This is a genomic window from Anaeromyxobacter paludicola, from assembly GCF_023169965.1.
Taxonomy (GTDB): Bacteria; Myxococcota; Myxococcia; order Myxococcales; family Anaeromyxobacteraceae; genus Anaeromyxobacter_B; species Anaeromyxobacter_B paludicola.
In genome coordinates this window covers 338,705-787,412 of sequence record NZ_AP025592.1, presented here as the reverse complement: position 1 = coordinate 787,412, position 448,708 = coordinate 338,705, and the positions used below count along the sequence as shown (strand labels likewise).

General features: G+C 74.0%; 399 protein-coding genes, 5 tRNA genes and 1 pseudogene (2 of these 405 cut by a window edge). 143 read left to right on the top strand and 262 right to left on the bottom strand.

The annotated features are described in order from the left end of the window. From der to AMPC_RS03510, 17 genes are all read right to left on the bottom strand, one after another. Positions 1-1,236, bottom strand: the 5' portion of a protein-coding gene (der, locus tag AMPC_RS03590) for a ribosome biogenesis GTPase Der (protein WP_248344391.1). The gene continues 213 nt to the left of window position 1, outside the view; the window shows 1,236 of its 1,449 coding nt (coding positions 1-1,236); its start codon is at positions 1,234-1,236; its stop codon lies beyond the left edge, outside the window. Between the two features lie 3 nt (positions 1,237-1,239). After that, complete coding sequence (era, locus tag AMPC_RS03585; protein ID WP_248344390.1) at positions 1,240-2,223, bottom strand: GTPase Era; 984 nt, start codon at positions 2,221-2,223, stop codon at positions 1,240-1,242. Continuing rightward, a complete protein-coding gene (locus tag AMPC_RS03580) occupies positions 2,224-2,730 on the bottom strand; it encodes a peptidylprolyl isomerase (RefSeq protein WP_248344388.1) in 507 nt (168 codons plus the stop codon). Positions 2,731-2,760: 30 nt separating this feature from the next. Beyond that, positions 2,761-3,390 carry a peptidylprolyl isomerase gene (locus AMPC_RS03575; protein ID WP_248344387.1) on the bottom strand — a complete coding sequence of 210 codons (630 nt, stop codon included), beginning with the start codon at positions 3,388-3,390 and terminating at the stop codon, positions 2,761-2,763. Positions 3,391-3,448: 58 nt separating this feature from the next. Next, positions 3,449-4,270 carry a ribonuclease III gene (rnc, locus tag AMPC_RS03570; protein WP_248344386.1) on the bottom strand — a complete coding sequence of 274 codons (822 nt, stop codon included), beginning with the start codon at positions 4,268-4,270 and terminating at the stop codon, positions 3,449-3,451. A 17-nt stretch (positions 4,271-4,287) separates the two neighbouring features. Next, positions 4,288-5,313 (bottom strand): methylmalonyl Co-A mutase-associated GTPase MeaB, encoded by a 1,026-nt coding sequence (gene meaB / locus AMPC_RS03565; protein ID WP_248344385.1) that lies wholly within the window; start codon positions 5,311-5,313, stop codon positions 4,288-4,290. Further along, the gene (locus AMPC_RS03560; protein ID WP_248344384.1) at positions 5,310-6,599 is read right to left on the bottom strand and encodes a hypothetical protein; all 1,290 of its coding nucleotides are present in this window, start codon (positions 6,597-6,599) and stop codon (positions 5,310-5,312) included. The genes meaB and AMPC_RS03560 overlap by 4 nt, the downstream gene beginning before the upstream one ends. A 13-nt stretch (positions 6,600-6,612) precedes the next feature. Further along, entirely contained in the window at positions 6,613-7,752 is a 1,140-nt protein-coding gene (locus AMPC_RS03555; RefSeq protein WP_248344383.1) for an acyl-CoA dehydrogenase family protein, read from the bottom strand. Between the two features lie 7 nt (positions 7,753-7,759). Further along, the gene (locus tag AMPC_RS03550; RefSeq protein WP_248344382.1) at positions 7,760-9,304 is read right to left on the bottom strand and encodes an acyl-CoA carboxylase subunit beta; all 1,545 of its coding nucleotides are present in this window, start codon (positions 9,302-9,304) and stop codon (positions 7,760-7,762) included. Between the two features lies 1 nt (position 9,305). Continuing rightward, positions 9,306-10,082 (bottom strand): enoyl-CoA hydratase-related protein, encoded by a 777-nt coding sequence (locus AMPC_RS03545; RefSeq protein ID WP_248344380.1) that lies wholly within the window; start codon positions 10,080-10,082, stop codon positions 9,306-9,308. Continuing rightward, positions 10,082-11,041: a hydroxymethylglutaryl-CoA lyase gene (locus AMPC_RS03540; protein ID WP_248344378.1), complete on the bottom strand. Its 960-nt coding sequence runs from the start codon at positions 11,039-11,041 to the stop codon at positions 10,082-10,084. Before AMPC_RS03540 ends, AMPC_RS03545 begins: the two co-directional genes overlap by 1 nt. An 18-nt stretch (positions 11,042-11,059) precedes the next feature. Further along, positions 11,060-11,479: a cobalamin B12-binding domain-containing protein gene (locus tag AMPC_RS03535; RefSeq protein WP_248344375.1), complete on the bottom strand. Its 420-nt coding sequence runs from the start codon at positions 11,477-11,479 to the stop codon at positions 11,060-11,062. A 97-nt stretch (positions 11,480-11,576) separates the two neighbouring features. Continuing rightward, the gene (locus tag AMPC_RS03530; RefSeq protein WP_248344373.1) at positions 11,577-13,346 is read right to left on the bottom strand and encodes an acyl-CoA mutase large subunit family protein; all 1,770 of its coding nucleotides are present in this window, start codon (positions 13,344-13,346) and stop codon (positions 11,577-11,579) included. A gap of 159 nt (positions 13,347-13,505) precedes the next feature. Beyond that, positions 13,506-13,579, bottom strand: a tRNA-Met gene (locus AMPC_RS03525). A 37-nt stretch (positions 13,580-13,616) separates the two neighbouring features. Next, positions 13,617-14,708 (bottom strand): lysylphosphatidylglycerol synthase transmembrane domain-containing protein, encoded by a 1,092-nt coding sequence (locus AMPC_RS03520; RefSeq protein WP_248344372.1) that lies wholly within the window; start codon positions 14,706-14,708, stop codon positions 13,617-13,619. Positions 14,709-14,802: 94 nt separating this feature from the next. Beyond that, complete coding sequence (locus tag AMPC_RS03515; protein ID WP_248344371.1) at positions 14,803-15,000, bottom strand: DNA gyrase inhibitor YacG; 198 nt, start codon at positions 14,998-15,000, stop codon at positions 14,803-14,805. 3 nt (positions 15,001-15,003) lie between these two features. Continuing rightward, positions 15,004-15,525 carry a TlpA family protein disulfide reductase gene (locus AMPC_RS03510; protein ID WP_248344369.1) on the bottom strand — a complete coding sequence of 174 codons (522 nt, stop codon included), beginning with the start codon at positions 15,523-15,525 and terminating at the stop codon, positions 15,004-15,006. Positions 15,526-15,639: 114 nt separating this feature from the next. Here AMPC_RS03510 and AMPC_RS03505 point away from each other — a divergent pair, with 114 nt between their 5' ends. Genes AMPC_RS03505 through AMPC_RS03495 form a run of 3 tightly spaced genes read left to right on the top strand, consistent with a single transcriptional unit; the run spans position 15,640 to position 18,868 of the window. Beyond that, complete coding sequence (locus AMPC_RS03505; protein ID WP_248344367.1) at positions 15,640-16,905, top strand: efflux RND transporter periplasmic adaptor subunit; 1,266 nt, start codon at positions 15,640-15,642, stop codon at positions 16,903-16,905. Positions 16,906-16,913: 8 nt separating this feature from the next. Beyond that, a complete protein-coding gene (locus AMPC_RS03500) occupies positions 16,914-17,645 on the top strand; it encodes an ABC transporter ATP-binding protein (protein ID WP_248344365.1) in 732 nt (243 codons plus the stop codon). Further along, on the top strand, positions 17,642-18,868 hold the full coding sequence (locus AMPC_RS03495; protein ID WP_248344363.1) for an ABC transporter permease: 1,227 nt from the start codon (positions 17,642-17,644) through the stop codon (positions 18,866-18,868). Before AMPC_RS03500 ends, AMPC_RS03495 begins: the two co-directional genes overlap by 4 nt. Before the next feature lie 19 nt (positions 18,869-18,887). Here AMPC_RS03495 and AMPC_RS03490 read toward each other — a convergent pair whose 3' ends face one another. The 4 genes from AMPC_RS03490 to alr all read right to left on the bottom strand — a co-directional run bounded on the left by AMPC_RS03490 (position 18,888) and on the right by alr (position 23,315). Further along, positions 18,888-20,564 carry an MlaD family protein gene (locus AMPC_RS03490; RefSeq protein WP_248344361.1) on the bottom strand — a complete coding sequence of 559 codons (1,677 nt, stop codon included), beginning with the start codon at positions 20,562-20,564 and terminating at the stop codon, positions 18,888-18,890. Between the two features lie 16 nt (positions 20,565-20,580). Next, positions 20,581-21,321 carry an ABC transporter ATP-binding protein gene (locus tag AMPC_RS03485; RefSeq protein WP_248344359.1) on the bottom strand — a complete coding sequence of 247 codons (741 nt, stop codon included), beginning with the start codon at positions 21,319-21,321 and terminating at the stop codon, positions 20,581-20,583. A 2-nt stretch (positions 21,322-21,323) separates the two neighbouring features. After that, entirely contained in the window at positions 21,324-22,076 is a 753-nt protein-coding gene (locus AMPC_RS03480; protein ID WP_248344357.1) for an MlaE family ABC transporter permease, read from the bottom strand. Positions 22,077-22,154: 78 nt separating this feature from the next. Continuing rightward, on the bottom strand, positions 22,155-23,315 hold the full coding sequence (gene alr, locus AMPC_RS03475) for an alanine racemase (RefSeq protein WP_248344355.1): 1,161 nt from the start codon (positions 23,313-23,315) through the stop codon (positions 22,155-22,157). Positions 23,316-23,401: 86 nt separating this feature from the next. Here alr and AMPC_RS03470 point away from each other — a divergent pair, with 86 nt between their 5' ends. Beyond that, entirely contained in the window at positions 23,402-23,821 is a 420-nt protein-coding gene (locus tag AMPC_RS03470) for a hypothetical protein (protein WP_248344353.1), read from the top strand. 13 nt (positions 23,822-23,834) lie between these two features. Here AMPC_RS03470 and AMPC_RS03465 read toward each other — a convergent pair whose 3' ends face one another. From AMPC_RS03465 to AMPC_RS03455, 3 genes are read right to left on the bottom strand one after another with little or no spacing between them, the layout of a single operon-like run. Then, the gene (locus tag AMPC_RS03465) at positions 23,835-24,536 is read right to left on the bottom strand and encodes an RluA family pseudouridine synthase (RefSeq protein ID WP_248344351.1); all 702 of its coding nucleotides are present in this window, start codon (positions 24,534-24,536) and stop codon (positions 23,835-23,837) included. Then, positions 24,537-25,856: a M16 family metallopeptidase gene (locus AMPC_RS03460; RefSeq protein ID WP_248344349.1), complete on the bottom strand. Its 1,320-nt coding sequence runs from the start codon at positions 25,854-25,856 to the stop codon at positions 24,537-24,539. Next, entirely contained in the window at positions 25,853-27,160 is a 1,308-nt protein-coding gene (locus AMPC_RS03455) for a M16 family metallopeptidase (RefSeq protein WP_404800662.1), read from the bottom strand. Before AMPC_RS03455 ends, AMPC_RS03460 begins: the two co-directional genes overlap by 4 nt. 141 nt (positions 27,161-27,301) lie before the next feature. Between AMPC_RS03455 and AMPC_RS03450 the strand changes: the two genes are divergently transcribed. After that, complete coding sequence (locus tag AMPC_RS03450) at positions 27,302-27,544, top strand: helix-turn-helix domain-containing protein (protein ID WP_248344345.1); 243 nt, start codon at positions 27,302-27,304, stop codon at positions 27,542-27,544. Here AMPC_RS03450 and AMPC_RS03445 read toward each other — a convergent pair whose 3' ends face one another. After that, positions 27,545-27,763 carry a hypothetical protein gene (locus AMPC_RS03445; RefSeq protein WP_248344344.1) on the bottom strand — a complete coding sequence of 73 codons (219 nt, stop codon included), beginning with the start codon at positions 27,761-27,763 and terminating at the stop codon, positions 27,545-27,547. Between the two features lie 140 nt (positions 27,764-27,903). On the opposite strand from AMPC_RS03445, the gene AMPC_RS03440 reads away from it, so the two are divergent. The 3 genes from AMPC_RS03440 to AMPC_RS03430 all read left to right on the top strand — a co-directional run bounded on the left by AMPC_RS03440 (position 27,904) and on the right by AMPC_RS03430 (position 30,090). After that, a complete protein-coding gene (locus AMPC_RS03440; RefSeq protein ID WP_248344343.1) occupies positions 27,904-29,529 on the top strand; it encodes an HAD-IG family 5'-nucleotidase in 1,626 nt (541 codons plus the stop codon). Between the two features lie 47 nt (positions 29,530-29,576). Then, positions 29,577-29,675, top strand: a tRNA-Sec gene (locus AMPC_RS03435). A 22-nt stretch (positions 29,676-29,697) separates the two neighbouring features. Beyond that, on the top strand, positions 29,698-30,090 hold the full coding sequence (locus AMPC_RS03430; protein ID WP_248344342.1) for a TraR/DksA family transcriptional regulator: 393 nt from the start codon (positions 29,698-29,700) through the stop codon (positions 30,088-30,090). On the opposite strand, the gene AMPC_RS03425 is transcribed toward AMPC_RS03430, so the two are convergent. Further along, positions 30,081-30,605 (bottom strand): DUF1440 domain-containing protein, encoded by a 525-nt coding sequence (locus AMPC_RS03425; RefSeq protein ID WP_248344341.1) that lies wholly within the window; start codon positions 30,603-30,605, stop codon positions 30,081-30,083. The two genes, AMPC_RS03430 and AMPC_RS03425, sit on opposite strands and share 10 nt — an antisense overlap. 179 nt (positions 30,606-30,784) lie before the next feature. On the opposite strand from AMPC_RS03425, the gene AMPC_RS03420 reads away from it, so the two are divergent. Further along, positions 30,785-31,810, top strand: coding sequence for a hypothetical protein (locus AMPC_RS03420; RefSeq protein WP_248344340.1), 1,026 nt, complete (start codon positions 30,785-30,787; stop codon positions 31,808-31,810). Between the two features lie 27 nt (positions 31,811-31,837). Here AMPC_RS03420 and uraA read toward each other — a convergent pair whose 3' ends face one another. Further along, on the bottom strand, positions 31,838-33,130 hold the full coding sequence (gene uraA, locus AMPC_RS03415) for a uracil permease (protein WP_248344339.1): 1,293 nt from the start codon (positions 33,128-33,130) through the stop codon (positions 31,838-31,840). A gap of 105 nt (positions 33,131-33,235) precedes the next feature. Further along, entirely contained in the window at positions 33,236-33,445 is a 210-nt protein-coding gene (locus AMPC_RS03410) for a dodecin (protein ID WP_248344338.1), read from the bottom strand. Between the two features lie 98 nt (positions 33,446-33,543). Between AMPC_RS03410 and mscL the strand changes: the two genes are divergently transcribed. Further along, positions 33,544-33,978: a large conductance mechanosensitive channel protein MscL gene (mscL, locus tag AMPC_RS03405; RefSeq protein ID WP_248344336.1), complete on the top strand. Its 435-nt coding sequence runs from the start codon at positions 33,544-33,546 to the stop codon at positions 33,976-33,978. 16 nt (positions 33,979-33,994) lie between these two features. Here the strand turns inward: mscL and AMPC_RS03400 are convergent, their stop codons facing one another. From AMPC_RS03400 to AMPC_RS03370, 7 genes are all read right to left on the bottom strand, one after another. Then, the gene (locus AMPC_RS03400) at positions 33,995-35,032 is read right to left on the bottom strand and encodes an electron transfer flavoprotein subunit alpha/FixB family protein (protein WP_248344334.1); all 1,038 of its coding nucleotides are present in this window, start codon (positions 35,030-35,032) and stop codon (positions 33,995-33,997) included. A 10-nt stretch (positions 35,033-35,042) separates the two neighbouring features. Further along, entirely contained in the window at positions 35,043-35,849 is an 807-nt protein-coding gene (locus tag AMPC_RS03395) for an electron transfer flavoprotein subunit beta (protein ID WP_248344332.1), read from the bottom strand. 20 nt (positions 35,850-35,869) lie between these two features. Further along, positions 35,870-37,741, bottom strand: a complete 1,872-nt coding sequence (locus tag AMPC_RS03390; protein ID WP_248344331.1) for a 4Fe-4S ferredoxin — start codon at positions 37,739-37,741, stop codon at positions 35,870-35,872. Between the two features lie 10 nt (positions 37,742-37,751). After that, a complete protein-coding gene (locus AMPC_RS03385; RefSeq protein WP_248344330.1) occupies positions 37,752-39,983 on the bottom strand; it encodes an acyl-CoA dehydrogenase family protein in 2,232 nt (743 codons plus the stop codon). Positions 39,984-40,149: 166 nt separating this feature from the next. Continuing rightward, the gene (locus AMPC_RS03380) at positions 40,150-42,507 is read right to left on the bottom strand and encodes a fimbria/pilus outer membrane usher protein (RefSeq protein WP_248344329.1); all 2,358 of its coding nucleotides are present in this window, start codon (positions 42,505-42,507) and stop codon (positions 40,150-40,152) included. Then, entirely contained in the window at positions 42,488-43,258 is a 771-nt protein-coding gene (locus AMPC_RS03375; protein WP_248344328.1) for a fimbrial biogenesis chaperone, read from the bottom strand. Before AMPC_RS03375 ends, AMPC_RS03380 begins: the two co-directional genes overlap by 20 nt. 7 nt (positions 43,259-43,265) lie before the next feature. Further along, entirely contained in the window at positions 43,266-43,763 is a 498-nt protein-coding gene (locus AMPC_RS03370) for a Csu type fimbrial protein (RefSeq protein ID WP_248344327.1), read from the bottom strand. A 253-nt stretch (positions 43,764-44,016) separates the two neighbouring features. On the opposite strand from AMPC_RS03370, the gene AMPC_RS03365 reads away from it, so the two are divergent. Further along, positions 44,017-44,466 carry a Csu type fimbrial protein gene (locus AMPC_RS03365; RefSeq protein WP_248344326.1) on the top strand — a complete coding sequence of 150 codons (450 nt, stop codon included), beginning with the start codon at positions 44,017-44,019 and terminating at the stop codon, positions 44,464-44,466. 42 nt (positions 44,467-44,508) lie between these two features. Here the strand turns inward: AMPC_RS03365 and speA are convergent, their stop codons facing one another. Next, complete coding sequence (gene speA, locus AMPC_RS03360; RefSeq protein ID WP_248344325.1) at positions 44,509-46,473, bottom strand: biosynthetic arginine decarboxylase; 1,965 nt, start codon at positions 46,471-46,473, stop codon at positions 44,509-44,511. Between the two features lie 87 nt (positions 46,474-46,560). Between speA and AMPC_RS03355 the strand changes: the two genes are divergently transcribed. Beyond that, positions 46,561-48,438: an ABC transporter ATP-binding protein gene (locus AMPC_RS03355; protein WP_248344323.1), complete on the top strand. Its 1,878-nt coding sequence runs from the start codon at positions 46,561-46,563 to the stop codon at positions 48,436-48,438. Continuing rightward, positions 48,438-49,019 (top strand): class I SAM-dependent methyltransferase, encoded by a 582-nt coding sequence (locus AMPC_RS03350; RefSeq protein ID WP_248346395.1) that lies wholly within the window; start codon positions 48,438-48,440, stop codon positions 49,017-49,019. Before AMPC_RS03355 ends, AMPC_RS03350 begins: the two co-directional genes overlap by 1 nt. On the opposite strand, the gene AMPC_RS03345 is transcribed toward AMPC_RS03350, so the two are convergent. The 5 genes from AMPC_RS03345 to AMPC_RS03325 form a co-directional block, all read right to left on the bottom strand. Then, positions 49,016-49,945 carry an RluA family pseudouridine synthase gene (locus AMPC_RS03345; protein ID WP_248344321.1) on the bottom strand — a complete coding sequence of 310 codons (930 nt, stop codon included), beginning with the start codon at positions 49,943-49,945 and terminating at the stop codon, positions 49,016-49,018. The two genes, AMPC_RS03350 and AMPC_RS03345, sit on opposite strands and share 4 nt — an antisense overlap. A gap of 27 nt (positions 49,946-49,972) precedes the next feature. Beyond that, positions 49,973-50,242: a hypothetical protein gene (locus AMPC_RS03340; RefSeq protein ID WP_248344319.1), complete on the bottom strand. Its 270-nt coding sequence runs from the start codon at positions 50,240-50,242 to the stop codon at positions 49,973-49,975. Between the two features lie 31 nt (positions 50,243-50,273). Further along, positions 50,274-50,597, bottom strand: a complete 324-nt coding sequence (locus AMPC_RS03335; protein WP_248344317.1) for a helix-turn-helix domain-containing protein — start codon at positions 50,595-50,597, stop codon at positions 50,274-50,276. Between the two features lie 41 nt (positions 50,598-50,638). Continuing rightward, positions 50,639-51,232 carry an HNH endonuclease gene (locus AMPC_RS03330; protein WP_248344315.1) on the bottom strand — a complete coding sequence of 198 codons (594 nt, stop codon included), beginning with the start codon at positions 51,230-51,232 and terminating at the stop codon, positions 50,639-50,641. A gap of 105 nt (positions 51,233-51,337) precedes the next feature. Then, the gene (locus AMPC_RS03325) at positions 51,338-53,623 is read right to left on the bottom strand and encodes a lytic transglycosylase domain-containing protein (protein ID WP_248344313.1); all 2,286 of its coding nucleotides are present in this window, start codon (positions 53,621-53,623) and stop codon (positions 51,338-51,340) included. 169 nt (positions 53,624-53,792) lie between these two features. Between AMPC_RS03325 and AMPC_RS03320 the strand changes: the two genes are divergently transcribed. Continuing rightward, on the top strand, positions 53,793-56,093 hold the full coding sequence (locus tag AMPC_RS03320) for an ATP-binding protein (protein WP_248344311.1): 2,301 nt from the start codon (positions 53,793-53,795) through the stop codon (positions 56,091-56,093). Between the two features lie 51 nt (positions 56,094-56,144). After that, positions 56,145-57,548, top strand: a complete 1,404-nt coding sequence (locus tag AMPC_RS03315; protein ID WP_248344310.1) for a sigma-54-dependent transcriptional regulator — start codon at positions 56,145-56,147, stop codon at positions 57,546-57,548. Here AMPC_RS03315 and rsmI read toward each other — a convergent pair. The 45 genes from rsmI to AMPC_RS03090 all read right to left on the bottom strand — a co-directional run bounded on the left by rsmI (position 57,545) and on the right by AMPC_RS03090 (position 86,815). Beyond that, positions 57,545-58,399: a 16S rRNA (cytidine(1402)-2'-O)-methyltransferase gene (rsmI, locus tag AMPC_RS03310; RefSeq protein WP_248344309.1), complete on the bottom strand. Its 855-nt coding sequence runs from the start codon at positions 58,397-58,399 to the stop codon at positions 57,545-57,547. The two genes, AMPC_RS03315 and rsmI, sit on opposite strands and share 4 nt — an antisense overlap. 9 nt (positions 58,400-58,408) lie before the next feature. Further along, positions 58,409-58,843: a YraN family protein gene (locus tag AMPC_RS03305; RefSeq protein WP_248344308.1), complete on the bottom strand. Its 435-nt coding sequence runs from the start codon at positions 58,841-58,843 to the stop codon at positions 58,409-58,411. Continuing rightward, on the bottom strand, positions 58,840-60,654 hold the full coding sequence (locus AMPC_RS03300; protein ID WP_248344307.1) for a hypothetical protein: 1,815 nt from the start codon (positions 60,652-60,654) through the stop codon (positions 58,840-58,842). The genes AMPC_RS03305 and AMPC_RS03300 overlap by 4 nt, the downstream gene beginning before the upstream one ends. Positions 60,655-60,855: 201 nt before the next feature. Further along, positions 60,856-61,263 (bottom strand): 50S ribosomal protein L19, encoded by a 408-nt coding sequence (gene rplS, locus AMPC_RS03295; RefSeq protein WP_248344306.1) that lies wholly within the window; start codon positions 61,261-61,263, stop codon positions 60,856-60,858. A 13-nt stretch (positions 61,264-61,276) separates the two neighbouring features. Next, a complete protein-coding gene (gene trmD / locus AMPC_RS03290; protein ID WP_248346393.1) occupies positions 61,277-61,978 on the bottom strand; it encodes a tRNA (guanosine(37)-N1)-methyltransferase TrmD in 702 nt (233 codons plus the stop codon). A 68-nt stretch (positions 61,979-62,046) separates the two neighbouring features. Continuing rightward, positions 62,047-62,535: a ribosome maturation factor RimM gene (gene rimM, locus AMPC_RS03285; RefSeq protein WP_248344305.1), complete on the bottom strand. Its 489-nt coding sequence runs from the start codon at positions 62,533-62,535 to the stop codon at positions 62,047-62,049. 21 nt (positions 62,536-62,556) lie between these two features. Continuing rightward, positions 62,557-62,787, bottom strand: coding sequence for a KH domain-containing protein (locus tag AMPC_RS03280; protein ID WP_248344304.1), 231 nt, complete (start codon positions 62,785-62,787; stop codon positions 62,557-62,559). A 17-nt stretch (positions 62,788-62,804) separates the two neighbouring features. Beyond that, the gene (gene rpsP, locus AMPC_RS03275) at positions 62,805-63,080 is read right to left on the bottom strand and encodes a 30S ribosomal protein S16 (protein WP_248344302.1); all 276 of its coding nucleotides are present in this window, start codon (positions 63,078-63,080) and stop codon (positions 62,805-62,807) included. A 104-nt stretch (positions 63,081-63,184) separates the two neighbouring features. Continuing rightward, complete coding sequence (locus tag AMPC_RS03270) at positions 63,185-63,772, bottom strand: phosphatase PAP2 family protein (RefSeq protein WP_248344301.1); 588 nt, start codon at positions 63,770-63,772, stop codon at positions 63,185-63,187. 126 nt (positions 63,773-63,898) lie between these two features. Then, entirely contained in the window at positions 63,899-64,432 is a 534-nt protein-coding gene (rplQ, locus tag AMPC_RS03265; RefSeq protein ID WP_449658159.1) for a 50S ribosomal protein L17, read from the bottom strand. Between the two features lie 29 nt (positions 64,433-64,461). Continuing rightward, the gene (locus tag AMPC_RS03260) at positions 64,462-65,478 is read right to left on the bottom strand and encodes a DNA-directed RNA polymerase subunit alpha (RefSeq protein ID WP_248344300.1); all 1,017 of its coding nucleotides are present in this window, start codon (positions 65,476-65,478) and stop codon (positions 64,462-64,464) included. A gap of 102 nt (positions 65,479-65,580) precedes the next feature. Beyond that, complete coding sequence (gene rpsD / locus AMPC_RS03255) at positions 65,581-66,207, bottom strand: 30S ribosomal protein S4 (RefSeq protein WP_248344299.1); 627 nt, start codon at positions 66,205-66,207, stop codon at positions 65,581-65,583. A gap of 21 nt (positions 66,208-66,228) precedes the next feature. Next, a complete protein-coding gene (gene rpsK / locus AMPC_RS03250) occupies positions 66,229-66,735 on the bottom strand; it encodes a 30S ribosomal protein S11 (protein ID WP_449658158.1) in 507 nt (168 codons plus the stop codon). A gap of 60 nt (positions 66,736-66,795) precedes the next feature. Beyond that, positions 66,796-67,182 carry a 30S ribosomal protein S13 gene (gene rpsM, locus AMPC_RS03245; RefSeq protein WP_248344298.1) on the bottom strand — a complete coding sequence of 129 codons (387 nt, stop codon included), beginning with the start codon at positions 67,180-67,182 and terminating at the stop codon, positions 66,796-66,798. 73 nt (positions 67,183-67,255) lie between these two features. Further along, positions 67,256-67,372 (bottom strand): 50S ribosomal protein L36, encoded by a 117-nt coding sequence (rpmJ, locus tag AMPC_RS03240; RefSeq protein ID WP_176066782.1) that lies wholly within the window; start codon positions 67,370-67,372, stop codon positions 67,256-67,258. A 257-nt stretch (positions 67,373-67,629) separates the two neighbouring features. Continuing rightward, complete coding sequence (gene map / locus AMPC_RS03235) at positions 67,630-68,394, bottom strand: type I methionyl aminopeptidase (protein WP_248344297.1); 765 nt, start codon at positions 68,392-68,394, stop codon at positions 67,630-67,632. Positions 68,395-68,399: 5 nt separating this feature from the next. Beyond that, a complete protein-coding gene (locus AMPC_RS03230; protein ID WP_248344296.1) occupies positions 68,400-69,047 on the bottom strand; it encodes an adenylate kinase in 648 nt (215 codons plus the stop codon). A gap of 22 nt (positions 69,048-69,069) precedes the next feature. Beyond that, a complete protein-coding gene (gene secY / locus AMPC_RS03225) occupies positions 69,070-70,407 on the bottom strand; it encodes a preprotein translocase subunit SecY (protein WP_248344295.1) in 1,338 nt (445 codons plus the stop codon). Between the two features lie 60 nt (positions 70,408-70,467). Further along, a complete protein-coding gene (gene rplO, locus AMPC_RS03220) occupies positions 70,468-70,989 on the bottom strand; it encodes a 50S ribosomal protein L15 (RefSeq protein WP_248344293.1) in 522 nt (173 codons plus the stop codon). Position 70,990: 1 nt separating this feature from the next. Beyond that, positions 70,991-71,218: a 50S ribosomal protein L30 gene (rpmD, locus tag AMPC_RS03215; protein ID WP_248344291.1), complete on the bottom strand. Its 228-nt coding sequence runs from the start codon at positions 71,216-71,218 to the stop codon at positions 70,991-70,993. 14 nt (positions 71,219-71,232) lie between these two features. Further along, entirely contained in the window at positions 71,233-71,736 is a 504-nt protein-coding gene (rpsE, locus tag AMPC_RS03210; RefSeq protein WP_248344289.1) for a 30S ribosomal protein S5, read from the bottom strand. Positions 71,737-71,752: 16 nt separating this feature from the next. Continuing rightward, entirely contained in the window at positions 71,753-72,112 is a 360-nt protein-coding gene (gene rplR, locus AMPC_RS03205; RefSeq protein ID WP_248344287.1) for a 50S ribosomal protein L18, read from the bottom strand. A 63-nt stretch (positions 72,113-72,175) separates the two neighbouring features. Continuing rightward, the gene (rplF, locus tag AMPC_RS03200; protein WP_248344285.1) at positions 72,176-72,718 is read right to left on the bottom strand and encodes a 50S ribosomal protein L6; all 543 of its coding nucleotides are present in this window, start codon (positions 72,716-72,718) and stop codon (positions 72,176-72,178) included. A 10-nt stretch (positions 72,719-72,728) separates the two neighbouring features. After that, complete coding sequence (rpsH, locus tag AMPC_RS03195) at positions 72,729-73,127, bottom strand: 30S ribosomal protein S8 (protein WP_248344283.1); 399 nt, start codon at positions 73,125-73,127, stop codon at positions 72,729-72,731. A 17-nt stretch (positions 73,128-73,144) separates the two neighbouring features. Beyond that, on the bottom strand, positions 73,145-73,330 hold the full coding sequence (locus tag AMPC_RS03190; protein WP_248344281.1) for a type Z 30S ribosomal protein S14: 186 nt from the start codon (positions 73,328-73,330) through the stop codon (positions 73,145-73,147). 27 nt (positions 73,331-73,357) lie between these two features. Continuing rightward, positions 73,358-73,900: a 50S ribosomal protein L5 gene (gene rplE, locus AMPC_RS03185; RefSeq protein ID WP_248344279.1), complete on the bottom strand. Its 543-nt coding sequence runs from the start codon at positions 73,898-73,900 to the stop codon at positions 73,358-73,360. 66 nt (positions 73,901-73,966) lie between these two features. Continuing rightward, entirely contained in the window at positions 73,967-74,284 is a 318-nt protein-coding gene (gene rplX / locus AMPC_RS03180; protein WP_248344278.1) for a 50S ribosomal protein L24, read from the bottom strand. 2 nt (positions 74,285-74,286) lie between these two features. Further along, positions 74,287-74,655: a 50S ribosomal protein L14 gene (gene rplN / locus AMPC_RS03175; RefSeq protein ID WP_248344277.1), complete on the bottom strand. Its 369-nt coding sequence runs from the start codon at positions 74,653-74,655 to the stop codon at positions 74,287-74,289. 3 nt (positions 74,656-74,658) lie between these two features. Continuing rightward, positions 74,659-74,919, bottom strand: a complete 261-nt coding sequence (rpsQ, locus tag AMPC_RS03170) for a 30S ribosomal protein S17 (RefSeq protein WP_248344276.1) — start codon at positions 74,917-74,919, stop codon at positions 74,659-74,661. A 13-nt stretch (positions 74,920-74,932) separates the two neighbouring features. After that, positions 74,933-75,157 carry a 50S ribosomal protein L29 gene (rpmC, locus tag AMPC_RS03165; protein WP_248344275.1) on the bottom strand — a complete coding sequence of 75 codons (225 nt, stop codon included), beginning with the start codon at positions 75,155-75,157 and terminating at the stop codon, positions 74,933-74,935. A 10-nt stretch (positions 75,158-75,167) separates the two neighbouring features. After that, positions 75,168-75,584, bottom strand: coding sequence for a 50S ribosomal protein L16 (rplP, locus tag AMPC_RS03160; protein WP_248344273.1), 417 nt, complete (start codon positions 75,582-75,584; stop codon positions 75,168-75,170). A 30-nt stretch (positions 75,585-75,614) separates the two neighbouring features. Beyond that, positions 75,615-76,286, bottom strand: a complete 672-nt coding sequence (rpsC, locus tag AMPC_RS03155; RefSeq protein WP_248344271.1) for a 30S ribosomal protein S3 — start codon at positions 76,284-76,286, stop codon at positions 75,615-75,617. A gap of 17 nt (positions 76,287-76,303) precedes the next feature. Then, positions 76,304-76,732, bottom strand: coding sequence for a 50S ribosomal protein L22 (gene rplV, locus AMPC_RS03150; protein WP_248344270.1), 429 nt, complete (start codon positions 76,730-76,732; stop codon positions 76,304-76,306). Positions 76,733-76,744: 12 nt separating this feature from the next. Further along, the gene (rpsS, locus tag AMPC_RS03145) at positions 76,745-77,038 is read right to left on the bottom strand and encodes a 30S ribosomal protein S19 (RefSeq protein ID WP_248344269.1); all 294 of its coding nucleotides are present in this window, start codon (positions 77,036-77,038) and stop codon (positions 76,745-76,747) included. Between the two features lie 24 nt (positions 77,039-77,062). Further along, a complete protein-coding gene (rplB, locus tag AMPC_RS03140) occupies positions 77,063-77,911 on the bottom strand; it encodes a 50S ribosomal protein L2 (protein ID WP_248344268.1) in 849 nt (282 codons plus the stop codon). A 9-nt stretch (positions 77,912-77,920) separates the two neighbouring features. Beyond that, positions 77,921-78,214 carry a 50S ribosomal protein L23 gene (locus tag AMPC_RS03135; protein ID WP_248344267.1) on the bottom strand — a complete coding sequence of 98 codons (294 nt, stop codon included), beginning with the start codon at positions 78,212-78,214 and terminating at the stop codon, positions 77,921-77,923. Further along, positions 78,211-78,831 (bottom strand): 50S ribosomal protein L4, encoded by a 621-nt coding sequence (rplD, locus tag AMPC_RS03130; RefSeq protein WP_248344266.1) that lies wholly within the window; start codon positions 78,829-78,831, stop codon positions 78,211-78,213. Before rplD ends, AMPC_RS03135 begins: the two co-directional genes overlap by 4 nt. A gap of 12 nt (positions 78,832-78,843) precedes the next feature. Next, complete coding sequence (gene rpsJ, locus AMPC_RS03125) at positions 78,844-79,149, bottom strand: 30S ribosomal protein S10 (RefSeq protein ID WP_248344264.1); 306 nt, start codon at positions 79,147-79,149, stop codon at positions 78,844-78,846. A gap of 76 nt (positions 79,150-79,225) precedes the next feature. Further along, a complete protein-coding gene (gene tuf, locus AMPC_RS03120; protein WP_248344263.1) occupies positions 79,226-80,416 on the bottom strand; it encodes an elongation factor Tu in 1,191 nt (396 codons plus the stop codon). Between the two features lie 31 nt (positions 80,417-80,447). Continuing rightward, positions 80,448-82,538: an elongation factor G gene (gene fusA, locus AMPC_RS03115; RefSeq protein ID WP_248344262.1), complete on the bottom strand. Its 2,091-nt coding sequence runs from the start codon at positions 82,536-82,538 to the stop codon at positions 80,448-80,450. A 149-nt stretch (positions 82,539-82,687) separates the two neighbouring features. Next, positions 82,688-83,158: a 30S ribosomal protein S7 gene (gene rpsG, locus AMPC_RS03110; RefSeq protein WP_248344261.1), complete on the bottom strand. Its 471-nt coding sequence runs from the start codon at positions 83,156-83,158 to the stop codon at positions 82,688-82,690. Between the two features lie 15 nt (positions 83,159-83,173). Continuing rightward, complete coding sequence (gene rpsL / locus AMPC_RS03105; RefSeq protein WP_248344260.1) at positions 83,174-83,545, bottom strand: 30S ribosomal protein S12; 372 nt, start codon at positions 83,543-83,545, stop codon at positions 83,174-83,176. 216 nt (positions 83,546-83,761) lie between these two features. Then, positions 83,762-84,829 (bottom strand): A/G-specific adenine glycosylase, encoded by a 1,068-nt coding sequence (gene mutY, locus AMPC_RS03100; protein WP_248344259.1) that lies wholly within the window; start codon positions 84,827-84,829, stop codon positions 83,762-83,764. Between the two features lie 101 nt (positions 84,830-84,930). After that, entirely contained in the window at positions 84,931-85,536 is a 606-nt protein-coding gene (locus AMPC_RS03095) for a superoxide dismutase (RefSeq protein ID WP_248344258.1), read from the bottom strand. An 82-nt stretch (positions 85,537-85,618) separates the two neighbouring features. Continuing rightward, positions 85,619-86,815, bottom strand: coding sequence for an MFS transporter (locus AMPC_RS03090; RefSeq protein WP_248344256.1), 1,197 nt, complete (start codon positions 86,813-86,815; stop codon positions 85,619-85,621). 67 nt (positions 86,816-86,882) lie between these two features. On the opposite strand from AMPC_RS03090, the gene mtgA reads away from it, so the two are divergent. The 3 genes from mtgA to AMPC_RS03075 all read left to right on the top strand — a co-directional run bounded on the left by mtgA (position 86,883) and on the right by AMPC_RS03075 (position 89,707). After that, positions 86,883-87,707, top strand: a complete 825-nt coding sequence (gene mtgA / locus AMPC_RS03085; RefSeq protein WP_248344254.1) for a monofunctional biosynthetic peptidoglycan transglycosylase — start codon at positions 86,883-86,885, stop codon at positions 87,705-87,707. 109 nt (positions 87,708-87,816) lie between these two features. Beyond that, positions 87,817-88,929: a CgeB family protein gene (locus AMPC_RS03080; protein WP_248344252.1), complete on the top strand. Its 1,113-nt coding sequence runs from the start codon at positions 87,817-87,819 to the stop codon at positions 88,927-88,929. A gap of 10 nt (positions 88,930-88,939) precedes the next feature. Then, positions 88,940-89,707: a sugar phosphate nucleotidyltransferase gene (locus AMPC_RS03075; RefSeq protein ID WP_248344250.1), complete on the top strand. Its 768-nt coding sequence runs from the start codon at positions 88,940-88,942 to the stop codon at positions 89,705-89,707. Positions 89,708-89,741: 34 nt separating this feature from the next. Here AMPC_RS03075 and AMPC_RS03070 read toward each other — a convergent pair whose 3' ends face one another. From AMPC_RS03070 to AMPC_RS03060, 3 genes are read right to left on the bottom strand one after another with little or no spacing between them, the layout of a single operon-like run. After that, positions 89,742-91,040, bottom strand: coding sequence for a UDP-glucose dehydrogenase family protein (locus AMPC_RS03070; protein WP_248344249.1), 1,299 nt, complete (start codon positions 91,038-91,040; stop codon positions 89,742-89,744). Continuing rightward, positions 91,037-92,098: a CgeB family protein gene (locus AMPC_RS03065; RefSeq protein WP_248344247.1), complete on the bottom strand. Its 1,062-nt coding sequence runs from the start codon at positions 92,096-92,098 to the stop codon at positions 91,037-91,039. Before AMPC_RS03065 ends, AMPC_RS03070 begins: the two co-directional genes overlap by 4 nt. Beyond that, positions 92,095-93,180, bottom strand: coding sequence for a CgeB family protein (locus AMPC_RS03060; RefSeq protein WP_248344245.1), 1,086 nt, complete (start codon positions 93,178-93,180; stop codon positions 92,095-92,097). The genes AMPC_RS03065 and AMPC_RS03060 overlap by 4 nt, the downstream gene beginning before the upstream one ends. A 130-nt stretch (positions 93,181-93,310) precedes the next feature. Between AMPC_RS03060 and AMPC_RS03055 the strand changes: the two genes are divergently transcribed. From AMPC_RS03055 to AMPC_RS03015, 9 genes are read left to right on the top strand one after another with little or no spacing between them, the layout of a single operon-like run. Beyond that, on the top strand, positions 93,311-94,432 hold the full coding sequence (locus AMPC_RS03055) for an NAD-dependent epimerase/dehydratase family protein (RefSeq protein WP_248344244.1): 1,122 nt from the start codon (positions 93,311-93,313) through the stop codon (positions 94,430-94,432). Then, positions 94,429-95,517, top strand: a complete 1,089-nt coding sequence (locus tag AMPC_RS03050) for an NAD-dependent epimerase/dehydratase family protein (RefSeq protein WP_248344242.1) — start codon at positions 94,429-94,431, stop codon at positions 95,515-95,517. The genes AMPC_RS03055 and AMPC_RS03050 overlap by 4 nt, the downstream gene beginning before the upstream one ends. A 34-nt stretch (positions 95,518-95,551) precedes the next feature. Next, a complete protein-coding gene (locus AMPC_RS03045) occupies positions 95,552-96,505 on the top strand; it encodes an MDR/zinc-dependent alcohol dehydrogenase-like family protein (RefSeq protein ID WP_248344240.1) in 954 nt (317 codons plus the stop codon). Next, positions 96,502-97,512 (top strand): Gfo/Idh/MocA family protein, encoded by a 1,011-nt coding sequence (locus AMPC_RS03040; RefSeq protein ID WP_248344238.1) that lies wholly within the window; start codon positions 96,502-96,504, stop codon positions 97,510-97,512. The genes AMPC_RS03045 and AMPC_RS03040 overlap by 4 nt, the downstream gene beginning before the upstream one ends. Further along, positions 97,509-98,609, top strand: coding sequence for a glycosyltransferase family 4 protein (locus tag AMPC_RS03035; protein WP_248344236.1), 1,101 nt, complete (start codon positions 97,509-97,511; stop codon positions 98,607-98,609). The genes AMPC_RS03040 and AMPC_RS03035 overlap by 4 nt, the downstream gene beginning before the upstream one ends. Further along, on the top strand, positions 98,597-99,754 hold the full coding sequence (locus tag AMPC_RS03030) for a CgeB family protein (protein ID WP_248344234.1): 1,158 nt from the start codon (positions 98,597-98,599) through the stop codon (positions 99,752-99,754). The genes AMPC_RS03035 and AMPC_RS03030 overlap by 13 nt, the downstream gene beginning before the upstream one ends. Beyond that, the gene (locus AMPC_RS03025) at positions 99,754-101,562 is read left to right on the top strand and encodes an ABC transporter ATP-binding protein (protein ID WP_248344232.1); all 1,809 of its coding nucleotides are present in this window, start codon (positions 99,754-99,756) and stop codon (positions 101,560-101,562) included. The genes AMPC_RS03030 and AMPC_RS03025 overlap by 1 nt, the downstream gene beginning before the upstream one ends. 50 nt (positions 101,563-101,612) lie before the next feature. Next, entirely contained in the window at positions 101,613-102,359 is a 747-nt protein-coding gene (locus AMPC_RS03020) for a TIGR04290 family methyltransferase (RefSeq protein WP_248344231.1), read from the top strand. Positions 102,360-102,369: 10 nt separating this feature from the next. After that, on the top strand, positions 102,370-103,254 hold the full coding sequence (locus AMPC_RS03015) for a glycoside hydrolase 5 family protein (protein WP_248344230.1): 885 nt from the start codon (positions 102,370-102,372) through the stop codon (positions 103,252-103,254). Between the two features lie 8 nt (positions 103,255-103,262). Here the strand turns inward: AMPC_RS03015 and AMPC_RS03010 are convergent, their stop codons facing one another. Continuing rightward, the gene (locus AMPC_RS03010; RefSeq protein ID WP_248344229.1) at positions 103,263-104,918 is read right to left on the bottom strand and encodes a hypothetical protein; all 1,656 of its coding nucleotides are present in this window, start codon (positions 104,916-104,918) and stop codon (positions 103,263-103,265) included. Between the two features lie 15 nt (positions 104,919-104,933). Next, a complete protein-coding gene (locus tag AMPC_RS03005; RefSeq protein ID WP_248344228.1) occupies positions 104,934-105,503 on the bottom strand; it encodes a protein-tyrosine phosphatase family protein in 570 nt (189 codons plus the stop codon). On the opposite strand from AMPC_RS03005, the gene AMPC_RS03000 reads away from it, so the two are divergent. Beyond that, positions 105,475-106,194 (top strand): hypothetical protein, encoded by a 720-nt coding sequence (locus tag AMPC_RS03000; RefSeq protein WP_248344227.1) that lies wholly within the window; start codon positions 105,475-105,477, stop codon positions 106,192-106,194. The genes AMPC_RS03005 and AMPC_RS03000 overlap by 29 nt on opposite strands. 213 nt (positions 106,195-106,407) lie before the next feature. On the opposite strand, the gene AMPC_RS02995 is transcribed toward AMPC_RS03000, so the two are convergent. From AMPC_RS02995 to AMPC_RS02985, 3 genes are read right to left on the bottom strand one after another with little or no spacing between them, the layout of a single operon-like run. Beyond that, the gene (locus AMPC_RS02995; protein WP_248344226.1) at positions 106,408-107,346 is read right to left on the bottom strand and encodes an NAD-dependent epimerase/dehydratase family protein; all 939 of its coding nucleotides are present in this window, start codon (positions 107,344-107,346) and stop codon (positions 106,408-106,410) included. A gap of 17 nt (positions 107,347-107,363) precedes the next feature. Further along, entirely contained in the window at positions 107,364-108,305 is a 942-nt protein-coding gene (locus AMPC_RS02990; protein WP_248344225.1) for a UDP-glucuronic acid decarboxylase family protein, read from the bottom strand. Positions 108,306-108,314: 9 nt separating this feature from the next. Then, the gene (locus AMPC_RS02985) at positions 108,315-108,506 is read right to left on the bottom strand and encodes a ribbon-helix-helix domain-containing protein (protein ID WP_248344223.1); all 192 of its coding nucleotides are present in this window, start codon (positions 108,504-108,506) and stop codon (positions 108,315-108,317) included. A 233-nt stretch (positions 108,507-108,739) separates the two neighbouring features. On the opposite strand from AMPC_RS02985, the gene AMPC_RS02980 reads away from it, so the two are divergent. Continuing rightward, a complete protein-coding gene (locus AMPC_RS02980) occupies positions 108,740-109,525 on the top strand; it encodes a tetratricopeptide repeat protein (RefSeq protein ID WP_248344221.1) in 786 nt (261 codons plus the stop codon). Positions 109,526-109,630: 105 nt separating this feature from the next. On the opposite strand, the gene AMPC_RS02975 is transcribed toward AMPC_RS02980, so the two are convergent. Next, positions 109,631-110,686: a 2-oxoacid:ferredoxin oxidoreductase subunit beta gene (locus tag AMPC_RS02975; RefSeq protein ID WP_248344220.1), complete on the bottom strand. Its 1,056-nt coding sequence runs from the start codon at positions 110,684-110,686 to the stop codon at positions 109,631-109,633. An 18-nt stretch (positions 110,687-110,704) separates the two neighbouring features. Next, positions 110,705-112,567, bottom strand: coding sequence for a 2-oxoacid:acceptor oxidoreductase subunit alpha (locus tag AMPC_RS02970; protein ID WP_248344219.1), 1,863 nt, complete (start codon positions 112,565-112,567; stop codon positions 110,705-110,707). A gap of 516 nt (positions 112,568-113,083) precedes the next feature. Between AMPC_RS02970 and AMPC_RS02965 the strand changes: the two genes are divergently transcribed. From AMPC_RS02965 to AMPC_RS02950, 4 genes are read left to right on the top strand one after another with little or no spacing between them, the layout of a single operon-like run. Continuing rightward, positions 113,084-113,356: a 4Fe-4S dicluster domain-containing protein gene (locus AMPC_RS02965; protein ID WP_248344218.1), complete on the top strand. Its 273-nt coding sequence runs from the start codon at positions 113,084-113,086 to the stop codon at positions 113,354-113,356. Between the two features lie 11 nt (positions 113,357-113,367). Continuing rightward, entirely contained in the window at positions 113,368-114,531 is a 1,164-nt protein-coding gene (locus tag AMPC_RS02960) for a 2-oxoacid:acceptor oxidoreductase subunit alpha (RefSeq protein WP_248344217.1), read from the top strand. Next, positions 114,528-115,394, top strand: a complete 867-nt coding sequence (locus AMPC_RS02955) for a 2-oxoacid:ferredoxin oxidoreductase subunit beta (protein WP_248344216.1) — start codon at positions 114,528-114,530, stop codon at positions 115,392-115,394. The genes AMPC_RS02960 and AMPC_RS02955 overlap by 4 nt, the downstream gene beginning before the upstream one ends. Before the next feature lie 10 nt (positions 115,395-115,404). After that, the gene (locus tag AMPC_RS02950) at positions 115,405-115,959 is read left to right on the top strand and encodes a 2-oxoacid:acceptor oxidoreductase family protein (RefSeq protein ID WP_248344215.1); all 555 of its coding nucleotides are present in this window, start codon (positions 115,405-115,407) and stop codon (positions 115,957-115,959) included. Between the two features lie 110 nt (positions 115,960-116,069). Here the strand turns inward: AMPC_RS02950 and AMPC_RS02945 are convergent, their stop codons facing one another. Genes AMPC_RS02945 through queD form a run of 4 tightly spaced genes read right to left on the bottom strand, consistent with a single transcriptional unit; the run spans position 116,070 to position 119,185 of the window. Then, the gene (locus tag AMPC_RS02945; protein ID WP_248344214.1) at positions 116,070-117,458 is read right to left on the bottom strand and encodes an FAD-binding oxidoreductase; all 1,389 of its coding nucleotides are present in this window, start codon (positions 117,456-117,458) and stop codon (positions 116,070-116,072) included. After that, positions 117,455-118,141, bottom strand: coding sequence for an SDR family NAD(P)-dependent oxidoreductase (locus tag AMPC_RS02940; protein ID WP_248344213.1), 687 nt, complete (start codon positions 118,139-118,141; stop codon positions 117,455-117,457). Before AMPC_RS02940 ends, AMPC_RS02945 begins: the two co-directional genes overlap by 4 nt. After that, the gene (folE, locus tag AMPC_RS02935; protein WP_248344211.1) at positions 118,138-118,806 is read right to left on the bottom strand and encodes a GTP cyclohydrolase I; all 669 of its coding nucleotides are present in this window, start codon (positions 118,804-118,806) and stop codon (positions 118,138-118,140) included. Before folE ends, AMPC_RS02940 begins: the two co-directional genes overlap by 4 nt. After that, positions 118,790-119,185: a 6-carboxytetrahydropterin synthase QueD gene (gene queD, locus AMPC_RS02930; protein ID WP_248344210.1), complete on the bottom strand. Its 396-nt coding sequence runs from the start codon at positions 119,183-119,185 to the stop codon at positions 118,790-118,792. Before queD ends, folE begins: the two co-directional genes overlap by 17 nt. Positions 119,186-119,415: 230 nt before the next feature. On the opposite strand from queD, the gene AMPC_RS02925 reads away from it, so the two are divergent. The 3 genes from AMPC_RS02925 to AMPC_RS02915 all read left to right on the top strand — a co-directional run bounded on the left by AMPC_RS02925 (position 119,416) and on the right by AMPC_RS02915 (position 122,681). After that, positions 119,416-119,688, top strand: coding sequence for a hypothetical protein (locus AMPC_RS02925; RefSeq protein WP_248344209.1), 273 nt, complete (start codon positions 119,416-119,418; stop codon positions 119,686-119,688). A gap of 88 nt (positions 119,689-119,776) precedes the next feature. After that, positions 119,777-121,309 carry a sensor histidine kinase gene (locus AMPC_RS02920; protein WP_248344208.1) on the top strand — a complete coding sequence of 511 codons (1,533 nt, stop codon included), beginning with the start codon at positions 119,777-119,779 and terminating at the stop codon, positions 121,307-121,309. 10 nt (positions 121,310-121,319) lie between these two features. Then, on the top strand, positions 121,320-122,681 hold the full coding sequence (locus tag AMPC_RS02915) for a sigma-54-dependent transcriptional regulator (RefSeq protein ID WP_248344207.1): 1,362 nt from the start codon (positions 121,320-121,322) through the stop codon (positions 122,679-122,681). A 99-nt stretch (positions 122,682-122,780) separates the two neighbouring features. Here the strand turns inward: AMPC_RS02915 and AMPC_RS02910 are convergent, their stop codons facing one another. From AMPC_RS02910 to AMPC_RS02835, 16 genes are all read right to left on the bottom strand, one after another. Then, positions 122,781-123,131, bottom strand: coding sequence for an integration host factor subunit alpha (locus tag AMPC_RS02910; RefSeq protein WP_248344206.1), 351 nt, complete (start codon positions 123,129-123,131; stop codon positions 122,781-122,783). A gap of 87 nt (positions 123,132-123,218) precedes the next feature. Then, positions 123,219-123,668 carry a hypothetical protein gene (locus AMPC_RS02905; RefSeq protein ID WP_248344205.1) on the bottom strand — a complete coding sequence of 150 codons (450 nt, stop codon included), beginning with the start codon at positions 123,666-123,668 and terminating at the stop codon, positions 123,219-123,221. Between the two features lie 13 nt (positions 123,669-123,681). Further along, positions 123,682-126,099 (bottom strand): phenylalanine--tRNA ligase subunit beta, encoded by a 2,418-nt coding sequence (gene pheT / locus AMPC_RS02900; RefSeq protein ID WP_248344204.1) that lies wholly within the window; start codon positions 126,097-126,099, stop codon positions 123,682-123,684. 28 nt (positions 126,100-126,127) lie between these two features. Further along, the gene (gene pheS / locus AMPC_RS02895; protein WP_318654314.1) at positions 126,128-127,204 is read right to left on the bottom strand and encodes a phenylalanine--tRNA ligase subunit alpha; all 1,077 of its coding nucleotides are present in this window, start codon (positions 127,202-127,204) and stop codon (positions 126,128-126,130) included. Between the two features lie 16 nt (positions 127,205-127,220). Next, positions 127,221-127,565, bottom strand: coding sequence for a 50S ribosomal protein L20 (gene rplT / locus AMPC_RS02890; protein WP_248344202.1), 345 nt, complete (start codon positions 127,563-127,565; stop codon positions 127,221-127,223). 117 nt (positions 127,566-127,682) lie between these two features. Next, positions 127,683-127,886 carry a 50S ribosomal protein L35 gene (rpmI, locus tag AMPC_RS02885; protein ID WP_248344200.1) on the bottom strand — a complete coding sequence of 68 codons (204 nt, stop codon included), beginning with the start codon at positions 127,884-127,886 and terminating at the stop codon, positions 127,683-127,685. Between the two features lie 18 nt (positions 127,887-127,904). Beyond that, positions 127,905-128,603: a translation initiation factor IF-3 gene (infC, locus tag AMPC_RS02880; RefSeq protein ID WP_318654329.1), complete on the bottom strand. Its 699-nt coding sequence runs from the start codon at positions 128,601-128,603 to the stop codon at positions 127,905-127,907. 174 nt (positions 128,604-128,777) lie between these two features. After that, complete coding sequence (ilvC, locus tag AMPC_RS02875; RefSeq protein ID WP_248344198.1) at positions 128,778-129,803, bottom strand: ketol-acid reductoisomerase; 1,026 nt, start codon at positions 129,801-129,803, stop codon at positions 128,778-128,780. 35 nt (positions 129,804-129,838) lie between these two features. Further along, the gene (gene ilvN / locus AMPC_RS02870; RefSeq protein WP_248344196.1) at positions 129,839-130,372 is read right to left on the bottom strand and encodes an acetolactate synthase small subunit; all 534 of its coding nucleotides are present in this window, start codon (positions 130,370-130,372) and stop codon (positions 129,839-129,841) included. Further along, positions 130,373-132,094 (bottom strand): biosynthetic-type acetolactate synthase large subunit, encoded by a 1,722-nt coding sequence (gene ilvB / locus AMPC_RS02865; RefSeq protein ID WP_248344194.1) that lies wholly within the window; start codon positions 132,092-132,094, stop codon positions 130,373-130,375. A gap of 101 nt (positions 132,095-132,195) precedes the next feature. Then, on the bottom strand, positions 132,196-133,281 hold the full coding sequence (gene leuB / locus AMPC_RS02860) for a 3-isopropylmalate dehydrogenase (RefSeq protein ID WP_318654313.1): 1,086 nt from the start codon (positions 133,279-133,281) through the stop codon (positions 132,196-132,198). Then, the gene (gene leuD / locus AMPC_RS02855) at positions 133,278-133,850 is read right to left on the bottom strand and encodes a 3-isopropylmalate dehydratase small subunit (RefSeq protein ID WP_248344192.1); all 573 of its coding nucleotides are present in this window, start codon (positions 133,848-133,850) and stop codon (positions 133,278-133,280) included. Before leuD ends, leuB begins: the two co-directional genes overlap by 4 nt. Beyond that, a complete protein-coding gene (gene leuC, locus AMPC_RS02850) occupies positions 133,851-135,263 on the bottom strand; it encodes a 3-isopropylmalate dehydratase large subunit (protein ID WP_248344190.1) in 1,413 nt (470 codons plus the stop codon). Next, entirely contained in the window at positions 135,263-136,834 is a 1,572-nt protein-coding gene (locus tag AMPC_RS02845) for a 2-isopropylmalate synthase (RefSeq protein WP_248344189.1), read from the bottom strand. Before AMPC_RS02845 ends, leuC begins: the two co-directional genes overlap by 1 nt. A gap of 118 nt (positions 136,835-136,952) precedes the next feature. After that, positions 136,953-138,959: a threonine--tRNA ligase gene (gene thrS / locus AMPC_RS02840; protein WP_248344187.1), complete on the bottom strand. Its 2,007-nt coding sequence runs from the start codon at positions 138,957-138,959 to the stop codon at positions 136,953-136,955. A 107-nt stretch (positions 138,960-139,066) separates the two neighbouring features. After that, complete coding sequence (locus AMPC_RS02835) at positions 139,067-140,392, bottom strand: glycosyltransferase 87 family protein (RefSeq protein WP_248344186.1); 1,326 nt, start codon at positions 140,390-140,392, stop codon at positions 139,067-139,069. Positions 140,393-140,537: 145 nt separating this feature from the next. Between AMPC_RS02835 and AMPC_RS02830 the strand changes: the two genes are divergently transcribed. Beyond that, a complete protein-coding gene (locus AMPC_RS02830; RefSeq protein ID WP_248344185.1) occupies positions 140,538-142,040 on the top strand; it encodes a hypothetical protein in 1,503 nt (500 codons plus the stop codon). 19 nt (positions 142,041-142,059) lie between these two features. Here AMPC_RS02830 and AMPC_RS02825 read toward each other — a convergent pair whose 3' ends face one another. Both AMPC_RS02825 and AMPC_RS02820 read right to left on the bottom strand, forming a co-directional pair. Beyond that, positions 142,060-143,634: a glycosyltransferase family 39 protein gene (locus AMPC_RS02825; protein ID WP_248344179.1), complete on the bottom strand. Its 1,575-nt coding sequence runs from the start codon at positions 143,632-143,634 to the stop codon at positions 142,060-142,062. After that, positions 143,634-145,070, bottom strand: coding sequence for an amidohydrolase (locus AMPC_RS02820; protein ID WP_248344177.1), 1,437 nt, complete (start codon positions 145,068-145,070; stop codon positions 143,634-143,636). Before AMPC_RS02820 ends, AMPC_RS02825 begins: the two co-directional genes overlap by 1 nt. 166 nt (positions 145,071-145,236) lie before the next feature. Here AMPC_RS02820 and AMPC_RS02815 point away from each other — a divergent pair, with 166 nt between their 5' ends. Genes AMPC_RS02815 through AMPC_RS02795 form a run of 5 tightly spaced genes read left to right on the top strand, consistent with a single transcriptional unit; the run spans position 145,237 to position 150,061 of the window. Then, complete coding sequence (locus AMPC_RS02815) at positions 145,237-146,280, top strand: glycosyltransferase (protein ID WP_248344175.1); 1,044 nt, start codon at positions 145,237-145,239, stop codon at positions 146,278-146,280. Then, positions 146,277-147,449: a radical SAM protein gene (locus AMPC_RS02810; protein WP_248344174.1), complete on the top strand. Its 1,173-nt coding sequence runs from the start codon at positions 146,277-146,279 to the stop codon at positions 147,447-147,449. Before AMPC_RS02815 ends, AMPC_RS02810 begins: the two co-directional genes overlap by 4 nt. Before the next feature lie 2 nt (positions 147,450-147,451). Next, positions 147,452-147,742, top strand: coding sequence for a hypothetical protein (locus AMPC_RS02805; protein ID WP_248344172.1), 291 nt, complete (start codon positions 147,452-147,454; stop codon positions 147,740-147,742). Between the two features lie 28 nt (positions 147,743-147,770). Beyond that, complete coding sequence (locus AMPC_RS02800) at positions 147,771-149,063, top strand: lipopolysaccharide biosynthesis protein (RefSeq protein WP_248344170.1); 1,293 nt, start codon at positions 147,771-147,773, stop codon at positions 149,061-149,063. Beyond that, positions 149,060-150,061, top strand: a complete 1,002-nt coding sequence (locus AMPC_RS02795) for an NAD-dependent epimerase/dehydratase family protein (RefSeq protein ID WP_248344168.1) — start codon at positions 149,060-149,062, stop codon at positions 150,059-150,061. The genes AMPC_RS02800 and AMPC_RS02795 overlap by 4 nt, the downstream gene beginning before the upstream one ends. Positions 150,062-150,111: 50 nt before the next feature. Here the strand turns inward: AMPC_RS02795 and AMPC_RS02790 are convergent, their stop codons facing one another. The 7 genes from AMPC_RS02790 to AMPC_RS02760 form a co-directional block, all read right to left on the bottom strand. Next, entirely contained in the window at positions 150,112-151,116 is a 1,005-nt protein-coding gene (locus AMPC_RS02790) for an NAD-dependent epimerase/dehydratase family protein (protein WP_248344166.1), read from the bottom strand. Then, entirely contained in the window at positions 151,113-152,123 is a 1,011-nt protein-coding gene (locus AMPC_RS02785; protein ID WP_248344163.1) for an NAD-dependent epimerase/dehydratase family protein, read from the bottom strand. The genes AMPC_RS02790 and AMPC_RS02785 overlap by 4 nt, the downstream gene beginning before the upstream one ends. A gap of 165 nt (positions 152,124-152,288) precedes the next feature. Beyond that, positions 152,289-152,360 (bottom strand) — tRNA-Val (locus tag AMPC_RS02780). 87 nt (positions 152,361-152,447) lie between these two features. Beyond that, a complete protein-coding gene (locus tag AMPC_RS02775; RefSeq protein WP_248344162.1) occupies positions 152,448-153,521 on the bottom strand; it encodes a metallophosphoesterase in 1,074 nt (357 codons plus the stop codon). Positions 153,522-153,627: 106 nt separating this feature from the next. Beyond that, a complete protein-coding gene (locus AMPC_RS02770) occupies positions 153,628-154,200 on the bottom strand; it encodes a CDP-alcohol phosphatidyltransferase family protein (RefSeq protein ID WP_248344161.1) in 573 nt (190 codons plus the stop codon). 8 nt (positions 154,201-154,208) lie between these two features. Beyond that, on the bottom strand, positions 154,209-154,979 hold the full coding sequence (locus tag AMPC_RS02765; RefSeq protein ID WP_248344160.1) for an MBL fold metallo-hydrolase: 771 nt from the start codon (positions 154,977-154,979) through the stop codon (positions 154,209-154,211). Further along, a complete protein-coding gene (locus AMPC_RS02760; RefSeq protein WP_248344159.1) occupies positions 154,976-155,362 on the bottom strand; it encodes a VOC family protein in 387 nt (128 codons plus the stop codon). Before AMPC_RS02760 ends, AMPC_RS02765 begins: the two co-directional genes overlap by 4 nt. 97 nt (positions 155,363-155,459) lie before the next feature. On the opposite strand from AMPC_RS02760, the gene typA reads away from it, so the two are divergent. Then, positions 155,460-157,310 (top strand): translational GTPase TypA, encoded by a 1,851-nt coding sequence (gene typA / locus AMPC_RS02755; RefSeq protein ID WP_248344158.1) that lies wholly within the window; start codon positions 155,460-155,462, stop codon positions 157,308-157,310. Here typA and AMPC_RS02750 read toward each other — a convergent pair. The 4 genes from AMPC_RS02750 to AMPC_RS02735 all read right to left on the bottom strand — a co-directional run bounded on the left by AMPC_RS02750 (position 157,300) and on the right by AMPC_RS02735 (position 161,722). Next, a complete protein-coding gene (locus AMPC_RS02750) occupies positions 157,300-159,663 on the bottom strand; it encodes a YfhO family protein (RefSeq protein WP_248344155.1) in 2,364 nt (787 codons plus the stop codon). The genes typA and AMPC_RS02750 overlap by 11 nt on opposite strands. Positions 159,664-159,756: 93 nt before the next feature. Beyond that, positions 159,757-160,467: a 50S ribosomal protein L3 gene (gene rplC / locus AMPC_RS02745; RefSeq protein WP_248344153.1), complete on the bottom strand. Its 711-nt coding sequence runs from the start codon at positions 160,465-160,467 to the stop codon at positions 159,757-159,759. 134 nt (positions 160,468-160,601) lie between these two features. Further along, positions 160,602-160,982: a response regulator gene (locus AMPC_RS02740; protein ID WP_248344151.1), complete on the bottom strand. Its 381-nt coding sequence runs from the start codon at positions 160,980-160,982 to the stop codon at positions 160,602-160,604. A gap of 8 nt (positions 160,983-160,990) precedes the next feature. Beyond that, positions 160,991-161,722: a sensor histidine kinase gene (locus AMPC_RS02735; protein ID WP_248344149.1), complete on the bottom strand. Its 732-nt coding sequence runs from the start codon at positions 161,720-161,722 to the stop codon at positions 160,991-160,993. 341 nt (positions 161,723-162,063) lie between these two features. On the opposite strand from AMPC_RS02735, the gene rpoH reads away from it, so the two are divergent. Beyond that, entirely contained in the window at positions 162,064-162,984 is a 921-nt protein-coding gene (gene rpoH / locus AMPC_RS02730; protein ID WP_248344148.1) for an RNA polymerase sigma factor RpoH, read from the top strand. Here rpoH and AMPC_RS02725 read toward each other — a convergent pair. From AMPC_RS02725 to AMPC_RS02715, 3 genes are read right to left on the bottom strand one after another with little or no spacing between them, the layout of a single operon-like run. After that, positions 162,981-165,344, bottom strand: coding sequence for a YfhO family protein (locus AMPC_RS02725; RefSeq protein ID WP_248344147.1), 2,364 nt, complete (start codon positions 165,342-165,344; stop codon positions 162,981-162,983). The two genes, rpoH and AMPC_RS02725, sit on opposite strands and share 4 nt — an antisense overlap. 46 nt (positions 165,345-165,390) lie before the next feature. Then, positions 165,391-166,764, bottom strand: coding sequence for a sigma-54-dependent transcriptional regulator (locus AMPC_RS02720; protein WP_248344146.1), 1,374 nt, complete (start codon positions 166,762-166,764; stop codon positions 165,391-165,393). Next, entirely contained in the window at positions 166,761-168,275 is a 1,515-nt protein-coding gene (locus tag AMPC_RS02715; protein WP_248344145.1) for a sensor histidine kinase, read from the bottom strand. The genes AMPC_RS02720 and AMPC_RS02715 overlap by 4 nt, the downstream gene beginning before the upstream one ends. A gap of 489 nt (positions 168,276-168,764) precedes the next feature. Between AMPC_RS02715 and AMPC_RS02710 the strand changes: the two genes are divergently transcribed. The 13 genes from AMPC_RS02710 to AMPC_RS02650 all read left to right on the top strand — a co-directional run bounded on the left by AMPC_RS02710 (position 168,765) and on the right by AMPC_RS02650 (position 188,172). Then, complete coding sequence (locus AMPC_RS02710) at positions 168,765-170,924, top strand: cytochrome c3 family protein (protein WP_248344144.1); 2,160 nt, start codon at positions 168,765-168,767, stop codon at positions 170,922-170,924. A gap of 14 nt (positions 170,925-170,938) precedes the next feature. Then, positions 170,939-172,141, top strand: a complete 1,203-nt coding sequence (locus AMPC_RS02705; RefSeq protein WP_248344143.1) for a peptidylprolyl isomerase — start codon at positions 170,939-170,941, stop codon at positions 172,139-172,141. Positions 172,142-172,149: 8 nt separating this feature from the next. After that, positions 172,150-173,271, top strand: a complete 1,122-nt coding sequence (locus AMPC_RS02700; RefSeq protein WP_248344141.1) for an NHL repeat-containing protein — start codon at positions 172,150-172,152, stop codon at positions 173,269-173,271. A 230-nt stretch (positions 173,272-173,501) separates the two neighbouring features. After that, complete coding sequence (locus tag AMPC_RS02695; RefSeq protein ID WP_248344140.1) at positions 173,502-174,263, top strand: cytochrome c3 family protein; 762 nt, start codon at positions 173,502-173,504, stop codon at positions 174,261-174,263. A gap of 90 nt (positions 174,264-174,353) precedes the next feature. Continuing rightward, complete coding sequence (locus AMPC_RS02690; RefSeq protein WP_248344138.1) at positions 174,354-174,800, top strand: helix-turn-helix domain-containing protein; 447 nt, start codon at positions 174,354-174,356, stop codon at positions 174,798-174,800. A 4-nt stretch (positions 174,801-174,804) separates the two neighbouring features. Beyond that, positions 174,805-177,204, top strand: coding sequence for a coiled-coil domain-containing protein (locus AMPC_RS02685; RefSeq protein WP_248344137.1), 2,400 nt, complete (start codon positions 174,805-174,807; stop codon positions 177,202-177,204). Next, complete coding sequence (locus AMPC_RS02680; protein WP_248344136.1) at positions 177,201-178,928, top strand: hypothetical protein; 1,728 nt, start codon at positions 177,201-177,203, stop codon at positions 178,926-178,928. The genes AMPC_RS02685 and AMPC_RS02680 overlap by 4 nt, the downstream gene beginning before the upstream one ends. Continuing rightward, complete coding sequence (locus AMPC_RS02675; RefSeq protein WP_248344134.1) at positions 178,928-179,932, top strand: 6-bladed beta-propeller; 1,005 nt, start codon at positions 178,928-178,930, stop codon at positions 179,930-179,932. Before AMPC_RS02680 ends, AMPC_RS02675 begins: the two co-directional genes overlap by 1 nt. Continuing rightward, positions 179,929-181,671, top strand: coding sequence for a cytochrome c3 family protein (locus AMPC_RS02670; protein ID WP_248344132.1), 1,743 nt, complete (start codon positions 179,929-179,931; stop codon positions 181,669-181,671). Before AMPC_RS02675 ends, AMPC_RS02670 begins: the two co-directional genes overlap by 4 nt. A gap of 9 nt (positions 181,672-181,680) precedes the next feature. Beyond that, on the top strand, positions 181,681-182,502 hold the full coding sequence (locus AMPC_RS02665) for a cytochrome c3 family protein (protein WP_248344130.1): 822 nt from the start codon (positions 181,681-181,683) through the stop codon (positions 182,500-182,502). After that, a complete protein-coding gene (locus AMPC_RS02660) occupies positions 182,499-184,397 on the top strand; it encodes a tetratricopeptide repeat protein (protein ID WP_248344128.1) in 1,899 nt (632 codons plus the stop codon). Before AMPC_RS02665 ends, AMPC_RS02660 begins: the two co-directional genes overlap by 4 nt. Next, positions 184,382-186,283, top strand: a complete 1,902-nt coding sequence (locus tag AMPC_RS02655) for a tetratricopeptide repeat protein (RefSeq protein WP_248344126.1) — start codon at positions 184,382-184,384, stop codon at positions 186,281-186,283. Before AMPC_RS02660 ends, AMPC_RS02655 begins: the two co-directional genes overlap by 16 nt. Next, positions 186,280-188,172, top strand: coding sequence for a tetratricopeptide repeat protein (locus AMPC_RS02650; RefSeq protein ID WP_248344125.1), 1,893 nt, complete (start codon positions 186,280-186,282; stop codon positions 188,170-188,172). Before AMPC_RS02655 ends, AMPC_RS02650 begins: the two co-directional genes overlap by 4 nt. A 4-nt stretch (positions 188,173-188,176) precedes the next feature. Here AMPC_RS02650 and AMPC_RS02645 read toward each other — a convergent pair whose 3' ends face one another. Beyond that, the gene (locus AMPC_RS02645; RefSeq protein ID WP_248344124.1) at positions 188,177-188,599 is read right to left on the bottom strand and encodes a cytochrome c3 family protein; all 423 of its coding nucleotides are present in this window, start codon (positions 188,597-188,599) and stop codon (positions 188,177-188,179) included. A gap of 242 nt (positions 188,600-188,841) precedes the next feature. Between AMPC_RS02645 and AMPC_RS02640 the strand changes: the two genes are divergently transcribed. After that, positions 188,842-190,182: a B12-binding domain-containing radical SAM protein gene (locus AMPC_RS02640; protein WP_248344123.1), complete on the top strand. Its 1,341-nt coding sequence runs from the start codon at positions 188,842-188,844 to the stop codon at positions 190,180-190,182. Further along, entirely contained in the window at positions 190,179-191,759 is a 1,581-nt protein-coding gene (locus AMPC_RS02635) for a hypothetical protein (RefSeq protein ID WP_248344116.1), read from the top strand. The genes AMPC_RS02640 and AMPC_RS02635 overlap by 4 nt, the downstream gene beginning before the upstream one ends. Here AMPC_RS02635 and AMPC_RS02630 read toward each other — a convergent pair. The 6 genes from AMPC_RS02630 to AMPC_RS02605 form a co-directional block, all read right to left on the bottom strand. After that, entirely contained in the window at positions 191,747-192,574 is an 828-nt protein-coding gene (locus AMPC_RS02630) for a cytochrome c biogenesis protein (protein ID WP_248344114.1), read from the bottom strand. The genes AMPC_RS02635 and AMPC_RS02630 overlap by 13 nt on opposite strands. Further along, positions 192,571-193,125 carry a hypothetical protein gene (locus tag AMPC_RS02625; protein ID WP_248344110.1) on the bottom strand — a complete coding sequence of 185 codons (555 nt, stop codon included), beginning with the start codon at positions 193,123-193,125 and terminating at the stop codon, positions 192,571-192,573. Before AMPC_RS02625 ends, AMPC_RS02630 begins: the two co-directional genes overlap by 4 nt. Further along, on the bottom strand, positions 193,122-194,354 hold the full coding sequence (locus AMPC_RS02620; protein WP_248344109.1) for a cytochrome c biogenesis protein ResB: 1,233 nt from the start codon (positions 194,352-194,354) through the stop codon (positions 193,122-193,124). The genes AMPC_RS02625 and AMPC_RS02620 overlap by 4 nt, the downstream gene beginning before the upstream one ends. A 106-nt stretch (positions 194,355-194,460) precedes the next feature. Further along, a complete protein-coding gene (locus tag AMPC_RS02615; protein ID WP_248344107.1) occupies positions 194,461-199,056 on the bottom strand; it encodes a NapC/NirT family cytochrome c in 4,596 nt (1,531 codons plus the stop codon). Next, positions 199,053-200,159, bottom strand: a complete 1,107-nt coding sequence (locus AMPC_RS02610; protein WP_248344103.1) for a cytochrome c3 family protein — start codon at positions 200,157-200,159, stop codon at positions 199,053-199,055. Before AMPC_RS02610 ends, AMPC_RS02615 begins: the two co-directional genes overlap by 4 nt. Further along, the gene (locus tag AMPC_RS02605; protein ID WP_248344101.1) at positions 200,156-203,269 is read right to left on the bottom strand and encodes a PKD domain-containing protein; all 3,114 of its coding nucleotides are present in this window, start codon (positions 203,267-203,269) and stop codon (positions 200,156-200,158) included. Before AMPC_RS02605 ends, AMPC_RS02610 begins: the two co-directional genes overlap by 4 nt. A 252-nt stretch (positions 203,270-203,521) precedes the next feature. Here AMPC_RS02605 and AMPC_RS02600 point away from each other — a divergent pair, with 252 nt between their 5' ends. The 3 genes from AMPC_RS02600 to AMPC_RS02590 all read left to right on the top strand — a co-directional run bounded on the left by AMPC_RS02600 (position 203,522) and on the right by AMPC_RS02590 (position 209,025). Beyond that, positions 203,522-207,748 carry a Kelch repeat-containing protein gene (locus AMPC_RS02600; RefSeq protein WP_248344099.1) on the top strand — a complete coding sequence of 1,409 codons (4,227 nt, stop codon included), beginning with the start codon at positions 203,522-203,524 and terminating at the stop codon, positions 207,746-207,748. Positions 207,749-208,098: 350 nt separating this feature from the next. Continuing rightward, entirely contained in the window at positions 208,099-208,530 is a 432-nt protein-coding gene (locus AMPC_RS02595; RefSeq protein ID WP_248344097.1) for a hypothetical protein, read from the top strand. Positions 208,531-208,605: 75 nt separating this feature from the next. Beyond that, positions 208,606-209,025, top strand: coding sequence for a hypothetical protein (locus AMPC_RS02590; protein ID WP_248344095.1), 420 nt, complete (start codon positions 208,606-208,608; stop codon positions 209,023-209,025). 92 nt (positions 209,026-209,117) lie between these two features. Here the strand turns inward: AMPC_RS02590 and AMPC_RS02585 are convergent, their stop codons facing one another. The 14 genes from AMPC_RS02585 to AMPC_RS02515 all read right to left on the bottom strand — a co-directional run bounded on the left by AMPC_RS02585 (position 209,118) and on the right by AMPC_RS02515 (position 223,585). Beyond that, positions 209,118-209,771, bottom strand: coding sequence for a response regulator (locus tag AMPC_RS02585; RefSeq protein ID WP_248344093.1), 654 nt, complete (start codon positions 209,769-209,771; stop codon positions 209,118-209,120). Next, a complete protein-coding gene (locus AMPC_RS02580) occupies positions 209,768-211,633 on the bottom strand; it encodes a histidine kinase (protein WP_248344091.1) in 1,866 nt (621 codons plus the stop codon). Before AMPC_RS02580 ends, AMPC_RS02585 begins: the two co-directional genes overlap by 4 nt. Continuing rightward, complete coding sequence (locus tag AMPC_RS02575; protein ID WP_248344090.1) at positions 211,630-212,193, bottom strand: hypothetical protein; 564 nt, start codon at positions 212,191-212,193, stop codon at positions 211,630-211,632. The genes AMPC_RS02580 and AMPC_RS02575 overlap by 4 nt, the downstream gene beginning before the upstream one ends. Then, a complete protein-coding gene (locus AMPC_RS02570; RefSeq protein ID WP_248344088.1) occupies positions 212,190-213,170 on the bottom strand; it encodes a M48 family metalloprotease in 981 nt (326 codons plus the stop codon). Before AMPC_RS02570 ends, AMPC_RS02575 begins: the two co-directional genes overlap by 4 nt. Continuing rightward, on the bottom strand, positions 213,148-213,888 hold the full coding sequence (locus tag AMPC_RS02565; protein WP_248344081.1) for a formate dehydrogenase subunit gamma: 741 nt from the start codon (positions 213,886-213,888) through the stop codon (positions 213,148-213,150). The genes AMPC_RS02570 and AMPC_RS02565 overlap by 23 nt, the downstream gene beginning before the upstream one ends. Further along, entirely contained in the window at positions 213,885-214,937 is a 1,053-nt protein-coding gene (locus AMPC_RS02560; protein WP_248344079.1) for a cytochrome c3 family protein, read from the bottom strand. The genes AMPC_RS02565 and AMPC_RS02560 overlap by 4 nt, the downstream gene beginning before the upstream one ends. 350 nt (positions 214,938-215,287) lie before the next feature. Then, a complete protein-coding gene (locus tag AMPC_RS02555) occupies positions 215,288-216,016 on the bottom strand; it encodes a glycine cleavage system protein H (RefSeq protein WP_248344074.1) in 729 nt (242 codons plus the stop codon). A gap of 19 nt (positions 216,017-216,035) precedes the next feature. After that, positions 216,036-216,383: a c(7)-type cytochrome triheme domain-containing protein gene (locus tag AMPC_RS02550; protein WP_248344072.1), complete on the bottom strand. Its 348-nt coding sequence runs from the start codon at positions 216,381-216,383 to the stop codon at positions 216,036-216,038. 14 nt (positions 216,384-216,397) lie between these two features. Then, complete coding sequence (locus AMPC_RS02545; RefSeq protein WP_248344070.1) at positions 216,398-217,090, bottom strand: glycine cleavage system protein H; 693 nt, start codon at positions 217,088-217,090, stop codon at positions 216,398-216,400. 10 nt (positions 217,091-217,100) lie between these two features. Beyond that, the gene (gene nrfD, locus AMPC_RS02540) at positions 217,101-218,321 is read right to left on the bottom strand and encodes an NrfD/PsrC family molybdoenzyme membrane anchor subunit (RefSeq protein WP_248344069.1); all 1,221 of its coding nucleotides are present in this window, start codon (positions 218,319-218,321) and stop codon (positions 217,101-217,103) included. After that, positions 218,314-219,282, bottom strand: coding sequence for a 4Fe-4S dicluster domain-containing protein (locus AMPC_RS20530; RefSeq protein WP_318654312.1), 969 nt, complete (start codon positions 219,280-219,282; stop codon positions 218,314-218,316). Before AMPC_RS20530 ends, nrfD begins: the two co-directional genes overlap by 8 nt. A 600-nt stretch (positions 219,283-219,882) precedes the next feature. After that, a complete protein-coding gene (locus tag AMPC_RS02525; protein ID WP_248344068.1) occupies positions 219,883-221,304 on the bottom strand; it encodes a sigma-54-dependent transcriptional regulator in 1,422 nt (473 codons plus the stop codon). Positions 221,305-221,307: 3 nt separating this feature from the next. Then, on the bottom strand, positions 221,308-221,802 hold the full coding sequence (locus AMPC_RS02520) for a peptidase M54 (RefSeq protein ID WP_248344067.1): 495 nt from the start codon (positions 221,800-221,802) through the stop codon (positions 221,308-221,310). An 85-nt stretch (positions 221,803-221,887) separates the two neighbouring features. Next, positions 221,888-223,585: a sensor histidine kinase gene (locus tag AMPC_RS02515; RefSeq protein ID WP_248344066.1), complete on the bottom strand. Its 1,698-nt coding sequence runs from the start codon at positions 223,583-223,585 to the stop codon at positions 221,888-221,890. 116 nt (positions 223,586-223,701) lie between these two features. Between AMPC_RS02515 and AMPC_RS02510 the strand changes: the two genes are divergently transcribed. From AMPC_RS02510 to AMPC_RS02480, 7 genes are all read left to right on the top strand, one after another. Beyond that, a complete protein-coding gene (locus tag AMPC_RS02510) occupies positions 223,702-224,631 on the top strand; it encodes an urease accessory protein UreD (protein WP_248344065.1) in 930 nt (309 codons plus the stop codon). A 16-nt stretch (positions 224,632-224,647) separates the two neighbouring features. Beyond that, a complete protein-coding gene (locus AMPC_RS02505; RefSeq protein ID WP_248344064.1) occupies positions 224,648-225,415 on the top strand; it encodes an urease subunit beta in 768 nt (255 codons plus the stop codon). After that, complete coding sequence (gene ureC, locus AMPC_RS02500) at positions 225,412-227,124, top strand: urease subunit alpha (protein WP_248344058.1); 1,713 nt, start codon at positions 225,412-225,414, stop codon at positions 227,122-227,124. Before AMPC_RS02505 ends, ureC begins: the two co-directional genes overlap by 4 nt. After that, a complete protein-coding gene (locus AMPC_RS02495; protein ID WP_248344057.1) occupies positions 227,124-227,789 on the top strand; it encodes an urease accessory protein UreF in 666 nt (221 codons plus the stop codon). The genes ureC and AMPC_RS02495 overlap by 1 nt, the downstream gene beginning before the upstream one ends. Positions 227,790-227,791: 2 nt before the next feature. Then, entirely contained in the window at positions 227,792-228,490 is a 699-nt protein-coding gene (gene ureG / locus AMPC_RS02490) for an urease accessory protein UreG (protein WP_248344056.1), read from the top strand. Positions 228,491-228,569: 79 nt separating this feature from the next. After that, entirely contained in the window at positions 228,570-229,430 is an 861-nt protein-coding gene (gene purU, locus AMPC_RS02485) for a formyltetrahydrofolate deformylase (RefSeq protein WP_248344055.1), read from the top strand. Between the two features lie 172 nt (positions 229,431-229,602). Next, complete coding sequence (locus tag AMPC_RS02480) at positions 229,603-233,823, top strand: Kelch repeat-containing protein (protein WP_248344054.1); 4,221 nt, start codon at positions 229,603-229,605, stop codon at positions 233,821-233,823. Positions 233,824-233,865: 42 nt separating this feature from the next. On the opposite strand, the gene AMPC_RS02475 is transcribed toward AMPC_RS02480, so the two are convergent. Continuing rightward, complete coding sequence (locus AMPC_RS02475; protein WP_248344053.1) at positions 233,866-234,678, bottom strand: cytochrome c biogenesis protein; 813 nt, start codon at positions 234,676-234,678, stop codon at positions 233,866-233,868. Between the two features lie 314 nt (positions 234,679-234,992). Here AMPC_RS02475 and AMPC_RS02470 point away from each other — a divergent pair, with 314 nt between their 5' ends. The 6 genes from AMPC_RS02470 to grxC all read left to right on the top strand — a co-directional run bounded on the left by AMPC_RS02470 (position 234,993) and on the right by grxC (position 247,378). After that, the gene (locus AMPC_RS02470) at positions 234,993-240,731 is read left to right on the top strand and encodes a NapC/NirT family cytochrome c (protein WP_248344051.1); all 5,739 of its coding nucleotides are present in this window, start codon (positions 234,993-234,995) and stop codon (positions 240,729-240,731) included. Positions 240,732-240,764: 33 nt separating this feature from the next. After that, positions 240,765-241,991 carry a cytochrome c biogenesis protein ResB gene (locus tag AMPC_RS02465; protein ID WP_248344049.1) on the top strand — a complete coding sequence of 409 codons (1,227 nt, stop codon included), beginning with the start codon at positions 240,765-240,767 and terminating at the stop codon, positions 241,989-241,991. Then, positions 241,988-242,536, top strand: coding sequence for a hypothetical protein (locus AMPC_RS02460; protein WP_248344047.1), 549 nt, complete (start codon positions 241,988-241,990; stop codon positions 242,534-242,536). The genes AMPC_RS02465 and AMPC_RS02460 overlap by 4 nt, the downstream gene beginning before the upstream one ends. A gap of 235 nt (positions 242,537-242,771) precedes the next feature. Further along, positions 242,772-245,849 (top strand): PKD domain-containing protein, encoded by a 3,078-nt coding sequence (locus AMPC_RS02455; RefSeq protein ID WP_248344046.1) that lies wholly within the window; start codon positions 242,772-242,774, stop codon positions 245,847-245,849. Further along, entirely contained in the window at positions 245,846-246,982 is a 1,137-nt protein-coding gene (locus AMPC_RS02450; protein ID WP_248344045.1) for a cytochrome c3 family protein, read from the top strand. Before AMPC_RS02455 ends, AMPC_RS02450 begins: the two co-directional genes overlap by 4 nt. A gap of 102 nt (positions 246,983-247,084) precedes the next feature. After that, entirely contained in the window at positions 247,085-247,378 is a 294-nt protein-coding gene (grxC, locus tag AMPC_RS02445; protein ID WP_248344044.1) for a glutaredoxin 3, read from the top strand. Here grxC and AMPC_RS02440 read toward each other — a convergent pair. Further along, positions 247,375-247,884 (bottom strand): hypothetical protein, encoded by a 510-nt coding sequence (locus AMPC_RS02440; RefSeq protein WP_248344043.1) that lies wholly within the window; start codon positions 247,882-247,884, stop codon positions 247,375-247,377. The genes grxC and AMPC_RS02440 overlap by 4 nt on opposite strands. Positions 247,885-248,004: 120 nt before the next feature. Here AMPC_RS02440 and AMPC_RS02435 point away from each other — a divergent pair, with 120 nt between their 5' ends. After that, positions 248,005-248,160: a hypothetical protein gene (locus AMPC_RS02435; RefSeq protein WP_248344042.1), complete on the top strand. Its 156-nt coding sequence runs from the start codon at positions 248,005-248,007 to the stop codon at positions 248,158-248,160. A gap of 9 nt (positions 248,161-248,169) precedes the next feature. Here AMPC_RS02435 and AMPC_RS02430 read toward each other — a convergent pair whose 3' ends face one another. The 3 genes from AMPC_RS02430 to pgm all read right to left on the bottom strand — a co-directional run bounded on the left by AMPC_RS02430 (position 248,170) and on the right by pgm (position 250,880). Next, positions 248,170-248,472 carry a hypothetical protein gene (locus AMPC_RS02430; RefSeq protein ID WP_248344041.1) on the bottom strand — a complete coding sequence of 101 codons (303 nt, stop codon included), beginning with the start codon at positions 248,470-248,472 and terminating at the stop codon, positions 248,170-248,172. Between the two features lie 10 nt (positions 248,473-248,482). After that, positions 248,483-249,025: a DUF192 domain-containing protein gene (locus AMPC_RS02425; RefSeq protein ID WP_248344039.1), complete on the bottom strand. Its 543-nt coding sequence runs from the start codon at positions 249,023-249,025 to the stop codon at positions 248,483-248,485. A 211-nt stretch (positions 249,026-249,236) separates the two neighbouring features. After that, a complete protein-coding gene (gene pgm, locus AMPC_RS02420) occupies positions 249,237-250,880 on the bottom strand; it encodes a phosphoglucomutase (alpha-D-glucose-1,6-bisphosphate-dependent) (protein ID WP_248344037.1) in 1,644 nt (547 codons plus the stop codon). Between the two features lie 197 nt (positions 250,881-251,077). On the opposite strand from pgm, the gene AMPC_RS02415 reads away from it, so the two are divergent. Next, positions 251,078-254,431: a Cache 3/Cache 2 fusion domain-containing protein gene (locus tag AMPC_RS02415; protein ID WP_248344035.1), complete on the top strand. Its 3,354-nt coding sequence runs from the start codon at positions 251,078-251,080 to the stop codon at positions 254,429-254,431. On the opposite strand, the gene AMPC_RS02410 is transcribed toward AMPC_RS02415, so the two are convergent. The 4 genes from AMPC_RS02410 to AMPC_RS02395 form a co-directional block, all read right to left on the bottom strand. Further along, a complete protein-coding gene (locus tag AMPC_RS02410) occupies positions 254,418-255,953 on the bottom strand; it encodes an amidase (protein WP_248344025.1) in 1,536 nt (511 codons plus the stop codon). The two genes, AMPC_RS02415 and AMPC_RS02410, sit on opposite strands and share 14 nt — an antisense overlap. 61 nt (positions 255,954-256,014) lie before the next feature. Continuing rightward, positions 256,015-257,148, bottom strand: coding sequence for a lipocalin-like domain-containing protein (locus tag AMPC_RS02405; protein ID WP_248344023.1), 1,134 nt, complete (start codon positions 257,146-257,148; stop codon positions 256,015-256,017). After that, the gene (locus AMPC_RS02400; RefSeq protein WP_248344021.1) at positions 257,138-259,669 is read right to left on the bottom strand and encodes an FtsX-like permease family protein; all 2,532 of its coding nucleotides are present in this window, start codon (positions 259,667-259,669) and stop codon (positions 257,138-257,140) included. The genes AMPC_RS02405 and AMPC_RS02400 overlap by 11 nt, the downstream gene beginning before the upstream one ends. Then, entirely contained in the window at positions 259,666-260,346 is a 681-nt protein-coding gene (locus AMPC_RS02395) for an ABC transporter ATP-binding protein (RefSeq protein ID WP_248344019.1), read from the bottom strand. The genes AMPC_RS02400 and AMPC_RS02395 overlap by 4 nt, the downstream gene beginning before the upstream one ends. A gap of 160 nt (positions 260,347-260,506) precedes the next feature. Between AMPC_RS02395 and AMPC_RS02390 the strand changes: the two genes are divergently transcribed. Next, on the top strand, positions 260,507-261,286 hold the full coding sequence (locus tag AMPC_RS02390) for an ion channel protein Tsx (RefSeq protein ID WP_248344017.1): 780 nt from the start codon (positions 260,507-260,509) through the stop codon (positions 261,284-261,286). A gap of 248 nt (positions 261,287-261,534) precedes the next feature. Beyond that, positions 261,535-261,690, top strand: coding sequence for a hypothetical protein (locus tag AMPC_RS02385; protein ID WP_248344015.1), 156 nt, complete (start codon positions 261,535-261,537; stop codon positions 261,688-261,690). An 18-nt stretch (positions 261,691-261,708) separates the two neighbouring features. On the opposite strand, the gene AMPC_RS02380 is transcribed toward AMPC_RS02385, so the two are convergent. The 3 genes from AMPC_RS02380 to yedF form a co-directional block, all read right to left on the bottom strand. After that, complete coding sequence (locus AMPC_RS02380) at positions 261,709-262,461, bottom strand: acyl-[acyl-carrier-protein] thioesterase (RefSeq protein WP_248344013.1); 753 nt, start codon at positions 262,459-262,461, stop codon at positions 261,709-261,711. Positions 262,462-262,612: 151 nt separating this feature from the next. Continuing rightward, a complete protein-coding gene (gene acs / locus AMPC_RS02375) occupies positions 262,613-264,571 on the bottom strand; it encodes an acetate--CoA ligase (protein WP_248344008.1) in 1,959 nt (652 codons plus the stop codon). Positions 264,572-264,740: 169 nt separating this feature from the next. Further along, complete coding sequence (gene yedF, locus AMPC_RS02370; RefSeq protein ID WP_248344007.1) at positions 264,741-265,082, bottom strand: sulfurtransferase-like selenium metabolism protein YedF; 342 nt, start codon at positions 265,080-265,082, stop codon at positions 264,741-264,743. A 70-nt stretch (positions 265,083-265,152) separates the two neighbouring features. On the opposite strand from yedF, the gene AMPC_RS02365 reads away from it, so the two are divergent. Together AMPC_RS02365 and AMPC_RS02360 are read left to right on the top strand one after the other, a co-directional pair. Further along, entirely contained in the window at positions 265,153-266,274 is a 1,122-nt protein-coding gene (locus tag AMPC_RS02365; protein ID WP_248344006.1) for a GDSL-type esterase/lipase family protein, read from the top strand. A gap of 98 nt (positions 266,275-266,372) precedes the next feature. Continuing rightward, positions 266,373-267,110: an N-acetyltransferase gene (locus AMPC_RS02360; protein ID WP_248344004.1), complete on the top strand. Its 738-nt coding sequence runs from the start codon at positions 266,373-266,375 to the stop codon at positions 267,108-267,110. A gap of 9 nt (positions 267,111-267,119) precedes the next feature. Here the strand turns inward: AMPC_RS02360 and AMPC_RS02355 are convergent, their stop codons facing one another. Further along, a complete protein-coding gene (locus AMPC_RS02355; RefSeq protein WP_248344002.1) occupies positions 267,120-267,890 on the bottom strand; it encodes a YdcF family protein in 771 nt (256 codons plus the stop codon). Positions 267,891-267,896: 6 nt separating this feature from the next. Between AMPC_RS02355 and purT the strand changes: the two genes are divergently transcribed. The 3 genes from purT (at position 267,897) to AMPC_RS02340 (ending at position 271,815) form a co-directional block, all read left to right on the top strand. After that, on the top strand, positions 267,897-269,081 hold the full coding sequence (purT, locus tag AMPC_RS02350) for a formate-dependent phosphoribosylglycinamide formyltransferase (RefSeq protein WP_248344000.1): 1,185 nt from the start codon (positions 267,897-267,899) through the stop codon (positions 269,079-269,081). A 61-nt stretch (positions 269,082-269,142) separates the two neighbouring features. Next, positions 269,143-270,366: an MFS transporter gene (locus tag AMPC_RS02345; protein WP_248343998.1), complete on the top strand. Its 1,224-nt coding sequence runs from the start codon at positions 269,143-269,145 to the stop codon at positions 270,364-270,366. 54 nt (positions 270,367-270,420) lie between these two features. Beyond that, the gene (locus tag AMPC_RS02340) at positions 270,421-271,815 is read left to right on the top strand and encodes an MBL fold metallo-hydrolase RNA specificity domain-containing protein (protein WP_248343996.1); all 1,395 of its coding nucleotides are present in this window, start codon (positions 270,421-270,423) and stop codon (positions 271,813-271,815) included. Here the strand turns inward: AMPC_RS02340 and AMPC_RS02335 are convergent. Continuing rightward, positions 271,807-272,427 (bottom strand): tRNA-uridine aminocarboxypropyltransferase, encoded by a 621-nt coding sequence (locus AMPC_RS02335; protein WP_248343994.1) that lies wholly within the window; start codon positions 272,425-272,427, stop codon positions 271,807-271,809. The two genes, AMPC_RS02340 and AMPC_RS02335, sit on opposite strands and share 9 nt — an antisense overlap. A gap of 126 nt (positions 272,428-272,553) precedes the next feature. Here AMPC_RS02335 and fdnG point away from each other — a divergent pair, with 126 nt between their 5' ends. From fdnG to fdhE, 3 genes are read left to right on the top strand one after another with little or no spacing between them, the layout of a single operon-like run. Beyond that, positions 272,554-275,607 carry a formate dehydrogenase-N subunit alpha gene (fdnG, locus tag AMPC_RS02325; RefSeq protein WP_256466113.1) on the top strand — a complete coding sequence of 1,018 codons (3,054 nt, stop codon included), beginning with the start codon at positions 272,554-272,556 and terminating at the stop codon, positions 275,605-275,607. Between the two features lie 7 nt (positions 275,608-275,614). Next, positions 275,615-276,319: a 4Fe-4S dicluster domain-containing protein gene (locus AMPC_RS02320; RefSeq protein WP_248343988.1), complete on the top strand. Its 705-nt coding sequence runs from the start codon at positions 275,615-275,617 to the stop codon at positions 276,317-276,319. Continuing rightward, positions 276,316-277,131 (top strand): formate dehydrogenase accessory protein FdhE domain-containing protein, encoded by an 816-nt coding sequence (gene fdhE / locus AMPC_RS02315; RefSeq protein ID WP_248343986.1) that lies wholly within the window; start codon positions 276,316-276,318, stop codon positions 277,129-277,131. The genes AMPC_RS02320 and fdhE overlap by 4 nt, the downstream gene beginning before the upstream one ends. A gap of 188 nt (positions 277,132-277,319) precedes the next feature. On the opposite strand, the gene AMPC_RS02310 is transcribed toward fdhE, so the two are convergent. The 3 genes from AMPC_RS02310 to AMPC_RS02300 form a co-directional block, all read right to left on the bottom strand. Next, on the bottom strand, positions 277,320-278,942 hold the full coding sequence (locus AMPC_RS02310; protein WP_248343984.1) for a fumarate hydratase: 1,623 nt from the start codon (positions 278,940-278,942) through the stop codon (positions 277,320-277,322). A gap of 182 nt (positions 278,943-279,124) precedes the next feature. Next, entirely contained in the window at positions 279,125-280,936 is a 1,812-nt protein-coding gene (locus AMPC_RS02305; RefSeq protein ID WP_248343982.1) for a carbon starvation CstA family protein, read from the bottom strand. Positions 280,937-281,078: 142 nt separating this feature from the next. Continuing rightward, complete coding sequence (locus AMPC_RS02300) at positions 281,079-282,500, bottom strand: hypothetical protein (protein ID WP_248343980.1); 1,422 nt, start codon at positions 282,498-282,500, stop codon at positions 281,079-281,081. Positions 282,501-282,665: 165 nt separating this feature from the next. Between AMPC_RS02300 and AMPC_RS02295 the strand changes: the two genes are divergently transcribed. Together AMPC_RS02295 and AMPC_RS02290 are read left to right on the top strand one after the other, a co-directional pair. Further along, a complete protein-coding gene (locus AMPC_RS02295) occupies positions 282,666-283,118 on the top strand; it encodes a GreA/GreB family elongation factor (RefSeq protein WP_248343978.1) in 453 nt (150 codons plus the stop codon). Between the two features lie 145 nt (positions 283,119-283,263). Further along, entirely contained in the window at positions 283,264-283,467 is a 204-nt protein-coding gene (locus AMPC_RS02290) for a cold-shock protein (protein ID WP_248343967.1), read from the top strand. A gap of 71 nt (positions 283,468-283,538) precedes the next feature. On the opposite strand, the gene AMPC_RS02285 is transcribed toward AMPC_RS02290, so the two are convergent. From AMPC_RS02285 to AMPC_RS02275, 3 genes are read right to left on the bottom strand one after another with little or no spacing between them, the layout of a single operon-like run. Beyond that, entirely contained in the window at positions 283,539-284,120 is a 582-nt protein-coding gene (locus AMPC_RS02285) for a phosphorylase family protein (RefSeq protein ID WP_248343965.1), read from the bottom strand. Then, complete coding sequence (ccsA, locus tag AMPC_RS02280; RefSeq protein ID WP_248343963.1) at positions 284,117-286,366, bottom strand: cytochrome c biogenesis protein CcsA; 2,250 nt, start codon at positions 286,364-286,366, stop codon at positions 284,117-284,119. Before ccsA ends, AMPC_RS02285 begins: the two co-directional genes overlap by 4 nt. Before the next feature lie 34 nt (positions 286,367-286,400). After that, positions 286,401-287,243 carry an NAD-dependent epimerase/dehydratase family protein gene (locus AMPC_RS02275; RefSeq protein WP_248343958.1) on the bottom strand — a complete coding sequence of 281 codons (843 nt, stop codon included), beginning with the start codon at positions 287,241-287,243 and terminating at the stop codon, positions 286,401-286,403. 113 nt (positions 287,244-287,356) lie between these two features. On the opposite strand from AMPC_RS02275, the gene AMPC_RS02270 reads away from it, so the two are divergent. The 3 genes from AMPC_RS02270 to AMPC_RS02260 all read left to right on the top strand — a co-directional run bounded on the left by AMPC_RS02270 (position 287,357) and on the right by AMPC_RS02260 (position 291,924). After that, a complete protein-coding gene (locus AMPC_RS02270) occupies positions 287,357-288,169 on the top strand; it encodes a phosphate ABC transporter substrate-binding protein (protein WP_248343956.1) in 813 nt (270 codons plus the stop codon). Between the two features lie 96 nt (positions 288,170-288,265). Further along, positions 288,266-291,268: a methyl-accepting chemotaxis protein gene (locus AMPC_RS02265; RefSeq protein ID WP_248343955.1), complete on the top strand. Its 3,003-nt coding sequence runs from the start codon at positions 288,266-288,268 to the stop codon at positions 291,266-291,268. 134 nt (positions 291,269-291,402) lie between these two features. Further along, positions 291,403-291,924 carry a ferritin family protein gene (locus AMPC_RS02260; protein ID WP_248343954.1) on the top strand — a complete coding sequence of 174 codons (522 nt, stop codon included), beginning with the start codon at positions 291,403-291,405 and terminating at the stop codon, positions 291,922-291,924. A gap of 15 nt (positions 291,925-291,939) precedes the next feature. Here the strand turns inward: AMPC_RS02260 and AMPC_RS02255 are convergent, their stop codons facing one another. From AMPC_RS02255 to AMPC_RS02245, 3 genes are all read right to left on the bottom strand, one after another. Continuing rightward, on the bottom strand, positions 291,940-292,989 hold the full coding sequence (locus AMPC_RS02255) for a threonine aldolase family protein (protein ID WP_248343953.1): 1,050 nt from the start codon (positions 292,987-292,989) through the stop codon (positions 291,940-291,942). Between the two features lie 77 nt (positions 292,990-293,066). Next, positions 293,067-293,630, bottom strand: a complete 564-nt coding sequence (locus AMPC_RS02250) for a hypothetical protein (RefSeq protein ID WP_248343951.1) — start codon at positions 293,628-293,630, stop codon at positions 293,067-293,069. 76 nt (positions 293,631-293,706) lie between these two features. Next, positions 293,707-294,612, bottom strand: a complete 906-nt coding sequence (locus AMPC_RS02245) for a LysR family transcriptional regulator (protein ID WP_248343950.1) — start codon at positions 294,610-294,612, stop codon at positions 293,707-293,709. Between the two features lie 84 nt (positions 294,613-294,696). On the opposite strand from AMPC_RS02245, the gene AMPC_RS02240 reads away from it, so the two are divergent. From AMPC_RS02240 to AMPC_RS02230, 3 genes are read left to right on the top strand one after another with little or no spacing between them, the layout of a single operon-like run. After that, positions 294,697-295,068, top strand: a complete 372-nt coding sequence (locus AMPC_RS02240; protein WP_248343948.1) for a CidA/LrgA family protein — start codon at positions 294,697-294,699, stop codon at positions 295,066-295,068. Next, positions 295,065-295,799, top strand: coding sequence for an LrgB family protein (locus AMPC_RS02235; protein WP_248343946.1), 735 nt, complete (start codon positions 295,065-295,067; stop codon positions 295,797-295,799). The genes AMPC_RS02240 and AMPC_RS02235 overlap by 4 nt, the downstream gene beginning before the upstream one ends. Before the next feature lie 36 nt (positions 295,800-295,835). Beyond that, positions 295,836-296,126, top strand: a complete 291-nt coding sequence (locus tag AMPC_RS02230) for a hypothetical protein (RefSeq protein ID WP_248343944.1) — start codon at positions 295,836-295,838, stop codon at positions 296,124-296,126. Here AMPC_RS02230 and AMPC_RS02225 read toward each other — a convergent pair. From AMPC_RS02225 to AMPC_RS02215, 3 genes are all read right to left on the bottom strand, one after another. Continuing rightward, positions 296,123-296,614 (bottom strand): hypothetical protein, encoded by a 492-nt coding sequence (locus tag AMPC_RS02225; RefSeq protein WP_248343942.1) that lies wholly within the window; start codon positions 296,612-296,614, stop codon positions 296,123-296,125. The two genes, AMPC_RS02230 and AMPC_RS02225, sit on opposite strands and share 4 nt — an antisense overlap. A 10-nt stretch (positions 296,615-296,624) precedes the next feature. Continuing rightward, positions 296,625-297,779 carry a zinc-dependent alcohol dehydrogenase gene (locus AMPC_RS02220; protein ID WP_248343940.1) on the bottom strand — a complete coding sequence of 385 codons (1,155 nt, stop codon included), beginning with the start codon at positions 297,777-297,779 and terminating at the stop codon, positions 296,625-296,627. An 88-nt stretch (positions 297,780-297,867) separates the two neighbouring features. After that, positions 297,868-298,635, bottom strand: a complete 768-nt coding sequence (locus tag AMPC_RS02215) for a translation initiation factor 2 (protein ID WP_248343938.1) — start codon at positions 298,633-298,635, stop codon at positions 297,868-297,870. Positions 298,636-298,785: 150 nt separating this feature from the next. On the opposite strand from AMPC_RS02215, the gene AMPC_RS02210 reads away from it, so the two are divergent. The 3 genes from AMPC_RS02210 (at position 298,786) to AMPC_RS02195 (ending at position 304,085) form a co-directional block, all read left to right on the top strand. Next, positions 298,786-299,922 (top strand): efflux RND transporter periplasmic adaptor subunit, encoded by a 1,137-nt coding sequence (locus tag AMPC_RS02210; protein ID WP_248343936.1) that lies wholly within the window; start codon positions 298,786-298,788, stop codon positions 299,920-299,922. Between the two features lie 18 nt (positions 299,923-299,940). Then, complete coding sequence (locus AMPC_RS02205; protein WP_248343934.1) at positions 299,941-303,060, top strand: efflux RND transporter permease subunit; 3,120 nt, start codon at positions 299,941-299,943, stop codon at positions 303,058-303,060. 74 nt (positions 303,061-303,134) lie between these two features. Beyond that, positions 303,135-304,085 carry a transporter gene (locus AMPC_RS02195; RefSeq protein ID WP_263009631.1) on the top strand — a complete coding sequence of 317 codons (951 nt, stop codon included), beginning with the start codon at positions 303,135-303,137 and terminating at the stop codon, positions 304,083-304,085. A gap of 143 nt (positions 304,086-304,228) precedes the next feature. Here AMPC_RS02195 and AMPC_RS02190 read toward each other — a convergent pair whose 3' ends face one another. From AMPC_RS02190 to AMPC_RS02145, 10 genes are all read right to left on the bottom strand, one after another. Beyond that, positions 304,229-305,104, bottom strand: a complete 876-nt coding sequence (locus tag AMPC_RS02190; protein ID WP_318654311.1) for a class I SAM-dependent methyltransferase — start codon at positions 305,102-305,104, stop codon at positions 304,229-304,231. Further along, positions 305,101-306,453: an argininosuccinate synthase gene (gene argG / locus AMPC_RS02185; protein ID WP_248343930.1), complete on the bottom strand. Its 1,353-nt coding sequence runs from the start codon at positions 306,451-306,453 to the stop codon at positions 305,101-305,103. Before argG ends, AMPC_RS02190 begins: the two co-directional genes overlap by 4 nt. 100 nt (positions 306,454-306,553) lie before the next feature. Further along, positions 306,554-307,753, bottom strand: coding sequence for an NAD(P)-dependent oxidoreductase (locus AMPC_RS02180; RefSeq protein WP_248343929.1), 1,200 nt, complete (start codon positions 307,751-307,753; stop codon positions 306,554-306,556). Positions 307,754-307,778: 25 nt separating this feature from the next. Further along, complete coding sequence (locus tag AMPC_RS02175) at positions 307,779-310,799, bottom strand: NAD-glutamate dehydrogenase domain-containing protein (protein WP_248343928.1); 3,021 nt, start codon at positions 310,797-310,799, stop codon at positions 307,779-307,781. A gap of 37 nt (positions 310,800-310,836) precedes the next feature. After that, positions 310,837-311,523 carry a VOC family protein gene (locus tag AMPC_RS02170; protein WP_248343927.1) on the bottom strand — a complete coding sequence of 229 codons (687 nt, stop codon included), beginning with the start codon at positions 311,521-311,523 and terminating at the stop codon, positions 310,837-310,839. A gap of 13 nt (positions 311,524-311,536) precedes the next feature. Next, positions 311,537-312,973 (bottom strand): GuaB1 family IMP dehydrogenase-related protein, encoded by a 1,437-nt coding sequence (locus tag AMPC_RS02165; RefSeq protein ID WP_248343926.1) that lies wholly within the window; start codon positions 312,971-312,973, stop codon positions 311,537-311,539. Positions 312,974-313,075: 102 nt separating this feature from the next. Then, complete coding sequence (mdh, locus tag AMPC_RS02160) at positions 313,076-314,029, bottom strand: malate dehydrogenase (protein ID WP_248343925.1); 954 nt, start codon at positions 314,027-314,029, stop codon at positions 313,076-313,078. 50 nt (positions 314,030-314,079) lie between these two features. Continuing rightward, positions 314,080-316,311: an NADP-dependent isocitrate dehydrogenase gene (locus tag AMPC_RS02155; protein ID WP_248343924.1), complete on the bottom strand. Its 2,232-nt coding sequence runs from the start codon at positions 316,309-316,311 to the stop codon at positions 314,080-314,082. Positions 316,312-316,473: 162 nt separating this feature from the next. Next, positions 316,474-317,466, bottom strand: a complete 993-nt coding sequence (locus AMPC_RS02150; protein ID WP_248343923.1) for a sensor histidine kinase — start codon at positions 317,464-317,466, stop codon at positions 316,474-316,476. Positions 317,467-317,528: 62 nt separating this feature from the next. Further along, complete coding sequence (locus AMPC_RS02145) at positions 317,529-318,314, bottom strand: sulfite exporter TauE/SafE family protein (RefSeq protein WP_248343921.1); 786 nt, start codon at positions 318,312-318,314, stop codon at positions 317,529-317,531. A gap of 153 nt (positions 318,315-318,467) precedes the next feature. Here AMPC_RS02145 and AMPC_RS02140 point away from each other — a divergent pair, with 153 nt between their 5' ends. The 5 genes from AMPC_RS02140 (at position 318,468) to AMPC_RS02120 (ending at position 323,424) form a co-directional block, all read left to right on the top strand. Next, positions 318,468-319,457: an NAD-dependent epimerase/dehydratase family protein gene (locus AMPC_RS02140; RefSeq protein ID WP_248343919.1), complete on the top strand. Its 990-nt coding sequence runs from the start codon at positions 318,468-318,470 to the stop codon at positions 319,455-319,457. Beyond that, the gene (locus AMPC_RS02135) at positions 319,454-320,473 is read left to right on the top strand and encodes an NAD-dependent epimerase/dehydratase family protein (protein WP_248343917.1); all 1,020 of its coding nucleotides are present in this window, start codon (positions 319,454-319,456) and stop codon (positions 320,471-320,473) included. The genes AMPC_RS02140 and AMPC_RS02135 overlap by 4 nt, the downstream gene beginning before the upstream one ends. A gap of 157 nt (positions 320,474-320,630) precedes the next feature. Continuing rightward, positions 320,631-321,473 (top strand): 1-acyl-sn-glycerol-3-phosphate acyltransferase, encoded by an 843-nt coding sequence (locus tag AMPC_RS02130; RefSeq protein ID WP_248343915.1) that lies wholly within the window; start codon positions 320,631-320,633, stop codon positions 321,471-321,473. A gap of 93 nt (positions 321,474-321,566) precedes the next feature. Continuing rightward, complete coding sequence (locus AMPC_RS02125; protein ID WP_248343913.1) at positions 321,567-322,763, top strand: alanyl-tRNA editing protein; 1,197 nt, start codon at positions 321,567-321,569, stop codon at positions 322,761-322,763. Positions 322,764-322,929: 166 nt separating this feature from the next. Continuing rightward, positions 322,930-323,424 carry a cupredoxin domain-containing protein gene (locus AMPC_RS02120; protein WP_248343911.1) on the top strand — a complete coding sequence of 165 codons (495 nt, stop codon included), beginning with the start codon at positions 322,930-322,932 and terminating at the stop codon, positions 323,422-323,424. A 185-nt stretch (positions 323,425-323,609) separates the two neighbouring features. On the opposite strand, the gene AMPC_RS02115 is transcribed toward AMPC_RS02120, so the two are convergent. Then, entirely contained in the window at positions 323,610-323,960 is a 351-nt protein-coding gene (locus AMPC_RS02115; protein WP_248343909.1) for a response regulator, read from the bottom strand. 158 nt (positions 323,961-324,118) lie between these two features. Then, a complete protein-coding gene (locus AMPC_RS02110; protein ID WP_248343907.1) occupies positions 324,119-329,914 on the bottom strand; it encodes a DUF1349 domain-containing protein in 5,796 nt (1,931 codons plus the stop codon). A 439-nt stretch (positions 329,915-330,353) separates the two neighbouring features. Between AMPC_RS02110 and AMPC_RS02105 the strand changes: the two genes are divergently transcribed. Together AMPC_RS02105 and AMPC_RS02100 are read left to right on the top strand one after the other, a co-directional pair. Next, positions 330,354-332,399, top strand: coding sequence for a PocR ligand-binding domain-containing protein (locus AMPC_RS02105; protein ID WP_248343899.1), 2,046 nt, complete (start codon positions 330,354-330,356; stop codon positions 332,397-332,399). 92 nt (positions 332,400-332,491) lie between these two features. Beyond that, positions 332,492-333,019: a DUF421 domain-containing protein gene (locus AMPC_RS02100; RefSeq protein WP_248343897.1), complete on the top strand. Its 528-nt coding sequence runs from the start codon at positions 332,492-332,494 to the stop codon at positions 333,017-333,019. A gap of 15 nt (positions 333,020-333,034) precedes the next feature. On the opposite strand, the gene AMPC_RS02095 is transcribed toward AMPC_RS02100, so the two are convergent. Next, the gene (locus AMPC_RS02095; RefSeq protein WP_248343895.1) at positions 333,035-333,457 is read right to left on the bottom strand and encodes a TfoX/Sxy family protein; all 423 of its coding nucleotides are present in this window, start codon (positions 333,455-333,457) and stop codon (positions 333,035-333,037) included. After that, positions 333,454-334,455: a chromate resistance protein ChrB domain-containing protein gene (locus AMPC_RS02090; RefSeq protein ID WP_248343893.1), complete on the bottom strand. Its 1,002-nt coding sequence runs from the start codon at positions 334,453-334,455 to the stop codon at positions 333,454-333,456. The genes AMPC_RS02095 and AMPC_RS02090 overlap by 4 nt, the downstream gene beginning before the upstream one ends. A gap of 246 nt (positions 334,456-334,701) precedes the next feature. On the opposite strand from AMPC_RS02090, the gene chrA reads away from it, so the two are divergent. From chrA to AMPC_RS02070, 4 genes are all read left to right on the top strand, one after another. Then, the gene (gene chrA / locus AMPC_RS02085; protein WP_248343892.1) at positions 334,702-335,880 is read left to right on the top strand and encodes a chromate efflux transporter; all 1,179 of its coding nucleotides are present in this window, start codon (positions 334,702-334,704) and stop codon (positions 335,878-335,880) included. Further along, positions 335,877-336,878, top strand: coding sequence for a YncE family protein (locus AMPC_RS02080; RefSeq protein WP_248343891.1), 1,002 nt, complete (start codon positions 335,877-335,879; stop codon positions 336,876-336,878). The genes chrA and AMPC_RS02080 overlap by 4 nt, the downstream gene beginning before the upstream one ends. A gap of 342 nt (positions 336,879-337,220) precedes the next feature. Next, entirely contained in the window at positions 337,221-338,273 is a 1,053-nt protein-coding gene (locus AMPC_RS02075) for a NapC/NirT family cytochrome c (RefSeq protein ID WP_248343890.1), read from the top strand. 12 nt (positions 338,274-338,285) lie between these two features. Beyond that, on the top strand, positions 338,286-339,032 hold the full coding sequence (locus tag AMPC_RS02070; protein ID WP_248343889.1) for a hypothetical protein: 747 nt from the start codon (positions 338,286-338,288) through the stop codon (positions 339,030-339,032). Here AMPC_RS02070 and AMPC_RS02065 read toward each other — a convergent pair. The 4 genes from AMPC_RS02065 to AMPC_RS02050 all read right to left on the bottom strand — a co-directional run bounded on the left by AMPC_RS02065 (position 339,029) and on the right by AMPC_RS02050 (position 344,688). After that, positions 339,029-341,056 carry a PAS domain-containing hybrid sensor histidine kinase/response regulator gene (locus AMPC_RS02065; RefSeq protein WP_248343888.1) on the bottom strand — a complete coding sequence of 676 codons (2,028 nt, stop codon included), beginning with the start codon at positions 341,054-341,056 and terminating at the stop codon, positions 339,029-339,031. The genes AMPC_RS02070 and AMPC_RS02065 overlap by 4 nt on opposite strands. 88 nt (positions 341,057-341,144) lie before the next feature. Further along, positions 341,145-343,433 (bottom strand): patatin-like phospholipase family protein, encoded by a 2,289-nt coding sequence (locus tag AMPC_RS02060; RefSeq protein ID WP_248343887.1) that lies wholly within the window; start codon positions 343,431-343,433, stop codon positions 341,145-341,147. 201 nt (positions 343,434-343,634) lie between these two features. After that, a complete protein-coding gene (locus tag AMPC_RS02055; RefSeq protein WP_248343886.1) occupies positions 343,635-343,916 on the bottom strand; it encodes a hypothetical protein in 282 nt (93 codons plus the stop codon). A gap of 433 nt (positions 343,917-344,349) precedes the next feature. After that, positions 344,350-344,688: a TraR/DksA family transcriptional regulator gene (locus AMPC_RS02050; RefSeq protein WP_248343885.1), complete on the bottom strand. Its 339-nt coding sequence runs from the start codon at positions 344,686-344,688 to the stop codon at positions 344,350-344,352. A gap of 224 nt (positions 344,689-344,912) precedes the next feature. Between AMPC_RS02050 and AMPC_RS02045 the strand changes: the two genes are divergently transcribed. From AMPC_RS02045 to AMPC_RS02030, 4 genes are all read left to right on the top strand, one after another. Next, positions 344,913-346,157: an amidohydrolase gene (locus AMPC_RS02045; protein WP_248343884.1), complete on the top strand. Its 1,245-nt coding sequence runs from the start codon at positions 344,913-344,915 to the stop codon at positions 346,155-346,157. Next, positions 346,154-346,819 (top strand): trimeric intracellular cation channel family protein, encoded by a 666-nt coding sequence (locus tag AMPC_RS02040; RefSeq protein WP_248343883.1) that lies wholly within the window; start codon positions 346,154-346,156, stop codon positions 346,817-346,819. The genes AMPC_RS02045 and AMPC_RS02040 overlap by 4 nt, the downstream gene beginning before the upstream one ends. Before the next feature lie 239 nt (positions 346,820-347,058). Further along, positions 347,059-347,487, top strand: coding sequence for an ester cyclase (locus AMPC_RS02035; protein ID WP_248343882.1), 429 nt, complete (start codon positions 347,059-347,061; stop codon positions 347,485-347,487). 33 nt (positions 347,488-347,520) lie between these two features. Then, entirely contained in the window at positions 347,521-348,285 is a 765-nt protein-coding gene (locus AMPC_RS02030) for an SDR family oxidoreductase (RefSeq protein WP_248343881.1), read from the top strand. A 398-nt stretch (positions 348,286-348,683) separates the two neighbouring features. On the opposite strand, the gene AMPC_RS02025 is transcribed toward AMPC_RS02030, so the two are convergent. The 14 genes from AMPC_RS02025 to guaB form a co-directional block, all read right to left on the bottom strand. Next, a tRNA-Met gene (locus AMPC_RS02025) sits at positions 348,684-348,760 on the bottom strand. Between the two features lie 65 nt (positions 348,761-348,825). Next, positions 348,826-349,671, bottom strand: a complete 846-nt coding sequence (locus AMPC_RS02020) for a metal ABC transporter permease (protein WP_248343880.1) — start codon at positions 349,669-349,671, stop codon at positions 348,826-348,828. Beyond that, positions 349,668-350,444 (bottom strand): metal ABC transporter ATP-binding protein, encoded by a 777-nt coding sequence (locus AMPC_RS02015; RefSeq protein ID WP_248343879.1) that lies wholly within the window; start codon positions 350,442-350,444, stop codon positions 349,668-349,670. Before AMPC_RS02015 ends, AMPC_RS02020 begins: the two co-directional genes overlap by 4 nt. Further along, positions 350,444-351,343, bottom strand: a complete 900-nt coding sequence (locus AMPC_RS02010; RefSeq protein WP_248343878.1) for a metal ABC transporter substrate-binding protein — start codon at positions 351,341-351,343, stop codon at positions 350,444-350,446. Before AMPC_RS02010 ends, AMPC_RS02015 begins: the two co-directional genes overlap by 1 nt. A 13-nt stretch (positions 351,344-351,356) precedes the next feature. Further along, positions 351,357-352,643, bottom strand: coding sequence for a hypothetical protein (locus AMPC_RS02005; protein ID WP_248343877.1), 1,287 nt, complete (start codon positions 352,641-352,643; stop codon positions 351,357-351,359). Between the two features lie 68 nt (positions 352,644-352,711). Next, positions 352,712-352,969, bottom strand: a complete 258-nt coding sequence (locus AMPC_RS02000) for a hypothetical protein (protein WP_248343876.1) — start codon at positions 352,967-352,969, stop codon at positions 352,712-352,714. A 34-nt stretch (positions 352,970-353,003) separates the two neighbouring features. Then, complete coding sequence (locus AMPC_RS01995; RefSeq protein WP_248346383.1) at positions 353,004-354,143, bottom strand: CaiB/BaiF CoA transferase family protein; 1,140 nt, start codon at positions 354,141-354,143, stop codon at positions 353,004-353,006. A 166-nt stretch (positions 354,144-354,309) separates the two neighbouring features. After that, the gene (locus tag AMPC_RS01990; protein ID WP_248343875.1) at positions 354,310-354,639 is read right to left on the bottom strand and encodes an SCP2 sterol-binding domain-containing protein; all 330 of its coding nucleotides are present in this window, start codon (positions 354,637-354,639) and stop codon (positions 354,310-354,312) included. Positions 354,640-354,873: 234 nt separating this feature from the next. After that, positions 354,874-355,260, bottom strand: coding sequence for a response regulator (locus AMPC_RS01985; RefSeq protein WP_248343874.1), 387 nt, complete (start codon positions 355,258-355,260; stop codon positions 354,874-354,876). 18 nt (positions 355,261-355,278) lie between these two features. Continuing rightward, a complete protein-coding gene (locus AMPC_RS01980; protein WP_248343873.1) occupies positions 355,279-357,096 on the bottom strand; it encodes an AMP-dependent synthetase/ligase in 1,818 nt (605 codons plus the stop codon). Positions 357,097-357,110: 14 nt separating this feature from the next. Next, the gene (locus AMPC_RS01975) at positions 357,111-357,875 is read right to left on the bottom strand and encodes a tetratricopeptide repeat protein (RefSeq protein ID WP_248343872.1); all 765 of its coding nucleotides are present in this window, start codon (positions 357,873-357,875) and stop codon (positions 357,111-357,113) included. A 57-nt stretch (positions 357,876-357,932) separates the two neighbouring features. Beyond that, positions 357,933-359,531, bottom strand: a complete 1,599-nt coding sequence (locus AMPC_RS01970; RefSeq protein ID WP_248343871.1) for a hypothetical protein — start codon at positions 359,529-359,531, stop codon at positions 357,933-357,935. Positions 359,532-359,631: 100 nt separating this feature from the next. Then, positions 359,632-361,191 carry a glutamine-hydrolyzing GMP synthase gene (guaA, locus tag AMPC_RS01965; RefSeq protein WP_248343870.1) on the bottom strand — a complete coding sequence of 520 codons (1,560 nt, stop codon included), beginning with the start codon at positions 361,189-361,191 and terminating at the stop codon, positions 359,632-359,634. An 8-nt stretch (positions 361,192-361,199) separates the two neighbouring features. Then, a complete protein-coding gene (gene guaB / locus AMPC_RS01960) occupies positions 361,200-362,663 on the bottom strand; it encodes an IMP dehydrogenase (protein WP_248343869.1) in 1,464 nt (487 codons plus the stop codon). A gap of 127 nt (positions 362,664-362,790) precedes the next feature. On the opposite strand from guaB, the gene AMPC_RS01955 reads away from it, so the two are divergent. Beyond that, positions 362,791-365,223 (top strand): TIGR02266 family protein, encoded by a 2,433-nt coding sequence (locus tag AMPC_RS01955; protein ID WP_248343868.1) that lies wholly within the window; start codon positions 362,791-362,793, stop codon positions 365,221-365,223. Between the two features lie 171 nt (positions 365,224-365,394). Here AMPC_RS01955 and AMPC_RS01950 read toward each other — a convergent pair whose 3' ends face one another. From AMPC_RS01950 to AMPC_RS01930, 5 genes are all read right to left on the bottom strand, one after another. Then, the gene (locus AMPC_RS01950) at positions 365,395-366,084 is read right to left on the bottom strand and encodes a DedA family protein (RefSeq protein ID WP_248343867.1); all 690 of its coding nucleotides are present in this window, start codon (positions 366,082-366,084) and stop codon (positions 365,395-365,397) included. A 68-nt stretch (positions 366,085-366,152) separates the two neighbouring features. Further along, positions 366,153-366,614, bottom strand: coding sequence for a cyclic nucleotide-binding domain-containing protein (locus tag AMPC_RS01945; protein WP_248343866.1), 462 nt, complete (start codon positions 366,612-366,614; stop codon positions 366,153-366,155). Beyond that, a complete protein-coding gene (locus AMPC_RS01940) occupies positions 366,611-367,141 on the bottom strand; it encodes a gamma carbonic anhydrase family protein (RefSeq protein ID WP_248343865.1) in 531 nt (176 codons plus the stop codon). Before AMPC_RS01940 ends, AMPC_RS01945 begins: the two co-directional genes overlap by 4 nt. A gap of 63 nt (positions 367,142-367,204) precedes the next feature. Further along, complete coding sequence (miaB, locus tag AMPC_RS01935; protein WP_248343864.1) at positions 367,205-368,548, bottom strand: tRNA (N6-isopentenyl adenosine(37)-C2)-methylthiotransferase MiaB; 1,344 nt, start codon at positions 368,546-368,548, stop codon at positions 367,205-367,207. A gap of 35 nt (positions 368,549-368,583) precedes the next feature. Beyond that, positions 368,584-369,981: a VWA domain-containing protein gene (locus AMPC_RS01930; RefSeq protein WP_248343863.1), complete on the bottom strand. Its 1,398-nt coding sequence runs from the start codon at positions 369,979-369,981 to the stop codon at positions 368,584-368,586. 61 nt (positions 369,982-370,042) lie between these two features. Between AMPC_RS01930 and AMPC_RS01925 the strand changes: the two genes are divergently transcribed. Then, a complete protein-coding gene (locus tag AMPC_RS01925) occupies positions 370,043-371,593 on the top strand; it encodes an ATP-binding cassette domain-containing protein (RefSeq protein WP_248343862.1) in 1,551 nt (516 codons plus the stop codon). 69 nt (positions 371,594-371,662) lie between these two features. Beyond that, entirely contained in the window at positions 371,663-372,916 is a 1,254-nt protein-coding gene (locus tag AMPC_RS01920; RefSeq protein ID WP_248343861.1) for a M48 family metallopeptidase, read from the top strand. Between the two features lie 4 nt (positions 372,917-372,920). On the opposite strand, the gene AMPC_RS01915 is transcribed toward AMPC_RS01920, so the two are convergent. The 6 genes from AMPC_RS01915 to AMPC_RS01890 are packed head-to-tail and all read right to left on the bottom strand — an operon-like array spanning position 372,921 to position 377,944. Further along, positions 372,921-374,228 carry a class I SAM-dependent RNA methyltransferase gene (locus tag AMPC_RS01915; RefSeq protein WP_248343860.1) on the bottom strand — a complete coding sequence of 436 codons (1,308 nt, stop codon included), beginning with the start codon at positions 374,226-374,228 and terminating at the stop codon, positions 372,921-372,923. Between the two features lie 9 nt (positions 374,229-374,237). Continuing rightward, positions 374,238-374,600, bottom strand: a complete 363-nt coding sequence (locus AMPC_RS01910) for a TIGR02266 family protein (protein WP_248343859.1) — start codon at positions 374,598-374,600, stop codon at positions 374,238-374,240. A gap of 23 nt (positions 374,601-374,623) precedes the next feature. Beyond that, on the bottom strand, positions 374,624-375,400 hold the full coding sequence (locus AMPC_RS01905) for an SAM hydrolase/SAM-dependent halogenase family protein (RefSeq protein WP_248343858.1): 777 nt from the start codon (positions 375,398-375,400) through the stop codon (positions 374,624-374,626). Continuing rightward, on the bottom strand, positions 375,397-376,053 hold the full coding sequence (locus AMPC_RS01900) for a 3-oxoacid CoA-transferase subunit B (RefSeq protein WP_248343857.1): 657 nt from the start codon (positions 376,051-376,053) through the stop codon (positions 375,397-375,399). Before AMPC_RS01900 ends, AMPC_RS01905 begins: the two co-directional genes overlap by 4 nt. Before the next feature lie 4 nt (positions 376,054-376,057). Next, the gene (locus AMPC_RS01895) at positions 376,058-376,759 is read right to left on the bottom strand and encodes a CoA transferase subunit A (RefSeq protein WP_248343856.1); all 702 of its coding nucleotides are present in this window, start codon (positions 376,757-376,759) and stop codon (positions 376,058-376,060) included. Between the two features lie 3 nt (positions 376,760-376,762). Further along, positions 376,763-377,944 carry an acetyl-CoA C-acyltransferase gene (locus AMPC_RS01890; protein WP_248343855.1) on the bottom strand — a complete coding sequence of 394 codons (1,182 nt, stop codon included), beginning with the start codon at positions 377,942-377,944 and terminating at the stop codon, positions 376,763-376,765. A 118-nt stretch (positions 377,945-378,062) separates the two neighbouring features. Between AMPC_RS01890 and AMPC_RS01885 the strand changes: the two genes are divergently transcribed. Beyond that, positions 378,063-378,974 carry an isoaspartyl peptidase/L-asparaginase family protein gene (locus tag AMPC_RS01885; RefSeq protein ID WP_248343854.1) on the top strand — a complete coding sequence of 304 codons (912 nt, stop codon included), beginning with the start codon at positions 378,063-378,065 and terminating at the stop codon, positions 378,972-378,974. A gap of 80 nt (positions 378,975-379,054) precedes the next feature. On the opposite strand, the gene AMPC_RS01880 is transcribed toward AMPC_RS01885, so the two are convergent. From AMPC_RS01880 to AMPC_RS01870, 3 genes are read right to left on the bottom strand one after another with little or no spacing between them, the layout of a single operon-like run. Continuing rightward, complete coding sequence (locus AMPC_RS01880) at positions 379,055-379,816, bottom strand: slipin family protein (protein WP_248343853.1); 762 nt, start codon at positions 379,814-379,816, stop codon at positions 379,055-379,057. A gap of 37 nt (positions 379,817-379,853) precedes the next feature. Then, positions 379,854-381,230: an NfeD family protein gene (locus tag AMPC_RS01875; protein ID WP_248343852.1), complete on the bottom strand. Its 1,377-nt coding sequence runs from the start codon at positions 381,228-381,230 to the stop codon at positions 379,854-379,856. 2 nt (positions 381,231-381,232) lie between these two features. Beyond that, positions 381,233-381,838, bottom strand: a complete 606-nt coding sequence (locus tag AMPC_RS01870; protein WP_318654310.1) for a uracil-DNA glycosylase — start codon at positions 381,836-381,838, stop codon at positions 381,233-381,235. Between the two features lie 359 nt (positions 381,839-382,197). On the opposite strand from AMPC_RS01870, the gene AMPC_RS01865 reads away from it, so the two are divergent. Then, positions 382,198-383,151: a zinc dependent phospholipase C family protein gene (locus AMPC_RS01865; protein WP_248343851.1), complete on the top strand. Its 954-nt coding sequence runs from the start codon at positions 382,198-382,200 to the stop codon at positions 383,149-383,151. A gap of 119 nt (positions 383,152-383,270) precedes the next feature. Here the strand turns inward: AMPC_RS01865 and coaBC are convergent, their stop codons facing one another. Beyond that, a complete protein-coding gene (gene coaBC, locus AMPC_RS01860) occupies positions 383,271-384,491 on the bottom strand; it encodes a bifunctional phosphopantothenoylcysteine decarboxylase/phosphopantothenate--cysteine ligase CoaBC (RefSeq protein WP_248343850.1) in 1,221 nt (406 codons plus the stop codon). A 78-nt stretch (positions 384,492-384,569) separates the two neighbouring features. Between coaBC and AMPC_RS01855 the strand changes: the two genes are divergently transcribed. After that, positions 384,570-385,646 carry a type II CAAX endopeptidase family protein gene (locus AMPC_RS01855; protein ID WP_248343849.1) on the top strand — a complete coding sequence of 359 codons (1,077 nt, stop codon included), beginning with the start codon at positions 384,570-384,572 and terminating at the stop codon, positions 385,644-385,646. On the opposite strand, the gene AMPC_RS01850 is transcribed toward AMPC_RS01855, so the two are convergent. Together AMPC_RS01850 and AMPC_RS01845 are read right to left on the bottom strand one after the other, a co-directional pair. Next, positions 385,549-386,763, bottom strand: a complete 1,215-nt coding sequence (locus AMPC_RS01850; protein ID WP_248343848.1) for a class I SAM-dependent rRNA methyltransferase — start codon at positions 386,761-386,763, stop codon at positions 385,549-385,551. The genes AMPC_RS01855 and AMPC_RS01850 overlap by 98 nt on opposite strands. After that, positions 386,760-388,076: a radical SAM protein gene (locus AMPC_RS01845; RefSeq protein WP_248343847.1), complete on the bottom strand. Its 1,317-nt coding sequence runs from the start codon at positions 388,074-388,076 to the stop codon at positions 386,760-386,762. The genes AMPC_RS01850 and AMPC_RS01845 overlap by 4 nt, the downstream gene beginning before the upstream one ends. A gap of 137 nt (positions 388,077-388,213) precedes the next feature. Between AMPC_RS01845 and AMPC_RS01840 the strand changes: the two genes are divergently transcribed. From AMPC_RS01840 to AMPC_RS01830, 3 genes are all read left to right on the top strand, one after another. Next, a complete protein-coding gene (locus AMPC_RS01840; RefSeq protein ID WP_248343846.1) occupies positions 388,214-388,855 on the top strand; it encodes a sigma-70 family RNA polymerase sigma factor in 642 nt (213 codons plus the stop codon). A 21-nt stretch (positions 388,856-388,876) separates the two neighbouring features. After that, positions 388,877-389,710: an anti-sigma factor family protein gene (locus AMPC_RS01835; RefSeq protein WP_248343845.1), complete on the top strand. Its 834-nt coding sequence runs from the start codon at positions 388,877-388,879 to the stop codon at positions 389,708-389,710. 72 nt (positions 389,711-389,782) lie between these two features. Continuing rightward, positions 389,783-390,826, top strand: a complete 1,044-nt coding sequence (locus AMPC_RS01830) for a response regulator transcription factor (RefSeq protein WP_248343844.1) — start codon at positions 389,783-389,785, stop codon at positions 390,824-390,826. Here the strand turns inward: AMPC_RS01830 and AMPC_RS01825 are convergent. From AMPC_RS01825 to AMPC_RS01770, 12 genes are all read right to left on the bottom strand, one after another. Then, the gene (locus tag AMPC_RS01825) at positions 390,763-391,059 is read right to left on the bottom strand and encodes an STAS domain-containing protein (RefSeq protein ID WP_248343843.1); all 297 of its coding nucleotides are present in this window, start codon (positions 391,057-391,059) and stop codon (positions 390,763-390,765) included. The genes AMPC_RS01830 and AMPC_RS01825 overlap by 64 nt on opposite strands. Before the next feature lie 132 nt (positions 391,060-391,191). Next, positions 391,192-391,554, bottom strand: a complete 363-nt coding sequence (locus AMPC_RS01820; RefSeq protein ID WP_248343842.1) for a hypothetical protein — start codon at positions 391,552-391,554, stop codon at positions 391,192-391,194. A gap of 11 nt (positions 391,555-391,565) precedes the next feature. Further along, complete coding sequence (locus AMPC_RS01815) at positions 391,566-391,790, bottom strand: hypothetical protein (RefSeq protein WP_248343841.1); 225 nt, start codon at positions 391,788-391,790, stop codon at positions 391,566-391,568. A 146-nt stretch (positions 391,791-391,936) separates the two neighbouring features. Then, the gene (murJ, locus tag AMPC_RS01810; protein WP_248343840.1) at positions 391,937-393,583 is read right to left on the bottom strand and encodes a murein biosynthesis integral membrane protein MurJ; all 1,647 of its coding nucleotides are present in this window, start codon (positions 393,581-393,583) and stop codon (positions 391,937-391,939) included. 26 nt (positions 393,584-393,609) lie between these two features. Continuing rightward, positions 393,610-394,746 carry a hypothetical protein gene (locus AMPC_RS01805; protein WP_248343839.1) on the bottom strand — a complete coding sequence of 379 codons (1,137 nt, stop codon included), beginning with the start codon at positions 394,744-394,746 and terminating at the stop codon, positions 393,610-393,612. Beyond that, the gene (locus tag AMPC_RS01800) at positions 394,743-395,303 is read right to left on the bottom strand and encodes a tetratricopeptide repeat protein (RefSeq protein WP_248343838.1); all 561 of its coding nucleotides are present in this window, start codon (positions 395,301-395,303) and stop codon (positions 394,743-394,745) included. The genes AMPC_RS01805 and AMPC_RS01800 overlap by 4 nt, the downstream gene beginning before the upstream one ends. After that, the gene (locus tag AMPC_RS01795; RefSeq protein ID WP_248343837.1) at positions 395,300-396,064 is read right to left on the bottom strand and encodes a type III pantothenate kinase; all 765 of its coding nucleotides are present in this window, start codon (positions 396,062-396,064) and stop codon (positions 395,300-395,302) included. Before AMPC_RS01795 ends, AMPC_RS01800 begins: the two co-directional genes overlap by 4 nt. A gap of 32 nt (positions 396,065-396,096) precedes the next feature. Then, on the bottom strand, positions 396,097-397,092 hold the full coding sequence (locus tag AMPC_RS01790; RefSeq protein WP_248343836.1) for a biotin--[acetyl-CoA-carboxylase] ligase: 996 nt from the start codon (positions 397,090-397,092) through the stop codon (positions 396,097-396,099). 3 nt (positions 397,093-397,095) lie between these two features. After that, positions 397,096-397,929, bottom strand: a complete 834-nt coding sequence (nadC, locus tag AMPC_RS01785; RefSeq protein WP_248343835.1) for a carboxylating nicotinate-nucleotide diphosphorylase — start codon at positions 397,927-397,929, stop codon at positions 397,096-397,098. A gap of 7 nt (positions 397,930-397,936) precedes the next feature. Continuing rightward, complete coding sequence (locus AMPC_RS01780; protein WP_248343834.1) at positions 397,937-401,062, bottom strand: valine--tRNA ligase; 3,126 nt, start codon at positions 401,060-401,062, stop codon at positions 397,937-397,939. A gap of 85 nt (positions 401,063-401,147) precedes the next feature. Then, the gene (locus AMPC_RS20525; RefSeq protein WP_318654309.1) at positions 401,148-403,193 is read right to left on the bottom strand and encodes a response regulator; all 2,046 of its coding nucleotides are present in this window, start codon (positions 403,191-403,193) and stop codon (positions 401,148-401,150) included. A gap of 105 nt (positions 403,194-403,298) precedes the next feature. Further along, positions 403,299-404,078, bottom strand: a complete 780-nt coding sequence (locus AMPC_RS01770; RefSeq protein WP_248343833.1) for a chemotaxis protein CheW — start codon at positions 404,076-404,078, stop codon at positions 403,299-403,301. Between the two features lie 22 nt (positions 404,079-404,100). Between AMPC_RS01770 and AMPC_RS01765 the strand changes: the two genes are divergently transcribed. Beyond that, positions 404,101-405,444 carry a diguanylate cyclase gene (locus AMPC_RS01765; protein WP_248343832.1) on the top strand — a complete coding sequence of 448 codons (1,344 nt, stop codon included), beginning with the start codon at positions 404,101-404,103 and terminating at the stop codon, positions 405,442-405,444. Positions 405,445-405,607: 163 nt separating this feature from the next. Here AMPC_RS01765 and AMPC_RS20630 read toward each other — a convergent pair. Both AMPC_RS20630 and AMPC_RS01755 read right to left on the bottom strand, forming a co-directional pair. Continuing rightward, positions 405,608-405,790: pseudogene (locus AMPC_RS20630) on the bottom strand (HNH endonuclease); the annotation flags it as partial. Between the two features lie 383 nt (positions 405,791-406,173). Next, on the bottom strand, positions 406,174-406,755 hold the full coding sequence (locus tag AMPC_RS01755; protein ID WP_248343831.1) for a TetR/AcrR family transcriptional regulator: 582 nt from the start codon (positions 406,753-406,755) through the stop codon (positions 406,174-406,176). Between the two features lie 126 nt (positions 406,756-406,881). Between AMPC_RS01755 and AMPC_RS01750 the strand changes: the two genes are divergently transcribed. Then, positions 406,882-407,634, top strand: a complete 753-nt coding sequence (locus AMPC_RS01750) for an SDR family NAD(P)-dependent oxidoreductase (protein WP_248343830.1) — start codon at positions 406,882-406,884, stop codon at positions 407,632-407,634. A gap of 63 nt (positions 407,635-407,697) precedes the next feature. Here AMPC_RS01750 and groL read toward each other — a convergent pair whose 3' ends face one another. After that, positions 407,698-409,353, bottom strand: a complete 1,656-nt coding sequence (groL, locus tag AMPC_RS01745) for a chaperonin GroEL (RefSeq protein ID WP_248343829.1) — start codon at positions 409,351-409,353, stop codon at positions 407,698-407,700. Between the two features lie 164 nt (positions 409,354-409,517). Between groL and AMPC_RS01740 the strand changes: the two genes are divergently transcribed. The 3 genes from AMPC_RS01740 (at position 409,518) to AMPC_RS01730 (ending at position 413,852) form a co-directional block, all read left to right on the top strand. Next, positions 409,518-410,432 carry a metallopeptidase family protein gene (locus AMPC_RS01740; RefSeq protein ID WP_248343828.1) on the top strand — a complete coding sequence of 305 codons (915 nt, stop codon included), beginning with the start codon at positions 409,518-409,520 and terminating at the stop codon, positions 410,430-410,432. A 148-nt stretch (positions 410,433-410,580) separates the two neighbouring features. Continuing rightward, positions 410,581-413,028 carry an AAA family ATPase gene (locus AMPC_RS01735; RefSeq protein ID WP_248343827.1) on the top strand — a complete coding sequence of 816 codons (2,448 nt, stop codon included), beginning with the start codon at positions 410,581-410,583 and terminating at the stop codon, positions 413,026-413,028. Next, positions 413,025-413,852, top strand: coding sequence for a Rossmann-like and DUF2520 domain-containing protein (locus AMPC_RS01730; protein WP_248343826.1), 828 nt, complete (start codon positions 413,025-413,027; stop codon positions 413,850-413,852). The genes AMPC_RS01735 and AMPC_RS01730 overlap by 4 nt, the downstream gene beginning before the upstream one ends. 2 nt (positions 413,853-413,854) lie before the next feature. Here the strand turns inward: AMPC_RS01730 and nadD are convergent, their stop codons facing one another. The 5 genes from nadD to AMPC_RS01705 form a co-directional block, all read right to left on the bottom strand. Next, positions 413,855-414,415, bottom strand: a complete 561-nt coding sequence (gene nadD, locus AMPC_RS01725) for a nicotinate (nicotinamide) nucleotide adenylyltransferase (RefSeq protein WP_248343825.1) — start codon at positions 414,413-414,415, stop codon at positions 413,855-413,857. 3 nt (positions 414,416-414,418) lie between these two features. After that, entirely contained in the window at positions 414,419-415,693 is a 1,275-nt protein-coding gene (locus tag AMPC_RS01720) for an exo-beta-N-acetylmuramidase NamZ family protein (RefSeq protein ID WP_248343824.1), read from the bottom strand. A gap of 85 nt (positions 415,694-415,778) precedes the next feature. Further along, entirely contained in the window at positions 415,779-416,765 is a 987-nt protein-coding gene (locus tag AMPC_RS01715) for a lysylphosphatidylglycerol synthase transmembrane domain-containing protein (protein ID WP_248343823.1), read from the bottom strand. A gap of 73 nt (positions 416,766-416,838) precedes the next feature. After that, positions 416,839-417,945 (bottom strand): glycosyltransferase family 4 protein, encoded by a 1,107-nt coding sequence (locus tag AMPC_RS01710; protein ID WP_248343822.1) that lies wholly within the window; start codon positions 417,943-417,945, stop codon positions 416,839-416,841. A gap of 18 nt (positions 417,946-417,963) precedes the next feature. Next, positions 417,964-418,191, bottom strand: a complete 228-nt coding sequence (locus AMPC_RS01705; RefSeq protein WP_248343821.1) for a hypothetical protein — start codon at positions 418,189-418,191, stop codon at positions 417,964-417,966. A gap of 308 nt (positions 418,192-418,499) precedes the next feature. Between AMPC_RS01705 and AMPC_RS01700 the strand changes: the two genes are divergently transcribed. The 8 genes from AMPC_RS01700 to AMPC_RS01665 all read left to right on the top strand — a co-directional run bounded on the left by AMPC_RS01700 (position 418,500) and on the right by AMPC_RS01665 (position 428,063). Continuing rightward, positions 418,500-419,819, top strand: a complete 1,320-nt coding sequence (locus AMPC_RS01700) for a dicarboxylate/amino acid:cation symporter (protein WP_248343820.1) — start codon at positions 418,500-418,502, stop codon at positions 419,817-419,819. Positions 419,820-419,922: 103 nt separating this feature from the next. Further along, complete coding sequence (locus AMPC_RS01695; protein WP_248343819.1) at positions 419,923-422,310, top strand: endonuclease MutS2; 2,388 nt, start codon at positions 419,923-419,925, stop codon at positions 422,308-422,310. 199 nt (positions 422,311-422,509) lie between these two features. Continuing rightward, positions 422,510-423,979, top strand: a complete 1,470-nt coding sequence (locus tag AMPC_RS01690) for a hypothetical protein (protein WP_248343818.1) — start codon at positions 422,510-422,512, stop codon at positions 423,977-423,979. A gap of 279 nt (positions 423,980-424,258) precedes the next feature. After that, on the top strand, positions 424,259-425,125 hold the full coding sequence (locus AMPC_RS01685) for a branched-chain amino acid ABC transporter permease (RefSeq protein ID WP_248343817.1): 867 nt from the start codon (positions 424,259-424,261) through the stop codon (positions 425,123-425,125). Continuing rightward, positions 425,125-426,195, top strand: coding sequence for a branched-chain amino acid ABC transporter permease (locus AMPC_RS01680; RefSeq protein WP_248343816.1), 1,071 nt, complete (start codon positions 425,125-425,127; stop codon positions 426,193-426,195). The genes AMPC_RS01685 and AMPC_RS01680 overlap by 1 nt, the downstream gene beginning before the upstream one ends. Continuing rightward, complete coding sequence (locus tag AMPC_RS01675; protein WP_248343815.1) at positions 426,192-426,914, top strand: ABC transporter ATP-binding protein; 723 nt, start codon at positions 426,192-426,194, stop codon at positions 426,912-426,914. Before AMPC_RS01680 ends, AMPC_RS01675 begins: the two co-directional genes overlap by 4 nt. Before the next feature lie 5 nt (positions 426,915-426,919). Then, positions 426,920-427,624: an ABC transporter ATP-binding protein gene (locus AMPC_RS01670; protein ID WP_404800661.1), complete on the top strand. Its 705-nt coding sequence runs from the start codon at positions 426,920-426,922 to the stop codon at positions 427,622-427,624. A 28-nt stretch (positions 427,625-427,652) separates the two neighbouring features. Continuing rightward, positions 427,653-428,063, top strand: a complete 411-nt coding sequence (locus tag AMPC_RS01665) for a CBS domain-containing protein (protein ID WP_248343813.1) — start codon at positions 427,653-427,655, stop codon at positions 428,061-428,063. A gap of 64 nt (positions 428,064-428,127) precedes the next feature. Here AMPC_RS01665 and AMPC_RS01660 read toward each other — a convergent pair whose 3' ends face one another. Beyond that, a complete protein-coding gene (locus AMPC_RS01660) occupies positions 428,128-428,910 on the bottom strand; it encodes a sulfite exporter TauE/SafE family protein (RefSeq protein WP_248343812.1) in 783 nt (260 codons plus the stop codon). 159 nt (positions 428,911-429,069) lie between these two features. Here AMPC_RS01660 and AMPC_RS01655 point away from each other — a divergent pair, with 159 nt between their 5' ends. Together AMPC_RS01655 and AMPC_RS01650 are read left to right on the top strand one after the other, a co-directional pair. Beyond that, complete coding sequence (locus tag AMPC_RS01655; protein WP_248343811.1) at positions 429,070-429,921, top strand: OmpA family protein; 852 nt, start codon at positions 429,070-429,072, stop codon at positions 429,919-429,921. Positions 429,922-430,021: 100 nt separating this feature from the next. After that, positions 430,022-430,348 (top strand): hypothetical protein, encoded by a 327-nt coding sequence (locus AMPC_RS01650; protein ID WP_248343810.1) that lies wholly within the window; start codon positions 430,022-430,024, stop codon positions 430,346-430,348. Positions 430,349-430,358: 10 nt separating this feature from the next. Here AMPC_RS01650 and rnr read toward each other — a convergent pair whose 3' ends face one another. After that, complete coding sequence (rnr, locus tag AMPC_RS01645) at positions 430,359-432,812, bottom strand: ribonuclease R (protein WP_248343809.1); 2,454 nt, start codon at positions 432,810-432,812, stop codon at positions 430,359-430,361. A gap of 83 nt (positions 432,813-432,895) precedes the next feature. Between rnr and AMPC_RS01640 the strand changes: the two genes are divergently transcribed. From AMPC_RS01640 to AMPC_RS01620, 5 genes are all read left to right on the top strand, one after another. After that, on the top strand, positions 432,896-434,137 hold the full coding sequence (locus AMPC_RS01640; protein WP_248343808.1) for a molybdopterin molybdotransferase MoeA: 1,242 nt from the start codon (positions 432,896-432,898) through the stop codon (positions 434,135-434,137). After that, the gene (locus tag AMPC_RS01635) at positions 434,134-434,883 is read left to right on the top strand and encodes a response regulator (protein ID WP_248343807.1); all 750 of its coding nucleotides are present in this window, start codon (positions 434,134-434,136) and stop codon (positions 434,881-434,883) included. The genes AMPC_RS01640 and AMPC_RS01635 overlap by 4 nt, the downstream gene beginning before the upstream one ends. Positions 434,884-435,001: 118 nt before the next feature. Continuing rightward, complete coding sequence (locus tag AMPC_RS01630) at positions 435,002-435,205, top strand: helix-turn-helix domain-containing protein (protein ID WP_248343806.1); 204 nt, start codon at positions 435,002-435,004, stop codon at positions 435,203-435,205. A 127-nt stretch (positions 435,206-435,332) separates the two neighbouring features. Continuing rightward, on the top strand, positions 435,333-435,611 hold the full coding sequence (locus AMPC_RS01625; RefSeq protein WP_248343805.1) for an oxidative damage protection protein: 279 nt from the start codon (positions 435,333-435,335) through the stop codon (positions 435,609-435,611). A gap of 12 nt (positions 435,612-435,623) precedes the next feature. Beyond that, complete coding sequence (locus AMPC_RS01620; protein ID WP_248343804.1) at positions 435,624-436,991, top strand: CUAEP/CCAEP-tail radical SAM (seleno)protein; 1,368 nt, start codon at positions 435,624-435,626, stop codon at positions 436,989-436,991. Positions 436,992-437,103: 112 nt separating this feature from the next. Here the strand turns inward: AMPC_RS01620 and AMPC_RS01615 are convergent, their stop codons facing one another. The 11 genes from AMPC_RS01615 to AMPC_RS01565 form a co-directional block, all read right to left on the bottom strand. Further along, the gene (locus AMPC_RS01615) at positions 437,104-438,372 is read right to left on the bottom strand and encodes an ATP-grasp domain-containing protein (RefSeq protein ID WP_248343803.1); all 1,269 of its coding nucleotides are present in this window, start codon (positions 438,370-438,372) and stop codon (positions 437,104-437,106) included. Positions 438,373-438,448: 76 nt separating this feature from the next. After that, positions 438,449-438,524: transfer RNA gene (locus AMPC_RS01610), tRNA-Ala, on the bottom strand. 88 nt (positions 438,525-438,612) lie between these two features. Next, positions 438,613-438,729, bottom strand: coding sequence for an aminopeptidase (locus AMPC_RS01605; RefSeq protein WP_248343802.1), 117 nt, complete (start codon positions 438,727-438,729; stop codon positions 438,613-438,615). Positions 438,730-438,797: 68 nt separating this feature from the next. Next, positions 438,798-439,952 (bottom strand): DmpA family aminopeptidase, encoded by a 1,155-nt coding sequence (locus tag AMPC_RS01600; RefSeq protein ID WP_248343801.1) that lies wholly within the window; start codon positions 439,950-439,952, stop codon positions 438,798-438,800. 4 nt (positions 439,953-439,956) lie between these two features. Continuing rightward, on the bottom strand, positions 439,957-442,080 hold the full coding sequence (locus AMPC_RS01595) for a D-alanine--D-alanine ligase family protein (RefSeq protein ID WP_248343800.1): 2,124 nt from the start codon (positions 442,078-442,080) through the stop codon (positions 439,957-439,959). A 21-nt stretch (positions 442,081-442,101) separates the two neighbouring features. Next, positions 442,102-442,638, bottom strand: a complete 537-nt coding sequence (locus AMPC_RS01590) for an RDD family protein (protein WP_248343799.1) — start codon at positions 442,636-442,638, stop codon at positions 442,102-442,104. Between the two features lies 1 nt (position 442,639). Further along, on the bottom strand, positions 442,640-442,852 hold the full coding sequence (locus AMPC_RS01585) for a DUF4177 domain-containing protein (protein WP_248343798.1): 213 nt from the start codon (positions 442,850-442,852) through the stop codon (positions 442,640-442,642). Continuing rightward, positions 442,849-443,874 carry a porphobilinogen synthase gene (gene hemB / locus AMPC_RS01580; RefSeq protein WP_248343797.1) on the bottom strand — a complete coding sequence of 342 codons (1,026 nt, stop codon included), beginning with the start codon at positions 443,872-443,874 and terminating at the stop codon, positions 442,849-442,851. The genes AMPC_RS01585 and hemB overlap by 4 nt, the downstream gene beginning before the upstream one ends. An 83-nt stretch (positions 443,875-443,957) precedes the next feature. Further along, entirely contained in the window at positions 443,958-445,298 is a 1,341-nt protein-coding gene (locus AMPC_RS01575; protein WP_248343796.1) for a DUF1015 domain-containing protein, read from the bottom strand. A gap of 67 nt (positions 445,299-445,365) precedes the next feature. Continuing rightward, the gene (locus AMPC_RS01570; protein WP_248346380.1) at positions 445,366-445,932 is read right to left on the bottom strand and encodes an L-threonylcarbamoyladenylate synthase; all 567 of its coding nucleotides are present in this window, start codon (positions 445,930-445,932) and stop codon (positions 445,366-445,368) included. A 41-nt stretch (positions 445,933-445,973) separates the two neighbouring features. Further along, on the bottom strand, positions 445,974-447,407 hold the full coding sequence (locus tag AMPC_RS01565) for a sugar transferase (protein ID WP_248343795.1): 1,434 nt from the start codon (positions 447,405-447,407) through the stop codon (positions 445,974-445,976). 107 nt (positions 447,408-447,514) lie between these two features. Here AMPC_RS01565 and AMPC_RS01560 point away from each other — a divergent pair, with 107 nt between their 5' ends. Beyond that, entirely contained in the window at positions 447,515-448,447 is a 933-nt protein-coding gene (locus tag AMPC_RS01560; protein WP_248343794.1) for a glycosyltransferase family 2 protein, read from the top strand. Here AMPC_RS01560 and AMPC_RS01555 read toward each other — a convergent pair. Next, positions 448,444-448,708, bottom strand: the end of a protein-coding gene (locus AMPC_RS01555) for an ABC transporter ATP-binding protein (protein ID WP_248343793.1). It continues 503 nt past the right edge of the window; only the last 265 of its 768 coding nucleotides appear in the window; the start codon falls outside the window, past its right edge — the gene reads right to left on this strand; it ends in the stop codon at positions 448,444-448,446. The genes AMPC_RS01560 and AMPC_RS01555 overlap by 4 nt on opposite strands.

The window sequence follows — 448,708 nt, the reverse complement described above, 5'->3', positions numbered from 1 at the left end:
CGCCAGCGGCGCCGGGTGGGCCCGCTGCACGTTCTCGAGGAGGTCGTTCAGGGCGGGCGTCGGGAACCGCGCCCGCGACTGCTGCACCAGGCGCGCCGCGGTGTCGAGCACCTTGGCCACGTTCTTCCCGGTCTTCGCGGAGGTGAAGATCATCGGCGCGAAGGAGATGAACGGCAGCCGCTTCGCGAGCTCCTTGCGGTACCAGGCCTGCGTCGCCTCCTCGGCCTCCGCGAGGTCCCACTTGTTGACGACGCAGATGAGCACCTTGCTCTTCTCGGCCACCAGGCCGAGCAGGCGGGCGTCCTGCTCCACGCCCGCCTCGCTGGCGTCGAGCAGGCAGGCGACCACCTCCGCCTCGTCGATGGAGCGCATGGCGCGGACCACCGAGTACAGCTCCACCTTCTGCGCGATCGACCGCTTGCGCCGGATGCCGGCGGTGTCGGTGACCACGAACTTCCGATCCTTGTAGGTGATCTCGCTGTCGATGGAGTCGCGGGTGGTGCCGGCCACGGCGGAGACCACGAACCGCTGCTCGCCGAGCAGCGCGTTCACGAAGGTGCTCTTGCCGACGTTCGGGCGGCCGATGATGGCGAGCCGGATGGGCGCGTCGGGATCCGGGGCGCGACCGCCCTCCTCGCCCTCCTCTCCCTCCTCGCGCTCGTCGAGGGGCGTGAGCTCCTCCGGCGCCGGCGTGCGCGGGACCTGCAGCTCGGCCACGATGGCGTCGAGCAGCTCGCCCACGCCGCGGTCGTGCTCGGCGGAGACCGGGAAGACCTCCCCGAACCCGAGCTCGTAGAAGTCGGAGAGCGGCGCCTCCGCCTCGGTGCCGCCGCTGTCCATCTTGTTGACCGCCACGAAGAGCCGCTTGCCGGCCCGCCGCAGCAGGCCCGCCACCGACCGGTCCACCTCGGTGAGCCCGGCGCGCCCGTCCACGACCAGCACCACCGCGGCGGCCTCGTCCACGGCGAGCTGCGCCTGCTCGCGCACCTGGCGCATGAGCCGGTCCGGCGCGTGCTCCGCGGGCGCGCCCGGCTCGAAGCCGCCGGTGTCCACCACCGAGATGGCCCGGTGGTCCCACTCGCAGTCGGCGTAGTTGCGGTCGCGGGTGACGCCCGGCTCGTCCTCGACGATGGCCATCCGGCGGCCGGCGATCCGGTTGAAGAGCGTGGACTTGCCCACGTTGGGGCGGCCCACGAGGGCGATCAGCGGGCGCGCGGCCGCGAGGATCTCGGTCATGACCTACAGGCCCAGCTTCTGGAGCGAGGCGGCGCGCTCGCTCCAGCGCTCCTCCACCTTCACGGTGAGCTTCAGGAACACCTTGCAGCCGAGCAGCCGCTCCAGCCCCTCGCGCGCCCGGGTCCCGATCGACTTCAGCATGTCGCCCTTCTTGCCGATCAGGATCGCCTTCTGGCTGTCGCGCTCGACGAAGAGCAGCGCCGAGATGCGCACCAGCCCGCTCCTCCCCTCCCCCCGCTCCGACTCGTCGAACTCCTCGACCTCGACGGCCACGGCGTAGGGGAGCTCCTGGCGCGTCTGGAGCATCACCTGCTCGCGCACGTACTCCGCCGCGAGCTGCCGCTCCGCCTGGTCGGTGAGCATGTCCTCCGGGAAGAGGAGCGCGTCCGACTCCGGCAGCGTCCGCGCCAGCGCCTCGAGCAGCGCGTCCACGTTCTCGCCGCTGAAGGACGAGAACGGGACCACGTCGGCCCACGGCGCGAGCCCCTGGTACGCGGCGATGACCGGGAGCAGGAGCTCCTTCGGCCCGCGGTCCGCCTTGCTGACGCCCAGCACGAGCGGCTTCCGGCTCCGCTTCGCCTGGTCGATCACCCAGGAGGTGGCCTCCCCGACCTCGACGCGCCCGTTCGGCCCCGTGCCCGACTCGACCAGCACGAGCACGGTGTCCACCTCCGAGAGCGTGGTGAGCGCCGTCTCGACCATCCGGGCGTTGAGCGTGCCCTTGGCCCGGTGCAGCCCGGGCGTGTCGAAGAAGGCGACCTGGAGCCCGGGCGCGGTGTGGACGCCGAGGATGCGCGTCCGCGTGGTCTGCGGGCGCGGCGACACGATCGCCACCTTCTCCCCGAGCACGCGGTTGAGGAGGGTGGACTTGCCGACGTTGGGCCGGCCGACGATGGCGACGAAGCCGGCGCGGAGCTTCTTCGCGGCCCTGGGAGCCTTGGCCGGCTTCGGGGACTTCGAGGTCTTCGGAGGGTTCTTCTTGCCCACTCAGGGAGCCTTGCCGCGGGTGATGGTGACCTTCTCCAGCTTCACCTTGGCGTTGCCCGCCTGGGCGATGCGGGGGACGAGGTCGAAGCCCTTCACCACCTCGCCGAAGATGGTGTGGCCGCGGTTGAGGTGCGGCGTCGGGACCTCGGTGATGAAGAACTGCGAGCCGTTGGTGTTCGGCCCGGCGTTCGCCATCGCGAGGAGGCCCGGCTTGTCGAAGCGGTTCGAGGCGTCGATCTCGTCGGCGAAGCGGAAGCCGGGGCCGCCGAAGCCGGTGCCCATCGGATCGCCCCCCTGGATCATGAACTCGGGGATCACGCGGTGGAACACGGTCCCGTCGTAGAGCGGCCGCTTCACCGTCTGGCCGCTCGACGGATCCTTCCACTCCTTCGTGCCCTCCGCGAGGCCGACGAAGTTCTCCACGGTCTTGGGCGCCTTCTCGGGAAGGAGCTTCACGACGATGTCGCCCATCGAGGTGGTGAACGTCGCGTACGTTTCCTCGGCCATTGGCTTCTCCCTGTTACGGCGTGGCGCGGCTCACTTGCAGGTGGGCCGGGTGCTGGTGATGACGACCTTCTCGAGCTTGGTCTTGGAGTTGCCGGCGCGCGCGATCTTGCCCACGAGGTCGCACCCGCAGACGCCCTCGCCGAAGTGCGTGTAGCCGCACAGCCCCGACGGGCTGCCGCAGGGCTGCGGGTTGAGGTGCGGCGCCGGGGCCTCGGTGATGAAGAACTGCGAGCCGTTGGTGTTGGGACCGCTGTTGGCCATCGCGAGCTGGCAGGGCTTGTCGAACGGCTTCTCGCCGGCCTTGAGCTCGTCCTGGAAGGTGTAGCCGGGGCTCCCCACGCCCATGCCGAGCGGGTCCCCTCCCTGGATCATGAAGTTCGGGATGACGCGGTGGAAGACGGTGCCGCTGTAGAGCGACTTGCGGGTCTTCTCGCCGGTGCGCGGGTCGGTCCACTCCTTCTTGCCCTGCGCCAGCTCGACGAAGTTCTTCACCGCGACCGGGGCCTCCTGGGGCAGCAGCTTCACCCCGATCTTCCCGGCGGTGGTCTCGAAGACGGCGTACTGCTCCTTCTGCGCCGGCGCCTTCCCCTTCTTGGCGGCGTGGGCGGCGGCGGGGGCGAGCGCGGCGACGGCGGCGAGCGCGAGGAGGGTCTTCTTCATGCGGCGGCATGCTATTCGCGCGGGGGCGCCCCCGCAACGAAAAGCGCCCTGTTCGCGGTCACTTCTTCGCTTCGGGCGGGGCTGGCTCGCCCTCGGTCCGCGCGGCCAGCGCCTCGAGCGCGCCGCGCGCCGCGGCCTGCTCGGCGTCCTTCTTCGACCGCCCCTCGCCCCGGCCGAGCACCTCGCCCTTGAGCTCGAGCTCCACCTCGAAGATCTTCGAGTGGTCCGGGCCGCGCTCCCCCACCACCCGGTAGCGGGGGCTGGCGCGGAGGCGGCTCTGGGCCTGCTCCTGCAGCTGCGTCTTCCAGTCGCGGTCGAGCGTGCCCGCCGCCGCGCGCTCGAAGGCCTCGCCCAGGAACCGGTCCACCACCTCGAGGACCAGCGCGAGCCCGCCCTGCAGGTAGAGGGAGGCCACCACCGCCTCCATGGCATCCGCCAGGAGCGAGGCCTTCTCGCGGCCGCCGGTCAGCTCCTCGCCGCGGCCGAGCCGGAGCAGCTCGCCCAGCCCGAGGGTGCGGGCGATTCCCGCCAGCGCCGCCTCGTCCACCAGCGAGGCCCGGATCTTGGAGAGCTCGCCCTCCTGTGCCCCGGGGAACCGCTCCATGAGCCGGTGGGAGACGGCCAGGTCGATGACCGCGTCGCCCAGGAACTCCAGCCGCTCGTTGTCGGCGAGCCCCTCGCCGCGGTGCTCGTTGACGTAGGACTTGTGGGTCAGCGCGGCCAGCGGCCGCGGCCCAGGGGCCACCGCCACGCCCAGCCGCCGGGAGAGCTCGGCGGCGAGGTCGCGCTCGGGGTCGGGGGGCCCCGGCCGGACCTCGGGCTCGGGGGCTTCGGCAGCTTCAACGGCGGTAGCGGGGGCGCGCTTCTCGGGATCTTCCATCGCCTCGCTCATCGGGTTCATCGCCGCAGCCGGGCCGCGAGCTCCTCGGCCAGGGCGTAGGGGTCGGCCTCGCGGGCGGCGATCCGGGCCGCGATGGCGTCGAGGTGGCTCCCCTCCGCGCCGAGCCGGGCCAGCGCGCCGGCGAGGAGCTGCTCCCGGAGGAGCGCGAGGAAGCCGGCGCGGGCCCGCGCCACGTCGCGCGTGCGCCGCTCGCCCGTGTCGTCGAGGTGGCGGCGGTGCCGGGCGATCGCCTCGACCAGCTCCCCCACCCCCTCGTCGCGCACCGCCACCGTCTTCACGATGGGCGGCTCCCAGAAGCCCTGATCGTGCGGGTCGGTCGAGCTGGTCCGGCGGATCCGGTGGAGGTCGTCGTGCTCCAGCACCTCGCGGGTGGCGGCGCTCTTGCGCAGCTCCAGCATGGTGGCGAGATCGCGCACCGTCCGGTCGGCGCCCTCCCGGTCGGCCTTGTTGACGGCGAAGACGTCGGCGATCTCGAGCACGCCGGCCTTGATGGCCTGCACGTCGTCGCCCAGGCCGGGCACCGACACCACCACCACCGTGTGCGCCAGCTGGGCCACCTCGATCTCGTCCTGGCCCACCCCCACCGTCTCCACGATCACCACGTCCTTGCCCATGGCGTCCATCACCTGGACCACCTCGGCGGTGCCGCGCGAGAGGCCGCCCAGGTTGCCCCGGGTCGCCATGGAGCGGATGAACACGCCCTCGTCGAGCGCGTGGTCCTGCATCCGGATGCGATCGCCCAGGATGGCCCCGCCGGAGAACGGGCTCGTCGGATCGACGGCCACCACGCCCACGGTCAGGCCGGCCTTGCGGTAGTGGGCGATGAGCCGGTCGGTCAAGGACGACTTGCCCGCGCCCGGCGCGCCGGTGAGCCCGACCACGTAGGCCCGCCCCGTGCGCGGGAAGAGCGCCTGCAGGTGCCGCCGCGCCGCCGGGAGCCCGTCGTCGAGGTCCCGCATGAGCCGCGCCGCCGCCCGCACGTCGCCCGCAGCCACCCGCTCCACCACGCCGTTCGCGCTCACGCGGTCGCCGCCTCCGGGACGAAGTTCGCCATCAGGATCGAGCTCGCCATCCGCCGCGGCGCGCCGATGGGCTGCCGCAGCCGGTCGAGCTGCCGGTAGGTGACCGCCCCCTCGTGGACCTGGTCCACCAGCACGAGGAGCCGCCAGCCACCGCGCTCGTGCGAGAAGACCGCCTCGAACTCGGGGCGCTTCAGCACCCGGGCCGCGCCGTAGGGCCGGCCGTCGATGTCGGTGCCGACGTAGCGGACCTCGTCCGGCCCCTGGGCCTCCACCACCACGTTCATCACCCAGACCTCGCCCGCCCGAGGCTCGGGCGCGGCCCGGCCGGAGGCTGCCGCGACGCCCCGCGCCGGCGCGCCCTCTTCCCCGAGCGCGGCCGCGACCGCCTGCCGCGGGCCGGCGAAGGCGGCGAGCTCGAACCGCTCGCTCCAGAGGTCGCCGGAGGGGCCGATGACCCGCCCGCGGAAGGTGGTGCCGACCTCGCGGGTGGCGACGAACCGGTAGCGGGTGCCGCCCGACTCGAACTCGCGGAGGATCTCCACCTCGGCGTTCGGCGCCAGCATGGCGTCGCCCCCGAAGCGCTCGGCGAGGGCGGCGAGCGTGAGCGCGTTGCGCGGAGGCGGGGTGGCCTCCACGCCGGCGGCGGCCGCGGGCGCCCCCGGCTCGGGCCGCTCGGCCGCGAGCTGCTCGAGCTCCGGCGCGGCCCGGGAGAGCTCCGCCTCGAGCTCCCCGGGCCCCTCGAAGCGCGCGAGCTCCAGCCGGCGGAAGCTCGGCGGCACGTCGAAGGGGCGCCCGCCCACCGGGGCGACGCGGGTGACCTGCAGCCCGTCCGGGCCGGCGAAGACCTCGAAGGCGTGCCCCGGCGTCTTCACCACCGCGCGCACCGCCAGCCGGTCGGGGTCGAGCCCCGGCTCGAGCCGGAGCGCGCGCAGCCGGGCGGCGAGATCCTGCAGCAGCGCGGCGCGCCGGCCGAGCTCGTCGAGGACCCGCTGCTCGAGCGCCGCGAGCCGCTCGGCGTCGTAGAACGGCACCGGGCCGAGCGCCGAGAGCGGCGGATCGGTGAAGCGGAGCCGATCGTGCCCCTCGACCGAGAACCGGGCCCGGGCGATGGCGGCGCCGGTGGCCGGGTGGAGCACGCTCCCCTGGAAGAGCAGCTCCCCCTCGAGCGTCTCCCGGTCGGCGGCGAGCCGAACCGGCACCGCGAGCGAGGTCAGCTTCCGCGCGGCGATCTGGTTCAGCCGCTCGCGCGGGATCTTGCTGATGATGGTGTGCTCGCCCTCGGACATGCCGTCGGGCAGATTACCCCAGAATCTCCCGCCCGATCACGATCCGCTGCACCTCGCTCGTCCCCTCGCCGATCTCGCAGAGCTTGGCGTCGCGGTAGTACCGCTCCACCGGGAAGTCCCGGGTGTACCCGTAGCCCCCGTGGATCTGGATGGCCTTCGCGGTCGCGCGCATCGCCACCTCGCTCGCGAAGAGCTTGGCCATGGAGGCCTCCTTCGTGAACGGGCGCCCGGCGTCACAGCGGGCGGCCGCACGCTGCACCAGGAGGCGCGCGGCGTTCGTCTCGGTGGCCATGTCGGCCAGCATGAAGGCGATGGCCTGGAAGTCGCCGATGGGGTGGCCGAAGGCCTTGCGCTCCTTGGCGTAGGCGCGGGCCTCCTCGAAGGCGCCGCGCGCCAGCCCCACCCCGAGCGCGCCGATGGCGATCCGGCCGCGGTCGAGGATCTGGAGCGTGTCGATGAAGCCGTGGTCCACCTCCCCGAGCCGGTGGTCGTCGGGCACCACCACCTCCTCGAGGTGCAGCTCGCCGGTGTCGGAGCTGCGCATCCCGAGCTTGCCGTGGATGGGCTTCTGGCCGAACCCCTGCGCCCCGCGCTCCACCACGAAGGCGGTGATCCCCTTCTGCTTCTTGTCCGGGCTGGTGGAGGCGAGGATCACGAAGACGTCGCCGACCGTGCCCTGGGTGATGAAGGTCTTCGCGCCGGAGAGCACCCACTCGCCGCCGCGCCGGACCGCCGTCGTCCGCAGCCCGGCCGCGTCCGAGCCCGAGCCGGGCTCGGTGAGCCCCCAGGCCGCGAGCCGCTCCCCCGAGGCGAGCGCGGGCAGCCAGCGCCGCTTCTGCGCGTCGGTGCCGAAGAGCCGGATGTGGCCCGAGCCGAGCCCGTTGTGGCTCGCCACCGTGAGCGCGAGCGAGCCGTCCCAGCGGGCCAGCTCCTCGACGATCACCGCCGTGGCGGCGGCGTCGAGCCCCGCGCCGCCGAGCTCCTCGGGCACGTTGATGCCGAGGAACCCGAGCCGCCCCAGCTCCTTCACCACCTCGAGCGGGAACTCCTCCCGCTCGTCCCAGCCGCGCGCCTGCGCCTTCACCCGATCCTGGCAGAACTGCCGGACCGTGCGCTGGATCTCGAGGTGCGCCTCGTCGAGCTCGAAGTCCATGGGCCCCTCACACGGGCGTGACCGCCCGCTTGCGTCCCGCCGGCGGCGCGTAGCCCTCGGCGTAGTAGCGGAACCGCCGCGACAGCTCGTCGCGCAGCCCGCTCCCCGGCACCACCGCGTCCACCACCAGCTCGCTCGCCAGCTTCTCGATGTCGATGTCCTTGCGGTAGTCGTCGCGGAGCGCCTGCACGTAGGCGGCCCGCTCGGACTCCGGCCGCTCCTGGATCTTGTTGAAGTAGACGGCGTTCACCGCCGCCTCGGGCCCCATCACCGCGATCATCGCCTGCGGCAGCGCGAGGGTGCAGGAGGGCGCGAAGCCGGGGCCGTCCATGGCGTAGAGCCCGGCGCCGTACGCCTTGCGCACCACCACGCAGATCCGCGGCACGGTGGCCTCGGAGACGGCGCTGATCATCTTGGCGCCGGCCCGGATGATGCCCGCCCGCTCCACCTTGGTGCCGATCATGAACCCGGGGACGTCGGCCAGGTAGAGGAGCGGCAGGTTGAAGGCGTCGCAGAGCCAGATGAAGCGGGCCGCCTTGTCGGCCGAGTCCACGAAGAGCACGCCGCCCTTCACCCTGGGCTGGTTGGCGACGATGCCGATCGGCCGGCCGTCGATGCGGGCGAGCCCGGTGACGAGCTCGCCGGCGAAGAGCTTCTTCACCTCGAAGAAGGAGCCCTCGTCCACGAGCGCATCGATGAGCGCGAGCACGTCGAAGGGCCGGTTCTGGTCGGCCGGGATGAGGTCCTCGATGGGCCGCTCCTGCCGGCGCGGCGGCTTGGGCGGCGCGAGGGGCGGCAGCTCCCGGCAGCTCCGGGGCATGAAGGCGAACCAGCGGCGCGCCTCCCGCAGCGCCTCCTCCTCGCTCTGGCAGAGCACGTCGGCGCAGCCCGAGACGGAGCAGTGCATCCGCGCCCCGCCCAGCTCCTCGAGGGTCACCTTCTCGCCGATGACCATCTCGGCCATGCGCGGCGAGCCGAGGTACATGGAGGCGTTCCCCTCCACCACGAACACGAGGTCACAGAAGGCGGGGATGTAGGCGCCGCCCGCGGCGGAGGGGCCGAAGAGCAGGCAGATCTGCGGCACCACGCCGGAGAGGTGCACCTCGTTGTGGAAGATCCGCCCGGCGCCCCGCCGCCCGGGGAACATCTCGAGCTGGTCGGTGATGCGCGCCCCCGCCGAGTCCACGAGGTAGAAGAGCGGCAGCCGCTGCGCCGCCGCGACCTCCTGGACGCGCAGGATCTTCTCCACCGTCCGCTTGCCCCAGCTCCCGGCCTTCACGGTGGAGTCGTTGGCCATCACGCAGACCGGGCGCCCCTCGATGGCGCCCAGCCCGGTCACCACGCCGTCGGCCGGCAGCTCCGGGTCGAGGGCGTTCGCGAGCGCGCCGTCCTCCACGAAGGAGCCCTCGTCGAGCAGGAGCCGCAGGCGATCGCGGGCGAAGAGCTTCCCCTGCTCCGCGTTCTTGCGGTGGTACTTCTCGGCGCCGCCGCGGCGGACGCGCGCGAGCTCCGCCTCCAGCCGCTCGTCGGGTCCGTCGGGCCGGTCGGCCATCTCACTCTCCCGTGAAGCGCGGCCGGCGCTTCTCGGCGAAGGCGCGCAGCGCCTCCACCCGGTCGCGGGTGCCGAGGCAGTCCTGGTACATCCGGTTCTCGAGGTCGAGCGCCTCCTCGAGCGGCAGGTGGAACCCGCCGTCGAGGGCGCGCTTCGCCTGGCGCAGCGAGATGGGGGCGTTCCTCGCCACCTCCGCGGCGAGCGCCAGCGCCTCCTCGCGCAGCCGCCCCGGCGCGGCGATCCGGTTCACGAGCCCGAGCGCCAGCGCCTCCGCGGCGGCGACCCGCCGGCCGGTCAGCACGAGCTCCTTGGCGCGGGCCAGCCCGACCAGCCGCGGCAGCCTCGCGCAGGCGCCGCCGCCCGGGATGATGCCGAGCGACACCTCCGGGAGGCCGAGCTCGGCGCCCGGGGTGCAGAGCCGCAGGTCGCAGGCGAGCGCGAGTTCCAGCCCGCCGCCCAGGGCGGCGCCGTTGATGGCGGCGATGGTCACCTTGGGCGACTGCTCGAGCCCGCGCAGCCCCTCGCGCAGCTCGCGGTGGAAGGCGTGGACCTCCTCGTCGGACATCGAGGCCCGCTCCTTCAGGTCGGCGCCGGCGCAGAAGGCCCGGTCGCCCGCGCCGGTGATGACGACGGCCCGAAGCTCGCGCCGGCTCGCCGCCCGCGCGCCCAGCTCGGCGAGCCCGCGCAGCACGGCGCGCGAGAGCGCGTTGCGCCGCGGCTCGAGATCGATGGTCCAGAGCTCGGTCTCCCCGAGGTCCTCGACCTTCCAGGCGTCCATCACCTCGACGCTAACGGGTCGGAGCGCGTCCGGCCAGCCGTTCGCGCGGCAAGCTCCGCCTGGAGCGCCTTCCCGGGGAGGGCGCGGCCGACGAGCCGCTGCGCCAGGGCGCCCGCGTCCACCAGCCGCTCCCAGGAGATCCCCGTCTCGTATCCCATCCCGAGGAGCATGTGGACGAGGTCCTCGGTCGCGAGGTTGCCGGAGGCGCCGGGGGCGTAGGGGCAGCCGCCGAGCCCGCCGATGGAGGCGTCGAAGGTCGCGAGCCCCGCCTCGAGCCCGACGAGCACGTTGGCGAGCGCGCAGCCGCGGGTGTCGTGCATGTGGAGCGCGACCTGCTCCGGGCGGGTCCGGGCCAGCAGCCGCGAGAGCAGCTCCCGGACCTGGTTGGGCGTCCCGAGGCCGACGGTGTCGCCGAGCGAGACCTGGTAGCAGCCCAGGGCGAGCAGCCGCTGGGCGAGGGCGATCACCCGGCCGGGATCGACCGGCCCCTCGTAGGGGCAGCCGAACGCGGTCGACACGTAGCCGCGCACGCGCAGCCCCGCCGCCAGCGCCGGGCCGACGACCTCGTCGAACGCCGCGAAGGTCTCGTCGATGGTCTTGTTGACGTTCTTCCGGTTGTGGGTCTCGGAGGCCGAGACGAAGACCGCGGCGTCCACGGCGGGACCGTTCGCGCCGGCCTGGTCGAGCGCGCGCCGCAGCCGGGCGAGCCCGGGCGCGTTCGGGACGAGCGCCACGTAGCGCAGCTCCGGCGAGGGCGGCAGGCTCTCCACCAGCCGGTCGGAGTCGGCGAGCTGCGGGATCCACCGCGGGCTGACGAAGCTGCCGGCCTCGATGCGCTGCAGGCCGGCGGCGGCGAGCGCCGCCACGAGCTCCAGCTTCTCCTCCAGCGGCAGGACCGCCGGCTCGTTCTGCAGTCCGTCGCGGGGTCCGACCTCGTAGACCGTGACGTGCGGGGCCATGCCCCCTTGCTAACCGGCCTAGGCGGCCGCCGCTCGGGGATGCACGTGGGCGCGGATCCAGTCCACCACCGCCTGGGTCGCGGTGCCGGGCAGGAAGACCTCGGCGATGCCGTGCTCCTTGAGGCGCGGGACGTCGTCCTGCGGGATGATCCCGCCGCCGAACACGACCACGTCGTCCATCTGCTTCTGCTTCATCAGGTCGGTGACGGCCGGGAAGAGCGTCATGTGCGCGCCCGACATGATCGACATGCCGACCGCGTCCACGTCCTCCTGCAGCGCCGCGGCGACGATCATCTCCGGCGTCTGGTGCAGGCCGGTGTAGATGACCTCGAAGCCGGCGTCGCGGAGGGCGCGGGCGATGATCTTGGCGCCGCGATCGTGGCCGTCGAGGCCGGGCTTGGCGACGAGGATGCGCAGCGGGCGCTGGGACTCGGTCATGTGGCGCGTCTCCGGAGCGGAAGGTCGGGTGAGAGAGTCTACTACCCCAGGTGCGGGTCGGGGCCAAGAACGCGCCCCGGGCCGGCACCCTCCGGGGCTAGAACCGCCCGTCCTCGCGATACGTTCCGAAGACCTTGCGGAACACGTCGCAGACCTCGCCCAGCGTGGCGTACGCCTTCACCGCCTCGATCACCGGCGGGACGACGTTGCCGCCCTCCCGGCAGGCGCGCTCGACGCGCTGCAGCGCCTCGGCCACCCCCGCCGGGCTCCGCGACCGCTTCACCGCCGCGAGCCGCTCCTGCTGCGCCCGCGCCACCGCCTCGTCGATCCGGAGGGTCGGGATGCCGCTGCCCTCGTCCCCCTCGGTCCGGAAGCGGTTCACGCCGACGATGGTCCGCTCCCCCCGCTCGACCTCCTGCTGGAACCGGTAGGCGCTCTCGGCGATCTCGCGCTGCGGGTAGCCCTCCTCGACGGCGCGGATCATCCCGCCCATCTCGTCGATCCGGCGGATGTGCTCGAGGGCGCGCCGCTCCACCTCGTCGGTGAGGTACTCGACGTAGTACGACCCGGCGAGCGGATCGGCGACCCGGTCGGCGCCCGACTCGAACCCGATGATCTGCTGGGTCCGCAGCGCGATGGTCACCGCCTCCTCGGTCGGGAGCGCGTAGGTCTCGTCGAGCGAGTTGGTGTGGAGCGACTGCGTCCCGCCCAGCACCGCGGCGAAGGCCTGCAGCGCGGTGCGGACCACGTTGTTGTAGGGCTGCTGGGCGGTGAGGGACACGCCGGCGGTCTGGGCGTGGGTGCGCAGGAGCAAGGACTCCTTCCGCTTCGCCCCGAACCGCTCCTTCATGGTGCGCGCCCAGATCCGGCGCGCGGCCCGGAACTTCGCCACCTCCTCGAAGAAGTCGTTGTGGACGTCGAAGAAGAAGGAGAGGCGCGGCGCGAAGTCGTCCACGGCGAGGCCGCGCTCGACGCACTGCTGGACGTACTCGATCCCGTCCGCGAGGGTGAAGGCCAGCTCCTGGACCGCCGTCGCCCCGGCCTCGCGGATGTGGTAGCCGCTCACCGAGACCGGGTTCCAGCGGGGCATCTCCCTCGCGCAGAACTCGATCATGTCGCAGACGATCCGGACCGCCGGGCGCGGCGGGACGATCCACTCCTTCTGCGCGATGTACTCCTTCAGCATGTCGGCCTGGAGCGTGCCGCCCAGCCGCTCGCGCGGGACGCCCTGCCGCTCCGCCACCGCGACGTACATCGCGAGCGCCACCACCGCGCTCGCGTTGATGGTCATGGAGGTGGTGACCTCGCCGAGCGGGATGCCGTCGAAGAGGACCTCCATATCGCGCAGCGAGGAGACGGCGACGCCCTCCTTGCCCACCTCGCCGCGGCTCATGGGGTGGTCGCAGTCGTAGCCCATGAGCGCCGGCATGTCGAAGGCGGTGGAGAGGCCGGTCATCCCGTGCTGGAGGAGGTACTTGAAACGCCGGTTGGTGTCCTCCGGCGAGCCGAAGCCGGCGAACTGGCGCATCGTCCAGAGCCGCCCGCGGTACATGGTCGGCTGCGGGCCGCGGGTGAACGGGTACCGCCCGGGGTAGCCGAGGTCGCGGCGGAAGTCCTCCTCGCGGCGGCTGGCCGGGTCGAGGACGTCGGGGATGGGGATCCCCGAGTCGGTCTCGAACCGCTCCTTCCGGCGCGGCATGCGGGCGAGCGCCGCGGCGAGCTCGCCCGCGGTCCAGGCCTCGCGCTCGGCGAGCACCCGCGCGAGCGCCTCCCGATCGTAGACCGGCTCCCCGGCTCGCTCCGGCGCGGCGGGGGTGACACCCCGCGCCGCGCCCCGCGGATCCTGCAGCTTCGTGCTCGAGCTCATGGCAGCCCCTTCCGGAAGATAGTCTAGGGCGCCTGGCCGCCGCCGGCGCGGCTACTTCGCGTCCGCCGCCCCGCGGGCGCGGCGAGGCGGCGGCGCGGCATACGAAGAAGGCCCCCTGGTGAACCCAGGAGGCCTTCGAAGAGCAGCGATGCGGTGCAGTGGTGAGGGGGAGAATCGAACTCCCGACCTAGGGATTATGAGACCCTCGCTCTAGCCGTCTGAGCTACCTCACCGAGGCGCGCGGTTTATAGAGCCAACGGCGCAGGGCTGTCAACGAACGCGCGCATCGCCGGCGCGCGGCCCCTGGCCGCCCCGCTCGGCCGCGGCGTACTCCGCCTCCTCCGACTCGAGCCCCTCCTCCATCTCCTGGGGGGCGGCGAAGATCTGGCCGAGCTTGATGTGGCGCGAGAAGAGGAAGGCGAGGCCGAAGGCCACCTGCTGGAAGAGCTGCGCCGCCCACATCACGTTGGCGTAGGCGTTGCCGCGCGTGGCGACCGCCTCGGCGGGCGCGAAGAGCGAGAGCGAGAGGATGATGGCCGCCTGGAAGGTCCCGACCATCCCGGGGCCGGCGGGGATCATCACCCCGACCACCAGCACGCCGAGGACGGTGTAGGCCTGGACGAAGCCGAGGTCGAAGCCGAAGCCGCGAGCGAGGACCTGCACCCCCACCCCGTTCACCGCCCAGTAGACGAAGGTGAGGAGGAAGAAGAGCGCGACCTTCCGCTTGCTGGGGACGAGCCGGAGCCCGTGGATGAAGGCGTCCACCATGCCGGCGGCGCGCTCGGCGAGCCGCGGCGACACCGGGTCGAGCAGCCGGTGGAAGATCCGCACCGCCAGCGCCCGGTTCCGGTAGCCGACCACGAGGAAGACGAGCAGCGCCGCGAATGCCAGGAACACCAGCACGCCGGCCACGCGGAGCACGTGCAGCCCGGGGGTGCCCTCGGGCACGGCCAGCAGGGTGAAGATGAGCAGCATGGCGGTGAAGAGGCCGTCCGCCACCCGCTCCACCACCACGCTCGAGAGCGCCGCCGAGACGCGCACCCGCGGCCGCTCGGCGACGAGGTAGGGCCGGGCGAACTCGCCGAGCCGGAACGGCAGGATCATGAGCGCCATGAAGCCCACCGCGGACACCGCGTTCAGCCGGGCGAACGGGATCCGTGCCACCGGCTCGAGCAGGATGCCCCAGCGCACCGTCCGGATGAAGTGGATGGCGACGAGGATGGCGAAGTACGGGACGAGCCAGCGGTAGTCGGCGGCGCGGGCCGCCTCCCAGATCGCGCCCAGGTCCTTGCCGCGCAGCGTCAGCCAGAGCGCGCCGCCCGAGATGGCGAGCCCCGCCACCGCCTGCAACAGCCTTTTCATCCGTTCCGCCGCTCCCCGGCCGCGGGGGCCGTGCTCGCTCCCGGCGGGCGCGCCTCCGGGGCGCGGCACCCATACCACAGCCCGCCGGGCGGAATCACTCGGCGTCGCCGTCGTCGGCCGGCTCGCCGGCGGGCGGCTCGTCGCCGAGCCGGGGACCGGGGATGCGGTAGTCCTCCGAGAGCCACTTGCCGAGGTCCACGAGGCGGCAGCGGTCGGAGCAGAACGGGTAGTGGCGGTTCTCGCCCCGCGGCGCCGCGGGGCTCTTGCAGATGGGGCAGCGCACGCCGCCCATCTATCACGCCCGCGGGCAGGTCGCCGGCAGCAGCGGCCGGAGCGCCCGCTCCAGCGCCTCCCGGTCGATCGCGCCGGCGAAGACCTTCGCCACCTTCCCCTCGGCGTCGATGAGGAAGGTGTTCGGGTACCCGGTCACCCGGTAGCGATCGCCCGCCGCGCCGTCCTGGTCCACCAGCACCGGGTACGGGATGCCGTACTCGGCCGCCTTGCTGGCGATCTGCGCGGGCTTGCCCGACTCCTCGGCCACCCCGAGCAGCTCGAAGCAGCCGTCCTTGTGCTCGCGCCAGACCTGGGCCAGTTCCGGGATCTCGGCCCGGCACGGGCCGCACCACGTCGCCCAGAAGTTCACCGCGACCACCTTGCCCCGGTACGCGGAGAGGTCCACGGTCCGGCCGTCCGGGGTGGGCAGCGAGAGGGCCGGCGCCGCGCCGGCGGGAGCGGTGGGGGCGACGCGGTGGGTCCAGACCTGGGCCGCGATCACCACCACCGCGGCGAGGCCGAGCAGCTTGAGCCAGCTTGTCATTTCGTGTTCGAGTATAGCGGCGGCATAAGGAGTCGCCCCACCCCAACGGCGGCGGTTAACCCGGGCGCCCCTCCGGGGGTCGTGACGCGGGGCGCCTGCTCGCCCTCTCCCACCATGACCCCACGCCGGCTCCTCCCCGCCCTGCTCCTCCTCACGCTCGCCTCCGCCTGCCGCCGCGCCCCCGCGACCGGCTACCGGACCGAGCCGGTCTCCCGCGGCGCCCTCGCCGAGGTGGTCTCGGCCACCGGCGACGTCTCCGCCATCGTGACGGTGAACGTCGGCTCGCAGGTCTCGGGCACCATCTCGAAGCTCTACGTGGACTTCAACTCGACGGTGAAGAAGGACCAGATCCTCGCCGAGATCGACCCCCGCCTGTTCCAGGCCGCCCTCGAGCGCGCCAACGCCTCGCTCGCCGCCGCGCAGGCCGACGTCGTCTCGGCCCAGGTGGCGCTGGTCGCGGCGGAGCGCACGTTCCAGCGCAACCGGGAGCTCCTGCAGCGCAGCCTCGTGGCCCAGGCCGACCTCGACAACGCCGAGACGGCGCGCGACGCCGCGGCCGCCCAGGTCCAGTCGTCGCGGGCCAAGGTGCTGCAGGCCCGCGCCGACCGGGACACCGCCGCCACCAACCTCGCCCTCTGCCACATCCGCAGCCCCATCGACGGGGTCGTCATCTCGCGCAGCGTGGACGTGGGCCAGACCGTCGCGGCGGCGTTCCAGGCCCCCACCCTGTTCCTCATCGCCAACGACCTCACCCGGATGCAGATCCTCGCCAACATCGACGAGGCCGACGTGGGCAAGGTGAAGGAGGGGCTCGAGACCCGCTTCACCGTGGACGCCTACCCCGGGGAGACGTTCCACGGCCGGATCCGCGAGGTGAGGCAGGCGCCGAGCACCATCCAGAACGTGGTCACCTACGCCGCGGTGATCGACGCCCGCAACCCGGAGCGGAAGCTGCGCCAGGGCATGACCGCCGCGGTGACCGTCACCACCAGCCGGCGCGCCGACGCCCTCCGCGTGCCGAACGCGGCGCTGCGCTACCGCCCGGCGGGCGAGGCCGGCGGCGGGCGCGGCGCCCCGGACGCCTCCCCCGGCGAGCGGCGCGCGCCCGGCGCGGAGCGGGGCGGGGCGCGCGGCCAGCGCCCCGTGAGCCTCGCCTCGACCCCGCCGGCCGGCGGCGAGGCACCGCCCGCGGGCCGCCCGGCCCGGGTCTACCGGCTCCAGGGCGGGAAGCCCGCGCCGGTGGACCTCCTCGTCGGGATCTCCGACGGGCACGCCACCGAGGTGGTCTCGGGGCTGGCCGAGGGCGACCAGGTGATCGTCGGCGACTCCGGCGGCCCGAGCGGCCAGGCGCCGGGCGGCCCCCGCCGCGGCCCGTTCTAGGGAGCGCCATGAACCTCTCCGAACAGCCGGTGGTCCGCGCCGAGGCCATCGAGAAGGTCTACCGCATGGGCGACGTGACGGTCCCCGCCCTGCGCGGCGTCTCCCTCGACGTGCTCCCGGGCGAGTTCGTGGCGGTGATGGGCGCCTCGGGCTCGGGCAAGAGCACCTTCATGAACCTGGTCGGTTGCCTCGACCGCCCGAGCGCCGGGCGCTGCCTGCTCGACGGCGAGGACGTGGGCAAGCTCCCGCGCGACGCCCTCGCGCGGGCGCGGGGCCGGGCCATCGGCTTCGTCTTCCAGGGCTTCAACCTCTTGCCCCGTACGAGCGCCGTCGAGAACGTGGAGCTGCCGATGCTGTACCAGGGCGTGCCGGCCCGAGAGCGGCGCGCCCGGGCCGCCGACGCGCTCGCCCGCGTCGGCCTCGGCGACCGGCTCGACCACACCCCGGCGCAGCTCTCCGGCGGCCAGCAGCAGCGGGTGGCGGTGGCGCGCGCGCTCGTGAACCGCCCGAAGCTCCTGCTGGCCGACGAGCCGACCGGCAACCTCGACTCCGCGACCAGCGTGGACGTGATGCGGATCTTCCAGGAGCTCAACGACGAGGGGCTCACCATCCTGCTCGTGACGCACGAGCCGGACATCGCCGAGCACGCCCGGCGGATCGTCACCTTCAAGGACGGGCGCGTCCTCTCCGACGTGCCGGTGGCGCGGCGGAGGCTCGCGGCGGGCGAGGCGCGCTCGTGAACCTCTTCGCCTCGATCCGGACGGCGCTCCGCGCCCTCGGCCGGAACAAGCTCCGCTCGTTCCTGGCGATGATCGGCATCGTCATCGCGGTCGCGGCGGTGGTGGCCACGGTGGCGCTCGGCCAGGGCGCCCGGGCCAAGGTGGCCGACCAGATGGCCTCCCTGGGGGCGAACCTCCTCATGGTGGTCCCGGGCTCGATGATGAGCCACGGCGCCGCCACCGGCGCGGGCGCGACCCAGAACCTGGTCCTGGACGACGGCCGGGCGGTCGAGCGCGAGCTCGGCCGCAGCGTGGCCGCGGTCGCCCCGGTGAACCGCACCGGCGCGCAGGTGGTGGCGGGCGATCAGAACTGGTTCACCCAGGTCATCGGCACCACCTCCGCCTACCTCGCGGTGCGGCAGTGGCCGCTCGCCGCGGGCGAGCCCTTCGGGCGCGAGGAGGAGGCGGCCGGCGCCAAGGTCTGCCTCCTCGGCCAGACCGTGGCGGAGAAGCTCTTCGGCCAGCTCGATCCGGTCGGCGAGCAGATCCGCGTGAAGCACGTGCCCTGCAAGGTGGTCGGGGTGCTCGCCCCGAAGGGCCAGGGGAACTGGGGCCAGGACCAGGACGACGTGGTCCTCATGCCCTGGAGCACGCTGGTGCGCCGCATCCAGGGCACGCAGTCGGACGTGGTCGGCATGCTCATGATCACCGCCCGCAGCGGGGGCCTGCTCGCGGACGCGCAGCGGGAGGCCACCGCGCTGCTGCGGCAGCGCCACCACCTCGCCGAGGCCGCCGAGAACGACTTCCAGATCCGCAACCTCACCGAGATGCAGAACGCCGCCAACGAGCAGACCGCCACCATCTCCCTCCTGCTCGGCTCGGTGGCGCTCATCTCGCTGCTCGTCGGCGCGATCGGCATCGCCAACGTGATGCTGGTGTCGGTGACCGAGCGCACCCGCGAGATCGGCATCCGGATGGCGGTGGGCGCCCGCGGGCGCGACGTGCTCTACCAGTTCCTCACCGAGGCGGTGGTGCTGGCGGTGGTGGGAGGCCTCGTGGGGCTCGGGCTCGGCGCCGTCGTCGCCAGGGTGATGGCGGCGAAGGCCCAGTGGCCCACCCTGCTCTCGCCGACGGTGATGGCGGGCACCGTCGTGCTCGCCGGGCTCGCCGGGGTGGCGGCCGGCTTCTACCCCGCGCTGCGGGCCTCGCGGCTGGATCCGATCGAGGCGCTGCGCTACGAGTGATCGGGGCGGAGGGCCGCCGCTAGCGGCCGCCGCTCACCGATCCGACCGCGCCGCCGACCGCCCCGAAGAGCGCCTTCAGGTCGTCGTCGGTGAAGAACAGGCCGGCGCCGAAGAAGACGTCGCTGCCGAGCGCGAACTTGGGGCCGCCGGGGTAGTGGCCGGCGCGCCAGGCGTTGAGGAAGTCGTCCGACCCGACCGTCAGGTACAGGTGCTGGAACGGGCTGTAGTCGGCCCAGAGCTTGGCGCGCGGCAGGACCGACTGGTCGGGGCGCGAGAACTGGTAGAGGTTCACCGAGATCTTGAGCGCGTCGTCGAGCAGGTGCAGGTCGGCGCCGGCGCCGCCCGAGCTCTCGATGATGCCGATGCGGAAGGTGGCCGGCCCGAACCGCTTCGCGAACTCGGCCGAGAAGAGCACCTGCTGGATGTCCTGCGTGGTCGCGCTGGCGATGGTGGTCTGGTAGCCGATCCGGTTGCCGGCGGCGTCGCGCGTCTCGGTGGTGGTCGTGGTGTTGACCACGCTCTTGTAGCCGCGCGGGTCGTTGATGATCTCGAAGAGGTAGTACTTGTCCGGCCGCGGCAGGATCTTGAGCCCGAAGTAGGTCTTCGAGCCGCGCTCGTTGAGGAGCCACTCCGAGCGCATCCCCACCTCGAGCTTGAGCCGGGTGAGCCGGTCCACGTAGTCCGAGGCGCCCTCGATGGCGTTGCCGAGCTTCTTCCCGAGCCGCTCGTCGGTGAGGAGCTTGCCGGCGACCCCCTCGCCCGCCGCCATCTTGGACGAGATCTTCTTCACGTCCTCGAGGCTGTCGTTCACCTTGGCGAGCGCCTGGGCGACGCCCTTCATCTGCTCGCTCTCGGCCTGGCGCGTGCCGCCCGGCGCGGCGGCCGGCCTGCCCGGCGCGCCTGGTGCTCCGGGCGCGCCCGCCCCGCCCGGCACGCCGCCCTGGGTCCCGAGCACGGCCTGCACTCCGGCGAGCACCTGCTTCAGCTGCTCGCTCGCGTCCTGCAGGTTCTTCGCGATCGCCATGTACTTGTCGCGATCGGTGTTGGTGACGCGGCGCAGGTCGGCCGAGACCGAGTCGGCGTTCTGCAGGATGTCGCTCACGGTCCGGGTGTTCTCGGCCACCGCGGTGTCGAGGTTGCTGGAGATGCTCTGCAGGTTCTCGATGATCTGGCGGATCGAGCCGCGGGTCCCGGTGACGGTGTCGGCGAGCCCGGCGGAGACCGTCTGCAGGTCCACCGTGATCTTGGAGACCGACTCGAGGAGCTTGGCGACGCTCGCCGCCTCGCGGACGCACTTCACCTCGCGATCCTTCTCCGGGAGGTCGCGGAGCAGCGGCAGGCTCGCCGAGCCGAGCGACGCCTCGAGCACCGCGTCCGGCAGGAGCGTCGAGGGGAAGCGCTTCGTCACGCAGGCGTCCACGCGCAGCGGGATGTCCTGCTTGATGCGCAGGTCGAGCCGGCCGCGCCCGCCGGCGAGGGTCACCGCCTCGACCTCGCCCACCTGGATGCCCGCGATCTCGACCCGGCTCTTCCAGGTGAGCCCGGTGGCGTCGTCGAAGTAGGCGAAGACGACGTAGCTCTCCTTCTCGGAGTAGCCGCCCTTCTTGAAGAAGGTGAACGCCACGAGGAAGGCCACGCCGCACACGGCGGCGAGGATCCCGACGGCCAGGGCCTTGTTTCGGAGCGGCTTGTTCATCCGGGGGGGAGCGCCCTCACTGCTTCTTGAACCAGTAGGAGAGGAACTTGCGCACGAAGGGGTCGTCGCTGTGGCGCACCTCTTCCGGGGTGCCCTGCGCGGCGATGTGGCCATCGTAGAGCACCGCCAGCCTGTCGGCCACCTTGAAGGCGCTGGCGATGTCGTGGGAGATGACCATGCTCGTCACCCCCAGCCTCTCCTTCGCGGCGTCGATCATGCTGTCCACCGAGTCGGTGGTGATCGGGTCGAGGCCGGTGGTCGGCTCGTCGTAGAGCACCACCTGCGGGTCGGTCACGAGGGCGCGGGCCAGGGCCACGCGCTTGCGCATGCCGCCGGAGAGCTCGGAGGGCCACCGCGGCAGCACCTCCTCGCCGAGATCCACCACCCGCAGCTTCTCGACCACCCGGGCGCGCACCTCGTCCGCCTTCATGTGCCGCCGCTTCTCGACGAGCGGGAAGGAGACGTTCTCGAACACGGTCATCGAGTCGAAGAGCGCGGCGCCCTGGAAGACCATGCCGAACATCTGGCGCGCCTGCGTCAACTCCTGCCCGGAGATCGACGACATGTCGATGCCGTTCACGCTGACGTGCCCGCGATCCGGGTGGAGCAGGCCGATGACGTGCTTCATGAGCACGGTCTTGCCCGAGCCGGAGCCGCCGAGCACCACGAAGGTGGTGCCCTTCTCGACCTTGCAGTCGATGCCCTTCAGGACGTGGTTCTCGCCGAAGGACTTCCAGAGGTCCACCACCTCGATCACGCTCAGCCTCCCACCGTGACGAGGGTGATGAGGTAGTCCACCACCAGGATGCCGATGGAGCACATCACCACCGCCCGCGTGGTGCTCTCGCCCACGCCCTTGGCGCCGCCGCTCGCCCGGTAGCCTCGGTAGCAGGTGATGAGGGCCACCACGAAGCCGAAGAACACGGCCTTCACGAGGCCGGAGAAGATGTCCTTGTGCTCCACGAAGGTGCGGGTGTGCTCGATGAAGGGGCCGGCCGGGATCCGGGAGACGCCGACCCCCATGGCGTAGCCGCCGGCGTAGCCGAGCACGTTGAAGAGCATGGTGAGCAGCGGGAACATCACGATCGACGCCAGCACCCGGGGCACCACCAGGTACTGCACAGGGTTCACCGCCATGGTCTCCATGGCGTCGATCTGCTCGGTGACGCGCATGGTGCCGAGCTCGGTGGTGATGGCGCTGCCGGAGCGGCCCACGATCATGAGCGCGGTGAGCACCGGCGAGAGCTCGCGGGCGAGCGCGATGGCGACCGAGCCGCCCACCAGCCCCTCGGCCCCGAGCTGGCGCATGGCGTAGTAGGTCTGGAGGGCCAGCACCATGCCGGTGAAGGTGCCGGTCACGCCGACGATCATCACCGAGCCGACGCCGATGGCGGCCATCTGGCCCACCACCAGGGCGAGCCGGAACGGCGGCCGGAAGGTCCAGGCCAGGACCTCGCCGGCGAAGAAGATGAGCTCGCCGAAGTCCTCGAACGCCGCCCGGAACCTGCTCACCGACACCCTCCTCGGCGGCCGCGCGCCGGCCGCCCCTCTCCCTTACCTTCTCGCGGGGGCGGAGGGAAACATTCTCGGCTAGCGGCCCTGCCCCACGTAGGCCCGGGGGACCCGCTGGCCCACGTTGCAGAGGATCTCGTACGAGATGGTCCCGGCCTTCTGGGCCAGCTCGTCGGCGTCGATGCGCGCCTCGCCCTGCGTGCCGAGGAGCACCACCTCGTCGCCGAGCTCCACCCCGGGCACGTCGGTCACGTCGATCATGCACATGTCCATGCAGACCGTGCCGGCGATGGGAGCGCGCCGCCCGCGCACCAGCACCTCCCCGCAGCCGAAGCCGGGGCGGCCGGAGAGCCGCCGGTGGTAGCCGTCGGCGTAGCCGAGCGGCAGGGTGGCGATGCGGGAGGTCCGGGGCGCGACCCAGCGCCCCCCGTAGGACACGGCGGTGCCCGCCGGCACCGTCTTGAGGTGGGTGATCCCGGTGGTCCAGCGCAGCGCCGGGCGGAGCGCGGCGGCCGCCTCGGCGGCGCGGGGCGGCACCGGGCCGGGCGGCGCGAAGGGGACGTAGCCGTAGAGCATGATCCCGGGGCGGGTCAGATCCTGCCAGGCCTCCGGGAACTCCAGGGTGCCGGCCGAGTTGGCGAGGTGGCGGTAGCGGAGCGGCAGGCCGGCCGCCTGCAGGGCCGCCGCGGCGTCGTCGAAGCGCCGGACCTGGAGCGCGGTGAGCTCCCGGTCCTCGAGGTCGGCCGAGGCGAAGTGGGTGCAGAGCCCCTCGATGGCCACCTCCGGCGCCGCCCGGGCGGCGTCCACGAACGCCGCCAGCTCGCCGGGCGGGAGGCCGATGCGGCCCATGCCGGTGTCGAGCTTCAGGTGGGCCGCCGCCCGCACGCCGGCGGCCCGCGCCGCCGCGGCGAGGCCGGCGAGGTGGTCGCGGCGGAAGACGAGCGGCGTCAGCCGGTGGGAGACGAGGAGGTCGTAGCGCTCGCCGTAGGCGGCGCCGAGCACGAGGATGGGCACCTCGAGCCCCGCCTCGCGGAGCTCGACGCCCTCCTCCACGAGGGCCACCGCGAGGAACGGCGCCCCCTCGGCCGCGAGCCGCCGCGCCACCGGCACCGCGCCGTGGCCGTAGGCGTTCGCCTTCACCACCCCGATGGCGGGCCGGCCGGCCGAGGCGCGCGCGAGCCGGTAGTTATGGGCGACGGCGTCGAGATCGACGGTGGCGAGCGTGGGCCGGATCGGCATGTGGGAGAAGGTGACGCGAACCGGCGCGCCGGTCAAGCGGACGTCGCGCGCACTTCCGCGGCGAGATCGCTATACTGCCGCGCCCTATGGCGAAGGTTGGCGGCGAAGTCGATTGTCTCTGCACGAAGTGCGGGCTCACGCTCGCGCACACGGTCATCGCGATGCTCGGTGACCAGCCCGTGAAGGTGGAGTGCAACACCTGCCACGGCGTCCACAAGTACCGCAGCGCCCCCGCCGGCAGGCCGGCCGGCGCCGGTCGCTCGGCCGCCGGGAAGCCGGCCCGCGCGCCCGCCGCCCAGAAGGTCGTGATCGGCTTCGACGAGCTGCTCCGCGAGCGGAACATGGCCGCGGCCCAGCGCTACTCGCCCAAGGTCACCTACGGGGTGGACCAGGTGATCGAGCATCCCACCTTCGGCCTGGGCTTCGTCTCCGAGGTGAAGGACGGCGGGAAGGTGTCCGTCACCTTCCGCACCGAGGTGAAGGTGCTCGTGCACGGCAAGGCCTGAGCGGCCCGGCCCCCTACCCGCCTCGCGCCGCCTCCAGGGCGCGCGAGAGGTCGGGCGGGAGCGGCGCCTCCAGCGACAGCTCGGCGCCCGTGATCGGGTGCGCGAGGCGCAGCCCGGCCGCGTGGAGCGGCGTGCGGGACAGCACCGGCTCGCCGGCGGCGGTCCGGAGCGGCGCGTCCTCGCCGTAGGCCGGATCCACGGCGAGCGGGAACCCGCCGGCGGCGAGGTGCACCCGGATCTGATGGGTGCGGCCGGTCTCCGGGAGCGCCTCCACGAGCGCGAGATCGGGCAGCCCGCTCCCGGGCCTCGCCGGGAGCGGCTCGAGCGTGCGGAAGCCGGTCGCCGACGGCTTGCCGCGGGGGTCGCCCTCGGCCACGGCCTTCATCCGCCCCTTCCGCCCGGCGGCGATGGGCGCCTCGCTGCGCCAGGCGGCGGGCGGCAGGCCGCGCACCAGCGCGAGGTACCGCTTCTCGACGGCCCGGCCCTCGAAGGCGAGGCTCAGGGCGCGGTGCGCCTCGGCGCTGCGGGCGAAGAGCAGCAGGCCGCTCGTGCCGCGGTCGAGCCGGTGCACCACCCAGAGCCGGCCGTGCACCGCCTGCAGCTCCTCCTGCAGCGTCGGCTCGGGCGCGCCCCGGCCCGGGATGACGATGCGCCCCGGCGGCTTCGCCACCGCGAGCAGGTGCGCGTCGATGAGGATGGGCTCGAGCCCGCTCACCTAGACGAGGCTCTTGCCGGAGACGACCCGCACCGGGCCGAAGCGCGCGAAGGACTTCTCGAGCTGCCGCGCCGGGCCCACGGCCACCACCACCCCGCGCTCGACCGGGAAGTGGCGCCGCGCCACCTCGGCGCAGTCCGACGGCGTGACCGCGCGGACCCGCGCCCGGTAGCCCGCCACCTCGTCCCGATCGACGCCGTAGAGGGCGACCTCGGTGAGCTTGTCCGCCACCTGGTCGTGCGTCTCGAGCGCGAGCGGATAGAGGCCGCAGAGGTAGGCGCGGGTCCGCTCCAGCTCCTCCTCGGTCGGGCCGCCGTCGCGGAAGCGGGCCGCCTCCGAGAGGAGCAGCTCCACGAGCTCGGCCGCGCTCTCGTTCTTGGTGAACGACGACATGTAGAAGAAGCCGGCCGCGCGGCTCGCGGCGAACCGGCTCCGCACGCCGTAGGAGAGCCCGCGGTTCACCCGCACCGCCTCCATCAGGCGGGAGGTGAAGCCCCCGCCGAAGACCGCGTTGGCCACCAGCGCCGGGAAGTACTCCGGCGAGGCGCGCGCGAAGGCCGGGACCGCGACGCGCACCTGCGCCTGGGTCGCGTCCGGCCGGTCCACGATCACCACCTCGCGCGACGGGTCGGCGGGGGCGCCGAGCTCCGGAGCGGGCTCGGCCGGCGAGCGCCAGCCGCCGAGCTTGCGCCGGACGAGCCGGAGCGCGGCCGCCGGATCGAGCGCGCCCACCACCACCAGCACGGCGTTGCGCGGCCCGAACCAGCGCCGGTGGAAGCCGGTCACGTCGGCGCGGGTCGAGGCCGCGAGGTGGCGGGCCCGGCCGTCCACGGGGTGGCCGTAGGGGTGCTTGCCGAAGACGGCCGCGATGGTGGCCCGATCGGCCACCGCCCCCGGCTCGTCGAGCAGGTGCGCCAGCGACGCCACCTCGCGGCGCCGGATCCGCGACAGCTCGCCCGCGGGGAAGGTGGGGCCCGCGACCACGTCGGCCACCACGTCGATGAGCTCGGAGAGGAACTCGGAGGGAGCGGAGAGGCCGAAGTAGCTGGCGTCCTCGTCGGCGCCGGCGCCGAGCTCGGCGCCGAGCCCCTCGACCTCCTCGTCCACCTCGCGCCCGCTGCGCCGGGCCGTGCCGCGCCGCGCCGCCTGCGCCACGAGGTGCGCCAGGCCGTGCCGGCCGGCCGGGTCGAGCGCCGCGCCGGCCCGCACCAGGAGCCGCACCGCGCAGAGCGGCACGCCCTCGCGGCGGGCCAGGATGATCTGGAGGCCGTTCTCGAGCGTCTCGTCGACGATCGGCGGCAGGGAGATCTCGTCGCTCACCGCACACCCTCCGGCTCGAGGACCACCACCGAGCGCTTCGTCGGATCGAGCCAGCTGGCCGCGACCCGCTTCACGTCGCGCGCCGTGACCGTCTCGTACTGCGAGAGCGTGCGCCCGGCCTCGCGCCAGTCGCCGAGGAGCGCCTCGGACTGGCCGAGCGCGTGGGCCACGCCGTTGTGCGTCGAGAGCTCGTGCAGGACCGCGCTGCGCAGGAGCCGCTTCGCCCGGCGCAGCTCGCCCGCCGAGACGCCGCCGGCGGCGACGCGCGCCAGCTCCTCCCAGAGCGCGCGCTCGGCGCGCTCCAGCTTCACCCCTGGCGCCACCTCGGCGAAGACGAGGAAGACGCCGGGGTCGATCCGCCAGCCGTAGCTCGCCGACACCGAGACGACCACCTCGTCCTGCTCCACCATCCGGCGGCGCAGGCGCGAGGACTCGCCCACGGCGAGGCAGGTCTGGAGCAGGTCGAGGGCCGCGGCGTCGGGGCTGCGGGCCTCGGGGGCGCGCCAGCCGGCCAGCAGCGCCGGGGCCTGGGCCGGGAAGCGGATGGTCGCCCGGCGCTCGCCCCTTTGGGTCGGCTCGCCGCTGCAGACCGGCGGGGGCCTCGGCCCGGAGGGGATGTCCCCGTAGTGGCGCTCGATGAGCTCCAGCGTGGCGCGCGGGTCGAGGTCGCCCACCACGTAGACCGCCGCGTTGTTGGGGGCGTAATAGGTCCGGAAGTATTCCTGGCAATCTTCGCGCGAGATCCGCTCGATGTCGTCCATCCACCCGATCACCGGCCAGCGGTACGGGTGGGAGAGGAACACCAGCGACTCGAGCTGCTCTTCCATCAGGCCGAAGGTCGAGTTGTCCGTCCGGAGCCGGCGCTCTTCCTTCACCACCTGGCGCTCCTGCTCGAGGGTCTCCGGGGTGAGCGCCAGGGAGCGCATCCGGTCGGACTCGAGGTCAACGATCGTTTGCAGCGCGTCGGAGGCGGAGTCGTCGTGGTAGACGGTCAGGTCGTTGGAGGTGTACGCGTTGGAGGTTCCGCCGCGCGACTCGAGCACCCGATCGAACTCCTTCGGTCCGTACTTGGAAGCGCCGTTGAACATCATGTGTTCGAAGAGATGGCTGATCCCGGTGAGCCCCAGCCGCTCGTTGCGCGAGCCCACCTGGAAGAAGGTGTAGTAGCTCACCGTCGGTGCGGAGCGCTCTTCGAGGAGTCGTACGCGCAGTCCGTTCGGAAGGGTGTGGGCGATGACGCGCTCGAGCGGCAGGACCGGACCGGGTGTACGTGTAGGCACGTGTCTCCTCCGGGCGCGCAAGATAGCGGCGACCGGTGGGCGCGTCCATTGGATGAAAGGCGCCCGCTCAAACCGAAGGTCCGTGGACGCGGCGATGGGGAGGGTCTAGAAGACCCTACGACAGATGGCTGACTACACGTCAAGTCAACCACCGAGGGCACACTGATGGCCACGAAGTCCAAGACCCAGCGCGACCCCCGGCGAGAGGTGCTGCGAGAGCTGGGCGACCGCATCCGGCTGCTCCGACGCAAGCGCGGCCTCACCCAGGAGGATCTGGCGGAGGCGCTCGATCTCTCCGTGGCCTACGTCAGCCTCATCGAGCGCGGCGGCCGCAACCCACCGTTCACCACGGTGGTGGCGATCGCGCAGGCGCTCGGCGTCGGCACCAGCTCGCTCTGCGGCGACTAGCTAGTCGGGGCGGCCGCACTCGACACAGCGCCCCGCGCGCCGCCGGAGCGGCAGGCCGCAGCCCGGGCAGCGCTTCACCTTCCGCTTCGGCTCCGGCGGCTTCGCCGCCCGACCGTCGCCCCTGGGCGCCCGCCCCGACTCGATCCGGCCGACGCGCTCCTCCAGCGAGGCCAGGCGGGCCAGCAGATCCTCGAGGGTGGCGGGGGCGCGACGAGCCATCCCGGCAGCCTGCCACAGCGACTCCCCCGGTCAACTTCGCGCGCTCCCTTCGGCGCCCCCGCACGCGGGTGGCGCTTGTGGCGCACCCGCACGCGGGTGGCGCTTGTAGCGCACCCTGACGCGGGTTATCTCGTCGCGAGATGGCGACTCCTCCTGCCCCGCTCGACGCGACCGCCTCCCCCGGACGTGCCTACGACGATCCCGAGCTGCAGGCGCTCCTCGCCCGGCCGCACCCCGGCCACCGCGAGGTCCCGCGGGCGCGGCAGATCTTCGTCAACCGCAACCTGCGGATGGACAAGGTCGAGCTCGTCGGGTTCGACATGGACTACACGCTCGCCATCTACCAGCTGCGCCACCTCGAGGAGCTCGCCTTCGAGCTGACGCTGGCGCGGATGGTGTCCCAGCTCGGCTACCCGCCGGCGGTCGGATCGATCCGGTACGACGCGGAGTTCGTGATCCGCGGGCTGGTGATGGACAAGCAGACCGGGAACATCTTCAAGATGGACCGGCACAACCACTGCGGCCGCTGCTACCACGGCCGGCGGCCGCTGCCCCACGAGGAGATGCGCCGGCTCTACCGGGACGAGAAGATCCACCTCTCGCTGCCGCGCTTCGCCTGGATCGACACCCTCTTCGCGCTGCCGGAGGCCGCGCTCTTCGCCGAGATCATCGAGCTGCTCGAGGGGCAGGGGCAGCGGGTGGACTACGGGAAGCTCTACGAGGACATCCGGGAGTCGATCGACACCGTCCACCGCGACGGGACGCTCAAGGAGATCGTGAAGCGGGACCTCGCCCGGTACCTCGTGAAGGACCTCGAGCTCGGGCCGGCGCTGCACAAGCTCCGCTCCGGCGGCAAGAAGCTCTTCCTGCTCACCAACTCGCTCGCCGACTACACCGACGCGGTGATGACGCACATCCTCGACGGCGTGCTCCCGGAGTACCCGAGCTGGCGGAACTACTTCGACGTGGTCATCACCGGCGCCGGGAAGCCCGGCTTCTTCGCGGACCGGCGGCCGCTCTTCGAGGTCGGTCCCGACCTCGCCCGCGCCGGCGAGGCGCGCAGCCTGGAGCGCGGCCGCCTCTACGAGGGCGGCGACCTCGCCACCTTCGAGAAGCTGGTCGGGATCGGCGGCGACCGGGTGCTCTACGTCGGCGACCACATCTACGGCGACATCCTGCGCACCAAGCGCAGCTCGCTCTGGCGCACCTGCATGATCGTGCAGGAGCTCGAGCCGGAGCTGGCCTGGCTCGAGCGGAACGAGGCGGGGCTCGCGGAGCTGGGGCGGCTCGAGGAGCTCCGGGCCCGCGTGGACGACGAGCTCTCGCTCCACCGCACCGGCCTCAACGCCCTCGACCGGCGCCTCGACCGGGAGGCCCTGCCGCCCGGCGCGCGCGAGGAGCTCGACGCCGAGCGGCGCCAGCTGAAGCACGAGCTCGAGCAGCTCCGCCACGCGGTCCGCGACGCCAACGCCCGCATCGAGGCCCTCCAGGGCCAGATCGAGGAGGGCTACAACCGCTACTGGGGGCTCACCTTCAAGGAAGGGAACGAGAACTCGCGCTTCGGCGAACAGATCGAGGACTACGCCTGCCTCTACACGAGCCGGGTCTCCAACTTCGTCTTCTACTCGCCCATGCAGTACTTCCGCTCGCTGCGGGCGGCGATGCCGCACGAGCGGCAGGGGCACCGGCTCAACCCCTACGGCGACGAGCACGCCCCCGCGGTCGCCGGCTCCCGCCCCTCCAAGTGGTCGAAGGCGTCGAGGTAGCGAGCCCGCGCTTGACCGGGGAGCGCCCGCCGCATAAACCCGGCGGTGGTAGGGCTTCCCAGGCTGGTGCCGGGCCCGGTCTTCAAAACCGGTGAATGGTGCTGAGAGGCGCTGTTGGGGGGTTCGATTCCCCTGCTCTACCGCCAATTTCAGGGGAGGCTCCGATACATGACTCCCAAGAAGCTCGCCGCCGTCCGCGCCGCCCTGCTCCGGCTCCGGGAGGAGCTGGTGCGCGCCGGTCCGGCCCGGATCGAGCCGAACCGCCAGGACCCCGCCACCACCGGCGTCGCCGACGAGGACGCGCAGGCGCTGTCCGAGATGCTCCAGTCGCTCGCCTCGGCCCGAAACCGCGGCCAGTCCGACCTCCTCGCGCTCGTGGACAAGGCGCTGCACAAGCTCGACGCCGCGCCCGAGGACTTCGGCCTGTGCGAGGACTGCGAGGAGGAGATCCCGGCGAAGCGGCTCGCCGTCATGCCCTACGCGCCCCTCTGCGCCGAGTGCCAGGCGAAGCGCGAGCCGCGCCGCCAGGCCACCCGGCGCCACCTCACCGACTACAAGTGAAGGGCGCCGGAGAGCGTCCGCCACGCCCCGGCGGTGCTCGCCCCGTACACGAGGTGGGCCGCGAGCGCCTTGCCGTGCACCGACGCGGGATACCGCCTCGGGCCTCCCGCCCAGCCGAGGAGCGGGACGATCAGCTCGTCGCCTAGCGCGAACACCAGCGCCCCGAAGGCGACGCCCGAGAGCAGGGTCGGCCAGCCGAGCCGGTGCTCCGCGATCCCGTACAGCGCCCCCCACCCCGCGCCCGTGGCGTAGTGGACGACCTCGGCCCCGAGCGCCTTGCGCCGGCCGTCGAGCGGGATCCCGAAGGGTCGCGCCAGCGCCTCCGCCGCCCGGTAGGTGGCCGGCTCCCCCGATCCAGAGGCCTCGCGCTCGCTCCGGCGGGTCTCCTCGGTGCCGAGCCGCTGGAGCACGCTCGCCTGGACCCGATCCATCACCCAGGACGCGGCGAGCCCTCCGAGCGCTCCCAGCAGCGCGTCCCCCGCCCAGCTCCCGGCCCGCCTCTCTCGACCCCACATCGCGCACCTCCCGCGTGGACCTCGGCAATGTGGGGCTGGGTGCCCTCCTTCGGCAGCGGGTCCGACTGCGCCGCGGACCGGTCCCGGTCGAGTCCTTGGCGGCACCCCAACAGGTACCTCGACGGGGCGGTCCCGATACCCGACCCTGTCTCGCGAAACGTTCGTTTAGAGGGGGAGCCGTGCAGACCGCGCCGACGCGTGTGGTCCTGGAGGTTTCGCGCCCGCCGCCCGGAGACGGGGACGGGGACAGCGCGCCGCACCAGATGCCGTTCCGGGTGCTGGCGAGCGCGGTGGACCGGGTGCTCCGATCCACGCCCAGCCCGGTCCGGTTCGTCTGGGACGGGGCCGAGCCGCTCTCCGCGGGACGGTGGTTCTACGAGAAGGCGGTCGCGCTGGAGCAGGAGTTCGCCCGGCCCGGGCAGCGCCTCGAGAACGAGGTGGTCACCTCCGGCGCGCTGCTCGACGACCCGTGGGCCGACTTCCTCTCGGCGCGCCGCTTCGAGGTCTCGCTCCGGCTGCCGGGCGCAGCGGGCGCGGAGCCGTGGGAGGACGAGCAGGCGGCGAGCGCCGGCGCCCTGCGCGCCGCCCGGCGGCTCCGCCCGCGCTCGGTCGCGTTCCGGGTCCTCGCCGGGCTGGAGCACGTGGCGGCCGATCCCGCCCGCGCGCTCCGCTCGTTCGAGCGGGCCGGCGTGCCCGAGCTGTCGTTCCGGCCGGCGGCGCTCCCGGAGAGCGGCGACGACCCGCTCGACCCGGCCCGGGCCGCGCAGCTCCTGGCGCGCCTCTTCGACGCCTGGCTCGAGCTGGCGCCCTCCAGGCTCCACCTGCCCGACCTCCGCGACCTGGTGGTCCTGGCCGAGCGGCCGCAGGGAGGCGGGCCCCGCGAGGGCGAGGCCCTCACCGTCCGGGTGGACGGCAAGGTGGAGCTCGGCGGCGGGGCGGGATGTTGCAGGCTGGAGGAGCTCGACCTCGCGGCGCTGCCGCGGGGGGCGAGCACCGGGCCGAAGCCGCGCTCCGGCGATCGCTGCCACTGGAACGCGTGCTGTGGCGGAGCCGGCGCGGGCCGTGCCCTCCTGCGGGGGCTCACGCGCGCCGCTTGCGGCGAGGACTGCCCGGCGCGCGCCCTGCTCGAGCACGTGCGGGCGCGCCTCGGGGGCTCGGGGCGGCGCCCGTCGGCGCACGCGGCTCCGGCGGCGACCGGGGACTGACCCCCGCCCGCCGCCGGAAGGCGCCCGCTACACGTCCGGCTCGGCGACGGGGGCCTGGCCCTCGAGCGCCTTGGTGTGCGGGAGGATCAGGTTGAGGAGGATGCCCACGTAGGTGGCGAGCGGCATCTCGGAGAAGGTCACCCCGCCGATGTCGATGTGGGCGCCGCCGATCCCGATCACCAGGATCACCGAGGCGATGATGAGGTTCCGCTTCTGCGAGAAGTCGATGCCGGCCTCGACCAGCATGCGGACGCCCTGCGAGCCGATGATCCCGAAGAGCAGGATGCAGATGCCGCCCATCACCGGCACCGGGATGGTGTGGATGAAGGTGCCGACCTTCGGGATGAAGGACATCACGATGGCGATGACGGCGGCGCCGCCGATGACCCACACGCTGAAGACCCGCGTGATGGCCATGACGCCGATGTTCTCGCCGTAGGTGGTGTTCGGGGGGCCGCCCATCATGCCGGCCACCGCGGTGGCCACGCCGTCGCCCGCGAGCGACCGGTGGAGGCCCGGCTCCTTGAAGAAGTCGCGCTCGCAGACCTTGTTGGTCACGATGAGGTGGCCGATGTGCTCGGTGATGACGACGAGCGAGATGGGCGCGAGGGCGAGGACCGCGCCCCAGCTCAGCCTCGGCAGGACGAAGCCGGGCACGGCGAAGAGCTGCGCCGAGGCGACCGGCGCGAAGTCCACCTTGCCGAGCGCGAGGGCCACGGCGTAGCCGCCGACGATCCCGATGAGGATGGGGATGACGCCGAGGAAGCCCTTCAGGAAGACGGCGGCGCAGATGGCGATGCCGAGCGCGATGAGCGCGATCGTGAAGGAGGTCGAGTTGTAGCCGCCGATCGCCGCGCCGGTCGCCATGTCCACCGCGACGCGGGCGAGGCCGAGGCCGATGACCACCACCACCGAGCCGATGACCACCGGCGGCAGGAGCTTGTCGATCCAGCCGGTGCCGAACTTGTAGATGGCGAGCGCGACCAGGATGTAGAGGAGGCCCACCACCACGCAGCCGCCCATCGCGGTGGCGATGTGGCTCGCGTCGGCGACCTGCCCCGGCTTCACGCCGAGCAGCACCGTGAGGGCGCCGATGAAGGCGAAGGAGGAGCCGAGGTACGCCGGCACCTTGCCCTTGGTGATGAAGATGTAGAGCAGCGTCCCGACGCCGCTCGAGAAGAGCGTCACCGAGGTGTCGAGCCCGACGAGGTACGGCACCAGCACCGTGGCGCCGAACATGGCGAACAGGTGCTGCAGGCTGAGGGGGATGCTCTTGAGGAGCGGGAGCCGCTCCTCGACGTCGACCTTCGTGACGGCCATTCACGTCTCCTTGTCGGGGGCCCGGCACCCGTCCGGGCCCATAGGCTCTAGCCGAAAAAGAGCCGACCGAAAAGGAGGAACCGAGGAAGGTCCGCCGCGGGTCGCTCAGTGGCCCTCGATCTTGAAGCCGATCCGGATGGTCACCTGGAATTCCGCGACCTTGCCGTCCTTGATCACCCCGCGCTCCTCGACCACCTCGAACCAGTTGAGGTGGTGGAGGGTCTTGCCGGCCTCCTCCACCCCGTTCCGCACCGCCTCGGCGAAGCTGTTGGGCGAGGTTCCGACGACTTCGATCTTCTTGTAGGTGCCGGGCATGGCTTGGTGTCCCTCCGGGGTTGGGCCCGCGACGCGGGCGCTCGGGGTCAACCTAACGCGCGTAGCGGTCGCCCGCCCGCCCGCCTACAGTTCACGCCATGGAAACGGCACCCTCGACGTCCTCGCACAGTCCCGCCCGCCTCCCGGTCGCGAGCGCCACGCGCCTCGCCGGTGAGTTCAAGGCCTTCCTCCTCAAGCAGAACGCCCTGGCGCTGGCGGTCGGCGTCGTGATCGGCGGCGCGTTCGGCAAGATCGTCAGCGGGGTGGTGGACGATCTCATCATGCCGATCGTCGGGCTGCTCGTGCCGTCGGGCGACTGGCGCACCGCCAAGGTCGGCCCCTTCCTGCTCGGCGACTTCGCGGGCCGGTGCGTGGACTTCGTCATCGTGGCCTGGGTGGTCTTCCTCATCGTGAAGGCGCTGATCCACGAGAAGGCGCCGCCGCCGGCGCCGGCCACCAAGGCCTGCCCGCAGTGCCTCGAGCTCATCCCGGCCGAGGCGAAGCGCTGCCGCGCCTGCGCCCAGCCGGTGTAGCTCCGGGACCGCGCCGCTAGCCGCCCTTCGCGGCCAGCAGCGCGTTCAGCTCGCGCACCACCTCGAAGGCGTCGGCGACGTAGAGGACGTCGGCCTTGCCGCGCGCCCAGCCGCAGGCCGGGTCGAGGTTCACCGCCCGGCGCTCGTGGACGAAGCGCCAGCCGACCACGTGCGGCTCCTCGCCGTGGCAGCAGGTGGCGAGCCCCTTGGGGTGGCGCGGCGTCGAGCCGGTCTGGCCCACCTGGTTGAGGTGGCTCATGAACCCGAGCACCGCCTGCCCCTCGCCGGTCTGGTCCACCAGCGACTTGGACGAGCCGAGCGAGGCCTTCGAGGCCTTGAGGAAGCCGAGGATGAGCGCCTCGGCCTCCGCCGGGTGCGGCTGCCCATCCTTCTGCTTCTTCGTCCAGCCGGCGCCCGCCACGAAGAGGAGCTTCGCGTCGGGGCGGATGGTCTGGGCGTCGGCCGCGGGCGCGCGCACCCCCTCGACCCGCGTGCGCCTCGCCGCCTCTCCGAGCTCGAGCGGGACGGCCTGCAGCGCGGGCGCGCTCCCCTCGGCGACGTGGGCCGGCGCGCAGCCGCCGTCGAGGAGGACGAGCCAGGGCCGCTCGGCGCGCGTGAGCCGCGCCTCGATCCGCTGCTTGTAGAACCAGCGCGTCAGTGCGACGGCGCCGCCCGAGGCGGCGAGCGCGGTGGCGTGGGTGTCCACCTTGCCGCCGAGCCGGAAGGCGGCGCCCGGGAAGGCGCGCGCCGTGCGCGAGGTGCCGGGCGCGACGACGAGGGTGGCCTGCGCGGCGCGGCACAGGGCCTCGCAGGCGGCGCCGTCGGCCGCGGCCCGCCCGGCGGCGAGCTCCGGGGCGTCGGCGGCCAGGACCGCGTCGGCGCCGGCGCCCGCCACCGCGGCGGCGGCGCGGGCGAGGTCGGCCCCGAAGAGCCCCACGGTGAGCGGCGCGCCCAGCGACGTGGCGAGCGCGCGGGCGGCGGAGAGGGCCTCGAGGGCCGCGCGGGGCAGCGCCCCGTCGGCGTCCGGATGGGCGATGAAGAGCACCTTTTCCATGTCGTCCTCCCTAGCTCTCGATCCAGGCCACGAGCTCGCGCGCGATCTCGGCGGCCGGAAGGTCCTTGACCACGCGGGTCTCGCGCTGCTGCTTCGGCAGCGAGACCGCCTCGAAGGTGACGCCGCCTCCGAGCGCCGGGGCCGGCCGCGCCTTCTGCAGCGCCGGCAGGATCCCGCGCATGTTGAGCATGCCGACCTGCGGGTTGTTGCGGGGCTCGGGCCGGTTGCCGGTGGCCCAGCCGAGCACGGCGGGCGCCCCGGCGCACACCGAGACCTGGTGCCGCCCGCCCTCGATCCGCTCCAGCACCTCCAGGCTGCCGTCCTCGCGGACCGCGAGCGCGTCCACGCCGAGGAAGAGGTCGGGGATCTCGAGCCGCGCGCCGACGAGCGCGAGCGTGGTCCCGGCGCCCCGGGCGGCCGACTCCCACCCGCCGAAGAGGAGCAGGCGCGAGCGGTCGAGCCCCGGGATCGCCTTCACCGCCTCGGCGAGGGCCGCCGCCGTCTCGTGCGAGTCGGTGAACCCGCCCGCCGGCCCGTCCACGGCCACGAGCTCGAACGGGACCTTCTGGCCCACCACCATCATCACCTGCTGCAGCTTCGCCTTCGGGCCGAGGGCCACGAGCCAGACCTTGGAGCCCGGCACCGCCGCCGCGAGGTGGGCCGCCTCCCAGAGGGCGTGGCCGGCCCAGGGGTCGAGCACCGCCGGGAGCATGGCCTCGTTCTTGAGCACCGGGCCGGCGGGGCCCGCCGTGGGCTCGAGGGTCTGGAGCGGGTCGGGGACCACGCTCCCACAGACGACGATCTGCAGTCCGTTCATCTCGCTCTCCTGGGGTGAGCCTAGTTCTCTGCCGAGTGGAGCCCGCCGGCCCCGGCGAGGAAGGCGACGTTGCCCTGCTCGCTCCCGTCCTCGAGCGGCTGCGAGCAGTTCCAGAGGCACGCGCCGCAGTGGACGCACTTCTCCCGGTCGAAGGCCGGGACGCCGTCCGGCACGTCGGTGATCGCCTGGCCGGAGCAGATGGCGACGCAGGTCCGCGCGCCGCAGGCCTTGCAGAGCTCCGGGCGCAGGAACACCACGTGGTCGGCGTAGCCGGGCGGCGCCTGCACCTTGCCGCCGAGCAGCAGCGCGTCCTGGTGCGACACGAGCAGCTTCCCGTCGCAGGCGATGGGCGGCCAGCCGGCGCGGTCCATCAGCGCGTCGTGGAGCGGGCGGCCGCTCCGGGCGCACTCCGCCCGCAGCGCCGCCACCTCGGCGGCGGGGATGCGCCCCTCGTACCAGCCCTCGACGCCCTGGATCCGCTCGTGCGGCGGCACCGGCTCGGGGCCCAGGCTCACCTTGCCGCCGGTGAGGCCGGAGAGCGCCATGCCGAGGAGCCCGGTCGCGACCCCCTGGCCGAAGCCGTCGCGGGCCCGCTCCGCCACCCTCCCCTCCGCCTCCACCCAGCTCCCGCGCCGCCGCGCCACGTAGGCCGCCTCGAGGTTCTCGCGCGAGAACGGCTTGCCGCTGCGGCAGAGCTCGAGCACCCCCTGCGCCAGCTGCACGCCGGTGGCCCAGGCCTCGTCCACGCCGGAGCCGGTGAGCACGTTGGTCGATCCCGATCCCTCGCCGATGCGGGCCCAGCCGTCGCCGGCGAGGCGCGGCTCGCCCCGCCGCCCCGACTCCTGGATCGACTTCGCGCCCCAGGAGCGGAGGGTCGCGCCGGCGAGGTACCGCTGCAGCGCCGGGTGCTGCACGTAGTGCTGCAGGTAGCGGTACGAGGTCCGCGCCGGGCAGTCGAACCAGGAGGGCACGAAGATGCCCACCGAGGCGACGTTGCCCGGGTGCACGTAGAGGAAGCCGAAGATCTCCGGCTCCGGGAAGCCGAAGGTGTGGAGCACGGTCCCCGGCTTCGCCGGCCGGTCGGGCGCGAGGTCCACCACCATCTTGCAGCCCACCGCCCACTCGCGGACGTGGTGCCCCTCCGGCATCCCGAAGACCTCGTCGAGCTGCCGCCCCACCGGGCCCACCGGGCCGTCGCCCACCACCGTGAGCGCCGCCTTCACGTCCATGCCCGGCAGGTAGCCCTCGGCGGGCGTCCCGTCGCGGTTCACGCCCTGATCCACCAGCCGGACACCGGTGACCGCGTGCCCCTCGACGAGCGCCTGCGAGACCGGGGTGCCGGGCCAGATCTGGACGGCGCCGGTCTGCAGCACCTGGCCGGCGACCCACTGGTTGAGCTGGCCGAGCGAGAGGACCATCCCGCCGCGCTTGTGCAGGAACTCGGGGGTCCAGGGCAGCTCGAGCGCCTCGTCCGCCACCGGGAGGGCGAAGCGCGCGGCCCGGAGGAGCCGGTCGGCCCCGCGCAGCGTCGCGGATCGCCGGCTCGCGCCGATGGGATCGAGCAGGTAGAGCACCCGCTCCTCGGCGATGGGCGCCGCGAGCGGGATCTGCGCCGCCTCGAGCTCCGGGAAGCTCTCCCGCAGCGCCCGCGCCCGCGTGACCACGCCCGAGACGCCGAAGCCGACGTCGTCGGCGCGCTCGTAGCAGATGACCTGCAGCGGCAGCCCCGGCGCGACCCGGCTCTCCACCGCCGTGCTGCCGTCCGGGTTCACCACCCCGCGCGCCAGCGTGGTGAGGAAGCCGCCCATCGCCGGGCCGAAGCCCACGCAGACCACGTCGGCCGAAAGCTCCTGCCGGGCGGCCTCGGGGGCCGCCGATTCCGTCTCGCCCATGTCGCGCTCCTCAGGCCGGGTAGTCGAGGGCCTCGGGGATCATCACCTTCGAGAGCGCCTGCGCCGCCCGGTCCTTCGCGAGCTGGGCGCCGGTGAGGCAGCCGTCGAGCTTCATCCGGAGCGCGGCGAAGTCGTGCAGCCCCTGGCAGCTGGCGCAGGGGCCCGCCTTGTCGGGGTGCGCGCCGCCCTCGCCGATCACGTCCGTCGCACAGCCGGCCATGCCGCTGATGATCCCCTCCAGCGCCTCCAGGTCCTCGGCGGCGTAGCAGACGCTGCGCGCCTCGGAGTCCCAGGCCGGGTGGCGGTTGTAGCCGTAGGTGAGCTCGGCGCAGATCCGGCCCACCTCGCCCGCGGCCGCGGCGGCCTGCACGTGGCAGAGGTCGCCCAGGAACTCGAGCAGGCCGGGGAGGCCCTCGCCGGCGAGCGGGCTCTCGGGCCCGCGCCGCGCGAGCTCGAGCAGGTCGAGGATCTGCGCCCGGCTGGCGAGGAGCCAGCAGAGCGCGTCGGCGAGCCGGAAGGTGACGCCCTGGCGCGGGCCGACGTAGAGCTTCTCGCCGTTGGCGTCCTTCGCCGTGGTGAGGTGGTCGAAGGTCCAGAGCCAGAGCCGGAAGGCGGTGGCGAGGGTGCAGGCCCCGGTCCCCGGGCGCGCCGCGGCGATGCGGCGCAGCTCGCCGGCCCAGGTGCGCAGCTGCTCGAGGAAGAGCGGCTGGGCCATGGTGACGGAGAGGTTCCGCCGCTGCACCGCCTCCGGCCCCTCGTAGGTGGCCTCGAGCTGCGCGTCCATCCACTTGTGGCCGAGGAAGCCCGGGCAGTCCTCGGTGATGCCGTAGCCGCCCACGAGGCTCACCGCCTCGCGCATGACCGTGGCGCCGTGGCCGGTGCACCACAGCTTCGCGGCCGGGCAGAGCACGCCCGCCTCCGAGTCCACCAGCGCGAAGCGGACCAGCTCGTCGTTCGCGAGCTCGAGGAGGCGCGCCTCGTCGCGCTCGCCCTGCGGCAGGCGCGAGAGCGAGAGGTACTCGATGGCGCGCTCGTTCACCTTCTTCAGATAGGCGAACTCGGCGCGCCCGCCCCCCACCCCGGCCTGGGCGAGGAGCTCCGACTTGCGCCGCTCGAGCGGGTCCACCTCGTCGTAGAGCCGCGCCGCGGCGAAGGCGAGCGACGCCGCCGCCTCGCCGGTGGCCCAGACGTCGGTGAGCCGGTGGAGCGCGTCCTCGCGCTGCTGCAGGCCGAGCTCGTGCCGGAGCGAGCCGGGCTTCGTCTGCTCGGCGCCGCGGAAGCGGCCGCGCTGGTACCGGATGACCGGCTCGACGGCGCTGAGGAGCTTCGCGGCGGTCATCACCGCCACCCCGACCCGGGTGCGCTTGAACACCGCCTCGATGATCTCGCCGTGGTCCCAGCGCGGCACGATGACGCCGTCCTTCACCTCGTAGCCGCCGACGATCCGCGAGGCGGGCACGCGCAGGCTGAAGATCGGGTCGCTCGTGGAGCTGAGCTGGTGGACCATCTTCCGGGTCGGCGTGCCGCGGTCGAAGGTGCCCGGGTCGCCCTCCTCGAGGATGACGATGCAGCTCCCCTTGAGGCGCGGGTCGGCCGAGTCCACCGCGGCGGTGACGAAGTTGGCGAACCCCATGTTGGTGATGAAGCGGCCGCGCTTCTCGATCTGGAGGACGGGCTCCTTGCCCTCCTCCCACTCGGCGATGGTCGCCTTCCCCGAGAGCATGCCCGTGTCCACGCCCACGTACGGGAGCGGCTCGGTGAGGCAGAAGGCGCCACGCCAGGGCTTGCGGTCCTCGCCCGGCTTCGCCGGCGCGGCGAGCGCCATGTAGTGATCCGCCTGGGCCTTCGTGCCGCGCTCGTGGATGGGCGAGAGGGCGAGGTTGCCGGCGAGCGCGCCGGTGGCGGCCCCGGCGTCCACCCAGGCGAGCTCGAAGGCGACGAGGGCGAGGGCCAGGTTCTTCGGCCCCTCGATGAACCCGCCCTGCTCGGGATCCATGAAGACGGCGGTGATGCCCGACTCGTCGTAGGCGCGGAGCAGTTCGTTCTTCCCGGGCGTCCAGTCGTGGCTGTTGCGGCCGCCGCTCGCGACCAGGCGGGCCACCGGCCCGCGCGCCACCGCGCGGGTGGACTGGACCACCATCTGCAGGTCGAAGCGGTCCGCGAAGCGCCAGAGGATCTGGCGGACGTCGTCACCGGGCAGCGTGCGCAGGCTCTCGCCGGCGGCGGGATCGTGGGCGGCCATGCAGGTCCTTTCCGAAACGTGAAACGGCCGTGGTTGCGAGTGGATGCAGCGCCTCGCCGGCCGCGCCTCCCCCTCCGGAGGACGGCGGCAAGCTACCACTTTCGAGGTGAGCCGAGAAGCGCCCCGGATGCACCGCCAGTGTGGCGCGGCGCGTCGAGACGGAGAGTCACGGAGCGGCGCGGTCCACGGGGATCACCCGCTGCGCCACCTCGGCGGCGGCCGCGCGGCAGGAGACCCGTCCCACCTCGACCATCAGATCGCGCGTGTCGGGGACGAGGAGCAGCGCCTCGCACCGGCCGCCGCGCCACTCGACCTCGGCGCGGTGGGCGCCGGGCGGGAGCCGCTCGAAGGAGAACCGGCCGCTCTTCTCGATGGGCGAGGACCAGACGCGCTCCCCCTCGCGGATCGTCAGCTCGCCGTAGGCGGGGCGCTCCTCCGGCCGGCCCTCGAGCCGGACCTCGCCGCCGACCATCTGGATGGGCTCGACCGGGAACCTCGCCAGCGCGCCGCCGCGGACCGGGGTGGCGATCAGCAGCTCGGAGCGGGGCACGTCGAAGGTCATCGGCACGTCGGTGGCTCGGATGGAGACGTGGTTGCCGTAGTACGCCTGGAGGTTGGGGATGAGCAGGTCGCCGCGGGCGTCGGTCCGCCCCACCTCCTGTCCCTCCAGGAAGGCCCGCACCCCCTCCACCCCCGGCACCTGGACCAGCGCGTAGCCGTCCTGGACCGGCCGCGTCGGGAGGACCCGGTCGCCGATGGCCACGAGCCCACCCGCCACCGTGGCGGACGCGAGGGATCCCCCGCCCCGCCGGTCGTAGGTCACCTCGTAGCGCCCGTAGCGCCCCTGGTACTGGAGGTCCCCGCTCGCGAGCCCGCTCGAGTCGCCCTGCCCGGCCCGGAGCTGGTAGCCGTACCCTTCGCCGAGCGGGAGGCTGCGCTGCAGCCCGACCGACGCCGCGCCGCCGTTGGCGGAGTCGGCGCTCAGATCCCCGAGCGTCCCGGCGCCGAAGGACCAGCTCAGCATCGCCGACGCCGAGAAGGCCGCGCCGCTCGAGGGAGACCGCGACCAGCCGCCGCCGACGAGGAGCGACGCCCGGGCGCCGAGCCGGAAGTCGGTTCGCAGGAGCACCGCGTCCAGGTTGCCGGCGTCGCGGTAGTGCGACGCGCTGTACTCGAGGTTGAGCGTGGCCTTGTCGCCGAGCGGGACGCCGACGAAGGAGCCGGCCTGCAGCAGGGGGCGGTCGTCCAGCGCCGTGGCGGCGAGCGTGGCGTACCGCTCCGTCTGCGCCCGGACGTAGCCGCCGACCCCGAGCTGCCGCCCGCGGTACGACCACGAGAGCGCGCCCGCGCCGCCGCCGTGCCGGTCCGACCCGCTCGCGCCGGCGGAGGCCTCCAGCTCTCCCAGCCAGAGCGCGGCGGTGGCGGTGACGCCGCCGCTCACGCGATCGGTCGTGCCCTCCAGCCGGTACCCGGCCGTGAGGTGCTCCGTGAGCCCCCACCGGTGGCGGGCCGCGAAGGCGAGCCCCCCGTAGTCGAAGCTCTCCCGCCCGAAGTTCTGGCGGAGCAGGCCGGCCTGGTAGGCGTAGTCGTCGAGCCCCTTCGCGAGGAGCCCCGACGAGTAGTAGTAGCGGGCGTCGAGCTCGGTGGCCCGCCCGAAGGCGTCGCGCACGACGGTCCGGATGTTCCCGTTGCCGGTGGTGACCGGGAGGTTGGCGAGCTCGAACGTGCCCGGCGCGACCGGCACCTGCTTCACCAGGGCGCCGTTCACGTAGACGTCCACGGTGGACGGGGTGGTCGCGAGGCCGGTCGTCCTCGGCAGCGGCCCCCGGACGAAGTACGGGTCGAGCGAGAACTCCCGGGAGATCCCGAGGCCGGCCAGGACGGCGCTGCCGCCGAGGGGGCCGGTGGAGGCGACCGCCTCCCCGGCGGTCACGCGCCGGAGCGCGGCCGGCGCGTCGAGGGTCAGGGCGGAGAGGCCGCGCACCCACCCGGCCGTCGGGTTCCGGCTCACGCCGCTCGTGAAGAGGAGGCCGCCCGCGCCCGCCCCGCCCTCGAGCGCCGCGTCCACCTGGTCGTTGCTGCGGCCCTGGACGGAGTAGTTGAGGAACGCGCTGCGGGCCTCGCCCAGCACGAGCCCGGCCGGCCGCTGCAGGGGCGCGAAGTCGATGACCGCGGCCCCGAGCAGCCGGGGATCGACCGTCAGCCGGAGCGCGAGCCCGGGCTCGTCGAGCTCGTAGCGCACCTCGGGCGCCATCGAGCGGAGCGAGAGCCAGGGGGCGTCGCGGACGAGGAGCCGCCGGCCGAGCCGCTCGAGGTGCAGCCTCGTGGCCACGTCGAGCGGCAGGAGCACGTCGTCGGCGCCGAGGAGGACCGTGACGACGCCCTCCTGCGCGACCTCGTTGACCTTGAGCTCCAGGGGCGCGGCGGCCCACTCCTCGGCCGCCGCGGGCGCGGCGGGCACGGCGAGCAGCGCGAGCGTCAGCGCCAGCGGGGCGGCGACGTGGCTACGGAGCGCAGCCGCCATGGGGAGCCGCGGCCTCGGCGCTCACCGGCTTGTCGCCGAGCACCGCCTCGACCCGGACGCTCCGGACCTGCGCGCAGATGCCGGCGGGCAGGGCCGCGTCGTAGCGGCGCTCGCCGTCGGCGAGCACGTACCAGCCATTGAAGTCCTGGACGTGCAGCACCTCGCCCGCGGCGCCGCGCGCCTGGAGCTTCAGGCTCGTGGGCCGGAAGTGCGCGTTCCCCCGGTTGCGCAGGACGAAGCTGGCCCGGCCGGCGCGGACCTCGACGCCGTCGATCTCGGGCCGGGCCGCGGCCTGGGCGGGCTCGACGAAGACCGGGATCCCGACGCGCGACAGGACCCGCACCGCGCTCGGGCCGCCGGGCTTCTCCGCCGGCGGGAGCTGCTCCACGAACAGCCGGTAGCTCCGCTCGCGCGCCCCGGGCGGCTGGGTGGTGCCGACCCGGAGGTTGCGGCTCTCCTTGGGCGCCAGGGTGAAGAGCTGCGGGAACCAGACCACGTCCTCCGCCGGCGCGAGCTGCATCTCGCCGCTGCTCGACTCCTGCCAGGCGAGCACCGAGACCTTGAAGCGGACCGGCTCGGGCTCGTCGTTGGTCACCGAGACCACGGCGTTCCGCTCGTCGGCCGTCAGCCGCACCAGGATCGGGTTCACCACCAGCCCCGCCGCGCGGACGCGCCCTCCCGGCAGGAGGAGGACGGCGAGCGCGGCGAGGGCCAGCGGCCGGAGACGGCGCAGCGTGCGGCGGTGGACCAAGGGGCCCCTAGAACGTGACGGTGGCGACCACGGTGTCGCCGTAGGTGTCGGCCTGGACGTCCTGGCCGGCCGCGATGCGGCCGTACACGGTGAAGGGGACGGCGGTGTTCTTGTTGGCCGCGGTCCCGGTCATCTTGTTGGTCGCGTTCCAGACCGTGCCGCGGGCGTTGTCGGTGTAGAGCTCGTACGGCAGCAGGTCGGTGTTGCCCGTGGTGGCGCCCTTCATGTTGCGAACGGCGCCGCTCCCGTTCGCGCCCTGGTCGAGGGTGACGCTGAAGGCGGTGCCCTTGTTGCAGTTCACGCTGATGGTGCCCTGCTTGTCCACGTTCCCGGCGGCGAGCGGGTCGTAGTTCCCGAAGGCGACGCTGCCGCCGGTGATGCTGCAGCTGGTGATCACGGTCGCGTTCACGGCGACGTTGGCGGTGGCGGTGCCGGCGGCGCGGGCGTTGCCGGCGGAGACCAGGGCGGCGAGAGCGGCGAGGGCGAGCTTGGAAGGGATCTTCACGGGTGACTCCTTGGCCGAGAGCGGCCAGTTGACGAGCGACAACGTAGCGGACCCTACCCCCAAGTCAAAAACACGGCAGCGCCATGACCATGGCTCCGGACGCGCGTTCATGTGGTGCCGCGGGAGCCGGCGGCGCACGCGTCGGTCCTTCGCGCCGGCCCTGCCACCCGCACCCACTCCGCGCCGGCCGAAAGCTTGCGCTGGCGGGGAGTTCCGGCGTATCTCGTTGCCCGGGACCGCCGCCCCGCGCGCCATGTCGCCGAAGAGAATCCTGCTCGCCGCCGCCTGCGCGGCCGCCTTCGCGACGGCGGGGACGGCGCGCGCCGCGAGCTGCAAGGTGAATGGCGCCACGGCCGTGTCGTTCGCGCGCTACGACACCTTCAGCGCCGCCCGCCAGCAGCTCCGCTCCACCCTGAGCTACGACTGCGCCCCGCCCGCGAGCCCGAGCCTGACGCTCAGCGCCGGGAGCTCCGGGAACGCCTCGGCCCGCTACATGACCAGGGCGGGGAGCGCCGACCGGCTGCTCTACAACGTCTACACCGACGCGGCCTGCACCTCGGTCTGGAGCGACCAGCCCTCGCAGGCGATCCCCGGCGTCGGCGACCACAACCAGACGTTGAGCTTCTACACCTGCGTCCCGCCGCTCCAGGACGTGTCGGCCGGCAGCTACGCCGACACCCTCATCGTCACCATCAACTTCTGACCGCGCGCGGCGGGCCGCCCGTCGCGCGCCCCTCCGGCGCGCCTACAGACCGGACAGGTACGTGTACCCCCGCATCACCGACTCGTAGAAGTCCTGGAGCTGCACCCCCTCCTTCGGGCGGAGCACCCCCTCCTTCACCCGCTGGTCGAGCGCGCCCTTCACGCGGCGGGCGAGGTCGGGCGTGTCGTACTGCACGCTCGCGAGCACGTCCTTCACCGTGTCGCCCGGGATGACCTCCTCGATGTAGAAGTCCTCCGGATCCTCGTCGTCCACGAACACGTGGACCTCGTTGACCCGGCCGAAGAGGTTGTGCATGTCGCCCATGACGTCCTGGTAGGCGCCGGTCATGAACAGGCCGATGAAGTACGGCTCGCCGTTGCGGAGCGGGTGGAGCGAGAGCGTCTCGTCCACGCCCTCCCCCTCGATGAACTGCTCGATCTTGCCGTCCGAGTCGCAGGTGATGTCCACGATGGTGCAGTCGCGCGTGGGCGCCTCGCCGAGCCGGTGCAGGGGGACGACCGGGAAGAGCTGATCGAAGGCCCAGTGATCGGGCGCGCTCTGGAAGAGCGAGAAGTTCGCCATGTACTGGTCGGCGATCTTGTCGCCGAGGTCGCGCGTGTCGCGCGGGAGCCGCTTCTTGCCGCGGTTCAGCGCCACCAGGCCGTGGCAGAGCTTCCAGAAGAGCGTCTCGACCAGCGCGCGCTCCTCGAGGCCGAGGATGCCCAGCTTGAACATCTGCAGGGCCTCCTCCTTCTTGGCGGCGGCGTCGTGATAGGCCTCGGCCTTGTTGCGCGGCGAGAGCGAGTCCACGATCTCCCGCATCTCCCGCACCACGTCGGGCTCGTCGGGGCGGGGCTGGGAGGCGAGCGCGATCTCCTCGGGCGAGCCGATCTCGATGCTCCCGAAGACGTTCATGAGCACGCAGGCGTGGTGCGCGGTGATGGCGCGGCCCGACTCCGAGACGATGTTCGGCTCGGGAACCTCCTCGTCCTTGCAGATGCGCTGGACGTTGTAGACCACGTCCGAGACGTACTCCTCGAGCGTGTAGTTCATCGACGAGGAGAAGCCGGCCGAGTGGCTGCCGACGTAGTCCACGCCGAGGCCGCCGCCCATGTCGAAGTAGTCGATGGGCAGCCCCATCTTGCGCAGCTTGGCGTAGACGCGGGCGCCCTCGTTCACGGCGTCCTTCACCACGCGGATCTCCGTGAGCTGGCTGCCGACGTGGAAGTGCAGCAGCCGGGCGCAGGACTCCCGCCCCTTCTCCTTCAGGATGCGCACCGCGTCGATGAGCTCCGGCACGGTGAGCCCGAACTTGGCGAAGTCGCCGGAGGAGCCCTCCCACTTGCCGGTGCCCTTGGTGGTGAGCTTCACCCGGAGGCCGATCATCGGCTCGACCTGCATCTCGTCGGAGAGCCGGAGCAGGTGCGGCAGCTCGGAGAGCTTCTCGATCACCACCACGATCTTGCGGCCGAGCTTGCGGCCGAGGAGCGCCAGGCGCAGGAACTCCTCGTCCTTGTAGCCGTTGCAGACGGTGATCGCCTCGGGGTCGGTGTTCATCGCGAGCACGATGAGCAGCTCGCCCTTGGAGCCGGCCTCGAGGCCGTAGTGGTAGGGCGCGCCCGCGTCGAGCACCTCCTCCACCACCTCCCGCATCTGGTTCACCTTGATCGGGAAGACGCCGTAGTAGCGGCCGCCGTAGCCCAGCTCGGCGATGGCCCGCCCGAAGGTCTCGTTGATGCTCTTCACCCGCGCCCGGAGCACGTCCTGGAAGCGCACCACGCAGGGGAAGCCGAGCCGGCGCTCCTGGATGTCCTCCACCACGTCCATCACGTCGATGGTGGGGCCGCCCGGGCCCATGGGGTGTACGACCATGTGCCCCTTCTCGTTGATCGAGAAGAAGCCGGCGCCCCAGCCGGTGACGTTGTAGTACTGGGCGGCGTGATCGATGGACCACTTCGCGGGCTTGGTGGCGACGGTGGCGTCGCTCTTCGGCTCGGGGAACGTCATCGCCGCCTCTCATACGACGATGCCAACCAGAAATAAAGCGGGGGTCGCGTTGCCGGCACGAGGCGCCGGAGTTATCGAGCGGCGGACGTGACGAGCGCCTCCTCCAGGCACCTCCGCGCGCCTCGCGGCGAGCGTCCGCAGCGGCTCCGCGATCGGCTCGCCGGGGCCGCGGCGGGCTTCGCCCAGGCGCCCGGCACCTTCCGGCTCGTCTGGCAGGCCGACCGCGCCGGGGCGCTGCTGCTCGCCGGCCTCACCGCGCTCGCGGCGGTCCTCCCGGCCGGCATCGCCTGGGTCGGCAAGCTCATCGTGGACGCGGTGGTGGCCGCCTCCCGCGGCGCGCCCGGCGCCGGCGAGGGGCGCGTCGTCGGGCTCGTGCTCCTCGAGCTCGGCCTGATGGCGGCCGCCATGGCCGCCGCCCGGCTCTCCTCGCTGGAGCGCGAGCTGCTGCGGGCCCGGCTCGGGAACCTCGTCAACGAGCGGATCCTCGAGAAGGCGCTCGCCCTCGAGCTGCGCCACTTCGAGGACTCGCTCGTCTACGACAAGATGCAGAACGCGCGGCGGGAGGCCTCCGCCCGGCCGCTCTCGCTGGTGGTCCAGTCCTTCGCCGTCATCCAGAACACCGTGACCCTGGCCGCCCTCTCGGCCCTGCTGGTGCGCCTCTCCCCCTGGAGCGTGGCGGTGCTGGTGGCCGCCTCGATCCCGGCCTTCCTGGCCGAGGCCCGGCTCGCCGCCGAGACCTTCCGCGTCAACACCTGGCGGGCGCCCGAGGGGCGGCGGCTCAACTACCTCGAGTGGATCCTCACCCGCGACAGCCACGTGAAGGAGGTGAAGCTCTTCGGGCTCGGCCCGCTCGTCCTCTCCCGCTACCGGGCGCTCTTCGGGAAGTTCTACGAGGAGGACCGCGCGCTCGCGGTGCGGCGCATGGGCTGGGGGGTGCTCTTCGGGCTCCTCTCGCTCGCCGCCTTCTACGGCTGCTACGCCCTGGTCGCGGCACGCGCCGCCCGGGCCGAGATCACCCTCGGCGACCTGACGCTCTACCTGACCGTCTTCCGGCAGGGCCAGACCGCGGTCCAGAACGTCCTCTCCGCGGTGACCACGATGTACGAGGACGCGCTCTACATGTCGGAGCTCTTCGCCTACCTCGGCATCCCCACCGGCGGCGAGGCCGCCCGCGCCCTGCCCCCGCGCGCCCCCCCGCGCGGCCGGCCGCTCGCGCTCGAGCTCGACCGGGTCTCGTTCCGCTACCCCGGGCAGGAGGAGTGGGCGCTGCGGGACGTGTCGCTCACCCTGGCGCCGGGCGAGAAGCTCGGGCTCGTGGGCGAGAACGGCGCGGGCAAGAGCACGCTCGTGAAGCTGCTGCTCCGGCTCTACGACCCGACGGAGGGCAGCATCCGCTACGGCGGCGTGGATCTCCGGGACATGGACCCGGCCGACCTGCGCGCCCGCGTCGGCGCGGTCTTCCAGGACTTCGTCCGCTACCAGTTCACCGCCGCGGAGAACATCGGCCTCGGCGAGCCGGCGCACCTCGACGACCTCCCGCGCATCGAGGCCGCGGCGCGGCGGGGCGGCGCCGACGGCGTGATCGCCGCCCTGCCGCTCCGCTGGGAGACGGTCCTCGGCGGCTGGTTCGAGAAGGGGCACGAGCTCTCGGCCGGGCAGTGGCAGAAGCTCGCGGTGGCGCGCGCCTTCATGCGGGAGGAGGCGGAGGTCCTCATCCTCGACGAGCCCACCGCGTCCATCGACGCCGAGGCCGAGCACGAGCTCTTCGAGCGGTTCCGGGCGCTCGCCGCCGACCGCAGCGCCATCGTCATCTCGCACCGCTTCTCCACCGTGCGCATCGCCGACCGGATCGCGGTGCTCCGCGAGGGCCGGCTCGAGGAGCTGGGCTCGCACCGCGAGCTCATGGAGAAGGGCGGCCGCTACGCCGGCCTGTTCCGGCTCCAGGCCGAGGGGTACCGGGAGTGATGCGCGGACTGGAGCGGATCCCCTGGCTGTACGACGCCTTCATGGCGGCGGTCGAGCGCACCGGGCTCGGCCGCTGGCGGGCCTGGCTCGCCGGCGGCGCGCGCGGGCGCATCCTCGACCTCGGCTGCGGGACCGGCCGGGACCTGCCCTTCTATCCGCGCCGCGCGGCGGTCGGCGTGGACCCCCACCCCGAGAACCTCGCGCGCGCCCGCCGCCGCGCGCCCGTCCCGCTGGTGCGGGCGCGGGCCGAGGCCCTGCCGTTCAAGGACGGCGCCTTCGACACGGTGGTGAGCGGGCTCGTGCTCTGCAGCGTGGACGACCCCGCCGCCGCGCTCGCGGAGCTGCGCCGGGTGCTCGCCCCCGGGGGCACCCTGCGCGCCCTGGAGCACGTCCGGTCGCTGCGCCCCTGGGAGGCCCGCCTCCAGGACCGGCTCCAGCCGCTCTGGACCCGGCTCTCCGGCGGCTGCCGGCCCAACCGCGACACCGAGGCGTCCGTCGCGGCGGCGGGGTTCCGCGTCCTGCCCGAGGGCCGGCGGAGCAGCGGCGTCATGCGGCGGTTCGCCGCGCGCCGCCCCGATTAGGCGGGCGGGGCCCGGAGCACCGCGAGCGCGCGCAGGAAGTCGGCCGGCAGCGGCGCCTCGAAGCGCAGCCGCCGCCCGGTGCGGGGGTGGTCGAAGGCGAGCCGGGCGGCGTGCAGCGCCTGGCGGCCCAGCGCGGCGGCGGCCCGGCGCACCGGGTGATCCTCCGGGAGCCGCGCTTCTCGGCGCGCCCCGCCGTAGACCGCGTCGGCCACGAGCGGGTGGCCGGCGTCGGAGAGGTGCACGCGGATCTGGTGCGTCCGGCCGGTGTGGAGCGCCACCTCGGCGAGGCAGGCGGCGTCGCCGAAGCGCTCGACGAGCTTCCACTCGGTGACCGCCCGCCGCCCGCCGCGCGCCTTGCTGGTGTAGCGGGTGCGGTCGGTCGGGTGGCGGCCGTAGAAGGTGTCGAGCCTCCCGGCGGGGGCGAGCACGCCGTGGCAGAGCGCGAGGTAGGTCTTCTCCACCGACCGCGCCTTGAAGGCGGCCTGCAGCGCGGCGAGGGCGGCCTCGGTCTTGGCGACCACCAGGCAGCCGGAGGTGTCCTTGTCGAGCCGGTGCACGAGCCCGAGCCGCTCGCCGCCCGGCCCCTGCCCGAAGCGGTGCAGGAGGGCGTTCACCACCGTCGAGTGGGGCGTGCCGCGCGCCGGGTGGACCACCATCCCGGCCGCCTTGTCGAGCACCACCAGGTCGCGGTCCTCGTACAGCACCGCGAGCGGGAGGTCCTGGGCGAGCATCCCCGACGGCGCGGGGTCGGGGAGCTCGATGGTGAGCTCCTCGCCCCCGCGCAGCTTCGCCGCGGGCCGGGCGGCGCGCCCGTCGAGCCGCACCGCGCCGTCCGCGAGGAGCCGCTGCACGCGCGAGCGGGTGAGGTCGGGGGCGAGGCGGGTCACCGCCACGTCGAGGCGCGTCCCGGCGAGCTCCGCCGGCACGCGCGCTGTGCGGAGCTCGGCCAGGGCTCACCAGATCCGGGAGCGGACGCTCTTCTTCCGCGCCAGGATCACGTCGCAGATGGCGCGATCGTAGTAGTTGCTCCGCGCGTACAGCGACGGCGACAGGCGCGACCGGTAGAGCTCCCGCCCCTCCTCGAGCTCGTCGTGGAGCGCGTCGAAGAAGGTGTCCTCCTCGATGCCCTTCACGATCTTCTCGACGTTGTAGAGCGAGATGTCGGAGCAGATGGCGCGCGCCAGCCGCTGCGCCTGCTCGGGAGTCTCGATGAGGGGTTGCATGCGCCGATGGTAGGGCCAGCCGCGCGGGGGGTCAACGACGCGACCGCCCGGGCCCGGCGGGCCGCAGCGCGGGCGGCTCGGCGGCGGGGGGCGCCGCCTCCAGCGCCGCGAGGTAGGCGCGCACCACCTTGAGCGAGTCGAGCCGGAGCTCGCGCGCGATCCCGACCAGCATGCCGCGCAGGTAGACCGCCGCCGGCAGCTCGGCGTAGCGGTCCGCCTCGATGTTCTCGATGTGCCGCTTCAACACCCGGGTGCGCTCGGCGAGCTGCTCGAGCGAGACGCCGCGGCCCACCCTGGCCTCGCGCAGGGCGCGGCCGGTCCAGACCACCTCGTTCGTCAGGGGCGTCGGCTTCACGGGCGCGGCCCTCCGCGCGGGATGGTAGCCCAGCGGGGCCGTCAATCCAACAGTTCCACGTTCCAGTAGGCGGCCTCGGCCAGGCTGAGGTAGGGGCGCCACTCACGGTGGAACGCGCGTCGGGAGAGGTGTCGAAAGGTGGGCGTCCACCGCGGCCGGACCGGGGCGCGCAGGAGGTGCATGTGGGCCTCCTCCGGCGTCCGCCCGCCCTTGCGCAGGTTGCAGGGCACGCAGGAGCAGACCACGTTGTCCCAGCTCGTGGTGCCGCCGCGCGAGCGGGGCACCACGTGATCGAGGTTGAGGTCGGCGCGGGAGAACCGGCGCCCGCAGTACTGGCAGGTGTTGTCGTCCCGCGCGTAGATGTTGAACCGCGAGAAGCGGATCCGGTTCTTCGGGAGGTGGTCGTAGCGGGTGAGCACCACCACCCGCGGCACCCGCAGCCGCCGCCCCACCGTGCCGATGGAGTCGTGCGCCGCGGCCGAGAGCGCGCTCCAGCTCTCGAAGTCGAAGAGCTGGAACTGCTCGTCGATCGCCCTGGCGGCCCCCTGGTAGAGCAGCGCGAACGCGCGCCGCACCGAGGTGACGTGGACCGGCTGGTAGACCCGGTTGAGGACGAGACAGGCGGAGTCGAGCATCCCCGCTCAAGCTAGCGACCGCGAGCCCGCCCTGCCACGGGGGTCCGGCCGAGCGGGCAGCGCCGGGGCGCCGCCGGCCCGCCGGCCGGGGCGGACCGCGCCGGCTCAGGACTGGCCGGGGAGCTTCTGGGACAGGGCGATGGGCGGCTCGCCGCCGGTGCCGTACAGGAGCCGGTAGGCGCCGTAGGACCGCAGCACCCGCTTCACGTAGCCCCGGGTCTCCTGCAGCGGGATCTCCTCCACGAACTCGTCCAAGGCGAGCGAGCCCTGGGCCTTGAGCCAGCGGCCGACCGCGTTCGGGCCGGCGTTGTAGGCGGCGGCGGCGAGCGCCGGCGAGCCCTCGAACCGCTGCAAGAGCTGCCCCAGGTAGGCGGCGCCGAGCCGGATGTTGAGCGGCCCGCGGGTGAGGTCCACCGGCGTGGGCGGGCGGAGCTTGAGCCGCCGCGCCACCTGCCGCGCCGTCGGGAGCATGAGCTGGGTGAGCCCCACCGCGCCGGCCGGCGAGACGACGAGCGGGTCGAGCCCGCTCTCCTCGCGCATGAGCCCCTGCAGGAGATCGGCCGGGACGCCGGCCGAGCCGGACCAGCGCTCGATGTCCCCCCGGAACGCCGGCGGGTACGCGATGCGCCAGATGCGCAGCGCCTGGCCCTCCGGCTTCTCGCGCAGCGCGGCGCGCCCGGCGGTGCGGACGAGGTTGTGCGCGGCCCGATGGTCGTCGGCGCGGTCGAGGAGCTCGGCGAGGAGCAGGAGCGGCTCCGGCGCGGCGTCGTGATCGCCCGCGGCGAAGGGCCGGCGATCCGCGGCGCGGAGCTCCTCGGCGGCGGCGCGCGGGAGCCCCATGCGCAGGAGCCGCACGCCGGCGCGGAAGTGGCGATCGGCGGCGAGCGCGCCCGCGTCGTAGCGGAACTGCTCGGGCGAGGGCGGGAGCCGGAGCGTCGCCTGGGCGAAGCGCTCCCCGGGCGCGAGCTCGGCGAGCCGGGCCCGCGCGAGCAGGCCGTAGTAGTCCGCCGGGTACCTCGACGCGAGGGCGGCGAAGGCGGCGCGCGCCTCCTCCCGGTCCGCGGGCTGGCCGCGGGCGGCGAGGGAGCGGGCGCGCCAGTAGCCGGCCCGGGCGTGCTCGTACGGATCGCGGTCCCGGAACTCCTGCTCGAGCTTCGCGAACGCCTCGACCGCCCGGTCGAGCCGCCCGGCCCGCTTCTCCATCCAGGCCAGCCGGAAGAGCGCCTCGGCGCGGAACTCGGTCGCCGGGTGCTGGGTCAGGAGATCCGAGAGCACCTGCCGGGCCTCGTCGGCCTGCCCCTGCCGCGCGAGCTGGTCGGCGGCGTAGAAGAGCGCGTCGTCGGCGAGCCCGTGATCCGGGAAGTCGCGCGCCATGCGGCGGTACGCGGCGATCCCCTCCTCGGGCGAGAGGACGAGCGCCGACTGGGCGAGCAGGTAGGCCGCGCGGGCGCGCAGCCCGCCCTCGTCGCACAGCTCGGCCACCGGGCGGAGCACCTCGACGGCCCGGGTGTGCTGCCGCGTGCGCCGGAGCGCCTTCCCGGCCGTGAAGCGGGCACGGCACGAGAGCGCCTCGCCCGGCCCGGCCGGCGGGAGCCCGGGGAGCAGCGGCGCGAGGTCCCGGAGCGCGGCGTCGTTGCGGTTCGCCTCCACGAGGCTCTCGGCGTGCCGCACCACGTCCTCGACCGGCGGCGGCCGTCCGGCGTCGCCCGGGAGCCGGCGCAGCGCCACGAGGCAGGCCGGTGCGACGCCCGTGAGCGGGTGCGCCGCCCAGCAGTCGAGGAAGTCGCGCCGGGCCCGGGCCGCCTCGACCGGCTCCCCCCGGGCGGCGCGCAGCTCGCCGGAGAGGAGCAGCGCCTCGGCCGCGGGATCGCCGCGGGTCGGCTCGTCCGGCGCGGGCGTCGAGAGGATGGGGCGCAGCGCGGCGAGCGCCTCGTCCGCCTCGCCGAGCTCGCGCAGCACCCGGGCCCGCGCGAGCTGGGCCTGGGCGAAGAAGAGCGAGCCCTGCGGCACCCGGGCGTACGCCTCGAGCGCCTCGCGCGGCTGGCTCGAGAGCTCCCGCGCCCGCCCGCGCCACCACCAGACCCGATCGGCGAGGGCCGGCAGCTCCTGCTCCAGGCCGGCGAGGGCGATGCCGGCCTCGTCGCCGCGCGAGAGCTCCACCAGGGACACCGCCCGGAGGTAGCGCGCCTCGGGCGCCCGCGCGTGGGCGAACCCGGCCGCCGCCTCGGCGTACCGGTTGGCGTCGTAGGCCGCCTTGGCGCGGACGAGGGAGCCCGCGAAGACTGGCGCGAGCTCGGCCGGGGTGAACCAGGCGTGCGGCGGCTCGGACGCCGGGGCAGCGGGCGGGGGAGCGGCCGCGAGCAGCGCGGCCAGGGCGAGGACGGCGGTCATCGAGGCACTCTCATGGACCCGCCGGGGCCAGCGGTCAAGCCACCCCCGCGCGGCGGGCCGCGGGCCTCCGGGCAACGCGCGGGGGCCGCTCGCCATTTCCGGCGCCCGTCCGCCCGCCGGCACGCCCGCGGGGCGCGACCCGGCGCCCCGCTTGGCATAGGATCCGCCCGTGGACATCCGCACCCAGGCCTCCCTCCTCTGCGCCATCGTCACCCTGGCGCTCGCCGGCGCGGCGCTCCTGCGCCAGAGCCGGCCACGGGTGTTCACGCTCTTCGCGCTCTTCGCGCTCGACCTCTGCGCCTTCTCCCTCGCGCAGTTCCTCCAGCGCTGGACCGTCACCCCGGCCGGCTTCGACGTCTGGGAGCGGACCGCCGTCGTCGCGGGCTCCCTCACGCCCACCGCCGCCCTCGCCTTCTTCCTCGAGTTCCTCGGCGTCGCCCGCCGGCCCGCCCGCCGCGCCCGCAACGCCATGCTCGGTGGCTCGCTGCTCGGCTTCGCGGTGGCCACCTCGCCCCTCGTGCACCTCAGCCTCGCGAAGCTCGCCGTCACGGCCTACGTGGTCGGCGGGCTCGCGGTGGTCCTGTCCGTGCTCTGGGGGAAGCTGCACGCCGCGCCGACGCGGGTGGAGCGCGCCCGGCTGCTCTACCTCTTCATCGGCGCCTGCATCGCGGTGGTGCTCTCCACCCTCGACCAGCTCCCGCGGTTCGGCGTGCCCTACCCGCTCCAGGGGCTCGGCGCGGTGGTGCTCACGCTGTTCATGTTCTTCCTGTCGCAGACGCTGCAGCGCCACCGGCTGCTCGACCTGCACGAGTTCCTCGGGAAGATCGTGGTGGTCTCCTCGCTCGGCCTGGTGCTGGTCGCGATCTACGGCGGCCTCGTGAGCTGGGTCGGCAACCGGACCGAGCTCTTCTACTTCAACACCCTGGTCGCCTCCTTCGTGATCCTCTCGCTCTTCGAGCCCTTGCGCGAGAAGGTCGAGGAGTGGGTGGTGGCGACCCTCTTCCGCGAGCGCTACGAGCTGGTGCGCAGGCTCGAGGGGCTGCGCGACCGGATCGGCAACGTCATCGATCCGAGCCAGCTCGCGGCGGTGCTCCTCGACGGGCTGGTCGAGACCCGGCGCGTCACCCACGCCTCGCTCTGGCTCCTCGCCGAGGACCGGCCCGGCTACCGGCTGCTCGACAGCCGCGGCCCCCCGCCGGCGGGGTTCCTCGAGGCGGCCACCGCCCGCGCCCTCCTCGGCGCGGCCTCCTCGGGGCAGAAGGCGCTGCTCCTTGAGAACATCGACCGGCGCATCGCCGAGCTGAAGGCCCACCTGCCGCCCGGGCCGGACGAGGCCGCCGCCGCGAGCGCCGCCCCGGTCGCCGTCGCCGAGGAGCTCCGGCGCCTCGCCGACGCCCGGACCGCCATGGCGACGATGAAGGCCGGCATCTGCATGCCCCTGACCGCCGGGGATCGGGCGGTCGGGTTCCTCGCCTGCATGGACGAGCGGGTGCCCGAGGCCTTCGCGTCGAACGAGATCGCGGCGCTGCTCGAGGTGGCCGACCGCTGCGCCCTCGTCATCGAGAACTCGAAGCTCTACCAGCAGATGAAGGAGCGCGACCGGCTCGCGGCGCTGGGCGAGATGGCGGCCGGCCTGGCCCACGAGATCCGCAACCCGCTCGCGGCCATCAAGGGCGCCATCCAGTTCATCCTGCCCGAGCCGCCCGGGACCGGCCCGGCCGCCGGCGGCGGCGAGGGCCGCCGCGGCGCGGAAGGCGAGGGCGACGGCCGCGGGGATCCGGCGAGCGACGAGCAGCTCGTCCCGCGCGAGTTCCTCGCCATCATCGTCGAGGAGGTGAACCGCCTGAACGGCGTGGTCACGCAGTTCCTCGACTACTCCCGTCCGGCCAAGAGCGCGCTCTCGCCGCTCCACGTGAACCAGATCCTGGAGCGGACCTTCCAGCTCCTCGGCCCGGACCTGCCGCCGCAGGTGCGGCTCACGCTCGACCTCGCCCCGGACCTGCCGCGGGTCCAGTGCGACGCCGAGCAGCTGAAGCAGGTCTTCCTCAACCTGGCGCTCAACGCGGTGCAGGCGATGCCCGAGGGCGGCGCGCTCGCGGTCTCGACCCGCCTCGCGCGCGACGAGGCGGCGGTCTGGCGCGAGTCGGCCGGACCGATCGCCGCGGTGGAGGTCCGGTTCCGCGACACCGGGCCCGGGGTGCCCGAGGAGGCGCGCGAGAGCATCTTCGTGCCCTTCTACACCACCAAGGAGAAGGGCACCGGGCTCGGCCTCGCCATCTGCGAGCGGATCGTGAAGGCGCACCAGGGCTCGATCCGCGTCCGCCAGGCGCCGGGCGGCGGGGCCGAGTTCGTGCTGTCCTTCCCGGCCGTGCGGGAGGACCTGCCGGAGCTGCCGCGCGAGGCCGCCCCGGCCCGGCCGGCGCGGGCGGGGTCGCGCATCCGCCGCCGGCGGCGCCGCCGCCCGGCCTGACCGGCGCCGCCGCGGTCGCCCCCCGGCCCCCTCCCGTGCTAACTAGGGGGCGTGGCGCACGTCCTCATCGTCGACGACGAGATCAACATCCGCCGGGTCCTCGCGGCCATGCTCAAGCGCGAGGGCTACGAGGTCACCACCGCGCAGGACGGCGAGCAGGCCCTGGCGGTGCTGCAGAAGGCCCCGGTGGACGTGGTCGTCACCGACCTCGTCATGCCGCGGCTCGGCGGCATGGAGCTCCTGCGGCGGGTCTCGGCCGAGTTCCCCGACGTCCCCTGCATCGTCATCACGGCGCACGGGACGGTGGACAGCGCCGTGGCGGCGCTCAAGGCCGGCGCCTTCGACTACATCACCAAGCCCTTCGAGCAGGACGACCTCAAGGCGGTGATCGCCAAGGCGGCCCGCGCGCACGACCTCGAGCGCCAGAACGTCCACGGCGGGCCGGGGGACGGCGACCGCGCGCCGCTGGTGGGCGGCTCGCCGGCGATGCGGGCCATCTACGACATCCTCGACCGGGTGGCCGACTCCCCCTCCACCGTGCTCATCACCGGCGAGAGCGGGACGGGCAAGGAGCTCATCGCCTCTGCGCTCCACCGCGGCAGCTCGCGCCGCGACCGGCCGCTCATCAAGGTGAACTGCGCCGCCATCCCCAAGGACCTCGTGGAGAGCGAGCTCTTCGGGCACGAGAAGGGCGCCTTCACCGGCGCGGTGGCCTCGAAGCCGGGCCGCTTCGAGCTGGCCGACGGCGGCACGCTCTTCCTCGACGAGATCGGCGAGGTGCCGCTCGAGATGCAGGTGAAGCTCCTGCGCGCCCTGCAGGAGTCGGAGTTCGAGCGGGTGGGCGGCATCAAGACGCTCAAGGTGGACGTCCGGCTCGTCGCCGCCACCAACCGCGACCTGCAGAGCCTCATCGCCGACGGCCGGTTCCGCGAGGACCTCTTCTACCGGCTCAACGTGGTCCCCATCGCGCTCCCGCCGCTCCGCGACCGGCGCGAGGACATCCCCCTGCTCGTGCAGCACTTCCTCGAGAAGTACAACAAGCGGCTCGGCAAGCACGTCGAGCGGGTCGAGGACGAGGCGCTGCAGCTCCTGCTCGGCTACCCGTGGCCGGGGAACATCCGGGAGCTCGAGAACCTGATGGAGCGGTCGGTGCTGTTCGCCGACGGGCCGGAGATCCTGGCCTCGTCCCTGCCCGACGCGCTGCGGGAGCGGCCCGGCGTCCCGGCCACCCCGATCGCCGCCGTGGGCCACATCGGCGCCATCGCCGCCCCGAGCGGCGCGTCGATGAAGGAGATCGTCCGGCAGGCCCAGGCCGAGCTGGAGCGCGAGCTCATCACCCGGGCGCTCGAGGAGACCGGCGGGAACGTCACCCGGGCGGCGAAGCGGCTCCAGATCAGCCGCAAGTCCCTGCAGGTGAAGATGAAGGACCTCGGGCTGCGCGGGACGGACGACTAGCGCGCCTTCTCGCCCTTGAGCCGCTGCAGGGCGTCGTAGACCTCGGCGCGCGCCAGGCCGCGCGCCCGCGCCACCGAGCGGGCGATCTCGGTCGGCGGGTGCCCTTCCGCCAGCCTCCGGCGGAGCTCCTCCTCGAGCGGCTCCTCGGGGGCCGCCGCGGCGCGGGCCGCCTCCTCCGAGGCGCCCCCCACCACGAGCGTCACCTCCCCGCGGACCTCGCCGGCGAAGCGCGCGGCCAGCTCCGGGAGCGTGCCCCGCGCGATCTCCTCGTGGAGCTTGGTGAGCTCGCGGGCCACCGCGGCGGGGCGCGGCCCGAGCTCGCGCGCCAGGTCGGCGAGCGTCGCGCCGGTCCGGTTGCCGGCCTCGTAGAGCACGAACGTGCACGGGAGCGCGGCGAGGAACCGGAGCGCCTCGGCGCGCGCCGCCCCCTTGCGCGGCAGGAAGCCCTGCACGAGGAACCGGTCGCTCGGGAGCCCGGAGCCGGTCAGCGCGGTCACGGCCGCGCACGGGCCGGGCACCGGGACGACCTTCGCCCCCGCCTCCCAGGCCGCCGCCACCAGCGCCTGCCCCGGGTCCGAGACCCCGGGCGTCCCGGCGTCGGTGCAGAGCGCCACGTCCTCGCCGGCGGCGAGCCGCTCCAGCACCGCCCCGGCCCGGCCGCGCTCGTCGAACGCCGGCAGCGAGATCATCCGCGGGGCCGGGACGCCCAGGTGCGAGAAGAGCTGCAGCGTGCGCCGGGTGTCCTCGGCGGCGACGGCGCGGACGGCGCGGAGCACCTCCGCCGCCCGGGGCGAGAGGTCGCCCAGGTTGCCGATGGGGGTGGCGAGCACGAAGAGGGTTCCCTGGGACACGTGACCTCGCTAGAGCGTGGGCCGGCCGTCGGCGTCGAAGGCGTTGCGCCAGAGCTCGAGCCGCGGGCCGGGCTCCTCCCAGTGCACCGCCACCACGTCGAAGCGCATCGGCTGGTCGAGCCCGCCGTGGCGCACGGCGTAGTCGGCGGCGGCGGCGACCACCCGGCGCGCCTTCCGCACCGTGACCGACTCGGCGGGGCTGCCGTAGTCCTCGCGCGAGCGGCTGCGCACCTCCACGAAGACCAGCATCCCGTCGTGGCGGCAGACGAGGTCCACCTCGCCGCGCCGGGCCCGGTGGTTGCGGGCGACGACGAGGTACCCCGCGGCCTCGAGGTGCCGCGCCGCCAGCGCCTCGGCCGCGGCGCCGCGGGCCCGGGCCTCGCGGGCGCGCTCCCGCGCCTCCTCCGGGCCGGTCCGGCGGCGCTCTCGGGCCGGCGCGGTCATGCCGAGTGATCCGCCGCCTCGCGGAAGACCGGATCGGCGGTGGCGTGCAGCACCTGCCCGGCCCGGGCGAGCTGCTTCAGGAAGGCCGCCGCCGCGCGGCGGGCGGCGAGCGGGAGCCGGTCGAAGACCTCGCCGACCACCAGCACCTGCCCCGCGACCTCGCGCTCCGCGGCGGCGAGCTTGAGCGCGAGGTACACGAGATCCTGGTCCGGCGGCGGGAGGCCCGCGGCCGGCACCGCGCGCCCGCCGGCCTCGACCGAGAGCGCGCCGCGGGCGTCGAGGAGCACCGCCCCGAGCCGCCCGCCCGAGAGGTTCCCGGCGAGCTGCCGCGCCCGCGGGCCGATCGCCCGCAGGAGCTCGCCCGCGGGCTCGCCGTCCGCCGCCGTGGCCGCGAGGAAGGCGCCGATCGGATCGGCGGGCCGCGGCGCGGCCGCCGGCTCCGGCGCCGGGGGGCGCGCCAGCTCCGCCTGCACCCGCGCCACCTCGGCCTCGATGCTGCGGGCGTCGCGGAGGTAGCCGCCCGCCTGCCCGGCTATGGCGGCCTCCACCCGCGCCAGCTCCGCCGCGGCGCGCGCCTTCTCCTCCACCGCGCCGCGGGTCTCCGCGCGCGCCTCCCAGGCCGCGAGGGCCGCGCGCGCCGCCTCGACCGCCCGGTCGGCCTCGGCCACCCGCTGCGCCGACTCCGCCAGCGCCGCGGGCCCCTTCAGCTCCAGGGCCGTCACGGCCGCGTCCACCTCGCCGGCCTCCTTCGCGTAGGCCTCGGCGGCCTTGCGCTCGTACTCCTCGACCAGCGCGCGCCGGCGCTCGCCGCGCTCCCGGCCCTCGAGGTCGCCGATGGCGCGCAGCGCCGCCCAGGCCGCCACGCCGAAGGCGGGCACGTCGAGCAGCGCGAGGTAGCGCCAGTTGCTGCCCTGCAGCGCGCCGGCCACGCCGCCCGCGAGGGCGAGCGCGCCGAGCGCCAGCCCCGCGACGAAGACCGGCGAGCGTCGCAGCGGCCGGGGCGCGCGCGCCTCCGCCTCGCGCTCCAGCGCGCCCCGCTCCTCGGCCGCGCGCGCCAGGGCCTCGTCCCGGCGCGCCACGGCCCGGGCGTGGCCGGCCAGGCGCGCCTCGAGCTCCCCCAGCCCGGCGAGCACCGCCGCCACCCGGTCGAGCTGGGCGCGCGCGGCCTCGGCCGCGGCGACCGCCTCCCGCAGCCGCGCGCCGTCCTCGAGGAGCTTCTCCTGCTGGAAGAGCCGGCTCTGCAGCCCGTCGAGCTGGAACTGGAGCCGGTCGGCGGCCCGGGCGCGCTCGAGCTCGTCGGCGAGCGCCGCCAGCTTCGCCGCCGCCGCCTCCGGCGCGAGCCGGGGGCGCGGCGCGGCGGCCGTCGCGCTCCGCGGCAGCCCGGCCCCCGGGGCGCGGGACGGGAGGTCGGCCGGATCGAGCATCCGCACCCGCTCGAAGCGGGCGCGCGAGGGCGCGCCGGCGGCGAGGAGCTGGCGCGAGATCTCGGCGAGGTCCTGGGCCAGCGGCGCGAAGGCGCGCCGCGCCGCATCGAAGCGCTGCAGCTGCGCGCTCCGGCCGAACTCGCGCACCAGGCGGAGCGTCAGCCGGTCCTTGCCGGCCAGCGTCGCGCCCGCCCGGGCCGGAGCGGCGGCGACGCCGGGGAGGGCCTCGCCGTCGCGCTCCCCCGGGGCCACCAGCGCCGCCACGAGCCGCGCCAGCGCGGCGCCGTCGGCCGACGGCACGACGTTGTAGCCGGGGCGGAGCGCCAGGCGCCCGCCGGCGGGGGCCACGCCCTTCACCCCCTGGGCGGCGAGCTCGAGCAGGATCACGTGTGCGGATGGTACTCGCCCGGCGACGGCCGGAGAAGCGCCACGAGCGAGAGAGGGACGGGCCCCCTCTCGCTCGAGGATGAACGCAGCGTGCTGCCGCCAGGCGCGCGCACGCCGACCGCGCCGCGCGCTCGCGAGGCGGGACGGCCGCGCGCGCGGGAGAGGCAACGCCCCTCCCGCACGGACGGGCCAGGGGCCCGGCTACGCCGGGGCCGGCTCGGCGGCGGCGGGGGCCGCGGCCGGAGCGGCGGCCGCGTGGCCGCCCTCGTCCTGGACGAGGCGGGCCGCCTTGCCCTGCAGCTCCCGGAGGTAGTAGAGGCGCGACCGGCGGACCTGGCCGTGGCCGAGCACCTCGATCTTGTCGATGCGCGGGCTGTGGACGGGGAACATGCGCTCCACGCCGATGCCGTAGCTCACCTTGCGGACGGTGAACATGGCGCGGGCCTCGCCGCGGCGGTGCGCGATGACGACGCCCTCGAAGACCTGGATGCGCTCCTTGTCGCCTTCCTTGATCTTGGTGTGCACGCGCACGGTGTCGCCGGCGCTGAACTCGGGGACGTCCTTCCGCACGTACTTCTGCTCGATGTCGGCAATGGCCTTGCGAAGCATGTTCTGCTCTCCTTTACAGCTCGTCGTCTCCGGCCTCGATGAGCCGGAGGTCCTCTTGCGTGGGCTCGAACCTCTCGAAGAGGTCGGGCCGCTTCTCTCGGGTGGCCCGGAGCGACTCGCGCCGCCGCCACCGCTCGATCCGCCGGTGATCTCCCGAGAGGAGGATCTCCGGAACCTTCATCCCCCGGAAGTCCGGGGGCCGGGTGTAGTGCGGGTGCTCCAGCAGCCCGCGCTCACCCTCGAAGCTCTCCGCACCGGCGGAGGCCTCGTTGCCGAGGACTCCCGGCACCAGCCTGGCCGCGGCGTCCACGATGCAGAGCGCCGCCAGCTCGCCGCCGGTGAGGATGAAATCTCCCAGCGACACTTCCATGTCAACCACCTGCATCACCCGCTCGTCCACGCCCTCGTACCGGCCGCAGACGACGATCACCCTGCCCTGCGCGGCGAGGTCCCGCGCCAGCGGCTGATCCAGCCGCCTGCCGCGCGGGCTGGTCAGCAGCACCCTCGCCCCCGGCAGCCGCGCCCTCGCCGCCTCGATGGCGTCGGTGAGCGGCTCCGGCTTCATCACCATGCCCGCGCCGCCGCCGTACGGGGCGTCGTCGCAGACCTTGTGGCGCCCGGGCGCGTGCGCCCGGATGTCCTGCACCCGGACGTCGACGAGCCCCGCCTCGCGGGCCTTCCCGAGGATGCTCTCGGCGAGGTAGCCCTCGCACATCCGCGGGAACAGCGTGAGGATCTCCGCCTCCAGCCCCGGCGACCTCCGCGCCACTCCTCCTTCGTCCGTCAAAGCTCCAGCAAGCCTTCCGGCGGATCGACGACGACCTTCCTGGCCGCCCCGTCCACCTGCACGTAGGGCGCGAGCGGGATGAGCCGCTCCCGATCGCCCTTCACCACCAGCACGTCCACGCCGCCGGTGGCGTAGAACCCGGTCACCACGCCGAGCGGCGCGCCGGCCGCCGTCTCGACCGGCATCCCCTCCAGGTCGCCCCAGAAGTGGCTGCCGTCCTCCAGCTCGCCGAGGTCGTCCCGCTCGGCCAGCACCTCGGCGCCCACGAGCGCCTCGGCCCCGCTCCGCTCGGCGACGTCGCCGAGCCGGACCGCCCAGAGGCGCCCTTGCGGCCGCGCCTCCCTCACCGCCAGCACCCGCTCCGCCCCGCCCGCCCGGAGCGTCACCCGCGGGAGCTCGGCGAGCGCGCCCTCGGAGCCGCCCACGCCGACGAAGCCCTTCAGCCCGATGGCCTTCACCACCTTGCCGATGCGGACGAGCGCCATGCGGGACCGCCCTCCGAGCGGCTAGTCGAGGATGTCGAGCACCGCGCGACGGCCCTGCCGGCGCGCGGCGATCTCGAGGACGGCGCGGAGCGCCTTGGCGGTGCGGCCTCCCCGGCCGATCACGCGGCCGAGGTCGTCCGGGTCCACCGTCAGCTCGAGGACCGTGGAGCGGTCGCGCTCGATGGTCTCGACGCGGACGGCGTCCTTCTTCTCGACGAGCTCGCGGGAGAGCCAGAGGACGAGGTCGCGCACGGCGCCACCGTGGCCGGCTAGGCCTTCTTCTCGGCCGGCGCCGCGGCGGCGGCCTTCTTCGCGGCGCGCTTCAGCACCACCGCGACCGTCTGGCTCGGCACCGCGCCGGCCTTCAGCCAGTACTCGACGCGATCGGCCTTGAGGTCGATGAGCTCGGGCTGCTGGGTGGGATCGTACACGCCCACGTCCTCGAGGTACTTGCCGTCGCGCGGCTTGCGCGAGTCGGTGGCGACCACGTGATAGAAGGGCGCCTTGTGCGTGCCCGCCCGGGAAAGCCGAAGAACGACCGCCATCTGTACTGCCTCCTGAAAGACCGGATGCGAAATGGGCCGCGCCGGGAGGGCGCAGCGCCCGCCCGGAGGGCCCGGGTCCGAAAAGCGGACTCTTTTAGAGGAGATCAACCACGAATGTCAAGGCTCCGCGACGAGCGGCGCCAAGAAAGATGGCCGCCGGGGCGGGCGCGCGCCGCCAGGGTCGCCGCGACGAGGCCGAGCAGCGCGCCGAGCGCCCATCCGGCCGCCACGTCGAGCGCCCAGTGGGCGCCCACGTACACCCGCGAGAGCCCTCCCAGGAAGGCGAAGGCCCAGAGCCAGGAGAGTCGCCGCCCGTACACCGCGGTGCCGTAGGCCGCGAGCACCGCCACCGAGGCGGAGTGGCCGGAGGGGAACCCGAGGGCGCGGAGCGGCTCGAGCCCCACCCGCACCTGCGCCGGGCCGTAGATCGCCAGCGGCCGGGGGGTGTGGAACAGGTCCTTCGCCAGCGTCACCAGGATCCCCTGGGCGCAGAGCGCGAGGAAGAACGGGAGCGCCACCGCCGCGAACCGGCGCCAGTCGCGCTCGAGCAGGCCGAAGAGCCCGGCCCCGAGGCCCGCGACGGCGAGCCCCAGGCAGGCCAGGGAGAGCGCCGCCATCGGCAGGTCCAGCCAGCGCGACTGCAGGGCCTGGTGGATCGCCAGGAAGGGATCGTGGGCGTACAGGGGCGGCATGGTGGGCGCAGCTTCTTGTAGCAGCCTGCCGCTCCCCCGCCCAGCGCCACCCCGGGCCGAAAAAGGTGACGCGCGGCCCCCGTGAGGAGGCCGCGCGTCGCGAGCTGCTCGAGCGAGGAGGCGGGCCTACTGGCCGCGCTGCGCGCTCTTGGCGCCCTTCGGCGCCTTGTCGGTGACCTGGGCCTTGGGGGCCTTGGCCTTCTTGGCGGGCTTCTCGGCCTTCTCGGCCTTCGGCGCCTTCTCGGCCTTGGGGGCCTTGGCCTTCTTCTCGGCCTTGGGCTCCTCGCCCTCGGCGGCGGCCTGGGTGCGCTCGACGAGCTCGATCATCGCCGTCTCGGCGTTGTCGCCGGCGCGGCGCCCGATCTTGACGATGCGGGTGTAACCGCCCGGGCGCGCCTTGAAGAGCGGCCCGAGGACGTCGAAGAGCTTCGACAGCACCTCGACGTCGCGCACGTCGCGGTACGCCTGGCGGCGGGCGTGCGGGGTGCCGGTCTTGCCCAGCGTGATGATCTTGTCGGCGATGCGCTTCAGCTCCTTCGCCTTGGGCGTGGTGGTGACGATGCGCTCGTGGCGGAGCAGCGAGGTCACCATGTTGCGGAACATGGCGGTGCGGTGCTCGGTGGTGCGGTCGAGCCGGCGGCCGGCTACGCGGTGCTTCATGACGGTTCTCTCCTAGGTGAGGTGCGCCGCTAGACCTTGGGCGCGGCGGGCTGGGTCTTCGGCGGCCAGTTCTCGAGCTTCATCCCGAGGGAGAGCCCCATCTCGGCCAGGATCTCCTTGATCTCCTTCAGCGACTTCCGGCCGAAGTTCTTCGTCTTCAGCATCTCGGCCTCGGTCTTCTGCACCAGGTCGCCGATCGTCTTGATGTTGGCGTTCTGGAGGCAGTTGGCGCTGCGGACCGAGAGCTCCAGCTCGTCCACCGAGCGGAAGAGGTTCTCGTTCAGCTTGGTCTCCTCGACCGGGCTGATCTCGGCGACCGGCTCCTCGACCTCGTCGAAGTTGATGAAGATCGAGAGCTGCTCCTTGATGATCTTGGCGGCGTAGGCCACCGCGTCCACCGGAGCGACCGACCCGTCGGTCCAGAGCTCGAGCGAGAGCCGGTCGTAGTCGGTGACCTGCCCGACGCGGGCGTTGGTCACCTGGTAGTTCACCTTGCGGATCGGGCTGAAGAGCGCGTCGATCGGGATGACGCCGATGGGCGCCCCGGCGATCTTGTTCCGCTCGGCCGGGACGTACCCGCGGCCGCGGCGGGCCGTGAGCTCGACGCGGACCCGCCCGCCCTCGCTGATGGTGAAGAGGTGGTGGTTCGGGTTGAGGACCTCGACCTGGCCGTCGGCGATGATGTCGCCGGCCTTGATCTCCTTGGGACCGTCCGCCTCGATGCGGAGGGTCTTGACCTCGTTGGTGTGGATCTGGAGGAGGACCTCCTTGAGGTTCAGGATGATGTCGGTGACGTCCTCGGCCACCTCGGGGATGGTCATGAACTCGTGCTCCACCCCCTCGATCTTCACCGAGGTGATGGCCGCGCCCTGCAGGCTCGAGAGGAGCACGCGGCGCAGGGAGTTCCCGAGGGTGATGCCGAAGCCGCGCTCGAGCGGCTCGGCGACGAACTTGCCGTAGGTCGGGGTGAGGCTGTCCTGGTCGACCACGAGCCCACGGGGCTTGATGAGGTCGCGCCAGTTCTTGGTCACGATCGCGTCTGCCATCGGCTGTCTCCTTGGTCGCCGCCCCCTCCCCGCACCGCCAGCCAGAGCGGTGCGGGGCGCCGTGGGGCGCGCGGCCGTATTCGGTTGGGAGCTGTGAAGCGCTTACTTCGAGTAGAGCTCGACGATGAGCTGCTCCTGGATCGGCATCGTGATCTCCTCGCGGGCCGGCGCCGTCTTCACGGTGCCCTTGAAGCCGCCCTTGTCGAGCTCGAGCCAGGCCGGGACGCCGCGGCGGTCCACCGCCTCGAGCGCCTCGTTGATGCGGACCACCTTCTTGCTGCGGTCCTTCAGCTCCACCACGTCGCCGACGCGGAGCCGGTACGACGGGATGTTCACCTTGCGGCCGTTGACGCGGAAGTGGCCGTGGCGGACGAGCTGGCGCCCCTCGTTCCGGGTGTCGGCGAAGCCGAGCCGGAAGACGACGTTGTCGAGCCGGAGCTCGAGGGTCTGCAGCAGGTTGTCGCCGGTCTTGCCCTTGGCGGCGGCGGCGTTGTGGTAGGCGTGGCGGAAGTCGGCCTCCAGCATGCCGTACATCCGCTTCACCTTCTGCTTCTCACGGAGCTGGACGCCGTACTCCGAGAACTTGGTGCGGCCCTGGCCGTGCTGGCCCGGGGGGTACGGGCGGCGCTCGATGGCGCACTTGTCCGTGTAGCACCGGTCGCCCTTCAGGTACATCTTGAGGTTCTCGCGGCGGCAGAGCCGGCACACGCTTTCACTGTAACGAGCCACTGATTGCTCTCCTGTTCCTGATCAGACGCGGCGGCGCTTCGGGGGCCGGCAGCCGTTGTGCGGGATGGGGGTGACGTCGCGGATGAGCGTGATCTTCAGCCCGGCGGCCGAGAGGGCGCGCAGGGCCGACTCGCGGCCGGCGCCCGGGCCGTTCACCTCGACGGTGACCGTCTTCAGGCCGTGCTCCATCGCCTTGGCGGCGGCGTCGCCGGCGGCGACCTGGGCCGCGAACGGCGTGGACTTGCGCGAGCCCTTGAACCCGCGGGCGCCCGCCGACGACCAGGAGAGGACGTTCCCGGTCACGTCGGTGATCGTGACCATGGTGTTGTTGAACGTCGCCGCGATGTGGACCACGCCGGCGGCGATGTTCTTCTTCACCCGCTTCTTGCCCTTCTTCGGGACCACCGGCGAGGCGGTGACCGGCTCGATGCCGCCCAGGTTCGGGGCGGCGGGGGCGCTGCTCTCCTCGACCTTGGCCTCGGCCTTGGCCGGCGCTTCCGGCTTCTTCGTCTGCTTCTCGTCAGCCACTCTGGTTCTCCGTGTCCGCACGCCGCGCGCCGCGCGGCTGCAATCGGGTTCGAAAGCTCGTTAGGCCTTGGGGGCGGGGGCCGGCGCCTTGCGGATCAGCCCCTTCTTCGGGCCCTTGCGCGTGCGGGCGTTGGTGTGGGTGCGCTGGCCGCGGACCGGGAGACCCTTGCGGTGGCGCAGGCCGCGGTAGCAGCCGAGATCCATGAGCCGCTTGATGTTCATCGACACCTCGCGGCGGAGGTCGCCCTCCACCTTGAGGTTCTGCTCGATGGTCTCGCGGATGCGGCGGACCTCGTCGTCCGTCAGATCCTTGGTCCGCGTGGTCGCGGCGACCTGGGCGCGCTCGAGGACGAGCCGGGCGGTGGTCTTGCCGATCCCGAAGATGTACTGGAGCGAGATCTCGATGCGCTTCTCGCGGGGAAGGTCGACGCCTGCAATACGAGCCATCTTTCCGTTGCTCCTGACGTGTGTGCTGCGTGACGCCCCTGCCCGCGTCAGCGAGCCTTGGGGCCTTGGGCGACTAGCCCTGGCGCTGCTTGTGGCGCGGGTTGGCCGGGCAGATGATCCGGACCACGCCCTTGCGCTTGATGACCTTGCACTTGTCGCAAATCTTCTTGACCGACGCGCGGACCTTCATGACTCGAACCGCCTCCCGAGGAACTACAGAAGTCTTCCAGACGAAAAAGCCCCGCCGCTGCTTCCGGCGGGACCGGCGGCGGGCGTGAGCCCGAAGACCGCCACGTTGTGCTCCCGCGCCCTTCCCTCCCCCGAAGCGGGACGGAACGCGAGGGGCGCCCTATAACACAGCCACTTTGCCACTGCAACCTCCCTCGTGCAAACCGCGCGCGAGGGACCCAACGACGCTGCCCCGGGACCGGCCGTCCTCCTGCCGGGCTACGACGGCCGGGTGAGGATCTCCGGGCCGTCCTCGGTGATCGCCACCGTGTGCTCGAAGTGGGCGGAGAGGCTCCCGTCCACCGTCACCGCGGTCCAGCCGTCGCCGAGCACCCGGACGTCCGGGCCGCCGGCGTTCACCATCGGCTCGATGGCGAGGATCATCCCCGGCCGGAGCCGGGGCCCGCTCCGCGCCGCCCCGAAGTTCGGGACCTGCGGCAGCTCGTGGAGCCTGCGGCCGATGCCGTGTCCCACGAAGTCGCGAACCACCGAGTAGCCCCGGGCCTCCACGAGCCCCTGCACCGCGGCCCCGATGTCCCCTACCCGTCCGCCGGCCGTGGCGGCCTCGATGCCGGCGCCGAGGGCGGCGCGGGTGGCGTCGAGCAGCCGCCGGGCCGCCGTCGAGATGCCGCCGACCGGCACGGTCACCGCCGAGTCGCCGAACCAGCCCTTGTAGACGACGCCGAAGTCGAGCCCGACCACGTCGCCGGCGGCGAGCCGCCGCCCCGGGCTCGGGATCCCGTGGACCACCTCGTCGTTGATCGAGATGCAGATGACCGCGGGATAGCCGTGATAGCCCTTGAACGCGGGCCTGGCGCCCCGCCGCTCGGTCAGGTCGGCCGCCAGCGCGTCGAGCTCCCCGGTGGTGACGCCGGGCGCCACGACGCCCGAGACCGCCTCGAGCACGTCGTGGACGATGAGGCAGGCGTCCCGGATCCGCGCCACCTCGTCGGCGGTCCGAAGCTCGATCCGGTCGCGCGACATCGACGTTAGCGGGGGCCCAGCACCGTCTTGGTGGCGGCGAGGATGCCCTCGGGGGTCCCCACGCCCTCGACGTCGGACACGAGCCCGCGGCCCGCGTAGAACGCCTTGAGCGGCGCGGTCTTGGCCGCGTACTCCTCCATCCGCTTCTTCACGTTCTCGGGCTTGTCGTCGTCACGCTGCACGAGCCCGGCGCCGTCGCGGTCGCAGTACCCGGTCTGCTTCGGCGGGTTCTGGCTCACGTGGTAGACGGCCCCGCACTTCGGGCAGCTGCGCCGCCCGCTGATGCGCTCGACCACCATCTCGACCGGGACCTCGTACGAGAGCGCCCGGTCGATCTTGCGGCCGGCCCGGGCGAGCAGCTGCTCGAGGAACTCGGCCTGCGCGGTGGTGCGCGGGTACCCGTCGAGGATGAAGCCCTTCGCCACGTCGTCCCGGCCGAGCCGGTCGCGGACCATCTCGTTCGTGATGTCGTCCGTGACGAGCCCGCCCGAGTCCATGATCGCCTGGACCTTCTTGCCGAGCTCGGTCCCGCGGGCCTTGTGGTCGCGGAACATGTCCCCGGTGGAGATGTGCGGGATCCCGTACTCGGCCGCGAGCAGCTTCGCCTGCGTGCCCTTGCCGGCGCCGGGGGGACCGAGGAGGACGAGGATCATGCGCTTCTCCTTGTGCGCTTGGCTAGGCGCCGACGGCCTGGCCGGCCATGCGGCGGCCGCGGATGCGCGGCCCGCGCGGGCCGGTGAAGCCCTCGTAGTGGCGGGTGATGAGGTGGCCCTCGATCTGCTGGACCGTGTCGAGCGCCACGCCGACCACGATGAGCAGCGCGGTGCCGCCGAAGTAGAACGGGACGCCAAACTGGTTGATGAGCAGCGTCGGGAGCACGCAGACCGCGGCGATGTAGATGGCGCCGCCGAAGGTGATCCGGGTGAGGACGTGGTCGATGTAGTCGGCCGTCTTCTTGCCCGGGCGGATGCCGGGGACGTACCCGCCGTACTTCTTGAGGTTGTCGGCGACGTCCACCGGGTTGAAGGTCACCGCCGTGTAGAAGTAGGCGAAGAAGATGATGAGGAGCACGTAGAGGACGTTGTAGACCCACGTGCCCGGCCGGATCTCGTCCGAGACGCGCGACAGGAACGGGAACCAGGAGGCGAGCGTCGCCGGGAAGAGCAGGATGGAGCTCGCGAAGATCGGCGGGATGACGCCGGCGGTGTTCACCTTGAGCGGGAGGTGGGTGCTCTGCCCGCCGTAGAGGCGCCGGCCCACCACCCGCTTCGCGTACTGGATCGGGATCCGCCGCTGGCCGCGCTCGAAGAAGATGATGACGGCGACCACCGCCAGCATCACGGCGGCGAGCACGATGGCCTTGAACTCGTCGAAGTTCGAGCCGTTGGTCCGGTAGGCCGCCCAGGTCTGGTAGGCCGCGTCGGGCACGCGGGCCACGATGCCGGCGAAGATGATGAGCGAGATGCCGTTGCCGATGCCCCGCTCGGTGATCTGCTCGCCCATCCACATGATGAAGGCGGTGCCGGCGGCGAGCGAGATGACGGTGAGGATCCGGAAGCCCCAGCCCGGCTCGACCACCACCGTGGCGCCGGACGGATCGCGGAGCGACTCGAGGTAGCTCGCGATGCCGAAGCCCTGGAGCACCGAGAGGACGATGGTGCCATACCGGGTGTACTGGGTGATGCGGCGCCGGCCGACCTCGCCCTCCTTCTGCATCTTCTCGAGGGCCGGGACCACGACCGTGAGGAGCTGGAGGATGATGCTCGCCGAGATGTACGGCATGATCCCGAGGGCGAAGATCGAGAGCTGCTCGAGCGCGCCGCCGGAGAACAGGTTGAAGAGGCCGAGGAGGCCGCCCGACGACTGCACCACCCGGCGCATCGCGATGCGATCGACGCCAGGGGTGGTCACGAAGATCCCGAGCCGGTACACGGCCAGGATCCCGAGCGTGAACAGGAGCCGCTTGCGCAGCTCCGCGATGCGGAAGATGTTGGCCAGGCCGCTCGTGATCATCCAGAGGTCCCCTTCGACTACCCACCAGTGAGGGCCGCCCACGCGGGGCGGCCCCCCATCCTACCTCTTCGCGGCCTCGGAGGCAGCCCGCTTGGCCGCCTTGGCCTTCTGATGCATCGTCTGGGGGGCGGGAATGATCTCCACCTTGCCGCCCGCCTTCTCGATGGCGGCGCGGGCCCCGGCCGTCACCCGGTGCACCTTGACGGTGTGGGCGTTCTTGACCTCGCCCTTGCCCAGGATGACGACGCGGATGGCGTCGAGCTTGCGCCCGCCGCCGATGAGCCCGGCGGCCTTGAGGGAGGCGGCCTCGACCGTCTCGCCCGCCGGCATGGCGTCGAGGTCGGCCACCTGGACCTCCTGGAACTCCACCCGGAACTGGTTGATGAAGCCGAACTTCGGGAGGCGGCGCTGGAGCGGCATCTGGCCGCCCTCGAAGCCCTCGAAGTGCATGTTGCCGGAGCGGGCCTTCTGGCCCTTGCCGCCGCGGCCGGCGGTCTTGCCGAGGCCGGAGGCCTGGCCGCGGCCGACGCGCTTGCGCTCGCGGTTCGCGCCCTTGGGCGCCTTGAGCTTGCCGAGGGACATTCTAGGCCTCCTTCTTCTTCTTCGCGGTTCGGCGGGCCGGGGGGGCCTCGTCGACGCGCTCCCACTCGATGAGGTACTTGACCTTCTCGATCATGCCCATGGTGGCGGGCGTGTCGGGGAGCAGCTTGGTGGAGTTCGTCTTCTTCAGCCCGAGCCCCTGCACCGTGACGCGGTGGGGGGCGGGGCAGCCCGCGAGACCGCGGACCAGCTTCACCTTGATGGCAGCCATTTCTCTGGACCTTCCTAGCCCTGGAGCTCGGCCGCGGTCTTGCCGCGGAGCCGGGCGCTGTCTTCGGGGGAGCGGAGCCGCTTCAGCCCCGCCACCGTCGCCTTGAGGACGTTGTGCGGGTTGCGCGAGCCCTGGCACTTGGAGAGCACGTTGCGGATGCCGGCCGCCTCGAGGACGGCGCGGACCGGGCCGCCGGCGATGACGCCGGTACCCTCGCCCGCCGGCTTCAGCAGCACCCGCCCGGCGCCGAAGTGCCCGAGCACCTCGTGCGGGATGGTGGTGCCGGCGAGCGGGATCTTGAACAGGTTCTTCTTCGCCTGCTCGCCCCCCTTGCGGATCGCCTCCGGCACCTCGTTCGCCTTGCCGAGGCCGACGCCCACGTGCCCGGCGCCGTCGCCGACGACCACCAGGGCCGAGAAGCTGAAGCGCCGGCCGCCCTTGACCACCTTGGCGACGCGGTTGATGTGGACGACCTTGTCGGAGAGCTCGAAATCGTTCGCGTTGATCGGAGCAGCCATTCTTTACCCTCGGCCCTTAGAACTTGAGGCCCGCGTCGCGGGCAGCCTGAGCCACCGCGGCGATCCGGCCGTGGTAGTCGAAACCGTTGCGGTCGAAGACCACCGCCTCGACGCCCTTCTCCAGGGCCGCCTTGGCGATCGCCTCGCCCACCTTCTTGGCCGCGTCGGTCTTGTCGGCCTCGCCGAGCTCGCCCTTGAGCGCCTTGGAGGTGGTGCCGGCGAACGCCAGCGTCTTGCCGGTGGTGTCGTCCACCACCTGGGCGTAGATGTGCTTGAGGCTCTTGTAGACCGTGAGCCGCGGGCGCGCCGTGGTGCCCGAGATCTTCTTGCGGATGCGCGCCTTGCGCTTCTCGTGTGCGGTGAGGTGCTTGGCCATGGTGCTTCTCCGTGCGGCGGCGCAGGGACAGCCGCCGCATGAGGGTGGTGGTTGGACGCGCGGCTAGGCGGCGCCGGTCTTGCCTTCCTTGCGGCGGATGATCTCCTCCGCGTACTTCACGCCCTTCCCCTTGTAGGGCTCGGGGAGGCGCAGCGACCGCATCTTGGCGGCGGTCAGGCCGAGCAGGTGCTTGTCCACCGCCCGGATGGTGACGCGGGTCTGCTTCGCGTCCACCTCGGCGGTGACGCCCTCGGGGAGCTTGAAGACCACCGGGTGCGAGTAGCCCAGGGTGAAGTTGATCTCCTTCCCCTTGACCTCGGCCTTGAAGCCGACGCCGTTGATGTCGAGGGCGCGCTCGTAGCCCTTGACCACGCCGTCGATGGCGTTGCGGACGAGGGTGCGGGTGAGGCCGTGCAGGCCCTTCGCCAGGCGGGACTCGTCGGGACGGGTGACGGTGACCTCGCCGTTGGCGACGGTGACCTTCACCTTGGGGTTGTACGCGAGGGTCATCTTGCCCTTGGGGCCTTCGACCTTCACGTGGGACTCGTCCACGGAGACCTTCACCTTCTCCGGGATCTTGACGGGCAGCTTTCCGACGCGGGACATGGTGAACTCCCTACCAGATGGTGCAGATGAGCTCGCCGCCCACCTTCTGCTTGCGCGCCTCGCGATCCACCATCACGCCCTTCGACGTGGAGAGGATGGCGATGCCCATGCCGTTCAGCACGCGCGGGATTCCGTCCGTGGGGACGTAGCGGCGCAGGCCGGGCTTGGACACGCGCTTGATGTCGCTGATCGCCGGCTCGCGATCGGCGCTGTACTTGAGGAGGACGGTGATCGCCCCCTGCTTGTCGTCCTGGTGGAGGACGAAGTCCTTGATGTAACCCTCCTCCTTCAGCACCTCGGCGAGGCGCTGCTTGAGGCGGGAGGCCGGGATGACGCACTTCTCGTGACGCGCCGAGGAGGCGTTGCGGATGCGCGTCAGCATGTCGCCGATGGGATCGGTAAAGCTCATTTGGCTCTTCTCTCCGTCTACCAGCTCGACTTGATGACGCCGGTGATCTCGCCCTGCAGCGCGCGCTTGCGGAAGCAGATGCGGCACATCTGGAACTTGCGCAGGAAGGCGCGCGGGCGGCCGCACAGCTCGCAGCGGTTGTACTGCCGCACCCCGAACTTCAGCTTGCGCTTGGCCTGCGCCATCTTCGACAGCTTCGCCATGTCTTCTCCTTGGACCTTTCCGGGCGCCTACTGGCGGAAGGGCATGCCGAGGTGCCGCAGAAGCGCGCGGCCTTCCTCGTCGTTCCGGGCGGTGGTCACCACCGTGATGTTGAGGCCCTTGATCTTCTCGACCTTGTCGTAATTGATCTCCGGGAAGATGATCTGCTCCCGGACGCCGAGGGTGTAGTTCCCCTTGCCGTCGAAGGCCTTGGGGGAGACGCCCTTGAAGTCGCGCACGCGCGGCAGGGCGATGCTGACCAGGCGGTCGAGGAACTCGTAGGCCCGGTCGCCCCGCAGGGTGACCATGGCGCCGATGCTCTGGCCCTGGCGCAGCTTGAAGTTCGCGATCGACTTGCGCGCCTTCGTGACCACCGGCTTCTGGCCGGTGATCGCGGTGAGGTGCTCGACCGAGGCGTCGAGGATCTTGCCGTTGTTGATGGCCTCCCCGAGCCCCATGTTCACGACGATCTTCTCGAGCTTCGGGGCCTGCATCGGGTTCTGGTACCCGAGCTCCTTCATCAGGGCAGGCCGGACTTCCTTCTCGTACCGCTCCTTCAGACGCGCAGCCATCTCATCTCCTTGCCTTCGGCCGGCCTCTTCGCGTGCCGGGCGATGCGGTTTACTACGGAACCTCTCCTACTCCCACTTTTCGTTGCACTGCTTGCACGCCCGGACGCGCCGGCCGTCCTCGCGGGCCACGCGGGCCACGCGGGTGGGCTTGCCGCACTTCGGGCAGACCACCTGGACGTTGGAGGCGTTCAGCGTGCCGTACTTCTCGACGATGCCGCCCTCCGGGTTGGCCGGGTTGCGCCCCTTCTTGTAGGCGCGCTTGACCGTCATGAGCTTCTCGACGCGGACGCGGCCCTTGCCGTGGAGCACGTCGAGGACCTTGCCGGTCTTGCCCTTCTCCTTGCCGGAGAGGACCTTCACGGTGTCGTTCTTGCGGATGTCCATGGTTACAGAACCTCGGGCGCCAGCGAGATGATCTTCATGAACTTGCGGGCGCGGAGCTCGCGGGCCACCGGCCCGAAGATGCGGGTGCCGACCGGCTCGAGGTCCTTGTTGATGAGGACCGCCGAGTTGGCGTCGAAGCGGATGTAGCTGCCGTCCGGGCGGCGCACCTCGCGCGCGGTGCGCACGATGACGGCCCGGGCGACCTCGCCCTTCTTGACCTTGGCCTGCGGGATGGCCTCGCGGACGGAGACCACGATCACGTCGCCGATGGAAGCGTACTTGCGCTTGCTCCCGCCGAGGACCTTGATGCACATCACCTTCTTGGCGCCGCTGTTGTCCGCGACGTCGAGGATCGTCTGCTGCTGGATCATGGCCTAGACCTCCGCCGCCTTCTCGATGGTCTCGACCACGCGCCAGCGCTTGTCCTTCGACAGCGGGCGGGTCTCGACGATGCGGACGCGATCGCCGGGCTTGCAGGCCTGGTCCTCGTCGTGCGCCTTGTAGTTCGTCGCCTGGGTGATGATCTTGCCGTACTTGCGATCGGCGGTGCGGCGCTCGACGCGGACGACGACCGTCTTCGTCATCTTGTTCGAGACCACCACGCCGATGCGGGACTTGCGGTTTCCGCGCTCCATGGTCGTTCGCTCCTTAGGCCTTCGGGCCCGCGCCGGCCGCCGCCGCGCGCAGCTCCGTCTCGCGCGCCACCGTCAGGACCCGGGCGATCTCGCGGCGGGTCTTCTGCAGGTCGGCGGTCGAGTCGAGGACCCCGGTGTTCTTCTTGTTGGTCATCTCGAAGATCTGCTTCTTGAGGTCGGCGACCCGACCCAGCAGCTCTTCGCGCGACAGCTCGCGCAGCTCTTTCACGGTGGCCATCGGGCGCTCCTTACAGCGTGGTGCCGCGCTTCACGATCTTGGTCGCGATCGGCAGCTTGTGGGCGGCGAGGGTGAAGGCCTTCTTGGCGATCTCGTCCGTCACGCCCTCCATCTCGTAGAGGACGCGGCCCGGCTTCACCACGGCGACGTAGAACTCCACGGCGCCCTTGCCGGTGCCCTGCCGGGTCTCGGCGGGCTTCTTGGTGATCGGCTTGTCCGGGAAGACGCGGATCCAGATCTTGCCGCCGCGCTTCACGAAGCGGGTCATGGCGACGCGGGCCGCCTCGATCTGGCGGCTGGTGAGCCACCCGCACTCGGTCGCCTGCAGGCCGTACTCGCCCTGGTTGAGGTCCGAGCCACGGTAGGCCTTGCCGCGCATGCGGCCCTTCATCATCTTGCGGTACTTGGTACGCGCCGGCTGAAGCATGTCGTCTCCTGATCCCTCTGGCGCCGGGCCTTAGGCGCGGGCGCCGGCGTTGCGGGGCGCGCGGCCGGGGGCGGACTGCGGGAGCACCTCGCCCCGCATGATCCAGACCTTGCAGCCGATCTTGCCGTAGGTGGTCTTCGCCTCGGCGAACCCGTAGTCGATGTCGGCGCGGAGCGTGTGCAGGGGCACGCGGCCCTCGCGGTACCACTCGTAGCGCGCCATCTCGGCGCCGCCCAGGCGGCCGGAGCAGGCGACGCGGATGCCCTTGGCGCCGAACTTCTGCGCGGTCTGGACCGCCTTCTTCATGGCGCGGCGGAAGGCGATGCGGCGCTCGAGCTGGGTGGCGATGTTCTCGGCAACCAGCTGCGCGTCGGTCTCGGCCTTCCGGACCTCGACCACGTTCAGGTAGACCTCGTTGGCGGTGAGGGCCTGGAGGTCCTTCTTGATGGTCTCGATCCCGGCGCCGCGCTTGCCGATGACGATGCCGGGGCGCGCGGTGTGGACGTTGATCTTGACCTTGTTGGCGGCCCGCTCGATCTCGATCTTGGAGATGCCGGCCTGGCCGAGCTTCTCCTTCACGAACTCACGCAGGTGGATGTCCTCGTGGAGCCACTTGGCGTAGTTCTTCTCTTCGTACCACTTGGATTCCCAGGACCGGATGACCCCGAGGCGGAAGCCGATAGGATGGACTTTCTGACCCACGTTCTCTCTCCTCCCGCCTAGGCGCGGGCGCCGGTCCCGAGTTCCACGTAGACGTGGCTGGTCTTCTTCTCGACGCGGAAGGCGCGCCCCATCGCCCGCGGCATGAAGCGCCGCATCTTCGGCCCGCCGTCCACCGTCAGCCGCTTCACGAAGAGCGCGTCGACGTCGACGTTGCCGCCCTTCTGCTCGGCGTTGGCCACCGCGGAGCGCAGCAGCTTCGCGAGCGGCTTGGCGGCCGACTGCGGCGTGTACTTGAGCAGCGCCAGGGCGTCGCCCACCGGCATGCCGCGCAGGTGGTCGGCGACCACCCGCACCTTGCGGGGGGCGATGCGCAGGAAGCTCAGCCGGGCGTGCGGCCCGGCCACCGCGGCGCGCGCCGCCTTGGACCGCTGCTTCGCGGACGTGCTCTTCTTCACGCCCGCCTTCTTGGTCTTGGTGTCAGCCATTGCTCAGGCTCCTCACTTCTTGGGCGGCGGGGCGGCCGCCACCTTCTTCTCGGCCGAGTGCCCGTGGAAGGTCCGCGTGGGGGCGAACTCGCCGAGCTTGTGCCCGACCATGTTCTCGGTGACGAAGACCGGCACGAACTTGCGCCCGTTGTGGACGGCGAGCGTGTGGCCCACGAACTCGGGCATCACGGTGCTGCGCCGCGACCAGGTCTTGATGACCGACTTCTTGTTGCCCTTGTTCGCGTCCTCGACCTTCTTGACGAGGTGCTTGTCCGCGAACGGGCCCTTCTTGATGGAACGCGCCATGTGTGGGTATCCCTTCCCTGCGCGCTAGTGCGGCTGGTTGCGCACGCCAGGGCGGCGGCGCGAGACGATGAGCTTGTCGGTGCGGCGGTTGTTGCGCGTCTTGAGGCCCTTGGTCTTCTGGCCCCAGGGCGAGACCGGGTGCGGGTTGCCCTGCCCGCTCTTGCCCTCGCCGCCGCCGTGCGGGTGGTCCACCGGGTTCATGGCGAGGCCGCGGACGGTCGGGCGGATGCCCTTCCAGCGGCTCTTGCCGGCCTTGCCCACGCGGACCGACGAGTTCTCGACGTTCGAGAGCTGGCCGATGGTCGCCTTGCAGTCCTGCGGGACGAGGCGGACCTCGCCGGACGGCATGCGGATCTGGGCGTGGGTGCCCTCCTTCGCCATGAGCTGGCCGAAGGAGCCCGCGGTGCGGATCATCTTGGCGCCGGACTTCGGCTGGGTCTCCACGTTGTGGATGACGGTGCCGAGGGGGATGGCCTTGATGGGCAGCGCGTTGCCGGGGCGGACGTCCACGCCGTCGCCGGAGAGGAGCGTGTCGCCGACGCTCACGCCGAGGGGGGCGAGGATGTAGCGCTTCTCGCCGTCGGCGTAGTGGAGCAGCGCGATGCGGGCGGTGCGGTTGGGATCGTACTCGATCGCCGCCACCTTGGCCGGCACGCCGTCCTTCTCGCGCCGCCAGTCGATCACGCGGTAGCGGCGCTTGTGGCCGCCGCCGATGTGGCGGGTGGTGATGTGGCCGTGGTTGTTGCGGCCGCCCGACTTGCGCAGCGGGCGGGTGAGCTTCTTCTCGGGCGTGGCCTTGGTGATCTCGGCGAAGTCCGAGACCGTCATCAGGCGGCGGCCCGCGCTGGTCGGCTTGTAGGTCTTGAGGCCCATGGCTTTTCCTTACGCGCCCTCGAAGAGCGAGATGGTCTCGCCCTCCTTGAGGGTCACGATGGCCTTCTTCCAGTTGGGGCGGCGGCCGATGTTCTTGCCGACGCGCTTGTTCTTGCCGCGGGCCACCGAGGTGCGCACCGCGGTCACGTGGACGCTGAAGAGCTTCTCGACCGCGTTCTTCACCTGGATCTTGGTGGCGTCCTGGTGCACCTCGAAGGCGTACTGCTGGGCGGCCTCGCGGGCGCGCTCCGCCTTCTCGGTGATGAGGGGACGCTTCACGATCTCCTGGTCGGCGAGCATCATGACAGGGACGCCTCCAGCTTCTTCGCGGTCTCGGCCGTCAGGACGAGCGCCTCGTGGTTCAGGATGTCGTACACGTTGAGCCCCTCGGCGGCGAGGAAGTCCGCGCCGGCGAGGTTGCGCACCGACTTCGCCAGCGCCTCGTTGGCGGCGGCGTCCACCACGAGCGCCTTCTTGGCGCCGAGGGCGGCGAGCACCTGGGCCGCGGCCTTGGCCTTGGGGGCCTCCGGGCTCCACTTCTCGACGATGATGAGCTGCTGGTCGCGGCTCTTCAGGGCGAGGGCGGAGCGCAGCGCGGCCTGGCGCACCTTGCGGGGCACGTCGTAGGAGTAGTCGCGCGGCTTCGGCCCCATGGCCTTGCCGCCGCCCACCCACTGGCTGGCGCGGGTCGAGCCCTGGCGGGCCCGGCCGGTGTGCTTCTGCTTCCAGGGCTTCTTGCCGCCACCGGAGACGAGTGAGCGGTTCTTGACGGCGTGGGTGCCCGAGCGATCGGAGGCGAGCTTCGCCTTCACCACCTCGTAGAAGAGGTGCTCGTTCACTTCACCCGCGAAGACCTGGTCGGCGAGGTCGAGCTCGCCGACCTTCTTCTTCTCGAGGTCGTAGACGTCGAACTTGGCCATGATTTCCTCGAACTACTTGATCTCCACGTCAACGCCGGCGGAGAGATCGAGCTTCATGAGCGCGTCGAGCGTCTGCGCGGTGGGCTCGAGGATGTCCAGCAGCCGCTTGTGGGTGCGGATCTCGAACTGCTCGCGCGACTTCTTGTCGACGTGCGGGCTGCGGAGGACCGTGAACTTGTTGATCCGGGTCGGGAGCGGGATCGGGCCGGCCACCTTGGCCCCCGTCCGCCGGGCCGTCTCCACGATCTCCCCAGCCGACTGGTCGAGGAGCTTGTAGTCGTAGGCCTTGAGCCGGATGCGAATCTTCTGAGTCGCCATTGAAAGAAGCCTTCTCTGAATGGACCAGGCGCGGCGCGGCGCCCGTCGGGCGCCGCCGTTCGCCAGGCGTGCGTCGTTACGCGATCACCTCGGCCACCACGCCCGCGCCCACCGTGCGGCCGCCCTCGCGGATCGCGAAGCGCAGCTCCTTCTCCATCGCGATGGGGGTGATGAGCTCCACCTCCACCGAGATGTTGTCGCCCGGCATCACCATCTCGACGCCGTCCGGCAGCTTCACCGAGCCCGTCACGTCCGTGGTCCGGAAGTAGAACTGCGGGCGGTAGCCGTTGAAGAACGGGGTGTGACGCCCACCCTCCTCCTTCGTCAGCACGTACACCTCACCCTTGAACTTCGTGTGCGGCGTGATCGACCCCGGCTTCGCCAGCACCTGACCGCGCTCCACCTCCTCGCGCTTCAGGCCGCGGAGCAGGCACCCCACGTTGTCGCCCGCCTGCCCCTCGTCGAGCAGCTTGCGGAACATCTCCACGCCCGTCACCACCGTCTTCGTGGTCGCGCGCAGACCGACGATCTCGATCTCCTCGCCCACCTTCACGATGCCGCGCTCGATGCGCCCCGTCGCCACCGTCCCGCGCCCAGAGATCGAGAACACGTCCTCGACCGGCATCAGGAACGGCTTGTCCGTCGCGCGCTTCGGCGTCGGAATGTAGCTGTCCACCGCCTTCATCAGCTCGAGGATGGCCGGCTCGCCGATCTCCGACTTGTCCCCCTCGAGCGCCTTCAGCGCCGACCCCTTCACGATCGGGATCTCGTTCCCAGGGAAGTCGTACTCGGTCAGCAGCTCCCGGACCTCGAGCTCCACCAGGTCCAGCAGCTCCTTGTCGTCCACCATGTCCACCTTGTTCAGGAAGACCACGATGTACGGCACGCCCACCTGCCGCGCGAGCAGGATGTGCTCGCGCGTCTGCGGCATCGGACCGTCCGCCGCCGACACCACCAGGATCGCGCCGTCCATCTGCGCCGCGCCGGTGATCATGTTCTTCACGTAGTCGGCGTGGCCCGGGCAGTCCACGTGCGCGTAGTGGCGGTTCTCCGTCTGGTACTCGACGTGCGCCGTCGCGATCGTGATGCCGCGCTCCCGCTCCTCCGGAGCCTTGTCGATCTGATCGTAGGCCTTGAACTCCGCCCAGCCCTTCTGCGCGAGCACCTTCGTGATCGCGGCAGTCAGCGTCGTCTTGCCGTGGTCCACGTGACCGATCGTCCCGACGTTCGCGTGCGGCTTGCTGCGTTCGAACTTTTCCTTGGCCATGTCGTTCTCTCCGGATCTGTAAGTCGGCGGCCTACTTCGCGGCGGCCGCGCCCTTGCTCTTGGTGATGATGGTCTCGGCGATGTTGTTCGGGACCTGCGCGTAGTGCGCGAACCGCATGGTGTACGTCGCGCGGCCCTGGGTCTTGCTGCGGAGGTCGGTCGCGTACCCGAACATCTCGGCGAGCGGCACCTGGGCCGTGATCACCTGAACGCCGGTGCGCGGGTTCATACCCTGGATCTTGCCGCGACGCGAATTCAAATCGCCGATCACGTCGCCCATGAAGCTCTCGGGCGTCACGACCTCCACGTCCATGATGGGCTCGAGCAGGACGGGGGTGGCCTTGGCGGCGCCCTCCTTGAAGCCCATGGAGCCGGCGATCTTGAACGCCATCTCGGACGAGTCGACGTCGTGGTAGCTGCCGTCGAAGACCTCGACCTTGATGTCCACCATCGGGAAGCCGGCGAGGACGCCGCCCTGCATCGCCTCGACGATGCCCTTCTCGATGGGGTTGATGAACTCCTTGGGGATCGAGCCGCCGACGGTGGCGTTCTCGAAGGTGAAGCCGGTGCCCGGGGCCTGCGGGATGAGGCGCACCCAGCAGTGGCCGTACTGGCCGCGGCCGCCGGTCTGGCGCACGAACTTGCCCTCCGACTCCACCTGCCTGGTGATGGTCTCGCGGTAGGCCACCTGCGGCTTGCCGACGTTCGCCTCCACCTTGAACTCGCGGAGCATGCGGTCGACGATGATCTCGAGGTGGAGCTCGCCCATGCCCGAGATGATGGTCTGGCCGGTCTCCTCGTCGGTGCGGACGCGGAAGGACGGGTCCTCCATCTGGAGGCGGTTGAGCGCCATGCCCATCTTGTCCTGGTCGGCCTTGGTCTTCGGCTCGACCGCGACGTGGATCACGGGCTCGGGGAACTCCATCCGCTCCAGGATGACCGGCTTCGACTCGTCGCAGAGCGTGTCGCCGGTGGTGGTGGAGCGCAGACCGACCGCGGCGGCGATGTCGCCGGCGAGGACCTCCTTGATCTCCTCACGCTTGTCGGCGTGCATCTGGAGGATGCGGCTGATGCGCTCCTTCTTGTCCTTGGTCGCGTTGTAGACGTACGACCCGGCCTCGAGCTTGCCCGAGTAGACGCGGAAGAAGGTCAGGTTGCCGACGAACGGGTCGTTCATCAGCTTGAACGCCAGCGCGGAGAAGGGCTCGGAGTCGGCGGTGTTGCGGATGATCTCCACGCCCTTCATGTCCACGCCCTTGACCGGCGGGACGTCGAGCGGGCCCGGGAGGTAGTCCACCACCGCGTCGAGCACGTGCTGCACGCCCTTGTTCTTGAAGGCGGTGCCGCAGATCACCGGGAAGAACTTCATCCCGATGGTGGCCTTGCGGATGCCGGCGCGAACCTCGTCGTTGGTGAGGGCGTGGCCGTCCAGGTACTTGGCCATCAGCTCGTCGTCGGCCTCGGCGACGGCCTCCTCGAGGGCGGCGCGGTACTCCTTCGCCTGCTCGACGAGCTCGGCGGGGATCTCGATCTCCTGGTACTTCGCCCCCATGGTCTCGTCGTCGAAGGTGATGCCCTTCATCTTGACGAGGTCCACCATGCCGCGGAACTTGTCCTCGCGGCCGATGGGGATCTGGAGGGGCACCGGGCGGGCGCCCAGCTTCTCCTTGATGGTGTCGACCGACATGAAGAAGTCGGCGCCGACGCGGTCCATCTTGTTGATGAAGCAGACGCGCGGGACCTCGTACTTGTCGGCCTGGCGCCACACCGTCTCGGACTGCGGCTCGACGCCGTTCACGGCGTCGAACACGGCCACGGCGCCGTCGAGGACGCGGAGCGAGCGCTCCACCTCGATGGTGAAGTCCACGTGGCCGGGGGTGTCGATGATGTTGATGCGGTGATCGCGCCAGTGGCAGGTGGTGGCGGCGGAGGTGATGGTGATGCCGCGCTCGCGCTCCTGCTCCATCCAGTCCATGACGGTGGTGCCCTCATGGACTTCGCCGATCTTGTGGGTGACGCCGGTGTAGAAGAGGATGCGCTCGGTGGTGGTGGTCTTGCCGGCATCGATGTGAGCCATGATGCCGATGTTGCGGTAGCGATCGAGGGGTTGCGTGCGAGCCATGTTTCTTCCGAACCTTCCGGTGGAACGAACGAGACGCCGCTACCGCGGCGACCAAACCGACCGAGCTGTCAAAGAGCGCGAGGCGCTTGCTGCTGCGACTTGAGGCCGGCCGTCCCGGCCTGCTCTTTCCTCGATCCTCCTAGAGACCCTTACCAGCGATAGTGCGCGAAGGCCTTGTTGGCCTCGGCCATCTTGTGCGTGTCTTCACGCTTCTTCACCGCGTTGCCGCGGTTGTTGGCGGCGTCGATGATCTCGCCGGCCAGCTTCTCGACCATCGTCTTCTCGCCGCGGCCCTTGCTGTACTCGATGAGCCAGCGCATGGCAAGCGCGACGCGGCGGTCCTGACGGACCTCGACCGGCACCTGGTAGGTGGCGCCGCCGACGCGGCGGCTCTTCACCTCGACCATGGGCTTCACGTTGTCGAGCGCCTTCTTGAAGATCTTGAGCGGGTCGTCCTTCAGCTTGGTCTCGACCTGGGAGAAGGCGCCGTAGATGATCTTCTCACCCACCGACTTCTTGCCTTCCTTCATCAGGTTGTTGACGAACTTCGCCACCACCCGGTCCTGGAACTTGGGATCGGGGAGGATCTTCCGCTTCACCACCACGCGACGACGAGGCATCGAAACCGTTCCTTCTTAGCTCGGGCGCTTGGCGCCGTACTTGGAGCGACCCTGCTTGCGGCCCTGGACGCCGACCGCATCGAGCGTCCCGCGAATGATGTGGTAGCGCACGCCCGGGAGGTCCTTCACGCGGCCCCCGCGGATGAGCACCACCGAGTGCTCCTGCAGGTTGTGGCCGACGCCCGGGATGTAGCTCGTCACCTCGAAGCCGTTGGTGAGGCGGACGCGGGCCACCTTGCGGAGGGCCGAGTTCGGCTTCTTGGGGGTCGTGGTGTAGACGCGGGTGCAGACGCCGCGCTTCTGCGGCGACTCGACGAGCGCCGGCGCCTTCTTCTTCGTCTTGAGCTGCTCGCGCCCCTGGCGCACAAGCTGGCTGATGGTCGGCATGCTGAAGAGGTCTTTCCCTCAATAAAAACGCCCCGCGACGGTTCCGGTGGGGCGCTGGAAGCTTCACCCTTCTTCCGAGCGAAGGGGCGCGAATTATACGGTTCTCCCGCAGGGTGTCAAGCGATTTCGGACGCTCGACGCCGCGCGATGCGGAGCGGGCGCAACCTAGTCGAACCAGGGCCCCGGACACAAGGGGTGTTTTCGAAAAAGTGCGCGTCAGAGCCGCTCGAGCAGCAGGCGCGCCGCGGTGGGGAGGCCCAGGGTCGCGAGCTCGCCGGGGGCCGCCCAGCGCAGCTCCCCTCCCCCGCCCCGGGGCCCCGGCCGTCGGAGGACCGCGTGGTAGGCGCGCAGCGTGAGCGCCCGGTGGGTCAGGGTGCGGCGCAGGCTGGCCCGTTCCTCCCCGATGTCGCCCGGTATCCCCAGGGCGGCGAGCGCGGCGGCGAGCGCCGCCCGCGGCTCCCCCTCGCGCACCTCCGCGCACGGCGGCGCCCAGAGCCCGGCGAAGAGCCCGCGGGCCGGGCGGCGCGCCAGGAGCAGGCCGCGGGGCCCGCGCACCACCGCGCAGGCGAGGAGGAGCGGCGCCGGGGCCGGCCGCCGCCGCGGGGCCGGGATCCCCGCGACCCGCCCCGCCGCGCGCGCCGCGCAGCGGGCCGCGAGCGGGCAGCGGGGACAGGCGGGCCCGGCCGGGGTGCAGACGGTGGCGCCGAGGTCCATGAGCGCCTGGTTGAAGTCGCCCGGCCGCGCGGGCGGGACGAGCGCCTCGGCCCTTGCCGCGACCTCGCGCCGCACCGCGGCGTCGCTCGCGCTCCCCGGCAGCGCGAAGACCCGCTGCAGCACGCGCGCGACGTTCCCGTCCACCGCCGCCGCGGGCACCGCGAAGGCGATGCTCGCCACCGCGCCCGCCGTGTACGGCCCGAAGCCGGGCAGCGCGCGCAGCTCGGCCACGGTGCGCGGCAGCCCGCCGTGGCGCGCCAGCGCCTCGCGGGCGGCGGCGTGGAGATGGCGGGCGCGGGCGTAGTAGCCGAGCCCGCTCCAGAGCGCGAGCACCTCCTCCTCCGGCGCGGCGGCGAGCGCGGCGAGCGTCGGGAAGCGCGCCACGAAGCGGCGGAAGTACGGCGCGGCGGTCGCCACCTGCGTCTGCTGCAGCATCACCTCCGCGAGCCAGACGCGGTAGGGATCGGCCCCGTGCTGCGGCCCCCGCCACGGCAGCGCGCGGTGGCCGGCGTCGTACCAGGCGAGGAGCGCGCGGCGGAGCGCGGCGCGGCGGGCGGCGGGGACGGGCACGCCCGGAGTCTGGCACGGCGGCGGCGGAGACGAGAAGAGCCCGGCCGCAGCGACCGGGCTCCTCGGGACCGCGCCGGACGGCGCGGGGCGCGGCGACGGGCCTACTTCAGCCGCTTCTCGCAGGCCTCCCAGCTCACGTTCTTGAAGAACGCGTCCACGTACTTGGCCCGCTCGGTGGCGAGGTAGTCGCGCATGAAGGCGTGCTCCCAGCCGTCCATCACCAGGATGGGCTTGAAGCCGGCCGGGTGGCCGTCGTTGTGCAGCGTGACCCAGTGGTTCGAGAGCCAGCCGGTGTTCGGGTCCTGGTACAGGATCGCCCAGCCGACGCCCGGCATGGTGGCGATGGCGCGGAAGTCGCCGAGCCAGGTCTCGTACTTGCCGAAGGAGGCCTCGAGGGCCTGGCGCAGCTTGCCGCCCGCGGGGGGCTCGGCCTGCGCGCCGGCGGTCATGTTCCCGAAGTAGTACTCGTGCAGGATCATGCCGTCGTACTCGAAGCCGAGGCGGCGGGTGAGCTCCGCGAACACCGGGTCGGCGCCCGAGGCCTGTCCTGCGGCGCACATCGCCGAGAGCTTCTCGGTGAGCGCGTTGGTGCGCTTGACGTAGCCCGCGTAGAGCTTGAGGTGCTCCTCGAGCTGCTTGTCGGAGATCCCGGTGAGCCCGCGGACCTTGGAGAAGTCCTGCTCCGCGTACTTCTTGACGTCGGCCATTCGTTTCCCTCCAGTGAAGGCCCTGCGGCCCGATCGTGACTGGTTGTGACTGGCGGGCATCTAAGCGGGCGGGCGCCCGGCGTCAAGGCGAAGCGGGGGCTGGCCCCGCGGGCTGCGTCCGGTGCAGCGCCGGCGTGGCGAGCAGCAGCGCCGCGGCGGCGCCCGCGAAGGCGGCGCAGGTCCCGAGCGCGACCGCCGGGCCGCGGGCCTCCCAGAGCCAGCCGGTGAGCAGCCCGGCGGGGAGCGCGGCCGCCCCGGCCGCCCCGTAGTACCAGCCGAAGGCGCGACCCCGCCCGCCCGCGGGCGCGAGGTCGGCCACCAGCGCGCGCTCCGCCCCCTCCGTGAGCCCGTGGTAGAGCGCGTAGAACCCGAAGAGCAGCGCCACCTCGAGGCGGGTCCCCGCGACCGAGAACCCGGCGTAGGCGAGCGCGTAGGCCGTCCACCCCCCCGCCACCACGAGCCCGCGCGGGAGCCGGTCGGAGAGCGCGCCGCCGGGGGCCCCCGTGAGCGTCTTGACGAGGTGGTGGCCGAACCAGAGCAGCGGCAGCGTCGCCGCCGGGTAGCCGACGAGGCGCGCCTTGGCGAGCAGGAACGCGTCGGTGGAGTTCCCCATCGCGAAGAGCGCCGCGAGGACGAGGTAGCGCCGGAGCGGGGCCGGCAGTGGGGCGGGCGGGGGCGCTCCCGCGCGCGGCGACCCGGTCCCGGCGCCCGCGCCCGCCCGCGGCTCGCGGAGCCCGCGGAGCAGCAGCGCCGGCGCGGCCATGCCGAGCGCCGCCGCGATCCAGAACGTGGCGCGCAGCCCGACCCCCGCCGCGAGCAGCCCGGCGGCGAGGAGCGGCCCGATGGCCGCGCCGAGGTGGTCCATCGATCGCTGCAGGCCGAACGCGCGCCCCACGTCGTCGCCCGCCACCGCGTCGGAGAGGAGCGCGTCGCGCGGGCCGGAGCGGATCCCCTTGCCGAGCCGATCGAGGAGCCGCGCCGCGAGGACGTGCCACGGGGCGAGGGCGGCGGCGATCCCGGCGCGCGCCAGCGCCGGGAGGCCGTAGCCGCCCGCCACGAGCAGCCGCCGCGGCCCGCGGTCGGACCAGCGTCCGGCCGCCACCTTCACCGCCGCGGCGAGCGCGTCGGCGCCGCCCTCGACCGCGCCGAGGTAGCGCATCCCGCCCGCGAGCACCTGCGTGAGCAGGAGCGGCAGGAGCGGGAAGATCGCCTCGCTCGAGACGTCGTTCAGCAGGCTCGCGAGCCCGAGCAGCCAGGCCGTGGCCGGCAGTCCACGCAACCCCCTCCGCGACACGCGCTCGTCCCCTCCCTCCCCCGGCGAGCGAGCATAGTGTAGGGTGCGCGCCGTGGCACCCCGTCTCTCCATCCGCGCCCTCGTCCTCCTCGCCCTCGCCGGGCTCGCGGCGCTCGCCGCCGGTCTCTGGCTCACCCTCCCCGACCCGCGCCCCCTCGCGGCGAAGCCGCCCCGCACCACGGCGGTCATCGAGCAGCGGCGCCGCGAGGCGGAGGCGGCGGGGCGGCCCTTCCGGCCGCGGCTGGCGTGGGTGCCGCTCGAGCGGATCTCGCCCCGGCTCGTCGCCGCGGTGCTGGCCTCGGAGGACGCCCGCTTCTTCGGCCACGGCCCGTTCGACTGGGACGCCATCCAGCTCGCGGCCGAGAAGGACTGGGAGGAGCGGCGCTTCGCGCGCGGCGCCTCCACCATCACCCAGCAGCTCGCCAAGAACCTCTACCTCGGCACCGAGAAGAGCCTCTGGCGCAAGGGGCGCGAGGCGCTCATCGCGACGCGGATGGAGCGGGACCTCAAGAAGCGGCGGATCCTCGCGCTCTACCTCAACGTCGCGGAGTGGGGCGACGGGGTGTTCGGCGCCGAGGCGGGCGCGCGGGCGCGCTTCGGCGTCTCCGCCGCGGGGCTCTCGACGGCGCAGGCGGCGGTGATGGCGGCGATGCTGCCGGCGCCGCGCCGCTGCGACCTCCACCACCCCTCGCGCTGGCTCAAGCGGCGCGCCCGCCACGTGCTCCGGGAGCTCGTCGCCAGCGGCCGCGTCGGCCCGGGCGAGGCCCAGGCCGCGCGCGACGAGCTCGAGCGGATCCTCGGCGAGGCGCCGCGCGCCCCGCTCGCCGAGCCCCCGCCGGACGACGGACCGGACGAGCCGCCGCCCGACGACGTCTGAGCGGCCGCGCGGCGCTCGACGCGCGCCGAGGCGGGGCCGCCCCTCGGCCCGAGGCTCGCGCAGGGCTTCGCGCCCGTGCCCGGGAGCGCATAGCTTTCCGCGGGGGCGCATGGAGCTCGTCGTCTTCGGACTCACCGTCAGCTCGAGCTGGGGCAACGGCCACGCGACGCTCTGGCGAGGCCTCGCCGCCGCGCTGGCGCGCGCCGGGCACCGGCTCCACTTCTTCGAGCGCGACCTGCCGTTCTACCGGCCCTGGCGCGACCTCGACCGCCTGCCGGCCGGCCGCCTCGTGCTCTACCGCGACTGGGCCGAGGCGCTGCCGCTCGCCCGGGAGGCGCTGGCGCGCTGCGACGCCGCGCTCGTCACCTCCTACTGCCCGGACGCGCTCCCCGCGACCGCGCTCGTCCTCTCGGAGGAGGTGCCGGTCCGCGCCTTCTACGACATGGACTCGCCGGTCACGCTCTCGCGGGCGCGCGCCGGCGAGGAGGTGGCCTACGTCGGCCCGGCGGGGCTCGGCGGGTTCGACCTCGTGCTCTCCTACGCCGGCGGGCCGGCCCTGGCGGCGCTCGAGGAGACGTTCGGGGCGCGCCGCGCCGTGCCGCTGTACGGCTCGGTGGACCCCGGCGTCCACCGGCCGGCGGCGCCGCTCGACCGCTTCCGCGCCGACCTCTCCTACCTCGGGACCTGGGCCGCCGACCGGCAGGCGGCGCTCGAGGCCCTGCTCCTCGAGCCGGCGCGGCGCCGGCCCGCGCGCACCTTCGCCATCGCCGGCGCGCAGTACCCGGCCGACTTCCCCTGGCGCGAGAACGTCCTCTTCGTCCACCACCTGCCGCCCGCGGAGCACCCGGCCTTCTACTGCTCCTCCTCGCTCACGCTCAACGTGACGCGCGGGCCGATGGCGGCCATGGGCTTCTGCCCGTCCGGCCGGCTCTTCGAGGCCGCCGCCTGCGGCGTCGCGGCGCTGTCGGACCGGTGGGAGGGGCTCGAGGGCTTCTTCGAGCCGGGGCGCGAGATCCTGGTGGCGCGGACCGCCGAGGAGGCGACGGCGGCGGTGGATCGCCCCGCCCCGGCGCTGCGCGCCCTGGGCGACGCGGCCCGCCGCCGCGTGATGGCGCACCACACCGCCGACCACCGCGCCGCCGAGCTGGTCGCGTACCTCGAGGAGGCGCGCCGCCCGGCGCGCCGGCGCGCGGGGGCGGAGCCGGCGCCGGCGGGCGCGTGAGGGGGGAGCCATGTGGGGGATCATCCCGGCCGCGGGCGTGGGGAGCCGCATCCAGCCGCTGGCGTTCTCGAAGGAGCTCCTGCCGGTCGGCACGCAGGTGGTGGACGGCACCGAGCGCCCGCGCGCGGTGAGCGAGTACCTCGTCGAGCGCATGCTGCGGGCCGGCGCCGACAAGCTCTGCTTCGTCATCTCCCCCGGCAAGAGCGACATCGTGGAGTACTTCGGGGGCGCGGTCGGCGCCGCCGCGATCTGCTACGCGGTGCAGCCCCGGCCGCTCGGGCTCTGCGACGCGCTCTTCCGCGCCCTGCCGCTGGTCGCGCCGGAGGAGCCGGTGCTGGTGGGGCTCCCCGACACGGTCTGGTTCCCGGAGGACGGGCTGGCGCGGCTCGGCCCGGGCCTCTCCTTCCTCTGCTTCCCGGTGGACCGGCCCGAGCTCTTCGACGCGGTGGACGCCACGCCGGAGGGCGAGGTGCGGCAGATCCAGGTGAAGCACCCGGCGCCGCGGACGCGCTGGGTGTGGGGCGCGTTCCGGCTCACGGGCGCGATCCTGCGGGCGCTGCACCGGCTCTGGCTCGAGCGCGACCGGCGCGACGAGTACGTGGGAACGCTCGTGAACGCCTGGCTGGCGCGCGGCGGCGCGGCGCGGGCGGTGCGCGCCGGGGAGGCGTACGTGGACACCGGGACGCTGCACGGGTACCACGAGGCGATCCTGATCCTGCGCCGGCGCGCCGCGGTGGCGGCGGCGGACGCCGAGGCCGGGGCGCCGCTCGCGCCCTGAGGCCGGCGCGCGCCGCGCGGAGCCCTCCGCCCGCTCAGGGCCGGCCGATGGCGTAGTAGGCGAACCCGAGCTCGCGCATCCGCGCCGGGTCGAAGACGTTCCGGCCGTCGAAGATCACCGGGTGGCGCATGAGCCGCTTCACCTTGCGCAGGTCGGGCTTGCGGAACTGGTTCCACTCGGTGACCACGAAGAGCGCGTCGGCCCCCTCCACGCAGTCGTAGATGGAGCGCGCGTACTCCACCCGATCGTGGAACCACCGCCGCGCCGCCGGCTCGGCGACCGGATCGTGGCAGCGCACCTGGGCGCCCTTCCCGAGGAGCCCCTCCATCACCTCGATGGCGGGCGCCTCGCGCATGTCGTCGGTGCGCGGCTTGAACGCGAGCCCCCAGACCGCGGCCAGCAGCCCCTCGAGCGCGCCGAAGTGGCGCACCGCCTTCTGCACCAGCGCCCGCTTCTGGCGCAGGTTGGTCCGCTCCACCGCCTTCAGGATCTCCAGGTCGAGCCCCCCCTCCCGGCCGGTGGCGATGAGCGCCTTCACGTCCTTGGGGAAGCAGGAGCCGCCGTAACCGACGCCCGGGAAGAGGAACGAGTAGCCGATGCGGGCGTCCGCTCCCATCCCCTTGCGGACGAGATCCACGTCGGCGCCGGTCCGCTCGCAGAGCAGCGCGATGTCGTTCATGAAGGAGATGCGCGTCGCCAGCATGGCGTTGGCCGCGTACTTGGTGAGCTCGGCCGAGCGCGGGTCCATGAACAGGATGGGCTTCTCGGTGCGGACGAACGGGGCGTAGAGCTCGCCCAGGAGCGCGCGGGCCCGCTCGGAGAGCGTGCCGATCACCACGCGGTCGGGCTTCTGGAAGTCGGCGACCGCCGCCCCCTCCTTCATGAACTCCGGGTTCGACGCCACGTCGAGGTCGAGCCCCGGGTTGACCTGCAGCATGACCCGCCGGATCCGCTCGCCCGTGCCGACCGGCACCGTGCTCTTCACCGCCACGAGCGTGTAGCCCTCGCGCACGCGGGCGAGCCCCTCGGCCGCCTCGAGCACGTGGGCGAGATCGGCGCTCCCGTCCTCCCCCTCCGGCGTCCCGACCGCCAGGAAGACCACCTCCGCCTCGGCCGCGGCGGCGACGTCGCTCGTGAACGAGAGCCGGCCGGCGGCGCCGTTCTTCCGGACCAGCTCCTCGAGCCCGGGCTCGAAGATGGGGACCCGCCCGTCCGCGAGCGCCCGCACCTTGCGGGCGTCGGCGTCCACGCAGACCACCTCGTTGCCGGAGTCGGCGAGGCAGGCGCCGGCCACGAGCCCCACGTACCCCGTCCCGATGACCGCGATCCTCACGACAGGTAGCCCTCCAGGGCGCGCGCCCGGTGCGCCGCCGTGTGCTCGGCGAGCACGCGCCGCCGCGCCGCCGCGCCGATGCGGCGCCGCGCCGCCTCCGGCGTGTCGCGCACGATGGCGAGCGCCTCCTCGGACGACCGCGCCAGGAGGAGCTCCTCCCCGGGCCGGAAGAAGTCCTCGATCCCGGGCCACCGATCGCTCACCACCGGCGTCCCGCAGGCGGCGGCCTCGAAGAGCCGCACGCTCGGCGACCAGCCCGCCTGCACCATGTCGGCGCGGGTGACGTTGAGCGTGAAGCGCTGCGCGCCGTAGAACCCGCGGTGCTCGCGCGGCGAGAGGTGGGCGCTCCGGTCCACGTTGGCGGGCCAGCGGAGCCCGGGCGGGAACATCGGGCCCACCACCGCGAAGCGCCCCGCGGGCCAGCGCCGGGCCGGCTCGACCAGCAGCGCCTCGAGCGCCGGCTGCCGGTCGGCGCTGTAGGTCCCGAGATAGCCGAGATCCCACCGGAGGGGCACCTCCGCCGGGCGATGCTCCTCGGGGTCGCAGCTGCAGTAGAGCGGGCGGGCGCGCCGCGCGCCGAGCTCGCGCTCGATCCGCTCCAGGAGCGGGCCGCCGGTGAAGGAGAGGTAGAGATCGTAGCGCGGCACCTGCGCCGCCGTGAGGTAGCCGCACTCGCCGCGCCGGACGTTGGCGAGCGTCACCGGGGTGTCGATGTCGTAGAACGCCGTCCGCCCGCGGGCGGCGGAGAGGGCCCACTCCCCCACCGCCACGCCGTCGGGGACGTAGCTCCCGACCACCACCAGGTCGGCCTCCCGGACCTGCTCCGCGAAGCGCCCGCGGAGCTCGTCCAGGCTCCGGTACAGGGCGGTCCGGCCGAAGGGCGGCGCCGGCAGATCGCGGTTCTCGGCGTACCAGGGGACGTCGCGCTCGAGGAAGAGCACCCGGTGACCGGCGCGGCAGAGCTCGCGCACGAGCCCGCGGTAGGTGACGGCGTGGCCGTTCCCCCACGACGAGGTGATCGAGAGGCCGAGGAAGACGATGTCGAGGGGTGCGCTCACGCCGCCGCCCCCGCCCCGGGCCGCAGGCCGAGCGCCGCCTCCACCTCGAGCGCGCGGTGGGCGTAGGTGTGCTCGGCCAGCACGCGCCGGCGGGCCGCCGCGCCGATCGCCGCCGCCCGCGCGGGCGTGAGCCCGCCCAGCGCCTCTGCCACCTCCGCGCCGCTCTCCGCGAGCAGCACCTCCCGGCCCGGCTCGAGGAACCGCTCCATCCCGACCCAGGCGTCGGAGACGAGGCAGGCGCCCGCGCCCGCCGCCTCGAAGACCCGCGTCGCCGGGGAGTGGCCGAAGCGCGCCATGCTCTCGCGGCTCACGTTGAGCACGGCGAGCGCGGAGCAGTTGAGCGCGTTGTGCTCGCGCGTGTAGACGTGGCCGAGCCAGCGCACGTTGGCCGGGAGCGCGAGGTCGCCCCAGCCTGCCCCGCCGAGCAGGAAGCGGCGCCCGGGGAGCGCCGCCGCGGCGCGCAGGAAGAACTCGCGGACGCGGGCCTCCCGGTCGGGCAGCCGGTTCCCGAGGAAGCTCAGGTCCGCGGCGAAGCGGGGCTCGGCCGGCGCCGGGTGGTGGGTGTCGGGATCGAGCGCGTTGTAGATGGGCACGCAGCGGCGCGCGCCCAGCCCGAGGTAGGCCTCCACCACCGGGGGACCCCCGCCGTAGGTGAACACCAGGTCGTAGCGGGGGACGAGCGGCCGGAACGGATCGTCCGCGTCGGCCCGCAGGCGCTCGAGCGTGGCCGGCGCGTCCACGTCCCAGAACGCCACCAGGCCCCCGGCGCGCCTGAGCCGCAGCGCTTCCCGCTCCAGGAGCGCGTCGAGCACCCCGACGCCGCTGGCCTTCACCACGAGATCGGCCCGCGCGGCCTCCTCGAGGCAGCGGAGCGCGTCGGGCTCGCGCGGCTGGTAGATCACCACACGCGCCCACGGCGGGTCGGGGATGTCGCGGTGGGCCTGCCGCTCGTAGGCGTCCGGCTCGTAGAAGGTGACCTCGTGCCCTCGGCCGGCGAGCGCTCGCAGCACGCCGCGGTAGTAGGTCGCCGCGCCGTTCCAGTACGCCGAGACCAGGCTCGATCCGAAGAAGGCGATCCGCATGGAGGTGCACGAACCATGAGCCTCTCCGCTCGCCCGTGCATCACCCCACCGGGAATGAACGTCGCCCCCGGGCTCCACCCCGCGTTGCAGTGCAAGGGGGCGATCCTCAGCTTCTTTTCCAGGGGGGCACATGGGAGGGCGCAGGGTACTCATCACCGGCGGTGCGGGCTTCATCGGATCCCACCTGGCCGATCACCTCCTCGCTCGCGGCTACGCGGTGCGGGCGCTCGACGCGCTCAGCCCGCAGGTGCACGGCGAGGACCCCGCCCGCCCGCCGTGGCTCGCCCCCGAGGTGGAGCTGCAGGTCGGCGACGTGCGCGATCCGGCCGCGGTGCGGCGGGCGCTGCAGGGCGTGGACGCGGTGGTGCACCTCGCCGCCGCCGTGGGCGTGGGCCAGAGCATGTACCAGGTGGCCCACTACACCTCGGTGAACGGCCTCGGGACGGCGGTCCTCCTCGAGGCGCTCATCGAGCGGCCGGTGGCGAAGCTCCTCGTCGCCTCGAGCATGAGCATCTACGGCGAGGGGCTCTACCGGGCGGCCGACGGGCAGGTGCGCCCCGGCGCCGAGCGGAGCCTCTCGCAGCTGCAGGCGCGCGACTGGGAGGTGCGGGGCCCGGACGGCGAGCCCCTCGCGCCCGTGCCGACGCCCGAGGGCAAGGCGCCCTCGCTCCCGAGCGTGTACGCGCTCTCGAAGTTCGACCAGGAGCGGCTCTGCCTGACCCTCGGCCGCGCCTACGGCATCCCGACCGTGGCGCTGCGCTTCTTCAACGTGTACGGCGCGCGGCAGGCGCTCTCGAACCCGTACACCGGCGTGCTCGCGATCTTCGCCGCGCGCCTCCTCAACCGGCGGCGGCCGCTCGTGAACGAGGACGGCCGCCAGCGGCGCGACTTCGTGGCGGTGGAGGACGTCGCCCGCGCCTGCCGCCTCGCCCTCGAGAGCCCGGCGGCCGACGGCCAGGCGGTGAACGTGGGGAGCGGGCGGAGCTACACCGTGCTCGATGTGGCCGCGCGCCTCGCCCGCGCGCTCGACCGGGAGGCGCTCGAGCCGGAGGTGGTCGGGAAGTACCGCATGGGCGACATCCGCCACTGCTTCGCCGACATCGGGCTGGCGCGCCGGCTGCTCGGGTACGCGCCGCGGGTGGACTTCGACGACGGGCTCGCGGCGCTCGCGGGCTGGCTCGAGGGGCAGGTGGCGCACGACCGGGTGCACGAGGCGCAGCGCGAGCTCGCGGCGCTGGGGCTCCAGGTATGAGGGCGCGCGGCGGCGGCAGGCCGGTCCTCGTCACCGGCGGCGCGGGGTTCATCGGCACCAACCTCGCGGAGCGGCTCCTCTCGGCGGGCGAGCGGGTGAGGATCCTCGACGACCTCTCGCGGCCCGGGGTGGAGGAGAACCTGCGCTGGCTGTCCCGCCGCCACCCCGACCGGCTCGAGGTGGAGGTGGCCGACGTGCGCAGCCGGCGGGCGGTGGCGCGCGCGGTCCGCGGCGCCGGGTCGGTCTTCCACTTCGCCGCCCAGGTGGCCGTCACGACGAGCCTCACCGCCCCGCTGCACGACTTCGCGGTGAACGCCCGGGGCACGCTCAACGTCCTCGAGGCGATCCGCGCCGAGCCCGACCCGCCGGCCATGATCTTCACGTCCACGAACAAGGTGTACGGGGCGCTCGAGGACCTCGCGGTCCGGGCTCGCGCCTCGCGCTACGAGCCGGCGCGCCCCGACCTCTACGGCCAGGGCGTCGGCGAGGGACGTCCGCTCGCCTTCCACAGCCCCTACGGCTGCTCCAAGGGCGCCGCCGACCAGTACGTGCTCGACTGGGCCCGCACCTTCCGGCTGCCCCTGGCGGTCTTCCGCATGAGCTGCATCTACGGGCCGCACCAGCACGGGAACGAGGACCAGGGCTGGGTGGCGCACATGCTGCGGGCGGCGCTGCGCGGGGAGCCCATCACCATCTACGGCGACGGCAAGCAGGTCCGCGACGTGCTCTTCGTGGAGGACCTCGTGGAGGCCTTCCTGGCGACCCGGGCCCGCATCGGCGCGCTGGCCGGGCGGGCCTTCAACGTCGGCGGCGGCCCGGCGAACACGGTGAGCCTGCTCGAGCTCATGGAGCTCATCGCGCGGCTCGAGGGAGAGCGCCCCGCGCTGCGCTTCGACGCCTGGCGGGCCGCCGACCAGCGCTGGTACGTCTCCGACACCTCCCGCCTCTCCGCCGCCACCGGGTGGCGACCCCGCGTGGGAGTGGCCGAGGGCGTGGCGCGCCTGCACGGTTGGCTCACCGCCTCCGGGCGCGCCGCCGCGCGGGCGCCCGCCGCCGGGCTCGAGGGGCTCGGCGCCCGGGTCTGAGGCGGCCGTCCGGGGACCCCGGCTCGGGAGGAACATGCGCGCCGCCGTGCTCACCGCCCCCGGGCGGTTCGACATCGCCGACCGGCCCCTGCCCGAGCCCGGCCCGGGGCAGGTGCGGATCCGGGTGGAGGGCTGCGGGCTCTGCGGCTCGAACCTCCCGGCCTGGGAGGGCCGGCCCTGGTTCACCTATCCGTTCGCGCCCGGCGCGCCCGGCCACGAGGCGTGGGGCGTGGTGGACGCGGCTGGCGCGGCGGTGTCCGGCGTGCGCGAGGGGGAGCGGGTCGCCTTCCTCTCCGGCCACGCGCTCGCCCAGTACGACGTCGCCGCGGCGGCGGAGGTGCTGCCGCTCCCGGCCGCGCTCGCCGCGGAGCCCGCGCCGGCCGAGCCGCTCGGGTGCGCCTTCAACGTCTTCCGCCGGAGCGGGATCGGGCCGGGGCAGACGGTCGCGGTGGTCGGGGTCGGGTTCCTCGGCGCGGTCGTGATCCGGCTGGCCCACCTCGCGGGCGCGCGCGTGATCGCGCTCGGCCGCCGACCCTTCGCGCTCGAGCTGGGGCGCCGCTTCGGCGCCGGCGCGGTCGTCCCGATGGACGACCACCGGCGGGTGATCGAGCGGGTGGAGGCGCTCACCGGCGGCCGGCTCTGCGACGTCGCGGTCGAGGCGGTCGGGGCGCAGTGGCCGCTCGACCTCGCCGCCGAGCTCACCCGGGAGCGGGGCCGGCTCGTCATCGCCGGGTACCACCAGGACGGGCCGCGGCAGGTGAACCTGCAGCTCTGGAACTGGCGCGGCCTCGACGTGGTGAACGCCCACGAGCGCGACCCGCGGGTCTACCTCGAGGGGATGCGCGCGGCGGTCGCGGCGGTCGCGGAGGGCCGGCTCGACCCCCGGCCGCTCTACACCCACCGGTTCGCGCTCGGCGACCTCGACGCCGCCTTCGAGGCGATGCGCACCCGCCCCGACGGCTTCCTCAAGGCCCTGGTGATCCCGTGACCGCCGGCGTCCTCTCGCCGCGCGCCCGCCCGCGGCTCGGGTTCCTGGGGGTGGGCTGGATCGGGCGCAACCGGCTGGAGGCGGTCGCCCGGAGCGGGCAGGCCGAGCTGGTCGCGGTCAGCGATCCGGCGGAGGTGGCAGCCCGCGCCGCGGCCGAGGCCGCCGGCGGCTGCGCCGTGCTCCCCGATCTCGACGCGCTCCTCGAGGCCGGGCTCGACGGCCTGGTGGTGGCCACCCCGAGCGCCGCCCACGCCGAGCAGGCGATCCGCGCGCTGCGGCGCGGCGTCGCCGTGTTCTGCCAGAAGCCGCTCGCCCGCGACGCGGCCGAGGCGGCCCGGGTGGTGGCCGCGGCGCGGGAGGCGGACCGGCTCCTCGGGGTGGACCTCTCCTACCGCTTCGTCCGCGGCGTCCCGGAGCTGCGGCGGCTGGTGCAGGCGGGCGAGCTCGGCCGGATCTACGCGGTGGAGCTCGCCTTCCACAACGCCTACGGCCCCGACAAGCCCTGGTTCTACGACGCCCGCCTGTCCGGCGGTGGCTGCGTGATGGACCTCGCCATCCACCTCGTGGACCTGGCGCTCTGGACGCTCGGCTTCCCGGCCGTCCGTCACGTGGAGAGCCGCCTCTTCGCCGGCGGCGCGCCGGCGCGGGGGCGCAGCGGCCCGGTCGAGGACTACGCCGCCGCCACGCTGACCCTCGACGGCGGCGCGGCCGTGCGGCTCGCCTGCTCCTGGAAGCTCCCCGCCGGCCAGGACTGCGTCATCGAGGCGGCGTTCTACGGCACCGGCGGCGGCGCCGCGCTCCGGAACGTGGGCGGCTCCTTCTTCGACTTCACCGTGGACCGCTTCCGCGGCACGGCGCGCGAGCGGCTCGCCGGCCCGCCCGACGCGTGGGGCGGCCGCGCCGCGGTGGGCTGGGCCGCGGCGCTCGCCGAGGGGGCCCGCTTCGACCCCGCGGTGGAGGGGGTGGTGGCGGTGCACGAGGCGCTCGACCGGATCTACGGGGCATGAGGGTCCTCCTGACCGCCGACACCGTGGGCGGGGTCTTCACCTACGCCGCGGAGCTCTCCCGGGCGCTCCTCGCTCGCGGCGTGGAGGTGGAGCTCGCCACCCTGGGCGCCCCGCTCTCGGTCTCGCAGCGGCGCGCCCTCGCGGGCCTGCGCGGGCTCGGGCTGCACGAGAGCGCCTTCCGGCTCGAGTGGATGGACGACCCCTGGGACGACGTGGCGCGGGCCGGCGAGTGGCTCCTCGCGCTCGAGGCGCGGCTCCGCCCCGACGTCGTCCACCTCGGCCAGTACGCGCCCGGCGCCCTCCCCTTCGCCGCGCCGAAGGTCGTGGTGGGCCACTCCTGCGTCCTCTCCTGGTTCGAGGCGGTGCGCGGCGCGCCCGCGCCGGCCGCCTTCGACCGCTACCGGGCCGAGGTCCGCCGGGGGCTCGGCGCGGCCGGCCGGGTGGTGGCGCCGAGCCGGGCCATGCTGCGCGCCCTCGTCCGCCACCACGGGCCCCTCCCGCCGGCGCGCGTCGTGCCGAACGGCCGGGACGCGGGCGGCTTCCGCCCCGCGGCGAAGCGCCCCTTCGTCCTCGCCGCCGGCCGGCTCTGGGACGAGGCCAAGAACCTCGCCGCGCTCGACGCGCTCGCGTCCCGCCTCCCCTGGCCGGTGTACCTCGCCGGCGACGTCGCCGAGCCGGGCTCGGAGCGCCGCCTCGAGTCGGGCGGGGGGGCGCTCCTCCTCGGCCGGCTGTCGAGCGACGAGCTCGCGACCTGGCTCGGGCGGGCGGCCGTGTACGCGCTGCCGGCGCGCTACGAGCCGTTCGGGCTCTCGATCCTGGAGGCGGCGCTCTCCGGGTGCGCCCTCGTGCTCGGCGACGTCGAGAGCCTGCGCGAGAACTGGGAGGACTCCGCCCTCTTCGCCCCGCCGGACGACCCGGAGGCGCTCGGCGCCGCGCTGCGGCGGCTCGCCGCCGACGACGACCTGCGGGCGCGGCTGGCGGGACGCGCGCGGGCGCGGGCCGCCCGCTTCACCCCCGAGGCGATGGCCGAGGGCTACCTCGCCGTCTACCGCGAGCTGCTCGAGCCGCGGGCCGCGGAGGCGCCGTGCGCGCCGTAGCCTTCTGCCACTCGCTGCTCTCCGACTGGAACCACGGCAACGCCCACTTCCTGCGCGGCGTGCTCTCGGAGCTGGTCCACCGCGGCTGGGAGGTCCGCAGCTACGAGCCGCGCGACGCTTGGAGCCTCGCGAATCTCCTCGCCGAGGCCGGCGAGGCGCCCCTCGCCCTCTTCCGGGCGGCCTACCCGGAGCTCGACGGCGTGGCGCGCCGCTACGACCTCGCGGCCCTCGACCTCGACGAGGCGCTCGACGGGGCGGACCTGGTGCTGGTGCACGAGTGGAACGAGCCGGAGCTGGTGCGGCGGGTGGGCGCCCACCGGCTGCGTGGCGGGCGCTACGCGCTCCTCTTCCACGACACCCACCACCGCGCGGTGAGCGACCCCGGCGCCATGTCGCGCTTCGACCTGTCGGGCTACGACGGCGTGCTCGCCTTCGGCGAGGTGATCCGCGAGCTGTACCTCGCGCGGGGGTGGGCGCGGCGCGCCTTCACCTGGCACGAGGCGGCCGACGTGCGCCGGTTCCGGCCGCTCGCCGCCGGCGCGCCGGCCGGCCACCTCGTCTTCGTGGGGAACTGGGGAGACGAGGAGCGGACTGCCGAGCTCTCGGAGTTCCTGCTCGAGCCGGCCCGGGCGCTCGGCCTGCGGGGCCGGGTGCACGGCGTCCGCTATCCGCCGCAGGGGCTGCGGGCCGTGGCGGAGGCGGGGCTCGCGTACCGCGGCTGGCTGCCGAACGTGCGGGCCCCCGCGGCCTTCGCCGCCCACCGGGTGACCGTCCACGTGCCGCGCCGGCCCTACGTCGAGGCGCTGCCGGGCATCCCCACCATCCGGCCCTTCGAGGCGCTCGCCTGCGGCATCCCGCTCGTCTCGGCGCCGTGGCGCGACGCCGAGGGGCTCTTCCGCGAGGGCGACTACCTCGTGGCCCGCGACGGGGGGGAGATGCGGGCCCGGCTCCGGGACGTGCTCTCGGACGAGGCGCTCGCCGCGTCGCTCGCCGCCCGGGGGCTCGCCACGGTGCGCGCGCGCCACACCTGCGCGCACCGCGTGGACGAGCTGCTCGCCATCCACGCCGCGCTGAGCGCTCCCGCGCCGCCCGCCGCGCCCCCGGCCAGGGAAGAGGCAGGCGACGGGGGGCGTTCCGCCGGGTGATGCCTGGCACCTCCTCCGATCCCGGCTACCGGCTCGTCCGCCGCGGCATGCGCTTCCTCTGGCCCTTCCGCGGCGCGGCCCTCGCCATCCTGGGGCTCGCCCTGCTCGGCGCGGCGCTCAACGCCGCCGAGCCGCTCGTGCTGAAGCGCATCTTCGACGCGCTCGGCGGCCCCGGCGCGGCGCGCGCCCTCGTCTCCGGCCTGGGCCTCCTCGGGATCCTGTCGCTCTCGCGGGAGGCGGCGCTGGCGCTCTCGAACTGGCTCAGCTGGCACACCCGGCTCAAGGTCCACTTCGCCATCACCGAGGCCACCGTGGACCGGCTCCACGGGCTGCCCATCTCCTTCCACCGGCAGGAGCCGGTCGGCGCGGTGATGCAGCGGCTCGAGCGCGGCATCCAGGGCTTCGTCGGCTCGCTCACCGAGCTCACCTTCAACACCCTGCCGTCGCTCGCCTACCTCGTCCTCTCCGCCGCGGTGCTGCTCCGGCTCGACTGGCGCGTCGGGCTGGTGGTGCTCGCCTTCGCGCCGATCCCCGGCATCATCGCCGCCCTGGCCGCCCCGGCCCAGACCCGCCGCGAGCGGGGGCTCCTCGAGCGCTGGGTGGGCATCTACTCCCGCCTCAACGAGGTGCTCGCCGGGATCGTGACGGTGAAGAGCTTCGCCATGGAGGAATCGGAGAAGAAGCGCTTCCTCTCGCAGGTCCGCTCCACGAACGAGGTGGTCTCGCGCGGCGTCGCCTTCGACGCCGGCGTGGGCGCGGCCCAGAGCCTCGCCACCGCGGCGGCCCGCGTGGCCGCCATCGCCGTCGGGGGCTGGCTGGTCGTCACCGGCCGGGCCACCCTCGGCACCGTGGTCGCGGTGCTCGGCTACCTGTCCGGCCTCTTCGGGCCGGTGCAGGGGCTCTCGGGGCTCTACAAGACGCTCCAGACCGCGCGCGTGTCGCTGGAGCAGGTCTTCGCCATCCTCGACGCCGAGGACCACGTCGAGGACGGGGCCGACGCCGCCGAGCCGGGGCCGCTCCGGGGCGAGGTGCGCTTCGAGGACGTCCACTTCGCCTTCCCCGGCGGGCACGAGCTGCTGCGCGGGATCGACCTGCACGTCCGCCCCGGCGAGGCGGTGGCGCTGGTGGGCCCGTCGGGCGCCGGCAAGACCACCCTCATCACGCTCCTGCAGCGCTTCTACGACCCCTCCGCCGGCCGCATCCTGGTGGACGGCCGCGACCTCAAGGGGCTGAAGCAGCGCTCGGTGCGCGGGCAGATCGGCGTGGTGCTGCAGGACTCGCTGCTCTTCAACGAGAGCGTCCGCGACAACATCGCCTACGGCCGTCCGCAGGCGACCGACGCCGAGATCGAGGCCGCGGCGCGCGCCGCCCACGCGCACGAGTTCGTCGAGAGGCTCCCGAACGGCTACCGGACCGTCGTCGGCGAGCGCGGCTCCCGGCTCTCGGCCGGGGAGCGGCAGCGGATCGCCATCGCGCGGGCCCTGCTCAAGGACCCGGCGATCCTGGTCCTGGACGAGCCGACGAGCGCGCTCGACGCCGAGTCCGAGGCGCTGGTCCAGGAGGCGCTCGATCGCGTCATGGCGGGGCGGACCACCTTCGCCATCGCCCACCGGCTCTCCACGGTGGTGAACGCCGACCGGATCCTGGTGCTCCGGAAGGGACGGATCGTCGAGCAGGGCTCGCACGCCGAGCTCATGTCCCACGGCGGGTACTACGCCTCGCTCGTCTCGCGCCAGACCCGCGGCCTGGTGCGCGCGCTGCCGCGGCCCGCCCCCGCGCAGGGCTCCCGGCGGGCCGCCGGTGAATAGATTGAAGCGGCAGGCCCGCGCCCTCCCGCGCGGGCGGGAGGGGCGCGCGGATGGAGCGGGGGCAGATCGAGGCGCGGGTGCGCGCGCTCGGCGAGTGGTTCCACAACCTCGACCTCGGCGGCGTGGCCACCGCGCCGGACCACTTCCTCGGGGACTACCCGCGGGCGGTCTGGGAGAGCATCCAGGGCTCCGTCCCGGCCGACCTGCGCGGCAAGACCGTGCTCGACGTCGGCTGCAACGCGGGCTTCTTCTCGCTCGAGATGAAGAAGCGGGGGGCGGCGCGGGTGGTCGGCGTGGACCACGACGAGCGCTACCTGGCGCAGGCCCGGCTCGCGGCCGAGGTCTCCGGCCTCGACGTCGAGTTCGAGAACCGATCGGTCTACGACCTGGCGCGGCTGGGCGGGCGCTTCGACGTGGTGCTCTTCATGGGCGTGCTCTACCACCTGCGCCACCCGCTGCTCGCGCTCGACCTGCTCCACGCGCACGCGGTGGGCGAGCTGCTCGTCTTCCAGAGCATGATCCGGGGCAGCCAGGGCCGGATCCCCGTCGCCGAGGACTACCGGTTCGAGGAGCGCGAGGTCTTCGACCACCCGGCCTGGCCGAAGCTCCACTTCATCGAGCGGGCCTACTGCGGGGACGGGACCAACTGGTGGATCCCGAACCGCGCCTGCGTCGAGGCCATGCTCCGCTCCGCCGGCTTCGACCCCCAGCCGATCGCCGGCACCGAGGTGTACGTCTGCGGACGCCTGCCGCGGGATCCCGCCGAGAGCGGCGCCGTCTACCCCGCCCGAGAGTGAGCGCGCGACCATGGTCGAAGCGGTGATGCTCTGGAACGAGCCGAACAACCTGTCGCACTGGGACCGCGACCTCGATCCCGACTGGGCGCGCTTCGCCCGGATGGCCCGGCTCGCCGGCGAGGCGGTCCGGGCGGAGGCGCCGGCGCTCACCCGCGTGCTCGGCGGCATCTCGCCCATCGACCCGGCGTTCTTCCAGCTCCTCGCCCGCCACGGCGCGCTCGGCGCGGTGGACGCGGTGGCGGTCCACGGCTTCCCGCTCGACTGGAACCACTGGCAGCTCGACGAGTGGCCGGCGCGGCTCGAGGAGGCCCGGCGGGCGGTGGCGTTGCCGGTCTGGATCTCCGAGGTCGGCGTCTCCACCTTCGGCGCCGAGGAGGTGCAGGAGTTCGGCCTCCGGCGCACCGCCGAGCTGCTCGCGGGGAAGGCGCCGCGCGTCCACTGGTACAGCCTCTTCGACCTGCCGCGCGCCTGGCCCGCCACCACCCGCCACCGGGAGGCGGAGGGCTCCTCGTACTACCGCCACTTCTACATGGGGCTCGTCCGCGAGGACGGGCGGCCGAAGCGCGCGCTCCGGCTCTTCCCGGAGTACGCCCCGGCGCTCGGCATCTGCCAGTGGTTCCACTTCGAGGACCCGCGGCTCGACGCCGGCGTGCGCTGGCTCCAGGAGCTCGGGGTGCGCAAGCTCCGGACCGGGCTCTCCTGGGCCGACAGCTTCCGCCCCGGCGCGGAGGCCTGGTTCGACCGGCAGATGAAGGCGCTCGAGCCGTTCGACGTCACGGTCACCTTCTGCTTCACGCCCGAGCACCTCGGGCTCCGGCCGCACCACACGAGCCCGCCGGTCGAGCCGGAGCGCTTCGCCGAGTTCTGCGCGCGGATGACGCGCCGGTACGCCTGAGGCCGCGCTCAGGGTCCCCCCACGGCGAGCCGGGCGCGGCCGAGCTGGAAGGCGCGGTAGGCGAGCCGGTAGAAGGCGAGGTGCGCCTCCGGCCGCGCGCCCGCGGCGCGGAGGCGGCCGAGCAGCTCGCCCAGCTCGCCTCTCGACAGCGCCAGCTCCGCCTCGGCGCCGGCCACGTCCCAGAGCAGGTCCTGGCAGCCGACGAGGTCGTGCGCGGCGCAGTGATCCACGGCGTCGGCCTTGAGCAGCCGGCCGTCGCCGGCGACGAGCCACTCCCAGGGTTGCAGCTTGCCGTCCACCTCGATCGGCCTCGCGCCCGCGGAGATGGCGTCGAGCGGCGCGGCGGCAGCCTCGAGCGCGCGGAGCGCCGCCGCCTCGCCCCCCTCGGCGAGGTTGGTCCGCGCCATCTCGAGGAGCTCGCCCGGCGCGGCCCCCTCCCCCGCCCCGGCCGGCAGCGCCGCGGCGCGGAAGGCGAGGTACTCGGCCACCCGGGCGAGGAGCGCGGCGCGCGGGACCGCCGCCTGGGGGAGCGGCCGCGCCTCCACCCAGCGCTGCACCAGGAACCCGCGCGCGAGCCCGGCCACCTCGGCGGCGAACCCGGCGCGGGCGAGCGCCCGGGCCCGTCGCAGCGCCGCCGCGCCCGAGCGGCCCAGGCCGGCGAAGCGCAACAGCCACGGCCCCGCGCGCGTCCGGACGAGGAGCTTGCGCCGCTCGCGCGGCGGGTCGGCCGGCGGCCACGGCGGCGCCCCGCACACCAGCGCGCGCCAGGCGCCGCCCGACAGGTCCCGCGGCGGCTCGAGCGCCAGGCCGATGAGCGGGGCCGCCCAGGCCGCGATCCCGCCGGCCTCGCGGTGGAGCGCCTCGAAGGAGACCGCGCGCCTCGGCCAGCGACGGTACGCGGCGGCGGCCTCGGGGTTGACGCCGCCCGGCTCGCCGTCGTGCCCGGGGAGGAGGTGGATCCGCTCCGGCGCGACGCCCCGCGCCTCCAGCCAGCGGCCGACCGCGGCGAAGGAGCTGCCCGAGAGCCCCGGCCCCTCGTCCACGACGGCGTAGCGCGCCTCGGGATCGCCGACGAGCTCGCGCTCCAGGGCGGCCGACACCGCCAGCCGGCGCGCGAAGGGATGCCCGACCGGCCGCAGCGTCACCGGCGCGCGCGTGGCCCCCGCCGCGGCGGCGACGAGCGCGGCGAGCCCGGTGCCGACGCTCCGCAGCCCGATGACGCGCAGCCGCGCGCCCGCCGGGGCGAGCGCCTCCGCCGCCTCGCCGTACGCCTCGGGGTAGAGCGCGTAGAAGGCGTAGCCCTCCGGCGCCTTCACCTCGACGGTCGCGGGCAGCCCGGCGCGCGCCACGGCCAGCGCGAGCGCTCCGGGCGGCCACTCCACCCGGGAGAAGCCGGAGCGCCAGGAGCTCCAGAGCGCCCGCGCCACGCCGCCGGCGAGCGCCATCGCCGCGTCTCCCTCCGGCGAGCGCCCGTCCGCGCCCTCCGCCGCGAAGCGCGCGTCGAGCACCCCCTGCGCGAGCTCGCCCGCCTCCACCAGCGCGTCGAGCAGGAGGTCGTGCCGCGCGCGCCCGCCGGCCGCGCGGGCGTCGCCGAGGAGCGCGCCCAGCCGGGCGAGCTTCTCGCGCGGCGCCTCGCGCCGCAGCCGATCGCCGTAGACCCGCATCGCCTCGTGCGGGCGTCAGCCGGAGCGGAGCGTGCCCGTCCCCACCTCGCCGCGGCGCAGGTGGCTGTAGGCGATCCCGGCGAGCTCCTCGAAGCTCGGGATGGGCCAGGCCGCCCCCGCCCGATGCTGCTCGCGCCGGCACCAGACCTGGAAGGCCTGGAGCTGCTCCGGGCTGGGCGAGACCTGCCAGCGGGCCGACTTGGCGCGCGCCAGCGCCTCCAGCGGCGCGTCCCCCTCCGCGACGAGCACGCAGAGCGCCAGGAGCGCGCTCCGGCCCACGCCGTACTCGCAGTGGATGAAGACCCGCTCCCCCCGCCCGAGCCGCTCGCGCACCCAGCCCACGCCGTCGTCGATCACGTCGAGCGAGATGGCGCAGCGGTCCTCGGTGGGGAGGTGGAGCAGGGTCACCCCGCAGCGGCGCAGCACCGCCTCGTCGTCGCGCGCCTCCACCCGCACGTCCACCACGTGCCGGATCCCGTGCTCCCGAGCGAGCCGCTCCGCGTCCCGCTCGGGGTAGCTGCCGCCCACCGCGAGCCGGTCGGTCACGAAGTCCAGGTTGAGCCGCTCCTCGCCCGAGCCCGCCACCTACCGCCGCCTCCCGCCGCGGCCGGTGGTGCGCGACCCGGAGCGCGAGCCGGACCTCGAGCGGCCCTGGCCCTGGCCCTGGCCGCCCTTCCGGGAGGTGCCGCGCCCGGCCGGCGCGCCCCCAGCCTTGGAGCCGCCGCCGCGCCGCGCGGTCCGTGCCGCCTCGGAGCGGGGCGCGCTGCGCGTGCCGCCGCGCGAGCGGGTGGAGTTCGCCCGGGCGCCGGAGCGCGACCCCGAGGAGCGCGAGGCGCCGCCGGAGCGGGACCCCGCGCTCGACCCCGTGGACCGAGACCGGGCGCTGCTCCGGGATCCCGCGCTGGAGCCGGCGGACCGCGATCGGCCGCCGGCGCGGGACCCGGACGTCGCGCCCGACCGCGACCGGCCGCCGGACCGGGACCCCGCGCCCGCCGAGCGGGACCGCGCGGCCGCGCCGGCGCCGCGTCCGCCGCCCGCGCCGCGCGACCTCGCCGCGCCCGACCCGCCCTGCCGCTCCCGGCCGGTGCCCCGGCGGGCGCTGCCGCGGCCGCCGCGCGCGCGCAACTCCGCCGTCTCGCGTGCCACGAGCTTGTTGAAGTTGCTGCGCTGCCCGCCCGCCGTCCGCTCCTGGAGCACGAGGGCGAGCCCGCTCTCGTCGAACTTCTGGAACCACTCGTCCCAGGAGATCTCGCGCAGTGAGCCCTCGCCGGAGTAGCCGGGGAAGTCGATCCGGATCATCCCGGTGCCGCCGCCGCGCTCGGTGCCCATCACCTCCGAGGGCTTCCCGCCGCGCTCCTCCGCCCAGCGCCGGATCTCGTCGTGATCGGTGGTGGTCCTGCCGGTTCGTGACGCCATGACGCCTCCTTGCGGCAACAAGGTGGGCACGGAGGCCGGGGCGAGCAGCCCCACGCCCGTCGAACCGCGGGCGTCAGGGCGCCGCGCGACGCTGGCGGAACCACTCCAGGGTGCGGCGCAGCCCCTCCTCGAGGGGCACCTCCGGCTGCCAGCCGAGCGCGCCCCGGGCCGCGGACGGATCGATGCAGGAGCGCCGCTGCTCGCCGGCGCGGCCCGGCGCGTACCTCGGCGGCGCGGCGCTGCCGGCGGCCGTCGCGAGGACGGCGTAGAGCCGGTTGACGTCGGTCTCGATCCCGGTGCCGACGTTGAGCGGACCGTCGTGGCCCCGCTCCGCCGCGAGCAGGTTGGCGCGCGCCACGTCCTCGACGAACACGTAGTCGCGCGTCTGGGTCCCGTCGCCGTAGATGGTGCAGGGCTGGCCCTCGAGCAGCCGGCCGGCGAAGATGGCGACCACCCCGGCCTCGCCGTGAGGATCCTGGCGCGGGCCGTAGACGTTGGCGAAGCGGAGCGCGGTCGAGGTGATGCCGTGGCTCGCCCGGTAGACGCCCAGGTAGATCTCGCTCGCGGTCTTGGCGGCGCCGTAGTGCGAGACCGGGTGCGGCGGCTCGTCCTCGCGCGTGGGGACGTGATCGGTCTCCCCGTACATCGCCCCGCCGCTCGAGGCGAAGAGCGCGTGCCTCACCGAGCCCGCCGCCACCGCCGCCTGCATCACGTTGAGCAGGCCGCCCAGGTTCACGTCGGCGTCGTGGCGCGGGTCGGCCATCGACTTGCGCACGTCGATCTGCGCCGCGAGGTGCGCCACCACGTCGGGCCGCTCCTTGCGGATGGCCTCGGCCGCCGCCGCGCTGCGCACGTCGCAGGGGTAGAGCCGGGCTGCCGCCGGCACGTTCTCCCGCTTGCCGGAGCTGAGGTCGTCGATGACGGCGACGTCCCAGCCGGCCCCGACGAAGCGATCCGCCACGTTCGATCCGATGAACCCGGCGCCGCCGGTGATGAGGATCTTCCTGCCCATGGCCCCCTCGTGGACGGCTACACGTGCTCCCGGAACCACTGGATGGTCCGCCGCATGCCGTCGTCGAACGGCACCGCCGGCTCCCACCCCAGCAGCTCGCGGGCCCGCGTGATGTCGGGCCGGCGGATGCGCGGGTCGTCGGTGGGGAGCGGGCGCTGCACGAGCTCGCACCGCGAGCCGACCAGCCGCTGCACCGACTCGGCGAAGGCGAGCACGGTCATCTCGTGCGGGTTCCCCACGTTCACGGGCTCGTGGTAGCCGGCGTGGAGCAGCCGCCAGATCGCCTCGACGGTGTCCGAGACGTAGCAGAAGCTCCGCGTCTGCTTGCCGTCGCCGAAGATGGTGATGGGCTCGCCCCGCAGCGCCTGCGCCACGAAGGCGGGGACCACCCGGCCGTCGTCGAGCCGCATGCGCGGCCCGTAGGTGTTGAAGATGCGCGCGATGCGGGTGTCCACCTTCTCGTACCGGTGGTAGGCCATGGTGATGGCCTCCGCGTAGCGCTTCGCCTCGTCGTAGACGGCGCGCGGGCCGATGGGGTTCACGTTGCCCCAGTAGGTCTCGCGCTGCGGGTGCTCGGCCGGATCGCCGTACACCTCCGAGGTGGAGGAGAGCAGGAAGCGGGCGCCGGCGCGCTGGGCCAGCTTGAGCGCGTTCTCGACGCCGATGGAGCCGACGTGCAGCGTCTCCATCGGGTGCTGCAGGTAGTCCACCGGTGAGGCCGGCGAGGCGAAGTCGAGGATGGCGTCGATCCGCCCCGGCACGTGGAGCGGCTCGCAGATGTCGGCCCGGAGGAACTGGAACGCGGGCTCGCCGCGCAGGTGCTCGAGGTTCCGCAGCGTGCCGGTGATGAGGCTGTCCACCCCCACCACCTCCCAGCCGCGCGCCAGGAAGAGGTCGGTGAGGTGGCTTCCGATGAAGCCGGCGGCGCCGAGGATCACGGCGCGGTTTCTGTCGGCCATGGCGGAGGGTTACTTCTTCGAGCCCACATCATCAAGGGTAAGCTGACCCGGCAGCGCTGCACGGTACTGATCGAGCACCAGGTCGATGCCTTGCCGGATGTACTCCGCCACCGGGACCTTGGTCCGCTCGTTGAGCAGCTTGAGCCGCTCCGCCTGTTCGGGCGTGATGTAGATGGTGGTGGAGATCTTCTTGCGCGCCATCGGCGAAAACCAAGCTATGTGACCATGGATGTAGTGTCAAACCCGAAGGCAAGCGGGATCGTTGAGGAATCGTTCCGGACCCGCGGTTCGCCCCTTCGGGGTCTACTCCCCTCCTGAGCGCGCCGGGAGGCGCGAAGTCCGCGGCGCGGCTCGTCGGTCCGCGGGGCGGCCCGGCGCGGCCCGCGCCCCTCGCGCCGTTCGCGGACCGCCGGGAGCGGGACCGTGGCACGCGCATGGCAAAGCGCCGGGTGATGCGTCCGCTCCGCCGCTCCGCCTCGCTCGCCCTCCCCGTCCTCCTCCTCGCCTGCGCGCCGCGTCCGGTGCACGAGCGCGCGCTCGAGGAGGTCCGCAAGGGCTACGACTACCTGCAGCGCGGCGAGCTCGAGCGGGCGGAGGTGGCCTTCCAGCACGCGCTCGAGTTCAACGACGAGCTCCCCGAGGCGCTCAACGGCGCCGGCGTGGTGGAGCAGCGCCGGGGGCGGCCGGGGCCCGCCCGGCGCTGGTTCGAGGCCGCGGTGAAGGCGGACCGCGACTTCGCCGAGGGGCACAACAACCTGGGGGTGGTGCTGCTCGAGGAGGGCGACCGCGAGGCGGCGCGGGAGCGCTTCCGGCAGGCGCTCCAGGTGGACCCGGACTTCGCCGACGCGCGGCTCAACCTCGCCCGGGCGCTCGTGGAGGAGGGGCGCGCCGAGCCCTCGCGCCGCGCCGAGTCCTTCGCGGAGGCCCGCCGCGCCTACCTGCACCTGCTCGAGGGCCACCCGGAGCTCTACGAGGCCCACCACGACCTCGCGTTCCTCTCCTGGCACGCGGGCGATCCGGCCGGGGCCGCCGAGAGCTACCGGCGCGCGGTGGAGCTGCGGCCCGGCTCCGCCGAGGCCCTGCACGGCCTCTGCATCTCGCTCGTGCGGCTCTCGCGGTGCGCCGAGGCGGCCCGCGCCTGCCGCCGCTGCCTCGAGCTCGCGGCCGGGAGCCCGCGGTGCGAGCAGAGCCTGCGCGCCGCCCTCGCCTGCGGGGGCTGACCGCGGCGGCGGGCGCGGGGGCACCCCGAAACGAAGCGGCGCCGCGACCCCGGAGGATCGCGGCGCCGGTCTCTCGTCGCGCGGGCGGTCAGCGCCCGGCGCGGCTCACTTCACGGTCCAGGTCTCGCCGCTCGCCAGCAGCTTCTCGAGCGTCGGCTCGCCCTTCTTCTCCTTCACCTCGGCGATCTGCTGCCAGGTGAGCTCGTCGCAGGTCGGCTGCCGCACGTCGCGGAAGACGCCGATCGGCGTGGGGAAGCCGGGCTTGCCGGTGAGGTTCGCGAGCATGAAGGCGATGGTCGGATCCTCGTGCGTCGCGTCGTGGACCAGGATGTCCTTCTCGGTGATCCCGTTCTCGCCGACGGTCACCACCTCGAGGTGCACCGTCTGCGGGTTGAACCGGATGCCCTTCTTGCCGTCCTTGCCGAAGAGGAGGGGCTTGCCCTGCTCCATCCGCAGGATCGAGTCGGCGCGGACGGCCTTCTCGGTCATGTAGGTGTAGGCGCCGTCGTTGAACACCGGGCAGTTCTGGTAGACCTCGACGTAGGTGCTGCCCTTGTGCTCGGCCGCCGCCTTGAGCACGCCACCCATGTGCGCGCCCTCCACGTCCACGGTGCGGGCGACGAAGGTGGCGCCGGCGCCGAGCGCCAGGGCGGGCGGGTTGAACGGGTAGTCGGGCGAGCCGTACGGGGTGGTCTTGGTCTTCTTGCCGAGCTCGGAGGTCGGCGAGACCTGCCCCTTGGTGAGGCCGTAGATGCGGTTGTTGAACATCACCAGCTTGATGTCCATGTTGCGCCGCATCGCGTGGATGAAGTGGTTGCCGCCGATGGCGAGCGCGTCGCCGTCACCGGTGATCACCCACACCATCAGGTCCGGCCGCGACACCTTGAGGCCCGAGGCGAAGCTCGGGGCCCGGCCGTGGAGCGTGTGCATCCCGTAGTTGTTCATGTAGTACGGGAAGCGGCTCGAGCAGCCGATGCCGGAGATGAAGACGATCTTCTCGCGAGGGACGCCCACCGTCGGCAGCAGCTTCTGGACCTGGTTGATGATCGAGAAGTCGCCGCAGCCCGGGCACCAGCGCGGATCGACGCCGGACTCGAAGTCCTTCTTGGTGTAGAGGGGCAGCGCGGGGGCGCCGTTCTGGCCGTTGGTCGTGGTTTCCATGGTCGGTCCTCTCCTGGCCTAGAGCAGCTCGCGAACGGCGGCGGCCAGCTCGAACGTCTTGATGGGCTTGCCGTTGATCCGGTTGAACTGCACCGGATCGACGCCGGGGAAGCTGGCGCGGACGTAGAAGGCGAGCTGACCCGCGTTCACCTCGGGGATGACCACCTTCTCGTAGCTGCGGAGCACCGCGCCGAGGTTCTTCGGCAGCGGGTTGAGCCAGCGCAGGTGCGCGTGGGCCACGCTCTTCCCCTCCGCCTGGAGCGCCTCGGCGGTGGTGCGGACGGAGCCGTAGGTGCCGCCCCAGGAGAGCAGGAGGACCTTCCCCTTCTCCGGGCCGCTCACCTTCACGTCGGGGACGTCCTCGACGACGTTGGCCACCTTCTGCGCGCGGGTGCGGACCATCTTCTCGTGGTTCGCGCCGTCGTACGAGACCATGCCGGAGAGCGAGTCCTTCTCGAGGCCGCCGACGCGGTGCTCGAGGCCGGCCGTGCCGGGGACCGCCCAGGGGCGGACGAGCTTGGCGTCGCGCTTGTACGGGAGGAACTCGCCGGCCTCGCCGTTCGCCGCCGTCTGGTAGCTCACCTTCACCTTCGGCAGCTCGGACGGATCGGGGATACGGAACGGCTCGGAGCCGTTGGCGAGGTAGCCGTCGGTCAGCAGGATGACCGGGGTCATCCACTTCACCGCGATCTTCATCGCCTCCATCGCCGAGTAGAAGCAGTCGGCGGGGCTCTGCGCCGCGAGCACCGGGACCGGGCACTCGCCGTGCCGCCCGTAGAGGGAGAAGAGCAGGTCGGCCTGCTCGGTCTTGGTCGGCATGCCGGTGGACGGGCCGCCGCGCTGCACGTTGACGATGACGAGCGGCAGCTCGGTGATGCAGGCGAGGCCGATCATCTCCGACTTGAGGGCGAGGCCCGGGCCGGAGGTGCTGGTGCAGGCGAGCGCGCCGCCGAAGGCCGCGCCGATGGCCGACCCGATGCCGGCGATCTCGTCCTCGGCCTGGAAGGTCACCACCCCGTCCTCCTTCAGGTTCGACATCTCCTGGAGGATCTCGGTGGCGGGGGTGATGGGGTAGCTGCCGAGGAAGACCTGCCGGCCGGTCTGGCGGGCCACCGCGGCGAACCCGAGCGCGGTGGCGTAGTTGCCGGTCATGTTCCGGTAGACGCCGGGCGCGAGCTTCGCCGCCGGGACCTCGTAGGAGGCGTGGAACAGCTCCGAGGTCTCGCCGAAGTTGTAGCCGGCCTTGAACACCGCCACGTTGGCCGCGGCGATGGGCGGCTTCTTGGCGAACTTCTTGTTGATGTTGCCGATCTCGTGCTCGGCGTCCCGGTTGTAGAGCCAGAACATGAGGCCGAGCGCGAAGTAGTTCTTGCAGCGGGCGATCTCCTTGGCGGAGAGGCCCGAGCCCTGGAGCGCCGCCTCGGTGAGGGCGCTGATGTCCACCGCGAAGACCTTGTAGTTCTGCTTCAGCGCCGCGTCGTCGAGCGGGTTCGACTTGTACCCGGCCTTCTCGAGGTTCTGCGCGTTGAAGGCGCCGGTGTTCACGATCAGCATCCCGCCGACCTTGAGATCGGCGAGGTTGGTCTTGAACGCGGCCGGGTTCATGGCCACGAGCACGTCGGGCGCGTCGCCCGGCGTGTGGATGTCGCGGGAGGAGAAGTTGAGCTGGTAGCCGGAGACGCCGAAGAGCGAGCCGGCCGGCGCGCGGATCTCGGCCGGATAGTCGGGGAAGGTCGCGAGGTCGTTGCCCGCGAGCGCGGAGGCCTTCGTGAACTCGGTTCCGGTCAGCTGCATGCCGTCGCCGGAGTCGCCCACGAAGCGGATGGTGACGGTGTCGACCTGCTCGATTTTGCGGTCGCTGGGGGTGGCTGGTGTGGACATTCGGCCTTCACACTCCTTCGGGTTAGGAGCCGAACAGCGCGAAAAAGGCCCGTCGTCGGCTTCAGCGACCGTCTCCGGTCCCGGCGAGCCCCGTCAAGCAATCACAGGCGTTTTCGGGTGGTCGTTATCCCCACTTTTCCTATGAGTGTCAAGGCGTCCGCAGTTTTTGCGCCCCACCCGGGACTTCCCGTCCTTGCGGGCAGATAGGGCGCTCTCCGGGCTCGGGATCGGCCCCCGGCGACCCCGTTCGATCAAGTCGCCCCGTCCCGACCTTGATCGCCGACAGCCCCTCACCCAGCGCGAAAAATAGTTGGGCGCTCCCCCGCGCCCGCGCGGCCGGCGCCCGCCCCGGCGGAAGTGGCCTGCATCACAACGGGATCGCCGCGCGCGGCGCAATCGTCGTCACCGCGAGTCGAATACACGGATCGTCAATGACGCTTGTCAGACCCACACGCGGGGTGTAGGAGCGGGACTCTTCGTGAACCCGTTCCCGGCCCGCGCGCCGAGGGAGAGACGATGACGACGGAGACCGCGCCAGCGGCCAAGAAGGACAAGAAGTTCCGCGGGGTCGTGGTGGTGAACCGCGAGCACTGCAAGGGCTGCGGCTTCTGCGTGGAGTTCTGCCCCCTCGAGGCCCTCGACCTCGAGGCCGGCTACAACGCCAAGGGCTACCACCCCCCGTTCCTCGCGAAGCCCGAGAAGTGCAACGGCTGCGACATGTGCGGCCTCTACTGCCCCGACTTCGCCATCTACGGCTACCGCGAGAAGCTCGAAGGCGCGGCCGCCTGAGGAGACCGACCATGTCCAACGCCAGCTCCCCCGGAGTCCTTACCGGCAGCCACTACCTCGACGGCGACCACGCCTGCAGCGAGGGCGCCATCGCCGCCGGCTGCCGCTTCGCCGCCGGCTACCCCATCACCCCGTCCACCGAGGTGGTGGAGCGCATCGCCCAGCGCTTCCCGCAGGTCGGCGGCCGCTTCCTCCAGTTCGAGGACGAGCTCGCCGCCTCCATCGCCCTGCTCGGCGGCGCCTGGGGCGGCGCCAAGGCCCTCACCGTCACCTCCGGCCCGGGCTTCTCGCTCATGATGGAGCACCTCGGCTACGCCGCCATCACCGAGACCCCCTGCGTCTACGTCGACGTGCAGCGCGCCGGCCCCTCCACCGGCCTCCCGACGCAGCCGGCGCAGGGCGACATGATGCAGGCCCGCTTCGGCTCGCACGGCGACTACCGGATCATCGCCCTCTGCCCCAACTCGCCGCAGGAGTGCTTCGACCTCACCGTCGAGGCGTTCAACCTGGCGGAGGAGTTCCGGGTCCCGGTGCTGGTGATGCTCGACGAGGTGGTCGGCCACATGACCGAGAAGGTGGTCATCCCGTCCGCGGAGCGGATCCCGGTCACCCCGCGCAAGTTCACCAAGAAGACGCCCGGCACCTTCAAGCTCTTCGAGCCCGCCGAGGGGACCCTCGTCCCCGAGATGGCGATGCCGGGCCAGGGCCACCGCATCCACGTCACCGGCCTGACCCACGACGAGCGCGGCTACCCGGCCATGACCGTCGCGGCGCAGGAGAAGATGCAGCGCCGGCTCTTCGACAAGATCGTCCTCAACGCCGACCGGATCGTGCGGTGGGAGGAGAAGCACCTCGACGACGCCGAGGTGGTGGTGGTGAGCTACGGCATCACCTCCCGGATCGCCGAGAAGGCCATCCAGGCGGCGCGCGATCAGGGCGTGAAGGTCGGCTCGTTCCGGCTCATCACCGCCTGGCCCTTCCCGGAGAAGCAGATCATCGAGCTCTCGCGCAAGGTGAAGGCCTTCGTGGTGCCGGAGCTCAACATGGGCCAGATGATGCTCGAGGTGGAGCGCATCGCCGGCGGCCGCTGCAAGACCGTCGGGGTCCCGCACGTCGGCGGCACCGTCCACAACCCCGAGGTCATCCTCAACGCCATCCTGGAGGCCGTTCGATGAGCGCGCCCGTTCGTGAGAACCCGGTCGACAAGTACCTGCGCAAGGAGCGCATGCCGAGCATCTGGTGCCCGGGCTGCGGCATCGGCACCACGGTGAACTGCTTCACGCGCGCCCTCGACGCCTCCGGCTTCGACCTCGAGAAGGTGGCGGTGGTGAGCGGCATCGGGTGCACCGGCCGCGTGGCGGGCTACCTCAAGCTCGACTCGTTCCACACCACCCACGGCCGCGCCATCCCGTTCGCGACCGGCCTCAAGCTGGCCCGCCCGGACCTGAACGTGGTGGTCTACTCCGGCGACGGCGACCTCTCGGCCATCGGCGGCAACCACCTCATCCACGCCGCCCGGCGCAACGCCGACCTCCTCGTGGTCTGCGTGAACAACTTCACGTACGGCATGACCGGCGGCCAGGTGACCCCCACCACGCCCAACCCGGCCATCGCCTCGACCACGCCCTACGGCGCCTACGAGCAGTCCTTCAACCTGCCCCACCTGGTCGCGTCCTGCGGCGGCGTCTTCGTCGCGCGCTGGACCGCCTACCACGTGCGGCAGATCGCGAAGACCATGGGCGAGGCGCTCTCGAAGAAGGGCTTCCGCTTCATCGAGATCATCGCCCCCTGCCCCACCCTGTACCTGCGCCGCAACAAGCTCGGCGAGGGGCTCGACGAGATGAAGTTCTACCAGGAGAAGAGCGTGGTGATGAACGGCGCCGACACCCGCGAGGTCGGGCTCGACTTCCGCGACGAGATCCCGGTCGGGAAGTTCGTCGACATCGAGCGCCCCACGCTCGAGGAGGCGATGGAGGCGCGCCTGTCGAAGGCGCTCGGCACGAAGTACGTCCCCTACACCTCGCCGGGCAAGGCCTAGGAGGAAGACAATGGGTCCCACGGAGATCAAGATCGGCGGCCTCGGCGGCCAGGGCGTCATCCTCGGCGGCATCATCATCGGCAAGGCGGCGGCGCTCTTCGACGACAAGCACTCCTGCCTCACCCAGGCCTTCGGGCCGGAGGCGCGCGGCTCGGCGTGCAGCGCCCAGGTGGTGGTGGACACGAGCCCCATCCTCTACCCGTACGTCCACCGGCCGCACCTCATGGTGGCGATGTCGCAGGACGCCTTCGTGAAGTTCTCGCCGGAGCTCCGGCCGGACGGCACGCTCCTCATCGAGGAGGACCTCGTGAAGCCGGCCGGGCTGCCGCCGACGGTGAAGGTCTACGCCGTCCCGGCGACGCGCATCGCCGAGGAGCTCGGCAAGAAGATGGTGCTCAACATCGTCATGGTGGGCTTCTTCACCGCCGTGACCGGGCTCGTGAGCGAGCAGGCCGCGCGCGAGGCGGTGAAGGACTCGGTCCCGCCCGCCACCGTCGAGCTCAACATGAAGGCGTTCGACCGCGGCTACGCCTACGGGAAGCAGCTGCTCGCCGCGAAGGCGTAGCGCCCGCCCCCGCCCCTCCCTCACCCTCCCCCGCTCCGCGGGGGAGGGAACCTTCGAGCGCCCCCCGAGGCGCTCCCTCCCCACCGCGTGGGGAGGGGCGGCGCCTCCCCTCAGCCCCGCTCCGGGAAGATCTTCCCCGGGTTCAGGATCCCGAGCGGATCGAACACCGCCTTGAGCCGCCGCTGCAGCGCCACCTGCTCGGCGCCCTGCTCGTACTCGAGGAAGTCGCGCTTCGCGAGCCCCACCCCGTGCTCGCCGGTGATGGTGCCGCCGAGGTCCACCGCCGCCCGCAGCACCTCGCCCACCGCCGCCTCCACCCGGGGCCGCTCCTCCTCGGCGTCGAAGAGCACGTTGGCGTGCAGGTTGCCGTCGCCGGCGTGGCCGTAGGTCGCGACCTCGAAGCCGTGGCGCCGCCCGATCTCGCGGGTGACGGCCACCATCTCCGGGATGCGCGAGCGCGGCACCGCGACGTCCTCCGAGAGCTTCCTCGGGTGGAGCGCCTTCAGGTTCACCGAGAGGTACTTGCGGGTCTCCCAGATCTCGCGCCGCTGCGCCTCGTTCTGGGCGACGATCACCTCCCCGGCCGCGTCGCCCGCCACCGCCTCCGCGACGCGGGCGATCTCCGCGAAGACCTGCTCCTCGTCGTTGCCGTCGGTCTCCACGAGCAGCGCCGCGCCGGCCTCCTCGGGGAAGCGGAACGGCGAGGTGCGGGCGCAGGCCCGGAGCGCCACGTCGTCGAGGAGCTCCAGGCAGCGCGGGATCACGCCCTCGGAGAGCACCCGCGCGACCGCCCGCGACGCGTCCTCCACCGAGCGAAAGCAGACCAGCGCCGTCGCCACGTGGCGCGGCCGGGGCAACAGCTTGAGGGTGATCCCGGTGACCACCCCGAGCGTCCCCTCGCTGCCCACGAAGAGCGCGGTGAGGTCGTACCCGGCGACCCCCTTGATGCTGCGCTTCCCGGTGCGGAGCACCTCGCCGGTGGGCAGCACCACCTCCAGCCCCAGCACGTACTCGCGCGTGACCCCGTACTTGAGCGCCCGCGGCCCGCCGGCGTTCTCGGCCACGTTGCCGCCGAGCGTGCAGAGGTCGAGCGAGTTGGGGTCGGGCGGGTAGAAGAGCCCGCTCGCCTCCACCGCCGCCTGGAAGCGGCCGGTGATCACGCCCGGCTCGACGCGCGCGGTGAGGTCCTCGGCCCGGATCTCGAGGATCCGGTCCATCCGCTCGAGCGAGAGCGCGATCCCGCCGCGCAGGGCGAGCGTGCCGCCCGACTTGCCGGAGCGGGCGCCCACCGGCACCACCGGCACCCGGTGGCGGCTCGCCACCTCGAAGACCCGGCGCACGTCCTCGGCGCCCGCGGCGAGCACCAGCGCGTCGGGCGGGTAGAGCCCCAGCTCCGACTCGTCCCGGCCGTACGGCTCGAGCCGCTCCCGGTCCGCGCTCACCTTCTCCGGCCCGAGCGCCCGGACCAGGGCCTCCAGGACCTCGGGGGCGAGGCTCATCCGAAGACCTCCACGTTGGCGCCGTTCATGGCGTCGGGCGCCTCGAGCGCGCAGAAGGCGATCACCTTCGCCACCTCGGCGGGGGTCATCTGCGGCTCGAACGGCGTCTCCCGCAGCATCTCCGTGTCCACCGAGCCGGGCGAGACCGAGAGCGCCTGCACGCCGGCGCCGCGCAGCTCCTCGGCGAGCGACTTGGTGAAGCCGATGAGCCCCCACTTCGACGCGTTGTAGGCGCTCCCCTCGGGCGTGCCCAGGGTGCCGGAGATGGAGGCGACGTTGACGATGCGCCCGCGCCGCCGCCCCTTCATGCCGGGCAGCGCCGCCCGGGCGCAGAGGAAGGCCCCGGTGAGGTTCACCTCGAGCACGGCGCGGAACCGCTCCGGCGCGAGCCGCTCGACGAGGCCGCGCTCGAGGATCCCGGCGCAGCAGACGAGCACGTCGCACGCGCCCACCCGGGCCTCGTGCGCGGCGACGAGCTCCGCCACCTCCGCCTCCCGGGTGACGTCGCACCGCGCCGCCATGGCGGCGTCGCCGCGCCGCACCACCGCCTCGAGCTGCGCCAGCGATCGCGCCGCCACCGTGACCCGCCCGCCGGCGCGCGTCAGCGCCGCCGCGACCGCCGCGCCGATGCCGCGGCCGCCGCCGGTCACCACCGCGCCGAAGGGGCGGACGTCCACGCTCACCGCGCCCCCCGCCGGCCTCCGGCGCTGCGCCGCCGCGGCTCCTCCTCGGGCAGCGGCTCGCCGGTGAGGGACAGGAAGCGCCGCTGCAGGGCCTCGTCGCGGGCGAACGCGCCGAGGAAGCACTGCGCGTGGGCCCGCGCCTCGCGCCGGCGCTCGCCCCGCACCGTCATGCAGAACTGCTCCGCCTCGAGCACGCAGGCCGCGCCGCGGGCGCCGAGGTGCTCGACGAGCGCCCGGGCGACGTCGGCGGCGAGCTCCTCCTGGAGGACCAGCCGGTGGGCGAAGCAGTCCACGAGCCGGGCCAGCTGCCCGAAGCCGACCACCTTGCCGCCGGGCACGTAGGCGACGTGGGCCACGCCGCGCGAGGGCAGGAGGTGGTGGGGGCAGACGGAGTGGTAGTCGATGCCGGTCACCGCGACGAGGTCCTCGCCGGCCCGGGCGATCGCCCCGCCGAGGATCCGGGCCGGGTCCTGCCCGTAGCCGTCCACGAGGTCCTCCAGCCAGGCCTCGGCCACGCGCGCCGGCGTGGCGGCGAGGTCGGGCCCGCGCCGCACGCCGGGCGGGAGCGCCAGGGCGTCGAGGAAGCGGGCCGTCGCCTCGGCCACCGCCGCGCGGGCGGGCGCGGGGCGCCGCCGGGCCGTGCCCCCCTTACGCCGGGCCGGCAAGCGCGCCCCGGTAGACCACGCAGCAGCCCGGGATCTCGAACAGCCGCACCTCGGCGAGGCCCGGGAGCCTGGGCGCGAGGGTCTCGAAGATCCAGCGGGCGATGTTCTCCGCGGTCGGGTTCTCGAGGAAGTCGTTCAGGGTGCGGTGATCCACCCGCTGGACCACGTGCTCCTGGACCAGCTCCTTCACCCGCCCGAAGTCGGCCACCATGCCGGTGCGGGGATCCACGTCCCCCTCCACCGCGACGAGGAAGCGGTAGTTGTGGCCGTGCATCCGGAAGCACGGCCCGTCGTAGCGGGGCAGCCGGTGGGCCGCGGCGAAGTGGAACTCCACCTCCAGGCGAGCCGGGCGGTGGTCGGTGTAGTCGATGGTCGCCATCGCCGGGGTTATAGCCCGCGCCGGGGAGTCCCGGCACAGTCCTCGACCGGACACCGTCCCCCTTTTCCCCGCCGCGCCAGCTCCCCGCGCCCCGCCCGCGCCGCGCCGGGCGCCAACCGGGCGTCATTGCTGGAAGAACGGCGGAGCGGCCGAGCGGCACGCCGATTGCGAAGCACCGGAGCCGGACGGAACGGATTCGTCCCCAGAAACTCCATCAGGGAGAGACACCCATGAAGATCCTCAGCGCCCTCGTCGCCTCCGCGTTCCTCGCCTCCTCCGCCGTCGCCGCCGAGCCGGCCCCGGCCGCCGCCGCTGCCCCGGCCGCCCCGGCTGCCCCGGCCGCCGCCGCCCCGGCCGCCCCGGCCGCCCCGGCCGCTCCGGCCGCCGAGGTGAAGAAGGAGGAGAAGAAGGTCGAGAAGAAGGCGGAGAAGAAGGCCGCCAAGAAGGCCAAGAAGGCCGAGAAGAAGGCGGAGAAGGCCGAGAAGGCCGAGGCCGCGAAGTAAGTCCGTCCGTTTTCGGATAGGCTTTCGGGGCCGGTCGCGATCGCACGCGGCCGGCCCTTTTTCTTTCCGCTCGCGGTGGAGCGCCCGCATGTCGCTGCGGCTCCAGATCACCCTCCTCTTCGGCGCCATCCTGGTGCTCACCATGTCCACCGCCGCGGGGGTGGGCGAGCGGATCGCCGCGCGCGCCGTGGAGCAGGCGGTCCGCGACCGCTCGCTCGAGGTGGCGCGCTCCATCCGCGGCGACCTCGACCTGTCGCACGACGTCTCGCGCGGCTTCGATCCGGCCCGCGCCGCCGACCGGCTCACCGCCGCGCTGCGCCGGCACCGGAACATCCGGGCCGCCGAGCTCGCCATCCGCCACCCCGGCGTGGACGACGTCATCCGGATCCAGTTCACCACGGCCGGGCCGGAGACCCTCTTCGCCCAGCGCGAGTACGACTTCCCCGACCAGCCGGCGGCGCTCCTGGTGGGCTCGGGCGAGGCCCGCGCCTGGCAGGTGGACCTGCCGGTGAAGGACTCCTACGGCCGCACCGTGGCCGCCCTGCGCGTCGAGACCTTCGTCTCCGACGCGGAGTCGCTGGCCGAGAAGGAGCGCCGCGCCTTCCTCGCCGTCACCGGCGTCTCCGGCCTCGTGCTGGTGGTCGCCTTCACCCTCATCCTCCGCCGCATGCTCGCCCGCCCGCTCGAGGCGCTGGCGTCGTCGATGGCGCGCGTCGAGGAGGGGGCGCTCGAGGAGGTCCGGGTCCCCGGCACCGGCCGGCCCGACGAGATCGGCCAGGTGGCGCGCGGCCTCGAGGCGATGCTGGAGCGGCTGCGCGGGTTCAACCAGCAGCTCCAGGAGCGGGTGGACGCCGCCACCGCCGACCTCGCCCAGAAGAACCGCGAGCTCGCCGAGCTGAACGACCTGCTCGTCGAGGCCCGGCGCGACCTCGGCAGCAAGGAGCAGCTCGCCGCCCTCGGGCAGCTCTCCGGCACCATCGCCCACGAGCTCGGCAACCCGCTCAACGCCATCAGCGGCCACGTGCAGATGCTGGCCCGCAGCGCGGCCATCCCCGGCGACGAGCGGGAGCAGCTCGCCATCGTCGAGGGCGAGGTGAAGCGGATGACCGCCATCATCCGGCGCTTCCTCGACTCGGCCCGCGCGCTCACGCCGGCGCCGGAGCCGGTGGAGGTCGGGGCGCTGGTGGACGAGGCCCTCTCGCTCACCCTCTCCGCCGACGTGCGCGGCCGGCTGCAGGTCGCGCGCGAGGTGCCGGGCGACCTGGGCCGGGTGGCGCTCGATCCCTCCCTCGTCCGGCACGTGCTCACCAACTTCATCGCCAACGCCGTGGACGCCATGGCCCAGGGGGGCAAGCTCACGGTCCGCGCCCGCCGCGACGACGGGCTCCTCGCCCTCCAGGTGGCCGACACCGGGCCGGGCATCCCGCCGGAGGAGCGCAAGCGGATCTTCGAGCCGTTCTACACCACCAAGCCGCGCGGGAAGGGCACCGGCCTCGGCCTCGCCATCTGCCGCGAGATCGCGAGCGCGCTCAAGGGGCGCATCGAGGTGGACAGCCAGCCCGGGCGCGGCGCCACCTTCACGCTGCTCGTGCCGGCCCCGCCCTCGGCCCCACCGCGTTAGGATCCCCGAGATGGAACCCGCCCGCATCACCGTCATCGACGACGACCCCTCGAGCCGCGACCTCCTCACCCGGCTGCTCCGCTCCGAGGGGTACCAGGTCACCCCGCTCGCCGACGGGCGCGAGGCGCTCGACCGGCTGGGCGCCGAGGGCGCCCCCGACCTCGTGGTCTCCGACATCCGCATGGGCGAGGTGGACGGGCTGCAGGTCACCGACGCGTTCAGGCAGAAGGCCCCCGACACGCCGGTGATCCTGGTGACCGCCTTCGGCAACATCGACGGCGCGGTCGAGGCCATCCGGCGCGGGGCGTTCGACTACGTCTCCAAGCCGTACGACATCGACGCCATCAAGGTCGTGGTGGCGCGCGCCGTGAAGCAGCGGCAGCTCGCCCTCGAGAACAAGGCGCTCCGGCGCGACCTGCGCGAGAAGTACCGGCTCGAGAACGTGGTCGGCCGGAGCGAGGCGATGCTGCAGGTCTACAAGACCGCGGCCCGGGTCGCGGCCACCGACGCGACCGTCCTCATCCAGGGCGAGAGCGGCACCGGCAAGGAGCTCGTCGCCCGCGCCATCCACGCGGCCTCCCCGCGCAGCGGCGGCCCCTTCGTCGCGGTGGACTGCGGGGCCATCGCCGAGGGCGTGCTCGAGTCGGAGCTCTTCGGCCACGCCCGGGGCGCCTTCACCGGCGCGCAGGCCTCCCGCCGCGGGCTCTTCGAGGAGGCCAACCAGGGCACGCTGTTCCTCGACGAGATCGGCGACATCGGGCCCAACCTCCAGGCGCGGCTGCTGCGCGCGCTCCAGGAGGGGACCATCCGGCGGGTGGGCACCAACGAGCCGGTCGCGGTGGACGTGCGCGTGGTGGCGGCGAGCAACAAGGACCTCGCCGCCGAGGTGAAGGCCGGGCGCTTCCGCGAGGACCTCTACTACCGGCTCAACGTGGTCACCATCCGCATCCCGCCCCTGCGGGAGCGCCGCGAGGACATCCCGCTGCTGGCCGAGCACTTCGCGGCCAAGCACGGGCGCGCCGAAGGGGCCGCCATCTCGGCGCCGGCCCGCGATCTCCTGGTCGCCCACGACTGGCCGGGCAACGTCCGCGAGCTCGAGAACGTGGTGGCCCGCGGCCTCGCCCTGAACCCGTCGGGCGTCATCCTGCCGGACGACCTGCCCGAGGCGATCCGGCGCGCCGCGCCGGCCGAGTCGGCGGCCGCGCCCGAGGCGCTCGCCCCCGGGGACCGCCCCACCCTCGCCGAGCTCGAGCGGCGCTACGCGGTCCAGGTCCTGCGCGAGACCGGCGGGAACAAGACGCGCGCCGCCGAGATCCTCGGGATCGACCGGAAGACGCTCTACCGGCTCCTCGGCGACGAGCGCGAGAGCTAGGGGACTCGCGCCCCGCGCGTCCGCGCGCACGCCGGGCCCGCGCCGTCCCACGCTTTCGGGATGGCGCCGCCGCTGGCGCGTCTGCTGAGGCCCGGAGGCTCAGCCTTGCGAGGGCTTCTCCTGCTGCGCGGCAGCCGCCGCAGCCTGGGCGGCCGCTGCAGCCTCGGCCTCGGCGCTGGCGTTGAGGGCGTTCTTGAGCACCTGGCTCGGCCGGAACGTGAGCACGCGACGGGCGGAGATCTCGATCTCCTCGCCAGTCTGGGGATTGCGGCCGACCCGCGACTTCTTGTCCCGCACGATGAAGTTGCCGAACCCGGAGATCTTGATCTTCTCCCCGCGCTCGAGCGTCTCCTTGATGGTGTCGAAGACCATCTCGACGATCTCAGCGGCTTCCTTCTTGGAGAAGCCGACCTTCTCGTAGACGCTCTCGATGATATCGGCCTTGGTCACGTCCGCCTCACAATGCTGTGGAGACCGGGTAAGTGGCTACAATCGTTAGCTGATTCACTGTCGGCTGTCAAACAACCGCGACGCGGCTCACCGGCGTCCCCCGCCACCATCGCGCCCCCGCGGGCTCGCGGGCTCCTGTCCCTCCACGCGCGACAGCTCGGCGCGGGCGCGGGCCCTTGCCTCCGCCGTCCGCTCGGAGAGCCCCTGGAGCGCGGCGTCGGTCTCGGCGGGGCTGCGGGCCTCGACCACCGGCTCCTCGCGCCCGCCGCCCAGCCGGCCGGCGCTGACGAGGAGCACGCCCGTCGCGGCGGCGAGCGCCAGCGCGGAGAGCCCGACCGCCGCCCTCCCCCTCCTCCGCGGCGCCCCGCGCCGGAGCGCCACCGCCCCGGCGACCACCCCGGCGAGCCCTAGCCCGAGCCCCAGCGGGGCGGCGAGGGCGTTCCAGCAGGAGAGGAGCGCCGCCACGGCCAGCGCCAGCGCGACCGAGCCGCGCGGCGGTCGCCGCTTCCCCTCTTCGGCCGGCGCGACCGTGGCCACTCCCGCCTCCGGGCTAGCTCGTCCGGAGCTCGGCCTTGACGGCCGGGTCGGCGGCGAGCCGCTCCAGGATCCGCTGGTGGGCCGCGTCGGCCTCGGCATCGGTGAGCGTGCGCTCGGGCAGCCGGTACCGGAGGGCCATCGCCAGGTTCTTCTTGCCCGCGGCCAGCGGCGCGCCGCGGTAGACGTCGAAGAGGGTCACCTCCTCGACGAGCGGCTCGGCGCGGACGCAGCGCAGCACCTCACCGGCCGGGACCTCCTCCGCGACCACCACCGCCAGATCGCGCAGCACGGCCGGGAAGCGCGGCACCGGCCGGTACCCGGGGACGATGCGGGCGAGCGACGCCAGGGCGGCGAGGTCGAGCTCGAACGCCAGCACCCCGCGCGGCAGCTCGAAGGCCTCGGAGACCCGAGGATGGAGCTCGCCCAGGTGGCCGAGCTCCCGTCCGCCCGCGAGCACCGTGGCGGCGCTGCGCGGGTGGAGCCACGACGGGCCGCCGCTCCGGAAGCCGGCCCGGGCGACGCCGAGCGCCTCGAGGAGCCCCTCGACGGCCGCCTTGAGATCGTAGAAGTCGGCCGCCTCCGAGCCCGCGCTCCAGCCGAGGGGGCTGCGCCGGCCGGCCAGCACGGCGGCGAGCCGCCAGGCCTCGTGCGCGGGGGCGCCGTCGGGCCCGTCCGCCGGGGCCGCGCCCTCGGGGTGGGGCGCGTAGACGCGGGCGGCCTCGTAGAGCCGCACGTCGCCGACCCGCTGGCGCAGGTTGTGGGCCGCGTTCTTGAGGAGCGACGGGACGAGCGCCGTCCGCATCACCGCCAGGTCCGCGCTGATCGGGTTCCGCAGCGCGATCGGCGCGGCGGAGCTCACCGCGGCGAGCTCCTTCTCGGCGACGAAGCTGAAGTTCACCGCCTCGCAGAAGCCGGCCGCCTCGAGCGCCTCGCGCGCCCGGTCGAGCGCCTCGGCGTCGCGGGGGCGCGACGGGGTGACGCCGGCGAGCGGCGGGAGGGTCTCCGGGATGGCGTCGTAGCCGACGGTGCGGACGATCTCCTCGACGAGATCCTCCTCGCCGGACACGTCCACGCGCCAGCTCGGGACGAGGAAGGTCGCGCCGTCCGCGCCCGCGTCGCGGGCCTCGAAGCCCAGCCCGGCCAGGATCCGCTCCGCCTCGGCGCGCGGGACCGGCATGCCGAGCAGCGCCGCCGGCCGGTCGAAGGAGAGCCTCACCTCGGCGCGCTGGTGCGGCCGGGGGTGCGCGTCCACCACGCCCGGGCGCACCTTCCCCCCGCCGAGCTCGGCGATGAGGGCGGCGCAGCGGTCGAGGGCCGGGAGCACCATGCCCGGGTCCGCGCCGCGCTCGAAGCGGTGGGAGGCCTCGGTGTGCAGGCCGTGCCGCTTCCCGGTGCGCCGCACCGTGGCCGGCGCGAACCAGGCCGACTCCACCAGCACGCGCGTCGTGCCCTGGGAGATCTCGGAGTCGCCGCCGCCCATCACGCCGGCGAGGGCGCTCGCCCGGTCGCGGTCGGCGATGACGAGGTCGTCGGGATCGAGCGCCCGCTCCTTGCCGTCGAGCGTGGTCATCCGCTCGCCCGGCCGGGCGGCGCGCGCCACGATCTCGGCCCCGGCCACCTGGTCGAGGTCGAAGGCGTGGAGCGGGTGGCCCAGCTCGAGGAGCACGTAGTTGGTCGCGTCCACCACGTTGGAGATGGAGCGGACGCCGCAGGACTCGAGCCGCCGGGCGAGCCACGCCGGCGACGGGCCGATCGTCACGCCCTCCACCACGCGCGCGGCGTAGCGGCGGCACTTCTCCGGCGCCTCGATCCGGACCTTCACCGCGTCCGAGGCCGGGCCGCCCGCCTCGGCGAGCGCGGCCCGGGGCGGCCGCACCGGCGTGCCGAGCAGCGCGGCGACCTCGCGCGCGATGCCGAGGTGCGAGAGCGCGTCGGGGCGGTTCGGGGTGACGTTCACCTCGAGCAGCACGTCGTCGAGCCCGAGCGCCGCCGCGATGGGCTGGCCGGGCGCGGTCTCGGCCGGGAGGATCAGGAGCCCCGCGGCGTCGGCCGAGAGCCCGAGCTCGCGGGCCGAGCAGAGCATGCCGAAGGACTCGACCCCGCGGAGCTTCGCCTTCTTGATCTCCACGCCGCCGGGCAGCTTCGCGCCCACGGTCGCGAGCGGCACCACGTCGCCGACGCGGTAGTTCTTCGCCCCGCAGACCACCTGGAGCGGCTCCGGGCCGCCCGCGTCCACGCGGGTGACCGAGAGCTTCTCGGCGTTGGGGTGCGGGTCGGAGGCGACGATGCGCGCGGTCACGACGCCGGCCAGCTCGGCGCCCACCCGCTCCACCGCCTCGACCTCGAGCCCCACGGCCGTGAGCCGGCGGGCCAGCTCGTCGGGGGCCGGCAGGGAGACGTACTCGGAGAGCCACTTGTAGGAGATGCGCATGCCGTTCCCGAACCGGCCGCCGGGGTCCCTAGAACTGCTCGAGGAACCGGAGGTCGTTCTCGAAGAAGAGGCGCAGGTCGTCGATCCCGGAGCGGAGCATGGCCATGCGCTCCACGCCGAAGCCGAAGGCGAAGCCGGACACCTGCGCCGGATCGAAGCCGCCGTTGGCGAGCACCTTGGGGTGGACCATGCCGGCCCCGAGCACCTCGAGCCAGCCGGTCTCCTTGCAGGTGCCGCAGCGCTTGCCGTCGCGCCGGCCGGTGCCGCCGCAGATGGAGCAGGAGACGTCCACCTCGGCGCCCGGCTCCACGAACGGGAAGTAGCTCGGGCGGAAGCGCGTCCGCGTGCCCGGGCCGAAGAAGGCGCGGGCGTAGGCGGCGAGCGTGCCCTTCAGGTCGGCGAAGGTGACGCCCCGATCGACGCAGAGCCCCTCGACCTGGTGGAACATGGGGCTGTGGGTCTGGTCGTAGTCGGAGCGGTACACCCGGCCCGGGCAGATGACCCGCAGCGGCGGCTGGCCGGCCCGCTGCATCGAGCGGACCTGCACCGGCGAGGTGTGGGTGCGGAGCAGCACGCCCGGCCGCGCGGAGGGGCCGAGGGTGCCGCCGTCCACGTAGAAGGTGTCCTGCATGTCGCGGGCGGGGTGGTCCGCCGGGATGTTGAGGGCCTCGAAGTTGAACCAGTCGAGCTCGATCTCGGGGCCGCTCGCCACCTCGTAGCCGAGGCGGGAGAAGATGGCCGCGATGTCGTCCATCGCGCGCGTGACGGGGTGGCGGTGCCCGCGCGGCACGAGCCTGCGGCCCGGCAGCGTCACGTCGAGCGCGGGGCCGCGCAGCTCGGCCTCGAGCTTCTCCTGGGCGAGCCCCTCCTGGCGGCGCGCCAGGAGCCCCTCGACCTCGTCGCGGACGCGGTTGACGACCTCGCCGACGCGGGGCCGCTCCTCGGGCGGGAGCTGCCCCATGCCCCGGAGGACCTGGGACAGCTCACCCTTCTTGCCGAGGTAGCGGACGCGGAGGTCCTCCAGGGCCCGCTCGTCGGGCGCGGCGGCGATGGCCGTCCGCGCCGCCTCGGCGAGCGCCTGGAGCTGACCTGTGGGATCCGGCACGGGGACGGCTCCCCCGCTAGGCCTGCACCGACTTCACGACCTGGGCGAAGTCGCCCGGGACGAAGAGCGCGAGGTCCGCGAGCACCTTGCGGTCGAGCGCCACGCCGGCCTTGGCGAGCGCCGAGACGAGCTTGGAGTAGCTCGTGCCGTTGAGGCGGGCCGCGGCGTTGATGCGGGTGATCCAGAGCGAGCGGAACTCGCGGCGGCGGCGGCGGCGATCGCGGGTGCTGTAGTTGAGGGCGCGCTCGACGGCCTGGTTGGCGCGCTTGTAGCAATTCTTGCGGCGGCCGCGGAAGCCCTTCGCGAGCTTCAGTACGCGGTTACGACGGCGACGAGCCTTGAAACCCTTCTTGACGCGCATCTCTCTTCTCCTGTTTGCCGGCGGGAGGCGGACCGTCCGTCACCTCCGGTGACGTCCGCGCCGCGCTTCGTGAGCCCCGCTTGGGCGCTGTGGGACCGGGCTTGCGACTACGACCGACTACCGGGCGTAGGGGAAGCACTCCTTGATCTTCTTGGCGTCCTCGTCCGTGAGGTGGCTCGTGCCGCGCAGGCCGACCTTCTGCTTCTTGGTCTTGCCGAACGTGGCGAGGTGCCGGACGCCGGCCCGGCGGAACTTCACCGCGCCGCTCTTCTTCACCTGGAACCGCTTCTTCGCGGCGCTCTTCGTCTTCAGCTTGGGCATCGTTCTCTTTCCTGTTCGTTACTGCTGTTCGACCGCCGGGGGGCGCGGGGCCTCCGCCGGCGTCTCGGGGCGAGGGGCGGCCGCGGGCTGGGCGGCGGCCTGCGGGGCCGGGGACGCCGCGCCGGCGGCAGCGGCGGCGCCCTTGGCCTCCGCCGCCCGGGCGCGATCGCGCTGGGCCTGGAGCATCTTCGGGTTCGGGGCCAGGATCATGAACATCTGGCGCCCTTCCATGCGGGGCGCGGCCTCGATGACGGCCACGTCCTTCATGTCCTCGATGACCCGCTGCAGCACCTTCTGCCCGAGCTCGCGGTGGCTCATCTCGCGGCCGCGGAAGGTCACGGTCACGCGCGCCTTGTTGGACTCGGCGAGGAACTCGCGGATCTTGCGCACCTTGACGTCGTAGTCGTGCTCCTCGGTGCGCGGGCGCAGCTTCACCTCCTTGAGCTGCACCACGACCTGCTTCTTCTTCGCCTCGTTCTGCTTCTTCTTCTCGAGGTACTTGAAGCGCCCGTAGTCCATGATCTTGCAGACGGGCGGCTTGGCCATCGGGCTGACCTCGACGAGGTCCATCCCTTCGGCCTGGGCGCGCGCCAGCGCCTGATCGATCGGCAGGACGCCGAGCTGCTCCCCGGTGGGGCCGACGACTCGAACCTCGCGCGCCTTGATGCGCCGGTTGGTGCGTGCGTCGCGCTGGCTGCGTGTGTCTCGCGGGTTGATGGCCTACTCTCCAGTACCTGTGAGCGTCGAGGCGGAACGCTCTGGAATGACTCGCTTTTGTGGTGAATCCACGCCGCCGCCGGACGGCAAAGGACAGCGTACTTTAAGGATTTCGTTCGAGAAGTCAACGCTCCTCCGCCTGCGGAGGAGCGTCGACCCCGATCGCCGGACGGGCTAGCGGCTGCCCGGGTCCGACGAATCCTTCTTCGCCTCGCGAATCCAGCTCATCATGTCGCGCAGCTTGCGCCCCACCTGCTCGATGGGGTGCTCCTTCCCCTGCTCGCGCATGGCGAGGAACATCGGCCGGCCGGCCTGGTTCTCGAGGATGAACTCGCGGGCGAAGGCGCCGGTCTGGATCTCCTTCAGGATCTTCTTCATCTCCGCCTTGGTCTGCTCGTTCACGAGGCGCGGGCCGCGGGTGTAGTCGCCGTACTCGGCGGTGTCGGAGATGGAGTGGCGCATCCAGGAGATGCCGCCCTCGTACATCATGTCGACGATGAGCTTGAGCTCGTGGAGGCACTCGAAGTAGGCGCTCTCCGGCTGGTAGCCCGCCTCGGTGAGCACCTCGAACCCGGTCATCACCAGGGCCGCGGCCCCGCCGCAGAGGACCGCCTGCTCGCCGAAGAGGTCGGTCTCGGTCTCCTCCTTGAACGTCGTCTGCAGCACGCCGGCGCGGGTGGTGCCGAGGGCGCGGGCGTAGGCGAGGCCGAGGGCGTGGGCCTGCCCGGTCGCGTCCTGCTGCACGGCGATGAGCGCCGGGGTGCCGCGGCCGTCCTGGTACTGGCGGCGCACCATGTGGCCGGGGCTCTTCGGGGCGATGAGCACCACGTCCACGTCGGCCGGAGGCTGGATCTGCTTGAAGTGGACGTTGAAGCCGTGGGCGAAGAACAGCGCCTTGCCCTTGGTGAGCGCCGGGGCGATCTCCTCCTCGTAGACCTTCCGCTGGGTCTGGTCGGGGATGAGGATCATGATGAGGTCGGCCTCCTTGGCCGCCTCCGCGACGCTGAGGACGCGCAGCCCGGCCGCCTCCGCCTTCTTGCGGGAGGCGGAGCCGGCGTGGAGGCCCACCCGCACGTCCACGCCCGAGTCCTTCAGGTTGAGGGCGTGGGCGTGGCCCTGGCTCCCGTACCCGACGATCGCCACCTTGCGGTTCTTGATCAGGTCGAGGTTGGCGTCCTTGTCGTAGAAGATCGTGGCCATTTCGGTTCCTTGTACGGGTTTGCGGTTGCGGGGAGCTACTTGAGGTTGGGGGGAGCGAGGGTCTTGAAGCCGCGCTCGAGGGCGATGCGGCCGCTGCGGCAGATCTCCTGGATGCCGTAGGCCTTGAGCCGGTCCTCGAGGGCGTCGAGCTTGCCGGCGTTGCCGGTGGCCTCGACGATGAGGGCGTCGGGCGAGACGTCCACGATGGAGGCCTCGTAGGTCTCGGCCAGCGCGCGCAGCTCGGAGTGGTTCGCCTCCGGCGTCTTGATCTTCACGAGCATGAGCTCGCGCTCGACGAGGTCCTGGGGCTTGAGCTCGCGGACCTCGACCACCGGGACGAGCTTCTGCACCTGGCGGACCACCTGATCCACCGTCATCGAGGACAGGCGCACCACGATGGTCATGCGCGAGTACTCGGGCCGCTCGGTCGGGCCGACCGTGAGGCTCGCGATGTTGTAGCCGCGCCGCGAGAAGAGGCCGGCGATGCGGTGGAGCACGCCGGGCAGGTTCTGCACCAGCAGGCTGATGGTGTGGAGCGAGTAGTTCTGGGCTTCCTCGGTGCGTTCCATCTACTCACCCCCGATCATGTCGTTGAGCGGCGCGCCGGCGGGCACCATCGGGAACACCTTCTCCTGGCGGCGGACCCGGATGTCCACGATGACCGGCCCGCCCCGGGGCGCCAGCGCCTGATCCACCACCGGCTCGAGCTCCTCGAGCGTGCGGGCGCGCAGGCCGAGGCAGCCGTAGGCCTCCGCGAGCTTCACGAAGTCGGGGCAGTCCTTGAGCGGCGTCTGGCTGAAGCGGTTGTCGTAGAAGAGCTCCTGCCACTGGCGGACCATGCCCAGGAACAGGTTGTTGAGGATGAAGATCTTGATGGGCAGCTCGAGCTCCACCGCGGTGGCGAGATCCTGCAGCGTCATCTGGAAGCTGCCGTCGCCGTCGATGCCGATGACGAGCTCGCCCGGCTTGCCGAGCTGGGCGCCGATGGCCGCCGGGAGGCAGAAGCCCATCGTGCCGAGGCCGCCGGAGGTGATGAACTGGCGCGGGAAGTCGGTCTTGTACCACTGCGCGGCGAACATCTGGTGCTCGCCCACGCCGGTGGCGACGATGGCCCGCCCCTTCGTCTTCTCGTAGAGGACGTCGATCGCCTTCTGCGGGAGGATGGGCGCACCCGGCTCCTGGGCGTAGCGGAGCGGGTGCTTCGTCCGCCAGGCCTCGACGCGGGCCAGCCACGGCCCGAGGTCGGGCCGCCCGCGCGCCTCGAACACCCGCTGCACCTCGGCGTGCAGCCGGGGGAGGAGCACCTTCAGATCGCCGACGAGCGGCACCGTGGCGGTCACGAGCTTGGAGATCTCGGCCGGGTCCACGTCGAGGTGCACCACCTTCGCCTCCGGGGCGAAGGCCGAGAGCTTGCCGGTGACCCGGTCGTCGAACCGGGCGCCGAGCGCGACGATGAGGTCGGAGTCCTGGACCGCGTAGTTGGCGTACCGCGATCCGTGCATGCCGAACATGCCGAGGCAGCGCGGGTGGGTCTCGGGGAAGACGCCCTTGCCGTGGACGGTCGTGACCACCGGCGCGCCCACCAGCTCGGCGAAGGCGAGCACCTCGGCGTAGCTGCCGGAGGAGCGGACGCCGCCGCCGAGGTAGAGCACCGGGCGGGTGGCGGAGCGGATGAGCGTGGCGGCGTCGGCGAGCCGCGGCGGCTCCTTCGGCGCCGGCATGTACCCGGGGATGTTCACCGTCTCCGGGTACTCGAACTCGAAGGTCGCGTTCTGCACGTCCTTGGGGATGTCCACCAGGACCGGGCCGGGCCGGCCGGTGCGCGCGAGGTAGAAGGCCTCCTTGATGATGCGCGGCAGGTCCTCCACGTCGGTCACGAGCCAGTTGTGCTTGGTCACCGGCATGGTGATGCCGGTGATGTCGGCCTCCTGGAAGGCGTCGGTGCCGATGAGCGACTTGGGCACGTTGCCGGTGATGGCGACGAGCGGCACCGAGTCCATGTAGGCGTCGGCGATGCCGGTGACGAGGTTGGTGGCGCCCGGGCCGGAGGTGCCGAAGCAGACCCCGACCTTGCCGGTGGCGAGGGCGTAGCCCTCCGCGGCGTGCGCCCCGACCTGCTCGTGGCGTACGAGGACGTGCTTGAGGTGGTAGCCCTTCTGGTGCGTCGCCTCGAACAGGGCGTCGTACACCGGCAGGATGGCGCCCCCGGGGACGCCGAACACGTACTCGACGGCTTCGAGCTCGAGGCAGCGCAGGAGCGCCTGCGCGCCGGTCATCTTCTCTTTCGCCATGGATCCCTCAGACTACAGTCGATTCGAATTCACCTCAACGCTCCCGCGACGTCCCATTGCGGCGGCCCGGCGCGGCCGACGCGGAGGCCGGCCGGGCGCCCCTAGGCTACGGCTACGAGCGACTCGAGCGCCTGGACGACGGCCGTGCCGGCCGCCTCGGTCGAGGTGCTCCCGCCGAGGTCGGCGGTGAGCGCGCCGCCGTCCACCGCGCGGGCGACCGCCTGCTCCACGAGCGCCGCCTCCCGCTCGAGGCCGAGCGAGTGGCGCAGGAGCATCGCCGCGCTGGCGATGGTGCCGTAGGGGTCGGCGAGGCCGCGCCCGGCGATGTCGGGCGCCGAGCCGTGGATGGGCTCGTAGAGGCCGAAGGTCCCCTCGCCCAGCGACGCCGACGGCAGCAGGCCGATCGAGCCGGCGATGACCGAGGCCTCGTCGGTGAGGATGTCGCCGAACATGTTCTCGGTCACCACCACGTCGAAGTCGGCCGGGCGGCGGACGAGCTGCATGGCGCAGCTGTCCACGAGGTGGTGGTCGAGGACGACTTCCGGGAACTCCTCCTTCACGACGCGGGTGGCCACGTCGCGCCAGAGCCGGGAGGTCTCGAGGACGTTCGCCTTGTCCACGCTGGTGAGCTTCCGGCGCCGGCCGCGGGCGAGCCGCGCCGCGACCCGCACCACCCGCGCCACCTCGTCCTCGGTGTAGGTGCAGGCGTCGAAGGCGCTCGCGCCCTCGCGCCGCTTCTCGCCGAAGTAGATGCCGCCGGTAAGCTCGCGGACCACGAGCAGGTCCACGCCGGCGATCACCTCGGCCTTGAGCGGCGAGGCCCCCGCGAGGCGCGGGTTCACCGTCACCGGCCGGAGGTTCGCGAACAGGCCGAGCCCCTTGCGCAGGGCGAGCAGCCCCTGCTCCGGGCGCACCTTCGCCGAGGGGCCCCACTTCGGCCCGCCGATGGCGCCGAACAGCACGGCGTCGGAGCGCCGGCAGGCGGCGAGCGTCTCCTCCGGGAGCGCCGAGCCGGTGGCGTCGATGGCGGCGCCGCCGACGAGCGCGTCCTCGAGCGTGAACACGTGGCCGCGGGCGGCGGCCACGGCCTCGAGCACCCGCACCGCCTGCTCGGTGACCTCCGGGCCGATGCCGTCGCCGGCGAGGACCGCGATCCGGGCCTTCACCGGGGCCGGGGCGCCGCTCATCGCGCCCTCTCGTAGGCGTCGATCGCCGGCCGCTGCGAGAGCAGGAAGCCGAGCTCGTCCACGCCGTTCAGGAGGCAGTAGCGGCTGAAGGCGTCGAGCGGGAAGCGGACCGCGGCGCCGTCGGGCAGCGTGAGGGTCTGCGCCTCGACGTCCACCCGCACCGCGGCCCCCGGCGCCGCGAGCAGGCGCGCGTGGGCCGCCGCGTCCACCACGATGGGCACGAGCCCGTTCTTGAGCGCGTTGTTGCGGAAGATGTCGGCGATCCGGGTCGAGACCACGGCGCGGAAGCCGGCGTCCACGAGCGCCCAGGGGGCGTGCTCGCGCGAGCTGCCGCAGCCGAAGTTGTCGCCGGCCACGAGCACCCGCGCCCCCTCGGCCTCCGGGCGGTTGAGGACGAAGTCGAGGCGGGGCCGCCCCTCGCCGTCGTAGCGCCAGTCGGCGAAGAGCGCCTTCCCGAGCCCCTGCTTGTCGGTCACCTTGAGGAAGCGGGCGGGGATGATCTGGTCGGTGTCGATGTTGGCCTGCGGCATCACCACCGTGCGGCTCTCGATCGTGCGCAGCGGCTCCATCTAGGCGGCTCCCATGCGGCGGGGGTCGGCGACCGCGCCGGCGACGGCGGCGGCGGCGGCGGTGGCGGGGCTCGCGAGCAGCGTGCGCCCCCCGGCGCCCTGGCGCCCCTCGAAGTTGCGGTTGGAGGTGGAGACGCAGTACTGGCCGCGCTCGATCCGATCGCCGTTCATGGCGATGCACATGGAGCAGCCGGCCTGGCGCCACTCGGCGCCCGCCTCCGAGAAGATCCGGTCGAGCCCCTCGGCCTCGGCCTGGGCCTTGATCTCGGCGGAGCCCGGGACCACCAGCGAGCGCACCTTCACCTTGCGCCCCTTCAGCACCGCCGCGGCGGCGCGCAGGTCCTCGATGCGCGAGTTGGTGCAGCTGCCGATGAAGACCACGTCGATCGGCTGCCCCAGGATCGGCTGGCCGGGCGCGAGGCCCATGTAGCCGAGGGCCTTCTCCACCGCGCCGCGCTCGGCGCCGGCCGCCTCCGGGGTCGGCACGCGGCCGGTCACCGGGATGGCCATGCCGGGGTTCGTGCCCCAGGTGATCATCGGCTCGATGGCCGAGGCGTCCACGGTGACCTCGCGGTCGTAGCGCGCGCCCGCGTCGGAGGGGAGCTGGCGCCAGGCCGCGACCGCCTGCTCCCAGGCGGCGCCGTGCGGCGCGCGCGGGCGACCGGCGAGGTACGCGAAGGTGACCTCGTCGGGCGCGATCATGCCGGCGCGGGCCCCCGCCTCGATCGACATGTTGCAGAGGGTCATGCGCGCCTCCATGGAGAGCGCGCGGATGGCCGGGCCGAGGTACTCGATGACGTGGCCGGTGCCGCCGCCCACGCCGAGCCTGGCGATGATGGCGAGCACGAGGTCCTTGGCGGTCACGCCGGGGCCGAGCGCCCCCTCCACCCGGACCGCCAGCGTCTTCGGCTTGCGCTGCAGCAGGCACTGGGTGGCGAGCACGTGCCCCACCTCGCTCGTGCCGATGCCGAAGGCGAGCGCGCCGAAGGCCCCGTGGGTCGCGGTGTGGCTGTCGCCGCAGACCACGGTGGCGCCGGGCCAGGTGAGGCCGAGCTCCGGCCCGACCACGTGGACGATGCCCTGCGTCGGCTCGCCGAGCGGGTGGAGCTCCACGCCGAACTCGAGGCAGTTGCGGGTGAGCATCGACACCTGGGCCTCGGCCTGGGCGTCGGCCCAGGGATAGCTCCCGTCGGCCTGGCGCGGCAGCGTCGGCGTGGAGTGGTCCATGGTGGCGACGGTGCGGTCGAGCCGCCGCACCGGCAGGCCGTGGGCGCGCAGCTCGGCGAAGGCCTGCGGCGAGGTCACCTCGTGGACGAGGTGGAGGTCGATGTAGAGGACGGCGGGGGTCTCGTCGGTCTCGGGGCGGACGACGTGCGCGTCCCAGACCTTCTCGAACAGCGTGCGCGGGCTCATCAGACGGTTCCCATCTCCTCCCGGCCGGCGGGCGACTGGGCGCCCGCGCGGACGGCGATGCGGTTCACCACGTCGAGGAGGGCGCGCGCGCTCCCCTCGATGATGTCGGTCGAGAGGGCGCGGCCGCGGTACACGCCGGTCTCGTGCTCCACCTCGAGCACCACCTCGCCCTGCGCGTCCTCCCCGGTGGTCACGCTGGCGATGCTGTAGTCCCGCAGCTTCACCGAGACGCCGGTGATCCGCTCGATGGCCTTGAAGACCGCGTCCACCGGGCCGTCGCCGGCGCTCGCCGCCTGGTGCCGCTCGCCGCCCGCGTCGGTCAGGGCGATGGAGGCGGCCGGCAGCGTGCCGGTCCCGGAGGTGGTCGAGAGCGCCGCGAGCTCCCACTTGCGGGCGCCGGCGCCGAGCACCTGGCCGTGGATCACGAGCGCCTCGAGGTCGGCGTCGTAGATGTCCTTCTTCTTGTCGGCGAGCGTCTTGAAGTCGGCGAAGACGAGATCGAGCTGCTTGTCGTCGAGCCCGTAGCCGAGCGCGGCGAGCCGCTCCTTGAGCGCGTGGCGGCCGGAGTGCTTGCCGAGCACGAGGCTGGAGCGGGCGAAGCCCACCTCCTCCGGCCGCATGATCTCGTAGGTCTCGCGGTGGGTGAGCATGCCGTGCTGGTGGATGCCCGCCTCGTGGGCGAAGGCGTTCTGGCCGACGATGGCCTTGTTCCGCTGCACGGCGAGGCCGGTCACCTGCGACAGCAGGCGGCTCGTCGGGTAGAGCCGGTCGGTCCGGATGCCGGTCTCGACCTTGAGCACGTCGCGGCGGGTCCTCACCGCCATGACGACCTCCTCGAGCGAGGCGTTGCCGGCCCGCTCGCCGATGCCGTTGATGGTGCACTCCACCTGGCGCGCGCCCTCGAGCACGCCGGCGAGGCTGTTGGCGACGGCGAGGCCGAGGTCGTTGTGGCAGTGGACGGAGATGACCGCGCGCTCGATGCCGCGCACGTGGGCGCGCAGGTAGCGGATGGTCTCCGCGTAGGTCTGCGGGAGCGCGTACCCGACCGTGTCCGGGATGTTCACCGTCGTGGCGCCGGCCTCGATGGCCCGCTCCACCACCTCGGCCAGGAACTCGAGCTCGGTGCGGGCGGCGTCCTCCGGCGAGAACTCGACGTCGTCGAACCGCTCGCGGGCGCGGCGCACCCCCTCGACCGCCCGCTTCACGATCTCCTCCTTCGCGAGCTTCAGCTTGAAGTCGCGGTGGATGGGGCTCGTGGCGAGGAAGACGTGGATGCGGCGGCGGGGCGCGTCCTGCAGCGCCTTCCAGGAGGCGTCGATGTCGCCCTGGGTGCAGCGGGCCAGGCTGCAGATGATCGGGCCGGAGACGTGGCGGCTCACCCCCTGGATGGCCTCCAGGTCGCCGGGCGAGGCGGCGGCGAAGCCGGCCTCGATCACGTCCACCCCGAGCGCCTCGAGCGCCTTCGCGATCTGGAGCTTCTGGCCGAGGTCCATGCTGGCGCCCGGCGACTGCTCACCATCCCGCAGGGTGGTGTCGAAGATCACGACGCGGTTCGAAGCGGCCTCAGTCACGGTCTCCCCTTCGCCGCTCCGGCCCGGCATCGGCCGGAGCAAAGTGTGAATCATCGAGAGTAGCAGAAGGTACGCGGGCTGTGAACCCGCGCAACGATCGATCCCGATCGGGGCGCGACTAGAACGGCGGCGCCGCCTCGCGGCCCAGGAGCTCGAGGAAGGCCTCGAGCGGCATGGTCTTCAGGTCAGTCGTCTGCTCCGGCTTCGCCTCCGCCCGCCGGTCAGCAGAGCCGCCCGGCTCCGTGCCGCCGTACCGCCGCGGCGCGACCCCCTTCACCTCGCACTCCTTCTCGCCCACCACGAGCGTGAAGGGGATCTTGGCGAGCTGCGCGTTCCGGATCTTGGCGCCGAGGGTGTCGCTCGAGCGGTCGAGCTCGACCCGGTAGCCCGCCTGCCGCAGCCGCGCGGCCGCCTCCTCCGCCCAGGCGTCGTAGCGGTCGGAGATGGTGACCACGCGGGCCTGCACCGGCGCCAGCCAGGCCGGGAAGGCGCCCGCGTAGTGCTCGGTGAGGATGGCGATGAACCGCTCGAAGGAGCCGTAGATGGCGCGGTGGATGACCACCGGCCGGTGCTCGCGGTTGTCGTCGCCCACGTAGGTGAGGTCGAAGCGCTCCGGCGCCGCGTAGTCCACCTGGATGGTGCAGAGCTGCCAGGTGCGGCCGAGCGAGTCGGTCACCGCGAAGTCGATCTTGGGGCCGTAGAAGGCGCCGTCGCCCGGGTTCACCGTGTACTCGAGCCCGAGCGTGTCGAGGGCGTTGCGGAGCGCCCCCTCCGCCCGATCCCAGAGGGCGTCGTCGCCGATGCGCACCTCGGGCCGGGTGGAGAAGCGGGCGCTGAACGGCAGCCCGAAGGCGCCGTACACCTGCTTCATGAGCCCGACGATGCGCGCGATCTCGTCCTGGACCTGCGACTCCATGAGGTAGATGTGCGAGTCGTCCTGCTGGAACTGGCGCACGCGGGTGAGGCCGCCGAGCGAGCCCGAGGCCTCGTTCCGGTGGAGCACGTCGCTCGTGTAGTAGCGGAGCGGCAGCTCGCGGTAGCTGCGCTTGCCCATCCGGTAGATGAGGTGGTGCGACGGGCAGTTCATCGGCTTCAGCGACTGGGTGCAGCGCTCGTCGAGCGGCAGCTTCTCGTCGGTCTCGCTGTCGACGACGAGGAACATGTTCTCCTTGTACTTGCCCCAGTGGCCGCTGGTCTCCCAGAGCCGCTTGTTGAAGAGCAGCGGCGTCTTCACCTCCTGGTAGCCGTTCGCGTTCACGAGGCGGCGCATCGCGTCCATGAGGACGTTGAAGACGGCGACGCCGTGCGGCAGCCAGAAGGCGGCGCCGGGGGCGTACTCGTGGAACGCGAAGAGGCCGAGCGCGGGGCCGAGCTTGCGGTGGTCGCGCTTGCGCGCCTCCTCCAGCCGGACCAGGTGGGCCTCGAGCTGCTTCTTGTCGAAGAAGGCGGTGCCGTAGATGCGCTGCAGCATCGGGTTCTTCGGGTCGCCGCGCCAGTAGGCGCCGGCCACGCTCATGAGCTTGACCACCCCGATGCGCCCGGTGGAGGGGCCGTGGGGCCCGAGGCAGAAGTCCACCCAGTCGCCGTGCCGGTACAGGGTGAGCGTCTTCGCGCCCTTGGCGGCGATGTCGCGGACGATCTCGACCTTGAACTTCTCGCCCTTGGCCTCGAAGAGCCGGATCGCCTCGTCCATCGAGATCTCCTCGCGGACGAACGGCTTGTCGGCCTTCACCTCCTCGGCGATGGCGGCCTCGATCTTCTCGAGGTCCTCGGGCGTGAAGGGCTTCTCCCGCGCGAAGTCGTAGTAGAAGCCGTCCTCGACCGAGGGGCCGATGGTGACCTGCGCGTCGGGGTAGAGCCGCTGCACCGCGCTCGCCAGCACGTGGGCGGCGTCGTGCCGGGCGATCTCGAGCGCCTCGGGGCTCTTGGTGGTGATCACCTCGAGCCGGGCGTCCTTGTCGATGGCGCGCGACAGATCGACCGGCTCGCCGTCCAGCCGGGCGGCGTAGGCCGCCTTGGCGAGGCCGGGGCCGATCTGCTCGCGGACGAAGTCGATGATGCGCACGCCGCGCGGCGCTTCCTTGGAGCTGCCGTCGGGCAGCGTGACGTTCACGTTCTCGGACATGGGATCGTTTTTTCTATCGCCGGATCGGCGAAAAGGCCAGCGCGCGACGCGGTCCGGCGAAGTCCGCGCGCGGCGCTCGGCCGGCGCTCGGCCGGCGCTCGGGCCGCTCAGGCCGCGCCGGCCGGACGGGCCGCGGCGGCCCGCTCGCGCCGCGCCAGCCGCCAGGCGAAGGCGCCCGCGGCGGCGGAGAGGATCCAGATCGGGTGCGGCAGGACCAGGAGCCGCCACGCCGGGCCGCCGGTCAGCGCCTCCGGGAGCCGCCCGGACCGCGCCAGCAGGTCGAGGACCACCGGCCCCGGGACGAGGAAGGCCGCGTAGCCGGCGGCGGCCGCCCGGCGCGTCCAGGGTCCCAGCCCGCGCCAGCCGCGCGCCACGGCCGCGATGGGCAGCCAGAGCAGCACGCCGTCGTAGGAGCGATGGTACATCGAGAGCAGGCCGGCGAGGCACAGGAGCGCCGCGGGGGCGAGCTCCGCCGGCCCGGCCGCCGCGGCGCGGGACCGCCGGAGCGCGAGCGCGACGAGCGGCAGGGCGAGCGCGATCGAGACCGCGCCCGGCGCGCGCGACAGCGGCTCGGGGAGCAGCTGCGCGAGCAGCACGTCCCAGTTCAGGAGGGTGATGCGGTAGGGGTTCTCCGGGAAGGGCGCGTTCATGCCGCCCGGGCCCGCCGCGAGCGCCACGTTCCGGAGCCAGTGGCGGACCCCCTCGACCCCGGCGAGGCGCAGGCGGGCCTCGGCGAGCGCGCTGGCGGCGGCGAAGGCGGCCCCGGCGCTGGCCACGAGGGCCGGGGCCGGGCGCGCGAGCGCCGCCAGCACCACGGGCAAGGCCAGCGAGGGCTTCAGGGCCGCCCCGAGCGCGAGGAGCAGGCCGGCCCGGACCGGCCGCGCGCGACGCTCGCACCAGCCGAGGCAGAGCAGCGCCGCGGCCGGCACCGCGCCCTGGCCCATGGCGAGCCCGGTGTGCAGGGGCGCCAGCGCCAGCGCCGCGAGCGCGAAGGCGAGGGCGCGCGCCGGGGGGAGCGCCGCGGCCCGCGCCAGGGCGCGGATCGCCGCCAGGGCCAGCGCCAGGCTCGCGGCCTGCCAGAGGATCACGGCGGGGCGCCAGCGGAGCAGCGCGAGGGGCGCCTCCACCAGGTAGGTGACGGGCGGGTAGACCGACGGCATCCAGGTGGCCGTCGGCGTGAGCCCCGGCGGCCCGCCGGCCCTCCGGAAGGCCTCGGCGAGGAGGCGCGGGTCGTACGGATCCCGCCCGTCGACGAACAGCCGGGCGGCGGCGGCGTGGACGGCGAGGTCCTGGCTCTCGCGGAGCCCTCGCGCCGGTCCCCGCGCCAGGAGCTCCGCCACCACGGCGCCGGCGAGGAGCGCGAGCCCGAGCCGGCGCGGCCAGCCCGGGGCGAGCCAGCTGTCCGGAGACGCGCGCGCTCCCGCTCGAAGCATCGACACAGCGTACGCGGCCGGGCTCCGCGCCGGCGGTCCCGGTGGGGGTGGCGGGGCGGCACGCCTCGCTTGGCCCGTCCGTCGGAGCCCTCCCAGGCTACACTCCGGGGCGCTCCGCCCGGCGCCGCCGGCGACGAGCCCCGAGATGCCCCTCCTCCCGCCCGGAGATCGCGCCGCCCGCCTCGCCCTGCCGCTCGCCGCGGCCGCCGCGGTGGCCGCCTACCTCGCCCTGCTCGGGTCGCTGGGAGGGCTCCCCTTCTGCGATCTCCCCAACCACCTCGCGCGGGCCGACATCCTCTCCGACCTGCTGTTCCGGGGCGGCGCCCGCTTCGGCGGGCAGTACCGGCTCGAGCTCGCCGCGGTCCCGTACGTGCTCGGCGACCTCGCGCTCGCGACCCTGGTGCGCCTCTTCGGACCCTACCCGGCCGGCCGGATCTGGATCTGCCTGTGCGCCCTCGGCGTGCCCGCGGCCGCGGCCGTCTACCTGCGCGCGGCGGGCCTCGGGCTGCGCAGCGTGCTCGTCGGGCTCCTCCTCTCGCTCTACCTCTCGACCGACTGGTTCCTGGTCAACGGCCTCGGCCACTACCGGCTCGCGATCGCGGCCACGCTCCTCGCGGCCGCGGCCTGGGAGCGCTTCCTCGCCACCGGCCGGCCCGGCGCGTTCGCGGCCTGCGCGGCGGCGCTCCTGGGCGGCTACCTCCTCCACCTCTCGGCGCTCCTCTTCGGCGCCGCCGCCCTGGCCGTCGCCGCCGCGGTGGCGCTCCGGCAGGGCCGGACCACCTGGCGCCGGGCCGCGAGCGGCGCCCTGCCCGTGCTCGCGCTGGGGGCGTGGCACGCGGCGCACCTCACGCCGAACCCGGGCGGCGACCGGCTCTTCCTGCTCTCGCCCGCGCACAAGCTGCTCGCGACCGCGAGCCCCTTCGTCCGCTACGGGCTCCCGGGCGAGGCGGCGCTGCTGGGGCTGTTCCTCCTCGCCGCGGGCCTCCTCGCCTGGAGCGGCCGGCGCGCGCTGCGCCGCCCCGAGGTGGTCGCCGGGGGCGCCGTCGCGCTCTCCTTCCTCGCCCTCTACGCCGCCCTCCCCCACGGCCGCGGGACGGTCACGTACGTGGACGTCCGGGCGGTGCCGCTCGCCGCGCTCTTCGGCGCCTTCGCCGCGCTCGCCGCGGCCGATCGGGCCGCCCGCCCGAGCCCGCTCGCCGCCTGGGCCGCCGCCCTGCTCGCCTTCGCCAACCTGGGCACGCTCGCGGCCCACCTGCGCCCCGCCGATCGCGAGATGCGGGCCTACCGGGAGATCGCGGCGCGGGTGCCGCCCGGCGCGACGGTGCTCCCGGTGGCGACCCGGCCGCTCGACGGGCGCTCCAACCCGTTCCTGCACGCGGGGACGCTCGCCACCGTGGAGAGCGGCGCGGTCACGCCGTACCTCTTCCTCGGCGGGGTGACGCCCTACGTGCGGTGGGCCCGCCCGAAGCCGCCCGCCCCGTCGGAGTTCTGGTACCAGGGCGACGGCGCCGCGCGGGCGCCGGCGTCGGTGCGGGGCGCGTTCGGCTACTGCCTGGTCATGAGCCCTTACGACCCGGCCCGCCTCCCGGGGCCGGTGTCGGTCGTGGCCGAGAACCGGTCCGCCGCCCTGCTCGCCTTCGTGCCGTGACCGCCGGCGAGCGGCGGCGTCAGCGCCCGGGGGCCGCCGCGGGCCGGGCCGCGGGCGCCGCCGGCGCGTCGGCGGTGCGGGAGAAGAGCAGCAGCCTCACCCGCTCCTGCCGGCCCCGGAAGAGCGCCTCGGCCGCGAGCGGATAGCGCGCGCCGAGCTCCGCCTCGAGCGCCCGGGCCGTGGGCGCGGTGAAGCGGAACTCGTCGTGGAAGAGGACGAGCCAGACGCGCGGGTGCCGGGCGGCGAGGTCGTCGGCGAGCCCCGCCGGCAGCGCCGGGAGGTACGCGAGCGCCTCCGGATCGTGGGACGGGTCTCGCCACGGCGGGTAGGCCACCTCGATCCCGGGGTCGGGCCTCGCCGGGGCGCCGCGGTAGTGGTCGAAGAGGAGCCGCCCCGGCGCGACCAGGAAGACCGCGGCGTCGCCCGGCCGCGCGCCGGCGAGGAGCGCCGCGGTGGCCGACGGCCACTCGCGGTCGTTCGCGCGGGACCGGTAGTACGCCGGCAGCATCGCGAGCGAGACCGCCACCATCACCCCCAACGCCGCGCGGCGCGGCCAACCGGGGCGGATCGCCAGCAGGCCCACCGCGGCGAGGAGCGCGGTCCCGGGCATGCTGACGAGGAGGTACTTCGCGACGAAGACCGGCTTCGCGAGCGACGCCCCGAACGCGATCAGCGCCGGGACCACGGCCAGGGAGGCGAGGAGGACGAGCCCGTCTCGCGTGGCGCCCTCGCCGCCCCCGCGCGCTCCGCGGACCAGCGCCAGCCCGCAGAGCGCGACGTAGAGCAGCGCCAGGGGGATCCCGGGCAACAGCTCCGCCGTCCCTCGGCTGGAGTCGAGGACCGGGTTGCCGGCGAGCAGCCAGAGCAGCGCGCCCAGGCTCCGCGCGCCGACCGGCGCCACCCAGCCGAGCGGGGCGGTCGGTTCCCGCGTCCGCGCGGTCAGGAGGAGCGCCAGCGGGGCGAGGAGCGCGAGCAGGGCCGCCCCGCTCGCGAGGAGGCGCCGCCAGGCCGTCGCCCCGCGCCGGCGGCGGAGCAGGAAGGCGACGCCGTGCGCCGCCAGCGCGAGCGCCGCGAAGACGTGCGCGTAGACCGCCAGGGCGCCCGCCAGGACCCAGCCCGCCCACGCCCGCCGGTCCCCCGCCTCGAGCGCCCGCGCGAAGCACCCGGTCGCGAGGGTCACGAGCAGGATCACGAGGGAGTAGGCGCGCGCCTCCTGCGAGAACTGCACGTGCACGCCGTTCACCGCCAGGAGCGCCGCGCCCGCCAGCCCGAGGCGCGCCCCCCCGAGCCGCGCGCCGAGGAGGTAGACGGCCGGGACGGTCGCGGCGCCGAGGAGGGCCGAGAGCAGCCGGACCGTCCCCTCCCCCTGCCCGAGCCCGATCCAGCCGTGGAGCAGGGCGTAGTACAGGCTCGCGTTCGAGTCGCGGTGCAGCACCACCGAGAGCACGGCGGCGCCGTCCATGCGGGCGGTGGCGATGCTCCACATCTCGTCGAGCCAGAGGCTCGCCCGGCCGAGGAGGACGAGGCGCAGCACCAGCGCCGCCGCAGTGATCCCGGCGAGCGCGAGCCCGGTCCTGCGCGCGGAGGGGGGCATCAGTGGGCGTTCCCGAGATCGACGAGCTCGCGCTCGCTCCGGGCGAGCCGGAGCGGGAGCTCGGCGCCGTCGTAGACCCGCCGCCCCCGGAAGACCGTCGCCCGGACCCGGACGTCGCGCAGCGCCTCGAGGGGGGCGTGCAGCAGGTCGCGGTCGAGGATGGCGAGGTCGGCCGACTTGCCGGGCTCGATCGAGCCGACCTCGCGCTCCATCCCGAGCAGGCGCGCGTTGTCGAGGGTGTAGGCCCGGATCGCCTGCGCGAGCGTGATGGCGTTGCCGGGCCCGAGCGCGCCGCGCTCCGGGTGACCGGGCGACCGGCGGGTGACGAGCACGTACATGCCGAGGAACGGGCTCATGCTGGCCGAGGCCCAGTCGCTGTGCGCCCCGACGAGCGCCCCCGCCTCGCGCAGCGCGCGGAACGGCAGGTATCGCTCGCGGCGGGCCGGCCCCAGCGCCCGGCCGACGGCGTCCCGCACCGCCGGCTGGGCCAGGTAGGCGTCGAGGCTGGCGGCGACCCCGAGCGCGGCGAAGCGCGGCAGGTCCTCCGGGCGGACGAGGTGCGCGTGCACCACCGCGTGCTGCGGCCCCGGGCCGGCGCGGCCGCGGCGCGCGGCCTCGAAGGCGTCGAGCGCCGCCCCCACCCCCCGCTCGCCGATGGCGTGCGCCTGGATCGGGAACCCGGCGCGATCGAGCTCCCCCACGAGCCGCTCCAGCACCGCCGGCGCCACGGTCAGCCCCCCCCTGCCCCGGGCGCCCTGGTACGGCGCGTCGAGCGCCGCGCTCTGGTCCCAGAAGTAGCCGTCCACCCAGAGCTTCGCCCCGAACCGGACGTCGGGGAGCGGCTGCCGGCCGGCGATCTGGACCACCTGGGCCGCGGAGCGCAGGGCGGGCGACCGCCGCGGCCCGAGCGCCCGGACGAAGAAGACCGCCCGCTGGGCCGGCGCGCGCCGGCGCAGGAGCTCCTGCCAGAGCGGGAGGATCTCCGGCTCGACGCAGCCGTCGCCGAAGGAGGTGATGCCGTAGCTCGAGATGATCCGCGTGGCGTCGGCCAGCGCGCCCACCCGGCGGGCGCGGGTCGGGATGAGCCACCGGCCGAACACCCGGTGCCGGCGCAGCCAGTCCCAGGGCACGCCCGCCTCGAAGTGGAACGGCTCCTCCGCCTCGAAGCTCGGGTGGGTGTGCGGGTCCACGAGCCCCGGCAGGACGAACGCGCCGCCGAGGTCCACGACCTCGGTCCGCGGGCCGATCGCCCCGGCCACGTCCTCCCGGCTCCCCACCCGGAGGAACCGCCCCTCCAGGATGGCGACCGCCTCGACGTGGGGAGCCCGCGGGTCGAGCGTGTAGAAGTCGCCGTTCAGGTAGACGGCGTCGGCCCACGGCCCGCCCGGGCCGGCAGCGCTCAGCGACAGGAGCAGCGCGATGACCGCGTGCGGCATCTCGGTGAGCATCTCCCCCCCGGATGCCCCTTCCCACCGCACAGACGGGTGGGCCCCTTTCCGCGGAGGCCCGAGGAGGGCCGGAGACGGACGGAGCGTGCCGCCGTTAGCATGTCTTCGTGGCGAGCGGAGGTTCCCTCGCTCCGCCCACGCCGAGGGGAGCACCATGGCCGCCACTCCCGATGCGATCCGCTGCTCGATGGGGATCATGGCCTACAACGAGGAGGCCAACATCGGGCGGCTGCTCGAGGCGGTCGCGGGCCAGCGCACCGCGGCGGCCCGGATCACGGAGGTCATCGTGATCGCGAGCGGGTGCACCGACGACACCGTCGGCGTGGCGCGCCGCTTCGCCGCCTCCGAGCCGCGGGTGCGGGTGGTGGTGCAGGAGAGGCGCGAGGGGAAGTCGGCGGCGGTGAACCTCTTCCTGTCGCAGGCGCGGGAGCAGGTGCTGGTGCTCTGCAGCGCCGACATCCTCCCGGCCCCCGACACCGTGGAGCGGATCGTGCTCCCCTTCGCCGATCCGGAGGTGGCCATGACCACCTGCCGGCCGGTGCCGGTGAACGACCGGACCCGGTTCATGGGGTTCGCGGCCCACATGCTCTGGGACCTGCACCACGAGATCAACCTGCGCGAGTTCAAGGCGGGCGAGATGATCGCCTTCCGCAAGGTCTTCGAGCGCATCCCGCGCCGCTCGGCGGTGGACGAGGCGAGCGTCGAGTCGGTGATCCGCGGCCAGGGGTACACGGTCCGTTACGTGCCCGACGCGGTCACCTACAACAAGGGGCCGGACACGGTCCGCGACTTCCTCTCCCAGCGCCGCCGGATCTTCGCCGGCCACCTGGCGCTCCGGGACGGCTGCGGCTACCGCCCGAGCACCCTCGGCAGCCTCAAGATCCTCGGGCTGGTGCTGCGACGCCTCGACTGGCGCCCCAAGTACTTCGCCTGGACCTGGGCGGTCGCGGCGCTCGAGGCCTGGGGGCGGCACCTCGGGCGCCGGGACCACCGGCGGCGTCTCGACCACAGCGTCTGGGCCATGGCCTCGACCACCAAGGCGCTCGGCCTGACCGCGCCGCCCGACCCGCTCCCGCTCCCGGACGCCGCGCTCCTCGCCCACGCCCGCGCGCTCCAGGCGGCGGACCTGCCGGTCGCGACGGCTCGCCTGGCGCCGCTCCCGACCGCCTCCGGCGGGGCGCCGCAGGAGCACGCATGAACCGGATGGCCGGCGTCCTGGCGCGCATCCCGCTCTTCCGGCTCCAGCGCCGGACCGGCTGGCCGAGGCTCCTCCCCCTCAACCTCACGCTCTCCCCGTCGCCCCGCTGCAACTCGCGCTGCCTCACCTGCAACATCTGGATGAAGCGCGAGGACGAGCTCACGCTGGAGGAGTGGGACCGGGTGCTCCGGTCGCTCGGGCGCGCGCCCTACTGGTTCACCATCAGCGGCGGCGAGCCGCTCATGTACCCGCACGTCGTCGAGCTCGCGCAGCTCGCCTACGAGCACTGCCGCCCGGGCATCATCAACATCCCCAGCAACGGGATCCTCTCGTCGATCCCGGACCGGGTGGAGCGCATCGCCCGCGCCTGCCCCGAGAGCCAGCTCGTGGTGAACCTCTCGCTCGACGGCGTCGGCGAGGCCCACGACCGCATCCGGGGCGTGCCCGGCAACTTCGCCAAGTTCGAGGAGCGGCTGGCGGCCCTGCTCGAGCTGCGCCGCGCCCTGCCGAACCTCACCGTGGGCATCCACTCGGTCGTGTCGCGCTTCAGCATCGGGCACCTCGACGCGCTCATCGCCTACGCCGAGCGGTCGGGCGCCGATCAGTTCATCACCGAGCTGGCGGAGCCGCGGGTCGAGCTCGACACGGTCGGGCTCCCCATCACGCCCAGCGCCGCGCAGTACGCCGAGGCCGCGGACCGGCTCGTCGCCTACGCCGGCCGGCGGCGCTTCCGGGGGCTCTCGCGGATCACGGAGGCGCTCCGGGTCGAGTACTACCGGCTCGCCACCCGCATCCTCGCGGAGCAGCGTCAGGTCATCGACTGCTACGCCGGCTGGGCGAGCGCGCAGATCTACGCCGACGGCACGGTCTGGCCCTGCTGCGTCCGCGCCGACGACCTCGGGAACCTGCGCCAGCACGGCTACGACTTCCGCGAGGTCTGGTTCGGCGAGAAGGCGAAGCAGGTCCGCCGCAGCATCGCCGCGGGCGAGTGCCACTGCCCGCTCGCCAACGCGTCCTACACCAACATGCTCCACGACGTGCCGACGCTGGTCCGCATCGGCGCCCGGCTGGCGCGCCCCGCGCCCGAGCCCCCCGAGCCGGCCACGGCGCCGGCCCCGGCGGCCGCCGCGTCGCCCGCGCCCGCCGCCTCGGCCGAGGAAGGACGCTGACCATGGCGCTCGAGTGGCTGAAGCGGTTCCAGGCCTCGCAGGAGAAGCCGCCCGGCTACGCCGAGAAGACGCTCGCGGCCTACGCGCTCGGCATGAAGGCGGGCGGGGCGATCGAGGGCGTGACGGTCGAGGTCGGACCGGAGGCGTGCGCCGCCGCCCTGGCGCTGCCGCCGGGCGCGGTCTACCGGCCCGAGGAGGCGCCGCGGCTCCCCCTGCCCGGCTGCCCGCGCGCCGGCCGCTGCAGCTGCGTCTACCGGCCCGCGATGCGCTACGCGCGGAGGGGCGAGCCGTGAGCCGCGCGCCGGGAAGGAGAGCCCGGGCGTGAGCCGCTCGCGCTCGCTGCTCCGCTCCGGCGGGGCCTGGCACGGGCTGGTCCTCAGCGGCTCGATGGTGCTCGCGGGCGGGCTCGACTACGTGGTGAACGTGGTCGCGGGCCGCTGGCTCGCCCCCGCCGAGTTCGGCGTCTTCGTCTCGGTGATGGCGGTGGTCCAGGTGGTCACGCTCTTCACCATCGCGATCCGGATGGTGGTGGCGTACCAGGTGTCGACGATCGGCGTCGGCGCGGAGGGCGCCGGGCGGGTGGCGGCCTTCGGCCGGGCCGCGTGGGACTGGGCCTGGCGGTGGGGCGCGCTCGCCACGCTCGCGATGGCCCTCGTCGCGCACCCGCTCGCGCGGACCCTGCGCCTGCCGGGGGCGCTGCCGCTCCTCCTCGCGAGCGGCATGGCCTTCCTGCTCTTCCTGCGCGAGGCGGCCTTCGGCGTCCTCCAGGGGACGCAGCGGTTCGGCGCGCTCGGGCTGGTGCAGGTGATCCAGGCGGCGCTCCGGGTGGCGCTCTGCGCCCTGCTCGTCGGCGGCGGCCTGCGCGCGCCCGGCGCGATCCTGGCGCAGCCGCTCGCCGCGCTCGCCTGCGTGGCGCTCACCCTCGCCTGGCTCCGCCCCGCGCTCCGGGCGCCCCCGGGACCCGCGCCCGCGGTCGCGCCGGTGCGCCTGCCGCACGCCGCCTCCATCGTGGCCGGGCTGGCCGTGTTCGGCCTCCTCACCAACGCCGACGCGCTCTTCGTGAAGCACTACTTCGACCCGCGCTCCGCCGGCGACTACGGGCCGGTGGTCACGCTCGCGAAGATCTGCCTCTTCCTGCCCTGGGCCCTCGGGCTCGTGCTCTTCCCCAAGGTGGCTCGCCGGCGCGCCGCCGGGGTGGACCCGCGGCCGCTGCTGCTCCTCGCCCTCGCGGCGGCGCTCTCGCCCGGGCTCCTGCTCACCGGCGTCTACTTCCTCTTGCCGGGCGAGGTGGTGCGGCTCGTCTTCTCCGGCGCGTACCGCTCGCCGGGGGTGGTGCTGGGGCTCGCCGGCCTCGCCGCGACCCTCCAGGCCGGGCTCCACATCTGGCTCAACTACGCCCTCTCCCTCGACCGGCGGGCGTACGTCTGGGTCCTCGGAGGGGTGCTCCTGCTGCAGGTGGGCGCGATGCTGGCGTTCGGCCGCCAGGACCTCGCGCGCATGGCCCTCGCGCTCGTCGGCGCTGGCCTCGTCGGGAACGTCGCCGGGGCGCTGCTCACCTGGGCGCCGGAGCCGGCCGCCTCCCGGCAGCCCGCGGCGGAGGCGGTCTCGCCGTGACCGCGCCCGCCCTCGCCGGCGCGCGCGTGGCCGTGACCGGCGCGACCGGCTTCCTCGGCGGCGCGCTGGCCCGGGCGCTCTGCCAGGCCGGCGCGGAGGTCCACGCGCTCCGGCGCGCCGGGAGCGACGTCCGCCCGCTCGGGGACCTCCCGATCGCCTGGCACGAGGGGGACGTCCTCGACCCGGCCGGCCTGCGCCGGTTCCTGCGCGGCGCCGACCGGGTGGTCCACGCCGCCGGCCGGCTCGGAGAGGCGGGGGTCCCGGAGCAGGTCTACCGCCGGATCAACGTGGACGGGGCCGGCAACGTCCTCGCGGCGGCGCTCGCCGTCGCCCCGGGGGCCCGCGTGCTCCACCTCAGCAGCCCCGGCGTGCTCGGCCCCACGCCCCGCGCGCCGGCCGACGAGTCGGCGCCGCACCGCCCCGAGAACCCGTACGAGCGGAGCAAGTCGGAGGCGGAGCGGCTGGCGGTGGCCTTCGCCGGGAAGGGGCTCGCGGTCCGCATCGCCCGCCCCGGCTTCGTGTACGGCCCCGGCGATCGCCACGTCCTCGGCCTCTTCCGGGCGGTGGCGCGCGGCCGCTTCTTCCTGGTGGACGGCGGCCGGAGCCTCTGCCAGCCCACCCACGTGGACGACGCCGTGGACGGCATGCTGGCCTGCCTCGAGTCCGGGCGCGACGGCGAGCCCTACCACCTGGTCGGCCCCCGGGCCGTCAGCTTCCGCGAGCTCGCCGACGCGCTCGCGCGGGCCCTCGACGTCGCGCCGCCGCGCCTGAACCTGCCGCGCGCGGTCGCCCTGGCCGGCGCCGCCGGCCTGGAGCTCGCGGCCCGCGTGGCGCGGCGCCCGGCCCCGCTCAGCCGGAGCGGCGTCCGCTTCTTCAGCGAGGATCGGGTCTGCTCCTTCGCGAAGGCGGCGCGCGAGCTCGGGTACGCGCCGCGCCGCGATCTGGCCGAGGGGCTCGCCGACACGGTGGCCTGGTACCGCCGGCAGGGCTGGCTCTAGGCGGGATCCCGGCGCTCCGGAGGACACCTGGGCGGTCGCGCGGCGGCCGGTCAGGCGGCGCCGCGGGCCGCGGGCCGTCCCCCGGCGCCCAGGTACCAGGCGGCCGCCCGCCGGACGCCCTCGCGCACGGCCACCCGCGGCGCGTAGCCGAGCTCGCGGCGGGCCTTGTCGATGGCGTGCCGGTTCTCCCAGCCGAAGAGCTCCACGCCGAGGCGGGTCACGAGGGGCTGCGTCCCCGGTCGGATCCGGGCCACCTGCTCCGCGACGAAGGCGGCGGCGTGGAGCGCGCGGAACGGCACCCGGAGCCGCGGCGGCGGCACCCCGAGCTCCTCGGCGATGGCCCGCCAGAGCTGCTCCTGGGTGATGGGCGCGTCGGTCGAGAGGTTGTAGGCCTCGCCGGCGGCGCCGTCGCGGGTGGCGGCCAGGATCATCCCCTCGACGACGTCGGTCACGTCCACGAAGGGGAGCGCGTTGTCGCCGCGCCCGATGAGCACCGCCTTCCCGTCCCGGAGCCGATCGGCCATGCGGCCGAAGTTGACCCGGTCCCCGGGCCCGAACATCGTCCCGGGCCGGACCACCACCGCGGGCAGCCCCTCGCGCGCGCGGCGCTGCACCAGCAGATCGGCCTCGGCCTTGGTCACGGCGTAGTCGTCGGGCCGCGGCGCGAGCGGCTGGTCCTCGCGCACCGCCCCGGAGAGCCCCATGCCGTAGACGGTCCAGGAGCTCACGTGGACGAGCCGCCCCACGCCGGCCGCGGCCGCGGCGGCGCAGACGTTCTCGACCCCGCCCACGTTCACCGCCCGGTACTCCTCCCGCGGCCGCCAGAGCCCGTGGACGGCGGCGAGGTGGAAGACCGTGTCGGCGCCGCGCATGGGCGCGTCGAGCGACTCCCGCCGGCGGACGTCGCCGCGGTGGACCGCGACCTCCGGCCCGAGCGACGAGACGTCCTCCTCCGGGAGGGCGAGCACGCGGACGCGGCAGCCGCGCGCGCACAGCGCGGCGACGAGGTGGTGGCCCACGAAGCCGGCGGCGCCGGTGACCAGGACCTCTCTCATGTCCGCGCCTCCTCGGCGCGCGCCCGCGCCTCCGCCCGGTACCAGGCCACGCCGCGCCGGACCCCCTCGGCGAGGCCGACCCGGGGCTCGAACCCGAGCTCCTCGCGGGCGCGGCGGATGACGAACCGGTTCTCGCCGCCCAGCATCCGCACGCCGAAGCGGGTGAGCGGCGGGGGCCCGGCCCGGCCCGAGACGCGGACCAGCGCCTCCGCCAGCTGGGCCAGCGTGAGCGCCACCCGGTACGGGATCCGCCGCCGCGGCGGCGGGACGCCGAGCTCGGCGGCGAGGGCGGCGAGGTACTCGCGCTGCGTGACCGGCTCGTCGTTGACCACGAGGTAGGCGCGCCCGGCGGCGCCCGGCGCCTCCGACGCGAGCACCACCGCCTCGGCGACGTCGCCCACGTAGACGAGCGGGAGGTGGTTCCGCCCGTCGCCGATCTGGACCATCTCGCCGCGCTCCAGCATCCGGGCGAAGCGCCCGAAGCTGCCGGCGTCGCGCGGGCCGAACACGAGCCCCGGCCGGACCACCACCACCTCGAGGCCGCCCTCGCGCGCCGCCGCCTCGAGGAGCCGCTCCCCCTCGATCTTCGACCAGCTGTAGGGGTTGGGCTCGGGCCGGAGCGGGGCCGACTCGTCGCGCGGCGCGGGCGCGTCGGTCCCGTGGACGATGGCGGAGCTCACGTGGACGAGCCTGCGCACGCCGGCCGCCCGCGCCGCCTCCAGCAGCGCCCGGAGCCCGGCCACGTTGGCGCGCTCGTACTCGGGGCGCGGCCCCCAGGGCCCGGTGCGGGCGGCGCAGTGGAGCACCCGATCCACCCCGGCGACCGCCCCCCGGAGCGAGGCGGGGTCGCCGAGATCGCCGCGCACCACCTCCACGCCGGCCTCCAGGAGCCGGGCCGCGGGCTCGCGCGGCAGCAGGAGCGCCCGGACGACCGCCTTCCGCCTCAGCAGGGCGTCCACGACGTGACTCCCGACGAGGCCTGCCGCTCCGGTGACCAGCACGGGCATTCGAGGCTCCCCGGCGCGGCTCCCTGGACCCGTCTCCCCCTGCGCGCCTCCCTGAGGTTACCCCTGCGCGCGCCCCCCCCGGCGAGGACCTCCGGGGTCAGGACCCGGGCGGCCCCGACGCAAAAAAAGAGGGGCCGGACTCGCGTCCGACCCCTCTCTGCTCAGTAGGCCCGGTCGGTATCGAACCGACGACCCCCACCGTGTCAAGGTGATGCTCTACCACTGAGCTACGGGCCTCTGCTGCGCTGCTCCGCCGAAACGGAGGCCGCTTTATAGCGCGCCCTGCGCAGGTGTCAACGGTCGGATGGCGTCGCGGGCGCGTGCCTAGAAGAAGACGTCCTCCGCCGGGCGCTGCAGCCCCTTCCACTCCCGCAGCCGCGCGCGCGGCCGGCCGTCCACGTACTCGACGTGGGCGTAGGTCAGCACCTCGGTCCGCCCGAGGTTGCCCATGTCGAGCGAGGTCATGGCGTTCCAGGTGCCGGTGTTGATGTAGACCTTGTCGCGCGCGTACTCGCGGTAGAGCGGCACGTGCGTGTGGCCCATGATCACCGTGTGGTAGCCCTTGCGGTTGAGCAGGTGCTTCGCCTCGGCCTCGAGGGACGGGTAGGCCGTGTAGTCGAGGAGCCGCTTGGCGAGGTCGGCGAGCGGCATCGGGTCGAGGTGCGGGATCCGCTTCAGGGCGGCGGCCGCGGCGAAGTTGAAGCTGCGGAGGGCGAGCCGCGCGGCGAACTTGGGGTCGTTCACCGCGGCCCACTGTAGATAACGCCGGAAGGGCGCGACCTTGTCGATGAAGGGGCGCTGCGCCTTCTCCTGGTTCAGCACCGAGATGATGTACCTCGACCCGAGCGGCAGGTTCAGGATCTGCTCCCCGTTCCGCTCCTGGAAGTAGCGCGACGGGTTGAAGGCGTTCATCGGCTCGCGCTGCATGCCGTGCTCGACGTGCACGCCGTCGAAGTCGTAGGCGTCGAGGAGGTAGACGTGGCGGCCGCCGACCGCGAGCGACACCGCGGCCCGCACGCCGGCGAAGAGGAAGCCCGGGTCGTGGTTCCCCATCATGAAGACCACGTTCCGCCGCGGCGTGGCCGCGAACCGGCGCAGCGCCTCGAAGACCACCGGGTGGCCGCGGATGATGGCCTCGGTCTTCTCGACCGCCACCCGCTCGGTGATCGCCTCCTGGAGCCGCCCGTCGAGATCCACCGAGAGCAGGTTGAAGAAGTCGCCGTTGACGACGAGCTCCACGTCGTCGTCCGCGTGCTCGCCCGCGCAGTGGTAGTCGAGGAAGGCGGCGAACTTCCCGTCGCAGCGGAAGTCCTCGAAGACGTTGACCGAGCCGTCCTCGCGGTAGGGGCCCTTCCCGAGGTGGAAGTCGGAGACCACCAGCTTGATCACGCGCCCCATCGAGACTCAATCTTAGTACGGATCGGGCGGTGGCAAGCCCGGCGGTGCGGGTGGGGCTCGCTCGCCTCCTCCCCCTCCGGGCCTGGGGCAGACGCGCGCCTCGGGCTCAGACCGGGTCGGGCGCGCGCGGCAGCCGCCAGCTGCGCACGAAGTAGAGGAAGTACTGCGCGAAGCTCACCAGCACGCACTCGGCCGCCAGGGTCCCGAACGCGGCGACGAGGGGCGCCGCCCGGGCCCGCGGGAAGGCGCCGAGCTCGGCCGCGAGCGCGAGCAGGACCGTCACGGCGAGCGCGAAGGTGGCGTACTTGCCGATCCGGGTGGGCGCGATCGGGACCCGGTGGTGGCTGAGCCGGAGCGCCCCGGCCCCGAGCAGCTGCGCCGCGTCCCGGGAGATGGTCAGCGCCGGCAGCCACCAGGGCAGCCCGCCCCGCGCGGCCAGCGCCACCAGCGCGCAGGCGGCGAGCAGCTTGTCGGCGGCCGGATCGAGGAACGCGCCGAGCCGGGTGCGCTGGTCGAGGGCCCGGGCGACGAGCCCGTCGAGCACGTCGGTGGCGGCGGCCGCCGCGAAGGCCGAGAGCGCCCGCACCGTCTCCCCCCGCACGTAGAGCACGAGGAAGACCGGCGCGAGCAGGATGCGCGCGAAGGTGAGCAGGTTCGCGAGCGTGAGCACCTGCCCCACGGCCCCTCCTACCAGGCGTCCTTCAGGCGCCGGAGCGCGAGGAAGACCTCCTCGCCGGGGGCGGGGCGCGCGCCCCGGGCGGCGAGGGCGTCGGCCACGGCCGGGTCGGTGGCGCGCAGGAACGGGTTCACCGCCCGCTCGGCCGCGAGGCTCGCCGGCGCCGGGTCCTCGCCCCGCGCGTGCGCGGCCCGCGCCGCCTCGAGCGCCGCCCGGGCCGCCGCGTTCCCCGGCTCGAGCGCCAGGACGAACGGGAGGTTCAGCTCGGCGTAGTCGTGGCCCGGGTGGACCTCCAGCCCGCCGTCGAGCGCCGGGAGCACCTCGAGGAAGGTGCGCGCGAGCCGGCGCGGGTCGCCGCCGTGCCGGCAGTTGCCGCTCCCGCCGCGGAAGAGGGTGTCGCCCGTGAGCAGCCGCCGGCCGGCGCGGAAGAGCACCGAGCCCGGGGTGTGGCCGGGGGCGGCCACGACCTCGAGCGCCAGGGCGCCGAACCGGAGCTCCCCCTCGCCCGCCAGGTCCCGGTCGGGCGCGAACCAGGCCGCGTCGGCGGCGTGCGCCACCACCGGCGCGCCGAGCCGCTCCCGGAGGGCGGCGCTCCCGCCGGAGTGATCGGCGTGCCCGTGGGTGTGGAGGATGGCCCGCACCTCGGCGCCGGCGGCGCGCCCCTGCTCCGCGAGCCAGAGGCCGGCGGCGAGATCGCCCGGATCGACCAGCACCGCGTCCGGCCCTTCGGCGAGGAGGTAGGCCCAGTTGTCCCTCGCGTACCGCCGGCGCAGGAAGGTCACGCGGCCTCCTCCGGGTGGTGCGACAGCCCGACCCGGTTCCCCTCGGGGTCCCGGGCGTAGAGGGTATAGCGGGTGCGGTGCACCACCTCCACGCCGGCGCTCGCGAGGCGCGCCTCCCAGGCCGCACGCTCGCCCGGCGCGATCCGCAGCGCGAGGAGGTGCAGGCCGGCGGCGCCGTGCCGGAACCCCGACTCCGCCGGCGGCTCGGCGGCGCGCTCCAGGGCGAGGAACCCGTCGCCGAGGGCCAGCCAGACGCTCCGGTCGCCCCCGCCCTCGCGGGGCCAGCGGCGCAGCACCGGAAGCCCGAGCACCTCCACGTAGAACCGCTCGCAGCGAGCGAGGTCGTGGCACTGCAGGGCGAGGTGGTGGAAGGCGAGCGGCAAGCTGCCCGCAACTTAGCGGACCCGCCCCTTGCCGGGAAGGGCTCGGGAGGACTATACAATCCGCCCTTTTCACCCCCCGGAAGCGAGCCCTCACCAGATGACCCCCCGCGAGAAGATCCGCAACGTCGCCATCGTCGCCCACGTCGACCACGGCAAGACCACCCTCGTCGACCACATGCTGCGGCAGGCCGGCGTCTTCCGGACCAACGAGGCGGTCGTCGATCGGGTCATGGACTCGAACGACCTCGAGCGCGAGAAGGGCATCACCATCCTCGCGAAGAACACGGCGGTCAACTACCAGGGGGTGAAGATCAACATCGTCGACACCCCCGGCCACGCCGACTTCGGCGGCGAGGTGGAGCGCGCGCTGCGCCTCGTGGACGGCGTGCTGCTGCTCGTGGACGCCGCCGAGGGGCCGCTCCCGCAGACGCGCTTCGTGCTCTCGAAGGCGCTGGCGATGGGGCTGCCGTCGGTGGTGGTGATCAACAAGGTGGACCGCCAGGACGCGCGGGCGAAGGAGGTCCTCGACCTCGTCTACTCGCTCTACATCGACCTCGGCGCCAACGAGCACCAGATCGACTTCCCGGTCATCTACGCCGTGGCCCGCGAGGGGCGCGCCGCCCACACCGTGGCCGACGCCTTCCACGCCGAGACGCTCAAGCCGCTCTTCGACGCCATCCTCACCCACATCCCCGCCCCGCTCCCCGGCGAGCGCGAGGGGCTGCAGATGCTGGTGGACAACCTCGACTACGACGACTACGTCGGCCGCCTCGCCATCGGGCGCATCACCTCCGGCGTGGCGCACGAGGGCGACGCCATCGCCGTCATCCGCGAGGAGGGCAAGATCGTGCCCGCCCGGATCGTGCGGCTCTACGCCTACGAGGGGCTGAAGCGGACCGAGGTGAAGGACGCCGGCCCGGGCGAGATCGTCTGCATCGCCGGCGCCGAGGAGATCGGCATCGGCGACACCCTCAGCGATCCCAACTTCCCGGTGGCGCTCCCGCGCATCAGCGTGGAGGAGCCGACCATGTCGATGGTCTTCAAGGTCAACGACGGGCCCTTCGCCGGCAAGGAGGGCAAGTACGTCACGAGCCGCAACATCCGCGAGCGGCTCTACCGCGAGGCCTACCGGAACGTCTCCATCCGCGTCGAGGACACCGACTCGCCCGACTCCTTCAAGGTGGTCGGCCGCGGCGAGCTGCAGCTCGCGGTGATCGTGGAGAACATGCGGCGCGAGGGCTACGAGCTCACCGTCTCGAACCCCGAGCCGATCCTGAAGGAGGTCGAGGGCGAGGTGCAGGAGCCGATGGAGCTCCTGGTGGCCGACCTGCCGGCCGACGCCGTCGGCGGCGTCACCCAGAGCATGGGGCCGCGCAAGGGGCGCATGGTGGACATGCAGCCGCTCGGGTCGAGCCGCACCCGCCTGCAGTTCCGGGTGCCGGCCCGCGGCCTCATCGGCTTCCGCAACGAGTTCCTCACCCTCACCCGCGGCGAGGGGATCATGTCGTCGCAGTTCGACGGCTACGAGCCCTGGCAGGGCAAGATCGAGAAGCGGAAGAGCGGCGCCATCGTCTCCGACCGCGAGGGCGACGTGGTGGCCTACGCCTGCTTCTACTGCCAGGAGCGCGGCGCCCTCTTCGTGAAGCCGGGCGACAAGGTCTACACCGGCATGATCGTGGGCGAGCACAGCCACGACAACGACCTCGACTTCAACATCTGCAAGGAGAAGAAGCTCACCAACATCCGCGCCGCCGGCCGGGACGAGAACATCATCCTCACGCCGCCGCGCGACATGGGGCTCGAGAAGGCGCTGGAGTGGATCGCCGAGGACGAGCTCGTCGAGGTGACGCCGCAGTCGATCCGGCTGCGCAAGAAGTTCCTCGACCCGAACATGCGCTACAAGATCGAGCGCGACCGCAAGCGCGGCTCGGCCGGCGTCACCGCCTAGCCCGCGTCCGCCAGAGGGCGAGCCCCCAGGCCGCCCAGGCGGCGAGGGCGACGGCGATCCCGGCGCGCAGCCACGGCGTCCGGTACCGGAACGTCACCCGGTGCGGGCCGGGGCCCACCGCCACCGAGCGGAAGAGCCCGTCCGCCCGCGCGATCGCGGCCGGGGCGCCGTCCACGGCGGCGCTCCAGCCCGGCGCGGTCTCCTCGAGCAGCACCGCCTGCCCGCCGTAGGGCGCGTCGCAGGCGAGCTCCACCTCCTCCGGCCGCCGGACCGTCACCTCGCACGGCGTGAGGGGGGCGCGCTCGGCGCCGGCCGCGGGGGCGGCCTCCCCACCCCCGCCCACCCGCACCACCCGGCCCGGATCGGCGTCGCGGCCCGGCGCGGCCAGCTCGGCGAGCGCCTCCTCGAGCGGCGCCGTCCGCCAGCGCGGCGCGACGAAGGCGCGCGGGCGGACCGGCCCGGCGTCGAGGAGCACGGTCCCGACCTCGCTCTCGCCGACCGCGGGCCAGGGGGTCGTGGCCGCCATGTCGCGGTCGAGCAGCACCCAGGGGACGCCGAACAGGGCCGCGAAGCGGCGCATGCTGATGGAGCGGTGGCCGTCGATGAAGCTCGCGTACGGCCCGCTGAAGGCGCTGTCGGCCCCGGGCAGGCAGGCGAGCCCGTGGAGGGCCGGGAGGTTGGTGTAGGCGCGCTGCACGAAGGCGCGGGCCAGCCGCTCGCCCGAGCCGAAGTCGGCGGGGTCGAGGCGGGAGTACCCGAGGTAGACCCGCGGCCGCGGCCGGCCCGGCGCGACCGCGGCGAGCGCCGGCGCGAGGGCCGCCGGGGGCTCCCAGGCGAGGGCGCGCGGCGCGGTGGGCGCGAAGGCCCGGCCGTTCCAGACCAGCCCGCCGATGGCGGCGGCCGCCGCCAGCGCCGGCGCGAGCGGCCCCAGGCGCGCGTCCTCGCGGAGCGCCAGCGCGCCCACGAAGACGGCGAGGAGGAGCGTCGAGACCGAGCCGGCGAGCAGCGCGAACCGGATGGCGCCGGCGACGTCGAGCGGCGGCACGAGGGCCGCCGCCGCCGGCGCCAGGGCCGCCGCGAGCGCGTCGCCCCCGAGCGCCAGCCCCACGAGCCAGGCGGCGCTCAGCGCCAGCCCCGCCAGCGCCGGGCGGAGCAGCCGGCGCGCCCCGGGCCGGAAGACCTCGTCGAAGCCGGCGCCGGCGAGCGCCGTCCAGAGCACCAGCGCGCCGAGGAGGTGCTTCTCGGGGTAGCGCGCCAGCCGCTCGGGCGGGAAGACCGCCCGGAGCAGGCCGTGCACGGGGGCGTACCTCCCGAGCGCCAGGAGGACGAAGGCGAGCGCGAGGGCCGCCAGGGCGCGGCGGCCCGGCCGCCAGGCGCCGGCCGCGCCGAGCAGCAGCACCGGGATCCCGAGGTGGACCGTCGCCGCCCAGGTCGGCCCCGGCACGCCGCCGCCCCCGCCGCCGCTGGCGTCGGCGACCACCCGGGCGAGGTTGCGCGGGAGCGACGCGTCGCCGAGCGCGCCGGGCCAGACCAGCTCGAGGAGCCGCGCCGGCGGCAGCGACCAGCCCCCGACCATGATCCCCTTGAGCCCGCCGGCCCGGTCGCTCCAGGCCACCAGCGCGAGCAGCGGCAGCAGGGAGGCGGCGGCGAGGGGGAGCGCCGCGGCGCCGGAGAGCGCCAGGTGCACCACCGCCCGCCCCCGCCCCCGCCGGCGCGAGAGCGCGAGGAGCACCCCGAGCGCCAGGAGCCCGCTCGTCACCACGTGGGCCGGCTCGCCCACCGCGAGCTGCCCGGCGAGCGCGGCGGCGAGGAGGAGCCCGGCGCGGACCCGCTCCCGGCGCCCGCCCCCGTCGCACGCCGCCGCCAGCGCCGCCGCCCCCGCCCCGACCCAGGGCGTCCAGGCGAGGAGCTGCGCGTTGTTGTTGGCGGGCATCGACGCCACGTAGCCGCAGGTGAGGAAGGCGGCGCCCCCGAAGAGCGCGCCGCGCGCGCCGGCTCCGAGGCGGCGCGCCAGCACCGCCACCCCGGCCGCGCCGAAGAGGAGGTGCAGCACGATGCCGAGATCGGCGCCGAAGGAGACCGGCAGCACCGCGGAGAGCCACGCGGGCGGGTAGGTGACCCCGTGGATGGGGTTGGCCGCGAACGGCGCCCCGAGCCCCACGCCGTCGGTCCACTCCGGCAGGCGCCCGGCCCGGAGCGCGGCCGCGAGCTCGGCCCGCGACGGCAGGAGGTAGGTGAGCGCGTCGCGCTGGACGAAGGTCTCGCCCAGGAAGAGCACGCGGGCGTACGCCACCGCGGCGAGCCCGGCCAGGCCCGCGAGCACCAGGCCGAACCGTCCGCGGCTCTCTCGCATGGCCGCGCATGGTACCCAAAAAGCGCGAAGGGCGCCGCCGTCGCCGGCAGCGCCCTTCCCGTTTCGACCTCCGCCCGCGAGCGGGCGCGGGGGCTAGACCTTCGGCTTGGCGCGAGCGCGCTCTTCCTGCTTCTTCTTCACCCGCGGCTGGCCCTTGGCGGCGGTGTCGACGAACAGCACCGCGTCGTTGTGGCCCGGGACCGCGCCCTTGACGAGGAGGAGGTTGCCCTCGGCCTCGACGCCGGTGACGGTCAGGTTCTGCACGGTGACCATGTCCACGCCGTAGTGGCCGGGCATGTGCTTGCCCTTCCAGACCTTGCCCGGCGTCTTGCGCTGACCGATCGCGCCGATGTGGCGGTGGTGCTCGTGGGCGGTGGAGGAGTCGCGCGCGGCGCCCTTCATGCCCCACTTCTTGAAGACGCCGGCGAAGCCGCGGCCCTTGGTCAGGCCGGAGACGTCGATGCGCTGGGCGATCTTGAAGACCTTGTCCACCGTGAGGACGTCGCCCGCCTTGAGCTCGCCGAGGAGCTTCGCGTCCTTGACGCGGACCTCCTTCACGTGGCGGAAGATCGGGGTGCCGGCCTTCTTGAACACGCCGACCTCGGCCTTGGTGAGCCGGTGCGCGTGCTTCTCGTCCACCGCGTCGTAGCCGAGGACGACGGCGTCGTAGCCGTCCTGCTCCTTCGTCTTGCGGCGGACGACGGTGCAGGGACCGCAGGAGAGCACCGTCACGGGGATGCAGTCTCCGTTCGCGTCGAAGATCTGCGTCATGCCTACTTTTTTGGCCAGAAGACCGGTCGCCATGTGTACCTCGCAGTGGTCCGCCCCGCGGCGTAGGGCCGGGAAGGACGTGCCGTTGGAAAGGCGGTGCTTTTACTGGAACGGCCCCCGGGCGTCAAGGACGGCCGCGCAAGCCGTGCGCCCGCCGGCGCGGCGCCTCAGGGCGACGCGGCGTCGGCCCCCGCGCCGTGCACCAGGTCGGCCACCTGGGCGAGCAGGACCTCGATGTCGAAGGGCTTCGCGAGGTAGCGCCTCGCCTGGACGCTCGCCGCCCGCGCCGGGTTCCCCTCGGCGGAGATGACGATGATGGGGATGCCGTCGAGGCGGCGGCTCCGCAGCTCCCGCGCGAAGGTGGGCCCGTCCATGACCGGCATCATCAGGTCGAGCAGGATGAGGTCGGGCCGGCGGCGCATCACCTGCTCGAGCGCCTCCGCGCCGTGGCGCGCCCGCGCGACGTCGTACCCCTCGGCGTCGAGGATGTCGCAGATGGCGTCGAGGATGTCGGGGTCGTCGTCGACGACGAGGACGCGCGAGCGCATAGGGGGGGTCAGTGTCCCTCCTGCCGGTCGATCTCCGCCGGCAGGTCTCGTGACGGGAGCTCGAGCAGCAGCGCTCCCTGATCCAGGGCGAGGCGTCCCCCCATGGCCGCCACCGCCCGCTTCGACATCACCAGCGCCAGCGCCCGCCCCGTCGGATCCGAGGGAGAGCCCTTGTGCGGCTCCTCCAGCGCCTCCCCGGGTACCGGGGCGCCGGAGAAGCGCAGCGAGGAGGTGCCGTCGCCGGACGCCCCCTCCACCTTCGCGGTCGCGCCCTCGCGGGTCACGGCCGACAGGATGCCGTCCACCGCCCGCTCGAGCAGGCCGCGGTCGGCCCAGGCGGCGAGGTCGGCCGCCACCCGCACCTCCGGCGGCGCGCCCGGGGAGCGCGCGGCGACCGCCTCGACCAGCTCCAGGAGCGGCACCGGGTCGAGCCGCACGGCGAGCCCGCCGACGGCGAGCCGCTCGGACAGGAAGTGGTCCTCGACGAGGTGCCTGAGCCGGTTGAGCGAGCGCAGGCACATGCCGGCGAGCTTCTCCCCGCGCGCGCCGCCGCGGTCCTCGGGCGTCAGCTTGGCGAGGAGCTCCGCGCTCCAGAGCGCGGTGGAGAGCGGGTTGCGCATCTCGTGCGCCACGAAGCCGAGCTGGCTGCCGCGCAGCTGCAGCCGCCGCTCTGCCTCACCGTCCGGTTCTGGTTCGAGGTGCTGCGCGGGGGCAGCCTCGAATGCGTCTCGCTGGGACACTCGTTCACCTTCCAATGGAGACGCTAGCGCCGCATCCACCCGACGATCTAGGCGAATATGGGAACGGCCCGCCCTCCAGGCAAGGGGGCGAGCCACAGTTTTTTTGGCAGGGATCCCGATAGGTTCGCTGCACCCTGAAAAAACGACAGGCTAAAAACCCCGCTGGGTCGAGGTTTTTGGCGGACCCTGTAAAAACTATGGGCTCCAAGTTACAGGGAACCACCCCACCCTCCCAGGCACTTGCGGAGCAAGAGTCCGTCGCCTAAGGGGAAATCACAATTACCCTGAAGTGGCATACGGGTTGCTCCCGTGTAGGTCCGCCGCCCCCACGCGGAGGACCGATGAAGCGTACCACCCAGAACGGCATCACCTCCCTCGATCTCTACCTGGCCGAGATCAACCAGTTCCCGCTGCTCTCGGCCGAGGAGGAGCAGGCGCTCGCGCGCGAGTACCAGCGCAAGGGAGACAGCCGCGCGGCCCACCGGCTCGTCACCGCCAACCTGCGCTTCGTGGTGAAGGTGGCGCACGAGTACCGCTCCTACGGCTTCCGCATGCCCGACCTGGTCCAGGAGGGCAACATCGGTCTCATGAAGGCGGTGCAGAAGTTCGATCCGGCCAAGGGGATCCGGCTCATCAGCTACGCGGTCTGGTGGATCCGCGCCTACATCCAGAACTACATCCTCAAGTCCTGGTCGCTCGTGAAGCTCGGCACCACCCAGGCGCAGCGAAAGCTGTTCTTCTCGCTCGCCCGCACCCGCCGCGAGCTCGACCGCCACAGCGTCGAGCAGGGCGAAGGGTCGGACGGCCGCGACGCCGACAAGGTCGCCCGCAAGCTGCACGTGAAGACGGGCGAGGTGCACGAGATGGAGCAGCGGATGGACGGGCGCGACGTGTCGCTCGACGCTCCGCTCGGCGAGGACGGCACGCAGACGCACGTGGACTTCGTGGCCAGCAAGGGCCCCCAGCAGGACGACGAGCTCTCCGGCGCGCAGGAGCAGGAGATCGTCTCCGGCCGCGTCGCCGCGGCCCTGGCGCGGCTCGACGAGCGCGAGCGGTTCATCATCGAGCAGCGCGTCATGTGCGACCGCCCGCTCACGCTCAAGGAGCTGGGCGAGCACTTCGGCTTCTCCCGCGAGCGCGCCCGCCAGCTGGAGATCCGCGCCAAGGAGAAGCTGCGCGAGGAGCTGCAGACGCTGGCCGCCGAGATCGACTGGCCCACCGACGGCAAGCCGGTCGAGATCGACGACCGCGCGGCCGCCTAGCCCGGCGCGGCGCGCCCCCTCCGGCGCAGCCGCGTCAGCGCCAGCCCCCAGGCCGCCCAGGCCGCGAGCGAGATCGCGGCCCCGAGCCGCAGCCCCGGCGTGCGGTACCGGAACACCGCCCGGTGCCGGCCGGGCTCGACCTGCACCGCCCGGAAGAGCCCGTCCGCGAGCGCGATCGGGGCCGGGCGGCCGTCGAGCTCGGCGGTCCACCCGTCGGCGAGCTCGTCGAGGAGCACCAGCTGGCCGCCCCGCGGGGCCTCGCAGCGCACCTCCACCCGCTCCGGCTCCGGGCTCGCCGCCTCGCACGGCACGAGCGGCCCCTCCGCGCCGCCGGGCGGCAGCGGTCCCGGCCCGGCGAGCACCACCAGCGCCGGGTCCGCCTCCCGCCCGTCCGCCGCCAGCAGCGAGAGCGCCTCGTCCTCGGTCGCGGCCCGCGCCCAGCGCGGCGTCACGAAGGCCCGGGGCCGCACCCCCGGCGCCCGCTGCAGGCTCCAGCCGTCCGGTCCGGCGGCGATCGCGGGGAGCCCCGTCGCCTCCGACATGGGCCGCTGGACGTAGACCCACTCGACGCCGCAGAGCCGCGTCAGCGACTCCCAGGTCATCCGCGGGAAGACGGTCGCCCAGAAGCGCAGGGCGCGCCGGCTCTCCGAGGGCTCGAACCCCGGGAGCGCCGCCACCCCGAAGCTGGCGGGCACGTTCGGCTCGAGCGCCTCGCGGAAGAGGCGCGCGAAGTCGGCGCCGTCCTCGACGCGGGTGCGCATCGCGAACCCCTCCGGCCGCATGAGCCGGGGCGGCGGCCGGCCGGGGCTCGCCGGGATCGGGGCGAGGGCCGCCGGCCGGCTCTCCACGAGGGCGCGCGGCGCGACCAGCACGGCCGACCGGACGAGCCCCACCGACGGGAGGAGCGCCCCGGCCGCGGCGAGCCCCGCCGCGAGGCCGCCCAGGCGCGCCCGGGCTGCGAGCCCCAGCGCCACCGCGAACGCCGCCGCGCCCGCGGCGCCGGCGAGCCCGCCCCGGACCGCGGCCTCGACCCCGCCGGCGGCGTCGAGCGGGAGCGCCAGCGCCTGCGCCCGGGCCGCCACCCAGCCGGCGGCGACCGGCCGGAGCGCGCCCAGGCCGAGCGCGGCCGCGGCGAGCCCCGCGGCGGCCGCCCACGCGCCGGCGCGCAGCCCTCTCCCGGCGCGGCGCTCCTCGAAGCAGCGGGTGAACCCGACTCCCGCGAGCGCCGACCAGAGGACGAGCGCGCCGAAGACGTGCTTCTCCGCGTAGCGCCCCAGCTGCTCGGGGAGGAAGACGGCGCGCCAGGCCGGCCAGACGGGTGTGTGGGCGCCGAGCGCGAGCAGCAGGAGCAGGCCGGACCCGGCGAGGAGGCCGCGCAGCCGCCGCTCCCGTCCGGCCCAGGCCGCGAGCAGCAGCGCCGGCGCGCCGGCGTGGAGCAGGAGGGACCAGAAGGGCTCGCCGCCGCCCGGGGCCGGCGCGAGCGCGCGCGCCAGCCACCCCTGCCCCGCCGGATCCCCGAGCGCGCCCGGCCAGACGAGCTCGACGAGCCGCAGCGGGTGCAGCGCCCAGCTGCCGGCCTGCGCGCCCCGCTCCGAGAGGCGGGAGCTCCCGGCGAGCAGCGCGGCGGCCGGGAGCACCGCGACGGCCGCCAGGAGGAGGGCCGCGGCGCCCGAGGCCGCCAGGGCCCCGAGCGCTTCGAGCCGGCGCGGGCTCCGCGCGAGGAGCACGACGCCGGCGAGGTAGGCCGCGCCGAGGGCGCAGAGCGGCTCGCCGGTGGAGAGCTGGAAGGCGAGGGCCGCCGCGAGCCAGGCGGAGGCGGCGGCGAGCGCGCGGCGCCGGTGCGGCCCTTCCTGCCCGGCGGCTGCGGCGAGCCCCTCCGCCGCCCAGGCCACCCAGGGCGTCCAGGCGATGGCGGGGCCGAGCCCGTTCACCAGCACCGAGCCGGCGTACCCTCCGAGCGCGAGGCTGGCCCCGGCGAAGAGCGCGCCCAGGCGCGCGGCCCCGAGCCGGGCCGCGAAGGCGGCGGCGCCGAGCCCCGCCACGAGGAGGTGGAGGACCGACCAGGCCGCGAGCCCGCCCGGGCCGGGCAGCGCGGCGGCGAGCCAGCCGAGGGGCGTCGCCACGGCGTGCACCGGGTTCGCGGCGAAGGCGGCCCCGAAGCCGACCCCGTCCATCCACTCGGGCCAGCGGCCCGCCGCGAGCGCCCGCGACGCCACCTGCCAGGCCGGCAGCATGTAGCGCAGCGCGTCCCGCTGCACCCAGGCGCCGCCGAGGAGCACCGGCGCCCAGGCGAGGCCCAGCAGGGCGGCGAGGGCGAGCGCGACGCGAGCGAGGCCGGACGGGCACCCGCGCGGCGTCACCGCCCGCACTCCCGGCGGCCCGCGTCGGCGGCGGCGCAGGCGCGGCTCACGCCATCCCGTGCTTCTTCAGCCGGTACCGGAGGGTGTCGCGGCTGATGCCGAGCAGCCGGGCCGCCTTGGACTGGTTCCCGCTGGCGCGCTCCATCGCCTCCGAGATGAGCTTCCGCTCGACGTCCTCGAGCACGATCCCCTGATCCGGGACCGGCGGGACGAGCTTCTCCGGCTTCTTGGGCTGGACGCGGCGGAGCTCCGGCGGCAGGTGCTCGGGGCGGAGCTCCTCGGCGCTGGCGTGCAGGATGAAGGCCCGCTCGACCACGTTGCGCAGCTCGCGCACGTTGCCGGGCCAGTGGTACCCGGCGAGCGCCTCCATGGCGCCCGACGAGATCCCCTTCACCGCGCGCTTCATCTCCTGGTTGAAGCGGGCGATGAAGTGCGCGGCCAGGATGGGCACGTCCTCGGGGTGCTCGCGCAGCGGCGGCACCTCGATCCGCACCACGTTGAGCCGGAAGAACAGGTCGGCGCGGAACCGCCCCTCCTGCACCCGCTCCTCCAGGTTCACGTTGGTGGCGGCGACGACGCGCACGTCGGTCCGGAGCTCGTGCACGCCGCCCACGCGGCGGAAGGTCTTGTTCTCGAGGAGCCGCAGCAGCTTCGCCTGCCCGCCCGCCGGCAGGTCGCCGATCTCGTCGAGCATCACCGTGCCGCCCTCGGCGCTCTCGAACAGGCCGCGCTTCTGGGCGTGCGCGTCGGTGAAGGCGCCGCGCTCGTGGCCGAAGAGCTCGCTCTCGAGCAGGTGCTCCGGCAGGGCGGCGCAGTTCACCTGGAGGAAGGGGCGCTCGGCGCGGGAGGACTCGAAGTGGATGCTGCGGGCCACCACCTCCTTGCCCGACCCGCTCTCGCCCTCGATGAGCACCGTGGTGGCCTCGGAGGCCGCGAGGCGCGTCACCATGTTGCGCACCTGCTCCATCCCCGCGCTCCGGCCGACGAGGGCGTCGAGCGCGCTCTGGCGCCGCTCGCTCGTCAGCGCCGCGATCTGCCGGCGGGTGCGGGCGGTGGCGAGGGCCCGCTGCACCGCGGCGTCGAGCGACTGGAACGGGAACGGCTTCACGAGGAAGTCGGTGGCCCCGTGCTTCATCGCCTCGACCGCCACGTCCACGGTGCTGTGGGCCGACATCATGAGCACCGTGACGTCGGGGTGCAGCGCCAGCGCGCGCTGGAGCGTGGTGAGCCCGTCGATCCCCGGCAGGCGGACGTCGAGCAGCATCACGTCGGGCGCGTTCGCCGCGACGAGCTCCAGCGCCTGCTCGCCCGACTCGGCCGAGAGCACCTCGTACCCGTCGCGCTGCAACCGCTCGCCCACCGACCAGCGGATGAGCTTCTCGTCGTCCACCACCAGGATCCGTGCGGCGGCGCTGCTCATGCGGCGTGCTCCGTGGCGCGCTCCGGGCCCTGCCCTGGCCGCGCCTGCTGAAGGGTGATGGCGAAGACGGTCCCGCCGCCCGGTGGGCAGCGGTAGCCGATGTTGCCGCCGTGCTCGGCCACGATGCGCGCGCTGATGGCGAGCCCGAGCCCGTTGCCCTCGCGCTTCGTGGTGAAGAACGGCTTGAAGAGGTGCGGGCGCAGGTCGGCCGGGATGCCCGGGCCGGTGTCGGCGATCTCCACCGTGACGCGCTCCTCGGAGAGGAACGAGCGGACGGTGAGCGCGCCCTCCCCGTTCATCGCCTGGCACGCGTTGAGGCAGAGGTTGAGGAAGACCTGCTCGAGCTGGTTCGGATCGGCCAGCACCGCCGGGAGCCCCGGCCCGAGCTCGGGGCGCACGTCGATGGACGCCGCCTTGCGCTGCTGGCGGATGAGGAAGAGCACCTTCTCGAGCGTGGCGTTCACGTCGGTGGTGCGCAGGCGCGCCTTCGGCGGCCGCGCGAAGCTGAGGAGGCTCTCCATGGTGTGGCCGAGCCGCGCCACCTGGTGGCGCATCTCGCCCACCATCTCGGCCTGCCGCGGCGAGGCGGCGAGGTCCTCGGCGAGGAGCTCGAGCGCGCCCGAGAGCCCCGCCAGCGGGTTCTTGATCTCGTGGGCGAGGCCGGTCGCGAGCTCGCCCACGGCCGCGAAGCGGTCGGCGCGCACCATGCGCTCCCGGTAGAACGCCTCGAGCTCGGCCTGGCTGCGGCGCAGGGCCGCCAGCATGGCGTCGAAGCCCCGGGCCGCGACCCCGAGCTCGTCGGGGCGGCCGTTGTCCGCGCGCACCGCGAGGTCGCCCGACTCCGCCTGGCGCATCGCCCCGACCAGCCGCCGCAGGGGCGCGATCGACTCGCGGCCCTGGAGCCACCAGGCGATGGCGAGGAGCACCACGAAGGCCACCGTCGCGCTGAACGCGAGCGTGTGGCCGAGCTTCGCCTTGAGCTGGAGGGCCGGCGCGCGCGTGAACCGCAGGTCGAGCCAGCCGTTCACGTGCGACTCGGCGCCGTGGCAGCCGGCGCACGCCTCGGCGTTGGGGATGGGCTGCAGCACCGCGTACTGGCCCTCGTTCCCGCCGGGGGCGGCGAACACCGAGATGCCGGAGATCTTGCGCAGGTCGCCCCAGGGGCGGGTGCCGACGAGGGATCCCTCCGAAGAGACCCGGACCTCGCCGTCGCCCCGGATGACGCTCACCGTCTCGAGGTCGGCCCGGTGGCGCGCCACCATGGCGAGCATCTCGGGCAGCTGCTCCGGCGTGCCCTGCAGCATCACGTTGGTGACGCCGCTGGTGATCATCCCGGCGAAGAACTCGGCCCGGTCGTGCAGCCCCCGCTCCATGTCGGCCCCGTAGACCTGCACCGCCGCCACCACCATCGCCGCGAGCACGACGGCGAAGAGCACCGCCGTCGGGAGGAGGATCCGGGCCCGGAGGCTGGAGGCGAGGCTGCGCCAGAGCTGTCGCAGGAAGGGCATCATGGGCGTCGGCGCGGACCGGCCGCGCGAGGCCTCCCTAGTATCGCAAGGTCCGGACCACAGGTGGGTGAAATCGCGCGATCTGGGGGTCGCCGCCGCGAAAGTTGGGTTTTTCGGCCCATCGTCGCGTCACTTGACCTATGCACGGATCGTGCAGCCCGGTTTTCCGCCGGCTGAACTTGCGCCGGCACGCCGTCCCGTCGCCAACTCGCGCAAGAATTGCCGGAGCTCCGGTGACCCGGGGAGGCGATCTTCCCCCCGCGGAGCCATCCTCCGCAACGGCGCCTGGAATCGGTCGCTGGCCGGACCGCCGCGCCGGCGCGGCCCCTCACGTGGCAGCGCCGGTTTGGCGCCGGGCGCAGGTGCCGTTCGACCCGGCGCACCGCCCGGCTCCGGCGACCTTCTTCGCACATGCACCCACCACCCCGCCGCGGCACCCCAATTGCAGGCGGAGCCACTTGGAAAACCACCTCTCGACCGGATGATCCGCTGATGCGCTTCAGGAAGAGTCCCGCGCCCGCCACGACCGCCCGCAAGCCATGCGCCGCCCCGCGTCGCCACGCCGCCCGGTCCGCGCGTCCGGTCGGCCCGGCGCTGCTCGCCGCGGCCGCGGCCACCCTGCTCGCGGCCGGGCTGGCCACCGCGCAGGGCACCCCCGCCCCCCCGGCCCGGACCTCGCCCCCCGCCGCCAAGCCGGCCGCGGCGCCCGCCCCCACCCCGCTCACGGCGACCCCGTCCGTGCGGTCCGGCGTCGGCACCCGCGCCACCGCCGGCCTCACCGACAACTGCGCCGCCTGCCACGACTACAGCGCCCGCCGGCTCCCCCACCCCGCCACCCAGAAGCGGGCCTGCGCCGGGTGCCACGTGCCGGCCACCGGCGGCAAGAAGCGCGGGCGCTGCCAGTCGCAGTCGGTCCAGGCCTGGCAGCTCGCGAAGCCGGTCCAGGAGCTCTGCACGGAGTGCCACGGCGAGGTGATGAAGAAGGCCTCGTCCCTGACCGTCCGTCACGACGTGCTCAACAAGGGCCGCTGCGCCCAGTGCCACGACCCGCACGGCGCCGATCAGCCGGTGCTGCTGCGCGCCAGCGGCAAGGCGCTCTGCCTGCGCTGCCACTCGAACCGGTCGCCCCCCGGCACCGAGCGCCGCATCGACCTCTCGAAGCGCGTCGTCCACCGCGCGCTCGAGAAGAACGAGTGCCAGGACTGCCACGACGCGGGGCACGGCGGGAAGAACGCCTTCCTCCTCAAGAAGAACCAGCCCGAGCTCTGCTACGGGTGTCACAAGCGCATGGACCAGGGCAAGGCGGTCCACACCGCCGTCCGCCAGGGCGAGTGCCTCGTCTGCCACGACCCGCACTCGAGCGACCACAAGGGGCTCCTCAAGAAGCCGCGCGACCAGGTCTGCTTCGCCTGTCACGAGGTCGAGCCGCTCCTGACCCGGCCGGTCAAGCACGCGCCGGTGGCCGAGGGCAAGTGCCTCGACTGCCACGACTCGCACAACGCCGAGCTGCCGCGCGTGGTGCTCCTCCCCGGCAAGCAGCTCTGCCTCAAGTGCCACGACGCCCGCTCGCCCAAGGGCAAGGGGACGCCGAGCGAGAAGGCGCGCATCGACTTCACGAAGAAGGTCCAGCACAAGTCGGTGGTGAAGGGCGAGTGCCAGGACTGCCACGTCTCGGGACACTCCGGCGACAACCTGAAGCTGCTGCGCCAGCCGCCCGCCGACCTCTGCTACAAGTGCCACAACCGCAAGGACACGCAGCGCTACACGCACAGCGCGCTGCGGGTCGGCGACTGCGCGGTGTGCCACCTGCCGCACACCACCGACAACCGCGCCCTCCTCTCCAAGCCGGCCCTGAAGGACGTCTGCTTCACCTGCCACCAGGACGACGTCACCGGCCGCGCCGCCGTCCACAAGCCGGTCGGCGAGGGCAAGTGCGACGAGTGCCACAACGCGCACGGGGCCCAGAACCGGAACGTGCTCACCCGCGGCGAGGGCAAGGCGGCCTGCTACTCGTGCCACAAGGTGGTGGACAACGTGAAGGTCCGCCACGCGGCGCTCGACCGCTACGGCTGCGCGGTCTGCCACGATCCGCACGGCGCCGGGCAGAAGTTCCTGCTCCCCAAGAACGTGAACGCGCTCTGCATCTCCTGCCACCCGGACAAGCCCGACGGCCGCCACGTCACGGCGATGGTGCCGAAGGGGCACGTGGTGGGCGGGCCCATCGACCCGCGGCGCCCCGACCACGCCTTCACCTGCGCCAGCTGCCACAACCCGCACGGCTCGGACAGCCCCCGCCTCTTCTACGTGGGCGACAACGCGATGGAGTCGTGCGACGCCTGCCACGGCGACCGCACCGGCAAGCACCCCGAGCTCAAGAACGTCATCTCGCGGGCCAAGGCGAACCAGGGCTCCGCCGGCGGCGGCGGCCCGGGCGGCGGCGCGCCGGGTGCCGGTGGACCCGGCGCCGGCGGCCCTGGCGGCGGCGCGCCCGAGCCGGGCGCCGGCTCCGACCTCCCGGGCGCGGGCGCCGACGCTCCTGGCGCGGGCGCCGACATGCCGGGCGCCGGCGGCGGCGACGAGCCGGGCTCCGGCGCCGACATGCCGGGCGCGGGCGGTGGCGACGAGCCGGGCTCCGGCGGCAGCCTGCCTTGAGGTAAGGTGGCCGCATGCTCTCCTTGATCCTGGCGACGACGCTCGCCCTCTCCGGCGAGGCGGTCGCCGCCCGCGTGGACCAGCAGCCCATCCTCGCCGCCGAGGTGCAGGACCAGCTCCGGGGCTCCCGGGGCGCCGCCGCCTCCGGCACGCCCGCCGAGGCGGTGGACGTGCTCGCCGCCGAGGTCCTCCTCGCGGGCGAGGCCGAGCGGCGCGGGCTCCCGAAGGACCCGGCGGTCGCCGCGGCGATCGACGCCGAGCTGCAGCGGCTCGCCACCGAGCGCTTCCTCGCGAAGGAGGTGGACGGCGCCGTCCGCGTGGACGAGGCGACGCTCCGCGAGTTCTTCCACTCGCGCGCCGACGTGGTGCGCCTCCACGAGATCGTGGTCTCGACCGAGCCGCAGGCCCGGGCCATCCTCGACCGGCTGGCGAAGGGCGGCTCCTTCGCGGCCGAGGCGCGCAACTCGCTCGACGTCCGCAGCGCCCCGAACGGCGGCGACCGCGGCGACGTGGCCCGCGGCGACCTCGACCCGGCGCTGGCGGCGGCGGCCTTCCAGGCCCCCATCGGCAAGGTGATGGGCCCGGTGACGCTCCAGCTCGGCGTCGCGGTCTTCAAGGTCACGGCGCGCAGCATCGGCGCGGAGCAGGAGTACGCCGAGAAGCGGGCCGGCCTCGAGCGCTTCGTGCGCCAGCAGAGCGCCGCCCAGATGCGCCACCACTACCTCACCGCGCTGCGCGCCAAGGGGGGCGTGAAGCTCGACGAGGAGTTCCTGCGGGGCATGGGCGCGAGGCTGCGCCCCAGCCCGGAGGAGGGCCGGCACGTCCTCGCCACCGTGAACGGCGCGCCGGTGCGCTACGCCGACATCCTCCCGGACCTGCTCTCGCTCTCGCGCGGGATCGAGGGCGGACACCTCTCCGGCCCGAAGGTGAAGGCCCAGGTGGCGTGGAGCGTCATCGATCGCAAGCTGCTCGACGGCGCGGCCCGCCAGCGCGGCTTCGACAAGGATCCCGAGGTCGCGCTGCGGCGCGCCGGCGCCCGCCGGATGGTGCTCGCGCGCACCCTCCTCGAGCGGCTGCGCGGCGGCGCCGAGACCGCCCCCGCGCAGCGGGACGCGGCGGCGGTGAAGCTCCTCGACGAGCTCCGCGCCAAGGCCCGGATCACCGTGGACGACGCGGTCCTGCAGCAGGTCGCAACCCAGCACGTCGCAACGAGGTAGCCGCCCCCATGAACCAGAAGATCCGTCTCCTCCCCCTCCTCGCCACGTTCGCCCTCGCCTGCGCGGCGCAGCAGAAGAAGTCCGAGGTCGTCTGGCCCGACCCGCCCGAGGTGGCGCGCATCAAGTTCGTCCGGGCCTTCCGGACCAACGCCGATCTGGACGACTCGGGCTGGGCCAAGTTCCAGCGCGGCGTGATCGGCGGCGACAACAGCATCACCCTGCAGCAGCCGATGGGGCTCGCGATCTCGGACGACGGCAAGCGGATCTACGTCGCCGACTACCAGGGCTGCTCGGTCGTGGTCGCCGACCTCGAGAAGAAGTCCCTGGCCCGCTTCGCCCCCGAGGACCCGTTCGCCTTCCCGTTCAACGTGGCGCTCGACGGCGAGGAGAACGTCTACGTCACCGAGCCCACGACGCGGCTCGTCCGCGTCTTCAACAAGGCCGGCAAGCGGCTCCGGGCTTTCGGCGACAAGGACCTGGTGCGCCCCACCGGGCTCGTCATCGACCGCGCGCGCAAGATCCTCTACGTGGCGGACACGGCCAAGGTCGACTCGGACCTGCACCGCGTCCTCGTCTACTCCCTGGCCGGCGAGAAGCTGCGCGAGGTGGGCAACGGGAGAGGCAGCGACGAGGGCCAGTTCAACTTCCCGAGCTACCTCGCGCTCGACGCCCAGGGCAACCTGTACGTCGGCGACACCATGAACTTCCGGATGCAGGTGTTCGACGCGGAGGGGAAGTTCCTGCGGACCTACGGCCAGCCGGGCACCGGGCTCGGCACCTTCGCCCGCATCAAGGGCATCGACTTCGACGGGTTCGGCAACCTCTACGTCGCCGACGGCGAGCACTCGGTGGTCCAGATCTTCAACCGGGACTTCCAGCCGCTCATGTACTTCGGCGGCTACGTCAACGCGCTCGAGTACTTCGACATCCCGAGCTGCCTCGCCGTGGACCGGAAGACCAACCGCATCTACGTGTGCAACGAGCACTACGCCCGCGTGAACGTGTACGACCTCATCAACACCAAGGCCGAGGACTCCGCGGCGGCCTCCGAGGACGGCGCCGGCGGCCCGGTCACCGGCGGCAGCGCGGGCGCTGAGCCGGCGACGGGAGCGTCCGCCCAGGCCCATTGAGTCAGGTCGGGTGGGGGACGACGCGCACACCTGGGCGATAACACCCAAAGAGGAAGGGCGGCAGCAAAAAACCCCAACGTTTCTCGCTGTAGCCGAGCGGCACACGCGTTGCAACCTTCCGAATCGGCGACCGGCTTCGTTCCTGCGGGCGGCGCCGAAAAGCGGTCGGGCATGGTGCCCACCGCAGCCAAGCCTCGGGGCCTGAGTCGCCCCATCGGAGGGAGCAGTAAATGCGTAATCTTCTGAAGTTTCTCGCGGTGGTCGCGCTGGTGATGCCGCTCGCCGGGCAGGCTCAGATCAAGAACAGCCGGCACGACCTCTCGTCCTCGAACTCCACCAGCGGCGCCGTGAAGGCGACCTCGGTCGACCAGGTCTGCATCTTCTGCCACGTTCCGCACAACGCGCAGACCACCCTGGCGCTCTGGAACCGCAAGAACCCGACCTCGACCTACACCTGGACCGACTCCATCAACAACGGCAAGACCTCGCAGGGCACCACCCTGCCGACCACCGCCGCTCAGTTCAGCGCGAACGGCTCCCTCCGCTGCCTCAGCTGCCATGACGGCTCGATCGCCCTCGGCGACGTCATGAACATGGGCGGCTCGGCGACCACCATCGCCATCACCGACCAGGCGAGCCGCACCAGCGGCGGCAAGATCGTCGGCACGAGCCCGTACGACATCGGCGTCGGCGGCGACCTCCGCAAGAACCACCCGGTCGGCGTGCCCTTCCCCGGCCAGACCGGCACCACCGCCCCGGTGGGCGCCAACCAGTACTACGGCGCCACCAACACCGGCTGCAGCACCAACAGCGGCGGCGGCTGCGTGAACAACGGCACGGCCGGCAAGGCCCTCCCGCTCTACCTGAACTCCGGCAACGCCCTCCAGATCGAGTGCGCCAGCTGCCACGAGCCGCACAACACGGCGAACGGCACGTTCCTCCGCGCCTCGAACGCCGGCAGCGCCCTCTGCCTCACCTGCCACCAGAAGTAAGCTCCTAGGGAAAAGCGCGGGGCGCGATGCGCTCCGCGCTTTTTCCGCCTCAGGACTCCGCCAGAATCTCTCGGAACCGGCGCTCGCACCATGCTCAGAAGAACTTCCATCCGCGAGATCAAGGGCCCCGGCGGCGCCCTCCAGGTCCGGCCGGAGGACGAGGCGGCCGCCGACCTGGCGATGCTCATCGAGGGCGAGACCAGCGGCCGCCCGCTCCCGGTGGTCCTGGCCGAGTTCGGCCGCTCGCGCAGCACCTACTACGAGAAGCTCCGGCGCTTCCGTGAGCAGGGACTGAGCGGGCTCCTGGCCCGGCCTCCCGGCCCGCGCGGCCCCTGGCGCCGCCCCATGGCCGTAGTCCAGTTCATCGTCACGGCGCGCCTGAAGGAGCCCGAGCGCAGCGCCGCCGCCATCGCCGACGACCTCGCGCGGCAAGGTCACGCCGTCTCGGTCCGCAGCGTCGAGCGGACCTTGAGCCAGTTCGGTCTCACCCGCCCGCCGCGCACCGCCCCCCCCCGCTCTCCCTCCCCGCGAGACTGACCGCGTGTCCCTCCGGCTCGTCGCCGCTACCGTCCTGCTCGCGTCCGCCTCGGCCGCCTGGGGCAGCCCGTTCCCTGCGCGGGGCGGCACGACCGGCCTGCTCGACGTCCCGGACGCCGAGACGCTGCCGGCCGGACAGGGACTGGTCGGGGGTGAGCTACGGCTGGATCGGCATCCCTCGGGCCCGCCCGACATCGGCCCGATGCCCTTCTCCATCGTCGGCGGGACCGGGCACGGCTTCGACCTCGGCTTCTCGCTCCGCGAGTGGGGCAGCCCCGGCGACCCGCACCCCTCCCCGCTCCTCTTCAACACCGCCCTCAAGCTCCACCTGACCGACGCGACCGAGGGATTCCCGGCCCTCGCCATCGACGCGGTGGCCGAGCGCTTCAACTGGCACGCGAGCGGCGCCACCCACCTCATCGCCTCGACCCAGGAGACGAACCGGGTCCGCTTCGCCGGGTTCGCCGGCGTGGCCGGCCTCGGCCGCCCCGGCGCCAGCGGGATCTCCGCCGGCCTCGCCGCGTCGCTCTCCCTGAACGGCAAGACGGAGCTCGTCGCCGAGGGGCTCACCAATCCGGGCGGCTCGCTGTTCGGCGCGTCGGTGCGTTACAACCTCACCCCGATCACGGGCGTCTCGCTCGGCCTGTCCTGGCTGCCGCAGGAGAGCGGCGTCCGCTTCAGCCTCGGCTTCGGCTTCGCCTCGCCGACCCGCTCGCGCCGGAGCGTGCGGCAGGGGCCCGCCAAGCCGGCGGCCGCGAGCGCGGCCAAGGGCAAGCCCCAGGGTCCCGTGTTCCTCGACGATCGCCCGCACTTCCGCATGAAGCTGCGCGGGCCGGGCGCCGCAGACCAGGATCCGCGCCACCTCCAGTACGGCCTCGTGGTCGCCTCCACCACCGCGCCGGTCGCGGCGCAGCAGGCCGCGCCCTCCCGCAGCTCCGTCCGGCAGGTCACGCTCTCGCCGGATGAGCAGGCGGGGCGCGACCTCGATCGCCGCTCCGAGCAGCTCGACGCGCGCGAGCGCCGCCTCGCCACCGCCGAGGCCGGGCTGAACGCGCGCGACAAGGAGCAGGCGACGCGGGTCCAGGAGCTCGCCCGGCGCGAGCAGAAGCTCGCCGAGAAGCAGAAGGCCCTCGACGCCCGCGAGCGGAGCGTGCGCCCCGGGACGCCCAGTGACCGCGAGCGGCAGCTCGTCGTCAGCGAGGGCCAGTTCCGCAACGCCGAGCAGGACATGCAGGCGCAGCAGCAGGCCCTGCGCGCCATCTCCGAGGCGGCCTCCCAGCGCGAGGTCACGGCCCGCGCCCGGGACGCCACCCTGCGCGCCGAGCTGCAGCGGCTCTCGAGCGCTCGCGCGCAAGAGACCAGCTCCGCGCGCCTGCTGGAGCTCCGGCGGCAGCTCGTCTTCCAGCGCAACGCGGCCCTCTCGAACGTGGAGGAGCTGCTGGCGGCCCGCTACGAGCGGCAGGACGCGGTCGAGCGCTCCCTGCGGGTCGGGTCCGAGCGGCTCGACAGCTTCGAGAAGCGGCTCGGCGTGCACGCCGATCGCCTGGCGCTGGCCGAGCAGCGGCTCGCCGCCGCCAGCAGCCTCGCCGCCGCGACGGTCGCCCCGGGCGCCCCCAAGCCGCCGGCGGGCGCCCCCGCGGCGGGCGTCCCGGCCCCGAGCGCGACCGCCCCGCTGGCCGCCGGCCGCCCGAAGCTGCAGCTCGGCGAGCCCACGCGCCTCGAGCTCACGCAGAGCCAGGCCGCCGCGGCGCCCGTCCCGGCCGTCGATCTCGGCGAGGCGACCGTGCTCGCCGGCACGGCGATCTACTTCGCGGACGCCTCCGCCGCGATGCAGGACCTCGATCGCGAGGCCCTCCTGGGCATCGCCCGGCTGGCCCGCGACGGCGTGACCGTGCTGGTCCGCGCCCGGGCCCGCGACGAGGCCACGCTGCCCGAGGCCGCCCGGCGCGCCGACGAGGTCCGGGCGGCGCTGGTGGCGAACGGCGTGCAGGCCCGCGCGGTGGTGGTCCAGACCTCGGTCCGGGCGAGCACGGCCCACGTGGACGTCGTGGTCTCGGCGCTCCGCGGCGGTCCCGCCGTCTCGGCCCGCCAGGCGAAGGCCGCGGCCGACCTCCTCACCGCGGACGCCGCGGGGCGGCGCCGGCTGCGCGAGGCGCTCGCCTCGCACCAGGCCGACCTCGACCGCTGCGCGGCCGCCGCCGACGCCCGCGCCACCCGCGGCGCGATCCGGCTGGTGGTGTCGGCCGACGGCATCCTCTCCCAGGCCTCCGCGGACGAGACCATCGGCGGCGCGAAGCTCGCCACCTGCCTCCGCGAGGCGGCGACCGGCTGGATCCTCCCGCCGAGCGCGGCGCCCTACCGGACGGAGCTCCCGGCCACCCTCGTGACCGGGGCCAGCCGATGAGCCGCTCCCTCGTCCTCCCCGCGCTGCTGGCGGCCGCCGTCGCCACCCCGTGCCTCGCCTTCGACGTCTCCGGCGCCATCAACGCGGAGTACTGGCGTTCCGACACCTGGAGCGCCGACAGCCACTCGGCCGCGCCGGTGTGGGATCTCGGCGGCTCGATCGCGGTCCACGGCAGCCCCATCCGCCAGGACCTCCTCGACCTGAGCGGCAACCTCGACTACCGGCACACCCGCACGCTCTACAGCGAGGCCAGCTCCACGGGCCAGAACTTCACCTACGCCGGGTCCGCCAGCCTGTTCCGCCGCTCCCCGCTGTCCCTGGGCATCGGCGCCTCGCGCAACCGCTACGACTTCACGAGCGATGGCGCGTCCGCCACCACCGGCACGACCTTCAGCTCCAACGAGACCGCCAACCTGGGCCTCCAGATTGCGAACCTGCCCACGGTCGGGGCGACGGTGATGCACACCACCACCGAGAACACCGGCTTCGCGGGGCTCAACAACAAGACCGACTCCACGAGCATGGCGGCGAGCCTCAACCAGACGCTCGGGCCCCACACCTACGCGGCCGCCTACAACACCAGCTGGAACAGCGGCAACTACTCGGAGAACAACTACCGTCTCCACTACCTCAACCTGCAGGAGACCAGCGAGATCTCCAAGGACATCCAGCTCCGGGTCAACGACAACTACCTCCTGCGCGACCCCACCCTGCAGGCGAGCAACAACCCCCGGATCGACGACAACGCCTTCGGCACCTCGCTGAGCTGGAAGCTCAACCCGGTCGTCACGACGCAGCTCGCCTACAACTACCACCACGGGGTGGTGAGCGCGCCGTCGGCCCTCGATCGCGAGTACCTGAACCACGGCGTCTCGACCAACGTCGGCTACGCCTACACGCGCTCCCTCTCGTTCAACGCCAACCTCGGGTTCAACAACAACCAGGAGCGGCTCGGGGACACCAACCGCCGGGCCAGCGGCGAGCAGATCGGCGGCGGGGTGAACTGGTTCTCGATCCGGGGCCCCTGGCAGTACAACGCCGGCGGCCAGCTCAACGTGGGGCTCCTGCACGACCAGACCGGCACCAACGGCGGCTACGGAGCCAGCGCGACGACCAGCGTCTCGCGGCGCTGGGAGCGGCTGGTCGGCATGCTCGGGTACAGCGGCTCCTACAGCACCAACCTCTCGGCCGTGAGCGGCTGGACCTTCTCGCACACGGTCACCGCCAACGCCGACGTCGACGTCGGCGCCGGCGTGCGCCTCCAGAACAACCTGACCGCCAGCGCCTCGCGCCAGCAGGATCCCCTGCTCGGCACGAGCTTCAGCCGGAACGTCTCGTTGCTGAGCTCGACCTCCTGGCGCATCTGGCGGGTCTCGCTCAGCGCCGGCCTGACCGACGGCCTCTCCGGCCAGCCGGCCGGGATCGCGGACGGGCTCTTCATCCCGGTCGCCTACAACTCCCACTCGGCGTACGCCTCCGTCTCCACCGGCGTCACCCCTGCGAAGAGCCTCTCGCTCAACGCCTCCGCCCGGTACGTCACGACCAGCGCGCCGGAGCGCGCGACCAACTCCGAGACCGGCCTGACCGGCACCCTCGGCTACAACATCGGAGCGGTCACCTTCTCGCTCGAGGACCAGTACTCGACCGGCGGCAGCTCCGGCATCACCCAGCGCGGCAACCTCTTCATGGCCCGGATCTCGCGGTCGTTCGGGGCCTCCTTCTGATGAGGCGGTCTGGCCCCGGCGCGGCGGCGCTCGCGCTCGCCCTGCTGTCCGGCTGCGCCCACGCGGCCGCACGGCCCATCCCGGAGGCGCCGCGGCCGGCCTGGCCCGCGCCCCCCGCGGCCGCGCGGCTGCGCTGGGAAGGCTGGGTCGCCACCCGCCCCTTGCGCGAACCCTCCTGGTGGGAGCGCGTGCTCGGCGCCGTCACCGGAACCGAGCCGGGCGGGGCGGCGCCCGTGCTCCGGCGACCGTTCGGCCTGGCGGCCGAAGGTGATACCCTGTTGGTAGCCGACCCCGATGGCCCGAGCGTCCTCAGCGTGAACTGGCAGAGCGGCACCTCCAGCGAGATCCCCTGTCCGAGCCACCCCTGGGAGGCCCCCATCGCGGTGGCCCAGGACGCGTCGGGGAACCGCTACGTCGCCGACGGGCCGGCGGTGTTCCGGATCACGCCCGAGGGCGAGTGCCGCAAGCTGCCGGTCGCGCTGCAGCGCCCCACCGGTCTCGCCGTCGCGGCGAGCCGGCTCTACGTCGCCGATCCGCCGGCCCATGCGGTGGTCGTCCTCTCGCTGGAGGGGCGTGAGCTGTTCCGGTTCGGCCGCCGGGGCGAGGGCGAGGGTGAGTTCAACTTCCCGACCGGCATCGCCGCCCAGCCCGGCGGGACCCTCGCGGTGGTGGACGCGCTGAACTTCCGGATCGTCCGGGTCACGCTGGAAGGCAGCTGGCTCGGCAGCTTCGGGGAGGCGGGCGACGAAGAGGGGCAGTTCGGTCGGCCGAAGGGGGTGGCCGCCGACGGGCGTGGCAACCTCTACGTCAGCGACGCCCAGTGGGACGTGGTGCTGGTCTTCGACCGCGAGGGGCGCTTCCAGTACGCCGCCGGCGAGGAGGGCGACGGGCCGGGCGAGCTGCGGTTCCCCGCCGGGCTCGCCGTCTCGGGCGACCGGCTGTTCGTCGCCGACGCCCTCAACCGCCGCCTGCAGCAGTTCCAGATCGTGGAGGGCCACTCATGAAACGGATCCTCCTGCTCGCGCTGCTCGCGCTGGCCCCCGGGCTGGCAGCCGCGAAGTCCGGGCTCCTCGAGAGCCGCCACAACCTCTCCGCCACCGGTCCGGGCTCGATCCGCTCCACCACCGAGAAGCGGGCGTGCATCTTCTGCCACACGCCGCACAAGGGCGCGTCCGGGACCGAGAACCGGCCGCGCTCGCAGGCGCTCCACCAGCACTACCGCAGCAGCACCATGGCCTCCCAGGGCGCCCAGTCCGCGAGCGGCGCCTCGCGGACCTGCCTCTCCTGCCACGACGGCACGATCGCCATCGGCCAGACCGTCTCCGGCGGCTCCATCCCCATGCTCGGGACCGGGCCGGGCGGGCGGATCCCGACCAACCGCCCCGCCTACCTCGGCAGCGACCTCTCCGGCTCGCACCCCGTCTCCTTCAAGCCCATGCCGGCCGGGAAGACCCGCGATCCGGTGCGCGGCGATGCGGTCAAGCTCGACCGGGGCGGCAACGTGCAGTGCACCTCCTGCCACGACCCGCACAGCGAGGACGGCGATCCGGAACAGCCGAAGTTCCTGGTCAAGTCGAACAAGCGATCGGCCATCTGCTCCTCCTGCCACACGCTCCCGAACTGGCCCAGCAGCTCCCACCAGCTCCAGACCCGGAACTTCGGCATCCGCTCGGTCAACCCCGCGGTGGTGTCGGACATGGCCGAGAAGGGCTGCGCCGCCTGCCACGCCCAGCACAACGCGCGCGGCGCCCGGCTGGTCAAGGGCGGCCGGGCCGACGGCGACGACAAGGTCTGCCTCGACTGCCACGACGGCCGGACCGCGCCGCTCGACGTGAACCGCGAGATGGCGAAGCCCTGGTCCCACGCCGCGCCCAGCTCCGGCCCGTCCGGCCACGAGGCGAGCGAAGGGCCGCAGAGCGCCTCCAACCGGCTGCCCGAGCCGAACGCCGGGATCCCGCGCCACGTCGCCTGCGTGGACTGCCACGACCCGCACTCGGTCAGCGCGGTGGACGCGACCGCGCCGCGCGCCTCCGGGGCGCTCGCCGGCGTCTGGGGCATCGACCGGAACGGCCAGCGGGTCGAGCCCGTCAACTACGAGTACGAAGTCTGCTTCAAGTGCCACGCCGACAGCATGAACCAGCCGCAGGGCCGGGGCGGCAGCTCCGGCGGCACCGTGCGCCGCCTCGTGACCGAGGTGAACCTGCGCCGGGTCTTCGACCCCTCCTCGCCCTCCTCCCACCCGGTGATCGGCCCGGGGCACAGCGCCGACGTGCCGAGCCTGGTGAAGGGGCTCACCACCGCGAGCCAGATCTACTGCAGCGACTGCCACGCCTCGAACGGCGCCGGCACGGGCACGGTGCCGAAGGGCCCGCACGGCTCGATCTACCCGCACCTGCTCGAGCGGAACTACGCCACCGCCGATCGCACCCCGGAGAGCCCGGACGCGTACGCGCTCTGCTACAAGTGCCACGACCGGACGGTGCTGCTCTCGTCGCAGTCCGGGTTCAAGCTCCACGCCCGCCACGTGGTGGACCAGAGCACGCCCTGCTCCGTCTGCCACAACGCGCACGGCGTCACCGCGGCGGCCGCGAGCAGCCAGGGCGGCGCGCACCTGATGGACTACGACGTCTCGGTGGCGCGCCCCGGCCCGCGCGGAGCCCTCCGCTACACCAGCCGCGGCGCGCGCAGCGGCACCTGCTCGGTGAGCTGCCACGGCGCGCAGCACGACGAGCGCGCCTACTAGGGGACGGCCATGCCGCGCGACCACGCACCTCGCCTCCTCGCCCTCCTCCCCGCCCTCGCCGTCTGGGCGGCGCTCGCGGCGCCGGCCCCCGCGCGCGCCGGCATCCGCAACACCTCGCACGACCTGAGCTACTCGAGCGCCAACTCGAGCGGCATCAAGGCCCTGAACGCGGCGGACAACGACGTCTGCAAGTTCTGCCACACGCCGCACAACGCCAGCACGACCCGCGGGCTGTGGAACCACAAGGACACCACCGTCTCGAGCTACAACTCGAACGGCTCGGGCGGCCAGCTCACCACCAGCGCCGGCACGCCCCTCCCCTCGTCGATGCGCGCCGAGACGAAGCGCTGCCTCGCCTGCCACGACGGCACGGTCGAGCTCGGCGCGGTGATGAACTCCGGCGGGGTGAGCACCAGCATCCCGATGACCGGCGTGACCGCCAACAAGCTCTCGCTGGCGACCGACTCGACCTACGTGGTCGGGAACAGCGGCGACATGAGCGCGCAGCACCCGGTCGGCATCCCCTACGCCGCCCAGACCAGCAGCTACAACGGGATCACCAGCAAGGCCGGACCGGCCGACGGGACCACCGGCAACTACTACGCCCCGCTCACCACCGGCTGCCTCTCGCCGAGCACCTACTGCACCGCCGCGCCCAACAACGGCGTCCAGTCGGGGAAGCTCATCAACCTCATCCGCGACAGCTCCACGGGCGGCCTCGGCGTGGAGTGCACCACCTGCCACGATCCGCACAACAACGCCAACGGCACCTTCCTCCGCGTCCTGGAAGGCACCGGGGACGGGCTCTGCCGCAGCTGTCACAACAAGTGAGCCCCCGCTCCACCCCGCCCGCCGCCGACCCGAGCCCCACCTGGAAGCGCGCCGCCCCGCTGGCGTGCCTGCTCGCCTCCTGCGCGCTGGCGTGGCGCGGCGCCCTCGCGGGCGGGTTCCACTACGACGACCGGAGCGCGATCCTCGACAACCGCGCCATCAAGGACCTCGCCGCCTTCCTGGCCGGCCCCTTCTGGCAGCGGCTCCTCGCCGATGGGCGCCCCCTCACCGATCTGACCTTCGCCCTCGACTACCGGCTCGCCGGGCTGTCGGGGCCGCGCTTCCACCTCACCAGCCTCGTCCTCCACCTCGCGGCCGTCGCGCTCGCCTGGGCCCTGGCGCGCCGGGCCCTGCGCGCCGCCTCGGGCGAGGACGCGCCCTGGCTGGCCGCCTTCTGCGCGGCGCTGTTCGGGCTGCACCCCGTGCAGGCGGAGTCGGTGAGCTACCTGGCGCAGCGGTCGGAGGTGCTCGCCTCCGCCCTCGCCCTGGCCGTCGTCCTGCTCCTGCTCCGGGCCGAGGAGGCCCGGCGCCCGGCCGGCCGGCTCGCCGCGGCGGCGCTCGCCCTCGCCTGCTTCGCGCTCGCGATGGCCGCCAAGCCGGTGGCGATCACGGCGCCGCTGGCCTTCCTCCTCTTCCGCGCCTGTCTCGGCGGGCCGGACGCCGGGCCGCGCCCCTGGCGCCTCCGGCTCGCCCTCGCCGCCCCGCTCCTCGCCCTCGGGGCGCTCTTCGCGTTCGCGCAGCTGCGCGCCGTCGGCCCCGCGTCCGGCCGGAGCGACGCCGGCTTCGCCATCCCCGGCCTCTCGCCGGGCACGTACCTGCTCTCGCAGGCCCGCGCCGTGGTGGGCTACCTCCGGCTCCTGCTCCTGCCGGTGGGCCAGACCCTGGAGCACGACCTCGCGCCGGCGCGCGGGCTCGACCCGGCCACCGCCGGGTGCGGCGCCCTGCTCCTCGCGCTCCTCGTCCTCGCCGGGGCGGCCGCGCTCCGGCTCCGCGGCCGCCCCGGGCCGGCGGCGGCCGCGGCGCGGCTGGCCGCCTTCGGTACGCTCTGGTTCTTCCTCCTGCTGGCGCCCACCTCCACCGTGCTGCCCCTCGCGGACGTGATGATGGAGCACCGGGTCTACCTCGCGAGCCTCGGCCTGGTGCTCGCGGCCGGCGCGGCCGGGCTCACCCTCCTCTCGCGCCCCGGCGGCGTCCCGCGCCCGCTCGTGGCCTGCGCCGGGCTCGCGCTGCTCGCCGCCGCCGCGGGCGCCACCTCCGCCCGGAACCGGGTCTGGCGCTCCGACGAGGCGCTCTGGCGCGAGGCGGTCGCCGCCGCGCCGTCCCGCGCCCGCCCGCACATGAACCTCGGCTTCGCCCTCCAGCAGGCGGGCCGGCTCGAGGAGGCCGCGGCCGAGTACGCGCGCACCCTCGCCCTCCCGCCCGAGCCGAACGCCTCGCGGCCGGAGGTGCTCCGCAACCTCTCGGCCACCCTCATCCAGCTCGGCCGGCTGCAGGAGGCCTCGACCGTGCTCCAGGAGGCGGCGGCGCTCTCGCCGCTCGACGCCGACCTCGAGAACAACCTGGGCATCCTCGAGCTCGAGCTCGGGCGGCTCCCGTCGGCCGCGACGCACGCGAGCCGGGCGCTCGCGCTGGAGCCGGACCACGGCGGGGCCCACAACACGCTCGGCGAGGTGCGCTTCGCCGAGGGCCGGCTCGAGGAGGGGCTGCGGGAGTTCGAGGCGGCGGTGTCCGTGGACCCCGACGTCCCGGCGCGCGTCTACAACCTCGCGCTGGCCCGGGAGCGGCTCGGCCGGCCCGGCGCCTGCGACGCCTGGCGGCGCTTCCTCTCCCTCGCGCCCGCCGAGGCGGCGGCGACGCGCCGGCACCTCGCGGAGCTGTCATGCCCGGCCCGCTGAACGATCCCGCCCGGGCGGCCCGCCCCTGGCTGCTCGCCGCGCTCGCCCTCGCGGCCGCGTGCTACCTCCCGGCCCTCGGCGGCGCGTTCCAGTTCGACGACGTCCGCGCCATCGCCCGCAACCCGGCCCTGGCGGACCTGGGCGCGTTCCTGCGGGACCGCTTCGTCCAGGCCTTCGGCCCCGACGGGCGCCCGCTCACGGACCTCACCTTCGCGCTCCAGCTCCGTCTGACCGGGCTCGACGTCCGCTGGCTCCACGCGGTGAACCTCCTGCTCCACCTCGCGACGAGCCTGCTCGCGGCGCGGTGGGTGTCGGCCCTGGTCCGGCGCGCCGGCCGCCCGGATCCCGGGGTCCTGCCGGCCGTCGCGGCGGCGATCTTCGCGCTCCACCCGCTCCAGACCGAGGCCGTGAGCTACGTCGCGCAGCGGGCCGAGGTGCTCGCGTCCCTGCTCTACCTCGCCGCGCTCCTCCTGCTGCTCGCGTCCGAGGAGGCCCCGAGCCGCGCGCGGTCGGCGCTCCTCGCGGCGGCGGCGCTCGCGGCCTTCGTCGCCGCGCTCGCGAGCAAGCCAGTCGCGCTCACGCTGCCGGCCGCGTGGCTCCTGCTCTGGGCCGCCTCGCCGGCGCCCCCCGGGGGCGCGGGGGCCCGGGGCCGATGGGCGGGCGCGCTCGCGCGCGCGGCGCCGCTCGCCGCCGCGGCGGCCCTCTTCGCCGGGTCGAGCCTCCACCGCTACCGCGGCCGGTCCGACGTCGGCTTCGACATCGCCGGGCTCTCGCCCCGCGAGTACCTGCTCACGCAGCTCCGGGTCGTCCTCGGCTACCTCCGGCTCTTCGCCTGGCCATCCGGGCAGAGCATGGACCACGCGGTGCGGGTGAGCCGCGGTCTCGACCCGGCGACCGCCGGCGCCCTGCTCGTCCTGGCGGCCCTCGGCGCGGCGGCGCTCACCGCCCTCCTCTGGGCCCGCCGCCGCCCGGCCGCGGAGCCCGCCGCGGTCCGGGCCCGGCTCGCCGGCGCGGGCGTCCTCTGGTTCTTCCTGCTGCTCTCGCCGACCTCGAGCGTGGTCCCGCTCGCGGATCTGATGGTCGAGCACCGCGTCTACCTGGCGCTGCTCGGCCCGGCGCTCGCCGCCGCCGTGGCCGGCGAGCTCGCGCTCGCCCGGCTCCGGTCGGCGCTCCCCGCGCCGTTCTCGACCCGGCTCGCCCTCCTCGTGCCGGTCGCGCTCGGCGCGGCGCTCGCCGGGGCGCTCCTGCACCGCAACCTGGCCTGGGCCTCGCCCGAGGCGCTCTGGGCCGACGCCGCCGCGAAGGCGCCGGCCAAGTCGAGGCCGCGCGCCAACCACGGGCTCACGCTCTACCTCGCCGGCCGCTACGCCGAGGCCGAGGCGGAGCTCCGGCGGGCCAGCGCGCTCGCCTCCGACGGCACCACGCCCCCGGCGCACCTCGCCACCAACCTCGCCGCCGTGCTCCTGGCCGAGGACCGGCCCGGGGAGGCCCTCGCCGCGCTCGCGCCGGAGCTCGCGCGCGCGCCCGAGGACCCGCTCCTGCTCGCGAGCGCCTCCGAGGCCCTCTTCGCGCTGCAGCGCTACCCGGAGGCGGAGGAGCGGGCGCGTCGCGCCGTGCTGGCGGCCCCCGGGCTCGCCTCGGCCCGCGCCGACCTCGGCCGCGCCCTGTTCGCGCTCGGCCGGACGGACGAGGCGAGCCGCGAGCTCGAGGAGGCCTGGCGGCTCGAGCCGCGGGAGCCGTCGCGGCTCCGGGACGTGGCCCTCGCCCGGGAGGCCGGCGCGCCCGCTCCCGAGTCCTGCGGGCTCTGGCGGGCCTACGCCGGCATGGCCGGCGCCGAGCCGGGGCTGGCCCAGGAGCACCTCCGGTCGCTGGGGTGCGCCCCGTGACCTCCCCCCTGCCGGCGCCGTCCGGGCCCGCTCCCGCGCGCTCCGGGGCCCGTGTCTCGCTGCTCCGCCGGGCGGGGCCGCTCCTCTGCCTCCTCGCGGTCACCGCCGCCGGCTATGCCCCGGCGCTCGGCGGCGGCTTCCAGTTCGACGACGAGCGGGCCATCACCGCCAACCCGGCGATGAAGGATCTCCCCGCGTTCCTCCGCGAGCGCTTCCTCCCATCCTTCCTCGCCGACGGCCGCCCGGTGACCGACCTCACCTTCGCGGTCACCCACGAGCTCTTCGGGCTCCGGCCCGAGCCGTGGCACGCCGGCAACGTGCTCGTGCACCTGGCGGCGACGCTGCTCGCCTTCGCGCTCGCGCGCGAGACGCTGCGGCGCGCCGGATGGGGGGACCGGCCCGGCGTGGCGCTCGCCGCCGCCGGGATCTTCGCCCTGCACCCGCTCCAGACCGAGGCGGTGAGCTACGTCGTGCAGCGCTCGGAGGCGCTCGCCTCGGCCTTCTTCCTGGCCGGGCTCCTCCTCCTGCTCCGCTGCGAGCGCGCCGTGACCGCCGCCGGACGCGCCGGGCTCCTCGTGGCGGGGCTCGCCGCCTACGTCGCCGGGCTCGGCTCGAAGCTCGTCGCGGTGACGCTCCCGGCGGCGCTGCTGCTCCACGCCCTCGCCTTCCCGGGACGCGCGGGCCGCGCCGGCGCGCTGCGGCGCGCCGGCCTCCTCGCCGCGCCGCTGGCGGCGGTCGGCGCCCTCTTCGCCTGGCTCAACCTGCGGCGCTTCTCCGGCCGGGCCGACGTCGGCTTCGACGTCCCGGGGCTGACCGCCCGCGACTACCTCCTGAGCCAGCCCCGGGCCATCGCCGGTTACCTGCGGCTCGCGCTCTGGCCCGCCGGGCAGAGCATCGATCACGCCTTCGCCCCGAGCCGGGCGCTCGACGCCCCCACGCTCGCCGCGCTGGCGCTCGTCCTCGCCGGCCTCGCCTGGGCGCTCGCGACGCTGGCGCGATCTCCCAGCCATCCTGCGAAGGCGTCGCGCCTCGCGGCCTTCGGAAGCTGCTGGTTCCTGCTCCTGCTCGCGCCGACCTCGAGCGTCGTGCCGCTCGCCGACCTCATGGTGGAGCACCGGGTCTACCTCGCCCTCCTCGGCCCGGCGCTGGCGACCGCGGCGATCGGGTCGGAGGCGCTCGGGCCTCGCGCGCGACGCCTCGGCCCGGTCCTGGTCCTCGTCGCCGGCGGGGCCCTGTTCGGCGCCCTCCTGGCGCGCAACCAGGTCTGGCGCGACCGGGTGTCGCTCTGGAGGGACGCCGTCGCGAAGGGGCCCGGCAAGTCGCGCACCCACGCCAACTACGGCCAGGCGCTCTTCCTCGCCGGGCGGCTGCCGGAGGCCGAGGCCGAGTTCCGGTTCGCGCTGGCGCTCGCGCGCGACGGGACCACCCGCCCGCCCGAGCTGTACCGGAACCTGGGGGCGGTGCTCATCCAGCAGCGCCGCATGCAGGAGGCGGCGCAGGCCCTGTCGCAGGGGCTCGCCTGGAGCCCCGGCGACCCCGACCTCCTCAACAACTACGCCATCGCCCTGCACGCCGTCGGCCTCGAGGCGCAGTCGGAGCGCTACGCGCGCCAGGCGATCGCGGCGAGCCCCGGCCACGCCGGCGCGCACAACACCCTCGGCGAGGTGCTGCTCGCGCTCGGCCGGCCGGAGCAGGCGCTCCGCGAGTTCCTCGCCGCCGTCTCGCTCGACCCCGACGCGCCGGTGATGGCCCACAACGTGGCCGTGACCGAGGAGGCGATCGGGGACGCGGCCGAGGCCTGCCGCTGGTGGGCCTACTACCGGACGCTCCCGGGCGCCGACCCGCGCCGCGCCGACGCGCGCCAGCCGGCGCTGGGATGCGGGGAGTAGAAGGCTAGCGCGCCTTGTGGTGCGCGTTGCCCGCGAGGCTCTGGTGGCATGCCGCGCAGAGCGCGTTGGCCTCGAGCCGCAGCAGGTGCGGCTGCTTCGCCCCGCCGTGCGGGTCGTGGCAGCTGTGGCACGCCACCTTGCGGCCGGGCGAGAGCGGGAGGCCCGCGACCGGCTGGGCCTGGACCACCTCCACCGGGTGATTGCCGCGGTGCAGCGGGTGGCAGCCCTTGCAGAGCGCCACCGGGTCGGCGCGCAGCTCGCGACGGCCCGGCTGGTGGCAGCCCTGGCAGAGCGGCTTTCCGCGGAAGGCGTGCGGGCTCTTCACGCCCGCCACCTCCGCCTCCGGGTAGGGCACGAAGGCCGGCCCGGCGCAGGCGGTGAGCGCCAGCGCGGCCACGGCCAGCATCGGGCGAAGACGTCTTGCCATGCGCCACCTCTACGGAGAACGGGGAGGGATCGCGGTCGAATCTAGCACGAAGGGGCGCGCGCCAGCGGGACTGGCGCGTCCGGCCGGCGCCGCGCGCGACGACTGCGACGTGGACCCTACGTGAAGCCGCGGACGCGCCCCGCGGGCGCGCGGCCGGCTCGCCGCGGAGCCCCCGACGCCGGCTCGGCGCGACACCCGCGCGCGCTTGCCCGGGGCCGCTGCTCCGCCTACTCTGGTGCTCGATGCGGGTCGCCATCGTCCAGCCCGAGTTCCCGTTCTCGGGCCGACCCCCGCTCGTCCCCCCGATCCTCGAGTACCTCGGCGCGCTGACCTTGCAGGCCGACCCCGACGCCGAGGTGCTGCTCCTCGACGCCAACCAGCGCGCCATCGACCTCGAGGCGCTCCGGGTCGATCTGGTCGCGGTCAGCGTCTGGACGGTCACCGCGCCCTGGTCCTACCGCTTCGCCGACGCCTGCCGCGCGCGAGGGCTGAGGGTCGTGCTCGGCGGCGTGCACCCGACGGCGCTGCCCGGCGAGGCGGCGTGCCACGCCGACGCGGTGGTGGTCGGAGAGGCCGAGTCGTGCTGGGGCGAGGTGCTCCGCGACGCCCGCGCCGGGCGGCTCGCGCCGCGCTACCACGGGGTGCCGCTTCCGCTCGATCGGATCCCCGTCCCGATGGACGGCCGGCTCGCGGGCAACTACCGGTTCCGCGGCGTCTTCACCATGCGCGGCTGCCCGTACCGCTGCACCTTCTGCAACGTCCACCGGCTGTTCGGGAACGAGGCGCGGCTGCGCCCCATCCCGGAGGTGGTCCGGGAGGTGGAGACGCGCTGCGGGCGGGTCTGGTTCAACGGCGACGACAACATCTGGGGCTCCGACGTCGACCGCACCATCGCCCTCTACGAGGAGCTCGCGCGCGGCTCGCGCAAGAGCTGGTACGGGCTCGGCGACCTGCGCTCGCTCCAGGGCCCGAAGGCCGAGCGGCTCCTCCGCGCCGCGCGCCGGAGCGGGCTCTGCTCGGTCTGGGTCGGCTGGGAGAGCGACTCCGGCGAGACGCTGCGCGCCTACGGCGCCTGGGGCAAGCAGGGCCAGGATCGGCTGGCGGCGCTGCAGCGGCTCCGCGACCACGGGCTCGACGTGGTGCTGCTCATGGTGCTCGGCGGACGGACCGACGCGTACGCCTCGTTCCAGCAGGCGCTGGAGCTCTCGGATCGGCTCGGCCTGGCGGCGCATCCCGCCCTGGTTACCCCGTTCCCGGGGACGGAGCTCTACGAGGCGTACCGTCCGCACCTGCTGCCGGGGACGACCTGGGACCAGTTCACCGGGACGCGCGCGCTCTTCGAGCACCCCGATCCCGCGATGACCCCCGCGCGGCGGGAGGCGGCCTACCACCAGCTCTGCGAGGAGCTCTACCGGCCGGGGCGGGTGGCGCGGCGGATCCTGGGGCTGCCGCTCTCCGGGTTCCCCACCGTCCACCTCCTCTCGCTCATGAAGCAGGTCCCCATCGGCCGCGCCCACCGGACGGCGCGACGCGCCTGGCTCGCGGAGCAGGGCGCGGGCCGGAGCGATCCGGCGGGCGCGTGATCCCGGCTGGCCAGTCCGGACCGCGGCGCCCGGCCTGGAGCGCCTCGCTCCGCTCCGCCCTCGCCGCCCTCGCCATCGCGGCGGCGGTGGTGCTGGTCTACCTGCCGGCGCTGCGGAACGGGTTCGTCAGCTACGACGACGACGTCTACCTGATGGACAACCCGCTGCTCCACGGGTTCCACCTCCCCGGCCTCTGGAGCGCGTTCACCGAGTTCCACGCCATCCTCTGGATCCCGCTCACCTGGGTGTCGCTCGGCCTCGACGCGGCGCTCTGGGGGCCGGGGCCGTTCGGCTTCCACCTCACGAACGTGCTGCTGCACGCGCTCGACGCGGCGCTCGCCTTCCTCGTCGGCCGCGCCCTGCTCCTGCGCCGGCCGGACTGGCTCCCGGCCCAGGGCGGCCAGCGCGCGGCGGGGCTCGCCGCGGCCGCGGCCGCGCTCCTCTGGGCGCTCCACCCGCTGCGGGTCGAGTCGGTGGCCTGGATCGTGGAGCGCAAGGACGTGCTCTCCGGCTGCTTCGCCCTGCTCGCGACGGGGGCCTGGCTCCGCTACGCGCGGCGGCGCGAGGAAGGGGGGCCGGCCGCGGCGCCCTACGCCCTCGCGCTCGCCCTCTTCGTCGCCGCCGTGCTCTCGAAGCCGATGGTCGTGACCTGGCCGGCGGTGCTGCTGCTGCTCGACGGGCTCCTGGGCCGGCTGGGGGATCGCGCGGGGTGGCGGCGCGCGATCCTCGAGAAGCTGCCGTTCCTGGCGGCCAGCCTGGCCTCGGCCGCGCTCACCGCCGCGGCGCAGCGGCCGGTGATCCGCTCCCTCGAGGCCCTGCCGGCGGCGGCGCGCCTCGTGAGCGTCGCCTACGCGGTCGAGCAGTACCTCCTCTCCACCCTGTGGCCGGCGCGGCTGGCCCCGTTCTACCCGCACCGGATGGCGGCGGTGCTCTCGTCACCGCGCCACCTCGCCGCCGTCCCGGTGGTCCTCGCGCTCGCCGGGCTCGTCGCGTGGCAGGCGCGGCGGCGCCCCTGGCTCGCGGCCGCCGCCGCCTACTCGGGCGTCACGCTGCTGCCGGCGAGCGGCCTCGTGCAGGTCGCGGCGCAGTCGCACGCGGATCGCTTCACCTACCTCCCCTCGCTCGGGTTCGCGCTCGTGGCCGGGGCGCTCGTGGCGCACCTCGCCGCCGCGGCGGCGGCGCCGGGCCGGGCGCGGCGGGCGCTGGGCGACCTCGGGCTCGCGGCGGCCGCCGCCCTCCTCGTCGCCGGCGCGCTCCTGACGGTGCGCCAGCTCGATCACTGGCGGGACGGGGTCGCCTTCTGGAGCCGGGCCGTGGCGGTCGATCCCGACCTGGGCATCGGCTACTGGTTCCGCGCCCGGGACCGCGCCGCGGCGGGCGACCTCGCCGGCGCGCTCGAGGACCTCGACCGCTCGGGCGCCATCGCCGCTCGCAAGGGCGTGGGGCTCCGCAAGGTCTACCGGCTCCGCGCGGAGGTGCTGGCCCGGCTCGGGCGGGAGCCCGAGGCGTCGCGCGATCTCGCCGCCGCCGAGGCCCTCGACGCCGCGGCCGGCGAGCCCGCCCCTCACTGGAAGTAGGAGGAGTGGAGCGACGCCACCCGCGTCGGCACGAAGAAGACCGCGAGCGCGAAGACGAGGAAGCACGCCAGCGCGGCCCAGGCCGCGGGAGCGCCCCGGAGCCGCAGCAGCAGCCGCGCGTGCAGGAAAGAGCCGTAGCAGAGCCAGGCGATGAGCGACCAGGTCTCCGCCGGATCCCAGCCCCAGTACCGTCCCCACGACTGGTTGGCCCAGATGGCCCCCGCGGCCACCGTCACCGTCCAGAAGACCAGGCCGAAGCCGGCGAACCGGACCGTGTAGGCGTCGAGCTCGGCCTCGTGGGGCAGCGTCGAGAGGGTGCGCGCGCGACCGGGCGCCCGCCGCACCAGCACCAGCGCGGCGGTGGCCGCCGAGAGCAGCCAGGCCCCGGCCGACAGCTTGGCGAAGAGCACGTGGAAGAAGAGCCAGACGGAGCGCAGGCTGGGCGGGAGCTGGCGCACCTCCGGGTTCGCGAAAAGCGCCGCGGCCACCGCGAGGGTGGCGAGCGGCAGCCCGAGCATCGCGAGCACCCGCCAGCGGGGCCGGCGGGCGCAGAACCCGAGCAGGACGGCGATGGCCACGAAGGTGGTGGAGGAGAGCACCTCGTAGCGGGCCATGTAGGGGCCGTGCCCGCTCGTGATCCAGCGGTAGGCGAGCGCCGCCGCGTGGGGAGCGAGCCCGGCCGCGCCGAGCCACACGCCGTAGCGCGACCGCTCCGGATGCTCGAAGAGCACCGCGTGGGCGAAGGCCAGCGACGCGAGGACGTAGAGCCCCACCGCCGCCCAGTGCAGCGCCACCTCGAGCGCGAAGCCGGTCATCGATTCCTCCCCTTCGGGTCCTTCGCCTCGGCCGGCGGGAGCCCGTGCTGCAGGCGGAAGTCTCCGCCGAGCTCGACGTCGGTCCGGCCCACCTCGGGCGGTCGCTCGAAGTGCAGCTCGCGCACCACGCGCCGCCCACCCTCGACGGAGAGGTCGTAGCGCATGAAGTAGTGATCGTCCGACGCCTGGCCGACCTGCGCCCCGGTGCCGATGCGGCGATCGGCGTAGTGCCAGCGCTCCTCGGTGCGCACCTCGACCACGTCGCCCTCCCGCCGGACCTCGAGCACCTTCAGCTCGCGGAGCTCGGCGTCCATGTTGACGCCGGTGTCGAGCTTCACGCCGATGAGGCCGGTCAGCTTCTTCAGCTCGCGCTCGCCGGCGAGCCCCTCCACCAGGCGCGCGTCCCCCGCCTTGTAGGCCTCGATCAGCGCGGCGTCGTAGCGCTGCACCAGCCGGACCGCCTCCGCCCCGTCGTCGGGCCGGCAGCCGGCCGCGAGCAGCCCGGCGGCGCAGGCCGCGAGCGCCCCGGGCCACGTCTTCGTGCGCCTCATCCTCGCTCCTCCTCGTCGCGCACCAGGCGCTCGAACCGCTCGGCGTAGAGCGGGGCGAAGCGCTCCGCCTTGAGCGCCACCAGCACCTCCTCGCCGCCGCTCAGCGGGATGACCGCCGTCTCCACGGGGGTGGCGAGGAAGAGCAGGCTCACGCCGGCGACCGCGAGCAGGAAGCCGGTCCAGGCGAGGCCCAGCCCGGGATCGCGGCTCCCGCGCAGCTCGGCCCAGTAGCGGACGTCGGCGAGCGCGAGCTTCCCCCCGCCCGGCAGCGGCACCGGGGCCCCGGGCGCGAGCGGTCCCGCGAGGAGCAGCGCCCCGCCGCGCACCACCCGCACCTCCACCTCGCCCGGCAGCGCCCCGCCCGCGCTCCGCCGGGCCCGCAGCAGCACCGACCTCCCGCCGGGCAGCGCGAGGGAACCGCTCCCGGCGAGCTCGCCGCCGGTCGGCTCGATCACCGCCCAGGCGCGCTCCTCGGAAGCCCCGCCTTCCTGGCTCACGCCGAGCTCCACCGCGAGCCCGTACGTGCCGGTGAGGTAGAGGCGCGCCCCGCCGAGCGCGAGCGGGGCGTTGATGGCCACCCGGGCGCGGCGCGCGCCGTCCTGGCCCACCGCGAGGTCGGCGGAGAGGGCCCGCAGGGCGCCGTCGGGGTGGAGCTCCGGGTGGAGCTCCGCCAGCCGGACCCGCTCCGGCAACCGGAGCGGCGGCGCGAGCGCGCTCCCCCAGTGCATGCCCCAGGCCTCCGCCGTCGGATCGAGCGACTCGCCCTCGATGACGTAGGCCGTGGCGTCGTCGGCCGCGAGCGCGCGGACCGTGCCGGCCACCAGCAGGAGCAGGAGCCCCGTGTGGAAGATGGGGCTGCCGAAGAGTCCGAGCGCGCCCTCGCGCGTGAACCGGGGCGCCTCGGCCCCCGCGGGCCGCGCCCGGCGCACCACCCGGCGGTGCTGGGCGGCCCCGAACGCCCCCGGCTCGGGCGCTCGCCGGTACAGGCGGAGCGCCCGCCGCCACTGATCGAGCGCCACGATCGAGAGGCTCACCGCGGAGAGCGCGAGGAGGGCCAGGAACCACGGGCTGTGCAGGACGGCGTCGAGCCGCAGCGCCCGCAGCCAGGGGGCGGCGAGCGGGTGCTGCGCGGCGAAGCGCCCGCGGGCGGCCGGCCCGGCGGCGCCGACCTGCGGCACGAGCGTGTAGACGGCGCAGGCGACGGCGAAGGCGAGCACCTCGAGCACCACCAGGCGGGGTGCCCGCAGGGCGGCGCGGAGCGCCTTCGGATTCCATCGACGTCGCTGGGTAGGGCCCCCCCCCCGCCCACTCGTCTGCTGCATCGCGCTCTTCAGGCTACCAGGTCTCGCTGCCGTAGCCGGTGCTGGTGTGGTTCGAGCTGCACTGGTTCCCGCCCAGGGCCGGGCTGCCCGTCGGAGCGTAGCAGTTCCTGTCCTGATAGCTCGTGTAGCTGGTCTTCGTGAACTTGACGATGTTGCAGTTCTTGACGTTGTTCCCGAAGCAGTAGCGGGCCGGCATGTTGGTCGCCACCGACGAGGACCCGTTGGACGTCCCGGAGGCGATGAGGCGCGACAGCTTTCCGCCGTGCGGGATGACGATGTGACAGCCGACGCAGGGCGTGTTCCCGTGGTGGCCGGAGTCGGTGTGGACGTTGTTGGTGGTGTTCGGGGCCGGGTGGCAGGCGAGGCAGAAGAGGCCGCTCCCCGCTCCCGAGTTGCTGAGCTTGTAGAGCTTCGAGACGGTGTTGCTGCCGTCCGTCGTCGGCCAGAAGCCACCCTTCAGCAGCCAGGGCGCCGCCGAGCCGTGGGGGCCCATGGCCTGGGCGCCGGAGGAGTCGGTGCCGTGGCAGTCGGAGCAGTACATGGTCTGGGTGCCGACCGCCGTCCAGCCGCCGGCCATCTGCGCGGTGACGAGGGCGTGCCCGGTGTTGGGCGCCGCGACCGGGTGCGTAGACCGGTTGGCGGGGTTGAACTCTCGGGCCACGTCCGTGAAGGCGTTCGCGGCCAGGCTCGAGGCGCCCGCCGTGCCGAGCCAGCCGCCGGTCCCGATGGCGCTGTTCGCGCCCGCGTGACACTTGAAGCAGACCTCGTACTCGTGGGTCGCGGTGGTGTAGGTCCAGCCGCTCGCCGCGGCCCACCACGTGCTCGACCAGGTCGGCGTCGCCCCCATCACCCCGGAGATCGGGCTCTTGGCCGGGATGGCGTTGGTGCCGGCCGTGTGGTTCACGTTTCCGGCGGCGTGGGGGCTGTGGCAGTCGGCGCAGGCGACGTGCGGCGTGCTCGCGAGGTAGCTCAGCGTCTCGTCGTCGGTCGAGGGGAGGTGCTGGCCCGTGAAGCTCGAGACCCGGTGGCCGCCGCCGGTCTTCTGCATGACCTGGTAGATGGCCTTGGAGGCGGTGTCCATCGAGGCGGCCGAGTAGTAATCGAGCGTGCTGCTGTTCGCGCCCTGCCCGTCGGCGGCGACCGAGTGGCACTGGTAGCAGAACACCTCGTCCAGGGCGGCCGTCGGCGGGCTGCCGCCGGAGGTGTAGGCCCACGCGCCCATCGGCGCCAGGATCGAGGGCTGCGCCGAGCCGTGGGTGCTGAACTTGTTCGGGTAGGCGGTGGCCTGGTAGTTCTTCCGCAGCGTGTCGGAGTGGCACTTGCTGCAGTTGGCCGTGTAGTTGACGACGCCCGTCTGCCGGAAGCTGGAGGCCGGGTTCGACGCGTAGTCGTGCATCGATGCGCCGTAGGTGGCGGGCGCGACGACGGGGGTCCTGGTCGAGGCGCCCTCGGTGACGGCCTTCGTGAGCGCCGTCTGGTGGCAGGAGGTGCAGATGCCGCTGTTGGTGCGCCCGTCGAAGTCGGTGCTGGTGTACGTGGACCCGCTCGCGAGGGCCGGCTGCGTCCCGATGGCGACCCGGAGGTTGCGCGCCCGCCCGCCGTTGGTCGCGTTGAGGTCCGGCCGGAAGATGCTGTGATCCACGTGGCACATGAGGCAGCGCCGGGCCGTATCGGTGGCGCTCGAGGTGGGCACCGTGGTCGGGTACACGGTGGAGCCCGAGCTCGGATAGGTCTGGGTCTTCGAGGGATCCGCCTGCGCGGAGGCCATGAGGTGCTGGTGGGCCCCGGTGCCGCCCGCCTTCATCGAGTTGAAGACCGCGCTGTGGCAGGTGTTGCAGTCCTCGCCGCCCGAGCTCTCCCGCGCCTTGAAGCCGACCGTGTGGTTGTGGCAGTCGGTGCAGGGCTGCGTGGTGGCCGCCGCGGTGAAGTGGGCGTCCACGTTCCCGCCCGCGTCGCTCCGGCGCCAGCGCGCGCCGCCGCTGCCGTCGTTGGTGCGGGTGTGGCAGGCCTGGCACGGCCCGCTCCCGTCGGAGTTCACGAAGGAGGCGGTGGACCGGCTGGTGGCGCCGGGGGCGCCGGAGTCGCCCACCTTGCTCGAGAAGTAGACCGGCGCCGGGGGCCAGGACCCGTTCACCTGCGGCGGCGTGACCTGCTCCCGGAACAGGTAGACGTTCTGCGTGCCGTGCGGGTCGTGGCAGTCGCGGCAGGTGGTGGACCAGGAGCCGTACTTCGAGGTGTGGGTGATGGCGTCCGCGGTCTGCTCGCTCGAGTGGGTCTGGACGTTGTGGCAGTCGCTGCACAGCTGCGCGGCGTTGTCCCGGCCGAGGAGGTTGCCGTCGCCCTTCCTCGTGCCCACCACGGTGAGCGGGACCGGCGCCGACGTCACCGTGCCGGCGTCGTTGGTCACGGACGCGGTGAGCGTGTAGGCACCGGCGGAGAGGGAGAAGTGGGCGACGAGACAGGTGCCGCCCGGGTTGCTCTCGAACACGCCCGAGCGCGTGTCGTTCGCGTAGTTCGCGTTGAGGCAGGCGATCGAGCCGGCGGAGGCCACGAGCTGCTTCGTGCTGCTGGTCGAGCCTGCCGCCGTCACGGTGACGGCGGTCACCTTGGAGAGGCCGTTCGGGCTGTACACCCTGACCTGCGTGCGGAAGGCGCCGCTCACCGTGCCGCCGCGGGCCGGGTTCAGGATCGAGACGGTCGCCTTGGCCGAGTTGGCGGTCGCGTCGCCCTCGACCGACATGCCGGTGGTCACGAGCGTGAAGTCGTTTCCCGTGGCGCTGCCGGTCACGATCCTGCCCGCGTCCACGGTCACCCCCGAGGCGAGGACCTTCATGGCGAACTTGTCGTTGGCGTTTGCCGTGGAGGCGACGTTGACGAGGACGCTGAAGGTGGCGGAAGCGGAGATGGCGTAGGAGAGGTTCGGAAAGGCGAAGCTCGTCCCGCTGCCGCGAGAGGTGCCGACCACGGCTCCGGTGCCGTCCATCAGCGTGACGGAGAAGATGTCCGTCCCGGCCGCCGCGGCAGGCGTGCCCACCGGCGCGTTGGTGACCGTGAACGAGGTCAGCGTCACCGGAGAGCCCGACACGGTGAGGTTGACCTTGCCGACGAGGTTGCCCGAGCTGCCGATGACCAGGTTCCCGGCGGCCGGGTTGGTGCCCGCAGCGAGGGTCAGGGTGCCCGCGGCCGACACCGGCGTGTACGGGCCCGCGGCCGCGCCGCCGGCGGAGTAGTTCCCGCTCGAGTCCCGGGCGTAGGCCTCGTAATAGTAGGCCGTCCCATTGGTCAGCCCGTTGTCGGAGCAGCTCGTCCCGGGCGCCGCGACCACGCAGGCCACCGTGCTCGCGCCGACGGTCTGGCCGACGGTGTAGGAGGCGCCCTCCGCCGGCGTGTCGGCGATGGCGCCGGCGCTGCTCCGGAGGACGACCACCTGGGCCAGATCGCTGTCGGAGGGGTTGGTCCAGGAGAGGTTCACCTGGTTTCCGCCCGGGGTCCCGGCCACGCCGGTGGGGTTGCCGGGTGAGAGGTTGTCGATGGTGACGGTCGCGCTGCTGCTCGAGCTGCCGCTGAAGGTGGCGCCGGTGGCCGTGCCGCCGGTCACGATGCCCGTCACGGCGTAGGTCGCGCCCGGAGGCGCCGGCATGGCGGCGTGCGCCTTGGGAGTGATGCGCAGCCGGTACTGGGTCGCCGTGGTGGTCGCCGAGATGTTCGTGGTGAGCGGGATGCTGAAGGTGTCGGTCGAGGGGTTCGCGACCGAGCCGTAGGTGGTCGCACCGGTGGAGTCGGTCACCTCGACCAGGGCGAGAGCCGCCGAGGAGCCCGCCGCGAGACTGACCGTGAGCGCGCTCACCGCGACGCTGCCGCTGCTCGCCTGGAGCGTGAAGGCGTCGAGCGGGGTGGCCGAGCCGCCCGGCGCGAGCGTGGTGCTCGTGGGAGAGGTGGCGTCGGCGAGGGTGACGGTCGGGAGGGCCGTCTCGGTGACCACCAGGGTCCCGCCGGAGCTCGTCCCGGTGCCGAGGTAGACGTGCGTCGAGTTGCCGGCGGTGTTGGTCTGGACCGTCACCTTGAGCGCCAGCGCCGACCCGGCGGGCGCGACCCCGGAGATCGCGCTCAGGTTGGGGGTGTACGCCGTCTGGGTGGTCGTCGCGGCCTGGTCCACGTAGCCGAAGGCGGTGAAGACGCCGCCGAGCACGTAGCCGAGCGAGAAACGGTAGGTGACCGTCCCGGTGCCGCTCTTCGCGAGGCCCCACTTGCTGCCGGTACCGCCGGTCACGGTCGTCGCCGCGGCGTACGTGGTGCTCTTCACGAGCAGGAGCATGTCGAACGGCCCGGCCTGCGTGGTGCCGAGGTTGTCGGACGCGCACGCCATGGTCGCCGTCGTCATCGTCGTCTTGTAGAGGGCGGTCGCGGTCGGCTGCAGGCCGCAGGCCGACGACCAGTTGGTCGTCACGCCCGCGACGGTGGTGCCGTTGCTGATCTGCCAGCTGTAGGTCTGCGCCTGCGCGGCGCCCGCGATCACCAGGACCGCCGCCGCGAGCGCGAGGCGCGCCAATTGCCACCCCGGGCGGGCGGCGATGCGGCGGTCCTTGCGGCCCGGAAGCAGGCGGCTCACCGATAGTCCTCCGTCAGCGCGTTCGAGTCCGAGTTGTGCGGGTAGTGGCAGGTCATGCAGCGGAGCTCGTTGCTCGAGGTGCCGAAGAACCGGAAGCTCGCGGTGGAGGTGGTGCTGGCCTGGATCGCGCCCGACGGGTCGAGCACCTGCAGGCCGGCGGTGCTGCTGTACCGCACGCTGCTCGCGTTCATGGTCACGCCCGGCCCCGAGGGATGGCTGAAGACCTTGCCGGTCCCCGCGGTGCAGTTGATCGTGCCGCCGCCCGGCTGCATCGCGCTGGCGCTCCCCTCCACGCAGTCGGCGCTCTGGACGCGGTCGGCGTGACAGTCCTCGCACATCGCGCTGGCGGCGTTGCTCGCCCGGAGGAACGGGTAGGACACGTAGAAGCGCCAGAGGTCGGCGTTCGCGACCAGCGAGCCCGTGCCGGTGAAGGAGACGCTGAGCTGGCTGTCGGTCGCGACCGGGCTCGCGCTGGTGACGAGGTCGGTCCCGTTGAAGGTGATCCCGTTGTCGTTCGAGTACTGGAACTTGGCGGCGCCGATGACGCCGCCCACGGTCACCTTCACGAGATACCCCTTGGGCGCCGCGCTGGCGCTGACGCTCGCCACCTGCAGGTTCGCGTAGGGGGTGCTGTTCGCACGCTGCGGCACGCCGATGCCGATCGAGCTGTGCAGGGTCGCGCCGGTGCCGTTCGACAGGTTGTCGTGCTGATCGTGGCAGACCGAGCAGTTGATGGCGCCGCCGTTGGCGGTGATCCGCTTCGCCATCTCGGCGTTGGCCGGCATCCGGGCGCCGTAGGTCGGGTTGACCGCGGTGGCGTCCCAGCGGTGCGACAGGCCGCCGCCGCCCGGGACCGCCTGGTCGCCGGGGACCCACGGGAACCCCAGCCGCGCGCCGATCCCGCTGTTGTGGCAGCTGAAGCAGAGGTTCGCGTTGCCGGCCACGCCGGTGAGCGAGCCGCCCGGCGCGTCGTGGGCGACGTGGCAGCTGGTGCAGCCCACGGCGGGCGTGGTGGTGGCGTCGTGGGGCGCGTCGAGGGCGCGAGTGGCGACGGCGAGGGCGATCCCGCCCAGGCCGGCGGCGAAGAGCCAGCTCCTTCTCATGGGTTCCCCCCCTGCACGGGCGAGACCGTCACGGTGGCCGTGACGGGCGCGCTGCGGATCTTGTAGTCGTCCACCTCCAGCTCGAAGACGTAGGTCCCGGGCTGGTGGGGCCGGAAGGTCGGCGCCTGCGAGGCCGCGTCGTCGAGCGGCACCCACGGCCCGCCGGTCTGCGTCCACCGGAAGCGGAGCGCGTGACCGTCCGGATCGCGGCTGGCGGTGCCGTCGAGCGTCACCGCCTGGTCCACCGTCGCCGGTCCCGGCGCGGCGACCGCCGCCTGCGGGATCCCGCGGCCGGGGGCCGAGGCGTCCACCTCGACCCGGACCGGGACGCCGGGCGAGCCGTTCTCGGTGACGAGGAGCTCGAAGATGTGGACGCCCGGGTAGAACGGCACCACCGTGGCCACGGCGCGGGTCGCGTCCGTGAGCCCCGCCGCCGGCCCGGAGACCTGGCGCCAAGCGTACTCGAGCGCGCCGCCCGCCGCGGCCACGCTCGGGCTGCCGTCGAGCTCGACCGGCTCGCCGGCCGCGCCGGAGAGGACGGGCTGCGCCACCGCCGCCGTCGGGAGCGCCGGTCCGGCGCCGACGAGCACCTCCGCGCGTGCGGCCGGAGAGCGGGAGCGGCTGGTCGCGAGGCTCACCTCGAAGGCGTAGCGGCCCGGGGCGGCCGGCGTGAAGGACGGGGTCGCGGTCGCGGCGCCGGCGAGGGTCACCGCCGGTCCGCCGACCTGCTGCCAGGCGTACGTCGCCGACCCGCCGGTCGGGTCGTAGCTCGCGCTGGCGTCGAGCTGCACGGAAACACCCACCTGCCCCGCGCTCGGGCTGGTCACCCGCGCCGCCGGCGCCTCGCCCGGCGCGCTCACCACCAGCACCGGGACCTCGGCGCTCGCGTTGAGCCCGCCGCCGTCGCGCGCGGTCAGGCGGAAGGTGGACAACCCCGGCTGGCGGGCGCGCAGGTTCAGCATGGCCCCCGCGCTCGGTCCGATCAGGGCGGCGCCGGAGGTCTGATCCCACGCGTAGGAGACGGTGTCGGCGTTGGCGTCGGCCGTGAGCCGGCCGTCGAGCGCCACCGGGGCGCCGGGCCGCACCACCGCGAGCCGGCCGGCGTCCGGCCTCGGCGCCACGTTCCGGATGGTGGCCTCGAGCACCGCGTCGGGCGTCACCACGCTGCCGCAGCGCGCCGAGCCGACGAACTGGTAACGCGCCGCGGTCCGTCCGACGAAGGAGGGCGTGAAGGTCGTCGCGTCGCGCAGGGTGACGGTCGGGCCGAGCCGCTGCCGCCAGCTCACCGTGCAGCTCGAGCGGCTCTTCAAGGTCACCGAGAACCGGACCAGGCCCGGATCGCTGGTGCGCGGCGACGGGGGCACGAGCGAGGGCTTCTGGTCCCTGGAGTCGAGCGGGTTCGTGCCCATCGCGATCTCGTCGCCGTCGGAGACGCCGTCCCCGTCGGTGTCGCGATTCCGGGGATTGGTGCCCCGCAGGTACTCCTCGAGGTTCGTCAGCCCGTCCCCGTCGGCGTCGAGGAGGGCGTCGCCGGCGAAGTGCGGGTCGAAGCCGTACTTCAGCTCCCAGTCGTCGGGCATCCCGTCGCAGTCGGCGTCGTTGGGGCAGGTCGGCAGCGGAGTGCCGCGACCGAAGCGCTCGAGCCGGCCGACCCCCTGGCTCGCGACGAGGATGTCTCCCGTGGGCGCGATGGCGACGTCGGTGGGCAGGTTGAGCTGCCCAGGACCGCTGCCGAACGAGCCGAGCGCGCCGAGCGGCGAGCCGCCCGACGTCACGACCGCCACGTGCCCCTGGAACATGTCGGTGACGTAGAGGCTGCCCGACGCGTCCACGGCGGCGCCTCCGGCGCGCGTCACCTGACCCGCCCCGCCGCCGAAGCCGATCGCGGAGCGGAGCCAGGCGCCGTCGTAGCGGAAGGCGTGGGCCAGCAGCCCGGTCTCGTTCGAGAACAGGACGGCCCAGATCGTCCCGGAGACCGAGTCCACCGCCACGGCGGTCACGCCGACAAGGGGCGTGAAGCCAGCCGTCGCGTCGCCGGCCTGCGTGAGGACGACCGGGGACGACCCGTCGGGCAGGAAGGCGCGGACGCGCGACATGTCGCGCTCGGCCGCCCACAGCAGGTTCCGCGTCCGATCGTAGGCGAGCCCGTAGGCGACCGGACCGGGCGAGATGGTCCGGAGGACCCGGCCGCTCGCGGGATCCAGGTAATGGATGTTGCCCTGCCCGGTCGAGACGGCGATCCCCGCGGCCGTCGCCGCCACCGCGAGCGCCCGATCCGGCGGCGTGAACCGCCCCATGAGCTCGCCGCGGGGGGTGAAGCAGACGACGTCACCGGTCTGCGCGTCCACCACCCAGGTGCGCCCGTCGGAGCCGACGGCGACCCGCTGCGGCGCGCCGATGCCGGCGCTGAAGCTCCCCTGGAACGCGGCGGTCGCCACGTTGACGGTGGCGCTGGCCCTGGCGGTGCCGGACGAGGAGGTCGCGGTCACGGCGACGGTGTAGCTCCCGGTCTGCTGCGGCGCGGTCCACATCGCCGTGTCGCCGGACGCCGCGATGGTCCCGCCGCTGGCGCTCCAGTCGTAGGTCAGCGTCCCGCCGAGCGGGTCGTGGGCGGCGATGCGGAAGGTGGCCTGCGCGCCGCTCACGACGTCGCCCGTCGGCGCGATCAGGCCGTCGATGACGGGCGGCTGCGCGCTGGTGGTGGTGACCACGATGGAGCGCGCCGCCGTCAGGTGGGTCTTGCCGTCCCAGCGCGTCCCCGTGCCGGTCACGGTGCAGGTGACCGTGACGGCGGTCCCGAGGTCCGGCGTGAGCCAGGTCAGGCTCTGGGACGCGGGGGTGGCCGGCGAGATGGGGACGGTCGCGAGGGAGGAGCCGTCGGGCTGCGGGACTCCGCCCGCGAGCGTCCCCGCGCTGACCCGGATGGCGAAGGCGAGGATGCCGCCCGCCGGGTCGTGCGCGGCGCAGGTCACGCGCGCCGGCGCGTTGCTCGGCACCGGGTCGACGTCGACCGTGACCGCGTCCACGACGGGCGAGGCGGCCGCCCTCGCGACGGAGGGCGCGGCGGTGAGAACGGCGAGCAGGAGGAGCGAAGCCGAGGCACGGGGCACCGGACGGGAACGCATGGTTGCACGAAAAATGCAAATATCACGCCACGGACCCATGCCGCCCCGTTGACCCACCGTCACGCAAGGCCCCGCAAATGCCCGCCTATCTGCGGATTCCGAGACGAGACCCACACCGGCCACAGGAACCCACAGGTTTTCCAGACCCTCCGAAGTCGCGCGCTTTGCCCCACCCAACTGCGCGTTAACACCCAGTTGGATTCTCCCTTGCCCCTCCGTCACACTCCGCGACCAACCATGACCTTCTCCTCCTCCCGCACGCATGGGCTCCGCTCCCGGTCGGCCCTCCTCGTCCTCTCCGGCGCCCTCGCGTTGCTCGCCGCGGGCTGTGGCGACACCACCCAGGACGGCGTGATCGCCGTGACCGCCCGGCTCTCCGGCCTCTCGGATCACTCCGGCATCGCCCTCACCATCACCGGCCCGGCCACGGCCTCCGGGATCACCACCGTGAGCGGCCAGCGCGCCTTCACCTCCCTCCCCCCCGGCAGCTACGAGGTGCGGGCCGTCGCGCCGTCCACCACCGAGGGGAGCCTGACCGCGACCGCGGTCGTGCTGGCCGGCTACGCCTCGCAGGTGCAGCTCGACTTCACGCCGGCCGGGACCCTCTCGGGCGTGGTCGCCCTCGGCGACGGCGCGTCGCCCACCGCCGTCCAGGTGCGGGTGGCGGGCACGCGGCTCGCGGCGACCCCCGACGCGTCGGGGAGCTGGTCGATCACCGGGGTGCCGGCGGGCGCCCGCTCGGTCGTGGCCTCCGCCACCGGCTACGACGACGCCACCACCGGGGTCGCGGTCACCTACAAGGCGCAGGCCACCGTCCCGACCCTGACGCTCGCGAAGCAGGTCATCCCGCCGACCCCCACCGCCCCGGGCCTGACGCTCTCGGCGTTCCAGATCGTCCGCAAGCCGCTCGGCGAGAACGACGCGGTGCGCGCCGCCGCCGGCGGGGTGACCGCGCCCCAGGGCGCGACGGTCTACTTCCGCGACGGCTCGGGCACGCTGCTCGCCCAGGCCACCCCCGCGGCCGACGGCTCCGTCCCCGAGACGCCCCTCCCCGGCAGCGACGGCGCCAGCGCCTCGCGGTTCGCGCCCAAGGAGGTCTACGCCTCGGTCTCGGCCGCCTCCTTCGCCGAGACCGCGCCCGCGGTCATCGGCGCCGGGCGCGACGTGGCCGGGCCGCTCGGAAACGGCGCCCTCGTCGGCTTCCAGCGCAACGACGTGCAGACGCCCGACCAGCTCGCCGGGCAGGCCGGCGCCTTCACCGACGCGAGCGCCATCGCCATCTTCCGCATCTACGCCTCGGACGCGGGCGGCGCGCCGCTGTTCGAGGCCACGCCGGGCGCGGACGGCGGCTTCGGCCCCCACGACGTCACCCCGGTCGGCGCGCCCGTCCCGGCCCCGGCCCGGCTCTGGGTCGCCGCGGTGGACAAGTGCGGCAACGAGGGCGCTCCGGTGGAGGCGCTGGTGGGCCGGGCTCTCTCCGGGCCGGTCGCCGACGGCGCGCGGCTGCACCTCCGGCGGAACGACCTCACCGCGCCCGACGCGGTCTTCGGCGACGCGGGCGCCTTCTCCTCGACCTGCGCGCTCACGGGCGTGCACGTGACCGACGCCGCGGGCGCGCTCCTCGGCGCCACCGCCGCCGAGGCCGACGGCGGCTTCCTCGACGTCCAGGTCGGCACCGCCACCCGGAGCGTCCCCCGCGCGTTCGCGGCAGGGTCCGACAAGTGCGGCCTGGTCGGCGCGGCGGTCGAGGCGCTCGACGGCCGGGACGAGACCCCGCCGGCCATCGACCCCGCCCTCCTCGTCTTCCAGCTCCGCCCCGCCGGCACGCCCGACGGCCTCTCCGGCGATTCCGGGGCGGTGCGCGACGCGGTGAGCGCGGTGGCGCAGGTGACGGTGCGCCGCGACGGCCCGTCCGGCGCGGTGCTGGCGCAGGGCTTCGCGCTCGGCCTGGACGGCGGGTTCGCGGAGCAGGCCCTCGGGGACACCTCGCTCGACCACGTCTGGGTCGAGGCCGTGGACAAGGCCGGCAACGCGGCCGCGGCCGTCGCCTCCCGCGCGGTGCAGACGGCGGTGACGCTCGGCGGGCGCGCCCCGCACGCTCCGCTCGCGCCGCTCACGGGCGCGCTCTACGCCTTCAGCGCTCCCTCCGATCCGCGGCTCGCCTCGCCCGCGCTGGCGCTGCAGCTCGGCGACGAGGTCGCGGCCCAGGACCTCGCCGCGGCCGCCGCGCCGGACGGGGCCACCGCCCACCTCTCGGCCTCGCCCGTCAGCGCCGCCGGGACCGGCTGGCGCCGGCTCTCCGGCGGCCCGCGGGCCTGGCCGGGCGTCGCCCTCGGGCTCCCGCCCGGCGCCACCGCCCCCACCCTCTTCGCCTTCGGCGGCGACGACGGCCCCATCTCCCCGCCGGGCCTCGACGAGCTCCTCACCTTCGACGGCACCCGCTGGTCGCGGGCGAGCCCTCCCGCCTCGCCTTCGCCGCGCTGGGGCGCCGCGCTCGCCTACGACGAGAAGGCGCAGAAGCTGGTGCTCTTCGGCGGCCAGGCCGCCGACGGGAGCGCGCTCGGTGACACCTGGATCTACGACGGCCTGACCTGGGCCCAGGTCCCGACGATCACCGCGCCCCCGCCGCGCATCATGACCGGGCTCCTCTGGTGGGGGCTCCCGGGCCCCGAGCAGCTCGTGCTCTACGGCGGGCGGGACGCCGCCGGCAACACCTTCGACGACACCTGGACCTTCGACACCGCGAGCCAGACCTGGACGCAGGCCACGCCGGCCGGCAGCCCGGGAGCCCGCGCCGGCGCCGCGCTGGCCTACGACTCCGCGCGGAACCAGGTGCTCCTCTTCGGCGGGAACGACGCCTCCGGCAACGACCTCGCCGACACCTGGCGCTTCGACGGCGCCTCCTGGACCCAGCTCGCCCCGCCGCAGTCCCCGGCCGCCCGCAGCTTCGCCGCCATGGCGTTCGACTCCGCGCGAGGCGTCGCGGTGATGGTGGGCGGCGCGCCGGTGCCGAGCGTCGGCCTCGAGACCTGGCAGTTCGACGGCGTGAGCTGGTCCCCCGGCGTGCCGCTGCCGACCGACCCGGTGTACGTCGGGGCCCGCGCCGAGGCCTCGCTGGTCTACGACCCCTTCTCCGCGCGGACGCTGCTCGTCGGCGGCGACCGCTACGACGGCCCGGGCGCGACCCTGCTCGTGGCCGCCTACGACGGGGCGTCCTGGACCGCCCTGGCCGGCGCGCTGCCCCCGGCACGCGTCCGGGCGCCCATGGCCTTCGACGCCGCCCGCGGCGCCCTCCTCGTCCACGGCGACGGGGAGGACCCGTACCCCACCTCGGCGGACACCTGGACCTTCGGGCCGGGCGGCTGGACCTCGCGGACCGGGCCCCAGGACCCCGCCCTGGCGCAGGCCCCCCTCGCCTACGACGCCGCGCGGGCGGTGACGGTCCTCTTCGGCTGCGAGCCCGGCCAGCCCGCGCAGTGCGGCACCTGGGAGTGGGACGGGAGCGGCTTCACGCACGTGACGAGCGCCCACCAGCCCCCGGCGCGGCTCGGGCACGCGCTCGCCTTCGACCCGTCTCGCGGCAGGACCGTCCTCTTCGGCGGCGCCGATCCCTCGAGCGGCGCGCCGCTCGACGACACCTGGAGCTGGGACGGCGCCGACTGGACCGAGCTCCTCTCGGCGCAGCGCCCGCCGGCCCGCGCCACCGCCGCGCTCGCCTTCGACGGCCGCGCCGGCCAGCTCGTGCTCTTCGGCGGCACCCCCGACGGCCAGGCCGGCCTCGCCGACACCTGGACGCTCGGCGAGAGCGGGTGGTCGCAGGCCGACGCCGCCGCTCCGCCCCCCGCCTGCGCCGCGCCGGCGCTCGCCTTCGACGCGCTGCGCGGGGTGCTCGTGCTGCACGACGGGCTGGGCGGGCTCTTCGAGCGGGACGGCTCCGCGCCGGCGCCGGCCTGGACGCCGGTCACCGATCCAGTCGCCCCGGTGCTGCCGCGCGAGGCCGTGGCCCTGGCCTTCGACCAGGTGGACGGCGGCGTCGCGCTGCTGGGCGGCACCGACGGCTTCACCTACGGTGACCTCTGGGTCTACGACCGTCGCGCGCCGTCGAGCGTCTTCGCGGCCCACCTCGCCACCTTCGCCGTGGATCCGGCCGCCACCGTGGTGAGCGCCTCCGTCACCTGGGTGGGCGCGGGCTCCGGCGACGGCGGAGCCGGCCCGGCCTACGGCGCCGAGCTCCTGGCCTGGGACTGGACCGGCCGCGCCTGGGCGCCGCTCGGCGCGAACGGCACGGCGGTCCCCGGCGCGATCCCGGCGAGCCTGCCGGGCGCCGCCGCCCGCTTCTTCTCGGGCGGCCGGCTCTCGCTGCTCGCGGTGCCCACGGTCCCCTCGTCGAGCCCCGGCGGCACGCAAGCCAGCGACATCTGGACGGACTTCGTCCAGGCGCAGGTCCGCTACCTGCTGCCCTGATCGGCCCCGGGGGACGCCCCTCCCCGGCCCGAGGCCGCGCTCGCGCGGCGCCTTCCCCGAGCCTGGCCGGATCCCTCCGGCCAGGCTCGATTTGTCTCGTGAATACGCCGGAGCCCCGGCCGGGCTCGGGTGTTTTCCGGAGGCGCCCTCCGGACTCCGCGGCCGCGCCCTCGGGAGCGCGCGGCGCCCGCTCCCCGGCGCGCCACCGCCCGCGGCTGCGGACTCAAACCCCGCGGCCTCGGGGATTGCACCAATTTCGCGGGCGCTCCGATTGCGCCATATTGGCACCGTAGCGATGAGGCACCTCGCCTCGACAGCACGGACGGTCAATCGGAAGCACGGAGGATACCATGACGAAGCTCAGCGGCGGCTCGCAGGTCAAGGGCGGTTACTACTGGCACCTCAACAACTGGGCGCTCGAGCCGGTGAAGGCGGACGGCCAGACCCTGCCCGGCAGCGCCAGCGACGAGTACCTGAAGGTCAACACCGCGGCGGCCCTGGTGCTCGCCCCGATGCTCGGCGCCGCCTTCGTGCTCTTCATGCCCTTCATCGGCATCTACCTCGCGGTCAACGCCGCGGTGCAGCCGGTGGTCCGGATCTTCAAGCGTCAGGCCGGCGAGCTCGCCGCCACCGTCACCCCCGGCTGGCAGCCCGGCGAGGCGCACTTCACCGGCAAGCGCGCGGAGACCAAGGTCGAGGAGAAGGGGCCGCCGTCCGAGGTCGCCGGGCAGGAGGCGCTCGAGGAGCTCGCGAAGGAGATCGAGTCGAAGCGGCAGCACTAGGCTCGAAGGTCGCGACGCTCGGCAGCTCACCCCAGGCTCGGCAATCGACGCAATCGCAATCGAAGGAGAATGACCATGGCCCGTTACGCTGGCGGCACCGTCGTGAAGAGCGGTTACTACTGGAGCATGTCGCGCTGGAGCCTCACCGGGATCCCCGCCGACGGCGGCGCCCTCCCCGGCTCGGCCCACGAACAGTTCACGCAGGTGCCGGTCTGGGCGGCGATGCTGCTCGCCCCCATCATGGGCGGCCTGTTCGTGCTCTTCATGCCCTTCATCGGCATCTACCTCACCGTGAAGGCCGTGGCGGGGCTCGTCACCGGCGGCGCCAGGAAGAGCGCCTCCGAGCTCGCGGCCACCGTCAGCCCCGGCGCCTTCGTCCCCGGCGCGGCCGGCCTCACGGGCAAGCCCGAGGCCGAGAAGAAGGACGGCGCCGCCCCGGCCGGCAGCGAGTCGATCGAGAAGCTCGCCAAGGAGATCGAGGAGAAGCGCAAGTAGCGGGCGCATCGCCTCGAGCGCGGGAGCCGGCGGGCCACGAGCCCGGCCGGCTCTCGGCGTTCTTTGAGCGCCGGCGGCGGGCCGGGTCCGGCCTAGCCGTCCACCCGGATCACGCCGCGCTTGAGCGCGAAGCGGACGAGCTCGGTGCGGTTGTGGACGTCGAGCTTCTCCATCACCCGCTCGCGGTGGCTCATGGCGGTCTTCACGCTGATGCCGAGCAGCTCCGCGACCTCCTTGTTGCTCTTCCCCTCGGCGACCAGCTTCAGCACCTGCTTCTCGCGGTCGGTGAGCGCCTCGTAGGGATCGCCGGCCGCCGCGCCGCCCGGGCTCGCCTCCTCCACCGCGGCGCGGGCGACCTCCGGGTCGAGCACCAGGCCGCCGCGGGCGACGGCGCGGATGGCGTTCGCGAGCTCCGCGCCGGCCGACTTCTTGAGGACGTACCCCGCGGCCCCGGCCTTGAGCATGCGGCGGACGTACTCGCGATCCTCGTACTGCGACATCACCAGCACCCGGGTGCGCGAGCCGGTCTTCTTGAGCTCGAGCGCCGCCTCGATCCCGCCGAGCCCGGGCATGGCGATGTCCATGAGCACCACGTCTGGCTCGAGCTCGCGGCACTTCTCGATCGCCTGCAGCCCGTCGGCCGCCTCGCCGACCACCTCGACGTCCGCCGCCGCCTTGAGCAGCGCCCGCACGCCCTCCCGCAGGATGGCGTGGTCGTCGGCGATCAGGACCCGGATCTTGCTCACGCTTCGACCTCCGGCGGCACGGGCACCTCGATGGACAGCCGGGTGCCCTGCCCCGGCGCCGAGTCTACCTGCAGCTTGCCGCCGAGGATCTCCACCCGCTCGCGGATACCCATGAGGCCGAAGTGGGGCCGGCCGCCGCTGGCTCCCCCGGCGCTCGCGAGGTCGAAGCCCCGGCCGTCGTCCTCGATCTCGATCCGGAGGACGTCGCCCTGCTGCTCGAGCTGCACCAGCACCTTCTCCGCCTGGGCGTGCCGCGCCACGTTGTTGAGCGCCTCCTGGCAGACCCGGAACAGGGCCGTCTCCATCTCGGGCGGGAGGCGGCGGCTGGTGGCGGCGATCTCGCAGCGGACGTCCACCCCGCGCGAGCCGAGCGTGTTGTCGGCGTACCAGCGGACGGCCGAGTAGAAGCCGAGGTCGTCGAGGACCGACGGGCGCAGGTCCCGGATGATCCGGTGGACCTCCTCGAGCGTCTGCACCGCCAGCGCCTTCACCTCGTCGAGCCGCGGCTGGCCGGCGCCGGACCGGAGGGCCGCGGAGGCGGCCTCGAGCCCCATCACCAGCACCGCCAGGCTCTGGGTGGTGTCGTCGTGCAGCTCGCGGGCGATGCGCTTGCGCTCGCTCTCCTGGGCCCCGATGAGCTTGCGGAGCAGCTCCCGGCGCGCCGCCTCCCGCTCCCGGAGCCGGGCGTTCACCTGGGCGAGCTCGGCGGTCCGGGCCTCCACCCGCTTCTCCAGCTCCGTGTTGGCGTCGCCCACCTCGCGGATGAGCCCGGCGAGCGAGCGGCGCATGCGGTCGAGCGCGGCCGCGAGGCGGCCCACCTCGTCGGTCCCGAGATCGGGGATCGGCTCGTCGAGCTCGCCGGTGGCGATCCGCTCGGCCTCGCCGGTCAGCACGTAGATGGGCTCGGTCACGCTGCGGGCCGCGCCCCAGGCGAAGAGCGCCGAGAAGAACGCCACCACCAGCACCACCCCGAGGAACGTGGCCGGCATCTCGCCGCCCGAGGCCACCACGGCGTCGCGCGGCTGCCAGACCGCCACCGCCCAGGGCGCCGCCGAGAGCGGCGCGAACGCGCGCACCTGCTCGGCCCCGTAGATCCGCGCCGGGTGGCAGCCCCCGCAGGTCGCCACCTCCGGCTTCTTCTGGGCGATGAGCTCGGCGAGGTGGCCGCGGCACTCGGTGGCGCGCCGGGCGCGCGCCGGGTCGGTGCTGGCGACGACCACCCCGTTCCCGTCCAGCAGGTCGGCGTGCCCCTCCCCCGGCGGGACCAGGTGGCGCAGCACGCGGACGGCGCGCGCCAGGGTGGGATCCATCCGCCCGCCGACGGCGCCGACCACCCGGCCCTGCCAGTTGCGCACCGGCACGAGCTGGTAGAGCCGCCCGCCGTCCTCGGGCGTGAGCAGGTTCGAGACCACCGGGCGGCCGGTGGCGAGCAGCTGCTGGAACGGACCGGCGAGCGACGGCGGCGTGGTGGGCGCCGCGCCGCCGCGGGCCGGCTCCTCCTGCACCACCTCGCCCTGCGCGTTCACGAGGTACATCCCCGGGAAGCGGAAGTGCAGGTACTCCTCGTGCATCGCCTCGCGCTCGGGGCGCGACTCCCGGTCCTCGAGGTCGAAGCCCTGGCGCGTCGGGACGTGCAGCAGGAGCTCGAGGTCGAGCCGGAGCTGCTCGTCGAGGTGCTCGGCGACCGCCTCGGCGGCGCGCAGCCGCCCCTGCATGAGCCGCCCGTCGAGGCTGCGCACCTTGATCCAGCCGGCGATCGCCATGGCGGCGATGGAGAAGAAGACCCCCAGCGCCATGAGGAGGTAGACGCGGAAGTGGATGGTGCGCGCCAGCGGCACCCCGGCCTCGAACGGCGTCCTCACGGGGCCTCCCGGGCGCTGCGCGCCATCTTGAGCAGCTCCTCGAGCGAGCCGGCCGACCGGTAGACCATCCGGTGCCCGGCCGTCACCCAGCTGAGCTCGTACCAGATGCGCCCGTCGGGCCCGACCACGCGGCCGAGCTTCCCCGGGAGCTTCCCGACCGCGACCGTGCTCACGCCGATCGCCGGCGAGGGGGGCACGAGCTGCGAGGGCGGCGCCTCGTCGGCGCCGACCGACTGCGCGAGCAGCATCCGGGGCTCGCCGTCGCGCGCCTGGATCTCCATCGCGACGGCCGGGGGCGAGGACTGCACGCGGATGAGCGCCGGCGGCCAGCGGAGCGTGTCGGGGAAGTAGGCCGGGAGCACGAGGCGGCTCCTGAGCCGTCGCTCCGCCTCCTGCACGGTCGGGACCGGGTGGACCCGCCGGTCCTCGCCCCGGAGGACGGACGGCAGCGCGTCGAGCGCGCCGAGGAGGATCACGGTCACGCCGCTCACGAGCGCGAACACCAGCGCGGCGCGCGCCAGCTCCGGCCCCGAGGCCTCCCTGTCGGCGGGCGCGGTCATGCGACGAAGTAGAGCAGGACCGCGAGGGCGGCGCCAGCGGCCGCGAGCCGGACCGCGCCGAGCGGGGCTGGATACGGCGCGGGGGCGAGCAGCCGGCGGCAGCGGCGCTCCATGTCGAGGGCGCGGGCCTCGGCGAGCGGGCCGGCCAGGCCGCCGGCGAGCGGCAGGTTGCGGCGGCCCGGCGGCGACGGCAGCCCCTCGGTCGCCCGATAGAGCTTCAGCAGGGCGGCGGCGAGCGCCAGCCGGTCGCCGCAGAGCCGCGCCGCGTCCTCGTCGGCGCGCCACTCGGCGTCCTTGGCCATGGCCCGGGCGAGCACCTGGAAGGCGGGGTTGAAGAACTGCAGCGCGCGGCCGCCCATGAGCGCCCAGGAGACCGCCGGGTCGCGCCGGGCGAGGTGCCCGAGCTCGTGCGCCAGCGCGGCCCGCAGCTCCTGGGGGTCGAGCAGGTCGAGCGTGCCGCGGGAGAGGACGAGGGCCGGCGTCCGCACCCCGGTGACGAAGAGGAGCGGGCGCGGCGTCTCGCGGTAGTGGATGGCCGGGAGGGGCAGCCCGAGGCGCCGGGCCAGCTCGCCGACCCGGAGGGCGACCTCGTCCGGCGGCGGGGTGCCCCGCCACTCGTCGCGCCGCCTGCGCAGGAGCGGCAGGAGGTCCATGAGGAAGAGCAGCGTGCCGGCCACGCCGAGCGCGGCCGCCCAGAGCTGGTGCAGCCCGGCGCCCAGCAGCCGCACCTCGTCCCAGTGCCGGCCGGCGAAGAGCGCCACGTCGTCGAGGAACGCGGTGCTGCGGCGCTCCGGGTAGAGGAACACCAGGGCCGGAACGACGACCAGCGGCGTCGCCAGCGCCACGAGGCGCAGGGCGAGCCGCTGGTCGGGGTGCCGGATCCGCCACCCCCTCACCAGCGCCTCGACGTAGAGGGCGGCGATGAGGGTGTGGAGGATCGATTGGGTGGCGAGCTCAGCCCACCTTGCGTGAGGCATCCGCGTGGTGACCGTGATCGTCGTCGGCGGAGCGCCCCTCGATGCGGGCCAGCTCGAGCGGGTGCTCGTGCAGCATGCGCTCGCGGCTGATCTTGCCCGTGAAGATGCTGGTGTCGAACGGGAAGACGTCCGGCTGCAGGTGCGCGTTGTAGATGTGCCACACCGCGATCACGAAGAAGGCCATGAGCCCTTCGTTCGAGTGGGCCACCTTCGCCGCGGGGATGAGCTGGCCGGGGAGCACCTTCGCGAACACCGTGGGGAAGAACAGCATCAGGCCCGAGAGGCCCATGATGATGTTCCCGAGGAAGAGGCTCCAGTACTCCCACTTCTGCTTGTAGTCGAAGCGGTCGTAGCGGGGGTGCTCGTCGGTGAGGCCGAGGTAGTAGCGCAGCTGCAGGACGCAGTCCTCGAAGTCCTTCTTGTTGAGCAGCATCGTGAAGGCGCTGCGCCGCGACAGGAGCGCGTTGAGGCCGTTCACGAGGTGCACCACCGTGGCCGTGACGAAGAGGATGCCGATGGCCCGGTGGATCCAGCGGGTCTGGTCGATGCCGCCGAGGTGCTCGACCATCCACTGCGCCCAGCCCTTCGCGTAGAACTTCTGCGGGAGCCCGGTGAGGCAGAGGCCGGTGAAGGTGAAGATGGTGACGATGTGCTCCAGCCGCTGGCTGAAGCTGAAGCGGACGATCTGTTCGGAGTGCTGCTGGGCAGGAGCGTTCATCGATTCACCACGACTCGCCAGAGGTGGATGACGATCTGGATCGCCAGCGACCCCAGGATGAAGGGGATGAGGAACTTGTAGAAGAGCTGCACGCCGTACACCAGGCTCGCCTTGTTCCAGCTCGGCTGGTAGTGCGAGAGCCAGGCCGACGGGAAGTTCTCGTTGGCGCCGGGGTGGCACTTGCGGCAGGTCTGGACCAGGTTCGCCTTCACGGTGTGAGAGGTCGGGTCCTTGGCCGAGAGGATGTCGTGCACGCCGTGGCAGTCGGTGCAGACCGCGGCGACCATGCCCTTCGGGCCGCCCTTGGTCTTCCGCTGCAGCGAGGCCGACATGCCGTGGAAGTCGGAGAGGTACGAGTCCACCACGTGGGTGGAGAGGCCGTACTTCGCCATCAGCTTCTCGTTGGTGTGGCAGCGGCCGCAGACCTCGGGGGTGCGCATCGACAGCTTGCCGTCGCGCGGGTCGGCGATGTCGTGGGCGCGGTGGCAGTCGGTGCAGACCGGGACGTCCTGGTTCTGCTCGGCGAGCGCCTTGCCGTGCACGCTCTTCACGTAGACGTCGGACTCCTTCTGGTGGCAGCCGGCGCAGGTGGCCGAGATGCGGGCGCGCGGCTCGGTCGGCCGGGTGATGTCGTGCGAGCCGTGGCAGTCCACGCAGAGGGCGGCCTTCTGGTTGCCCTTCGCCAGCACCGCGAAGTGCACGCCGTCGAGCGTCTTCGTGTAGTTGGCGAAGTGGCAGGCCTTGCACTGCTCGTAATAGGCCACCGTCACGTCGCGGCGGTTCTTGAACGGCTTCGAGTTGTGCGGGTAGCCGTTCTTGTCCGAGTGGCAGTCGGCGCAGCGCAGCATCTCGCCGTGCACCGACTTGGCGAAGACCGCGGTGTCCACGTAGATGGGCAGCTTCTCGCCGCTCGGCAGGTCCATGGTCATGGACTTGTCCCCACCGTGACACCCGAGGCAATCGTCCTGCTCGGCGGGGATACCCGCCCGAGCTCTACTGGCCGTGAAGGCCAGCAGGGCCGTTAGAAGAAAGAGTCTGGTCTTGAGCATCCTGGTCCCCCCCAAAATGGGGTTCGTTTGAACTGCTGCAGGGGAGCAATACCGCATCCAGGATTGCGGTGTCGAGGCAGGGCCTTTGTTTTCGCCCGGTTTTCCGCGCTTTTTTCTTGCCTATGATCAATTTCGATCGGCCCGCCGGCTCAAACGGGTAAGGCAAAAGGAAAAGGGAAGCGCGCAAGAGAGGTCCTCGCGCGCTTCCCGCAACTTCTGCGCAATTCGATCACCTGTCCGTTAAGCCTCCTTACTGCCGGGTCATTTCGACCCCATGTCTCGTACCGTGAAACTTCTCGTCGCGCCGTCGTGCCTCACCGTGAACGACGGCGCGTGCGGCGTGATCACCTTCAGTTGACGCTCGCCTCCGCCTGCCCGGCCGGCGCCTCGAGGAACGTCCGCATGAGCCCGTCCCACTGGTCGTTGCTGAGGAGGGACGCCGGCGGCGCCACGTACGCCCCGCCGTCGGCGGCGGCGATGCCGAGGTGCGACTCGAGGTACGCGTCGAAGCGGTGCCCCTCCACCTCGAACCACTTGCGCGCCCGCTCGCCGCTCGGGAACGCGCGCCAGGTGGTGTCGAAGGGCGTCATCCGGAAGAGCCAGCCACGGGTGTAGCTGTCGCTCTTCACGAGCGAGGGGTCGTGCGCCACGGCCGAGTTGATGACCGAGACCACGCCGCTCGCCGGGGCGGTGATCACCATGCGCTTGCCGCCGCAGGAGATCACCGCCGCGGGCTCGCCCTTGCGCACCTTGGTGCCGGGTCGCGGGAGCTCGATGGCGAGCGCCCAGGGCACGATCTTCTGCGCCAGGTCGTCGAGGCCGACGCGGAGGTCGTCCCCCTCGGGCCTCACCCAGGTGTGCCCCGGCGCGTAGAACAGGCCGGGACGGAAGGTGAGGTGGCCGACCGGGGTGAGCCCCAGGAGGCGCTGCTGGAGGCGGCGGATGCCGCGCGCCGCCGCCAGCAGCAGGAGGGCCGGGATGGCGAGCGCCGCCATGGCGAGCAGCACGATGCCGATGCGCGCGGCGAGGCCGCCGATGAAGGTCACTGCCGCCTGCAGGAAGCTGACGATCGCGTCCATGACGTCCTCCCCTCCGCGCCTACTTGTGGCACATGTCGCAGCTGTCGAAGCCGAAGGCCGCCTTGCCGTGGCAGCTGCCGCACTGGCCACCCTTCTCCATGGTGGCGTGCTTGATCGGCGCACCGCTCGTGGTGCTGGCCTTCTCGAGGATCTTGAACTGCCCCGGGTGGCAGGTGACGCAGCTCGGCTTCGCCGCGTCCACGTGCGAGGCGTGGCTGAACGTCACCTTGCCCGGGCTCCCCTCACCCTGCGGCAGCACCACGTCGGCGGGCAGCTTCTTGAGCTCGCCGGCGAGGCTCGCGGTCGCGAACCCCATCCCCAGCACCGCCCCCAGCACCATCGCCCTGCTCAGTCGGATCGTTCTCATGGCGTCCTCCGTTCCTAGGTGAGGAAGAACTTGCGGGCGAGCTCGTCCCAGTGGACCGGATCGAGCTCCTGCGCGATGCCGTGCACCGGCGTGCCGCCGTCGGCCAGCACCTGGCCGAGCTCGGGGCTGAGCCGCGCCGCCAGCGCCTCGCCGGCCGCCGCCTCCCACAGCCGCGCCGAGGCGCCCTGCAGGAGCTGCTTGGCGTTGGCCGCGAAGCGCGGCGGCTTCACGCGGAAGAGCCAGCCCGCGCCGTAGGTGTCGTCGAGCTTCTCGGGGTTGTCCGAGAGCGCGCGGTTCACCTCGACCACCGTGCCGTCCACCGGCGACAGCATGTCCACCGCCCGGGTGTCGGCGCGCAGGGCGAAGGCCGGCTCGCCCTGGACCACCGCCGCGCCGGCGCTCGGGAGCTCCACGCGCGCCGGGCCGACGAGCTTGTGGGCGAAGTCGTCGATACCCACCGTGACGACGCCGTCGGCCGAGATGCGGGCCCAGGCGTGCCCCGGGTGCAGGTAGATGCCGTCCGGGACGGTGAACCACTCCGACACGGCCTGGCGGACGGTGGCGGGCTCGTGGGCCTCGGCGCGGGCCTCCGCCGGCTTGCCGCCCTGGACGTACTTCCAGAAGCCGACGAAGCAGAGGAGGTAGCCGACGCAGGTCGCGTACTCGAGCAGCTTCGCGGGGTACATCGAGAGGAAGTCGTGGATCATGGCGTTCTCCTCAGTGCTCCTGCGGGTAGGCCGGATCCGGGTGGAGGATCGGCATGCGGTTCACGATGAAGCGGAACAGGACCACCCCCAGCCCGACCAGGCCGAACGAGAGGACGAACTCGGACCAGCGCGGCACGTAGTGGTTCGGGATGTTCCAGTTGTAGGCGATGACCGAGACGTTGAGCCGGTTCAGGGCGATGCCGAGCACGCCGAACACGCCGCCGATGCGCACGATCCGGGCGCGGCGGTTGCGGGCGCCGTAGGCGTAGAGGATCGAGGGCAGCAGCACGAAGCCGAGCACCTCGACCAGCCACCAGGCGCCCCAGCCCGTCTTGAGGTAGCCCCAGGCGTGGTTGTCGGTGACCGTCTGCACCTTGAGGAAGAAGTACGCGAAGGTCGCGATGGCGCCGGCCTTGCCGAGGCCGACCGTCAGCGCGTCGGCGTCCACGTGCTGCCCCTCGAACTGGGCGTGGAAGATCTTGTGCGAGAGGCCCGACTCGACGATGACCATCGAGATGCCGGCGATGACCGCGGTCGTGAAGAAGAGGATGAAGATGTAGGGCGTGTACCAGAGCGGGTGGAGCTTGCCCGGCGCCATCAGGAAGAGCGAGCCGAGCGCCGACTGGTGCATGGTGGAGAACATCACCGAGAGGACGGTGAGGGCGAGGAGCAGCTTCTTCGCCACCCGGTGGATGCGGCTCCAGCCGAGCCACTCGAACATCGGGACGGTGAACTCGAGGAAGAGCACGCTCGAGTAGCACATGACGCACCAGGCGACCTCGAAGAGCACCGAGGCGGTCCCGTTGCTGCCCATCACGAAGACCATGTTCCAGGGGCGGCCCAGGTCGGCGATGAGGCCGGCGATGGACATCAGGTAGCCGAGGAAGCCGGTGAGGATGGCCGGCCGCTCGATGGGCGCGTAGTCCTTGAGGCCGAAGAGCTCGACGGTGGCGCCGATGGTGAAGCCGCCGGCGGCGAGCACGATGCCCGTCATCATGTCGAACCCGATCCAGATGCCCCAGGGGGTGTTCTGGTCGAGGTTGGTGGTGGCGGCGAGGCCCCAGCCGAACCGCCACACGAACATGAAGACCGCGCACGCGACCGCGAAGGCCGCGAGCATGTTGATGGGGGTGAGCAGCGACCGGACGTACTCCTTGCCGGTCATGCCCAGGAGGATCTTGTTCTCGAACCAGGTGCGCGGCTCGAGCGCGTTCTCGTTCACGTTACTCATGGTGACCCTCGCTGTCGCCGTGGGCGGCGTCGTGCTTCGCGTTGTTGGCGGCCCTGCGGTTCGAGAAGACGTAGAAGCCCATCAGGAGCGGCGGCCAGAGCGTCATCACGAACGGCGGCACGCCCAGGGCGCCCTTCACGAGGTCCGGGTAGGGCTTGTCGATGACGTCCGCCTTCATCGCGAGCTTCTCGAAGGGGACGTCGGAGATGTAGAGCCAGTTCGTCCCGCCGGCCTCGTGCTCGCCGTAGATGTGCTGGACGTACTTGTCGGGGTTGCCGTAGACGCGCTTGCGCGCCTCGGCGACCATGTCGGCGCGGCGGCCGAAGGTGAGCGCGCCGGTCGGGCAGACGCTCGTGCAGGCCGGCTTGAGCCCCTGGGCCTGGCGGTCGGCGCAGAAGGTGCACTTCACCACCCGCGGCGCCAGCGCCTCGTACTCGTACTTGGGGACGCCGAAGGGACAGGCCACCATGCAGTAGCGGCAGCCCATGCACCGGCTGGCGTCGTAGGTGACGGGGCCGTTCGGCTTCTTGTCGAGCGCGCGGTTCGGGCAGGCCGAGGCGCAGCCCGGAGCGACGCAGTGCATGCACTGGGTCTTCGCGAACCGCTGGGCGCGCTTCGTCGCGTCGCCCTCCGGCTGCTGCTGCAGCTCCTTCCCGGTCTCGTCCACGTCGAACCGGTTCACGACCGTGAGCGCGGTCGGGCCGGTCTCGCGCTTCTTGTCGAGGACCTTGTCACCCACCGGCGGGGCCGGGAGCTGGTTCTTCTCGCTGCAGGCCGCCTCGCAGGCCCGGCAGCCGACGCACAGGGTCGTGTCCACGAGGACGGAGCTCTCGTCGGCGCCGACGATGGCGCCGATGTGCTCCTCGTGACTCTCGGCACCGCGGGCCAGGGCCGGCGCCACCAGGGCGGCGGAGCTGGTGGCTCCGGCGACCTTGAGGAAGTTTCTGCGACTGAGCTTCATGGTGTTCCCCCTCTTTCCTTCTCGGGCGGGTGGCGCGGGCTAGGAGTGGGCGGCGATGGCGGAAGCGGCGACCACGGCGGCGGCGACGAAGCTGACGGCGAACGCGAGGATCATGACTGCGCTCCTTTGGGATCTACGGACGGTGAGGGCTGGGCATCTGCCTCGCAGGACGACCGCCCTGCGCGGCACATGGCTTCCTTGAAGAGCGGGCAGCTCTGGAACGACCCCTCGCACTGGCTCGCGGAGGTGAGCCGGTCGTGCGGGACGAGCTTCTTCACCGGGTAGGCCCGGCAGAAGACCATGCTGACTTCGGTGAGGTAGGGGCAGGACATTCAGTCTCTCCACCGCCCCTCCTTCGCAATGAACGCGCCAATCCCCGAAAAGAGCAGGGCCGCTCCCGGTCATCCGGAAACGGCCCTCTTTTCGCCCTATTGCGAGCCAGCCGCGCGAGCCTGGCCAGACTGTTCAATTTCGCGACACGTTCAACAATTCAACGGCACCCTGCGTTCAATTCCGCCACTATCGCTCGTGATCGTCCGAGGTTGTACGTCGCCGGGGCCTCGCGTTGTCGAATTCATCACCGTGGGCTTTCCCAACGGGCTACCCGGGACGCTGCTGCGAGCCGCTGTCGTCGCCGCGCCGGAGCTGGTACTTGCGGATCTTGTTGTAGAGGGTGACGCGGTCGATCCCGAGGAGGCGCGCCGCCTGGCTCACGTTCCCGCCGGTGTGCGCGAGCATCTGGGTGATGTGGCGCTTCTCGACATCCTCGAGCGTGGCCGGGACCTCGTCCGACGCCCCCGCGGCGGCGGCGCCGGCACCGACCCCGGCGGCACCCTCCGGCACCGCGGCGGGGGCCAGCCCCAGGTCCAGGGCCTGGATGATCCGGCCCTGCGCGACCACCGCCCCCCGCTCGAGCACGTTGCGGAGCTCTCGGACGTTCCCGGGCCAGTCGTAGGACATGAGCGCGACCATGGCGTCGGAGGACACCCCCTCGATGCGCCGCTGCATCTCCACCCCGAGCTGCTCGGTGAAGTGCTCCACCAGCAGGGGGATGTCCTCCTTCCGCTCGCGGAGCGGCGGCAGGTTGATGACGATCACGTTGAGCCGGTAGAGCAGGTCCTCGCGGAACTTGCCCTCCGCCACCGCCTTCCGGAGGTCGCGGTTGGTGGCGGCGACGATCCGGACGTCCACCGAGATGGGGTCGGTCCCGCCCACCCGGTGGAAGCGGCGATCCTCGAGCACCCGGAGGAGGTCGAGCTGCAGCTTGGGAGAGATGTCGCCGATCTCGTCGAGGAAGAGCGTCCCGCCGTTGGCCGCCTCGAACTTCCCGATCTTGCGGGCGGACGCCCCGGTGAAGCTCCCCTTCTCGTGGCCGAAGAGCTCGGACTCGAGGAGCGACTCGGTCAGGGCGGCGCAGGAGATCGCCACGAAGGGGCCCTGCGCCCGCGGGCTCTCGGCGTGGATGGCGCGGGCCATCACCTCCTTGCCGGTGCCGCTCTCGCCCAGGACGAGGATGGTGGAGTTGCTCCTCGCCGCGACCCGGGCGAGCTCGAAGACCTGCTGCATGGCCGGGCTCTTCGAGACCACGTCATGGAAGCCGTACTCGCGCTTGAGCGCCTTCCGGAGCACCGCGTTCTCCCGGACCAGCGTCTGCTGCGAGACGATCTTCTGCATCATCAGCGACAGCTCCTCGGGGTCGAACGGCTTCACGAGGTAGTCGTAGGCCCCGAGCTTCATCGCCGAGACGGCGGTGTCGATGGTCGCGTACGCGGTCATCAGCACCACCACCAGGTCGGGCTGCCGCTTCTTGGCCTCCTCGAGCACCTGCAGCCCGTCCATGCCCGGCATCTTGAGATCCGTGAGCAGGATGGACCAGCGCTCCTTCTCGAGCGCCTCGACGGCCGACTTCCCGTCCGGCACGCTCTGCACGAAGAAGCCGTCCTTCTCGAGCCAGCCGCCCAGGGACTCCCGGACGATCTCCTCGTCGTCGACCACCAGGATCCGCGTTCTCTCGTTGCCCATGGTTCACCCTCCCGATCGATCGTTCCGTTCCGCGAGCCGGGAGAGGCAGTCCCGGCAGAGCTGAGGCTTCTTGGCGTCCACGTCCCGCACGCTGGGCGAGCGGCCCATGGCGCAGCGGGGTGAGGCGCAGTGCAGCAGTCCGTAGGCGTGCCCCACCTCGTGCACGCACTCGATGGCCACCCGCTCCGCGAGCACGCGGGGGCTCACCACCGGCACCCCGTCGTCGAGCCGCGCCGTCGAGACCACCGCCGCGCGTCCCCCGAGCTGCGCCTCCCCGAAGACGAAGGTGAGGATGGGGATGAAGAGGTCCTGGTCGGTGATCCCGAGGACGCGCGCCGGCGGCGGCGGGCCCTGCTCGAGCAGGAAGGAGAGCATCTTCTTCGAGGAGTGCTGGCGGCGGCGCGCGTCCCAGGCGTCGGCGGGCCGGCGCGGGTCGTGGTGGAGCGCCACCTCCGCCCGGAAGGCGCCGGTGAGGTGCGCGCGCACGTGCTCGAGCATGCCCGCCGAAGCCTCCCTCTCGCCGATCCACCAGACATGGATGTCCGCCGCCAACGGGCCGCCCTTCTCGCGCGGGACGGGGCCGTCAGGCCTCCTTCCGCGCCTCCATCGCCGGCAGCCGGATGTGGATGCAGGTCCCCTTCCCCAGGTCGCTCTTCACCTCCACGTGCCCGTGGTGGCGCTGGACGATGCCGTACACCACCGAGAGCCCGAGGCCGGTGCCGCTCTCCTTGGTCGTGAAGAACGGGTCGAAGATCTTGGCCAGGTGCTCGGGCCGGATGCCGGGGCCGGTGTCGCAGAAGCTCACCTCCACCTGGTGCGCCTGCTCGAGCAGCTGCGTCCGGACCACGAGCTTGCCGCCCCGCGCCATCGCCTCGCAGGCGTTCATGGACACGTTCACGAACGCCTGCCGGAGCTGGCCGAAGTCGGCCTCCACCATCGGCACCGGCCCGAGCTCGACCGCGAGCTCCATGCCGGAGAGCATGAACTGGTGGCCGAGCAGCTGGACGCACTCCTCGACCGCCTTGTTCACGTCCACCTCCTTGAGCGCCAGCGGCCGCTCGCGCGCGAAGTCGAGGAGGTTGCGGACGATGGCGGAGCAGCGCTCGGTCTCGCGCTGCACCAGCGCCAGGTTCTTGATGCAGCTCCGGCGGGTGGCGTCGTTGGGCGGCCCCTGCTCGAGGGTGCGGATGAGGAGCTTCGAGAAGGTGAGGATGCCGGCGAGCGGGTTGTTGATCTCGTGGGCGATGGAGGCCGAGAGCCGCCCCAGCGAGGAGAGCTTCTCCGACTGGATGAGCTGCGCCTGGGCGCTCTTGAGGGCGGCGGTCCGCTCCTCCACCTCGTGCTCCAGGCTGCCCATGAGCCGGTGGAGATCGCCCTCGGCCCGGCGCAGCTCGCGCGTCATGTCGTTGAAGGAGGCGGCGAGCAGGCCGAGCTCCCCCCGCGAGTCGATCCGCAGCTCGACGTCGAGCTGGTCGGTCGCGACCTGCCGGGTGGCGTGCACCAGCGCCGCCACCGGCTGGACCACCTGGATCCGCGCGAAGAAGTAGAAGAAGACCGCCAGGCAGAGCACGATCACGCCGGTGAGCGCCAGGCTCCCGCGCCGGAAGGCCATCACCTGGGTGTCCACCTCGGCGAGCGACACGCCCACGTCGATGACGCCGAGGAGCTGCTGCCCCGGCGAGTGCGCGTGGCACGACTTCGACCAGCAGGAGGGCTCGTTGTAGATGGGCGACACCATGCCCATCACGCGGTGCTCGCCCGCCTGGTAGATGCGGGCGCGGGAGGCCTGCGGCACGCGCGCGATCGGCTGGCCCGCGGCGTGGCACGCGTAGCAGGCCTCCGCCTTCTTGTCGATCACCCGCCCGATCTCGCTCTCGTCGGAGGAGAAGGTGACGCCCCCCTCCTTGTTCATCATGCGGACCTTCTCGATCCCCTCCATCCGCCCGACCGCCTGCATGGCCTGGTAGACCTGCGGGCGCTGGTCGTCGAGCATCGACTGGCGGGTGGCGCTCTTGATGGTCTCGCTGAAGAGCGCGACCGACCGGGTCGCCGCGTCGAGCCGCTGCTTCTGGATCTCGAGCTCCACGTAGGCGAGCCCGGCGATGGCCGCGAGCGTGAGCCCCGCGGTGATGCCGAGGAGCTTGGTCGAGAGCCGGTGTCGCCAGGGGATGGCCGACCCGATGGCGTGAAGCTCGTGCCGCCCCGTCACCTCGACGTGCGGCTCCGGCGGCAGCCGGACTGGCTCCGGGCGTGGCTCGCCCGCTAGATCCTCTTGCGCCATGCGTCCCCCTGGAGGCATCAACGATCCCTCCACCCCGCCGTCGCACTGCGGCTGTTGAAGGTTTCCACGTTCCGGCGAGCCAGACCTTGCGCGAGATCAAGGCACGCTCCTTGCCCTTGACCCATTCAGACGTGATCGCCTTCGACAACCCCGCCCCATCCACACCCTCGGTCCGGGCGCTGCCCGCGCCGGCGGCAGCCGCCTGCCTGGGCGCCGAGCACCCCGAAGCGGTTGCCGCGATGGTTGGAGCGGGCACCGGCCGGATCGAGGCGGGGCTCTCCGACGGCGCGACCGCGCTGCTCGACGCGCACGCCGCGGCGCCGCTCCACCTGCTCGTCCCGCGGCGGCGCGGGGCCGCCGTCTGGGCCTTCACCTCCAGCCTCGGCGGCGGCCTCGTGGCCGGAGACCGGGTGCGGCTCTCGGTGGAGGTGGGGCCCGGCGCGACCCTCTTCCTCGGCACGCAGTCGGTCGCGAAGGTGTACCGCTCCCCCGGCCCGACGGCGGAGCAGGTGCTCGCCGCCGAGGCCGGCGACGGCGCCCTGCTCGCGTCCCTGCCCGACCCGCTCTGCTGCTTCGCCGGCGCCCGGCTCCGGCAGCGCCAGTCCTTCCGCCTCGCGCCCGGCGCGAGCCTGGTCGCGCTCGACGCGCTCGCCTCCGGCCGGGCCGCCCGCGGCGAGCGCTGGGCCTTCTCCCGCGTCGAGAGCCGGCTCGAGGTCTGGCGCGGCGGCGCCCTCGCGATCGCGGACGCGCTCCTGCTCGAGGACCTGCCGGGCGCGCCGCTGGCCGCGCGGATGGGGCGGCTCGACGCGGTCGCGTCCGCCGTCGCCCTCGGGCCGCGCGCCGCCCGCGCCGCCGCCGCCCTCGTCGCGGCCGCCCGCGCCGCCGATCCGGCGGACGGGCTCCTCGGGTCGGTCGCCGAGGTCCCGGGCGGCGTGGTGGCCCGGTTCGGGGCCGAGGACCGCGGCCGGCTCGCGGCGCTCCTCGCCCGCTGCCTCTCCCCGCTCGGCGCCGAGCTCGGCGGCGACCCGCTCCAGCGCAAGTGGTGACCCCAGGAGGATCCGAATGCACCTCAGTCCACGCGAGCTCGACAAGCTCCAGCTCCACCAGGCCGGCTTCCTGGCGCAGAAGCGGCTCGCCCGCGGCCTGCGCCTCAACCACCCCGAGGCGGTGGCGCTCCTCGCCACCCAGCTCCTCGAGCTGATTCGCGACGGCCGCTCGGTGCAGGAGCTGATGCAGCTCGGCCGCCGGATGCTCGGCCGGCGCCAGGTGCTCCCCGGCGTGGCCGAGCTCGTGCCGGAGGTGCAGGTGGAGGGGACCTTCGAGGACGGCACCAAGCTCGTCACCGTCCACCACCCCATCGCCGCCGAGCAGGGCGACCTCGCGCTGGCGCTCCACGGCAGCTTCCTGCCGGTCCCCGACCCGGCGGTCTTCGCCGCGCCGGCGGAGGAGGAGCCGGTGCCGGGCGAGCTGCTCCCCGCGCCGGGCGAGCTCACGCTCAACGCCGGCCGCGAGGCGATCACGCTCACCGTCACCAACCTCGCCGACCGCCCGATCCAGGTCGGGAGCCACTACCACTTCGTCGAGGCGAACCCGTACCTCCGCTTCGACCGGCGGCGCGCCTACGGCCGCCGGCTCGACGTCCCGGCCGGCATGGCGGTCCGGTTCGAGCCGGGCGAGACGAAGCGGGTGCCGCTGGTGGAGATCGCCGGCGCGCGCGTCATCCGCGGCGGCAACGGCCTCGCCGACGGACCGGTCTCGCCCGAGGGGCTCGAGGCCGCCATGGCGAAGGTGGCGGCGCTCGGCTTCGCGCACCAGGAGGAGGCGGAATGAGGACCCTCGACCGGCGGCACTACGCGGAGATCTACGGGCCGACCACCGGCGACCGGGTCCGGCTCGGCGACACCGCGCTCGTGGCCGAGGTGGAGCGCGACCTCACGAGCTACGGCGACGAGTGCAAGTTCGGCGGCGGCAAGGTGCTGCGCGACGGCATGGGCCAGGCGGCGGGCGTCCCCGACGACGAGGCCCTCGACCTCGTCATCACCAACGCGCTGATCCTCGACCACACCGGCGTCTACAAGGCCGACGTGGGCGTGAAGGGCGGCCGGATCGCCGGGATCGGCAAGGCCGGGAACCCCGACGTCATGGCGGGGGTCACGCCCGGCATGGTGGTCGGCGCCGGGACCGAGGCGCTCGCGGGCGAGGGGCTCATCCTCACGGCCGGCGGGATCGACAGCCACATCCACTTCATCTGCCCGCAGCAGGCGGAGGAGGCGATCGCGAGCGGCATCACCACCTTCGTCGGCGGCGGCACCGGCCCGGCGACCGGCACCAAGGCCACCACCTGCACCCCCGGCGCGCTCCAGACGGAGTGGATGCTGCAGGCCTGCGACGCCTTGCCGCTCAACGTGGCGCTGCTCGGCAAGGGCAACAGCTCCCGGCCCGAGGGGCTCGTGGAGCAGATCCTGGCCGGCGCGGCGGGCCTGAAGCTGCACGAGGACTGGGGCACGACGCCAGCCGCCATCGACGCCTGCCTGCGCGTCGCCGAGGACCACGACGTCCAGGTGGCGATCCACACCGACACCCTCAACGAGTCCTCCTGCGCCGAGCAGACCATCGCCGCCTTCGCCGGGCGCACCATCCACACCTTCCACAGCGAGGGGGCCGGCGGCGGCCACGCCCCGGACATCCTGCGGGTCTGCGGGGAGCCGAACGTGCTCCCCTCCTCCACCAACCCCACCCGGCCCTTCACCGTGAACACGCTCGAGGAGCACCTCGACATGCTCATGGTCTGCCACCACCTCGACCCGTCCATCCCGGAGGACGTGGCCTTCGCCGAGAGCCGCATCCGCGGCGAGACCATCGCCGCCGAGGACCTGCTCCACGACATGGGCGCGATCAGCATGATGTCCTCCGACTCGCAGGCGATGGGGCGGGTCGGCGAGGTGATCGCGCGGACCTGGCAGACCGCCGACAAGCTGCGGCGGCAGCGCGGGCGGCTCCCGGAGGAGCGCGGCGAGAACGACAACCTCCGCATCCGGCGCTACCTCGCGAAGTACACCATCAACCCGGCCGTCGCCCACGGCCTCTCGCACCTCGTCGGCTCGGTGGAGGTGGGGAAGCTCGCCGACCTCGTGCTCTGGAGCCCGGCCTTCTTCGGCGCCAAGCCCGAGCTGGTCCTGAAGGGCGGCTTCGTCTCCTGGTCGCAGATGGGCGACGCCAACGCGTCCATCCCCACCCCGCAGCCGGTCCGGATGCGCCCCATGTTCGGCGCGCTGGGCCGGGCGCGCGGCGCCACCTCGGTCGCCTTCGTCTCCCGCGCGGCCGCCGAGGCCGGGGTGGGCGCGCGGCTCGGCCTCGCGAAGCGGGTCGAGGCGGTGCGCGGCTGCCGGGGGCTCGGGAAGAAGGACATGCGGCTCAACGACGCCCTCCCCGCCCTCCGCGTGGACCCCGAGACCTACGAGGTGACCGCCGACGGCGTGTCGCTCACCTGCGCGCCGGCGGCCCGCGTCGCCCTGGCGCGCCGCTACTTCCTCTTCTGATGCGCGCCGCCGACCTCGCGCTCTGGCAGCTCGCCGACTCGGCCTTCCCGGCCGGCGGCTTCGCCCACTCCGGGGGGCTCGAGGCCGCCGCGCAGCTCGGGCTCGTGCGCGGGGCCGCGGGGCTCCGCGCCTTCGCGGTGGAGGCGCTCTGGCAGGCCGGCCACCTCACCCTCCCCTTCGTCCTGGCGGCCCAGGCGGACCCCGCCGCCCACGCCGCCCTCGACCGCCGGCTCGACGCCCAGCTCGTGGCCGCGGTCGCGAACCGGGCCAGCCGCGAGCAGGGGCAGGGGCTCTGGCGCGCCGCGGCCGCGGCCTTCGGCGGCGAGCCGGCGCGCCTCGCCGGGGAGGTGGCGCGCGACGGGCTCCCCGGCCACCTCCCGGTCGCCCTCGGCGCCGTCGCCGGCGCGCTCGGGCTCGAGCGCCTGCAGGCGGGCCGGCTGCACCTCTTCCTCGTCCTGCGCGGCGTGCTCTCGGCCGCGGTGCGGCTCGGCGCGGCGGGGCCGCTCGAGGCGCAGGGGCTCCAGGCCGCGCTCGCCCCGGCCCTCGAGGAGGCCCTCGCCGCCTGCGAGGCGCGCTCGCCCTCCGAGGCCGCCCTCACCTCACCCCTCCTCGAGCTCGCCCAGGCCCAGGCCGACCGGCTCTACTCGAGGCTCTTCCGGAGCTGAACATGCACCTGCACGCTGGCCACGATCACCCCGCCGCCCCCGGCACCTTCGGCGGCCGCGCCCCGCCGCTCCACCGCGACCTCTCCGCCCGCGCCTTCACGGTCGGCGTCGGCGGCCCGGTCGGGAGCGGCAAGACCGCCCTGGTCCTCGCCCTCTGCCGGCGGCTGCGCGACGCGCTCTCGCTCGCCGTGGTGACGAACGACATCTTCACCCGCGAGGACGCCGAGTTCCTCACCCGCAACGAGGCGCTGCCCCCGGAGCGGATCCGGGCGGTGGAGACCGGCGGCTGCCCGCACGCGGCCATCCGCGAGGACGTGACCGCGAACCTGCTCGCCCTCGAGGCGCTGACGCGGGAGCACCGGCCCGACCTGCTCTTCATCGAGTCGGGGGGCGACAACCTCGCCGCCCACTTCAGCCGGGAGCTGGCCGACTTCACCGTGTACGTCATCGACGTGGCGGGCGGGGACAAGGTGCCGCGCAAGGGCGGGCCGGGGATCACCCAGTCCGACCTCCTCGTCGTCAACAAGACCGACCTCGCGCCCGCCGTCGGCGCGGACCTCGGCGTCATGGACCGCGACGCCCGCCGCATGCGCGGCGAGGGGCCGTTCGTCTTCGCCCAGGTGACCCGCGGGCCGGGGGTGGAGGAGATCGCGGCGGCGGTGCTGCACGCCTGGCAGCACGCGCTCGGGCGGGCGCACTGAGGGCCCGGAGAGCGCTCCCTCACGGCCGCCGCGGCGCCGCCCCCTTGCGCCCCGGCGGCTCGCTGGTAAGGTCCGGCGCGTGAAGACCGATCCCCGCGCCGTCCTGCTCATCCAGTGCCCCGACCGGCCCGGCCTCGTGGCCGCCATCTCCAGCTTCCTGTTCGCCCACGGGGCCAACATCACCGACCTCGACCAGCACTCGACCGACGCCGAGCCCGGCGCCTACTTCATGCGGCTCGAGCTGCAGACGGGCGGGCTCGACGTGACCCTGGACCGGCTGCGCGAGCTGTTCGAGCTCCAGGTGGCGCGCCCGTACGCGATGCAGTGGCGGCTCGACCTCTGCTCGGAGCGCAAGAAGGTGGCGGTGCTGGTGTCCCGGCACGACCACGCGCTGCTCGAGCTGCTCTGGCAGTTCCAGCGCGGCGACCTCGCGGCCGACCTGTCCCTCGTGATCTCGAACCACCCCGACCTCCGGGCGGCGGTGGAGGGCTTCGGCGTGCGCTTCGAGCACGTGCCGAACGATCGGAGCCAGCGGCCCCAGGCCGAGGCCCGCATGCTCGAGCTCCTCGCCGACGCCGACGTGGTGGTGCTCGCCCGCTACATGCAGATCGTCTCCGAGGACTTCGCGGCGCGGTTCCAGAACCGGCTCATCAACATCCACCACTCCTTCCTCCCCGCCTTCGTCGGCGCCGACCCGTACCGGCAGGCCTTCGAGCGCGGGGTGAAGATCGTCGGCGCGACGGCCCACTACGTGACCGCGGAGCTCGACGCCGGGCCCATCATCGAGCAGGACGTGGCGCGGGTCTCCCACCGGCACGCGGTGGAGGACCTGAAGGCCCTCGGGCGCGACCTGGAGCGGCGGGTGCTGGCGCGCGCCGTCCGCTGGCACTGCGAGGACCGGGTCATCGTCCACGGCAACAAGACCGTGGTCTTCGCGTAGTCGGCCTCCGCGCCTTCGCGCGCGGCCGGCCCGGGTGGGCGATTTCCCCCACGTTCGCGGGACCCTTGCAGGGGCAAACCTCCTCCCAGATGGGCTAAGATGCCCGCCTGGAGGCCCGCCCCGCATGCCCTTTCTCCCCCGCTGCCCTGCCCGGGTACCGCCGGCCGTCGCGTTGCTGGCGACCGCCCTCCTCTCCGCCTGCGATCCCGGCAGCGGCACCGTGCCGCCGGCGGCCAGCGGCGCGCTCCAGGTGACGGTGGCGCTCACCGGGGAGGCCGACCAGTCGGGGGTGCAGCTCTCGCTCACCGGTCCGACCACGGCCGCCGCCACCACCGACGCGGCGGGGCAGCGCCAGTTCTCCGGGCTCCTCCCCGGAACCTACCTCGTGGTCGCCAGCGCGCCGTGGACGGTCGAGCGGAGCGTCTCGGCGACCGCGACCGTCGTCGCCGGCCAGACCGCCCAGGCGCCCGCGCTCACCCTCTCCCCGATCGGCGACGTCACCGGGCAGGTCACGCTGCAGGGCGCCGCGAGCTCGAGCGGCGTGCTGGTCACGATCCCCGGCACCCAGCTCGCCGCCACCACGGCCGCCGACGGGACCTACCGCATCTCCGGCGCCAGCCCCGGGCCGCGGACGCTCCTCGCCGCCGCCTCCGGCTACGCCAGCGCCACCGCGGCGGTGACCGTCGCGTACGGCCGGACCGTGGGCGCGCCCGCGATGTCGCTCTCGCCCGACACCTCCCTCCCCCCCGTCCTCGACGTCGCCAGGCTCCAGATCGTCCGCAAGCCGATGGGGCAGGACGACGCCGTCGCGGGGGCGGCCGGGGCGCTCCCCGGCATGGCCTCCTCGAACCTCCTCGAGCGCCCGGCCAAGGTCAACCTGCGCAGCGCCGCCGGCGCGCTGCTCGCCACCGCGGTCCCGGCCGCCGACGGGTCCTTCCCCGAGACGGCGATCCCGGCCAGCGACGGCTCCGCCGGGAACGCGGCGCCGCGAGAGGTCTTCGCCTCGGCGGTGAGCCAGGCGGGCGTCGAGAGCGCCCCGGTGAGCATCCCGGCGGGCCGCGATCTCGACGGCCCCGTGGGCGACGGCGCGCGGCTCGGCTTCGCCCGGCGCGACCTGCTCTCCTTCGACGGCGTCGCCGGGCACGCCGGCGCGTTCGTCGACGCGAGCGCGCTCACCGCGATCCGCCTCTACCTGCCGGACGGCACGCTCCTCGGCGCGACGCCGGCCGCCGCGGACGGCGGCTTCGCCGAGGTGCCGCTCGGCCCGCCCTTCCTCCCGGCCGGCGCGATCACCCCCGCCCGCCTGCTGGCGGCGGGCGTGGACAAGTGCGGCAACGAGGGGGCGCGGGTCGAGGTGCAGGTGGGGCGCGACACCGCCGGCCCGGCCGGCGACGGTGCGCAGGTCTCGATCCACCGGCGCGCGCTCGGCCTGCAGGACGGCGTGAGCGGCGGCGCGGCCGCGTTCGCCGCCGGCTGCTTCGTGGCGACCGTGGACGTGGCGACCTCGCCCGCCCTCCCCCCCGGCGCCGATCTCGTCGCCCAGGGGAGCGCGGCGGCGGCCGACGGCAGCTTCCTCGAGATCCCGGTCGGCACCCTGAGCGCGAGCTACCCCCGGCTCTGGGTGAGCGCGACCGACAAGTGCGGCCTCTCCTCGAGCGCCGCCGTCGAGGCGCTCAACGCCGACGTGACCCCGCCCGTGATCGATCCGACGCTCGTGGTCTACGCGCTCCAGCCCGGCGGCGCGACCGCGGTGCACGGCCTCTCCGGCGCGGTCGTGGACCCGACCTTCCTGGCGGTCCGCGAGGTGGACCTCCTCCACCCCGGCACCGGCGCGCCGCTCGCCGCCCCCTTCCCCGCCGCCGCCGACGGCAGCTTCGCGGACCAGGCGGTGGGCCCGGTCCCGGGCGACCGGGTGCGGGTGGTGGCCACCGACAAGGCCGGCAACACCGCCGCGGCCGCGCTGTCGCGCCGGGTGAGCGCGCTGCTCACGGTGGCGGGGCGCGACCGCCACGCGCCGCTCACGCCGCTCTCGGGCGCGCTCTACGCCTTCAGCGCCCCCTTCGACCCCCGGCAGGCCGGCCCGGGCGACGCGCTCCTCCTCGGGGACGAGGTCTCGGCCGCCGACGCGGCGGCCGCGGCGCTGCGGGACGGGGTCGTGATCCCCACGCCCGCGGCGGTGCCCGGCGCCGTCCTCGGCGGCGGCTGGAGCCTCCTCTCCGGCGGGGCGCGCGCCCACGTCGCCGGCGCCCTCGACTCGCTCCGCGGCCGGCTGGTGGTCTTCGGCGGCTGGGACGGGGCGCAGGTGCTCGACGAGACGCTGGAGCTCGACCCGCTCTCCGGGACCTGGACCGCGGCGGCGCCGTCGGGCGGGGTGAAGCCGCCGCCGCGCTCCAACGCCGCCATGGTGGACCTCGGGACCGGCAGCGTGCTGCTCTTCGGCGGCCTCGACGGCGCCGGCGCGCCGCTCGGCGACACCTGGTCCTGGGACGGCGCCGCCTGGACCGAGCTCGCGCTCGCGGGGGCGCCCCCGGCCCGCTTCGACGCCTCGCTCGCCCTCGACGTGATGCGGCAGGCGGTGGTGCTCTTCGGCGGCACCGGCGCCGCCGGGGCGCTCGGCGACACCTGGTCCTACGATCTCGCCGGCGGCTGGTCGGAGGTCCCCGTGGCGCCCGCGCCGCCGGCCCGCTCCGGGGCCGCCATGGCCTACGTGCAGACGGTCCAGCGCTGCGTGCTCTTCGGCGGCCTGGGCGCCGCCGGCGACCGGCTCGGCGACTCGTGGCAGTTCGACGGCGCGGGCTGGACGCAGCAGCCGGTCCCGCCCACCCTGACCGCGCGCAGCGGCGCCGCGATGACCTACGACGCCAACGCGGGGGTGGCCGTGCTGCAGGGCGGGCAGCCCTCCAGCGTGGGGCTCGAGACCTGGCGGTTCGACGGCTCGCGCTGGACGCAGGGGCCGGACCTCCCCGCCGGCCCCCGCTCTTCCCACGTGCTCGCCTGGTACCCCGGGACCCTCGGCGCCGACGTGCCCCGGGTGCTCCTCGCCGGCGACGCGCTCCCCGACCAGCTCGCGGTCTGGAGCTACGCCTCGAACGCCTGGTCCGGCTATCCCACCGCGCCCGCGGTCCCGGCGGCGCGCGCCCGGGCCCCCTTCGTCTTCGACGGGACCCAGCGGGCCCTCTTCGCGCACGGCAACGGCACCGATCCGAGCCCCGCCGCCAGCGACGCCTGGACCTTCGACGCGTCCGGCTGGCACCAGGGCACGGCGGACGTGCCGGTCCTCGCGGCCGGGGCCATGGCCTTCGACGCCGCCCGCGGCGTGACGGTGCTCCACGGCTGCACCGCCGACGCGAGCCCGACCTGCGCCACCTGGGAGCTCGACGGGACCTCCTTCCAGCAGCGCGCCCCGGCCCACCTGCCGAGCGCCCGCGGCGGGCACGCCCTCGCCTGGGACGCGGCGCGCGGGGTGACGGTGCTCTTCGGCGGCGTGGACGCGAGCGGCGCGCTGCTCGCCGAGACCTGGACCTGGGACGGGAACGACTGGACCGAGCTCCAGCCGGCGAGCCCGCCCCCGGCCCGGGCGTACGGCGGCCTCGCCTTCGACGGCCGCCGCGGCGTGACGGTGCTCTTCGGCGGGCTCGGGGGCGGCGCCCAGCCGCTCCAGGACACCTGGGAGCTGGGCGCCGGCGGCTGGACCTCGCGGGCGCCCGCCGGGAGCCCGCCGGCCTCCGGCTCGCCCGCGCTCGCCTACGACCCCCTCGCCAGCCGCACCGTGCTCGTGGACGACGACGGCGCGGCCTGGGAGTGGGACGGCGCGAGCTGGACGCGCCCGGCCCTGCCGGCCGGCGGGCTCCGCTCGCCGGGCCCGCGCACCGCCGCGGCCCTGGCCTGGAGCCCCGCCGCCGGCGCGCTCGCGCTCCTCGGCGGCTCGGCCTCGACCTTGCCGGGCGACCTGCCGCTCAACCTCGACCTCGGCGATCTCTGGCAGCTCGATCGCCGGACGCCGTCCGCCACCACCGCCGCCCAGGTCGCCCTCTTCGCCGTGGACGCGCAGGCGACGCTCACCGGCGCCTCGGCGAGCTACGCCGGCGCCGGCCGCGGCGACCTCACCGCCGGCGGGCTGGCGAGCGGCGCCGCGACCTACGGGGTGGACCTCCTGGCCTGGGACTGGATCGCCGGGACCTGGGTCGCGCTCGGGACCACCTCCGGCACCGAGGCGGCGCCGGGGGCGATCGACGCGCCCCTGCCGTCGCTGTCCGGCAACTTCGTCCAGCAGGGGCGGATCGCGCTCCTGGCGGTGCCGAGCCAGCCCTCCTCGCCGCCCGGAGGCGCCGGGATCCCGAGCGATCTCTGGACGGACTGGATCGGCCTGCAGGTGGACTACCTGCTGCCCTGATCGATCCGGCGCCGGCCCGGGGCTCCCCGGGCCGGCGGGGCGTCAGCGAGCGATCAGGTAGGAGTTGTGGATGGTCGGCACGACCATCGCGACGACGTACACGGTCACGATGGCGAAGCCGAGGGCGACGAAGTTGAGCCAGGCCAGGCGCCGCCCCGACCAGCCGTGGAGCGAGCCCAGGTGCAGGATCATGCCGAGGACGAGCCAGGTGACGAGCGAGCTCGTCTCGATGGGATCCCAGCCCCAGTAGCGGCCCCAGGACTGGTGCGCCCAGAGCGCGCCGGCCGCGATCATCACCCCGAGCAGGAAGAAGGCCACGAGCAGGAGCTGGTGCGCGTAGCGCCCGAGCCGCGCCGCGGCCTCCCTGCGGGCGGGCGCGGCCGACGGGCGCGTGCGGAGGAGGTACGCGGCGGCGCAGCCGGCGGACAGCATCATGCTCATGCCGAACAGCTTGGCGAAGCCGATGTGCAGCGCGAGCCAGTACGACTTGAAGATGATCGGGACCTCGGCCTTCACCCCGAAGGTCATGACGGCCCAGCCCATGGCCAGGAAGGCGACGGGAGCGACGAAGGCGCCGAGCGGGCGCAGGCCTCGCGCCAAGGCGCTCGCGCCGAGCCAGGCCGCGACCAGCACCAGCACGTTGCTCGAGATCACCTCGTACCGGGTGCTGTACGGCCCGTGGCCGACCTCCGCCCAGCGGAGGGCCAGGGAGACCGCGTGCGGCAGCAGACCCACCGCCACCACGACCCTCGCCGCCAGACCGGTCCGGACGCCCCGCAGGGCGACCGAGAGGAAGAACAGGACGGAGGCGACAGCGTAGCAGGTGACGGCTGCCCAGAAGGTAAGGCTCTGCATGGGCCCTGCATAGACCGCCACGGGCGCGAGCCGCAAGTCTGGCTCCCGTGAGGCAGAGCCGGTCCCCGTGACCCGGGGTCGTCCGGGACCGGCGCCTGCGGGGGCGGCGGACTAGCTCACATGGGTCAGTACCCCCACCCCTGGGCGATTTAGCCCTAACGCGGTAAGTCTTTTTCGCCCTTCTCCCTTCACCCTTTGTGACTCCGCGGGCTCGCCGGCCTCGCAAGCCCGCGGCAGCCTCGCCCCGGCGCACGGAGCTCGGCACGAGCCCTGGTCACGGGTCGGCGGAACGATATTTGCACGAAAGGGGCCACATGCCCCGACTCTCTCCGCCGGCCCGGGTGCTCCACGCGTCGCGATGCACGGCTCGCAGCACGGCTCGCCGTGGCCTGCTCGTGCTCCTGGTCTCGCTCGCCTTCTGGGCCGTGCCGGCGGCCGCCCAGACCGTGACCTACCGCTGGCAGCCCTCGGACACGACGGGCACCTTCGGCGGATACACGGTCAGCGCCGGCGCCACGTACAACTCCTGGGGCTGCAGCACGGCCTCGAACCTCGCGCAGCGGCGCGTCAGCGCGATGAACACCGGCGCCTTCCTCTGCAACACCGGCACCTCCATCTCGACCTCCCAGAGCGGCCCGTACGAGGTGCTGCTCGCCATCAGCGACACGGCCTATACCGCCGACACCCTCGTCACCGGCAAGCCCGCGGGGAGCGGAACCCGCTTCGCCTTCAACAAGTCCGTGAGCGCGCTCGCGGCCACGGTGCGCTTCACCCTGGGCTACGCCATGGGCGGCTTCTTCTACCCGTGGGGCTACACCGAGGTGGCGGTCCCGACCGGAGGCGGCGTCCTCACGCCCGACCTGTCGCGGGTCGCGGGCGTGGCACCGGCCGGCACCAACCTCGCCATGCAGGTGGCGCTGGTCACGAACAGCGCCGGCAACTCCATCACGATGTACGTGGGCGACTCGCGCGCGGTCGGCGACGCCTCGGGCACCCTGGTGGTGGACGAGGGCACCTCCGGGACCATCACCGTCGCCGACGTCGCCACCAAGGAGGCGACCAACGGCACCGTGGTCGCGCCCGGCAGCGGCGCCATCCTGCTCGACGGCTTCCTCGTCTCCACCACCTCCAACACCAGCCCGTCCATCTTCGCCGTCACCCTGGCGTTCGACGCCGGCACGGCCGAGGCGGTGAGCCTGGTGGAGGTGACGAACGCGAGCGGCAGCACGGTGTACGGCTCGGTCGCCAACCCGGCCCTCGACACCTTCGACGTCGCCCTCAACCCGGCCATCCTCGCCACCACCACGGCGACCGAGTACCGGGTGCGGGTGACGCCCAAGTCCTCGGCCGCGCTCCCGGCCGTGAAGACCTGGACCGTCCGCGCGGTGGTGTACGGCGTGACGAGCGCGCTCCCGGTCACCCTCACCGACGGGGACAGCGCCCGGATCGTCGTGGACAACCTCCCGCCGTCGCCGCCCAGCGGCCTCTCCGCGCAGGCGGGCACCAACCAGGAGAGCCTGGCCTGGACCAACCCGCTCAACAGCGACCTCAGCCAGGTGGTGGTGGTCCGCGGCGCCTCGGCCACCTTCACCGGCGTGCCGGCCGAGGGGACCACCTACGCCGTGGGCAACGCCCTCGGCAACGGTACGGTGGCCTGCGTGGTGGCGAAGCCCGGGACGAGCTGCACCGACACCCAGGCGAGCGGCACCTGGTACTACCAAGCGTTCGCGGTGGACCTCTACGGCAACTACTCCGGCGCGAGCAACGTCGCGGGCCCGGTCACGCCCGGCCCGACCACCACCCTCGCCGACGGCTCCCCCGCGGCGACCAGCGTCGCTACCCTCTGCCCCGGCGACGGCATGACCTTCGCCGACGCCTTCAGCCTCCAGGCGAGCAGCGGCGCGGCCGACACCGTCACCGGCCTCACCGTGCGGCTCGCCGCCGGCACCTCCCCGCGGGTGGCCGCGGTCACCCTGACCGACGGGAACAACGTGGTCCTGGCCACCGGGACGCGCCCCGCCGCCGGCGACGACTGGACCTTCACCGGCCTCTCGCTCCCGGCGCCGGTGTCGCCGGCCGCCGCGGCGCAGTACCGGATCCAGCTCACGCCCCAGCCGCACACGCTGCTCCCCGAGGTCCCCGGCGCCGCGTACGGGCTCACCGCCCGCGTCGTGGGCGCGACCAAGGCGCTCGCGACCAACCTCCGCGTCTCCGACACCGCCGAGGCGACGCTCACCCTCGACAACGTCTCGCCGTCCCCGGTGACCGGGCTCGCCGCGTCGAGCCCCGGCTCCGGCCAGATGACGGTCACCTGGACCAGCACCGGCGCCTACACGCTGCTCGCGCGCAGCACCGCCCCGATCCACGCGGCGCCGAGCGAGGGCACCGCCAGCTACGCGGCCGGCGCCGCGCTCTCCGCCAAGGTCGCCGTGGCCTGCTCCGGGAGCATCGCCAGCTGCGCCGACAGCGGCCTCGTGAACGGGACCACCTACTACTACCGGGCGTTCACCCGGGACTCCTGCAACAACTGGTCGGTGGGCGCCGACGTCTACGGCGGCCCCTCGGTGACGCTGCCCAGCGCCACGCTCGCGACCGTCACGCAGCCCACGGGGACGATCACCCGCGGCGGCGCGCCGGTCATCGCCGGCTACGCCAAGCTCACCGCCGGGGCGAGCGCCGTGACGCTCTCCGGGATCTCCATCGCCAACGCGGCCTCGACCTCCCCCGCGGCCGCCGACACCGACATCGCGAGCGTGGTGATCGCGAACGACTCCACCGGGGCGATCCTGGGCGTGGCCACCTGGAACGCCAGCGCCGCCCGCTACGTGCTCTCCGGGCTCTCCACCACCCTCACCGCCGGCAGCTCCCTCACGCTGCGCGTGACGGTGGCCGCGGCGCGCGCCGCCACCGTCGGCAAGCAGTTCCAGCTCCAGATCGCGGTCCCGGACGTCTCGCTCGCGGCCCCCGCCGCGGCCACCGGGTCCACCGTGACCGGCAACGCCTTCGCCGTCGTCGCCGGCGCCGTCCCCGAGGGGAGCACCGCCGGCTACTCGCTCCTGCCGCAGGTGTCGATCGTGAACCCGGCCGACAACAAGGTGCTGAGCGGCTCCTTCCGCCTGCAGGTGCACGTCTGGAGCCCGACCGCCAACGGCGTGACCGACCTGCTCTCCTACGCGTACTCGACCAACGGCGCCGCCCCGGACTGCACCGGCACCACGAAGGCGCTCACCCTGAGCGGCAACTACCAGCTCGGCGGGCGCGCCGGCATCTTCGAGACGCAGGTCTCCTCGCTGTCGCAGGGGAGCTACATCCTGCGCGCCTGCGCCCGGACCAGCGCCGGCGTGGTGCAGTCGCGGCCGGTCAACGTGGTCGTCAAGGGGGGCCGCGCCGGCGACGGCAGCCTCCTCGTCCGCGACAACTCGGACCAGATCTGCACCGACTGCCACAGCCTGCGCTCCCACTCCTCCGAGACCACGAGCCGCAAGTACGGCTCCTTCGCCATCGGCTGCCGGGACTGCCACACGCCGCACGGCAGCAAGAACACGTTCCTCCTGCGGGAGCAGATCACCCCGCCGGCCGTGAACGGCGTCCAGGCCCCGCGCACGGTGCAGTTCCGCAAGACGACCGGCGACTCGGGCGTGGACAGCGGGAGCCCCGCGAACGCCTCGTTCATCAACTCCGACGGGACCGGTCCCTGCCAGACCTGCCACACCCGCACCTCGAACCCGTGGGACGCGTCGGTGCCGCGCTGGCGCAACAGCGGCAACTCCGACACCCACTACTCCCAGAAGTCCGGGACGACCCCCTGCCTCAACTGCCACAAGCACAAGAACGGCTTCAGCCCCGAGAGCCGCGGCGGCGACTCCTGCGATCAGTGCCACCAGAAGATCTGGGAGCGCATGAACGGCACGGTGGCGAAGGTCTCGCGCCACCCCATCGGCAACGTGCCCGGCACGAACGCCTCGGCCACCGACAACAACGTCTCCTGGGCCACCGGGCCGCTCAAGACCGTCAACGACCCGTCGGCGCGCTCCTGCCTCAACATGTGCCACCCCGACAAGCGGCACAACGAGCCAGGCGGCTGGACGCACTCCTTCGGCGTCTACGGCGACCCGACCACCGGCGCGAGCCGGGCGGTGACGCGCGGCAGCGACGGCGAGATCGCCGCCGGAAACGTGTCGGACACCGACTTCGACGCGAGCCAGCCCGGCGGCGGCCTGTGCGCGAGCTGCCACCAGCTGCCCATCAACTCGGGCGGCTACACCATCTCCAAGAGCACCTACGCCGGGACCGCGCACGACTTCGACGACGACGTGGTCTGGGGCACCTGGGGCTACACCCTGCGCGACGGCTCCCGGTTCCGGCGCAACTGCACCAAGTGCCACTCCGACCGGGCCGACCGCCAGCCGTCCGACGACACCTACCCCTTCGGCGCGGTCCACTACTCCGACTACCCGAAGCTGCTCTCCGGCTCGCTCAAGCCGGGCGCCGACGGCCAGGCCGTCTTCCTCTGCTTCAACTGCCACGGCAACGGCGTCATCGGCGTGAACCGCTCGAACGACCTCGCCTCCCCCGCGAACAAGTTCTACGCGCACCCCATCGGCAGCGACACCCAGCACCAGCTCGGCGACGCCGAGTACAACGCCGCGGCCTGGGGCAACCAGCTCGGCAACGGGCCGGGCACCCGCCACGCGAGCTGCCTCGACTGCCACGTGACCCACCTCGCCAAGCGCGGCGGCCACTCCTACATCACCGGGACGGTCTCCGTGGCGGCGAGCGGCACGGCCGTCACCGGCGTGGACACCCGCTGGACCTCCTTCTACAACGGCGCCCGCATCAAGTTCGGCTCCAACACGCTCGACACCAGCCGCACGGCCGTCTGGTACACCATCGCGAGCGTCAGCGGCCCGACCACGCTCACGCTGACCGGCGCCGGCCCCGCCACCGCGCAGACCAACGTCGCCTACCGCATCGAGCAGATGAGCAACAAGGCCGGCCCGTCCATCGACGGCGCCTGGGGCGTGGTCCCGGACTTCACCAACGTCGCCGCCGGCGCCAAGCCGACCGCGACCGACATGGCCAAGAAGAAGCTGGTCTACAACTCGGACCTCGAGGCGTACCTCTGCTTCAAGTGCCACTCCAACTACTGGTGGGGCAGCGCCACGCCGCCGGTGTCGGCCTCCGGCTTCAGCTACTACGTCGGCACGGCCACCTTCACCCAGAACTCCACCGCGGTGACCGGCCAGGGGACGACCTGGCGCACCACGGTCACGCCCAACCGCTACGTCGGGGCGCTCATCAAGAACTCCGCCGACGGCACCTATTACAGGATCGCGAGCGTGGCGAGCGCCACCTCGCTCACGCTCGCCACGCCCTACCTCGGCGCGACGGCCTCCGCGGCGGCCTACTCGATCCAGATGACCCACACGGATCAGCTGCAGGAGTTCAACACCAAGAACGCCGGGTACCACCCGGTGCTGGCCTCCCGCACCACCCAGACCGGCTACGGCTCGCCCAACAGCATCGGCGACCCGAAGACCGCCGGGAAGTACTGGCCGGTGACGCAGAACATCCTCCCCCCCTGGAACATGTCGAGCGTGATGACCTGCAGCGACTGCCACGAGGCCGACTCGCCCAACGACGCGGGCGGCCCGCACGGCTCCTCCTACAAGTTCATGCTCAAGGGGCCGAACCGGACCTGGGACGAGAACGTGAAGAACACCAGCTCAGGCATGCCCGCTGGCACCTTCTGCGCCAACTGCCACGACGCCAGCTTCCCGACGAGCGGCACCTTCGAGAGCCGCTTCCCCAAGCACCGCGTGGGCGACCACGCCGGCAACATCAAGTGCTTCGACTGCCACACCGCCATCCCGCACGGCTCCTCGAGCATCGGCATGCTCAACAACGGCAACGGCACCGGGTTCAGCGACAACGTCTACCCCTACGACCAGTCGGTGAGCAGCAAGCGCCTCTTCATCCGCTCCGTGCCCACGAACGGCTACTTCGACAACGAGCAGTACTGCGGCTGCAGCAACTCCTCGACCCACGGCTAGACGCCCGGCCGGGTCGCCGGGGTAGAGTGCCGCATGGCAGTTCTCCGTCACGTCCTCGGCTGGCTGCGCTCCCCGCGGCTGGCGCTGGGCCTCATCGCGTTCCTGGCGGCCTGGTGCGGGGTGGGCGCGTGGGCGAGCTTCGCCCGGGGGTCGGCACCGGCGCCGGGCTGGGCGGCCGCGACCGGGCTCGATCGGCCCTTCTCGTCCTGGCCGTTCCTCGCCGGGAACGCCCTCCTGTTCGCGAGCACCGCCGCCTGCGCCCTCCCGCGCTGGCGCCGGTGCCTGGCCGCGAGCCGGGGGGCCCTGCCGCCCGGCGCGGCGCCCTTCCCCGCCCGCCCGGGCCAGGACCTGGAGTCCTTCCTGCGCGCCCGCGGCTTCGCGCGGCGGGGCGACGCGCTCGTCCGCTGGCGCGCCGGGTTCTGGGGCGGCTGGATCCTGCACCTCGGCCTGCTCGGCCTCCTCGCGTCGGTGGCCGTCCAGCAGCTCTTCCACGACGAGGGGCTCTTCCGGCTGGCCAGCGGCGAGGCCGTGAGCCTCGACCAGCCCGGGGTGGTGTTCGGCCGCGAGCGCGGCCCGCTGGCGCCGGAGTCGCCCCCCGCGGTGGAGGCCACGCTGGCGGCCTTCGACCCCTTCCAGCGGCAGGCGGGCTACGTCATCGATCGCCGCAGCCGGCTCGGGCTCCGCTCGCGCGCCGGACGGCTCACGGCGACGCTCGACCGCGCCGCCGGCGTGACGTTCGAGGGGATCGACTTCTTCCAGGCCATCCCCACCGGGCTCGCGCTCCGGCTCGAGTGGCCCGACGGCCGCTACACGGTCCTCGACCTGCTGGAGGCCGGGGAGCACCGGTCCGTGGTGGGGGTGGACGACCCGATGCTCGGGCGCGGCACCTTCGTCGCCGAGTCCGAGCGCGACGTCCACGACCAGGCGGGGACCGGCCGGCTCTCGGTGCGGTTCGAGACGGCCGAGGGGGCGCGCCTGGTGTCGGACGCGGCGCCGTTCGGCCCCACCGGCGCCCGCCTGGCCCGGGTCGATCGCTGGGGAGAGTACAAGTACAGCCGGGACCCGGGCCTGCCCGGCGTCCTCGCGTCGTTCCTGCTCCTGCTGGCCGGCTCGGCGCTGCTCGCCGTCCCGGCCGGCGTGGCCCGGCTCGGCGGCGAGGGCGAACCGTGGGCCGGTCTGGTATTCGTGCAGCGGGGGGGAGAGGCGCTGCGCTCCGACTGGGAGGGCGCCGCGTCCGTGGAAGGAGACGGAGAGGAATGACGCGAACCATCGCCCGCCTGGGCCTCCTGGCGTGCCTCGCCTGCTCGCCCGCCCGCCGCGAGGGCGAGGAGGCGGTGCGCCACTACAACGAGGTGGTCGTCGCGGCCTACGGCCAGAACGATCCCTCGCACCTGCGGGAGGTGGCGGTCGCCAAGGAGGCGCGGAAGATCGCCGCCCTCGTGGACCTGAAGAAGGAGAGCCAGGTGGTCCTCGAGTCGAAGCTGCTCCGCCTCGAGGTGAAGGACGTGAAGCGGCCCGGGAACGACCGGATGACCGTCGCCACCGAGGAGCGCTGGCGGTACCACGATCGGCCCATCGCGCCGGGCGCGCTGCCCGGGCCGGAGTTCCTCGCCGACATGAAGGTGGAGTACGAGCTGCTCCAGGAGGAGGGGCGCTGGAAGGTCCGCAGCGTGACCGTGCCCTGGAACCAGTACTACGACCCGGACACCGAGAAGCCCATCCCGCGCCCCGACTTCGAGCCCAAGAGAGGCTCGGGGCTGGCCCACCAGGCCCCCGCGCGAACGGCTCCGCCGGCCGCGCCCTGAGCCGGGCCGGCGCGCTCCGGGGCCCCGGCTCGCGGCGGCCGGCAGCAGGGAGTGAGCGGTGGTGGTGGGAGGTGGTCTGGGTGAATTACCCCATAAGCGGGAACTCACCCGGCCGCTCTCCGGGTGCGCGTCGCGTCAGCCGAACTAACTCGCCAATTATCAGCCACTTAGGCTACTGACACGCGTTCCGCGCCACTCCCGGTTGATGGCCGATCATTTGCATATGGCATCCACCGTGAGCCCCCGTGCCCCTGTTCGCGCTTTCCTGATCCTGGCCGTCTTCGCGGTTGCGTTCCCCGGCCGAGCCGCGGCGCTGCAGAAGCGCAACACCGGCCCGACGATCGACGGGGTGCAGGTGGCGGCGAACCCGGTCCCCGCCAACGGCTCGGTCAACGTCCAGTGCTCGGCCCACGAGGTGGACGGCGGCAACGTCCGCCAGTTCAAGTTCACGGTGTCGGGCGGGACGCTGCCCGGCGGCGGGACCGTCGCCACCGTGGACGTCACCCCCGCGACCTCCGCCTCCGCGACGATCGTCTGGTCCACCCCGGCCCCCGGCAGCTACACCATCACCTGCGACGCCATCGACGACGACGTCGGCCTGTACGGCGGCAACGCCTGGGCCCTCGTCCCGATGACCGTGACGGTCACGACGGTCGTCACCGCGCCGCCTCCCGTGGTGGACGAGGTCTCCGGCCCCGCCGGCGAGGTGCTGCCGGGCACCAAGGTCACGCTCGCCATCCAGGCCCACGACCCGAGCGGCGGCTCGCTCTCCTACGCGTGGACCTCGACCGGCGGCACCCTGCTGGCGAGCGGCGCCACCGCGACCTGGACCGCGCCCACGGCGCCCGGCGGCTACGGCGTCACCGTCACCGTGACGAACGCCGCCGGCGTCACCGTCTCGAGCACCTTCTCGCTGCCGGTGGTGCTCGCGATCTACGAGGGTCACCTCGAGTCCACCTTCGGCGCCCCCCAGCGCGTCGCGGTGGCGCCCAGCGGCGACCTCTACGTCGTGGACGGCATGACGAAGCAGCTCTTCGCGGTCACGCGCGACGGGCGCCTCATGGGCAACTACGCCCTGCCCGGACGTCCGGTCGCCGTGGCCTACGCGAACGACCAGCTGATGGTCTCCACCGACGACTCCAAGCTGCTGGCCATCGACCCGGCGAGCGGCCGCGTCATCCGGACCCAGCTGCTGAGCGGGATCGCCGTGGCCCTCGCCTACGACCCCGCCAGCGCCCTGCTCTGGGCCGCCGAGCGGAGCATGAACCGCGTCCGCGCCTTCCGCGCCAACGGGACGGTCGCGCTCGCGCTGACGCAGGCCGGGGCGAATCCGCTCCTGAGCCCGGTGGCGCTCGCCGTGGACGGTCCCCGCGGCGTCCTCTGGGTGGCGCAGTCCTCGAACGAGCTCGGCCCGGTGGCGCACGCCTTCTCGCTCTCGGGCACCTACCTCCTGAGCACGGTCGGCTTCGGCAGCGGCCCGGGGCAGGTCACGCGGGTCGGCGGCATCGCCACCGACGCCAACGGGCTCCTGTACCTGGCCGACATCTTCCAGGGCAAGGTGCAGGTGGTGAGCTCGAACGGCGCGTTCGTCGCCACCCTGGGGCAGTTCGGGACGCAGGCCGGGCAGCTGCAGCAGCCCTCCGACGTGGCCCTCCTGCCGAACCAGGACGTCGTCGTCCTGAACCAGGGCGCCGGCACGCTCGAGCGGTACGGCGCCGCCCACCCCCTCCCGGCCTGCCCGGGCGACTCCGACTGCGACGGCATGCCCGACTGGTGGGAGCTCAAGAACGGGCTCAACCCGAACTGGGCGGGCGACGCGCTCATGGACCTCGACGGCGACGGGCTCACCAACCTGGCGGAGTACAAGCTCGGGACCAACCCGCGGCTCGCCGACGGTCCGTACGCCCCGCAGAGCACCCCCGCCGACACCAGGCCGGCGCTCATCGTGCCGCCGGCGAAGGTGAGCGACCCCGGCCTGGTGCGCTTCGCCGCCTCCGTCCGCTCGGGCTCGGCGAGCTGCAAGGTGAGCTGGAAGCAGCGGCTCGGACCGGCCGTGACGCTGCGCGGCGCCGACACCCTCTCGCCCTCGTTCGTGGGGCGCGCCACCGCCCGCTACCAGTTCCAGGGCGTCGCCACCTGCGGGACCGCGACGAGCGCCCCGGCGGTGCTGGAGGCCAGCATTCGCAACGTGCCGCCCCGCGCGGACGCCGGCCGCGTGGCCGTGCTCCGGGCCGGGAGCCGCGCCACCCTCGACGGCCGGCTCTCCAGCGACGCCAACGGCGACGCGCTCGGCTTCGCCTGGGATCAGTCCTCCGGCGCCCCGCTGATGGGCGCGGCCGCCGGCGCCACCCTCTCGGTGAAGCTCGCGCAGCCCGGCTTCTTCGCCTTCCAGCTCGCGGCCACCGATCCGGCCGGCGCGCGCGCCACCGCCGAGGCGCCGCTCCTCGTCCTCGGCGCCGCCGGCGAGAGCCCCACCGCCTCGGTGGTGAGCCCGGTGACCGCCGCCGTCGGCGCGCCGGTCACGCTCGACGCCTCGGCCAGCTTCGTCCCCGGCGCCGTGACCTACCAGTGGGTCCAGGTGGCGGGCACGCCGGTCGTGCTCTCCGGGGCCGACGGTCCGTCGCCGACCTTCACCCCGACGCTGTCCGGCGCCTACGCCTTCCAGCTGACCCTGGTCGCCGGCCCGCTCCGCTCGCCGCCGGCCCGGGTGGACGTCTACGCCGGTCCGGGCGGAGCGCTGGCCCAGGCCGCCATCGCGCCGGTCACGGGCACCGCCACCGCGGGCGAGCCCGTGACGCTCGACGGCGCGTCGAGCACCGGCGCCGCCGGGAACGGCCTCACCTACGCCTGGCGGCAGGTCTCCGGCCCGGCCGCCGGGCTCACCGACGCCGACCGCGCGGTCGCCACGGTGGTGCCCTTCTCTCCCGGCGCGTACGTCTTCGAGCTGACCGTCTCCGAGGGCGGCGTGCCCGGGCTGCCGGCCCGCGTGGCCCTGCGGGCGACCAGCGCGGCCGCCGGGCAGGGGCTCCCGGTCGCGGCGGCCGCGGGGCCGGCGCCGGCGCTCGCCGGCACCTCGCTCTCGCTCGACGGCACGGGGAGCTACGACCCCGACCGCCACTTCCTGCGCTACCGCTGGACGCAGACCAGCGGCCCGTGGGTCCTCCTCGACGACCCGACGTCGGCCACCCCCTCCTTCCGCCCCCTCCGGCCCGGCCGCTACGGGTTCGAGCTCGAGGTGGACGACGGGCGCCTCCGGAGCGCGCCCGCGGCCGTGACCGTCACCGTCCTCGCCACTCAAGGGAGTGCGCCATGACGCGCCGCCCGCTGCTCGCCGGAACCGCCACCCTCCTCCTCGCCGCGACCGCCGTCGCGCTCGACGCGCCCCACGACGCCTCGACGCAGACCACCTGCACGAGCTGTCACATCGCGCACAGCGCCCAGGGCGGCGCGCTGACCTCGCAGTACGGCAACTCCAACCTCTGCTTCAGCTGCCACAGCCAGACGGGCGTGGGCACCTGGCGCAACTTCCCCTGGACGGCCCAGAACGAGGCGGTCCCCGGCGCGGGCGGCCACTCGCACCGCTGGGACTCCCCGGCGACCAACCCGCTCCACGGCGCCAAGCCGCCGAACAACGCCGCGCTCGCCGCGGCGCTCGATCAGGGCGGGGTCGTCACCTGCTCCACCTGTCACGACCAGCACGACGGCTCGACCACCAACGCCCTCGGCGCGACGCAGCACGTCTTCTCGCCCGACGCGAAGCTCCAGGCGGGCTCCCTCCTGACCCGGACCGCCGGGACCGGCACCGGGACCCTCACGCTCACCTCGGTGGTGGCGGCGACCGCCGCGCGCAGCGGCGCGCGCCCCCGCGCCTACATCATCCGGATCTCCGCGGGCGGCGCCACCGGCACGGCCACCTACGTCGCCTCCTACGACAACGGCGTCTCCTGGACCGCCGCGGCCAGCACGGCGAGCCCGGTGACGCTCGACAGCGACGCCACCGGCCCGACCGTCACGGTCACGTTCGCCGGGTCCTTCGTCGCCGGCGACCAGTGGAAGATGTTCACCGTCTCTAATTCCTTCCTGCGCACCTCGAACCTCAACAGCGCGCTCTGCGAGGACTGCCACCGGGACCGCGTGCAGACCGCCGCGTGCGTCCAGGGCAGCTCCGGCGCCACCACCGGCGGCGGCGACTCCTGCGACACCTCGTCGGGCATCACCTACAGCCACCCCACCGGCCCCGGGGTCACCCTGGCGCAGAGCTACGACCGCGCCACCGGCGGCGTGCCGCAGCCGCTCGACGTGAACGGCGCGGTCCAGGGGAGTGGCGGCGCCGACCCGCTCGCCACCAACAAGCTGATGTTCGACTCGAGCAACCAGGTCCGCTGCACCACCTGCCACGGCGTGCACAACGCCGACTCGAACTCGCTCACCGAGGACCCGCGCTAGCGGGGCCGATCAGCCCCGTCCCGCCCGCGGCGAGCGCCGCGCGGCACGGCCCTCGCTCCATCCCGAGCGGCGCGCGCGCCCCTCCCCGGTTAGGATCCCGCCATGGTCGACGTGGAGATCTACACGAAGAAGGTCTGTCCCTACTGCACCTCGGCGAAGCGGCTGCTCGACAAGAAGGGCGTCCGCTACGCGGAGGTGGACGTCGAGGACGACGACGCGAAGCGGCTCTGGCTGGTCGAGGTGACCGGCCAGCGGACGGTGCCCCAGATCTTCGCCGCCGGGAAGCCCCTCGGCGGCTTCAGCGACATCGACGCCCTCGACAAGGCGGGCCGCCTCGACCCCATCCTGCGGGGTGAGGCGAGCCCGCCGGTCCTGCCCGGCTCGAAGCCGGCCTAGAACGACAGCGAGGCGCCGGCCCGGCCCTCGACCACCCAGACGAAGGTGCCGTCCACGCTGCGGGGCAGCGCCCCGGCCTCGAGGAAGAGCCCGACGACCGGGAGCTTCAGCTCGACCCCGGCCGCCGCGCCGTACGCGACGCGCGTCGGGCCGGCGCTGCCGGTGAGGTTGGTGACCGCCAGGATCGCCTTGCCGTAGACCGGCACGAGCGGCGGCGCGATCTTGAGCATCGGGCGCAGCTCGAGGTCGAAGCTGGGCGCCTGGTAGCTCGAGCGCTGCACGTCGCTGAGGTTGGCGACGAGCCCGAGCTGCGCCTGGACCACGTCGCCGAGGATCCCCAGGCCCGGCGTGAGCATCAGGTTGGTGGGCGTGACCTCCGAGCCCGGAGACACCTTCCAGCCCTTCCCCACCGAGGCCTCGAGCGTGACGCTGGCGCGGGCGGCGGCGGGGACGGCGGAGAGCGAGAGTGCGGCGGCGGCGAGGACGGCGCGGGGGGCGAGGCGCATGGTGTCGGCTCCTGGTGTGGTGCGGCGGGCGAGTGTACGTCAGCCCGCCCGGTCGGTCACCGGCGCCGTTGTCCCACCGCCGGGGTCACCCCAGCTTTGGCTCCAGCCAGGAGGAGCCACATGGATCCGAAGGAGACGCCCCGCCGCCAGCCGCCGCCGCAGCCCGAGGAGCCGAAGGGCAAGGTCGTCGCGCCCGACATCGAGGAGCGCGAGGAGGAGGGCTGGTCGCAGCCGGAGTCGAGCGCGCAGAAGGAGCCGGAGCGCGGCCCGGGATAGCCCCGCGCCTCAGCGCCGCTCGACGGGAGCCGCGGGTCTTCCGGCGGCCCACGCCCGCATGCCTGCGAGCCCGACCGCCAGCGCCAGCGCGAGCGGGATGGGCGCGCCGAAGCGATCGCTCGAGCGGCCCGTCGCCAGGAGCTCGCGGCACCAGGGCGCCACCACGAACCAGAGCGAGAGGCTGGCGCCGGCCCAGATCCCGAGCCGGAGCGCCCAGCGACGGAGCGCCCCGCCCACCCCGGCAGGCGCCGGCCAGGTGACCACGGGCGCCAGGACCAGCGCCACGAGCGACATGTAGCGGAGCCACGTCACGGCCGCGCCGTCACTCCTCCTCGGCGCCGGCGGGGACGGGCGGCAGGTTCTCGAGCCGGACGCGGTCGCCGGTGCGGACGCCGTGCGCCTCGCACCAGCCGCCGTTCACCTCGATGACGTAGCGGCTCGGCCCGCCGCTCATCGGCGCGAGCGAGTGGGGCTCGGCCTCCTCGACGACGCCGGTGATCTCGCCCATCTCGTCGATGAAGACGAGGTCGAGCGGGATGTAGGTGTTCTTCATCCAGAAGGAGTGCTGGTCCTCGCTCTCGAAGACGAAGAGCATCCCGGCGTTCGCGTCGAGCCGCTCGCGGAACATGAGGCCGCGGTTCCGCTCCTCGAGCGTCCGCGCCACCTCCAGGTCCACCCGGCTGCTCCGGCCCGAGGGGCCCTCGAAGACGGCGAACGGCCGGGGCGCGGCGACGCCCGCCTCGCTCTTGGCGTAGGTCACGGCCTGCCGGTGGCAGCCTCCGAGGGCGAGCAGGACCGCCGCGGCCGCGAGCAGGCGCTGCAGCAGGGCGGGCCAGGAGGGGCGGAGGAGGGAGGTGTGACTCATGCGGTCCGGGTGACGCCTTTCCAGCCTGTTCCCCCCGGAACGGGTCTCGTCCTCACGAGCAATCCTCGGGCCAGCGCCGAGGTTCACGTCCGGCGAATTCTCTCCCAGAGCGCGATCGGAAGCAACGTCCCGGCCCTCCGGGGCTCCAAACGTTCGACGAGCAACGGCCTTTCCAGGTTCCCGCCGGATGGCGCCGGCCGCCCGCTTCGCCTCACGCGGCCTCGAAGGCGGCGCCGACCATGGCCCGGGCCTCGTCGAGGATCCGGGTCAGGTGCGACTCGTCCCGGAAGCTCTCTGCATAGATCTTGTAGACCTCCTCGGTGCCGCTCGGCCGGGCGGCGAACCAGCCGCTCTCGGCCACCACCTTGAGGCCGCCGATCTCGGCCCCGTTGCCCGGCGCCCGGGTGAGCTTCGCCAGGATGGGCTCGCCGGCCAGCGTCGAGGCCCGCACCGCGCCGGGCGTCAGCTGCTTGAGGATCGCCTTCTGGCGAGCGGTGGCGGGGGCGTCCACCCGCGTGTAGCGGGGCGCGCCCAGCCGCGCGGAGAGCTCGCCGTAGCGCTCACCCGGGTCCTTCCCGGTGCGCGCCAGGATCTCGGCCGCGAGCAGGTCCATGATGATGCCGTCCTTGTCCGTGGACCAGGCGGTGCCGTCGCGCCGGAGGAACGAGGCCCCGGCGCTCTCCTCCCCGCCGAAGCCGAGCGAGCCGTCGAGCAGCCCCGGGACGAACCACTTGAACCCGACCGGCACCTCGAGCACCCGGCGCCCGAGCTCCGCCGCCACCCGATCGATGAGGCCCGACGAGACGAGCGTCTTGCCGACCGCCGCCGCCGCGCCCCAGCCCGGCCGGTGCTGGAAGAGGTACGCGATGGCGACGGCCAGGTAGTGGTTCGGGTTGAGCAGGCCCGCGCCCGGCGTGACGATGCCGTGCCGGTCGGAGTCGGCGTCGTTGCCGAAGGCGAGGCGGAACCGGTCCTTCATCCCGACCAGGCTGGCCATCGCCCAGGGGGACGAGCAGTCCATGCGGATCTTGCCGTCGTGGTCGAGCGGCATGAAGCCGAAGGTCGGGTCGAGCCGCGGGTTCACCACCTCGACGTCGAGCCCCCAGGTCTCGGCGATGGGGCCCCAGTAGCCGAGGTTCGAGCCGCCGAGCGGGTCGGCCCCGAGCTTCAGCCCGGCGCCCCGGATCGCCTCGAGGTCGAGCACCGCCCCGAGGTCGGCGACGTAGCCGCGCACGAAGTCGTGCGGGCGCACGTGGGCGGCCCGGCGCGCCTGCGCCGGCGTCACCCGCCGCACCTCGCGGTTGCCCCCGGCGAGCAGCGCGTTGGCGCGGCGCTCGATCCAGCCGGTGATGGCGGTGTCGGCGGGCCCGCCGTCGGGCGGGTTGTACTTGATGCCGCCGTCCTCCGGCGGGTTGTGGCTCGGCGTGATCACGATGCCGTCGGCGCGGCCGGCGTCGCGCCCGCGGTTCCAGCCGAGGATGGCGTGGGAGACGACCGGCGTCGGGGTCGCCTCGCCGCCCGCGGCGTACCGGACCTCCACGCCGTTGGCCGCCAGCACCTCGAGGGCGCTCTCCTCGGCGGGGATCGAGAGGGCGTGGGTGTCCCGCCCGAGGAAGAGCGGCCCGTCGATGCCCTGGGCCGCGCGGTGCTCGCAGGTGGCCTGGACGATCGCGAGCACGTGATCCTCGTTGAAGCTCCGCCGCAGCGAGGAGCCGCGGTGGCCGGAGGTCCCGAAGCTCACCTGCTGGGCGGGGTCGCCGGGGTCCGGGTGCTCCGCGTAGGCGGCGAGCAGGCGCGGGACGTCCACCAGGAGCTCACGGGGCGCCGGCTTGCCGGCGAGCGGGTGCAGGGCCATGAGCGAAATGTGCCACGGAACTCGCGGGCACGCCCGGGCGGTCTTCGTCCCGGCATGGGGTCTGGCGGGACCCCCGGGTCGCGCGATCCCGGACGCGGGGTGCGAGGAACGCCTACGCGCACACGGGTTTTCGCGGGCGCGGACGTTGCATTGTTCAGCAGCGCACCCTCGCTGCCCCCCCGGGAGAGCCCCTTCCGATGAAGCCCCAGCTCCGCCACAAGATCCTCTTCGCCGGGGTGGCCCCGGCCGCCGCCCTCGCCCTCGCCTTCCTGGCCGTCCTCGGCGTGCAGCGAGCGCTGGTGGCCGGGCGGATCGAGCGGGAGGTGACCGGGCTCGCGAGCTCGAGCCTCGCGCGGACCGCGAACGACCTGCGGCTCCTCTGCGAGTCCTCCCAGGCGGAGATCGCGATCCGCGTCCGGAACAGCCTGGCGGTGGCGCGCGAGCTCTCCGCCCGGGCCGGCGGGCTCGCGCCGGGGGCCGAGCAGGTGAGCTGGCGCGCGGTGAACCAGTCGGACAAGTCCACGGTCGAGGTGACGCTCCCGAAGCTCTCGCTCGGCGGCGCCTGGCTCGGCCAGAACCGCGACCCGGCCCGCCCCACCCTGCTCGTGGACGAGGTCCAGCGCCTCGTCGGCAGCCGGGCCACCGTGTTCCAGCGCATGAACGAGCGGGGCGACATGCTGCGCGTGGCGACGAGCGTCCTCGCCAAGGACGGCTCGCGCGCCATCGGCACCTTCATCCCGGCGACCGAGCCGGACGGCAAGCCGAACCCGGTGATCGCGAAGGTGCTCGCGGGCCAGACGTTCGAGGGGCGCGCCTTCGTGGTGGACGCCTGGTACGTCACGGCCTACGAGCCGCTGCGCGACGCCGCGGGGCGGATCACCGGGATGCTCTTCGTCGGCGTGCGCCAGGACGGGCTCGAGTCGATCCGCGGCGCCGTGGCCCGCGCGCGCATCGGCCGCTCGGGCTCGGTCCAGGTGTTCGGCGCCAAGGGCAAGGACCGCGGCCGCGTGCTCATCTCGCCCGAGCCGGGCGCCGAGGGGCAGGAGCTCTGGGACGCGAAGGACGCGAACGGACGCGCCTGGGTGCAGGAGCTCGTCGGCGCGGCGCTCTCCGGCGACGGGGGCGAGGCCGGGGGGCGCCTGGAGCGCTTCCGCGCGAAGGACGCGGCCGGCGTGGAGCGGGAGCGGATCGCCGCGGCCACCTACTTCGCCCCCTGGGACTGGGTCCTCGTGGCCGGCATGGACGTCGACGAGGCCACCTCGGCGGCGCAGGCCGCCGGCAGCGCGCTCACCGTGGCCGCCCTCTGGGTGCTCGGGCTGGCCGCGCTCCTGCTCGCCGCCGTCTGGTTCTTCGCGAGCGCCGCCGCCCGCCGGCTCTCGCGCCCGGTGGAGGAGATGGCCGCCGCCGCGGCGCGCATCGCGGTGGGCGACGTGGAGCAGGAGGTCACCTACCGGTCCGACGACGAGGTCGGGCGGCTCGCCGACTCCTTCCGCTCCACAGTGGGCTACGTGCGCGAGGCGGCCCGGGCCGCCGAGGCCATCGGGGCCGGCGACCTCGGGGCGACGCTCACGCCGAGGTCCGAGCACGATCGGCTCACCCGCAGCCTCGCCGGCGCGCAGTCCGCGCTGCGGGCCATGGTGGGCGAGACGGGCGCGCTGACGGTGGCCGCGGTGGAGGGCCGGCTGGCGGCCCGCGCCGACGCCAGCGTCTGCGCCGGCGCCTACGCGCAGGTGCTCCAGGGCATGAACCGGACCCTCGACGCGCTCGTCGCCCCGCTCCGCAGCGCCGCCGCGGTGGTGGACCGGATCGCCCGCGGCGACCTCCCCGCCGCCATCACCGAGGACTGGCCGGGCGAGTACCGCAACCTCCGCGACGACCTCAACGCGGCGACCGCCTCGGTCCGGGCCCTCGTGAGCGACGCGGAGGCCCTGGCCCAGGCGGCGGTGGAGGGCCGGCTCGAGGTGCGCGCCGACCCCGCCGGCCACCAGGGCGAGTACCGGAAGGTGGTCGAGGGCGTGAACGCCACCCTCGACGCGGTGACGGGGCCCCTCGCCGCCGCGGCCGCCGCGGTGGACGCCATCTCGCGCGGCGAGATCCCGGCCCCGATCACCGCGGAGTACGCCGGCCGCTTCAACGAGCTGCGCGACGACCTCAACCGCTGCATCGGGGCGGTGAACCGGCTCGTCGAGGACGCCGGCGCGCTCGCCCGGGCGGCGGTGGCCGGCAAGCTGGGGACGCGCGCCGACGCCACCCGCCACGGCGGCGACTTCCGCCGCATCGTCGAGGGCGTCAACGCCACGCTCGACGCGGTGATCGGCCCCGTCGAGGTCGCCGCCCGGTACGTCGAGCGGATCTCGCGGGGCGAGCTCCCGCCGCCCATCGCCGAGGAGCTGCCGGGCGACTTCGGCGTCCTCAAGGAGAACCTGCACCGCTCCGGCGAGGCGCTCGCCGTCCTCCTCGAGGAGGTGAACGCCGTCATCGCCGCCGCGAGCCGCGGCGACCTGGCCCGGCGCGCCGCGGCCGAGCGGAGCCAGGGCGCCTACCGGGCCGTGCTCGAGGGCGTGAACCGGACCGTGGAGGCGCTGGTGGCCCCGGTCAACGAGGCCACCGGGGTGCTCGACCGGCTGGCCCGCCGCGACCTCACCGCGCGCGTCGGCGGCGAGTACCAGGGCGACCACGCGCGCCTCAAGGAGTCCCTGAACCTCACCGCCGAGGCGCTGCGCGACGCCCTCGCGCACGTCGCGTCGTCGGTGAACCAGGTGGCCTCCGCCGCCGAGCAGATCGCCGGGTCGAGCCAGTCGGTCGCAAGCGGCGCCACCCTCCAGGCGGCGACGCTCGAGCGCGCCACCGAGTCGGTGGAGGCGGTGGCCGGCAAGGCCCGCCAGAGCACCGCCTCGGCGCTCGAGGCGGCCCGGCTCGCGGAGGACGTGCGCCGCGAGGCGGGCGGGGGCAACGAGGCGGTGGAGCGGATGACCGGGGCCATGGCCCAGATCCGCGCCGCCGCCGAGAGCACCTCGCAGATCATCAAGGACATCAACGAGATCGCCTTCCAGACCAACCTCCTCGCCCTCAACGCCGCGGTGGAGGCGGCCCGGGCCGGCGAGGCGGGGCGCAGCTTCGCGGTCGTCGCCGAGGAGGTCCGCTCGCTCGCGCTCCGGAGCAAGGAGGCGGCGCAGCGGACCGAGGCGCTCATCGTGGAGTCGGTGAAGCAGGCCGCCGAGGGCGAGAGCACCGCCGCCGAGGTGAGCAGCCGGCTCGCCGGGATCGTGGGATCCGTCGGGCGCGTGGGCGAGGTGGTGGCGGGCATCTCGGCGGCGGCGCAGGCGCAGGTGCAGGCGCTCGACGAGGTGAACCGCGCGGTCGCGGAGGTGGAGAAGGTCACCATGCAGAACGCCGCCAGCGCCGAGGAGTCCTCCTCGGCGGCCGGGGAGCTCTCGGGGCAGGCCGCCGAGCTGGCCGGCATGGTGGCGGAGTTCCGGCTCGAGGGCGGCGCGGAGGCGAAGCGCCGGCGGGCGCCGCGGGCGCTCGAGGCCCGCGCTACGCCGCGATAGGCGGGACGCGCCCGGCCCAGGGGCGCGCCTCCTCGAGCTGGGCGGCCACCCGGAGCAGCGTCGCCTCGTCCCCGAACCGGGCGGCGAGCTGCACGCCGATGGGCAGGCCGGCGCCGCTCCAGTGGAGCGGGATCGAGGCGGCCGGCTGGCCGGTCTGGTTGAAGAGCATGGTGTTGCCGGTCGCCTCGAAGGACTTGGCCGAGATGCTCTCGAGCAGCAGCTCCACGAACGGGCGCGAGGGCAGCCGGCGCATGGCCGCGAGGCCGAGCCGCTCGATGGGCCTGAGCTGGAAGGCCCCGGTCCGCGCCGGCGGGTGGGCGAGCGTCGGCGTGAGCAGGAGATCGTGCACGGCGAAGAAGCCGGCGAGCTCGCGCGCGGCCCGCTGGGTCTCGGTCCGGGCCCAGGCCACCGCGTCGGCCCGGAGCACGCGGCCGGCGACGGCGAGGGCCCAGGTCTCGGGCTCGAGCCGCGACGGGTCGAGCCGCTGGCCGGCGCGCACCGCCAGCTCCTCCAGGTCGGCCCGGATGCTCGCCGAGAGCGCCACCAGGTAGGCGCGGACCAGGGCGTCGCGCGCGAACGGCGGGTGGGCCTCCTCGACGTCGTGCCCGAGCGAGGCGAGCAGCCCCGCCGCCGCCTCCACCGCCGCCCGGCACTCCGGCGACGTCGAGTGGCCGAAGAGCGACCGCGTGGTGAACGCGATCCGGAGCCGGCCGGGCGGCGCGCCCGCCTCCTCGCGGAAGGGGCGGGCCGGGGGCGGCGCGGCGTAGGGATCGCCGGGCATCGGCCCCGCGACCGCGTCGAGCAGCGCGGCGGCGTCGCGCACGCTCCGCGTAACCGCCAGCTCCTGCACGAACCCGAAGAGCACGTCGCCGAAGAACGGCGCGAAGGAGACCCGCCCGCGGGTGGGCTTGAGGCCGAAGAGCCCGCAGCACGAGGCCGGGATGCGGATGGAGCCGCCGCCGTCGTTGGCGTGGGCCATGGGGACCATCCGCGCCGCCACCGCCGCCGCCGAGCCGCCCGACGAGCCGCCGGGGGTGAAGTCCGGATCCCAGGGGTTGCGGCAGGTGCCGCGCAGGCGCGACTCGGTGAAGGCGTGGATGGCGAGCTCCGGCGTGTTGGTCTGGCCGAAGAGCACCAGCCCCGCCCGCCGGAAGCGGCGCACGATCTCGCTGTCCTCCGGCGCGACCGCCTTCTCGAAGAGGCGGGACGAGGCGGTCTGGGGCCAGCCCTTCTTGAACCCGAGGAAGTCCTTCAGCAGGAACGGCACCCCGCGGAACGGCCCGCCGGGCAGCGGCCCCCGCGCCACCGCGCGCGCCTCCTCGTCGTGCCGCCCCACCACCGCGTTCAGCGCCGGGTTCCGCGCCTCCACGCGCGCGATGGCGGCCTCGAGGAGCTCGGCCGGGGTGACCTCCCGGCGCGCCACGAGCTCGGCGAGGGCGGTGGCGTCGAGCCGGTCGTACTCCGGCAGGAACAGCCGGCGGGCGCCCTCCGAGGGCGCGCTCCGGTCGATGTCGAGGACCATGGCACGAGTCTAGGGCGCGCCGGGCGCGAGGTCCCATCGAAGGTGGGGAGGGGCGGACCCGCTAGAGCGGTGGGCGGTTCTCCCGCCCGTACCCGGTGAGCTCGACGTACCCCTGCCCCGCCGGGCGGCCCCCGTCCCCCGAGAGGCTCACGGCCCCCTCCCAGTAGAAGAGCCCGCCGGCCCGGGCCCGGTTCTCCTGGTCGGCGAGGAGCGGCGTCACCGTGAGTCGAATGCCCTCCCCCGGCACCTCGACCCGCCAGCCGGCGGGGTAGTCGGCGCCGGTGGCCGGGCTCCTCCAGCGGCCGTCGCTGCGCGCGCTCCACTCGCCCGGGGCGAGCCAGCGCGGCCGGCCGGCGGCGTCCACCAGCGTGGCGCTCGCGAAGTCCACGCTCCCGTCGGCCCGCCGGAGCGCGTAGAGCATGAGGTCGCGCCCGTCGGCGAGCTGCAGGCTGAACCAGTCCCAGCCCACCTGCCCCGGCCCGAGCTGGGACGAGCCGACCTCCTTGTCCATCCAGCTCTCCCCCGCCACCCGGTAGCGGCGGCCGTCCACCTCGAGCTCTCCCGAGGTCTCGAGCCGGGTCAGGCTGTAGTAGAGGCTGGCGTGCCCGGGCGCGGCCGACTTGACCGAGAGCCCGCCCGGCCCCTGCAGCACGACCGGCTTGCGCGGCCGGGCCGAGAGCCGGAGCGCGAAGCCCTGCGCCCGGTCCTCCATGGCGAGCGCGAAGCCGTCGCCCTCGCGGCGGACCGTCCAGCGCCCTTCGGTCCCCGACGGCGCCCGCACCCAGGCGAGGAGCGGATCCGGGAAGGGCGGGAACCCGCCGAGGAACGGGGTCTCGCGGGCGAGCACCTCGGAGAAGCGGTGCCGCCCGGCGGAGAGCTCGCTCAGGGCGGCGTGCCCCATGGCGAGGTTGGCGGCGGACCAGGCGGAGTCGAACGGCGGCCGCTCGGGGACGAGCCCGACGCGGAAGAGCGTGAGCTGGTAGCCGAAGCGGCGCGCGGGCTCGCCCTCGGCCGCGAGCTGGCCGGTGAAGTACCACCACTCGTTCCGGTAGCCGGGGTGGGTGGAGTGGTCGCGCGGGAAGGACCACGCGTACCCCGGCGCGGCGAGCCGGAAGGCGGGGTCCGCGCCGGCGGCGGCGACCGCGGCCGCGAGGAGCCCGGCCGCCCCGAGGGCGAGGGCGGACCTAGAGCGCATCGCGCGAGAGCTCCGCGGCAGGGGTGCGGCTCGCCCGCGCCGCCGGGTAGAGGCTCGCGAGCGCCGCCGCCGCGAGCACGGTGAGCGCCTGGGCCCCGAGGGCCCCGGCCGGCCAGGACAGGGCGATGGTCCAGCCGAACCAGGCGCGGTTCACGAGCCGCACCAGGACGAGCGCCAGCCCGGCGCCGCCGAGCGCGCCGAGGACGAGCCCGCCGCAGGCGATGCCGAGACCGCGCCCGAGGAAGACCAGGAAGAGCTGGCCGCGCGTCGCCCCGAGCGCCCGGTAGAGCGCGAGCTCCGCCGCCCGCTCGCGCGCCAGCACGAGCAGCGAGAGCGTGATGCCGGCGGCGGCGATGACCAGGCTCACCCCCTGGAGCAGCCGGGTCACGGCGAAGGTCTGCTCGAAGATGGCGAGCACCTCGGTCCGGAGCGTCCGGTTGGAGCGGACGAGGAGCGGCACCCCGGCGAAGCGGCGCTTCAGGAGGTCCACCTCGCGCTCGGGATCGGCGCCGGGGCCGAGGTAGAGCGCCACGTTCGACACCGCGCCCGGCCCGAAGAGCTGCGCGAGCCGCGGCAGCGAGACCAGGGCCGCGCCCCCCTCGTTGCCGTAGTCGGAGTAGACCCCGGCGATCCGGACCGGGACCGCGCCGCGCGGCGTGACCACCGGGAGGACGTCGCCGGGGTGGAGCCCCGCCTTGCGCGAGAGCGGCTCGGAGACGAGCGCCGCGCCGGCGTCGCGGACCTCGCGCAGCGCCGGCTCGGGCCGTCCCTCCACGAGCCGCACCCGGCCGGCCGACTGCGGCAGCCCGGCGTCGAAGCCCGACAGCGAGATGCGCCGCCCGGCCGCCTCCACCTGCACCTGCCGCAGCCGATCGGCGGCCACCACCCCCGGCGCCCGCGAGAGCGCCTCCACCAGCGCCGGGTCGAGCCCGGCCTCGCTGCGGGCGCGGCGCCAGGACGGGCTCGTCACGTAGACGTCGGCCCGCAGCGTGTCGTCGAGCCAGGTCTCGACGGTGCGGCGGAAGCTGCCGATCATCACCGTCACGCCGGCCGCCATGCTCACCGCGACCGCCAGGGCCGCCGCCGAGACCGCCGCGGCGCCGGCGCGCCCGCCCACCGTCCGCAGCCCGTAGGCGAGCGAGAGGCGCCGGGGCCGGCCGAGCCGCGCGGCGCGTGCGAGGAGCCACGGGGCGGTGAGCGGGACCGCCACGAGCAGCGCGGCCGCGAGCACGAAGCCGGACGGGCGGAGCGCGCGGCCGAGCGTGGCCTGCCAGGCCCAGGCGAGCGCGGCGAGGCCCCACCCGGCGAGCGCCAGCGCGCCCTGCCCGCGCGCCCCGCCGGCCGGGTCGAGCCGCGGCGGCGCGAGCAGCGCCCGGGGATCGCGCCGCGCCACCTCGAGCCCGGGGAGCAGCGCGCCGGCGATCGCCCCGGCGAGCCCCATCGCCACCGCGAGCAGGTAGAGCCAGGGGGAGACCTCGATCGCCTCGATCCCCTCGAGCAGGTAGACGTTCTGGAGCGTGGCGCTCACCGCGCCCACGTTGGCGCGCGCCGCGAGCCACCCGAGCGGCAGGCCGGCCGCGGTGCCGAGGAGCCCCAGCAGCGCCGCCTCGCCGAGCACCAGCGAGAGCACCTGGCCGCGGGTGGCGCCGAGCGCGCGGAGCAGCCCGAGCTCCTCGCGCCGCCGCGACAGGGCGGCCCGGGTGGTGGCGTAGACCAGGAAGCCGCCCACGAAGAGCGAGATGAGCGACAGGGCGGTGAGGTTGAGCCGGAAGGCGGCGAGGAGGCCGGCGGCGTCGGCCTGCCGCTGCTCGGGCGGCGCGACGCGCACGGCCGGGCCGAGCCGCTCGGCGAGCCGTCGCGCCAGGCCGGCCCGGTCGGCCCCGGGCTCGGCGAGGAGATCCACCTGGTGCAGCCGGCCGCGGGCGCCGAACAGGCCCTGGGCCTGGGCGACGTCCATCACCGCGAGCCGCCGCGAGGCGAGCGGCGAGAGCTTCTGGAAGTCCACGAGCGCGCCCACCTCGAGCCCGACCCGGCGCGAGCCGAGCGTGACGTCGAGGCGGCTCCCCTCGCGCCAGCCGCGCTCGGCGGCCAGGGCCGGCGTCACCGCCACCCAGCCCGGGCGCGAGAGGGCCGCCGCGATCCCGCCCGCGGGGAGCCGCCACGGCACCCGGACCGGCGCCAGGAGGTCGGTCCCGACCAGCTCCAGCATGAGCCCGCCGGGCGCGCCCTCCACCTCCACCTCGGCGCGCCAGATCGGCAGGGCGGCGCGCACCCCGCGCGCCTCGAGGGCCCGCGCCACCACCTCGTCCGGGAGCCACGGGCCGCGCGGCAGGATCTGCAGGTCGGCCTCGCCGGAGACCGCGCGGACGCCGCCGGCGAAGGCGCCGAGCGCGCTCTGGTTCAGGATCTGGATCGAGAGCACCGCCCCGACACCGAGCGCCACGCCGGCCACCGAGAGCAGGAACAGGGCGCGGCCGGCGGCGAGCTGGGCGCGCAGCGCCGCGGCGAAGTAGCCCCTCACGCCGGCTCCAGGACCCCGCCGTGCAGGCGCCAGCGCGCGTCGGCGAGGGCGGCGAGCTCGCGGCTGTGGGTGACGTAGAGGAGCGCGCTCCCCTCCTCCCGGCCGAGCCGCAGGAGGAGGTCCATCACCCGCTGCCCGTTCTCCTCGTCGAGGTTGCCGGTCGGCTCGTCGGCGAGCAGCAGGCGCGGACGGCGCAGCAGCGCGCGGGCGATGGCCACCCGCTGCATCTCGCCGCCGGAGAGCTGCGAGACCGGGTCCCGGGCGCGCCCGGCGAGCCCCACCCGGTCGAGCAGCTCCGCCGCCCGCGCGCGATCCCCGGCCCCGCTCCCGCCGGCGATGAGCGCCGGCACGAGCACGTTCTCCTCGACCGAGAGGTGCGGCAGGAGGTGGAAGAACTGGAACACGAGCCCCACGTCGCGCCGCCGCGACAGGGTGCGCTCCCGGTCGGAGAGGCGCGCCAGGTCGCGCCCCAGGAGGCGCACCGCGCCCGAGGAGGGGGCGTCGATCCCGGCCGCGAGGTGGAGGAAGGTGGACTTGCCCGAGCCGCTGCGGCCGATGAGCGACACCGTCCGGCCCGCCGCGATCGAGACCGAGACGTCGCGGAGGGCGTGGAGGGTGGCGCCCCCGGCGATCCCGTAGCTTTTCGAGACGTTGTGGAACGCGAGGACCTCTTCCATGGGGCGCTCGCCTTCATAGCGCGACCGGGCCGCGGACGCCCGACCGACGGGGCGGGCTTCACTTTACGTCATGTAGTCAAGGGTGGGATTTCAGATCCTGCTGGACAGTTGAACCCCAAACGGTACGCTTCGCGCCCCACACCCCAGGAGGAGGGTCACCGTGAACCGTCTCGCCGTCCCGCTGCGCGTGCTCGCGCTCGCCGCCGTTCTCGCCGCCCCGGCCGCCCGCGCCGACTTCTCGACCACCAACGTCCAGCTGCTGCAGGGCTGGAACTTCCACGACAAGACCCTCGGCTACAACACCAGCTCGGGGGCGATGACCACCGTCACCATCAACCACTTCAGCACCTGGGCGTACGGCGACAACTTCTTCTTCGTCGACCTGTACCGCGGCAACTTCCTCGACTTCTCGGGCACCGCGCACGACTACGATCGCGCCAAGGCCTACGGCGAGTGGCACCCCCGCCTCGACGCCACCAAGCTCCTCGGCTTCAAGATGCCGGGCTTCAAGAACTTCGGCCCCGCGGCCGAGCTCAACCTGGGCAGCGGCTACTTCGGCTACCTCGGCGGCCTCGGCGGCGACCTCGACCTCCCCATCCCCGGCGTGGTCGGCGTCAACGTCTACTACAAGTACGATCAGTACCTGCACGACACCTTCCAGGTGAGCCCGTTCTGGACCCTGCCCTTCAACATCGGCCCGGTGCCCTTCCTCTTCACCGGCTTCGTGGACGTCCAGGGCTGGAAGAAGGACGGCAACGGCGACAACTCGCTCGACGGCGTGGACGTGCTCGCCCAGCCCGAGCTCCTCGTGGACGTGCTCGCCCCGTTCGGCGGCAAGGCCGGCAAGCTCTACGCCGGCTGCGAGTACTACCTGCACTTCAACAAGACCCACGGCGACGAGCAGGTCCCGCAGGCGATGCTGCAGTGGAACTTCAACTAGTCCGCTAGCGAGCGCGGCTGGAAGACCGCGCGCGCACCGACGCCGGCCGGGCCTCGTGCCCGCGCCGGCGTTCCTTTTTGGCGCGTCATTACAGCTTTCGTGCCGAGGGTTTGCGGCCGCCCCGCGGCGGGAAAGAGCGCGACTCCTCCGGCGCGCAGGCGTACAGTGGCGCCGTCGCGGCCGGGCGTGTCCGTATCCGGCCGTAGAGATGGGTCGTCAACCGCGCGCATCCGGGGGGAAAGCGCCGCATGGAACAGCTCGCAGACGCCGGCCTGATCCGCTGGGCCATCGCCGTCATCGCCATCTGTCTCGTGGTGCCGTTCACGGTGCCGAAGGTGCTCGACGCCTGGGAGCGGCGCCAGGAGCAGCGGGACCGCCTCGCGGATCCGCGCCCCCGCCCTTGAGCGGGGCCCGCGCCGGCGCTACGCCGGGCCGGCGCGCGGGAGCCAGTCGGTCTCGAGGCGGGCCAGCTCGCGCCCGTCCTCCTCGCGCACGATGGCGTGCCGGAACACCCCCTGCCCGGCCGCGGCGGTCCGCGAGAGCACCGCCGCGCCGTAGTGGCACTCGGCCAGGAACTGCACGTCGAGCGCGGCGAGCCGCTGCCGGCGCCAGGTCTCCTCCGGCACCGACTCGAGCGCCCAGGCCACGTAGGACAGGTTGTTCACGTGCTGGTTCACGTCGATGTCGGAGAAGCGGGTCCGGAAGCGCTTCTCCTCGTGCCCGCCCTCGAGCGCCGGGAGCCGGGCCGGGGGCGGCGCGAAGACGTGCGGCGGCAGGTCCGCCGGCACCTCGGTCACCACCCGCTCCGGCCGCACCGGGCGGCGGGTCTCGAGGTCGAGCACGAACCACTGGCTCACCGCCCGGGCCACCTCCAGGCCGTCGCGCTGCCGGCGCACGCGGAAGTCGCGCAGCGCCGCGAGCCGGTCGAGCCCGGAGGGCCAGGTGGTGACCTCGAGGACGTCGCCCGCCCGGATCGACGCCGCGACCTCGACGCGCTGGCGCGCCAGCACCCACGTCAGCCCCTGCCGCATCAGCTCGGGGAGGCTCCAGCCGAGCGCGCTCGCGTGGTTGCCGGCGATCTCCTGCAGGTAGCCGGCGAGCGACGGCGCGGTCAGCTCGCCGAAGGCGTCCACCTCGTAGCTGTGGACCGGGAAGGCGCGGGTGTGGGCGTGCATGGGGGCCGGGAGTGTACAACGGGCCGCCCCTACCCGGCCCTCCCCACCGCCGGTGGGGAGGGAGGGATGCTGCCTCTCTCGGCGGTCGCCGGTGGGAGGGAGGGCTGCGGCCCAGGTCGGCGGCCGCCGGTCGGGCGGAAGCGGCGCCGCCTCAGTCGGCCAGCGTCGAGAGGTCGCCGGGGTCCTCGCCCATCTCCACCGCCTTCAGGTAGCGGCGCACGATCTTGCCGGAGCGGGTCTTCGGGAGCGAGTCGCGCAGCTCCACGTCGGACGGCGTGGCGATGGGGCCGAGGTCCTGGCGGACGTGGTCCTTGAGGCTCGCCACCACGCCCGGGCCCCTGGCGACGCCGGGCTTGAGCACGACGAAGGCCTTGATCCGCTCGCCCTTGACCTTGTCGGGCAGGCCCACCACCGCGCTCTCGGCGACCGCCGGGTGGCGGAGGAGCGAGCCCTCCACGTCGGCGGTGCCGATGCGGTGACCGGCCACGTTCATCACGTCGTCGGCGCGCCCGAGGACGGCGAAGTAGCCGTCCCGGTCCTTCACCGCGATGTCACCCGCGGTGTAGCAGCCCGGGATCTGCTTCCAGTAGTTCTGGTAGCGGGCGTGGTCTCCCCAGACCGTGCGGAGCATGTACGGGAGCGGCTGCCGGATCACGAGCAGGCCGCCCTGCCCGTCCGGCACCGGCGCGCCGTCCGGACCGACGACCTCGACGTGCACGCCCGGGAGCGGCTTGCCGACCTTGCCGGGCCGGGCGTCGAACGTCGGCAGCGTGCCGAGCACCGGCCCGGCGATCTCGGTCTGCCACCAGTTGTCCACCACCATGCCGTTCGACTGGCCCACGAGGTGGCGCTGCGCCCAGAGGTGCGCCTCCGGGTTGAGCGGCTCGCCGGCGCAGGCCACGAGGCGCAGCTTCTTGAGGTCGTAGCGCTCCGGCGCCTCGGCGCCGTGGCTCATCCACATGCGCACCGCCGTCGGGGCGGTGAACATGACGTTGATGCCGTACCGCTCGCAGAGCTCCCAGGTGACGTCCGGCGACGGGTAGTCGGGCACGCCCTCGCGGCAGAAGATGGTCGCGCCCACCGAGAGCGGGCCGTACACGATGAAGGAGTGGCCGACGATCCAGCCGATGTCGGAGGTGCTCCAGTAGATGTCGCGCTCGCCGATCTGGAAGAAGGCCTTCGAGAGGTAGGAGACGCCGACGAGGTAGCCGCCGGTGCTGTGCACCACGCCCTTCGGCTTCCCGGTGGTGCCGGAGGTGTAGAGGATGAAGAGCGGGTCCTCCGAGTCCATCGGCTCGGGCGCGCAGTGGATCTCGCGCCCCTCCTGGATGTCGTAGAAGTCGTGCTCGCGCTCCGACTCGAACTGGTGCGGCGCGTCGCCGGGCCGGGAGCCGCGTCGGTGCACGATGACGTGCTCCACCGAGTAGAGGTCGCGGACCGCCTCCTCCACCGTCGGCTTGAGCGGCAGCTTCTTGCCGCGCCGCCAGGTGTAGTCGGAGCAGATGACCACCTTCGCGCCCGAGTCCTCGATGCGGCTGCGGAGCGCCTGCGTGCCCATGCCGGCGAAGACCACCGAGTGGATGGCGCCGATGCGGGCGCAGGCCAGCATCGAGATGATCCCCTCCGGCGTGAGCGGCATGTAGACGATGACGCGATCGCCCTTCTTCACCCCGAGCCGCTTGAGCGCGTTCGCGAACCGGTTCACCTCGCGGTAGAGCCGGTTGTACGTGTACGTGTGCTCCTCGCCGTTCTCGCCCACCCAGATGAGGGCGGCCTTGAGGCGGCGGTCGCCGTGGACGTGCCGGTCGATGCAGTTCACGGTGGCGTTGAGCTTGCCCCCGGTGAACCAGCGGTGATCGGGCGGGTCGGCCTGGAGCACCCGCTCCCAGGGCTGCATCCAGTCGATGGCCTTGGCGCGCTCGCCCCAGAAGCCGTCGGGGTCCTGCGCCGCGTGGTTCCGCTCCACCGCGTCGTTCGAGACCACCGCCTGGCGGGCGAGCCAGATCGGCGCCTGGATCACCTGCTCGTCGCGGCCGAGCGCGTCGATGGCGGCGCGCTGCGACTCGGTGAAGGCGTGGGCGGCAGGAGAGCTCTTCGGGTCCTGGGACATCGATTCCTCCAGTCGGCGGGGGGGCCGAGCGCGCGGGAGGCCGGGGGGGCCGGCGCAGGACCGGCCATCGTGCCGAACCTTCGCGCGCCCCGGCAAGGAGGAAACGACGGCGCGGCGCGTCGAGTCACGCAAGGGGCGCGCCCGGACCGGTCGCCGGGCCGGACGCGACCTAGACGGTGATGGTCTTCGTCGCCGCCAGGAGCCGCTGCACGATCTCGCGCATGTTGCTCACCTGCCCGAGCGCCAGCTGCGCGGTCAGACCGTAGAACTCGAGGCAGGTGACGCAGGCGAGGAGCTCGACCCCGCCGTCCTCGAGCTGCCGGAGCGCCTCCTCGTGCGGCGTGCCCCGCCCCAGGAGCCGCACCGCGGCGTTGTAGAAGACGATCGCCTCCGGCTTGGGCTCCACCGTGGCGAGCGTCCTGAGGAAGTTGCCGAGCAGCTTCGCCCCGAGCCCGTCGTCGCCGCGCCCCAGGGTCTCGCCGCTCACCACCACCACCGTGCCGTGCTGCACGCGTCACCTCCTCCTCGCCCATTAGCACGCTTTACGGGAGCCGATCGGGCGCGTAAGAAGGCGAGCCCCGATGCCCTCCCCCTTCCCGCGCCGGGCCCTGCTGGCTCTCGGCGCCCTCGCCCTGACGCTGGCCGGCGCGGCCCACCTGGCCTCCCGCCGGCGCCCGGCCAGCGAGCGATGGGGCGGGCCGCTCCGGCCGGCGCCGCTCGTGTCGCGGGGGAAGCCGGTCGCCTCGAGCCCTCCCGGCGGCGCGGTGCTGGTGGACGGCGCCTACCGCACCGGGGCGGTCTGGTGCGGCGGCCACCCCACCCCCGGCGCGCCGGCGTGGGTGGCGATCCGGGTCGGCCGCGGCCCGAGGCGGCTGCTCCTCTCCTGGAGCTCGTCGCACAACCACGACTACGACGACGTGTACTACGGCGCGCCGGCCGACTACCGGATCGAGACCTCGTCCGACTCGCGCGACGGCGCGGACGGCCACTGGCGCACGGTGGTCCAGGTGACGGGCAACGCGGTCCACGCCCGCGCCCACTCGTTCGACTTCCGCGGGCGGCGCTGGGTCCGCCTGGTGGTGACCGGGCTCCCCGCGCGCGTGAACCCCTGGGGCCTCTTCCTCGACGAGGTGGACCTGCACGATCTCTCGGGCGGCGGCGACGACGTCTGGCTCTTCCTCGGCGACAGCATCACCGCGGAGGTCTTCGACCGGGCCCCGGCCCACCAGCCGAGCTTCGCCGAGGCGATCGCCCGGGCCCACCCGGGCTACCACCCCGCCACCCTCGCCGCCGGGCTCTGCAACGCGCACGTCGAGGACCTGGTGCGCCGCATCGATCCGCTCCTGGCCCAGAACCCCGACGTCCGGGTGGTGGCCATCGGCATCGGCTCGAACGACAACCCGCCGGCGCCGTTCCGGGCCGGGCTCGCGGAGCTGGTCCGGCGGATCCGCGCCGCCGGGCGGATCCCGGTGCTGGCCCGGGTCCCGTTCCAGACCAAGTACCCCTTCGACTACGCCGCCCCGCTCGCCGCCGGGGTGGACCAGGTGACCGCCGAGGCCGGGCTCCTGCCCGGGCCCGACCTGTACGGCTGGTTCCGCGACCACCCGGAGCGGATCGCCGACGGCCTCCACCCCGACGACCAGGGGGCGGTGGCCGTGAACCGGGCCTGGGCGGAGGCGGTGTCGCCCCTCTACCCACCCTGAGGCGAGCCCGCGCAAGCCCTCGTGATCCCTCGGGTTCACGAAGAAGTCGCCTTCCGTTGCTGGACGCGCACCGGGGTTCGGGTGTTTCCTTCCGCCGCATGCACACCAGCCTCGACGACCCAGAAGAACGTTGCGCCCGGCTGCCGCGCGGCCGGGCGAGCTTCACGATTCACCGCCTCCCTCCCGACGCCGCGCTGCTCGGGCTGATCCACGAGTGGGAGGCGAAGGCCCGCGAGCTGCGCCGGCGTGACGTCGCCGCCGAGACGCGCCGCAGGCTCTCCGACGACGAGCGGCTGCTGTTCGACCTCGAGGAGACCCTCACCGGCGAGAAGCCGGGTGAGGCCGACGCGCCGGGGCGCGTCCTCCGGGTCGCCCGCTCCGGGGGCCGGGTGCAGGCCGTCGCCGCCCTGTTCCGCTGCCGCCGCGCCATCTTCGTCGAGTACCTGGTGGCCGCGCCCTGGAACCTGCTCGGGCCGGACGACCCGCCGGCCATCGAGTCGCGCCGCGGCGCCGGGACCGCCCTCCTGGTCCAGGCGGTGCGCACCAGCCTCGCCGTCGGCCGCGGCGGACGGGTGGCGCTCCAGGCCGAGAACCCGCGCTGTCTCGCCGTCTACGAGCACCTCGGCTTCCAGCGCATGCGCCCGGCCGACCTGCCGCGCACGCTCGTCCCCTCCCGCGAGGGCTGGTGGACCGAGCCGGCGGCGCGGCTCGCGGCCGGGGTGGAGTCGCTCGCGGAGCGCGAGAGCCCCTGGCTGCTGTTCGACCCGGCCCGCGCGCCGCGCCAGGGCGCCCTCGCGCTCGCGGCCGACGTCCCGGCGCTGCGGCCTGCGGCCTGAGGGCGCCGCTCAGCGGGCGTAGCCCACGAGCCGGTACACCACCCGGCCGGTGAGCTCGTGCAGCACCTCGGTGCTGCGCGCCAGCGCCGACGCGCGCGGGAGCCAGCCGTCGTCGCTGCCGTCCCGGGCGCGCCGGTCCACCGGCAGGGCGTCGGGCTCGAGCCCGACCGCGCGGAAGCACCCGAGCGCGCGGGGCATGTGGGCGGCGCTGGTCACGAGGAGCAGCGTCCGCCAGCCGCGCGCCCGCACCACCCGCTCCGACTCAACCGCGTTCTCGCGCGTGTTGCGGCTGTGCCCCTCGGCCACGATCCGCTCGCGCGGGATCCCCCAGGCCACGAGCTTCGCCGCGACCCGGTCGGCCTCCGACGGCTCCCCGCGCTCCGGGCGGATGAGCCCGGCGGAGAGGAGCAGGTAGCGGGCGCGGCCGGTCCGGGCGAGCTCGAACCCGCGCACGTACCGGTCCACCGCGTCGTTCAGCTCGAGCTCCCCGCTGAGCCGCTCCGCCGACGGCTCGGAGGCCCCGCCGAGGACGATGGCGGCGTCGTAGACCAGGCCCGGCCGCGAGGTGTCGCGGGCCGGCGCCTCGGCGCGCCGCTGCAGCGCGTTCGCGACCGCCGGGAGCGAGAAGGTGACGAGCACCGCGAGCGCGGCGCCCCCGAGCGCGGCCGCCCCCCCGCGCCGCCGGCGCGCCGCCGCGACCAGGGCGCCGAGGGCGAGGAGCTGGACCCAGGCGAGCGGCTCCGCGAACCAGTCGAGCACCTTGGAGAGGACGAGGAACACCGCCCGATGATACTCATCCCGATCATGAGCGACTCGAAGAAGATCCTGCTCCTGGGCTCCGGCGAGCTCGGCAAGGAGCTCGTCATCGCGGCGCAGCGGCTCGGGCAGGTGGTCGTGGCGGTGGACTCGTACGACGGGGCGCCGGCGCAGCAGGTGGCGCACGCCCGCGAGGTCATCCCGATGCTCGACGGGGACGCCCTCGACGCGGTGGTGGCGAAGCACCGGCCCGACCTGGTGGTGCCCGAGATCGAGGCCATCCGCACCGAGCGCTTCTACGACTACGAGCGGGCCGGCATCCAGGTGGTGCCGAGCGCCCGGGCGGCCAACTTCACCATGAACCGGAAGGCGATCCGCGACCTCGCGGCGGGGGAGCTGGGGCTCCGGACCGCGCGCTACGCCTACGCCGACTCGCTCGAGGCCTTCCGCGAGGCGGTGGCCCGGATCGGGCTGCCGTGCGTGGTGAAGCCGCTCATGAGCTCGTCGGGCAAGGGGCAGAGCGTGGTCCGCGACGAGGCCGGGATCGCGGCGGCCTGGGACTACGCCATGCGCGGCACCCGCGGCGACCTGCGCGAGGTGATCGTCGAGGAGCTCATCCGGTTCCGCTCGGAGATCACCCTCCTCACCGTGACCCAGAAGAGCGGCGAGACCCTCTTCTGTCCGCCCATCGGCCACCGGCAGGAGCGCGGCGACTACCAGGAGAGCTGGCAGCCCCACCCCATGCCGGAGAAGCTGCTCGCCGAGGCGCGGCGCATGGCCGACCGGGTGACGCGCGCGCTCGGCGGCGCCGGGCTCTGGGGCGTCGAGTTCTTCCTCGGCGACGACGAGATCTGGTTCTCGGAGCTGTCGCCCCGCCCGCACGACACCGGGATGGTGACGCTCGCCGGCACCCAGCCGCTCACCGAGTTCGAGCTCCACCTGCGCGCCATCCTCGGCCTGCCCATCCCCGAGCTCGAGCTCGTCCGGAGCGGCGCCTCGGCGGTGATCCTGGCGAAGGGCGAGGGCGTCCCCGAGGTGAAGGGGCTCGCGGCGGCGCTCGCCGCCCCGCGGGCGGACGTCCGCATCTTCGGCAAGCCGGTGCTCCGGCCGCACCGGCGCATGGGCGTGGCGCTCGCGTGGGGCGCGCCCGGCGCCGACGTGGCCGAGCTGGTCGAGGAGGCGAAGGCCACGGCCGCCAAGGTGAGCGTGGGCTGAGCCGCCGACGTAAACGAGATTTGACGAGAGGGGCGGCGCGGGTCCATCCTGCCCCCGCTCCATGCCTCGCCCGCCTCCCGCAGCCCCGTCGGTCCCCGCCTCGACCCTCCTCGCCCTCGGGCTCGCCGGGTTCTGCGCCTTCCTCAACGTCTACGCGACGCAGCCGCTCCTGCCGCTGTTCCGCGAGGTGTTCGGGATCTCGAGCGGAGAGGCGGCGCTGACGGTGAGCGCGCCCACCGTGGCGGTGGCGCTCGCCTCGCCCTTCTTCGGCGCCATCGCCGACCGCTTCGGGCGCCGCCGCGTGATCGTCGGGTCGCTCTTCGCCCTCTCCGTCCCCACCCTCCTCGCCGCCACCTCGAGCGGGATCGGCGCGCTCGTGGCCTGGCGCTTCGCGCAGGGGCTGGCGGTGCCGGGGATCTACGCCGTCGGCATCGCCTACATCAGCGAGGCCTGCGGCGGGGCGGCCCTGGCCCGCGGCATGGCCGCGCTCGTCACCGGGAACGTGGTGGGAGGGTTCTGCGGCCGCGCCGTCTCCGGCTTCGTGGGCGAGCACGCCGGCTGGCGCGCGGTCTTCGTCGCGCTCGGGCTCCTCACCGCGATCGGGGCCCTCGCCACCTCGCGCTTCCTCCCCAGGCAGCCGCCGCCGTCGGGCGCGCCCCGGGCGCTCCGCCCCCTCGAGGCGATCCGCCGGCTCGGGCCCCGGCTCGCCACGCCGCGGCTCCTCGCCACCTACGCCGTCGGCTTCAACGTGCTCTTCGTCCAGGTGGCGATGTTCACCTACGCCACCTTCCACCTCGCCGCCCCGCCCTTCCGGCTCGGGGCGGCCGCGCTCTCCTCGATCTTCCTCGTCTACCTCGTCGGCGCGGTGATCACCCCGTTCGCCGGCCGCTGGATCGACCGCGTCGGTTCGCGGCGCGCCCTCGCGGTGGTGCTCGCGACCGCCGTCGCGGGCGGCGGCCTCACCCTGCTGCCGGCCCTCTGGGCGGTGGCGCTCGGGCTGGCCCTCTGCTGCACCGCGGTCTTCGTGAGCCAGTCGGCCTCGACCGCCTTCCTCCAGTCGGCGGCCGAGCCCGAGGCGCGCTCCACCGCCGCCGGGATCTACGTCTCGTCCTACTACCTCGGCGGCGCCGCCGGCGGGATCCTGCCCGCCGCCGCGTGGCACCTGGGGGGCTGGACGGCGTGCGTGGCGCTGGTCGCCCTCGTGCAGCTCGGGACCATCGCCCTCGCCTTCCGCTACTGGGGCGCGCCGAAGGAGGCGCCCTCCCCCGCCCCCGCCGCCGTCTGACCGGGGAGCGCCCGCGCCGCGCGGAAGGCGTAGGATGGCGGCGAGGGGGACGCCATGGCGTCGATCCGGTTCCTGGGCGCGGCCGGCACGGTCACCGGCTCGCGCCACCTGGTGCGGGCGGGCGGGCGGCAGGTGCTGGTGGACGCCGGGCTGTTCCAGGGGCTGAAGGAGCTTCGGCTCCGCAACTGGGCCGAGCTCCCGATCCCCCCGGCCTCGATCGACGCGGTGATCCTCACCCACGCCCACGTGGATCACTCCGGCGCGCTGCCGCTCCTGGCGCGGCAGGGGCTGCGCTGCCAGGTCTGGTGCACGCCCGCCACCCGCGACCTGTGCGCGCTCCTGCTGCCCGACTCGGCGCGGCTCCAGGAGGAGGAGGCCCGCTGGGCCAACCGGCGCGGCTACTCCAAGCACGCCCCGAACGCGCGCCCGCTCTACGACGAGGCCGACGCCGCCCGCGCCCTCGACCTCCTCGCCCCGGTGCGCTACGGGGTCCGCCAGGAGGTCGCGCCGGGGATCGCCTTCCGCTTCCATCGCGCCGGGCACATCCTCGGGAGCGCCACGGTGGAGCTCGAGCTCTCCGAGCCGGGCGCGCCCCTGCGGCGGGTGCTCTTCTCCGGCGACCTCGGGCGCTACGGCGTCCCCATCCTCCCGGATCCCGAGCCCGCGCGCGCGGCCGACGCGCTGGTGGTCGAGTGCACCTACGGCGACCGGGCGCACCCCCCGGGCTCGCCCGCCGACGCCCTCGCCGGCGAGGTCCAGGAGGCGGTCCGGCGCGGCGGCGCGCTCGTGATCCCCGCGTTCGCGGTGGGGCGGACGCAGGAGATCCTCTTCCACCTGCGCGCGCTGGAGGCGGCCGGGCGGATCCCGGAGCTGCCGGTCTTCGTGGACTCCCCGATGGCCATCGACGCCACGGCCCTCCACGCCGCCCACCGGGACGACCTCGACGACGAGATGGCCCGGCTGCTCGCGGAGGGGCAGGAGCCGCTCCGGCCGCGCCGGCTCGCGTTCGCGCGCACGCCGGAGCAGTCGAAGGCCATCAACCACGTCGAGGGCCCGTGCGTCATCCTGTCGGCCTCGGGGATGGCGACCGGCGGGCGCGTGCTGCACCACCTGGCGCACCGGCTCCCCGATCCGCGCACCACCGTGCTGCTGGTCGGGTTCCAGGCGGCGGGCACGCGCGGCGCGAGCCTGCTCTCGGGCGCCGCCACCCTCCGCATCCACGGCGAGGAGGTCCCGGTGCGCGCGCGCGTGGCCGCGCTGTCGGGCTTCTCGGCGCACGGCGATCGGGACGAGGTGGGGCGCTGGCTCGCCGCGCTGCCGCGCCCGCCGGCCCTGACCTGCTGCGTGCACGGCGAGCCGGCCGCCCTCGCGGCGACGCAGGCCCGGCTGCGGGCGGCGGGCTGGGAGGCCGCCGTGCCGCGGCACCTCGAGGAGCTGCCGCTACCCTAAGGGCTCTCGAACGCCGCGGATGCGGTGGCGCGGGCTCTTGCGCCCGTCCTCGGCGCAGGCGAGCTGGCGCGCCACGGAGCGGCGGAAGGCCGCGCGCAGCGGCTCGTACCGGGCCGGGTCGCGCTCCAGCGTGCCGAGCGCCAGCGCCACCGCCTCGATGGTGGAGAGGCAGTGCGCCTCCGGCTCCTTGCGGAGCCCGGCGTAGCCGCTCGGCTCGGCCGGCGCGAGGGAGATGCGCGGGAGCGCGGCGAGCGACGGGTTGACCTTCACGATCTTGGCGGCGAGGTGCCACGTGCCGTCGATGACGAAGAGCACGCCGGGCGGCGCGGCGGCGCGCTCCTCGGCCAGCACGGCGCCGGCGCCCGGGAAGAGGAGCGCCGCGTCGGGCCGGGCGCAGAGCTCGCGGACGCGCGGGTGCTCCTCGAACACCACGCCGCGGTGGAGCTCCGAGCCCGGCAGCGAGAGGTGCGCCATCCGGGCGGTGCAGATGGCGAGGCGGGCCTCCCGCGGGTGCTGCAGGAGCACCACCTGGCAGGCCGACCGGATGGAGGGCAGGTCGCCGCAGAGGCAGAAGCCCGTGGGGCGCAGGCAGCGGAGGCAGAGGTTGCGCACGGGAGGCGGAAGAGACCACGAATGGCCCTGAGCCGTCGAGGGCCAGACGGCGCAAACTTTGCAGTTTCACTATGCGACCGGTCGCCCGTGTGCTACCTTGCCCCCTCACAGGGGGCATCGAGGCGGATGGACGTCACACGCAGGGAGTTCCTCCAGGCCGGAGCGACGGGCCTCGGCGCCGCCGCGCTGGCCGCGCTCGGGTTCGCGCCGCGCGCGGCCCGGGCGGACGTCTTCGGGCCGAAGCTCGAGCGCTACAAGGAGACCCGGAACACCTGCCCGTACTGCTCCGTCGGCTGTGGCCTGCTGCTCTACTCCGGCGCGGTGGACGGCCGGCAGAAGGTGCTCCACGTCGAGGGCGACCCGGATCACCCGGTGAGCCGCGGCTCGCTCTGCCCCAAGGGCGCGGGGCTCGCGGACCTGATCGAGAGCCCCGACCGGCTGCGGTTCCCGGAGTACCGCGGACCCGGGGAGACCTCGTTCCGGCGGGTCTCGTGGGACTTCGCGCTCTCCCGCATCACCCGGCTCATGAAGGAGGACCGCGACCGCAGCTTCGTCGAGCGCAACGCCGCCGGCCTGACCGTGAACCGCTGGCCCACGGTCGGCTTCCTCGCCGCCTCCGCCGCGTCGAACGAGGCGGGCTACCTGACGCACAAGGTGCTCCGGTCGATGGGCATGACCGCCATCGACAACCAGGCCCGGCTCTGACACGCGCCGACGGTGGCCGGTCTGGCCCCCACCTTCGGCCGCGGCGCGATGACCAACGGCTGGATCGACATCCGGAACGCCGACGTCATCCTGGTGATGGGCGGGAACCCGGCGGAGGCGCACCCGTGCGGCTTCAAGTGGGTGCTCGAGGCCAAGGCGAACCGCGGGGCGAAGCTGGTGGTGGTCGATCCGCGCGCCACCCGCACCGCCGCGGTCGCCGACGTCTACGCCCCCCTCCGCCCGGGCACCGATCTCGCCTTCCTCGGCGGCGTCATCCACCACCTGCTCGAGACGGAGAAGATCCAGCGCGAGTACGTGGCCGCGTACACCAACGCGAGCTTCCTGGTCCGCGAGGACTTCGCCTTCGACCGCGGGCTCTTCTCCGGCTGGGACGAGGCGCACGGCCGCTACGACCGGTCGAGCTGGGCCTACCAGCTCGACGCGCAGGGGCAGCCGCTCACCGATCCCACCCTCGAGCACCCGCGCTGCGTGCTGCAGCTCCTGAAGGCGCACTACGCCCGCTACACCGCGGAGCGGGTCTGCGCCGTCACCGGCACGCCGCTCCGCGAGTTCCGGGAGGTGTGCGAGCTCATCGCGGAGACCAGCGCGCCCGACCGCGTGATGACCAGCCTGTACGCGCTCGGCTGGTGCCACCACTCCGTCGGGGCGCAGAACGTCCGGGCCATCGCCGTCATCCAGCTCCTGCTCGGGAACGTGGGCCTGCCCGGCGGTGGCGTGAACGCGCTGCGCGGCCACTCCAACGTGCAGGGGCTGACCGATCTCGGCCTCACGCCGGTGAACCTGCCCGGCTACCTCACGATGCCCACCGAGGCCGACCGCGACCTCGAGGGCTTCCTCGCGAAGCGGACCCGCAAGCCGCTCCGGCCCGGCCAGCTCTCCTACTGGCAGAACTACCCCAAGTTCCACGTCTCGCTCATGAAGGCCTGGTGGGGGCCGGCCGCCACCGCCGCCAACGGCTTCGCCTACGACTTCCTCCCCAAGGTAGACCAGCCGGTGGACGCCCTGGCGCTCTTCGAGCGCATGTCGGAGGGGAAGATCACGGGGCTCTTCTGCCAGGGCTTCAACCCGCTCGCCTCGCTCCCCGACAAGGACAAGAACACCGCCGCCCTCTCCCGCCTCAAGTTCCTCGTCACCATCGACCCGCTCGCCACCGAGACCAGCACGTTCTGGAAGCCCCGCGGCGAGCTCCACCCGGTCGAGCCGCTCCGGATCGACACCGAGGTGTTCCGGTTGCCGGCCGCCCTCTTCGCCGAGGAGGAGGGCGCCATCGTCTCGTCGGCCCGCTGGCTGCAGTGGCACTGGAAGGCGGCCGACGCGCCGGGCGAGGCGAAGGGCGACGTGGAGATCGTGGCGGAGCTCTTCACCCGGCTCCGCGCGCTCTACGCGCAGGAGGGCGGCGCCGCCCCCGAGCCGATCCGGCAGCTCCACTGGCCCTACCGCGAGCCGACCCGGCCGTCCCCCGAGGAGCTCGCGCGCGAGTACAACGGCCAGGCGCTCGAGGACGTGAAGGACCCGAAGGATCCGGCGAAGCCGCTGGCGCGGCGCGGGGAGCAGCTCGCCACCTTCGCGCACCTGCAGGCCGACGGCAGCACCGCCTGCGGCTGCTGGCTCTACTGCGGCGCGTTCACCGAGAAGGGGAACCAGATGGCGCGGCGCGACCCGGCCGACCCGGGCGGCCTGGGGCTCGCGCCGGGCTGGGGCTGGGCCTGGCCCGCCAACCGCCGCGTGCTCTACAACCGCGCCTCCTGCGCGCCCGACGGCCGCCCCTGGGACCCCCGGCGCGCGCCGGTCCGCTGGGATCCCGAGGCGCGCCGCTGGAGCGGCCCGGACGTGCCGGACTACAAGCCGGACGCCGCTCCGGAGCAGGGCATGTCGCCGTTCATCATGAACCCCGACGGCGTCGGCCGGCTCTTCGCGCTCGACGGGATGGCCGACGGCCCCTTCCCCGAGCACTACGAGCCGTTCGAGAGCCCCGTCGAAGGGAACGGGCTCCACGCCGGCCCGGCCCAGAACCCGGCCGTGCGCCTCTTCGCCGGCGACCGCGCGCGCCTCGGCACCTCCGCCGAGTTCCCCTACGTCGGCACCACCTACCGCGTCCCGGAGCACTTCCACTTCTGGAGCAAGCACGCGCTCGTGAACGCCATCCTGCAGCCGGAGGCGTTCGTCGAGCTCGGCGAGGACCTGGCGCAGGAGAAGTGGATCAAGAGCGGCGATCGGGTGGTGATCCGGTCGCGGCGCGGCCAGGTCACGGCGATTGCCGTGGTGACGAGCCGGCTCAAGGCGCTCGAGGTGAACGGGCGCCCGGTGCACGTGGTCGGGCTGCCGCTGCACTGGGGCTTCGAGGGGCTCACCCGCCCCGGCCACCTGACCAACGGCCTCACGCCGGTGGTCGGGGACCCGAACACCCAGACCCCCGAGTACAAGGCCTTCCTGGTGGGCCTCGAGAAGGCGTGAGGGCGAGATGGCGAGCGGCGGGATCGCGATGCTCATCGACATCTCCCGGTGCACCGGGTGCAAGGGCTGCCAGGCCGCCTGCATGCAGTGGAACGGCCAGCGGGGCGAGGTGGGGCGCTGCACCGGCACGCTCCAGAACCCCGCGGACCTGAGCGCCACCATGTGGACCGTCCTCCGCTACAGCGAGCGGCTCGTGGGCGGGAGGATGCGGCTCCTGCCCATGAAGGACGGCTGCAAGCACTGCGAGAAGCCGGCCTGCCAGGAGGCCTGCCAGCGCGGCGCCATCGTGCAGCACGACAGCGGGCTCGTCGAGTACCGCGACGACCGGTGCGTCGGGTGCGGCTACTGCGTGGACGCCTGCTCCTTCGCCGTCCCGCGGATGAGCCCCGGCCCCGAGAAGAAGGCGCGCAAGTGCAACTTCTGCAAGGACCGGTTGGACGCGGGCCAGCTCCCGGCCTGCGTGAAGACCTGCCCCACCCGCGCGCTCTCCTTCGGCACGAAGGAGCAGATGCTCGCCAAGGCCGAGGCGCGCATGGCCGAGCTGCGCCAGCGCGGCTTCCCGGAGCCGGCCCTCTACGACCCGGAGAGCGTGAACGGGACGCACGTGATGTACGTCCTGCCGCTCGGCTGGCCCGAGCAGTACGGCCTCCCGAACCACCCGGTGCCGCGCCCCTACGCGCGCAAGCTGCGCCAGGATCTCCGGGGCGAATGACGACGGTCCGGCTCCCCGACCCGGGCGCGCTCCTGGCGCGGCGGGCCGCCCGCCTCGCGGAGCTCGCGCCCGAGGACGCGAGCGGGTTCCTCGCGTTCTGCGCCCGGCTCGCCGCCGCCCAGGCGGCCGCCGCGCCGGAGCTGCCCGCGCCGGCGCCGGCCCTGCCCTCCCCCGGCCCGCGGCCGCCCCTCGACCTCGCCGCCTGGCGCGACCCCGCCGCCCCCGCCGCCTCCCGCGCCGTGGCGGCCGCCCTCGCCGGCCGGCCGCTGCCGGCGCCCGCCCGCGAGGCGGCGCGCCGGGTGGCCGCGGCGAGCGACGCCGAGCTCGCCGCCCTCGCGGAGCGGGTGCTCGCGGGCGCGCCGGCCCCCGGCGAGCTGGCCGCCGCCACCTTCGTCGCGGCCGGGCTGCAGGTGGCCTTCGCCCGGGGCGCCGCCGCGCTCGAAGCGAGCGCGCTCGCGGGCGGGGGCGCCGCCTGCCCGGCCTGCGGTGCGCCGCCGGCCGGGGCGACCATCGAGGGCGACGGCCGCCGGCTCCTCTGGTGCGGGCTCTGCGGCACCGGCTGGGCGCGCGCGCGGGGCGCCTGCGCCCGCTGCGGCGCCGGCGACCTCGAGCAGCTCGCGGTGGCGGGCGGCGGCCCGGGGCTCGTGGCCGAGGCGTGCCGGGCCTGCCGCGGCTACCTCAAGCTCGCGCACCTCGAGCGGCGGCCGCGCGCCGAGCCGGTCGCCGAGGACCTCGCCTCGCCGCTGCTCGACGCGCTCGTCGCCGCAGAGGGCTGGGAGCCGCTGGGGCGCAGCTGGCTCCTGCCCCGCTGACCGGCGTGGTCAGTGCTCCTACCCAGGCCTGAGGACGTGACGAGCGCGACGAGACCGACGCGAGGTGGGCGCCCGAGGAGGGAGCCGCGGAGGCGTAGCAGCGCTACGCCGAGCAGCGCACCGACGAGGCCGCCCGCCGCAGCGAGAGGGTCGTCGCTCGCAGTAGGCAGCAGGCCTGGGTGGGAGCACTACACCCCGAGCTTCTTGAAGAAGTCGTTCCCCTTGTCGTCCACCAGGATGAAGGCGGGGAAGTCGATCACGTCGATCTTCCAGACCGCCTCCATGCCGAGCTCGGGGAAGTCGATGCACTCGACCTTCTTGATGTTCTCCTCGGCGAGCACCGCGGCCGGGCCGCCGATGGAGCCGAGGTAGAAGCCGCCGTGCTTCTGGCAGGCGTCGGTGACCTGCTGGCTCCGGTTGCCCTTCGCGATCATCACCATCGACGCGCCCTTGGACTGGAGCAGGTCCACGTAGCTGTCCATGCGGCCGGCGGTGGTGGGACCGAAGGAGCCGGAGGGCTTGCCCGCGGGGGTCTTGGCCGGGCCGGCGTAGTAGACCGGGTGGTCGAGCAGGTACTGCGGCACCGGCTTGCCGGCGTCGATGAGCTCCTTGAACTTGGCGTGGGCGATGTCGCGGGCCACGACCAGCGTGCCGGAGAGGAGCAGCGGCGTGGAGACCGGGTGCTTCGAGAGCTCGGCCAGGATCTCCCTCATGGGCCGGTCGAGATCGACCTTCACGCCGTGGCCGTGGCGGCCGGTGCGGTACGGCGCGGGGATGAGCCGCCCCGGATCGTGATCCAGGACCTCGATCCAGAGCCCGTTCCGGTCGATCTTGGCCTTCACGTTCCGGTCGGCCGAGCAGGAGACGCCCATGCCCACCGGGCAGGAGGCGCCGTGCCGCGGCAGCCGGACCACGCGCACGTCGTGGGCGAAGTATTTCCCGCCGAACTGGGCGCCGATGCCGAGCTTGTTGGCCGCCTCGAGCAGCCGCTGCTCGAGCTCGACGTCGCGGAAGGCCTGGCCCTGGTCGTTCCCCTCGGTCGGCAGCGCGTCGTAGTACTTGGTCGAGGCGAGCTTCACCGTCTTGAGGCAGGTCTCGGCGGAGGTGCCGCCGATGACGAAGGCCACGTGGTACGGCGGGCAGGCGGCCGTGCCGAGGTGCTTCATCTTGTCCACGAGGAACTTCTCGAGCTTCTCGGGGGTGAGGAGCGCCTTGGTCTCCTGGAACAGCATGGTCTTGTTGGCCGACCCGCCGCCCTTGGCGACGAAGAGGAACTTGTACTCGGCGCCCTCGGTCGCGTAGAGGTCGATCTGCGCCGGCAGGTTCGTGCCGGTGTTCTTCTCCTGGTACAGGTTGAGCGCGACCGTCTGCGAGTAGCGGAGGTTCTCCTTCGTGTAGGTCTCGAAGACCCCCTGGGAGAGGAACTCCTCGTCCTTCACGCCGGTCCAGACCTGCTGGCCCTTCTTGCCGACGATGGTGGCGGTGCCGGTGTCCTGGCAGACCGGCAGCTCGCCGCGGGCGGCGATCTCGGCGTTGCGCAGGAAGGCGAGCGCCACGCCCTTGTCGTTCTGCGACGCCTCCGGATCGGAGAGGATCTTCGCCACCTGCTCGTTGTGGGCGGGCCGCAGGAAGAAGGAGCACTCGCGCAGCGCCTCGCGGGCGAGCCGGGTGAGCGCCGCCGGCGCGACCTTCAGGATCTCCTGCCCCTCGAACGAGGCGACGGACACGCCCTCGCTCGTCAGCAGCCGGTACTGGGTCTGGTCCTTCCCGAGCGGGAACGGGTCCTGGTACTTGAACGCGGGGGTGGCCATGTCCGGGCTCCTCCTGGAGCGAGAAGAGGGGGGTGGAAAGGGGGTGCCAGCAAAGCACATTTCCACCCGCGGTGTCGACGCGGGCTTTGGGGCGCGCGGGGCGATCGCGGCCCCGCGCGGCCCTCCCCGCGCGAACGTCCCGAGCGGCCCGGGAATTCCCTACGCGCCGCGTCGCGCGGCGCTCACTCGTCCACGTCGGTGAGCACGAGCTGCCCGTACTTGTCCTTCACCGGCGCGTGGATCTGGAGCAGCTCGTACCAGCGCCAGAACGCCTCCACGAAGACCACGGTCATGAGCACCATCAGCACCGCCGAGAGCCCGACGAGGAGGTAGAGCCCCTTCGGCAGGTAGTTCCGGGTGATGTTGAGGTAGCCGGCGCTCATCGTGACCGGGATCATGAGGATGCCGGGGACGGCGGTCACCCAGGCGAAGCGGGCCTTGCCGAGCCGGATGATCATCGTGGTGCAGACGATGAGCGCGCAGGTGGCGAGGAGCTGGTTCGACATGCCGAAGAGCGGCCAGATGGTGGCGATGTCGCCGGTGTAGACGAGGTACCCCCAGCAGCCGGTGAAGGCGAGGCTCGTGATCACGATGCCCGGCATCCACTTCTTCTCCTCGAACTTCGGGATCACCTTCCCGATCATCTCCTGCAGCATGTAGCGGCCGACGCGGGTGCCGGTGTCCACGGCGGTGAGGATGAAGACCGCCTCGAACATGATGGCGAAGTGGTACCAGTAGCCGGCGAGCCCCTTCATGAAGGGCACGGCCGAGAAGACGTAGGCCATGCCGACCGCGAGCGAGACCGCGCCGCCCGGGCGCCCCTGGAGCTGCTCGCCCACCTCCTTCGCCAGCTCGGGCAGGTGCACCGTGCTCAGGCCGAGCGTGGAGAAGGCCTTGGCGCTGGTGTTGATGGCGAAGTAGTCGCCCGGGATGAGCACGCAGGCGGCGACGAGCGCCATGATGGCCACCACGCCCTCGACCAGCATCGCGCCGTAGCCGACGAAGAGCACGTCCTTCTCGCTCCCGATCATCTTCGGGGTGGTGCCGGTGCCGATGATGGCGTGGAAGCCGGAGAGCGCGCCGCAGGCGATGGTGATGAAGATGAAGGGGAAGACCGCGCCGGGGATGATGGGCCCGCCGCCGTGCACGTACTGGGTGATGGCCGGCATCTGCAGCGTCGGGTGGACGATCGCGATCCCGAGCACCAGGATCGCGATGGTGCCGAGCTTGAGGTAGGTCGAGAGGTAGTCGCGCGGGCAGAGCAGCAGCCAGACCGGCAGCACCGAGGCGGCGAAGCCGTAGAGCGGGATGACGAGCGCGATCTGGTTGCGGGAGAGCGTGAACCAGCCCGCGAGCGTCGGGTTCGCGGCCACGTAGGGGCCGGCGAGGAGCGCCAGGAAGAGGAGCCCGACGCCGATGACGCTCGCGCCCTTCACGTCGCCGGGGCGGAGCTTGTACAGGTACACGCCCATCAGGAGCGCGATCGGGATGGTGGCGAGCACCGTGAAGGTGCCCCAGGGGCTCTTGAAGAGCGCGTTCACCACCGCGATGGAGAGGCCGGCCAGCGTCAGGACGAGGATGAAGAGGATGGCGAACGAGGCCACGATGCCGGCGCGCTTGCCGATCTCGTGCTCGGCGATGAGCGACAGGCTCTTGCCCTTGTGGCGCACCGAGGCGAAGAGCACGACCATGTCGTGGACCGCGCCGGCGAGCACGCTGCCCACCACGATCCAGATCGCGCCGGGCAGGAAGCCGAACTGGGCCGCCAGCACCGGCCCGAGCAGCGGGCCGGCCGCGGCGATGGCCGCGAAGTGGTGGCCGAAGAGCACGTACCGGTTGGTCTCGTGGTAGTCGTGCCCGTCCTCGAGCGCCACCGCCGGCGTCACCCGGCGGTCGTCGAGCTCGAGCACGCGCCGGGCGATGAACAGCCCGTAGAAGCGGTAGGCGATCGCGAAGACGCAAAGCGCCACGAAGACCAGCGTGACGGCGTTCATGTGGGCTCTCCTCGCGCCCCCCGCGCCGGGGAGGCGTCCGGGAGAGCCTACACCGCCGGTCCCGCGGCAGGGAGGGAAAGCGCGCCGGGCAGAGCCGCCGCGGGCCGGCGCGCGCCGCGCCGCGAGTGACGAGCGGTGAAGCTCAGGCCGCGACGCGGCGCCGGCCCGGCCGGGGGAGCTCGAGCGGCGCGCCGCGCATCGTCGCCGCCGGCGGGAGCCCGAAGAGCCCGAGCAGGGTCGGCGCCACGCGGTCGAGGGCGACCTTCTCGGGGTGGACGCGCGGCGCGCAGCCCGGCACGCGGATCCAGAGGAGGCCGTCGGGGTGGTGCATCCCGCTCTTCATCCCCGGGAGCCGGAACAGGAGCTCCTCGAAGGGGACGTCGAGCCCCTCCCCTGCGACGCGCGCCCCGGCCGGCACCGGCTCGTGCACGGCGCAGCCGGCGAGGAGCTCCGTCCCCTGCCGCCGGACCACCATCAGCCCGCGCCCGCCGGTCGAGAGCGCCGAGAGCCGGGCCAGGCCGCGCTCGGCCTCGGGCTCTCCGGCGAAGCGGATCCGGAACTGCTCGTCCATCACCGGCTCGGCGGCGAGGACGCCCGCCACGCCGGCGCGCGCGAGGAAGGCCCGCAGCTCCCGGGGGCGATAGTTCACGCGCCCGCCCTCGTCCTCGTAGACGAGGCAGGGCTGCTGGGAGAGCGCGGTGCAGAGCACCACCACCGCGTCGTCACCGCAGAAGTCGAGCACCTCGCCCACGAGCCGGTCCATCCGCTCGTAGCCGTGCCGGACCGCGCCGGCGTAGGAGGCCTGCTCGCGCGCGGTCGGCTTCACCTGGAAGCGCTCCGGCTCGAGGTTGCGCCAGTGCCAGTGCTGGAAATGGGCGGTGCTGTTGGAGAAGAAAGTGGCGAAGTCGGGCCGGTCGCGGAGCCAGAGCGAGCGGAAGAGGTCGAGCTGCAGCTGGTCGAGCACGCAGGCCCGCTTCCAGCCGGCGTCGAGCCCGCGCCGGGCCGCGAGCCGCTCCTCGACGAGCTGCGCGGCGACCCCCGCCACCGTGGGCGCGCCCAGGCCGTGGCCGGCCATGAAGGCGGCGAAGCGCAGCGCCCGCCGCGCGGCGAGCCCGCCGCCGCTGGCGTGGCCGTGGACCATCGCCGAGACGAAGTCGAAGTAGGCGGCGAGCTCCCGCGGCCGGGGCTCGACCGCGGGCGACCAGGGGTCCGGCAGGATGGCGCCGCGCAGCGGCGAGGCGAGGCCCGCGTTCATGCTGCCGCAGATCCAGGACGCGTAGCCGTGGTCCGAGAGCACGTCCCAGACCCGCTTCGCGCGCACCCGGTGCCCCTCGCCGAGGTGGTGGACCCCGTGCTCGCGGTAGTTCATCCCCGAGTGGACGGTGAGCCACTGCACCCAGGGCTCGAGGTACGGGTACCGCTCCTCCGCCTCGGTCACGAAGGCCTGCGAGGCGTCCCGCAGCCGCCGGAACCGCGGGAGGGCGCCCTCCCCGAGGAAGCGCTCCATGAGCGCCGGGGACAGCTCGTTGAACTCCAGCACCACCACCGGCCGGCTCCGCGCCATGATCCGCCGCCTCCTCCGCCGCCGCCCGGGCGGCGCGCCGCACGACAGGCAACGGTGGGGTGGGTCCGGCGGCGGCGCACCTGCCCGGCGGCGGCATCCCCGAGAGGCAGCCCCTCGGCCCCGCCGGGCGGGCCGCCGCGGCGCCCCCGGTGTTAGGATCCGGTCATGTCGAAGGCGTTCACGAGCGAGGAGACCCCCGAGCCTGCGCCGGTGCTCCGCGCGCCGCCCCGGCTCGCTCCCGGCGAGGTCCGGTACGTGACGCCCGAGGGACACGCCGCGCTCGTGGCCGAGCTGGCGGGAGCCCAGGGGGAGCGGGCGCGCTTCCTCGAGGGCACGCTGGCCGCCCTCACCGTGCTCGGCCCGGAGGCGGCCCCGCCCGGGAAGGCCGGCTTCGGCACCTGGGTGACCGTGGAGGGAGAGGACGGGGCGCGCCGCGCCTGGCGGCTCGTCGGTCCCGACGAGGCCGACGTCCGGCGCGGCCTCCTGAGCGTCGATTCGCCGCTCGGCCGGGCGCTGCTGGGGAGAGAGGCCGGAGAGGCGGTCGAGGTGGAGCGGCCGAGGGGCCGCCTGGAGCTCAGCGTCATCGCCGTCGGGCGCGAACCTCCCTCGTTAGAGTGAGGCCCTGTATCAAATGGGTACTCCGGCGCGTCAGACTCTCGACATTCCCCGTGCGTTCGTGTAGACGCTTTGCTCCCTCCCCGCATCGGGAAGGGTCCGAACGGCACTTTCTGCCGCCGGAACAGAGAAGAAACGAGTTTCAGTAATGGCTACCGGTACCGTGAAGTGGTTCAACGACGCCAAGGGCTTCGGCTTCATCACCCAGGACAGCGGCGGCGAGGACGTGTTCTGCCACCACACCGCGATCCAGGCCGAGGGCTTCCGTACCCTCGCCGAGGGTCAGAAGGTGGAGTTCGACGTCGTCAAGGGCCCCAAGGGCCTGCAGGCGGCGAACGTCCGCGCCATCTAACCGCTTCGCGGTGAATGGATAGGAAGCCCGGTCTCTCGCGAGGCCGGGCTTTCTCGCTTTCTGGGGGCTGATCAGGGCGGCGGCAGCACGCCGAGCCGGCGCAGCTCGGCGACGAGCGCGCGGCTCACGCGGGCATGGTGGGCCCGCCACTCGGCGTTCGCCCCCGGCCCGACCCGGTTCGCGACCGCCAGCGCCGCGCCGGCCGGGACTCCGGCCTCGGCGCAGGCGGCGAGCACGCCCGTGAGCTCGAGGTGCTCCACCGCGGCCACCCGCGCCAGGGCCCCGGCGCCCTCCTCGCTCGAGGTGATGGCCGGCGGCACCGCGACCACGACCGCCGGCAGGGGCAGCGCCCAGCCGCAGGCCCACCTCACCGGCTCGACGGCCGGACGGTAGGCCCGCCCGGTGAGCTCCTCCGTCGAGGTCGCGATCGCGGCCTCGACGCCGACGAGGGCTCCCGGCGCGAGCGCCGGATCGAGCGCCCCGCAGGTCCCGACGAAGAGCACCCGCTCCGGCCGCTCGGCGGCGAGGAGGCGCGCCGTCCGGGCGGCGGCCGTCACGGCCCCCACCCCGCAGGTGGCGACGCGCCAGCCGGGCGGCGGCGCGCCGTCGAGCCCGGCGAGCTCCGGCGGGAAGGCCGCGAGGAGGAGCCTCACGCCGCCGCGAGCGCCTTCTGCTGCCGCTGGTGCGCGGCCCAGCCGATCACCAGGAACGCGATCTCGGCGAGGGCCACGACGATCATCCAGGTGACCACCGGCGAGTCGCCCATGCCGTAGGAGTGCATGCCGGTCGTGAGCACGAAGTTCACGCCCAGGTAGGTCATGAGGATGGTCTGGAAGGCCACGATGCTGATGGCGGCCACGCCGAAGTTGCCGATGAGCTTGTCGAAGCGGCCGTGGACGATGGCCATGTAGGCGAGGAAGGCGACGAGCGACCAGACCTCCTTCGGATCCCAGCCCCAGTACCGGCCCCAGGACGACGCGGCCCAGATCGAGCCGGTGAGGATGCCGGCGATGAGCAGGATCGAGCCCACGAACATGTACCAGTAGAGCAGGTCCGCCATGCGCTCGATGAGCTCGGCGCGGCGGGGCGAGAAGATGGTGAACCCCACCTGCATGTGCGCGATGACCACGCCGAGCGCCAGCACCGAGTAGCTCACCATGATGATGGGCACGTGGATGGCGAGCCAGGGCGTGCCGGAGAGCACCGGCGGCACCGGGTGGACGAAGCCGTCGATCGGCAGGAGGTCGGTGAGGAGCATCGTGAGCGCCGCCATGGCGTTGGCGTTCAGCACCACGAGCCGGTTGCGCATGAGCGCGAAGGCGACCACCGCGAAGAGCCCCACGCCCCAGGCCAGGAACAGGAGCGACTCGTACATGTTCGAGGCCGGAATGCGGCCGGCGATGGCCCAGCGGGTGCCGATGCCCCAGGTCATCACCGCGAAGCCGGCGACGAGCCCGGCGAGCGCGATCCCGTCGAGCAGCTTGCTGCGGCCGCTCCAGGCGTAGATGGACACGAGGAGCGCCAGCACCAGGACGATCCAGGCCACCCGCGTCGGGCGCACCTGGTTGTAGGTGATCTCGCGGTCGATCTCGGCGGCCGAGGGCCAGCCCTGGAGGCGGGGGCCGGCGGCGAGCGCGGTGAGCTCTGCCGCCCCGCCCACGCGCGGCACGCCCCAGCGCTGGGTGACGTCGCCGGGCGGGGGCACGGGGCGGATGACCTCGCGCTGGAGGATGGCCTGCATGGCCACGAGCCGCTCCTCGAGCTTCTCGGCGGCGGAGAGCACGCCCTGGCGCGGCCGGCCGGAGGCGGCGGCCTCGCGGGCCTGATCGAGCAGCTGCATCGCCGCCTGGCTGTTCACGATCTGCGCGAACGAGGCGTGGGTCATCCCCGGGGCGCCCACGGCGGCCGCGAGGTCGGGGTGGCCGAGCTTCACCACCGGCGCCTGGGCGGCGGCCTGCGGCTCCGCCCACCAGGAGACGACGGTCTGCACCGGGTCGGACCCCTGGAAGGCGCGCTCGCCGGTCACGGCCACCACCTGCTCGCGGGCGAGCGTGTCGAGCGGCATCACCCGGCCGTCGTGCTGCACCGGCAGCCGGCGCAGCTGCTCCAGGCCCGGATCGGCGGCGTGCGCCGGGAGGGCGACGCCGAGGAGCGCCAGGGCCGCGAGGGCGCCGAGCGCCTCGAGCGCCTTCTTCTTGGCGCGGGCCTGCGAGATGCGGGTGCCGAGCACGAGGCACATGCCGAGGACGAGGAGCCCGTAGCCGACGAACACGATGGGCTCGCCGGGATCCTTCGAGACCGAGAGCACGGTGGCGGAGCGGCCGCCCTGCTGCTGGTAGCTCGACTGGAAGAAGCGCCAGCCGCGGTGGTCGAACGGGTGGTTCATCCAGATGGCGGCCGGGAAGGGATCGCCGGCGGTCGAGTCGATGATCCGCACGTCGCTGCGGAAGTTCGAGGGGCGCATGGTGCCCGGGTAGTGGTCGATGCGGAAGCGCTCGAGCTGCACCGCGAACGGGAGGGTCACCGCGGCCCCGCCGTCGGCCTCGCGGGCCACGAGCTGGTTGCCGGTCTCGCCCTCCCAGAGCATGAGCTGCCCCTCCTGCTTCAGGAAGTAGGAGGCGCTGGCGCCGGCCAGGATCACCACCATCGCGCCGTGCGTCACGAGGAAGCCGATCCGCGGCTTGCCCCACGGGTACAGGTGCACGATCGAGCAGGCGACGTTCACGAGGAACACCACCTCGAGCCCGAGGAACCACCAGGAGTAGTAGACGAGCTTTCCCGCCACCTCGGCGCCGCGCGAGGACTCGACGATCGTGCCGGCCGAGAGGCCGAGGAGCAGCAGCACGAGGAGAACCACGGCCAGCTTCAACGAGGCGAGCGCTTCGACGAGCTTCTTCATAGGGCCGCAAGGAAAGCATTTTTCCGGGCGGAGGTCACCTCGGTAAGAGCATTTTCACGCCCTCCGCGAAGGACGGGTAGGACAAGGTGAGACCGAGCTCGCGCCGGGAGCGCTCGGAGAGGATGCGCCGGTCCGGCCCCGCGGGCGCCTCCTCGCGCCGCGCGGGCGGGATCCCGAGCGCCGCGGCCACCCACGTCACCACCTCGCGCCGCCGCGCCGGACGCGCGTCGCTGCCGTGGTAGACCCCGCCGTCGCGGCCGCGGTCGAGCGCGGCGAGCACGAACGCCACCGCGTCGTCGCGGTGGCAGAAGTTCATCCAGGCGCCGTCGCCGGGGCCGAGCGCCAGCGCGCCGCCGCGGACCCGCTCGAGGATCCCGGCCCGCCCCGGGCCGTAGAGGCCGGACAGCCGGACGAGCCGCGCCGGCACCCCCGGCGCGGCGCCCAGCACGAGCCGCTCCGCCTGCACCAGCACCTCCGCCCCGGGAGAGCGGGGGTCGGGCGGGGTGGTCTCGTCCACGTCCTCCCCGTCCCGCTGCCCGAACACGCCGGTGGAGCCGGTGTAGACGAAGGCGCGCAGCGGCCGCCGGCGGGCGAGCGCGAGCAGGGTCTCGTTGGAGCGGACGTAGGCGTCCCGGTAGGGCCCTTCCCCGTCGGCGCGGGCCGACTGGCAGGCGACGACGGCGTCCACGTCGCCGGGGAGCCGCTCCAGCGCGGCGGGATCGGTCAGGTCGGCGGCGAGCGGGGCGACGCCGAGCGGGGCCAGCGCCGCCGCCCGCGCCGGATCGCGGCGGACCCCGGTGACCCGGTCGCCGCGGGCGAGGAGCGCCGCCGCGACCGCCTGGCCGAGCCAGCCGCAGCCGGCGATGAGCACGTGCATGAGGACCTCCCGGGAGACGAGTAACGCGGCCGGGCGCCCGGCGCGTCCGGAGTTTGCAGGGAGAGTGGATCCGGCCGCGCGCCGCGGCCCGATCACGTCGGAAGAGAGACCACATGTCCCACCTGCGCTCACTGCGGGCCCTCGCGGCCGCCGTCACCGCCGCCGCCGCGCTCACCTCGGGGGCCAGCGCCGCCGCCGAGGAGCTCACCTACGACGGCGCCACCAGCATCGCCGGGAAGATCATGAAGGAGGCGGTGCCCCGCTTCGAGCAGAAGTCCGGGGTCAAGTTCGCGCGCGTCGGCACGAGCGGCGCGGGCAAGGGGCTCAAGGCCGCGCTCGCGGGCGAGGTGTCGGTGGCCGGGGTGTCCCGCGCGCTCACGCCGGACGAGCTCGGCCGGCGCCCCCACTTCCAGATCATCGGCTACGACGCCCTCGGCGTGTTCGTGTCGCAGAAGAACCCGGTGAAGGTGCTCACCAAGGCGCAGCTCAAGGGCATCTACACCGGGAAGATCAAGAACTGGAAGGAGGTGGGCGGCGCGAACCTGCCCATCGTCGCCTGCAGCGAGCCGGTCAACAGCGGCCGCGCCACCGTGGACGCCTTCCGCGCCACCGTGCTCGACGGCGACCCCTACGGCGCGGTGAAGGAGCTCGACGACGCCAGCGACTGCGTGAAGCTCATCGCCGGCAACCCGGCGGCCCTCGGCCCGGCGACCATGGCCTACTCGGCCACCGGCGTGCGGGCCATCCCGCTCGACGGGATCATGCCGAGCAAGGACGACATCCGCGCCGGGACGTACCTGCTCTCACGGCCGCTCCTGCTGGTCTCCAGGGCCCGCCCCACCGGCGCGCTCAAGCAGTTCTACGACTTCATGCTCTCCCCCGAGGGGCAGCAGATCGTGGCGAAGAGCTTCGTCCCCGTTCGCTAGCCGCGGTCGAGGGGGCCCCGGGGCGTCGCCGACGACCCCGGGGCCGATCCCACCCAGGGGCAGGGTTCACCTGAACGAGAGGCGTCCATGCAGTCGATGAGCATCCGGAAGCGCATCCTGATCTCCTTCGCCGGAGCCGTGGCGGTCTCGATCGTGGTGGGCGGGCTCGCCTACTGGAGCGCCGCCGCGATCCGCGGCCGGCTGGTGCACGTCGCCACGAAGACGCTCCCGAGCGTCCAGGCGGTGGCGGCCCTGCGCGACGGCGAGTCGAAGGTGATGCTGGCCGCCTACTCGGGCCTGTCGGCCCGCGGCGTCCAGATCCGCCAGATGGCGGAGGGGCGCGCCCAGCAGGCGATGCAGGCGGTGGACGAGTCGCAGGCCGCCTTCGAGGCCCTGCCCCGCACCCCGCGCGTGGACGAGCTCTGGACGGCGGCCAAGGGGCCCCTGGCCGACTGGGCGCAGGCGGCCCAGCAGGCCCTGGCGGCGCTGGCGCGGCGCGACCAGTCGCGCGACGGCGAGGCGGCGGCGCGCGCCGACCGCGAGGCCTCCATCGCCTTCGCGGCCCTCGAGACCGCCTTCTCCGCCGCCGACGCCGCGCTCGGCGATCTCAACGAGGCGCTCCGCGCCGAGGCGGACCAGCAGCGGGGCGAGGGCGACAAGGCCGCCGCCCGCTCCATGACCGCCATCGCCGGCGCCATCGCCGTCGGCGCGCTGCTCCTCGTCACCATCGCGCTCCTGCTCGGCCGGCTCATCGGCCGGAGCCTGGCCGCGCTCCGCGCCGAGTCGGAGCGGCTCGCGCGGGCGGTGCGGGAGGGCGACCTCTCGGTGCGCGGCGATCCCTCCCGCGTGGAGCCCGAGTTCCGCGGCATCGTGGACGGCGTGAACGCCACCGTGGACGCCTTCCAGGCGCCCTTCCAGGAGGCGGAGCTGACCATCGGCCTCATCGCCCGCGGCGAGCCGGCCCACCCCATCGAGACCGAGTACCAGGGCGACTTCAACGCGGTGAAGGACAGCCTCAACCAGCTCATCGCGATGGTGAACGCGCGCTCGCGCGACCTCGACCTCCTCATCGAGGCGGCCCTGGCCGGCGACCTCTCGGTCCGCGCCGACGCCTCGGCGTACCAGGGCCAGAACGCGCGGGTGATCGAGGGCATGAACCGGCTCCTCGACGCCGTCGCCGAGCCGCTCGCGGCCGCCGCGGTGTGCGTCGAGCGCATCTCGCGCGGCGAGATCCCGCCGCCCATCGAGGCGACCTACCGCGGGCGCTTCGAGGAGCTGAAGCTGGGCCTGAACCGCTGCATCGCCGCGGTGAACGCGCTCGTGGTGGACGCCCAGGCGCTGGCCCGCGCGGCGGTGGAGGGGCAGCTGCAGGCCCGCGCCGACGCGGCGCGCCACCAGGGCGACTTCCGCAAGGTCATCGAGGGGGTCAACGCGAGCGTGGACGCCTTCCTGGCCCCGCTCCAGCTCAGCATCGGCTACGTGCAGCTCTTCGCCCAGGGCTCGGTCCCCCCGCCCATCACCACCGAGATGCGCGGGGACTACGGCGCGCTCAAGGAGCACTGGAACACCTTCACCGACGTCATCCGGATGCGCGGCGCCGACATGGAGCGGCTCTTCCAGGCCGCGCGCGAGGGGCGGCTCGGCGTGCGCGCCGACGTCTCCCGGTACGGCGGCTACAACGGCGTGCTGCTCCAGAACCTGAACGCGATGCTCGACTCCATCACCGGCCCGCTCCAGGTCGCGGCCCGCTGCGTGGACGACATCTCCAAGGGGCGCATCCCGCCCCGGAGCGACGCCGGGTGGCCGGGCGACTTCCGCGCCCTCGAGCAGAACCTCAACACCTGCATCGACGCCGTGAACGCCCTCGTGGCGGACGCCGACGGGCTGGTCCGAGCCGCGGTGGAGGGGCGGCTCGACACCCGGGCCGACGCCTCGCGTCACCAGGGCGACTTCCGCAAGGTGGTCGAGGGCGTGAACGCCACGCTCGACGCGGTGCTCGCGCCGGTCCGCGAGTCGAGCGCGGTGCTGGAGCGGCTCGCGGCCCGCGACCTCACGGCGCGGGTGACCGGCGAGTACCGCGGCGACCACGCCCGCATGCAGGAGGCGGTCAACGGGACGGCCCGGGCGCTCGACGAGGCCCTGGCGCAGGTCTCGCAGGCGGTGCGCCAGGTGTCGAGCGCCGCCGGGCAGATCGCCGCCTCCGCGCAGGCGGTGGCGAGCGGCGCGTCGGAGCAGGCCGCCAGCCTCGAGGAGACCGGCGCCAGCCTCGAGTCGGTCGCCGGCATGGCGCGCACCTCCGCCGAGAACGCGGCCCAGGCGAGCGCGCTTTCCCAGGGGGCCAAGGGGCAGGCGGTCGAGGGCGCCGGCGCGGTGGAGCAGATGCAGGGCGCGATGGAGAAGATCCGGGCCGCGGCCGAGGGGACGAGCGCCATCATCCGCGACATCAACGAGATCGCCTTCCAGACCAACCTCCTCGCCCTCAACGCCGCGGTGGAGGCCGCGCGGGCCGGCGAGGCGGGGCGCGGCTTCGCCGTCGTCGCCGAGGAGGTCCGCTCGCTGGCGCTCCGGAGCAAGGAGGCGGCGCAGAAGACCGAGGCCCTCATCCGCGAGTCGGTGAAGCAGGCCGGCGAGGGCGCGCGCACCTCGCGGCACGTCGCCGAGAAGCTGGGCGAGATCGTGGGCGGCGTCGGGAAGGTCACCGACATCATCGCCGAGATCGCCGCCGCCGCGAAGGAGCAGTCGAACGGGCTCGCCCAGCTCGACCGGGCGGTCGAGGAGATGGACCGGGTGACGCAGCAGAACGCCGCCAGCTCCGAGCAGTCGTCCTCGGCGGCGAGCGAGCTCTCCGGCCAGTCGGAGGAGCTCGCGGCGATGGTGGGATCCTTCCGCCTCACCGGCACGGACGCCCCCGCCCGGCCGGCGCCGCGCGCCGCCGCGCCCCGGCTCCCGGCCCCGGCCGCGCCCGGCCCGCGCCGGCCGCCGGCCTCGCCTCCCCCGGCCGCGAACGGCGCGGCGAAGAAGAACGGGACCAACGGGATCCACCTCACCCCCGAGGAGCTCATCCCGCTCGAGGACGACGACGACCTGGGGAAGTTCTAGCCCGGGCGGGACGGGGGTCCCGCCGGGGCCCGACCTCGGAGCGAACCCACCGGCCGGATCGCGGGCCGGAGCGCGACGTGTCACGCTCCCCCTCCGCGGGCCGGCGCCTCCGCGCCTGCCCGGAGGAGGACGTCATGCCCCAGGCCCTCGAACTCCGCAGCCTCTCGCTCCAGGACGCGCTCGACCTGGCCATCCTCCTCGAGGAGGAGGCGCGCGCCCGGTACCGGGAGTACGCCGGGATGATGGGGCAGCGGCTCGCCACGCAGGCCTCTGGCATGTTCCACGCGATGGCGGCCGGCGAGGCGCGGCACGCGGCGCAGCTCGCGGCGCGGCGCCGCGCCCTCTTCGCCGACGCGCCGCGCCGGGTCGATCCGGGACTGGTGACGGAGGTGGAGGCGCCGGACGCCCGCGCGACGCACGTGCTGCTCTCGCCGCGCGAGGCGGTCGAGGCGGCGCTGGTGGCGGAGGAGCGCTCGCACGGCTTCTACGCGGCGGCGCTCCCGCTGGTGCGCGACCCGGAGGTCCGCGCGCTCTTCTCCGAGATCGCCGCGGCGGAGGAGCGGCACGAGGCCTTCCTCCGCGAGCTGCTCCGGCGCGTGCCGGACGCGGTCGAGGATCCCTGGGTCGAGGAGACCGGCTCGGACCCGGGGAGCTAGGCCGGGCCCCCGGCCCTACCGCCGCGACATCAGCTCCCGGACGTCGGCGGCGAAGCCCTCGACGTCGGCGAGCTCGGTGTCCCAGGAGCACATGAGGCGCGAGCCGCCGCCGGCGATGAACGAGTAGAAGTGCCAGCCGCGCTGGTGGAGGCCGTCCGAGACCTCGGGCGGCAGCTCCGCGAAGACGCTGTTGGCCTGGGGCACGCGCAGGAGCCGCACGCCCGGGACGTCCGAGAGCAGGCGGTGGAGCGCCCGCGCCATCTCGTTGGCGTGGCCGGCGCGGCGCAGCCAGGCCCCGCCCTCGAGCATCCCCACCCAGGGGGCGGCCAGGAAGCGCATCTTCGAGGCGAGCTGGCCGGCCTGCTTGCAGCGGTACTCGAACTCTGCGGCGAGGGACCGGTCGAAGAAGACCACCGCCTCGCCGACCGCCATGCCGTTCTTGGTCCCGCCGAAGCAGAGCACGTCCACGCCGGCCTTCCAGGTGAGCTCCTTCGGCGCCACGCCCAGCGCCGCCACGGCGTTCGCGAAGCGCGCGCCGTCCATGTGGACGTGGAGGCCGTTGGCGCGGGCCCGCTCGCCCACGGCGCGCACCTCGTCCGGCGCGTAGACGGTCCCGGTCTCGGTGGCCTGGGTGAGGCTCACCACCCGCGGCTTCGGGTAGTGGATGTCGCTGCGCCGCCGGACCATGTGGTCGATGGCGGCGGGGTCGATCTTGCCGTCGCGCCCGGGGACGGTGAGCACCTTGGTGCCGTTCGAGAAGAACTCGGGCGCGCCGCACTCGTCGGTCTCGACGTGCGCGGTCTCGTGGCAGAGGATCGAGTGGTAGGACTGGCAGAGCGCGGAGAGCGCGAGCGAGTTGGCGGCGGTGCCGTTGAAGGCGAAGAAGACGTCGCAGTCGGTCTCGAAGACGTCGCGGACGAGGTCCGAGGCGCGGGCCGTCCAGGCGTCCTCGCCGTAGCCGGGCGCGTGCCCGTGGTTCGCGGCGGCGAGCGCCTCGAAGGCCTCGGGGCAGATTCCGGCGTAGTTGTCGCTGGCGAGCTGCCGGCGCGGGTGGTTCTGGGACATGGGCGCGCTTCATACCACCGCCCCGCCGCGGAGGGGAACGGGCACGGCGGACCGGCCCAGGGCGCGCGCCGCGATCGTCAGCCCGGGATGATCGCCACCAGCGCCAGCGCGAACTGCGGGAACGGCCGGCGCTCCGGCGTGGCCGCGTCCCCCTGCACGCGCAGGAAGCTCCGCCCGGTCGCGGGCAGCGCGCTGCGGCGCCCGACGCAGCCGAGGTCCCCCTCGTAGTCGCCGGCCTGGTCGCGGCGCAGCTCGAGCGAGCAGACGCCCGAGCGGCCGCTCACCTTCTTCGCGTCCACCTCGAGCCGGACCACCTTCCCGCGCAGCAGGCCGCGGATCTCGGTCCGCTCGCCCTGCCGGGCCACGTGCAGGTCCACGTTGGGCCCGGTGATGTGGCCGCCCTGCACCGACAGGTCCACGTCGAGCCCCGCGATGTCGCCGGCCCAGGCGTCCTCGCCGCGCCGGGTGAGGTTCACGTTCGGTCCCACCACGCGCTCGGCGTCGAAGCTCGCGCCGAAGCCCGGTCCGAGCCCCACGAGGATGACCTCGCCGGTGGGCTTGAAGTCGGGTGCGGCGCGCGCCGGGGAGGCGGCGCCGAGGGCGGCCAGCAAGAGCGCGCCCGCGAGGACGGTGCGTGGCATGCGCCTGCCATAGCCGGCCGCCGCCCGGCGCGCCAGCCCGGGCGCGGGAGGCGGGCGGCCGGCCGTGCCCTCGCCGTCAGCGCGCCGGGCCCGACCGCGCCAGCGGCAGGCGGCGGCGGGTGCCGTCGATCCAGGCGCGCACCGCGGGCGGGATCCAGGGGTCGCGCCGCCAGACCAGCGCCAGGTTCCAGGCGATCTCGGGCCCGTCGAGCGGGAGGTCGCGCACGCGGCGCGGATCGAGCCGCGCGCAGATGGTCCCGGGCAGGAGCGCCACGCCGAGATCGGCCGCCACCAGCGCGGCGATGAAGTCCCACTGCGCGCTCTCGCTCACCACCTCGGGCGTGAACCCGGCCCCGCGGCAGGCGGCCAGGATCCGATCGTGGAGGGCGAAGTCGGGGCGGAAGAGCACGAGCGGCTGGCCCGCCAGGTCGGCGAGGGCGAGCCGCCTCCGCCGCGCCAGCGGGTTGCCCGGGTGGACCACGGCCCGGAGCCGGTCCTGCACCAGCGGCAGCACCTCGAAGGCGGACTCGTCGGTGGGCAGGAGGGTCACGCCGGCGTCGAGCTCCCGGGCGCGGACGAGCGCCTCGACCGCGCGCGCGCCCTCTTCTCGCAGCTCGAGCGCGACCCCCGGGTGCCGCCGGCGGAAGTCGGCGATGATCTCGGGGAAGAAGGCCCCCCCGACCATGGGGGGCAGGCCGACCCGCACCCGCCCGCGCCGGAGACCGGCCAGCTCGGAGAGCTCCTCCTCGATCCCGGTGAGCGCGCCCAGGATCCCCTGCGCCCGCTCGAGCACCACCCGCCCGGCGTCGGTCGGCACCACCCTCCCCCGCTCCCGCAGGAGGAGCGGCACGCCGAGCTCGTCCTCGAGCCCGCGCACGAGCTTGCTCACCGAGGGCTGCGTCAGGTGCAGGGCGGCGCCGGCCCGGGTGAACCCGCCGCGCCGCGCCACCTCCACGAAGGCCCGCAGGCCCCGGACGTCCATCGCCGCCTCCATTCCTTGTCTGCATGCTCCTGATTCGAAAGATTCATTTTACTCATGCCGCGCCCCGGCGGTACCTCTCCCGCCATGCCGACCCCGCGCCTGCGGCTCCTCCTCCAGCTCGCGCTGCTCGTGCCCTTCTGGGCGGGCGGCGCGCTCCTTTCCTCGGGGCTCCACCTGCCGGTCCCCGGCGGCGTGGTGGGGCTCGGCCTGCTCCTCGCGGCGCTGGCCGTCGGCCTGGTCCGGGTCGAGTGGCTCGCCGACGGGGCCGAGTGGCTCTTCCGGCACATGCTGCTCTTCTTCATCCCGGCGGCGGTCGGGGTGGTGGACTACCCGGAGCTCTTCGGGCGCGAGGGGCTCCGCGCCGTCGCCGCCATCGCGATCAGCACCGCGCTCGCCATGGCGGCGACCGGGGCGGCGGTGGAGTGGGTCTCGCGCCGCCGCGGGGCCCGGGCGTGAGCGCCGGGGCGGCCCTGGCGGCGCGGGCCCTGGGCGCCGCCGGCCCGGTCGCGGCCACGCTGGCGCTCTACCTGCTCGCCCGGGCGCTGCACCGGCGGGCGCGGGCGGTCCTCCTCTCGCCGCTGCTCGTGGTGCCGGCGGTGCTGGTCACGGCGCTCCTCCGGCTTCACGTCCCCTACGCGCGGTACATGCAGGGCGGCCGGCTCCTCGGGGACGCGCTCGGCCCGGTGACGGTGGCCTTCGCGGTCCCGCTCTACCGCCACCGGGCGCTCCTGCGGCGGCACGCGGCCGAGCTCGCGGCCGGGCTCGCCTGCGGGTGCCTGGTCGCGGTGTCGAGCTCGGTCGCCCTCGCGCGCGCCGCCGGGCTCGGGGGCGCCGTCGCGCTCAGCATGGCGCCGCGATCGATCACCACCCCGCTCGCCATGGCTGCGGCGAGCGCGATCGGCGGCGTGCCGTCGCTCGCGGCCGTCTTCGTGATCGTGACCGCGCTGGTCGGGATCGTGCTCGGGCGCGTGCTGGTCCGCCGCCTGCCGCTCGCGAGCCCCCTCTCGCGCGGCGCGCTGCTCGGGCTCGGGGCGCACGGCGCCGGCACGGCGCAGGCCATGGAGCTCGGGCCGGTGGAGGGAACCGTGGCGGGGCTGGTGATGATCTGCGCCGGGCTCCTGGTGCTGGCCCTCGCCCCCGCGCTCCGGGGGCTCCTGGCGACCGCGGTCCGGGCTTCCCTACCGTGAGTGAGAACTGCTAGGCTCCCTGCCGGGGGGGTGGGGATGCTTCACATCAACGAGCTCGAGGCGATGGGCCGCCAGCTCCGCTATCTGCGGGCGCGGTCCGACGCACAGGCCGAGCCGGAGCTGGCGAGCGACATCAGCCGGCACAACCGGCTGGTGGACGACGCGCGCATGCAGCTCGAGCGCGCCCGCGCCAGCATCGAGAGCGGCGGCACGATCGCCGAGGGGACCGAGATGGAGCTGCGCTTCTGCATCGCCTTCCTGGCGAGGCAGGCGGCGCACCTCCTCGGCCGCCACGGCCGGACGCTCGCCGAAGCCCAGATCGCCTAGTCGAAGGCGGCGCGCCGGGCGAAGCGCGCCGCGCGGCTCCCCGTCCACCGCCCGCGCCAGGGGCCCACGCGCGACGCCGCGCCGTACGCGAGCGCGCCCAGGGCGACGACGGGCGCGAGCCACGGCAGCAGGCGCCGGGCGCGATAGCCCCAGGCGTCCACCCGGTCCGCGAAGAGCAAGAGCGACCAGTGGCGCATGGCGTGGTCGGGATAGGCGTAGGCGGCGCGGCGGATGAGGCCCGAGATCCCGTGCGGCGGCTCGGCGGTGCCGAACACCGGCGGAAAGGTCTTGTGCGGCCGGCCGTGCATGAAGACGGTCACGTCGCTGCGCTGGCGCTCGATGGGCCAGCGCGCGCCCTGGAGCCGCTCGGGCGCGTGGAGGCGAGGCACGCCCGGCCGCCGGGCCGGGTCGAGGTCTCGCCCCTTGTACTGACCGATCCCTCCCTGCTCGGCGATGGCCGGCGGGGTGGCGGAGGTCCTCTCGTCCATGTCCTGGCTCCTAGTGAAGGGTCGCGCCGTGCGGGAGCAGGACCGCCTTGATGCAGCCGTCCCGCTTCTGCGCGAACTGGTGGTAGGCGTGGGGCGCCTGCTCCAGCGGGTAGCGGTGGGTGATGAGCGCCTTCGGGTCGAGCCGCCCCTCGCGCACGTGCTCGAGCAGGCGCGGCAGGTAGCGCTTCACGCTGCACTGGCCGGTGCGGATGGTCTGGCACTTGTTCATCGCGGTGCCGAAGTCCACGAGGTTGAAGGGCGGCCCGTAGACGCCGAGGACCGAGACCGTCCCGCCCTTGCGCGTCACGTGGAAGCACCAGTTGAGCGCGACCGACGATCCGGCCACCGCCTTGCCCAGGACCCCGACGGCGCGCTGCATGGGGGAGCCGGCCGCCTCGCACCCGACGGCGTCGATGCTGGCGTCGGCGCCGCGGCCGCCGGTGGCGTCCTTCACCGCGGTGACGACGTCCACGGTGTCGAAGTCGAGCGTCTCGGCGCCGGCCCAGCGGCGCGCGAAGTCGAGCCGATAGCCGACCCGGTCCACCGCGATCACCCGCCCCGCCCCCATGAGCCAGGCCGACTTCATCGCGAAGAGCCCCACCGGCCCGGCGCCGAAGACCACCACCGTCTCGCCGCCGTGCAGGTCGCACATCTCGGCGCCCTGGTAGCCGGTGGGCAGGGCGTCGGTCAGGGTGACCGCGTCGAGGTCGTCCACGTCGTCGGGGATCCGCTCCGGCCCGACCGCGGCGAAGGGGACCCGGACGTACTCGGCCTGGCCGCCGTCGTAGCCGCCGGTGGTGTGGGAGTAGCCGAAGACGCCGCAGGCCACGTCGCTCGACGGGTTGCTGTTCTCGCAGCAGGCGGTGAGGCCCCGCTCGCAGAACCAGCACGCGCCGCAGGCGATGTTGAAGGGGACGAGCAGCCGGTCGCCGGGGCGGATGCCGTTGGCCTCCGGCCCGACCTCCTCGACGACCCCGACGATCTCGTGACCGAAGGTGCTGCCGATCCGCGTGTCGGGGACGAGCCCGTGCAGCAGGTGCAGGTCGGAGCCGCAGATGGCCGCGCAGGTCACCCGCAGGATGGCGTCCTGCGGGTGTTCGATCCGCGGATCCGGCTTGTCCTTCACTCCGACGCGGTACGGCCCCTCGTAGGTGAGCGCCCTCATGCAGGCAAGACTGGACACCCGGGGCGCGGGACGGAACCCGCGCCGCCGGAGCCGGTCTCTTCGAGGCGCCGCGACCGTCGGGGAGCGGCTACCGCGCGCCGCCGGAGCCGCCACCGGGCCGGCCGCCGCCCGGGCGTCCACCGCCCGGCCGACCGCCACCGGGGCCGCCGCCCGGACGCCGACCGCCGGGGCGGCCGCCGCGCTCGTTCCGGCGATCCTCGCGGAGCGAATCCATGGAGAAGCCGCCGCTGGTCGGAGCGCCCTTGGGCGCGCCGCCGCCACCGCCACCGCCGCGGCCAGCGCCGCCACCGCCGCGGCCGCCGCCGCGGGGGCCCCGGCCACCGCGCCCGCCCCGATCGCGGCCCTGGTCCGAGGACGCCGGCCGGGCCGCGGGGGCCCAGTCCACGAGGTACTGGAAGCCGTTCTCCGCCTTGGCGCCGGGCACCGCCTCGTCAGCGGCGAAGACGCGGACCAGGCGCACGTCGGCGGTGCGCCGGCCGATGACGTGGAGCGCGTCGCGGAGCCGGGCGAGCCGATCGCCGGAGAGGCCGGTGGCCTTGGCCACGGCCTCGTCGAGGGCGGCCTTCACGGCCTCGCTCTCGCCGGCGGGCTGGGCCGGCTTCTCGGCGGCCGGAGCCGGCGCGGCGCCCGCGGGCTGGGCCTCCGCGGTCTCCTGGGCCTCGGAGGGGGCCGCCGGCTGGGCGTCCGCCGCCGGAGCTTCCCCGGCGGGCGCGGGCGCGGCATCCGGGGCGGCCGGCGCGGCCGGCTCCTCCCTGGGGAGGGACTTCCTGGCGTCGGCGACGGCCGCGGCCGCCATGCGGATCAAGGTACCGCTGAGCTCGGTGAGGGTCCTCATGGCGTAGCCATACACCGTTCGGTGCCGTCCGGCCAAGCGCGGGCGCATGCACGTCGTCGTTGCTCTCTTTCACGAGATTTGAGACTCCATGCCGTTAATTCTCCGGGCGCTCCTGCCCTCGTTCGCCACCTCACAGCCCGATCGCCACTCATGAAGACCAAGACCAAGCTCTGGATCGTCGCCCTGGCGGGCATCGTCCTCATCCTCGGCGTGCTCGTCGGGGTGAAGGCCCTGCAGATCGGCACGCTCATCAAGGCGGGCAAGTCGCAGACCTTGCCGCCGCAGTCCGTGACCTCCACCAAGGTGGAGCCGGGCGAGTGGGAGGCGTCGCGCTCCGCCGTGGGCACCGTGGTGGCCGTCCACGCCGCCACCCTCGGGGCCGAGCTCTCCGGCGTCGTCCGCGAGGTGGACTTCGACTCCGGCAGCAACGTCCGCAAGGGGGCGGTGCTGGTGAAGCTCGACACCTCCACCGAGGAGGCGCAGCTCGCCTCGGCGCAGGCGGAGGCCCAGCTCGCGCGGATCAACCTCGAGCGCGCCCAGCGGCTGCGCAAGGAGGGCTCCAACGCCCCCGCCGAGCTCGACGCCGCCGAGGCGCGCCACAAGCAGGCCGACGCGGCGGTCACCAACCTCAAGGCCACCATCGCCAAGAAGGTGATCCGGGCGCCCTTCGACGGTCGCATCGCCATCCGGCAGGTCGAGGTGGGCCAGGTCGTCTCCCCGGGCACCGCGGTGGCCTCGCTCCAGTCGGTGGACCCGATCTACGCCGAGTTCGCCCTGCCGCAGCAGGCGCTCGCCGACCTCCGCACCGGGCAGCCGACGCGCATGACCACCGACATCTTCCCCGGCTCGTCCTGGCAGGGCACCGTGAGCGCCGTGAACACCGAGGTGGATCCCGCGACCCGCAACGTCCGCGTGCGCGCCACCTTCCGCAACGCCGACGGGCGGCTGCGGCCCGGCATGTTCGTCAACGTGGACGTGGTCTCCTCCGGGAAGCGGCCGGTGCTGGTCATCCCGGCCACCTCGGTGGTCTTCGCCCCCTACGGCGACTCGGTCTTCGCGGTGGAGGAGAAGAAGGACGACGCCGGCAAGGCCGAGCTCGTCGCCCGGCAGAAGTTCGTCCGGCTCGGCGAGCGGCGCGGCGACCTGGTCGCGGTCGCCTCGGGGCTGCAGGCCGGCGAGGTGGTGGTGAGCAGCGGGGCGTTCAAGCTCAAGAACGGCATGGCGGTGGTGGTGCACAACGAGCTCGCCCCCAAGGCCGAGCTCGCGCCGCGCCCGGTGGAAGAGTAGCGCCCGAGGGAGCCGACCGTGACCTTCACCGATCTCTTCATCCGGCGTCCCGTCATCGCCATCGTCGTGAACCTGGTGATCATCATCGCCGGGGTCCAGGCGATCCGGACGCTCAACGTGCGCCAGTACCCGCGCAACGAGAACGCGGCCGTCACCGTCACCACGGTGTACGTCGGCGCCAACGCCCAGCTGGTCCGCGGGTTCATCACCACCCCGCTCGAGCGCGTCATCGCCGCCGCCGAGGGCATCGACTACATCGAGTCGGAGAGCCGGCAGGGCGTCTCCATCATCCGGGCCCGGCTCCGGCTCAACTACGACGCCAACCGCGCGCTGGCCGAGATCAGCTCCAAGGTGGACCAGGTGCGCGGCGACCTGCCGCCCGAGGCGCAGGTCCCGGTCCTCAACATCGAGTCGGTGGAGAGCCAGTTCGCCTCGGCGTACCTGAGCTTCTCCTCGCAGTTCCTGAAGCAGAACGAGATCACCGACTACCTCGTCCGCATCGTGCAGCCCCGCCTCTCCGCGCTCGAGGGCGTGCAGCGGGCCGACATCCTCGGCGCCCGCACCTTCGCCATGCGGATCTGGCTCAAGCCCGACCGGCTGGCCGCCCTCAACATCTCGCCGGCGCAGGTCCGGCAGGCGCTCGCGGCCAACAACTACCTCGCCGCCGTGGGCCAGACGAAGGGCTCGCTCGTGCAGGTGAACCTCACCGCCAACACCGACCTGCGCTCGGTCCCCGAGTTCCGGAACATGGTGGTGCGCGAGAGCGGCGGGGCGGTGGTGCGGCTCGGCGACGTGGCCGACGTGGTCCTCGGCGCCGAGGACTACGACACGGCGGTGACCTTCAACGGCCAGACGGCCGTGTTCGTGGGCATCTGGGCGCTCCCGAACGCCAACTCGCTCGACGTCATCAAGCGGGTCCGGGGGGAGCTCGCGTCCATCGAGAAGGAGCTGCCGGAGCAGATCAAGGCCAAGCTCGCCTACGACGCCACCGAGTACATCCAGAACGCCATCCACGAGGTGGAGTCCACGCTGCGGGACACCCTCCTCATCGTGGTGGTGGTCATCTTCCTGTTCCTCGGCACCTTCCGCTCGGTGCTGGTGCCGGTGGTGGCCATCCCGGTGTCGCTGGTGGGCGCGGTCTTCCTCATGCAGGTGTTCGGGTTCACCGTGAACCTGCTCACCCTGCTCGCGATCGTGCTCTCGGTCGGCCTCGTGGTGGACGACGCCATCGTGGTGGTCGAGAACGTGGAGCGGCACCTGCGCGAGGGGAAGCGGCCCATCGACGCCGCGCTCCTCGGCGCCCGCGAGCTGGTCGGGCCGATCATCGCCATGACCATCACCCTCGCGGCGGTCTACACGCCCATCGCCTTCCAGGGCGGCCTCACCGGCTCGCTCTTCCGCGAGTTCGCCCTCACCCTCGCCGGCGCCGTCACCATCTCGGGCGTGGTGGCGCTGACCCTCTCGCCGGTGATGTCGGCCTACCTCCTCAAGGCCGGCGAGGACGAGCACGGGCTGGCGGGCCGCATCAACCGCGGCTTCGAGCGGATCAAGGCCACCTACGCGCGCCAGCTCACCGCCGCCCTGCACGCCCGCGGGGCCATCTACGCGGTCTGGATCGTGGTCTCGATCCTGGCGGTGCTCATGTTCCAGCAGGCGCCGAAGGAGCTCGCGCCCACCGAGGATCAGGGGGTGGTCTTCGGCATCGTGAACACGCCCGCCAACTCCACCCTCGACCAGGTGACGGCCTCGACCCGCAAGATCTACGACGATCTGAAGGGGATCCCGGAGTCGAACTTCACCTTCCAGATCACCGAGCCGTCCGGCGGCTTCTGGGGCGACGGGCTCAAGCCCTGGGAGCAGCGCAAGCGGACCGCGGCGCAGGTGCTGGCCGAGGTCCAGGGGAAGCTCTCGGCCATCCCCGGCATCGAGACCTTCGCCATCGTGCCCCCCGCCCTCCCCGGCGGCGGCAACTTCCCGGTGGAGTTCGTCATCGCCTCCACCGCCGAGTCGGACGAGATCCTCGGCTTCGCGAAGCAGATCCAGGAGCGCGCCGCCAAGAGCGGCATCTTCGCCTTCCCGCCGCTCATCGACGTCAAGATCGACCAGCCGGAGTCGGAGCTGGTGCTCGACCGGGACAAGGTGGCGCAGCTCGGGCTCAACCTCCAGCAGGTGGGCCAGGACGTCGCCGCCGCCGTGGGCGGCAACTACGTGAACCGGTTCAGCATCGCCGGCCGCAGCTACAAGGTCATCCCGCAGGTGCTCCGGACGGAGCGGCTCACGCCGGAGCAGCTCCAGGACATCCACGTCACCGGGCCGAACGGGCAGCTGGTGGCCCTGGGGTCGATCGCGCACATCGAGGACAAGGTCACCCCGCGCGCCCTGAACCGCTTCCAGCAGCTCAACGCGGTGAAGCTGAGCGGCGTGGCCATGCGGCCGCTCGACGAGGCGCTCACGTACCTCGAGGACCAGGCGGCGCAGGTGCTGCCGAAGGGCTACAAGATCGACTACACCGGCGAGTCGCGGCAGCTCCGCACCGAGGGCAACAAGTTCCTCCCGGCCTTCCTGCTCGCGGTGGTGCTCATCTTCCTGGTGCTCGCCGCCCAGTTCAACAGCTTCCGCGATCCGTTCGTGATCCTCGCCGGCTCGGTGCCCCTCGGGATGTTCGGCGCGCTGGTGCTGACCTTCCTCAAGATGCCGAACCCGAACATCCCGTTCTGGACCAACGGCTGGACCACCACGCTCAACGTCTACTCGCAGGTCGGGCTCGTGACGCTGGTCGGCCTCGTCGCCAAGAACGGGATCCTCATCGTCGAGTTCGCCAACAAGCTCCAGGAGCAGGGGCTCCCGAAGCTCGACGCGGTGCGCGAGGCGGCGGTGACCCGGCTCCGGCCGGTGCTCATGACCAGCGTCGCCACCGTGTGCGGCCACTTCCCGCTGACCCTCGTCACCGGCCCGGGCGCGGCCGCCCGCAACAGCATCGGCCTCGTGCTGGTGGCCGGCATGACCATCGGGACCGCCTTCACCCTGTTCTTCGTGCCGGCGATCTACATGCTCATCGCGAAGGACCGCGGCGCCGAGCGGAAGCCGGAGGCCGCGCCGGTCGAGGCGGAGCCGGAGCCGGAGGCGGCCGGCGGGTAGACGCGGCCGCACCGGGCTCAGGGGACACGGTCGGGGGCGGTGGCAACGCCCCGTCCGGCTCCTATCTACAGGGCATGCCCTCCCGACCTGGCATGCCCTCCCGGTCGTGCCCCCGCCTCGCCCTCCTCGCGCTGGCCGCCACCCTCGCCCTCGCGTCGCCGCCCGCCGCCCGCGCCTGCTCGGTGTGCGGCTGCGGCGACCCGCAGCTCGACGCCAGCGACCCCGCGGCCGCGAGCGGCCGGTTCCGGCTCCAGCTCGCCTCGGAGTACCTGTCGATGGACGCCGGGACCGAGGGCGCGCCGGGCAGCACCGACCACCTGAAGCAGGTCTCGCTCCGCGCCGACGCGGTCTGGAGCCCCGCCGAGTGGCTGAGCCTGCTCGCGCGCGTCCCGTACGTCCGCAAGGACCTCACCACCACCGGCCCCGGGGCGCAGGGCCCGGGCTCGAGCCTCTCCGGGCTGGGCGACGCCGAGCTGGGCGCGCGGATCACCCTCCTCTCCCGCGTCGATCTGGGGCGCGGCCGCTCGCACGGGCTCGCCCTCACCGGCGGCGCCTCCCTGCCGACCGGCTCGAACGACGCGCGCCGGGGCGGCGAGCGCCTCGACGAGCACGGCCAGCTCGGCACCGGCTCGTTCGGCCCGTACGCCGGGCTCCACTACGCCTTCTCGCAGGGCGACTGGTACGCCTTCGCGAGCGTGACCGGCCGGTTCCACACCGTGAACGGCTTCGGCTACCAGTACGGCGAGGCGCTGCTCTGGACCGCGGAGGCGCAGTACCGGCTCGGCCAGCGGGTCGCGGTCTCGCTCGGGCTCGACGGGCGCGAGGCCTGGGCGGACCTCGACCACGGCCTCGCGGTCGAGAGCACCGGGGGGCTCGTCCTCGCCGCCTCGCCGGCGGCCTACCTCTCGGTGGGCGGCGGGATGTGGCTCGGCGTGCGCGCCCAGCTCCCCTTCTACGCCCGGCTGCGAGGGGAGCAGAGCGTCGGCCCGGTGCTCGTGGGCGGCGTGCAGTACCAGGCGCTGTAGCGGCGGCCCGCGCCCGCGGCGCGGATGCCCCGGCATCCTGGGGAATCCTGCGCGCCGGGCCCCGGGGGGTGTGCGCGGGCCGGGTCCGGTCCTAGGGTTGGGGCCTGAAAGGAGGGGCCATGCCCCACGCCCGCGACGTCGTCTCAGCGCTGCTCTGGACCGTTCTCGCCCCGCTCTTCCCCGCGCTCGCCTTCGCGCAGAGCGCCCCCAGTTCCTCCGGCACGGCCACCGGAGAAGGCGGGGGCGTCAGCCCGGTCTGGTGGGTGATCCTGGCCGTCCTGGCCGCGGTCCTGATCTGGGCGGTGGTCCGCGCCCAGCGGCGCGGGGGCGCCGCCGGCGGGCCGTAGGCGGTCCGGCGGGCCGAGCCGGAGCAGGCGCGCCCGCTCCGCCCGCCGCGGCGACAGCTCCACCCCCACCGCGTCCAGGCCGAAGGCGTTCGCCACCGCCAGCATCGTGCCGACGCCGCAGAACGGGTCCACCACGGTCCGGCAGGCGGTGTCGGCGAGGAGGAAGCGCGCCACGGCGTCGCAGGCCTCGCGCCCCATGGCGCGGGGCCAGGTCATCTCCCCGAGCCGCGGCAGCACGTCGGGCGAGGACCGGCCCGGCGGCAGGCGCAAGGAGCGGCTCAGGCAGAGCAGGTGCGCGTACGCCGGCCGGCCGAAGGTGGTCACGCCGGCGGGGGCGCGGCAGACGACCTTGTGCCAGAGGAGGTGGGCGCCGGCGCGCTCCGCCCCCTGCTGGACGAGGTACGCCTTGTCCACCCAGCGGCCGTCGTGCTTCACGTCCGTCTGGTAGAAGACCGCGACCGCCTCGTCGGCCACCGCGCCGCAGGCCAGCGCCGCCGTCTCGACGAACCAGCGGCGCCAGCCCTCGTAGCCGAGGGCCGGCAGCTCGGAGTGGTCCGGGAGCGAGGTCACCACCGCGTGGCCGGCGGGGAGCCGGCCGCGCGCGAGGAAGGCCACCCCGTCGCCCTGCAGGACCTCGCGCCGAGGTCCCGGCGGCGGGGGGCCGCCCGTCACTCCTCCTCGCCGGCGCCGAGCAGGGCGCCGAGGCTCGGGCCCTGCGGCTTCGCGCCCAGGGCGCGGAGCGAGTCGAGGTGGTGCAGGAGCAGGGAGCGGTTGTCGCCCACGTTGAGGTTCTGCAGCTCGAGGGCGCCGATGCGGTCCTCCGGCGTGAACGCCGGCTCCTCCACCCGCTCCATCGAGAGCTTCTCGGGCGCGTAGCTCATGTACTGCGCCTTGGTCGCGAGGACGGTCCAGTCGTCGCCGCGGCGCAGCTCCACCTTCACCGTGCCGGTGACCGACGGCGCCACCCAGCGGGTGAGCGCGTCGCGGAGCATCATCGCCTCGGGGTCGAACCACTTCCCCTCGTAGAGCAGCCGGCCCAGGCGGCGGCCCAGGGTGAAGTAGAGGTCGAGGGTGTTCTCGTTGTGGATCGCGGAGAGCAGCCGCTCGTAGGCGAGGTTCAGGAGCGCCATGCCCGGGGCCTCGTAGATGCCGCGGCTCTTGGCGTCGATGACCCGGTTCTCGATCTGGTCGCTCATCCCGAGGCCGTGCCGGCCGCCGATGGCGTTGCACTCGAGGAAGAGCTCGTACTGCGAGCCGTAGCGCTTGCCGTTCAGCTCCACCGGCAGCCCCTGCTCGAAGGTCACCGAGACCTCCTCGGCGGCCACGGCCACCTCCGGCTTCCAGTGCGCCACGCCCATGATCGGCTGGACGATGCGCATGCTCGAGTCGAGCCGCTCGAGATCCTTGGCCTCGTGGGTGGCGCCGAGCACGTTGGCGTCGGTCGAGTAGGCCTTTTCGGTGCCCATCTTGTAGGGCAGGCCGCGGCGCTCCAGGTACTCGCTCATCTCCTTGCGGCCGCCGAAGGCGGTCACGAAGGCCTGATCGAGCCAGGGCTTGTAGATCCTGAGCGCGGGGTTGACGAGGATGCCGTAGCGGTAGAACCGCTGGATGTCGTTCCCCTTGTGCGTCGAGCCGTCGCCGAAGACGTTCACCCCGTCCTCGCGCATGGCGCGGACGATGGCGGTGGTGGTCACGGCGCGGCCGAGGGGCGTGGTGTTGAAGTACTTCTTGCCGCCCGACGAGAGGTGGAACGCGCCGCACTGGATCGCGGCGATGCCCTCGCGCACCATGGCGTCCCGGCAGTCCACGAGCCGCGCCTTGACGGCGCCGTGCTGCAGGGCGACGGGCGGGATGTCGGCCGGGTTCGACTCGTCCGGCTGGGCGAGGTCGGCGGTGTAGGCGTGGACGGCCATCCCCTGCTCGGACAGCCAGGCGACGGCGCAGCGGGTGTCGAGGCCGCCGCTGAAGGCGATGCCGAGCGCGGTCCCCTGGGGCGGAAGCGACTTGTAGATGCGGCTCATGGTCCTGGCGACGTACCAGAAAACCGCGCCCGGTTCCAGCCTCGCCCGCGCGGCCCGGGCCGGGCGCCGCGGCGGCCCGCGCGCCCGGGATCGGGGACGCCTAGACGAGGAAGCACTCGGCCGAGACCACCTCGTCGGCCCGGGCCCGGATCCGCTCCAGGAGCGCCTCGTCCGGGGCCTCGTCGAGGGCGATGACGCAGCTCGCCGCCACCGCCTCGTCGAAGACCGTGTTCTCGATCTGCTGCGCGTTGATCCCGGCGTTCCGGATCTCGCCGAGGACGTTGGCGAGGACGCCCACCTTGTCGTAATGGCGGACCACCAGGCGGGCGCGCGCCGGCGTCCGCTTCGCCACGTTGACGCAGTTCGGGACCGCCCCGGTGCGCACGAAGGAGGCGACGATCCGCACCGTCTCGGCGGCGATCGCCTCCTGCGCCTGCTCGGTGGAGGCCCCGATGTGGTGGGTGCCGTAGGCGCCGGGCAGCGTCGCGAGCTCGCTCCGGAACTCGGCCTTGCCGCCCTCCGGCTCGCCCGCGTGCACGTCGGCGCCGACCCGCAGCCGCCCGGCCCGCACCCGCTCGAGGAGCGCGGCCTGGTCCACCACCTCGGCGCGGGCGGTGTTCACGAGGAGCGCGCCCGCCGGGAGGGCCTCCAGCACCTCGCGCGAGATGGCGCCCCGGGTCTCGGGCTTGAGGGCGAGGTGGATCGAGAGCGCGTCGCAGCCGCGGGCCAGGGAGACCAGGTCGGGCGCCCGCTCCACGCCGAGCGCCTTGGCGCGGGCGTCGTCGAGCGAGCGCGACCAGGCGACGACCCGCATCCCGAAGCCGCGGGCCCGCGCCGCCACCTCGCGCCCGATGGTGCCGAGGCCGGCGATGCCCAGGGTGCGCCCGAAGAGGCCCCGGGCGGCCGAGAAGCCCTTCTTGTCCCAGCGCCCCTCGCGCAGGGCGGCGACGTTGTCGGGGATGCGCCGGTCGAGCGCCAGGAGGAGCCCGAGCGTGAGCTCGGCCACGGCGACGGCGTTCTGGCCGGGGCAGTTCGAGACGTAGACCCCGCGCCGGGAGGCCGCCGCCACGTCGATGGTGTTCACCCCCGCCCCGGCCCGCACCACGAGCGAGAGCGCGCGGGCCCGCTCGAACACCGCCGCCGGCACCTGCTTGCTGCGGACCACCAGCACCGCCGCGTCCCGCGCGGCGTCGGCCAGCTCGGCCGCCGGCAGGTCGGGCCGGTGCTCCACGGCGAGGCCGAGGGCCTCGAGGTCGGCGAGGCGGCTCTTGGGGAACGCGTCGGCGATGAGGACCTTCACGGCGGTCTCCTTTCCGGGCACTGCGTCAGGCGAAGGACTGCGCCACGAAGGCCTCCACGGCGCGCTCGAAGTCGAGCTCGAACCCGCCGCGGTAGACGATCGCGGTGGCGATCTCGGCGGCCAGGATCGCCGACCGGTACTTGGCGGGCAGCCGGGAGAGGCGCGAGCGGTAGACCGGGGTGTCCCGGACGAGGCGGGGGAGGTGCGCCAGCAGCGCGCGCCGGTAGCGGGGCGTGAGGCAGAGCTCCGGGTGGGCCTCGAAGAACCGGAACAGGCGGGCCTTGTGGGCGTTGATCTCGACGCTCAGGGCGGCGGAGAGCTCGGTGAACGAGCGCTGCCCCTTCTCCTCGCGGTGGCGCCGGAAGATGAGGTTCGCCTCGTCGGCGGCGCGGCGCTCGAGGATCGCGAGGACGTCGCGCACGTACTCCTCCTTGTGCGCGAGGAACTCCTTCTCGGTGAGGAGCAGGTTGCCGATGATCTCGTAGGAGGAGGTGATGACGCCGCACTTGTTGGCCGAGGCGTCGCGCAGCACCACCACCCCGGCCCGCTGCAGCTCGTCGCGGGCGGCCGGGGTGATGAAGGAGTTCGCGCCCTCCACGACGACGCGCGCGCTGGGCGCGCCGTCCTTCCCGAGGAAGCGGCGCCAGTTCTCGGCGTCGATGGTCTCGGGCCGCCCGCCGGCGGGGATGAAGAGGTCGGCCGGCACCTTGAACAGGAGCCCGCCGTACTCCTTGTGGAACTCGTCCACCGTGACCCAGGTCTCCCGGAGCCCCGCCTCGGTCATCTCGACCCGCCGGTAGAGCTCGCGCAGCCCCTCGGTGCGCCGGACGTTGCGGTAGAGGGCGAACCCGCCCGGCGAGAGCGCCGCCGGGTCGAACGCCTCGGCGTCGGCCTGGAGCACGATCCGGGCGAGGGCGTCGCGGGCGAGGCCGCGCGGGTCGAAGAGCGCCCCGGTGCCGTCCACGATGAGCCGGAGCTCCACCTTCGGGCAGCGCTCGAGCAGCAGGCGGATGGCGTTGCCGGCCACGTCGCCGTTGGGGCCGCCGGTGAGCTTCACGCTGAAGGGGTCGCGGCGGATGTCCACGCCCTGCTCGCGCATCGCGATCCCGGCGAAGGTGACCACGCCGGTGGAGGTGACCCCGTACTGCTTGTGGTTGATGCCGACGCGCTTGCTCGAGATGATCCCCTTGCCGAGCACGTAGCCGCGGCGGGCCGAGAGCTCCGCGATGTTCTCGATCATCACGTCGTGCATGTTCTCGTCCGGCCCGAGCTCGATCGGCTCGTCCTCGCCGTAGTAGTCGAGCACCCGCGGCTCCGCCGCCTTGCCGTCGCGGGTGACGAACACGTCGAGGAAGGCGTTGATGAACGCCGTCTGGACCTTGTAGAGCCGCTGGTTGACGCGCTCCTTCGACTTGAGCGCCGGGGCCCGCAGCACCACCACCAGCTTCGATCCGCCCTCGTAGATGTCCTTGTTCTTGAGGTGCTGGGTGTGCGCGAGCACGTAGGTCTCGCGGAAGACGAAGTTCGCCACCGTGACGTAGTCGTCGCGGGTCTCGGTGAAGACCGTGCGCCAGCCGCCCCGGGCGATGTCGGAGAAGCCGACGTGGTAGCCGAGCCCGGCGCGGGCGAAGAAGAAGGTCACCCGGAACGGCCGCTCCGGCGGCAGGTCGGCGGTGAAGTCCGGGCCGAGGTCGTCGAGGTAGGCCGGGTCGAGCCGGAACGCCAGCGCCTGCTTCTCCGGGACGAAGAAGTTGGTCTTGAGCGTCCGCTTGACGAAGGTGAGCGTGGCCTGGAAGACGGCGCGCCGGAACTCGTCGAGCATCCGGTGGCCGGTGTTGTAGTCGGCCACCTCCTTCTCGAGCTCCGCGAGCAGCGCCGGGTAGCGGGTCTCGCGATCGGGGACGTCGGGGTCGAAGCGGGCCTCGAAGAGCCGCACCAGCCGGAGCGCGATCTCGGGCTGCGAGTGGAAGCAGCGGATCACGTCCTCGAACGTGAAGCGGTGCGGCTGGTTGTGGGCGCAGTTGGTGTGGCAGAAGCCGATGAAGGCGTTGACGAGCGAGCCCTCCTCGCCGGTCATGAGCCCCGGGAGGACGAGGTCGCGGTAGGTCTCCGACTCGGCCGAGAGGATCTGGGTGTTGTAGAGCTGCCGGCGCAGTCGCCGGAACAGGTCGGAGTCGTTGGCGAGCCGCTCCCCCTGCCGGTGGGCCACGTGGAAGCTCCCCACCAGCCACGGCTCCTTCCCGGTGCTGACCGAGAGGACCAGCGCGCGGCGCACGCCGAGGTCGAGCGCGTTGAAGACCTCGAGCACCTGGGCCAGGTAGCCCTGCTGCGGCGGGTTGGCGACGGCGAAGAGGAGGTGCCGCTCCGCCGTGCCCGAGCCCGGCTCGGGCTCCTCGGCGTGCAGGAAGATCCCGCCGTGCTCCTGCCCCTGCCGGTAGAGCCAGAGGAGCTGCGCCACCGCGCCGGGCTCGGCGAGCCGCACGAACCGCTCGTGGTTGAGCCAGAGGAGCGCGAGCGCCGGGTCGAGCGCGGCCGGGCGGAGGTCGGGGTAACGGGCCCGGATGGCGGCGTGGACGGCGCGCCGGACGCGCTCGGGGATTTCGGGCTCGCCCGCCGCCGCGACGGCCTCCTGCGACTTCGGCTCGAACTCGTACCGCTGCAGCTCGAGCAGCCGGTCCGTGCCGGGGACCGGGGCGTAGGAGTGCGACATCTCGGCGCAGGAGATCTCGAGGTCCTGGATGCGGCGGACGGTCGCGAAGATCGACCCCGGCACGTCGAGCCGCGCCAGGATGAGCTCGTGGGCCCGGTCGGCCAGCACGAGCTGCCGGTCGGACTGGAGCCGGGGCAGGCCGGCGGCGAGCGCCGCCACCGCCTCGGCGTCCTCCCGCATCGGGCCGGCGAAGAGGTCCGGCACGTTGTCGTGCAGCCAGCGCAGCCGCTCCGGCGCCGCCCCCGCGAGCTCGCGCATCGCCCGCAGGACTCCCCGATCCACCTGCTTCGAGCCTTCACCCGCTGCCGACCTCGAGAACGCCGCGTCGTTGGGCATGGCTCTTCCTACCTCGAAACGGTGCCCGTGAGGCGACCTAGCCGGGGGTGCCGCGCTCGCCTCCCAGGACCGCCTCGCCGGCGGGGGTGGCGAGCTTTGCCCGCAGCGCCCCCGGCGCGCCCGGGGTCGCGCGGACCCGGTCGCCGGGGAAGAGCCGGAGCGCCTCGATCACCCCCGGGGGGGCCGAAAGCTCCAGCCGCTGGAGCGCGACGCGCCGCTCCGGCAGGCGGCCGCAGGGGTGCGGCGCGCCGGCCCAGTCGATGAGGCTCGGGAGGCCGGCGGGCGGGCGGGCGCCGTCGTCGCGCAGCGCGAGGTCCCACGCGAGCGCCCCGCGGCGCATGGGGACGGGGCGGCCGAGCGCGCCGGGCGGAAGTCCGGCCGCCGCTGCCAGCGCCGCGAGGGCGCCCGGCAGGTCGCTCGTCCGCGCGACCCAGTGGAGCAGGCGCGGACCGCCCGCGAGGGCGGTCCGGACGTCCGGGGCGTCGAGGCCGAAGAGGCGCGGCCGGAGCGGCGCGGGCTGGGCCGGGTCGGGGGCGAGGACCTCGAGGTAGACGTCGGGGCCGAGCCGCAGGAGGGCGTTGTGGGTCCCGAAGCCCTCGTGCCGGCCGCCCGGCTCGAGCGGCGCCCCGAGCCGCTCCTCGACGAAGCGGACCCCGTCCTCCAGCGTCGCCGCGGCGACGACGAGGTGGTCGAGCGCGAGCGGCGGTGCGGCGGGCGCGGTCATGCCGGTCCGGGGCTCATCCGCGCGGCTTCCCCTCGACGTAGCCGCCGGCGGTCTGCACGCCCACCACGGCGCGGTCGGAGAGCTGGCGCATGTCGGTCGCGCCGACGTAGGTGCAGGCCGACTGCACGCCGGTGATCACGTCCACGAGGATGGCGCCCACGCTCTCCCGCCCCTCGCGGATGTAGATGCGGGAGGTGGAGATCCCCTCCCGGAAGAAGCCCTTCTTGGCCTGCTCGAAGAGGTCGAGGCCGGAGGCGCGGTCGCTCACGGCGCGCGCGCTCGCCATCCCGTAGTTCTCCTTGTACTGCCGCCCGTCGCGGTCCTCCTTCACGTCGCCCGGGCTCTCGTAGGTGCCGGAGAGCGCGGTCCCGATCATCACGCGCGCCGCGCCCGCGGCGAGGTAGAGCGCCACGTCGCGCGGCTCGCGGACGCCGCCGTCGGCCCAGACGTGCCCGCCCCGCTCCCGGGCGGCGCGGGCGCAGGCCAGCACCGCCGAGAAGGTCGGGCGGCCCGCGCCGGTCTGCATGCGGGTGGTGCACATCGCGCCCGGCCCCACGTTCACCTTCACCACGTCGGCGCCCGCCTCGAGCAGGTCGCGCGTGCCCTCCGGCGTGCAGACGTTGCCGGCGACCAGGGGCACGCGCCGGCCGACCAGCCGGCGCACCTCGCGGATGGTCTCGATCATGCGCCGCTGGTGGCCGTGCGCCGTGTCGAGCACCAGCGCGGAGACGCCCAGCTCGGCGAGCCGCGCCGCCGCCGCCGGCGCGGCCGAGGAGATGCCGACCGCGGCCGCCACCATGAGCTCGCCGCGATCGTCGAGCGCCGGCCGGAGCAGCTCCAGCCGGACGGCGTCGTCGCGGGTGAGGACGCCGGCGAGCCGCCCCTCCGCGTCCACCACCGGGGCCGCCTTCACGCGCTGCTCCTCCATGAGGAGGAAGGCGTCGCGGTTCGGGGTGCCGACCGGGATCTTCACCATGCGCGACGACATGAAGGACTTCACCGGCGAGTACTGGTCGCGGTCGCGCAGGTCGGCGTGGGTGACGATGCCGAGCGGGCGGCGCTCCTCGTCCACCACCACCACGAGGTCGTGCGCCCGCTTCCGGATGATCCCCTGCACCTCGCGCAGCGTGGCGCGCAGCGAGACCGAGAGCGGCGTGTCGTAGCGGGGGTCGGCCGCCTTGAGGTGGCGGATGATCCGCTCGGCGGTCCCGAGATCCATGTCCTGCGGCAGCACGCCGAGGCCGCCGAAGCGGGCCATCGTCTCGGCCATCCGCTTGCCGGTCACGGCGTTCATGTTGGCCGAGACCACCGGGTGCGAGCCGCCGGCGAAGTCCACCGGCCGGAGGTCCACCTCGAGGCGGGAGCCGCCGTCGAAGTAGCCGGGCACCAGGAAGACGTCGTCGAGGGAGAGCTCGAGGCTCTCCTCCCGCTCGGGGTGGAGGAAGCGCATGGCGTTCCTTATAGCGCAGGCGCCCTGCCGCGCAGGCGCCCGGACGCACGAGGCCCCGGCCGCTCGCGCGCCCGGGGCCCCGGAGAACCGCGGTGCCGTCGCCTACTTCAGGGTGGCGACGAGCTCCTTCACCGCCTTGACCGACTTGTCCATCATGGCCTGCTCCTCGGCGTTCAGCTTGAGCTCGAGGACCTTCTCGGCGCCGCCCGCGCCGATGACCACCGGCACGCCGACGTAGAGGCCGTCCACGCCGAACTCGCCGTTGAGGAAGGCGCAGGTCGGGAGCACGCGCTTCGAGTCCTTGAGGAAGGACTCCGCCATGGCGATGGCGCTCGAGGCGGGCGAGTAGAAGGCGCTGCCGGTCTTGAGGAGGGCCACCACCTCGCCGCCGGCGCCGCGGGTCCGCTTGACCATCGCGGCCATCACCTCGGCGGCCTTCTCGGCGCTGCCGTACTTGCGCTCGAGGAGCTCCATCACCGGGATGCCGCACACGCTGGTGTAGCGGACGAGCGGCACCATGTCGTCGCCGTGGCCGCCGAGGGTGACGGCGCTCACGTCCTTCACCGAGACGCCGAGCTCCCAGGCGATGAAGGCGGCGAAGCGGGCCGAGTCGAGCACGCCGGCCTGGCCGACCACCCGGTTCGTCGGGAAGCCGGTGATGCGCTGGCAGAGGGTGACCATCGCGTCGAGCGGGTTCGAGATCACGATGACGAAGGCGTTGGGGGCGTACTGCTTGATGCCCTCGGCCACGGTCGTCATGATCTTCGAGTTGACCGAGATGAGGTCGTCGCGGCTCATGCCCGGCTTGCGGGGCAGGCCGGCGGTCACGATGACCACGTCGGCGCCGGCGATGTCCTCGTACTTGTTGGTGCCCTTGATCTGCACGTCGAAGCCGTCCACCGGGGCGGCCTCGGCGATGTCGAGGGTCTTGCCCTGGGGCAGCCCCTCGACGATGTCGAAGAGGACCACGTCGCCCAGCTCGCGCAGCGCGCAGAGCTGCGCCAGGACCCCGCCGATCTGCCCGCCACCGATCAAAGCAATCTTCTTACGCGCCATTTTCGATGTCCTCGCTTGTGTGGGTGCTCCGTCGCTGCCCTGTACCGCGCTCAGGCGATCGCGTCCACGATCGCGTTCAACGTCGGGCTCGGGCGCATCGCCGCCGCCGTCTTCGCCGGGTCGGGGCGGTAGTAGCCGCCCATGTCCACCGGCTTGCCCTGGGCCGCGACCAGCTCCGCGGCGATCCTGGCCTCGTTCTCGGCGAGCTGCTTCGCGATCCCGGCGAAGCGCGCCTTCAGCGCGGCGTCCTGGTCCTGGGCCGCCAGCGCCTCCGCCCAGTAGAGCGCCAGGTAGAAGTGGCTGCCGCGGTTGTCGATCTGGCCCACCTTGCGGGCCGGCGACTTGTTGTTGTCGAGGAACTTGCCGATGGCCTGGTCGAGCGTCTCGGCGAGCACCTTCGCCTTCGGGTTCTCGAAGGCCCGGCCGATGTGCTCGAAGGAGGCGGACAGGGCCGAGAACTCGCCGAGCGAGTCCCAGCGCAGGTAGCCCTCCTTCACGAACTGCTGCACGTGCTTGGGGGCCGACCCGCCCGCGCCGGTCTCGAAGAGCCCGCCGCCGGCCAGCAGCGGCACGATGGAGAGCATCTTGGCGCTGGTGCCGATCTCGAGGATGGGGAAGAGGTCGGTCAGGTAGTCGCGGAGCACGTTGCCGGTGACCGAGATGGTGTCCTTGCCCGCGCGGATCCGCTCGAGCGAGAGGCTCATCGCGTCCACCGGGTCGAGGATGCGGATGTCGAGCCCGGCGGTGTGGAGGTTCGCGAGGTAGCGCTCCACCTTGGCGATCACCTGGGCGTCGTGCGCGCGCTTGCGGTCGAGCCAGAAGACCGCCGGCGCGCCGGTGGCGCGGGCCCGGTTCACGGCCAGCTTCACCCAGTCGCGGATCGGGACGTCCTTCGCCTGGCACATGCGGAAGATGTCGCCCTGCTCGACCTTCTGCTCGAGCAGGGTGGCGCCGCTGGCGTCGTCCACCACGCGGATGGTGCCCTCGCCCTGCGCCATGAAGGTCTTGTCGTGCGAGCCGTACTCCTCGGCCTTCTGCGCCATGAGGCCGACGTTCGGCACGCTGCCCATGGTGGCCGGGTCGAGCGCGCCCTTCTTCTTGCAGTCCTCGACGATCTCCCGGTACGCGGTGGCGTAGCAGCGATCGGGGATCATCGCCTTGCAGTCGTGGAGCTTGCCGTCCCGGCCCCACATCCTGCCCGACTCGCGCACCACCACCGGCATCGAGGCGTCCACGATGACGTCGTTCGGCACGTGCAGGTTGGTGATGCCCTTGTCCGAGTCCACCATCGCGAGCGGCGGGCGCTTCGCGTAGACGGCCTGGATGTCGGCCTCGACCTCGGCCTTCTTCCCGGCCGGCAGCCCCTGGATCTTGGCGTAGACGTCGCCGAGGCCGTTGTTCGGGTTCACGCCCAGCTCCTGGAAGAGCGCGGCGTGCTTCTCGAACACGTCCTTGAAGTAGACGGTGACCGCGTGCCCGAACATCACCGGGTCGGACACCTTCATCATGGTGGCCTTGAGGTGGAGCGAGAGCAGGACGCCCTTCTTCATCGCGTCGTCGATCTGCTCCTCGTAGAACTTGCGCAGGGCGCGCACGCTCATCACCGAGGTGTCGATGATCTCGCCCTCGAGGAGCGGGGCCTTCTTCTTGAGCACGGTGACCGCGCCGTCCCGGGCCACGAACTCGATCCGGTAGTCGCAGGCCTTCTGGACGGTCAGCGAGTTCTCGGTCCCGTAGAAGTCGCCCTCGCTCATGTGGGCCACGTGGGCCTTCGACTCCGGGCTCCAGGCGCCGAGCTTGTGCGGGTGCTTGCGGGAGAACGCCTTCACCGAGAGCGGCGAGCGGCGGTCGGAGTTGCCCTCGCGCAGGACCGGGTTCACGGCGCTGCCGAGCACCTTGGCGTAGCGGGCCTGGACGGCCTTCTCGGCCTCGTCCTTCGGGCTCTCCGGGTAGTCGGGGACGTCGTAGCCCTTCGCCTGCAGCTCCTTGATGGCCTCCTTGAGCTGCGGGATGGAGGCGCTGATGTTCGGGAGCTTGATGATGTTCGCCTCGGCCTTGAGCGTGAGGGCGCCCAGCTCGGCGAGGTAGTCGGGGATCCGCTGCTCGGGGGACAGCTTCTCGGGGAAGTTCGCGATGATACGGCCGGAGAGCGAGATGTCCTTCGTCTCGACGGCGATGCCGGTGCCCTTCGTGAAGGCCTGCACGATGGGGAGCAGCGAGTAGGTCGCCAGCGCAGGGGCTTCGTCGATGTGAGTCCAGATGATCGTGGAGTTCTTGTTCACCGTGTCCTCGTCCGTGGGGTTCTGTGGTTCACGTGCGGCCGCTGTGCGCGGCACCGAGCGCGCGGCAAGATTGCAGACTTTTCACCGGGAGTCCATGACGCCGGTCACGAAAATTCCGGCCGCCCGGATTACGGGCACTTGACTCGGCGCGTCAGGCGGCGGTCAGGCGGTGCGGCGCGCGGGCGCGGCGAGCGGGAGCGTCACCCGGAACAGCGCGCCCTGGCCCGGCGCGCTCTCGACCTCGATGCGCCCACCGGAGCGGTGCACGATGCCGTGGCAGATGGAGAGGCCGAGCCCGGTCCCCTGCCCCACCGGCTTGGTCGTGAAGAAGGGGTCGAAGAGGCGCGGCAGCGACTCCGGCGCGATCCCGGCGCCATTGTCCCGCACCTCGACCGCCACCCCGCCCGGCGCCGGGCGGGCCTCCAGGATGACCCGGTTCCGCTGCCGGGCGTCCTCGGCGAGCGCCTGCCCGGCGTTCACGAGCAGGTTCACGAACACCTGCCCGAGCTCGTGTGGCCGGCCCCGGACCGCCGGCAGGTCGTCGGCGACGCGGACCTCGAAGCGGCCGCGCTGCTCGATGTGGTGGCGGCACATGGCCACCGCCGCCTCGATCTCCGGGCCGATCGCCACCGGCTGCAGGTCGCCGCTCGGCGCGTGGGCGAAGGCGCGGAGCCCCAGGACGACGGAGCGGACCCGGTCGGCCCCCTCGCGCGCCTCCTGCGCCGCGCTGGCGAGCTCGGCGCGGAGGGCCGGGTCCTGCTCCGGCCGCGCGAGCTGGTCGGCCAGGAAGGCCACGTTGGCGAGCACGTAGGTGAGCGGGTTGTTGATCTCGTGCGCGACCCCGGCCGCCATGGTGCCGACGGTCGCGAGCCGGTCCGAGACGGCGAGCTGCGCCCGCGCCGACTCGAGCTCGCGCGTCCGCTCGGCCACGGCGCGCTCGAGGTGCTCGCGGGAGAGGAGCAGGCGGCGGCCCACGACCGTCTGCGCCGCGAAGAGGAGCGCCAGGACCGCCAGGAGCGCCAGCGCCGGCCGGCCCGCGGACGGCTCCCGCGGGTTCACGAGCGCGACGACGCAGGCGCCCGCCGCGAGGTACACCGCCCCGAGCACCGGCAGGTACCAGCGGCCCGGCCCCTCCCATCGGCGGCGTTCCCCCATGTCTTCGGGAGTCTAGCAACATACCCTTTCGGGTCCTATCCCCCGACCGCCCGACGCCAGGCTCAGCCGAACTTCCGGAGGAAGAAGAGGGCGCTCACGGTGTAGCCGATGGCGATCACGAGGCGGCTCAGGTGCTTGCGGCCGATCCGCCGCGCCACGCCGGCCGCCCCGTAGCCGCCCAGGAGCGCCCCGGCGGTCATCGCCAGCGCGAACGGCCAGTAGACCAGCCCGGCGGCGGCGAAGAGCCCGATCGCCACCCCGTTCACGCAGAGCGAGAAGAGGCTGGTGAGCGCGTTCATCTCGAGGAGATCGCTCATCCCGACCATGCCGAGCATCGAGAGCATCATGATGCTCATCCCGGCGCCGAAGTAGCCGCCGTACACGGCCACGAGCAGCGTCGCGCCGAGCGCCCCCAGGAGCCACGCGCGGCTGCGCCGCCCCCGGCCCGCGGCGCTCCCGAGCCAGGCCTGCACGCGGCCGCGGACGGTGAAGAGCACGGTCGCGAAGAGCACGAGGAAGGGCACGAGCCGGTCGAAGGTGGCCGAGGAGGTCGCGCGGAGGAGGAGCGCCCCCGCCGCCCCGCCCAGGAAGCAGGGCGCCACCAGCACGCGCATCGCCGGCTCGGCGCGGGAGAGCTCGCGCCGGAAGCCCCAGATGCTGCCGAGGCTCCCGGGCCAGATCCCGAGGGTGCTGGTGGCGTTGGCGATCACCGACGGGAGGCCGAGGGCCACCAGCACCGGGAACGAGATGAGCGTGCCCCCGCCAGCGACCGAGTTGACGGCGGCGGCAAAGAAGGCGGCGAGGAACGCGAGGGCGAGGTGGAGGACGGACGGGGCGCTCGTCGGCATCGGTGCGCCGGATCGTAGGCGCTGGCGCGGGGCGCGGCCCGGCCTGGGGAGGGCCGCGCCCGGAAAGCCGTTGTCGCCCCGCGGCGCTCGCGCCAAGATGCGGCCCGCGCACGGGGCGGCCGCGGGGACGGGGGCGCGCCCGGAGGGGGAGCGATGCGCGTCGGCGTCACCGGGGCGAACGGCTTCATCGGGAACCACCTGGTCCGGTTCCTGCTCGCGCGCGGCGAGGCGCCGGTGGCCTTCGTGCAGCGCGGCTCCGACCCGCGCCCCCTCGCCGACCTGCGGGGCGCCATCCCGCAGCTCGAGGGCGACCTCCTCGACCCGGCGTCGCTCGACCGGCTCGCCGGCGCGTGCGACGTCCTCGTCCACCTCGCCGCCGTGAACCGGTACTGGGCCGAGGATCCGGCGGTCTTCGCGCGGGTGAACGTGGCCGGGGCGCGGAACGTGGCCGAGGCCTGCCGCCGCGCCGGGACGCGCAAGCTCGTGCACGCGAGCAGCTGCATCACCCTCGGCGCCTCCGACGCCCCGGTCCCGCGCGGCGAGGACGCCCCCTTCAACCTCGGCGCGCTCTCCTTCGCGTACGCGGAGACGAAGCGGGCCGGCGAGGCGGAGATGGAGCGCCAGGCGCGAGAGCACGGGCTCCCGGTGGTGATCGTCCACCCCACCTCCGCCGTGGGCGAGCTCGACTGGGGCCCGACGCCCATCGGCAAGCCGGTCGCCGACATCGCCCGCGGCCTCTGGCCGGTCTACGTCGCGGGCGGCGCCTGCTTCATCGACGTGCAGGACGCGGTGCGCGGGCTCTGGCTCGCGCTCGAGCGGGGCGCTCCCGGCCGGCGCTACCTGCTCGCCGGCGAGAACCTCACCAACCGGGCGTTCATGTCGCTCGTCGCCGAGGTGGCCGGCGCCGCCCGCCCGCGGGTGAAGGTCCCGCGCGCCTGCCTCGCCGCGCTGGCGGCCGGGATGGAGTGGGCGGCGGACCACGTGACCCACCGGCACCCCGCGGTCACGCGGAGCATGGCGGCGCTGGTGGGCCGGTACCTCTGGTTCGACGGGCGCCGCGCCCGCGAGGAGCTGGGCTTCGAGCCCGGCCCGCTCCGGCCCGCCGTCGAGCGCGCCGTGCGCTGGTTCCGGAGCCGGGCGTGAGCGTGGACCTCGTCACCGGCGCGACCGGGTTCATCGGCCGCCACCTCGCGCGGCGGCTCCTCGCCGCCGGGCGCGAGGTCCGGCTCCTCTGCCGGCCAGCGAGCGCGAGCAGGCTCGACCCGGAGACGCGCGCGCTCGCGGAGGTCGCGCCCGGGGACCTGCGCGACGAGGCCTCGCTCCGCGCCGCGACGCGGGGGGTGTCGCGCGTCTTCCACTGCGCCGGCCAGGTGTCGGACTGGGGCCCGGAGGCGCTCTTCCGGGAGGTGAACGTGGCCGGCACCGAGCGGCTGCTCGCGGCCGCCGCCGCCGAGCGGGTCGCGCGCTTCGTGCACCTGAGCTCGATCGCCGTCTTCGGCCTCCCCTCCCCGCCCGAGTTCGACGACGACTCGCCGTACGGCGCGGGGCGCGACCCCTACTCGCGGACCAAGATCGCGGGCGAGGCGGCGGCGCTGCGCGCCCACCGCGAGCGCGGCCTCCCGGTGACCGTGCTCCGGCCGGCGGTGGTCTACGGCCCCCTGAGCACCTGGGCCGAGGAGCCGGTGGCGATGATCCGGCGCGGGAAGATGTTCCTGCTCGGCGGCGGCCGCGGCACCTGCCACCCCTGCTACGTCGAGAACCTCCTCGATGCCCTGCTGCTCGCGGCGGAGCACCCGCGCGCCGTCGGGCGCGCGTACATCGTGGCCGACGACGACCCCCTCCCCTTCTCCGCCTACTTCGACCACCTCGCCCGGATCGTCGGCGCCGGCCCCATCCGCCGCTCCATCCCGCTGCCGGTGGCCCGCGCCGCCGCCACCGCGCTGGAGGCGGCGGCGCGGCTGCGGCGGGCCGAGGCGCGGCCGCTCCTGACCCACGCCGCCATCGACATCGTCTGCACGCCGAGCCGGCTGTCGATCCGCCGCATCCGCGAGGAGCTCGGGTACGCGCCGCGCTACGACGTGGCGGCGGCGATGGCCGAATTGGAGCGCTGGTTCCGGACCCGCGCGCTGCCCCCGCTCGCGCCGCGCCGTCCGGCGTGAGCCGCGAACGATTCCCCGAGCCCCTCTTGAGGCGCGCCCGCCGGGGCGCGGGACTCGGGACCGCCCCCCGTTGCAGAGTGCCCCGGTGGCTCCCCTCACCCCACTGTCGCGACGCGAGCCCGCGCCACCGGCCCTCGGCGCGGAGCGGGAGGCGCGCGTGCTGCGCGTTCGCCGCGCCATGCGCGCCGCCATCCGGAGCGGCTGGTTCCACTTCGAGGTGGAGGGCGAGGAGCACCTCGTCCGCGACGGACCGGTCGTGTACGCCATGAACCACGCCGGGTGGTTCGCGCTCGACGCCTTCTTCCTGACCCTCGCGGTCACCGAGGCGCTCGGGCCGGCGCGGGCGCCCCACTTCGCCGCCCACGACGCCGCGCTCGCGGCGCCCGTGGTCGGCCCGATGCTCGCCGGGCTCGGGGCGCTGCCGGCGAGCTGGCTGCGGCACCCCGAGCGGCTGCCGAAGGGGGTCACCTCGCTCGGCATCTGCCCCGAGGGCGTCCGCGGCAACTGCAAGCCGTTCTGGGAGGCCTACCGGATGCGCCCCTGGAGCCGCGGCTTCGTCCGCGCGGCGGCGGCGCTCGGCGCGCGCGTGGTGCCGGCGGCGGTGCTGGGCGGGGAGGAGTGCCTCCCGGTGGCCTGGACGGTGCGACTGCTCGAGCCCGTGATCGGCTCGATCGTCGGCCTGCCGCTCACGCTGGTGCCCCTCCCCTCCCGGTGGAAGGTGATCTTCCACCCGCCGGTGCCGGTCTCGGCCGCCGACGGGGAGGCGCGGGCGAGCGCGGAGCTCGCGTCCCGTGTGCAGCGGACCGTGCAGGAGACGCTCGACCGGGAGGCGCGCCCGCTGGCGCGGCTCTCCGGCGCCGTCGCTGCCGTGCGCGGGGTGGACGCGGGGCCGGGCGCGGAGCCGGGCGCAGGCGCGCGGGAGCATCCCAAGGTGATCGCGCTCCCGGGTCCCGGGCAGGCGCGCCGGCGCGCGCCGGACCGCTCCGGCCGCCGGCGTTGACCGGGTCGCCCAAGGACACCGGTCCCGTCCCCGCGGCGCCGGTGAGCGCGGTCCGGGGTCGCTCGGGCGCCGGCGCGGCGCTACTCTCCCGGCATGACCGAGCGCCTCTACCTCGACGACCCCGACCTGCTCCGCTTCCGGGCCCGCCTCCTCGCCTCGCGCCAGCTCGCGGGCCGCCCCGCGGCGGTGCTCGACCGGACCGCCTTCTACCCGGAGGGCGGCGGCCAGCCGGCGGATCGCGGCCGCCTCGGCGGCGTGGAGGTGGTCGACGTCCGGGAGGTGGAGGGCGAGGTGCTGCACGTGCTCGCCGGCGAGCTTCCGCCCGGCGAGGTGGACGGCGCGGTGGACGGGGCGCGCCGGCGCGATCACCTGCAGCAGCACCACGGGCAGCACCTGCTCTCGGCCGCCTTCGAGGCGACCGCCGGGGCGAGGACCACCTCCTTCCACCTCGGCGCGGAGACCTGCACCATCGACCTCGACGCGCCGCTCGACCGGCTCGGCCCGGCGGAGCTCCGCGCCGCCGAGGCGCACGCCAACGACCTCGTCTTCCGCGACCTCCCGGTGACCGCCCGCGAGTACGCGCCGGAGGAGCTGGCGGCGCTCCCGCTCCGCAAGGAGGCGGTGAAGGGGAGCCGCGTGGTCGTGGTGGGCGCGCCGGGCGAGGTGCTCGACGCCTCGCCCTGCGGCGGCACGCACCCGCGCCGGACCGGCGCGGTCGGCGCCATCGCCGTGCTCCGGGCCGTGAAGTGGGGCGCGGGCGCGCGGGTGGAGTTCCTCTGCGGGGCGCGCGTGGTCGGGGCGCTCGCCGAGGCCGGGCGGCGGCTCGCCGAGGCGGCCGCGCCGCTCCGCTGCGCTCCCGCCGAGCTCCCGGCGGCGGTGGCGCGGCTCGCCGACGAGGGCGCGGCGCGGCGCAAGGAGCTCGACCGGCTGCTCGCGGCGCTCGCCGCCGCCGAGGCGGAGCGGCTCCTGGCCGCGGCGGCGCCGGGGCCGATCCGCGCCGTGGTCTCCCCGCCGGCCGCCGGCGCGGCCGGGTACGCGAAGGCGGTGGCCCTGGCGCTCGCGGCCCGCGGCCGGGTGGCCCTCCTCGGCGCCGTCGAGGACGGGCGCGCCCACCTCGCCTTCGCGCGCCCGAAGGGCGACGGCCCTCACCTCGGCGAGCTGGTCCGGCGCGCCGCCGCGGCGCTCGGCGGGAAGGGAGGCGGCTCGCCCGACGCGGCCCAGGGCAGCGGGCCGGAGGCGGCGGGGCTCGAGGCCGCGCTCGACGAAGCGGCGCGGGGAGCGCAGGCGTAGAGGAGTGGGAGGGACCTGGGAGGGGATGCCCGCCCGCCGCCTCCGCGAGCGCCGCCGCGCTGGACCGACCCGACCTCCTTGGGCCCGGCCTGGAACCTCCGCGCGCCTCCCGCGTCATGAACCGTTGCGCGCGCCCGCACACCGGGCGCGGCTCACGGGAGGCAGCATGTCACGGTTCGCAGCGATCCTCGCAGGCGCGGTCTTCGCACTCTCCGGCTGTGGCGGGAGCTCCGGCACCACCGCCAACTCGAGCCCCACCCCCACGCCGACCCCCACCACCGCCGCCGGGCGCGTCATCGGCATCTCGGGGATGGCGTTCAGCCCGCTCCAGCTGCAGGTCACGCCAGGAGAGACGGTCACCGTCCAGAACCACGACCCGATGGAGCACACCGTCACGAGCGAGGCCACCTCCGGCGCGTTCGTCCCGGGAGCGGTGGGCGGCGTCAGCTTCGACGTGACGGTTCCCCCGAACGCCTCCGCCACCTTCACCATCCCCGCCAACGCGGCGGTCGGCACGAAGCTGCCGTACTACTGCCGGATCCACACCTCCACCATGGCCACGCCGAACGGCGAGATCGACGTGGTGGCGACCGCCGCCTCGACGCCCACCGACGGCGGGACGGCCCCGCCTCCGCCCCCGCCGACCATCCCCGGCTACTAGGGCGGCCGGGCCGCCCGGCGCGTTCGCGCCGGCCGGATCGCCTCGCCACCGGGCTCCGCGCGCGGCCCCCCCTCCCCCGCCGTCGCGCGACGTCCCGGCGCCCGTCCGGTCCGGCCGGCGGCCTCTCGCCGGGAGGGCGAGCGTCCAGGACGCCCCAGGCCGGCGGCGCGCGGGAGCCCCGGGGGTCAGCCCCGGGGTGCCGCGGCGAGCCGCGCGACGCGGCGAAGCTCCTCCAGCGTGAACGGCTTCGCGAGCCGGGCCGTGACGCCGGGGCAGGGCGCGTCCGACGCGGTGAGGAGCACGACCGGCACCGCCGCCAGCGCCGGGATCCGGCGGAGCCGCGCGAGGAGCCCGGCGCCGTCGAGCCCGGGCATCTCGAGATCCGTGAGCACGAGGTCGGGCACGAGGCCGGAGCGCGCCAGGAGCGCGAGCGCCTCGAGCCCGTCCGAGGCGGTGACCGCCTCGAGGCCGGAAGCCCGGAGCGCCCGCGCCACGCAGCCGCGGATGAGCCGATCGTCGTCGACCACGAGCGCCACCGGGCGCTCCCGCTCCGGCTCCGCGGGCCCGGGCTGAGTGAGGGAGAGAGCCAGCATCCGACCTCCGGGTTCCAGGGGAGGTCAGCGTCCGCCGCGCCCGGCGCGCCCGGATGACGGCGACGTGACGCAATGTTCGCGACGTTCGCGAGACCGGCGCGTCACGGCCCCGAGTAGGGAACCAGGCTGTGCCAGTAGTCCGGCGCGCCGGTGCAGCCGCAGTTGAGCCCCTGCCAGAGGGAGTTCGGGAGCGGGTAGCTGCGCAGGTAGAGCGTCGAGCCCGCGTCGTAGGGGGTCGGCTGGCCGTCCCACTCCGGGGCTGCGGGCGGCGCCACCCCTCCCGCGCCGGAGCCGGGGCCGTAGAGGGCCGCCAGGAAGGCGCGCCGCGGGCTGCCGTGCGGGATGGGCGAGTGGCAGGTCTGGCACTTGATGTTGGCGTGCTTGCCGGTCCCCTCGTAGGTCACGCCGTTCACGGTGAAGATCGGGATGAGCTCCGTGTGCAGGTTCCGCGTGGAGTCCCTGAAGCGCGTGTAGGTGAAGTTCGGATCGTGGCAGTTGAAGCAGAAGATGCCCTGGGCGCCGGTCTGGCCGCGGTTGACGCGCCAGCTGGTGTTGGCGTTCCAGTTGGTGTTCGGCCCCTTGAGCATGAACTTCGTCGTCCCCCCGTGCGGCCCGGCCGCGCCGCTGGCGTCGGCGTGGCAGTCGGTGCAGGTCATCCGGTTGGTGTTGGCGGTGCGGTTCCAGCGCTCGCTCAGCCCGCGCGGATCGATCCGGGCCACGTTCCGCGAGCAGTCGGACAGCACCGGGTGGAAGGAGACGTTGCTGGGGTTGAACTCGCGCGCCTGGTCCGTGTACGGCGCGCCCAGCCCGGGAGAGGTCGGCGCGGGGCCGCTGCCCCAGTAGTAGGCGGAGTGGCAGCGGAAGCAGAGCGACGCCTCCGGATCGGCCCCCGGCTCGAGCCGCTTCGCCGTCCAGTAGGAGGCGTCCGCGGGCGCGGTCCAGGCCGGGAGCGCGCCGAGCGAGGCGCCCATCGCCCCGCGCAGCGCCCCGCCCGCGCCGCTGCTCCCGGCGGCGTGGAGGCCGGCCTGGGCCTGGTGCGGGTCGTGGCAGTCGGTGCAGCCGGCGTGGCGCGGGGCGCCCCCGAGCCGCGTCCCGTACCCCGCGGCCGCCTCGAGCACGGCGTCGTGCTGCCCCGGCGCCACCGCGTCCGCCGGATGCCGGGAGCCGCCCGCGCTGGCCATCGGCTGCGCCACGTTCTTCCAGGAGTAGTCCTTGCCGGCGCTGCCGCCGCCGCCGTGGCAGTTGTAGCAGACGTTCCGCGTGGAATCGCCGGCCGGCGCCAGCGCCCCCGCCAGCAGCGCCGGGTCGTCCGACCAGTGCGGCCCCTGCACCGGACCATCGCCCTGCACGCGCCAGCTCGGGGTCTGCCCCTCGCGCTGGCGGCCGGCGTGGCACTTGGTGCAGTTGCGCTGCAACCGCGAGCTCACGGCCGGGCTCGCGCCGGGAGCGTCGTCGTGCATCACGTACTCCCAGGCCACGCCGCCCGCGGCGGTCGTGTTGTGCGCCGAGGCGTCGTACCTCGCCGGGTCCACGTACGGCCGGCTCGCGTCCACCGGGTTCTGGTGGCAGGCGATGCAGCCCTGCGCCTGGCCCGGGACGTGGTCGGCGCGCAGCACCCCGGCGCCGGTCGCGGCGGTGGCCTGCCCGTAGGTGGCGCTCGACGGGTTGGTGTCGCGGGTGAGCGCCCGCGAGGCCGCCGTCTTCGGCGACCGGTGGAGGTTGCTGGCGTGGACCGCCGCCGGCCAGGCCGAGGGATCGTTGTGCACGTGGTCCGGGTGGCACATGTTGACGCAGGAGCGCGCGGCCGGCGCGTTGGCCGCGAGGGGATTGCCCCAGGAGGCGCCGTCGTCCTGCGCCGCGTCGCTCGCGCCCTGCGCCCCGAGGACGTGCGCCGAGGCGCGCGCCCCGGCCTGCATGCCGGCGAGCTTGGCGCCGTGGCAGGTCGCGCAGGCCTCGCCGCCCTGGGCCTCCCGGCCCCGGAAGCCGGTCCGGTGCGAGTGGCAGCCGGTGCAGGCGGTGGCGTCGTCGCCGGCGTAGTGGCCCGCGTCCTGGTTGCCGGTGCCGCGCCACCGCGCCACGCCCGCCGGGCTCGACGTCCGGGTGTGGCAGGCCTGGCACGGGCCGGTGGTGCGGGCGGAGACCAGGGCCGGGTTGCTCGTCACGAACGAGACCGCCGCGGACGAGGTCCCGGAGTCGCCGGACTTCCGATCCTGGAAGATCACCTTCTTGGCCGGGACGTAGCCCGCGTAGGCCGGCGGCACGATGGTCTCGCGGAGGAGCTGCGCGTTGTGGGTGTTGTGCGGCGTGTGGCAGTCGCGGCAGGTGGTGGACCAGGCGCCGTACTTGGAGAGGCCGGTCGCCGGGTCGGCGGTGCTCTGGCTCGAGTGGGTCTTGACGTTGTGACAGTCCACGCAGAGCTGGCTCGAGTTCGCCCGCCCGAGGAGGTTGCCGTCCCCGGCGCGCCTGGCGTTCACCGAGATCACGGCGGGCGACGAGTAACCGGTCTTGCCGCTCGCGCTCACCGCCTGCGCCTGCAGCACGAAGGATCCCGGCGAGAACGCCAGGTCCGCCTGGTAGAGCGCGGCGTTCGGGCCCACCACCGCGGCGTAGGCGGGCTTGAGCGCGAGCGCGTCGGTGAACGTGCCGCTCGCGCCGGCGTCGCGGGAGAGCTTCACGCTCGAGAGCCCGCCGCCGCTCGGATCGTAGACCTGCACCTGCACCCGGATCCGGCCGCTCCCGTCGCCGCTCACCGCGGTGCCGTTGCCGGGGGAGAGGATCGACACCATGGGGACGAGGCTCTGCGGCGTCGCGTCGCCGGGGACGGCCCCGGTCAAGGTCCCGGCGACGGTCACGGTCCCGCCCGTCACCGTCGCCGAGCCAAGGAGGCGGGCGCCCGCGACGAGGCCGACGTCACCGGTGCCGAAGGTGGCGCGGAACTGCTCGCCGGTGGTGGGGTCGGCGGCCTGCGCGACGGCGATCGTCAGGACGTAGTCGTGGTCGCCCGCCGCCACGCTGAAGCCGGAGAGGACCCAGGCCTTCCGGGCGGAGTCGTAGGTGCCGGAGGCCACCCGCGAGTCCCCGGCGTCCCAGGTGCCCGGCGTCGCGCCCAGATCCTCGTGGAGGCCGATCGACAGGATCTCTCCCGGCGCGGCCGGGGCGGCGGCGCCGTTGGAGACGGCCAGGGAGGTGACGCTCACGGAGCCGTTCGCCACCGACAGCCGGACCTTGCCGGCCGTGACGTTCACCGCGCCCGGCGCGGCCGTCCCGTCGGGCGTCGGCCCGAGCGCGGTGACGGTGAGCGCCCCCTGCCCTTCCGCGCAGGGCGCCACACCGACCGGGCCCGCGACGGCGCTGGTCGCGCCCGCGATCCCGTCGGGATCGGTGAAGGTCGCCTGGTAGTACCAGATGCCCCCCGAGACCGGGCTGCCGTCCACGCAGGTCCAGGCGGTCAGCCCGCGCGCGGCGGCCGGCGCGCAGGTCACCGGCGTGAACGGCCCGAGGGGCGAGGTCCCCCTGCCGAAGGTCGCGGCGTTGTCGAGGTCGCCGTCGCCGCTGAAGGCCGCGGAGAGGTTCACCTGCGCGCAGAAGCCGGCCGTCGCCGACAGCGCGCCCACGGTGGTCCGGATCGCGGGCAGGGCCGGCGTCACCGGCCCGGCCGGCACCCCCGCCGAGTAGTTGTGGCAGGCGTCGCCGAAGAAGGCGAGGTACCGGAAGGCGACGCCGCCCTGCGCCTGGTCCGCGTACGTCTGTCCCGCGCCGACGTAGGCCGCCACGTCCGCGCCGTAGCTCGCGCCCTGCTGGTACGAGGCGCCGTCCTGGAGCGCGGTGGCCTGGACCGGGGCCCCGCCGGCGCTGCGCAGGACGACGGCCTGCGCGAAGTCCGCCGCGGGCCGGGTCCAGGCCAGGGCGACCTCGTTGGGCAGCCCGTCGGCCACCGCCGTCCAGCCCGTGGGCGGCGACGGGGGCTGGCGATCCACCGTGACGGTGGCGCTGCCGGCGTCCTGGCCGAGGATGGTGTTGTCGCTCGCGACGGCGATCACCCGGGCGCTGACCGGGTACTCGCCGGGCGGGAGCGCGCCGTAGCTGGCGGGGACGATCGAGAGCCGGTACTGCGTCGGCGTGGCCGGGACGGCGATCGGCGTGGACAGGGTCACGGTCGGCGTCGCGCCGCTCGGGCTGACCTGGCCGTACACGGTGGCCCCGTCGTCGCTGGTGACGGAGAGGGTCTGGATGGCCGCCGGGTTGCCGCCGATCGCGACCTTCAGGGCGGTGACCGTGTCGCCCTGGGCGGCCGCCAGGGTGAACCGGTCGATCTCCCGGGCCGTGCCGCTGCCGGCGGACGGGCACGCCTGCGGGACGTTCGGCGACTCGGCGGTGGCGAAGTCGCCCAGGGTGGTGGCGTGGGCGGTCACGCGGAGCGGGCCCATCGCCGGGAGCACGGTGTTCCCGCAGGCCGCGTCGGTGGCCTTCGCGAGGAGCCAGTAGGTCCCCGGCGCCCAGCCGGCGGTGGACTGCGCGCCGGCGCCGAAGGTCGCCGGCATGAGCTCGGGCTGGGTCACCACGAACTGCGAGAAGCTCGCCGTCATGTCGGGCCGCGGCGAGTCGTAGTCGTAGGCGTTGCTGGCGACGATCCCCACGTAGAAGGTGCCGGTCAGGGCCACGGTCTTCGCCACGCCGATCTGGGCCCAGGTCTCGCCGTCCCCCGAGACCCAGCCCGTCAGGCTGCCGCCGCTCCTGCTGAGGCGGAGCCAGCGCGGAGGCCGGGTCGTGGCCGGCCCGAGCTGCTGGGAGCTGTAGGCCGCCGCGGTGGCGCGGGCGACGAAGCTGGTCGAGCCGGAGCCCCCCTCCTCGAGGCCGCCGCGGGTGAGCGCGACCGCCGCCATCGCCGAGGTCCCGGTCTTCGGATCGAGCGCCTGCCGGACCATGATCGCGGCGGTGGCGGACCGGCTCGCGTCCGGGCTGAACCCCTCCACCTTCACGTCCACCGTGAAGTCGCCGGTGAAGGCCACCGGCTGGGAGAGGAAGTTGAGCGAGTCCCGGCTGACGTAGCCGGCCACCGACGAGCCGCGCGTGCTGCCGAGCGTGAGCACGCCGCCGCTCGCCGTCGGCGCGCTCCCGGCGCCGTTGCCGAGGTCGGTGCGCGTCCACTTGGAGGAGTCGACGGCGGCGAAGCCGTCGCTCTGGGCGAGGCCGAAGCGCCCGACGACGCCGCTGCCTCCGCCCGCGACGAGGCTCGCGGGCGTCGCCGTCGAGCCGGCGAGGACGCCCTGCCCCGCCGGGACCGAGAGCTGGCCGGGCGCGCAGAGGCTGGTCTCGGCCGTCGTCACCCGGCTGAAGCCGCCCGCCGTCGCGTCGTAGCCGATGCCGCAGTCGAGCGGCGGCGAGAGCACCGTGCCGTCGTCGGCGTAGGCGAGCGCGTCGTGCGCCGAGAGCGAGACCTGGAGCGAGTGTCCCGGGCGGAGAACGTACGCCGCGTTGTTCAGCAGGCCCTGCAGCGGCGCCGCCGCGCGCGTCGGGTTGGCCAGGTCGATGCTCCCGACCAGCGCCGGGTTCTGGCCGTACGCGCCGTTCGGATCGTAGTCCAGCAGCTCGACGTGGAGGCTCGAGGGGCAGACCGTCCCGGAGAGCCAGAGCGAGGCGACGGCGCCCGGGGCGATCGAGCGCTCGTCGGCGGCGGGCGGGCCCTGGAACGTGCCGAGCGGCGCCGGGTCGGCGTACAGGTAATCGATGAGCTCCAGCATCCGCGGGCTCTGGCCCGTGGGCGGCGCGAGCTGCAGCAGGCTGCCGGCGAGGTACGGCATGCCGAGCCCGTCGAGGGCCGGGGTGCCGGAGAGGTACCAGGTGGTCTCGCCCCGCGCCGAGGGCGCGGCCAGCAGGAGCGCGACCAGCGCGCCCACCCTCCCCGCTCGACCGCGCGACGGCGGGCGTTCACGCTGCGGCATCCGGACTTCCCCCCGCGAGCCCGGACCGGTGGGCGAACCGCCCACATCGTGAGCGTCCGCGCCGCCGGGGCGAGGCTCGACTTTGGGCGCCGTAATGCAAGGTGCGAACCTCGGCGGGGGTGGTCGAACAAGTACCCGTACTCAGGGATGATCGACTGCCGCGGCGGAGGTCCGCGCTCGCGGAGCGGCGGGGACGGGTGAACTCGAATGGGCCTGATGACCCAGGCGCTGGGTGCGTTCAACCAGGGGAACTCACTCAGGGTGACGATCGGAGTCCCCCCAGTTCAGGGGAGGCGGAGCGCCTGGCGAGTGCGTGGTCGGACGGACGCCCCCTTTGGTGTGCCCCTGCCGGACCCGGTAGAATGGCTTCGCAGCTCTGCAGGAAGGCGGACGCATGCGGTTCTCGGACCTCGTCGACACGGCCGCGATGCAGCGGCTCTGCGACGGATTCTCGGCCATCACCCACACCACCACCGTCCTGATGGACCTCGACGGCACGTGGCTCGCGGCGAGCCGCTCGCGCCACCTCTGCGCGGGCTTCCACCGGATGGCGCCGCCGACGGCCGCACGGTGCAGGGAGAGCGACGCCCATCTCGCGCGACGCCTCGACGGAGGAGAGCCCTACGCGATCCACACCTGCCAGAACGGCCTCGTGGACGTCGCCGTGCCGATCGTGGTCGGCGGGAGGCGCCTCGCCAACTTCTACGCGGGCCAGTTCTTCCTCGAGCCTCCGGATCGCGCCGCCTTCGCCGCGCAGGCGCGCGCCTTCGGCTTCGACGTGGACGCCTACCTCGCGGCGCTCGACGAGGTGCCGATCATCCCGCGCGAGCGGGTCCCCGCCATCATGTCGTTCTTCGCCGACCTGGCGCGCTTCGCCGGGGAGATGGGGCTCGCCCGGCGGAGCGAGCAGGAGGCCAGCCGCTCCATGGCCGCCTCCGAGGCGCTGCTGCGGACCCTGACCGACGCGAGCCCGGACGCCGTGTTCCTCAAGGACCGCGACGGGCGCTGGCTCTTCGCCAACCCGGCGGCCCTGGCGCTGCTCGGCCGGAGGCCGGACGAGGTGCTGGGGCGCACCGACTTCGAGATCTTCGGGCCCGCGGAGGCCGTCGCGATCCAGGCGCTCGACCGCGAGGTGATGGAGCGGGGCGAGCCGCGCGTGGTGGAGGAGGAGCTGCGGACGCCCCGCGGGCCCCGCGTCTTCCTCACGCACAAGGGGCCCTACCGCGACCTCGAGGGGGTGGTGGCTGGCGTGGTGGGCAACGCGACCGACATCACCGAGCGCCAGCGGCTCGAGGAGCAGCTCCGGCAGGCCCAGCGGCTCGAGAGCATCGGGCGGCTCGCGGGTGGCGTCGCGCACGACTTCAACAACCTCCTCACCGTGATCCTCGGCTGCACCGAGGCGATGCGCGCCGACGCCCGGGCCGGCCGCCCCATGCTCGAGGAGGACCTGGACCAGATCCAGCAGGCCGGGGACCGCGCCCGCGACCTGACGCGCCAGCTCCTCGCCTTCGCGCGCAAGCAGGTCATCGCGCCGGTCTGCATGGACCTCAACGCCGCCGTCACGGGGGCCGAGCGGCTCCTGGCCCGGGTCCTGGGAGAGGACATCCAGCTCACCGTCGCGACGGCGGACCAGCCGGCGCCGGCGCGCTGCGACCCGGGGCAGCTCGAGCAGGTGATCATGAACCTCGCCGTGAACGCCCGCGACGCCATGCCGCGCGGCGGCAGCCTGACGCTCGAGACCGCGAGCGACGTGCGGCTGCCGGAGGACCTGGCCCGCCCCGGCGATCCGGCGCACGCGTGGGTGCGGCTGCGCGTCAGCGACACCGGCTGCGGCATGCCCCCGGACGTGAAGAGCCGGCTCTTCGAGCCCTTCTTCACCACCAAGGGGCGGGGCCAGGGCACCGGGCTGGGGCTCGCCACCGTCCACGGCATCGTCAGTCAAGGCGGCGGCCGGATCCGGGTGGAGAGCGAGCCCGGGCGAGGGTCGCGGTTCGAGATCTACCTGCCCCGCGCGGAGGAGCCGCTCGGGGAGGCCGCGTCGCCGCCGGAGGCGGGCGCGTCTCGCGGGACCGAGTCGCTGCTCCTCATCGAGGACGACTCGCAGGTGAGGGCGGTCACGGCCCGCGTGCTGCGCAGCGCCGGCTACGAGGTGACGGTCGCCGCGAACGCCGCCGAGGCCCGGGCGGCGTTCCAGCAATCGGAGCGGCTGGACCTGGTGGTGAGCGACGTGGTCATGCCGGGGATCGACGGGAAGGCGCTCGTGGAGGAGCTGCGCGGGACGCGGCCCGGCCTGCGGGCGCTCTTCCTGTCGGGGTACGCCGAGGACGTCATCGCCCACCGCGGCGTGCTCGAGCCCGGCGTCGAGTTCCTCGCGAAGCCCTTCACCGCCGCGGCGCTGACGGCGCGCGTGCGCAGCCTGCTCGATCGCGACCGCGCGTAGGGCCTCGACGGCGACCGCCCGGCGTTCGCCGCGCGCGGGGCCCCCGGCACCTGGGACGAGACGCCCGCCCGGCGGCCCGGTAGGTTCGCGCCATGAGCCACCTCCTCCTCCCCGACGCCTCCATCCCGGCCCTGGTGCTGCGCGCCGTCGTCGTCTACGCCTTCCTGCTGCTCGCGCTGCGCGTGGCCGGCCGGCGCGAGCTGGCGCAGATGACGAGCTTCGACCTCGTGCTGCTCCTGGTCATCTCGAACGCCGTCCAGAACTCGATCAACGCCGGCGACAACTCGCTCACCGGCGGGCTCGTGAGCGCGGCGACGCTGGTCGCGCTCAACTGGCTCATGGGCTACGCCACCTGGCGCTGGCGCGGCGTCGAGCGCGTCGTGCAGGGGAAGCCGATCCGGGTGGTGAGCGAAGGGAAGGTGCACGTGAGCGCGCTGCGCCAGGAGCTGCTCACGCTGGCCGAGCTCCGGTCGGCGCTCCGCAAGCAGGGGATCATGCGGATCTCGGACTGCAGGGTGGTGACGCTCGAGCCCGACGGGACGCTCACCGCGGTCCGCAGGGACGTCGAGCAGCGCTCGCTCGCGGAGCTGGCGCACCCGCAGGCGCGGTTCGAGGGGTAGCCGCGCCGCCCGGAGCTACCGGCTGCGCCGCTTCTTCGGCCGGGCCCCCACCTTCACCTTGGACGGGGCCTTCCGGAGCCCGGAGGCCTTCTTCGCGGGCCGCTTCGCCCGCAGCGCCGCCTCGAGCGCGAGCTGGGCCCAGGGCCTCATCTCCTGTGGCTCCTCCAGGGCGCCGTCGGGCGGCGTCCAGTAGCTCATCTCCACCGTGCCGTTCCTCGACTCGTAGACGAACGGCTCGCCGCCGGCCTCCGCGAAGGCGGCCTGGGTCTGCGCGTCCACCTTCAGGTAGAGCCGGTCGTCGAAGAGCAGGGCGATGGACACGCCGCGGCAGAAGACGAGGTGGCCGCCCATCATGGCCCGCGGCGCGACCGCGCCGACCGGCTCGAGCAGGTCGAGCACGTGCGCCAGGAAGGTGTCGTCGCGCGTGCGGGCGCTCACCGGGCGGCGTCTCCGGTCCGATGGAGCGCGTACAGGTCCTCGAAGAGGGCGGCGCCCCGCTCGAGGCGGGCCTCGTCGCCGGCGTGGGCCGCGGCGATCCCGGCGACCACCTGCCCCACGCCGGACGCCTCCTCGCGCCCGTACTTGGCGTCCTTCACGTCCACGTCGTGGACGATCTCCGCGATGGCGCGGAGCCCGGGATCGTCGATGCCGAACCGCTGGAGGAGGACCTCGAACGTGCAGAGGTCGCCGTCGTGCGTGAACTCGGCGTCGAACATGTCGAACCGGAGCTCGCCGGGCTGCGGCGCGTAGCCCTTCGCGGGCACGAACTTGAAGCGGGCCTCGGGGTCGATGATCTTCCGGATGAGCCAGGCGCTGGCCATCCGATCGACCTTGATCCCGGTCCGGGTGACCCAGGTACGGCCCCGGTAGTCCTCGCGCAGGAGCCTGGGCTTCGTCGGCGCGCGCGACTCGTTGAGCGGCTTCATGCGTGACTCCATCGCGGAAACGACGCCCTCGGCGATCTCGCGGCCGGGCGCCCCGAAGAAATCTATCGCCTCGACCTCCGAAAGCCGCCGCCTCAGCCGGGCGACCTGGTTCGCCACCTCGTTGCGGCGGTTCTCGGGGGGAGGCCCGCGCCTCGGCAGCGAGGCGGCCACCTTCCGCGCTTCCTCCGCGACCTCGCGGTAGTCGGCCTCTCGCGCCGCCTGGAAGAGCGCGAGCACCTGCCCGTCGGACAGGCCCTCGATGAAGTGCGCCTCCAGCATCGAGGCGTCTCCGCCGCCCTTCACGACCTCCCGCAGGACCCACTGGAAGTCCTCCTGCGTCTCCTCGTTGTGCGGGAGGGCGTAGACCGAGTTCTTGATCGCCACCGCGCCGATGCGCTGGAGGTGCCGGCCGATCTTCACCCGCAGGTAGGCGGGCCTGGGCGGGATCTGGTGGATGAGCACGAGCCAGCGGGTCCGCTCGGGCGGGGCGCTCGGGGCGTGGGGTCTCATGCGCGCGCCTCCCATATAACAACTGAATCTCCGGCTTCAACGAGCGCGCGGCGCGACGCCGGAGCCGCTCGCGCGCTCGCCCGGCGGTCGCCCCTTCGCTCGCCCGGGCACCTCCTCCCGCGTGGAGTGCGCACGGTTGAACCTGTCAGGTTCAGTTGTTACATCGGCCCTGGGGAGGGTGAGGCGGTGGACGAGCGGCCCAGGCCCAGCGTAGAGGCTCCGCCGGGCGAGGCCGGGCGCGTCCCGATGCGCGAGCTGTTCTGGTACTTCCTCAAGCTCGGCTGGCTCGCCTTCGGGGGTCCCGTGGGCCAGATCGGCCTGATGCACCTGCAGATGGTGGAGCGGCGGAGGTGGATGGACGAGGACGAGTTCGTCCGCGCCCTCAACTTCTGCCACCTCCTCCCCGGCCCCGAGGCGCTGCAGCTCGCCATCTACGCCGGCTACAAGAAGGGCGGCTACCTGGGCGGGGTCCTCGCCGGCGTGCTCTTCATCCTGCCCGGCTACTTCACCCTCTCCGCCCTCGCGTGGATCTACGTCCATTACGGGAAGACGCCGCAGGTGCTCGGCGCGCTCTGGGGCTTCCGCCCGGTCGGGCTCGCGCTGCTCCTCGCCGCGCTCGTCCGCATCTCCCGCGCCGCGCTGAAGGGCGTCTTCCCGGTCGCGCTGGCCGCCGCCGCCTTCGTCTCCTTCTACTTCCTGCGGCTCCCCTTCGTGCTCGTGCTCGTGGGCTGCGGGCTCCTCTTCGTCGCCCGGCAGCGAGCGGGCCCCTGGGCGCGGGCCGCCGCCGCGAGCGCCGTGCTCCTCGCCGCGAGCCGCGCGGACGCGGCCGAGTCGGTGGCGCGGCGGGCCCTCGACATCTCGGTCTTCTTCTTCAAGGTCGGGCTCTTCTCCTTCGGCGGCGCCTACGCCGTGCTGCCCTACATCCGGGAGGGGGCCGTCGCGACCCACGGCTGGATCAACGATCGCCAGATGATCGACGCGCTCGCGCTCGGCGAGACCACCCCCGGGCCGCTCATCTCCATCGGCATCTTCGTCGGCTTCCTGGCCGGCCAGGGCGCGCGCATCCCGTGGACGGGCGCGACGCTCTCCACGTTCTGGCTCTTCCTGCCCTCGTTCCTCTTCGTCCTCCCCGCGGCCCGGTACATGAACTGGCTCACCTCGCGCCCGGGGCTGAAGGAGTTCCTCAAGGGGATCACCTCCGGGGTGGTGGGCCTCATCTTCTCGATCTCGATCCCGCTCGCGCGGGTCGCCTTCATGCCGGGCGGCGCCATCGACGGGATCACGGTCACCCTCGGGCTCGCGGCCTTCGCCGCGATGACCTTCTGGAAGTGGCGCCTCAACGTCGTCGCCGTGGTCCTCGGAGGCGGCGTCCTCGGGCTCCTCCGCGCGTTCGCCCCCGGGCTCTTCGGGGGTCCGCTGTCGTGAGCCCCGCCGCGCTGCTCCTGGCCGCCGCCCTCGCCGCCGGGGACGCCGTCGCGCCGGCGCCGCTCCCCATGCCCGGCGGAGACGCGGGCATCGGCTTCGACGATCTCCGCTACGCTCCGGAGCTGGGCCGCGTGGTGGTGCCCGCCGGACGGACCGGGCGGCTCGACCTCGTGGACCCCCGGACGCGAGCCATCGAGTCGGTGGAGGGGTTCAGCCGAACCGGCTCGGCGACGAAGGGGCACACCGACGGCACCACCTCGGCCGACGCGGGCGGCGGGCTCGTCTTCGCGATCGACCGGACCGACCGGACCCTCGTCGCCGTCGATCCGCGCGAGCGCCGCATCGTCGCCCGGGCGACGCTCGGAGGCGGACCCGACTACGTCCGGTGGGTCGAGGCCACGGGCGAGGTCTGGGTGACCGAGCCCGGTCGCGAGCGCGTCGAGCTCTTCCGGTTCACGCGCGCGCCCGCGCCGGCGCTCGCCCGCGCGGGGGTCATCGCCGTCCCGGAGGGACCGGAGTCGCTGGTCGTCGACGCCGCGAGGGGGCGCGCGTACACCAACACCTTCCGCGACGCGACCCTCGCGATCGACGTGCGCGCCCGCGCGGTCATCGCCCGCTGGCCCAACGGCTGCCGGGGCGCGCGCGGGCTCGCCCTCGACGCGCGCCGGGGACTGCTCTTCGTCGGCTGCGACGAGGGCAAGGCGGTCGCGCTCGAGGTGTCGCAGGGCAAGCCGGCCGGCGCGGTCGCGACGGGCGAGGGGGTGGACGGGCTCGCCTACGGCGACGCGCGCTCGCACCTCTACGTCCCCGCGGGCGACGCGGGCACCCTCAGCATCGTCGGCGTGGGGGAGCACGGGGAGCTTCGGCCGCTCGGCACCGTCCCCGCCGCGCCCGACGCGCACTGCGCCGCCGCGGACGATCAGGGGAACGTCTGGGTCTGCGATCCCGGGAAGGGCCGCCTGCTCGTGCTGGCCGACCCGTTCGCGCCCTCCCGGTGACCCGAAGCGGGCGAGCGCCGGCTCGTTGCGCCCCGTGATGCAGCTGTCATAGGAAACGGCGCACTGAAGCAGCGCCCGTTGGCTGGCCGCCGGAGGCCTCGCATGCATCGTCTCGCCGTCGCCGCAGGTACCGCGTTCCTCCTCGCCCTCGGTGCGAGGGCCGCTCTCGCGCAGGCCCCTCAGCCCGCGGCGCCCCCGCCCGCCGCGGGCGCGGCGGGCGCGGCGGCGCCGACCCTCACGCCCTCCAGGGACTTCCCGCGAGGCACGGCCACTCCGTCGTCGGACTGCGGGGCGTGCCACCGGGCGATCTACCGCGAGTACGCCGAGGGCTTCGGCAGCGACATGCGATACCCGGGCGTGAAGCTCCGGACGCAGGGGGACAAGACGCTCGAGCTGCCGGCCGAGACGTCCGTGGCGGCGAGCGCGCACGCCGTCGCCGGCACCGACCCCTGGCCCATCCACGCCCGCGAGGCGGAGGAGGAAGGGAAGAAGTGCAACGTCTGCCACTTCCCCCAGCCCTTCGCGATCCCCGAGCCCACCACCCTCGAGCTCGCGAAGCCGCAGCCCCGCCAGGAAGCGCAGGGCGAGGGCATCACCTGCGCCGCCTGCCACCTCACGCCCGACGGGAACGTCCGCGGCCCGCACCGGGTGGAGGCGCCGCACGCGACCGTCGCGGACGAGCGGATGTCGCGCAGCGAGATGTGCGCGTATTGCCACGCGATGGGCAAGCGCGTCCCGGGCAAGCAGACTCAGACCTACCTCGAGTGGCGGGACGACTTCGCCGGCCCGGGGCTCGGGCGGCAGCAGTGCCAGGACTGCCACATGCCGCGGACCCAGCGGAAGACCGCCGAGGGCCCGGACGTCCCGGTCCGCGCCGTCGCGCGCCACCTCTGGACCGGCGGCCACTCGGGGCAGCGGCTCGGGAGCGCGCTCTCGGTGGTGCTCCTCCAGCCGCAGAAGGATCGCCCCGACGTGGAGCTCCACGTGATCAACGTGGGCGCCGGGCACTCCGTGCCCACCGGATCGAACCGCCGGGCGATCTACCTCCAGACCCGCGTCGTCGATCGCAAGGGGAAGGTCCTCGCCACGCGGGAGTGGATGTTCGCGCCGTGGTACGGCCCCCGGCCAGACGATCGCGCCTTCCTCGCGGAGGACGCGAAGCGTCCCGACCGCATCGCCGCGACGCAGGCCGACGAGCAGGGGCCGCACGAGGCGCCGCTCCGCGCCGGGGAGGAGCGCGTGCTCACGTGGCAGACCGGCGCCCGCGACGGCGCCTACACGCTCGAGGCGACCCTGGTCTACGACCTGAACCGCTACAACGCCCGGTCGTTCCAGGGCGACCAGCGCGAGCTCGCGCGCTTCACCCTGCCCTTCCAGGTCCGGGCGGGCCGCTGAGGAGCCCTCACCGTGGTGGGTCGCGGTCCGCTCCTCACGCTGGTCGCGCTCACCCTGTCCTGGCCCCTGGCGGCGCTCGCCTACCGTCCGTTCAACTCGACGGACGCGGCGGTGGCGGACCGGGGGACGGTGGAGCTGGAGCTCGGGCCCGTGGGCTACCTCGTCCAGGGCCCCGACCGGACGCTCGTCGCTCCGAGCGCCATCCTCAACTGGGGCTTCGCCGACGGCTGGGAGGTGGTGCTCGAGGGACGGCACTTCGTCCAGCTCGGCGGCGAGATCCACGAGCCCCGGCTCAGGGTCGAGGACACCGCGCTCTCCGTGAAGCACGTCCTGCGCGAGGGGAGCTTGCAGGAGAAGCCGGGCCTGAGCGTCGCGACGGAGGCGGGGGCCCTCCTCCCGACCTGGAACGGAGAGTCCGGCGTGGGCGCCGAGTGGGCCGGGATCGTCTCGCAGCGCTGGACGGACCTGACCGTCCACGTGAACGGCGCGGTGGCATGGACCCGGGCGCACGAGCCCGGGGTCTTCGGCGGAGTCATCCTGGAAGGCCACCACGCGTGGCCCGTCCGGCCGGTGGCGGAGCTCTTCGTCGAGAGCGAGCGAGGCTCCCCCGAGACCCTCTCCGGCCTCCTCGGGGCGATCTGGCGCTTCAGCGAGGGGCTGTCGCTCGACGCGGCGGTGCGGCGCGCCCGCGCCGGCGGCGTGGACACCACCGAGCTCCGGGTCGGGCTGACGTGGGGGTTCGGGGTGGGCGTCCCCTAGGGCTCCTCGGTCAGGAGCCGCCGCAGCTCGTCGAGATCGGCGGGCTTGGCGATGTGGGCGACGAACCCCGCGGCCCGCGCCCGCTCGCGGTCGTCCGGCTGCGCGTAGCCGCTGAGCGCGACGAGGCGGACGTCCTGCAGCGCCGGGTCGCGCCGGAGCGCCCGCGCGACGTCGTAGCCGTCGAGGTCGGGCAAGCCGACGTCGCACAGCACGAACTCCGGGCGCTCCTCCCGGACGAGCGCCATGCCCGATCGGGCGTCTCGCGCCGTCTTGACGCTGTGCCCCTCGAGCGCGAGCACGTCCGCGAGCGTCTCGGCGGCGTCCACGTTGTCGTCGATGAGGACGATGCGGCGCTGGGCCCGCGGGGTCGCGGGGCGCGTCTCCGCGGGGAGCTGGGCGGGGAGGACGAGCGGCAGGCGCACCACGAACTCGGCGCCGCGGCCGGGGCCGTCGCTCCGGCCCTGCACCGTCCCGCCGTGCAGCTCCACGAGCCCCTTCACGAGCGCGAGCCCCAGCCCGAGCCCCCCCTTGCTCCGGGCCAGCGTCTGCTCGCTCTGGACGAACGGCTCGAAGACGTGCGGCAGCTCCGCGGCGGCGATGCCCGCGCCGGTGTCGCGGACGCACAGCTCGGCCCAGCGCTCGTCCCTCGTGAGCGACACCGTCACCCTGCCGCCGCTCGGGGTGAACTTCGCCGCGTTCTGGAGCAGGTTGCCGAGCACCTGCGAGAGGCGCGTCGGATCGACCTCGACCCACGCCGGCGCGAAGCCCATGTGCTCGACGCGCAGCTCGACCCCGGCGTGCTCGAACACGCCGTGCAGGTCCTCCGTGACCTGCCGGACGATCACCCGCGCGTCGAGCCGCTGGCGCTCCAGCTCGATCTTGCCGCGGGAGATCCGGGTCACGTCGAGGAGGTCGTCCACGAGCCGCGCGAGCTGCTCCGTCTGCCGGAAGATGACCGCCCTGGCGCGCTGCGACGCCTCGCTGCCGGGTGGGGCCTTCTCCAGCAGGTAGATGCTGTTGCGGATGGGGGCGAGCGGGTTCCGCAGCTCGTGGGAGAGCATCCCCAGGAACTCGTCCTTGCGCCGGTCGGCCTCGCGCAGGCGCTCGACGGCCTCCCGCAGCTGCTCCTCGGTGCCCTTCCGGTCGCTGATGTCGAGCGCCATGCCCGCCATGCGCACGGCGCGGCCGTGCCCGTCGAACGTCGCCCGCCCCTTCGACGCGATCCAGTGGACGGTCCCGTCGGGCCAGACCGTGCGCATCTCGGCGTCGTAGTCCCTGTGGTCGGAGAGCGCGGCGCGGACGGCGCCCTCGACGCGCTCGCGATCCTCCGGGTGGATCGCGCCGACGAACACCTCGTAGCTCATCACCGTCCCTGGCTCGAGCCCGAACAGCGCCTTGCAGCGGTCGGTCCAGTGCAGCTCGCCGGTGAGGAGGTTCCAGTCCCACGCGCCCATCTTGGCGGCGTCCTTCGCGAGCCGGAGCTTCTCCTCGCTCTCGCGCAGCGCCTCCTCGACCCGCTTTCGGTCCGTCACGTCGCGCGTCGTGCCCGCGATGCTCTCGACCGCGCCGTCGGGCCCGAGCACGGGCGTGAAGATGTACTCATAGACGCCGAAGATCCCGGTCAGCGGGGCCCTGAACGGCACCTCGCCCTTGATGGGCCGCTTCGTCTCGATCACCTGCGCGATCTCGCGCATGTGCATGTCGTGGTGCCACTGCTCGTAGCCGAGCTCCCGGCAGGTCTTGCCGATCACGTCGGGGAGCTGCATCCCCCAGACCTCGAGCAGCCGCCGGTTCGCGTAGACGAAGCGGCCCTGGAGGTCGAAGACGTAGACGAAGTCGGGGGTGGTCGAGGTCACGCCGTCGAAGAGGCGCACCTGCCGCTCGTGCTCCTCCAGCGCCTTCCGCAGCTCTCGCTCCATTCGCAGCGCGCTCGCGAGCTGCGCGCGCAGCTCCTCCTGGGGCGCCGCGGCGGGACCTCGCTGGGTCGGGGCGTGGGTGTTCTGGGCGATGGGGGGTTCTCTCACAGGCGATCATTTTAATCCCCCGGCGCGGCCGTGACAGGTGGACGGATCGGGCCGCCCGCCGCCCCAGGGGGCTCCTGGCAGGCGCCGCTCAGAAGCCGAGCTCGAGCCCGATGCCCGGCGCGAGGGACCAGGCGGTGGAGCGGCCGCCGACGCCGGGGAACCACTCACCCACGAGCTGCATCCGGAACCGCTCCAGCGCCGTGAGGCCGACGAGGGCCTGCACCACCGGCCGGGAGCAGGCCGAGACGCTCGACGACGCGGCCACGTCGCAGTGCCCGGCGCCGTAGTCGTCCCCCGACGCGAAGGACCAGCCGCCCCGCAGCCCGAACCGGAACTGCGAGAGAGCGGAGTTCCCGAGCGGCTGGGCCTCGATCCCCGCGGTGAGGAGCCCGGCGAAGGGCGCGGCCGCGCCGGAGGAGAACACGCCCTCCAGCCCGCGGAACCCGGCCGCCGCCGAGAGCGCGAGCCGGGTGCGCAGGAGGTCCTGGCGGATGCCGTGGCTGAAGCCCACCTCCGACTCGGCCGGCCCCATGGTGACGTGCAGCGCGTGGTCGGGCGGCGAGTACGCGAGGGCGTCGGCGGCGAGCTTCGACAAGAAGGCGACCTCCCCCTGGCGCGGCCCCGGCTGCACCGCCGCGAGCGACCGGGCCGCCCGCCCGAGCTCGTGCCGGATGCGGGCCAGGGCGAGATCCTCGCGGCCCGGCGGGACGCGCAGGTCGGCGAAGCGGAACCCGTAGCCCGAGAGCAGGCGCAGCGCGTAGGCCAGCTCCGGCTCCGCCTCCTGGCGCCGCCAGTCGGGCGGCTCGGCCGGCGTCACCCCGGGCACCCTGGGCGGCGGCTCGCCCCGCGCGGCGGCCTCGCAGCGCGGGTTCCGCCAGGCGGCGCCGTCGCCGGCCCCGGCCTTCGGCCGGCGGGCGCAGGCCGAGTAGAGCTCGTCGAGCGAGACCTGCAGGAGGACGCGGAAGTCGGCGAGCGCGTCGCCGCGGCAGGCGTCGGCCGCGCCCGGCTCGCCGTCGAAGACGGCCCGCATGCAGGCGAAGCGCCGCCAGCCCTCGCCGCCCCGCGCCGCCGCGCCCGCCACCGGCGGCGCGACCACCCTCCCCTCCGGCGTGTGCACCCCGCCCGCCAGCATCCGCGAGGCGTCGTACATGCCGAGGTGGAAGTCGAAGACGCGGAACTCGGTCTCGAAGAAGCCGAGGAACGCGGCGATGGGCGCGCCCGCCGCCGGGTAGTGCCGGGTCGGGAGCACGATCCGATCGGCCACGCCGGGCTGCTCCTCGAGCAGCGTCGCGAGCTCCTTCGACCGGGCAGTGTCCACGAAGGCCGCGAGGAGGTCTTGCACGTGCCGCGGCAAGGAGCCGTCGTCCGGGGTCAGCTCGGCGACGCGCGGCGCGGGGTACTCGGCCGAGTCCGGGTCGATGAAGCCGAGGGCCAGGTCACGCGGCACGTCGCGCACGCCCGGATCCGGGACGTCCCTCCACGAGAGCCGCCCCGAGCCCGGGAGCCGCTGCAGGCCCACCCGCGCCAGGCCGGCCGCGAGCCGCAGCGGCGCATTGTCGAAGACGCCGCCGTCCACGTAGGGCGCGGTCCGGGCCTCCGACTCCAGGCAGAGGCCCGGCCGCGCGGTCTCGCCGGCCGCGCAGGTCCGCAGCGGCTGCGGCGGGAAGGCGATCGGGAAGGACATCGAGGCGAAGACGAGGTCTCGCAGGGCCGCGAACCCGACCTCGCCGGCCTCGTCGGTGACGAGCAGCGCGGCCGGCCACAGGTTGGGGACCGGGTAGTTCGTCACGCGCGGCGGGCGCCCGGGGCCGCGCCCCTGGATGCGGAGCGCGAACTTCTCCTCCATGCTCGGCAGCTCGAGCCGGCCGCCCGCCGCGCGCAGCCGGCGCGGCCGGGCGCGGGTGGCCGAGATCCCGAGCACCACGTCGCAGGAGCGGTCGAGCCCGCGGTTCCAGGCCTCCTCGATGCGGGCCGCGCCGCGGTCGAGCCACTGGCGCGAGAAGACGCCGAGCGGCGTGGCCGGCGGGTCCACGAAGAGCTGGTCGAAGCCGACCGGGATCCAGGTGCGCCAGAAGAGCGAGCCGGTGGGCTCCGCCGGGCGCTCCGGCCCGCACGCGGCGATGACCGCGAGGAGCGCGTTCAGGCTCCCGGCCGACGCCCCGGTGAGGAGCGGCAGGCTGGCGCCCGGGGACCGCTGCACCGCCTCCATGGCGTAGGAGAGGAGCCCCGCCTCGTAGGTCCCGAGCGACACGCCGCCGCTCACGGTGAGCGAGACCGAGAGCGTGTCGTCCGCGGCCTGGGCGGCGCCGTCCGCGGCCACGCCGCCCGTGGCGAGCCAGGCCGCCGCGGCGATCGCCTCGAGGATGGGAGCCACCATGCGTCCTCCGCGTGAGCGCGGGGCTCACCCGCCCGCGGGCGGGTGCAGGGACCGCGCCACCGCCGGTGGGGCGCTTCGGCTGCGAGATCCCCCCACCGGCCGGGCCGACTGTAGGCCGTTCCGACACCCCTGTCGCGGATCCGGCCTCGCGCTCGAGCGCGCGGAGGACGCCGGGCGGGGATCGCTCGCCGGGCGTTCGCCTCAGTCGTCCTCCATGGCCGAGGCCGCGACCGCGGGCGGCCGCGAGCCCCTCGTCCACGACGGTGTGGCGAGGGCGCGGAGAAGCCTCACGGCACGTGGAAGCCCAGGTCGATGCTCCGGGCCCAGTAGCAGCTCGAGGTCTTCATCGTTCAGCTGGGCCGTCAGCGTCACCGTGATGGCCGCAGCGACCTTGACCGGCGGCGTGTAGACCGTGCTCGCGTCCTGCACCGGAACGACCGTTCCGAGGTCCGGGGCCGAGCCGCTGAGGGTCCAGATGGGCATCCCCGAATCGCCCTTCACCACCGACGTGAAGGTGAGCGTGGCCCCGCTGGCCTGCGTCGAGGCGGAATGAGGCTGCACCTCCAGGGACGACGACGCCCCACCACCCCCGCCCCGCAGGCGGCCAGGACGAGACACCCGAGTACGGCTGCGCAGCGTCCGCGCATAGGGTCCTCCCGTCGATCGCAGGACTCCAGCGAGAGCCCGTCAACCTGTCCTGGGGGGTGCTACTTGCTGGCGTCCGTCGCTCGGTGCGCCCTTCGGCACACACGCTGAAACGGGCTCGCGGTCCACGTGGACGGATCGTCGAGCTCGGGACGAGGGGCCCCGACCGGATCCGTGCCACCTTCAGCGGGTGTTCAGCGCCCGGTACTATCTCGTTCAACCCTCCCCTGCGCGCCAAGTAGCTCGTACCTGCCAGTTGCACGACGACGGCTCAGCCGCCGGCGGGCTCGCGAGCCCAGGGGACCGCGAGGAGCCGCTCGTAAGTGATCGCGGCGCCGGTGTGCTCTCCGGTCCCGTACGTCCCCGCAGCGAACTTGGCCAGCGCCCGCTCGACCTCGACCAGCAACGCGCGCTCTCGCGCCGCCACTTCGAGCCCCTGCTCCTGCTCGGTCTGACGCTGGGCCGCCTCCTCGAACTCTGTTTCCTGTTCGGGCCGTGGAGACGTGGTTTCGACCGACTCCAGCACCCGGAGAATCCGCGCGCGCTCTTGCTCCAGCCTTCGCCTCAGGTTCTCGAGCTGCTGCTTCGTCAACGTGCTCGCCATGTCCATTCGCCTCGCCCTCTCTCGACCGTTTCGCCCTACCGCCTGCGCTCGGGGCGCGCGATGAATTCGTTCCCCGAGCGCGCCCGCCTGCCGGGCAGCGTGTCTCCCCTTCGGGGCCCTCTCGCATGGCCGGCGTCCCATAGTAGGCGTGCGTGCGCGCGCACCTCGCTGCAGAGACGACGGCCAGCAGCATCCAGTCCCCCGCGCCGCTGGAACGATAGGAGGCCGCAATGGACGAGGTGCTCGGCCCGCTCGACGAGCTCCTCCCGGAGCTCGAGAACCTCTACGCCGACCTTCACGCCCACCCCGAGCTCTCGCTCCAGGAGACCCGGACCGCGGGCATCGCGGCGGAGCGGCTGCGCGCCGCTGGCTTCGAGGTGACGACCGGAATCGGCGGGACCGGCGTCGTCGGCATCCTGCGCAACGGGACCGGGCCTACCGTCATGCTGCGCGCCGACATGGACGCCCTGCCCGTGAAGGAGGACACCGGACTGCCGTACGCCAGCCGGGTGACCGCCACCGATCGGGAGGGGAAGACCGTCCCGGTGATGCACGCGTGTGGCCACGACATCCACGTGACCTGGCTGGCAGGCGCGGCTTCGCTGTTGGCGCGTGCGCGAGCTGCCTGGCGCGGCACCTTGATGGCGGTGTTCCAGCCCGCGGAGGAGACCGGCGAAGGCGCGCAGGCGATGATGACCGGTGGGCTCGCCGCGCGCTTCCCCAGGCCCGACGTCATCCTCGGGCAGCATGTCATGGTCGGCTCGGCCGGCGTCCTCGGCTGGCGGGCGGGGGTGGTGACCTCGGCCGGGGACAGCTTCCAGGTCCGCCTCTTCGGCCGCGGGGCCCACGGCTCGATGCCGCAAGCGAGCATCGACCCGGTGGTGATGGCCGCGTCGACCGTACTGCGGCTGCAAACCATCGTCTCCCGCGAGCTCGCTGCAACCGAGGCCGCCGTGGTCACCGTGGGCGCGCTGCAGGCCGGGACCAAGGAGAACGTCATCCCGGACGAGGCACTCATCAAGTTGAACGTGCGCACCTTCGACGAGGGGGTCCGCTCACGGGTGCTCGCGGCGATCGAGCGGATCGTGAAGGCGGAGGCCGCGGCTTCGGGCGCGCCGAGGCCGCCGGAGATCACCCCCCTCGATCGCTACATGCTGGTGAAGAACGATCCGGAGGCGACCCACCGCGTGGTCGAATCGTTCCAGCGGCGCTTCCCCGCCGAGCGCTTGCAGGAGACCGAACCGACCTCCGCCAGCGAGGACTTTGGATCTTTCGGCGCCGGATGGCACGCCCCCTCGGTGTTCTGGTTCGTCGGCGGCACGGACCCGGACGCGTACAGGAAGGCTCGGGAGTCTGGCCGGCTGGGCGACCTCCCCACCAACCACAACCCGCGCTTCGCGCCGGTCCTGCACCCCACCCTGCGCACGGGCGTCGAGGCGGCCGTGACCGCGGCGCAGGCCTGGCTCTCGCCGTGACCGTCACGCGCTTCGCGGTCGACCTCGGCACGTTGCCGGTGGCGCTCGACCTCGGTGGCACCTTCGTGTTCGCCCTCAGCGGCGCGACGGCGGGGGTGAAGCACCGGCTGGACCTCTTCGGCGTCCTGGTGCTGTCCCTGGTAGCCGCCAGCTCGGGCGGTGTCATCCGCGACCTGCTCATTGGCGCCGTACCGCCGGCGGCGCTCGCCGACTGGCGGTACATCGCCGTCTCGCTCTTCGCCGGCGTGTTCACGGTCTACGGACACTCCCTGGTCGACCGTCTACACCACCCCGTGCAGTTGTTCGACGCCGCGGGACTGGCCCTCTTCGCGGTCTCGGGTGCGCACAAGGCCCTCGTCTTCCACCTCGGCCCGATCCAGGCGGCCCTCCTGGGCATGCTGACCGGGATCGGGGGCGGCATGGTTCGCGATCTCCTCGTGGCGGAGGTACCCGCCGTGCTGCACGCCGAGGTCTACGCGGTCGCCGCCCTGATTGGCGCGGGCGTAGTGGTCATCGGGAGCTGGCTGGGCGTGCCTTCTGCGGTAGCCACCGGTGTGGGCGCGCTGCTCTGCTTCGGGCTTCGCCTCGTGGCGATGCGGCGCGGCTGGCGGCTGCCCGTCGCGGGTGAGCCGGACGCTTCCAGCGGACTGCACCGAAGGTGACGGGCGGGAGGCCGGCCTCCTGTCGTGAACCCCGCCGCCGATTCGCCGGCGCCGGTGTTCGAAGACCGAGCGAGATGCCGAGCGTCAGGACCCGCGGGTGCCTGGCGAGGGGCCGCAGTGAGAGCGTCCGTGTTCACCCATCTGCCCGGGGCCAGCTGCGGCACGTTGGTCTCGACGTACCTACGCTACCCGCGACGAGGATTCCCGCCTCGGAGGATTCCCGCCTCGAAGGAGCTGCCATGGCTGACGACAACCTGCAGCGGATGAAGACGCTCGACGATTCCTGGAACAACCAGGACTGGGAGGTCTTCCGCAAGCGGCACTCGGCGGACACCGCGGTGTACTGGCCGGGGCAACCAGACCCGACTCGCGGCCGCGATGCGCACCAGGCCGAGTCCGAGGCGTTCTTCAAGTCCATCGAGAACCAACTCGAGAACAACCCGTACAAGGTGATGTTCGCCTCGGGCGACTGGACGTGCACCATCGCGAAGTGGAAAGGCAAGATGATCGGCCCGTGGAAGGATCTGAGCGGCAAGGTCCACCCGCCGACCGGCAAGTCCTTCGAGCTGGAGTTCTGCACGGTCGCGCGGTGGAAGGATGGCGAGATCGTCGAGGAGAAGCTGTTCTACGACCAGGTCGGCTTCCTGCGGCAGATCGGGCTGCTGTAGCCGCCCCCAGCAGCAGTTCGTGAGAACCACGCCATGACTCAACGCGTGTTGGTAACTGCCGGCGCAGCCGGAATCGGAAAAGAGATCGCGCGCGCGTTTGCTGCGAAGGGCGCCGCGGTGTGCGTCTGCGACATCGACGTGAAGGCGCTCGAGCTATCGGCGAAGGAGATCCCTGGCCTGAAGACGATCGTCTGCGACGTCTCGAAGCGAGCAGACATCGAACGCATGGTCGCCGGCGCCGTCGAGGCGCTGGGCGGGCTCGACGTCCTTGTGAACAACGCCGGCATCGCAGGCCCCACCGCCCCGGTCGAGGATGCGGATCCTGATCAATGGGAAGCCGTCATGAAGATTGACGTGATCGGGGCGTTTCATGTCACGCGGCTCGCCATCCCGCACCTGAAGAAGTCTGCCGCTGGGAGCATCGTCGTCATGTCCTCGGTCGGCGGACGGTTCGGGTACCCGAACCGCAGCGCCTACTGCACCGCGAAGATGGGACTGATCGGCTTTGCCAAGACGCTCTCGCGCGAACTCGGGCAGTACGGGATTCGCTGCAACGCCATCGCGCCGGGGGCAGTGGGAGGCGACCGCATCGAACGCGTCCTTCAGGGTCGCGCCCAGGCGGAGCACAAGACGCTGGATGAAGAGAGGCACGCCGCGATGAGCATTCAGTCCCTGAAGCGTTTCGTGGATCCAAAGGACATTGCGGCTCTCGTCGTGTTCCTGACGTCGGATTCCGGCAAGTCCATCTCAGGCCAGGTCGTGCCCATCGACAATGACGCGCAGACGTCTGCGCTTTGACGGAACTGAGAGGCTAGATGGGTGGCGCGCCATGACGAACAGTCGCGCTGGCGTACCGGGCTTCACCCTCTAGTTCCCGAGTCGCGCGCAGGTCTCACCTTGGGCGTGATCCGGTTCCGCGGGCAGGCTCACGAAGCGACTAGCTGCACCAGTGCCCATCGCAGCGGTGGCCTTCGCGTTGAGCCAGCCGGAAGACGTGGACGTCAACGAGATCCTGTTCCGGCCGACGAAGCAGGAACCGTAGCCGCTGACGTCCTCCTCGGTCCCCCACTCGCTGGGACGCGAGAGCCGCGCGGAAGTCGCAGGTTCGAATCACCCCGCGCAACCATCGTCGCCGTGCCGCCGCCCCGAAACGCAAAAGGCCCCGGCGACTTGCGTCACCGGGGCCCCTACGAGACTGGTTGCGGGGGCAGGATTTGAACCTGCGACCTTCGGGTTATGAGCCCGACGAGCTACCTGGCTGCTCCACCCCGCGACAAGATTTCTTGCCGAAGTGGGCGGGGTTGTACCGGCTGAACCCCACCCGGTCAAGGGGTATTTTCAGCCCCTCCCACCCCGCGCGAACGCGCCTGGGATCACGAAGATCCCGGCCAGCGCCACCATGGTCGCACCGGTCGGGAGCTGCCACATCCACGAGAGGGCGTAGCCCCCGGCGGCGGCCACGAGGCCGAGGGCGGTGGCGAGGGCGAAGGTGCTCCGCAGGCGGGTGGTGAGGAGCAGCGCCGCCGAGGCGGGGATGGTCAGGAACGCGAAGACGGGCAGCGCGCCGAGCGCCCGCGCGGCGGCGGGGATGGCGAGGCCGATGGTGAAGTACAGGAGCCCGTTCCAGGTCCGGGTGGAGTAGCCGAGCGCGGCGGCGGTCTCGCCGTCGAACGAGGAGAACACCAGCTCCTTGGCGAAGACGCCGTGCACGGCGGCGCAGACGAGCGCCACCAGCCCGAGCACGACGACGTCCGAGAACGGCACGGCGACGGCGTTGCCGAACACCATGGCGTTGAGGTCGTGGGCGGCGTGGACGAGCCGGTTCGCGCCGAGCACCACCAGCGCGCCGGCGACGACGTAGGCGATGCCGACGCCGGCCTCGGCGGGCAGCCGCCGCCGCGCCTGCGCCGCGCCGAGCGCGAGCGCCCCGGCCACCGAGAAGGCGATGGCCACGGCGAGCTGCACGCCGGCGTGCTCGGCCTCGATGTGCAGCGACTCCTCCCCGAGCAAGGCGCAGATGAGCCCCAGGGTGGAGAGCTGGGTGAGGGCGGCCGAGACGAACACGGTCCGCCGCAGCACGACGTACACGCCGAGGAAGCCACAGAGCCCGCCGGCGATCACCGAGGCGAGCAGGGGGTCGCGCCAGATGTCCTTGGCGGCGAGGAAGTCCGCGAGCGCGCTCATGCCGCCTCCCCTCCCCCCTCGGGATAGACGAACCGCCGGCCCGCCTCCTCGCGCACGGTCACGGCGCGCCCGTACAGCGCGGAGAGCGCCCCGGGCGTCAGCATCTCCTCGAGCGGCCCCACCCGCCACAGCCGCTTGTCCTTGTCGGCGAAGGCGAGCCTCCGCGCGTAGTTCGCGACCGCCTCGAGCCGGTGCGACACCATCACCACCGCGAGCCCGCCCTGCCGGTGCAGCTCGCGCAGGATGTCCATCGCCGCAAGCTCGGCCGCCGGATCCATGCCGTTGGTCGGCTCGTCGAGCGCGAGCAGCTCGGGGCTCGCCGCCAGCGCCCGCGCGATGAGCGTCCGCTGCCGCTGGCCGCCGGAGAGGGTCCGGAAGGAGCGCCCGGCGAGGTCGGCGATGCCGACGCGCGAGAGGGCCCGGCTCACCTCCGCCCGGTCCTCCGGCCCCGGCCGCCGGCCGAGCCCGAGCCCGCGGTACCGTCCCATGAGCGCGACGTCGGCCACGGTGAGCGGCCAGTGCGCGTCCACGTGATCCCGCTGCGGGACGTAGCCCACCCGCGCGGCGGGGGCCTGGCGGCGCTCGCCGGAGACGGGCGGGAGCACCCCGAGCAGCGTGCGCAGGAGCGTGGTCTTCCCGCCGCCGTTCGGCCCGACCACGGCGAGGAAGTCGCCGGGCGCGACGTCGAGGTCGATGCCGGTCAGCAGCGGCGCGCCGTAGCCGATGGCGGCGCCCCGCAGGGAGACGAGCGCGCCGTTCGAGGGGAGGGCCATCACTTCACCGCCGCCGCGACGAGCTTCACGAGCTGGTCCACGTAGGCCTCGTAGCTCCTCGCCTCCGGCGTGCCCCCCACGTCGCCGGGCAGGGGCACCACCTTCGCGCCGGTGTGGCGCGCCACCACGTCGGCGCTCTTCCGGTCGTAGAAGTTCTCGAGCAGGATCGCCTTCACCCCCTGCGCCTTCGCCACGCCCACGAGCTCGGCGAGGTGCGAGGGCGGCGGGGCGACGCCGGGCTTGGGCTCGAGGTAGCCGGCGGCCTGCAGCCCGGCCCAGTCGAGGAAGTAGGTGAAGGAGTTGTGGTGCGGGATGACCTTGCGCCCCTTCTCCGGCGCGAGCTCGGCGCGCCAGCGGGCCTCGTCGGCGTCGAGCCGCCGCTCGAAGTCGGCGAGCCGCTGCCGGTAGCTCGCCGCGCCGGCGGGGTCGAGCGCCGCGAGCTTCTGGGCGAGCCCCTCGGCCACCTTCCGCGCGCGGCGCGGGTCCGAGAGGAAGTGCGGGTTCCCGGCGGGGTGGAGATCGCCCATGCTCCGGTCCACCGGCCCGTGCGGCACCTCGAGCACGTTCACCGCCGACGCGGCGGTGAAGCGGCGCGCCCCGCCGGGCTGGATGGCGCCGTTGCGCGACTGGTTCACGAGCGGCGGCAGCCACCCGATCTCCAGGTCGAGCCCGACGTCCACGAGCAGGTCGGCCTGGCGCAGCCTCACGGCCAGGGTCGGGTTGGCGTCCACGAAGTGCGGGTCCTGGATGCCTCGCGAGAGGCTCTGGACCTTCACGCGGTCGCCGCCGACCTCGCGCGACAGGGCGGCGAGCCCCTCGGTGGTGGTGACCACGTCGAGGGCGCGCGCGGCGAGCGGGAGCAGCAGGAGGGAGAGGAGCGGCAGCAGTCGAAGCTTCATGGTGTTCCTCGATCTAGAAGGGGTGGGCGCCGTGGGCGCCGATGGCGAACTCGAGCTGCAGGAGGAGCTCCAGCCCCTCCCGCCCGCCGGGCAGGAAGTCCCAGCCCGCCTGCAGCCGGAGGCGCTGGAACTCGCTCGGGAGCCAGGCGGCGACGGCGGAGGCGCGGTGCTCGGTCCCGTCCACCTGGACGATGCCGCCGCGGCTGTCCTGGAACGCGGGGGCGAAGTCGTAGCGAGCGCCGTACGCGAAGTAGGGACCGTCCCGCCAGACCGCCTGGGCGTACCCGCCGACGTCGGCCTGCGCCGGCGCCACGGGATCGGTGAGCCGGCGCCAGAAGAGCTCGCCCTGCAGCGCCAGGTACGAGCGGCCCTGCGGCGGCCGGATCTTCACGTGCACGTCCACGCCGCCGAGATCGCGCCAGGCGCCGCTCGCCGGCTCCTCGAGCCGCGCCGCCGAGAGCCCGAGCCCCGCCACCACGGCGTCGGTCAGGTCGAAGTACTGGAGGACCCGCCCGCCGACGGTGCGCCGCTCCTTGTCCTCGAAGGCGGGCGTGGTGGTCTGGCCGTAGAGGTGCGCCTCGAGGAACCAGGGCACCGGGGCGAGCCAGGCCACGTCGAGCCCGGGCCCCTTGAGCTGGTCGGCCGAGACGAGCCGGTCGAGCGCGAGCGGCGCGTCCACGAAGTCCCAGACGTGCGGGTGCTGCTGGTTGAGCCGCCCGAACGGCGAGAAGAGCTTGCCGGCCCGGGCCTGCAGGCCGGCCGGGAGCTGCAACGTCGTGAGGTAGGCCTCCTCCACGCTCACGCCGTCGGGCGTGAAGGATATGAAGGCGTCGGCGCGGGCGTACGGGTCCACCACCGACTGGATCCCGAGCTCGAGCTCCTGGAAGAGCGGCCGGAGCTGGTGCGGCTGCGACACCGGGCCGCTGCGGGGCGACTCCACCGCGGCGTCGCGGCTGTCGTAGGCCGCCGCGAAGTCGCCGATGGCGGAGATGTCGGGGAGGAGCAGGAGCCGCGCGAAGGGGTTCCCGCCCTGCTGCCCCTGCGCGGTGGACGGGGACGGCGGCGGCGCGGAGAGGTCGGGCGGGGCCGGCGGGGTGGGCGTCGCCCCGGGGCTCGCGCCCAGCTCCTTCGCGATCTGCTCCTCGAGGCGCTGCCTCTCTTCCGGGGACTGCGGGGACTGCGGTGCTTGCTGCGACGGCTCCGCCGGCTGCGCGCCGGCGGGCGCGGCGTCCTGAGCCACGGCGCGCCCGTCCACGACGAGCGCGACCGCGGCCAGGGCCGCGAGCGTGAGGCTTCTCATGTGCTGCACCTCCAGCGCGAGCGACGCGCCGAGAGAGCGGGATCCGATGCGGGAGGGAGCGGGTCGGATCAGGCGACCGGCGGCGACTGCCCGGGCACCGCCCCGAGGGGCGCCCCCGTCAGCGGCGCGTGCCAGGGCTCCTGCGGAACCGGCTCCGGCGGCAGCGCGCGCGGGGCCACGTCGGGCGTGGCGCTCTCCGCGGTCTCGCCGCTCGCGGCGAGACAGGCGGCGCAGGCGTGGTCCCCGAAGGCGCCCGCGTGCGCGTGCGGCGCGGCCGCCGAGAGGGCGACCAGCACGGCGAGGGCGATGGCGAGGACGTGGCGCACGACCGGCGGATACTGTGGGGGCCGCCCGTCCCTGTCAAGCGCTGGACGGGGCGAGCGCTCCCGCGGCGCGCAGGGAGGCCACCTCCTCCGGGTCGAAGCCGGCCTCCCGGAGCACCTCGTCGCCGTGCTCGCCCAGCCGCGGCGCCGGCCTGAGCGGGGCGGTCGCCCCGTCGAGCCGGACCGGGGTGGCGACGCCGGGCATCGCCCTGCCCTCCCGCGGCGTGGGCACCTCGAGGAAGGCGCCGCGGGCGCGCAGCTGCGGATCCTCGCGCGACTCGGCCGGCTCGAGCACCGGCGCGAGGCAGACGTCGTGCTCCCTCCCGAAGGCGGCCCACTCGTCGCGGGTGCGCGCCGCGAAGACCGCCTCGAGCTCGGCCCGCGGCCCGTCGCCGTCGAGCTGGCGCGCCGCGAGCTCGGGCCTCCCCACCGCCTCGCAGAAGCGGCGGAAGAAGCGCGGCTCGAGCGCGGCGAGCGCCACGAACCGGCCGTCGGCGGCGCGGTACACGCCGTAGCAGGCGCGCCGCCCGTCGAGCCCGCCCTCCCCGCGCCCGAGCGGCTCGCCCGCGGCGGCGCCGCCGTGCGCGAGCGCGAGGAGCGAGAGCGCGCCCTCGGTCATCGAGACGTCCACCCGCGCGCCCACCCCGCTCGCCTGGCGCCGGTGGAGCGCCGCCAGGATCCCCGCCACCGCCGGCCAGGCCCCGCCGGCCAGGTCGGCGACCGGCACGCCCAGCGGGAGCGGCGCCTCGGGCGGGCCGTTCCGCGCCAGCACGCCGGCGAGGGCGCAGTAGTCGAGGTCGTGGCCGGCGAGGTCGCGGTAGGGCCCGGTCTGCCCGTAGCCGGTGATCGAGCAGAGGATGGCGGCGGGCGAGGCGGCCCGGAGCGCCTCCCAGCCGCAGCCGAGCCGGTCGAGCACCCCGGGGCGGAAGGACTCCACGACCACGTCGAAGGTGCGCGCGAGCTTGAGGAAGGCGGCCGCGCCGCCGGGCGCCCCGAGATCGAGCGCGAGGGACCGCTTGTTCCGGTTGAGGGCGTGGAAATAGCCGGACTCCGCGCCGGCGAGCGGAGGGAGCGCGCGCAGGTAGTCGCCGCCGTCCGGGTCCTCGAGCTTCACCACGTCGGCGCCGAGGTCGGCGAGCACGAGCGTGGCGAACGGGCCCGGGAGGAGCCGGGTCAGGTCGAGGACGCGGACGCCGGCGAGGGGGAGCCCCGGTGCTCCTGACGGCCCCTCCCCGGCCCTCCCCGCCCGGCGGGGAGGGTGGGCTTCTCTTCCCTCTTCCCGCGGAGCCAGGGAGGGATGGGGAGGGGGTGCGTCGCGGGGCACGGCGAGCGGCCCCTCTGCGCTACGTCAATATCTGCTGCAGCTTCATCGCGAGCCCCATGTCGCCCTGGATCTTGAGCTTCCCGGACATGAAGGCCATCTGGGGGTTGAGCTTCCCGTTCACGATGTTGAGGAAGTCCTGGTCGGAGCAGTTCACCGTGCACTTCGCGGCGGGCGCCTGCCCCGCCGAGATGGCGCCCCCGGGGGCGGTGCAGTCCACCGCCCACGCCCCGCCGCTCGGGCCGGAGATGTTGAACTGGTAGACGGCGTTGATCTTGGCGACCACGTCCGGCTTGTTCTTGAGCCGCTCGGGCATGTGCCGCTCGAAGACGTCCCGCACGCTGTCTGGCATCTCGACCCTCCGCTGATTGTGGAATCAACGTAGGGTCGGCCCGGTGGGCTGTCAAGGCGAGCAGGCGCCGGGTCAGAGCCTGTGAGGGAATCCTCGGACCGAGCCAGGCGAGCGATAGCGAGCAGCGCAAGGCGCGACGAGCGAGCATACCGAAGGTATGTGAGAGAGGAGCAACGCCGCGATGCGATGCGGATCGTTCGCCGCGGCGACGGGAGGGGATTTCTTCACAGGCTCTCAGGGCTCGGGCGGGAGGTGCGCCGCCTCGCGGACGGCGCCGAGGAGCCCGTCGGGATCGACCGGCTTCACCAGCACCAGATCGACCTCCTTGCCCCGCGCCCGGGCGATGTCCTCGCGCTCCGCCCAGCCGGTGACCACCACCACCGGCGTCTCCGGCGCGATCTGCTTGGCGGCCCGCGCGAGCTCGAGCCCGCCCATCCCCGGCATCCCGATGTCGGTGACCACCACGTCCACCGGCCCGGCGCGCAGCGCCTCGAGCCCGGCCGCGCCGGTGGCGGCGGTGGTCACCGCGCAGCCGGCCGACTCGAGCACCTCGGCCATGAGCTCGCGGTTGTCCTCGTCGTCCTCGACGAGCAGCACGCGCAGGTGGAGGGCGTCTCCCATCGCGACCTCGGGCCGGGGTCACTCGACGTAGAAGCTGTCGAGGATCTGCCGGTACTTCTCGGTGCAGAACTTCCGCTTCACCTTGAGGGTGGGCGTGAGCTCGCCCGACTCCTGCGTGAAGTCCTTCGGCAGGATGGCGAACTTCTTCACCGTGGAGTAGCTCGCCTGCTTGGCGTTGAGCGCGTCCACCGCCTGCTGGATGCGCGCCCGCACCCGGGGATCCTGCGAGAGCCCTGCCGGACCGATGCCGACGCCGTTCTCGGCCGCCCACCTGCGGACGTTCTCCTCGTTGAGCGTCACGAGCGCCGAGAGGAACTTGCGGCGGTCGCCGTGGACCATCACCTGCGAGATGAGCGGGTCGGTCTTGAGGTCGTTCTCGAGGTTCTGCGGCGCGACGTTCTTCCCGCCGGCGGTGACGATGATGTCCTTCTTCCGGTCGGTGATCCGCAGGCAGCCGTCGGGGTCGAGCTGGCCGATGTCGCCGGTGTAGAACCAGCCGTCGCGGATCGCCTCGGCGGTCGCCGCCGGGTTCTGGAAGTACTCCTTCATCACGCCGCCGCCGCGGAACAGGATCTCGCCGTCGTCGGCGATGCGCACCTCGGTCCCTGGGATGGGCGGGCCGACGGTGCCGATCCGGTTCCGGCCGGGGCGGTTGACGCAGGTGCCCGCGCTGGTCTCGGTGAGGCCGTAGCCCTCGAGGATGGTGAGCCCGCACAGCTCGAAGAAGAGGTTGATCTTGGGGGAGAGCGGCGCGCCGCCCGACACGAAGAGCCGCATCCGCCCGCCGAAGCGCTCGGCGAGCTGCGCCCGGAGCTTCGGGAAGACGAGCCGCCGCGCCACCGTGAGGCCGAGGGAGCTCTCCTCCTGGCCGCGCTCCCGCGCGGCGGCGTACTTCTCGTAGCTCTCGAGGGCGAGCCGGAAGAGGCGGCCCTTGATCCCAGGGGTGGCGAGCCCCTTCGCCACCACCGTGTCGAACGCCTTCTCGAAGATGCGCGGCACGGCCGGCATCACCGTGGGCCGCGCCTCGTGGGCGTTGTCCATGAGCCGCTCGATCGACTCGGTGAAGGCGACGGTGAACCCCTCCGAGAACCAGACCGCCTCGATCACCTTGGCGAAGGAGTGGGCCATCGGCAGGAACAGCAGCACCACGTCCTGGCCGTTGAGGAGCCCGATCTGCGCCACCGCCTCGGCCTCGTAGACCCAGTTGCCGTGGGTGAGGACGACGCCCTTGGGGTTGCCGGTGGTGCCGGAGGTGTAGATGAAGCAGGCCGGATCCTCGAGGCCGATCCGCGCCAGCCGGGCCTCGTGCGCGCCGGCGTTGGCGCGCCGCCACTCCGCCCCGGCCCGCTCGACGTCGGCGAGCAGGTGCTCCGCGCCGCCGGACGGCTGCCCCTCGAAGACGACCACGCCCTCCAGGCCCGGCAGCCGGTCGCGGATCTCCCGGATCTTCTGCGCCTGCGCCTCGCCGTCGCAGAAGATGAAGCGCGCGCCGGAGTTCTCGAGGATGTACTGGCACTCGTGCGGCCGGTTCGACTGGTAGATCGGCACCGCGATGGCGCCGGCGCCCATCGTGCCGAGGTCGGCCAGGATCCACTCGGCCCGGGTCTCGCCGAGGAGCGCCACCCGGTCGCCAGGGCGGACGCCGAGCGCGGCCAGGCCGTCCGCCACGTCGCGGGCGCGGCGCGCCATCTCGCGCCAGGAGAGGTCGCGCCACTCGCCGTCGCGCTTGAAGCGGCAGGCCGCCGCGTCGCCCTTGCGGGCGGCCTGCGCCTCGAACAGCGACACCAGGTTCTTCGGCCGCGTGATGCCGGTCATCAGCTCGTCTCGCGCGATCATGGACAACCGCCCCCTCACTTCATCCGGGAGATCGCGGCGCGCGCCAGCTCCTGCGAGCGCCGCTCCTCCGGGGCGTCGTAGCTCCCCGGCCTCTCCGCCACCGCCTGCTCCAGGAGCTGCCGCGCTTCCTTCGGATGGTTCTCGTCCTCGTATAGCTCCGCCAGATAGACGCGAGCCCGCACGTTATGGGGGTTCAGCTTCAGCGCTTTCCGAAGGTGGCGCTCCGACTGGGCGGCGTCGTGCTTGGGCCAGGGCAGCTTGAAATAGAAGCGCCCCCAGGCGTTCTCGATGGCGCCGTGCATGAAGCCGGGATCGAGCTTCTCCGCCGCCCCGAGCCGCTCCTTGAACTTGCCCTCGACGCCCTGCGTGAGCGCCTTCACGATGCCGATGCCGAGCGAGTAGTTGCCGATGCCTCCGGCGGCGAAGAACCAGCCCTCCACGCCCTTGGGGTTCACGGCGCTCGCCCGATCGCCCAGCTCCCAGGCGCGCTTGCCGAGCTCGCTCTTCTGCTCGTTCGGCAGCTTCGGATCGTCGGAGAGCCAGAAGTAGAGCCGGGCCTGGCGCCAGAGCACGGCGTAGTCGCCGGGCGCGAGCTTCGCCGCGTGCTCCAGGGCGGCGCGGACCTCGTCGAGCTTGCCGGGCTCGTCGCGGACCTGGTAGGCGGCGTCGGCCTTCGAGAGCAGCTGTTCCAGCTCGGGGCTCTGCATGGCGGCCTCCGCTCCCCGGGCCGGAGGGGCGACGGCGAGGGCCAGGGCGAGCAGCAACGGGTGGGTGCGCATCGGGCGATCCTGCTGCGTGCCTGCTTTCCAGGCAAGCCCTCGATCGCGTGCGCCGGCTCAGTTTCCCGCGCTGCAGAGGCAGGTGCCCCGCGCCGCCCCCGTCGGGATCTCGCAGGTCCACTGCTGGGCCTGCCCGCCGAGGGCGCTGACGCACTCCTGGGTGCTGGCGCAGCCCCCGGCGGGGACGATCCCGAGGTACTCGGCCAGGTAGCTCTCCCCCGGGTTCGCCTCGCAGCCGCCGCCCTGGTGGTTGATGGCGATGCAGCTCGTGGTCCCGGCGACCGGCTGCGCCAGCGGGTCGTTGCAGCTCGTGAACCACCAGTCGGCCGTCGGGCCCGGCCCCGCGCAGATCTTCCGGGTGCTCCCGTCGGCCCTCACGATCCGGAGCAGCGTCACCTCGCCCGCCGCCGGCTGCGTCGGGAGCTGCAGCTGGTTGAGCGGCTTCACCAGGTCCGCGATGCTCCGCAGCGTCGAGGCGAAGTCGGCGTCGCAGACCGAGTCCTGCACCACCGGCACGCCCTGCTGCCGGAGCGCCGTCGCGAGGTCCTGGAAGCGCGTGCCGGTGCTCTTCCCGCTGCACTGCGGGTCGCTGCCGGCCGGGCAGGTGCAGGTGCTCGCGGTGCAGACGTTGGTGCCGGTGCTGGCCGAGCAGGTCGAGGAGGTGATGAAGCCGGCGCCGAACGGCCGGCCGAGGCCGGTGAAGTAGTCCACGTACGCCTGCACCGGGAAGGCCTTCCGCTGCGCGAGCGGGAGCCCCTCGTCGGCCATGCAGGCGTCGGCGCCGGGGGTCATGTTGGTCATCACGATCCCGTTGAGCGGGTCCTTCGGGTTCGAGCAGTCGTCCTCGTCGCCCATCCAGACCACCACCAGCCGCGCGCCGGCGTGCGGGAACTCGCTCTGCTGGACGTCGGCCGGCTGCGCGAGGCCGTTCTGCCGCAGCGCCTTCTCCAGCGCGAGCCGGCCGGCCTCGAGGTGCTGCTCCTGCCCCGAGCCGCAGGTGCCCACCTGCACGTTCGCCTTGAACTGGCCCACGGCCTGGGTGATGCGCGCGTCCTGCGTCGCGGTCCCGTAGCTCGACCAGTCGAGGTCCTTGGTGAAGTGGATCACCCGCGGGTTGCCCGGCTTGGCCACGAAGTCGCCGGCCGGGTACGGGCTCCCCTCCGCCGCGTCGCCCGGCACGCAGCCCCGGTTGGCGGTCGAGAAGCCGTAGTACTGGGTCACGAGCTCGCCGCAGGCCTGGCCGGCGGTGGCGCAGGCGTAGCTCGCCGGCTTCCCGCTCACGATGGAGACGTAGCTGCAGGCGAGCGCGCCGCTGCCGTCGGCGGCGCAGTTGGCCACGTAGTCGTTCTCGAAGATGGACGAGGTGGTGACCGCGAGGTGGAAGTCGAGCGCGGTGAGGCCGCGCGCCACCCGGTCCTTGTTGAGCTGGGCGAGCTGCCCGACGAACTCGTCGAAGTTCTTGGCGAGCATCTGCTGCTCGCCGAGCATCGAGCCCGAGTCGTCCACCACGAAGAGGATGTCGGCGGTGTCGAAGCCGCCGAGCGTCACCTTCCGCGAGGCCGGCTGGATGATGCACTGCCCGACCGGGTTGAAGTTGTAGCTCTGGCAGGCGGCCAGGAGCGCCAGCAGGGGCAGCACGAGGGCACGGCGGGGCATCTCTCAGGCCTCCGGCCGAGAGGATAGGCCCCGCCCTGCGGCGCGGCAGGCTACCGCCCCGGGGGCTGGCGCCCGCCCAGGGCGCCCCCCGGGGAGCCGCCTACTCCCACTCGATGGTGGCCGGGGGCTTCGACGAGACGTCGTAGACCACCCGGTTGATGCCGCGGACCTCGTTGATGATCCGCGACGAGACGCGCGCCAGCAGGTCGTACGGCAGCCGCGCCCAGTCGCCGGTCATGCCGTCGGTGGACTCGATGGCGCGGACGGCGCAGGTGTTCTCGTAGGTGCGCTCGTCGCCCATCACGCCGACGCTGCGGACCGGGAGGAGCACCGCGAAGGCCTGCCAGAGCTGCTCGTACAGCCCGGCGGCGCGGATCTCCTGCTGCACGATGGTGTCGGCCTTGCGCAGGATCGAGAGCCGCTCCTCGGTGACCTCGCCGAGGACGCGGATGGCGAGCCCCGGGCCGGGGAACGGCTGCCGCTGCACGATCTCCTTGGGGAGGCCGAGCTCGAGCCCGAGCCGCCGCACCTCGTCCTTGAAGAGCTCGCGCAGGGGCTCGACGAGGCCGAGCTTCATCACCTCGGGGAGCCCGCCCACGTTGTGGTGGCTCTTGATCGTGGCCGAGGGGCCCTTGAAGGAGACCGACTCGATGACGTCGGGGTAGAGCGTGCCCTGGACGAGGAAGTCGGCCCGCTCGCCGTGGCGGGCGAACTCCTCCACCTGCTCCTCGAAGACCGCGATGAACTCGCGGCCGATGATCTTCCGCTTCTGCTCGGGATCGGTCACCCCGGCGAGCTTCGACAGGAACCGCTTCGAGGCGTCGGCGGTCACGAGCGGGAGGTGGAACATCCGCCCGAAGACCTCCTCCACCTGCGCCCGCTCCCCCTCCCGCAGCACGCCGTTGTCCACGAAGACGCAGCGGAGCCGGTCGCCGATGGCGCGGTGCACGAGGAGCGCGGCCACGGCCGAGTCCACGCCGCCGGAGAGCGCGCAGAGCGCGTGGCCGTCCGGGCCGACCTGGGCCCGGATCTGCTCCACCGCGACGTCCACGTAGGCCCGCATCGACCACTGGCCGCTGCAGCCGCAGACCGCGTAGGCGAAGTTCTTGAGGAGCTCCGCGCCGCGCGGCGTGTGCACCACCTCGGGGTGGAACTGCACGCCGAAGAAGCGGCGCCGCCGGTCCTCGACCGCGGCGTACGGCGCGCTCGGGGTGGAGGCGACCGGCTCGAACCCCGGCGGCAGCGCCTCGACGCGGTCGCCGTGGCTCATCCAGACGTCGAGCCGGGGCGGCAGGCCCTGGAAGAGCTCACAGGCCGAGGAGGCGTCGATGGTGGCGGGGCCGAACTCGCGGTGGGCCGCGTTCCCGACCTTGCCGCCGAGCTCGTGGGCCATGAGCTGCAGGCCGTAGCAGACGCCGAGCACGGGGACGCCGAGCTCGAAGACCACCTTGTCGGCCCGCGGGCTGTCCGCGGCCAGCACCGACGCCGGGCCGCCGGAGAGCACCACGCCGCGCGGCTTGAAGGCCCGGATGGCGTCGGCGCTCGCGGTGCACGGGTGGATCTCGCAGTAGACGCCGAGCTCGCGCAGCCGGCGCGCGATGAGCTGGGTGTACTGCGACCCGAAGTCGAGGATGAGGATCTTCTCGCCGTGGATGTCCAACTTGACTCCTAGTCGACCCGGTAGTTCGGGGCTTCCTGGGTGATGATCACGTCGTGCACGTGGCTCTCGCGCAGCCCGGCGCTGGAGATGCGGATGAAGCGCGGCTTCTGGCGGAGCTCGGGGATGTTCTTGCAGCCGAGGTAGCCCATGCCGCTGCGGAGGCCGCCGACGAGCTGGTAGACGTTCATCGCCACCGGGCCCTTGTACGGCACGCGCCCCTCGATGCCCTCGGGCACGAGCTTCTCGGCCTCGGAGACGTCGGCCTGGAAGTAGCGGTCCTTCGACCCCTCCTTCATGGCGCCGATGGAGCCCATGCCGCGGTAGCTCTTGTAGCTGCGCCCCTGGTACAGGATCACCTCGCCCGGCGCCTCCTCGGTGCCGGCGAAGAGCGAGCCGATCATCACGCAGGACGCGCCGGCGGCGAGCGCCTTCACCATGTCGCCCGAGTACTTGATGCCGCCGTCGGAGATGACGGGGATCCCGTGCTTCTCGGCGGCGCGGGAGCAGTCGTCCACCGCGGTCACCTGGGGCACGCCCACCCCGGCCACCACGCGGGTGGTGCAGATCGAGCCGGGGCCGATGCCGACCTTCACGGCGTCCACGCCGGCCTGGCAGAGCGCCTCGCAGGCCTCGGCGGTGGCCACGTTGCCGGCGACCAGCTCGACGCCCTTGAAGTTGGCCCTGGTGGCGCGGACCGCGTCGATGACGCCCTTCGAGTGGCCGTGGGCGGTGTCGATGGCGATGACGTCGGCGCCGGCCTTGAGGAGCGCGGCGATGCGGGCCTCGCGGTCGGGCCCCACGCCCACCGCGGCGCCGCAGAGCAGGCGGCCGAGCTTGTCCTTGGCGGCGTTCGGGTGCTTCTGGATCTTCTCGATGTCCTTGATGGTGATGAGGCCCTTGAGCTCGAAGGCCTCGTTCACCACCAGGAGCTTCTCGATGCGGTGGCGGTGGAGGAGGTCCTTCGCCTCCTCGATCTGGACGCCCTCGCGCGCGGTGACGAGGTCCGTGGTCATCACCTCCTCGACCCGCTGCTCGAGGTTCTTCTCGAAGCGCAGGTCGCGGTTGGTGAGGATGCCCACCAGCCGCCCCTTCCGCGTCACCGGGATGCCGCTGATGCCGTTCTCGCGCATGAGCGCGACGGCCTGGGCGAGGCGGGCCTCGGGCTCGATGGTGATGGGGTCGCCCACCACCGCCGACTCGTACTTCTTCACCTTGAGGACCTCGGCCGCCTGCTGCTCGACGGTGAGGTTCTTGTGGATGAAGCCCATGCCGCCCACCGACGCCATGGCGATGGCCATCTGCGCCTCGGTGACCGTGTCCATCGCGGCCGAGACGAGCGGGATGTTGAGGTGGATGTGGCGGGTCAGGCGCGAGCCGGTCTCTACGGACTTCGGGAGGACGTCGCTCTCTCCCGGGACCAGCAGGACGTCGTCGAAGGTGAGAGCTTCTCGAAGATCGTCGCGATTGAGCATGCGGACGTATATCCAACCGTGTGCGGAGGCGTCAAGGAGCGCGGCGGGCGCGCCCGCCGGGCCGCATGGCCCCGCGCCCGCGGCCGTTCTCTTGCGATTCCGCCGCCCTTCCTTCGATAATGCCCAGGTGTCCGCCGACGACAAGCGTGGGGGCGATCGGGTTCCGATCGGACTGGTGGTCCGGCTCGCCTACGAGAGCACCGACGAGTTCGTGGATCGCTACGCGGTGAACATCTCGCGGGGCGGGATGTTCGTGCGGACCCGCGACACCTGGCCCGTCGCGACGGTGATCGCCTTCGAGCTCCGCCTGCGCTCGGGCGAGAAGGTGGTCCGCGGCCGGGGGACCGTGCGCTGGGTCGCCGAGGCCGGCGGCGCGGCCCGCAACCCGGGCATGGGGATCGAGTTCCTCGCCCTCGACGAGGAGTCGCAGCAGCTCGTGGAGCGGATGGTGCGCGTCCGCGAGAAGCGCGGGCTCTGGGCGAGCCTCGGCGAGCCCCCTGCCCCGCCCGCGCGCCCCGCCGCACCGGCGTCCGCCCCCGCCGCGACCGCCGCAGCGCCGGCCGCCCCGGCCCGGGCCGCCCCGGCCCCGGCCGCCAGCCGCCCCGCGGAGCCGCCGCCCGCGCCGAAGGCTCCGCCCGCCGCCGCGCCGCCACCGAAGGCGCCCCCCGCCCTCGAGTCGCCGCCGCCCCCGAAGCCGCCGCCCGCGCCGGCCCAGGCCGACCTCTCCGCCCCCCACGTCCCCGGCAAGCTCGAGCAGCGCGGCGCCGCGCCGGTGGAGGTCGGCCTCCCCGAGGCGCCGGCCGCGCCGGCCCGCCCGTCCAAGGCGATCATCGGCATCGACCTCGGCACGACCAACTCCTGCGCCGCGCTGGTGGTCGATCGCAAGCCGTTCGTGGTCCCGTCTCGCGAGGGGCACAACACGGTCCCGTCGGTGGTGGCGCTCAACGCCCGCAACCGGATCGTGGTGGGCCACCTCGCGAAGGCGCAGCTCCTCACCAACCCGCGCCACACCGTGCAGGGCGCGAAGCGGCTCGTCGGGCGCCCCTGGGACTCGCCGCAGGTGCAGCAGCTCCGGGAGAAGTTCGCCTACGACATCGTGCCGGGCGCGGAGGGGCTCGCCGCCGTCCGCCTCGGCGCCACCACGCTCTCGCTCGAGCAGGTCTCGGCCCTCATCCTGAAGGAGGTCCGGGAGGTCGCCCAGAACCACCTCGGCGCCGAGGTCAACCGCGCGGTCGTCACCGTCCCCGCCTACTACAACGAGCGGCAGCGCGCGGCGGTCCGCGCCGCCGGCGCGCTCGCCGGGCTCAAGGTGGAGCGGATCCTGAACGAGCCGACGGCGGCCGCCCTGGCCTACGCCCACGGCAAGCAGCTCCGCCAGCGCGTGCTGGTGTACGACCTCGGCGGCGGCACCTTCGACGCCTCGCTCCTCGAGCTCTCCGACAACGTGTACGAGGTGGTCTCCACCGGCGGCGACCCGTTCCTGGGCGGCGTGGACTTCGACCACCGGATCCTCGACCGGCTCCTCACCGCCTACCACGAGCAGGTCGGGCGCAAGTTCGACGGCGACCGGGTGGCGCTCTCGCGCATGGTGGACGCGGCGGAGCGGGCCAAGTGCGCGCTCTCGGAGCGGCAGGACTTCCAGATCGACCTGCCCTACCTGGCCCTCGTGGACGGCCAGCCGGTGGGGCTCAAGCTCGCGCTCTCGCGCGCCGAGATCCAGGCGCTGGTCGAGCCGCTCGTGGACCGGACCATCGAGGTCTGCCGCGAGGTGCTCGCCGCCCGCTCGCTCCAGGTCTCGGACGTGCACGAGGTGCTCCTCGTCGGCGGCCAGTCGCGGATGCCGCTCGTGCACCGGAAGGTGGAGGCCTTCTTCGGCCGCGCGCCCTCCCGCGCCGTCCACCCCGACGAGGCGGTGGCGCTCGGCGCGGCGCTCCTCGCCGACTCGTGGGGCACGGCGGACGGGCCGGTGCTGGTGGACGTGGTCCCGATGAGCATCGGGATCGGGCTGCCCGGCGGGCGCGTCAAGACCATCATCGAGCGGAACACCTCGCTGCCGGTCCGCAAGCAGTACAGCCTCTCGACCACCCGCGACGGCCAGGACCAGTTCGAGCTGGTGGTGCTGCAGGGCGAGGGCGCCACGGTGGACGCCTGCGAGTACCTCGGGACCCTCACCCTCTCCGGCCTGCCGAAGGGGCCGCGCGGGATGGTGAAGGTGGGCATCACCTTCGAGCTCGGCGCGGAGTGCCTGCTCGACGTCACCGCCCGCGAGATCCACACCGGCCGCACCGTGAAGACCAGCTTCTCGATGCGCGACGGCGTGCTCGCGGCGCGCAAGCGGCTGGGGGTGAAGGGGCCGGCGGCGGAGAGCCCGTCGATGCCGGCCGCGGCCGCCAACGGCCCCGCCGAGCCGGCCGCGAGCGCGCCGGTGGACGTCCCCGTCACCGTGGCCCTGCCGCTCCCGGCCCGCGGCCCCGAGGCGGCTCCGGTCGCCGCGCCCGCGACCCGGCGGGGCGGGTTCCTGGGCCTGCTGCGCCGGCTCTTCGGCCGCCGGGCGGCGTGAGACCGCCCAGGTCCGCGCTGCGCCGCCCCCCTCCCCGACCCTCCCCCGCTGACGCGGGAGAGGGAGAGCTGCACTCCCTCCCCGAGCCTCCCCCGCTGACGCGGGAGAGGGAGAGCTGCACTCCCTCCCCGCCGGGCGGGGAGGGCTGGGGAGGGGCCGTCCTGAGGAGATCTAGCGGCCGCCCATGGGCGGCTCGGCGGGGCCGGCGGTCTCGGCCCGGGCGGCGCGCCGGCGCATCCAGCGGAACGCGGCGACGGCCAGCACCAGCGCCACCGCGATGAGGATGTAGTGGCTGAAGCGGCTCGCCGCGCGGGCGGCGAGCTCGATGTCGTCGCCGAAGTAGAACCCGAGGCCGACGAACAGCGGCGCCGAGACCAGCGCGGCCACCGCGTCGAAGAAGACGAACTGGAGGTAGGGGACGCGCGAGTGCCCCACCGTGAAGTAGGTGGGGGCGCGCAGCCCGGGCAGGTAGCGGGCGATGACCACCACCACCTTGCCGCGGCGGCGCATCAGCTTCTCCACCTGCTCGAGCTTCTCCGGCGTCACGAGCCGGCGCAGCCCGGGGATCTCGGCGACCCGCGAGCCGAGCCGGCGGCCCATCCAGTAGATGACCGAGTCCCCCGCCACGATCCCGGCCAGCCCCACCGCCACCATGGTGAGGAGCGACGGGTCGGAGATCATCCCGCGCAGCGTGCTCTCCTCGAGCGACGAGGCGAGCCAGGCGAGGACGCCGCCCGTGACCAGCACCACGTCCTCGGGGAGCGGCAGGCCGAAGCCGCACAGGAGGAGCATGCCAAAGACGAAGCCGGCGCTCGCCTCGAGCGACTGGCCCCGCAGCATGTCGACGAAGTGCTCCAGCACGCGGGCGCTCTCCTCCGGCGGACTGTTCGATACCTCAAACCGGGCGGAGAGTCGATGAACCGCTTCCGTCAGCCGCGCGGCGGGCGCTCCAGCGCCTCGCGCAGCGGCTCCCGGGCGTCGGCCATCCGACGCGCCAGATCGGCGGCGATGGCGAGCGCGAGCTTGAGGCAGGCCTGGGGCTTCTGCGGCCCGAGCCGGGCGAAGTCGGCCTGCTGCAGCTCGAGGAGCTCGCAGGCGGACTCGGCCACGGCGGAGCAGGCCCGGTGCGAGGGGGCGAGGAGCGAGAGCGCGCCGAGGTGGTCCCCGGCGCCCGCCGTCCCGAGCGGCCGCTCCGCCCCGGACACCTTGTGGGCGAGCCGCACCGTGCCCGAGCGGACGATGAAGAGGGACTCTCCCACCATCCCCTCCACGAAGAGCGGCGTGCCGGCCGGGACCGCGCGCTCCCGGGCCACGGCGGCGAAGATCTGCAGGCCGGTGTCGGTGAAGTCCTTGAAGAGCAGGCAGCGCCGGAGCGACTCGAGCACGGTCATCGGGAGGACCAGCCTTCCTTCCGGTACTGCTCCGCGTAGGCCACGTAGTTCTGCGCCGACTTCCGGAAGAAGGCGATCTCCTCGCGCGTGAGCTCCCGCTTCACCCTGGCCGGCGAGCCGAGCACGAGGGTGCCCGAGGGGACCACCATGCTCGGGGGCACGAGCGAGCCCGCGCCCACCATCGAGTCCTCGCTCACCACGGCGCCGTCCATCACCACCGCGCCGATCCCGACGAGGCAGCGGCTCTGGATGGTGCAGCCGTGCAGGGTGACGCGGTGGCCCAGCGTCACGTCGTCCCCGACGACGGTCGGGTGGGTGCCGTTGGTGACGTGGATCACCGTCTGGTCCTGCACGTTGGTGCGCGCGCCGATGCGGATGTAGTTCACGTCGCCGCGCACCACGGCGCCGAACCAGAGGGAGGACTGCTCGCCCACCTCGACGTCGCCGATCACCAGCGCGTCGTCCACCGCGAACACCGACGGGTGGAGCCGCGGGGAGATCCCCTTGAACGGGTGGATTCGCGCCATGGCCCGGGATGCTAACCGGGTCCCCCCGCACCCGCAAGGCGCCGGTTCCACCCGCGGTATCGGTCAGGCGAGCCGCGCCGGGCCGGTGCGCTCCCCGGAGAGCGAGCCCGGGAAGGCGGCCGTCACCCGGACCGGGACGAGCGCGGCGGCGGGCGCCTCGGCCTCGGTCGCGGTGAAGTGCACCACCCGGTTGTCGGGCGCGCGGCCGCAGCGGCGGGCCGGATCGCCCTCCGACGGCCCCTCCACCAGCACCTCGAGCTCCCTCCCGACCAGCGCCTGGTTCTTCTCGAGGGCGATCCGCCGCTGGAGCGCCTGGAGCCGCTCGAGCCGCGCCAGGGCCAGGTCGCGGTCCACCTCGGTCCACTCCGGGGCGCTGCCGAGCCGGAGCGCGGCCACGGTCCTGGGGCGCGGGCTGAAGACGAAGCTGAAGGAGTTGTCGAAGCGCGCCCGCTCGAGGAGCCGCAGCGAGCCCTCGAAGTCCTCGTCGCCCTCGCCGGGGAAGCCGACGATGAAGTCGGTGGTGATGGCGATGCCGGGGCGCGCCGCCTCGAGGCGGCCGTGGCGCTCGAGGTACTCCTCCACCGTGTAGTCGCGCCGCATCCGCCGCAGCACCTCGTCCGATCCGGCCTGCACCGGCAGGTGGAAGTGGGGCATCACCTTGGGCTCGTCGCGGAAGGTCTCGATGAGCGCGTCCGAGAGGTCGTGCGGGTGGCTGGTGGTGAAGCGGATCCGCGCGATCCCGGGCAGGGCCGCCACCTTCCGGAGCAGCTCGGCGAAGCTGCAGCCGCCCACGTACGAGTTCACGTTCTGGCCGATGAGGGTGACCTCGCGCACGCCGACCGCGGTTAGGGCGGCGCACTCGTCGAGCACCTCGGCGAAGGGGCGCGACACCTCGCGCCCGCGCGTGTGCGGCACGATGCAGAAGGCGCAGACGTTGTCGCAGCCCTTCATCACCGTCACGAAGGCGCCGATCCGGCCCCGCGCCGCCTCGGGGTCGGCCGCCGGGAAGACGTACTCCTCCGAGTCCATCCAGCCGGTCTCGGCGAAGCGCTCCTTCTGCACGGCCCGCTCCACCAGCTCCGGCAGCCGGGAGATGTTGTCCGGCCCGAAGACGAAGTCGAGGTAGGGCACGCGCGAGAGCAGCTTCCCCTTCTGCTCCTGGGCCACGCAGCCGGAGACCGCGAGCAGCGCGCCCCGGCGCGCCTTGTGCTCGCGGTAGCGCCCGAGCGCCGAGAGGAGCTTCTGCTCCGCCTTCTCCCGCACCGCGCAGGTGTTGAGGAGGATGAGGTCGGCGTCCTCCGGGTGCGGGGTGGCGGTGAAGGCGTGCCGGCCGAGCAGCTCCACCATGCGGGCGCTGTCGGCCTCGTTCATCTGGCAGCCGAAGGTGTGGACGAAGACCTTTCTCATCGCGGCGGGAAGGTAGGGGCAGGCCGGGGCCTTCGTCAACCGCGCGGCACGAGGGCGTCGGCCACGCCGGCGAGGTCCTCGAGGGTGGAGACGGTCGCCACCCGGTCCACCGCCCGGGCGTAGGCCGGCATCTCGCTGTCCCCCTGCCCCCACCCCTGCCGCTCCTCCGGGCAGATCCAGAGGACCCGCCGGGCGCGCCGGCGCAGGTCGGCGAGGGCGTCGAGCCCGGGGTCGAGGTAGTTCCCCCGCCCGTCGCCGATGACGAGCAGCGTGGTGCGCCGGGTCACCGCCCCGCGGAAGCGGGCGTGGAAGGCGCGCAGGGCCCTGCCGTAGTTGGAGTTGCCGTGCAGGTTCACCGCCTTCCCGGCCGTCGCGAGGTCGGCCGCCCGCGCCGGGTCGCGCTCGCCGCGGAGCGCCTCGGTCACCTCGCCCAGGTCGGCCACGAAGGCGAAGGTCCGCACGCGCCCGAAGAGCCCCTGGAGGGCGTGGAGGAAGAGCAGCATGAGGCGCGAGACGTGGCGCACCGAGTCGGAGAGGTCGCAGAGCACCACCAGGTCCGGCCGCTCCGGGAGCCGGCGCCGGAAGGCCGGCCGGGCGGGGTAGCCGCCGAGCGCGAGCCCGCGCCGGAGCGTGCGCCGGACGTCGAGCGCCCCGCGCCGGCGGTGGGCCCGCAGGGCGAGCTTCGCGCGGAGCCGCTCCGCGAGCCGCCGCACCGCGGCCTCGATCCGCTCCTGCTCCGCGCGGCTCGGCGCGGCGAGCCGGTCCGGCCGGAGCGCCCCGCCCTCCCGGCTGCGCGCCTCCTGCTCGAGCTCGGCCCAGCGGCGGGCCGCGTCGGCCACCTGCGAGAGCTGCGCCGCGAGCCGCGCCGAGACGAGCGAGAGCCCCGCCGGCGAGAGGCCGCGGGCGCGCAGCGCCTCCTCGATCCGGGCGAGGTCCCCGTCCACGCCGCCGCCCCCGGCCGCCGAGAGGAGCCGCCGCCCGTAGAAGCCGACCTGGCCCGGGAGGTGGAGGAGCGTGAAGTCGAGCTCGAGCGCCGCCGTCCGGAGCAGCCGGAGCAGCGCGGCCCGCTCCCCGGCCGCGAGCGCCCGGCCGAGGGGCGTGAGCTCCGGCGCGAGGGCGCGCAGGGTGGCCGCGACCATCTCGAGCTCGCCCGGCTCGAGCAGGCCCGAGGCGGAGAGCTCCTCCTCGAGGCTGCGCTCGAAGGCGTCGAGGACGCGCCCGAGCCCGGAGAAGTAGAGGGCGAAGAGCCGCTCGAAGGTGGGGACGTCGGCGGCGCGCTTCACGAGCGTGGCCCGCAGGGCGGCGCGCAGGTCGTCGCGCTCGGCCACCCCGGTGAGCGCGGCCGCCCGCACCGCGTCGGCCAGCTCCGACGGCGAGGCGCGCACGCCGTTCTGGCGGAGGAGGCGGGCGAACTCGGCGAGGCGGGCGTCCACGCTCCCTCCTCATAGCCGAAAGGGGCCGGCGGCGCCGTTCCGGGTTAGATTCCGCCGCACCATGGCCGCGCTGCTCGTCACCCTCGAGGACGTCTCGGTGCTGCTCTCGGGCGCCCGCGTGCTCGAGGGGGTCACCTTCACCCTGCGCGACGGCGAGAGCTGGGCGATCCTGGGCCGGAACGGCTCGGGCAAGTCCACCTTCCTCAAGCTGCTCCGGGGCGAGGTCTGGCCGGCGCCGGGCGGCGGCCGCCGGCTCTACCACCTCGGCGGCGCGCCCCAGGAGAGCCACATCGGCATGCGCGAGCGGCTCGCGCTGGTCTCGGCGGAGCAGCAGGAGGCCTACCACAAGCGCGACTGGGACCTCGACGCGGGCGCGGTGATCCTCTCGGGCTTCACCGACAGCGTCTACCGCCAGGAGCCGGCCACGGACGAGGAGCGGCGCCGCATGGTGGAGATCGCGTCCGAGCTCGGGGTGGACCGGCTCCTGCCGCGGCGCTTCCTGTCGCTCTCGACCGGGGAGGCCCGGCGCGTGCTGCTCGCCCGCGCCCTCGCCCCGCGCCCGCGGGCGCTCCTGCTCGACGAGGCCGCCAACGGGCTCGACGCGGCGAGCCGGCGGCGGTTCCTCGAGGCGGTGTCGCGGGTGGCCCGGAGCGGGCTCCCGGTGGTCATGGCCACGCACCGCGCCGAGGAGGTGCTGCCGGAGATGACCCGGGTGGCGCGGATGGAGGGCGGCAGGCTGCGGGTCGTGGTGGGGGAGCCGGGGCTGCCGCGAGGCGAAGCCGGCGGGCACCCCCTCCCCGGCCCTGCCCCGCGCGCGGGAGAGGGTGAAGCCGCGAGCGCTGAAGCTGCCGCGAGCGCCCCTCGCTGCGCTCCCTCCCCGCTCGGGCGGGGAGGGCCGTGGAGGGGCGGCCAGGAAGCCCCCGTCGCCGCCCCCCTCCTCCACCTCGAGCGCGCCAGCGTGAACGTCTCCGGCCACCCGGTGCTCCACGCGCTCGACTGGACCGTGCTCCCCGGCGAGAACTGGGCGGTCCTCGGCCCCAACGGCGCCGGAAAGAGCACCCTCGTCCGGCTCCTCGCGGGCGAGGAGCAGCCCATGCCCGGCGGCCGCGTCCGCCGCCTCGGGCTCCCCGCGCGCACCGGCCTCTGGGAGCTCCGGGCCCGGGTGGCGCTCGTGAGCCCCGAGCTGCAGGCCCGCCACCGCTACGAGGAGCGGGGCGAGGAGGTGGTGCTCTCCGGGTTCTTCGGCAGCATCGGCCTCCCGGAGGCCCCCACCCCCGCCCAGCGCGAGGCCGCGCGCGCCTGGATGGAGCGGCTCGGCGCCGCGCACCTCGCGGACCGGCGCGTGCAGACCCTCTCGCACGGCGAGCTGCGCCGGCTCCTCCTGGCGCGGGCGCTGGTGCGCGACCCGGAGCTGCTCCTCCTCGACGAGCCCTGCGACGGGCTCGACGCCGAGAGCCGCTCCGCCCTCCTCGCGCTCCTCGAGTCGCTCTGCCAGGGCGGGCTGCACCTCGTCCTCGCGAGCCACCACGCCGCCGACCTCCTCCCCTCCATCGATCACGTCCTCGAGCTCGAGGGAGGCCGGGTGCGGCGCGCCGGGCCGCGGGGCGCGTAGCCGAGGCCCGGGCCGCGCTCGCGCCTCCGCGGCTGCGCGCCGGGCGGCGGCCTGCTATGACGGCCGCGCATGCCGACCCTGGTCGTCGCCGTCTTCCTCGCCTTCTTCGCCGCCGAGTACGCGGTCGAGACCGGCCTGCTCCTCCTCAACCTGCGCCGCGCCCGGCGCTCCGGCGACGCGGTGCCCGCGCCGCTGCAGGGCGTCGTCACCCCGGGCTCGGCCGCCCGCAGCCGCGACTACACCCTCGCGAACGGCCGGCTCGCCCTCGTCTCGGGCGCGTGGTCGGCGGCGCTGACGCTGGCGGTGCTCCTCTCCGGGCTCCTCCCCTGGCTGCACCAGGCGCTCGCCGCGCGGGGGCTCGCCGGGGCGCACCGCTTCGTCGCCTTCCTGGTGCTGGTCTCGGCGCCGTTCTGGGTGGCCGGGCTCCCCTTCGCGCTCTACCGCACCTTCGTCCTCGAGGCCCGCTTCGGCTTCAACCGGACCACGCCGGCGCTCTGGCTCAAGGACCGGGCCAAGGGGCTCCTGCTCTCGGCGGCGCTCGGGCTGCCGCTCCTCTACGCGGTGTACGGCTTCATGGCCCTCACCGGCCGCGCCTGGTGGCTCTGGCTGGCCGGCTTCCTCACCGGCGTGCAGATCCTGATGGTCTGGCTCTTCCCCACCCTCATCGCGCCCCTCTTCAACCGGTTCCAGCCGCTGCCGGAGGGGCCGCTCAAGGAGCGGCTCGAGGCGCTCGCCCGCGCCGCCCGCTTCCGGAGCCGGGGGCTCTTCGTGATGGACGCCTCCCGCCGCTCCGGCCACGGCAACGCCTACTTCACCGGCTTCTTCCGCCCGCGCATCGTCCTCTTCGACACCCTCGTCGCCCAGATGACGGTGCCCGAGGCGGCCGCCGTGCTGGCCCACGAGATCGGCCACTACCAGAAGCGGCACGTGCACCGGCGGCTCGCGCTCGGGGTGGCCGGCCAGGTGGTGACGCTCTGGGCGCTCTCCCTCCTCGTCCCCTGGCCGCCGCTCTACCGCGCCTTCGGCTTCGCCGCGCCCTCCTACGAGGCCGCGCTAGCGCTCTTCTCGCTCGGCGGCGGCGCCTTCACCTTCTTCCTGGCCCCGGTCGCGTCCTGGCTGTCGCGCCGGCACGAGTACCAGGCCGATCGCTACGCCGTGGCGCTCGTGCCCGAGCCCGGCGCGCTCGCGTCGGCGCTCGTGAAGCTCAACCGGGAGAACCTCGCCAACCTCGACCCGCACCCCTGGTACAGCGCCTGGCACTACTCGCACCCGACGCTGGTGGAGCGGCTCCGGGCCATCGGCGAGGCCGGCAGGCCGGCGTAGGCGGCTAACGCTCCAGGAGCGCCAGCCCCTCGACGTGGTGGGTCTGGGGGAAGAGGTCGAACGGCTGCGCCGAGGCGACGCGGTAGCCGGCCTCCACGCAGCCGCGCAGGTCGCGGGCGAAGGTGGCGGGGTCGCAGGAGACGTAGACCGCGCGGGCCACCTCGAGCCGGGCGAGGAGCGGCCCCACGCCGCGGGCGCCGTCGCGCGGCGGGTCGAGGAGCGCCGCCTCGAAGCGCGGGCCGCCCGGATCCCGCGCCAGCCCGCCCGCCACGGCGAGGGCGTCGCCGGCCACGAAGCGGACCTTCGCCTGCGCGAGATCGCGGCGGGCGAGCTCCAGCGACGGCCCCAGACCCTCGACCGCGGTGACCGAGGCCGCGGCGCGCGCCAGGGGCGCGGTGAAGTTGCCCGCGCCGCAGTAGAGCTCGAGCACCCGCGCGCCGGCCGGGCGGAGCAAGGCCAGCGCCGCCTCGACGAGGAGCGCGTTCGCCCCGCGGTTCGCCTGCTGGAAGACGTCGGGGCGCGAGCGCTGCAGGCCGGCGGCCGGGTCGCGGGGGTCGCGCGCGTGGCGGAGCACCGGCTCGCCCAGCAGCGCCGGCGGCCGCCCCTCCTGCAGGAGCACGAGCCCGGCCAGCCCCGGCACGGCCCGGAGCAGCCCCTCGGCCCGCCTCGCGACCGCGGGCGTCGCCTCGGGGAGGAGGAGCGCCGCCGCCCCCCGCCCCTCCGCGTCCGACCACTCGAGCATCACCTCGCGCGGCGCGAGGCGGGCCTGGCCGAGCGCCGGCCCGAGCGCCTCGCGCAGCGCGTCGAGCCCCGGCGCGAGCAGGTGGCACTCGGCGAGCGGCACGGGGGCGTGGGAGCGGCGCCGGAAGAAGGCGAGCCGCCCGCTGGCCCGGTCGAAGTGGAGCTTCGCCCGGCAGCGGTAGCGGAGCGGCCGGGGCGAGGGGACGATGGGCAGGAGCGGGAAGCTGCCGGGCTCGAGCCGGCCGATGCGGCGCAGCGTCTCGGCGAAGCTCCGGGCCTTCGCGTCGAGCTGCCGCGCGTAGTCCACGTGGAGCCACTCGCAGCCGCCGCACTCGGCGGCCTCCCCTTCCGCGGCCGGCCCGAAGTGACGGCAGGGCGGCGCGGCGCGCGCGGCGCCGGGCCGGAGCACGCGCAGGAGCTCGGCGTGGCCCGGCCCCTCGCCGGCCGGCACCTCGACCTGGACCCGGTCGCCCGGCGCGGCGAACGGGACGTAGATCGGGCGCCCTGCGGGACCGCGCCCCACCGCCTCGCCGCCCGGCGCGAGGTCGTCGATGTCGAGCTCGAGCTTCACGAGAGGAAGCTAGTCGGGATCGAGGACGGTCCGCAGCCGGTCCACCAGCTCCTCGAGCTCGCGCCGCCTGGCGCCGTCGAGGTCGGTGAACTCCACCGCCATGCCGGGCGCGGTGTTGACCGCGTTGCCCACCTCGGCCACGCGGGTCACCCGGCCGCCGAGGTCGATGGGCCGCTCACGCTGGGGGAGCTGGACGAGGACGCGGACGGCGGTGCCGACCGGCAGCGGCTTGCGGGTGTTGATGAACAGGCCGCCGCGGCTGATGTCGGTCGCCCAGTCGGAGAGGAAGCTGCCGACGGTCCGGTAGCTCACCGGCAGCTCGTGGTGGAGCCGGGGCGAGAGGCGCTTGTTCGTCGCGGGTTCGCGGGGCACGCGAGCCGAGTGTAGCAGGCGGATCAGCCGAGGGCGAGGACGACCGGCGCCCCGCGGGCGAGGCCGAAGCGCGCCGCCGCGCTCTCCTCGCGGACCGCCACCTCCACGCGCCCGCCGCTGCCGACGAGCACGAGGAGCTCCCCCGGCCGCCCCTCGCCGAAGGTCCGGACGAAGCGGGCCGGGCGCCCCTCGACGCGCGCCTCGTGGACCGGGCGGCCCTCGAGATCGGACGCCCGGACGCTCGTGACGAGGTTCCCGAACGGATCGGCGGCGAGGCACTCGCCCCGGAGCGTCGCCCCCTCCCGCGCCGCCGCGGGCCAGCGGAGCCGGACCGGCGCCTCGACCCGCGGGCCGAGCCACTCGGGATCGCCGCCCCCGGCCAGGAAGGCGGCCACCGGCGCGAACAGGTCGCGCCCGTGGAAGGTGGCGCTCTCGGGGGCGGGCACGTGGCGCGGGTCCTCCAGCGCGAAGGCGCGGGCCCCCTCGCCGAGGAAGGGCGTGAAGAGCCCGTTGTCGGGGCCGACCAGCCGGCGCCCCTCCGGATCGACCACGCAGAGCGCGCGCCGCTCGGTGCCGACCCCGGGATCGACCACCGCGCAGTGGACGGCCGCGAGCGGGAAGCGCGGCGCGCAGGCCTCGAGCAGCAGCGCCCCCGCGAGCACGTCGAAGTGCGGCACCTCGTGCGAGAGGTCCACGAGCTGCGCCGCGGGGAGCCGCTGCAGGACGACGCCCTTCATCTGCGCCGGGTAGCCGGACCCGGCGCCGAAGTCGGTGAGGAAGGTGACGATGGGCGGGCTCACGCCGCCATCACCCCGAGGTCGGGCGCGGCGCGGAGCCGCGGCTCGGTGATCGCCTGCACCTGCTCGAGCGTGACGCCCGGGGCGAGCTCGCGCACCAGCAGCCCCTCGGGCGTCACCTCGAGGAAGGCGTGGTCGGTGCAGATGGCCGAGACGCAGCGCTTGCCGGTGAGCGGCAGCGCGCAGCGCCGCAGGATCTTGGGCCGGCCGTCCTTGGTGGCGTGCTCCATGGTGACGATCACCCGCCTGGCCCCGGCCACGAGGTCCATCCCGCCGCCCATCCCCTTCACCATCTTCCCCGGCACGAGCCAGTTCGCGAGGTCGCCCTCCTCCGACACCTCGAGCGCGCCCAGGATGGCGAGGTCGATGTGGCCGCCGCGGATCATGGCGAACGACTCGGCGGAGGAGAAGTAGGCGGTGCCGGGGATCTCGGTGACCGTCTCCTTCCCGGCGTTGATGAGGTCCGGGTCCTCCTCGCCGGCCCAGGGATAGGGGCCGACGCCGAGCATGCCGTTCTCGGACTGGAGCACCACCTCCACGCCGGGCGGCACGAAGTTGGAGACCAGGGTGGGCATGCCGATGCCGAGGTTCACGTAGAACCCGTCGCGCAGCTCCCGCGCCACCCGCCGCGCGATCTGCTCCCGCGTGAGCGCCATGCGCCTACCCTCCCCTCGGACGCACGGTGCGCCGCTCGATGGGCTTCACGTAGCCGCGCCCCTGCACCAGCCGCTTCACGTAGATCGAGGGGACGTGGATCCGGTCGGGATCGAGCCCGCCCACCGGCACGAGCTCCTCCGCCTCGACGACGCAGACCTTCCCGGCGCCGCACATCATCGGGTTGAAGTTGCGCGCCGTCTTGCGGAAGACGAGGTTCCCCCAGGCATCTGCCTTCCAGGCCTTCACGAGGGCGAAGTCGCCGACGATGGCCCGCTCGAGGAGGTACTCGCGGCCGTCGAAGGTCCGGACCTCCTTCCCCTCGGCCACCTGCGTGCCCACCCCGGTGGCGGTGTAGAAGCCGGGGATGCCGGCGCCCCCGGCGCGGAGCCGCTCGGCGAGCGTGCCCTGCGGCACGAGCTCCACCTCGAGCTCGCCGGAGAGGAACTGCCGCTCGAACTCCTTGTTCTCGCCCACGTAGGACGAGACCATCTTCCGCACCTGCCTGGCCTGGAGCAGCACCCCGAGCCCCTGCTCGGTGGTGCCGCAGTTGTTCGAGACGATGGTGAGATCCTTCACGCCCTTGCGGTGGATCGCGGCGATGAGGTTCTCCGGGTTCCCGCAGAGGCCGAAGCCGCCCACGAGCAGCGTGGCGCCGTCGCGGACGTCCGCCACCGCCGCGTCGGCCGACTCGACGAGCTTGTTCACGGCTCACCTCTCGACGACGAGCGCCACCGCCTCCCCGCCGCCGATGCACAGGCTGGCGAGGCCGCGCTTCTTCCCGAGATCCTTCATGGCGTACAGCAGCGTCACCAGGATCCGGGCCCCGGAGGCGCCGATGGGGTGCCCGAGCACCACCGCGCCGCCGCGCACGTTCACGTCCTTCGCGTCGAGGCCGAGGAGCTGGTTGTTGGCGAGCGCCACCACCGCGAAGGCCTCGTTCACCTCCCAGAGCTCGACGTCGCCCGTCGCGAGGCCGGCCCGGGAGAGCGTGGCCTTCACCGCGTCGGCCGGGGCCACGGTGAACTCGGACGGCTTGCGCGCCGCGCCGCCCCAGGCGCGGATCCGCCCCAGCACCTCGCGCCCCTCGCGCGCGGCCCGCTCGGCGCTCATGAGCACCACCGCGGCGGCGCCGTCGTTGATCGAGGAGGCGTTGGCGGCGGTGACGGTGCCGTCCTTCTTGAAGACCGGCTTCAGCCCCGGGATCTTGTCGGGGCGGGCGTTCTTCGGCCCCTCGTCCTCCGAGACCACCACCTTCTCGCCCTTGCGGCCCTCGAGCTCCACCGGCGCGATCTCGGCCCGGAACGCGCCCGCGGCCTGGGCCGCCTGCGCCCGGCGGGTGGACTCGAGCGCGTACGCGTCCTGCGCCGCGCGCCCGAAGCCGTAGGTGGCGGCGCAGCCCTCGGCGCAGAGCCCCATGTGCGTCTGGTCGTAGGCGTCGGTGAGGCCGTCGAGGACCATCCCGTCCACGAGCTCCACGTTGCCCATGCGCGCGCCGGTCCGGAGCTGGCGCGCGTAGTAGGGCGCGTTGCTCATCGACTCCATGCCGCCCGCGACGGCGACGTCGAGCTCGCCGAGCGCGATGGCCCGGGCGGCGGTGATCACCGCCTCGAGCCCGGAGCCGCAGACCTTGTTGAGCGTGACGCAGGGGGTGCGGTCGGGGAGGCCGGCGAAGAGCGCCGCCTGCCGGGCGGGCGCCTGGCCCACGCCGGCCTGGAGCACGTTGCCCATGACCACGAGCCCCACCGCCTCGGGGTCGATCCCGGCGCGCGACACCGCGGCCCGGATCGCCACCGCGCCGAGCCGGGGCGCGGGGACGCTCGCGAGCGTCCCCAGGAAAGAGCCGATCGGCGTCCGCGCCGCGCCGACGATCACCACCTCGCGACCAGCCATGTGCGCACCCCTCGCGATCTGTGCGGCGATCCCCCACCGCCGGTGCGGGAACATAATGGTCCGGTCCGGGCGCCTCAAGGTATAAGACCCCCGCCTCACCAGCCCGGGAGATCCTCCGATGCAGAACCACCGCGCGCCCGCCATCATCGTCCACGGAGGGGCCGGGAACCTCGGCGCCGACGACCCGGCCTCCTCGGGTGCCCCGGACGCCCCGCGCCTCGTCGGGGTGCGCCGCGCCGCCGAGGAGGGGTACCGGATCCTGGCCCAGGGCGGGAGCGCCCTCGTGGCCGTCGAGGCGGCGGTCCGGATCCTGGAGGACGACCCGACCTACAACGCCGGCACCGGCGCCGCCCTCAACGCCGACGGCGACGCGGAGCTCGACGCCGCCATCATGGACGGCGCCACCCTGCGCTGCGGCGCGGTCGCCGCGGTGAAGGACGTGAAGAACCCGGTGTCGCTGGCCCGGCTCGTGATGGAGCGGTCGAGCCACGTGCTCCTCGCCGGGCCCGGCGCCTCGCGCTTCGCGCGCGACGTGGGGATCCCGGCGGTGGAGAACGCCGCCCTCCGCACCGCCGCGCAGCGGGCTCGCTGGGAGGCCTCGGCGAAGCTCGGCGCCCCCGGCACCAAGACCGGCACCGTGGGCGCGGTGGCGCGGGATCGCGCCGGGCACCTCGCCGCCGCCACCTCGACCGGCGGCATGGCGATGAAGCTCCCGGGACGGGTCGGCGACACGCCGCTCATCGGCGCCGGCACCTACGCCGACGACCGGCTCGCCGCCGTCTCGGGCACCGGCCACGGCGAGCGGTTCATCCAGCTCACGGTCGCGCGCCACGCCGCCGACCTCGTCGGCAAGGGCGCCACGGCGGCCGAGGCGGCGCAGCTCGCCATCCACGAGGTCGGGGAGCGGCTCGACGGCGAGGGCGGCCTCATCATCCTCGGCCCGAACGGCCCCGCCGGCTTCGCCTTCAACACCCCGATCATGAGCCGGGCCTACTCCCTGCCCGACGGGACGATCGTCGCGGAGCTGTAGCCGGCGCGCCCCCTCCCCGGCCCTCCCCCGCTGGCGCGGGAGAGGGAGGGCGACGCGTCACCGCGCTCATGCCTCCGCCGCTACTTCTCCCCCTTCTCCGCCATCTGCAGGAAGGGCTTCACGAGCTCGATGGGGAGCGGGAAGAGGATGGTGGAGTTCTTCTCGGTCGCGATCTCGACCAGGGTCTGCATGTAGCGCAGCTGCAGCGCGCCCGGGCTGCGGGTGATGACGTCGGCCGCCTGGCCCAGCTTCTCGGCGGCCTGGAACTCGCCCTCGGCGGCGATGATCTTGGACCGGCGCTCGCGCTCCGCCTCGGCCTGCTTGGCCATGGCCCGGCGCATCTCCTCCGGCAGGTCCACCTGCTTCACCTCGACGGCGGTCACCTTCACGCCCCAGGGCTCGGTGTGCCGGTCGATGATCTCCTGCAGCTGTCGGTTGATCTTCTCGCGCTGCGAGAGGAGGTCGTCCATCTCGAGCTGGCCCAGCACCGAGCGGAGCGTGGTCTGGGCCATCTGGCTCGTGGCGAAGAGGAAGTCGGTCACCTGCAGGAAGGCGCGCTCCGCCTGCAGCACCCGGAAGTAGATGACCGCCGACACCTTCACCGAGACGTTGTCGCGGGTGATGACGTCCTGCGGCGGCACCTGCTCGGCGGTGACGCGCATGTCGATGACGATCATCTTGTCCACGAACGGGACGATCCACTTGAGCCCCGCGGTGCGGAGCCCCACGTAGCGCCCGAGCCGCAGCACCACCCCCTGCTCGTACTCGTTGATGATGCGGAGCCCGGAGACGAACCAGGCGACCACGAGGCCGATGGGGACGAGCAAGCCGAGCGACTGCATGGTGCGCCTCCTGCGAGCGTGAACCTTGGGTGAATCGCTACCGCACCTGTTCTAACCCGTCCGCGCCCGCGTCGGCCACCACCGTGAGGCGCAGCCCGTCCACGGCCACCACCCGGACGCGCGCCCCGCGTGGCAGCGGCGCGGCGGCGAAGGCCCGCCAGTACTCGCCGTGGACGAAGACCTCGCCCCCGCCCGGGCCGACCTCCGAGAGGGCCTCCCCGCGCTCGCCGACGAGCCCCGGCGCCCCGGCCTGGAGCCGCTCGCGCCGCGAGCGGACCACCTTCCAGGCCACGAAGAGCATGAGGCCGCAGACCGCGAGCGGGGTCGGCCAGACCACGAGCGGCGAGAGCGAGAAGGCGGCCGGGTCGAAGCGGTAGTCGGGGGAGCCCTTGTCGATGAAGAGCAGGGTCCCCACCGCCACGCAGGCGACGCCCACCGCGGCGGCCACGCCGTGGTTGGGCGTGTAGGCCTCGAGCACCAGCAGCGCCGCGCCGGCGAGGAGCAGCACCACCGCCCCGGCGTTCACCGGGATCACCCGCGCGGCGAGGAAGGCCAGGAACAGGCAGAAGGCGCCGATCACGCCGGGCACGATCGAGCCCGGGTGGTAGAGCTCGAGCCCGAGACCGAGCATCCCGATGAGCATCAGCATCGCCGCGACGTTCGGGTCGGCGAGGAAGGAGAGCGTGCGCTGGCGCACCGTCTTCTCGAGCGGCTCGAGCGTGGCGCCGCGGGTCTTTAGGACGCGCGGCTTCCCGGCCACCTCCACCCGGCGCCCGTCGGCGAAGGCCACCACCGCGGGCAGGTCGGGCAGGACGGCGTCCACCACCTTCAGCCGGAGCGCCTCCTCGGCGGTGATCGAGACGCTCTGCCGGACCGCCTTCTCGGCCCACTCGGCGTTCCGGCCGCGGGCGAGGGCGATGGAGCGGGCGAAGGCGGCGGTGTCGTTCTCCACCTTCTTCGCCATGTCCTTGCCGGCCTCCTTCTCCACGTCGCCGCCGCCCCCGGTGACCGGGTGGGCCGCGCCGATGTTCGAGGCCGGGTGCATGGCGGCCACCTGCGCCGCGAGCGTGAGGAACACGCCGGCCGAGCCGGCCCGCGCGCCGGCCGGGCCCACCCAGACGGCCACCGGCACCTCGGAGGCGAGCATCGCCTGGACCATCTCCCGCGTGGCCTCGAGCGCGCCGCCCGGCGTGTCGAGCGTGACCGCCACCAGCGCCGCCCCCTCCTGCTTGGCGCGGGCGAGGCCCGCCTCGAGGTACTCGGCCGAGCCGGCGGTGATCGGCTCGGAGAGGGCCAGGGTGACGACGCGCGGCCGCGCCGACTCGGGCGCGGGGGCCGCCGCGGGCGGGGACGCCGCCAGCGCCGCCCCCGCGGCGGCGAGCAGCGCGAACGTGGCGACGCGGGCCCTCCGCATGGCTACCTCCCCGGCGGAACCTTGCCGAACTCCCTCATCACGAGCTTCAGATCCTCCCAGGCCTTCCCCTTCTCCTGGGGGCTGCGCAGCAGGTAGGCGGGGTGGAAGGTGGGCATGAGCTTCACGCCCTCGTAGCTCCGCCACTGGCCGCGCACCTTGCTGATGGGGGTGGGGTCCCGGAGCAGCGTCGCCACCGCGAACTTGCCGAGCGCCACGATCACCTTCGGCCTCACCGCCGCGATCTGGGCCTTGAGAAACGGCTCGCAGGCCTCGATCTCGTCCGGCTCCGGGTTCCGGTTCCCGGGCGGCCGGCACTTCACCACGTTGGCGATGTAGACGTCGCCGCGCGCGAAGCCCATGGCCTCGATCATCTTCGTGAGGAGCTGCCCCGCCTTGCCGACGAAGGGCTCGCCCTGCAGGTCCTCGTCGGCGCCCGGCCCCTCGCCCACGAACATGAGGTCCGCGTCCGGGTTGCCGACGCCGAAGACGAGCCGGGTGCGGGTCGCGCCGAGCTTGCACCGCGCGCACTCGCCGACGTCGCCGCGGATCCCGACCAGCGCCGGCGAGCCGCACCCCTTGTCGGTGAGCGCGTAGGCCGGCGGGGCCAATGGCGCCTGCGGCGCGCCTGCGGACGGAGAGGTCTCCTCCCGAGCACCTCGAGGCGCCCCCTCCCCACCGGGTGGGGAGGGCTGGGGAGGGGCGGCCAGCGGCGTCCGCGGCTGCGCTCGGGGAGCCGCGCCGGCCGCCGCGACGGCAGCCGGCCGGGCGACCGGACGCCCCCTCGGCACCTCGCGCTCGCCGCTCTCCCGCAGCCACTCCAGCTGCCGGAGCGCCTCGAGCGCCAGCTCCGGAAGGCTGTCCCCATCTGGCCTGTTCACCGTGCTCAAGTTCGACCCGTCCTTCTCTTTCCCGCGCGGGGCAGGTGGCGTTGCGGTCGCCAGCGCCCGGCTCCTACAATCGGTACCACATGCGCAGCGCTCGCGTCCTCCGCGCCCTCTCGCTCCTCGCCCTCGCCTCGGTGGCGCTCGCCGTCCTCCTCGCGCCCAGCCCGGCCCTCGCCTGGGGCCCGCTGGCGCACCTCAACTTCTCGGCCCAGGCGCTCGCCAACCTGGCGGTGGCCCAGCCCTCCGTGCGGGGCCTGCTCCAGGACTTCGGGAACGAGTTCCTCTACGGCTCCCTCGCCGCCGACATCGTCGTCGGCAAGAACCTCGCCCGCTACGTCTACCACTGCCACAACTGGCGGGTCGGCTTCAGCGTGCTGAAGCAGGCCCGCGACCCGTCGGAGAAGGCCTTCTCGCTCGGCTTCCTCGCCCACCTCTCGGCCGACACCGTCGCCCACAACTACTTCGTCCCCTACAAGACGGTCTACTCGTTCCACAAGGCGCGCACCCGCCACGCCTACTGGGAGCTCCGCTACGACCAGCGCATGGACCTCGCGCTCTCCCGGCTGGCGCGCCGGGTGTCGGCGCGGCCGTACCGCGGCCACGACGCCTTCCTGAAGCGGGCGCTCGGCCCGGCCTCGGTGCTGCCGTTCGCGGTCTCGAAGAAGCTGTTCGGCTCGCTCCTCGCGAGCGCGCGGACCGAGCGGTTCCAGGAGCTCTCGCGGCTCGCCCTCGCCCCGGAGCGCAGCCTCCTGCTCGAGCCCGACCTGGTCACCGAGACCGACGAGCTCGCCGTGCAGGCGATCCTGGGGCTCCTCGCCGAGGGAGAGCGCTGCCGCGCCGCCACCGCCGACGCCACCGGGGCGAGGAACATCCGGATGGCCCAGGAGCTGCGCAAGCAGCTCAAGCTCCGCGCCGGGCGCCCGGGGCTGCCGCGCTCCGACGCGCACCTCATGGCCGAGGAGACGCGCGAGAGCTTCCGCAAGGCGATCCACGGCAAGCTGGTGCTGCCGCCCAGCCTGGCGAGGCTCGCGGCCTAGACGCCGCTGGCCGCCCCTCCCCCGCCCTCCCCGCCCGGCGGGGAGGGAGCGCCGCTGAGCTCACCCGACCGACCTCTTCCCCTCTCCCGCGGAGCGGGGGAGGGACAGGGAGGGGGCCGTCAGCCCCGCGGCCGCTTCGCGCCGAGCAGCTCGACCGCGCGGTCGAGGATCGCCTCGGCCACCTCGTCCTTCGTGCCCGCCACCTCGCGCGGCGTCCCCGCGGCCTCGACCAGGAGCACGGCGTTCCGGTCGCCGCCGAAGCCGGCGCCGGGCGCGCCCACCTGGTTCGCCACCACCAGGTCGAGCCGCTTGCGCGCGAGCTTGCCGCGGGCGTTCTCGACGAGGTCCTCGGTCTCGGCGGCGAAGCCGACCAGCACCGGCGCCCCGGCCCGCCCCGCGAACCGCTCGCCGGCGGCCAGGAGCGCGTCCGGGGTGCGCGTGAAGACGATCGACTCCTCCCCGTCGCTCTTCTTGAGCTTGCGGTCCGAGGGGCGCTTCGGCCGGTAGTCGGAGACCGCCGCGGCGGCGACGACGAGGTCGGCCGCGTCCACCTCGGCGAGCAGGGCGCGGGCGAGCTCCTCGGCGGCGCCCACCCGCACCACCTTCACGCCGGGCGGCGGCTCGAGCGACACCGGACCCGAGACCAGCACCACCTCGGCGCCACGGCGCCGGGCGGCCCGCGCGATCGCGTAGCCCATCTTGCCGGTGGAGGGGTTGGAGACGAAGCGGACCGGGTCGATGGGCTCGCGGGTCGGCCCGGCGGTCACGACCACCCGGCGCCCCTCGAGGTCGCGCCGCCCGAGCAGCCGCTCCGCCGCGGCGGCGATCTCGGCCGGCTCGGCGAGCCGCCCCTCCCCCACGTCGCCGTCGGCGAGCTCCCCCGCCCCGGGCCCGACGACGTGCCAGCCGCGCGCCCGCAGCGCGGCGAGGTTCTCCTGCACCGCTGCGTTGCCCCACATCCGCGTGTTCATGGCGGGGGCGACGAGCACCGGGCAGGTCATGGCGAGCGCGCTCGTCGTCACCGCGTCGTCGCCCATCCCGGCGCGCAGCCGGGCGATGAGGTCGGCGGTGGCGGGCGCCACCACGAACAGGTCCGCCTGCCGGGCCAGCGCGAGGTGGCCGTACGACCGCTCCTGCTCCGGGTCGAGGAGGTCGGTCGCGACCGTCGCGCCGGAGATGGCCTGGAAGGTGAGCGGCCCCACGAAGCGGGTCGCGGCCGGCGTCATGGCGACGCGCACCCGCCCGCCGCCCTTCACCACCAGGCGCGCCAGCTCGCACGCCTTGTAGGCCGCGATCCCGCCGCCGACGCCCAGCACCACCGTCCGGTCCCGGAAGCTCATGGCGGCATCCTAACCGCCCGGCGCGGCGCCGGGAAACGCGTTCGCGCCGGAGGGCCTCCGGCCCTATCATCACCAGCCGTGAGCCTCGACCTGGAACCGGGCGGCCCCGCGCCCCACGACCCGCCCCCGCCGCCCCCCGAGCCGGAGCGGCGGGCTCCCGGCGTGGCCGGCTTCTTCGTCGCGGTGCTGCTCCTCTACGCCCTCCCGGGCGCGCTGGCCCAGGCGGCGAGCGCCTCGCTGGGGCTCGCCTGGAGCGAGCTCTTCGCCTTCCTGCTCCCGGCGGCGCTGGCCGCGGCGGGCGCCAACCTGCGCCCCGGGCGCCTGCTCGGCCTCGACCGGGCGCCGCCGGTGCCGGCCCTGGTGCTCGCGCTCCTCTGCGGGGTGGCGGGGTTCCTGACCGCCGGGGCGGTGATGGCGCTCACCACGCTCGCGCTGCCGGCCTCCTGGGTGAAGGCCTTCGACCTCACCCCGCTCTTCGGCGGCCCCGCCTGGCACCGGGCCCTGCTCGGCCTCCTCGCGAGCCTGCTCGCGCCGGTCTGCGAGGAGGCGGCCTTCCGCGGCTACGTGCAGCGCACCCTCCTCCTGCGCCTGCGCCCCGCCCCGGCCATCGGCGTCACCGCGGTGCTCTTCGCGGCCATGCACCTCGACCCGGTCCGCTTCCCGGCGCTGGTCGTGCTCGGGCTGCTCTTCGGCTGGCTGGCGTGGCGCGCCGGCTCGATCTGGCCCGCGGTGGCGGCGCACGCCGTCAACAACGCCATCGCCTCGCTGGCGGCGGTGCTCCCGTCGCGCCCCGGCCCCGAGGCGCCGGCGCGGCCGCTCGAGGCCCTGGCGCTCCTTGCCGGCGGGGCGCTCTGGCTCGCTGCCCTGGCCGCCTTCTACGCCCGCCTCACCCCGGCGCCGCCCGCCCCCGCGGAGGCGCTCGCGCCCGCCGACCCGTCGCTCCCCTCGGGCCGCTTCGCGCTCGCGAAGATCCCCTTCCCGCTCCGCCGCGCGGCGGTGCTGGGGCTCGTGCTGCTCGGGCTCCTCGGCGTGCGGGGCGCGGTGCGGTCCGCGCGGCCTACGCCTGCCGCCGGTACACGAAGAGCTTCAGGTATCGCCCCTCGCGGAACTGCGGCGACACCGGGTGATCCGCGGGCTGGCGCCGCTCCTCGATGAGCTGCAGGTCGATGCGGGCCTTGAACGCGGCCTCCTTCACCGCGTCGAAGAACTGCTCCGACGACACGCGGGCGCTGCAGCTCGCGGTCACGAGCAGCCCGCCCGGCGCGAGCACCTGGAGCGCCGCCCGGTTGAGCGAGGCGTAGCCGGCGAGGGCCGCGTCCACCGCGCGCTGGTTCTTCGCGAACGCGGGGGGATCGCACACCACGAGGTCGAACCGCCGCCCCTCGCGCTTGTAGCGCGCCAGGAGCTCGAAGGCGTCCTCGGCGGCGAAGGCGTGGTCGGCCGGGTCGAGGCCGTTGGCGCGGAAGTTGTCGCGCGCGAGGGCGATGGCGTCCTTGTCCACGTCCACCGAGACCACGTGCCCGGCGCCGCCGAGCGCCGCGGCGACCGAGAAGCCGCCGGTGTAGCTGAAGCAGTTGAGCGCCTCGCGCCGGCCCGCGGCCAGCGCGCGCACCAGGGCCCGGTTCTCGCGCTGGTCGAGGAAGGTGCCGGTCTTCTGCCCGCGCCGGACGTCCACCAGCATGAACATCCCGTGCTCGTCGATGACGATCCGCTCCGGCGGCTCCTCGCCCCAGAGCGGCCGGCCGGCCGGCGCGGCGTCGTCCTGCTCCTCGTCGTGCGGGATCTCGTCGCGCCCGTAGATGCCGGCGAGCGGCGCGCCCGCCTCCTCCGCCGCGGCGCGGAGCGCCTCGACGATGTGCGGCCGGTGCGGGGTGAGCCCCGCGGAGTAGAGCTTCAGCACGGCGAACCGGTCGTAGCGATCGGCCACCACGCCGGGGAGGCCGTCGGACTCGCCGTGCACCAGCCGGTACCCGGTGGTGCCGTGGACGAGCTCGCGCCGGAGCGCCGCCGCCCGGAGCACGCGCCGCTTCCAGAACTGGGCGTCGATGGGCTCCGCCGGATCGCGGGTGAGGATCCGGACCGAGATGGCCGAGTGCGGGTCGTAGTAGCCGCGGGCCACGAAGCGCCCCTGCTCCACCACGTCCACGATGGCGCCGGCCGCGAGCTTCCCGGGCGCCTTCTGGACGGCCTTGCGGAACACCCAGGGGTGCCCGGCGCGCAGGTGGCGCGAGAGGTCCTTCTGCAGCTCGAGCTGGGCTTCGCCGTGGATCATCGCTTCGCTCCGGTCCGGGCGCGCTCGGAGCGGGCCCGCGAGAAGTTGCCGATGGTGAGGCCGGGGCGGGCGCGCTTCAGCGCCGCGACCAGGCCGGGGATGCCGAGGGCGGGGCCGCGCCCCCCGCGCGAGCGCGCGAGCCCGAGGTAGAGGTCGGGGTCGATCGCGAGCGGCCGGGTCTGCACCTGGTCCACGCCGGCGTCGCGCACCAGCCGGCAGAGCCGCTCCACCTCGCCCTCCCGGTCGGTCACGCCGGGGAAGGTGAGGAGGTTGAGCGACACCCAGGCGCCCTTCCGCTTCGCGAGCTTCATCGAGCGGATCACGTCGGCGAGCGCGTACCGCGCCGGCCGGTAGTAGGCCGCGTACAGGTCGGGCGAGGCGCTGTTGAGCGAGATCCGGCAGGCGTCGAGCCCGGCGTCGATCACCGCCGCGAGCCCCTCGGTGAGCGAGCCGTTGGTGTTCATGTGGATGGTGCCGCGCCGGGTCGCCGCGCGCATGAGCCGGATGGCGCGGGCGATCTCCTTCCAGCGCAAGAGCGGCTCGCCCTCGCACCCCTGGCCGAAGCTCACCATCACCTTGCCGGTCGCGTGCACGAGGTGGTGGATCCCGACCTCCGCCATCTCCTCGGCGGTGGGGGCCTTGCGGATCCGCTCGTGCGAGGAGGGCGGCATCCCCTCGTCCTGCTCGGAGAGGCAGCCGACGCAGGCGGCGTTGCAGGCCGCCGACGACGGGATGGCCCCCTCGTCGCGGCGGTAGAAGGTGTTCTGGGCGGTGAAGCAGCGGTACTCGAGCGCGCAGCGCGAGAGCTGCGACAGCACCGGGTTGCCCCGGTCCTCGAGCGTGCGCGAGACGAGGTCCGGCAGGTCGGGCGTGGAGTGCCGGGCCGGATCCCAGTGGCGCCGGCGGTCGGTGTGGAGCGCGAAGGCGACCGGGCCGGCCGGGCCGAGCGCGGCGGCGGTGTAGGCCCACTGCGGCAGGACCGGCGGCGCCTCGGCCCCGGCGAGCGGCGAGCGGGCCGCGGCGGGGAGCAGGGTCCGCGTGTACCCGGGCGGCAGCGTGGCGCCGACCGCCACCGGGACGAAGGTCCGCCGGCCCACCTTCACCTCGCGCAATACCGTGAGCTCGCCCGTGTCGGGATCCACCCCGACGGGGAGCCTCCCTGGCAGGGTGCAGAGGGTCGCGCCCTCCGGTAGCGGCAGCGCCCGCTCGCGCGCCAGGCGCAGCTCGTCCCCGCTGCGGACCGCGGCGAGGAGGTGGGGGTGGTCGTAGACGACGCCGCGGGCGTCGGCAAAGAGCAGTCGGTACGCGGGCATGGCGGGCGCGGCCTCTATATCACGGGAACGGGAATCGGGCCGCCCGGGTGCCTGTTCCCTTGGCGACGGCCCGCGGAAGGAACCTGCGGCGGAGCGGGACTTTTCGGAGTAGGAGAACGGTGGAGGACGGCACGAGGATGTTCGACCTGCGACAGACCGACGGCACCCGGCGGGAGTTCGAGCACCTGGCGCTGCAGCACATCGACCCGCTCTTCTCGGCGGCGCTCCGGCTCACCAAGAACGAGCGCGACGCGGAGGACCTGGTCCAGGACACCTTCCTGCGCGCCTACCGCTTCTTCGACAAGTTCGAGCGCGGGACCAACATCAAGGCCTGGCTCTTCAAGATCCTGACCAACACCTTCATCAACCGCTACCGGCGGAACGTGAAGGAGCGGAACATCGTCGAGGGCTCGGAGCGCGAGGCGGTGCACGAGCGGTTCATCTCGCGCGAGGCGACCGAGTACGCCGCCAACCCGGAGCAGTTCTTCTTCGACCGGCTGCTCTCGGACGACGTGCTCCAGGCCGTGGACGCGCTGCCCATCGACTTCCGGATGGTGGTGATCCTCGCCGACCTGCAGGAGTTCTCCTACAAGGAGATCGCCGAGATCCTCGAGATCCCGGTGGGCACGGTGATGAGCCGCCTGTTCCGCGGCCGCCGCCTGCTGCAGAAGTCGCTCGGCAGCTACGCGGTGCTCTCGGGCGTGGTGTCGGCGAAGGCCGCGGGCGAGAGCGTCGACCTCGACGAGTACCGCAAGCGGCGCAAGGCCGAGTCGGCGTAGGGCCCTCCGCGCGAGCGATTCATGGCCGAGATCCGGGAAGCGACCGCCACCATGGACTGCGAGGAGCTCAAGCGCTCCCTCGACGCCTTCGTGGACGGCGAGTTCGAGGAGCGCGAGCGGGCCGAGGTGGAGGCCCACGTCTCCGTCTGCCCGCCGTGCCGCCTCCTCGTCGAGGAGCACGCCCGCTTCCAGTCCGCGCTCCGCTCCAGCCTGCGCTGCTGCCTCGGCGAGGGCTCGGCGGCGGGCCGGGCGCCGGCCGAGCTGCGGCGGCGGATCCTCGAGGCGCTCGAGCACGAGCGGCGCCCGCCCTGGCGCAGGCCGGCGGCGCTCTCCGCCGCCGCGCTCTTCCTCGTGCTCGCGGCCGGCTTCGCGGTCGCCCGCCAGCGCACCACCGAGCTCCGCTCGGATCCCTTCGTGGAGGAGGCGGTGCGGCGGCACGTGCGCGACCTCCCGCTCGAGGTGACCGCCGCCTCCACCGGCGCCGACTCGGTGGCCGGCTGGTTCGCCGGGAAGCTCGACTTCAACCCCGCCCCGCCCCGCTTCCACCGCGCCGGCGTGCGGCTCGTGGGCGCGCGCCTCTCGCACCTGCGCGACTGGCCGGCGGCCTACATGCGCTACGACGCGCCGCGCGGCCGGATCGGCGTCTTCATCCTCGACGATCCCGACGGGCGCTTCACCGGGGCCGGGCAGCTGCGCCACCTCGGCCCGGCCGACGTCTGGCTGGCCCAGACCCGCGGCTACCGCGTGGCGGTCTGGCGCCAGAACGACATCGTCTACTCGGTGGTCTCCGACCTCGACGAGCGCGAGCTGTCGGACCTGGTGGCCGACGCGCAGGCCGTCCACGGCGGCCGCTAGCGCGCCGCCGCCCCGGCCGTCTCCGAGCTTTGACTCCCGCGCGGGCCGGGCGATACTCTTTTGGGGAGACCCATGGCCAAGAGAGTCCTGCTCATCGAGAGCGACACCGCTCACGCCCGCGAGATCTACAAGGCCCTCGAGGCCCACGGTGTCGAGGTCCGGGTCACCGGCGACGGCAAGGAGGGGCTGGAGCTGGCGCAGGAGGAGCGGCCCGACGCCATCGTCCTCTGCGTGGAGCTGCCCCGCGTCTCCGGCTGGTCGGTCTGCCAGAAGCTCAAGAAGGACGCGGCGCTCAAGGACATCGCGGTGGTCCTCACGAGCTCCGAGTCCACCCTCGAGACCTTCGACCAGCACCGCCGGCTGAAGGGGCGCGCCGAGGAGTACCTCCTGAAGCCGTTCCCGATGCAGGCGCTGGTCGAGAAGCTCGCGCCCATCGTCGGGTTCGACCCGGCGGCGCCCGCGGCTCCGGCGCACGCCGAGCAGGAGCTGGTCTCGCTCGACGACGTCGAGTTCGAGCCCACCGGGGCCACCGCCCTCGACGGCGCCAACCCGCTCGCCGGCGGCGACGACGACCTCAAGTTCCTCGACGACGCCTTCGAGCGGCTGGAGGGCGCGGCGCCGCCCGAGGCCGAGGCCGAGGCGGAGGTGGAGGTCGGGCTGGAGCTCCCGCCGGAGGGCACGCCGGGCGAAGCGGCGCTGGGGCCGGAGGCGCCGCTCGACGGCCAGTCCGGTCTCGAGGTGTCGCTCGAGCTCGCGCCGGATCCCTCCCCCGGGCCGGAGCCCGAGCCGGCCGCGGAGGCCGCGCCGCTCGCGGCGGCCCTCGATCCGCTCCCGGCGCCGACCTCCGGCGAGGCACGCGACGCCGAGGTGGCGCGGCTCACCCGCGCCCTGGAGGATTCGGAGGCGGCGCGCCGGGAGCTCGAGGCCAGGCTGGCGCGCGCCGAGGAGCGGGTGCTCCGGGCGGTGGCGCGGCTCCGCCACGACGACGAGGCCCGCGAGCGGGCGCGCAAGGCGCTCGCCATCGCCCAGCAGCTGCTCGGGGCGGAGGCGTCTCAGGCGCCGGCGGCGGAGGAGCCGACGCCCGCGGCGAGCGCCTCGGGGTCCACGCCCAGGTAGCGGAACAGCCGGTGCTGGTGCTGGCGGAGGCCGCGCATCACCACCCGCGGCGAGCCCAGCTCCTCGAGCGCCTGCGCCATCACCGCGACGCCCGCGTCGGCGAACTCGCGGACCCGGCTGAAGTCGAGCACCACGCGGACGTCGCGCGGGAGCGCCGCCAGCCGGCCGCGCACGTCGCGCGCGGAGCGGCCGTCGAAGTTCCCCTCCAGCTCGATGACCAGGCTTCGCTCCACCTCTGCCGCCATCTTCACGCTCCCGGGGCTGCGGGTTGCGGCCGACGATGACGTCGGGAGATGGCGGCGACGTGGCGTCGAGGCGTCATCTCGGCCTCGATCTTGCGCCGTTCTCGCGGCGCCCACCTGCCCCTAGTGCGGGGCCATCGGCGGGGTGGGCTCCGCCTCGTCCTGTCCGGACTGCGAGGCGCGCATCGCGCCGAACGCCGCCGCCAGGGCCATGAGGTTCGCCGGGCTGGTCGCCGCGCGGGCGAGCGACCTGGCGAAGGGGCGCAGCACCGGCCAGAGCCCCCCGCCCAGGATGAAGCCCGCGCCGGCCGCGATCCCGAGCACCGCGAACGGGTTCTCGCGCATGCGCCGCTCGAGCTCGAGCTGCTCCTCGAGCCGCGCCGCCGCCTCCACCAGCTGCTCGCGCAGCGCCTGCACCGCCTTCATGACGTCGGCGGGGTCCATCCCCTCGAGCTGCCCGGAGACGCCCTCGGTTCGCTGTGCCATCGTCCCCCCCCTCAGATCCGCGCGGCGAGCCGGCCGAGCAGGAACCCCAGCCCCGCGGCGCAGCAGATGGCCAGGATCGGCTTCTCGCGCGCGAAGGCGCGCACCACCTCGTCCGCCCGCCCGGCCTGCTCGCGCAGCCCCTCGAGCCGCTCCGCGAGCCGCGCCTGCAGCTCCTGCGCCTCGGCGCGCAGCTCCTCCGCCCTGTCCTCGATCCGGCTGCTCCCGTCGGTTCCCATGCGCGCCCTCTCCCTCCGCCTCGACGCAGGACAAGGTAAGGAGCGCCGCGCTCGCGGGAGAAGGTTCCGTGAAGGGTCCCGCCGTTCAAGGGACGTCCAGGGCGCCCGGCACGGGAGCGGGCGTCCGGGAGCGCGAGGCGACCGGGTCAGGCGCGGGCGCCGCGCCGGCGGGCCGCGCGGCGGCGCCAGGCGGCGGCGAGGTCGGAGAGCTCCTTCACGCCGAGGAGCCGGGCGGCCGCCAGGTAGGCGGCGAGGCCGGCGGCGATCGGGACGAACGCCAGCGCGAGCTGCCGGGCGAGGCCGTGGCCGGCGCCGAGGTGCCCCTCGAGCGCCCGCTCCGCCCCCCACGCCGCCACCGCCAGCGCGCCGGTCGCGCCGAGCACCCGCAGCAGCTGCCGGTAGACCCCGGCGCCGCCGAGCCGGCCGTGGCGCGCCCGCCACGCGATCGCGAGCACGGCGAAGTTCACGGTGGCCGAGAGCGACGTCCCGAGCGCGACGCCGCGGTACCCGAGCACCGGGAAGAGCGCCAGGTTGAGCGCCACGTTGGAGGCCATGCCGAGCACGCTCCCCAGCACCGGCACGCGGGCCTCGTCGAGCGCGTAGAACGCCGGGGCGAACACCTTCACGGCCGAGTAGGCGTAGAGCCCGAGCGCGTAGCAGAGGAGCGCGCCGGCGGTGCCGGCGGTGTCCGACGCGGTGAAGCGCCCGTGCTGGTAGATGAGCGCGACGATGGGGCGCGACAGCACCATGAGCCCCACCGCCGAGGGCACGTTGAGGAAGGCGACGAGCCGCATCGCCGAGCCGAGCGTCTCCTGCACGCCCGCCAGATCGCGCGCCGCGGCGCGCTGGGCGAGCCCGGCGGTCGCGACCGTGGCGATGGCCACGCCGAAGACGCCGAGCGGGAGCTGCATGAGCCGGAAGGCGAAGTTGAGCCAGGTGACCGCCCGCTCCTGGTGCGAGGCGAAGATGGTGTTGACGACGATGTTCACCTGGGTGGCCGAGAGCCCCACCACCGCCGCGCCCATGAGCCGGCCGATACGCCGGACGCCGGGGTCGGCGAGGGCGGCGCGCCCGAGGCGGGGCCGCAGCCGGAAGCCGGCCGCGCGGAGCGACGGGCTCTGGGCGAGGAGCTGCAGGAGCCCGCCCACCAGCGTGCCGAAGCTCCAGCCCACCACCGCCCGCTCCGGCGGCCAGCCGGCCGCCCAGAGCCCGAGCCCCACCGCGATCGACCCCACGTTGAACAGCGCCGGCGCCAGCGCGGGGGCGGTGAACCGGCTCTGGGCGTTGAGCATGCCCATCGAGACCGCCGCCAGCGAGACCAGCAGCAGGAAGGGCATCATCACGCGGGCGAGCTTCGCCGCCAGCGCCGCCTGGGCGGGCGCGTAGCCGGGGGCCATGAGCGCCACCACCTGCGGCGCGAAGAGCATGCCGAGGAGGGTGAGCGAGCCGACCACGGCGAGGACCAGGCCGACCACGGTGTTGGCGAGCCGCCAGGCCTCGGCCTCGCCACGGTGGGCCCGGGTCTCGGCGAAGGTGGGCACGAACGCCGACGAGAGCGCCCCCTCGGCGAAGAGGTCGCGCAGGAGGTTCGGGATGCGGAAGGCGGTGACGAAGGCGTCGGAGAAGGCGTTGGCGCCGACCAGCGCGGCGAAGAGCTGGTCGCGCAGGAGCCCCAGCACCCGGCTCGCCATGGTCGCGGCCGAGAGCCAGAGCGCCTTCTGCATGCGCACCGGCGGCGGCGCCGCGGCGGCCGGCCGCGCCTCCCCGGCCCGGTCCTCGCCCCCGGCGCCCACCTAGTGCCCCTGCCTGGGAAGAAGCACTAGTGCTTGCCCTCCGTGGCGCGGGCGGCCTGCTCCTTCTTCATGAGGAACGCCTTGGCCTGCGACTGGATGGTCTGGGGCACGTTGCGGTCGCGCGAGAGCTCCTTGATGTCCTTCTCCTGGAGCGAGAAGAGCATCTTGAGCGCGGTGGGCAAGGGGACCTTGGGGTTCTTCACCAGCGCGAGCTTGATGGGGTAGGTCCGGAGGAACTCGCGGTTCGTGTAGACGTAGCGGAGCACGTCGGCGTTCACGGTGCGCGAGTTGGCGAGCCCCAGGATCTCGAGGTCGGTGATGCGGGGGCTGGTCGCGGCGGCCATGCACACGAGCTTGTTCGAGTCGCGCAGCAGGATGGTGCGCGCCTCCTTGTTGCCGAGCGTGGCGAGCTTGATCTTCTGGCTCACCGACATCTTGAGGATGCGCTGCGTGATGTTGAGCTTCTCGGCGGCCTTGGCCGGATCCTCGGGCCGGGGCGGTCCGGCCGGCGCGGCCGGCTCCTCCTCCGCGAGCACGTGCCCGTACTCCCCGAGGAGGCCGGTCGCCGTGTCCTGCGGCTCGGCCGCGGCCGGGTCCACGCCGTGCACGCGCCGGTGGGCGGCGACGAGCTGCGGCACGTCGAGGAGCGTGAGCCCGTTGCGGACGCAGAAGTCGCAGGCGCCGTCGACGGTCGAGGCGAGGGCGTTCGGGTTGCGGCAGAGCTGGCGGATGATCTCGTCGTGGCGCAGCAGCCGCAGCTCGTTCTGCCGGACGATCTCGGTGAGCCGCTGCGAGACCTCCGCCGCGAGCCGGGCCACCGTCTCGTCGGAGGTGGCCGGGTTGAGCAGCACCAGCTCGAGCGCCCCCTCGTTGGCGCCCAGCTCCCGGGAGAGCCAGTCGAGCACCGGCCCGGGGAGCCCCTCGGCCCGGAGCGCCACGCCGAAGATCCGGTCGGGCAGCCCCGCCGCGGTCCGGGCGGCCGCCTCGCGCACCCCCGGGTCCTCGTCGAAGGAGAGGAAGAAGAGCATGACCGCGAGGTCGGGCGCGGCCACCGCCGGGACGAGCCCCTTCGCGCCCATCATGCGCAGCGCCGGCGGGGCCTTCGGGTCGACGTGCTTGTGCAGCGGCTTCGGGAGCGCGTCGAGCGGGAGCGGGCAGGTCACCGCCCCTCCCCTGCCCGCTCGGGCAGCTGGCCCAGCGTCACCGGGGAGAGCTCGATGGGCGGCAAGGAGCGCTTGGCCCAGCGGTACCGCAGCTTGCCGAGCCAGCGGTTGAGGAAGCTCGACCGGGGCAGGAACGGGAGCACCGGCCGGCGCCGCCAGCCCATGAGCTCCTTGGCCGCGAGCAGCGTGGTCTCGCCCGGGAACTGCTCGAGGCCGCGCTGCAGCGCCCGCACCGCCCGCTCGCGCTGGCCCAGCGCGAGGTGCGCCCGGGCCTGGTTGAGGTAGAGCTCCGGCTCCGGCCCGGCCACCCGCACCGCCTGGTCGCAGTAGGAGACGCCCAGGTTCGAGTTGCGCTCGACCATCACCAGGGTGACGCCGTACCAGCTCAGCACGTGCGGGTCGTTGGCGGCCCGGCGCCAGGCCCGCTCGAAGGCCGAGTGGGCGCCCTCGACGTCGCGCTCGAAGAAGCGCCGCTTCCCCTCGGCGAGGGCCTCGAGCGCGACCGACAAGGCGGCCGCACGGGAGGTGGCGCCGTTCTCGTTCTCTTCCTCGGTCATCGGTTCCGCTCGTGAATGATGCGCAGTCCGTCGAGGGTCAGGTGCTCGTCCACCTCCGCCACGGCGCGGGAGACCCCCGCCACCAGGACGGCGAGGCCGCCGGTCGCCACCACCCGGGGCGAGAAGCCGAGCTCGGCCGACATCCGCTCGCAGATGCCGTCCACGAGCCCGACGTAGCCGTAGACCAGGCCGCTCTGCATCGAGGCCACGGTGTTCTTCCCGACCACGTGGGCGGGGCGCGTGAACTCCACGCGCGGGAGCTTGGAGGCGTGGCGGAAGAGCGCCTCCATCGAGATGGAGATGCCGGGGCAGATGGCGCCGCCCAGGTACTCGCCCTTCGGGGAGACGGCGTCGAAGGTGGTGGCCGTCCCGAAGTCCACCACGATGAGCCCGGTCCGCCAGCGCTCGTACGCGGCGACCGCGTTCACGATCCGGTCGGCCCCGACCTCGCGCGGGTTGTCGTACAGGATCGGCATGCCGGTCTTCACGCCCGGGCCGACGAACAGCGGCGCCACGCCGAAGTAGTCGCGCGCCACCCGCTCCAGCGTGAACGAGAGGGGCGGCACCACGCTCGACACCGCCACCGCCTTCACCCGGCCGGCGTCGAGGCCGGCGTGGAGGAAGAGCTGCTTGAAGAGGATGCCGTACTCGTCGGAGGTGCGCCCGTGGTGGGTCTCGACGCGCCAGTGCCGCGCGAGCGTCGTCCCGTCGAAGACGCCCAGCACGGTGTTGGTGTTTCCCACGTCGATGGCGAGGAGCACGCGGTGCAGGGTAGCCGCGACCCCCGACCCGGTCAACGCGGTCGCAGCAGCTGCACGTCGCCCGAAAGGACGCGCTCCAGCCCGCCCCCGGTGCGCACCAGGAGCGCCCCCGCGTCGTCGATGTCCTCGGCGGTCCCCACGAGCTCCCGGTCCCCGAGCCGGACCGAGACCTCGCGTCCCAGGGTGTCGGAGAAGTCGCGCCAGGCCGCCCGGATCGGGCCGAAGCCCTCCTCGGCGTGCCGGTCGAGCCACTCCTCCAGCCGCGTCAGCGCGGCGGCGAGGAAGAGCGCGCGCGGCACCGGCTCGCCCCGCGCCTCGGCGAGGCTGGTCGCGATGGGCCGGAGGTCCTCCGGCAGCTCCGCCTCGCGCACGTTCACGTTCACGCCCACACCGAGGACCACCCAGTGGACCCGGTCGGCCTCGGCCTCCATCTCGGTCAGGATCCCGGCGAGCTTGCGGTCCTGGTAGACGAGGTCGTTCGGCCACTTGATCCCGGCCTCGACGCCGGCGTCGCGGACCGCCTGGCAGAGCGCCACCGAGGCGACGAGGGTCAGCTCGGACGCCCGCTGGGGCGGGAGGTCGGGGCGGAGGATGACGGAGAACGCCAGGTTGCGCCCCGCGGCCGAGAACCAGGACCGCCCGCGCCGCCCGCGCCCGGCGGTCTGGGCCTCGGCGACGACCACCTCGCCGTGCTCGGCCCCCTCCTCCGCGAGCTGCTTCGCGACGTCGCTCGTCGAGCCGACCTCCTCGAAGTAGTGCAGCGGCCGGCCGACGTCGTGGGTGTTGAGGAGCGGCCCGACCTCGAGCGGCGAGAGCCGATCGGGGATGGCCACGAGCCGGTAGCCCCGGGCGGCGACGGCGTCGATCCGGTAGCCGCGCTCGCGCAGGCTCTCGACGTGCTTCCAGACCGCCGCCCGCGACAGGCCGAGCTTGCCGCTCATCGCCTCGCCGGAGACGAAGGCGTCGCCCGCCTCGGCCAGGAACGAGAGGACGAGCTCCTCGCTGCCGGCCTGGGCGGTCCTCTCCATGGCTCACACCTCGAAGGAGATGTCGACGGCGGCCGCGCTGTGCGTCAGCGCGCCCATGGAGACGAAGTCTACTCCCGTGGCGGCGACCCGGGGCAGCCGCTCCAGGGTCATGTTGCCGCTCGCCTCGAGCAGCACCCGTCCGGCGGCCCGCCGGACCGCCTCGGCCATGTCGGCGTCGGACATGTTGTCGAGGAGCACGATGTCGGCGCCGGCCCGGATGGCCTCCTCGAGCCCCGGCAGGTCCTCCACCTCCACCTCGACCTTGAGCAGCGCGCTCCCGTGAGCCCGGGCCCGCTTCACCGCCTCGGCGACCCCGCCGCAGGCCGCCAGGTGGTTGTCCTTGATGAGGATCCCGTCGCCGAGCGAGATGCGGTGGTTCACGCCGCCGCCCGCCCGGACCGCCTCCTTCTCGAGGCGGCGCCACCCGGGGGTGGTCTTCCGGGTGTCGAGGAGGCGGGTCTTGCCCCCGCCCTGCGCGAGCGCGTTGGCCGCGGTGCGGGTGGCGGTGGCGATCCCCGAGAGCCGCTGGAGGAAGTTGAGGGCGGTGCGCTCGGCGGCGAGGAGCGCGCGCACGCTGCCGCGCGCCCTGCCGAACACCTTGCCCCGGGTGAGGTGCGCGCCGTCGGCGGCGTCGAAGGCGCACTCCGCCCCGAGCCGCTCGAAGACGCGCGCCGCCACGGCGGTGCCGGCCAGCACCAGCTCCGACTTGGCGAGGAACGACCCCTCCCCCCGCGCGGCGGCGTCGATGGTCGCCTCGCTGGTCACGTCGCCGAGGACGAGGTCCTCGTCGAGGGCCAGCGAGAGCAGGCGCTCCACGTGCGAGGAGAGGGGCGGCATGGCCTGGCTACCGGCGGCCCTTGACGGCCTTCTTGGCCTTGGCCGGCTTCTTCGCGGCCTTGACCACCTTCTTCGCCACCTTGGCCGGCTTCTTCGCGGCCTTGGCGGGCTTCTTCGCGACCTTCTTCGCGACCTTCTTCGGAGCGGCCTTCTTCGCCGGCGCCTTCTTGGCGGCCGCCTTCTTCGCGGGCTTCTTCGCCGCGGCCTTCTTGGCGACCGGCTTCGCCTTGGCGGCCTTCTTCGCCGCCGGCTTGGCCTTCTTGGCCGGCTTCTTGGCCGGCTTCTTCGCCGGCTTCGGCTCCGCCGCCGGGGCGGGGGCCTCGGCCTGCGCCGGGGCCGCCGGCACGGGCGCGGCCTCGACCGGCGCCGCGGGGGTCTCGCTGCTCACCGCTTCCATCTGCTCCTTGGGCTGCTCCATCTCCGCCTCCTCGAGCATCGCGCGATGCTCCTCGAGTTTCTTCCGCTTCCCGCGCAGCTCCTCCGCGCGGGCGCGGTCCTTCTCCACGACCTCCGGCGGCGCCTTCGCGACGAAGCTCGCGTTCGCGAGCTTCCTCTCGATGCCGGCCAGATCCGACTCCACCTTCGCGAGCTCCTTACCGATGCGGGCCTGCTCGCCGGCCATGTCGACGATCCCGGCGAGCGGCACGCTCACCTCGAACCCGCTGCCCACGCCGGCGGCGCTGCCCTTGCGGCGCGGCAGCGCGGCGCCCGCGGGCGCTCGCGAGATCCCCTGCACGTTGGCGAGGCGGACGATGCGCGAGAGCTCCTCGCCCACGGTCCTCCAGGCGGCCGGCTCGAGGCCGCCCAGCTCGACGTCGCGCAGCGGCGTCTTGAACGGGATGTTCATCTCGCCGCGGATGTTGCGCAGCGCGTCCACGATGCCGAGCACCGGGCCGAAGGCCCGCTCGGCCTCCTCGTCCACCGGCCCGCGGGCCGGGTACGGCGCCACCATGATCGACTCGCCCCAGCCCTCGGCCGAGACCACCTGCCGGAGCGCCTGCCAGAGCTCCTCGGTGATGAACGGCATGAGCGGGTGGAGGAGGCGGAGCGAGGTCTCGAGGCAGTGCGCCAGCACCGCCTGCGTGGCCTGCTTGCGGGCCGGATCCTCGCCGTAGAGCGCGTCCTTGGAGAGCTCGATGTACCAGTCGCAGAGCTCGTGCCAAACGAAGGCGTAGAGCGCGTTGGCGGCGTCGTTGAACCGGTAGCCCTCGAGCGCGTCGAGGGTCTCGTTCACCGCCCGCTGCAGCCGCGCCAGGATCCAGCGGTCGGCCGGGCTCTGCGCCGCGGGCCGGGCGCCGCCCGAGGCCCAGCGGAAGCCGGCGAGGTTCATGAACGCGAAGCGGCTCGCGTTCCAGAGCTTGTTGGCGAACGCGCGGTAGCCCTCGATCCGCTCCTTGGCGAGCTTGATGTCGCGCCCCTGGGCGGTGAGCGCGGCGAGCGTGAAGCGGAGCGCGTCGGCGCCGTGCTGCTCGGTGATGACCAGGGGGTCGATGACGTTCCCCTTGGTCTTCGACATCTTCTGGCCCTTCTCGTCGCGCACCATCGGGTGCAGGTAGACGACGCGGAAGGGCACGTCCTCCATGAAGTGGAGGCCCATCATCATCATCCGGGCCACCCAGAAGAAGATGATGTCGTGGCCGGTCTCCATGACCGACGTCGGGTAGAAGGTCTGGAGCGTGTCGGTCCGGTCGGGCCAGCCGAGGGTCGAGAACGGCCAGAGGCCGGAGGAGAACCAGGTGTCGAGGACGTCCTCGTCCTGGCGCAGCGCGCGCTTGCCGCAGGTCGCGCAGGCCTCGGGCGCCTCGCGCGCCACCGTGACGTGGCCGTCCTCGCAGTACCAGGCCGGGATCTGGTGGCCCCACCAGAGCTGCCGGCTGATGCACCAGTCGTGGATGTTGCGCATCCACGCCATGTACGTGTTGGTCCACTGCTCCGGGACGAAGCGGGTCTTGCCCTCCTCCACGGCGCGGATGGCCGGCTCGGCGAGCGGGGCGATCTTCACGTACCACTGCTTGGAGATGAGCGGCTCGAGCACCGTCTCGCAGCGCTGGCACTTGCCGAGCGGGAGCACGTGCGGCTTGGCGCCGCGGTCGAGGCCGGCCTCGGCGAGGAGCCGCTTCACCTCCTTGCGCGCGGCGAAGCGGTCGAGCCCGGCGAGCGGCCCGGCGGCGGCGTTCATCTTGCCGTCCTGATCGATGACGGTGACGAACGGGAGGCCGTGGCGCTTGCCCACCTCGAAGTCGTTGAAGTCGTGCGCCGGGGTCACCTTCACCGCGCCGGTCCCGAAGGCGGGATCGACGAGGATGGCGTCGGCGACGATGGGGATCTCGCGCCCGGTGATGGGGTGCCGGACCTTCTTCCCGACGAGCGCGCGGTAGCGCTCGTCGTCCGGGTGGACCGCCACGGCGGTGTCGCCGAGCATGGTCTCGGGGCGGGTGGTGGCGACGACGATCTCGCTCACGCCGCCTTCCGGCTCGGCGAGCGGGTAGGCGAAGCTCCAGAGCTCTCCCTGGTGCGCCTCGTCGTGGTTCACCTCGAGGTCGGAGAGCGCGGTGCGGCAGCGCGGGCACCAGTTGATGAGCTTCTCGTCCTGGTAGACGAGCCCCTCCTCGTGGAGCCGCACGAACACCTCGCGCACCGCGCGCGAGAGCCCCTCGTCCATGGTGAAGCGCTCGCGCTCCCAGTCGAGCGAGGCGCCGAGGGCCTTGTGCTGCTCGCCGATGCGCGAGCCGCTCTTCTCCTTCCAGGCCCAGATCCGCTCGAGGAACTCGGCGCGGCCCAGGTCGTGGCGGCTCTTGCCCTCGGTGCGCTGGACCTCCTTCTCCACGATCATCTGCGTGGCGATGCCGGCGTGGTCGGTGCCGGGCAGCCAGAGCACGTTGAAGCCGCTCATCCGCTTCCAGCGGCAGAGCACGTCCTGCAGCGTGGCGGTGAGCGCGTGGCCGAGGTGCAAGGAGCCGGTCACGTTCGGCGGCGGCAGGACGATGGAGAACGGGGGTCGCGCGCGATCGTGCTCGTCGCCGTGGAACCAGCCCCCCTCCATCCAGAAGCGGTACCAGCGCGCCTCCACCTCGCGGTGGTCGTACGCCTTCGCGAGCTCCACCGCCCCCTCTGCCCTCGACTCTTCTGCCACTTCGATCTCCCTGGATTCGCCCGCGGCGCCGGGTTCACCGGGGCCGGGCGCTGCTCTCGGTTTGGTCCTCGAGGAAGCCCGGGCGCTAGCGCCCGAGCTTCTCCTTCATCAGCTGATCGAGCCGCTCGCGGATGATCGCCTCGGCGAGCTGCGGTACCACCTCCCAGGCGATCCGCTCGACCACCTCGCGGGAGGCGCCCGCGAGGGCGGCTCGCAAGGCCGCCTCGCCGCCGTCCTGCTCCGGGGCCACCCCGGGCGCGAGCGCCTGCGCGGCCGCGGCGGCCGGCTCGAGCTCGAGCGCCGGGGCGCCCAGCTCCGCGATCGCCAGCTCCGGGGCGCCGAGCTCGAGCGGCAGCGGGGCCGCCGGCTCCAGGCCGTACGGGTCCTCGCCGAGCTCGGCCGGCGCGGGTCCGCCGAACAGGGCGTCGCGCTCGGAGCGGAGGTCGCCCGCCGGCTCGCCCAGGTCGGCCGCGGCCTCGCCGATGGCCTCGGGGGCCCCGAGCTCGAACGACGGCTCGGTGGCGCCCTCGACAGACCCGAGCTCGAACGGCACCTCGGCCGCGGGCTCGGCACCGCCCAGCTGGAAGGGCTCTTCCGGAGCACCGGCAGCGAGCTCGAATGGCGCCTCGGCCGCAGGCTCGACGCCGCCCAGCTGGAAGGGCTCCTCCGGCGCGCCGGCGGCGAGCTCGAACGGCACCTCGGCCGCGGGCTCGGGGGCGCCCAGCTGGAAGGGCTCCTCCGGCGCGCCGGCGGCGAGCTCGAACGGCGCGGCGCCGAGATCCGGCTCCGGCTCGCCGAGCTCGAGGGGCGCCACCTCGGAGATCGGCTCGAGCTGCCCGAGCTCGAGAGGGGCCGCCTCTGGGACCGGCTCGACCTCGCCGAGCTCGACGGGGGCCTCCTCGCTCGCGGGAGCCGGCTCACCCAGCTCGAACGGCTCCTCCCGGGCGGGCTCCTCCACAGTGCCGAGCTCGTACGGCGCCTCGGCGGGAGTCGGCTCGACCGGCTGGGCGACCGGGAGGTCTCGCGTGATCTCGCCGATGACCTCGAGCTCGAGCGGCATCGGCTCGGGCTCCACGAGGGCGCCGCCCTCGACGGCCTCGAGGGCGGGCGGCTCGAGCGGCTCAGGCTCCACCACCGCGAAGGCCTCGGGCGCGAGCGGCTCGACGGGGGCGGCGGCGAGCGGCTCGTCGCCGAAGAGCGCCTCGGACGGATCGGCGGCGGCCTCGACGGAGAAGGCCTCGAGCGCCGGAGCCGGGGCCTCCGCCTCCGGCTCGACCAGGTCGTCGGTGTCGATGTCGATCTCGCCGAACGGATCGGCCTCGGCCGGCTGCAGCGCGACGGGCGCCGGCGCGAGCGGCTCCTCCAGCTCCAGCAGCGGCTCGGGCTCGAGCGGCGCGGCCTCGAGGACCGGCTCCGAGTCGAGCACCGGCTCGGCCTCGAGGATCGGCTCCGCCTCGAGGGCAGGCTCGGCCTCCAGGACCGGGTCGGCCGGCGCCGGCTCCGGCGCGAGCTCGAGGATGGGCTCGGGCTCGGCCGGGGAAGCGAAGAAGGCGGGCTCCGGCGCCGGTGGGGCGAAGTCGAACGCCGGCGGCGGCGCGAAGACGGGCGGCGGGGGCGGCGGCACGGCCGCGGGCTCGAAGCTCGGGACGGCGCCGGCCGGCGGGACGGCGGTGCCGGGTCGCGGCACCGGCGGCGGGACGAAGGCGGCGGGGGCCGGAGGCGGCTCGGGCGCGGCGACCGCGGCGACGGGCCGGCGCGAGGGCCCGGCCGCGAGGAGCGCGTTCACCTGGTCGATGAGCGCCTGCGTCTGGAAGGGCTTGAGGATGTGCGCGTCGGCGCCGACCCGGGACGCCAGCGCCTCGTCGAAGGCCTCGAAGGTGCCAGCGAGCAGCATCACCGGGATGTGCGCCAGCTCGGGATCGCTCTTCACCGCCTCGCACAGCTGGTAGCCGTTCCTGCGGGGCATGAGGACGTCGGCCAGGATGGCGTCGGGCTGGAGCTCGCGGGCGCGCGCCAGCGCGTCCTCTCCGTTGTCGACCGCCGTGATCCGGACGTCCTCGCGGGCGAACGCGATCCCCACCACCTTCTGGATGGTGATGGAGTCGTCCGCCACGAGCAGGTTCTTGGGCATGTTTTTCCCGCGGAAAGGTCCGTTAGCAGTAACCCCCTGCTTTCACCCATGTCAAGGATTGACGGGCGTTTCCGGCGCGCCGGAGGAGGGCGAGGCCGCGCCGCCTCACGTGGCGAAGAGCGCGTCCCAGGTCGGCCGGCGCACGGCCGCGTCGCGCGGGGCCTCGGTGGCTCCGAGCACGCGGTCGGCGAACACCGCCACGGCGAGCCCGCCCGCGTCCACGAGCAGCGCCGCCGGCCCCGCCGCGGGCGGCGCGTCGCCGTAGATGGCGGCGAGGTCGAAGGCCGCGTGCAGCGCCCTGCCCTGGTAGAGGAGGCCCAGGTGGACCGGCGGCGTGAGGGGCACCGGGTGCACGCGCGGCTGCTCCACCACCTGCACCAGCAGGGGCAGCGGCACGGCGTACACCTGGCCGGCCCGCTCGAAGAGGAGCTCGCGCCCCGGGGCGGGCGGCGCCTCCGGAGGCGGGGCGAGCGGCTCGGCGGCGGGGTTCACCGCCGCCCACCCGAGCGCCTCCGGGGAGAGCTCGAGGGAGAGCTCCCCTCGCGCCACGATGGCCGCGAGGAAGGGCGGCGGCTGCGGGAGCAGCGACCGCGCCGGGAGCTGGAACACCTCGGCGGCCTCCAGGTCGAGGATGCCGAGCAGCCGCTCGACCCGGAGCGCGGTGGGGGGCGACGACTCGGTGACCACCGCGAAGGCGCACGGCCGGAAGGGGCGTCCCAGGGCGACCGCCACCGGCAGCGCCGCCATGGCGAGCCCGTCCACCGAGAGCTCCGCCTCGTCGCCCGGAGCGGCGACGATCTTCCGCACGTGGGAGAGACGGAGCGCGAGGCGCACACCGCCCGCCTCGAACAGGAGCGCCTGCCGCTGGGCCGGGAGTGAGTCCACGCTTCATGGTATACAGCAGGCGATGGCCCACTCGGTGCTCCTCGTCGACGACGAGCGCTTCGCGCGGACGGTCTACTCCGACTACCTCCGCGCCACCGGCTACGAGGTGGCGGTGGCCGAGGACGCCGCCGCCGCGCTCGAGGCGCTGCGGGCCCGCCGCTTCGACGTCCTCATCACCGACGTGATCCTGCCCGGCTCGGACGGGCTCGAGCTCCTCGCGGCGGCGAAGCAGCTCGACCCCGACATCGAGGCGCTCGTCATCACCGCCCTCGACCGGGTGGACCCGGCGGTCCGGGCCATGAAGTCCGGCGCGAGCGACTACCTCGTGAAGCCGGTCACGCCGGAGGCGCTGCAGGTCGCGGTCCAGCGCTGCCTCTCCACCCGCGCGCTCCTCGCCGAGAACAAGGCCCTGCGCGCGCACCTGCAGCTCTTCGAGACCTGCCAGCGGCTCGCCGCCAGCATGGAGCGCGACAAGCTCGTGCAGATGGCGCTCGCCGCGGTCGCCTCGGAGTGCGGCGGCCGGGGGGCGGTCCTGCTCGAGCGGACGCGCGCCGGCGCCGTGGCCGCGGCGGGGCGGCACGCGCTCGGCGACGCGGAGGCGGAGGCGCTCGTGGCCGCGAGCGCGCCGCGCCTCGCCGGCCTCTCGCCCGCCGAGCCGACCGTGCTGCCGGCGGTCGAGGGGATGGGCGTCCCGGTCCTCTTCCCGGTGACCGACGGACAGGTGGTGCTGGCCGTCGCGGCGGTGATCGCACCCGCGCCCCCGACCGCGGAACGGCTCGGCGGCGCCCAGTTCGTCTGCCGCCACTTCGGGCTGGCGCTCCGCACGTTCGGCCAGCTCAAGCAGGTGGAGCACCTCGCCTACCTCGACGACCTCACGCACCTCTACAACGTCCGCTTCCTCGACCTGGCGCTCGAGCGGGAGATCCAGAACGGCCGGCCCTTCACCGTGCTCTTCATGGACCTCGACCGCTTCAAGTCGGTGAACGACACCCACGGCCACCTCAACGGCTCGAAGCTGCTCGTGGAGGTGGCCCGGGTCCTCAAGGCCTGCGTCCGCGACGACGACGTGGTGGCGCGCTACGGCGGCGACGAGTACGTGGCGGTGCTCATGGGGATCGACTCCGGCGTGGGGCTCAAGGTGGCGGAGCGCATCCGGCGCGCCATCGAGGACCACGTCTTCCTGTCGCGCGAGTCGGCGCGGGTGCACATCACCGCCTCCATCGGCCTCGCGAGCTTCCCCGAGCACACCCGCGACAAGGCCGAGGTGCTCGACCTCGCCGACCGGGCCATGTACCGCGGCAAGCGCTCGACGCGGAACGTGGTCTACCTCGCGTCGAAGGACCTGCCGCCGGCGCCGGCGAGGTAGCCCGGGGCGGGTAGCACGGCGCGGGGAGGCGCGCGGGCGAAGCGGCGCGGTGGCGCTACGTGACCGGCGGTCTTCGGCGCTGGTGGACCCGCCCGCTTGGTCTTCGACACAGGGCAGCGCCGCCGCGCCGCCGTCACGACCTGGTTTCACCCGCCCGGGGCGGCTTCCGCCGAAACCGGGCCATGTGCTCCCGCCCGAAGACCTGCTCGGCGCTCGCGAGGTGATGGACCCGGCACGCAAGCCGGACGTTCTCGACCGTCGAGGGACCGCCGAGCGCCACTGGCACGACGTGGTCCAACCCTAGCTGCCAGCGGCTCTCGCAGCGTCGGCCGTCCTCTTCGCGCCAATAGCTGTCAGCGGACAGCGGGCGAACCTCCGGGCGGCTCGGTGCGCGGGCCTCCCCAGGCGTCCGTCCTGAGCCCCCTCTCGTTCGGGAGGGCAAGTGGCCGTTGGCGCACCGGAGGTGGCGAACCGCGGTGCCGCAACCGGAGGGGAGAGCTGCAGTGCAGCCGCGGTGGCGGAGTGCTGAAGGGGCTCTCCTTCGGAGAGCGGAAGTGTGGCGGACACCACGGGCGAGGGAGACAAGACCGAGGCAGTGACGACAGGCTCCATCGGCGCTCCCTCCGGGCAGGGGGAGAGCTGGGGATGAGCGCCGCCCCAGACGTCCCGCATCCTCCCCGCCCCGACGTCCGGCAGCCTCGCCGGCCAATCCGCCCCGGCGCCTTCCCCTCAGCTCGGCCAGGCGCGGAGCGCCCGCTCCGCGACCCGCGCCAGCTCCTCCCGGCCCGCGCCACCCGCCGCCAGCACGGCCATCCCGTGGCCCACCGCCGCGGCGTAGCGCGCGAGCTCGCCGGGGTCCGAGCCGGGAGGCAGGTCGTGCTCGGCCACCGCCCGCTCGAAGCGCGCGCGCAGCGCGGCCACCCCCGCGTCCCGCCGCATCGCCAGCTCCCGGCGGATCGGCTGGGCCTCGTCCCCGCAGGCGAGGCCGCCCTGCACCAGGAGGCAGCCGCGCGGGGATCGCGGCGCGGTCAGCTGGTCGACGGCCCCGCGCCACAACCGCTCCACCACCGCGCGCGCGGTCGGCTCGGCGAGGGCCTCCCCGACGTAGGCCGCGGGCCCCTCGGCGTAGCGGTCGAGGACCCTGCGGAAGAGCTGCTCCTTGTTGCCGAACGCGGCGTAGAGGCTGGGCCGGCTGATGCGCATGGCCCGCGTGAGGTCGGAGAGGGACGTGCCCTCGTACCCCTTGCGCCAGAAGACGCGCAGGGCGCGATCCAGCGCTTCATCCACGTCGAATACGCGCGGGCGTCCCATCGGAAGGTCGACCTCGGAGGATCGTATACCGAAAGGTACATTACTGGCGCTTGACGCGCCGGTCCACCGCTCCTACGTTCTGTACCGATCGATACACAACGATCACCACCACCAAGGAGCACGCCGATGTCTCAGAAGCTCGAAGGGAAGGTCGCGGTCGTCACTGGCGCGTCGAAGGGCATCGGAGCGTCGATCGCCCGGCACCTCGCCGCGGAGGGGGCCGCCGTCGTCGTCGACTACGTCTCGGACCACGAGGGCGCCGCGCGGGTCGTCGCCGACATCGCCCGCGAGGGAGGCAGGGCCGTCGCGGTCCGGGCCGACGTGGCCCAGCCCGAGGACGTCCGGCGGCTGTTCGCCGAGACCCGGCGGGCCTTCGGACGGCTCGACGTCCTCGTCAACAACGCAGGGGTCTACGAGTTCGCGTCCCTCGAGGAGGTCACCGCGAGGCACTTCCACCGGCAGTTCGACATCAACGTGCTGGGGCTGATCCTGGCCACGCAGGAGGCCATCAAGCACCTCGGCCCCGAGGGCGGCAGCATCATCAACATCAGCTCGGTGGCCGCCACCGCCGCCCCTGCGAACACCTCGGTCTACAGCGCGACGAAGGCGGCCGTCGACGCGGCCACCCGGGCGCTGGCGAAGGAGCTCGGGCCCCGGAAGATTCGGGTCAACTCCATCAATCCCGGCATGGTGGAGACCGAGGGGGTGCGCGCCGCGGGTTTCGCGCAGGGCGACTTCCGCAAGCAGATCGAGGTGCAGACGCCGCTCGGCCGGATCGGCCAGCCCGAAGACGTGGGGCCGGTCGCCGTCTTCCTGGCGTCGGGCGACTCCGGGTGGATCACGGGCGAGACGCTCCACGTCTCTGGCGGGAACCGCTGACCCTCCCCGGCCGAGGGCGGGGGGCCCCGGATCACCCGGGTGCCCCCCGCGCCGCCGTCGCGCCTAGTAGTCCATGTCGTCCATGCCGCCGCCCATCCCGCCCATGCCGCCCATCCCGCCGGCGGGCGCGCCGGCCTTCTTCTTGGGCGGCTTGTCGGCCACGAGCGCCTCGGTGGTGAGGAGCAGGCTCGCCACCGACGCGGCGTTCTGGAGGGCGGTCCGCTCCACCTTGGTCGGGTCGATGACGCCCGCCTTCACGAGGTCCTCGAACTCCTCCTTGGCGGCGTTGAAGCCGAAGGCGCCCTTGCCCTCGCGGATCTTGCCGACCACCACCGCCCCCTCCCAGCCGGCGTTCTGGGCGATGCGGCGGGCGGGGAACTCCACCGCCTTCCGCACGATCTCGACGCCGCGCTGCTGCGCCTCCGGGAGCTTCAGCCCCTGCAGCGCCTCGAGGCAGCGCAGGAAGGCGACGCCGCCGCCGGGGACGATGCCCTCCTCGACCGCGGCGCGGGTGGCGTGCAGCGCGTCCTCCACCCGGGCCTTCTTCTCCTTCATCTCCACCTCGGTGGCGGCGCCCACGTTGATGACTGCCACCCCGCCGACCAGCTTGGCGAGCCGCTCCTGCAGCTTCTCCCGGTCGTAGTCGCTGGTGGTCTCCTCGATCTGGCCCCGGATCACCTTCACCCGGGCCTCGATCTCCTCCTTCTTGCCGGCGCCGTCCACGAGGGTGGTGTTGTCCTTGTCCACCGTGATGCGCTTGGCGCGGCCGAGCTCCTTGAGCGTGAGCTGCTCGAGCTTGATCCCGAGCTCCTCCGCGACCACCTGCGCGCCGGTCAGCGTGGCGATGTCCTTCACCATCTCCTTGCGCCGGTCGCCGAAGCCGGGGGCCTTCACCGCGCAGACGTTGAGCGTCCCGCGCAGCTTGTTCACCACCAGGGTCGCGAGCGCCTCGCCCTCGAGGTCCTCGGCGACGATGAGGAGCGGCTTGCCGGAGCGGGCGACCTGCTCGAGCACCGGGATGAGATCGGCCATCGCGGTGATCTTCTTCTCGGTCACGAGCACGTAGGCGTCGTCGAGGACCGCCTCCATCCGCTCCGGGTTCGTCACCATGTACGGCGAGACGTAGCCGCGGTCGAACTGCATGCCCTCGACCACCTCCAGCGTGGTGTCGAGCCCCTTCGCCTCCTCGACCGTGATCACGCCCTCCTTGCCGACCTTCTCCATGGCCTCGGCGATGATCTTGCCGATGGTGGCGTCGCCGTTGGCCGAGACGGTGCCGACCTGGGCGATCTCCTGCTGGCCCTGGGTGGGCTTGGAGAGGACCTTGAGCTGCGCCACGATCGCCTCGACCGCCTGGTCGATACCGCGCTTCAGGTCCATCGGGTTGTGGCCGGCCGCCACGAGCCGGAGCCCCTCCTCGTAGATGGCGCGGGCGAGCACGGTGGCGGTGGTGGTGCCGTCGCCGGCCTTGTCGGAGGTCTTGCTCGCCACCTCGCGGACCATCTGCGCGCCCATGTTCTCGAACTTGCTCTCGACCTCGATCTCCTTGGCGACGGTGACGCCGTCCTTGGTGATGGTCGGGGAGCCGTAGCTCTTCTCGATGACGACGTTCCGTCCCTTCGGGCCGAGGGTCACCGCGACGGCCTCGGCGAGGGTCTGCACGCCGCGCAGCACGGCCTCGCGGGCGTCCTGGTGGAAGGCGATCTCCTTGGCTGGCATCGACTCGCTCCTTTGAAGATTTCGTTAGCTGTTCCGGCGACTTGCGCCACGCTATCGAGTTGGCAGTCGCCGCTGACGGCCGCTAATGTAACCGCGCCGACCGACCCGTCAAGCGAGGCCCGGGGCGTTGACGGACCGTCGCGAGACCGTTACCTCGTCGGGGCGTGGGACGGCCGCCCGACAGCCTGGAGGAGGAGCGCGAGGCCTGCGAGCGCGCGCTCCGGGAGCGCCCCGACGACCTCGAGCTCCTGCTCGACGCCGCCGAGCTGCACGTCGGCCGCCTGCAGCAGGAGGACGGCGACCGGGAGCTGCTGGAGCGCGGCCTCGCCCTCGCCCGCCGCGGCGCGAAGCGCGCCCGCGCCGCCGGGGAGCCGGAGTGGGAGGGGGAGTTCGCGCTGCAGGAGGCGCGGGCGCTCGCGCAGCTCGGCCTCGCCGGCGAGGCGCTCGCGCGCGCCGAGGCGGGGCTGCGGCTCCTCCCGGGCGACCTCGACCTCGCGCTCGAGCGCGGCCTCGCGCTCCACGAGCTCTGCCGCTTCGAGGAGGCCCGCGACGCGCTCGCGGCGGTGGTGCGCGAGGAGCCCGGCGACGCCCTGGCCCACCACGCGCTCGGGCTCGCCCTGGAGCGGCTCGGCGAGCCCCGCGAGGCGGCGCGACACCTCGCCCGCGCCACCCGGCTCGCCCCGGACGACTTCCCGCCGCCCGTCGCGCTCTCCCCCGCCGACTTCGAGGCGCGGGTGGAGGAGGCGCTCGCGGCGCTCCCGGAGCCGGTCCGCCGCTACCTCGAGAACGTCGTGATCCAGGTGGAGGACCTCCCGGCGGCGGACGAGCTGCGCGCCGAGGACCCGCCGCTCTCGCCCTCGATCCTGGGGCTCTTCCGCGGGTCGCCGCTCGGGGAGAAGGCGTCGGCCGACCCCTGGAGCCACTTCCCCTCGGCGATCGTGCTCTTCCAGCGAAACCTCGAGCGGTTCGCGCGGGACGAGCGCGAGCTCACCGACGAGATCCGCGTCACCCTCCTCCACGAGGTGGGACACTTCCTCGGGCTCGACGAGGAGGAGCTCTACCGGCGCGGGCTCGACTAGCGGCCGGCGGCCCCGGGTGGGCCACGCGCAGCTCCCCCGCGCCGCGCCCGCCCGGCTCCGCGGGCCCGCCCGGGCCAGGGAGGGCGGATCCCGCAGGAATGACGCGGAAAATTGACCGGGCGGGCGCGATATCGGATGTTCGGCGGCAATGCCCACCGTGATCGAGTCGATGGAGCTGGTCCAGGTCCTGTCCGAGGCCGAGGACATCGCCCGGAACGTGAACCAGAAGCTGACCAGCGCCCACCAGCTCCTCGCCTTCTTCACGGTGCCCAACCGGGCCGAGCTGCTCCTGCGGGACCGCGGGATCGACGAGGACAAGATCCTCCTCGCCATGACCGGCGCCCCAAAGGAGCCGGACGGCGTCGAGCGAGAGGTCCGGGAGCGGGCGCGCCAGGTGGCCGAGGGGCTGGGGGCCGAGGAGGTGGACTGCCTGCACCTCCTCATCGCCATGAGCCGCGTGCGCCAGGCCGCCGCGCACCAGCTGCTCGCCGGGTGCGGGCTGCAGCTCGCCACCCTGCGCAACGTCGCCCTCTCCTACTTCACCGCCCGCATGCCGCGCCGGCTGCGCGAGGTGCCCGCCCAGGGCCGCCCCCCGCCGCTCGCGCGCCGCATGGCCCCCGCGGCCCCGAGCCCCGCGGACGAGGAGCTCGAGCCGGAGCTCCTCGCCCCCGCCGAGCCGCGCGCCGGGGTGGCGCGGGCCCCGGAGCCCCGGCCGAGCGCCGCGCCGGAGCGGGCCGTCGAGCCCCCCGAGCCGCTCGCCGCCCCCGCCCACCGCGGGCTCGACGCCGCCCGCGCCGCCGCGGCCCTCAAGCCCTCCCCCTACGCGCTCGATCCCCGCGAGTACCCCTGGCTCTCGTCCTTGGCGCGCAACCTCACCGAGCTCGCCCAGCAGGGCAAGCTCGACCCCCTCGTCGGCCGCGACCGCGAGGTGGAGGAGGCGATCGACGTCCTCGGGAAGCGGCGCGCCAACAACCCGCTGCTGCTGGGCGAGCCGGGCGTCGGCAAGACCGCCATCGTCGAGGGGATCGCGCAGCGGCTGCTGCAGGACCGGCCCGGCGAGAAGATCCTGGTCGAGATCGACATGGCGGGCGTGCTCGCCGGGACCCAGCTGCGCGGCTCCTTCTCCGAGAAGCTCAACGGCATCAAGGACGAGGTGCGGCGCGCCGGCGGCCGGGTGGTGGTCTTCATCGACGAGATCCACACCATCATGGGCGCGGGCGCCACCGGCGAGGGCCCCCAGGACGCCGCCAACGAGCTCAAGGCGGCGCTGGCGCGCGGCGAGTTCCCCTGCATCGGCGCGACCACCCACGACGAGTACCGCCAGCACATCGAGAAGGACCCGGCGCTCGAGCGCCGCTTCGCGCCGGTGCTGGTGCGCGAGCCCTCCATCGACGACGCGACCGCGATCCTCGAGGGGCTGCTCCCCCGCTACGAGCAGCACCACCAGATCCGCTACGCGCCCGACGCGGTGGCCTCCGCGGCCTCGCTCTCGGCCCGGTACATCACCGACCGCTTCCTGCCGGACAAGGCGGTGGCGGTGATCGACCTCGCCGGCTCGCGCGCCCGCCGCGAGGGCAAGCGCGAGGTGGGCGTCCCCGAGGTGGCGAAGGTGGTCGCCAAGATGGCCGGCATCCCGGAGTCGCGCCTCCTCGCCTCCGACCGCGAGCGCATCCTGCGGCTCGAGGCGGCGCTCGCCGAGCGCGTGGTGGGGCACCGGGAGGCGATCGAGCGGATCGCGAGCGTCCTCAAGCGCAACTACGCCGGCTTCGCCACCCGCCGCCCCATGGGCAGCTTCCTCTTCCTCGGCCCCACCGGCGTGGGCAAGACCGAGCTCGCCCGCTCCATCGCCGACGCCCTCTACGGCAGCCGCGACGCGCTCGTCCGGCTCGACATGAGCGAGTGCAGCGAGCCGACCGGCGTGGCCCGCCTCGTCGGCGCCGCGCCCGGGTACGTGGGCTACGGCGAGGGCGGGCAGCTCACCGAGGCCGTCCGCCGCCGCCCGGCGAGCGTGGTGGTCCTCGACGAGGTGGACAAGGCCCACCGCGACGTCCTGCTGCTCCTCCTGCAGGTGCTCGAGGAGGGGCGGCTCACCGACGGCCGCGGGCGCCAGGTGGACTTCTCGAACGCCGTGGTGGTGCTGACGAGCAACCTGGGCGCGGCCGAGGCCACGAGCACCCGGCCGGCGGCGATGGGCTTCGGCGCCGCCGAGCGGGCCGCCCCGCGCCAGGAGCAGGCGGTCGCCGCGGCGCGCGGCGCCCTCCCCCCGGAGCTCTGGAACCGGCTCGACGAGAAGCTCTTCTTCCCGGCGCTCTCGCGCGAGGACGTGGCGCGCATCGCCGCCCTGCTGCTCGCGGAGTCGTCCTCGCGGCTCGAGGCGGAGCGGCGGATCCGGTTCGAGGCCGGCGAGGACGTGGTCGCCCACCTGATCGAGCGCGGCGGCTTCGACCCGACGCTGGGGGCGCGCCCCATGCGCGCGGCGGTGCAGCGGCTCGTCGAGGCGCCGCTCGCCGAGCGGATCCTGCGGGGCGAGTTCCAGGCCGGCGACGCGGTGCGCGTGGCGGCCGACGGCGCCGCCCTGGTCTTCGTGCGGGCGTGACCCGCTCGGCGCTCATCGTCGGCGCCGGCCGGCTCGCCGTCGCGCTCGGGCGCGGCCTCTCCGCCGCCGGGTGGCGGGTGGCGCTCGTGGCCCGGAGCCCCCGCGGGCGCGCGGCCGTGCGGCGGGCCGGGCTCCCGGCGGCCGGCCTCGCGTCGGCGCGGGACCACGCGCTCGTGCTCCTGGCGGTGCCCGACGACGCGGTGGCCGAGGCCTGCCGGAGCGTCGCCCCGCACCTCCGCCGCGGGCAGGTGGTGGCCCACGGCGCCGGCGCCCTCCCGCTCTCGCCGCTCGCCCCGGCCCGCCGCCGCGGCGCGCACCCGGGCTCGCTCCACCTGCTGCAGGCGCTCGCGGGCGGGCCGGTGGCGCCCGGCGGCTTCGCCGCCCTCGCCGGGGACGCGGCCGCGAGGCGGCTCCTCGGCCGCGCCGCGCGCGACCTCGGGCTAAGGCCGATCGCGGTGCCGGAGCGGGGCCGGGCGCGCTACCACGCCGCGGCGGTCGTCGCCTCCAACCTCGCCATGGCGCTCGCGGCGCTGGCGGCCGAGTGCTGGGAGCGGGCCGGCGCGCCGCCCCGGGCCGCCCTCCCCGCCCTCGTGCCGCTGCTGCGCGGCGCCGTCGAGAACCTCGCGGCCCGCGGGCTCCCGGGCGCCCTCACCGGCCCGGCCGCGCGCGGCGACGCCGGCACCGTGGCGCGGCAGCTCGCGCTGCTCACGGGCGAGGACCGCGAGATCTACCGGCTCCTCTCGCGGCGGCTCGTGAGGCTCGCGCGCGCCGGGGGGCTCGATCCCGCGAAGGCCCGCGCGGTGGCGCGGGCGCTCCGCCGCTGAGCTCAGCCCCGGTACAGCCCCCGCTCCTGCAGGTACGCGAGCACCTTGCGCGGCACGAAGGGCGAGGCGTCCTCGCCGCGCGACAGCCGCTGCCGGATCTCGGTCGAGGAGACGCGCGGCAGGAGCGGCAGCGTCTCGGCGCCTTCGGGGTAGCCCTCGCGCCCCACCACGACGATGCGCGCCAGCTCCTTCACGCGGTCGAACCGGTACCACTTCGCGGTGTCGGGCAGGATGTCGGTGCCGAGGACGAGCGCGAACCGGTCGCGGGGGTGCTTCTTCGCGAGGTGCTCCAGCACGCGCGCCGTCTTGCCCACGAGCGGGTCGCCCGCCAGCTCCGCCTCGGCGCCGCAGGCGTGCACGCCGCGGAGCGCCTGCGCGGCGATGCGGCACATCTCGAGCCGATCCTCGAAGGGCGCGAGCTCCTTCCCGAAGGGGTGCTGGTAGGCGGGCATGAGCCAGACCTCGGCCACGTCCTGCGTGGCGAGGGTCCAGTAGGCGGCCATCAGGTGGCCGACGTGCGGCGGGTTGAAGGACCCGCCCAGGAGCGCGATCTCGCGGGCCATGGCTCAGGGATAACGCAGGAACCGGGCGCGCCGCCGCGCGAAGGCCCGCTCCTCCGGGGCGAAGGCGCGCGCCAGCTCCCGCCAGGAGCGCCCCGCCTCCAGCCCGCGGCGCTCGCGGTCCGACCCGCAGAGGAGGTCGAAGGCCGGGACGTCCTGCACGTACTCGTACGGCTCGGTCCGCCACCGGAATCGGGCCGGGTCCTGGGCGCGCGCCAGCGCCACGCAGGCGAGCCCGGTGCGGAAGGGGCGGAACGCCTCCGGGTCGGTCACCTGCAGCTCCACCCCGTGGCACCGCTCCCCGGCGTGCTTGTCCCAGGCGGGCACGAAGCTCACCGGGCGGAAGCCGACCCCCGGCAGCCGCTCCGCCGCGAGCGCCTCGGCGAGACCGGCGCCGTCGAGCCAGGGCGCGCCGAACAGCTCGAACGGCCGGGTGGTGCCGCGCGCCTCGGAGAGGTTGGTGCCCTCGAGCAGGCACATCCCCGGGTAGACGAGCGCCGTCTCCGGCGTGGGCATGTTGGGCGAGGGGAAGACCCAGGGGAGGCCGGTGTCGCGGGCGCGCTGGCGCCGCCGCCAGCCGCGGCACGGCACCACGAGGAGGTTCAGGTCGAGCCCCCGCTCGGCGCGGAAGAGCCCCGCCAGCTCCCCCACCGTGAGCCCGTGGCGCGGGGCGAGGTCGTGCAGGCCGCAGAAGCTCTCGAAGCCCTTCCGCAGCGCCGGCCCCTCCACCTCCACGCCGCCGATGGGGTTCGGCCGGTCGAGCACCACGAAGCCGATGCCGGCCCGCGCCGCCGCCTCCATGCAGAGCATCATGGTGGCCTGGTAGGTGTAGTAGCGGGCCCCGACGTCCTGGATGTCGAACACCAGCGCGTCGAGCCCGTGGAGCTGCTCCGGCGCGGGCGTGAGGGAGTCCACGGTGGGGCCGTAGAGCGAGTGGACCGGCACGCCGGTGCGGGCGTCGTGCTCGTGGCCCACGGCGGCCATGTACTGCGCGTCCCCGCGGACGCCGTGCTCGGGGCCGAAGAGCGCGCGGAGCTTCACCCCCCTCGCCCCGTGCAGGAGGTCGGCGGCGTGGCGGAGCCGGCGGTCCACGGCGGTCGGGTTGCACACCAGCCCCACCGCGAGCCCGCGCAGGGCCTCGAAGCCGGTGTCCACGAGCAGGTCGAGCCCGCTCCGGACGAGGGCGCGCGGGCGCCGCGAGGGAGCGGGGCGGGCGCTGGAGCGCGCCGCGGGGCGGACTTTGGAGCGGGCCGCGGGGCGGCCCTTGCGATCGGCGTTCATCTTCTCGGGCTCCGGGGGTTCGGGGGCGCCGCGCCGGGCGGACCGTCCGGCTGCATCTTACAGGCCCGCGGCCGCGGCGACCCGCTCATCGCGCTCCCCCGGGGAGCGCGCGGCGGGCCTGGGAGAGGAGGAGCCACCCTCCCCCCGCCACCGCCACCGGCAGGAGGTGGACGAGGTGGTAGCCGAGGGCGAAGGCGAGGGCCGGCGCGTGCGCCACGCCGAGGCTCGCCAGCGCCAGGACCGCCGAGAGCTCGAAGGCGCCGGCGTTGCCGGGCGAGACCGAGGCCGCCGCCGAGAGCGTGGTGGCGAGCACGCAGAGCAGCGCCGTCTCCGGCGTGGTGGGGAGGTGGAAGGCCCGGAGCGCGAGGAGCGCGATGACGAGCTCCGCGCCCCAGCTGCCGAGGGCGAAGGCGGCGGAGCGGGCGAGCGCGGCCGGGGTCTCGGCCGCGAGCAGCCCGTGCCGCAGCCGCCCGACGAAGCCGGAGAGGCCGCCGTGCGAGGGCGCCCCCCGCCCCCGCGGCCGGAGCAGCCAGATCGCGAGCCCCCCCGCCGCGAGCGCCCCCAGCGCCCCCAGCGCCGCGTGGCTCGCCCAGCGCGGGAGCGGGGCGAGCAGCGGCGCCGCGACCAGCAGCGCGAGCAGGGTGACGCCGCCGACCAGGTGGTCGATGGCAGCGGTGCCGGCCAGCGCGGCCATGGAGGCGCCGCTGCGGCGGGCGAGCAGGTGGATCCGCACCACGTCGTTGGTGCGGGCCGGGAGCGCGAGCCCCACGGCGTAGCCGGCGTTGAGGCTGAGCCAGGCGTCCCGGTAGCGCACCCGCGGCGCCGCGGGCTGGACGAGGGCGCGCCAGCGGGCGGCCTGCAGCGCGATGGCGCCGAAGTTGCCGGCGGTGGCGAGGACGAGCGGCCAGACCTCCGCGCCCGAGAGCGCCCGCCGCAGCGCCGCCCGATCCACCCGCTCGAGCGCCAGGATCCCGAAGGCGAGGAGCACCAGCAGCCCGAGGAGCTGCACGGCGGGGCCGGCGAGGCGTCGGGGCGGTTCGGCGCGCTGGCGCTCGGCGGGGCTCGTGCTCAACGGGGTCTCCGGCGGTCGTGCGCGGGCGGGCAGCATCGCGCCGGAGCTGACCGGCCGCAAGCTCCGCGGGGCCCTACCCCCTCACGCCGATCGAGCGGTACAGCGCGAGCACCTCCCGCGCCACCACCGGCCAGGCGTACCGCTGGGCCGTCTGCCGTCCCCGCTCGCCCAGCGCCGCGCCCCGGGCCGGCTCGCGCGTCGCCCGCAGGATGGCCCGCGCCCAGGCGCGCTCGTCGTCGGGGTCCACCAGCTCCCCCTCGCGCCCCTGGCGCAGCACCTCGCGGTGGCCGTCCACGTCCGACGCGATCACCGGCTTGCCCGCCGCCATCGCCTCGAGGAGCGGCATGCCGAAGGTGGCGCTCCGGGTCGGGGCGCAGACCACGTCGGCGGTCGCGAACCAGTCCGGGCGCGCGTCGCCCACCTCGCCCGCGAAGACCACCTCCTCGCGGGCCTCGACCGGCACGAGCGCCTTGTAGCGCGGGAGGAGCGGCCCCTCCCCCAGCACGAGCAGCCGGCAGTCGAGCTGCGCGCGGAGGACCAGGAAGGCGGCGATCATCCGGTCGAGCCCGCCGCGCGGCTCGGGCCGCCCGGCGAACAGCACGTTCACCCGCCCGTCGTCGTACCGGCGGAGCCGCCGCCCGCGCGCGAAGCGCTCCAGGTCCACGCCGTTCGGGATGATGGCGAAGTCGGCGCGCAGCCGGCCGCGCAGGGCGGTGAGGCAGGCGCGCGAGACCGCGACGGCCGCGTCGAGCCGGTCGAGGTACCGCTGCAGCACCCCGCGCCCGAGCCGGAGCGGGAGCCAGGGCCGGAACTGCCCGTGGAAGGTGCCGACCACCGGCCCGGTGGCGTGGTGGAGCGCCAGCAGCGGCAGCACCGGCGTGAGCGGGCAGTGGACGTGGACCACGTCGAACCGCTCGCGGGCCAGCACCTCGCGCATCGCGCGGGAGGTGCCGAGCCCGGTCGAGACCCGCGTGAGGGCGCCGCCGTGGAGGAGCGGCCGCGAGGAGCCGAGCCGGATCACCTCCGGCCCGTCCTCCGGGGCGCAGCCGGCCGGGGCGCCGCCGGTCACGATCTTGACCGCGTGGCCGAGCCGCCGCGCCTCGCGAGCGAAGTGCCGGACGTGATCCACCACGCCCGAGCTCCCGGGGCCGTAGTGCTCGGTCACGATGCCGATCCGCACGGCCGGACCCTCACGCGCTCAGGAGTGGTTGGCGCGGCGGGGCGGCGCGAGCGGGATGACGCGCGCCTCGCGCCGGGGCGGGTGCAGCCGCCGGCCCACCGGCGCCCGCCGCCAGATCACCGGCAGGAGCGCCAGGAGCGCCCCGGCGAGCGCGAAGCCGCTCAGGCAGACGAGCCAGAGGCGGACCAGCGCGGCGCGCGCGAGCAGGGTCAGGCGGGACTGCGACGGGGCCGGCGCGTGGACCACGCTCAGCCTCGGGACGTTTCGGCTCGACGGAGAAACCTGGGACGGCACGAGCGGTCCACCTCCGGATCGAAGGTGGGCACGCGCGGCCGCGCTCGCCACGCGGGGGACGCCGGCGCGTTGACGGTCGTCAACCCGATCGACCTGCGACCGGAGAGGCAGGACCGCTCTGGCGCTCTAGCCCCAGAAGGGGTCTTCGCTCACGCGACAGGCCCCTCCCTTGCCTGTCAGCCACTCGGGGTCGTAGAGTCCCGGACTTCCACCCCTTTGGGCGCACCCCTCCGGAGTTCTCAAAAAAAAAGGAGCGTGAAGTGAAGCGTCTCAGGAAGAGCCTTTACCTGCAGGTGATCATCGCGGTGACCCTGGGCGCGCTCCTGGGCCACTTCTACCCGAACGCCGGCCAGCAGATGAAGCCGTTCGGGGATGGGTTCATCAAGCTGGTGAAGATGCTCATCGCCCCGATCGTGTTCTCCACGGTCGTCACGGGCATCGCCAAGATGGGCGATCTCAAGAAGGTGGGCCGCGTCGGCCTCAAGGGGATCGTCTACTTCGAGATCCTCACCACCATCGCGCTCGCCATCGGCCTCTTCGTCGGCAAGATCCTGCGGCCCGGCGCCGGCATGAACGTGAACGTGGCGACGCTCGACACCAAGGCGATCGCCAGCTACACGTCGCCCTCGGCCCACCTCAACACGGTGGACTTCGTCATGAACGTCATCCCGAAGGACGTCGCCGACGCCTTCGCCAAGGGTGACATCCTGCAGGTGCTCTTCTTCTCCATCCTCTTCGGCGTGGCCCTGGCCGGGATGAAGGAGGCGGGCGAGCCGGTGCTCCGGTTCATCGACGGCCTCTCCGGCATCCTCTTCAAGATCGTCGGCATCGTGATGCGCGTGGCGCCGGTCGGCGCGTTCGGCGCCATGGCCTTCACCATCGGCAAGTACGGCATCCACACGCTCCTCAGCCTCGCCAAGCTCATCGGGACCTTCTACACGACGAGCATCCTCTTCGTGTTCCTGGTGCTCGGCGTGGTGATGTGGTGGTCCGGCCTCTCCATCTTCAAGTTCCTCCGGTACATCAAGGAGGAGGTCTTCATCGTGCTCGGCACGTCCTCCTCCGAGTCGGCCCTGCCGCTCATGATGAACAAGATGGAGAAGCTCGGCTGCTCCAAGTCGGTGGTCGGCCTGGTCGTGCCGATGGGCTACAGCTTCAACCTCGACGGCACCTCCATCTACCTCACGCTCGCCACCCTCTTCATCGCGCAGGCCACCAACACCCAGGTCTCCACGGTCCAGGAGCTCGAGATCCTGGCGGTGCTGCTGCTCACCTCGAAGGGCGCGGCGGCGGTGACCGGCGGCGGCTTCATCACGCTCGCGGCGACCCTCTCGGCGGTCGGCAACATCCCGGTGGCCGGCCTCACGCTCCTCCTCGGCGTGGACCGCTTCATGTCGGAGGCGCGCGCCATCACGAACCTCATCGGCAACGGCGTGGCCTCGGTCGCGGTGTCGAAGTGGGAGGGCGAGCTCGACGTCACCCACGCGCGGCGGGTGCTCTCCGGCCTCGCGGCGGTGGACGGCGCGGCGGCGAACGACGGCCACGAGCTGGCCGCGGACCGGCCGGCGGCAAACTCCTAGCGGCGCTCCCCGCGGAGCGGCGCGACGAAGGCCGGCGGGCACCCCCGCCGGCCTTTTTTCATGGGGTGCGGCGTGGGCGCGGGCCGGGTAGTCTCCGCTCCCCATGAACGACCGCACCCTCGCCGAGCTCGGCTGGCCCGAGCTCACGGCCGCGCTGGCGGCCCGCTGCCGCCTGCCGGCCGGCGCCCGGCGCGCCGCCGCCCTGCCCTTCCAGCCCGACGCGGCCGCCGCCCGCGAGGCGCTGCTCCGGGTGGAGGAGGCGCGCGCCCTCGGGGAGGAGCGGTTCGCCCTGCCGCTCGGCAGCGTGGGCGCCGTCGAGGAGGCGCTCGACCGCGCGGCCCGCGGCGGCGTGCTCGAGCCCGCGGCCCTCCTCCTCGTGGCCGCGCTCGAGCGCGCGGCGGTCCGGACCCGGGCCACCCTGGCGCCCCGGGCGGCGGCCCGCCCGCGGCTCTGGGCCCTCGCCGAGGGGCTCTCGGAGCGCGCCGGGCTCGCCGACGCCATCGAGCGCGCCGTCGATCCGTCCGGCGCCATCTCCGACCGCGCCAGCCCCGCGCTCGAGTCGCTGCGGGAGCGGGTCCGGGGGCTGCACCGCGCCCTCAAGAACCGGGTGGAGGCGCTCCTCGCAGACGCGGAGATGGAGCGCAACCTGCGCGACAGCTACTTCACCATCCGCAACGACCGCTACGTCCTGCCGGTGCTGGCGAGCGCCCGCTCGCAGGTGCCCGGCATCGTCCACAACGCCTCGCAGTCGGGCCAGACCCTGTTCGTCGAGCCGCAGCCGATGGTGGAGATGGGCAACGAGCTCTCCATCGCCGCGGCGATGGCGGCCGAGGAGGAGCAGCGGATCCTGCGCGAGCTCTCGGAGCGGGCGGCGGGCCGCGCCGGCGCGCTCGGGGGCGACCTCGAGCGGCTGGCGGAGCTCGACCTGCTCGAGGCCTCGGCGCGGCTCGCCTCCGAGCTCGACGCGCACCCGCCGGAGATCGGGCCGGTGGCGGAGGGGTTCTCGCTCCTCTCGCTGCGCCACCCGCTCCTCGTCCTGCAGGGCAAGAAGGTGGTGGCGAGCGACGTGCGGCTCGAGCCGCCGCGCCGGGCCCTCGTGGTCTCGGGGCCCAACGGCGGCGGCAAGACCGTCTCCATCACCGCGGTCGGGCTCTCGGCCTGCATGGCGCGGGCGGGGCTGCCCATCGCGGCGGCGGCCGGCTCGCGCCTGCCCTTCTTCTACGAGGTCCGGGCCGCGGTGGACGAGAAGGGGGACCTCTCCCGCGACCTCTCCACCTTCACCGCCCACCTCACCGCGGTGCGCGAGATCATGGCCGGCGCGGGCGAGGGCTCGCTCGTGCTGGTGGACGAGATCGCGGCCGACACCGACCCCCGCGAGGGCGCCGCGCTGGCGGCGGCGATCCTGGAGGAGCTCGCGACGAAGGGGGCGCTGGTCCTCGTGACCACGCACCTCGACGAGCTCAAGGCGCTGGCGCTCTCCGACGCCCGCTACGGCAACGCCCGGGTCGGCTTCGACGCCGAGCGGCTCGTCCCCACCTACCAGCTCCACCTCGGCACCCCCGGGAGCTCGTCGGCGCTCGAGGTGGCCCGGCGCGTCGGCCTGCCCGAGCGGGTGGTGGAGCGGGCACGCGCCGCGCTCACCGGGCAGGGCGGCGCCCTCGGGGAGGCCCTGCGCTCCCTCGAGGAGGAGCGGGCCCGCATCGCCGCCGAGCGGAGCGCGCTCGAGCGCGCCCGGGCCCAGGCGGAGGCCTCCGCGAAGGCGGCCGCCGAGCGCGAGGCGGAGGCGCGGCGGGCGGAGCGCGAGGCCGCGGCGCGGGTGGCCCGGCAGATGGCGGAGGAGGTCGAGGCGGCGCGGCAGGTGGTGTCGGACCTCCTCGCCGAGGTCCAGGCGGCCCCGACGGTCCGCAAGGTGAGCGAGGCGGCGAAGCAGCTCGACGCCTGGGCCGCCACCATGGAGAAGGCGGAGAAGGTGGCCGCCGCGCAGGCGCGCAGCGTGCCGGAGGCCCTCCCCGCCTCGGAGATCCGGCCCGGGGCGCGGGTGCGGCTCGCCTCCCTCGGCGGCGAGGGCGAGGTGCTCGAGGTCCAGGGCGGCGAGGCGCTCGTGCAGGCCGGCCCGCTCAGGATCCGGCGGCCGCTCGCCGACCTCATCCCGCTCCGGGGCAAGGCCGCCTCGGCGAAGCTCGGGAAGAGCCGGGAGGAGAAGCTGGCCCGGGCCGAGGAGGCGCGCCCGGCGGGGCTGGCGCTCTCCGATCGGAGGCTCGACGTGCGCGGGATGCGCGTGGAGGAGCTGCTCCGCGCGGTGGAGCGGTTCCTGGACCGGCTCTACTCGGAGGGCGAGGCGGAGTGCCTCGTGCTGCACGGCCACGGTACCGGCGCGCTCAAGGCCTCGCTGCGGGAGCTGCTCTCGTCCTCGCCGTACGTGGCGGCGTTCCGCCCGGGCGATCGCCACGAGGGCGGCGACGCGGTGACGGTCATCTCCCTGAAGCGCTGAATCCGACGCGCGGCCGCGGCGCGCCATCACCCACCGAAGGTGTCCCCGCGTACCCGCCGGGGGCTGGGGCCGGCTATACCCAACCGGGCGCAAACGCTGCGGTTTCCCATGTATTCCTCACGAAACGTGTGGTAGAAGCCCTGCCAGCCCGCCGAGGGCTTACCCGCGCGTCCCCGCGCGCCATGTTGGGAGAAACCGCATGAAGAGAAGCCTGTCGCTGTTCGCAGCTGCACTGCTCTCGTCCACACCGTTCATCGCGCGCGCACAGCAGAAGGCCGAGGAGAAGCCGGCTGCTCCCGCCACGCCGCTGGTGACCATCACTCCGTACGGCTTCGTCCTCTTCAACTTCTTCGAGAACGCTGGCCAGTTCGCGAACCCGGACTTCGGGTTCAGAGCGACGAACAGCAACGCCACCACCAACTACGCCGCTCCCGCCGGAACCGGTCAGTTCCTCGGGAACGCCAGGCAGTCCCGCATCGGCTTCCGTATCGGAATGCCTGAGGCGCTCGGGGCGAAGCTGAACGGCGTCGTCGAGATGGACTTCCAGGGCGGCTTCCCCAACGGCACCTCCAACTCCGAGTGGTACCGCCCGGACCCCCGCCTCCGTCTGGCTTACGGTACCGCGACCTGGTCCACGCCGGTCGGCCCCGTGACCCTCCTCGCCGGCCAGGACTATGGCCTCGTCGCGCCGCTCTTCGCGACCAGCGTCGCGTACGTCGCGAACCCGCTGTTCTGGGGCGCCGGCAACCTGTACACCCGCTCGCCGCAGGTCAAGCTCTACGGTGAGCTCGGCAAGGACGTCTTCGGCGAATCGGCCGGCCTGACCTACGCCGTGGCCGTGCTCGATCCGCTCAGCCCGGACCAGGGCACCACGACCCTTGGGCCTGGCAACCGCTCCCGCATGCCGGCCCTCGAGGCCCGCGTGTCCGGCCTCTTCAAGGCCAACAACAAGACCGTGCTCGAGCTCGGCGTCTCCGGCCACTACAGCAAGGAGCGCTTCACGGTGAACCCCACGCCGGTCACGAACCCGTCCGGGAACGACAAGGACATCACCCGCTGGATCACCGCGGCCGACGTGCAGCTCTCCATCCCCTTCTCGCTGCCCGGCAACACCCAGCCGCTCGTGGCCTTCAAGGGCGAGGCCTTCGCCGGTGAAGACCTCAACATGTACTTCTCGAGCACCTTCTTCCCGACCGTCATCGGCACCACCGCGACGAACGGCAGCACGACGGACGCCAACGCCAAGCTGCAGGACTACAAGGCGGTCTACGAGCAGGGCATGTGGGGCCAGCTGACCATCACCCCGCACGACATGTTCCAGGTGATCGCCGGCGCCGGCATCGAGCAGCCGAAGTACTCCGACCTCGTCTACACGAGCGGCACGCTCAACGGCTACGCGGCCGGCGGCTCGACGCAGGTGCTCGGCAAGAACGTCCAGCTCGAGGGCGGCATCATCTTCAACGCCAGCAAGAACTGGAAGTTCTCGGTCGAGGTCCTCGACACCCGCTCGACGTACGTGCAGACGGTCGCCACCCCGGCCATCGCGGCCGTCGCGGCCAACCCCCAGACCGCCGACCCGGGCAAGCCGGCCGTCAAGGCCCAGGCCGCGGTTCCCACGACCACCGTCGAGCACCAGCAGTACTCGTTCAACACCCAGTTCAGCTTCTAGGCTGGGAAGGCTGACCCCGGCTCCGGCCGGCTCCGAGGCGCCCGCGGAAACGCGGGCGCCTCTTTTTTTGCCCGCCCGACACCAGACCTGCCCGGTGCTCGGCGCGCCGGCCTGCCGCCCCCGGACGCCCCCGGGCGGCCCACTCAGGGGCGCCCCCTTTCGAGGACGAGCTTTTCGGGTGCATTTCCGTAGGGTGAACTTCCCAGGAGGCTCGCCCCGCATGGTGAAGAGGCTCTCCGCGCCCCGTTCCCCTACCCTGCCCGCCGGGCCCCACCCCGGATGACGGTCTTCCTGCAGTCCCTCATCAGCGGCGTACTGGTGGGCGGCGTCTACGCCCTCATCGGCATCGGGCTCACCATCATCTTCGGCGTCATGCGCGTCATCAACTTCGCGCACGGCGACCTCCTGATGGTCGGGATGTACCTCACCTTCTTCGCCTTCACCCTGCTCGGGATCGACCCCTTCCTCTCGGTGCTGCTGGTCATGCCGGCCATGTTCCTGCTCGGGGCCGTGCTGCAGCGGGTCTTCATCAACCGGGTCCTCGACGCGTTGCCGCAGAACCAGATCCTGCTCACCATCGGGCTCGGCCTCGTCATGAGCAACACGGCGATGCTGCTCTTCACCTCCGACTACAAGATCCTGACCACCAGCTACTCCTCGGGCGCCTTCCAGCTCCTCGGCCTCTCCATCTCGAAGCCGCTCGGGATCTCGTTCGCCATCACCGCCGCCCTCACCGCCGCGCTCTACTGGTTCCTCATCCGGACCGACACCGGGCAGGCCATCCGCGCCACCGCGCAGGACCGGGAGGCCGCCCAGCTCATGGGGGTGAACGTGCGCCGGATGTCGGTCATCGCCACCGGGCTCGGCGCCGCGCTGGCCGGAACCGCCGGCGCGCTCATCTCGCCCACCTACTACATCTACCCGCAGGTGGGCGGCGCCTTCACCCTCAAGGCGTTCGTCATCGTGGTGCTGGGCGGGATGGGGAGCGTCATCGGCGCGACCCTCGGGGGCATCGTCATCGGGGCGACGGAGTCGCTCGCCGCCGTCTACATCTCCTCGGGGCTGAAGGAGCTCGTGGTCTACGTGCTCTTCCTCCTCGTGCTCCTCTTCAAGCCGGCCGGTCTCCTCGGCAAGTCGAGGATGTGATGGACGCCACCCCCTCCAGCCCCGGCCGCGCCGTCTCCGCCCCGGCCCTCGTCGCCTGGCTCCTGGTCCTCGCCGGGCTGGTCGCCCTCCCGCGCTTCCTCGACAGCCCCTACGCGCTGCACATGATGGTGCTCCTCTTCCTCTCGATCATCATGGGGGAGGCCTGGAACGTGCTCGGCGGCTACACCGGCCAGTACTCGGTGGGCCACGCCGCCTACTTCGGCGCGGGCGCCTACACCACGATGATGCTGATGCAGTTCAAGCAGGTGCCGCCCTGGTACGGCGTCTTCGCCGGGATCGCCGTCGCGCTCCTGCTGGCGCTCGTCATCGGCAGCATCACCTTCCGGCTCCGGGGCCCCTACTTCGTGCTCGCCTCGATCGCGATGGCCGAGATCCTCCGGCTCATCGTGCTCAACTGGAAGGACGCCACCAACGGCGCCGAGGGCATCCTCGCCACCGAGGTGCCGCCGCTCAAGGTGGGCTCGTACCTCGTGACCGACTTCTCCACCAAGGTGCCCTTCTACTACGGCGGGCTCGCGCTCGCGGTGGCGGTCATCCTGGTGAACTGGGCGGTGCAGGGCTCCAAGCTCGGCTACTACTTCCAGGCCATCCGCGAGGACCAGGACGCCGCCCACTCGCTCGGGATCCACCTCTCCCTCTACAAGAACGTCGCCCTCGCCATCTCGGCGGTCTTCACCGCCTGGGCCGGCGCCTACTACGCGGTCTACGTGGGCTTCATCGACCCGGCCGCCGCGCTCGGCATCGACGTCTCGGTGCAGATCGTGCTCATCTGCATCATCGGCGGGATCGGGACCATCCTCGGGCCGATGGTCGGCTCGCTGGTGCTGGTGCCGCTCTCGGAGGCGCTGCGGTCCAACCTGATCGCGGAGGGGCTCTTCCGGATCGGGCTGGTCTCCGAGTCGTCGCCGACCGGGCAGTTCCTCCGCGAGAACCTGGCCCACGCCCACGCGCTCATCTACGGCGTGCTGGTGGTGGTGGTGATCCTCTTCATGCCCGACGGGGTGCTCGGGTTCGTGCGCCACGCGCTGGCGCGCCGGAGGGCGGCGTGAGCGCGCCCCTGCTCGAGATCCGGCACGTGAGCCGGTTCTTCGGCGGCCTCGCCGCCAACTCCGACGTCTCCTTCTCGGTGGAGCAGGGGGCGATCCTGGGGCTCATCGGGCCGAACGGCGCCGGGAAGACCACCCTCTTCAACTGCATCACCGGCTTCTACCCGCCGTCGCGCGGCGAGGTGGTGTTCAAGGGGCGCGTCATCAACGGCCTGCCGCCGGACAAGGTCTGCCACCTGGGCATGGCGCGCACCTGGCAGAAGGTGCGGCCGCTCGCGAAGCTCTCGGTGCTCGACAACGTCATGGTCGGCGCGCTCGCCCGGACGAACCGGCTCGCGGTGGCGCGCGAGCGGGCCATGGAGCAGCTCGAGGTGGTGAAGCTCGCGCACAAGGCGCGCTTCAAGGCGGGCGGGCTCCCCATCGGCGAGCGCAAGAAGCTCGAGGTGGCGCGCGTCCTCGCCACCGGGCCGGAGCTGGTGCTGCTCGACGAGGTGATGGGCGGGCTCAACCCGGCCGAGAGCGAGGAGATCATCCTGCTCATCCTCGAGCTCAAGCGGCGCGGCCTGACGCAGATGGTGATCGAGCACGACATGAAGGCCATCATGCGGATCTCCGACCGGGTGGTGGTGCTCAACTCCGGGGAGAAGCTGGCGGAGGGGCTGCCCCGCGAGGTGGTGGAGAACCGGGAGGTGGTGGCCGCCTACCTGGGAGACGCCCCGTGAGCGCGCTGCTCGAGATCTCGAAGCTGTCGTTCAGCTACGGCGACCTGCGCGTGCTCTGGGACGTGGACCTCGAGGTGCGCCAGGGCGAGATCGTGACCGTCGTCGGCTCCAACGGCGCCGGGAAGTCCACCACCCTCAAGAACGTGTCGCGCCTGGTCCGCCCCGGCGCGGGGACGCTCCGCTTCGCCGGCGAGGACCTCACCCGGCTGGCGTCGCACGAGGTCGTCGCCCGCGGCGTCATCCAGGTGCCGGAGGGGCGCAAGATCTTCCCGGAGATGACCGTCCTCGAGAACCTCCGGATGGGCTCCTACCCCCGGAACACCCGCGCCGACCGGGAGCGGAACCTCGAGCGGGCCTTCACGCTCTTCCCGCGGCTCAAGGAGCGCGAGAGGCAGCTCGGCGGGACCATGTCCGGGGGCGAGCAGCAGATGCTCGCCATCGCCCGCGGCCTGATGGGCAACCCGCGGCTGCTGCTGCTGGACGAGCCCTCGCTGGGCCTTTCGCCGCTGTTCGTCAAGAACATCTTCGACATCATCACCGAGATCAACCGCCAGGGCGTGACCATCCTGCTGGTGGAGCAGAACGTGTTCCAGTCGCTGCGAATCTCGCATCGAGCGTACGTCCTGGAGACCGGCCGGGTGGTAATGTCGGGCCCGGGCGAAGAGCTCCTCGGCAACGAGCACGTGAAGAAGGCCTACCTCGGGATCTGAAATGGAAAAGACCTCCGTCGGACGCTGGATGACCAGGAACCCCGTGACCATCGAGACCGACGCCTCGATCGTCGAGGCGGTCCACCTCCTCAAGGAGAAGAACATCCGCCGCTTGCCGGTGATGAAGGGCGGCAAGGTGGCCGGCGTGGTGACCGAGAAGATGCTGCTCTCGTACATGCCGAGCAAGGCGACCTCCCTCGATCACTGGGAGGTGCAGTACCTGCTCGGCAAGACGCCGGTCTCCGAGGCGATGAACCCGAGCCCGCACACGGTGAAGGCCGAGACCGACATCACCGAGGCGGCGCGCCTCCTGCACGACCGCAAGCTGAACGGCGTGCTGGTGGTGGACGAGGCCGGAGGGCTGGTCGGCATCTTCACCACCACCAACGCCCTCGAGGCGCTGGTGGCGTTCGCGCAGGAGTGCCAGGCGGGGCGGTGAGGCCGGCCGGCGCGGTCCAAGCCGGGGCGTCGCGGGCCGTGAGCCCGCCTCCCCGGCCCCGCGCTCACCCCGTGTAGAAGAGCCGGCCCGCCACCACGACGCCGAACGAGATCACCACCACCCGCATGACCCGGGCCGGCATGCGCTGGGCGAGGTGCGCCCCGGCGTAGCCGCCGACGATGGAGGTCACGGCCATGAGCCCGGCCTGCGGCAGCGCCGCCGCGCCCATCCCGAGGAAGTAGAGCGCGGCGATCCCGTTGATGAGGCAGGAGAAGAGCACCTTGAGCGCGTTGGCGTGCTGCATGGTGTCCGGCAGGAAGATGGCCATGCCGGCCAGCATCAGGATGCCGATCCCGGCGCCGAAGTAGCCGCCGTAGATGGCGATGAGGAGCTGGCTCACCCAGAGGCTGGCCGGGACGGCGGTGGCGCCGCTCGCCTGCCGCCCCTTGATCCACCGCGCGATGGGGCCCTGGAGCGACAGCAGGCCGCAAGCGAAGAGGATGAGCCAGGGGACCACCGCGCGGAAGGCCTTCTCGGGCGTGTGCAAGAGGAGCCACGAGCCGGCGAGCCCCCCCGCGAGGGAAGGCAGCGACAGCACCCAGGCCCGGCGCCGCTCCTCGCCGATGTGCCGCTTGTAGGCGTACACGCTCGAGAGCGTCCCCGGCCAGAGGGCCAGGGTGTTGGTGGCGTTGGCCATCACCGGGCTCATGCCGGTGAGGAGCAGGGTCGGGAAGCTCAGCAGGGAGCCCCCGCCCGCGATGGCGTTGATGACCCCGGCCACGAACCCCGCCAGGGCGAGGAGCGGCCAGAGGTGGGCGTCGGAAGCTCCGAGGAGCGGTGGGGCCATCGGCGACCTTTCGTTCCGCGGCCGTCCCCCACCGCCGCGCGCCGCCAATTTACCGTGGGTGCGCCGGGACCGCCAACCCATCTGGTTGGGCTCACGCTCCGGCAATGTTGGTACCCTTGCGGCTCGCCCGGATCCACCCCCTAGCAAGGAGAACCCGCGATGAGACAGCTCCTGGCCGCCTTCACCCTCCTCGGCATCGCCGGCTGCGCCGGCGGCATGAGGCAAGGCGCCAACCCGCCTCCGGCGCCCGCCACCATCTGCATGCCTTGCGGGAATCCCTGCCAGTATCCCTGCCAGCCCAGCCAGCCGGTCGCCGCCGCCCCCGCGCCGGCTCCGACGCCGACCCCCACGCCGCCTCCGCCGCCTCCTCCTCCGCCCGCGCCCGAGCCGGCCGCCGCGGCGAGCTTCGACCCGGCCCCGGGCCACTTCACCGGCGCCCAGCAGGTGACGATCACCAGCGCCACGCCCGGCGCGGTCATCCACTACACCACGGACGGCAGCGCCCCGACGGCGGACTCCCCGGTCTACACCGGCCCCATCACCGTCTCGAAGGACACCACCGTCCGCGCCATCGCCATCGCGCCCGGCGCGCCGCCGAGCGCCGAGTCCACGGCCGCCTACACCATCGCGCCGCCCGCGCCGCCCCCGCGCGTCTCCGTCACCGAGAAGAAGCTCGAGCTGACCGAGAAGGTGTTCTTCGACACCGGCAAGACCCGCATCAAGACCCAGTCGCACGCGCTGCTCGACGAGGTTGCGACGGTGCTGAAGCAGCACCCCGAGGTGAAGCACGTGGTGGTGGAGGGCCACACCGACGACGTGGGCGGCGCCGCGAGCAACCTGAAGCTCTCGAAGGGCCGCGCCGAGGCCGTGCGGGCCTACCTCGTGAAGAAGGGCGTCGAGGCGAGCCGGCTCAGCGCCAAGGGCTTCGGTGAGACCCGCCCGGTGGCCGACAACAAGACGCCGGCCGGCCGCGACGCGAACCGGCGCGTCGAGTTCGTCATCCCGCAGTGATCGCGCGCGAGGTCGGGCCGCCGCCCCCGTGGCGGTGGCCCGACCTCGCGTCGCTCCAGTCCTCGGGGCGCGGCCGGTCGACGGCCGCTAGGATCCGCCCATGAAGCTCGCGACCGACGATCGCGGCGAGATCATCCACTTCGCCGGCTTCCACGCGCTCTCCCCGGCGCTGGCGGACGGCCGCCCCGCCCTCACCTCGGGCGGGGATCCGGCCGCGACCCGCTGCGGCTGGGAGCCGTTCTTCCGCGCCATGGGCGAGCAGCAGCTGGCGCTGGTGCTCGACGACGCCGACCCGGCCGCCTCGTCGTTCCAGCCGGCCGCCCAGGTCCTCTGGGCTCGCCCCGAGGCGGCTCCGGGTCACTCCGCGCTCGAGCACGCGCTGCGCTTCCTGGAGGCGCTGCGGCCCCCGGGCAAGCGCGAGCACTGACCCCGGCGCCTCAGCGCCCCCGACCACCCTTCCTGCCGCGCGGCTTGCCCCCGCCGGCGCGGGCGCCCTTCTTCCCGGGGCGGCCCTCGTCGCGCTTCCCGTGCCGGGCGGCCTTGCCGCCGGCCCGCGGCACCTCGAGCCGCTCCCGCCGGCCGCCCTTCCCTCCGCCCCGGCCGCCCCGCTCGCGCGGCACGCCCCGGAACACCTCGCCGCCCTCCACCAGGCCGAGGTCGATCTGGCGCCGGAGCGGGCTCGCGGCGAGCACCTCGATCTCGAGCTCGTCGCCCACCCGGAAGGCGCGGCCGGTGCCCGGCTGGACCAGGGCGTGCTGCTCCGGGTCGAACTGGAACCCCTCGCCGAGGTCCTCCACCTTCACGAGCCCCTCGACCAGCCACTCGCCGATCTCCACGAACAGGCCGAACTCGACCACGCTCGCGACCACGCCCGGGAAGCGCTGCCCGACCTTGTCCTTCATGAAGAGCGCCGCGTAGAACGAGGCGATCTCGCGCTCCGCCTGCATGGCCGCGCGCTCGCGCTCGCTCGCGAGGGCCGCCATGCGCTCGAGCTCGGCCGGGCTGGTGCGCCCGAAGACGCGCCCGCCCCGCCGCGCCTTCCCGCGCGGCGCCTCGCCCTCGGCCGCCTCCACCGGGGCCGCCCACTCCTCGCGCAGGAGCCGGTGCACCACGAGGTCGGGGTAGCGCCGGATGGGCGAGGTGAAGTGGAGGTAGTGCTCGGCGGCGAGCCCGTAGTGGCCGATGTTCTCCGGGCTGTAGATGGCCTGCATCATCGAGCGGAGCAGGAGCTGGTTCAGCGCCCGCTGCTGCGGGTGGCCCTCGAAGCGGGCCAGCAGCGCGTTGAGCGCCTTGGGCGTGAGCGCCGCCTCGTCGGCCGGCACCTCGAAGCCGTGCGTGCGGGCGAGGTCGAGGAAGGCGGCGAGCTTCTCCTCGTCGGGCTCGCCGTGGACCCGGTAGATGGTCGGCACCGAGCGGCTGCCGAAGTGGCGCGCCACCGCCTCGTTGGCGGCCAGCATGAACTCCTCGACGATCCGGTGCGCCCGGTTGCGCGGCCGGCGCTCGATCCCGAGCACGTCGCCCGCCGCGTCGAGCACCACCTTGGCCTCGGGCAGGTCGAAGTCGATGGAGCCGCGGTGCTGCCGCAGCCCGGTGAGCTTCTCCTGCAGCTCGGCCATGAGCTCGAAGTCCTGCCGCAGGAACTCGCGCCGCGGCACCTTCTCGCCGGCGAGCATGCGGGCGACGTCGGTGTAGGTGCAGCGGGCGGCGCTGCGCATCACCGCCTCGTAGATCTCGGCGGAGACCGGCCGGCCCTGGGCGTCGAGCGTCATGTCGGCGACCATGCAGAGCCGGTCCACCTCGGGGTTGAGGGAGCAGATGCCGTTCGAGAGCTTCTCCGGCAGCATCGGCAGGACCTGCATCGGGAAGTAGACGCTGGTCCCCCGCCGGAGCGCCTCGGCGTCGAGCGCGCTGCCGCGCCGCACGTAGTGGGAGACGTCGGCGATGGCGACCGTCAGCCGGTAGCCCTTGCGGCCGGGGAGCCGCTCCACGTGGACCGCGTCGTCGAAGTCCCGCGCGTCCTCCCCGTCGATGGTGACGAGCCGCATCGCGGTGAGATCGCGGCGGCCGCGCCGGTCCTCGGGCGTGACCTCGTCGGGGATGGCCTGCGCCTCGATGCGGACCTCCGGCGGAAAGAGGTCGGAGAAGCCCTTGGCGTAGGCGACCTTGAGCACCTCCACCTTCGGATCCCCGGGGCGGCCCACCCGCTCCACCACCTCCCCCTCGAGTGCCCGCGACTCCGGGTCCAGGGCCACCTTCACCACCTCGCCGTCCACGGCGAGCCGCGAGCGGGGCACCGGGACCGGCCCCTCCAGCTGCTCGTCCGACGGGAGCACGAAGCTCGAGGCGCCGCGGTCGTGGTAGGTGCCGATGATGGTGCGGCGGCGCCGCTCCACCACCTCGAGGATGCGCCCCATGGTGCGGCCGTCGCGGCCCGGCACGATGTCGATGCGGACGAGGTCGCCGTCGAGCGCCTTCTCGGCCTCGGGCGGCGGCACGAACACGTCCTCCCCTGCCCGATCGACGCGGGCCACGAAGCCGTAGCCGTCGCGGTGGCGGGTGAGCGTGCCGAGGAGGCCGGCGCCGCGGGAGAGGGCCGCCGGGGGCCGCGCCCGCCGCTCCGGCTCCGCCGCCGGGCGCGAAGGCCGGCCGCCGCCGGACCTGGGCCCGGCCGCGGGCTTCTCGGCCCCCCGCAGCCAGAACCGCTTGCCCGCGCGGAGCACCAGCCCCTCCCGCGTCAGGTCGCGCAGCACCCGCTTCACCTCGGTGCGCTCGCCCGGGTGGATGCGGGCCTTCTGCATCAGCTCGCCGATGGAGGCGGGCTGGCCGGCGCCCTCGCGCAGCTGGGCGACGAGCCGCTCGCGGCGGCGGTCGGCGAGATCCTTGTCTGGCATGGCGGGAGTGTAGCCGTTCGGCGGACGCCGGGCCGCGCGAAAGCACCGGCCACCCACCGGCGTGCACACTAGAATGACCGGCCGTGCTCACCCCCGACGCCGCCCTCCGGCGAATCCTCGACGCGCTCCGCCCCCGCGCGCCGCTCCAGGGCGAGCGCGTCCCCCTGGCCGAGGCCCGCGGCCGCGCCCTGGCCGAGGCGGTCGTCGCGGGCCGCCCCTCGCCCCCCTTCGACAACGCGTCCATGGACGGCTACGCGCTGCGCGCGGCCGACGCGCCCGCCCCGGGCGCCGGCCTGCCGGTCGCGTTCGACGTCTTCGCCGGCGCGCCCGCGGACCGCCCGCTCCCGCCCGGCGCGTGCTGCCGGATCTTCACCGGCGCCGCCATCCCGCCCGGCGCCGACGCGGTGGAGATGCAGGAGGAGGTCGAGCGGCGCGGCCGGCGCGCGATCTTCCGGCGCGCGGCGGTGAAGGGCCGGTTCGTCCGGGCCGCCGGGGCCGAGCTGCGCGAGGGCGCGGTCGCGCTCCCGCGCGGCGCGGTGGTGGACGCCGGCGCGGTCGGGCTCCTCGCCGCGCTGGGGCGGACCGAGGTGGCGGTCCACCGGCGCCCCCGGGTGGCCATCCTCGCGACCGGCAGCGAGCTCGTCCCGGTGGACGGCGCGCTCCGGCCCGGCCAGATCCGCGACTCCAACAGCCACGCCCTCGCGGCCGCGTGCCGGGAGGCGGGCGCCGAGCCCACGCTGCTCCCCATCGCCGGGGACGAGGCGGAGGCGCTCGACCGCGCCCTCGCCGGCGCCGCCCTCGCCGACGTGCTCCTCACGAGCGGCGGTGTGTCGGTCGGCGAGCGCGACCTCGTCCGGCCCGCGCTCGAGCGCGCCGGGTTCTCGCTCGACTTCTGGCGCGTGGCCATGAGGCCGGGCAAGCCGGTCGCCTTCGGCGCCTCGCCGCGCGCGGCGGTCTTCGGGCTCCCCGGGAACCCGGCGAGCGCCCTCGTCACCTTCGAGCTCTTCGTCCGGCCCGCGCTGCGCGCGCTGGCGGGGCTCCCCGGCAACGGCCGGGCGGTGCTGCCGGCGCGGCTCGCCGTGCCCTGGGCCAAGCCGGCCGGCCTGACCGTGTTCCTCCGCGCCCGGGCGCGCGTCGAGGCCGGCGCGCTCTGGGTGGAGCCGCTCGCCACGCAGGAGAGCGGCCACCTCACCTCGGTCACCGGCCACCAGGCCCTGGCCGTGCTCCCGGCCGGCGCGGAGCGGCTGCGGCGCGGCGCCCGCGTCTCCGCCATCCTGGTCGCCCCGCCCACCCTCGACCCCGCCGCCCCGTCCGACCTCGCATGACCGCCAGAGACCGAAAGACCGCCAAGTGGGATCGCCCCGAGGAGCACGACCACGTGCTCCTCATCGCCGACGACGACCAGCACCGGCTCGACCTCCTGCGCGAGCACCTGGCCCAGATCCCGGGCCGGCCTCGCGCCGCGGTGCTGGGCCGCTACCCGCGCTTCAAGCTGCGGATCGCCCGCGACGGGGAGGAGGTCTCCGAGCAGCTCTCGCCCGAGACCACCGTCCTCGCCATCGACCTCGGCATGCCGCGCCGCAGCGGGCTCGAGGTCATCGAGGAGGTGCGCCCGCGCCGCAGCGACCTCGCCATCCTCGCCTACACCGCGGGAGCGCGCGCCACCGAGGCGGTGGCGGCGATGATGGCCGGCGCCGACCACTTCCACGAGCTCAACGACATGGAGGGGTTCGAGCACGCGCTCGAGCTCGCCATCGACCGGCGGCGGCTCGCGAAGCTCATCGAGCGCAGCCACGCGGAGGCCGAGGAGGCCCGCAGCCGCCTCGCCCGGCTCGCCGGAATGAGCACCTCGCTGCCCGGGCTGCGGGTTCCGCAGGACCGCGAGGCGGTGATCCCGTTCCACGTCGCGGCGCAGCGATACCTTGCGGCTTCCGCAAAGCTCTACGAGGGGGATGCGCGCGGATTGGCCGAAAAGCTGGGGGTTTCCTACTTCGCCATGCGCAGGCTGCTCAAGCGCTTCGGGGTGCCGCTGCCCAGCCGGCCCCGCAAGGAAGGGACAAGCAAGGGCTAGAACGTTTCCGCTCTCCGTGCTAGAAGGTGTGCCCAACGAACGGCTTCCGCAAAACGGAATTGCGGAATCCGCAAAATGCCCCTCCTGACGAGGGGCCCACCAGCACGGAGGCATCCCCATGGCTCTCGCCGAAAAGTTCGCCGTCAACCTCAAGAGCGAGCGGCTTCGCCGCAAGCTGTCCCAGGAGATCCTGGCCTCGAAGGCCGGCCTCTCGGTCTCCTACATCTCGATGCTCGAGCGCGGCCAGCGCACCCCCCCGCTCGACACCCTCGAGTCGCTCGCCCGCGCCCTGGCCGTCGCGCCGACCTCGCTGCTCGCGTAGCGCAAGCGTCGGGGCTGGCGCCCCAAGCGACTGGAACCGGCGCGGCGCGGGGCCGCGCGCGGACCGGCCGTCGAGGCACCAGCTAGGCCGTGCAACGCGCCCCGGTTTCGCCTATCTTCGGGACCCTATGGCGCGCATGGTGATGTGCAAGAAGCTCGGCAAGGAGCTCCCCGGTCTCTCCTTCAAGCCCTTCCCGAACGAGCTCGGCCAGCGGATCTACGACAGCATCTCCCAGGACGCCTGGAAGCTGTGGCTCGAGTACTTCAAGATGATCATGAACGAGTACCGGCTGTCGCCCGCCGATCCCCGTTCCAACGAGATCCTGTTCCAGCAGGCTGAGCAGTTCTTCTTCGGCGAGGGCGCCCAGCTCCCGCCGGACTACCAGCCCCCCGCCGCCAAGAAGTAGCCCCTGCGCGCCATGCGCGCCGACGGCGACATCCTCCTCCTCTCGACGTACGAGCTCGGGCACCAGCCGCTCGGCCTCGCCCTGCCGCGCGCCTTCCTGGCGCGCGCGGGCTTCCGGCCGGCGGCCCTCGACCTGTCGCTGGAGCCGCTCGACGAGGCCGCGGTCCGCCGCGCGCGGCTCGTCGCGTTCGCGGTCCCGATGCACACCGCGCTCAAGCTGGCGCTCGCCGCCGCGGCGCGGGTGCGCGCCCTCAACCCGGCCGCCCTCGTCGTCTTCCACGGGCTCTACGCCCCGCTGCACGCGGCGCTCCTGCGCGCCGCCGGGGCGGCCGCGGTGCTGGGCGGCGAGTGCGAGGAGGAGCTGGTGCGGCTCGCCGAGGCGGCCGAGCGCGGCGAGGACCTCTCGCGCTTCGTCCAGGACGGCGCCGGAGCGGCGACGCTGCGGCGGCTGGACTTCCCCGTCCCCTCGCGCGAAGGCCTCCCCCCGCTCGAGCGCTACGCCCACCTCCAGGACGCGCGCGGGCTCCGGGTGGCCGGGTACGCCGAGGCGACGCGCGGCTGCCTCCACCGCTGCCGCCACTGCCCCATCCCCCCGCTCTACGGCGGCCGGCTCTTCGTGGTCCCGGTGGAGGCGGTCCTCGCCGACGTGGCCCAGCTCGTGGCGGCCGGCGCGACCCATGTGACCTTCGGCGATCCGGACTTCCTGAACGGCCCGGGCCACGCCCTGAGGGTGGCCCGCGCGCTCCACGCCCGCTTCCCGGCGGTCACCTTCGACTACACCGCCAAGGTGGAGCACCTGCTGCGCCGCCCGCTCCTCGTGGCCGAGCTCGGGGCCCTCGGGGCGCTCTTCGTGACCTCGGCGGTGGAGTCGCTCTCCGACCGGGTGCTCGCGAAGCTCGACAAGGGGCACACCCGCGCCGACGCGCTGCGCGCCTTCGAGCTCTGCGCGGAGACGGGCGTCGCGCTGCGCCCCTCGCTGCTCCCGTTCACCCCCTGGTCCACCCTCGAGGACTACCTCGACCTCCTCCAGACGTTCGAGGAGCGCGGCTGGCTGCCGCAGCTCGATCCGGTGCAGCTCTCGATCCGGCTCCTGGTCCCGCCCGGCTCGCTCCTGCTGCGCGACCCCGCCTTCGCCGGCGCGGCGCTCGACCCCGCCGCCCTCACCTTCCGCTGGGCCCACCCCGACCCGCGCATGGACGCGCTCCAGGCGAAGGTCGCCGGCCTCGTGGAGGAGCGGGCCGCGGCCGGCGCCGATCCGCTCGAGACCGTGGCGGCGGTGAAGGCGCTCGCGCTGGCGGCGGCCGGGCGGGTCCACCAGCACGTGACGCGGGCCCGGGACCGGCGCTTCACGCCCCGGCTCACCGAGAGCTGGTTCTGCTGAGCGGAGCCGACCGCGGGCCAGTTGGCTCCGCTGACGAAGGGCTGAGAGAGCGCGGATGCACGGTCGGGTCCGGGTCCTCTTTCACCTGGCAGGTGAAGCCCAGCGCCTCGGATCACACCATGGGCAGCGGCGCGCGGATGTCGATGCGCAGCCGCGCGTGGGCGGCCCGCAGCGCCGCCTCCACCTCGGCCGGCGCCTCCCCGCGCGCGAAGATGAAGCCGAAGTAGCAGTCGCCCTCCGGGAGCGGCGCCACCTCGCGCCCCTCCTGCGCGGTGACCACCACGTCCTCCACCCCCGGCACCGCCTTCGCCTCGTCGAGCCCGCCGACGCCGTGCAGGATCCCGGCGCGCGGGATGGGGATCATCATCACCCCGGCGGCGCGACGCTCCCGCTGCAGCGACGCGAGCGGCAGCCGGAGCGCGTGGCACACCAGGAGCTCCTCGAGCGAGATGCCCGCCCCGAACCGGAGCGTGCGGGCGCAGAGGCCGCCGATGGAGCGGGCGGCCACCTCGAGGATCACCGGCCCGGCGGGCGGGAGCCGCAGCTCGGCGTGGACCGGCCCCTCCCTGAGCCCGAGCGCGCGGCAGGCCTCGCCGGTGAGCCGGGCGATCTCCCGCTGGAGCGGGGCCGGGTGGCGCGACGGGGTGACGTAGAGCGTCTCCTCGAAGTAGGGACCGTCGAGCGGATCGGGCTTGTCGAAGAGCGCGAGCAGCTCGAAGGCGCCGCCGCGCAGGAGCCCCTCGACCGCCACCTCCGCCCCGGGGACGAACGCCTCCACGAGCACGGTGCGCGCCGCCTCGGCGCCGGCGGCCCGCCGCTCGGTCCGGGCCTCCCGCAGGATCCGCTCGATGCGCCGCCAGGCGGCGACGAAGCCGGCCGGGTCGTCGGCCCGGATGACGCCGCGGCTCGCCGACAGCACCACCGGCTTGAGGACGCACGGGTAAGTCACCGACGCCGCGGCCGCCTCGGGGTCGCCGTCGAGCCGGAAGGCGCGGAAGGCCGGGACGGGCAGCCCGGCCTCGGCCAGCCGGGTCCGCTGCGCCGCCTTGTCGGCGGCCCGGAGCGCCGCGTCGGGCGGGTTCCAGGGGAGCCCGAGCCGCTCCGCCGCCAGGGCGGCGATGACGGCCGTGGTCTCGTTCACCGGCACGATGCCGGCGATGGGCTCCTGCCGCGCCGCCGCCGCGATCTGCTCGGCCGCGTGCTCCGGCTTCCGGTAGTCGAGCGACCAGAGCCCCTGCTCCTCCCCGAAGGTCTCCTCGATCCGGTGGCAGCGATCCGTCCCCACCACCACCGGCACGCCGAGGCGGGCGGCGGCCGCGAGGAAGTCGTCGGTGCGGTAGCTCTGGGTGGGGGCGAGGAGCAGGAGGCGCGGCGCGGTCATGGGCCCCTGGAGATAGCCGAAAAGGAGAGCGGGCGCCCTGGTTGCCCGGAGCGCCCGCTCGATGCCGCTACTGAATTGGTGGACCCGACCGGGATCGAACCGGTGACCTTCTGAATGCCATTCAGACGCGCTCCCAGCTGCGCCACGGGCCCAGACTTTCTGGTTCCTCGGAGGGCATCGCCCCGAAGGAGGCGGCTTTGTAACCCCCCTCGCGATTCGCGTCAAGGGGGTTTCTGCCGCCTACTTCTTCGCGCCGCCGGAGGCCTTCTTGGCGGCCTTCTGGCGCTTCTTGCGGGCCTTCCAGGCCTGGCGGCGCTTCATGATGAGGCGGACGTGCTTGCTCTTGGAACGGGCCATGCGAACCACTCCTGTGAAGAGACCGTTGAGGCGGCCTTCTATAGCACGGCCGGCCGCGGGCCGCGCCGCTAATCCTGGCCGCGCCGCCCGCCGGCGACGAGCCGCTGCCAGTGGGAGGCCATCGCGCGCACCTCGTGCAGCGGGAGCGCCCGCGAGAGGTTGCCGTTCACGCCCTCCATGTCCTCGGCCATGCAGAGCGCGTTCAGGATCGCCTCCTCGGTGGCCTCGATCACCGCCTCGTAGAGCGGATCGAGCCGCTGGTCGAGCAGGATCTTCACCCGGTAGACCATCTTGCGCGTCTGCCGCGGCACCATGTTGGCGGTGGAGAACGCCAGCATGATCTCCCCCGAGCCGTGCATGGCCGAGGAGCCGACCCGCCCCACCCCGAGCGCCGCCCGCTTGGCGAGCCGGTTGAGCTGGTGGGTGATGAGCGGCGCGTCGGTGGCGACCACCGCGATGATCGAGCCGTAGTTGTTCACGCGCCGGGGCAGGCTGGCGTACCGCGGCTCGAGCAGCTCCCCCACCGGGAGCCCGCCCACGCGGAGCTGCCGCATCACGCCGAAGTTGCTCATCACCAGCACGCCGACCGTGTAGCCGCCGAGCGCCTGCGGCAGCTTCCGGCTCGCGGTGCCGATGCCGGCCTTGAAGTCGCAGGTGATCATGCCGGTGCCGCCGCCCACGTTCCCCTCGGGCACGGGGCCGTCGGCGGCCGTCTCGATGGCCTGGCGGACGTGCTCCTCGTGCACGTGCCCGCCGGCGATGTCGTTGAGCCACGAGTCGTCGCACTCGCCCACGAGCGGGATGATGACGTCGTGCTCGCCCCCGATGCCGGGGTACCGCTCCACCATCCACTTCACCGCGGCGTCCGACACCGCCCCGACGGAGAGGGTGTTGGTCAGGAAGATGGGGGTCTCGATGAGCCCCCACTCCATGAGCTGGGTGAGGCCGGAGACCTCGCCGGCGCCGTTGAGGATGAAGCCGCCCCCGACCACCCGCTCCTCGAACACGTTGGTGGGGTTGGGCAGGATGCAGGTGACCCCGGTGCGCACCGGCCCGCGCCCCGGCTGCAGGGGGCCCGCGCCGTGGACCAGGGTGCAGTGGCCGACCTTCACGCCGGCCACGTCGGTGATGGCGTTGAAGCGCCCCGGCCGGTAGCGGCCGAGCGGGATGCCGAGCTCGCGGGCGCGGAGGCGCCGCTCCGGGGCGGGGGCGGGATCGGCCACGCCCCTACCCTCCCTCGCCGTCGGGGGCCGCGGTCACGCCGTTCGCCCCGCCGGCGCCCTCGCGCGAGGCGGCGGCCTGGGCGCGCCGCTCCCGGACCCGCTCGCGCTCGCGCTCCTGGTAGCGCCGGATGGCGAAGGAGAGCACCTCGCCGATGAGGGCCCGGTACTCGATGCCGGCCGCCTGGGCGATGAGCACGAGGTCGCTCCAGCCGGGCGCCAGCCCCGGGAGCGGGTTCGACTCGATGAAGAAGAGCCGCCCCTCGGCGTCCATGCGGAAGTCCACCCGGGCCACGTCGCGGCAGCCGAGCGCGGTGAACACCTCGCGCGCCGCCCGCTCCAGCCGCTCCAGCTCGCGGGGCGAGAGCCGCGCCGGGACCTCGTAGCGCAGCTGGTCGCTCCAGTCCTGCTTGAGGTCGAAGGAGTAGATGGGGGTCGGGTCGGAGGCGTCGAGGAAGACGATCTCCATCGGCGGCAGCACCCGCGGCCGCCGCTCGCCGAGGAGGCCGACCGTGAACTCGCGCCCGGCGACGTACTGCTCCACGAGCGCCGGCTGCCGGTACTTCTGGATCACCTCGCGCGCGACCTGGCGCAGCTCGTCCTCGTTGCGCACCACCGACTTGCGCGTGACCCCCTTGCTCGTGCCCTCCGCGACCGGCTTCACGAGGAGCGGGAAGCGGGACAGCTCCTTGGGCAGCCGCTCCTTCCCGCTGTGCATCACGAGGTAGTCGGGGGTGAGGATGCCGTGGGCGCGCACCATGCGCTTCGCGAGCGCCTTGTCGAGGGCCACCGAGAGCGCCGCCGGGTCGGAGCCGGTGTACGGGATGTCGAGGAGCTCCAGCAGCGCCGGGACCTGCGACTCGCGGTTGCGCCCCTTGAAGCCCTCGGCGATGTTGAAGACCACGTCCACCGGCGTGGAGGCGAGCACGAGCGGCAGGTCGCTCGTCGCCTCGAGGTCCACCACCTCGTGGCCGTAGCTCGCGATGGCCTCGCGGATGGCCTGGAGCGTCTTCGGGGCGTCGTACTCGGCCTCGTCGTCCTGCTCGCCCGAGGGCTCGGGGGTGAGCCGCTTCACGTTGTAGGCGAAGCCCACCTTGAGCCGCTCCGCCCGGCGCGGCCGGCCGCGGCGCGAGCGCGGATCGGCGATGTTCCAGCGGGCCACGGCGCTGTCGATGACCGCCCCGAGCACGGCGTCGCTGTGGAGCCCCTCCAGCGCCGCCGCGGCGTAGATCGAGGCGCCGGCCTCGAGCGAGGGCAGCGCGTTCACCTCGAGGAAGTGGACCTGGCCGTCGTCGCCGACGCGGAAGTCCATCCGGGCGAGGTCGCGGATGCCGAGCACCCGCACCACGGCCTCGGCCTGGTCGCGGATCCGCTGCGCCTCGGCCCGGGCGAGCCGGGCCGGCGCGCGCACCGAGACCGCCTGGTCGAGGGCGGTCTTGAGGGCGTAGTCGTAGATGGCGTGGCGGCGCGCGCCGGCGATCGCCTCGTCCACCACGTACTCCACCGGCTGCAGCACCCCGCCCCGCTCCCGCGCGGCCGCCTCGAGGAAGGGCACGGTCACGTCGCGCCCGCGGATGAACTCCTCCACCAGCACGCCCGACGGGTACCGGGCGAGGGCGTCCTCGACGCTCCGGTGGAGCGCCAGCGGGTCCTCCACCACCGAGTCCTGGGTGATGCCCTTCGAGCTGCCCTCGAAGTTGGGCTTCACGATCACCGGGAACCGGAGCGCGTTCGGCTGCAGCTGCCGGGCGTCCTCGAGGTACTGCCAGCGCGGCGTGGTGACCCCGTGCTGCGCCAGGATGAGCTTGGTGAGCTGCTTGTCGAGGGTGAGCGCGAGGACGTAGGCGTCGGACCCGGTGTAGGGCATCGCCAGCTCGTCGAAGAGCCCCGGGAAGAACGCCTCCCGGAACCGCCCCCGCCGCCCCTCGGCGGTGTTGAAGATGAGGTCCGGGCCGTAGGCCTCGAGCCGGGCCACGGTGCGCGAGGCGGGGCCGGAGACCTCGATCCGCTCCACCCGGTGGCCGAGCCGCTCGATGGCCCCGGCGAGCGCCTCCACCGTCTCGCGGGTGTCGAACTCGGCCTCCTCCTCGGAGTCGGAGAGCCGGAGGTTGTGGGTGAGGGCGATGCGCACGCGGATCCCCCTTCGTGGAAGCTACTGGCGCAGGCGCGCCGAGCTGGCGGACGGCCCCTCGGGCGTGGGCGCCGCGGCGCCGAGGTCGGGGAGCACCCGCACCTCGATGCGCGAGACCACCTTGGCGTCGACCACCTGCGTGTCGGCGAGGGCGTCGCCGAGCCGGAGCCCGAGCGGATCCCGCAGCACCCGCCAGCTCTCGTACCCGAGCACGGCGATGGCCACCGCCGGGAGCGCGATCCAGAGCAGCGGCGCGGCGCCGAAGAGCGCCACCACCGCGAAGGGCGCGTTGCGGATGAACGACTCGCGCCACCCGACCGGCGCCCGGCGCGGGACCACCATCGCGCGCACGCCGAACATGCGCTTGCCGAAGGACTGCCCGTGCATGAGCCCGTCGGCGGCGAGCAGGTAGAGCGCCGCCAGCAGGATGCCGAGCTCGTGGTCGTGGCCGAGCCGCGCCACCAGGAACGCCAGGGTGAAGTCGGCGGCGCGCGCGAGCCCGCGCAGCGTGAGGTCGGCCTTCGGGTAGGGCGATCCCTCGCGGCGGGGGTCGGGCATCTCAGGCCTCGGCGGGCGCGGGGGGCTCCGGCTCCTCGTCGCCCCCGCGCGTGAAGAACAGGTACGCCATGGCGGGGCGGTGCGAGCCCTCGCGCATGACGAAGTGGATCGACTCGAAGCCGTAGCCCTGTCCGGCGCGCTCGTTGAGGACGCGCTCCAGGCTCTCCTCCGTCACCGGGGAGACCTCCACCACCTTGTAGAGCGGCTCGCTCAAGGCCGGCGGCCGGTGAGGAGCCGGGCCGCCTCGACCGCGCCGTAGGTGAGGATGAGGTCGGCGCCGGCGCGGCGGCAGCAGAGGAGCGTCTCGAGCAGCACCCGCTCGCCGTCGATCCAGCCGTTCCGGGCCGCCGCCTTGATCATCGCGTACTCGCCCGACACGTGGTACGCGGCGAGCGGCAGGTCGTAGCGGTCGCGGATCTGGCGGACCACGTCGAGGTACGGCACCGCCGGCTTCACCATCAGCATGTCGGCGCCCTCGGCCACGTCGAGCGCCACCTCGCGCAGCGCCTCGCGGGCGTTGGCGGGGTCCATCTGGTAGCCCTTGCGGTCCTTGGGGATCCCGGCGCCGGCCACCGGCGCGCTCTCGGCGGCGTCGCGGAACGGGCCGTAGAAGGCGCCGGCGTACTTCGCCGCGTAGGACATGATGGGCACGTCGTCGAAGCCGGCCTGGTCGAGCCCGGCCCGGAGGGCGCCGATCCGGCCGTCCATCATGTCGGAGGGCGCGACCACGTCGGCGCCGGCGCGGGCGTGGGAGACCGCCTCCTTCACCAGGAGCTCGAGGGTGGCGTCGTTGTCCACCACCAGCTCGGAGCCGGGGGCGCCGACCTTGGCCGGCTTGAGCACGCCGCAGTGGCCGTGGTCGGTGTACTCGCACATGCAGACGTCGGTCATCACCACCAGGCCGGGCACTCGCTCCTTCAGCGCGCGCACCGCCTGCTGCACCGGCTCGGCGTCGTCCCAGGCGGAGGTGCCGGTGGCGTCCTTGCGGGTGGGGATGCCGAAGAGGATGACGGAGCGGACGCCCGCGTCGTAGGCCGCCTGCGCCTCGGCCACCACCTCGTCCACCGAGAGCTGGAAGACCCCGGGCATGCTGCCGACCGGCCGCCGGACCTTCTGGCCGGGCGCGGCGAAGAGCGGGAGGATGAGGTCGTCGGGGGCGAGGGTGGTCTCGCGGACCAGGCCGCGCAGGGCCTCGGTGCGGCGGAGGCGGCGCGGTCGTTCCTGGGGGAATGGCATGGACCGATTGTCTAGCGCAATCGGGTCCTTCGCGGAAGGGGAGCGCGTCTCGCGCGCTCCGGGCGACCGGGCGTCCGCCCGCCCTACGGCCGCTCGGCGGGGTCCACCGCCCGCATCACCATGCCGGTCGCGAGCTTCGGGTAGAAGAAGGTGCTCTTCTGGGGCATGGTCTCGCTGGCGTCGGCGACCGCCTGCACCTGCCACATCGGGGTGGGGTTCACCACGAAGGCGAGCTGGTAGCGGCCCGCGAGCGCGCCGTGGATGGCCTCGCCGGTGTCGCGCACGAAGCCGAGGCTCCGCTCGTGCTCCTGGGCGTCGAGCGAGAGGCCGAGCACGTGCTCGAAGATCAGCCCGTGGAGGATCTCGACGTCGAGCGCGCGCAGCGTGTCGTTCCGCGGCAGTTCGGGGATGCCGAGGTCGGCGTCGTCGCGCAGCGTGAGGACGCGCGCCTTCTGGTCGGCGGCGCTCACCATCAGGAAGGCGGTGGACTTGCCGCCGTGCTCGGCGAGCTTCGACACCGCCCAGGCCCGGCCGGCGGTGCGCCGCACGTCCTCCTCGAGCGTCTCCACCCGGAACCAGCGCTCGAGCCGGGGCAGCAGGGTCGAGAGCTCCAGGTCCGGCAGGCCGAAGACCACCCGGTGCGTCGGGTAGATGACCACGCCCGGGTCGCTCGTCGCGCAGAGGTACATGAGCACGTAGCGGTGCCCGCCGTCCTCCGGCAGCCCCGGCCGCGCCCGGTCGAGCTCGTCGCGGTAGGTGAGCGCGGTCTCGTAGCGCGTGTGGCCGTCGGCGATGAACACGCGCTTCGGCGCGAGGATCTCGCGGACGGTGGCGATGACCGCGGGGTCGTCCACGCGCCAGAGCCGGTGGTGCACCCCGTCGTCCGAGATCGCCTCGGCGATGGTCTCGAGCGCGGAGGGGGCGACGGCCCCCGTCACCTCGTGCAGGTCGTCCTGGTAGAAGCCGAACACCGGCGAGAGGTTCGCCTTCACGTTCCGGATGAGCTCGAGCCGGTCCACCTTGGGCGCGGAGAGCGTCTTCTCGTGGGGGATGACGAGCCCCTCGCGATAGTCGGTGAGCCGGCAGGCGACGATCACGCCGCGGCGGGTGAGCCGGCGGCCGTCGGGCGCGGTGAACGACTGCTCCGAGGGGTAGATGGCGGGCCTGGGATCGACCCGCAGGATCCCCTCGGCGAGCCAGTCCTGGAAGGTGTGCGCCGCCCGCGTGTACTTGTTCTCCCCCGGCCCGTCGCCGGCCTTCTCCTTGCCGAGGATGAGGTGGGTGACGTTGTACGGGCTGCGCCCCAGCAGCTGCTCCTGCTGCCCCGGCGAGATGCAGTCGTACGGCGGGGAGATGAGCTCGCCGAGCCGGCCCGCGCGAGCGGTGGCGAAGCGGATTCCGCGAAATGGCGCGATGGCGGCCACGGGTGCCGGAACCTAGCCCACCGGGAGCGAGGGGCGCAAGCGAAGCCGCGCCGTCCGGGCGCCCGGATCAGCCTCCGGCGGCGGCCAGGATCTCCGCCCAGGGCACCGCCCCGGCGCGCACCTGGCGCGGCGCCGCCCCGGTGACGTCGGCGAGCGTGCTGGCGAGTCCCCCGGGCGTGGGCCCGGCGTCGAGGACGAGGTCGAGCCGGGCGCGCAGGGCGGGGTCGAGCGCCTCGGCCCGGGCCGGGGGCGGGCCGCCGGAGAGGTTGGCGCTGGTCGAGATGAGGGGGCCTCCCGCGAGCCGGGAGAGCTCCCGCGCCACCTCGCTGCCGGGCACCCGCACGGCCACCGTCCCGGCGCCGGCGGTGATCTCGGGCGCGAGCCCGGGCGCCGCCTCGAGCACCAGCGTGAGCGGGCCGGGCCAGAAGCGGGCGGCGAGCCGGGCCGCGAGCGGCGTCACCCGCGCCGCGACGGCGAAGGCCGCCTCGGGCGTGGCGGCGAGGAGCGGGAGCGGCTTCCCCTCCGGGCGGAGCTTGGCGGCGGCGAGCCGGGCGATGGCCTCCGGGGAGGAGGCGAGCGCGCCGAGCCCGTAGAAGGTCTCGGTGGGATAGGCGACGAGGCCGCCGGCGCGCAGGACCGCCGCCGCCTCCTCGACGCGCCGCCGCAGGTCGGGCGTCAGCGGGCGCCCCTCCCCGTCAGCACCGCCGGGATGGTGAGGAGGAAGATGCGCAGGTCGAGCCAGAGCGACCAGTTGTCGATGTAGGCGAGGTCGAGCGCCATCCAGCGCTCGAAGTCGATCTCGCTCCGCCCGCTCACCTGCCAGGTGCAGGTGATCCCGGGCTTCATGCTGAGGCGGCGCCGCTGCCAGCGCTGGTACTCCCGCACCTCCTCCGGGATGGGCGGCCGCGGCCCGACCACGCTCATCTCGCCCTTGAGGACGTTCCAGAACTGCGGCAGCTCGTCGAGCGAGGTGCGCCGCAGCCAGCGCCCCACCGGCGTGATGCGCGGGTCCTGGGCGTGCTTGTAGACCGGCCCCGACACCTGGCTCCGGCGCCGCATCTTCTGGTGCAGCCGCTCCGCGCCGGAGACCATGGAGCGGAACTTGAGGAGCGTGAACTCGCGCCCGTTGAGGCCCACCCGGCGCTGGCGGAAGAAGACCGGCCCGCGCGAGTCGAGCTTCACCGCCGCGGCGATGGCCAGGAAGACCGGGGCGCCGAGCAGGAGCACGAGCGCGCTCACCACGATGTCGAAGGCCCGCTTCGCGAAGAGCGCGATGGCGTCCTGGGGGATGGTGGTGAAGGAGAGGACCGGCACGCCCTCGAGCTCCTCCAGCTCCAGGCGGGCGACCCGGCGCGGGAAGAGGTCGAGGCAGACCTTCGCGCCCACCCCCTGCTCCTCGCACTGGTGCACCGCCTGCTCGATGGTGGCGAGCTGCTCGCGCGGGACGGCGAAGACCACCTCGTCGAGCACCTCCCGCTCCAGGATGGCGCCGAGCTCGGCGAGCCCGCCCAGCACCCGCCCCTCCCGCGGGGCCGGCGTGCCCTCCTCGAGGATCCAGCCCGCGAAGACCAGCCCCCAGTGCGGGTGGGCGGCGACGGCGTGGACGATCCCGAGCCCCAGGTCGCCCGAGCCGACCACGGCGTAGGAGCGCGTGTTGTAGCCCCGCCGGCGGGCGGCCCGGGCGAGGAGCCGCAGCCCGACCCGGTGCGCCAGCACCAGCGCGAAGACCACCGCGTAGTAGACGGCGACGAAGCTGCGGGAGACGTCGCTCTGGTGGAGGGCGAAGCCGATGGCCGCCACCGCCACCGCCACCAGCAGGAGCGAGCGGGCGATGCGCCACAGCTCCACCCAGAGCGGGCGGGTCCGGTAGGCCTGGTAGACCGCCGACCAGCGCGCCGCCGCGATCCAGAGCAGCAGGGAGGTGACGAGGAGGCCGTAGTAGCGCGAGATGGGGTAGAGGCCCGGGAGCTCGTCGGCGCCGGGCAGCGTGAGCCCGAAGCGGGGCAGCGCGTCGCGCACCCGGTAGGCGATGGGGAACGCCACCGAGAGCATGCAGAGGTCCCAGAGCCGGAGCCCCGTCGAGACCAGCCTGGCCTGTTGCTTGAGCATGAGGTCGCGCGCGCCTCCTGGCGGCGACCGGAATCTACTACGCGCCCCGCGCCAATTGAACCAACCTGCCTTGACCCTCCGGGTGGCGCGTGTTACCGCCGGTCGCGATGGCCGACCCCGGCGCCTTCATCGTGGTGGTCAACTGGAACGGCGCCGCGCTGCTCCCCGCCTGCCTCGAGGCGCTCCTCGCCCAGTCGCCCCGCCCCGAGGTCCTCGTGGTGGACAACGGCTCCGCCGACGCGAGCGCGGCGGCGGTGGCCCGGTTCCCCGGCGTGGGGTGGCTGCCGCTCGGGCGCAACGCCGGCTTCGCCGAGGCGAACAACGTGGGGCTGCGGCGGGGGCTCGAGGCCGGGGCCCGCTGGCTCGGCGTGGTGAACCCGGACGTGGTGGTGCAGCCGGGGTGGCTCGCGGCCCTCGTCGCCGCCGGCGAGGCCCACCCCCGGGCGGCGCTGCTCGGCGGGCTCCTGCTCCTCGGGGACGCGCCCGACCGCGTGAACTCGACCGGCCTCGTGCTCGACCGGCTCGGGCGGGTGAAGGACCGCGACTTCGGCCTGCCGGTCGCGGCGCTGCGCCGGCCGGAGGGGCCGGTGGCGGGGCTCACCGGGGGCGCCCTCCTCTGCCGGGCCGAGGCGCTGCGGGAGATCGGCCTCTTCGACCCGGGCTACTGGGCCTACTACGAGGACGCCGACCTGTCGCTCCGGGCGGCGCGCCGGGGCTTCGAGTCCCGCTACGTGCCGGGCGCCCGGGCCCTCCACGGGTTCGGCAAGAGCTTCGGCGCGGGCTCGCCCCGGCAGAAGTACTGGCTCGCCCGCAACCACCTGCGCTTCGTGGCGGCGCACTGGCCGGTGCCCTTCGTGCTCGCGGCGGCGCCGCTCCTGGCGGCCTGGCGGGCCGGGGTGGCCGCGCCGCTCGCGCTCGCGCGCGGGCGGGGCCGGCTCGCGGGGGCCCACCTGCGGGGCGCCGGCGCGGGGCTGCTCGCGGCGGGCGACCGGTTGCTCGCCCGGGCCGGGCTCCGGCGCGGGGGCGGCGGCGCGTCCTAGCCGGCGCGGCTGTGGGGCGCGGGCGGCGAGAAGCCCTGCAGCTCGCGGTAGCGGGCGATGGCCGGCACCGGCGGCCCGTCGAACACCAGCTCGCCGTGGTGCATCACCAGCACCCGACCGCAGAGCTCCTCGACCGAGTCCATGCCGTGCGACACGTAGAAGATGGTGCAGCCGCTCGCCCGGATGGCGCGGATCCGCTCCATGCACTTGGCCTGGAAGCGCTCGTCGCCCACCGCGAGCACCTCGTCGATGATCAGGATC

Coding starts and splice junctions, on each gene's coding strand:
- AMPC_RS02050 (WP_248343885.1), bottom strand. CDS start 344,688: ATGGACATGGCGAGCACGTTGACGAAGCAGCAGCTCGAGAACCTGAGG.
- AMPC_RS03490 (WP_248344361.1), bottom strand. CDS start 20,564: ATGAACAAGCCGCTCCGAAACAAGGCCCTGGCCGTCGGGATCCTCGCC.
- AMPC_RS03430 (WP_248344342.1), top strand. CDS start 29,698: ATGACTCCCAAGAAGCTCGCCGCCGTCCGCGCCGCCCTGCTCCGGCTC.
- rplX (WP_248344278.1), bottom strand. CDS start 74,284: ATGGACATCCGCAAGAACGACACCGTGAAGGTCCTCTCCGGCAAGGAG.
- AMPC_RS02090 (WP_248343893.1), bottom strand. CDS start 334,455: ATGAGACCCCACGCCCCGAGCGCCCCGCCCGAGCGGACCCGCTGGCTC.
- queD (WP_248344210.1), bottom strand. CDS start 119,185: ATGGCGACCATCGACTACACCGACCACCGCCCGGCTCGCCTGGAGGTG.
- AMPC_RS03520 (WP_248344372.1), bottom strand. CDS start 14,708: ATGAAAAGGCTGTTGCAGGCGGTGGCGGGGCTCGCCATCTCGGGCGGC.
- AMPC_RS03135 (WP_248344267.1), bottom strand. CDS start 78,214: ATGATGCTCGCCGACCAGGAGATCGTGAAGCGTCCCCTCATCACCGAG.
- AMPC_RS03190 (WP_248344281.1), bottom strand. CDS start 73,330: ATGGCGAAGCTGTCGAAGATGGCGCAGGCCAAGCGCAAGCTGAAGTTC.
- nadC (WP_248343835.1), bottom strand. CDS start 397,929: ATGCCGCCCCTCTCCTCGCACGTGGAGCGCCTGCTCTCGCTGGCCCTC.
- AMPC_RS01840 (WP_248343846.1), top strand. CDS start 388,214: ATGTTCGACCTGCGACAGACCGACGGCACCCGGCGGGAGTTCGAGCAC.
- AMPC_RS02215 (WP_248343938.1), bottom strand. CDS start 298,635: ATGAGGACCCTCACCGAGCTCAGCGGTACCTTGATCCGCATGGCGGCC.
- AMPC_RS01985 (WP_248343874.1), bottom strand. CDS start 355,260: ATGGGAGACGCCCTCCACCTGCGCGTGCTGCTCGTCGAGGACGACGAG.
- guaB (WP_248343869.1), bottom strand. CDS start 362,663: ATGCTCAATCGCGACGATCTTCGAGAAGCTCTCACCTTCGACGACGTC.
- AMPC_RS02380 (WP_248344013.1), bottom strand. CDS start 262,461: ATGCACGCCCACACCCGCGCCTTCCCGGTCCACAGCTACGAGGTGGAC.
- AMPC_RS02625 (WP_248344110.1), bottom strand. CDS start 193,125: ATGAGGCGCACGAAGACGTGGCCCGGGGCGCTCGCGGCCTGCGCCGCC.
- AMPC_RS01695 (WP_248343819.1), top strand. CDS start 419,923: ATGAACGACCGCACCCTCGCCGAGCTCGGCTGGCCCGAGCTCACGGCC.
- AMPC_RS03025 (WP_248344232.1), top strand. CDS start 99,754: ATGCCTGGCACCTCCTCCGATCCCGGCTACCGGCTCGTCCGCCGCGGC.
- AMPC_RS02150 (WP_248343923.1), bottom strand. CDS start 317,466: ATGGGGGAACGCCGCCGATGGGAGGGGCCGGGCCGCTGGTACCTGCCG.
- AMPC_RS03385 (WP_248344330.1), bottom strand. CDS start 39,983: ATGGCCGCCCACGATCCCGCCGCCGGCGAGAGCCTGCGCACGCTGCCC.
- AMPC_RS02980 (WP_248344221.1), top strand. CDS start 108,740: ATGGCAAAGCGCCGGGTGATGCGTCCGCTCCGCCGCTCCGCCTCGCTC.
- AMPC_RS02225 (WP_248343942.1), bottom strand. CDS start 296,614: ATGGACGAGAGGACCTCCGCCACCCCGCCGGCCATCGCCGAGCAGGGA.
- AMPC_RS03535 (WP_248344375.1), bottom strand. CDS start 11,479: ATGACCGAGTCCCAGCGCCCGCTGCGCATCCTCGTCGCCAAGCCCGGC.
- ureG (WP_248344056.1), top strand. CDS start 227,792: ATGCACCTGCACGCTGGCCACGATCACCCCGCCGCCCCCGGCACCTTC.
- AMPC_RS03330 (WP_248344315.1), bottom strand. CDS start 51,232: ATGCTCGACTCCGCCTGTCTCGTCCTCAACCGGGTCTACCAGCCGGTC.
- AMPC_RS02815 (WP_248344175.1), top strand. CDS start 145,237: ATGGCCGCCACTCCCGATGCGATCCGCTGCTCGATGGGGATCATGGCC.
- speA (WP_248344325.1), bottom strand. CDS start 46,473: ATGACGTTCCCCGAGCCGAAGAGCGACGCCACCGTCGCCACCAAGCCC.
- AMPC_RS02750 (WP_248344155.1), bottom strand. CDS start 159,663: ATGCGAGAGAGCCGCGGACGGTTCGGCCTGGTGCTCGCGGGCCTGGCC.
- rimM (WP_248344305.1), bottom strand. CDS start 62,535: ATGGCGCTCGTCCGCATCGGCAAGGTGGTGAAGGCCATCGGGCTGAAG.
- AMPC_RS03015 (WP_248344230.1), top strand. CDS start 102,370: ATGGTCGAAGCGGTGATGCTCTGGAACGAGCCGAACAACCTGTCGCAC.
- AMPC_RS03020 (WP_248344231.1), top strand. CDS start 101,613: ATGGAGCGGGGGCAGATCGAGGCGCGGGTGCGCGCGCTCGGCGAGTGG.
- AMPC_RS03325 (WP_248344313.1), bottom strand. CDS start 53,623: ATGACCGCCGTCCTCGCCCTGGCCGCGCTGCTCGCGGCCGCTCCCCCG.
- rpsL (WP_248344260.1), bottom strand. CDS start 83,545: ATGCCGACCATCAGCCAGCTTGTGCGCCAGGGGCGCGAGCAGCTCAAG.
- AMPC_RS01590 (WP_248343799.1), bottom strand. CDS start 442,638: ATGCCCGACCCCCGCCGCGAGGGATCGCCCTACCCGAAGGCCGACCTC.
- nadD (WP_248343825.1), bottom strand. CDS start 414,415: ATGGCCCGCGAGATCGCGCTCCTGGGCGGGTCCTTCAACCCGCCGCAC.
- AMPC_RS02195 (WP_263009631.1), top strand. CDS start 303,135: ATGCCCTCCCGACCTGGCATGCCCTCCCGGTCGTGCCCCCGCCTCGCC.
- AMPC_RS02830 (WP_248344185.1), top strand. CDS start 140,538: ATGCCCCTCCTCCCGCCCGGAGATCGCGCCGCCCGCCTCGCCCTGCCG.
- ilvC (WP_248344198.1), bottom strand. CDS start 129,803: ATGGCCACGATCTTCTACGACAAGGACGCCAACCTCGACCTGATCAAG.
- AMPC_RS02100 (WP_248343897.1), top strand. CDS start 332,492: ATGAGCCACCTCCTCCTCCCCGACGCCTCCATCCCGGCCCTGGTGCTG.
- fusA (WP_248344262.1), bottom strand. CDS start 82,538: ATGGCTCGCACGCAACCCCTCGATCGCTACCGCAACATCGGCATCATG.
- AMPC_RS03050 (WP_248344242.1), top strand. CDS start 94,429: ATGAGGGCGCGCGGCGGCGGCAGGCCGGTCCTCGTCACCGGCGGCGCG.
- AMPC_RS01630 (WP_248343806.1), top strand. CDS start 435,002: ATGGCTCTCGCCGAAAAGTTCGCCGTCAACCTCAAGAGCGAGCGGCTT.
- rpoH (WP_248344148.1), top strand. CDS start 162,064: ATGAAGCGTACCACCCAGAACGGCATCACCTCCCTCGATCTCTACCTG.
- AMPC_RS02260 (WP_248343954.1), top strand. CDS start 291,403: ATGCCCCAGGCCCTCGAACTCCGCAGCCTCTCGCTCCAGGACGCGCTC.
- AMPC_RS01885 (WP_248343854.1), top strand. CDS start 378,063: ATGCAGAACCACCGCGCGCCCGCCATCATCGTCCACGGAGGGGCCGGG.
- AMPC_RS02710 (WP_248344144.1), top strand. CDS start 168,765: ATGCGCTTCAGGAAGAGTCCCGCGCCCGCCACGACCGCCCGCAAGCCA.
- AMPC_RS02785 (WP_248344163.1), bottom strand. CDS start 152,123: ATGCCCGTGCTGGTCACCGGAGCGGCAGGCCTCGTCGGGAGTCACGTC.
- AMPC_RS02705 (WP_248344143.1), top strand. CDS start 170,939: ATGCTCTCCTTGATCCTGGCGACGACGCTCGCCCTCTCCGGCGAGGCG.
- AMPC_RS01685 (WP_248343817.1), top strand. CDS start 424,259: ATGACGGTCTTCCTGCAGTCCCTCATCAGCGGCGTACTGGTGGGCGGC.
- AMPC_RS01865 (WP_248343851.1), top strand. CDS start 382,198: ATGCGCAGCGCTCGCGTCCTCCGCGCCCTCTCGCTCCTCGCCCTCGCC.
- AMPC_RS02055 (WP_248343886.1), bottom strand. CDS start 343,916: ATGCCCATCTGGACCCTCAGCGGCTCGGCCCCGGACCTCGGAACGGTC.
- AMPC_RS03055 (WP_248344244.1), top strand. CDS start 93,311: ATGGGAGGGCGCAGGGTACTCATCACCGGCGGTGCGGGCTTCATCGGA.
- AMPC_RS01635 (WP_248343807.1), top strand. CDS start 434,134: ATGACCGCCAGAGACCGAAAGACCGCCAAGTGGGATCGCCCCGAGGAG.
- AMPC_RS02075 (WP_248343890.1), top strand. CDS start 337,221: ATGCGATACCCGGGCGTGAAGCTCCGGACGCAGGGGGACAAGACGCTC.
- AMPC_RS02555 (WP_248344074.1), bottom strand. CDS start 216,016: ATGGACGCGATCGTCAGCTTCCTGCAGGCGGCAGTGACCTTCATCGGC.
- ilvN (WP_248344196.1), bottom strand. CDS start 130,372: ATGGAACGCACCGAGGAAGCCCAGAACTACTCGCTCCACACCATCAGC.
- AMPC_RS02320 (WP_248343988.1), top strand. CDS start 275,615: ATGGCGAGCGGCGGGATCGCGATGCTCATCGACATCTCCCGGTGCACC.
- AMPC_RS01830 (WP_248343844.1), top strand. CDS start 389,783: ATGGCCAAGAGAGTCCTGCTCATCGAGAGCGACACCGCTCACGCCCGC.
- rpmJ (WP_176066782.1), bottom strand. CDS start 67,372: ATGAAGGTCCGCGCGTCGGTCAAGAAGATTTGCGACAAGTGCAAGGTC.
- AMPC_RS02300 (WP_248343980.1), bottom strand. CDS start 282,500: ATGGCGCGGAGCCGGCCGGTGGTGGTGCTGGAGTTCAACGAGCTGTCC.
- AMPC_RS03340 (WP_248344319.1), bottom strand. CDS start 50,242: ATGCAACCCCTCATCGAGACTCCCGAGCAGGCGCAGCGGCTGGCGCGC.
- AMPC_RS03400 (WP_248344334.1), bottom strand. CDS start 35,032: ATGGAAAAGGTGCTCTTCATCGCCCATCCGGACGCCGACGGGGCGCTG.
- rpsH (WP_248344283.1), bottom strand. CDS start 73,127: ATGAGCTTTACCGATCCCATCGGCGACATGCTGACGCGCATCCGCAAC.
- AMPC_RS02015 (WP_248343879.1), bottom strand. CDS start 350,444: ATGGCCCTCCCCTCGAACGGCGCGCTCGTCTCCCTGCGGGGCGCCGCC.
- AMPC_RS02305 (WP_248343982.1), bottom strand. CDS start 280,936: ATGAACGCCGTCACGCTGGTCTTCGTGGCGCTTTGCGTCTTCGCGATC.
- AMPC_RS02955 (WP_248344216.1), top strand. CDS start 114,528: ATGAGCGCGCCCGTTCGTGAGAACCCGGTCGACAAGTACCTGCGCAAG.
- AMPC_RS02425 (WP_248344039.1), bottom strand. CDS start 249,025: ATGAGTCACACCTCCCTCCTCCGCCCCTCCTGGCCCGCCCTGCTGCAG.
- AMPC_RS02965 (WP_248344218.1), top strand. CDS start 113,084: ATGACGACGGAGACCGCGCCAGCGGCCAAGAAGGACAAGAAGTTCCGC.
- AMPC_RS02990 (WP_248344225.1), bottom strand. CDS start 108,305: ATGGCCGACAGAAACCGCGCCGTGATCCTCGGCGCCGCCGGCTTCATC.
- AMPC_RS02945 (WP_248344214.1), bottom strand. CDS start 117,458: ATGAGCCTCGCCCCCGAGGTCCTGGAGGCCCTGGTCCGGGCGCTCGGG.
- rpsQ (WP_248344276.1), bottom strand. CDS start 74,919: ATGGAGCGCGGAAACCGCAAGTCCCGCATCGGCGTGGTGGTCTCGAAC.
- rpsG (WP_248344261.1), bottom strand. CDS start 83,158: ATGCCTCGTCGTCGCGTGGTGGTGAAGCGGAAGATCCTCCCCGATCCC.
- AMPC_RS01765 (WP_248343832.1), top strand. CDS start 404,101: ATGGCCCACTCGGTGCTCCTCGTCGACGACGAGCGCTTCGCGCGGACG.
- rplF (WP_248344285.1), bottom strand. CDS start 72,718: ATGTCCCGCGTCGGAAAGCTGCCCGTCAAGATCCCGGAGAAGGTGAAG.
- AMPC_RS01625 (WP_248343805.1), top strand. CDS start 435,333: ATGGCGCGCATGGTGATGTGCAAGAAGCTCGGCAAGGAGCTCCCCGGT.
- AMPC_RS02395 (WP_248344019.1), bottom strand. CDS start 260,346: ATGGAAGAGGTCCTCGCGTTCCACAACGTCTCGAAAAGCTACGGGATC.
- ccsA (WP_248343963.1), bottom strand. CDS start 286,366: ATGAAGAAGCTCGTCGAAGCGCTCGCCTCGTTGAAGCTGGCCGTGGTT.
- AMPC_RS03230 (WP_248344296.1), bottom strand. CDS start 69,047: ATGATCCTCGTCCTCCTCGGTCCCCCCGGCGCCGGCAAGGGCACGCAG.
- AMPC_RS02245 (WP_248343950.1), bottom strand. CDS start 294,612: ATGGACGTCCGGGGCCTGCGGGCCTTCGTGGAGGTGGCGCGGCGCGGC.
- rplQ (WP_449658159.1), bottom strand. CDS start 64,432: ATGAAGCACCGCGTAGCCGGCCGCCGGCTCGACCGCACCACCGAGCAC.
- AMPC_RS01940 (WP_248343865.1), bottom strand. CDS start 367,141: ATGGCGCGAATCCACCCGTTCAAGGGGATCTCCCCGCGGCTCCACCCG.
- AMPC_RS03390 (WP_248344331.1), bottom strand. CDS start 37,741: ATGGGCGAGACGGAATCGGCGGCCCCCGAGGCCGCCCGGCAGGAGCTT.
- AMPC_RS02560 (WP_248344079.1), bottom strand. CDS start 214,937: ATGCTCAAGACCAGACTCTTTCTTCTAACGGCCCTGCTGGCCTTCACG.
- AMPC_RS03545 (WP_248344380.1), bottom strand. CDS start 10,082: ATGGACGCCTGGAAGGTCGAGGACCTCGGGGAGACCGAGCTCTGGACC.
- AMPC_RS02995 (WP_248344226.1), bottom strand. CDS start 107,346: ATGGGCAGGAAGATCCTCATCACCGGCGGCGCCGGGTTCATCGGATCG.
- AMPC_RS02515 (WP_248344066.1), bottom strand. CDS start 223,585: ATGGCGCAAGAGGATCTAGCGGGCGAGCCACGCCCGGAGCCAGTCCGG.
- AMPC_RS01815 (WP_248343841.1), bottom strand. CDS start 391,790: ATGGGAACCGACGGGAGCAGCCGGATCGAGGACAGGGCGGAGGAGCTG.
- leuB (WP_318654313.1), bottom strand. CDS start 133,281: ATGAGCGGCGCCCCGGCCCCGGTGAAGGCCCGGATCGCGGTCCTCGCC.
- AMPC_RS02645 (WP_248344124.1), bottom strand. CDS start 188,599: ATGGCAAGACGTCTTCGCCCGATGCTGGCCGTGGCCGCGCTGGCGCTC.
- AMPC_RS02565 (WP_248344081.1), bottom strand. CDS start 213,888: ATGAACGCTCCTGCCCAGCAGCACTCCGAACAGATCGTCCGCTTCAGC.
- AMPC_RS02295 (WP_248343978.1), top strand. CDS start 282,666: ATGTCGAAGGCGTTCACGAGCGAGGAGACCCCCGAGCCTGCGCCGGTG.
- AMPC_RS03060 (WP_248344245.1), bottom strand. CDS start 93,180: ATGCGGATCGCCTTCTTCGGATCGAGCCTGGTCTCGGCGTACTGGAAC.
- AMPC_RS02975 (WP_248344220.1), bottom strand. CDS start 110,686: ATGGAAACCACGACCAACGGCCAGAACGGCGCCCCCGCGCTGCCCCTC.
- alr (WP_248344355.1), bottom strand. CDS start 23,315: ATGCCGATCCGGCCCACGCTCGCCACCGTCGATCTCGACGCCGTCGCC.
- AMPC_RS02020 (WP_248343880.1), bottom strand. CDS start 349,671: ATGAGCGCGCTCGCGGACTTCCTCGCCGCCAAGGACATCTGGCGCGAC.
- secY (WP_248344295.1), bottom strand. CDS start 70,407: ATGATCACGAGCGGCCTGGCCAACATCTTCCGCATCGCGGAGCTGCGC.
- AMPC_RS02805 (WP_248344172.1), top strand. CDS start 147,452: ATGGCGCTCGAGTGGCTGAAGCGGTTCCAGGCCTCGCAGGAGAAGCCG.
- AMPC_RS02145 (WP_248343921.1), bottom strand. CDS start 318,314: ATGCCGACGAGCGCCCCGTCCGTCCTCCACCTCGCCCTCGCGTTCCTC.
- miaB (WP_248343864.1), bottom strand. CDS start 368,548: ATGAGAAAGGTCTTCGTCCACACCTTCGGCTGCCAGATGAACGAGGCC.
- AMPC_RS02520 (WP_248344067.1), bottom strand. CDS start 221,802: ATGCTCGAGCACGTGCGCGCGCACCTCACCGGCGCCTTCCGGGCGGAG.
- rpsE (WP_248344289.1), bottom strand. CDS start 71,736: ATGGCTGCTCCGATCAACGCGAACGATTTCGAGCTCTCCGACAAGGTC.
- AMPC_RS02340 (WP_248343996.1), top strand. CDS start 270,421: ATGGCGTCGATCCGGTTCCTGGGCGCGGCCGGCACGGTCACCGGCTCG.
- rnc (WP_248344386.1), bottom strand. CDS start 4,270: ATGGAAGATCCCGAGAAGCGCGCCCCCGCTACCGCCGTTGAAGCTGCC.
- rpmI (WP_248344200.1), bottom strand. CDS start 127,886: ATGCCCAAGCTGAAGACGAAGAGCGCCGCGAAGAAGCGGTTCCAGGTG.
- AMPC_RS02915 (WP_248344207.1), top strand. CDS start 121,320: ATGGAACCCGCCCGCATCACCGTCATCGACGACGACCCCTCGAGCCGC.
- rplO (WP_248344293.1), bottom strand. CDS start 70,989: ATGTCCCTCGGCAAGCTCAAGGCGCCCAAGGGCGCGAACCGCGAGCGC.
- rplE (WP_248344279.1), bottom strand. CDS start 73,900: ATGGCTGCGCGTCTGAAGGAGCGGTACGAGAAGGAAGTCCGGCCTGCC.
- rplS (WP_248344306.1), bottom strand. CDS start 61,263: ATGCTTCGCAAGGCCATTGCCGACATCGAGCAGAAGTACGTGCGGAAG.
- rplN (WP_248344277.1), bottom strand. CDS start 74,655: ATGATCCAGCAGCAGACGATCCTCGACGTCGCGGACAACAGCGGCGCC.
- rpsP (WP_248344302.1), bottom strand. CDS start 63,080: ATGGCGGTCGTTCTTCGGCTTTCCCGGGCGGGCACGCACAAGGCGCCC.
- mscL (WP_248344336.1), top strand. CDS start 33,544: ATGGAAACGGCACCCTCGACGTCCTCGCACAGTCCCGCCCGCCTCCCG.
- AMPC_RS02810 (WP_248344174.1), top strand. CDS start 146,277: ATGAACCGGATGGCCGGCGTCCTGGCGCGCATCCCGCTCTTCCGGCTC.
- leuC (WP_248344190.1), bottom strand. CDS start 135,263: ATGAGCCCGCGCACGCTGTTCGAGAAGGTCTGGGACGCGCACGTCGTC.
- AMPC_RS01665 (WP_248343813.1), top strand. CDS start 427,653: ATGACCAGGAACCCCGTGACCATCGAGACCGACGCCTCGATCGTCGAG.
- rplT (WP_248344202.1), bottom strand. CDS start 127,565: ATGCGCGTCAAGAAGGGTTTCAAGGCTCGTCGCCGTCGTAACCGCGTA.
- AMPC_RS03550 (WP_248344382.1), bottom strand. CDS start 9,304: ATGGCCGACCGGCCCGACGGACCCGACGAGCGGCTGGAGGCGGAGCTC.
- AMPC_RS01820 (WP_248343842.1), bottom strand. CDS start 391,554: ATGGCACAGCGAACCGAGGGCGTCTCCGGGCAGCTCGAGGGGATGGAC.
- AMPC_RS02250 (WP_248343951.1), bottom strand. CDS start 293,630: ATGCCACGCACCGTCCTCGCGGGCGCGCTCTTGCTGGCCGCCCTCGGC.
- AMPC_RS01880 (WP_248343853.1), bottom strand. CDS start 379,816: ATGCAGTCGCTCGGCTTGCTCGTCCCCATCGGCCTCGTGGTCGCCTGG.
- AMPC_RS02680 (WP_248344136.1), top strand. CDS start 177,201: ATGAGCCGCTCCCTCGTCCTCCCCGCGCTGCTGGCGGCCGCCGTCGCC.
- AMPC_RS02505 (WP_248344064.1), top strand. CDS start 224,648: ATGCACCTCAGTCCACGCGAGCTCGACAAGCTCCAGCTCCACCAGGCC.
- AMPC_RS02670 (WP_248344132.1), top strand. CDS start 179,929: ATGAAACGGATCCTCCTGCTCGCGCTGCTCGCGCTGGCCCCCGGGCTG.
- AMPC_RS02495 (WP_248344057.1), top strand. CDS start 227,124: ATGCGCGCCGCCGACCTCGCGCTCTGGCAGCTCGCCGACTCGGCCTTC.
- AMPC_RS03530 (WP_248344373.1), bottom strand. CDS start 13,346: ATGAGCTCGAGCACGAAGCTGCAGGATCCGCGGGGCGCGGCGCGGGGT.
- thrS (WP_248344187.1), bottom strand. CDS start 138,959: ATGTCCGAGAACGTGAACGTCACGCTGCCCGACGGCAGCTCCAAGGAA.
- AMPC_RS01660 (WP_248343812.1), bottom strand. CDS start 428,910: ATGGCCCCACCGCTCCTCGGAGCTTCCGACGCCCACCTCTGGCCGCTC.
- AMPC_RS02985 (WP_248344223.1), bottom strand. CDS start 108,506: ATGGCGCGCAAGAAGATCTCCACCACCATCTACATCACGCCCGAACAG.
- AMPC_RS02255 (WP_248343953.1), bottom strand. CDS start 292,989: ATGTCCCAGAACCACCCGCGCCGGCAGCTCGCCAGCGACAACTACGCC.
- AMPC_RS02385 (WP_248344015.1), top strand. CDS start 261,535: ATGGAACAGCTCGCAGACGCCGGCCTGATCCGCTGGGCCATCGCCGTC.
- AMPC_RS02550 (WP_248344072.1), bottom strand. CDS start 216,383: ATGAGAACGATCCGACTGAGCAGGGCGATGGTGCTGGGGGCGGTGCTG.
- rpsM (WP_248344298.1), bottom strand. CDS start 67,182: ATGGCTCGTATTGCAGGCGTCGACCTTCCCCGCGAGAAGCGCATCGAG.
- AMPC_RS02835 (WP_248344186.1), bottom strand. CDS start 140,392: ATGCTTCGAGCGGGAGCGCGCGCGTCTCCGGACAGCTGGCTCGCCCCG.
- AMPC_RS02600 (WP_248344099.1), top strand. CDS start 203,522: ATGACCTTCTCCTCCTCCCGCACGCATGGGCTCCGCTCCCGGTCGGCC.
- AMPC_RS01845 (WP_248343847.1), bottom strand. CDS start 388,076: ATGCCCGCGTACCGACTGCTCTTTGCCGACGCCCGCGGCGTCGTCTAC.
- AMPC_RS03540 (WP_248344378.1), bottom strand. CDS start 11,041: ATGGCCCCGCACGTCACGGTCTACGAGGTCGGACCCCGCGACGGACTG.
- AMPC_RS03305 (WP_248344308.1), bottom strand. CDS start 58,843: ATGACCGCGCCGGCCCGAGAGCGCCGCCGGACCGGCCCGGAGGAGGCG.
- AMPC_RS03425 (WP_248344341.1), bottom strand. CDS start 30,605: ATGTGGGGTCGAGAGAGGCGGGCCGGGAGCTGGGCGGGGGACGCGCTG.
- AMPC_RS01755 (WP_248343831.1), bottom strand. CDS start 406,755: ATGGGACGCCCGCGCGTATTCGACGTGGATGAAGCGCTGGATCGCGCC.
- AMPC_RS01970 (WP_248343871.1), bottom strand. CDS start 359,531: ATGCCCCGCCGTGCCCTCGTGCTGCCCCTGCTGGCGCTCCTGGCCGCC.
- AMPC_RS03560 (WP_248344384.1), bottom strand. CDS start 6,599: ATGTCCGAGGGCGAGCACACCATCATCAGCAAGATCCCGCGCGAGCGG.
- AMPC_RS03410 (WP_248344338.1), bottom strand. CDS start 33,445: ATGCCCGGCACCTACAAGAAGATCGAAGTCGTCGGAACCTCGCCCAAC.
- AMPC_RS02010 (WP_248343878.1), bottom strand. CDS start 351,343: ATGAAGCTTCGACTGCTGCCGCTCCTCTCCCTCCTGCTGCTCCCGCTC.
- AMPC_RS02120 (WP_248343911.1), top strand. CDS start 322,930: ATGTCACGGTTCGCAGCGATCCTCGCAGGCGCGGTCTTCGCACTCTCC.
- AMPC_RS03580 (WP_248344388.1), bottom strand. CDS start 2,730: ATGGCCGAGGAAACGTACGCGACGTTCACCACCTCGATGGGCGACATC.
- AMPC_RS02170 (WP_248343927.1), bottom strand. CDS start 311,523: ATGACCGCGCCCGCCGCACCGCCGCTCGCGCTCGACCACCTCGTCGTC.
- AMPC_RS03505 (WP_248344367.1), top strand. CDS start 15,640: ATGACCCCACGCCGGCTCCTCCCCGCCCTGCTCCTCCTCACGCTCGCC.
- AMPC_RS01790 (WP_248343836.1), bottom strand. CDS start 397,092: ATGGAGAGGACCGCCCAGGCCGGCAGCGAGGAGCTCGTCCTCTCGTTC.
- pheT (WP_248344204.1), bottom strand. CDS start 126,099: ATGCGCATCTCCTACAAGTGGCTCTCCGAGTACGTCTCCCTGCCGGCC.
- AMPC_RS03510 (WP_248344369.1), bottom strand. CDS start 15,525: ATGACAAGCTGGCTCAAGCTGCTCGGCCTCGCCGCGGTGGTGGTGATC.
- grxC (WP_248344044.1), top strand. CDS start 247,085: ATGGTCGACGTGGAGATCTACACGAAGAAGGTCTGTCCCTACTGCACC.
- mdh (WP_248343925.1), bottom strand. CDS start 314,029: ATGGCGCGTAAGAAGATTGCTTTGATCGGTGGCGGGCAGATCGGCGGG.
- AMPC_RS02175 (WP_248343928.1), bottom strand. CDS start 310,799: ATGCCCAACGACGCGGCGTTCTCGAGGTCGGCAGCGGGTGAAGGCTCG.
- AMPC_RS03350 (WP_248346395.1), top strand. CDS start 48,438: ATGCGCGGACTGGAGCGGATCCCCTGGCTGTACGACGCCTTCATGGCG.
- AMPC_RS02970 (WP_248344219.1), bottom strand. CDS start 112,567: ATGTCCACACCAGCCACCCCCAGCGACCGCAAAATCGAGCAGGTCGAC.
- purT (WP_248344000.1), top strand. CDS start 267,897: ATGATACTCATCCCGATCATGAGCGACTCGAAGAAGATCCTGCTCCTG.
- AMPC_RS01690 (WP_248343818.1), top strand. CDS start 422,510: ATGAAGAGAAGCCTGTCGCTGTTCGCAGCTGCACTGCTCTCGTCCACA.
- AMPC_RS03445 (WP_248344344.1), bottom strand. CDS start 27,763: ATGGCTCGTCGCGCCCCCGCCACCCTCGAGGATCTGCTGGCCCGCCTG.
- AMPC_RS03500 (WP_248344365.1), top strand. CDS start 16,914: ATGAACCTCTCCGAACAGCCGGTGGTCCGCGCCGAGGCCATCGAGAAG.
- AMPC_RS02825 (WP_248344179.1), bottom strand. CDS start 143,634: ATGCCCCCCTCCGCGCGCAGGACCGGGCTCGCGCTCGCCGGGATCACT.
- AMPC_RS01990 (WP_248343875.1), bottom strand. CDS start 354,639: ATGCCAGACAGCGTGCGGGACGTCTTCGAGCGGCACATGCCCGAGCGG.
- AMPC_RS03080 (WP_248344252.1), top strand. CDS start 87,817: ATGGAGCTCGTCGTCTTCGGACTCACCGTCAGCTCGAGCTGGGGCAAC.
- acs (WP_248344008.1), bottom strand. CDS start 264,571: ATGTCCCAGGACCCGAAGAGCTCTCCTGCCGCCCACGCCTTCACCGAG.
- AMPC_RS01720 (WP_248343824.1), bottom strand. CDS start 415,693: ATGAACGCCGATCGCAAGGGCCGCCCCGCGGCCCGCTCCAAAGTCCGC.
- argG (WP_248343930.1), bottom strand. CDS start 306,453: ATGAGCCGCATCTACAAGTCGCTTCCGCCCCAGGGGACCGCGCTCGGC.
- AMPC_RS02720 (WP_248344146.1), bottom strand. CDS start 166,764: ATGAGCAGCGCCGCCGCACGGATCCTGGTGGTGGACGACGAGAAGCTC.
- AMPC_RS02465 (WP_248344049.1), top strand. CDS start 240,765: ATGGCAGTTCTCCGTCACGTCCTCGGCTGGCTGCGCTCCCCGCGGCTG.
- trmD (WP_248346393.1), bottom strand. CDS start 61,978: ATGTGCGAGGGCTACCTCGCCGAGAGCATCCTCGGGAAGGCCCGCGAG.
- AMPC_RS02665 (WP_248344130.1), top strand. CDS start 181,681: ATGCCGCGCGACCACGCACCTCGCCTCCTCGCCCTCCTCCCCGCCCTC.
- AMPC_RS02440 (WP_248344043.1), bottom strand. CDS start 247,884: ATGCGCCTCGCCCCCCGCGCCGTCCTCGCCGCCGCCGCACTCTCGCTC.
- AMPC_RS02610 (WP_248344103.1), bottom strand. CDS start 200,159: ATGAGAAGGAGCTGGCTCTTCGCCGCCGGCCTGGGCGGGATCGCCCTC.
- AMPC_RS01925 (WP_248343862.1), top strand. CDS start 370,043: ATGGCCGCGCTGCTCGTCACCCTCGAGGACGTCTCGGTGCTGCTCTCG.
- AMPC_RS02290 (WP_248343967.1), top strand. CDS start 283,264: ATGGCTACCGGTACCGTGAAGTGGTTCAACGACGCCAAGGGCTTCGGC.
- AMPC_RS02545 (WP_248344070.1), bottom strand. CDS start 217,090: ATGATCCACGACTTCCTCTCGATGTACCCCGCGAAGCTGCTCGAGTAC.
- AMPC_RS01920 (WP_248343861.1), top strand. CDS start 371,663: ATGCCGACCCTGGTCGTCGCCGTCTTCCTCGCCTTCTTCGCCGCCGAG.
- AMPC_RS03450 (WP_248344345.1), top strand. CDS start 27,302: ATGGCCACGAAGTCCAAGACCCAGCGCGACCCCCGGCGAGAGGTGCTG.
- AMPC_RS03380 (WP_248344329.1), bottom strand. CDS start 42,507: ATGGCGGCTGCGCTCCGTAGCCACGTCGCCGCCCCGCTGGCGCTGACG.
- AMPC_RS02925 (WP_248344209.1), top strand. CDS start 119,416: ATGAAGATCCTCAGCGCCCTCGTCGCCTCCGCGTTCCTCGCCTCCTCC.
- AMPC_RS02125 (WP_248343913.1), top strand. CDS start 321,567: ATGACCGAGCGCCTCTACCTCGACGACCCCGACCTGCTCCGCTTCCGG.
- rnr (WP_248343809.1), bottom strand. CDS start 432,812: ATGCCAGACAAGGATCTCGCCGACCGCCGCCGCGAGCGGCTCGTCGCC.
- AMPC_RS02365 (WP_248344006.1), top strand. CDS start 265,153: ATGCCCTCCCCCTTCCCGCGCCGGGCCCTGCTGGCTCTCGGCGCCCTC.
- AMPC_RS02715 (WP_248344145.1), bottom strand. CDS start 168,275: ATGATGCCCTTCCTGCGACAGCTCTGGCGCAGCCTCGCCTCCAGCCTC.
- AMPC_RS02570 (WP_248344088.1), bottom strand. CDS start 213,170: ATGCCTCACGCAAGGTGGGCTGAGCTCGCCACCCAATCGATCCTCCAC.
- AMPC_RS02310 (WP_248343984.1), bottom strand. CDS start 278,942: ATGGCCACCCCCGCGTTCAAGTACCAGGACCCGTTCCCGCTCGGGAAG.
- AMPC_RS02690 (WP_248344138.1), top strand. CDS start 174,354: ATGCTCAGAAGAACTTCCATCCGCGAGATCAAGGGCCCCGGCGGCGCC.
- typA (WP_248344158.1), top strand. CDS start 155,460: ATGACCCCCCGCGAGAAGATCCGCAACGTCGCCATCGTCGCCCACGTC.
- AMPC_RS01980 (WP_248343873.1), bottom strand. CDS start 357,096: ATGATCGCGCGAGACGAGCTGATGACCGGCATCACGCGGCCGAAGAAC.
- rpmC (WP_248344275.1), bottom strand. CDS start 75,157: ATGGCCACCGTGAAAGAGCTGCGCGAGCTGTCGCGCGAAGAGCTGCTG.
- AMPC_RS02415 (WP_248344035.1), top strand. CDS start 251,078: ATGAAGCCCCAGCTCCGCCACAAGATCCTCTTCGCCGGGGTGGCCCCG.
- AMPC_RS01680 (WP_248343816.1), top strand. CDS start 425,125: ATGGACGCCACCCCCTCCAGCCCCGGCCGCGCCGTCTCCGCCCCGGCC.
- AMPC_RS02820 (WP_248344177.1), bottom strand. CDS start 145,070: ATGCCGCACGCGGTCATCGCGCTGCTCCTGTCGCTGAGCGCTGCCGGC.
- AMPC_RS02460 (WP_248344047.1), top strand. CDS start 241,988: ATGACGCGAACCATCGCCCGCCTGGGCCTCCTGGCGTGCCTCGCCTGC.
- rplD (WP_248344266.1), bottom strand. CDS start 78,831: ATGGCCAAGTTCGACGTCTACGACCTCGAGAAGAAGAAGGTCGGCGAG.
- tuf (WP_248344263.1), bottom strand. CDS start 80,416: ATGGCCAAGGAAAAGTTCGAACGCAGCAAGCCGCACGCGAACGTCGGG.
- coaBC (WP_248343850.1), bottom strand. CDS start 384,491: ATGAGCTTCCGGGACCGGACGGTGGTGCTGGGCGTCGGCGGCGGGATC.
- hemB (WP_248343797.1), bottom strand. CDS start 443,874: ATGCCATTCCCCCAGGAACGACCGCGCCGCCTCCGCCGCACCGAGGCC.
- AMPC_RS01975 (WP_248343872.1), bottom strand. CDS start 357,875: ATGCGCACCCACCCGTTGCTGCTCGCCCTGGCCCTCGCCGTCGCCCCT.
- groL (WP_248343829.1), bottom strand. CDS start 409,353: ATGCCAGCCAAGGAGATCGCCTTCCACCAGGACGCCCGCGAGGCCGTG.
- rplP (WP_248344273.1), bottom strand. CDS start 75,584: ATGCTTCAGCCGGCGCGTACCAAGTACCGCAAGATGATGAAGGGCCGC.
- AMPC_RS02575 (WP_248344090.1), bottom strand. CDS start 212,193: ATGACCGCGCCCGCCGACAGGGAGGCCTCGGGGCCGGAGCTGGCGCGC.
- AMPC_RS02695 (WP_248344140.1), top strand. CDS start 173,502: ATGCGTAATCTTCTGAAGTTTCTCGCGGTGGTCGCGCTGGTGATGCCG.
- AMPC_RS20525 (WP_318654309.1), bottom strand. CDS start 403,193: ATGCCCAAGAACCTGCTCGTGGCGGACGACTCCATCACCATCCAGAAG.
- uraA (WP_248344339.1), bottom strand. CDS start 33,130: ATGGCCGTCACGAAGGTCGACGTCGAGGAGCGGCTCCCGCTCCTCAAG.
- rplB (WP_248344268.1), bottom strand. CDS start 77,911: ATGGGCCTCAAGACCTACAAGCCGACCAGCGCGGGCCGCCGCCTGATG.
- AMPC_RS02475 (WP_248344053.1), bottom strand. CDS start 234,678: ATGCAGAGCCTTACCTTCTGGGCAGCCGTCACCTGCTACGCTGTCGCC.
- AMPC_RS02270 (WP_248343956.1), top strand. CDS start 287,357: ATGTCCCACCTGCGCTCACTGCGGGCCCTCGCGGCCGCCGTCACCGCC.
- AMPC_RS02595 (WP_248344097.1), top strand. CDS start 208,099: ATGACGAAGCTCAGCGGCGGCTCGCAGGTCAAGGGCGGTTACTACTGG.
- AMPC_RS02590 (WP_248344095.1), top strand. CDS start 208,606: ATGGCCCGTTACGCTGGCGGCACCGTCGTGAAGAGCGGTTACTACTGG.
- AMPC_RS02140 (WP_248343919.1), top strand. CDS start 318,468: ATGCGCGTCGGCGTCACCGGGGCGAACGGCTTCATCGGGAACCACCTG.
- AMPC_RS01945 (WP_248343866.1), bottom strand. CDS start 366,614: ATGACCGTGCTCGAGTCGCTCCGGCGCTGCCTGCTCTTCAAGGACTTC.
- AMPC_RS02450 (WP_248344045.1), top strand. CDS start 245,846: ATGACGCGCCGCCCGCTGCTCGCCGGAACCGCCACCCTCCTCCTCGCC.
- AMPC_RS01565 (WP_248343795.1), bottom strand. CDS start 447,407: ATGCTCAAGCAACAGGCCAGGCTGGTCTCGACGGGGCTCCGGCTCTGG.
- AMPC_RS01750 (WP_248343830.1), top strand. CDS start 406,882: ATGTCTCAGAAGCTCGAAGGGAAGGTCGCGGTCGTCACTGGCGCGTCG.
- AMPC_RS03260 (WP_248344300.1), bottom strand. CDS start 65,478: ATGGCAGACGCGATCGTGACCAAGAACTGGCGCGACCTCATCAAGCCC.
- AMPC_RS02210 (WP_248343936.1), top strand. CDS start 298,786: ATGAAGACCAAGACCAAGCTCTGGATCGTCGCCCTGGCGGGCATCGTC.
- AMPC_RS02105 (WP_248343899.1), top strand. CDS start 330,354: ATGCGGTTCTCGGACCTCGTCGACACGGCCGCGATGCAGCGGCTCTGC.
- AMPC_RS03035 (WP_248344236.1), top strand. CDS start 97,509: ATGAGGGTCCTCCTGACCGCCGACACCGTGGGCGGGGTCTTCACCTAC.
- AMPC_RS20530 (WP_318654312.1), bottom strand. CDS start 219,282: ATGAAGCTCAGTCGCAGAAACTTCCTCAAGGTCGCCGGAGCCACCAGC.
- AMPC_RS03045 (WP_248344240.1), top strand. CDS start 95,552: ATGCGCGCCGCCGTGCTCACCGCCCCCGGGCGGTTCGACATCGCCGAC.
- AMPC_RS02675 (WP_248344134.1), top strand. CDS start 178,928: ATGAGGCGGTCTGGCCCCGGCGCGGCGGCGCTCGCGCTCGCCCTGCTG.
- rpsJ (WP_248344264.1), bottom strand. CDS start 79,149: ATGGCGACTCAGAAGATTCGCATCCGGCTCAAGGCCTACGACTACAAG.
- AMPC_RS02640 (WP_248344123.1), top strand. CDS start 188,842: ATGCGGGTCGCCATCGTCCAGCCCGAGTTCCCGTTCTCGGGCCGACCC.
- AMPC_RS03270 (WP_248344301.1), bottom strand. CDS start 63,772: ATGCCGCCCCTGTACGCCCACGATCCCTTCCTGGCGATCCACCAGGCC.
- AMPC_RS02790 (WP_248344166.1), bottom strand. CDS start 151,116: ATGAGAGAGGTCCTGGTCACCGGCGCCGCCGGCTTCGTGGGCCACCAC.
- AMPC_RS02950 (WP_248344215.1), top strand. CDS start 115,405: ATGGGTCCCACGGAGATCAAGATCGGCGGCCTCGGCGGCCAGGGCGTC.
- AMPC_RS02165 (WP_248343926.1), bottom strand. CDS start 312,973: ATGCGCTTCCTCCACCCCGAGCGGGAGGAGAGCCTCGAGCTCTCCCTC.
- AMPC_RS01800 (WP_248343838.1), bottom strand. CDS start 395,303: ATGACCGAGGAAGAGAACGAGAACGGCGCCACCTCCCGTGCGGCCGCC.
- fdhE (WP_248343986.1), top strand. CDS start 276,316: ATGACGACGGTCCGGCTCCCCGACCCGGGCGCGCTCCTGGCGCGGCGG.
- AMPC_RS01620 (WP_248343804.1), top strand. CDS start 435,624: ATGCGCGCCGACGGCGACATCCTCCTCCTCTCGACGTACGAGCTCGGG.
- AMPC_RS02740 (WP_248344151.1), bottom strand. CDS start 160,982: ATGCGCTCGCGCGTCCTCGTCGTCGACGACGACCCCGACATCCTCGAC.
- AMPC_RS02030 (WP_248343881.1), top strand. CDS start 347,521: ATGACTCAACGCGTGTTGGTAACTGCCGGCGCAGCCGGAATCGGAAAA.
- AMPC_RS02240 (WP_248343948.1), top strand. CDS start 294,697: ATGCCGACCCCGCGCCTGCGGCTCCTCCTCCAGCTCGCGCTGCTCGTG.
- AMPC_RS02435 (WP_248344042.1), top strand. CDS start 248,005: ATGGATCCGAAGGAGACGCCCCGCCGCCAGCCGCCGCCGCAGCCCGAG.
- AMPC_RS02700 (WP_248344141.1), top strand. CDS start 172,150: ATGAACCAGAAGATCCGTCTCCTCCCCCTCCTCGCCACGTTCGCCCTC.
- AMPC_RS01560 (WP_248343794.1), top strand. CDS start 447,515: ATGGCCGACCCCGGCGCCTTCATCGTGGTGGTCAACTGGAACGGCGCC.
- rplV (WP_248344270.1), bottom strand. CDS start 76,732: ATGGCTGACACCAAGACCAAGAAGGCGGGCGTGAAGAAGAGCACGTCC.
- ilvB (WP_248344194.1), bottom strand. CDS start 132,094: ATGGCGAAAGAGAAGATGACCGGCGCGCAGGCGCTCCTGCGCTGCCTC.
- AMPC_RS03075 (WP_248344250.1), top strand. CDS start 88,940: ATGTGGGGGATCATCCCGGCCGCGGGCGTGGGGAGCCGCATCCAGCCG.
- AMPC_RS02410 (WP_248344025.1), bottom strand. CDS start 255,953: ATGGTCCTCGACATCGACCGGAGCGCGCCCTCGGAGGGCGCCCGCCGG.
- AMPC_RS02265 (WP_248343955.1), top strand. CDS start 288,266: ATGAGCATCCGGAAGCGCATCCTGATCTCCTTCGCCGGAGCCGTGGCG.
- AMPC_RS03555 (WP_248344383.1), bottom strand. CDS start 7,752: ATGGACTTCGAGCTCGACGAGGCGCACCTCGAGATCCAGCGCACGGTC.
- AMPC_RS02275 (WP_248343958.1), bottom strand. CDS start 287,243: ATGCACGTGCTCATCGCCGGCTGCGGCTGGCTCGGCCAGGCGGTCGCG.
- AMPC_RS02655 (WP_248344126.1), top strand. CDS start 184,382: ATGCCCGGCCCGCTGAACGATCCCGCCCGGGCGGCCCGCCCCTGGCTG.
- AMPC_RS02035 (WP_248343882.1), top strand. CDS start 347,059: ATGGCTGACGACAACCTGCAGCGGATGAAGACGCTCGACGATTCCTGG.
- AMPC_RS01615 (WP_248343803.1), bottom strand. CDS start 438,372: ATGACCGCGCCGCGCCTCCTGCTCCTCGCCCCCACCCAGAGCTACCGC.
- AMPC_RS01735 (WP_248343827.1), top strand. CDS start 410,581: ATGCCCACCGTGATCGAGTCGATGGAGCTGGTCCAGGTCCTGTCCGAG.
- nrfD (WP_248344069.1), bottom strand. CDS start 218,321: ATGAGTAACGTGAACGAGAACGCGCTCGAGCCGCGCACCTGGTTCGAG.
- AMPC_RS01900 (WP_248343857.1), bottom strand. CDS start 376,053: ATGGCGCTCACGCGGGAGCAGATCGCGCGGCGGGTGGCGCGGGAGCTG.
- AMPC_RS02920 (WP_248344208.1), top strand. CDS start 119,777: ATGTCGCTGCGGCTCCAGATCACCCTCCTCTTCGGCGCCATCCTGGTG.
- AMPC_RS02775 (WP_248344162.1), bottom strand. CDS start 153,521: ATGGGGCGCGTGATCAAGCTGGTGGTCTCCGACTTCCACCTCGGGAAG.
- AMPC_RS02005 (WP_248343877.1), bottom strand. CDS start 352,643: ATGAGAAGCCTCACGCTCGCGGCCCTGGCCGCGGTCGCGCTCGTCGTG.
- AMPC_RS01605 (WP_248343802.1), bottom strand. CDS start 438,729: ATGGCCCGTTCCAAGAGCAAGCACGTCCGCCTCATCATGAAGCGCCGC.
- AMPC_RS01835 (WP_248343845.1), top strand. CDS start 388,877: ATGGCCGAGATCCGGGAAGCGACCGCCACCATGGACTGCGAGGAGCTC.
- AMPC_RS02405 (WP_248344023.1), bottom strand. CDS start 257,148: ATGCGCTCTAGGTCCGCCCTCGCCCTCGGGGCGGCCGGGCTCCTCGCG.
- AMPC_RS03515 (WP_248344371.1), bottom strand. CDS start 15,000: ATGGGCGGCGTGCGCTGCCCCATCTGCAAGAGCCCCGCGGCGCCGCGG.
- rpmD (WP_248344291.1), bottom strand. CDS start 71,218: ATGGCTGCCATCAAGGTGAAGCTGGTCCGCGGTCTCGCGGGCTGCCCC.
- AMPC_RS03095 (WP_248344258.1), bottom strand. CDS start 85,536: ATGGCCGACGTCAAGAAGTACGCGGAGCAGGACTTCTCCAAGGTCCGC.
- AMPC_RS02525 (WP_248344068.1), bottom strand. CDS start 221,304: ATGGGCAACGAGAGAACGCGGATCCTGGTGGTCGACGACGAGGAGATC.
- AMPC_RS01850 (WP_248343848.1), bottom strand. CDS start 386,763: ATGATCCACGGCGAAGCCCAGCTCGAGCTGCAGAAGGACCTCTCGCGC.
- rplC (WP_248344153.1), bottom strand. CDS start 160,467: ATGGCGACCGGTCTTCTGGCCAAAAAAGTAGGCATGACGCAGATCTTC.
- AMPC_RS03395 (WP_248344332.1), bottom strand. CDS start 35,849: ATGAACGGACTGCAGATCGTCGTCTGTGGGAGCGTGGTCCCCGACCCG.
- AMPC_RS02060 (WP_248343887.1), bottom strand. CDS start 343,433: ATGGTGGCTCCCATCCTCGAGGCGATCGCCGCGGCGGCCTGGCTCGCC.
- AMPC_RS03365 (WP_248344326.1), top strand. CDS start 44,017: ATGTCGCCGAAGAGAATCCTGCTCGCCGCCGCCTGCGCGGCCGCCTTC.
- AMPC_RS01875 (WP_248343852.1), bottom strand. CDS start 381,230: ATGCGGAGGGCCCGCGTCGCCACGTTCGCGCTGCTCGCCGCCGCGGGG.
- chrA (WP_248343892.1), top strand. CDS start 334,702: ATGCGCGAGCTGTTCTGGTACTTCCTCAAGCTCGGCTGGCTCGCCTTC.
- AMPC_RS01890 (WP_248343855.1), bottom strand. CDS start 377,944: ATGGCTGGTCGCGAGGTGGTGATCGTCGGCGCGGCGCGGACGCCGATC.
- pgm (WP_248344037.1), bottom strand. CDS start 250,880: ATGGCCCTGCACCCGCTCGCCGGCAAGCCGGCGCCCCGTGAGCTCCTG.
- AMPC_RS02230 (WP_248343944.1), top strand. CDS start 295,836: ATGCTTCACATCAACGAGCTCGAGGCGATGGGCCGCCAGCTCCGCTAT.
- AMPC_RS02045 (WP_248343884.1), top strand. CDS start 344,913: ATGGACGAGGTGCTCGGCCCGCTCGACGAGCTCCTCCCGGAGCTCGAG.
- AMPC_RS02960 (WP_248344217.1), top strand. CDS start 113,368: ATGTCCAACGCCAGCTCCCCCGGAGTCCTTACCGGCAGCCACTACCTC.
- leuD (WP_248344192.1), bottom strand. CDS start 133,850: ATGGAGCCGCTGCGCACGATCGAGAGCCGCACGGTGGTGATGCCGCAG.
- AMPC_RS03470 (WP_248344353.1), top strand. CDS start 23,402: ATGGCGAAGGTTGGCGGCGAAGTCGATTGTCTCTGCACGAAGTGCGGG.
- AMPC_RS03575 (WP_248344387.1), bottom strand. CDS start 3,390: ATGAAGAAGACCCTCCTCGCGCTCGCCGCCGTCGCCGCGCTCGCCCCC.
- AMPC_RS02630 (WP_248344114.1), bottom strand. CDS start 192,574: ATGACCGGCTTCGCGCTCGAGGTGGCGCTGCACTGGGCGGCGGTGGGG.
- AMPC_RS02470 (WP_248344051.1), top strand. CDS start 234,993: ATGCCCCGACTCTCTCCGCCGGCCCGGGTGCTCCACGCGTCGCGATGC.
- AMPC_RS02220 (WP_248343940.1), bottom strand. CDS start 297,779: ATGAGGGCGCTCACCTACGAGGGGCCGTACCGCGTCGGAGTGAAGGAC.
- AMPC_RS01655 (WP_248343811.1), top strand. CDS start 429,070: ATGAGACAGCTCCTGGCCGCCTTCACCCTCCTCGGCATCGCCGGCTGC.
- ureC (WP_248344058.1), top strand. CDS start 225,412: ATGAGGACCCTCGACCGGCGGCACTACGCGGAGATCTACGGGCCGACC.
- map (WP_248344297.1), bottom strand. CDS start 68,394: ATGTCGCGCGACCGGATCGAGCTTCGGACCGCCGACGAGGTGGCGCGG.
- rplR (WP_248344287.1), bottom strand. CDS start 72,112: ATGGCCAAGCACCTCACCGCACACGAGAAGCGCAAGGCGCGCATCCGC.
- rpsS (WP_248344269.1), bottom strand. CDS start 77,038: ATGGCGCGTTCCATCAAGAAGGGCCCGTTCGCGGACAAGCACCTCGTC.
- AMPC_RS01650 (WP_248343810.1), top strand. CDS start 430,022: ATGAAGCTCGCGACCGACGATCGCGGCGAGATCATCCACTTCGCCGGC.
- AMPC_RS02360 (WP_248344004.1), top strand. CDS start 266,373: ATGCACACCAGCCTCGACGACCCAGAAGAACGTTGCGCCCGGCTGCCG.
- AMPC_RS03010 (WP_248344229.1), bottom strand. CDS start 104,918: ATGCGGGTCTACGGCGATCGGCTGCGGCGCGAGGCGCCGCGCGAGAAG.
- AMPC_RS02345 (WP_248343998.1), top strand. CDS start 269,143: ATGCCTCGCCCGCCTCCCGCAGCCCCGTCGGTCCCCGCCTCGACCCTC.
- AMPC_RS03440 (WP_248344343.1), top strand. CDS start 27,904: ATGGCGACTCCTCCTGCCCCGCTCGACGCGACCGCCTCCCCCGGACGT.